Here is a 447044-nt window from a genome sequence, read left to right as displayed (position 1 = left end):
GGACCGCATCAGCGAGGCGCGACTTCGCGCCCAGACGCTGTCCGACCTCGGTGACCAGCTCATCGACCACTACGTCAGCAAGGCCAAGCGGACCGGCGCGTCATGGACCGAGATCGGCGACGCCATCGGAGTGTCCAAGCAGGCCGCCCAGCAACGCCACACGCCCGCCCCGTTCGAGCGGTTCACCAACCTGAACCGGCACAGCATTGTGCTGGCACAGGAGGCCGCCCGAACCCACAAGCACGACTTCATCGGCACCGAACACATACTGCTCGGCCTGCTCGGTGAACCGCGGGGCCTGGCATATGAGGTGCTGGTGGCGAAAACCGAGTCGGAGCAGCGCGTCCGCGACGCGATCGAGGAAGCGATGCCGCCGGCCGGGGAGAAGGCGCTGCGTGGTCACATCGCGTTCCGACCGGAGAGCAAGGAGGCCATCGAGCAGGCGCACCGTGCGGCGGCCGACCTCGGCCATGACTGGATCGGCACGGAACACACACTGCTGGGCCTGATCCGCACCGAGAAGAGCCCGGCCGCACGGATCCTGCGCAACCTCGGCTTCGCGCCAAAGGAACTGCACAAGACGGTCAAGACCGAGATCGCCAAACGGCTCGCCGCGCGCGACAAGTAGCAGCGGATCCATCAGTCGGCGGGGAGGACCCGACCGACACGACTCTCCCATCCGACACGGGGCGGCGCGCTCGCGCCGCCCCCGTCCGTGCGCCGGTCCGTCGCGGCATGATCACACCATGTGTCGACCCGATTACGAGAATGAACCATTTACTTGAAGTCTCACATTGTTTTATCGTTGCAAGCCAGGCCACCACCCGCGCCTCGCCGCCCCTCAGGGAGACCCCCATGCCTGTACGCCGCCTCAACCACGCGGTGCTCTACGTACGGAACGTCGAGCGCGCCGTCGAGTTCTACACGGACGTCTTCGACTTCCACCTCGACGTCGACATCCCGGGCCGCGCCGCGTTCCTCAGCGCCGAGGGCACACTCAACGATCACGACCTCGGCCTGTTCTCCGTCGGACCCGACGCACCCGGGCCCGAGCAAGGTCGCGTCGGCCTGTATCACCTGGCCTGGGAGGTGGGGACTCTCGGCGAACTGGTCGAGATCGCCGACAAGATCAACCAGCGCGGCGCCATGGTCGGGTCCACGAACCACGTCGTGTCGAAGTCCGTCTACGCCAAGGACCCCGACGGCAACGAATTCGAGATCATGTGGCGCGTACCGCGCGAGGACTGGCCGTCCGCAACCGACGAAGCCCGCTCCGGCGCGCTCGACCTCGAAGAGTCCCTCAAGCGCTGGGGGCCCGACCTCAAGACGGGCGCCGCCGCCGGTTCCGCCACCTGACCGCCAGCCGCAGTCCCGTACATCGCGCGCGTCACCCGGGGTGCTGGTCGTCCTGCACGTCGTGCAACGAGGGGGCGTACGAGATCCCGACGATCACGCCGTCCGACGTGAGGAGTCTGGCCACCGTCTGGCCCCACGGCTCGGTGCGGGCCTGGTGCACCAGGTCGAAGCCCGCGCGCTGAAGCTCGGCACCGGCGGCCGTGACGGCTTCCGCGTCCGCCACCTCGAACTCGATCGATGCCTGCGGGACCACCCGGTCGGCGGGCCACTGGGCCGTGCCGAAGCATGCCTCGGCAGCCTGCGCCAGCGGCCACAGGCCGAAGTGCTTGCTGCCGGGGACGCTCCCGCTGGAGTAGTAGCCGTCGCCTTCTCCCTCCAAGGGGAGGCCAAGAGCCTCGATGAACAGCTTGCGGCTCAGCGGCGGATCGGCGACGACCACCGCCACGCTCGTGATGAAGAGAACGTCCATGCCGGTGGTTCACTCCCCTGCTGCGCTGCGACGGGACTGCGAGGGCCGGAGATTCGGCCTCGTCGGCACCGCTTTTCCGCGGCCGGATCCCACTCAACTCAACGTATCCGCCTGCTCCCCGAGCGCCGAGACACCCGCGCCAGCACCACCTTGAGTCACCCGATCGAGCTGGTTCACCTCGTACGTGCCGTCATCCCACCGCTCCCCCGACGGCCTAGCGGGCGCGTTCTGGTAGTCGGCCCGGTTGGAGTGTCGCGGTCCTGAGCGCGGGGATGGCGGCTGCGATGAGTGCGACGCCGAGGAGGCCGGCCAGTCCTCCGGTGAGCACGGCGAGGGCGGGCGTCGAGATCGCTGCCACGAGCCCGGCTTCGGCGTCGCCGACCAGAGGGGAGGCCTACGTCTGGGCGAGCAGGAGGGCGGTGACCCATCCGCGAAGGGCGTCGGGTGTACGGAGTTGAAGGATGGTCAGGCGGAAGACTTCCGACACGACGTCGGCCGCGCCCGCAACCGTGAGGAGCGCGAGGGCTAGAGGAAGCTGCCTGGTCAGACCGACGGCGGCGAGGGCGGCGCCCCAGACGGTGACGGCGATCAGGACGGCACGGCCTGCGTTGTCGATGCGTGAGGCCCAGCCGCTGGTGGCGGCCGCGAGGAGGGCGCCGGCGCTGGGGGCGGCGAAGAGGAGGCCGACGGCGGTGGGCCCGCCGTGGAAGGTCTCCAGGCCGAGTGCGGGGAACACGGCTCGGGGCATGCCGAACACCATGGCGCTGGTGTCGACGAGGAGGATACCGAGGATGAGGCGGGTGCCGCGGACGAACCGCAGTGCCTCGACCATCGTCGCGGGCGCTGCGGGTGCCGCGATCTCGCCACGGGCGACCGGGGGCGTGTTGACCGTGACCATGCTCTTGATCTTGGAGAGCTGGTCGGCCAGCGTGCCGACATCGCGCCCGGCGGCATCGGTGATGCGCTGGTCGGCGACCGCGAAGCCGATTCGCACGCCGGGCAGCGCGGACTTGCCGTATGTCCCGAGGTAGATCACACGTCGGCCGGTGTCCGGGGCCCGCAACCTAGCGGACCCCGACCGCTGCGACCTCCTGCCCGCCATGGGCAGGGCACTGGGCCTGGACGTCTCCACCGAACGCTCGCTCTGGCGCGACAAAGCGCTCATCGAACTGAACGTGGCGGTCCTGCACTCCTTCGACGCCGCCGGGGTCACCATCGCCGGCCATCACACCGAGTCCAGACACTTCATGCTGCACCTGGAGCGCGAGGCCCGGTCGGGCCGCATCGTGCCGGCCGACTGGTCGTGGATCGTCCCGCCACTGTCGGGATCGACGACCGAGGTCTTCCACCGCTACTACGACGACGTGCAGTTGCGGCCCGCGTTCCTCCACCACCGCACGCCGGAATCAGACACGGGCCGAATCGCGGCGCTGCTCCGCCTGAGCCCGTAGCATCGCTCCCCCGCCGCACCAGGACCGGCCGATGCCGGACACGGTCAGGACGTCACCCTCCGGTCCAACTACCGTGCAAATTACGCCAGTTTGTGATCAGTGGCGCAACGGACCGGCATGCCCGGCCGTCATACAGGGCGTACATCTCACGGGGAACGAAAGGGGAACAACATGTACGTACCCGGCATGCAGCGGATCGCCATCGCGGGCGCCGTAACGGTGCTCGCGGTAGCGGGGAGCGTGCTGAGCATGGGGACGGCTTCGGCGGCGACGCCGACGGCGGCCACCATTACGGCTCAGCAGACCCACAAGGCCGCCCCGGCGGCCGAACCCACGGGCAAGGTCGTCGCCAACGGCGGCCTGTGGACGCACCAGGCATCGAACACCGCCTCCAAGCGGCTCGGCCTGCTGCCCGAGGGCGCGGTCGTCGCGCTGCAGTGCAAGAAGGCCGGCGAGAACGTGGACGGCAACAAGCTCTGGTACAAGATCGGGGCAGGCAAGCCCGGCTGGGTAGCCGCACGCTATGTCCGCAACCTCGCGCCCGTGCCGTACTGCAAGTGACCTGACATGACGTCCGGCGGCCGCCCGACCAACGGCCGCCGGGCATCGAGCTCCCACTGCTCGTCTTCCAATTTTGACATGTGCATGCAATGATGCAGGCCCCCGCCTGCCGGCATCGGCTGAGTCCCCCGAACACCGGGCACCTCCGGCGCTCCCGCAGCCGCTGCCCCGGGCATGAGCCGTCATCCCGCACACGAGGTGCCGGCTCCGGCGCATGCGAGGCCCGCCGGGTCCCACGGCCCCGCGCACCCGGTACCCCCCACGGAAGGCTCACTCATGCCCCGCAGACGCCTGGCGCTCATGGCCGCCGGAGCCCTGGTCATGGCTGCCGCCGCCACGCTCCCCCAGTCCTCAGTGGCCACAGCCGGCACCCCCGCCCCGCACGCCACCGCCCACAACACCCTGGTCACCTACCGAGTACCGATCCGGCACAGCGCGGACGCGCAGACTCTCATCAACGCCGGGTACGACGTCCTGGAGCGCCGCCAGGGCAACAGCCTGTTCATACTGGGCGATCCGACGACGGCCACCGGGCTGCGGCGCCTCGGGTTCAGCCCGACCGCGGTGAGGACACAGCAGCGACCGACCCCCAGCACGGCCCGGCCCGTCGCCGGTGACACGTACGACGGCGGCTACCACACGGTCGACGGCAACTACGCCCATCTGGACCAAGTCGCCTCCCAGCACCCGGACTTGGCCACGGTCGTGACCTACGGCCAGTCCTGGCGCAAGCAGAACGGAACCGGCGGCCGGGACCTCAAGGCCATCTGCGTCACCAAGATGCAGCAGGGCGACTGCAGCCTCAATCCGAGCTCGGCAAAGCCCCGCTTCTTCCTGATGAGCCAGATCCACGCCCGCGAGCTCACCACCGGCGAGGTCTCCTGGCGGTGGATCGACGAGCTGACGTCCGGCTACGGCAAGGACGCCGACATCACCAAGCTGATGGACACCACCGAGATGTGGGTCGCGCCCATCGCCAACCCGGACGGCGTCGACATCGTCGCCTCGGGCGGCGACAACCCCCTGCTCCAGCGCAAGAACGCCGACGACGCCAACGGCACCTCGTGCGGCTGGAGCGGCCAGATCGGCGTCGACCTCAACCGCAACGCCGGTACCCACTGGGGCGGCTTGGGCACCTCTCAGCAGCCGTGCGACGAGGTCTACCTCGGCCCGTCCGCCGATTCGGAGCCGGAGAACAGCGCCCTGGAGGGCCTGTTCCGGCAGCTGTACCCGGCGGTGCGCACCGGCACCGGGGACGGCGACCCCGCACCGGCCGGCACCCGGGGCATGATGATCAGCCTCCACAGCGACGCGAGCATGGTGCTGCTGCCCTGGGAGTTCGACCACACCGTGCACACCGGGAACGACTCCGCGCTGCGCGCCCTGGCCGGCCAGATGGGCTCGATCACGGGCTACCAGTCCGGACAGGCGGGCGAGATCCTGTACGACGCGTCGGGCGGCACCGACGACTGGACCTTCGACAAACTCGGCCTGGCCAGCTTCACCATCGAGATCGGCGACAGCGACGGCCGGGGCTGCGACGGGTTCACCCCGCCGTACTCCTGTCAGGACAGCTACTTCTGGCCCAAGATGAAACCCGCTCTCCTGTACGCCGCCCAGCACGCCGCAGCACCGTTCCAGACGACCGCCGCCGTCAAGCACTGAGGTCCGGTTCACGCGCCGGGGGCCACGCGGCCTCCGGCGCGCCGGAGTCGGAACGTCGGCGGTTGTCGGCGCCGAGGGACGCACCATGGCCGAATCCATCCCCAACACCCCACAATCTGCGCACAGTTACCCCCGCACGCACCACATGCGAACGTAAAGCGCTGTCCCCCCACAAATGCAGCGTTGACGCTCCGTCAGAGACCGCCGAAGCATGGGCATGCCAAATCTGACGGAAAGGACCATGATCGGTGAAACTGATCAAATTCGGGGGAATCCTTCTCGCCGCGCTCCTCGCGGCGAGTACCGCGTCCGCCACCGCAGCGGACGCCGCTCCGCCCCGGCCCAAGGGCAGCATCACCCTCACCACCACACCCAACCGGACCAGCGCCGCGAAACCGGGAGCGGCAGCCTTGACCTGCTCCCCGGCCTACAACACCTTCGACCGCACCAGCTCCTGCTCGTCGGGCGGCATCACCGTCAACTTCTACCTCGAACCCGAACATCAATACCAAGGCAGCGCCCAGCTCGCCTACACCTCCAGCGTCCAGCTGGACCCCCGCAACCGGTACAAGTGGACCAACCAGGTCAGCCTGCACCTGGTCGAGTCCACCATCCCCGCCGGCGACCTCGGCGTAGGCACGGTCACCGAGGACTGCAAGGCTTGCACCGCCACACCCGGCGGGACGCAGATCCTCAGCCCCGGCGCCGTCCGCACGTACACCATGACGCTCAACTCCCCCGGAACGGCGACCGTCACCGACGCGCAGGCCCCGCTGCTCACCTACACCGCCCCGGGCTACAGCACCGCGCAAGGCGACCTGGGCGGCAAGCAGAACGTCCGGTGTGACAACACCCCCCGTATGAGCCCCGTGCAGACCGGCGGATGTGTCCACCCCGACTACACGCCCACGTACTTCCTGTCCACGACCGGCCCCTACGACCAGGTGGCGTGGCACGTCGCATGGGCGCAGCAGAACCTCAAGAACCACTGGGGGTGGCAAGGTCACGGACCGGCTCTCACCCGCACCACCGACCGGGCCCTGATCCGTACCAACCGGCGGACCGCGTGCCCCAGCAACATTCCCCGCCCGGCCGGAAAGAGCTGCGACGAATACCCCTTCGCTTCCACCCACCAAGGTGCCAGCGTCAACCCCGACTTCTCCTGCCACATGATCAACGCCCGGCAGAACACCCAGGAAGGCAGCTTCCGCAAGAGCTGGTACAACTCCAACCGGCTCTTCGACGGAGACAAGTTCTGGGTCGACATCCTGCTTCCGTCGGCCCACACCCAGGTCATGCGGCCCAACGTGCAGTGCCCGTAACCCGACAGCACTAGCGTGAAGCCCAGGGGGACAGTGAAGAGCTGTCCCCCTTCCACGGCAAGGAGCCTCCGTGATGCCCACACGCATCCAACGTGTCCACAGCAGCACCGTCATGCTCGACTCCAACGGCCTCGACATCCTCGACCCCGACGTCATGGGATACGAGTACCTCGAATTCGCCGCCAACGGGATCGTCGCCGTACACGAGAGCGGCTACACCAGCATCCTCACCGAGCAGGAATCCGGCACCGTCACTGTCACCGCCGAACTCTGGGACGGTCCCCCGCCCCTGGCCCTCGACGCCTGGCAGGACGCCGCCGAGATCTCGGTCGACTGGACCGGCAGCCGTATGGAGATCGGCGACGAAGACGCGGCCCTCAACCTCGACCTCCCGCCGGGCACTTACCGGCTCCGCGCCCATGGACGCAACCGCGACGACGGCGATGTCCGCGACGAGGACGACCCGGTGGAGGAATACCTCCTGCACATCTGGCCCGCCCCCACGGCACCCCCCCACACCCATAAACTCACCAGCCAACTCGCCGCCGGCCACACCGCCGTCGACAGGGACCCCGCCCACATCCACGGCACCAGTTACGACCAAATCGCCGCACAACGCCGTCAGATGGATGCATGAAACCCCTGGCCCCGGGATCCCGGTGAACAGCACGCGCCACTATGGTGAGCCGATGTCATCGATCAAGCAGTTCCAAGTCACCTTCGACTGCGCGGCACCTGAGCGCGTCGCTCGTTTCTGGTGCGAGGTGTTGGGGTACGTCGTACCGCCGCCGCCGGAGGGCTTTGCCACTTGGGACGATTTCGCTCGCTCACTGCCGCCCGAGCGTCAGGATTCATCGTTCTCCTGCAGTGATCCCACAGGTGTGGGCCCGCGCATGTACTTCCAGCGCGTTCCCGAAGGCAAGGTCGTCAAGAACCGGGTTCATCTCTGCGTGCGGGTCGGCACCGGGCTCGTGGGTGACGAGCGCCTCGCCACCCTGGAGGCCGAGTGCGCACGACTGACCGCACTCGGCGCGGTACACCAGCGAACGCTGTATGCCGACGAGGAAAACGAGTCGTGCATCGTGATGCAGGACATCGAGGGCAACGAGTTCTGTATCGACTGAGGGGCAAGGCCGCCCGCCTGCCTCGCAGTTCACGCGGGCGGGCGGCCTCCGGGTCTCTCCTCAGCCGGCCTCGATCATGATGCGGCAGGCAGGAGCCCGGCGACTTCACCCAGGACTCGGGCCGCCGGTGCCGGTTCGACCAGCCACTTCAGGTGGCTGCTGGTGAGCGTACGGACGTCGTAGGGGTTCTCCGGCGTCAGCGCGTCGCCCTCGCGAATCATCCGGTCCTGCATGGCGAGCGGCACGCTGGTGTCCTCGGTCAGCCGGACGTACGTCTTGGGGATCCGCCCCCAGCTGTCGGCCTGCGCCCGGTCGTCGGGAGTGCCGGCGTCGAGGTTCTCGTCGGGCTGGAAGGTGTTGAGGAAGACCATGAACTCCTCGTCCGTCCCGTCGGCGAGGAAGGCTTCCTTGAAGGCCGCGAGGACGCCGGGGTCGGCGGTACGGAAGTTGGAGCGCAGCAGCCCGAGTTCGGCAGGGTTCGCGACGATCGCCGATGCCAGCGCAGTGGCGTCGGCCGTGGCCATCTCGGGCTCGGCGTAGTACGCGCTGACGTCGAGGTCGACGGGGCACCAGGCGGAGACGTAGACGATGCGGTCGATCAGGTCGGGCCGCTGGTTGGCCGCGACGGTGGCCGTCATACCGCCACGGCTGTGGGAGACGAGGATGACGGGCCCGTTCCGCTTGGCCCGCTCCAGTATCCCGATGAGGTGCGCGGCGTTGTCGGCGAGCGTGACGCCCTTGATGGCCCCGGGCGTGGTGGCGAGCCCTGCGAGATCCTGCGGCGCCTGATAGGCCTGCGGGAACGTCGCGGCGAACCCGTGCCCGGGAAGATCGACGGCGACCGAACGGTGTCCGAGGAGGCCGAGTTCGGCCTGGAGCGGGGCGAAGGAGAAGGAGTTCGCGAAAGCTCCGTGAACCAGTACGAACGTCGGTTGCATCTGTCTACACTCACTTTCTGGTCCTCTGCGGCGTCGGCGGCACGCGCGCCGCTCTTCCCGCCGCCGCGAACCACCTCGCGGCCGAGGAACGAGACGTAGTCCTGCGGCGCACCATCCAGCCGCAGAGACGTCTTCATACATGGCAAGCGTCAGCGGTCGAGCGCGGAGTCACGAGGGCGGCGTGCGAACGACTGCCCACGGTCCGGTGATGCACCTTACTCAGTAGAAGATCATCCGCACTACCCGGACGAGCCGAGAGACGCCCCCCTAGTGCGCCGCGAGCCTCTCCACCAGCCCGATCGCCCGCGCCAGCGACTCCCGCTCTTCTTCCGTCAGTTCCGCCTCGATCGCCCGCGCGAGCCAATCCGCCCGGCGCCCCCGCTCCTCCTCCAGCAGCGCCTGCCCCGCCGAGGAGAGCTCGACCAGGCTCTTGCGGCCGTCGGTCGGATGCGCCCGGCGCGTGATCAGCCCCTGCTCCATGAGTAGTCCGACCGCTCGGGCCATGGACTGCGGGCGCACCCGCTGATCGGCCGCCAGTTCGCTGGTCGTCATCGCACCGCTGCGGTCCAGCGCGCCGAGGACGGCCACCTGGCCGAACGGCATCTGGTCCTCAAGCTTCACGCGCCGCGTGAGCTTTCCCATCACGGTGCGCAGTTCGGCCGCGACGGCGGTGGATTGCGGAAGGGGCATACCCAATTTTAACGCAGCACAGCTGCACAGGAGGACTGCGCAGCAAGTCTGAACAGCAAAACTGCACAGCACTGCTGTAGAGTCTTCTGTGCCGGGGCAGCGCCACCGTCGCCGCAGCCGAGCCCCGGCACGTAAGCGACAACCGGAAGGGCTCCCATGACCGCCATCACCTCCGTCACCGGCCGCCGCGTCCTCGACAGCAGGGGCAACCCCACCGTCGAGGTGGACGTGGAACTGGCGGACGGATCCATCGGCCGGGCCGCAGTCCCCTCCGGCGCTTCGACCGGCGCCCGCGAGGCCGTCGAACTCCGCGACGGCGACCCGGCCCGCTGGCACGGCCAGGGCGTCGACCGCGCGGTACGCCACGTCAACACGGAGCTCGCGGCCGCCGTCACCGGTCGCGAGGCCGAGGACCAGGCCGGTCTCGACGCCGCCCTCGTCGCCACGGACGGCACCCCCACCAAGTCCAGGCTCGGTGCCAACGCGATCCTCGGGGTCTCCCTGGCCACCGCCAAGGCCGCGGCCGCCGCCCACCGCCTGCCGCTCTACCGCTACCTCGGCGGTTCCGACGCCCGGCTGCTGCCCGTACCGATGATGAACATCGTCAACGGGGGCGCGCACGCCGACAACCCCCTGGACTTCCAGGAGTTCATGATCGCGCCGATCGGCGCGGACACCTTCGCCGAGGCCGTGCGGATGGGGTCCGAGATCTTCCACACCCTGCGCCGCGACCTTCTCGCCGCCGGGCACTCCACGGGCGTCGGCGACGAGGGCGGCTTCGCACCCGCCCTGCGCACCGCCGAAGAAGCCCTCGACTTCGTCGTCGCCGCCGTCGAGCGCACGGGCTACCGGCCGGGCACGGACATCGGCCTGGTCATGGACCCGGCGTCGTCCGAGTTCTTCCGCGACGGCGTCTACGACTACACCGGCGAGGGCGTACGGCGCACACCCGCCGAACACGCCGACTACCTGGTCAAGTTGATCGACGCCTACCCCATTGTGTCGATCGAGGACCCGATGGCCGAGGACGACCTGGAGGGCTGGCGGGACCTCACCGCGCGGGTCGGTGCGCGCTGCCAGCTCACCGGTGACGACGTGTTCTGCACCAACGAGACCCTCCTGCGCGAGGGCATCGCCTCCGGCGTCGCCAACTCGGTCCTGGTGAAGGTCAATCAGATCGGCACCCTGACGGAGTCCCTGGCCACCGTCAACGCCGCCCACCGGGCGGGCTACACCGTCGTCATGTCGCACCGCTCGGGAGAGACGGAGGACACGACGATCGCGGACCTGGCGGTGGCCACGGGCTGCGGCCAGATAAAGACCGGCTCACTGTCCCGCTCCGACCGCACCGCCAAGTACAACCAACTCATCCGCATCGAGGAGCAGTTGGGCGACAGCGCGCAGTACGCGGGCGGGGAAGCGCTGCGCCGCTAGGTGTCGGTGCTGCTTCGGGGTGGAAGCCATGGCTTCTCAGGCCCGACTGAGTAGGATCTTGCTCGTGCGCTTCGACGACAACGAACCTGTCTTCAGGCGAAGCAAGTGGGGGACGAACCACTACGAGTAGCACGCATCGCCGCCAGATCTACCGTCGAACCTGAAGCAGAGCGTGAGTACCGCTCGTACGCCAAGCCGAGCCGGACCGTTCGAGAGCTTCGAGCGCCCCCTGCTCCAACCCCGCGATCACGTCGGACTTCAGGGTGCGGAGCGCCGCGACGGCCCCCGGGAAGTACGCGGTGAGGTCCGCGAACGGCGCCGTGGCATTCCACATCCGGTCGCCCACGAGGCGGCGGTAGTTGAGGTCGCCCTTGAAGATGGTGAGCGTGGCAGCCTCGAACTCCTGCCGCAGGTCCTCAGGCATTTCCTCGTACGGCAGCGGTGCGCAGTAGAACGAGTGGGTACGGATCTCCAGGCGTCCTGTCGCCATCGCCTGCCACAAACGCGCGCCGATCCGGCCGGCTTCAGCGGGTGCGTGGGTGAGGCGGCGCAGGCAGTCGACGACGTCCGATGCCATCGCGTCGGAGACGTAGTACGGGTAGGGCTTGACGTGGAGCACGACCTGGTCGGCGTGGCGGTGTTCAAGGAGGTGGTCGATGAGGATCAGGTCCGGGATCAGCTCCCGGCCTGCGTTGTCGGCCACGACAGCAACGGTGGATTGGGCTCCGGCGGGCAGGAGCTGCCACAGCACAGTGCTGTCGTCGGCGACCAAGCCACCGGCAGCGTCGCCGGAGGCCGGATCTCCCTCCGTAACACGGAAGCCGAGGTCCGCACGGTTGCCCCAAAGCGAGGCGTGGAGCAGGGCCGTGGCCCGCTCGTCGGCCGGCGCGTCGGCGAGTGCGTCCAGGGCGCGGAGTTCCTCGTCCACCGCCGCGCCTCGCAGTTCGGCCTGCTTGAAGGGCGCGAAGGGGTCGACTCCCTGCCACGGGCCCGTACCGAAGTACTCGATCGCGCCGAGGAGCCTGCGGTAGAAGTAGCTCTCCGCCCACAGGAACGGAGCGTCGAACCACGGCCGCCCGAAGTGCTCCCGCCCCCAGGCCGACCACTGGCCGTGATCGCGCTCCGAGGGGGCGAGCGGTTGGATGACACCGTTGATGATCTCGTCCAGCAGGGCATCAAGGGCCTCGTGCTGCCGACGCCCGTACGGGAAGGCGTCGCGCACCTGCTGGATGAGAGCCGGATGGCGTTTGGCCAGGACGCCCCAGGCGAATGAGCCGGGCTCGTTGCTCAGGATGACCCGCGCGCCGGGATCGGCGACCGGGCCCGATCCGTGGCCGGGCTCGTCGCCCGAGCTGTCGGACGTCTTCTCCGTCATGGTGTCCAAGCCCTTCGCTTCTCGCTCCCCATGTGCCGACTGTAGAGGGGGTCGGTGAGGTCCGACCGCACGTCGCACGCCACCGCGGGCTGTCCCGTCAGTCGCGAGCGCTGGGCGATGTCGGTGAAGGACAGGTCGATCTGCGGTATCCCGTAGGAGATGAGCTTGGCGACGGAGGTGCCGTAGGCGACGCCCCACACCTTGCCCCACAGGAGCGCGCCCGCGCACATCGCGCACGGCTCGGCGGTGGTGACCACCACGTGCGAAGGGAGGTGGAGGCCCGCCTCGGCCGCCTTGCGCAGCAGGTTGACCTCGGCGTGTGCCGTGGGGTCGTGGGAGATGTCCGAGGTGTTGCGTGCCCCGGACACGACGGCTCCGCTGTCGGCGTCGACCAGGACGGCCCCGTAGGGCCAGCGGGCCTGGCGGGCCCAGTCCACGGCGACGGGCATCGCGCGCTCCACCGCGTCCATGAGGTCCGCGGGCCAGTCCCCGCTCCCGTGACGCGGCCGGGCGCTCGCGGAAGGAGCGAACGCGCCGAGCGCGGAGAGCGGGGCGGCGGCGGCCGCCGTGCGCAGGAAACGACGGCGGGAAGAGTTCGAAGAGATCATTCCGCCTGTATAGCGGTCCCAACGGCGGCTGATCGGGCTTCTGTCGGGAATGGCCGAAGACCGCGCTCGCCAGGGTGACTCATGCTGCGGGCCCTGCCGCGCGGCGCAATTCTCCGCCGCCCGACCGGGCCCCACGCTCACACCGCCGACAGCAACCACTGCTGGCTGGGATCCCCCGTGTCCGTCTGTTCGACGAGCTTCGCGCCGTCGGCGGTGGAGGCGGCGCTCACCAGCGTGGCTTCGAACGGGATCGGCTGCGGCCGCAGTTGGTGCAGATCGAGTACGAGGATCTCGTTGCGCCCGACGGTGAGCCAGGGGGCCGGACAGTAGAGCCGCTGCTGGGGGCCGATCGACCAGTACCTGCCGAGGTTGTGTCCGTTGACCCAGACCACGCCCTTGGTCCAGCCGGCCATGTCCAGATAGGTGTCGCCGATGTCGGTCAGGGTCACAGTCGCCCGGAAGAAGATCCCGGCCCGCCCGGGGTTGCTGATCACCGGGCGCAGCGCGGCGACGAACGCCTCGTCGACGGGCAGGGCGTACGTCTGCCAGTCGGTGAGCACACCGGTGAGCGGGCCCGCGTCGGTGAGCGACACCGGCCCGGTGATGCCCTTGCGGTCGACGAGTCCGTGGCCGTAGTTGATACGGCCCATGCCCTCGACCAGGATGTCCAGCGTGGGGCGGTTGCCCGCCGCGCCCAGCGGCAGCCGCGATCCCGTGGTGACCTTGAGCGGTGCCGCGTAGGCCGAGGGCACGGCCGGGCGGGACAGGCCACCCTGGTAGGCACCGTCGAGGAAGACGGTGGCGTAGTCGTGGACCGAGGAGACGTCGAGCGTCGCCCCCGCGTATCCGTCGAGGACCTTGCGGTACAGCAGGAACCCCGAGTTCTGCTCGTAGTTCTCCATCGGCTGCGGTGTGACGGTCTGCGCGGGCGGGAGCGCGGCGGGCAGGTTGTCCCAGAGCGAGGCGTACGGGACCGGCGCCGGGGCGTCGTTTCCGGTGCGGGTGATGGTGGGGACCGGCTCCGGGACCGGCGGCAGTGTCACACCCGGGTAGCTGCCGATGAGCGCGCGGTAGGCGAGGTAGCGCGGGGCGGGCCGTCCCTGCTCGATGATGGGCGCGCCGTAGTCGTACGAGGTGACATGGGCGGTGTAGCCGGTGCCGTCGTCGTTGGCGTTGGCACCGGCCCAGTAGCCGAAGTTGGTGCCGCCGTGCACCACGTAGAGGTTGAACGACTGCCGGGCGTCCATCAGGTCCCGCAGCGCGGTGGTGAGGTCGGTGGCCAGACCGGCGAAGGCGCCCTCGCCCCAGTGCGTGAGCCAGCCGGGGTACAGCTCGCCCGACATGGCCGGGACGCGCGGGAACGAGGTGCGGCAGCGTCTGATGTCCGCGGATGTGCCACCGCTGAGCCCGATGGCCCCGCCGGTGACGTTGGTGTGGTTGGCCACGACCTGGCCGAGCCCGTCCTGGGTGTAGAACGGCCCCTCGATGCCCGCCTTGAGCCACAGCTGCCGCAGCGCCTCCAGATAGCCGGCGTCGCTTCCGTACGACCCGTACTCGTTCTCGATCTGCACCATGAGGACCGGACCGCCGTTCGCGGCCATCAGGGGTCGCAGGACCGGCGCGATGGTGGCGACGTACCGCGCCACGGCCGCCATGTAGTCCGGGTCCTCGGTGGAGTTCACCCTCAGCCGGGCGGAGGGTTTGCGCAGCAGATAGGACGGCAGTCCGCCGAGGTCCCACTCGGCGCAGACGTACGGGCCCGGGCGCAGCAGTACGTACATGCCCTCCTGCTGACAGAGGCGGATGAAGGCGGCGAAGTCGCGCCGGTCGGTGGTGAGGTCGAAGACACCCGGACGTTCTTCCAGGTAGTTCCACATCAGATACAGCGCGATGGTGTTCAGGCCCAGCGCCTTGGCCATCCGGGTGCGGTGACGCCAGTACTGCACCGGGATGCGGGCGGGATGCAGCTCGCCGCTGCGGATCTGGAACGTCGTGCCGTCGAGGACGAAGTCCGCGCCGTCCGGGCTGAAGCCGAAGGTATGACCGGAGGCGAACGTACGCCCGCCGGAGACGGCCAGCGCGGCCACCGGGCTCAGCACGGCGGCCGCCAGCAGTGTGCGTCGGTGCATGCGTACTCCCTGATGACGGCGGGCGGAGTGGGCGGTCATGCAGCGCTCGGCGACACATGAGGCGAACGGAACGTCACGCGTCGCTGCTGCGCAAGGTATTGATGGCGCCAGTAAGCGTCAAGAGTCCACGTAATCCAACACAACACACCAATGAATTCCGGCTATCACCCTTCGGGGCGAGCCCTGATTCCTCAACTCCCTTTTACCGTACGGTGATTGAAGCTGCTCGAAACGTAGCGCTACAGTGCAGCACCAATCACCAACCGCTCTCGTCCGCCCCGCACGTTCCCCTTCTCACCGCAGAGGAGATCACCGTGCCCCGCCCCCCACGCACACCGCGCCGGCGCACCGCACTCACCGCGCTCACGGCCGCGCTGCTCTGTCTGCCGCTCACCACCGCGCACGCCTCGCCCTCCCCCGCTGCGCCTGCCGTCCGGCAGCTCGCCCCGACCCCGCCCATGGGCTGGAACGACTGGGCCCACTACCAGTGCGGGGTCACCGAGCAGACCGTCACCGCCAATGCCGACGCCCTCGTCTCCACCGGCCTGGCCGCCAAGGGCTACACCACGGTGACCGTGGACGACTGCTGGATGGCCAAGTCCCGTGATGCACAGGGGAACCTTGTCGCCGACCCCGTGAAGTTCCCGCACGGCATGGCCTGGCTCGGCTCGTACCTCCACGACCGCGGACTGCACTTCGGGATCTACGAGGACGCCGGGTCCGCGACCTGCGGCGGCTACCCCGGCAGCGGGCGGCCCCAGGGCGGCGGCGCCGACCACTTCGCCCAGGATGCCGCCTCGTTCGCCGCATGGGGCGTGGACTACCTCAAGCTGGACGGCTGCAACCTCTACACGGCGTCCGGGCAGACGCAGGCGCAGGCCTACCGGCAGGCGTACGACGCCCAGGCCGCGGCCCTGCGCGCGAGCGGCCGCGACATCGTCTTCTCCGAGTCGGCGCCCGCGTACTTCCAGGGCGCGGAGTGGGGCAATCCCACCTGGTTCGACGTACTGTCCTGGGTCGGCTCGGACGGCCAACTCTGGCGCGAGGGCTGGGACATCGCCACCTACGACTCCGCCCATCCCACCACGAGCCGCTGGTCCAGTGTCCTGTCCAACTACGGCTACAACCGCTGGATCGGCCGGTACGCCAAGCCCGGCAACTGGAACGACCCGGACTTCCTCATCGCGGGCGCGGGCGGGCTCACCGACGACGAGTCCCGCAGCCAGATGGCCCTGTGGTCGATGATGGCCGCACCTCTCATCCTCTCCTCCGACGTCTCCCGACTCACCCCGGCGGCACGGTCCGCGCTCGGCAACACCGACCTGATCGCGCTCGACCAGGACAGCCTCGGCCGGCAGGCGAGCGTGGTGTCCACCAACGGCACCGCCGATGTACTCGTCCGGCCGCTGGCAGGCTCGGACCGGGCGGTCGCGGTCCTCAACCGCGCCTCGACAGCCCGTACGCTGACCACGTCGCTGGCCGACATCGGCTTGTCCGGTTGCACGGTATCCGCCAAAGACCTCTGGACCGGGGCCAGTTCGACCGTCACCAGCGGTCTCACGGCGACCGTTCCCGCGCACGGCACGGCGATCTGGCGGCTCACGCCCGGCGCCGGGTGCGCCCCCGCCGTCCCCACCGGCCAGATCACGGGCAACGGCGCCAAGTGCGTGGACGTCACCGGCAGCGGCACCGCCGACGGCACCCAGACGATCCTCTACACCTGCACCGGCAACCCCAACCAGCGCTGGACCATGGGCACCGACGCCGGCGTGCGCTCACTGGGCAAATGCCTGACGGCGTCCGGCACCACCGCCGGAAGCCCCGTCACCCTCTCCACCTGTACGGGCACACCGTCCCAGCGCTGGACCGCGAAGCCCGACGGCACCCTGGTCAACAACGCCTCCGCCCTGTGCCTCGACGTCTACGGTGGCGGCACGGCCGACCTGACCAAGCTCGACACCTGGACCTGCGGCCACCTCCAGACCAACCAGGTGTGGTCCCTGCCCGGCTGACGCACCGGCCCGTGTCCAGATCCGGTCGGGTCAGTGGGCCGGTGCGGGCTCGGTCCTCTTACGGGCGCGATAGGCGGCTGCCTTGATCTTGTTGCCGCAGGACTCCATGCCGCACCACTGCCGACGCATGCCCCGCGAACGGTCGATGTAGGTGCGGGTGCACTCCGGGTTGCCGCACTCCTTGAGCAGCGGCACATCCGGTCCGCTCAGGAGCTCGACGGCAAGGCGAGCCACCATGGAGAGGGCTTCCTCCGGAGTTGCCTGCGTCCATCGCCCTGACGGGGTGAGCTGCGGCACCGCCGACGGCTTGCGTGCCGCGTTGTTGAGTACGGTCAGCGCCGCCCCGTCGTAGTCTTCCGCGAGCCGACGGGCGGTGACCAGCCGGTACATGGCTTCCCGTACGGTCGTCGCCTCCTCGACGTCGACCTCCCGGCTCGGGGACACCGCGTCGACGAGCCCGGACTCCACGTACCACGCGTTCAGCCTGTCCGGCGTGGCGAACATCTCGAAGCGCAGCGAACGGCGCGCTCGGAGCGTGGCGACGAAGTCGAGTGCCGGGTTGCCGCAGACGAAGACATGGTCGAGGTTCACATCACCATTCTGGCAGGTGACGATATGCGTAGCAAGTTTCCGTCACCTGCTGAAGCGGTGAGCTCTCCGGGGCCCTAGAACGGGACCCGCTCATAGACCCAGGTCGACAGCGAGGCAGGAGAAGGACTTCCATGAGCCCTCGGGGTCGAAGGCGTACCGCGTCGGGTCGCTCGGCGTAGCCGCCTTCTCCTCGACCATGTCCTCTTGACGGATACGCTCGGGCAGGCTGCCGAACCGTGCTCGACGTGCCGCTGCGGTGCTGTCTGTGGCGTGCGTACTCTCCATGGCTGGACTCCGTTCGGTCGCCGGCGGAACAAGCTCACGTGTGTCACCAGGTTGATAGGTGACGATGAGTGTCAGATGCGGTCCACGTCGATGACGGCCTGGGCGAAGGCGGCGGGTGCCTCCTGGGGCAGGTTGTGGCCGATCCCTGTCAGGGTCCGGTGCTCGTACGGGCCGCTGAACCTGTCCCGGTAAGCGGTGCCGTTGCCCGGAGCGGTGAAGGGATCCTTCTCGGGGTCGAGGGTGATGGTGGGAACCTCGATGACCGGCCGCGTGGCAAGCCGCTTCTCCAGTGCGTCGTAGCGGCGTTCCCCGTCGGCGAGGCTCAGCCGCCACCGGTAGTTGTGGATGACGACGGCCGCGTAGTCGGGGTTGTCGAAGGCCGCGGCCGTGCGCTCGAAGGTGGCGTCGTCGAAGTCCCATGTCGGGGAGACGGTCTCCCATACCAGCCTCGTCAGATCATGGCGCAGGGTCTTGTCCTCCATGGCGAGCCGGCCGCGCTCGGTGGCGAAGTAGTACTGGTACCACCAGGTGTGTTCGGCCGTCGGGGACAGCGGCTTCAGGTTGGCCGCAAGGTTGGTGATGAGGTATCCGCTCACCGACACGAGGGCTTTGCAGCGGTCGGGCCGGAGCGCGGCGATGATGTCGGCGGTGCGCGAGCCCCAGTCGAAGCCGGCCAGCACGGCCTTCTCGATCTTCAGGGCGTCCATCAGGGCGATGATGTCGAGCGCGATGGCGGACTGCTGGCCGTTGCGGAACGTCCGGTCGGAGAGGAAGCGTGTCGTGCCGTGACCGCGCAGATACGGGACGACCACTCGGTAGCCCGCCTCGGCCAGCATCGGCGCGACGTCGACGTAGCTGTGGATGTCGTACGGCCAACCGTGCAGACAGATGACGGCGGGGCCGTGGGCAGGGCCCAGTTCGGCGTAGCCGACGTTCAGCAGACCAGCCCTGATCTGCTTCAACTTCGGAAACGCAGTGTGAGCGCCGGGGGCGGCCGCCCCACTGGCCGATGCTGCGGATGCCGTCTGCGGCCCGTGCAGACCGGTCAGTGAAACGGCAGCCGCACCCGTACCCAGCCCCATGGCCTTGCTGAACCCACGCCTGTTGATCATGTGAAGCCCCCTCGGTCGTTCACGTGTACCGGCGATGCGCGATGACTGACTGTCGCACAGGATTCGTCACCGGTCAAACAGGTGATGTCGGAGGGGGTGCGTCTAACACCAACGCATCCGTCACCGTTTGAGAGAGTGATTCTTCCGATCTGCGAGGTCAGGCACCGGTCAGTGCTGCCGGTGCGCCATCCGCCTCCCTGAGGGAGGCCGACAGGGCGCGGGCCTCGTGTTCGGTCATCCGGGAGGTCTCGTACGGCACGGCGTTGACCCAACGCTGAGTCAGCCGGGCGATCCGCTCGCCGTACCGCTCCGCGGTGACCAGGTCGCCGCGCGATCCGGCCTGCTCCGCTCCCAGGTCCGCGTGGCTCTGGCTCATCAGACCCAGCCATGAGCCCAGCCGGTTCAGGTCGTCACGGCTGCCACCGCTCCAGTTGTTGCCCGGCATGTCGCCCACGCCGATCCACTGCATGCCCAACTGCGCGCCGAAGACCGCGAGTTGCTCCAGGACCGCCAGCTTGTCGCCGCTCTGCGAGGCGGACATGGTGAACCCGCCGGCCAGCTTGTCCTTCCACGCCTGCTCCACGAACGGCGTGAACGCCGCCTCCATGAACGCCTTGAACACCGCCGACACACTGCCCATCAGCGTCGGGCAGCCGAAGACGATCGCATCGGAGCGGTCGAGCAGCGCCAGCACCTCCGCGTCGTGCCAGCGGCCCGCGATGACGTCCTCGGGCCGGATCTCGACGAGATGCACCTGGGCGCCCGGCACCAGCCGCGCCCCGTCGGCGAGGTGCTCGGCCAGGACGCGGGTGTGCCCGTGCACCGAGTGGTGGACCACGGTCACCGTGACCTTCGGCGCATCCTGCTCACGGTCAACACCATTGACTGCCATGTGCTTTCACTACTTCCACTCGCGGGGAAACTCTTGCCTGCCCAGCCATCACACCCTGCGTACGGCACGGCATCAACGCCGAACATCGGCACGCAGCGATCGGTCACACCGATCGATCGCGTTAGCCTGGTCCCGTGGACAGGATCGAACTCGAAGCATTCGTCGCCGTCGCGGAAGAGCTCCACTTCGGCCGCGCCGCCGCGCGCCTGCACCGGGGGCAGCCCACCGTCAGCGACGCCGTCCGGCGGCTGGAAAGCACCCTGGGCGGGCGGCTGTTCCACCGCACCAGCCGCCGGGTGTCACTGACGGAGCTCGGCGAAGCGCTGCTCCCCGACGCCCACGCCACCTTGGCCCAGCTGCGCCACTTCAAGGAGCGCGGACGCTCTCTGGCCGCCGGAGACCGCACCCGTACCACCCTCGTCGTCGCCCACGCCGAATACACCGGCCACCAGTTGCTGTTGCGCTGCCTGCCGCAACTGCGCGACCGTTTCCCCGACGTGACGATCGTGCCGGAGGCCATGCCGACCACCGCCCAACTCACCGCCCTGCGGGCCGAGACGATCGGTCTTGGCATCGGCTGGGCGACCGGCGACGTCACCGACGTACGCACGAGGGTGCTGTCCACCGAGCGGTTCATGGCGCTCGTACCCGCGAGCCACCCCCTCGCCGGGCACACCGAGCTGAGCGCGTCCGAACTGTCCACCACCGACCTGCTCACCTGGCCCCACCAGATCAACAGCGGGCTCTGCGACCGCCTCCTGTCCGCCTTCCACATCGGCGGCGCCGACCTGCGCATCATCAGAACCGCCGACAGCGTGCACGCCATCGCCGCTCATGTCGCCGCGGGAACGGGCATCGGCATCACCATCGAATCCGCCCTCGACCACCAGCCACCCGGCCTGCGCATCATCCCCCTCACCGGCCCTTCGACCACCGCCGACCAGGTCGTCCTCACCCCCACCGAACCGTCGGACACGGCCACAGCACTGCGCGACCTGCTGCTGCACGCCTCGGCTGAGTTGCCTTCCACCGCTCACTGAGCGCCGGTTCGAACTGGCCATCACCCGCGAGGTGTTGACAGCATCGCCGGGCCGGATCCCGCACCCGAGCCGCCCGCACCCATCGGCGCCTGCCAACGCGTCCGGCAAGCCTTCAACAACCACCCCACGCAGCAATTCCGCGCCCGCGAACGGGCACCAGCTCCTCGGCTCGCCGATCGACGAGGCCTCCGTCAACGTGACTCAGCGCCCGTCTCAGACGCCTCCTGCACCACGGGCTCCTCACCCATCCTGGACGAGGCCCCTACCAGAACAGGCTCATTTTCCCCTCATACGTTTAACAGCCGTCTCCCTAGCGTGGGGGCCTGCCAAGGCCCGTGACTATGCGCCGCTGTCCTGACTGGAGCAGTTGCGTCCGTCACGGGCCCTGACCAGGTACGCAACACCGCAACCGGACTTTGCTACAGCCCTGGAGTGGGAGTAGTAGTGATGGCGTCTTCCAAGACGGCACGGGCGAATCGTGGTCACGGAGGTGCGGCACGCGACGCCGCCGTGGCCGCGCAGTATCTGACCCTTGACGACGCGACCCGATATGCCGCGTCATACGAGGGCTGGCGGCCGGCGGCACGGTATTTCTGTTCCCGGCTGTACGTGGTCGACGAGGCGCTTCGTGCCGCGCCGCGTGGTCGTCTGCTGGACGTGGGGTGCGGGCCCGGCATGCTGGTGCGACGCGTCCTCGACGTCCACCCCGGGGAGTTCCAGATCACCGGATGTGATCGGTCCCCGGCGATGATCGAGGCGGCCGCCGCTCTGACGAAGGGCTCCGACGACGTCGAGTTGAGCGTGGCGCGTGTCGAGGAGATGCCCTTTCCCGACAAGCACTTCGATGTCGTCGTCGCGATGGGCGTCCTGGAGTACACCGACGCCGACGCCGGGCTGCGCGAGATCGCACGTGTGGTGCGGCCGGGCGGTCTGGTCGTGGTGACGATGCTCAACCCGCTCAGCCCGTATCGCCTGGTCGAATGGTTCGTCTACTGGCCGCTGGTGCGTGTGCTCAGCCGCGTCGAGGGACTGTTCGGCGCGCCGCGGCACGCCGCGGACGTGTCCGGCATCCGAGCGATCCGACTGGCCCGACTCCGCCGGATGATGCGCGGGACCGGACTCAGACCAAAGGACGCGGTCCACTACGACGTAACACCCCTGGTCCCGCCGCTGGACCGGCCGATCCGCCGCTGGAGCCGGAAGTGGCGCGACCATCCCGGAACAACCGTGAGCAGAGGGGCCCGCCGCTGGTTGGGCACCGCCTACTTGGTGACGGCACGGCGCGAAGACGACGCCTAGGCGGATCAACTGCCCGTGATCGGGCCCAGGTAGGTGCCGCCGGAGACGTCGATGGTCTGGCCGGTCACCCAGCGGCCCTGCGGACCCGCCAGGAAGCCCACCACATCCGCGACGTCTCCCGGCTCGCCGATGCGTCCGAGCGCGGTGATCGACTCAAGTCCGGCCATCGCCTCGGGGACGCCGGTCCACCCGGCGGTCATGTCGGTCAGCACCACTCCGGGTTCGACCGTGTTCACGGTGATCCCGCGCCGGCCCAACTCGTTGGCGAGGGACGGGCTGAGGGCGGCCAGCGCCGCCTTGGTGACGGTGTATCCGATCTGGAGGGGGTTAGCGATCCGGGTGGCCGCCGAGCCCATGTTGACGATCCGCCCGCCGTCCCGCAGCAGGGGCAGCGCCCGCTGGACCACGAAGATCGGCGTGCGCACGTTGACCGCCAGAAGCCGCTCGAACTCCTTCTCGGTGAGCTGCCCGATCGAACTCACCGAGTGGATGCCCGCGTTGTTGACCAGGATGTCAAGCCCGTCCTCGCCGTGGTCCGCCAGCCCGGCGCCGAGCCCGTCGAACAGCCGGTCCACCGCACCGCTCTCGCCGAACGTGGCCTGCACCGCGAACGCCATGCCGCCCGCCTTGCCGATCAGCTCCACGGTCTCCGCGGCGGCCGCCTCGCTGTCCCCGTAATGGACCGCGACCAGCGCCCCCTCCGCGGCGAGCCGCAGCGCGACCGCGCGCCCGATCCCGCGCGAGCCGCCCGTCACCAGTGCGGTCCTGCCGTCAAGTTCCCCCATGATCGCCTCTCCCCTCGTGCTGCCCCGGCCGATCTCAATACCCTTGTGACCGCACCGTACGTGAAGATCGACGACGGGATCGGGGGAACGCGAGGGCTGGGCCACCCGGGCGCTCCCGCTAGGCGCTGACCACGTCCCGTACTGCCGCGAGGAACTCCTCCGTACGCGGGTGCGTCGGGTGGGCCGGGCGGGCGAGGTAGACCGTGGTGACGGGCGCGTCCTCGACCGGGACGAAGCGGACCCCCGGGTGGCCGTGGCTCTCCGCCGTGCCCGCGGCGCCCACGCCGAACGCCCCGCCGGTGGCGATGAGGTTCAGCCACTCGTCGACGTTGCGCACCTCGATCGTGCGGTGCGGGCGCAGCGCCGGGGGCCAGAGGTCCACCGAGGCGGTGCCGGTGTCCGGCCACAGGGCCAGCGGGAGGACCGGGGCGGAGGTGAGCTCCGCCAGACGCACCCGGTCGCGGCCCGCGAGCGGGTGGTCGTCGGGCAGGGCGGCGACCCGGTCCTCGGTGTAGAGGGCCTCGGTGCGGATGCGCGGGTCGGTGGGGACGGTACGGAGCACCGCCACGTCGGTGTCACCGGTGGCCAGGCCCGCGGTGCTGTTGTCCTGGCGGACCACTTCGAGCGGCGCGTGCGGGTGCGCCTGGCGCCACGTGCGCAGCAGCGGGACGGTCTGCTGCCCGAGGACGGCGCACGTATAGCCCAGGCGCAGCGGCCGCTCGACGGCTCGGGTGTCGGCGAGCGCCGCGTCGAGATGGGCGAGGATGGCGCGCCCGTGCCCCAGGAGGGTCTCACCGGCCGGGGTGAGGTCCAGATGCCGGGAGGAGCGGTCGACCAGGCCGACTCCCACCCGCGCTTCCAGTTGGGCGAGGGTGCGGGAGAGGGCGGGCTGCGTCATGTGCAGCCGGGCGGCCGCAGCGGTGACCGTACCCGCCTCGGCGATGGCGGCCAGTGCCTTGAGGTGACGCAGTTCCACATCCATGCCTGTCAAGCATAGTCCCTGTCCAGATGGCATTTCCGGGCGCCGCGCGCGCCCCGTAGCGTCGGATGCGCCGGGTGGTCGCCCGGCCCTCGGGGCACTCCCCCGGGGTCGCCCGGTACTTCCCGGGCGTTCGTTTCCAGGCATTGGACGGTGAGTTGTGAGGATTCTTCTGGTCGGCGCGGCCGGCACGCTGGGCTCCGCGGTACGCAAGGCGCTCGCGGAGCGCGGCCACGAGGTGATCGGCGTGGGCCGCACGGGCGGGGACCTGGTCGCCGACGTCACCGACCCGCAGGCCGTGGCCCGGCTGTACGCGCAGGCCGGTCCGCTGGACGCCGTGGCCGTCGCGGCGGGCGACGCCGTGTTCAAGCCGCTGGCCGAGCTGACTGCCGACGACTTCGCGGCGACGTTGCGCGGCAAGACGCTCGGCCAGCTGGAGCTGGTGCGTCAAGGTACCCGGCACGTGGCCGCGACCGGCTCGTTCTCGCTGATCAGCGGGATCCTCACGGACGAGCCGATCGTGGCCGGGGCCGCCGCGTCCGCGGCCAACGGCGCGGTCGAGGCCTTCGTACGAGCCGCCGCGATCGAGCTCGCGCCGCAGCGCATCAACGCGGTCAGCCCGACGGTGGTCGAGGAATCCCTGCCCGCCTACGGACCGTTCTTCGCGGGCATGGAGCCCGTCCCCGCGGCACGCGTCGCGACCGCGTACGTCCGCTCGATCGAAGGGGCGCAGACGGGGCAGATATACCGAGTGCACTAGAAGTCGATCCATCGCCACCCGGCGACGGTCCAGGTGAACACCCCCGGCAGGCGTGTCATTTGTCCGTCAAGGTCTTCCGCCCCGCCGTCAGGAAGGTGTCAACCAACGGGAATCGCCAGTGCCTTCGGACGTCAAATGGGAGGAGCAGCCGGACGGTACGAGGAGTGGTGCGCGCGTGGAGGAGAACGGACGGGAGCGCCGTGTCGTGGTCGGTGTCAGCGGCACCCTGGGCAGCCTCGCCGCGCTGCACCGTGCGGCCCGCGAGGCACGGCGCTCGCAGGCGGAGCTGTGGGCCATGCTGGCCTGGGCCCCGCCCGGTGGTGAGCTCGGCCACCGCAGCCGGCCCGAGCCCTCCCTGCTGGGCGAGTGCACACGGCTGGCGGGCGAGCGGCTGCTCCAGGCCCTCGACGCGGCGTTCGGCGCCGACGGCCCCAGCGTGCCGCTGAAAGCGGTGATCGTACGGGGCACACCGGGCGGCACGCTGGTGCAGGCCGCCGACGGCCCTGACGATCTGCTGGTGGTCGGGGCCGGTTCGCACAACCGGCTCCGCCGGGCGCTGCGGCCCTCGGTCGCCCGGTACTGCCTGGCCCATGCGTCCTGTCCCGTGCTCGCCGTGCCGCACCCGCCCCTCCAGACCGAACTCGACGCCGTGCAGCGCAGGTTCACCCTGCGGCTGCCCGTCGACGTCCGGGAGCTGGCGGACTGACGGCCCGGTCCAGAAGCGGCCGCAGCACTCTTGATGACAAGCGGCACTCTTGACGACAAGGAGCCGGAGCAGGACCCGGTCGTGCCCTACGTGATCGTCGTCGCCGGCAGGTCCGGGCTGACCGGTGGGTGGTCGGGCACGAGCTTGAGCGTGATGACCATGGTCATACCCCCACCGGGGGTGTCCTCGGCGGCCAAGGTGCCGCCTATCGCCTCGGTGAAACCCCGGGCGACGGCCAGGCCGAGGCCGACTCCGGCGCCGCGCGGGGCGTCTCCGTACCGCTGGAACGGGGCGAAGATGCGGTCCTTCGCGTCGTCGGGCACGCCCGGGCCCTGGTCGGCGACCCGGACCTCGACCCGGTCGGCGATCGCGCTGGCGGAGATCAGTACCCGCTCGCCCGGCGGGCTGTACTTCACCGCGTTCTCCACGACGTTGGCGACCGCCCGCTCAAGGAGCCCGGCGTCGACCGCGACCATCGGCAGCTCCTCGGGGATGTCCAGGACGACGCTGTCCTCGGGGACCCCGCCGAGCGCCATCGGGATCACCTCGTCGAGGTCGATCTCGCGGATGATCGGGGTGACCGTGCCGGTCTGCAGGCGGGACATGTCGAGCAGGTTGCCCACCAGATGGTCGAGGCGGTCGGCGCCCGCCTCGATGCCTTCCAGCAGTTCCGCCTCGTCGGCCTCGGACCACTCGACGTCGTCGGAGCGCAGGGACGTCACGGACGCCTTGATGGAGGCCAGCGGAGTGCGCAGATCATGGCTGACCGCTGCCAGCAAGGCGGTTCGGATGCGGTCGCCCTCCGCGTACAGCCGTGCCTGGTCGGCCTCTTCCTGGAGTCGGCGGCGGTCGATGACGACGGCGGCCTGCGCGGCGAAGGCGCCGAGCACGCGCCGGTCCTCGGCCGGCAGGACCCGGCCGGCCAGGGCGAGTGCCATGTGGTCGCCGACCGGCATGTCCACGTCGGCGTCCTCGGGCCGTGCCACCGTGCCCGGGCCCACGTTCGCCGTGACGGTCCACGGTTCCACGTCGCTCGTACGCTCCAGAAGGGTCACGGACTCCATGGCGAATGTCTCACGGACACGGTCGAGCAGCGCGTCCAGGCTGGTCTCGCCGCGCAGCACGCTGCCCGCAAGGAAGGAGAGGATCTCCGACTCGGCGCGCAGACGGGCCGCCTGGTGGGTACGGCGGGCGGCCAGGTCCACCACCGAGGCGACCGACGCCGCGACGAGGAAGAAGACCGCTATGGCGACGATGTTCTTCGGGTCGGCGATGGTGAGCTCGTGGATCGGCGGGGTGAAGTACCAGTTGATCAGCACCGATCCGAACGCCGCCGAGGCCAGCGCCGGCAGCAGGCCCCCGAGCAGCGCCGCCCCGACCGTCAGCGTCAGATAGAGCAGCATCTCGTTGGCGAGGCCGAGGTCCACGTCGAGGTGGGTCAGCAACAGGGTGAGCAGCACCGGGGCGAGCACACCGGTCAGCCATCCCCACAGCAAACGGGTGCGGCCGAGCCGCGCCCCGCGTGCCACCGGGAGGCCCCGTCCCCGCGCGGCCTCCTCGTGCGTGACGATGTGGACGTCGAGGTCGGGCCCGGAGTCGCGGGCGACGGTCGCGCCGACGCCGGGGCCGAAGACGTACTGCCAGCTCCTGCGGCGGCTGGTGCCGAGCACGATCTGGGTGGCGTTGACTCCGCGTGCGAATTCGAGCAAGGACGTCGGCACGTCGTCGCCGACGACATGGTGGAAGGTGCCGCCCAGGTCCTCCACCAGCGTGCGCTGGACGGCGAGTTCCTTCGGCGAGGCGACGGTGAGGCCGTCACTGCGGGCGATGTACACGGCCAGGACCTCGCCGCCCGCGCCCTTCTCGGCGAGCCGGGCCGCCCGGCGGATCAGGGTGCGGCCCTCGGGGCCGCCGGTCAGGCCGACCACGATCCGCTCGCGCGAGCCCCAGATCGTGTTGACCCGGTGCTCACTGCGGTACTCGGTCAGGTACTCGTCGACCCGGTCGGCGACCCACAGCAGGGCCAACTCCCGCAGCGCCGTGAGGTTTCCGGGGCGGAAGTAGTTGGACAGGGCCGCGTCGACCTTCTCCGGCTTGTAGATGTTGCCGTGCGCCATGCGGCGGCGCAGCGCCTGCGGGGACATGTCGACCAGTTCGATCTGGTCGGCGCGCCGGACCACCTCGTCGGGCACGGTCTCCTGCTGACGGATGCCCGTTATCGACTCCACCACGTCTCCGAGGGACTCCAGGTGCTGGATGTTGACCGTCGACACGACGTCGATCCCCGCCGCGAGCAGCTCCTCGATGTCCTGCCAGCGCTTGGTGTTGCGGGAGCCCGGGATGTTGGTGTGGGGCAGTTCGTCCACCAGGGCGACGGCGGGCCGCCGCTCCAGCACCGCGTCCAGATCCATCTCGGTGAAGACGCTGCCCCGGTATTCGAGTTCACGGCGCGGCACCTGCTCCAGGCCGTGCAGCATCACCTCGGTGCGCGGCCGGCCGTGGTGCTCGACGAACGCGACCACGCAGTCCGTGCCGCGCTCCACCCGCCGGTGTCCCTCGGACAGCATCGAATACGTCTTGCCGACACCCGGCGCCGCGCCGAGATAAATGCGGAGCTTGCCGCGTGCCATGGTTCCGCTCTCTGGGGTGTTGGTGAATCGGTCGGTCCGCCGGGTGTGGAGGAGCCTATGCGTGCCTTGCTCAGACCTCGAAGCGGTAGCCCATCCCCGAGACGGTGATCAGGTACTTGGGGTGGGAAGGGTCGGCTTCGAGCTTGCGCCTCAACTGGGCCATGTATACCCGGAGGTAGTTGCTGTGCGTACGGTAGCCGGGACCCCACACCTCCTGCAGCAGCTGCCGCTGGCTCACCAGCTTGCCCCGGTTGCGGAGCAGCAGTTCGAGCAGGTGCCACTCGGTCGGAGTGAGCCGGATGTCCTTGCCGTCGCGGCTCGCCTTCTTGGCGAGGAGGTCGAGGGTGAACCCCTGGGTGGTCACGATCCCTTGCTCCGCGCCGGGCTGCGCTTCGGGACCGGTACGACGGGTCGCCGCCCGCAACCGCGCCAGGAGTTCGTCCATGCTGAACGGCTTGGTGATGTAGTCGTCGGCACCGGCGTCCAGGGCCGCGACCTTCTCGTCGGAGGTGTTACGGGCCGACACCACCAGGACGGGCACCCGCGACCAGCGGCGCAGCGCCCTCATCACATCGAGCCCGTCCATGTCCGGCAGCCCCAGGTCGAGCAGGACCGCGTCCGGCGGGTTCACGGCGGCGAGGTTGAGCGCGGTCTGCCCGTCGCAAGCGGCGTCGACGTCGTACTTGCGCGCTCGGAGGTTGATCTCCAGTGCCCGTACGAGCTGTGGTTCGTCCTCCACCACCAGCACCCGGGTCATCGGTGTGCCGCCTTTCTTTCATGCTGCGTTTCGTATGGAAGCCGGAGTATGGATGCGGAGGGGCGGGAGCCGGTGGCGGAAGTGATCCGGCCCACCGGCTCCCGCCCCTCGCAACCCGATCACTTCTGGAGCAGTTCCTTGAGCGCGATGTTGAGCTTCAGGACGTTGACGCGGGGCTCGCCGATGAAGCCGAGGACGCGGCCGTCGGTGTGGTCGGCCACCAGCTTCTCGACCTTGGCGGCGTCCAGGCCGTTCTTCTCCGCGACCCGGTGGACCTGGAGCTTGGCGTAGTCCGGGGAGATGTCGGGGTCCAGGCCGGAGCCGGAGGAGGTGACCGCGTCGGCCGGCACGTCGCCCGGCTTAACCGTGTAGTCGGCCGTGGAGTTGTCCTTGACGACGGCCTCCTTGGCGGCCGTGACCTGGGCGCAGAGGGTGCCGTCCGCGGCCTTCTCCGGGCAGTACAGGTGGCCGTTCTTGTCGGGCACCGCACCCGAGTCACCGGCCTTGTTGGTGGCGCCGGAGATGATCAGCTGGTACTGGGTGTTGAGGGTGTTCGCGCCGAGGCCGTTGGAGGGGCGCGGCTGGAACCAGTGGAGGTCCGGGCGGGCGGCCTCTTCGGCGTCGTTCGGGTTCTTCTTCGGGAGGTTGTAGGTCTGCCCGATCAGTTCCGAACCGACCACCTTCCCGCCGGACTTGATCTCCGAGCCATTCGCCTTGTCGTTGAAGGCGAGCTGGGCGATACCGGTCACGGCGAGCGGGTAGATGACGCCGCAGACGATCGTCAGGACGATCAGCGCCCGCAGGCCCGCCCACAGCAGACGGCCGGTGTTGGTTACCGAGTTGTTCATGGCAGGTCAGCCGATTCCGGGGATGAGGGAGATGAGCAGGTCGATGATCTTGATGCCGATGAAGGGCGCGATCAGGCCGCCCAGGCCGTAGATGCCCAGGTTGCGGCGCAGCATCTTGTCGGCGCTGGTGGGCTTGTACTGCACGCCCTTCAGGGCGAGCGGGACGAGCGCGATGATGATCAGCGCGTTGAAGATGACGGCGGACAGGATCGCGGACTTGGGGCTGGACAGGTCCATGACGTTGAGCTTGTCCAGGCCCGGGTAGACCACCGCGAACATCGCCGGGATGATCGCGAAGTACTTCGCGACGTCGTTGGCGATCGAGAACGTGGTCAGCGCGCCCCGGGTGATGAGGAGTTGCTTGCCGATCTCGACGATCTCGATGAGCTTGGTCGGGTTGGAGTCGAGGTCGACCATGTTGCCGGCCTCCTTCGCGGCCGACGTGCCCGTGTTCATCGCCACGCCCACGTCAGCCTGGGCCAGTGCGGGGGCGTCGTTGGTGCCGTCGCCGGTCATCGCGACCAGCTTGCCGCCCGCCTGCTCGCGCTTGATCAGCGCCATCTTGTCCTCGGGCGTCGCCTCCGCGAGGAAGTCGTCGACGCCCGCCTCCTCGGCGATGGCCTTCGCGGTCAGCGGGTTGTCACCCGTGATCATGACCGTCTTGATGCCCATCCGGCGCAGCTCGTCGAACCGCTCCCGCATACCCTCCTTCACCACGTCCTTGAGGTGGATGACCCCCAGGACCCGGGCGCCGTCGGCGTCCTCGGCGGCGACGAGCAGCGGGGTGCCGCCCGCCTGCGAGATGGTGTCGGTCAGCTGCTGCGCCTCGGCCGAGACCTCGCCGCCGCGCTCCTTGACCCAGGCCACGACCGAACCGGTCGCGCCCTTGCGGACCTTGCGCCCGTCGACGTCCACGCCCGACATGCGGGTCTGGGCGGTGAAGGCGATCCACTCGGCGCCGGTCAGCTCGCCCTGGTGGCGCTCGCGCAGCCCGTACTTCTCCTTGGCGAGGACAACGATCGAGCGGCCCTCGGGGGTCTCGTCGGCGAGCGAGGAGAGCTGGGCGGCGTCGGCGAGTTCGGCCGCCGTCGTACCGCGTACGGGCACGAACTCGGCGGCCTGACGGTTGCCGAGGGTGATGGTGCCGGTCTTGTCGAGCAGCAGCGTCGATACGTCACCCGCCGCCTCGACTGCCCTGCCGGACATGGCGAGCACGTTGCGCTGCACCAGGCGGTCCATGCCCGCGATGCCGATCGCCGAGAGCAGTGCGCCGATCGTGGTCGGGATCAGGCAGACGAGGAGCGCGGCCAGCACGATCATCGACTGCTCCGCGTTCGCGTACTTCGCGAACGGCTGGAGCGTGACCACCGCCAGCAGGAACACGATGGTGAGCGACGCCAGCAGGATGTTGAGCGCGATCTCGTTCGGCGTCTTCTGACGGGCCGCGCCCTCGACCAGGTTGATCATCCGGTCGATGAACGTCTCGCCCGGCTTCGTCGTGATCTTGATGACGACCCGGTCGGACAGCACCTTCGTACCACCGGTCACCGCACTGCGGTCACCGCCCGACTCCCGGATCACGGGAGCAGACTCACCGGTGATCGCCGACTCGTCGACCGAAGCGACACCCTCGACCACGTCACCGTCACCCGGGATGATGTCCCCGGCTTCACAGACGACCAGGTCACCGATCTTCAGCTCGGTGCCCGGGACCTGCTCCTCGCTCTTACCGTCCTTGGACAGACGGCGCGCGACGGTGTCCGTCTTGGCCTTGCGCAGGGTGTCGGCCTGCGCCTTGCCCCGGCCCTCCGCGACCGCCTCCGCGAGGTTGGCGAAGATCGTGGTCAGCCACAGCCAGCCCGCGATCGCCCAGCCGAACCAGTCGCCCGGGTGCTTGATCGCCAGGATCGTGGTCAGCACGGAACCGACCTCGACCACGAACATCACCGGGGACTTGACCATCACCCGCGGGTCGAGCTTCCTGATCGCGTCCGGGAACGACTTGACCAGCGCCTTGGGGTCGAACAGACCGCCGCCGACCTTCCCCTGGTCCTTGTGACCGGTGGGGACGTCGCTGTGCGGGGCACGGGTTGGGGTGGCAGTGGACATCGCGTCCTCAGACTTCGGGTTCTCGGACTTCAGATTCGTGGTCATGACGCCAGCCCCTCGGCCAGCGGTCCCAGCGCGAGGGCCGGGAAGTAGGTCAGTCCGGTGACGATCAGGATCGTGCCGACCAGCAGGCCCGTGAACAGCGGCTTGTTGGTGCGCAGGGTGCCCGCGGTCTCCGGGATCGGCTTCTGCTCGGCGAGCGAACCCGCGAGCGCCAGGACGAACACCATCGGCAGGAACCGGCCCAGCAGCATGGCCAGACCGATGCTGGTGTTGAACCACTCGGTGTTCGCGTTCAGACCCGCGAAGGCCGAGCCGTTGTTGTTGGCACCCGAGGTGTACGCGTACAGCACCTCGGAGAAGCCATGTGCACCGGAGTTCGCCATCGAGTCCCGCGTGGACGGCATCGCCATCGCGATCGCCGTGAACGTCAGGACGAGCGCCGGGGTGATCAGGATGTAGCAGGCCGCGAACTTGATCTCACGGGTGCCGATCTTCTTGCCCAGGTACTCCGGCGTACGCCCCACCATCAGACCCGCGATGAACACCGCGATGATCGCCATGATCAGCATGCCGTACAGACCGGAACCCGTACCGCCGGGCGCGATCTCGCCCAGCTGCATGCCCAGAAGCTGAAGACCGCCGCCGAAACCGGTGAAAGAGGAATGGAAGGAGTTGACCGCGCCCGTGGACGTCAGCGTGGTGGCCACCGAGAAGATCGACGAACCGCTGATACCGAACCGGGTCTCCTTGCCCTCCATCGCACCACCCGCGACGTCGAACGCCGGACCGTGGTGGGCGAATTCGGTCCACATCATCAAGGCCGTGAAACCGACCCAGATCGTCACCATGGTGGCGAGGATCGCGTACCCCTGCTTGACCGAGCCGACCATACGGCCGAACGTCCGCGTCAGCGCGAACGGGATCACCAGAATCAGGAAGATCTCGAAAAGGTTCGAGAGACCGTTGGGGTTCTCGAAGGGATGGGCACTGTTGGCGTTGAAGTAACCGCCGCCGTTCGTCCCCAGCTCCTTGATCGCCTCCTGGGAGGCGACCGCGCCACCGTTCCACTGCTGCGAGCCGCCCATGAACTGGCCGACCTCGTGGATACCCGAGAAGTTCTGGATCGCACCGCACGCCACCAGGACCAGCGCGCCGATCACCGAGATCGGCAGCAGGATCCGGACCGTGCCACGCACCAGGTCCGACCAGAAGTTGCCCAGCTCACCGGTACGCGAGCGGGCGAAACCACGCACCAGGGCCACCGCCACCGCGATGCCGACCGAGGCGGACACGAAGTTCTGCACCGCCAGACCACCGGTCTGCACGACGTGGCCCATGGACTGCTCGCCCGAGTACGACTGCCAGTTCGTGTTCGCCACGAACGACGCCGCCGTGTTGAACGCCTGGTCCGCCGGGATCGCGACGAAGCCGAGCGAGCCGGGCAGATGCCCCTGCAAGCGCTGGAGCAGATAAAGGAACAGGACGCTGACCGCCGAGAAGGCGAGGACACCGCGCAGATACGCGGGCCAGCGCATCTCGGTGTTCGGGTTGGCACCCACCGCCTTGTAGATCCACTTCTCGACCCGCAGATGCCTGTCGGAGGAGTAGACCCGGGCCATGTAGTCGCCCAGCGGACGGTAGGACAGGCCCAGCGCCACCGCGAGCGCGGCGAACTGGAGCACACCGGAAAGAACGGGAGACATAGCGGGGCTCAGAACCTCTCCGGCTTGACGAGGGCGAGGACGAGGTAACCCAGCAGGGCGACGGCCACGATCAGACCGACAATGTTCTCGGCAGTCACAGCTTTGCCACCCCCTTGGCGATGAGCGCCACCAACGCGAAAACCGCGATCGTGGTGACGACGAAGGCCACGTCGGCCATCGCAAGCTCCTGGAGAGATTCGGATTGAACGGACGGGAAGAGAAAACAGGGTCAGCAGCCGATTTCGCGTCTCGTTGATGGGTCCCTTACGGCCATTGGCGCGACTTTGACGCGATTCTTACGCGGGCGGCGTCATACGCCCGCTGAGCAGTGGAAAGCCGCGCCCTCGCCATGCCGTCCGGGGAGCGGCACACGACGGCGGCCGCACTTTTCGGCCGACCTTGACCGAAGCCTCCACGCCGAGGAGCGTGTCAGGGCGTCGTCAAGGACCGCGCCGTTCTCTTGAGCCGCGCCGCCGTGGGCAGTTGGATGAATGACGTGAACAGCGGTCTGCGCCATGACGACCGGCCACCGCATACGGTGCCGCCGGTACTGCCCGCTGTTCCCGTGCCGGCTCTCTGAGCCGAGCCCCCGAGCGCCGTACGCCGCCGGTCCGCGTGACCGGGCGGCGTAGGCGTACCTCTATCCGCGCACGTCCACCGCCCCTACCCGGGCTGCTTCGGCGTGCCCATGATCAGGAATCCACCATGTCTTCTGCATCCCTGTCCGGCCGCACCGCGCTGGTGACCGGAGCGACGTCCGGCATCGGCTACGAGACCGCTCGCCTGCTCGCCGCGCGCGGCGCCACCGTCCTCGTCCACGGCCGCACGGCCGACGAGGCCCAGGCGGCCACCGATCGCCTCATCGCCACCGCAGGTGTCGAGGCCGGTCAACTGTGCGCGTACGCCGCCGACTTCACCCGGCTGGAAGAAGTGGAGGCACTGGCCGTCCGAGTGGTCGCGAACCACCCGCACCTGGACGTCCTAGTCAACAACGCGGGCATGGCCGCTCCCGAGCGGCACACGATCACCGCCGACGGCAACGAGATCGCCTTCCAGGTCAACTTCCTCGCCCACTACCTCCTCACCAACCTCCTTGAGCAGGCGCTGACCAGCGACCCCGGCGGCCGCGTCGTCAACGTCTCCTCCTCCCTGCACCGCACCGGCAACATCCAGTGGAGCGACCCCAACCGCGCCCGCCGCTACTCCCGGCTCGCCGCCTACGCCCAGGCCCAGCTGGCCCTGACCGTCTTCGCCGCCGACCCGCGGGTCACGGCGGTCTCCGTCCACCCGGGCATCTGCGACACCGGCCTGCTGCCCCTGTACGCCCACGAGGGCGCCCCGGCCGCCGAGGGCGCGGCCCACGTCGTACGGCTCTGCGACCCGGCCGTCGAGATCGTCAACGGCGCCTACTACGACCGCGACCAGCGCGTCGAGCCCGCCCCCGCCGCCACCGAAGGCCGCAGCGTGCAGCGCCTCAACAAGCTCGCCTCTCTGCTCACCGGCCACACCGCCTGAAGAAGGCCTCCCGACCCACTACCCGAAGGAGCGATCCCTCCATGTCCAAGCGCGCCCGTAAGAAGAAGGCCCGCCGCAAGAAGGCCGCCAACCACGGCAGCAAGGCCGCGAGCTAGCTCCCTTGCACCGAGGGGGCGGACCCGCCCCGCCGGGCGGTCCGCCCCCTCGCCATTTCCTCCGTGACCCGAAACAGGAGAACCGTCGTGATCGAACTTCCGCTGCACCAACTTCCTTCGTACGTACGGTGGTTCCCCGGCGGCGCCGCAGGACCGAGCGCGCTGGCCGAGCACGTCCTGGCCACCCGGACCGGCCGCCTGTGGGCGGACCGACCCGAGCGGCCGCGTGCCGTGGCGGTCTCCTGCGCCGGTCATGCACTGCTGTCCGGCGACCCCGGTGCGCTGGACCCAGCGGCCCTGGCCCCGCTCGCCAACCGGTACGTGCTGACCTCCCCGCGGTTCCTGCCGCTGTTCGGCACGGCCTTCGACCGGGTCGTGCCCTGGGAACGTATGGCGTACGTGCGCCGCGAGGGGCCTTCCGCGCCGCGCCCGCCGCACGGGGTGACCGTACGCCGCATCACCACCGCCGACACCCGTGCGCTGGCGGAGCTCCCTACTGACTCGGCCTGGATATACGCCAGTTGGGGCGACCCGGCCGGGCTTGCGGCGTCCGGGCACGCCTGGGGCGCGTTCCACAAGGGCCGCCTGCTCGCGGTGGCCTGCACGTACTTCCTGGGCAGCCGGTACGAGGACATCGCGGTCGTCACCGGCCCCGACCACCGGCGCCAACAGCTCGCCCTGAGCTGCGTGGTGGCGCTGTGCGCCGACATCGAGGCCCGGGGGCGGACCGCGAGCTGGACCTGCTCCCGCTACAACCGCCCCAGCCGGCTGCTCGCCTGGACGGCCGGCTTCCGCCTGGAACGCGAGTACGTCCACCACGCGACCGGCACGGCACGCCTGCGGACGGCCGGTGACCGCCGGGTACCCGCCGAGGTCTGATCCCGTCATGGCGGACCCACGTGAACGTTCCGGAAGGACTGGGACGCGAGGAAAGGCCGACAGACTGGCCGGGCGGGCGGCCGCCTGTTTCGTGATCGGCGGTCTGGTCCTCGGCGCCCTCCTCATACCCGGGGTGGGAAACAGCCCGAAGGGCTGGGGCCCCGCCTACGCCGTCGGTACGCCCGTGGCCGTCGAGCTGTCCGGCGCATGTGACATCAGGAGCGTACGGACCAGCAGCAAGGCGGGCAGGTCCGTCGCCAGGTGCGCGGACGCCGAGTGGACGCAGGACGGCACGGTCCGTACCGGGACGCTCTACGCGTACGGCAGCGACATCAGCGGCAACCGAGAGGGCAGACCCTCCTTCACCGGTGAAGCGCGGGCGTTCCGGGGCCGGGCGTACGGCCGGCCCACGGGCCTGGACCTCGTCATGAGCTTCGCCGTGGTGAGTGTGCTCGTACTCTGCCTGCTCGGATGCATCGGCTTCGCGGCGGCCGCCTACCGGGCGCGGCGGAGCGTTTGACCGCCCGCCCGCGATCAGCAGGGCCACCCCGGCGAGGGGTGCTGGATGCCGATGGCGTGGCGCTCGGCGGTGTACCGGACGAGAGGGGCGGGCCGGGCGGCGGTGATGGGAGACCGCCGCCCGGTCCGTCCTTCGCGCGGACCCCCTCCGGACCGCGACGACGGGTCTCCCCCGTGACGAACGGTCGGCACGAAGTCTGGTTCAGCAGATGTCGGGGCCCCTGTTCCCCGACGCTGCCCGGCACCGGCGGTGATCGTCACTCGCCCTCCACACTCGCGCCACGAGCCGCTCGTACGAACCCGTGTACACATCAGCATGCGGGTCAGCAGTTCGAGTGATCATCCACCTTGACGGTGTCCTAATGATCAAGGTGGCCGGTTTGACGCGTACTTGACGGGGTCTGCTGCCGGAGACCGGCTGCGGGCAGGGACAGGACCATGGTGAGGCCGCCTCCCGGGGTGTCCTCGGGGGTGAGGGTGCCCGCCATCGCCTCGGTGAGCCCCCGGGACAGCGCGAGGCCCAGGCCGACGCCGGTGGTGTTGTCGGTGTCGCCGAGGCGCTGGAAGGGGATGAAGGCGCGTTCGCGGTCCTCCGCGGGCAGGCCCGGGCCGCGGTCGATGACGCGGACCTCGACCCGGTCGGCGAGGCTGCTCGCGGTGAACAGGACCGTCCCGCCGGGCGGGGTGTGGCGGGCGGCGTTGCTCAGGAGGTTGGCGACGACGCGTTCCAGGAGCGGCGGGTCGGCCAGGACGGGCGGGATCTCGTGGGGGTACTGGATGTCCACCCGGGGGGCTTCGGGCGGGAGGGACTCCAGAGCGGTCGGCAGGACCTCCTCCAGGGCGGTGGCCCGCAGCTGGAGCTTGAGTGCCCCCGCTTGGAGGCGGCTCATGTCGAGGAGGTTGTCGATGAGGCGGCTGAGGCGGGCCATGGACTCGTCGGCGGTGGCGAGGAGTTCGTCCCGGTCCTCCGCGGTGAAGTCGACGTCGCGGCTGCGCAGCGAGGCGATGGCGGCCCAGCCCGCGGCGAGCGGGGTGCGCAGGTCGTGGCTGACGGCGGCGAGCAGCGCGGTGCGCATCCGGTCGGCGGCCTTGACGGGTTCGACCTCGGCGACCGCCTCGGCGAGCCGGGCCCGCTCGACCGCGACGGTGACATGGGCGGCGAACGCGGCGAGCACCTTGCGTTCCGAGGACGGCAGGGCGCGCCCGCGCAGCACCAGGTGCGCCTGCTCGCCGACCGGGACCTGGACGACCGAGCCGTCGTCGGGCACGGGCTTGTCGGTGAGCTCGGCCGAGTCCATGCCGAAGGTCTCCCGGGTACGGGCGAGCAGGGCCGGGACCGCGTGATCGCCCCGGACGATGGACCCGGCGAGCGAGGACAGCGTCTCGGCCTCCGCGGCGGCCCGTGCCGAGCGGCGCGACAGCCGCAGGGAGCGGTCCACCACCGCCGCCACCGTGCCCGCGACCACCGCGAACACCACCGTGGCGAGCACACTGTCGAGGGTGGTGGTGAACTGGCCGACGGGCGGGATGAACCAGTAGTTCAGGAGCAGCGAGGCGGTCACCGAGGCGACGACGGCGGAGGCGACGCCGCCCACGCAGGCCACACCGACGACCGCGAGCAGGAAGAGCAGGGCCTCGCTGGTGACATTGAGGCTGCCGCGCAGCCGGTCGAGCAGGAAGGTGAGGGCCACCGGCAGGACGAGGCCCGCCACCGGGCCGGCGATCAGCCGGGGGGTGGACAGCGTGCGCCGCCGGTACGGCAGCAGACGTCCTCCGCCCGCCCGCTCGTGGGTGACCATGTGGACGTCGATGTCCTCGGACATCGCGACGACCGTCTCACCGATGCCGCGTCCGGTGAGGAAGCGTTCCAGGCGGCTGCGGCTGCTGGTGCCCATGACCAGCTGGGTGGCGTTCTCCGCACGGGCGAACTCGATGAGGGCGGTGGGCACTTCGTCGCCGACCACCGAGTGGTAGCTGCCGCCCAGTCCCTCCACCAGCGCCCGCTGCCGCGCCAGCGATGCCGACGAGGCACCGGCGGCCAGGCCGTCGCTGCGCGCGATGTGCACCGCCAGGAGATCACCCCCGGCCGTCCGGTCGGCGATCCGGGCCGCCCGCCGGATGACCGTCTCCCCCTCGGGCCCGCCCGTCAGCGCGACCACGACCCGTTCCCGGGTCTCCCACACCCCGCCGATGCCGTGCTCGGAGCGGTACTTCTGCAGCGCCTCGTCCACCTGGTCGGCGACCCAGCGCAGGGCCAGCTCCCGTAGCGCGGTCAGATTCCCGACCCGGAAGTAGTTGGCGAGCGCCGCGTCCACCTTCTCCGGCGCGTAGATGTTGCCGTGCGCCATACGGCGGCGCAGCGCCTCTGCGGGCATGTCCACCAGCTCGACCTGGTCGGCCCGGCGCACCACTTCGTCGGGCACGGTCTCCTGTTGCGGCACCCTGGTGATCTTCTCGACGACGTCGTTGAGGGACTCCAGGTGCTGGATGTTGACGGCGGTGACCACGTCGATCCCGGCCGCGAGCAGCTCCTCGATGTCCTGCCACCGCTTGGCGTGGCGCCCGCCGGGGACGTTGGAGTGCGCGAGCTCGTCGACGAGCGCCACGGCGGGCCGCCGGGCCAGCACCGCTTCCAGGTCCATCTCCTCGAACTGACCGCCCCGGTAGGTGCGGTGGACCCTGGGCAGGATCTCCAGGCCGTCCAGCTTGTCCAGGGTGTGCCGCCGTTTGTGGCACTCGGCGTAGGCGATCACCACGTCGGTGCCGCGCCCGGCCCTGCGACGGGCCTCGTCCAGCATCCGGTACGTCTTGCCGACCCCGGGCGCCGCCCCGAGAAAGACCTTCAGCCGCCCCCGCCTGCCGGGACCTCCGGGCGGGACATCCGGCTCCACCACCACAGCACGCTCCTCCTCACGCCGAACGCGCGCCCCGGCCGCCGAGGGGAAGCCGGGCGGCCGGGGCGCGCTGTGTGGTTCCGATCATCATCGGGAGGCAGGGCGAAATGGCGCTGTACGCAAGGACATTGATGTGTTCCTGACCTCATGCGTACGCCACCGGTCAGCTCCCAGGGAACTCCTCGCGCCCCTCCCGGGGATGCGTCTTGACGGCTCCCTGTCGTCGGCCGCCTCATCGTTGACGCGTCCCTGACGTTTCACGTATCGATAGGGTGAAGGCGGTGTGCCGGGAAGTCTGGTCGGCGTGACGGGCCGGACGGGCCCGTGAAATGGGGTCCAGGGAGCGGCATGCGCGGCGTCGGTACGGTGTTGTTTCTCGTGGTGCTCGCCACCCTGGTGGCCACGGGCGCCCGCCGCTGGCGCATCCCGGCGCCCTCGCTGCTCGTGGTCGCCGGTCTCGCCGTGGCGATGCTCCCGGGCGCCCCCGGCATCGAGGTCACCCCTGAGATCATCGGCCTCGTCGTACTGCCGCCGCTGCTGTACGCCAGCGCCGAAGAGATCTCCTGGCGCGAGCTGCGGGCCGTGTGGAAGCCGGTGGGCATCCTCGCGATCGGTCTCGTACTCGCCTCCGCCGCGATCGTCGGCTTCGTCGCCTCGCTCATCACGCCGCTGTCCTGGCAGATGGCCCTCGTTCTCGGCACGGTCCTGGCCAGCACCGACCCGGTGGCCGTCACCGCGCTCGGCCGACGGCTCGCGCTGCCACCGAAGGTGCAGGTCCTCGTCCAGGCCGAGAGCCTGTTCAACGACGCCACCTCACTCGTCCTGTTCAAGGTCGCGGTGGGCATCGCCGCCGCCGCGTCGGCCGTCTCCTGGCAGGGCGCGGGCGGCGAGTTCGCGCTGCTCGCCGGGGGCGGCACGCTCATCGGGGCGGCGGTCGCGGGCATGGTGGCACTGATCCGGCGGCGCACCGAGGACCCGGTCCTGGAAACAGTCATCGCGCTCGTCACCCCGTACGCCGCGTACGTGCTGGCCGAGGCCGCCCACACCTCGGGCGTCACCTCGGTGGTCATCGCCGGTGTGGTGCTCGGCGGCCGCTCGGACCGGCTGACCAGCGCCCGCATCCGCCTCCAACTGCACGCCGTCTACGGCACCGTGGTCTTCCTCCTGGAAAGCGTCGTCTTCAGCCTGATCGGCCTCTCCCTGCCCGCCCTGATACGCCAGCTCGGCGACGCCGACCGGCTCTGGCCGCTGTACGCGCTCGCGCTGGCGGGCACCCTCATCGCGGTCCGCATGCTGTGGGTCTTCCCGCTCTCCGCGCTGCTCCAGTGGAAGGGCGGGCAGAAGGATGAGCAGCAGGGATTTCGACGCAAGACCAACTGGCGGGTCCCCGTGGTCCTCTCCTGGGCGGGTACTCGGGGCGTCATGCCGCTGGCCGCCGCGCTGTCGATCCCGGTCGCCACGGCGGGCGACACCACGCTCCCCGGCCGCCCCCTCGTTCTCGTCCTCACGACCTCCGTGGTGGTGGTCACCCTTGTGGTCCAGGGCTTCTCGCTCTCCGCCGTCGTGCGCCGGTCGGGCATCGCCCTCGAACCCGACCACACCGAGCGCGAGGAGGCGCACGCCCGGCTGAGCCTGGCCGACGCCGGAATGCGCCGTCTGGACGAGATATCCGAACTCGAAGCCGTCCCCGAGGTCGTCGCCGACCGGCTCCGCCGCGCCCTGCAAGCCCGTCAGGAGCACGCCCGCGAACGCCTCGACGACATCGGCGGCACGAACGGCGCGGGAGAGTCCGCCGACCACATCTACCGGCAGCTGCGCAGACACCTCATCGTCGAGGAGAGCGCCGAACTCCAGCGCCTGTACGACGACCACCGCATAAGCGACACCACCCGCCGCCGCCTCCAACGCTCCCTCGACCTGGAAGAGGCCCGGTTGGCGGATGCCTGAGCCGGTCGGCGTAAGAGAGTCGTATGGCCCGTATCAAGACCGGCCGTCATCGCGCCCCGGCCGCCCCCGCCGCGCTTACTGTCCGGCCATGGGACGACGTACGACCCGCGCCGCGGCGGGCGAGGCGCAGGGGCGCGAGGCGGTCACGCACGACGGGGCCTGGGCGGGCGAAGCCCGCTCGGCGGTGGCGTACGGAGCGCTGCTGTCCGCGCTGCTGATACTGGTCGACACGGCGGCCGGCACGGTCACCGATCTGCGCGCCGCGCTGTGGCTGGCCCTGGGCGCCCTGCTGTTCACGGTGCTGTGGCCGACGCGGGTGACCGTTTCCCGGGGCCGGCTCGTCGCGCGCGGCCTGTGGCGCCGCTCCGAGGTGCGCACCGACCGTCTGGTGTCGGTGCGCTGGTCACCGGGTGTCTCCCAGCGGCTGATGCTGCGCGACATGGACGGCAACCGCGCCGAGGTCGACCCGAGGGTGCTGACCGCCAACCCGGCGCTGTGGCACGTCCTGGACACCGACGCCCGTACCAGCATCGAGCGCGGCCTGCTGCGCTGCGGGGAGACCGCGCTGCGGCGGCTCGGCGCCCGGGTCGACGGTGCGACGGCGCAGGGTGTCTTCCGGATCTCCGGCCTGGAGTAGTCCGCCTTGGACGACAGCGCCCTCGCCGCCGCGCGGATCCTCGACGGCCGCCACGAGCTCACGATCCGCACCCTGGCCCACGCCCCGGACTCCTTCAGCATCACGTACACCGTCAGCCCGCCCCTCACCGACGGGACGGATGCGGAAGGCCGGGTCTTCCTCATCATGGATGCCGAGGACGACCTGGGAAACGCCTACGTCGACTGGGGCGGCGCGTTCGGCCCAGCCCCAGACGGAAGCCGCACCGAAGGCACGATCACCGGCCAGCCGGCCGTCCCGGAGCAGGCCCGGGCCCTGCGGGTCCGCATCACCTTCCTGCGGGGCCTCGCCGAGTACCCGTACGACTTGGTGCTGCGGCTGCGCACCTCGTGACGGACGGATGCCTCGCATCACCCCGGGGACGGCAGCGCGGTCGCGGATGGGGATGCCCTGGTACAGCATGACCGAGAAGTACCTCGGCAAGCGGAACCCAGGAGCACCCCATGGCCGCCAGCAACGACACGCGCACGAGCAGGCTGCGCGCGTGGATGCTGGAGGGGCTGTCCGACATGGGCAAAGGCCGCCCGTCCGTCCCCAAGGCAGAGCCGGCGACCAGCCACGAGGGGCAGCCCTGGTGGCGGGTGATGTGCCTGACGGGCGTCGACTACTTCTCGACCCTCGGCTACCAGCCGGGCATCGCCGCCCTCGCGGCCGGGCTGCTCTCCCCCATCGCGACGATCGTGCTCGTGATCGTGACGCTGGCCGGCGCCCTGCCGGTCTACCGGCGGGTCGCGGAGGAGAGCCCGCACGGCGCGGGCTCGATCGCGATGCTGTCGCGGCTGCTGTCGTTCTGGAAGGGCAAGCTGTTCGTCCTCACCCTGCTCGGCTTCGCCGCGACCGACTTCCTCATCACGATCACCCTGTCGGCCGCGGACGCCTCCACCCATCTGGTCGAGAACCCCCATCTGGAAAAAGCCCTGCACGACCAGCAGGTTCTGATCACCATGATCCTCGTCGCGCTGCTCGGCGCGGTGTTCCTCAAAGGCTTCCTGGAGGCGATCGGCGTCGCCGTCGCCCTGGTCGGGATCTACCTCGTACTCAACGTCGTCGTCGTGATCACCGGTTTCGCACACGTCTTCACCGAAGGCCATGTCGTGACCGACTGGACCGCCGCGCTCACCACCGAACACGGCAGTGCCTTCGCCATGATCGGTGTCGCCCTGATCGTCTTCCCCAAACTGGCTCTGGGCCTGTCGGGCTTCGAGACCGGCGTGGCAGTGATGCCGCATGTCAAGGGCGCCCCCGCCGACACCGAGGCCAGGCCGACCGGACGCATCCTGGGCGCCAAGAAGCTGCTCACCACCGCCGCGCTGATCATGAGCGTCTTCCTCATCGCCACCAGCTTCATCACCACCGTGCTCATCCCCCACAAGGAGTTCGAGACCGGCGGCAAGGCCAACGGCCGCGCCCTGGCCTACCTCTCCCACCAGTACCTCGGAAACACCTTCGGCACGGTCTACGACGTCTCCACCATCCTCATCCTGTGGTTCGCGGGCGCCTCCGCCATGGCCGGTCTGCTCAACCTGATGCCGCGCTACCTGCCCAAGTACGGCATGGCCCCGCACTGGGCCCGCGCCGTGCGCCCCATGGTCATCGTCTTCACCCTGGTCGCGTTCCTCGTCACCTGGCTCTTCGACGCGGACGTCGACGCCCAGGGCGGCGCGTACGCCACCGGCGTCCTCGTCCTGATCTGCTCCGCCGCCATCGCCGTCACCATCGCGGCACGCAAGGCCGGCCAGCGCGGCTGGACCATCGCCTTCGGCGCCATCTCGGCCACTTTCCTCTACACGACCGTCGTGAACGTGATCGAGCGCCCGGACGGTGTGAAGATCGGCGCCTGCTTCATCGCCGGCATCATCCTCATCTCCCTCGCCTCCCGGCTGGCCCGCGCCTTCGAGCTGCGTGTCACCCACATCGAACTCGACGAGATGGCCGAACGGTTCATCCGGGACGTCTCGCACCGAAGAGCCCGCTTCATCGCGAACGAGCCGGACCGCCGTGACGCCGCCGAGTACCGCGAGAAGATCGAGCAGATCCGCTCCGACAACGACATCCCCGCCCCGGAGGACTTCGTCTTCATGGAAGTCACGGTCACCGACCCCTCCGAGTTCGAAGGCGACATGAGTGTGCGCGGCGAGGTCATGCACGGCCGCTACCGCGTCCTCACCGTGGAGAGCTCCTCCGTCCCCAACGCCCTGGCCGCCCTCCTCCTGCACGCGCGCGACACCACCGGCACCTGCCCGCACATCTACTTCGAGTGGACCGAGGGCAACCCCTTCGCCAACTTCGTCCGCTTCTTCCTGTTCGGCCAGGGCGAGGTCGCTCCGGTCACCCGCGAAATCCTGCGCGAGGCCGAACCGGACCGCGCCCGGCGCCCCCGCGTCCACGTCGGCTGACGGGCTCGCCACAGAAGCAATAGAAAACCCCAACAGCCTCAATAGTCACAACACTCTCCACGCCATGTGTCATCACGAAGGTCTTGAATTGACCTCTGCGGGATAAACCTCAGGCCGACCTTGAGGCAGTTGCGCTCGCTTTTGGACATGCCGCCGGACACCGACACGATCAAGTCATGCGAGCCGCATGGTCCGGGCCGATCGCCCCGCCCGCACCGGGCACCCACAACGGCACGCCGTAGTCCACGAACAGCGGGAAGTCGCTGCCGAACTGGGCCTCGCAGAAGGTCCGTTGCAGCTCAGCGATCACTGCCGCGCGCAAGCCGCGCCCGGTAGCCGGGCGGGCTGCTGGTGTGCGCGGTGGCGTCGGGGCACCTGGAGGCGGTGACCCAACGGTGGAATCCAGTCTCAAAGCTGAGCACAAGTTATACACATCCCCTCTACAACTCGGCTCCGGTGGTCTAGATTGTGCGTGCTTCGGCCCCTCGGGCACGAAGCGACCAATGATGATCTACAGGTTCGGCAATACGGACAGCCATCAGTCGTGTCCCCGGCGCCAGACGTGGAGGTGATCAATCCTGGAGCCCGAGAGGGGGCCTTGGGTGCGGGGAGCACCCGGGGTTCGATGGGTTCCCGCACACCTCGAAAGCCCGGCAGGACATGCGAGTCCGCTGCCGCCAGGGCGGGTTGTTCAAGCAGCACTGCAATAGCCGGGATGTCATGCGCGGGGGGCGTGGGCCTCCCGAGGGGAGAGACAGTGCGGGGGGCAGGGGCCTCCCGGGGGGAGGAACAGTGTTGGGCGAACACGTGGAAACACTGGCGACCTGGGGGGTCCTGTGCGGCAGGGGGGATTAGTCAGCCCGTTTCCGTCGGCGCGAAGACGTCCGACGAACGGGGCGATCAACCAGCCCGCGAACGACTGGGAGCAGCGGTACCGCCGTACCGTGATCACCAGCGACACCGTGGCCACCGCCTTCGTGGTGGCGGCGATAGGCGGCTTCTTCGGGGTCCGGGACGCGACCAACTGGCACGAGAAGTGGAGAATCCTCGCCTTCGGCACCGAACTGCTGGTGCTCGGAGCGCTCGCGGTGAGCCGGTCATGGGCGCCGGCCGTGCTCGGCCAGGGCGCCGAGGAGTTCCGCCGGCTCGGACGCTCCCTGTTCACGGCGGCCGTCGTCCTGGCACTCGGCGGGATCGCCCTGACCTCGCGCAACATCAAGCTCTGGATCTTCGTCGCGATCCCCGCGATCGCGCTCACCACCATGACCGAGCGGTATCTGCTCCGTCTCTGGCTGCACAAGCAGCGCAAGGAAGGGCGGTGCCTGCGACCGGTGCTCGCCGCCGGGAGCCCGGCCACCGTGCGCGACCTGATCACCCGCACCCGCAAGTTCCCACACCTCGGCTGGCGGGTGGACGCCGTGTGCACGACGGACGGTGTCGAGCTCGACGGTGACCACCTGGACGGAGTGCCGGTCGTCGGCCAGCTCGCGGACGTCGCGGGCCATGTCCACCGCGACGGCTACCGTGTCGTCGCGGTCACACCGGACCCGCACTGGTCACCGGACCGGCTGCAGCGGCTGGCCTGGAACCTCGAAGGCAGCGACGCCGAGATGATCGTGGCCCCCGTACTGATGGAGGTGGCCGGACCGCGGCTGCACGTCGACGCGGTGCTCGGGATCCCGCTGCTGCGGGTCAGCATGCCCACCTTCACCGGCGGCCGCCGGGTCATAAAAGGGGTCGTCGACCGGATGGGCGCGGCGATCCTGCTGATGCTGTTCGCGCCGCTGATGGTGCTCGTCGCGCTGCTCGTCCTGGTGGACAGCCGGGGCGGGGCGGTCTACCGCCAGCGCAGGGTCGGCAAGGACGGCCGCGAGTTCACCATTATCAAGTTCCGCACCATGGTCGCCGGGGCCGACAGGGCACGTGCCGAGCTGGCCGACCGCAACGAAGGCGCCGGACTGCTGTTCAAGCTCCGCCGGGATCCGCGGGTGACCCGGGTGGGAGCGGTGCTGCGCCGCTACTCGATCGACGAACTCCCGCAGCTTTTCAACGTACTCACCGGATCGATGTCGCTCGTCGGCCCGCGGCCTCCACTGCCGGAGGAGTCCGCCGCGTACGGCCCGGACATCCGGCGGCGGCTCCTGGTCAAGCCCGGGCTCACCGGCCTGTGGCAGATCAGCGGACGCAGCGACCTGCCGTGGGAGGAGGCCGTCCGCCTCGACCTGCGGTACGTGGAGGACTGGTCGCTCGCCCTGGACACAGTGATCTTGTGGAAGACGCTGCGTGCGGTGCTCTACGGCCAGGGGGCCTACTGATGCACGGGGATCGCCGTCCGGCCGACACAGGGACCGCAGGCCGTCAGGGCCTGCCTGGGGGGAGGAACGGGTCATGAGAGTCAGCGTTTTCGGGCTCGGCTACGTGGGCTGCGTGTCGGCCGCGTGCCTGGCCAGCATGGGGCACGAGGTCATCGGGGTGGACGTCAACCAGGTGAAGGTCGACCTGGTCAACGACGGCAAGGCCCCGGTGGTCGAGGAGCGGATCGGCGAGCTCACCGCCGAGGTCGTGCGGACCGGGGCGTTACGCGCCACCACCGACGTCCGCGAGGCGATCACGGCCAGCGAGGTGTCACTGATCTGCGTGGGCACGCCGTCGGAGCCCAACGGCAGCCTGTGCACCACCTACTTGGAGCGGGTCACCGAGGAGATCGGCGCCGCGCTGGCCGAGCGGGGCGGACGGCACACCTTCGTGTTCCGCAGCACCATGCTCCCGGGCACCTGTCTGAACCTGCTGGTACCGATCCTGGAGAAGTACGTCGGCGGCACGGCCGGGGTGGACGTCGGGGTCGCGGTCAACCCGGAGTTCCTGCGCGAGGGCACGAGCGTGCGGGACTTCTTCGACCCGCCCAAGACCGTCATCGGCGAGCTCGATGCGGCGAGCGGCGACACGGTGCTGGCGCTGTACGACGGCTTGCCCGGCGAGGTGTTCCGGGTGCCGGTCCCGACAGCCGAGGCGATCAAGTACGCGGACAACGCGTTCCACGGCCTGAAGATCGGCTTCGCGAACGAGCTGGGCGCGGTGTGCCAGGCACTCGGGGTGGACTCGCACCAGGTGATGGACGTGTTCCTGGCCGACCACAAGCTGAACATCAGCCCCGCCTATCTGCGGCCCGGCTTCGCCTTCGGCGGCTCCTGCCTGCCCAAGGACCTGCGCAGCCTGGTCCACGCGGCGCAGCGGGCCGACATCTCGGTGCCCATCCTCGCCCATGTGCTGCCCTCCAACGCCGACCATCTGCAGCGCGCGGTGGACATGGTCGAGCGCACCGGCAAACGCCGGGTGGGCCTGTTCGGGCTGTCCTTCAAACCCGGCACCGACGACCTCCGCGAGAGCCCGCTCGTCGAGCTGGCGGAGAGACTCCACGGCAAGGGGTACGACCTGCGGATCCACGACGCCAATGTGAGCCTGTCCCGGCTGATCGGCGCGAACCGCGAGTACATCGAGACCCGGCTGCCGCACCTCGCGCAGCTGCTCGCGGACTCCGTCGAGGAGGTGCTGGAGCACGCCGAGGTGTGCCTGGTCGGGACCAGGGACCCGGCCGTGCTTTCGGCGCTCCCCCACGGCGACGGCCCGGTGATCGTCGACCTGATCCGCCTTCCCGACGCCGAGGCGCGCCGGACCGAAACGGGGTACATGGGCCTTGCTTGGTAACGCAATCAGCAACGACCGCCCGGACCGGCGCGCGCTGATCCTGGTGGAGAACCTGTCGGTGCCGTTCGACCGGCGGGTGTGGCAGGAGTGCACGACACTGCGCGACGCGGGCTGGACGGTGCACGTCATCTGTCCCCAGGGGAGCAAGCGGGACACGGAGGCGGAGGCGGAGATCGACGGGGTGCGGATTCACCGCTACCCGTTGCGCGCGGCCACCGGAGGGCCGGCCGGCTATCTGCGGGAGTACGGATCGGCGTTGTGGCATACGGCCCGGCTGGCCCGCAAGGTCGGCCCGGTCGACGTGGTCCACGCCTGCAACCCGCCGGACCTGCTGTTCCTGCCCGCGCTGTGGCTGAAGCGGCGCGGCGCGCGGTTCGTCTTCGACCAGCACGACCTGGTACCCGAGCTGTACCTCTCCCGGTTCGACCGCGGCCAAGATCTGCTCTACCGCGCCGTGTGCGCGCTGGAACGGCGGACCTACAAGGCCGCGGACATCGTGCTCGCCACGAACGAGAGCTACCGGGACGTCGCGGTGCGCCGTGGCCGTAAGCGGCCGGACGACGTGTTCGTGGTGCGCAGCGCGCCCCAGACCGACCGGTTCCAACCGGTGCCGCCCGAGCCGGAGTTGAAGCACGGCAAGCCTCATCTGCTGTGCTACCTCGGCGTGATGGGCCCTCAGGACGGCGTCGACTACGCGCTGCGGGCCCTTGCGAAGCTGCGCGACGAGCTCGGGCGCACGGACTGGCACGCGGTGTTCGTCGGCTCCGGCGACGCCTTCGACGCGATGGTGGAGCTGTCCCGGCGGCTCGGGCTCTCCGAGCAGGTGGAGTTCACCGGGCGCATCCCGGACGCCGATCTGGTGCGCTATCTGTCCACCGCGGACGTGTGCCTCTCCCCCGACCCGCGCAATCCGCTCAACGACGTGTCGACCATGAACAAGGTCCTGGAGTACATGGCGATGGGCCGGCCGATCGTCTCGTTCGACCTCCGGGAGGCACGCGTCTCCGCCGGTGACGCCGCCGTCTACGCGCCCGCCAACGACGAGGCCGAGTTCGCCAAGCTCATCGCGCTGCTCCTGGACGACCCGGAGAAGCGGGCCCGGATGGGCAAGATCGGCCAGGAGCGGATCAGCGGACAGCTTTCCTGGCGGAACTCGCAAGCCTCGCTGCTCGCCGCCTACGCCGCTGCCTGCCGTGACCACACCCGGGTCCCGGCGGGCGCCCGGGTCCGGGCACGGAGGAGGCCGCACCGTTGAGCGAGGACACGATACGTCTGGTCACGATCGGGCGGATTCTCCGTCGGCGCTGGCGGCTGCTCGCCCTCCTCACCGTGGTGGGCGCGGTCGTCGGCTACGGCACCTCGGTGGCGTTCTTCCCGCCGCGTTACACGGCGTCGGCTTCGGTGCTGCTGCCGGGGCAGTGGGAGGAGCGCGCGCTGCTCACCCAGACGGGGATCGCGACCAGTTCGGCGGTGGTCGACCGCGCGGCCACCGCGCTCCACTGGAACGGCGTCAGCGGCACCGAGCTGCAGAATGACGTGAGCGCCAAGGCCTCCGACGGGAACATCATCAAGATCTCGGGGAAGGCCGACACCCCGGAGCGCGCGCAGCGGCTCGCCGATCAGGTGGCCCAGCAGTTCGTCACCTTCGCCGCGCGGCTCGCGGGCGACAACAGCGACTCCGACACGACTTCGGGACCCGAGGCACTGCGGCAACAGGTGGACAAGACCAACCAGCGCATCACGGACCTGGCCAACGCGGCCGATCCGGGGCGGACCGTGGAGGGCGTGCAGGCCCGCACCGAACTCGAAAAGCTGCGCACCACGCTGCAGGAAGCCATGAAGAAACTGGACCAGGCCGGCCCGTCGGCCAACAAGGCCGGCATGGTCGTCATGGGGCCGGCGGCCAAGCCGACCGGCCAGGCACCGCCGACCAGGACACAACTCATCGTCATCGGGGCGCTGCTGTTCCTCCTGCTCTCGGTCATCGGCCATCTCACCGCCGCACGGGTCAATCGCCGACTGCGCACCGAACCGGAGATCGCCGCGGCACTGGGATCGGCACTCCTCGGCACCGTCGACGTACCGGGTGAACGGCCCGCGCACCGGCCACAGGGCCGTGGCTCGCGGGCCTTGATCCGCCGGCTGCTCGGCCTCGACATCCGGTGGGACACACCGAGCCTACAGACATCCGGAGACGAGGCCAGCAGACGGATCCGCTACCGGCGGGTGTGCGATCGCCTCCGGGACCAACTGCCCGCCCCCCGGCGGCTGTTGGTCGTAGTACCGAACGGCGACGAGATCGCCCGCCTGGCCGCCGGACAGCTCGTCGCCGAGGCCAAGAGCGGTCCGCTGCTGCGGGTGGTGGGCGTTTCGGTGTCCCAGCCGATGGTGCCGGACCGCGACACCGAGTCCGGTGCCCTGGTCGTGCTCAGCGCGGGCAGCTGGACCGCGGAGGAGCTCGCTGGCATCGCCGAGGCGTGTGCGGACGCGGGGCACGAGGTCGTCGGCAGTGTGGTCGCCGGCATCGTGCGGGCTCGTCCGACGCGCACGGCCGGCCATCCTCCGGATGACGCCACTTTGGCGCTCGCGGTGCGCGGCCATGCGAGCGGAGGTTCTGCGTGACGACGAGCAAGACGTCGGAGTCGGCCGCTCCGCTGCTCGACCTGCAAGCGCTGGTGGTGGCGGTGCGCAGGCGCCGCCGCCTGTGGTCCTGCATGGCGCTCCTGGGGCTACTGGTCGGCGCGGCGATGGCGGTCCTGCTGCCTCCGGCGCCGAGCGCGGTGACCAAAGTGCTGGTCGCGCATCAGGAGGACCAGGCGAACGACACCGGAACGCTGATCCGCACCGATGTCGCCCTGCTGGGGACCACGCGGATCGCCGGCGAGGCCCTGCAGTCCCTCAAGTCCCCGGAAAAACCGGAGGACTTCATAGGGAAGTACCGGGGTGCCGGCCTGACCAACAACCTGATGCAGATCACGGTGACCGCCGACAGCGACGCGCAGGCGGTGGCCCGGGCCAAGGCGCTGGCCGACGCGTTCATCGCGGACCATGTGAGACGGATGCAGGAGGCCGCGAAGGCCGAGGCCCAAGCCCTGCTCGACCAGCGCGACCGTATGCGCGACGAGCTCGCCCAGGTCAACAAGTCGATCGGGGACCGGTCGCCGGGGAGCGACCCGAAAGCGTCGGCGAGCATCGAGTCGCTCTTCGCCCGCCGGGCCGAACTCAACTCGCGGATCGCCGATTTCGACCAGCGCGCGGCGGAGGCGCGCACAGGCACGCCCAAGCTCGTCGCCGGCACGCAGATCGTGGACGCCCCGCGCGCGGTGCACCGCTCCTTGCCCAAGACCGCTGTCACCAACGCCGTGATCGGGCTGCTCCTCGGGCTGGTCCTCGGGCTCGCGGTGGCCGCGGTCGGCACGCTGGTGGCGGACCGCCCCGTGCTGCGGCGGGAGATCGCGGCGGACCTGGGGGCCTCGGTCATCGCGGAGCTGCCCCGCGCGCCCCGCTGGCCGGCCGGGCGGTGGCAGCGCCGACGGACCCGGGCGGCGCGCGAACGGCTCACCAAGACGCTGGCCCGCACCGTGCGCGGCTGCGCGGAACCGGTGTCGCTCCTCGAACTGGGCTGTGCGCGCACCACGAGCGTGATCGCCCTGGACCTGGCCGAGGCACTGGCACCGGACGGGCCGGTGGTCATCATCGACGCCCTGCCCGGCTCGGAGCTCGCCAACAGCCGCCAGAAGCCGGAAGGCCTGACCGTGGTCAGCGGCGAGAGTGCCGCCGACGTACCGGATGAGGCGCGCCGGCTCGGCGTCGGCTCGGTCTCGCCCGGCACGGCGTGGACCGACCTCCAGTACCTCGGCAGCCAGACCGTGCTCGTCGTGCGCGCCGGGCACGGCAGCGCCGCATGGCTGCACACCGTGGCGCGCCAGCTCGCGGACCTGAGCATTCCGGTGATCGGTGTGGTCCTGATCGACCCCGATCCGCGTGACCGGACCGACGGCACGCTGTGGGACGGGCTGCACACCGCGCTGCGCGGCCACAACGAGCGGCTGGCCCGACAGAAGGGGACGGGCCGGCAGCGGACGGAGCGACTGCCGATGTGGGCCGCACGGGTCCCCGACAGCGACCAGGAGGCGCGGTAGAACATGTGTGGCATCGCAGGCACTTACCGGTGGCCGGACGGGAAGGCCGTGACCGACCGGCTCACCGAAACCCTCGCCCACCGCGGACCGGACGGGGCGGGCCGCTACAGCCACCCCGCCGGTGACGGCGAGGTGCACCTCGGGCACCGCCGCCTTTCCATCATCGATCTGTCCGAGACCGGCGCCCAGCCGATGGCCAAGGACAGCCTCGTCCTGACGTACAACGGCGAGCTGTACAACGCGCCCGGACTGCGTGCCGAGCTGGCGGCCGCCGGGGTGCGCTTTCGCGGGACCTCCGACACCGAGGTGCTGCTTGAGGCCTGGCGGCGCTGGGGCACCGACTCTCTGCCCCGGCTGCGCGGTATGTTCGCGTTCGCGGTCTTCGACGAGCGGACCGGTGAACTGGTGCTCGCCCGCGACCAGTTGGGCATCAAACCCTTGTTCCTGCTCCGGCGCGGTACGGGCCTGGTGTTCGCCTCCGAGCTCAAGGCGCTCGCCGCCGTGAGCGGCGGGGCGCTGGAGGTGGACCATGCGGCGCTGGTGGCCTCGCTCCTTTACTACTGGGTACCGGACTCGCGCTGCGCGTTCCGCGAGGCGGAGAAGCTGCCGCCGGGGAGCTGGCTGCGGGTCAGGCCCGACGGCCGGGTGGAGCGCGGCCGGTACTGGAACCTCAAGGACGTGGCCGCCGAGGGCCGGGAGCGGGCCCGCAGCGGTGAGCGGCCGGACCTCGCCGCCATCGTCGAGGAGTCGACCCGTCAGCACCTGCTCTCCGACGTACCCGTGGCGACCTTCCTCTCCGGCGGTCTCGACTCCAGCTATCTGACCGCGCTCGCGGCCCGCCACCAACCCGGGATCTCCGCCTACACGATCGGGTTCCGCGCCGAGGACGCCAAGTTCGAGGCGATGCCGGACGACCTGCGCTATGCCCGGCAGGTGGCCGAGCGGTTCGGCGTCGACCTGCACGAGATCGAGATCGCCCCGAACGTGCTCGACCTGCTGCCGCAGATGACGTACCACCTGGACGAGCCGATCGGCGACCCCGCTGCGATCAACACGTTCCTGATCTGCTCGGCCGCCCGGGAGGCCGGGGTCAAGGTGATGCTCTCGGGGATGGGCGCCGACGAGCTGTTCGCCGGGTACCGCAAGCACCTGGCCAACCTGCTCGCCCTGCGCTACCAGCGCATCCCGCGGCCCCTGCGGCGCGGCCTGTCCAGCGCCGTGGACCGGCTGCCGGTCGCCACCTCCCGCCGGGGGTACCGGTCGGTGCGCTTCGCGAAGCGGTTCCTCTCCTTCGCCGATCTGCCGGAGGAGACAGCGTTCCGGCGCAGTTACACCATGTACGACCAGGACGAGCTGCTCGCCCTGGTCGATCCGGACCTGGCCGGGACGGTCGAGGACGTGCTGGCCGAGCACGCGGACGTCTACCAGGACAACGACCTCGACGACTTCGTCAACCGCATGTGCCTGGGCGACGCCCGGATGTTCCTGCCGGGCCTGAACCTCGCGTACACCGACCGCTCCAGCATGGCCGCCTCGACCGAGGTGCGGGTGCCGTACGTGGACGTCGAGGTGGTGAAAGCAGCGTTCGCCGTGCCCGGCGATCGCAAGATCGTCGGACGGCAGGGCAAGGCCGTCCTCAAGGAGGCGGCCACCTCGATCCTGCCCCGGGAGATCGTGTACCGGCCCAAGGGCCTGTTCAGCGCCCCGCTGCGGGCCTGGATGAGCCGCGATCTGGCACCGCTGGTACGCGAGGTGGTCAACGACGGCGTGCTCGTCAGCTCCGGGCTCCTGCGGCGCGACGCGCTGGCGCGCATGGTCGCCGAGGACGCGGCCGGGCAGCGGGACTTCTCCAAGCATCTGTGGCATGTGCTGACCCTTGAGTACTGGTATCGCGACGCGACCTCTGGGTCCGGTCAGAGCACTCGGTTAACGGCTTAGGAATTCAGAGGAGTTCGGGTGAAGCAGGTTGTACAGAACTACAAGAGCGGCGAGTTGGCGGTGCTCGACGTGCCGGTGCCGGGGTGCAAGCCGGGCGGTGTGCTGGTCCGCAGCGCCTACTCGCTGATATCCACCGGGACCGAGCTCATGAAGGTGTCCGAGGCCGGGATGTCGATGGTGGGCAAGGCCCGCTCCCGGCCGGACCAGGTGGCCAAGGTCATGCAGAGCGTGGCCACCAACGGGGTGCCCGCCACCTACCGCAAGGTGATGGGCAAGCTGGACTCCTACACGCCGCTGGGCTACTCGCTGTGCGGGGTGGTCGAGCAGGTCGGCGCCGGTATCGACGATGTGAAGGTCGGCGACCTCGTGGCCTGCGCCGGCAACGAGCACGCCTTGCACGCCGAGCTGAACTGGGTGCCGAAGAACCTCTACACCCCGGTGCCGGACGGCCTCGCGCCACAGCACGCGGCCTTCGGCACCGTCGGGTCGATCGCGATGCAGGGCGTCCGCCAGGGCGAGTCACGGCTCGGCGAAGTGGCCCTGGTCATCGGCCTCGGCCTGATCGGGCAGCTGGTGGCGCAGCTCCTCACCGCCTCGGGGGTCCGCGTCGTCGGCGCCGACCCCGACCCGGCGCGCTGCGAGCTCGCCGAGCGCCTGGGCGCCGCGGCCTGCGGCGATCCCGCGTCCGCGGCCGTGGAGACCGCCGTCGCCGAGCTCACCGGCGGTCACGGTGTGGACCAGGTGTACCTGGCCGCCGGCGGCGGCAGCAACCAGCCCGTCGAGCTGGCCGCCCGGCTCTGCCGCGACCGCGGCCGGGTCGTCGACATCGGCAAGTGCCGTCTGGACCTGCCGTGGAACGCGTACTACGAGAAGGAGCTCGACGTCCGGTTCTCGCGCTCTTACGGCCCCGGGCGCTACGACCCGGAGTACGAGCTGGAGGGGCGCGACTACCCGATCGGCTACGTGCGCTGGACCGAGCGCCGTAACCTCGCGTGCTTCCTCGATCTCCTCGCCCGTGGCAGCGTCGACGTGGACCCCTTGGTCTCCCACATCGCCGACTTCGATGACGCCGTCGAGACGTACCAGCGCCTCAAAGACGGCGACTTGAAGGCCGTGGCGGTGCTGTTCCGCTACCCCGGACAGGCGCGGGAAGCGCAGGCCCCGGCGCTCGCGGTACCTGCGGTGAACGTGAAGCGGAGTCCGGCCCGGGCCGCCAGGGGGCCGGTGCGCCTCGCGTTCGTCGGCGCGGGCAACTACGCGACGTCGATGCTGCTGCCGCACCTGGCCCAGCGCGACGGCGTCGAGTTGTCGACGGTCGTCACCACGACGGCGCTGTCCGCGGCCAATGCGAAGCGGAAGTTCGGCTTCACTGGGGCGACCACCGATCTCGACGCCGTGCTCGGCGACAAGTCGATCGACGCGGTGTTCGTGGTCACCCGGCACAGCTCGCACGCCGAACTGACCCGAAGGGCGCTGCTCGCCGGGAAGTCGGTGTTCGTGGAGAAGCCGTTGGCACTCACCGAGGACGAGCTGGCCGGTGTGCTCGCGGCGGTGGAGGAGTCCGGCAACGACCGGCTGCAGGTGGGCTTCAACCGCCGGTTCGCGCCGCTGCTCCAGGAGGCCAGGAAGCGGTTCGGCGCCCGGACCGGTCCGGCGCACCTGCGCTACCTGGTCAACGCGGGCCGCCTCGGGCACGGCAGCTGGTACCTCCAACAGGGCACCGAGGGCTCGCGGTTCGCGGGCGAGGGCGGGCACTTCATCGACACGGCGAGCTGGCTGCTCGGAGCCGACCCGGTATCGGTGTACGCGGTCGCCTCGTCCGGCAACGAGGACCTCCAGGTCGTACTGCGCTACCCGGACGAGTCCACCGCCACCATCAGCTACGTCACCACCGGCGCGCCCGGCTTCCCCAAGGAGACGCTGGACCTGGTCGCGGACGGCAAGGTGCTGCGGCTCGACGACTTCGTCCGTGCCTCGGTGTACGGGCGTAAGAAGTGGGTCAGTTCGCGGCTGCCCCAGGCCCGGGACAAGGGGCAGAACGCCGAGCTGGCCGCGTTCATCAGGGCCGTGCGGACCGGCGGGCCGATGCCGGTGCCGCTGGAGTCGCTTGTCGCCACCACCGCGGCCACTCTGGCCGTACAAACCGGTCTGGCCGGTGGCGCGCCGGTCACGTTGACGAGGACGCGATGACCATGAACGCGGGCTGGTACCTGCGGCGCCTTTCCCGGATGGGACCGCAGGAGGTCGGCGGCCGGGTGGGCGACGCGGTGCGCAGGCGGCGCTGGCGGTCGGCGCGGCCCGACTGCCCGAGGGTGACCGGCGCCAGGTTCACCGCGGTACTGCCCGCCGGGACCATCGCCGCCATACCTCCGGACGCCGCGAAACGTCTGATAGCCGAGGCGGACCGGCTGATGGACGGGCACGCCGAGTACTTCGGGGTGGACCGCCACGACCTGGCCGACCCGGACTGGTGGTGCGACCCGAAGACCGGGCGCCGGGCACCGTGGGGCTACGCCTTCGACGTGCCGTACCGCGACGAGGACGCGGTCGGGGACATCAAGCAGATCTGGGAGCTGTCCCGGCACCAGTACCTCACCGTGCTCGCCGCCGCCTACGCGATCACCGGGGACGAGCGGTACGCCGAGCGCGTGGCCAAGCACCTGCGGCTGTGGTGGGCGGCCAACCCACCGCTGCGCGGCGTGCACTGGATCAGCGGCATCGAGCTGGGCATCCGGCTGGTCTCCTGGGTGTGGATCCGCCGGCTGCTCGACGGCTGGCCGGGCGTGGCCGCGCTGTTCGAGGACAACCCGGTGGCGCGCAACCAGATCTGGCACCACCAGCGCTGGCTGGCCGCCTTCCCCAGCCGGGGGTCCTCGGCGAACAACCACGTCATCGCCGAGACCGCCGGGCAGTTCGCCGCGGCCTGCGCGTTCGGCTGGTTCCCCTCCTCGGCACGGTGGCGGGCCGACGCGCTGCGATCCCTTGAACGGCACCTGCGCGGCAACACCTTCCCCTCCGGCCTCAACCGCGAGCTGGCCACCGAGTACCACGGACTCGTCCTTGAGCTCGGCCTGGCCGCGGTGGCCGAGGCGGATGCCGCCGCCGTGCCGGTCCCCGCGTCCATCCGCCTTGTACTGCTGCGGATGACCGACGCGCTCGCGGCCGTCGTGGACAACCGCCTAAGGCCGCCGCGCCAGGGGGACGCGGACGACGGGCACGGCCTGGTCGTGGACGGCGCGGGCACCGACCGCTGGGGCTCGCTCCTTGCCACCGGGGACGTCGTGTTCGGCCGGCTCGCCTGGTGGCCGGTAGTGACCGGCACCGATGTGCGCACCCCGCTGCTCGCCGCGCTCATCAAGCCGTACGCGAAGAACGGAACCGTGACCCGTCCACCGAGCCGACCGGGCCACTTCGCCGACGCGGGCATGACCATCCTGCGCGGCCCGGAGGAGATCTGGTGCCGCTGCGACGGCGGTCCGCACGGCTTCCTGTCCATCGCCGCGCACGCCCACGCGGACGCGCTGTCCGTGGAGGTCCGGCACGACGGGGTCGATGTGCTCGCCGACCCGGGGACGTTCTGCTACCACGGGCAGCCCGAGTGGCGGCAGTACTTCCGGTCGACGCTCGGCCACAACACCCTCCAACTGGACGGCGCCGACCAGTCCGTCTCCGGCGGCCCGTTCCTGTGGACCCGGCATGCCCGCAGCCGCGTCCTGGTCGCGGACACCTCCGGCGAGGGTGTGGCCCGCTGGTGTGCCGAGCACGACGGTTACCAGCACTCCGTACACCGCCGTCGAGTGGAACTGACCTCCACGAGCGGCGAGTTGAAGGTGGTCGACGAGGTGCGCGGTCCACGTCGGGCCGTCCGCCTGGCGTTCCACCTCGGCCCGGCGATCACCGCGGACCTGGTGGACAACCGGGCACAGCTCACCTGGACCCGGGACGGCGAGGACCGCTCCGCGGTGCTCGACCTGCCCGGGCCGCTGTCCTGGCGGGCGCATCGCGGCGAGAGCGACCCGCCGCTGGGCTGGTACTCCCCCGGCTTCGGACGCAAGGAACCCACCACCACGCTGGTAGGCACCGGGTTCACCGACGGCGCGCAGGGGTTCACCACCGTACTCAGGTTCCACGGCCAGGGGGACCTGCGGTGATGAAGTGGCGCAACTGGGCGTGGCCGGCGGCACCGCTGGCATTCGTCCTGCTGGCAGCGACCGGCTGCGACAGCACGTCGGACGACTCGGCGGCGGAGCCGACCGCCCAGCCATCCACGTCCGCGGCCCGGAACGTGGCCCGGGTGTGCGCCAAGCCCGCGGCCGGGCCGACGAAGGCGCCGGCGGGCGCGGTGACGGTCGACCCCGCGGTGACCGGTGACCTGTCCGCGAAGACCAAGAGCAGCCCGGCGAACACCACGTTCTGGCTGCTGCCGGGCACGCACAAGCTGGAGTCGGACCGCTATGCCCAGGTCATTCCCAAGGAGGGGGACACCTATCTCGGCGCACCGGGCGCGGTGCTCGACGGAGGGAAGACCAACCAGTACGCGTTCGGCGGCCCCGCCCGCAACGTCACCATCCGCTACCTGACCGTGCAGGGATTCGTCGCGCCGCAGAACGAGGGCGTGGTCAACCACGATTCGGCCGACGGGTGGGTGATCGAGCACGCGACGATCCAGAACAACTCCGGCGCCGGGCTGATGGCCGGTGCCCGCCAGCAGGTCCGCGCCAGTTGCCTGCGCGGCAACGGGCAGTACGGAATGAACGCGTACAAGAGCGGCGATCCCATCAGCGGCCTGGTCATCGAGGGCAACGAGATCTCGGCCAACAACACCGACGACTGGGAGCGGAAGCAGTCGGGCTGCGGCTGCACCGGAGGCATCAAGTTCTGGGCCGTCAACGGCGCCGACATACGCGGCAACTGGGTGCACGACAACCACGGGACCGGATTGTGGGCGGACACCAACAACAACGACTTCCGCATCGAGGACAACGTCCTTGAGGCCAACGAGGGTGCCGCGCTGATCTACGAGACCAGCTACAACGCGGTCATCCGGAACAACACGATCCTGCGGAACAACTGGGTCGAGGGCCGCAGGTACGCCGACCGCGGCGACAGCTTCCCGTTCGCGACCATCTACCTGTCCGAGTCCGGCGGCGAACCACGGATCAAAGCACGTACGGACAAGATCGAGGTCTACGGGAACGTGCTGGAGAACAACTGGTCCGGCATCACCCTGTGGGAGAACGCCGACCGGTTCTGCAACAGCCCGGCCAACACCTCGTCCGGCGACTGCACCTTGCTGCAGCGGCAGTCCAACCGCTGCGCGCGGCCAGCGATCGCCACCGCACCGCTCTACGCCGACTGCCGGTGGAAGACCCAGCGGGTGGACATCCACAACAACCGCTTCGTGCTGGACACGTCCGTCGTCCACTGCACGGTGAAGTGCGACCGCATGGCGGTCCTGGCCAACTACGGCACCTATCCGGACTGGTCGCCGTACCAGGGCGAGCAGGTGGCCGAGGCGATCACTCTCAAGCAGCACAACCGCTGGCACGACAACGTCTACATCGGACCGTGGAAGTTCGTCGCCCACGACCCGAGCCGGGTGCTCGAATCCGGGCAGTGGCAGGCCACCCCGTACCAGCAGGACGCCGGCAGCACCTTCGCCCCACAGGCCGGTGGTTGAGATGAGCGGGAACCTGATGCGCGGCGGGCTGCCGGGCGGACCCGATACGGCGGGCCCACAGCCCGGCGCCGAACCGCGCCCAGAGGGCACACCGAGGATCGTCGGCACGATCTGGGGGCTGCTGATCCTCAACACGCTGGGCTCCGCCGGGGCGAAGACCATCATCCCGCTGCCCCGCTCCCTCATCCAGCTCGTCACCATGGGCGCGCTGCTCACCGCGTTCACGCTGGCGCTCGCACTCAATCTCCGGCTGCGCATCAAATCCAGCGCCTTCCTGCTCCTGCTCACCCTGCTGCTGGTGCCGAGCGTGATCTCCAGTGCGCACCTGCAGTCCGGGTTCGGCGCCCTGTTCCGCTGTTTCCGGCTGACTCTCTTCGTCAGCACGCTGTGGCTGCTGAGCCGCTGGTGGAACGACGGCCTGACGTTCGTCCGGCACCACATCCGGATGTACTTCGCGGTGCTCGGGACGGTCGCCGCCGGCCTGGTCGTCTCACCGGGCGCGGCCATGCCCGACCTCTACGGCGGACGCCTGGTCGGCGCGTTGTGGCCGCTCACACCGCCGCAGATCGGACAGTACGCCGCGGTGATCGTCGGGCTCACCGTACTGCTCGTACTGACCCGCCGGACCGACAGAACCAGCGCGACGGTGATCATCGTGCCGTCACTGATCCTGCTCGCGTTGACCCATACCCGGACGGCCACGCTCGGCCTGCTCATCGGGCTTGCGTTGGCGATCGGCTCGCTCGTCCTGACCAGCGCCGCCGCCCGCCGGTTCTTCTCCTGGACGGTGCTGACCGTCGTGGTGGCCGCGGTGGGGTTCGCCTCCGCGCTCCAGACCTGGTTCCTGCGCGGACAGGACAAGGAGAACTTCTCCAACCTCACCGGCCGGGCCAAGGTCTGGGACGCGCTGCTGGCAGCGCCCCGCACGACCGGGGAGAAGGTGTTCGGCGTGGGCCTGGGCGACAAGTCGTTCGGCGGGCTGCCGATCGACAACAGCTGGCTGGCCGTCTACAACGAACAGGGCCTGATCGGCGTCACCTTGGTGGCAGCGATCATCATCGTGCTCGCCGGCATCGCGTTGCTGCGGCCACCGTCGCTGCACAGGGCCTGCGCGATCTTCCTGATCAGCTACTGCGCGATCGCGTCGTACACCGAGGCGGGCCTTGGCGATGCCTCGCCGTATCTGCTGCATCTGGCCGTGGCCGCCGCGCTCCTCGCGTCACCCGACGCGGCCGCGCCCCTGGCGACGCCCGCAGTCCCCCGACGACAACTCCCGCGCCGGGCCCGGGAACGGAGGAGACCTTGAGCATGCACGTCCTCGTGGTGCACAACCGCTACTCCTCGGCGCAGCCGAGCGGGGAGAACAAGGTCGTCGACCAGGAAGTGGAGCTGCTGCGCGCGGCCGGCCACCGGGTCGAGGTGTTCGAGCGGCGCAGCGACGACATCGCCGCCAAGTCCCTGTGGGGCAAGGCCAAGGTGCCCCTGCTCGTGCCGTGGAACCCAGCGGTCCGCACGGAGCTCGCCGCCCGGCTCCGCGCCGAACGGCCGGACGTGGTGCACGTCCACAACGTCTTCCCGCTCCTGTCACCCGCGGTGCTCGCCGCCTGTGCCGACGCCGGCGTGCCCGCCGTCGCCACGCTGCACAACTACACCCAGGTCTGCCCGCCCGGCACCCTGCAACGCGACGGCCGCCCGTGCACCGAGTGCGTCGGGTCGGCGGCGCCGCTGCCCGCCGTCCGGCACGGCTGCTACCGCGACTCCCGCCTTGCGACGGTGCCGCTAGCGGTCAGCCTGTCGGTCAACCGGCGGCGGTGGTGGTCCGGAGTGGAGCGCTTCTTCTGCATCTCCGCGGCGCAGCGCGATGTCCTGGTACGGGCCGGCATGCCGGCCGAGCGCCTTGCGGTGAAGCACAACTTCGTGCCCGAACCGGGTGTCCGCCGAGCGGGCGCCGGAGAGCATCTGCTCTATCTCGGCCGGCTCGCGGAGGCCAAGGGCGTACGGCTGCTCATGGCCGCGTGGGACGAGATCGCCGCGGACGGCGGTGCGGGCGTGCCGCTCGTCATCGCGGGCGCGGGGCCACTGGAGGACGAGGTGACCGCCTGGGCGGCGGGCCGGGACGACGTGCGCTACGTCGGCCTGTACGACCCGGCCCAGTGCCGCCAGGCCATCGCGCGATCGGTCGCCGTGGTGGCTCCCTCGACATGGCTGGAGGCCTTCGGCCTGGTGGTCGTGGAGGCGATGGCAGCCGGGGTCCCGACCGTCGCCGCCGGTCACGGCGCCTTCGTCGAACTCGTCGAGGACGGGGTGACCGGGCTGCTGCACCGGCCGGGCGAGCCCGCCTCGCTCGCGTCCTGCATACGCCGGATCGCGGCCGAGCCGGGCCTGGGCCAGGAGATGGGTCAGGCGGCCCGACGCCGTTACGAGCAGGGGTTCAGCCCGGCCGTCGGCCTTGAGCGCCTGGTGGAGGAGTACCGCACCGCGATCGCGGGGCGGTCAGCACTGGCTCGCGGCGGGGACACCCGCGCGAGCAGGGGGGATGGGGACAGCAGATGACACGATGCCGACTCTGCGGCTCGGAAGCGATGGCGAGCGTCGTCGACCTTGGGGCGACGCCACCATGTGAGAGCTTTCTCGCCGCGGACCAACTGGACCAACCGGAGCCCGCGTACCCGCTGCACCTGCAAGTGTGCACCGACTGCTGGCTCGCGCAGATTCCGCCGCTGATCACGCCCGAGGAGACGTTCAGCGAGTACGCGTACTTCTCCTCGTACTCGACGTCCTGGGTCGAGCACGCGCGCACGTTCGTCGCCGACGCGGTGCAGCGGGTGGGTCTCGACACCGAAGGCTCCGACACCTTCGTGGTCGAAGTCGCCAGCAACGACGGGTACTTGCTGAAGCACGTGGTGGACCGCGGGATCCGCTGCCTCGGCATCGAGCCGTCGGTGAACGTCGGCGCCGCGGCGCGGGACGCGGGTGTGCCCACGCTCACGGAGTTCCTGAGCCCGGACACCGGCTCGGCCGTCCGCGCCGAGCACGGCCCGGCCAACCTGGTCGTGGCCAACAACGTGTACGCGCACATCCCCGACGTGGTCGGGTTCACCCAGGGTCTGCGCGCTCTGGTCGCCGACGACGGCTGGGTCTCCATCGAGGTGCAGCACCTGCTGACCCTGATCGAGGAGAACCAGTACGACACGATCTACCACGAGCACTTCCAGTACTACACGGTCGCGTCCGCGATCCGGGCGCTCGCGAGCGGTGGACTCGCGCTCGTGGACGTCGAGTTGCTGCCCACGCACGGCGGCTCCATCCGGCTGTGGGCCCGGCCGGCCGAGGTGGCCGGTGAGCCGACGTCCCGCGTGGCCGACGTGCTGGCCCGGGAGAAGGCCGCCGGGTTGCAGGAGCTGTCCGGGTACACCGAGTTCTCCGCCCGGGTGGCCAAGGTGCGCCGGGACCTCCTCAAGTTCCTCATCGAGGCGGCCGAGCGCGGCGAGACGGTGGTCGGCTACGGCGCTCCGGGCAAGGGCAACACCCTGCTCAACCACTGCGGCATCCGGCCCGACCTGCTCGCGTACACGGTCGACCGCAACCCCTACAAGCACGGCAGGTTCACCCCGGGCACCCGCATCCCGATCCTGCCGCCCGACCAGATCTCCGCCGACCGGCCGGACTATGTGCTCGTCCTCCCGTGGAACCTCCGGGACGAGCTGGTCGAGCAGCTGTCGTACGTGGGCGACTGGGGCGGCCGTCTTGTCTTTCCCATACCGGAACTGAGCATTGTCGAGGTCAAGGCATGAAGGTCGTTCTGTTCTGCGGCGGTTACGGGATGCGGATGCGCAGCGGGGCCTCCGACGACATGCCCAAGCCGATGGCGATGGTCGGCCCGCGGCCGCTGATCTGGCACGTCATGCGCTACTACGCGCACTTCGGGCACAAGGAGTTCATCCTGTGCCTCGGGTACGGGGCCCATCACATCAAGGACTTCTTCCTCAACTACGAGGAGACGACCTCCAACGACTTCGTGCTGCGGGGCGGGAAGACCGAACTCCTTTCCACCGACATCTCCGACTGGACGATCACGTTCGCGCAGACCGGCGTCGAGTCACCGATCGGTGAGCGGCTGCGCCGGGTGCGGCACCACCTGGACGGCGACGAGATGTTCCTCGCCAACTACGCCGATGTGCTCACCGACGCCCCGCTGCCGGAGATGATCGACAAGTTCGCCCAGCGGGACGCGGGCGCGTCGATGATGGTGGTGCCGCCGCAGTCCTCGTTCCACTGCGTCGACCTGGGCGAGGACGGCCTGGTGGGCGGCATCACCCCGGTGAGCGAACTGCCGATGTGGGAGAACGGCGGCTACTTCGTGCTCCGCCAGGAGGTCTTCGACCACATCCCGGAGGGCGGGGACCTGGTCGCTGACGGATGCGCCCAACTGGCCAAGCAGGGACGGCTGTTGGCGCACCAGCACCGCGGCTTCTGGAAGCCGACCGACACCGTGAAGGAGCGGGCCGCGCTCGACGACGCCTACGCCCGGGGCGACCGCCCGTGGGCCGTGTGGGAGCGCGACAGCGCGGGGGTGAGAGTGTGATCCGGCTCGGGGCCGGGCCTCTGGACCGGATCGTCGCGGTGGGCGCGCACTGCGACGACATCGCCATCGGAGCGGGCGGCACACTGCTGACACTGTGCCTCGCGCGGCCGGGTATCCGCGTCGACGCGCTGGTGCTCTCCGGCGGTGGCAGCGAGCGCGAGCAGGAGGAGCAGGCCGCGCTCGCCGCCTTCTGCCCGGGCGCCGATCTGCGACTGACCGTACTGAAGTTGCCGGACGGCCGGATGCCCGTGCACTGGGACGAGGCCAAGGCCGCCGTCGAGGAACTGCGCGAGCGGACCGAGCCGGATCTCGTGCTCGCCCCGCGCACCGATGACGCGCACCAGGACCACCGCGGCCTGGCGCAGCTGATACCCACCGCGTTCCGCGACCACCTCGTGCTCGGCTACGAGATCGTCAAGTGGGACGGCGATCTGGGCCGTCCGGCCGCGTACCAGCCGCTGTCGCCGGAAGTCGCCGAACAGAAGGTGCGGCTGCTGCAGGAGCACTACCCCTCGCAGCGGCACCGGCCCTGGTACGACCGCGAGGCCTTCCTCGGTCTCGCACGCATCCGCGGCATCGAATGCCACGCGCGCTACGCCGAGGCGTTCGCCGTCACCAAACTCACTCTCGACCTGGGGGAATGAACCTTGCGCGTACTGCTCACCGGACACCAGGGCTACCTGGGCACCGTGATGGCCCCGGTCCTCACGGCAGCCGGGCACGAGGTCGTCGGTCTTGACGCCGGACTGTTCGCCGACTGCGTCCTCGGCCCGCCGCCCGCGGACCCGTCCGGACACCGGGTGGACCTGCGGGACATCACGGCTGAACACGTGGCCGGGGTGGACGCCGTGATCCACCTGGCCGCGCTGTCCAACGACCCGCTGGGATCCCTTGCACCGGAGCTCACCTACGACATCAACCACCACGCGTCCGTACGCCTGGCCCGGCTGGCCCGCGACGCCGGAGTGCGGCGCTTCCTGTACGCGTCGACCTGCTCGGTATACGGTGCCGCGGGCGGCGGCGACCTGGTGACCGAGGACGCCCCGCTGCGCCCGGTGACGCCGTACGCGGAGTCCAAGGTGCGGGTCGAGGACGACCTGCACGCGCTGGCCGACGGCGACTTCAGCCCGGTGTACATGCGCAACGCCACCGCCTTCGGCTACTCCCCCCGGCTGCGCGCCGACATCGTGCTGAACAACCTGGTGGGCCACGCGCTGCTTTCCGGCGAGGTGTTGGTGCTCTCCGACGGCACCCCCTGGCGCCCGCTGGTGCACGCCGCCGACATCGCCCGGGCCTTCGCGGCCGCGCTGACCGCACCGCGCGAAGCGGTACATGACCGGGCGTTCAACATCGGCAGCGAGACCAACAACGTCACGGTCGCCGAGATCGCCGAGCAGGTCGCCGAGGCGGTGTCCGGCGCGAAGGTGCGGATCACCGGGGAGAACGGCGCCGATCCGCGCTCGTACCGGGTGGACTTCTCCCGGTTCCGCGCCGCGATACCCGGCTTCGACTGCGAGTGGAACGTGAAGCAGGGCGCGCTCGAACTCGCCGACGCCTACCGGAAGTTCGGGATGACGCGGGAGGACTTCGAGCAGCGCTTCACCCGTCTCGCCGTGCTGCGCGCGGCGTCCGACGCCGGCGTGGTCGACGACACCCTGCGGTGGCGTCGATGACCACGCCCGGAGAAGAGATGCACGCGCTGGTGGAGCGGATGTACCCGCTCTGCCGGAGCATCACCGGCGACGGTGTGCGCGCCACTCTGGACATCGTCAACGAGTACGTTCCACTGCAGATGCACGAGGTGCCGACCGGGACGCAGGTGCTCGACTGGACGGTGCCGCAGGAGTGGAACATCCGGGACGCGTACGTCGCCGACAGCGCGGGCAACCGGGTCGTCGACTTCGCCGCGTCCAGCCTGCACGTGCTCGGCTACAGCGTGCCGGTGTCGGCGACCATGCCGCTGGCCGAGCTGCGTGAACACCTGCACACCCTGCCGGACCACCCGGCCTGGGTGCCCTACCGCACCAGCTACTACCAGCCGGAGTGGGGGTTCTGCCTGGCCCAGGAGACCCTGGACGCGCTGCCGGACGGCGAGTACGAGGTGTGCGTCGACTCCACACTCGCGGACGGCCACCTCACCTACGCCGAGCATGTGGTCCCCGGGCAGGTCCCCGACGAGGTGATCGTCTCCTGCCACGTCTGCCACCCCTCGCTGGCCAACGACAACCTGGCCGGCATCGCGGTGGCGGTGTTCCTGGCCCGGGCTCTGGCCGAGCAGACGCCGTACTACACCTACCGGTTCATCTTCGCGCCCGGCACCATCGGGGCGATCACCTGGCTGGCCCGCAACGCGGAGCGCATCGACCGGGTCAAACACGGGCTCGTGCTGGCCTGCGCCGGGGACCGGGGCCAACTGACGTACAAACAGAGCAGGCGCGGCGACGCGGAGATCGACCGGGTGATGCGGCATGTGCTCCGCGCCTCCGAACGCCCGCACCACGTCACCGAGTTCACTCCGTACGGCTATGACGAGCGGCAGTACTGCTCCCCCGGGTTCGATCTCGGCGTGGGCTCGCTCAGCCGGACCCCGTACGCCGGTTACCCCGAATACCACACCTCGGCGGACGACCCGGACTTCGTCTCCCCAGAGGCGATGGCGGACACGCTCGCCGTCTGCCGCGAGGCGTTCGCCGTCCTCGACCGCAACCGGCGGTACGTCAACCTCAGCCCTTACGGCGAACCACAGCTGGGACGACGGGGGTTGTACGACGCGCTCGGCGGGCGCAGCGACACCAAGCAGGCCCAGATGGCCATGCTCTGGGTGCTCAGCCTCTCCGACGGCGAGCACAGTCTGCTGGACGTGGCCGAGCGGTCCGGGCTGCCGTTCGACACCGTCACCGCCGCGGCCGACGCCCTGGGCGCCGCCGGACTGATCAAGGCATGACGCCGATGACCACCGAGGGGGAGACGACGACACCGATGGCCCCGGCCGGACACGCCCGGCGGACCGCCAAGCGGGCCATCGTCGGCCGGCTGTCCTGGGGGTTGGCCGACCAGGCGGCCTCCAGCGTGTCCAACTTCGCGGTGGGCATCTACGTGGCCCGCTCGCTGGGCCTGACCGCGTTCGGCGTGTTCAGCCTGGCCTGGGTGACCTACGGCGTGGTGCTCAGCGTCTCCCGCGGCCTTGCCACCGACCCGCTCGTGGTGCGCTTCAGCGCGGTCTCGGAAGCGTCCTGGCGCGGGGCGGTGGCCCGGTCGTCGGGTACCGCGCTCGGCGTCGGTGCCGCGATCGGCGCGGCGTGTCTGGTGGTCGGCCTCGTGCTCGGCGGGCGCGTGGGGCCCGCGTTCGCCTGCCTCGGCGTCATGCTGCCCGGGCTGCTGTTGCAGGACGCCTGGCGGTACGCGTTCTTCGCCGCCGGCAACGGACGCAAGGCGTTCGTCAACGACCTGGTGTGGGGCGTCGCGCTCCTCCCGGCCATGGTGGTGGCGGCCCACGTGGGCAGCGTGGCCGCTTTCGTGCTCGCCTGGGGCGCGTCCGCCGCGGTGGCGGCGGTGTACGGCTGCTTCCAGTCCGGCATCCGGCCCCATATGAGCGGAGCGCGCCAGTGGCTTCGCGAGCACCGCGACCTCGGCTACCGGTACCTGGTCGAGAACGTCGGCGTCAGCGGCGCGAGCCAGCTGCGGGCGTACGGGCTCGGGGCGATCGTCGGGGTCAGCGCGGTCGGTGTGGTCCGGGGCGCCGAGCTCCTGCTCGGCCCGTTCATGGCCGTGCTGATGGGGCTTTCGCTGGTCACCGTCGCCGAAGCGGCACGGGTGCTGCGGCAGGCCCCGCACCGCCTCGGCATGTTCTGCCTGCTCCTCGGCGGCGCGCAGGCCGTCGCCGCGCTGCTGTGGGGCGCGGCGCTGCTGCTGATGCCGGACCGGCTCGGCGAGTTCGTGCTCGGCGACGTCTGGAGCTCGTCCTCGAAGCTCATCGTGCCGATCACGCTCGGCGTCGCGGGCGCCGGCCTCGGCACCGGCGCGGCGGCCGGGCTTCGCGCGCTAGCCGCTGCCCGGCGCAGCCTGCGCAGCCAGCTCTTCGCCTCCGCCTGCTACGTCAGCGGCGGGCTCGGCGGGGCGGCCGCGGCCGGCACGGTCGGCTCGGCCTGGGGCGTCGCCACCGCGACCGCCTGCGGCTCGGCCGTGTGGTGGCTGCAGCTGCGGTCCGCCCTGCGCGAGCGCCACCAGAACCCCATCCCCGAAGTGAGGACCTCATGACCGCCCAACCCAGGCTGAGCATCGGCCTGCCCGTGTACAACGGCGAGGAGTACCTCGCCGAGTCGCTCGACGCGCTGCTCGGCCAGACCTACGAGGACTTCGAGCTGGTCATCACCGACAACGCCTCGACCGACGGGACCCAGGAGATCTGCCGCAAGTACGCCGCGCGGGACTCGCGCATCCGCTACCTCCGCCTGCCGAAGAACATCGGCGCGGCACCCAACCACAACTACGTCTTCACCCAGTGCCGCGGCGAACTGTTCAAGTGGGCCTCGCACGACGACCTTTACGCCCGTGACCTGCTGCGGCGCTGCGTCGAGGCGCTGGACGAGCGGCCGGACATCGTCCTCGCGCACTCCGGCCAGGCGGTCATCGACGAAGACGGGCAGGTGAAGGTCCCGTACGAGTACGGGATCGCCACCGACTCACCGCGCGCACCGGAGCGCTTCCGCAGCTTCCTGTTCGAGCCCGGCGGCGACGACTTCTACGGGGTGATGCGGGCCGACATGCTGCGCCGGGTGAAGCCGCACGACAGCTACCACCACGCGGACCGCACGTTCGTCGCCGAGATCGTCCTGCACGGACCCTTCCACCAGGTGCCGGAGCTGCTGTACTTCCGCCGTGACCACCCCACCCGCGCCGAGCGGGCCAACCCCGGCAAGCGTTCGCGGTGCGTCAACCTGGACCCGCGCCGGGCAGGTCTGCTGCACCCGACGCCCCGGCTGCTCGCCGAGTACGTCGGGGGGTTCGTCACGGCGATCCGGCGGGCGCCGTTGTCCGCGGCAGACCGGCGCGCGTGCTACGGCCACCTGGCCGCGTGGATGACCAGCCGGGTCCGGCCGGGCGCCGGCGAGCGGGTCGAGGACCGTGCCCCGGTCGATCCGGCCAAGCTCACGGTCTCCGTCGACGCCCTCGTCGCCGGGCGCGAGGGGCGGCAGGCGTGAACACCTCGACACGGGTGGGGGTGTTCGGCCTGCTCGGCTCCGGCAACCTCGGCAACGACGGCTCGCTGGAGGCCGTGCTCGGCTACCTCCGCACCGAGCACCCGAAGGCGGTCGTGGACGCGCTGTGCGGCGGACCCGAGGTCGTCGCGACCCGGTACCGGATCCCCGCGACGCGGCTGCACTGGTACCGCGGGGAGTACCGGACCGCGTCACGTGCGGGCGCGATCGCGGCCAAGGGTGTGGGCAAACTCGTCGACGCCGTCCGCACCGCCGCCTGGGTGCGCCGGCACGACGTGGTGATCGTGCCGGGCATGGGCGTCCTGGAGGCCACGCTGCCGCTGCGGCCGTGGGGCTTCCCGTACTCGCTGTTCCTGCTCTGCGCGAGCGGCCGGCTGTTCGGCACCCGGGTCGCGCTGGTCGGGGTCGGCGCCGCCCCGATCGGCGACCGGCCGACCCGCGCCCTGGTGCGCTGGTCGGCGCGGCTCGCCACCTACCGCTCGTACCGGGACACCCTGTCCCGCGACGCGATGCGGGCGATGGGCGTAAACACCGCGCACGACGAGGTCTACCCGGACCTCGCGTTCGCCCTGCCGACGCTCCCGGCGCCCGGCCCCTCGAACCCACCGGGCCCGGTGTGCGTCGGGGTCATGGACTTCCACGGCGGCAACGACGACCGCGCCCGTGCCGAGGAGATCCACCGGCGCTACCTGGACGGGACAACTCGCTTCGTCCGCGCGCTGGTCGAGGACGGCAGGCCGGTCCGGCTGCTCACCGGCGACGACTGCGATACGACGGTGGTCGCCGCGATCCTCGACGCGGTGGACTCGCCGCTGGTCACCGCCTCCGAGGCGGCCTCACTGGCCGACCTGATGAAGGAGATGGCGGCCGCCGACACCGTGGTGGCGGCCCGGTACCACAACCTGGTCTGCGCGCTGAAGGTCGGCACACCGACGCTCGCCCTCAGCTATGCGGCGAAGAGCGACGCGCTCATGGACCGGATGGGTCTGGGCGCGTACTGCCATCCGGCCCGCGAGGTCGACACCGACCGGCTGCTCGAACAGTTCCGGGCGCTGGAGCAGAAATCGGCGCAGCTGCGGGAGACACTCGCCGAGCGGAACCTGGTCGCCACCCGGCAACTGGACCAGCAGTTCAACGACTTGACCGCGGCCCTGTTCCCGGCGGCCGAGCACACTCACACCCATGCCCTCCGGAAGGTGCGATGAAAGCGACCGAAGTCCCGGCGATCACCGGTGCGTTCCTGTTCGAGCCGACACCGTACGCCGACGAGCGTGGCTTCTTCTGCCGCACGTTCGACGCCGACGTGGTCCGCTCTGTGGGCCTCGACCCGAACGCGTTCATCCAGGACAGCGTGTCCCGCTCGGTCCGGGGCGTGCTGCGCGGCCTGCACCTGCGCTCCGGCGCCGGCGAGGCCAAGCTGGTGCGGTGCTCGTACGGGAGGATCTTCGACGTCGTCGTGGACCTGCGGACGGACTCACCGACGTACCGCAATTGGGCCTCCTTCGAGCTGTCCGGTGAGACGCAGGTGACCCTGTACATCCCGGCGGGGTGCGCACACGGCTTCCAGGCGCTGACCGAGACCGCTGACACCTCGTACCGGATCGACCGCCCGCACGATCCTGCCGAGGACGTGACGATCGCCTTCGACGACCCGGAGCTCGCCATCGACTGGCCGCTGCCGCCCACATCGATGTCCCAACGGGACCGGGAGGCGCCCAGCCTCGCCGAGGTCCTGAAGCGCAAGTCCTGACGCAAACGTACCGACGCACAGGGAGAGTTGAGGTCGGCGTGGACCCCAAAGGCACCAAAGACACCGAAGAGACCGAAGAGACCGAAGAGCTCCGCCTGCCCCGGTCGCGGCAGGCGAACGAGCGGTTGCACGCGATGATCCCCGGTGGCGCGCACACCTACGCAAAGGGCGACGACCAGTACCCCGAGAACCTGGCCCCGGTCATCAGCCACGGCCGCGGTGCCCATGTGTGGGACGTCGACGGCAACCGCTACATCGAGTACGGATCCGGCCTGCGGTCGGTCAGCCTCGGCCACGCGCACCCACGCGTGATCGAGGCGGTGCGGCGGGAACTCGACCGCGGCAGCAACTTCGTCCGCCCGTCCATCGTGGAGGCCGAGGCCGCGGAACGCTTCCTGGCCACGGTGCCGACCGCCGAGATGGTGAAGTTCGCCAAGAACGGCTCCGATGCCACCACCGCCGCGGTGCGCCTCGCCCGCGCCGCCACCGGGCGCGCGCGGGTGGCCATCTGTGCCGACCATCCGTTCTTCTCCACCGACGACTGGTTCATCGGCACCACGCCGATGTCCGCGGGTATTCCGGCGGCGACCAACGAGCTCACCGTGGCGTTCCCTTACGGGGATCTGGCCGCCACGGAGGAGCTGCTCACGCGGTACGAGGACGAGATCGCCTGTCTGATCCTCGAACCCGCCACCCAGACCGAACCCCCGCCCGGATACCTCGCAGGGCTGCGCGAACTGGCCGACCGGCACGGGTGCGTACTTATCTTCGACGAGATGATCACCGGCTTCCGCTGGTCCGAGGCGGGGGCCCAGGGTCTGTACGGCGTCGTCCCCGACCTCTCCACGTTCGGCAAGGCGCTGGGCAACGGGTTCGCCGTCTCCGCGCTCGCCGGGCGCCGCGAGCTGATGGAGCGGGGCGGGCTGCGTCACTCCGGCGAGCGGGTGTTCCTGCTGTCCACCACGCACGGTGCGGAGACGCACTCCCTGGCCGCCGCGATGGCCGTGCAGACCACCTACGTCGAGGAAGGCGTCACCGCACGGCTGCACGCCCTGGGCGAGCGGTTGGCCGCAGGTGTGCGCGACGCCGCGGCCGCCATGGGCGTCGGCGACCACATCGTCGTCCGGGGCCGGGCCAGCAACCTGGTCTTCGCCACTCTCGACGAGAAGGGGCAGCCGTCGCAGCAGTACCGCACCCTGTTCCTGCGCCGGCTCCTCGCGGGCGGGGTGCTCGCCCCGTCGTTCGTGGTGAGCAGCACGCTCGACGACGCGGACATCGACCACACCGTCGATGTGGTGGCTCAGGCATGTGCGGTGTACCGGAAGGCACTTGACGCCGGTGACCCCACCCCGTGGGTGGGCGGGCGACCGGTGAAGCCTGTGTTCCGCCGTCTGGTGTGACGTGACGTCAACGGCGCTCCGGTCGAGCCGCGTTGGCGAGCTGGTCGGCCGTCCGGTCGACCAGCCACCCGGTCGCCGGTACCACCGCCAGCGCGGTGCACCAGCCGCCTAGGACGTCGGTCGGGTAGTGCGCGCCCAGGGCGACCTGCGCCCAGCCCATGGCGCCCCCGCCAACCAGCGCCGCGGCGAGCACGAATAGCGTGCCGGGCATCCTGCCGAGGCCGAGCCGACCGGTCGCGGGCAGCGCCACCACGAGGGCGAGCGAGGTGAAGAAGGCGGTGTGCCCGCTCGGGTAGGACAGGTTGCCGTCGCCGTGGATGGTGCGTCCCACCAGGTGCTTGAGCAGCGTCGCCGTCCCCACGGCCATGCCGACCCCGGCAACGACGAACACCGCTGCGCGAGGAAGCCGAAGCAGCAGGCAGCCCACCACGACGGCCCCGACCAGCATCGCCGATCCGACGGGCTCCCCCAGGAAGTCCAAGGCCAGAGCGACACGCCGCCACGGCGGCCGCACACTGTCCGCCGTCGGCTCGACGATCCACCTGTCCACCCTGCCGGGCTGGTCGTGACCGGCGTACAAAACCCCGATCACCACGACCACCAGCGTGGCGAGGGCCACGATCAGCCCGAGCCACTGGCGCAGCGACGGGGGCAGCACGGGCGCCCGCCGGCCGGTCATACACCCACCGCGTCCGGTCGGCGTGCGATGGCTTGCCGTAATCGGCTCCCGCGCACAGGTCGGAACCGGCAGCGCCAACTCCCCACCAACGAGCCCCCCGTCGTGTCCGACGTGACCAGCACGGGAGCCGCCAGCCTGTGCAGCCCCGAACTCGCCCGCCTGTCCATCACTCTGGCCAAGAGCATCACACCCAGTCTCTACTTGTCCCCCAAACCACCAACGCGGTCGCGCAAACCTCCGTCGGATGCCAGTCGGGCGGTGGCCATGGAGTTGGTGGCGGGCTTGGATTACCTTGATCCCCATGGGTGACGAGCAGATCTTCCAGGAAGAGCCGCCCGCGGCCATCGCCGCGCTCGCGGCGGAGCGCCGTCTGGGAGACAGAGTCGGAACGTTCGCCACCAGGCAGGGATGGACGTACAAGAAGTGGCGCGACTGGCGGCTGTACCTTCACACCGAGGGACTGGTCGTGACGGCGCCCGACGGCTTCCACGCCGCCTTCGACTGGCAGAGCACGGCGGTCGTGGTGTACCGCAGGAACGTCAACGGCGGTGTGCGGGACGCCCGTTACACGCTGATCCCGCCGGGCGGCGCCGCCGTGAACATCGGGCCGGGCGCCCATCTCATGAACAACCGGCACAAGGAGATGTTCGGGGTCACCTCAATGGTGACCGGCGCACCGTTCCGGTACCCGGGCGACTGGGGCGACTACATCCAGCGCGGCATCACCAAGGCGCAGTTGCGGGGCGTCGTCGAAGCCATCCAGTACGGCGAGACGGTCGACTTCGGCGCCATTCAGGCCGACCGGCACGGCCTGCGGGGCAAGAAGGGCTCGGCCGCCTGGTCGGACATCGCCGAACTCACCCTGTACGACGGCCGGGTGATCTTCACCGGCGCCGACAAGAGGGGCGTACTGGACACGGAATACCTGCACTACATACGCAACACCGACCTGTTCCTGAACCTGTGCCACAACTTGAAGGGCCGCAGTTCCTGACGGGGTTGGGAGGCAGCGCCTTCTTACAGCTCGGTGCGGAGGAAGCCGAGGATCTCCGCCCGGGCAGCCTCGGCCTGCTGCTCCACGCCGGGCAGGGTGAGGAACGCGTGCCTCGCGCCGGGGTATTCGGTCAGCCGCGTGGATGTCCCGGCCGCGCGCAGTCGATCGGCGTAGCGGCGGCCGTGATCGGCCAGCGCGTCCTGGGTCGGTACCACCACGAGTGCCTGAGCCAGCCCGTTCAGATCGTCGGCGTACAGCGGCGAGAGCGCGCGTGCGTCGGATCCCGGGGGAACCGAGAACCGCTGGACCAGGCGCAGTAGCGGCTCGGCCTGGGTCGGGCTGTGCCCGTACTCGACCATCGAGGGATAGTCGAACATCGTCCCGGTCACATCGACAGCGGGGTTGACCAGCACCTGCGCCCGCAGGCGAAGGCCTGCCTCCTTGGCCCGGATCGCTGTCAGAGCGGTGATCAACGCGCCGCAGCTTTCGCCGAACACGGCGGTCCGTGCCGGGTCGACGCCCCACTGCGTCGCATGCCGCGCCACGTACTGGAGCACGTCCCAGCCGTCGTCGGCGGCCGCCGACAGCGGAGATTCCTGGTCGAGGAGCCGGTGCTCGACCGAGACGACGACCGCGGGCAGCTGGACGGCGAGGTGGCTGTTGGCCCAGTCGCACTGCACGGCTGTGCCCACGAAGCCGCCTCCATGCACATGGAGCACGAGAGGCAGACCGGCCCGGTCGGCGTCTTCACCGCCGTGTTCGGCCGTCGGCCAGTACACCCGGACTGGCAGTTCACGTCCGGGCAGCGCTATCTCCTGCCACTCGATCGCGGCGCCCGGATCCGGATCCCCCAGGATCGACCGCGCCGCGCTGGACGCCCGGAAACGGTTCTCCGCCTCGCGATAGGCGACCAGTTCCTCGGCCGTCACCGACAGCCAGTCCGGCTCCGCCGGGCGCTTGGCGGCAGTGTCCTCGCTCATGTCTCCTTCTCTCTTCCGCGGCCAGATGCCGGGGATGTCGTGGTGGTCATGCGGGCGGGGATGTACAGCTCAACTATGTGCGCAATCCCATGCGTTGGGCCTTGCGACAGGCTGGCGTCCTCATTATGCACGCAGTGCGTGCAACAGCAAGCGCCTGGGTTACGCTGGCTCCGGACGAGAGGGGCGAGATGACTGGCCGAAGGCGTTGGTCGACCGAGGAGATCCTGGACGCGGCGACGGAGTTGCTGCGCACGAGCGACGCCGAGTCGTTCAGCGTGCGCAAGCTCGGCGCGGCGCTAGGGACCGATTCCTCCAGCCTCTACCGGCACTTCCGTAACAAGACCGAGCTGCTCCGCGCGGTCGCCGACCGGATCCTGTTGGCCGCCATGGACGGCTACCACCCCGAGGGCGACTGGAAGCAGCGCATCACCGCCCTGGCTCTGCGCCTGCGCGAGGCCTTCGGCGAGCAACCCCAACTCGCCGCGATCTGGGGACGCTACGCGTCCAGCGGCACCGGATCCCGGTTGGTCATGGAGGAGCTGTTGCAGGCCCTGCGAACGTCAGGCCTGCCCGATGAGGAGATCCCGGCGCGCTACCACCGGATCGTGATCCTGCTCGCCGCGTTGATCGCTTCCGAGGCAGGGATCAGCGCCCTCACCCCCCAGGAGTACGAACAGGGCGTGGAACTGTTCCGCGTCGCGGTACTGGGCGCCGACCCCGAACGCTTCCCCGCCCTGGCCCACTTCGCCCGCGACGTCCGCCCGCTCGGGGCGGACCGCCGCGCCGCGTTCGAGGACATCCTCGCCGCCCAACTCGCCCACATCGAGGCCGGAACCCCCTGACGTCTCGTGGGGGCTAGTCGATGGTGAAGACGGCGCCGGGTGCGGCGTAGTCGACGGGACCGTTGCAGTGGGCCGAGGCGCGGGCGACGGCTTGCTGGGGGCTGAGGAACGGGCCGACGTGGGTGACGATGAGTCGGCCCGCTCCGGCCATGCTCGCGGTGGCGCCGGCGTCTTCGGGGGTGTGGTGCACCTGCTCGCCGCCGGTCGGGACCTGGGCGCTTTCGGCTTCGCACAGCAGCACATCGCATCCCTTGGCCAGCGTCGTGAGGTTGACGCACGGCGCGGTGTCTCCGGAGTAAACCAATGACCGACCCTCGGCCTCGATGCGCAGAGCGAAGGCGGGAATGCCGTGGTCAACTGCCCTGCTGGTCAGGGTGAGTTCGCCGATGCGGGCCTGATGTCCGTCGTGCAGTTCGTGGAACGCGAAGGCGGACTCGACGGGGCTGCGGGTGGCGGTGTTGGTCAGGAAGTGGGCCAGGCGGTCGCTGATGCCCGGCGGCCCGTACAGAGGGATGGGGGCGGCCAGCCGGATGTCGGCGAAGAGCGCCGCGTAGTAGGCGGTGAGCAGGTCCGCGCTGTGGTCGGCATGCAGATGGGATATCCAGATCGCGTCCACCTCATCGAGCCGGACGTACCGTTGCAGCTGTGCCAGCGTTCCGCTGCCCGCATCCACCCAGACACGGGTGCCGCCGCTGGAAACCAGATAGCCGGAACACGGGTTGTCCGCGCTCGCATACGGCGTCGCGGACCCGAGGACGGTGAGACGAAGAAGATCACTGGCCATCCCGGGAGCCTATAGAACACCCGGGAACGCCAAGTCGGCGCAGCCGTGTTCGCCGGGCAGAAGGGGGCGCCGTTGCAGGTGGAACGTCGAACCACCGCTGGACCAGAGCGAGTTGGGTCGCGTCGAGGCCAGTAACGTACGGGCGCGGTCGAGGGCCGCGCCCGTGAGCACCTTGCACACGCCGCCGTTGACCTTCTTCCCCGTCGACCAGCGGAGCGAGCGGCCAGGGCCGGGCCAGGGGCGCGACCCCACTTCCCCAGACTCCGGCCGCCACGGCAAGCTGGGAGTAGACGTACAGGCACGGACCCACCCTGGGCGCCTGCAAGCTCCCCTGGGGCGAGGGCGGCCAGACGCGCGATGTCGCCCCGGCGCCCCTTTTCCCCGGGATGTCCGCCGACCGCTACGGTCAGGTCTTCGCCGAGGACCTTCAGCGCCGGATGGGCAAGTACAGCTTCACCGCCTCCGTCCCGGCCGCTGGCGCCCTGCGCCCGCTGCGGGACCCAAACGTGCCAGAGTTGGACGAGGACGAGACCGGCGAGGAATGAACCGCACGAGGTCCTGCCGCACCGGGACGCAGTTTCGTTTCACGCCGCCCCCTCATGGACGGGCCTTCAGGCCGTCCAGGGTGAGGTCGAGCAGGCGTTCTGCTTGCCCGCGTTGTTCGGGGCTCGCCGAGGTGAGGGCGATGCCTTCGAGGGCGGCGCTGATATCGGTGGGGCTGATGTCGGTGCGGATCGTCCCGGCGGCCACGCACGCGTCCATGAGGGCACTCAGGGAGGCTTGGATCATTTCCCGGCTGTGACCGTACGGGTTGCTCCCCGTCGCGGCGATGGCGCGCAGGGCGTCGATCATGCCGTACTTGGTGGTCACGTAGTCCAGGAAGAGGCGGGTCCAGGCACGCAGGGCATCAAAGGGCGGCTTCGCTGCCAGCAGGGCGGGGGCTGCGTCGCACAGCTGGGCCACCTCATTGCGGTAGACGGCCTCGACCAGGGTTTCACGGGTGGGGAAGTTGCGGTACAGCGTGGCGCTGCCCACCCCCGCCTCTTTGGCGATGCGTTCCAAGTGGGCGTCGAGCCCCTCCGTTGCGAATACGCGCGCCGCCGCCGTGAGGATCTTCTCCCGGTTACGCCGCGCGTCAGCCCGCAACGGCCGTTGCGCTCCCTCGGCCATAGGGCATGCCATCCCTTCTCGGTCTCTCCAGCTTGTTAACCGGAGGCGCGCCCATTTAGTCTGACATTAACTGGGGGCGCCCCCAGTTCCACTGTAGGTCAACGTACCGACCTGCACACAGCTCACCAAGGAGTGGTCATGACAGGCATCAAGGGCAAGGTCATCGCACTCACGGGCGCCAGCAGCGGCATCGGGGAGGCGACGGCGACCCATCTCGCCGAGCAGGGGGCCCGCTTGGTGCTCGGAGCCCGGCGGGAGGACCGACTGATCGCGGTGGTGGATCGGATTACGGCGCAGGGCGGCTCAGCCGTCGGGGTCGTCGTCGATGTCACGCAGCGCGAAGACCTCAAGCGCCTGACGGATGCGGCAACCGACCGCTTCGGCCGGCTCGATGTCCTGGTCTCCAACGCGGGCACCATGGCGGTCTCGCCGTTCGACGAGTTGCGCCAGGACGACTGGGACGCCATGGTCGCCACCCACATCACGGGCCTGCTGAACGGTATCGGGGCGGCGCTGCCCATCTTCCGACAGCAGCGCTCCGGGCAGTTCGTCAACGTCGCCTCTACCGCGGCCTATGTCGTGAAGTCCCCTCAGGCTGTCTACGCGGCCACCAAGACGGCGGTGAAGGTACTGACCGAAGGGCTGCGGCAGGAGTCCGGCCCCGACTTGCGTGTCACCCTCGTCTCGCCGGGCTTTACCCACACGGAGGGCGTGGGCAAGGGAGCGAGCCCCGAGGCAGCGGCGGCGCTGCTCCAGCAGCGCGACGAGATCGCCATGCCGCCCTCGGCTGTCGCTTCCGCCATCGGTTATGCGATCGGGCAACCTGATGGCATCGACATCAGCGAGATCGTCGTCCGCCCCACAGCGCAAGCCTGACGATCAGACGGACGGCCACCGCCCCAACCTCTCGGCAAACGCGTGGCCGATCTCGTCTACAAGCGGGTGTCGACCGACCAGCAGTCGACCGACCGCCAGAACCTCGTCCTGGCCGAGGCCGGGATCGAGGACCCGGTCGTCTTCGAGGATGACCCGGAAACCTCCAGCCGCCTCCACCCCCTCCAGCGCCCGAAGTTCCGCGAGCTGCTCACGTACGCGCGGCCGGGCGACACCGTGCACATCTCCGAGATGTTCCGCCTCGTGCGCGGCACCGGCCACATCCTCGACGTGCTCGACGTCCTGCACCGCGACCGCCTCGCGTTCTCGGCGATGGACCTCACCGCCGAGCTGGACGACGCCGAGCAGGCCGCACTCGACAAGGGCCAGGCCGTACGACGCGGCACGGGCTACATCCTCCGCGTCACCGCCACTACCGCGGTCCGTCGCCGACTCCTCGACCGCTGCCAGGTCCTCGACGGCGTCGGGGCGATCCCCGCCCAGCGCAAGGCGCGCCGCGAGTACGAGAACCGCGTCAACACCCTCGGGTGAGTGACACCTGGCCAACCTGTGGCCTGAGCTTCACTCGTGGCTACCTGGCGGCTGGTGTCCGAGCTAGGACACCGGGGCCCGAACATGTGCGTTTCATACGTCTCCTCCGGGCGCGGCCGCGCAACGCACGCAACCGTGCGGACGGATGCACCGGAGGAGAAGCAAGAGGACCCGGCCACGGTGTGCCGCCTCCGGTTCCCCGGACTCCCCCGTTCCCCCTGAGGCACACAACACTGTTCCTGATGAACGAGCCCCGAACGTAGCCACCCGAACCACGCCCAACAACCCGTCTCTCGGTAGTCTCCGGTCATCTCACCGCACTCGCAAGCCATCAACTCACCTTCCACACACAGGTGTTGGACCTTCACGATCGGCTCGCTCCCTCCCGGTGATCGCCCCATGGCAATCACGGGATCGGGTGGCCAGACCCCCAAGAGTGGTTCGAACGCAAGATCACAGCGCTGGGGCCCGGCGGTACGGGCCCCAAGGAGCCGCAGGGAAACGGCCTTGATCGTGGACGACAGCGGCCGGTACCTGCTCCATCTTCTGGACCACAAGCCCGGCGCCATCGCTTCCTCCGGCATGTGGTCCCTGCTCGGCGGCGGACGCGAGTCCGGCGAGAGCCCGGAAGCAGCCATCGCCCGCGAACTCCGTGAGGAAGCCGGACTCGTCCTGCCGGGCCTGGAGCGGTTCGCGCTCTCCTCCCGCACCGGACCCGACGGCGCCAGCGAGACGGTCCAGGTCTTCACCGGCCGCTGGAGCGGCGACGCCCACGCACTGCCGCTCACCGAAGGGATCATGTGCCACTGGTTCTCCGTCGACCTGCTCGACCGCCTGCGGGTGGATCCCGGAACCGCCGCCATCATCCGCCACCACGCCGGGCATACCGCCCCGGACGCCTCCACCGCATCCGTCGCCGAGGAGGCCGGGCCCTCCCCCGTGGCACCCTCCGTCGAACGGTTCGCGGTGCCCGTCGACGCCCACGCCGCCCTCGTGCGTCCCGGCGAGCGGGGCCTCGACGTACTGCTGACCCGCCGTGCCGGGGGCGGCTACGCCAGCGGGCTGTGGCACCTGCCGTCCGGGCACCTCGACGGGCCGCACGAGGACATCGTGGACGCGCTCGTCCGCGAGGCCGCCGAGGAGACCGGCGTCATCATCGAGCACGAGGACGTACGCAGCGCGGTGGTCGTCCACCACCGCAGTCCCGGAGGGTCCAGCCGTATCGGCTACTTCGGCCTGGCAACCGTCTGGGAGAGGACGCCGTACATCCGGGAGCCTCATCTGTGCAGCGAGATGGCCTGGTACCCGCTCGACGCCCTGCCCGACGACATGGTCGCCTACTGCCGCGCCGGCCTGGACGCCCTCCGCCAGGGTCGGCACTTCGCCGTCCACTTCCAACAGCCGGGCGACCCCATCGCGTACGACCGGCAGGGGACTGATCGGTTGAAGCCGCTACCCGAAGCCGATCCAACCCACCTGGCCGGGCTCAGCGCACCGGGAAACCGAACGAGTAACCCTGCTCCTTGAGCCACGGAAGGACGCGGCGCAGGGCCTCGACGGTCTGGGTGCGGTCGCCGCCCGCGTCGTGGAAGAGGATTGTCGGGCCGAGGTGCAGCTCCCGCTCGACCGTGGCCACGATGGCGTTCGTGCCCGGGCGCTCGAAGTCCTTGGAGTCCACGTTCCAGCCCAGCGGGCGCATGCCGCGGGAAGCGGCGAGGTCGCGGCTGTACGGGGTGAAGGCTCCGCCGGGCGCCCGGTAGTACATCGGGCGTATGCCTCCGGACGCCTCGGTGATCATGCGTTCGGCGTCGAGTATCTCCTTCGACTGGTAGCTCTGGGGCTTCTTGTCCATGGTGGTGTCGTGCGACACCGAGTGGTCGCACAGCCGGTGCCCGGCCGCGACCACCTTCTTCACGAGGTCGGGGTGGGCCTGCGCCTGCGTGCCCACCATGCAGAACGTGGCCTTCACCCCGTACTCCCGCAGCACGTCCAACACTTGCGGGGTCCAGCGGGGGTCGGGGCCGTCGTCGATGGTGATGTTGACGCCGCGCGTCCCGGCGTCCGAGGCATGCACGATGGTCGCTTCGACCGGCTTGGCGTCACCGCCCGGCGTGGCCGGCGCGGTCGCCTTCGGTGACGAGTCGCCCGCGGCACCGGCCTGCGCGGTCCACACCGAGGCACCCGTGGCGAGCACCGCCACCCCAAGCGCCGACCCGACCACCTTGCCGTACCAGCCCCGCCCGCCACCGTGCCGTGCCATGTCCGCCCCTTACCTGCAGTCCCTCGCCGATCCCCGGTCACCTTGTGACCACCTGGCAGGACGAGGGACGGAGGCCAAGGGATGCCTCTGTTACGGATCACGGACAATTTCGGGAGAGATCGCGGACAACTCTCCGCGATCAGCGGCCGGATCCGGGCCGGTTGGCCCGATCCCGGCTCCTCCTGCATCGCCCTGATGGACACCCAGGTCGTACGCCCTACTTCGGTGCCTGGAAGCCGCCGATCTTCTGTTCAAGGAGTTCGGCCAGCCGCAGCGGGGTGCGGTCCTCGTACATCGGACCGATGAGCTGCACTCCCACCGGCAGCCCCTCGGGGGACCGGCCCGTCGGTACGGCGGTGGCGGGCAGGCCGGGCATGGTGGCCACACCGGCCCAGACGAGCTGGTCGAAGTACGGGTACTCGACGCCGTCGATGTCGATCCGGCGTTCCCTCGGATCGGGGTTGTGGTCGTGCGGGAACGCGGGCGTGGGCGTGATGGGACACACCACGGCGTCGAACTCGGCGAAGAGCTGCCGCCAGCCGTGGCGGTGGAGCTCGCGACGGTTGTTCGCCTCGATCCAGTCGCGGTGGCTCAACACCATGCCGCGCAGCATTGCCGCATCGAGACTCTGGTCGTCGGCGCTCAGTTGGGCGGCTTGGGTCCGCAGCTGCTCGTACGCTTCGACGGGAAAGCGTGCGACGGAGCCCGAGAACAGCAACTGCCGGTAGAGCGTCGCGGATTCGGTCAGATCGGGCATCAGCGGACTGTGCCGCTCGACGCGGGCGCCGCCGTCGACCAGCGCGTCGGCCACCCGGTTCACGCCCGCCCGCACGGCGGACCCGGTCGGAATGAGCGGATGCTCGTCGACGACCAGGACCCGGAAGTCGCCGAGCCGCTCGTGACGCGCGGGCGGCAGCCTCAAGTCGTACGCCACACCGTGCGTCAGCGGGTCCGGCCCGGCCATGACGTCGAGCAGGAGCGTGAGGTCGCGGGCAGTGCGCGCCATCGGGCCGACGACCGCGAGGTCGGAGTCGACCGGCAGTGCCGGCGCGGGCGGCGGAACCATACCGCGCACCGCCGTGAGCCCGAGCGTCGGCTTGTGTGCGTAGACACCGCAGAAGTGTGCGGGTGTGCGCAACGAACCGGCGAGGTCGGAGCCGATGGACAGCGCGCCGAATCCGGACGCCAGGGCCGCCGCCGATCCGCCGGAGGATCCACCCGACGTACGAGCGTGATCCCAGGGGTTGTTGGTGGTGCCGTGGATCTCGTTGAAGCTCTGTATGTCCTGCAGCCCCAGGGGCACGTTGGTCTTGCCGAGCACCACCGCGCCCGCGGCCTTGAGCCGCGCCACCTGCACCGCGTCCTCGGCCGGCATGAAGTCCCGGTGCTGCGGCATGCCCCAAGTCGTGGGCAGCCCGGCGATGTTGTACGACTCCTTGACCGTCACCGGAAGCCCGAGCAGCGGCCGGTCCTCGCCGCGGGCACGCGCCTGGTCGGCGTCGCGCGCGGCGGCCCGTGCACGATCGAAGTCCGGCACACAGATCGCGTTGATCTCCTTGTCGTCCCGCTCGATACGGGTGATCGCCTCGTCGGTCAGTTCCACCGAGGTCACTTCACCGGCACGCAGGGCAGCCATGAGTTCTTCGGCCGTCGCAAATTTCCACGTCATGAATCCGACCGTATCGGCCTCTTCAAGAGGGCACGAAATACCGCTTCGCACAACGCCGGTGCGCCCGCCACACGGAGTTTTGTGAGCGTACGCCGCACCGCAGAGGCACACCCGCGCAGTTCCGCCAGTGGTGAACTCCGGCCCGACCGGGCCCGACGATCACTACCGTCCAGTCTCATGACGACGATTACCACGCGCACGGTCGAATACCCGGCCGACGGCCTCACGATGATCGGGCACCTCGCGCTCCCAGCCGGTGTCGACCGCCGGCCCGCGGTACTGCTCGGACCGGAGGGCACGGGGCTCAGCGACGTCGAGCGCCGCCGGGCCGATGCACTCGCCGAGCTGGGATACGTAGCGCTGGCCTTCGACCTCCACGGCGGGCGCTATCTGGGCGACCCCGAGGAGATGCTGGCCCGTTGCATGCCGCTGCTCGCCGACCCCGACCGGATGCGGGGCATCGGCCACGCGGCGCTCGACGTGTTGCGCGCCGAACCGCGGACCGACCCCGACCGGATCGCCGCCATCGGCTACGGCACCGGGGGCGCCATCGGGCTGGAACTCGGGCGCGACGGCGTGGACCTGCGCGCGATCGGGACGGTCAACGCACTGACCACGGGCCGACCGGGCGAGGCGGCGCGCATTCGCTGCCCGGTGTGGGCCGGGGTCGGGTCGGAGGACCCGATCATGCCGCCCGCGCAACGGGACGCGTTCACCGCCGAGATGCAGGCCGCGGGCGTCGACTGGCGCCTCGCGGTCTACGGCGGCGCCCTGCACGCCTTCCACCATCCGACGGTCGACCACACCGTGCGCCCGGGCGTCGGCCACCACCCAGTGCACGCGCAGCGAGCCTGGCGCGACATCGTCGACCTGCTCGCCGAGTGCCTGCCCGTAACGGAATGATCCCCCTGGCGTATCCCCACCCCCATCACCCCCAAGCCCCTCGCGCAGTCCTATCGTTGGCTGATGCGCGCACACCATATTGACCGCCCGGCCGATCTCGACGCAGTACGTGAGTCCTATGACCGGGTGGCCGACAACTACGCCCACATGGTCCTGACGACGGGTATGGGCGACATCCGTACCCATCCCTGGCTCAAGGCGTCGATCGACGCCTTCGCCGACACCGTGAGCGGGCTCGGGCCCGTCCTCGACGTCGGCTGCGGGCCCGGAACGGTGACCGCCTACCTCGCCGAGCGCGGACTCGACGTATCCGGGGTGGACCTCTCCCCCCGGATGATCGAGAACGCGCGCCGGCTTCATCCGGAATGCCGCTTCAGCGTCGCCTCCGCCACCGACCTCGACCTGGCCGAAGCGTCACTCGGCGGCGTGCTCGGGTGGTGGTCACTGTTCAACCTCCCCCGTGATGTCCTTCCGCAGGTCCTCGCCATGTTCGCGCGTGCGTTGAAGCCGGGCGGACACTTCATCACCGCGACACACGTCGGCGACGAAGATCTGCTGCGCACCGAGGCCTACGGAGATGTACCCGTTCAGTGGACGACACACAAATGGCGGCCTGAGCAACTCGTGGACCTGATCGAGCAGGCCGGACTGCGCCCGGTCGCCGAACTCCGCCTCCCCGCGGATGAGCAGACCGGGCCGGGTGTGGTCGTCATGGCCAAGCGACCCGGCTGAGTCCCACGGAAAGGCCCCGCCCTGACGAGCAGGGCGGGGCCGCCGGCTACCGGGTCACCACTCCCGCCGGGACGGGACCGTAACCGGCGGGCCGGGTGGTGAAGGTGCCCCGGCCCTGGGTGCGGCTGCGCAGCCGGGACGCGTAGCCGAACAGCTCGGCCAGGGGCACGCTCGCGGTGATGACCGCCGTGCCCGCCCGTGCGGACGAGCCCGCGACCCGGCCGCGCCGGGCCGCCAGATCGCCGAGCACCCCGCCCACAGCGCTGTCGGGCACGGTGACGGTGACCTCGATCACCGGTTCCAGGAGCACCATCGCACTGGCACGCAGGGCGTCACGCAGCGCGAGACGGCCCGCGGTCCGGAACGCCATCTCCGAGGAGTCCTTGGGGTGGGTGGCCCCGTCGGACAGCGTGACCCGCACCCCCGTCACCGGATGCCCGCCGAGGGGACCCGCGGTGAGGGCGTCCCGGCAACCGGCCTCGACCGCGCGGATGTACTCCTGCGGCACCCGGCCACCCATGACGGTCGAGCGGAACTCGAACCCTTCCGCGCCGGTGCCGCTGTCCACGGCGTCGGCCGCCCGCTCCAGCGGCTCCACATCGAGTACGACATGGGCGAACTGGCCTGCTCCTCCTTCCTGTTTGACATGCCGGTACAGCAGTCCGGACACCCCGCGCCCGACCGTCTCGCGGTAGCCGACCTGCGGACGCCCGACCCCGATCTCCAGTCCCTCATGGCTGCGGCGGATCTTCTCCACCGCCACCTCCAGATGCAGCTCACCCATCCCCGACAGCACCGTCTCACCGGTCTCGGGATCAGTACGGACGGTCAGCGAGGGATCCTCCACCACCAACTGCGCCAGCGCCGAGGCCAGCCGGTCGGTGTCGAGGCTGCTGCGGGCCTCGACCGCCACCGAGACCACCGGGTCCGCCACCGTCGGCGGTTCGAAGACCAGCGGATGCGCCGGTGCGCACAGAGTGGCCCCGGCGCGGGCCGACTTGAGCCCGATCACGGCGACGATGTCCCCGGCCCGCGCCCGGTCCACCTCGGTGTTCCGGTCGGCCTGTACGCGCAGGATCCGGCCGATGCGCTCGGTGCGCCGAGCGGTCGCGTCCAGCACCGTGTCCCCCCTTCGAATCGTTCCCGCGTACACCCGCACATAGGTGAGACGGCCGGTGGCGGTCGCGTTCACCTTGAACACCAGGCCCGCGAAGGGCTCGTCCGGGTCGGCGGTCCGCTCCCGCGTCTCGCCGTCCAGAGTGCCCCGCACCGGCGGCATGTCCACCGGCGAGGGGAGATAGGCGACCACCGCGTCGAGAAGCGGCTCGATCCCCCGGTTGCGGTACGCCGATCCGCACAGCACGACGACTCCCTCACCGCTCGCGGTGAGGTCGCGCAGCGCTGCTGCAAGCGTTGCCTCCGTCAGTTGCGTACGGGCGCAGAACTCCTCCAGTGCGACCGGGTGGAGCTCCGCCACAGACTCTTCGAGCAGTCGGCGCCGCCGCAACGCCTCCTCCCGCAGGCCTTCGGGCAACGGCCCTTCCACGTAACCGTCGCCGTCCGCAACCCAGTTCAGCGCGCGCATCCGCAGTAGGTCCACCACTCCGGTGAACCCGTCCTCCCGGCCGATCGGCAGCTGCACGACGAGTGGAACCGTGTGCAGCCGGTCCCGGATCGACGCGACCGCCGTGTCGAGATCGGCTCCGGCGCGGTCCAGCTTGTTGACGAACGCGATCCGGGGCACGCGGTGCCGGTCGGCCTGGCGCCACACCGACTCGCTCTGCGGCTCGACGCCGGCCACGGCGTCGAACACCGCGATCGCGCCGTCGAGCACCCGCAGGGAGCGCTCCACCTCGTCGGAGAAGTCGACATGGCCGGGGGTGTCGATCAGGTTGATCCGGTGGCCGTCCCAGTCGCAACTCACCGCCGCGGCGAAGATGGTGATGCCGCGGTCGCGCTCCTGGGAGTCGAAGTCGGTGACGGTGGTTCCGTCGTGGACCTCGCCCCGCTTGTGGGTGGTACCGGTCGCGAAGAGGAAGCGCTCGGTGACGGTGGTCTTGCCCGCGTCGACATGGGCGAGGATGCCGAGGTTACGTACGACGGCGAGCGCGGGGACGGGGTGGGATCGGAGGTTGAGGTTGGTACGCACGGCCCGAGGCCTTTCGGAATGCTGAACGCGGTGGATATGGGCAGCGCGATTCCCGGACGTGCCACAAGGGCAATGTTTTTGACGTGACGTCAGATACGTGTTACGTCAGGCCGAAGCCGGACCACCGGCCCGGCCGGGTGGGTCCCGTGCGGGCAGGGGTCAGACGTACGTCGCGGGCATCCGGTGGCGGCCGCGCAGCCGGCACCGGGAACGCGTGGACACCAGGATCACGTCGTACCGCGACCGGGGAGCAGCGTCGGCGATGCGCTCACACATGCCGGGCTCCCCTCATTCGTCGACGCGCAGCCCCCGGGACTCCGGGCCGTGTGAGGCGAGTGTAGGGAGCGGGGGGCGGTTGTCGACACCGGTTTATTCGGCACACGGGCTGCGGATTCACCGAGCTGCTGGTGCTTGTCCCTGGTGAGCGTGGGGGCGCCGGACCGTCGAGAGCGCGCGGGACGGCAAGAGGGCTGGTCAGGAGGTGAGAGGCGGCCGTTAGGGTGATCCGACAGATCATTCGAGAAAGGCCACGTGTGACCACGTCACGCCCCCACACCCTGTTCTCCTTCGGCACGCTGATGGACGAGCAGGTCCAGACCGCGCTCTTCGGCCAGGCCGTGCCCACGTCTCCCGCGTCGCTGACCGGATATACGACCAGGCCCCTGCCGATCACCGACCCGTCCGTGATCGCCACCAGCGGCCTCGACGTACACCTGACCCTGCGGCGCAAGTACGGCGCCGTGGTCGAGGGGGCGGTCCTGCACCTCACCGACCAGGACCTCGCCGCCGCCGATGCCTACGAAGTCGACGACTACGCTCGCCGACGGGTACGACTCTCCTCCGGCGAGAGCGCCTGGGCCTACCTCGATGCCAAACCGCTGCGCTCGGCAGCGCGCATCGTGGTGGTGGGCGACAGCATCGCCTACGGACGCTGTGACCCGCGCGGCGGATGGACTGCCCACCTGGCAGCGGAACACATAGCCGCGAACGAGGGCGAACACCGCGTCTTCAACCTGGCCATCCCTGGCAGCACCCTGCTCGACGTGAGCGAGCAGACCCCCGGACTGCTGGCCGCCCGTCTGCCCGACACGCTCATGGTCGCCGCCGGCATCAACGACTCCGCCACCACGCCGACCGGTGGTGACGCACTGCCCCACGTCACGGACCGACTCGACGCGCTGGCCGCCACGGCCTCCAGCCACAACGCAAGGCTCGTCGTCGCGGGACCGATCTGGCTCGACGAAGAACGCACCCACGACTACGAGGGCCTGCGGTTCACCGAGGAGCGGGCGCTGTCCCTGCGTGAGGCCGCACGCTCCTGGTGCGACGAGAACCACATCGACTTCCTCGACCTGTGGGACCCCCTGCACAAGCGCCCCGACCTGCTCGTCGACGGCCTGCACCCCACCCCCGAGGGCCACTTGGCGCTCTACCAGCACCTCAACACCCTCAACCGCTGAACCCGTCAGCGGAACGGGCAGCTCTGAGCGCAGCGCGTACGACGCTCAGGGCTGCCCCCAGAAGGCCCGGCGCTCAGCTCTGACGGTTCGACCAGAAGTGGCGCCTGCCGCGGACCGGCACCACCCCTGTCAGATCATCAGGCCACTGTGCCTCAGACCCAGATGCGTACGGCCTCCATACGCCTGGACTGACCCGTCGTCCCCACATAGACCGGGTTCCCGACGACCGAGCTCAGCCAGCCGTAGCCCTCCACATGGGCCTGCGCGCCCACGCTGCCCGAGCCGACCTGGACGCCCAGCGCCTCCATCCGCCGCGACTGGCCGGTGGTGCCGACCGTCACGACATCGCCGTCGCGGCCGCACGCCCAGCCCTGCCAACCTATGTCGGCCAGGTGGGCGTTGGCACAGACACCACCGACGTCACTGGTCGAGATCGCCAGCGCCTCCATCCGGCGACTCTGGCCTGTCGTCCCCGCCACGCTGCCGTCACAGACCGCCGACTGCCAGCCGATGTCCTGGACGTGGGCGGCGTGACAGATCACCCGGGCGTTCGGGGAGAACGAAGCGCGTGCTCTGCTCGTCGCCGCCTTCAACTCCGCGACCACCGAGGCTGGCGCCTCGACGGTCGAACCAGCAGCGCCCGTCTCGCTGACGGCCGGGGCCGGAGCCGGGACCGACGGCTGAGCCTGGGCCTAGGCCACCCCCGCGGCCCCGCCTACGGCCGAGAGCGGCTCCGACATGGCGCGCTCCACGAGCTTGTGCCGGCGCCGCCGGTTGTGCGTCGCCCCCCATCGGTCCAACTGGCTTTGGAATGGCGGGAGTTGGTGGTAGGCCCTCGCCGCGCACGAGGCCTTTCCTCATGCACATTTCCTGTCAACATGCCCGAACGGGCCAGGCATTGTCGGTGCGTGTCACATATTCCGCCGGCACCTCCCGTGGCAGCGGCACGACAGAACACCCCCATATATGGACATACAGCCCCGACTCCCCGCCCCCCTGCCGCCTCCACCCTCCACACCGCCACGGCAAGCAGAGAGGGAACCAGCCAATTTCATTCACCATTCATTAAATCCTCAAGCCGCATGAACTTGATCACCGCACAGATGCCTGGCGGCTACATCGATCGAAGGTAATGTTTCTTTCGTCAGATCGAACGGCTTAACAGATCTGCCGGTAGCAGTAAGCACGCCGACCTGCCGCCGCAGATATTTTCCGAAATGGACAGTCGACGCCCTGCTGAGCGGCCGGCTGTGCGCGGCCCAAAAGCGAAGCGTTCTGCGGAGGAATTCATGTTCGATGTACTCACGGATCTCCAAACGCTTTACCAGGAGCAGGGGATCAAGACGGGCAAGCTCTACCAGGAATCGATGCAGAACGCCCTGGGACCGCAGCTCGCCTATGCCACGCCGGCGATGTACGGAGTCACCGCGACCGTTCTGTCCAGCAGGCGAATGGTCGCCTACAATCTGACGCAGAACGCGATCGACGAGGCCAAGGGTGCCGCGCGGATCCAGATCATCGCCGACCGGTATGCCGATCCCGAGTTCCACAAGAAGATGACCCGGCACGTGGGCGAGGAACTGAAGCATTCCAAGCAGTTCAAGGCCCTGGTGCAGGCGACCGGCTATGAGACGCTCGACGAGTACATCGAGAAGCAGATCGCGGAAGAGGTCCTCGACTTCGAGGACGGACTGAAGCCTTTCATCTGCCGGGTGCATTCTATCGAGCTCCGGTCCTGGACCGTTCTGCGCATATACCAGCAGATCCTTCGGGAACGCATATTCCCCGACCTTTCCGACGACGCACTCCCGGTCCTTGAGAACATCATGGCCGACGAGATCAACCACGTCGTCTACACCGGGGAGCAGATAGACCTCTGGCTGCGCGAGGACCCCGCGCTGCAAACAGTCTTCGACGAGTGCCTTGAGCACACCAACAGGGAGACCTGGCAGGACATCTCGTCGATGACCGCATGGCTGGCGAAGAACTTCGAAGTCGTCTTCGGCGACTCCGACGTCAGCGCTGCGGATGTACCGAAGTCACGTTTCCTCGTGGGTGAGCTCACCCCCGACGTAACGCTGACCTGAAATGTATCCACGAAAGTGATGGGAGAATACCATGGCTACGCGTGACCAGCTCAAGAAGCGTCTCGAAGACGTTCTCGGCACCCGACTGAACATTGAGGGCATGGAGCCGCCGCGGCTCGTTCGCGCCAACTCTGCCTTCTCCAAGCGTCAGGCCAAGGACAGCCAGATCGTCGAAATCGACAAGTAGTCGATGCATGGCCGGAAACTGATCCGACCGTGAGACACAGCGCCCGTGCGACAGCGGAAAATGGCTGCCGCACGGGCGCCCACGCACTCTTTTATGGCTCCTTGCGTGCATGTTACGCTCAGATGTGGACAGCTATCTAGAGACTTTTCTGGACAATCTGTACATCCAGGGAAAACAACACGACGCGCAGTATGAGGACCGGCTGCTCCGGTTACGGAACGTGGAACCCGAATCAGCCCGATTACTCCACTTTCTCGTGCGCGCGACCGGCGCACGCACCGCTCTGGAGATCGGGACGTCCAACGGACATTCCACCGCCTGGATCGCGGCCGCCCTGCCGGCCGTCGGAGGACGCCTGACGAGCGTGGAAATCCTGCCGGAGCGTTCGAGAGCGGCCGCCGAGAACCTGACGGAAGCGGGAGTTCTCGACCGGGTCGAACTGCTCGTCGAGGACGCCTCCAAAACCCTGGACCGCAGCCCCGCAAACCATTGGGACTTCGTATTCCTCGACGCCGAGCGAAAATACTATCCGGCGTATTGGCCACAATTACGGCGAACGATCCGGCCAGGCGGCATCCTCGCGGTCGACAACGTACTGTCCCATGCCGCGCAGGTGCGGGAATTCATTGATCTGGTGCAAGGGGACCCGGACATGACCACTACGACCGTTCCCACGGGCGCCGGGGTGCTGCTCGTACTCAAAGACGGGGCGGCCGCCGCGTGACCGAGCGCTTCGCCTTCTGCGAGACCGCCCTGTCGGGCACCGGCCTGCGGGCGATGGAGGCCGTCCGGGCCGACGGCGGAGAGGTGGTCTTCCTCGCCCGCGACCCCGAGTACTACCACTCGCGTCACAGCCCCTATCCGCCCGACACGGGACTGGTCGACCACGCCGTCGTCTGCGACACCAACGAGGTGGACGCCGTCGCGGCGGCACTGTCGGGGCTCGGCGTGACAGCGGTGATCTCCACGGGTGAGCACCATGTGCGGGTCGCCGCCGAGGCCGCCGCGAGGATCGGCGCGAGCGGACTCGCGCCGTCCGCCGCCGCGGCCTGCCGCGACAAAGCCACCACCTACGAGCGCGCCGCAGCCCGGGGCGTGCGGGTCCCGGCGCACCGGCGGGTCACCGAGGCCCGGCACGCCGAGACAGCGGTGCACGGCCTGAGCGGCCCCTGGGTGGTCAAGCCGGCCGACGGAACGGGCAGTTCGGGTGTCGTCCTGTGCGACACCGCCACCGCCGTGGCCGCCGCCGTCCGCGACGGCCTGCACGAGCGGACCAACGCCCGCGGCCAGTACCGTACGGGCGGCATGGTGGTCAGCGAGTACGTCGAGGGCCCCGAGTACAGCGTCGAACTGGTCGCGGCGGGCGGGCGCTTCGCGGTGGTCGGTGTCACCGCGAAACGGCTGGGTCCCCACCCCCACTTCGTCGAGCTCGGCCATGTCTTCCCCGCCCCGCTCGACGACGAACAGGCGTCGGAACTGGCGGGTTTCGCCACCGGTGCGGCCGCTGCGGTCGGATTCGACACCGGTGTCGCCCACGTCGAGCTGCGGTGCGGGCCCTCGGGACCGGTGCTGATCGAGATCAACGCCCGGCCGCCGGGCGACCACATCACCGATCTGGTGACCGCGGCCACCGGACTCGACCTGTGCCACCTGCTGGTCCAAGCACACCGGCCCGGTGACGGGGCGGTCGCGGAGGTGGAGAAGGCGGTGGCGGCCGGCGCGGCGGCGATCTCGTATCTGCCGGTCGCCCGCCCTGGCCTGCTCGACACCATCGGGGGAAGCGACGCGGCCCAACATGTCCCCGGGGTACGGGAGGTGCGCTGCCTCGTGGGTCGCAACACCGTTCTCGGCGCGTCCACCGACAGCCACAGCCGACTGGCCTACGCCCTCGCCGCCGCGAAGTCGCCCGCCGAGGCGCAGCGGGCGGCGGACACCGCCCTCGGCATGCTCCGCCCCGTCTACGCGGACGAGCACTCCCCGACCGTCGGCCCCGGGGAGCGGAGCCGGTGAGAGCACCGCGCATGTTCCGGGGGCTGCCGAGGGAGTTCTGGGTCCAGTGGTGGGGCACGTTGCTCAACCGGCTGGCCACGTTCGTCCAGCCGTTCCTCGTTCTCTACCTCACGACGTCGAGAGGGCTGAGCGTTCCGCAGGCGGGCATGGTCGCCGCGGTGTGGGGAGCCGGGGTGATCGCCGGAGCGGTGGTCGGAGGATGGTCCGCGGACCGCGTCGGGCCCCGCGCCACCGTCCTTGGGGGGATGTGTCTGTCCGCCGCCGCGCTCGTGGGCCTGGGCGCAGCCCGGGGACTCCCTCTGCTGCTGGTGGCGGCCCTGCTGGCGGGCGTCACCTCCAACATCTACCGGCCCGCCGCGGACGCGCTGGTCGCCGACATCGTCGCCCCCGCCGACCGCACCCGTGCCTTCGGTCTGACGTTCTGGGCCATCAACGCCGGGTTCTCGGTCTCCGCCGCCCTCGGCGGCTACCTGGCGTCCCTGGGCTACGGACTGCTGTTCGCGGTGGACGCGGCCACCTGCCTGGCCTGCGGGGTCCTCGTGTACGTAGGGCTCCCCGAGCCCCCGCCCACGGCGCGGCCGACCCGGCGCTCCGGCGGGTACCGCATGGTCTTCTCCGACACCAACGTCGTGGCCCTGCTCCTGCTGACGGCCGGATACGCGCTGGTCTACGAGCAGGCGTACGTCGCCCTGCCGCTGGCGGTCCGGGACGCCGATCTGCCCACCTCGGCGTACGGAGCGGTCATCGCGGTCAACGGCGTGTTCATCATCCTCTTCCAGCCATGGATCAGCTCCGTGGTGGGACGGTACCCACGGGGCCGGGTCATGGCCGCCGCCACACTGCTGCTCGGGACGGGCCTCGCCTGCACGGGACTGGCCGACACCGTGTGGGAGTTCGGGGCGACGGTGGTGCTCTGGTCGGTCGGGGAGAGCGCGATGGCGGGGAACACCCAGGCCGTCGTGACCGACCTGTCGTCCCCGGAAGCGCGCGGCGCCTACCAGGGCGCTTTCACGATGGCGCGTTCCTGCTCCATGCTCTTCGGCCCGATGATCGGCGCCGCCGTCTACGCGGGACCCGGTCCCGGGGTGCTCTGGGGCGGCGTCCTCGTCGCCGGCGTCCTCGTGGCGGCGGGCTTCCCCCTCGTCGTACGCCGGGCGAAGGCCGCCACCTTGCCCGAGGCGGCGAACCGTGTCGGGGTCGCCGGGGGCTGAGCTCGACGCCTGCGTCATGGTCCACTCGCAGCCAACGCGCGGGTGGACCATGACTGGTGGCGGCTCCCAGCGCCTCAGACAGCCCCGTTGACCCGGTGGCCCGTGCACACCTTCGGCACTGTCTCCTTCACGCCGAGCAGCCGGTAGTAGTTCACCCCGAGGGCGATGTCGCGGAACGCCTCGTCGTCCAGCGCCTTGTTGATACGGCTGGTGGCCTCCAGCTCCTGCTCATAGACGTGATAGTCCTTGTTCCGCGACGCCACGAAGTCGGTCCCGGGGATGGCCCTGGTGGGATACCGGTCGAAGAACGCGGCGTACTTCTCCCTGCCCCCCGGCTTGCTGAAGTAGCTGTCCTCCAGGACCCGCCAGCTGAGGTCCAGCGTGAGGTTGGGGTGCTCGTCGAGCAGCTTCTTCATCATCCCGATATGCCGATCGGGGTCCATCGTGGTCAGCTCCTTCGACAGCCCCATGTGCGCCCATACGATCTTGTTCCGCGGATAGAGCCTGAGCGCCTCCTCCATCAGGTGGAGGTACTTGGTCGGCTCCGTGTCGCTTCCGAGATCCGAGTGGATGGTGATCGGCATTCCACGGTCCCGCAGCACCTTCATCATCGGTGCCCAGTTCTTGATGTTCTCGGCCGTCGAGGGCTGATGGTGATTGGGGAACAGCGCCTGCTTGACGAGGTTGACCTCGCCGGCCCACCGGAAGACTCCGGGGAACTCCTTGTCGTACAAGGCGATTCCGGACGGAATGGTCTCCGGCCGGTTCAGGTCCATGAAGGTCATGGAGACCGTGAGTTCCGCGTCCTCGGACTTGTCCGCCACATAGTTCTCGGCGTTGACGAAGTCGTTCTTCATGCTCGGCACGACGGGAGTGCCGGGACAGTCCAGGTAGTACGTACAGCCGGAGCTCACCGGCAGCATCTGCCCGATGCCGAACATGCTCGCGTGCCGGACACCGCTCTTGTGCAGATATCCGGTGAGTTCCTCGAAGGGGATCGCCTGGCCGCCGAACGGACGGAAGTGCAGATGGCCGTCGACCTGCGAGGTGTAGGGCTCTCTCGCCCGGTCAAAACAACCCGACTCCGCCACGGCCGAACCGGCCCCGGCAGGCGACGCGACGACCGCGACCGCCGTCAGAACGGCTCCGGCGATGCCGAGGCGCCTGGTGATGCGTGGTGTGTCGATGAGAACTCCCCTTGCCACATGTCCTGTTGAAGCCCGAGAGCCACGGCCGCCGGTTTGACCTCGACCGCCGGGCCCCCTGGACCGTGCCCACCGAGTGGACCGTGCAGCCCAGCGCTCCCTCACGACCACCCGATCGGGTAACCGGGAGGCGCCAGCCGGCCCTGCCCGTGCGAACCGGTCGGCGGCAGTCAGGCGGACGTCGAGAAGGGAGCCCATCCCCTTTCAGGTTTTCGCCCTCGCGATGTCACACACATGCGCTGCCGCGTGTCAGCGAGATGTGGGGGCGCGCAGCGATGCCGAGCCCCTTCGCTCCCAACATCCGCTGAACCAACACCGCACAGGAGTATCCGATGTTCATGACCTACATCATCGTCGCCGTCGTCACCGCAGCCTGGGTCGGCTTCTCCGGTTTCTCCCTGCTGCGCCGGGCCGACTTCGTGACACAGCCGCTGGTCCAGTACGGCGTCCCTCGTACCTGGTGGACCCCGCTCGGACTCGCCAAGACAGCGGGCGCCGCAGGCCTGCTGGTCGGCCTGGCGCTCCCCGCGATCGGTATCGCGGCCGGTATAGCCCTGGTGCTGTACTTCCTCGGCGCCGTCGTAACCGTGCTGCGAGCACGCTCGTACGCGACCGTCGCCTTCCCCGTCCTCTACCTCGCCCCCGTCGTGGCCACCCTGAGCCTCGGCTACGCCGCCTGACGCTCCGGCAACTTCTCCGGAGCGGCAACCCCGTGCCTGGTCGCACGTCGTACAGGGCAAGGGGCGCCCGTTCGGACAACCTGCGCCCTCGTACGCGAAGCACCAAGAAAGGCGAAACGATGCCAACCACACGCCGGGGTTTTCCGGGGAGCATTGCCGCTGCGGCAGCCTTCCTGCTCAGTGCGGCCACGACGGCGCTGCTGCCGACGACGGCCCTCGCCGCGGAGCCGGAGACCATCACCACGCATTCCGGTGCCACCACGCAACAGGAGCGCCAGCAGATCGACGCCTACTGGACCCCCGCACGTATGAAACTGGCAGGCGCCCTGGTCCCCGAGATCACACCCCTGCCCGCGGACGACAACACGCCCGACGATCCGCAGCCACTGCTCGCCAACATGCCTGACCCGGGCGCCACTTGGCGGCACGGAGGTGCGGTGGGCACGAGCGTCGGGCGGCTGTTCTTCACCTTCTCCGACGGCTACGACGGCAGCTGCACCGCTACGGTCGTCCACAGCGCGAACCGCAGCACCGTCGTCACCGCGGCACACTGCCTGAGGGGTGTCGGAGCCCCCACCGCCGACGGCACCTGGAACCACCACCTGTATTTCGTGCCCGGCTACCGCAACGGTACGAAGCCTCTCGGCGGCTTCACCATCAAGTCCATGGCCACGTCGTCCCGTTGGAACACCGACCCGGCCAAGACGACATCGCAGGACATCGCAGTCGCCGGTCACGACGCGGCATTCCTCGTCGCCAACCCCTCAGCCGCGGGACAGAGGATCGCGGACGTCACAGGAAGCCAGAACATCGCCTTCGCCCAGCCGGTCCAGGACGAGTTCATCCACACCTTCGGCTACCCGAAAGGCAAACTCAACGACCCCACCGCCCCCTACGCCGGATCACGCATGATCCACTGCGCCGGACCCACCCGGCCGGGCCCCAAAGCACCCTTGCTGTGGGGCGAGCGCTGCGACATGTCCAGTGGAGCGAGCGGCGGCCCCCACTTGGCCCGGTTCAACCCCCGCACCGGCCTCGGCACCGTCGTCGGCGTCACCACGACCACCGACGAACTCGCGGGCGGCCCCACACCCACCCTCTACGCCACACGCCTGGGAGACAGCGCCCACCGCCTCTACCGCTGGGCACAGACACAAACACCCTGACCGCAAACGCTTCTCATCCGTCCAACTGCCAAGCACCGCCCTCGAATTCACCTGCGCTGCCCAGCAGACGCCTTGTTCCACAACGGTGACATTGTCCAGGCAACGACCCCCGTTCCCAGGCTCTCTTCCCTTGCGAACGTCCGCCGGATCGCGGCGAGAGCCTGACCACTCTCGCCCACTACGGCGGTGACCACAGCGACCACAGGAGAGGGAAGCCATGATCATGCGTAATCGGCGTGCGGCACTGCGGGGGACGGTCGTCGGCACGGCGGCGGCGGCCACGATCGCCCTGGCGGCGGGGGGCGCCTGGGCGAAGTCGGACATCACGTTCGCGGCCGGCCCGCACAACGCACGCCTCGGCTCGGCCATCCACCTCGCCGGGCACGGCGCGGATGACAACTCCACGTACAACCGGTTCTGCGTGCAGCAGCGCTCGGGCTCCGGCGGGTGGGTGACCCTGCGGTGCTCGCACGGCGGCTACAACGGCGGTGGCAAGCTGGACTTCACGGTGCGCGCGGCGCATCGCGGCCAGTGGCAGTACCGGGCCGTGCTCACCGAAGCATCCTCGCCGACGTCCAAGCACATCCGGATACACCAGATCTCGCAGGTCAAGACCGTCCAGGTGCGCTGACCACCGTGCCACCCCGCCGGCATGGCATCACGCCGGGGGTGACGGGGGCAGCCATGAGGGCGCGGCCGAGCACCTACCGGCCGCGCCCTTTGCCCGTTCCCGGGCAGTCGGTGGATTTCACCTCCGCCGTACGCGTAGCACGCTGGTCAGCATCGGGAGGGTGAACTCGCCGTCGGCGGTCTCCGGTCGGCTCGCGAGATAGGCGCGGGCCCGGCCCAGCGCGGTCTCTCGTTCCCGTTCCGGCATGACCAGCATTCCCGCCTTCGTCCCGAGGGTCGCGACGAGGGAGTCGGCGGTCCGGCGCTGCCCGTGCGGGAACTCCGCTTGTTCCGGTGAGTCGAACCGGGCGTCCCCGGTCTTGGGTAGGTGCATGCCGGCCGTCTCGGCGCGCCAGCTGGTGGGCACGTCGCGTGGGCCGATGGCCGCGCTCCCGCTGACCTGCGCGAGCCCGGCCACCCAGTCGACCCCGTCGTCGAAGACGTTCCACAGGCCCGCCAGAACCCCGCCGGGTGCCAGGACCCTGGCGATCTCGGGACCCGCGACGTCCATGTCGAACCAGTGCATGGCGTTGCCGGACAGTACGGCGTCGACGGACGCGTCCGGGAGCGGTATCGCCTCGGCGCTGCCCGCCAGGGCGCGCACCGAGGGGAGGCCGCTGCGCAGTTCGGCCAGCATCGCCGGATCGGGCTCGACCGCGACGACGTCGAAGCCCAGCGCGAGCAGCGTGGCGGTGAGCTTGCCGGTCCCGGCGCCGAGGTCGAGCACGCGCGGACCGGGCGCGGGTTCGAGTGCCCAACGCACCGCGGTCTGCGCGTAGTCCGGGCGGTGCTCGGCGTAGGCGCCCGCCGCCGCGCCGAACGACGAGCTGTGCAGCAGCCGTTCATCCTGTTGCAGCTTCTGCTCGGCAAGCGCGCGACCACGGGCGTACTCCTGACGGTGCTCCGTGCCTTCGTCGGTCCGACTCATCGCAGCTACCTCAGCCCTGACCAGGCGTCTTGGGGTAGGGGGCCGTCAGGAAGTCGGCGTCCTGGCGCGCCAGACCGCGCGGCAGCCAGTACACCGCCTGCTGGGCCACCGTGCGGGCCGGCAGGGGTGGATTGGGGTGTGCGGCCGACGGCTGGGCGATCGACTGGAGCGCCCAGGCGAACCCGATGAGCGGCCCGATCTCCAGCCACCGGTGCTGGTCGATGCCGAGCAGTGCCATGGCCCGCGCGTACACGTGCCAGGCGTGGTAGCCGGAGAACCGGTTCATGGTGTGCACGGCGTTGTCGTCCGCCGCACGGCGCGGGTCGTAGAGCGTGCCCTGCCCGAACTCGGCGAACGCGCGGACGAGGCGGGGGTCACGGCGCCGGTAGAACTGGTCGAAGACGCCGAGCTGCGCGCGTGACATCACACGCAGCGGCTCGGCGACGGGGGCCGCCCAGTCCCGGAAGGTCCCCGGGTAGCCCGGCTGACGGTACCGCGTGAACCAGGCGTCGATGACCGGTACCTCCAACCCGCCCGCGTACGTCCTCATCGCCGCGTACGCGTCGTCCAGCTCCTTGGAGCGGTGGTACAGGGTCACGTCGTCGAAGACGTACCAGAACTCATTGGCCCAGCGGTCGCCCAACATGCCGGGAACCGAGGGCAGTTGGCCGCCGTGGCGACCCGGTATGCCGGGATCCTGCCGCTCGGCCGCATGGGCCGTGCCCGCCCCCGTGACGAGGACTCCCCCGGCCCCGGTGCCCGTCACGACGGCTGCGGCAAGGCCGGCCCGCAGCGCCTGCCGCCGCCCGATGTGGTGTGTGGTCATCGCTTCCCCCTGGTGTGGCTCACGCGTCCCGCTCATGTCACCGGCACACCCGGAGCCGGAGCGGTTCCGGAGCGCCGACGACCGAGCGTACGGTCGGGAACCTGCGGAGGGGAGGCCTCCGGCCCACCTGCATCATGTCTTCGTCAGGAGTCGCCGGGACCGACCCGGGCCGCCGTCGGGGGGCGCGCGCTGACAAGTGACGGGACCCCCGCGTCGGACGGTTACCGTACGCACCCACGCCGTCACCTCACGGCGCTGACAGCCGCCACGATCGCCCCGTACGCACCCAGTCCCGTACCCACCCAGCCGAACAGCACGGCGACACCGTCCCGCTTCTTCACCTCGGCCTGCACTGCGGCCGAAGCATCAGGGGTGCGGGCCACGTCCGCCATGCTGTATTTGCTGCGGATCCCCCGGAAGTCCCTGAGCAGGGCGATGCACCCGAGGGTCCAGCAGGACGACAGAAGCAGCATGGCCAACGCGGCGATATCCATGCCACCCACCGTTTCCCGTCCCTGTCGTGCGTACGTGCCCGTACGGATCGGCGTAACGGTGCCACGAAACCGAGCCGGGCAGTAGTGGATACACAAGAGCGCCCGGCCGGGATGTCCCGGCCGGGCGCTCTTATATATCTGCTAACCGCTGGTGGCTCAGTACCAGTGGTGGGCCTGCCAGAAGTTCCAGGCGCCCACCGGGCTGCCGTAGCGGGAGTTCATGTAGTCCAGGCCCCACTTGATCTGGGTGGCCGGGTTCGTCTTCCAGTCGGCACCGGCAGAAGCCATCTTCGAGGCCGGCAGGGCCTGGACCAGGCCGTAGGCGCCCGAGGAGGCGTTCGTGGCGGTGTGGTCCCAGCCACTCTCGCGGGACACGATGTTGTTGAAGGCCGCGAACTGCGCCGGGTCCTTGATCATCTGCTGGGCGATCGCCTTCTCGCTCTGCGGGGCCGCCTGAGCGGGAACCGTCGCGAGCAGGGAACCGGCGGCACCGAGGGCGACGACAGCACCAGCAAGAGTCTTCTTCGAAGCGGCGATGCGGCGGATGACGGAGTAGGACACGAACGGGCCTTTCGCAGGGGACGAGGGCGGTCGCGGCATGCCGAAGGCATGCGTGAGCCACTCACGCGAGGGAGAGGGGTTCGTCTGCGGCGGGCTGAGTGCCCGTGCCGCTCGGCGACTCATCCAGTTCTACCGACGCCCGGGCGGTCTGGCAACGACCCCTCCTACTAGGGGGCCTCGCAGCCGCACAGGGGCAACGGTATGCCGACCGGGTAGGTATTCGTGCAGGTGGGCGGGGGTTTGAGCACCGGGTATCCGGGCTGTCAGCGGCTACTAGACCCATACGTATGTGACGTGGGCCCTATGGGGCGAGTCACCTCCACACCGCCCGAATGTCACGCGGAGTATCACGTTGTTCTCTTGGTGGGTGAGGGTGAAACGGCCGGATCGCTCTCGAATCGAAGGAGATGGACGGACTGAATGTTGCTTTTCATGCCCACCGCAGTTGCTCTCAGTGACACGGCGCCCCTCGGCCCTGGCCATCTATACGTATAGGAGGGCGGTGGCGTGTCCGAGCCGGTGTATGGAGCGCACCCGCCGGGGCACTCGACGGGCGCACCCACGTCGCCGCGCGCGAAAACCAGTGGCACAGCGCCGGTGTGCGCCTCTACCGTGCTGCCGAGCCAAGTCGTCTAGGCAAGGACATGCCGTTGTACACCCTGTGAGACCCCCCGAGTGCTGATTGGTCGCGCGTCGCGCCTGTGCGCCGCGCTGCTTTTTGCTGCGGACTTCTCACTGAAACCGGTGTACTTCTGTGCTCGAAAACTGGGTGGTCATACCCACCTGCCTGCCGCTCGTCCTCCGCCGTTGCCACACCTGCGCGTCCGAGCGCTTCCGGGCAAACGGCAAGTTCCGCGTCAACGCACACCACAAGCTCCTCGACGCCTGGCTCCTCGTGCTCTGCACCTCGTGCGGGGACACCGCGAAGCTCTCGGTCCTGGAGCGGGTGAACGTGCGCTCCGTACGACCTGAGCTGCTGGACCGGCTGCATGACAACGACCTTGGCCTGACAGCCGAGTTGCTGCAGGACCCGGGCGTGCAGCGCCGTAACCGCATCGCCCTCGACTGGGCGGGCGCCTGGCGCCTCGACACCAACGGATCGGATCACCTGGACCGCGAGGTCATCGACGTCTCGGTCCGCTTCGCGGCGCGGATCCCCGTCCGGCCGGTGCGCCTGATCGCCGAAGGTTGCGGCCTCTCAGGGGCCGAGGTCGGGAGACTGATCACGGAGGGGAATCTCGTCTCGGCAGTCCGGCTGAACGCCAAACTCTCCGGCGACTTCACCTTCACGCTCAAGCGCTGAGCCGTTCTCTGGGGCAGGGCCTGTCCGGCAACCGCCGGACAGGCCCTGCCCCATCGCCTCGCCCGCAGGTGTACAACCCGTCCCGAACCGCCCGCGCCATCCCAAGAGTTAGGGATACCGCGCTCCTCTTGCCGCGCCCTAGCTTGTACGCGTCGGGCACGACCGGATCCGCGCCAGGGCAGGGCTCCTTCGAGCGGGCGATGTATGCGCCGCCTCTGCCACCACCCCTTCGGTCGCACGCGAACCGACCGCCGCGCAGCACTTCCCGTGCCGACCGCAAGGTGAGAGGCGAGGTCACGCAGATGAAGAGGTCACGCAGATGAATTCGTCACCGGCGAAGAGCACCGCGCGCGCAAGCGATGACGCGCTGCTCGTCGACTGCGTCCGGGCGTCGCTGTCACGGGCGGCGGCCGACTGGCTGGTACGGCCCGGGGACTTCTGGTGCCATGTCCTTCCGCCTGGGCTCAACTCCCGGATGCAGGGGTGGAAGCTGCATGTCTCCGCGACCCCGCTGTCCGCACCGCTGGTCCTCGCGCGATCGGCCGACGTACTGATCCGCAACGGATGCGCCTTCAAGTTCGCGGGCACCATCTCGCGGGTCGGTGAACTCGTCTCGCACCGCTTCGACCGCGCCGGCGGCGGCAAGTTCATCACGGTCTACCCGGACGGCGACGACAACCTTGTCGCGCTGGCCGAGGAACTGCACCACGTGACCGAGGGGTTGCCCGGTCCGGGCATCCTGTCCGACCGCCCCTGCTTTCCCGGCAGTCTGGTGCACTACCGGTTCGGCGCGTTCGGCGGAGTGCGGGTGCTGGACAACGACGGCATCCAGGCCGCGATGCTGGTCGCGCCGGACGGCTCGCTCGTCCCCGACCAGCGCAAGCCGTGGTTCAGTCCGCCCGGATGGGCGCCGAGCGACCCGTTCACCCGTGACGCCCCGAGCGCAGGCCCGGTCGGCGCGCCCAAACCCGTCCTCCTCAATGGGAGATACCTCGTACGGGAAGTGATCCGGCACTCGTACGCCGGAGGTGTGTACCGGGCGTCGGACGAGGTCACCGGAGCGGAGGTGATCATCAAGCAGGCACGCCCGCACACCGCCGCCAACCTTCTCGGCGAGGACGTACGCGACCTGCGGCGCCGCGAAGCCACGATGCTGAATCGATTCTCTTCCTCTGGCCTCACTCCGCGCTGCGACGGTCTCTTCGAGCAGCAGGGCGAGGTGTTCCTCGTCCAGGAGGCGATCTCCGGATCCGCGCTGCGGGACTGGGTGCTGGAGAACGTACGGCTGGACGACACCGACACATGGGGGCCGCCGCCGGAAACGGTGGAGCGGATGGCCTTGGGCCTGGTCGACCTGGTGGAGCTGGCGCACGCCGAGGGACTGGTGCTGCGGGACCTGAACCCCAACAACGTGATGGTCACCGATGACGGTGAACTGCGGCTGATCGACCTGGAGATGATCGTCCAGCCGGGCGAGCGCGTCTTCCGGGTGCACACGCCTGGATACGGGGCGCCGGAGCAGGTGAACGCGCCGAGCTACGGGCCCGCGCCCGGACAGGCGGCTGATCTCTTCAGTCTCGGGGCCACGTTGTTCCATCTCGTCAGCGGCAGCGACCCGCTTCTGAGCTCCGACCGTCCGGCCGCCCGGACGGACCGCGAGCGGGCCGAGCACTGGCTCAGCCATCTCACCCCCGGCAACGCCGCCGCACGCCGCTGTGCCCCGATCATTCTCGCGCTGCTCGACGACGACCCCGAGCAACGCCCGGCACTCGCCGCGGTGCGTGAATTCCTCACCGGCCAGGGCGGTTTGCCCTCCACCTCCGACAGGCCGCTCCCACCCGTACGTCTCACCACCACCGGTATGACGGAACTGGTCACGGGTGCCGTCGAGCACCTGCTGGCCACCATGGACCCGGACAGCGCCGACCGGCTGTGGCCCACCTCGAAGTCGGCCGCGGTGACCGATCCGCTCAACATCCAGCACGGCGCCGCGGGCATACTCGGCGTCCTCGTGCGCGCTTACGAGGCCGACCACGAACCGCGGCTGCGCGATGCCGTACGGACCGCGGTGGAGTGGATCGACCGGCGGGTCGGGCTCGAACCGCGGTCTCTGCCCGGCCTGCACTTCGGCCGCTCCGGCACCGCGTGGGCCCTGCTGGAGGCCGGGCGGATCCTCGGGGACGACCGCACCGTCCGCCGCGCCGCCGAGCTGGCCGGGAAGGTGCCCGTCCGCTGGGACAACCCGGATGTGTGCCACGGCATGGCGGGAACAGGGCTGACCCAGCTCCGCTTCTGGGAGGCCACCGGCGAGGACGGCTTCCTCGACCGCGTGCGACAGGCGGCGGACGGGCTGGCCGGTGCGGCGGTGGACCAGGGTGGCCGCCGGCTGTGGCCGATCCCCAAGGGTTTCCTGCTCGCCTCGCACGACATCTCCCACTACGGCTTCGCACACGGCGCCGCCGGGGTCGGTGCCTTCCTGCTGGCCGCGAGCAGGGCCACCGGCGACGATGCCTCTCTGCATCTGGCCGTCGAGGCCGCCGACACGTTGGTTTCGGTCGCGGAGGTGGAAGACGGCGCCGCGTACTGGCGGGTCGCGGACACCGGCGGTCTGCGGCGCTCCCACTGGTGCAGCGGCTCCTCGGGAGTGGGCACCTTCCTGGTGCAGCTCTGGCGCGACACCGGGGCGGACAAATACCGCGAGCTCGCCGACCAAGCCGCCGTCGCCGTCCGCCGCTCCCGCTGGCACTCCGGAACCACCCAATGCCACGGGCTCGCCGGCGACGGGGAGTTCCTGCTCGACATGGCCGAGGCCACCGGGGACCAGCGGTACCGCGACTGGGCGGAGGAACTCGCCGCGAGCCTCCACATGCGTCATGTCCTGCGCAACGGCCGCAAGGTCGTCCCGGACGAGACCGGCAAGGACGTGCAGGCCGACTTCGGCACTGGCTTCTCCGGCGTACTGGCCTTCCTGCTCCGGCTGCGTACCGGTGGCTCCCGGCTCTGGCTGCCGGAGACGTTCACCGGCTCCCACACACTCGTTGCCGCCACTGCCGGCGGCGACGTTCACAACGACCTAACGGGGAGGTGAATCGCATGGAATTCGACGTCAACGCGCTCCAGCTGCTGGAGGCGACCAACCCTGAGGTGGCCGCGTGGCCGCCCGTCACCCGGTGCAGCTGCTGCTGTTACGAGTGAAAACCAACGCAGTGCCCAGCCATGGGCACTGACCGGAGGCAATGATGGAAGCAGGAGCGATGCCGACGGCGCCGCCGCAGGGCACCGCGCTCGGCCTGGCCCGGCTGGCACCAGCAGGCACGGCGGTGAGCCTGGTGTGCGCGACGGTCGCGATCGGGACATCGCTCCTGTTTCCCTCTCTGCTGGCCCGCGCCGTCGACCGGACACTGACCGGCGCCACGCCTGCCGGAACGCTCGTTCTGCTCACCGCGATGCTGTTGCTACGGGTCCTCGCGGAGGCGGGCACCGGGCTGGCGCGGACGTCGGTGATGACGCGCGTCGCGGCCTCGCTGCGCTACCGGCTGCTGCGGCAGGTCTTCGACCTCGGCCTTCCCGGCCTTCGCCGGTATCCCGCCGGAGACCTGGTCAGCCGGATGACCGCCAACGCGGCGACCAGCGCCGGTGCGGTGCCCGTGTTCGTCGAGATCCTGGTGGTGAGCGTCGTCTCGCTGGCCGGGCTCGGCGCGCTGTCGCTGATCGACTGGCGGCTCGGCGCGATGTTCCTGGCCGGAGCCGTACCGTCAGCACTGCTGCTGTGGCGCAGGACCAACAGCTCATACCGCTGTTACGAGCGCTACGCGGAACTGCTGGGCACCATCGCCGCACGCCTCGCCGACGCGCTGGCGGGCAGCAGGACCATCCGCGCCTCGGGCACCGCGGAGCGTGAAGTCACCCGCATCCTCGGCCCGTTGCGCGCACTGGCCCGGTGCGGGATGGAGAACTGGGCCATTCTGCGCGCGGTTTCATGGCGTGCAGAGCTGGCCCTGACGGGAATCCGGGTGACCGTGCTGCTCGTGGCCGGTCTCGGCGTGGCGGACGGCCGGATGTCGGCAGGAGAGTTCCTGGCCGCGTCCATGTATCTGACCTTCGCACTCGGCTTCCTCGACCAGGTGCACCATGTGGTCTACCTGCGCGAGGTACAGGCCAGTACCAACCGGGTGACCGAAGTCCTGGCCGCCGAACCCCAGATGAGGGCCGACGGTTCGGCAACCCTGCCACCGGGACCCGGAGCGTTGTCCTTCCGCCAGGTGACGGTCCGCCTCCAGGACCAACTCGTCCTGGACGGCGTCGACCTCGATGTACCGGCAGGCGCGGCGGTCGCGCTCGTCGGCCGGTCCGGGGCCGGCAAGACCAGCCTCGCACTGCTCGCCGCCCGCCTCATCGACCCGGACGGCGGCACCATCGTGATCGACGGTATGGACACGGCGCTGGTCGACCCCGTACACCTGCGCCGAGAGATCTCGTACGCCTTCGACCGGCCCGTCCTGCTCGGTGGGACCATCCGCGAGGCACTCACCTACGGGCGGCCCGGGACGTCGTCGGCGGAGGTCGAGCACGCGGCCCGGGTCGCCGAGGCGGACGCCTTCATCCGGCGCCTGCCGCAGGGGTTCGACACCGCACTGGACGACACGACCTTCTCCGGCGGTGAACTGCAGCGACTGGGGCTCGCGCGCGCCGTGGCGCACGGTCGCCGGATCCTCGTCCTCGACGACGCGATGTCCAGCCTCGACACGGCGACCGAGGCCAAGGTGGCCGAGGCGCTGACCGAGCACCTCGCCGGTCGCACACGTCTGCTCGTCGCACATCGGGCGACCACGGCCGCCAGAGCCGATCTCGTGGCATGGCTGGACGCCGGACGCATCCGCGCGTGCGCACCCCATGACGTGCTGTGGGCCACCGAAACGGGCTACCGCGCGGTGTTCGCGTGAACCGGGCCGGACTCGCCCTGCTCATACGGGAGTTGAAGGCGCGGCGCCGCACGCTGGCCCTCGTCGCGCTCTGGTCCGCGGTCGAGTCACTGCCGTCGCTCCTGTCCGGACTGCTGGTGAGCGCGGCGCTCGGGCGCTTCCTCGTCCACCAAGCCCTTTCCGGCACGGCATTCCTCGCGGTCCTGCTGGGGTCCGCACTGGTTGCCGCGATCGCGACCCGGCAGCTGTTCCCCCATCTGGCGGCGGTCGTCGAGCCGGTCCGCGACGCGTTCGTCACCGCCGTCGTCGACGGGGCGGTCGCCTCGGCGACCGGATCCCAAAAGCGGGCGCACACCGCCGGAGTCGCCCGCGTCACCGAACAGGTCCAAGCGGTACGCGACCTCCTCGGCTCACTGCTGCGCATGGCCCGGCAGATCCTCTTCACCGTCCTCGCGGCGCTCGCCGGGCTGTGGCTCCTGGCTCCCTCCATGGCCCTGGTCACGGGCGTGCTCGTCACCCTCTCCCTGACCGTGTTCGCACTGCTGCTGCCCGGGCTCGCCGTCCGGCGCAGAAAGGTGCTCCTGGCGGAAGAGGAGGTCGCCAGGACGGCGGGCACCGTCTTCGGCGGGATCCGCGATGCGATCGCCTGCGCGGGGGAAGCCGAGGCGACCCGCACGGTGGGGACCGCGATAGACGGATCACTGGCCACCTCGCGCGTACTCGCCAGAGCGATGGCGGTGCGCAGCCTGATCGTCTTCCTCGGCGGCCAGCTCCCGCTCGTCGTGCTGCTTGCGTGGGCGCCGTCCCTGGTGCACGCGGGCCGTCTGACACCCGGCGAAGTGATCGGCACCGCGACCTACCTCACGGTGGGTCTGGAGCCTGCACTGCGTGAACTCGTAGGGACCGGCGGCAGTTTGTGCGTGGAACTGGCGGTCACCCTCGGTCGCCTGGGTGAAGGTTTCGCCGACCTGCGACGACAGGCAGAGACAGAGGCAGACCAACTCACCCCGCACGGGTGTGACCTGGTGGCCACCGGCCTCACCTTCGCCTACGGGCCGCACGCCGCGCCGATCGTCGACGCCCTGGACCTCACCCTCACGGAGGGCCGCCACCTCGCCGTCGTAGGCCCGAGCGGCATCGGCAAATCAACGCTGGCCAGCCTGCTCGGCGGCCTGCTGGCACCGCAGCGCGGCACCGTGTCGCTCGGGGGAACGGACCTCAGGCAGGTCCGTGAATCCGAGCTGCGCAAACTGCTGAGCATCATCCCGCAGGAGGCGTACGTGTTCGCCGGTACGCTGCGAGAGAACCTCGGCTACCTCTCACCGCACGTGACAGACGCCGAACTCACCGCCGCAGCCAACGACACCGGCCTCGCCGTCCTGGCCGACCGCCTCGGCGGACTGGACGCGCTGATCGGCGCGGGAGGCGTGGAACTGTCCGACGGGGAGAAGCAACTGGTCGCCCTCACCCGGGCATACGTCTCCCCCGCCCGGATCGTGATCCTGGACGAAGCCACCAGCAACCTCGACCCGGCGGCGGAAGCGACGGTGGAAGCCGCGTTCGCGCGCCGCCCGGGAACCCTCGTGGTCATCGCCCACCGCATCAGCTCGGCCCGTCGCGCCGAGCGCATCCTCGTACTCGACGGGGACAAAGCCCAGTTGGGCACGCACGACCAACTGGTGCGCGCCTCCGCCCTCTACGCGAACCTGGTCGGCCACTGGGGTCCTGGTGGAAACAAGAGTTCAACTCACACGCCACCGCACCGCCCCGGGCCTGCCCCATTGGGTGTGTGAACGCCTCCGATCTGTGGGGGCGGGGCAGCCGGGGACGGTTCGGCGGTCCGGTTGGTGCGTCCGACGTATACGCCCACACGTGTCGTGGGACGGGGGCTTCCGCGTCGTCAGATCATCAGCAGGAGCCGGGTGTGTGCCACGAGCTTCCGGTTCACGCTGGTGCTCTGCACGAAGATCGTGAAGTCGTCGTTGTGGTCCGGCTTCACGCGGGCTTCCGCGTCCGGCAGGCCGAGCAGGGCCCGGGCCTCGGGTCCCGTGTACACCCGGTCCGTCTTCTTCTCCAGCACCGCGATCTGCTTCCGCGCCTGGATCTTCTCCGACTTGCTCAGCTGATAGAACGCACAGCCCGTGCGGTAGGTGTGCCCGCATTCGATGACCCAGTCACGTATCGCTGCGTCGCGCGCCACCGGGATCAGTTGGTACTGAGACGGATCCACCGGAGTGAGTCCGGCTGCCTTGATCGTGTCCTTGTTGACCGCCTCGGCCCCCGTGGAGAACACCGCCCTCGATCCCCGGATGCCCTGGGCGCGGCCCACCATGAAGTTCTCGGTGGCCTGCTGGATGACCTGCCCGGCCTCCTCCAGACCCCGGGTGCTGGTGGCGTCCCAGATGGCGATGTTGTCCCTGGGGAAGCCGCACTGCATGGCCTCGCGCTTGCCCATCTGGTCCGGCACCAGGACGGCCAGCGTCCAGTTGTCCTGCTGCGTCTCGATCATCTCGGCGACGGCCTTCACCAGTGCACGCGGATCCCTGCCGGGGGCGTCCGGGCTGCGATGACTCGCGTTCTCCTGCCCGTCGGTCAGCACGAACGTCAGGAAGCTGTGGTCGCCGTACAGTTGCGCCGTCTGCGCCAGCTCCCGCTGCGACTTCAGCGCGGCCGCCAGCAGAGCCGTCATCCCGCCGACCCGGTACAACTGCTTCAAGGACGGCATCCGCAGCACGTCCTTGTCGTAGATGACGCACTCCACCTTGTCCGCGAAGACGTACACCGTCACGCGGGTTTCCTGCTCCAACTCCCTGGACCGGCGGGCAAGATAGGCGATCTGCTGGTCGGCTACTTCGACGACCTTACGGCTCAGGTGTGACATCGACGAGCTGGCATCCAGCACAAGAGCGACGTGGTTGATGTAGTTCTGGCTTCCGGACATGACAGGTCCCCCCTCATTCCCGACCGACTTGATACTTCGATCCTGCCACCCACCACTGACAATCGATCTTGACGACCGACATCCCCTGCCGGGCGGCCATCGTTCACCCGTTCGGCTCGGTTGGCGGCTCGCGAATCGGGTACAGAACGCCCCGTCCCACCCCAGCGCACCTCCCGGAGGCACCCGTGCCCGACATGAGCGGCCCCTACAAACCCGGCACCCCCTGCTGGATCGACCTGATGGTCCCCGACCAGCAGGCCGCCCTCGACTTCTACTGCGACCTCTTCGGCTGGCAGGGCGAGATCGGCCCGCCGGAGACCGGCGGCTACTCGGTGTGCCACCTCAAGGGCAAGCCCGTCGCCGGGATCATGAAGGCGATGAACCCGGACGGCACCGTGCCCGACCCGATGCCGCCGACCGCGTGGACCACGTACCTGGCCACCGACTCCGTCGACGCCACCCTCAAAGCCGTCACCGACGCCGGCGGCTCGGTCATGATGGGCGCCCAGGACGTCATGGACCTCGGCCGGATGGCCGTCATCACCGACCCGACCGGCGCCGTCGTCGGTCTGTGGCAGGCCGGTACCTTCGACGGCGCGGGCATCGTCAACGAGCCCGGCGCACTCATCTGGAACGAGCTGAACACCGGCGACACCCGCGCGGCCGCCGCCTTCTACGGGGCCGTCCTCCCACTGGAAACCGCGCCCACGCAGATGGCGGGCGCCGAGGGGTACATCGAGTTCAAGGTCGGCGGGCGCTCGATCGGCGGGATGATGGACCTCGCCGCCCTCCCGCCGGGCGTGCCGCCGCACTGGATGCCGTACTTCTGCGTGGACGACGTCGACAGCGTCCAGGCCGCCGCCGTGCATGCGGGCGGATCGGTCCGCGCCCCGGCCTTCGACATGGCCGCGGGCCGCATGGCCGTCCTCGCGGACCCGCAGGGCGGCGGCTTCGCCGTGATCAAGGCCCACGCCCCGGAACAACCCGCGTAACCCGCAGGCCCGGCTGCCGGACTCGTCCCCGCCGCCGTCCCGGAGCGTACGACGGCCCCGGGCCGGCGGCGGCTGCCGTGCCTTCGTGCTCTCTCAGCCGACGTGAAGGATCCGCAGGCGATCCAGGTCCGCTGGATCCCGGTCGACGACCTGGACGGGCACCCACGCCCATTGCCACACGCTGATGGCCGGCGTGCGGGAGAACCGGATCGGCCCCCGGGTGCCGTCGACTGCGACGCGTTGCCAGGACTCGGCCATGCGCGCCCGGTCCGTGCCATGCGAACGCAGCACATCGGCGAGGACGGTGACGGTGTCGTAGCCCTCGAAGGCGACGAACGAGGGTGCTTGGGCCAGCCGTTCGCGCAGGGCCGTCTCGACTCGTACGCCGAGCGGGCCGAGGCGCTCGGGCAGATAGCGCAGGAACGGGATCGCGGCGCCGTCGTCGCCGAGCAACGCCGCCCATTCGTCGAACTCCGGCTGCCCGGCCGGAGCACCGATCAGGATCTCGGCGAGGCGCTGGTCGCGGCGGACAGCCTGGACGATCGGCGCGGCCGGATCCGGGTGGCCGACCAGAAGGAGGAGGGCTGTGGCGCGGTGGTCAACAAGCGTGTCACACAAGGCTGTTGGAGTGAGCGCGCGCATGTCGAGGTCCATCACGGTGCCGCCGCGTGGAGCGAGGTGGTCCCGCAGTATCCGGGTCCCTGATGCCCAGTAGACACTCGGCTCGGCTGCCACGGCGATGCGACGGTGGCCCGCGCCGAGGAGGAAGTCCGCGTAGATCTGCCAGCCGTGGGACTGCGCCGGGGCGATGCGCGCGACCCATTCCGTCGGCTGTTCGGTGAGCGTGTCGAGAACCGCCGACGAACAGAGGAACGGCAGGCCGAGGGCGTCGGCCCTGGCGGCGGCCGCCCGAGCGACGACGCTGTGGTACTCCCCCGCTATGGCGGCCACGCCCAGGCGGGCCAGTTCGTCAACGGCCGCCGCGGCCCGCTGCGGATCAGCCGCGGTGTCCCGGACCACCAACTCCAGTGGCGTTCCACCGATCCCGCCGGCGTCGTTGACGTCGCCAACGGCCAGCTCCAGTCCGGCGAGCAGGTGTCGGCCCGCCTCGACCCAGCCGGGGCGAGTCAGCGGAACGAGAGCGCCGATCCGGACCGGCGATCCGTCAGACCGCTGCGCTCCAGGCGGCGATGGCAGCGTGTTCATACGTTGGCGTCTCCCTCTCACATGCAGAGCCCGGGTGCTCCGGCGGCCGTCAGTCGGTGGGCGGGTCGTCGTGCAGCAGCCGCTGGAAGAGGCGGTGGTCGCGCCAAGCGCCGTTGATGTGCAGGTACTTGGGCGCGGTGCCGTACTGCTCGAATCCCGCCTTGGCGAGCACGCGCTGCGAGGCGGTGTTGTCGACCAGGGTGCCCGCCTCCACACGGTGCAGACCGACCTCCTCGCGGGCGATGCGGCAGACCTCCTGCACCGCGGCCGTCGCCAGTCCCCGGCCAGCCCACTCCTGGTCCACCCAGTAGCCGAGGCCGCCGCTGCGGAACGGGCCGAGGGCGATGCTGCCGAGGTTGATGCCCCCGACACTTGTGCCGGTTGCCGCGTCGATCAGTACGTACGGCCGTACGCGCCCGGCCTCACGGTCCGCGAGCAGTCCGCTGATCCTGTCGAGCTGGCCCTGCTCGGTGTAGAACTCCTCGGGCCGGTAGGGCTCGAAGGGCCGCATGGCCATTCGGTTGCGCCGAAGCGACTCCGCCAGACCTGCAGCGTCCGCGAGTGTGACCTCGCGCATCTCCACCCCGTCGATCATCACTCGCGCAGCATACTGACCGGCCCCGCGGGCCGTTTGCGGGGCTCCGAAACACACCACCGGAGCCCCGACGCGTCGAGGTGAGCGCCGCATAGGGCACACTGGAATACCCAGGGGGGTATCGACGGACAAAGGAAGTGACATCCGATGGACCTGGGTCTGAGCCGTTCCTACACCGGTACGACGTTCGACGACGTCGTCAGCAAGACGCGCGCCGCGCTTGGCGAGCACGGCTTCGGCGTGCTGACGGTGATCGACGTGCGGGCGACGCTGACGGAGAAGATCGGCGTCACGCTGGAGCCCTACGTGATCCTGGGAGCCTGCAACCCCGCGCTGGCCCACCGGGCCCTGGAGGCGACCCGGGAGATCGGGCTGCTCCTGCCCTGCAACGTCGTGGTGCGGCAGGACCCCGCCGACGCGTCGGTGACAGTGGTCGAGGCGATCAACCCCGCCGTCATGGCCCAGGTAACCGACGCCCCGGGCGTGGCGGAGGTCGCGCGCGAGGCGGGCGAGCGGCTGGAGGCGGCCCTGACCCTGCTGGACGGAGAGCTGGCGTGAACCGTGCGGCGGTGCGGTGCCCGCCTTCGACGCCGTACGCCGCCTCCCACTCCCGCGCCGTCATATCCGGAAAGTGAACGAGGAACTACACATGTGCCGAGCGAAGACATGCCGCACCTGCGGCAAGACCACCTGGGCCGGTTGCGGCATGCACATCTCCCAGGTCAAGGCGAACGTACCGGCGGGCCAGTGGTGCGACGGCCATCCGCGCGACGAGGCGCCCGCGCGGGCCTGGCGCTGGCCGTGGCAGGGCCGGAGCACCCGCTCCTGACCCGACGGCGACCATCCGCCCCCAGAACGGCTCTGCGCCGGTTCCGCCGCCCGTTTCGTACGCTGGCTGCATGCGCATGCGCCCCACGCTGAGCTGGACCCCCGACGTGAGCCTGCCGCCCGGCACCACGGATCTGGGGCCGGTAGCCGACGCGCTGAGCACCGGCGGTGTGCTGGTGCTCAGCGGAGCCGGTCTCTCCACGGAGTCGGGCATCCCCGACTACCGTGGCGAGGGCGGCAGCCTCAGCCGCCACACACCCATGACCTACCAGGACTTCACCGCCGGCGCCCAGGCCCGGCGCCGGTACTGGGCACGCAGTCACCTCGGCTGGCGCACCTTCGGCCACGCCCGGCCCAACGCCGGACACCGGGCCGTTGCCGCGTTCGCGCGGCACGGCCTGCTCAGCGGTGTGATCACCCAGAACGTCGACGGGCTGCACCAGGCCGCGGGCAGCGACGGCGTGGTGGAGCTCCACGGCAGCCTGGACCGGGTCGTCTGCCTCACCTGCGGAGACAACAGCCCGCGCCGTGAGCTCGCCCGACGGCTGGAGGAGGCCAACGCGGGCTTCGCGCCGGTGGCCGGTGGAATCAACCCCGACGGCGACGCCGACCTCACCGACGACCAGGTCGGGGACTTCCACGTGGTGCCCTGCACCGTCTGCGGCGGCATCCTCAAACCGGACGTGGTGTTCTTCGGTGAAACCGTTCCACCCCAGCGGGTCGCGCACTGCCGCGCGCTGGTGGGCGAGGCGACGTCCGTGCTGGTCCTGGGCTCTTCGCTCACCGTGATGTCCGGGCTGCGTTTCGTACGCCAGGCCGCCCAGGCCGGGACACCGGTGGTGATCGTCAACCGGGACCCGACCCGCGGCGACCAGCACGCCGTCACCCGGGTCGCGCTCCCCCTCGGAACGGCTCTCACCGCCGTCGCCGAGCACCTGGGCATCCCCGTGACCGACCCGGCGACGGTCTGACCGGGGCTGGCCACACCTCACAGGAGGACGGCGAGGTGCGCGTCCAGGACGTCGTGGGCCGCCTCCGGGGTGAGATGGCCGATGAGGACGTGGGTGGTGAGGCCGTCCGCGAGGGCGAGCAGGGTGCGGGCCGCGCGGCGGGCGTCCGGCTCGTCTGCCGGGGCGGCGGCCTCGGCCACCAGAGTCGTGAACATGTCCTCCAGCGCCGCGTAGTTGGCCCGCAGGATCGCGGCGAGCGGTTCGCTGACCGCCGCCTGCGCGAGGAAGGCGAGCCAGACGCGGGCCTCGGCCCGGTGTTCCGCCCGCAGCAGTGAGACCTCGGCCGCCGCGTGCCCCAGCACGGTGCCGGCGGACTGCGCGGGGCTGCGCAGGCTCCGGGCCCGTACGCGGTCGGCGACGCGTTCGCCCACGTATCCGAGGGCGAAGACGAGCATCTCCTCCTTGGTGCGGAAGCAGCGCTGGACCGCGCCCATCGACACCTGCGCCCGCGCGGCGACATCGCGCAGCGTGACACCCTCCAGGCCCTTCTCGTCGGCCAGTGTGCACACGGCCTCGGCGATGACCTGCCGCCGCGCCTCGTGGTCCACCTGCTTCGGCACCCGGTCCGCCTTCCCTTGACCCGCCATATTCCGATGCGCGCGCATCGGATCCCAGTCTACTATTCCGATGCGCTTGCATCGGAAAGGCCGTCGCGGCGTGAGGAGAGGAACGGAACATGGTCATGCGTACGCCCCGGCCGGAGAACCTGTGGCGGCTGTCGGCCACGGAGCAGGCGGCCGCGGTCCGCGCCGGGGAGCTCTCGGCCGTCGAACTCGTCGAGAGCCATCTGGAGCGCATCGCCGAGGTCAACCCCCGCGTCAACGCCGTCACCCAGCTGCTGGCGGACCGCGCCCGCGAGGCCGCCGTCGCCACCGACCGCGCCCGCGCCGCCGGACAGGCGCTGGGGCCGCTCGCGGGCGTGCCGTTCACTGTGAAAGAGACCACGCCCATCGAGGGCGTACCGACGACCTTCGGCTCGCCGCGCTTCCGCGACCTGGTCTCCACCGCCGACGCCCCGCCCGTGGCCCGGCTGCGCGCGGCCGGAGCCATCCCCGTCGGGCACAGCAACATGCCCACCCTCGTCCTGGCCGGCATGCACACCCGCAGCGAGCTCTACGGCGACACGCTCAACCCCTGGGACGCCTCCCGCACCCCGGGCGGCTCCAGCGGCGGCGACGCGGTGGCCGTCGCGACCGGTATGGCCGCGCTCGGCCTCGGCAACGACTCCGGCGGCTCGATCCGCGTCCCCGCCCAGTTCTGCGGGGTGACGGGCCTCAAGCCGACTCCCGGACGCTTCCCCGCCGACCGCCGGGTCTTCGGCCCCGAGGACCCCGGCCCGGCCTCCCAACTGATCGTCACCGACGGCCCGTTGGCCCGCACCGTGGCCGACCTCCGGCTCGCGTACGAGGCGCTGGCCGGGGCCGACCCGCGCGACCCGTGGGCCGTGCCCGTACCCGCGTACGGCGAACCGCTCCCCGCACCGCCGACGGTGGCGGTCGTCACCGACCCGGGCGGGCGCGGGGTCCACCCGTCGATCGCCGCCGCCGTGGCCGTGGCCGCCGAGGCGCTGGCCGACGCCGGGTACACGGTCCGCGAGGTGGCGGACGTGCCGCGGCTCGACGAGACCCTGGAGGCGTACATGGCCATCACGCTCGCCGAGTTCGCGCCGAACTGGCCGGTCGTGCGCACCCTGCTGGGCGCGGGCGGCGACCGCTACATCGCGATGGTGATGGCGGACGCCTCCCCCGCGACCGCCGACGAGGTGATGCGGCTGATGGGAACGTGGCTGAACATCCGCCGCTCATGGGCCGAGTTCCTGGACACTTATCCGCTGCTGCTGGGGCCGGTGTTCACCGAACCGCCGGTCGAGCCGGGTCTTGAGTCCCGCGACCGGGCGGGCCGCGACCGGGTCGCGTCGGCGATGCGGCTGTGCACGGCGACGAGCCTCGCGGGGCTGCCGGCCGTCGCCGTGCCCACCGGCCTTGCCGACGGACTCCCGGCCGGGGTCCAGTTCGTCGGCCGCCCCTTCCGCGAGGACCTGTGCCTGGCGGCGGCCGCCGAGATCGAGTCCCGGGTGGGGGTGCTGACGCCGGTCTCGTAAGGCTTTACGAGGCAGCGCGCCGTACAGAAGCCCCCGCTACCGGGGCTTCTGTACGGCGAACTCATTGCCGTCGGGGTCGAGCAGCAGCGTCCGACCGCCGTCGCCTTCGCCGGTGTCCCTGCGCGTCGCGCCGAGCGAGATCAGGCGGTCGACCTCCGCCTCCCCGTCGGCGTCGGCGGGGAGCGCCAGCTCGAAGTACAGCCTGTTCGTGCCCGTCTTGGGCGCCACCGGAGGACCGCCCCATGTGATCTTCGTGCCGCCGTCGGGCGATTGGATCGCGGTCTCCTGGTCCTGGTCCCAGACCAGCGGCCAGCGCAGCGCCGCGCTCCAGAAGTAGCCGACCTCCTGCGTGCCGTCGCAGGCCAGTGCGCCGATGAAGCCGGTGTCGGCGAGGAACTTGTTGCCTGCCGCGATGACGCAGAACTCGTTGCCGTCCGGATCGGCGAGCACCACATGCCCCTCTTCCGGGAGTTGGCCCACGTCGATGTGTTTCCCGCCGAGCTCCAGCGCCCTGGCCACCGTCCGCTGCTGATGCTCCGGGGAGGTGCTCGTGAGGTCAAAGTGCGCACGGTTCTGACCGATCTTCGGCTCCTGGCTCGGCAGGAACCGGATGCGGAACCCGGTGGCATCAGGGGGCAGGATCGCGACATCGTCGTCCGCACCGTCGGCCAACTCCCAGCCCAGGACCCCCGACCAGAACCGCGCCAGGTCCGACGGCCGGGGCGCATTGAAGCAGATCGCGAACAGATGACTCGTCATACCCCGTGCAACTCCGTTCCCTTGACAATCGATACGGCGTCCCCCGCCCGCCCCGCGAGCGGAGCCTAGGGGTGGCCGTATAGCACCCGCATCCGAATTTCCGCTGCGGTGCATCGAGAAAGGGCCCCGACCGACGGTGGCGTCGGCCGGGGCCCTGTCGTAAATCAGCTGCGTCAGCCGTCGTTCTCCGCCGACGGGATGTACGCGCCCGGCACGTCCTTGGGCGCGTAGATCTTGTTCTCGCCGGGATACGGCTGCGTCCACCCATGCGTCTGGTACCAGGTGAAGTGGTTCATCTGCTGAGGGTTCGCGAAGTCGGGCCTGGCATCGGGGCCGGTGAGCCGCTGGTGCGACTTCCAGGTCTCCCATTGCGCCGCGAGCTGCTGCTTGTCCGTCGGCACCTTCGCCGGCGGCACGATCGCCGCGCGCGGATTCTGCGCCGCCGCCTTGTCCTCACCGCAGGTGGGCGGGGTCTGCAGACCCGCCGTCAGCGAGGTGCGGTTGGGCAGCGCGGTGAACGGGGTGAAGTCCGGCTTGCTGGTGAACGCCGCGGTCATCGGGCTGGCCGCGCTGTCCTTCTGGTTCATCGGGTGGGTCCCGAGGATCTGCTCGATGGTGCGGATCATCGTGATCTGCGAGTAGTAGTGGCTGTCGACCACGCCGTGCCTGGCCCAGGGGCTGATGATCTGGATCGGGGCGCGGTGGCCGTCGACGTGGTCGAGGCCGTTCTGGGAGTCGTCCTCGACCACGAAGATCGCGGAGTCCTTCCAGTACGGGCTGTGAGAGATCGTGTCGACGAGCCGGCCGGTGGCGAGGTCGTTGTCCGCGACCTGGGCAGCGGCGCTCGGCGGTCCGCCGGTGTGGTCGCTGGAGAGCCAGAACATGTTCAGGTTCGCCGGACCGTTCTTCTCGAAGTCACGCTTCCAGATCTCGTACCGGTAGATGTCCGGGACGCTGGTGTCGAACTTCGCGAAGCCGGGCACCGACACGGCGTTGAGCGACGGGATCGGCGAGGACGAGACCAGGGGGTAGGCGGTGTCCTGCCCGGTCGACCGCATGTTCTTGGTGTCGCAGTACAGGTTCTGCCAGCTCGCGTCCGCCGGCTTGGTCAGGAACTGCTGGAACTCGCCGAAGTCCCGTACGGACTTGCCTGCGGCCTGGGCGCCGGTCCACAGGAAACCGGTCCGCTGGTGGCCCAGCGCGTCGTCCTCGGTGTCGTAGCTGCGCTCGTACTCACCGGCCTGCGACTCGGTGTACTCCGGGTCGTCGGCCTGCATCAGCCAGTTGTGTCCCTCGGCGGAGTTCGTGCCGATGTCATACGTGTTGTCGTACAGCCCGAACTGCCGGGCCAGCGCATGCTGGTTGGGCGTCACGTTGTCACCAAACTCGGTCAGCGCCGGGTCGCCGTTGCCCTGCGGCATGTCACCGTAGACCTGGTCGTAGGTCCGGTTCTCCTTGACGATCAGGAACACGTGCTTGATCGTCGACGGGTCGCCGAGCCGCACGGGAACGGGCACCGGCTGCGCGTGGCCCTTGCCCGACGCGACCGAACCGGCGGTCCAGCCGTTCTGCTGGAAGACCTTGGCCGTCTGGGACTTGATGACGCTGTCCTTGGGCAGCAGGAACCGCTGCAGGCTCGATGTCGTGTCGTGGGTGCCGTGTCCGGCGCTGTTGGCCGGGCGGCGGGCGTCGATGCCACGGGTGTTGGAGACCCACACCTCGTTGCCGACGGTGGCGATCTGCGCCGGGAAGTAGTCCGTGGGGAGCAGGCCGACGTAGCTGACCGGCTCCTGCGGGGTCGTGTACCGGTAGACGGCGACGGCGTCGGCGCGGCCGAGCGTCACCAGCAGACGGCCGTCACGGGAGAACGTCACCGCGTTGGGCTCATAGCCCACGGACGCCTCGGGCCACGGCTTGGTGGAGATGGTCTGGACGACCTTGTTCTTCGCGGTGTCGATGACCGAGACGTCGTTGGTGGCGGTGTTGGTGACGAACAGCGCGCCCTTGCTGGCGTACAGGGCGGTCGGGTGCAGACCGACGTCGATGCTCGCGACGGCGGCGGTCGGGTTCGCCAGGTCGATGACGCTGACCGTGCCGGTGGTGGTCGCCGCGGTCACCGGGTCGGCGGGCACCTGGGTGTTGTACGAGTTGATCGTGGAGTCGCCGGGCTTCGCCGGGCGCCCGCCCTCGTTGCTGACGTACAGCTTGGAGCCGACCTTGACGATGTCGCGCGGGGCGTTGCCCACGGTCCAGCTCTGCTGGACGGCGCCGGTCGCAGCGTTCAGGGCGACCACCCGGTTCTGGCCGTTGACCGCCGCGTACACGGTGGAGCCGTCGGGCGAGAACGCCGCCGCGCCCACCAGCGCGTGCTTGAGCCCGTCCGCCGGGATCTTGACGGATACGGGGTTGGCGAGGCCGCCGTCCGGTTTCACGGTGAACTTGGTGTAGCCGTCGGTCCGGCCCAGCCACAGCTGCTTGCCGTCAGGGGAGTACGTCGGGCCTTCCTGGCCCACGTCGTTGCCGCTGATGCGCAGGTCCGCCGAGGCGGAGTCGCCGATGAGCTGCTGGACCTTCCCCTTCTTGAGGTTCACGATGTCCAGCGCCATCCCGCCGTCGGCGACCGAGGCCGCGAGGTGGGTGCCGTCCGGGCTGACCGTGGACGACATGATCTTGCCGTCGTTGATGACGAGACGGCTTCCGTACGGGGCGATGTACTGGTCGCTGGAGATGACCTGGCCCTGACGGGTGATCTGGCCGACCTGGTCCTTGCCGAACTGCGTCGTCTGGGCGAAGGCGGTGCCGGCCAGTGCGAGGGCGACGGCGGCGATGCCTGCCGTTGCCAGGGGTGTTCGTCGGCCGATGCGTCTGCCGACAGAGCCGGAGCGCCCCTTCTCGGCGCTCCGACGGCGGCGTGTGACCTGCATGGAGGAGTCATCCCTTCGGGGTGGCGGAGAGCAGCTCGACATTGCCGTCGAACTGCCAGAGCGGATTCGGCGCGTCCCCGGTCGAGGTCCGCACCAGGAAGTAGCCGTTCACTTCCTTCGGCCCGTCGCCGTCGGCCACGAACCGCCCGTCCGCGGCGACGTCGAGCTGGTAGACGGCCTGTCCGGTGGTCTCGATGCCGGGGAGGTGCCAGGAGACGACGCAGCGCCAGTCGTTGCCCGGCCCATGGGCGCCGGAACTGACGTTGCCCTTGGTGCACGCCGCCGTGGCCTTCAGCTGCGCCTCGGTGACGGCAGGACGGTTGAGCTCCTCGGTCTGGGTGCGATAGAGGTGGGCGAATGCCGTGGCGACCGAGCGCTGCACCTTCTCCTGCTCGATGCCGGAGCCGGTGGCCGTCGTGGCCGCGGCGACGACGGCCACCGTCCCGGCGAGCAGCCCGGCGAACGGCAGGACCGCGACGGTGAGCGCGCGGCGTCCCGGGCCGTCGTGCGCCGGGTTGGTGAAGTCGCGCCGTACGAAAAGGAGATAGGCCAGGGCGGTCGCGCTCGCGGCCCACAGCAGGGCGACCGCGACGCCGATCAGGAGCGGGCCGCCCTGCACCGGGCTGGTGAACAGGCCGTTCCAGGCGATGAACGCGTAGCCGGGCAGGGCCAGGCGTACCGCCACGGGCAGCGGCAGTATCTGGGCGAGTTGTATCGCCAGCGCGACGAGCACCGGCAGCAGCAGCCCCATCGGGGAGCGGCCGAGGGCGACGGACCCGAGCAGCCCGATCGCGGCGAGAGCCAGGGTCGGGGCCAGCACGCAGACCCAGGCGAGCAGCACCTTCCAGGCGGCGTCCGACGGAGTCAACGTATGTCCGTCGAAGCCGACCAGCGGATGATTGCCGACCGCCGCGAGCCCGCCGACCGTACTGGAACAGGCAAGCCCCACCACGAGCAGCACGATGACGGTGAGCCCGGCCAGCGCCTTCGCCGCGAAGATCCGCCGGGGCGAGCGCACCGCCACGAGAAGGTGGCGCCAGGTGCCGAGCCGGTCCTCGGAGGCGAACACGTCACCGGCGATCACCGAGGTGAGCAGAGGGAGCGCCCAACTGCCCGCGAAACCGAGCGTCACCAGCGGTCCGGCCCACCCGGTCGCGTGCATCCAGCGCCCGAAGAGCGTGTCCGTGGGGAGCGTGCTCTGCTGGGCCACCGCGGCGACGAAGACGCCCGGCACGATCCAGCAGGCGAGAACCAGCAGGCGTACGCGCCACTGGGAGACGAGCTTGACCAGCTCGAAGCGGTACGCGCGCACCACCGGGACGCGGCGGGCACCGGAAATAGGACGGGCAGCGACGGCCACGGTCATCGTCCGGCCTCCTGCGGCTCGGTCCGCTGCTCCGGTAGCCGTTCGACCGGTTGCTCGGTGAGGGGCTCGGTGAGGGACAGGAACGCCGTTTCGAGCGGCGAGGCCACGGGGGCGAGTTCGCGCAGCGCGATACCCGCGTGGACGAGCCGCTTCACCAGCTCGTCGAGGGCGGGCACCAGAGCGCGCACCACGAGCACATCGGGGTCGTGCCGTCCCTCGGCGTCGTCGACGGTCCGGATCCCGTCCGTCTCGGCCGCCAGCCGACGGGCGGTCGGCGGGTCGGAGGTGAGCAGCCGGTAGTCGAGTTCACGGTTCTCGGCGGCCAGCTTCCCGAGCGGGCCGGAGAAGACGACCCTGCCGGTGGCGAGGATGGTGACCTCGGAACACAGTGCTTCGACGTCGTCCATGCGATGACTGGACAGCACGACACTGGTGCCGTTCGCCGCGAGCCGGGTGAGGACACCGTGTACATGTCTTGTGCCAGCCGGGTCGAGGCCGTTGGCCGGTTCGTCGAGTACGAGCAGTCGGGGTTTGGTGAGCAGGGCGGCGGCGAGCCCGAGCCGCTGGCGCATGCCGAGGGAGAAGCCGCGGGTCCGGTCGTCGGCGACATCGGTGAGCCCGACCTCATGGAGCACGGCGTCGATCCCCGCTGTCCGCGCGTCGTGGCCACGCAGGGCGACCAGCGCGGCGAGGTTCTGCCGGGCGGTGAGCGAGGGGTAGAGGCCGGGCCCGTCCACGAAGCCCGCGACACCGTCGGGCGCGGCGAGCCCCCGCCCGACCCGCGTCCCCAGGATCTCCAGCTGGCCGCTGTCGGCGAAGGCCAGCCCCAGCAGAAGCCCGAGCAAGGTCGTCTTGCCCGCGCCGTTCGGTCCGACCAAGCCGTGGATCTGACCCTGCGCCACCTCCAGATCGACGCCGTCGAGCGCGATCACCTCACCGAAACACTTGGTGATCCCACGAGCCTGGAGCGCCAGCAGTGAGTCCATGAGCCCCTTCTTCCGGGAGTATCCCCAACAGAACATAGGGACGGCACACGAAGTGGGCAGGGGCTGCCAGTTGAAGGACGAGGGAACGGAAGGCGACCGTCATCCGACGCGCTGCCGGCGAACGGGCTCTTGAGCCGGTCCGGGCAGACCCACTCCCCACTCAGGGGGTGTACACCGCGTCGCTTCCGTACAGCTGCCGGGTGAAGGCGGAGACATAGGTGTGCCGGTCCGAGCCGTCCAGGTTGTACGTCAAGTAGACACCGTAGCCGCCGCTGACGGTCCGCCTGGCCAGGCTCGCCGCGGTGCTCGACGACGTCGAGCCGAAGTCGATGGCGGCCGGTGACAGGTTGGCCTTCGGCAGGGCTATGTCGGGCACACCCCAGGTGCCGTAGTACGGGTTCCAGGCGTAGCTGAACTTGGACGAGATGTCCACGCCGCCGTAGGACAGCCTCGACGCCGACGGGCCGATGTTGTAGAGCGAGATCAGCTTGTCCGGCATGGCGTCGCGCAGCGCGGAGACCAAGTACACGAACGAGCTGTCGTTGGGCTGGCCGGTGCCGTTGTTGCCGTATTCGGCGTACTCGTCGTCGAAGTCGATGCCGTCGAGGCCGTACGCGCTCACGGCGTCGGACAGCTGCTTGGCGAAAGCCGAAGCGGCCGCGCTGGAAGGGAAGTTCGCGAACCCGGCGCCCTGGTGGTTGCCGAGCACGGACAGCATGACCTTGATGCCCTTCGCCTGGAGCGGGCGGATCTGGGTCGCCGCGTTGTCGAGCACGCGCTGCACGTTCGGGTTGAAGTACAGGTACGCCGACTCCTTGGCGGTGTCGTAGTTGATGTTGGCGGCGAACACCACGGCGATGTCGAAGACGTTGCCGCCGCCGTTGGCCAGGCGGTACTTGCCGACGTTGAGCATGCTGTCGCTGTTCACCTCGATGTAGGCCACCGAGGTCGGCCCCCGCTTCTTCGCCGCGGGTGCCCCCGCCGCGGAAGTGGTCGCCGTAGCGCCGACCGCGAGTGCCGCGGCGGCCAGGAGTGCGAGTGCGGTCGCCCGTGCTGTGCTACGGCGTGATGTGCGCATTGCCGATCAGCCTCCCGTCGCAATGGCTTGGGCACCCACTCCGGCCCGACCGGAGCGTGACATACCGCGGACCGGCCTGGATAGAGGGCCTCGCGCACTCGCCCGCCCGCGCAGGCGGACGGGCGAGGCGCGGCAGATGGGCTCCCGTCGGGGAGGGCTCAGTAGGCCGTGGTGACCGTGACGCCGCTGAACGCCGTCTGCGCGTACAGGCTGATGTACCGGTATCCGGCGGTGGTGTTGGTGACAGTGATGCTCTCGGTGTTCCCGGTGTTGGTGGAGCGGGCGGTGTTCGCCGACGGGGTCGCCCAGGTGTCGGGGTTGTAGTACAGGTCGGCGTTGCCCGTGCCTCCGGCGGTCGTGATGTGCAGGGTCACGGTGCCGGCCGGCAGGTAGAGGTACAGGTAGTCCAGGTCGCCCGCGTTGGCCGAGCGGCCGGAGCGGGAGCAGTTCTGGCCCAGGGCCCGGGTGTCGGCGCCGGTGCAGGTCGGCAGGGCGCCGGTGAGGGTCACGGACTTGGTGCCGGTGGAGGTCAGGCCCTTGGCGTCGGTCACGGTCAGGGTGATCGTGTACGTGCCGGGGGCGGTGTAGGTCTTGGAGGGGTTGGTCGCGGTGGACGTGGTGCCGTCGCCGAAGTTCCACGAGCGCGCGGTGATCGTGCCGGCGGTGTCGGTGGACTTGTCGGTGAGGTTCACCGTCAGGCCGTTGACGGCGGCGTCGAAGGCCGCGGTCGGTCCGTTGCCCGCAACGCCGCAGGCTCCGGCGGCACACGCGTCGAGCCAGGTGTTGAAGTCGGCGTCGTAGCGGGTGCCGATGCCGGTGTTGTAGACCGCGTATCCACCGGCGTAGTCACCGGTGCGGAACTTGGCCAGCATGTTCTGTACGTCGGCGGGGTGCTTCTCGACCATGTAGCGGGTGGCCAGGTAGCCCCACGGGTAGGTGCGGGTCAGGTCCGAGTTGGCGTAGGTGCTCTGCCACAGGGTGCTCAGTGCGTAGGTGTGCTGGGCGGCGTCGGCGATGGCCTCGGTGTCGGGCAGGCCGCGGTAGCTGTACGAGACGTACTCGGCGAAGCCCTCGATCCACCAGATGTCCGGGACGGCCTGTCCGGCGTTGAAGTCGCCGGCCATGTCGTAGCGGCCGTCGAGGTAGTGCGTGTACTCGTGGTTGAGGTTCCAGATGTCGCCGGGGAAGCCGTCGCCCACGCTCTTGACGTAGGAGAGGAAGCGGGCCTGGTTGGCCGGGTCGGAGGGGTTGCCCTCCAGGTACTCTCCCCCGTTGTTGGTGCTGTTGCCGAAGATCCAGCCGGAGTACGTCTGGTAGTCCTTGGGGCTGGCGAACGTCACGATCTCGATGTTCGCGTTGTGGTCGTCGGCGACCGGTCCGTTGTCCTTGACGATGCTGTGGAAGTACGCGTCCTGGCCCTGGAGGCTGGTGCAGGCCGCGGTGAGGGCCGCGTTGGTCAGGGACTGGGCGCGGAAGGTGTGGGCGGCGTCGCAGTGGTACGTGATCGGCAAGGCGGCGGCCGTGAGCTGGGCGGCGAAGTCGCAGGTCCCGTAGTACGAGCACTGGGCCTTGTCATTGGCGTCGGTCATGGCGGCGACACCCACCCACAGGGGCGCGGTCGCACCGGTGATGGCCGAGTCACCGAGCAGGCCCTTGGCCAGCGGCCTGACCTTCGCCTGCAGCGCGGGGGTGTCGAGGAAGCGCGCGGTCTCGGTTCCCGCGTTGGAGTCGAGGTAGAACCAGTTGTCGTTCAGCTTGGACAGGTGGTTGTGCGCGAACGTGCTCAGCGTGTCGATGATGCTCGGATCGGCGGTCACGGCCGTGATGAACGCCGGGTTCCAGTGGCCGCGGAAGATCGGGGTGAACACGTCGTTGACGGCGGTGTCCATGCTCCAGTACGCGTCGTAGGAGCTGTTGTAGCCGTTGAGCACCTTCTGATACGTCTTCAGATAGCGGGCCTGCTCGTTGGCGCTGTCCGTCAGGATGATGACCTCGCCCATGACGTCACCGTTGGCGGAGCTGACGTCCATGAAGTGCGAGGACGCGAAGAAGGTGTCCAGCGCGGCCTCGGTCGCCGCGGCGAGGGTCGCGCCGTACGGCCCGACGTCGGAGGCGTGGTTGTACTGCACGTAGTACCCGGCCCGCAGGAACAGCACGAGCTGCGCCACGTGGGTGGAGTTGTCCCCGGGGTACGTCTGCGCCGTGTTCTGGAACGCGTTGGCGACGGTGACCATCTGCGCCTCGCGGAACGCGTTGTGGGCGTCGGTGCCGGTCACGGCGAACAGGGTGTTGACGCAGTCCGTCGTCGACGCCTGGACGAAGGCGACGAGCTCCGATCCGCTGCGGCTGCCGAAGTCGGCCGGGGTGCAGGAGGCCGCGGTCAGGCCTTTCCCGTGGCTCAGCTTCGACGGGGCGGTGCGGGACGGGACCGGGTTCTGCGGAGGCCGGTGCGTGGCGTCGACCGGGGTGCGGCGCTCGTCCGCGCGGTCGGACACGGTCGCGGCGGAGCCGACCGGCGGCGGGGCGGCGTGTGACTTGGGCTGGGCCGCTCCGGCATTCACGGGCCGCGGGGCCGACCCTCGGTGATCGTCCGCGGCGGCGCGGCCCGCCTGCGCGAACATGGCTATCGACAGGCACAGCGCGAGCGCGAGTATGAGCAGGCCGCCGAGTCTTCCTCTTGGCCGTATTGGTCGTACTGGTGGGGTGTTCACGTGCCGCCTCCCAGCGGAGTGAAAGCCGCGCTGCGACGCGCGGCGGTGGGGGATCCCGCAGGTTGCCGGGTCCGCCCGGGCCCGCCCCTGTACGTACGGGCGCGTCCGGGCAGGCTCCGATAACCCGCGGGCCGTGCTGATCCGTTGGCTTGAACGCGACTTGCGGTGGTCGCAGCCGTAAAATTGCACATGTCACATGGCTTGTGAAGGGAGCGCGGGTAAACCGGCGGCAATTCCTGGCAGTTGGGGGTCTGCGGAGGCCGCCTGGGGCAGCTGTTAGGAGGAGGAACAGGGTGAGGGCTGTCAGATGGGGCATGGGCAGCCATCAACCCGCAACTCACACGATCCGTGGTGCAGATGGGGTCGGTTGCGCGACGACGCCCCTCGACCCGGCACGGGGACGGACCCTGCCGGGCCTCCGGGCCGCGCGGGCCGCGCGGGCCGCCACAAGGTCCGGGACCGGGCGAATCATCCTTAACTCCGGCTCATCCACGAGGACTTGAGCCAGCACCTCCCGCATCGGCGCGATCAACATGCTCATGCGTCAGCAGATGATCGTGGCGGGTCGCGGTCTGGGCCGCTGAGTGCTGCCGGGTCCGGACCCGGACTTCCAGTCGGGCCACCGCGCTCGGTGACGGAGCGGACCAGTCTGGGCGGCGCGCGACTATCGGGCCCTCTCCCACGGTGATTGACCGCAACGGTGACGCCCACCACCCAAAGCCCGTCGAATGTGTCGCGCCCCCACGTCGCAACGCCCGCTGACCGCTCCCACACTTGCGGCACCTGCCCCCACGCGTACTTGGAGCCCGCACATGCATGACATGAAGTGGCGCCGCGTCAGAAGTCTCCTCGTGGCGGCCTCGGCGGCGATCGCCTTGGCCGTGAGCCCAGTTGCTGACGCCGTCGCGGCCGTCCCCGCCCCCACCCAGGGATCCTTGCAGCCCCTCAGCATCGACTCGGTCTATGCGTCCGGGGTTTCGTCCGGCGGGTTCCTGGCCAACCAACTGCACGTCGCGCACTCCGAGATCTTCAAAGGTGTCGGGATCTTCTCCGCGGGACCGTACGACTGCGCGCAGGGCGGACTCACCACCGCGTTGTACGCGTGCATGGACACGCTCCTCCCCCGTAAGACCCCCGCGCAGCTGGAGCAGGAGACGCGCGACCGGGCGGCGTCCGGCGGTGTCGACCCGGTCGCGAACCTGTCCGGCGCCCCCGTCTGGCTCTCCCACGGCAGCTCCGACAAGACCGTGGACCGTACAGTGAACGACGATCTCGCCACCTATTACCGCGACTTCGGCGCCAACGTCTCCTACGACACCGCGTCGAGCGCCGGGCACGCCTGGGTCAGCCCGCTCGGCGAGGTGTCCTGCACCTCGACGGCGTCTCCGTACGTGAACAACTGCGGGGGCGACCCCGAAAAGGACATGCTCACCCACTTGTTCGGCAGCGTGCGGCCCGCCACCACGACCGCGCTGACCGGCAGACTCGTCCAGTTCGACCAGAACGCGTACGCACCCGGCCAAAGCGCCTCCGCGGTCAGCATGGGCAACGAGGGATTCGCCTACATTCCGCAATCCTGCGCGACGGGTACGTCGTGCAAGCTGATGGTCGCCCTCCACGGCTGCTACCAGTACTACGGCCTGATCGGCGACAAGTTCATGGCCGAGGCCAACCTGAACGAGTACGCCGACACGAACAACATGGTCGTCCTGTACCCCCAGGCCACCACCGCGAGCGACAACCCCCGCGGCTGCTGGAACTGGTGGGCGTACGGCGGTGACACCCACTACGCCGAGAAGAGCGGCCGACAGATCACCGCGATCACGAACATGGTGAACGCGATCGCCGGACCCCCCACCGCACCGGCGCTCCCCGCCCCGACCGGCGTCACCGCCACCGGCACCACCACGAACTCGATCTCGTTGACCTGGAACGCCGTCGCCGGCGCGGCCTCGTACAACGTGTACCGCGACGGAAGCAAAGCCAACGCAGCCCCGCTCGACGGCACCACCTACACCGACAGCGGCCTGGCCTCCGGCACCGCCTACACCTACACCGTCGCCGCCGTCGAAAACTCCGGTACCGTCGGCGCCCGTTCAGCCCCCGTGACAGTAACGACCACGACAGCGACAACACCCCTGCCGAACTGCTGGACCACCGACAACGTCTCGCACAACCTGGCCGGGCGCTCGTACTTCATCGGCGACCAGAGCTACGCGATCGGCACCGGGCAGTACATGGGCCCCCACACCTCGACAGCCGTCAGCAGCCTGCACCTGCGCTCGCCCGGCTCCTGGGAGGTCGTACCGCACTGCTGACGAGAGAGCGGGCCCGCGGTCACCGCATCGACACTCCCGGGCGCTTGCGTCGAGATCGAGATGACGGTCAAATACTGAAGGTGACTGCCATGGGTGGACGCGGCTCCACACACGCCGGGACCGAAGAGTGCTCAAACCCTCTCGAAGAGCTTTCGCTCGACCAGCTCCGTCGGCGCAGGAGCATGAAGTGGCGCACGTATCCGGCGGATGTCCTGCCCCTGTGGGTGGCGGAGATGGACGCCCCGCTCGCGCCGCCGGTCGCCGACGCGCTGCGCGAGGCCATCGACGCCGGTGACACCGGGTACCCCGCCGGAACCGAGTTCGCCGAGTCGGTGGCCGGCTTCGCCTCACGGCGCTGGAAATGGGACGGACTGGCGGTCGACCGCACCGCCCTCGTCCCGGACGTGATGATGGGCGCGGTCCAGGTGCTGCGACTGATCACCGACCCCGGCGACCCGGTCATCGTCAACTCCCCTGTGTACGCGCCCTTTTACGCCTTCGTCACCCATGACGACCGCCGGATCGTGGAGGCACCGCTCGGGCCGGATCTCCGCATCGACCCGGACACGCTCGACGAGACGTTCCGGCGTACCCGGGAACAGAGCGGCACGGGAAAGATCGCCTTTCTCCTCAGCAATCCGCACAACCCCACCGGCACGGTTCACACCGTCGAGGAGCTCGCCGCCGTGGCGGAGCTGGCTCGCCGGTACGGAATCCGGGTCGTCGCCGACGAGGTCCATGCCCCACTCGTACTGCCGGGCGCCGACTTCACGCCCTACCTGAGCGTGCCCGGGGCCGAGGACGCCTTCTCGCTCATGTCGGCGACCAAGGGCTGGAACCTCGCCGGAATCAAGGCGGCGCTCGCCGTCGCCGGACCCGAGGCCGCTGCCGATCTGCGCCGGATCCCCGAGGAGGTCCACCACGGCGCCAGCCACCTGGGTGTCATCGCCCATACGGTGGCCCACCGCCACGGGGACCAGTGGCTCGACGCGCTGCTGGCAGGGCTCGACGCGAACCGAACCCTGCTGGGGCAGCTCATCGCCGCGCACCTGCCCGGAATCGGCTACGCCAGACCGGAGGGGACCTACCTGGCCTGGCTCGACTGCCGATCCCTCGGCCTCGCCCCGGAAGACGGCTCCACGGACCTCGCGGTCGTCACCGACCTGGCCGGCCCCGCACAGCTGTTTCTGGAGCACGCCAGGGTGGCTCTCTCCTCCGGCCACATCTTCGGAACGGGAGGAGCCGGGCACGTCCGCCTGAACTTCGCCACCTCCCAGTCGGCCCTCACCGAAGCGATCACGCGAATGGGACACACCGCCGCCGCCCGCCATACGCGCTAGCCGAACGAGCCCCGCCTCGTCATGGTGTGGCACTGGCCGAAGGGGCGATCCGCTGGAGCATCTGTTCCATGACGGGGAGGGGCAACTCCGGGTGCTGGGCGGCGATTTGTGCGGTTTCGGGGTCCCGCAGCAGCCGGATCAACACCCCGGCGGGCAGTCCGGTATGCCGGGCGGCCGCGTCGCGTACGCGCTCGTGCGGGTCGTCGAGCAGCCGAACGGCCGACTCGGGTGTCAGCCGTGGGTCGGTCGCGGCCCGGTGCCGTACTTCCTCATCTCTGTCCCGGCTGAACCTCTCCACCAGATCCGCCGTCGACTCCGGGTCGTCCAGGGCCAGTTGACGCATCCGTGCGTTCGGGTCGTCGGCGTACCGGAGGAGGTCGCGACGGGGGAAGTTGGGGTGGCCGTGGGGGCGGTCGGGATTGCTGAGGCTGCCGGTCCACCACTGCCACACCCGTAGCAGCATGTCGGCGGGCGCGTCGTCGCAGGATTCCGCGAGGAAGAGCTGGACGACACGGTCGTCGTCGCGGGCGAGGAGTTCGACGACGTCCGGCGGAAGGTGCCGGGCCCGGGCGACGCTTCTGCGTACGAGGGGGTGGGCGGAGGCGGACAAGCGGCGCATGGCAGCGGGATCCTCGTGCAGTGCCATGACCCAGTCGAGTGGGTAGGAGTGGACGCGCGGGTCGAAGTCGATGGGGATGTCCGCCCGCTGTTCCTCGGTGAGGTCGGAGCGCCGGGCCACCACGGAACGGACGCTCTGGTCGGGGTCCCGGGCGAGGAGGCCGACCAGGTCCGGGGCCAGATGCGGGTTGCCCGCGAGGGAGCGGCGCTGGGCCGGTTCGCCGTGGTGGGCCAGGTGGTCGGCGAGGCAGCGCTCCAGGCGGCAGGTGTCCACCGCGCGGTCTTCGAGTCCTCCGGCCTCGAAGACCGACCGGGGCATCGGGTGCTCCTGGTGGTACTGGAACAGCGCCTCGACGCGGACCTTGTCGGAGGGGTCGTGGAGAAGTTCGCGTCGAGCCGGAGTGTCCAGATGAGGCCAGGCCCTCGGGCAGGCCGAGGCCCGTACGGACGCATCGTCGTCAGCGGCCAGGGCGGTCACCATACGTATGGGCAGTCCGTCAAGGCGAGCCGCCTCCTGGCGCACGTGGGCGCTGGGATCGGCGACGAGCTGCTCGTACGCGGTGTCGGTGAGCTGGGCGCGCCGATCCGCCGCGAGCAGGGTGAGGATCCAGCGGTGCCGGGGTTCCCCCTCGCCCAGGATCAGACGAGCCCACTGCTCGGCCGTGAGGTACGGGTGGACTTCGGCCAGCAACTGCCGCACCTTGCGGTCCGGGTGGACGATGGCCGCCTCGACGACCGCCGTCGGCAGACGGCGCCACAGGAGGTAGTGCGACAGCCCCAGGAGGCGGGCACGCAGGTCATCGGGGGTGGCCGGATTGAGCGCCAGCCCGTGCGCCCACATCTCACGCACCCGCTCCGACGGCACCGGCCCCTGGAACAGCGATGCCCAAGCAGCTGCCGCCTCTTGCGGGCTCTCCTGACACGCCGCCCGAGCAGCTGCCTCCTGCCACTCCCGAACGTGGTCCACAGCGATCAGCCAGACCTCGTCCTCTTCAGTGGTCACCCCCAGCAAGGTGTCCCCGTCGATGGAGAGGGTGACGAACTCCGGCTGCCCGGGCCGCTCGTCCAGCACCCCGGCGAGGTCCCACTGGTCCATGAGCCGCACCCGCGTCCAACTCCTGGGCACACAGCCTGTCCCGTCGCCCGCGACGTCGATGAGGAAAACACCGTCCTCACCGAGGATCCCGCGCGCGGTCGCCAGTCGGTGCCACTGCGCATTGAGCTCGGTGACCAGGTCAGGTTGGTCCGCCCTCACCTTCACGGTCGGCATCGCTTCACCGGCGACGACCGGTCGCCACGCGGCCCGTGGCGGCAGTACGTCCTCGGTCCGCCCCTCCCCCGCGATGTGCAGCCCGGCTCGCTGCAACGTCTCCATGAGCTTGTGTCTCCCACCCGTCATGAGAGCTCATCCTGCCCGAGTCTGTTCCCTGCCGGGTCGGCGCCGTGGCCCAGGGTCTCGCCCTGGTCCGCCTTCGCGTACCCGGCCGGCCCGGCCTGTTCGGGGCGGCGTGTGCGGACCGGGGTGAGCAGGGCCAGCACCGCGGTGAGCAGGCAGCACGCTCCGGCTATGAGACACACCGCGTCCGTGCCGTACCGCTGCGCGGCCCAGGTGAGGACGGCCGCGCCGATGGGGGCCGCCGAATAGTGGATGGTCCAGAAGGCCGAGGTGACCCGGCCGAGCAGGTGGTCCGGAGTCACTTCCTGGCGCAGCGACATCGAGCAGGTCCCCGACACGCTGACGCATCCGAGGAACGCGGCAGTCAGGGCCGCGATGCCCGCCACGCTCGCGGCCGAGCCGATCGCCGCCAGGGCGAGCCCGCACACCGCGACGCCGCCGGTCCAGGTCACGCCGAAGCCGAGCCGGTGGCGGATCGGGGCCACGAACAGCGCCCCGACGACCGTGCCCAGAGCGCCCACCGCGAAGACGGTGCCGACCGCGCCGTCGCCCTGGCCGAGGTCGTGTTTGAGGTGATAGATGATCAGGTCGTTGAGGCCGAGCGTCAGAAAGCTGAAGACCGACAGCAGAAGCGTCAGGCTCCGCAGCACCGGATGCCGCCGCAGGAACGACACCCCGGCGGCGAACTCCTTGCCGATCGACTCCCGTTGCGGGCTCTGAGCCGCCGCGCCATCGGACGGTTCCGCGCGGTCCTTGAACCGTACGAAGCTCAGGCAGGCGGCGGATACCCCGAAACTCCCCGCGTCGACGGCGACGGCCGCCGCCGGGCCCAGCCAGGCCGCCACCACGCCCGCGAGCAGCGGCCCGACGACTCCGGCCGCGGCGGCCGTCGCGTTCAGCCTCCCGTTGGCCTCCGTGATGCGGTCGCCCGGCACGAGCGCCCGTACGGCGGTGACATACGTGACGGAGAACAGCATTCCGACGGCCTCGGCCAGCGGAAGGACCACGTACAGCAGCCAGATCTGCAGGCCGAGCGCCCACGCCAGCGGTATCAGCGCGTACAGCACCAGACGGACCAGATCGCAGACGATCAGCAGCTTCCTGCGGTCCAGCCGGTCGACCACGACCCCGGCGAACACCCCCGCACCGACCGCGGCCGCGCCCGCAGCGCCGGTCAGCAGACCCATCTGCGCGACCGAACCCGTCGCGTGCAGCACCAGCAGCGGCAGCGCGATCAGGGCGAACGAGTCACCGACCACGGACAGGGTCTGCGCGGCCCAGAAGACGCCGAAGTCGCGGTCGCGCCACAGCGAACGCGAGCGGGCCGACAGGGGCTCGTCACCGGGGAGTTGAGGCATTCGGGGAGGGTAGTACGCGACGTACGCGAAGTCCCGGCATTTTCTCCAGCCTCATGCGGCCCTGGTGGGGCCGGGGCGTTGTCAGACCCGTGTGCGAGCGTGGGGGTGTCGGGACTCGTACGGAGCCCTTCGGGATCACTGTTGGAGGGGGCACGGTGACAGCGCAGGACGACGGCTGGACCGGTATGGGCTGGGACTGGACGAACCACGACGACATCCGTCAACGCCTCGACCGGGGCGCCGACCCGGAGTCATGGAGCGGAGGGCGACCCCTGCACCGTGCGGCGGTGCTCGGCTCCGCGGAGGTTGTCGCGGAGCTGGCCCGGCGGGTGGCGGACGTGGACGCGCTGGAGAACGGCGTAACGGCGTTGTGGGAGGCCGTCGTTGCCAGGCAGCCGGACAGCGCACGGGCCCTTGTTGCCGCCGGGGCCGATCCGTGGCGACCGTCGATCGCGGGCTGGTCACCGGGGCGGCTGAGCCTGGCCGGGCCGACGCCGGGGCTGTTCACCGTGCCGACCGGAGAGCGCCTGACCGATACCGAGCGCGCGGCGGCCGAGGAGGCCGCGCGGCTCATCGGGGCGCTGGGCAGCTTCCACTACGAAGGCACGGGTCTGGCCTGTGTGGCCGGGATCGACGCGGCCGAAGCCGTACGCCGCCTGGAGGCGACGCCGGCGCGGGACGAGGCTGTCGACGAGGTGTTGGAGGATCCGTACGCGTACGAGATGGACGAGATCCTGCCGATCGTCGGTGTGACGTCCGTGCCGGGTGGCTGTGTCGTGACCCAGCCATGGGGGTACGCGCCGCAGATGCCGGGCGTGCTGACCCGGCTGTCCGCCTGCACCGTCTGCTACGGCCTGTACGCCAACCCCAAGAGCGGCAACCAGGGCAGCATCACCCGCGACGGGTCCATAGACGGCTGGGATCTGCATCCGGGCGGTGGTCCCGATGCGGGCGACTCCCGCGAGGAGGTCCTGGCCTCCTACCTCTACCAGTACAACGCGGTGGCCTTCTCGTGCTCCTTCACGGGGTTGCGGCTGACCGATGCCCGCGCGGTCATCGGACCGCCCGACCTGTGGGTCCGGCTGCCACCCCGCGACTACTGGAGCCACTGACCGGCGAGTGTCAGGCGACAGCGCCCCACCCCTTCTCCAAGAGGTCGAAGGCACGTGTGACGGCCTGGCGGGGATCCTCGCAGCCGCGCGCGGCGCGGGGCGCCTCCAGGGCGAAGTGGGCCAGGGCGGCGCAGACCGGGTCGTCGGCCGGAAGTCCGCTCTCCTCGGCGATCACGCGCGCGAGGGCGTTCTCGTGGCGCAGCCACATGCCCTGGGCGTAGTCACGCAACGCAGGGGTGCTGTCCACGAGTTCCACGAACGCGCTGAAGTCGGCGTCGCTGTCCACGGCTGCGACGCGGTAGCGCAAGGCGTGCTCGCGCAGGGCAGCGGGGATCGACTGGCCTGCGGGTCGATCGCCTACGGCGGCGAGCAGACGGGCTTCCTGGTGGGCGTCTTCGTCGAAGACGAGTGCCTCTTTGACCGGGAAGTGCTTGAACAGTGTCGTGGTGGACACATCGGCGGCGTCCGCGATCTCGCGGATGCCGACCTGCTCGTATCCGCGCTCAAGGAAAAGCCGCAGAGCGGCCTCGGCCAGGGCTCGGCGGGTGGCCGCCTTCTTGCGTTCGCGACGGCCCTCGGGGGCCTTCGCCGGGGCGCCGGGCGTGGTGGTCTCGCTCATACCAGGACCGTACACCTTTGGGTTGCTCAACTTCAAAAGTTGAGTCGTTGCACTTATTGAGTCGGTGTGCTCTTCTGGAGTAGCGGCAGCCTGGCACAGTCCGGCTCTTCCGCGTCCTCTCCCTCTGCCTGAAAGGTTCGCTCAGCCATGCCCACTCCCCGCATCGCGATCATCGGCGCCGGCCCCGGCGGTCTGACCTGCGCCCGCATCCTGCAGCAGCACGGCATCACCGCGGCCGTCTACGACCTGGACGCCTCCCGTAACGTCCGCAACCAGGGCGGCACCCTCGACATGCACCCCGACTCCGGCCAGCACGCCCTGCGCGAGGCCGGGCTCTGGGACGACTTCCTCGCGCAGGCCCGCCCCGAAGGCCAGCAGATGCGCCTGGTCAGCCGCGACGGCCGCATCCTGTTCGACGCGGTCCCGCCCGAGGCCGACACCACCGAGGGCAACCCCGAGATCGACCGCGGACAGCTCCACGACCTCCTCCTCGACTCCCTCAAGCCCGGCACCGTGCGCTGGGGACACAAGCTCACCCGCGCCGAACCCCTCGGCGACGGCACCCACCGCCTGCACTTCGCCGGCGGCAGCACCACCGACGTCGACCTCCTCGTCGGCGCGGACGGCGCCTGGTCCAAGGTCCGTCCCCTGCTGTCCGACGCGACACCCCGCTACACCGGTGTCACCTTCGTCGAGACCGGCCTCGACGACGCCGACACCCGCCACCCCCGCCTGGCCGAACTCACCGGCAACGGCACGATGATGGCGCTCGACGACAATCAAGGTTTCGTCGCCCAGCGCAACAGCGGCGGCCACATCCGCATCTACATCGGCATGCGCATCACACAGGACTGGCACGAGCAGGCCGGTCTCGCCCTGACCGACACCGCCGCCGTCCGCGAGGCACTCCTCAATAAGTTCACCGGCTGGAGTCCCGACCTGCTGGGCTTCATCACGGACACCGACACCGGCTACATCAACCGGCCCCTGTTCGCCCTGCCCGTCCCCCACACCTGGACCCGCACCCCCGGCGTCACCCTCCTCGGTGACGCCGCCCACCTCATGTCCCCCTTCTCCGGCATGGGCGCCAACCTCGCCATGCTCGACGGCGCCGACCTCGCCCGCACCCTCATCGAAGCCCCCACCATCGACGACGCCCTCCGCGCGTATGAAACCGTCCTGCTGCCCCGCTCCGTCCAGGCAGCCGAAGGAGCCGCGGAAGGCATCGACAGTGCCTTCGCCCCCGACAGCGCCGCCCAGACCCTCGCCCACATGACCCAGCGCCGCTGAGTCGGCGCCTCGGAGCCATCGGGACGCACGCAGCCCCCGCCCGCGGATCGGGCAGGGGCCGGACAGGGATGTGCTGGTCAGGCGGTACGGCCGTGGAAGTAGTGCCCCTTCTCCAAGTCGTCGATGAGCCCCGGTCGCGTCGGCTGCCACCCCATCAGCTCGCGGGTCAGCGTGCTAGACGCAGGGCAGTCGTACGCCAGGAAGTCACCCAGCCAGCCGAAGTGCGCGACGGCGTCCTCGGGAGCGATGGAGACCACGGGCACGTCGAGGTGGCGGCCGATCACCTCGGCGACGGCGCGCAGCGGCACGCCCTCGTCGGTGACCGGGTGCAGCGTCGAGCCCGCCGGGGCGTTCTCCAACGCCAGCCGGAACAGATGGGCAGCGTCGAGCCGGTGCACGGTGGGCCAGCGCGCGCTCCCGTCACCGACATAGCCGGAGACACCCTTGCTCCTGGCGACGTCGACCAGCGTGGCCATGAAGCCCGCGTCCCCCGCTCCGTACACGGTCGGCGGCAGCCGCAGGATCGAGGTGCGTATGCCGCGTGAGGCGAGTGAGAGCGTCAGTTCCGCAATGGCACGACGGCCTTCCGGTCCGGCGGCGATGTGCACGGTGTCGTACGGGTCGATGTCGTGTCCGTCCCGCTCGGTGTTCACGCGCCCCGGCACGAGCCCGGCCATGCCGGAGGCCAGGACGAAGGGCCGATCGGACCCGGCGAGTGCCTCGCCGAACGCCTCGACGGCGCGCCGGTCCGCCTGGAGGGCGCCCGCGAAGTCCCCCGTGAAGGCGATGTCGTGCTTGAACGCGAGATGGATCACGCCGTCCGAAGCGGCGGCCGCCTTGCGCAAGCCGTCGAGATCGTCGAGGGTGCCGCGGTGCACCTCCGCTCCGGCAGCGGTCACGACGGCAGCCGATGCGTCGGAACGTGCGAGCCCGACGACGTCATGACCTGCGGCAATGAGCTCGGGGACGACGGCGGAGCCGATCCAGCCGGAAGCACCGGTAACGAAAATACGCATGAGCAGACCTCCTGGTGAAGTGGCCGCGGGCAGGGTTGCCCGCGGCAACGACAGGTCAATGTCAGTCACTGACATCGACCGTAGCACTCGATGTCAGGCACTGTCATCGCATAAGATCCGGACATGGGTAGATGGCAGCCAGACGCACGCGGCCGGCTCGGACAGGCCGCCATGGAGCTGTACGCCGAGCGGGGCTTCGAGCAGACGACCGTGGCCGAGATCGCCCAGCGGGCGGGTCTGACGGAGCGGACGTTCTTCCGGCACTACGCCGACAAGCGCGAGGTCCTGTTCGGGGCATCGGGCGCACTGCAGGAGCTCTTCGCGAGCACCCTGGCCGGCCTTCCCCGATCCGTGGCACCGATGGACGCGGTGGCTACGACGCTGGAGGCCGTCGCCGCCGAGTTCCGCGACCGTCACGCGTTCGTCCGCCAGCGCCAGGCCGTCATCGCCGCCAACGCGGAGCTGCGGGAACGCGAGTTGGTCAAGCTCGCGTCCCTGGCCGCGACCATCGGCGACGCTCTGCGCCTGCGCGGCGTCAAGGAACCGGCCGCGAGCCTCGCCGCCGAGGCGGGCATCGCCGTCTTCAAGGTCGCCTCCGAACGCTGGACCGCCTCGACCGGCCACCGGGAGCTGTCGGACTTCCTCCAGGAGGCGCTCACCGAGCTCAAGGCCATAACGGCGGGCGCCTGAACGCTCCTACGTTCCCTACGAGCGGGCGGCCCCGACCAGGGCGTCGGTCGTCACCACCCGGGCGAAGCCCCCGCCGTGCAGCGAGACGGCACTCGCCCGGGCCAGTTCGTCGGCGGTCAGGTGCCAGCCGTTCGGGCCGGTCAGGTCGAAGGTGTGGGTGGCATCGAGGGCGACGAGCACGTCGTAACCCAGGTTGCCGCCCATATGGGCGGTGGTCTCCACACACATGTTGGTCTGGATACCGGTCAGCACGACCTGGGTGATACCTGCCGCCTTGAGCCAGTAGTCAAGGTCGGGGGTGCCATAGAACGCCGAGTTCACGGACTTGGTGACGAGCAGCTCCGGCCCGCTGCCCTTGCCCCGACGCTCCTCGACGTAGTCCTTGAAGTCGTTGCCCTCGTATCCGGTCCGCAGCGGCGAGCCGGGCGTCACGGAGTCGTGCCGTACGAAGACGATGGGCCGGCCTGTGTCCTGCCAGGCCGCGAGCAGGGAAGCGATGTTCTCGTCGGCGGCCGGGTTGTTGCGCGGGCCCCAGAACTCCGACTCCTCGAAGCCCTTCTGTACGTCCACCACTACCAACGCCGCGTTCTGTGTGATCTCCATACCCACGATCCTGCCGCTCCGCAGGGCCGGTTCACAGGAGACGGAAAGACAGCGATCGATGGTTTACTGCCAGCATGACCCGACCGGCACCGGCCCATCGCATCGCCCTGCTCGCCTTCCCCGGTATCCGGGCCTTCGACGTCTCGGTGATCACCGAGGTGTGGGGTGCGGACCGCACCGACCGCGCGGTGCCCGCGTTCGAGCTGCGCCGGGTGGCCGTCGGCCCCGACCCGGTACCGATGCGCGGCGGGCTCGCGCTCACCCCGGACCGCACCCTCGCCTGGCTGCCCCGTGCCGAGCTGATCCTGGTGCCGGGTCTGGACGACCATGTCACCACGGCGCCCCAGCCGATGCTCGCGGCGCTGCGCCGCGCCCACGCCCGGGGTACGACCATCGCCGCGCTGTGCGGCGGCGCGTTCACCCTCGCGCAGGCGGGACTGCTCGACGGCCGACGGGCACTGACCCACTGGGCGCTGGCCGATCTGCTGCGCGCCCGACACCCACGGGTGCGGGTCGAAGCGGACGCCCTGTTCGTGGAGGACGGCAATGTGTGGACGTCGGCCGGCACCGCCGCCGGCATCGACCTGTGTCTGCACCTGGTGCGCACCGCACACGGTGCGGAGGCGGCCGCGGCGATCGCCCGCTCCATGGTCACCGCACCGTTCCGGACCGGCACCCAGGCCCAGTTCATCGAGCATCCGACCCCGCACGCCGACCGCGACATGGACGCACTGGCCGAGGTACGCGCGTATGCCCTGGCGCACCTGGACGAGCCGCTCACCGTGGCCGCGCTCGCCGCCCGCGCGGGAATGTCGCCGCGCTCCTTCGCCCGGCACTTCGCATCGGCCACCGGGACCACCCCGCTGCGCTGGCTGCTCGGCCACCGCATCGCGGCGGCCCAGAAGCTCCTCGAACGCACCGACCTCCCCATGCCGGAGATCGCCCGCCGGTCCGGTTTCGGCAGCGAGGTCACCATGCGCCAGCACTTCGCGTCGCACCTCGCCACCAGCCCGCACGCCTACCGGACGTCGTTCGCCGCGCCGGGCCGGGCGGCTTGACCGGTAAGGCTCTCCGCTTCCTCCACTGCGTGCTTGCACCCTTTCCTGAAGGGCCGCAGAGAAGTCCCCGAGGAGCGCTGAGAATGAGTACGTATCGAGTGGTGCAAGTGGCCGCCGCGAACGGGCCGTTCGAGCTGACCGAGCGTGAGGTGGTAGCGCCTGGTTTCGGCCAGGTCAGGATCGCGGTGGAGGCATGCGGTGTCTGCCACACCGACGCCGTGTTCGTGAGCGGTGTGCTGCCGGGCATGTCGTTCCCCGATGTACCGGGGCACGAGATCGCGGGCCACATCGAGGAGTTGGGCGAAGGCGCTCGCGATCGGGGCTGGCGGATCGGCGACCGGGTCGCGGTCGGCTGGTTCGGAGGCAGCTGCGGACACTGCAAGCAGTGCCGGGAAGGCGACTTCATCGTCTGCCGGAACCTGAAGGTCCCGGGATGGGCGTACGACGGAGGGTTCGGCGAAAAGGTGATCGCGCCGGTCGATGCCCTGGCGCGCATCCCCGACGCGTTGGCGGCGGCCGATGCGGGACCCATGGCCTGCGCGGGCGTGACCGTCTTCAACGCCATGCGCCGCAGCGCCGCCCGGCCCGGAGATCTCGTCGCCGTGCTCGGCCTCGGCGGCCTCGGGCACCTCGGAGTGCAGTACGCCACCGCGATGGGATGCGAGACCGTGGCGATTGCCCGCGGCCCCGAAAAGGCCGGCTTCGCCAAGCAACTCGGCGCCCACCACTGCATCGACAGCACCTCCGCCACTCCGGTCGCCGAGGCGTTGCAGTCCCTCGGCGGCGCCAGGGTCGTACTGGCCACGGCCGGCAACTCCGCGGCCATCACCGCCACCATGAACGGTCTGGCGCCGCGCGGTGAACTGGTGGTCATCGGAGCCGACACCACGCCTCTGGACATCAGCCCGAACCAACTGATCACCGGTCTCCCCGTCATCCGGGGCCACGCGTCCGGCACCGCGCAGGACGTGGAGGACACCATGGCCTTCAGCGCCCTCCACAACATCCGCCCGATGACCGAGACCGTGCCACTGGACCGCGCCGAGGAGGCGTACCAGAAGATGCTGGCCGGCAAGGCGCGCTTCCGGATGGTGCTCACGACCACCTGACACCCACCCGCCGACCGCTACACGCCTCCCAGCACCTGGCCGACCGGGCCGGGTCGCCCGCTTCGGGAGCGGCTCGGCCTGACCGGAGGTCCCTGACCTACTTCGAGCAGATCTGGTCCTCGGCGGGCAGCTTGCCCGTGACGAGGTAGTGGTTGACCTTGTTGTCGACGCACACGTTCCCGTACATGCCGTAGACCGCATGCCGGTTGGCGCCCTTGAGGGTCAGCAGCTTGGAGCTCGGCAGCAGGCCGTGCAGGGCGACGGCGCCCTTGTGCGGGGTGCGCGGGTCGCCGGTGGCGGACACGATCAGCAGCTTGGCGTCCCGCGTCACCTGGGTGGGTTCCTCGCGGGGCCTGTCCCAGAAGGCGCACGGGCTGATGTTGTTGGTCAGCGCGCCGAAGCGCGGGTACGCGGCACGGGTGCGCTCGATGTCCCGCCAGTAGACCTCGGGATCACGCGGGGCCGCACGGTCCCCGCAGATGACCGCCGACTGCACACTCCCGTGGTGCGACTGCTCGCCGCTCGTCGTGAGCCGCAGGGTCTCCGCGAACTGGGGAGAGAGCCGGGTCGGCTGACCGGCCGCGGCTTTGTTCAGTACGGACATCTGCTCGCCGAGTGCCGCCCGGGACGTATCGGTGTCGCTGTCGACTCCGGCGAGCAGGACGAACGGGACCTGGGTGTCGTCGAGTTGGAAGGTGTCCGGGGCCGTCCCAACGGTCAGCGGGCCGCGCGCGGAGGTCTTGATGACATGGTCGACGGTGGCGAGGACCTGGGCGCGGGTGCTGCCGAGGCCGTAGGTGTCGTTGCGGGCGGCGGCCCAGGTGGCCCAGTCGGCGAGCGCCCGCTCGTTCTCGCCGACGGTGTCCTGGAGCAGCCGGGGGCCGTACTTGTACGGGTCGACGGCACCGTCCAGGACCATGCGGTCGGTGCGGCCGGGGAACATCTGGGTGTAGACGGTGCCCAGGTAAGTGCCGTACGAGTAACCGAAGTAGGAGATCGTCCTCTCGCCGAGCGCGCTGCGGATGACGTCCATGTCACGTGCAGTGTTACGTGTGTTGACGTGCGGCAGCACGGAGGCGTTGGTGGCACGGCACTTGGCGGCCAGTCCCTTCTGGAAGGTGACCTGGCGCTCGAAGCTCGCCCGGCTGAGACCGGCCGAGAAGAGATTGGTGCCGACCGGCCAGCCGCAGTCCAGCGGGGTGCTGCGGCCGACGAAACGCGGGTCGAAGCCGATGACGTCGTAACGCGGGCCGGCCTGCTTCATCCATGTACGGAATTCGGGCGGGGACTGGAGGGCACGGCCGCCGGGACCACCGTTGTTGAGCAGGATCGAACCGATGCGGTGGCGCGTGTCGGTGGCCTTGAGCCGGGATATCGCGACGGTGATCGTACGGCCACCGGGGTCGGCGTAGTCGAGCGGCACGCTGACGTCCGCGCACCGCACCCCGGCCTTGTCCAGGTCGCGGCCCATGCTGTCGTCCGGCCCCTTGGCGCAGCTGCCCCAGCCCGGGCGCTGGCCGTAGTAACGGTCGAGCCCGGCCCCGGACTTGAACGCGGTGGGCGCCGCCGTGGCCGTGACGGAGGGGGCCGCGCCGAGGCAGGCGGCGAGAGCGAGGCCGACGGCTGCGGCGGGGCGCAGTGCGGGGCTGGAAGTGATCACGAAGTCTCCTTGAGGTGCGGCCATTTGACGCCCGCCAAAGGGGGATCTCTTCGCCCTGTTCGGTATATGTCTCACACCGTCAGACGCTAAGTGGAACAACCGTCCCCACTCACTACCGCTGTCCCCCCACCCTCAGTGGGGCCACCCCCACCAGTGGTAAATGCGGCTGCACGAGCGGGCGGGCCGCGCTACAACTGACTCATGGACGACGAGCAGCGTTTGCCCGGCGGCAGGACGGTGGGAGCGGTGCGCCGCGGTGACGCGGTCCACCGGCCCGTCCAGCCGTGGACGCCCGCGGTGCACGCGCTGCTGCGCCACCTGGAGGCGGTCGGGTTGGAGGGCGCGCCCCGGGTCCTGGGACTGGACGACCACGGGCGTGAGGTCCTGACGCATCTCGACGGCGAGACGGCGGGCGAGGACCTTCCCTGGCCCGCCTGGGTGTACTCGGAGAGCGCGCTGAAGGACGTGGGCCGGTGGGCCCGGAAGCTGCACGATGCGACCCAGGCCTTCATACCGCCACCGGATGCACGCTGGCTCGCCGGGCAGACATGGCGGCCGGGCCTGATCATCGGCCACCATGACGCCGCCCCGTGGAACGCGGTCTGGCGCGACGGGAGCCTGGCGGGCTTCTTCGACTGGGACACCGCCGGCCCGTCGACGCGCGAATTCGACCTGGCCTTCATGGCGCTGACCTGGGTTCCCCTGCACGCGCGCGGGTTCGCCGAGCGGACCGGCTTCACCGCCTTCGAAGACCGCTCCCGACGGCTGCATCTGCTGCTCGACGCGTACGGGTACGAAGGCGACCGCTCGGCCTTCGGAACCGTAGTCGCGGCGCGGGCCAGGACCAACGCGGAGGTCATCCGCCGCATGGCCGCCGACGGCGACCCGGTCTACACAGCCCTGGAGCCGGTTGCCGCCGAGCTGGACCGGGCCGCCCGTGAAGTCGCCACACTGCCCGCCTCGTTCTGGCTGTGCCCGGAGGACGACGGTCCCGAGTAACCGATCAGGATGCGGTGCAGTCGACCGAATCGAGGAGTGCCAGCTCTTCCTCTGTCAACTGCAGTGCGCCTGCTGCCAGGTTGTCGATGAGGTGGTCCGGGTTGCCCGTTCCCGGGATGGCAAGGACGTGCTTGCCCTGGTGCAGGGTCCAAGCCAGGCGTACCTGCGACGGTGACACCCCATGCGTACGGGCGACGGTGAGGACCTGCTCGTGCTCGGCGTGGACGGCGCCCGCTTCGCGTCCCACGCCGGCGATCGCGAAGAAGGGCACGAACGCGATGCCCTGTGCGGCGCACGCGTGGAGCATCTCCGCGCCGCCGCGCGCGTCAATGCCGTACCGGTTCTGGACGCACACCACCGGTGCGATCGGCTGGGCCTGGGCCAGGTGGGCGGGGTGGGCGTTGGAGAGGCCGAGGTGGCGGACGAGTCCGGCATCACGCAGTTCCGCGAGGGCCCCGAAGTCCTCGCTGATCGAATCCTGTCCCATGACACGCAGGTTGACCACGTCGAGGTGGTCGCGGCCGAGCTGGCGCAGGTTCTCCTCCACCTGGCCGCGCAACTGGTCGGGCCGCGCCCGGTCGGTCCACTCGCCGCACGCGTCCCGTACGGGACCGACCTTGGTGGCGATGACCAGGTCGTCCGCGTACGGGGCCAGCGCCGAGTTGATCAGCTCGTTGGCCGAGCGCAGCCGGGAGAAGTAGAACGCCGCGGTGTCGATGTGGTTGACACCGAGGTCGACCGCCCGGCGCAGTACGTCGATCACCTGGCCGCGGTCGCGCGGGGTGCCCTGGTGGAAAGCGGCGCTGCCGGTCAGGCGCATGGCGCCGAACCCGATCCGGTTGACCATGAGGTCCCCGAGCAACCATGTGCCTGCGGCCCCCGCACGAACTGTCTCCGACGTCATCTCTTGCATCCACTCCTTTGGAACAGCCCTCGCCCCGTGACGGTTTGAAGCGCGGCAGGCGTGGAGTATGCCCAGGTCAGAGCGTCGACGAGAAGGCATCGGGTGGCAGAGGAATGTCACAGTGAAACCGGGAATCCTCACATGGCACACCGGGTTGTTGATGATGACGCTTCCTTACGCGCCAAGGCCGTTCAGAGCACGATGCCCGGCCCGCATGGCCAAGGAGTGGTTGATACGGAACAGCGGCCGCGCCAAGGGCATCCAGCGTCGCAGTGCGGCCTTGCGGACGACGACGTGCTCGGTGAACTGGGCCACGCAGCCGTGCGGTCCGTCCGGCTCCACGGCCCAGCGGACGCTGCCCATGATGTCGCCGTCGAGCGTGGCTTCCAGAATGCGCTCGATCGGGTCCTCCACAACCGCCGTCAGCCGGACCGTCAGTGCGTAAGGGAGGACGGAGCTGATGACGAACTCGCATTCCCGTTCGCCGGTGTGCCGCACGGAAGAGAAGTTCGGCCACCACGCGGGGTAGCCCCCGATGTCGGCGAGTTTCGCGTACATGGCGTCCGGCGGCAGCCGTGTCTTCCAGCGGCCGGTGAAGCGGATGTCGTGAGGGTTCATACGGTTCTCCCGCTCGGCAGTGGGACGCGCGGGGCGGGCAGGTGGCTGCGGGTTCGGGCGAAGAACGCGGCCGTGCCGAGCAGCCACATCGCGAGGAACCAGGCGGGACCGAGCAGCAGATGACCGTACGGAGTGTCCGTGGACGTGAACCCGGCGGTGAAACCGATCTGTGTGGGACCGTATGAGGGAAGGAACTGGAGCCCGCCCCGGTCCGCTGCCCGGTTGCTGATGGGGTTCTGCAGCATGGTGTCGAGCAGGCTGGCCATGATGATGACGAAGAGACCGGCCAGTTCGTTGCGCAGGAACGCGCCGAGCAGGATGCCGATCCCCCCGTAACTCAGCGCGGCGGTGAACAAGCCGAGCGCGAGGAGGAGAGGCCGGACCGGATCCCAGTACCAGCACACCACGGCGGTGGCGTACACGGCGATGAACGCGGAGGCGGTGGTCATCGCGATGACCTTGGCCACCAGGAGACAGGAGCGCGGGTATCCGGCGAGCGCGAGTCTGCGGTCGAAGGCGAGGGCCTTGAAGGTGGTCATGAACATCATGAACCCGACGATGAGCGTCACCGTGTTGATGGCCCCGGACACCATGGTGAGGTGATTGCCGTTGACGGTCATGGTGCGCCCGGTCGCGCGCAGCACGAATCGCGCGGGTTCGGGCGTGACGAACCAGTGCTCCAGCGTCAGCCAGAGCGGGATGTAGACGACGATCAACACCAGGGCCAGGCGGTTGCGGGCGTGTTCGAGCAGCGCGAAGCCGACGCCCGTACGGAATGCTTCCCACGCCCGGCTCATCGCACGGCTCCCCGGGCGCCGACCGGGCGCCCCTCCTCGTGCCACAGCGTCGTCACACCGTCCCGCAACCGGTGGACGACGTCGAGGCGTTGGGCGTCCCGGGCGAGGTGCGACACCACGAGGATGCAGCGCCCCCGCTCGCGCAGCCGGGCCGCGACGTCCCAGAACTGCACATACGTCTCCCAGTCGAAGCCCTGATACGGCTCGTCGAGCAGCAGCACGTGAGGGTCGTGCAGAAGCGCCAGCGTCAGGTTCAGCTTCTGCCGTGTTCCTCCGCTCAGCTGCTCGACGCGCGTGTGCCGGTACTCGGCGAAGCGCAGCTCCTCCAACAGCTCCTCCGCGCGGCCGGTGCCCTGCAGACGGTAGGCGGTCCGGAACCACCGCAGATGCTGGTCGACGGTGAGCGCGTCGTTGAGCACCGCCTCCTGCGGGCAGTACCCCAGCGAACCGCAGCGCTCCACCTCGCCCGCGTCGGCGGCGATCTGCCCGCACAGCACACGCAGCAGGGTGCTCTTGCCCGAGCCGTTCTCCCCCACGACTCCCGCCAGAGTGCCCGGTTCGAGGCGGAACGAGACCCCCTTCAGGACACGTCGTGACCGGTAGGCCTTGTGTACGTCGTGCACGCGCAGGGCGTACGGAGTGGACGGCACGGTGGGTCTCCTCCTCGTGCGCGGGACGGCGCGCGGGTTCGTGCACGGCTATTGCGTTACGTACAGGGCTCTTCCGTGCTTTTCCGTGTCAGCGTCTGCGGCGCGACAGGCAGTCGATGAGCGCCTGCCACTGCTGCCGGACGCTCTCCGGGTTGCCCACCTCGTCCAGTGCGGCGAGGGCCGACGCCACGTGGTGGCCGGCCGCCGCCTTGGCCAGCTCACGGCACCCCGTGGCGTCCAACAGGCCCATGACTTCGGGGATACGGGCCGGGGACAGCGGTGCGGAGTCGAGCAGGTCGGCGACGCGCAGGCCATCGGCGGTGCCGGAGCCTGCGGCAAGGACCAGCGGCAGCGTCTTCTTGCCGCGGAGCAGATCCGCTCCGACGGGCTTCCCGGTCAGCGAGCTCTCGCCCCACAGACCGAGCACATCGTCGACAATCTGGAACGCCACGCCAAGGTCGCTTCCCGCCGCGCGCAGGGCGCGCACCACGGGCGGCGGCGCGTCCGCCAGAACGGCGCCGAGGGCCGCCGCACAGCCGAAGAGCGCACCGGTCTTGCCGCGCGCCATACGCACGTACATGCTCTCGGACGTCTCCCGCAGCGGCCGGTGCTCCAGGGCGAGGTCCTCCGCCTGGCCGTACACCATCTGCTCCGCGGTGACGACGAGGCCTTCCGTGGCCGCGTGGGCGCCCGGCGCCTGGGCCCGCACGACCGTGGCGACGGCCTGGACGATGAGCGCGTCCCCGGCGAGCACGGCGGCACCTGTGCCGAATCGAGCCCACGCGGCGACCTTGCCCCGTCGCTCGGCGTCGCCGTCCATGACGTCGTCGTGGAGCAGGGAGAGCTGGTGCACGAGCTCCACGGCCGTACCGGCGACGGCGGCGAACCGCTCCGGCGCGCCGACGGAGCGGACCGACAGCAGCGCGAGCGCCGCCCGGACCCGCTTGCCCGCGCGGGACACCGGCACCGGGGAGTCGCCGGTGTCCCACCCCAGGTGGTAGCGGCACACCGTGGCCACGGACGGATGCAGCCGGTCCACGGCCTCGCGCAGTGCAGGATCGACGAGCTCCATCCCACGCCGCAGGAGCTCCTCACCTTCCGCCCTGGTCCCGGACCCGTCCAGCAGGCCGACGCCGTGCGGCGGAATATGTGTCATCGAACCCTTGCCCCGTCCCGTGGACCTCGTGGTCGCCTCGGCCTCTCGTCTCACATAACGACGGTCACGATCATGGGTTGCGGCCCGGGACGACGCGATCGGGTCATCCCACGATCACCGCACAGGCAATGACGGCCGGGTCACCCGTTCGAGGGGGCCGGGTGGCTCGCGGGGGGAGGGTGACCAAGAGTGGGCCGGGAGTGGGGGTGACCTGGAGCCCGTCTACTGATGAGGAGGCGCGTCATGCGCCGATGCGCCACCGTCGCCGCGATCGCCCTGTGCGGGGCAGTCGTCGCAGGAACTACGGGACCTGCCTTCGCGGCCGCCGCGCCCGAGCCCCGGCCCGCTGACGGGCATTCGCTGAGCCGGGACCGCCGGGACGGCGACGACGACAAGACCGAGCTGGCGACGTGGATGGCCGAGCTGGACAAGCTCATCGCGGACGAGAAGAAGGACCTGGACGCGGAGATCAAGGACGCCAAGAAAGACTCCGAGGAAGCCAAGGACGACGCGAAGAAGGAGATCGCGGATTCCAAGAAGGAGTTCGACGCATTCTTGAAAGAGTTTGCCGACCTGATCAAGAATCTGACGCCTGACGCGGCGGTACCGCCGAAGCCCTGAACGCTGAGTCCGCGGGCTGCGGTGGCCCGGGATGCGCGAGCCGTTGGAACGCGGTGGACATCTACTCGTACCAACATGAGCTGAGCGGGGCGAAGGCGAAACGTCGCGTGGGGATGCGGGAGATCGGGAGAGTGATGTTACGGGTGCGGCGATGGGCAGCTGTTCTGGCCACGGCGGTTGCGGTCACAGGCGCTGCCACGGCGGTTGCCATGGTTCCGGCCGAGGGATCTGTGGCGCATGGCCGACAAGTGGCAGTGGCCATGGACGGGGGACGGCAGTCCTCGGGAGGTGCCCGACTGCCGCTGGTGATCGCGCATCGGGCCGGTACCGCGGACTTCCCGGAGAACACCGTGCGCGCGATCGACGGAGCGCTCGCCCACAACGTGGACATGATGTGGCTGAGCGTGCAGGTGAGCCGGGACGGCGTCCCTGTTCTGTACCGGCCCGCCGACCTCACCGCACTCACCGACGGCTCGGGAAGCGTCGCGGACATGGACGCCGCGGAGCTGACGCGGCTGAACGCCGGCTACCAGTTCAAGAACGCCGCCGGTGAGTATCCCTACCGGGAGCGTCCCACTCCGATGCCCACGCTGGAGGAGGCTCTGCGGCGTATCCCGCAGCGGATGGGCGTACTGCTGGACATGAAGTCAGCCGACTCCCACACCCTGGCACCCGCGATTGCCAAAACGCTCGACGCTCTGCAGGGCGAGGGACGCGGGGAGTGGCGGCGGGTTCGGTTCTACTCCACCGACAAGCCCAACCTCGATGCCATCGCCACCTACCCCCGGGCGCAACTCTTCGAGGACCGTGACACCACCCGCACGCGTCTGGTCGCCTCACGTCTGACCGGCGACTGCGTCAACGCACCCCGGTCGGGGACATGGGCCGCGTTCGAGCTGCGCCGTGATGTGACGGTGACGGAGAAGTTCACCCTGGGCGAGGGCCGTAGCCCCGTCAATCAGGCCCTGATGTGGGACCGACCCGCCTCGGCCTGTTTCCACACCCACCCCTCGGTCAAGACCGTTCTGATCGGCATCGACACCAAGAACGACTACGCGACCGCCATCAGCCTGGGCGCCTACGCCGTCCTGGCCGACTCCCCCGAGCGAATGATGAAGATCAAGAACGAGGCAACACCGGATCCGGGCGGACTGCACCTGATCGGCAAGTGCGACTCCAGCCACCGTCGCTGCCCAGAAGCCCCTTCCCCGACTGCCTAGTTCACCGTCAGTTCCGCGATCCCCGGATGCGTCTTGGCCCCCGCGTCGCCCCGCACCGTGACCCGTACGTACCGCGCGAGCCGCGCATCGCCTGTTACCGCGCGCTGCCAGTGCCGCCCGTCGAGGGAGAGCTCGATGGTGTAGGCGGTGGGCTTGGTGGTGGTCCAGGTGGGGGTGACCTTCTTGATGCGGACGGGCCTGGTGAGGTCCGTTGTCAGTTGGCCGCTCGCGCCGTCCGGGACCCAGGCCGTGGCCGTGTTGCCGTCGACGGCGGCGTTCGCGTACATGCCGGGTTGTTCGGACGAGGCCGTGGCGGTGGTGCAGCGGGCCGCGTTGGTGGTGGGGGTGAGGTCGGGGCGGCGGGTCTTGAGTACGGCCGGGACGTTCTTGCTCACGATCTGCTCGCCCTGGGGGGTGTCGAGCGTCATCGGCGCCCCGGCGGTGAGGCGCACGGTGGTGCGGTGGGCGCCGAGTTCGATGTCGTAGGTGCGTCCCTGCCAGGTCAGGCCGTGCAGGGTAACGCCGCGGTCGAGCTGCGGCGGCAGCATCGGGTCGAGGTGCAGGCGGTCTTCGCGCATCCGCATGCCGGTCAGGCCGTTGGTGAAGACCTGGAGGAAGCCGCCCTTGCCGGTGAGGAAGTCGTGCGCGGGCGACCCCGCCAACGGGTCTTCGGCGCCCGCCTTGTCGCCCCGGGCCTCGGAGAACTGGCCGAAGGGGCCGCGTACGAACGGCTTGATGGAACGCTCCAGATAGGTGTACGTGGAGCAGCCCGGCTCACCGATTCCGGCGGCGTCGATCGCGTGCACCGAGTCCGTCATGGCCGGGCCGTCGGGGTCGGTGCGCTGCGCGTAGTAGTCGAGGGTGGCGGCGTCGGCGCCCTGGGGCATCGGCCACTCCAGCGGGTACATCAGCAGGACCGTGTCGGCCTGTTTGATGGTGCTGCCCTGGTAACCGTCGTACTGCTGGAAGACCTTGCTCTTCGCGTCGTACGGGATCCGGATGCGGTCGGCGATCGCGTTCCACTCCGCGGGGGCCTGCTTGCCGAGCAGTTGGGCGGCGCGGGTGGCGTGGCGCAGGGCGGTGGCGGCGCCGGCGTTGGTGAAGACCGCGTCGTCGACGCCGTTGCTGTATTCGTCGGGCCCGGCCGTGTCCTTGATCGAGTAGCTGCCGTCCGCGTTGCGGCTGACGCGGCCCGCCCAGAACTCGGCGATGCCCTGCAGCACCGGCCAGCCGCACTCGCGCAGCCAGCGCGTGTCGTTGGTGGCCAGGTAGTACTGCCAGGTGGCCAGGGAGATGTCGGCCTGGAGGTGGATCTGGGTGCGGCAGTGCGGCGGGTCGACGCTGTGGCACTCCTGGGCCAGGTTGCCCGAACTTCCGCTGTTCCAGGGGTAGAAGAGCCCTTGATAGCCGAGCTTACGGGCGTTCTCGCGCGCCCCCGCGAGGGTCCGGTAGCGGTAGTCGACCACGGTCTTGGCGAGTTCGGGCCGGGTGGCCAGCAGGCCCGGGTACATCCACGTCTCGGCGTCCCAGAAGACGAGGCCCGCGTAGTTGTCGCTGGTCAGGCCCGTCGGAGCAATGCTGTTGGCCGCGCCTTCCCGGGTGTTGGAGAGCAGACCGTACTGCGCGGACCGCACCCACGACTGCATCTCGGGCTGCCCGGGTACCTCGATGTCGCTGCGCCACAGCCGCGACCAGGCGGCGGTGTGGGCGCGCAGCAGGGCATCCCAGCCACGGTCGGCGGCACGCTGCGAGGTGGCGGTGGCGTCCCGGCGCGGGGCGCGCGAGGTCAGAGCCGTGTCGATGCCGACGTACTTGGTGAAGTCGTACGACTGCCCGCGCCGGACGGGAAGGGTGAGGGCCTGATGAGACGTCATGTTCTTTGCCTGCTCGGCCTGTTGGGCCTTGGCGCCGTGCGCTCCACCTCCTGCGCGCAGGGTGGAGGCGACGGCTCCGTCCACGTTCGTGCCGTCCGTACGGAACGCCACGTCCATGCTCGGTGCGGCCTGGCCGCTGGTGCGGTCTCCCCCACCGGTCTGCTGCATACGCCGTGCGCCGCGACCGTCCAGGACGTCGGTGACCGTCGCCTCGCCGCTCCAGTGCGGCGTCATGCTCATACGTACGGCGCCCGCGTGCGGGTTGACGCGGTCGGCGAGCACCTCGTACACGAGGTCGGTCCGGCGGCCGTCAACGGCGGTCCAGGTCAGGGACGTACGCACCACGCCGCAGTAGAGGGAGAGCGACTGGCGGTAGTGGGAGATCCGGCCGGGCGACGTCGAAGAGTTGAAGGTATCGCCGTGCGCTCCACCAGTGGTGACGGTGAGTCCGGTCCAGGTGGGCAGCGCCGCGACGGCCTGCCGGTCACCGGCGGTCTGCTTGTTGTGCGCGTACAGGCCGGACACGAAGGAGCCGTCGTAGCGCGGGGTGAACAGCGGCCAGCCGGTCTTGGCCGTGCTGTCGGCGTATCCGGCACCGTTGGGCGGCACTCGCTGCCCCAGGTAGCCGTTGCCGACGAAGGCATGGTGGGTGTCTGCGGCATCGATACGGGTGGTGCCGAGGGTCCAGCCGTCGTTGTCGCGGCAGTTCGCGGTCGTGGCGGCGGTGTTCCGCGCCGGCTGCGAGACAGCCGGCGACGCGGAGGTGACGAGCGCTCCGGCCAGCAGCACCGCGGTCAGCCGGGCGGCACGCGGCCGCACACCGAGGGAGTACGTCATTGTTCTCCGTCACTCTGGTTCGCCTGCGAGGGTCCAGGGACCATAAATTTCCTGAACGATCCGCGTCAATAGCTAGGCATTATTAATCAACTTCCGAACGAGTAAGCCCTGCAGCGTGGCGTGGGGGCGTCACGCCTTGCGGTCCGAAGGTGAGAGGTGCAGGTGAGAGCAGCGGGGTGGTGAAGCAGCGCACTGCCTCACCACCCCGCCGATTGCGGCGTTTGAGGCTCAGGCCAGCATGTTCTCGATGAGGTCGGCGGCGCGCGAGGTGCCGCCTTCGGCCCGCACGTCGGCGCGCAGCTGTGCCGAGCGGCGGGCGACCTCCGCATCGGTGACCAGGTCGTTCAGCGCTGTCCGCAGGGTCTCGGCGGTGGCTTGCGCCGTGTCGATGCGGCGGGCCACGCCGAGTTCCACGAGCCGGTCGGAGTTCATGAACTGGTCGGCGGCCTGCGGCACGGCGATCATCGGGACGCCTGCCAGCAGTCCTTCGCTGCATCCGCCCATGCCGGCGTGGGTGACGAAGGCGTCCGCCTGTTCCAGGATCGCCCGCTGCGGGACCCAGGAGTGCACCTCGACGTTGGACGGTATGTCGCCGAGTTCCCGCGCGTCGGTGTACTTGCCGATCGTGAGCACGACGTGCCAGCCGGGCAGGTTGCCGTAGGCGGCCAGGCACTGGCGGTAGAACTCCGGTTGCCGGGTGAACGCCGACCCCAGGGAGATCAGCAGTACGTTCTCCGCATCCGCCGGACGGGTCCAACCGTCCGCTTCCGCAGGCAAGTCGAAGCAGGGCCCGACGAAGGTCACCGTGTCGGTGTCGACCTTGTCGGCGTACGGCTGCATCGCCCGGGTGATCAGCGCGAGAGCCCGGGCGGGAGGGCCGCAGAAGTCGTCCACGCCGGTGGTCGAGGCCCCGCAGTCGGCGAGCCACTGGGCGAACTTCGCCTGGTAGGCGTCGGCGCCCGGCAGTTGGCGCAGGTAGGCCGCGACGTCCTGGGCGTAGCCGTCCCAGCCCACGAATGTGGGAGACAGCTGCATGACGGGCCGCGCCTGCGATTCGGCGAGGGCGCGCGCGGCGTAGGCGCCGATGTCGTACAGGTACAGGTCCGCCGGGTCGTGGTCGTAGGCGGCGCGCAGCTGCGGAAGTGCCTGGACGGCGTCGTCGAGGAAGAGTCCCATCGTGGCGATGGGGTCGTCCGGCCAGTTGTTGTCGGCGACCGGCAGCACGGAGGTGCAGGGCACGAATTCAGCGCCGGTGGACGTGATCAGATCGGCCACCGCCGGATCGTTGGCGTACGTCACCCGATGGCCGCGGGCAACCAGCTCGCGGATGATCTCAAGGCTCGGCAGGACGTGGCTGACGATGGGGATACCGACCATCGCGATGTGGGCACGGCGAGGGAGCACGGACGGCATGGAGGACACGGAAGTCACTGAGGATCAACTCACTTCAGGTCTACGGCGAAAGAGACACAGCAAGCCGACGCGCCGACCGCTCCGAATGGCTCGGTCGTCGGCGCGCAGATGGGCATGCGGGAGGAGGGCCGGGGCGTCTGCCCCGACCGTGTCAGCCGTAGATCTGAAGGAAGGAGTACATGCCCGCGACTCTAGCCCGCCCTCACACGTGTGAGCACGTCAATTACCGTCGCTTGCCATCGGGCGGCCCCTTCAGGCGTCTGCGGGGGCGGCGGCTTCGAGGTCGGCGATGCTGCCCGACATGATCGTCCGTACGTGCTCGGTGATGTGATCCGCAGGCCAGTCCCACCAGGCCACGGCCAGCAAGCGGACGATGTCCTCGTCGTCGTAACGGGTGCGGATGAGACGGGCCGGGTTGCCGCCGACGATCCCGTAGTCGGGCACGTCGCTGGTGACCACGGCGCCGGAGGCGATGATCGCGCCGTGTCCGATCCGTACGCCGGGCATCACCGTCGTACTGTGACCGAACCAGACGTCGTTGCCGACGACGGTGTCCCCTCGGTTGGGCAGGCCGGTGAGCAGGTCGAAGTGCTCGGACCAGGAGCCGCCCATGGTGGGGAAGGGAAAGGTCGAGGGGCCGTCCATACGATGGTTGGCGCCGTTCATGATGAACCGTACGCCCGTGCCCAGCGCGCAGAACTTGCCGATGACCAGCTTCTCCGGACCGTAGTGGTAGAGCACGTTGCGCTTCTCGAACGCGGTCGCGTCGTCCGGGTCGTCGTAGTAGGAGTACTCCCCCACCTCGATCAGCGGGGACTTCACCAGCGGCTTGAGCAGCACCACCCGCGGGTGCTCGGGCATCGGGTGGAGGAGCGTCGGGTCGGCAGGTGCAGGCATGGTGCGTTCCTTCTGGGGTGCGTGTCGGTATCCGCTCCATGATCGCGGCGACGCGCTGGCGGGAACACCCTTTTACGCCTCCACGAACAGGCACCTGCTGCCCATCAGTGCTCCGGGCCGGGCCGTTCGCCAGCGCGAACACCCCGTGGCCCCTCTGTGAGGGACCAGTGAAGCGCCTGTGTAAGGTGCGATACCTGCGGCGCGGTACAGACCAATCGCGCCATTTCGCGACCAGCCGGGGGGCTAGTTCATGAAGTTCGTCCAGCGACGTGCGTTCCAGCGCGCGCTCGCCGCCACCGCCATCGCCACGGCGATGGTCACCACCGCCGGGACCGCGTTCGCCGCCGGGAACCCGGTCGACGCCAAGGAGCAGCGCGCCAAGGCCGAGGCCCAGCACCGCGCGCACGGCCCCAAGGGCCTCGCCGCCCCGCGCGCCGCCGCGCAGGGCCGGGTGGAGACGCCCACGTTCTCCATGACGGCCGTCGACAAGCGGACCGGCAACCTGTACCTGTACTTCCCGAACCGCCAGGGCGGCTTCGACGCCCGCTACGACGTAGGGGTCGACTACAGCTTCGCCGCGTTCGAGGCCGACGTCGACAACGACAAGGACGGCCACAGCGAGAGCACCTGGCACGTCGACAAGAACGGCCAGCTGACCTACACGTACCACAGGTCGGAATTCGACCTGGACACCAAGACCATCGGTGGGGGCTGGCAGATCTACGACAAGGTCCTCTCCCCCGGCAACCTCGCCGGTGCGGGTGAGGCCGACATCATCGCCCGCGACAAGGCGGGCGTGCTGTGGCTCTACCTCGGCTATCCCGACGGCCGGGTCACCGCCCGCACGAAGATCGGCGGCGGCTGGGGCCAGTACACCGAGATCGCGGGCCAGGGCGACCTCAACGGCGACGGGCTCACGGACATCGTCGCCCGCGACAAGGACGGCGTGCTCTGGCTGTACACCGGAACCGGCGACCGCAACGACCCGTTCAACCGGCGCACCAAGATCGGCGGCGGCTGGAACGCGTACAACCGGATCCTGTCGGTGGGCGACCTCGACGGCGACGGCCGCTCCGACCTCGTCGCCCGCGCCAACAACGGCGACCTGTACCGCTACTCCGGCAACGGTGACAGCAGCGACCCGTTCGACAACCGGGTCAAGATCGGCTGGGGCTACAACATCTACAACCTGCTCTGACCGGACAGGGGTGGCCCGCGGGGCGTTGACGGCCGGTCCGACCGGCCCGGTGCGCCCCGCGGGCACCGCGTTTCCAGGGCACAGCTACGCGGTCCCGGAGTGGATCACACTCCCGGTCACAGGGGGCTCCGAGGCGTATCTGACGTGGGTGGTCGACCAGTCAACGCCGCAGGCTTCCGCGTAGTGCCGCACGCTGCGAACGACTCAAGCTGGCCCTGCTGCCGGACGACGGCCCCACCGGCGGTTTCTTCTCCTTGGACGGAACGCCTGCGCCCTGGTGATTGCGAGACTTCGTTGATGGGCGGCGTTGGTCCGCGGCGAGTCGGCTAGGGCCTGTCCGGTGGATCTTGCCTGGGACGCGCGGGCCTGGCACGCACATCTGCCGCGTTGTCGTCGGTTGCCGACTCCCCCAAGTTCTCGGCTCCGCTCGAACAGGGGGCACCCCCATCGCGTCGCCGCCCTCCTCCGCCTTGCAGCTGCACGCACCAGACCCCCGCTCACCAGCACCTAAACGCACCCCGGACCGAAGGCGGCCAGATCCACCGGACAGACCCTAGCGCGCCACGCGGTAGCGGAGGTGGACGACTTTCGAGCTGAAGGTGCGGGTCTCGACGAGTTCGAGATCCACCCGGCGCTCGTGCCGGGGAAAGTACGGGATGCCGCCGCCGACCAGCACCGGGTAGACCCTGGGCCGGTACTCGTCGATCAGGCCCAACGCGGCCGCCTCGGCGGCGAGGGTCGCGCCGCCGATCGCGATGTCGCCCTGCCCCGGCTCGGCTCGCAACCGCTCGATCTCCTGCGCCAGGCCGCCGGAGGCCAGGCGGGCGTTGCCCTGCACCGCCGACAGCGTGGTGGAGAACACCACCTTGGGAAGCGGCTTCCAGACCGCGGTCCATTCGAGCATCAAGTCGTCGAGTGATGGATCCTGGTCGGCGGTCTCCCAGTACAGCATCGTCTCGTACAGCCGACGTCCCATCAGATGGACGCCGACCTCGCGGATCTCGTCGGTGGCGAAGCGGAAGATCTCCTCGTCGGGCGCCGTCCAGTTGAAGCCGCCATCCGGCCCGACGATGTAGCCGTCGAGTGAGATACCCATCGAATACGTCACGCTGCGCATCAGAAGTCCTCCTCGGTTACGGGTTGACAGTACGACCGTCAAACACCACAGGACTCATCGCGGCTCGCCGCATCCCCTGGACCAAGCCCTTCTCGGGGCAACCGGATGACACATCGTCAGTTCGCGTCGCATTCGAACAATACGTCCCCGGCACCTTCCCACCACACTCGACGCGACCTCGATCAAACGTGCGATCGGGCGCGCCTGAGCAGGGCCGCTGCTCCGTGAGGAAGGAACCCACGACGTGTTCAAGAGAATCGCGCTGCTGGCCGCAGCGCTCGGGCTGCTCGCCGTACCCATCACGGGGACGGCCTCCGCACAGCCCGCCGGTCCGGGACAGACCTCGGTGGCGGCCGCAGTTCCGCTCAAGGCCAACCCCCAGGTGTCCCCGGCCGCAGTCGCCGCGCTGAAGGGCATGACCCCGGTGGCCCCGGCGGACGTCGCCAAGTTGCTCGACAAGGCTTCCGGTTCCGCCATGGCACCCACGCTGCGGACCGACGGCGTCTACGACCACATCAGCAACTACAACAGCAACCAGTGTCTGGCCGTGCCCGGCGGGAGCACGGCCCAGGGCACCGGGCTCATCCAGTGGCCATGCGGCAATTGGCGCGACCACTACTGGTCCGTGCAGTACCAGTTCACGAACGGCGGCTTCTACTGGTACCACGTCGTCAACCTCAACAGCGGGCAGTGCCTGGCCGTACCCGGCGGCAGTACGACCCAGGGCACCCAGGTCATCCAGTGGCCGTGCGGCCAGTGGGCCGACCACTACTGGGCGTTCGCCACGGACAAGGCCGGCGTCACCCACATCGCCAACGGCAACAGCGGACAGTGCCTGGCCATACCCGGCGGTAGCACGGCCCAGGGCACCAAGGTCATCCAGTGGCCCTGCGGCCAGTGGAACGACCACTACTGGTACTGATCATCACCGCCTACGGCCTTCGGCCCGTGCCAGTGCCCGAAGGCCGTCAACATGACGGGTGCCCGCGATGAGTTTTCGCCGACGCGGGAGTCACACCATGCACAGGCGCATTCCGCTTCGTACGTGAAAGAAGGCAGGGCCAGGAGGGCGAGGCCCCACGCGGAGCCCGGTATCCCAGTTGCTCTCCCCACCGGGCGATCTGCGGCAACCGCCTTGGCCGCGCCGGTCGTGGCTGCCACACTGCGGCGGTGGACATTCGGGGGGATGGGCTCGTTGGTCAGCAACAACCGCTCGTGCTAAGGCCGTTCGCGTTACGTCCGGTCGCGTTGGTGGCGGCCGTTCTCGCCGCGGTGTTGGTCGCACTGTCCGGGCGATACGGCTTTCATCGCGACGAGCTCTACTTCCTGCTCGCCGGCCGGCATCCGGTCTGGGGCTACGTCGACGAGCCGCCGCTCACACCGTTGCTCGCCCGTGCCGGTGCCGCCGTCTTCGGCGCGAGCCCAACAGGTCTGCGGGTCGTCCCCGCGCTGCTCTCCGCATGCTCGGTGGTGCTGACCGCCCTGCTGGCCCGGGAGCTGGGAGCGAGCCGTGGCGGACAGATCTTCGCGGCCGGGTGCTGTGCCTGCTCCGGGTACGTCCTGGCCATCGGCCACTTGCTGTCCACCAGCACCTTCGATCTGACCGCCCAGCTCGGCGTCCTGCTCCTGACACTCCGGCTGCTGCGGACCCGAGACGGCCGCTGGTGGCCGGTCCTGGGTGTGGCGGTCGGGGTGGCTCTGCTGAACAAGCAGCTCGTCCTGTCGTTGCTCCTCACCCTGCTCGTGGGTCTGCTCATGGCCCGCCCCTGGCGCGAACTCGCCCGGCGTCCCCGGCCCGGCAGTGCACGGCTGCTGCTCGGACCGCTGCTCGCAGTGTTCCTCGCCCTCCTTATCTGCGCACCCACGCTCTGGTGGCAGGCCACGCACGGCTGGCCCGAGCTGAAGGTGGCCCGGGTTCTCAGCCACGTGAGCGGCGTGTCAGGACGGCTGCTCTTCCTGCCGCTCCAACTGCTCCAGTTCTCCCCCGTCCTTGTTCCCATCGCGATCGTGGGCCTGCGCCAACTGCTGCGCGATGACGAGCTGCGCTGGGCACGACCGCTGGCGCTCGCCTACCCGGTGCTCTGCGTCCTGGTGCTCATCGGCGGCGGCAAGCCGTACTACCCGCTCCCGCTGCTGCTCGCCGTGACGGCGGCCGGGTGTGAACCCGTCGTCCGCCGTGCCCGCCGGTCCTGGCGAACGCTCACACCCCTGCTTCTCCTGGCGGCGGCCACCAGTGCCCTGGCGGCGCTGCCCGTGCTACCGGTCTCGGCGGTCGCCGTGACCAACGCCGTCGACGTCGACCAGGGCGAGCAGGTCGGCTGGCCCCGATTCACCCGTACCGTCGCGGCCGCCTGGACCGCGATCCCCGCAGCATCGCGCGTCCACGCCGTCCTGCTCACCTCGAACTACGGCGAGGCGGGCGCCCTCGCCCGCTACGGGCCCGCCTACGGTCTCCCCACCGCGTACTCCGGCCATATGAGCCTGTACGACTGGGGCCCGCCCCCGGACAGCGACGACGGCCCCGTCCTGCTGGTCGAGCAGGCCAACGGCCACCAGTTGGAACAGCACTTCACCAACTGCCGCACCGTTGCCCGGATCGACAACGGCCACGGCATCAGCAACGAGGAGCAGCACGCGAAGGTCGCGCTGTGCGAAGGCGCGCACCAGCGGTGGTCCGCGCTCTGGCCGTCACTACGCGAGTACTGACCCACCGTGGCCCGGCGCCGCTCGTTCACCCGGGCGGCCGGATCGACAGTGCGTGGTGGAAGACGTCGCGCGGGTCCCAGCGGGCCTTGATCTGTTGGAGGCGCGGGTAGTTGTCCTTGTAGTAGAGGGTGTGCCAGGGGACGCCGGAGGTGTTCCACTCGGGGGCGGCCAGGTCGGTGTCGGGGTAGTTGATGTACGAGCCGTCGCTCACCGCACCGGGCACGGGGACGCCGCCGGTGTCGGCGTACACATCGCGGTAGAAGTTGCGGACCCAGGCGAGGTTGGTGGCGTCGTCGGACTCGGCGGACCAGATGGTCTGGTAGACGGCCTTCATGATCACGTCGCGTTGGGCGACGGCGGTGGCGTTCGACGGTACGGCGCCGACTTGGCCGCCGTACCCGACGAGGAGCATGCCACTGCCCGCCGTGCCCGTACTGTTGGTCAAGTTCCGGTAGATGGCGGCGAGTTGCGCGTCGGTGAACGAGCGGCGCAGATAGCCTGCCTTGATCTTGTAGCGGCGGGTGCCGACGTTGCCGGGCTCGCCGGTGCCCGGCCAGGTGGTCGGGTGCAGCCAGGGCATCGTCAGCGGGGTCACCTTGCCGTCGAGGCCGGTGTCCGCCGTCACGGCTTTCACGAAATCGGTGACCATCCCCGTGGCGTTGGGGATGTCCGCGTCGATCTGAACGGTCATCAGGAAGCCGCCCGCGCTGCGGTGCGTCGGGATGAGGATCGCGTACAGCCCGGTGTACGGGGAGTCGGGCGCACTATTGCGTTCGTGCCAGGTTCCGAAGTTGCGCAGCAGCCTGGTGAAGGCCCGCTGGGTCATCTGCTTGTCCCAGGCCCAGTTGACCAGGACCGCGAGTTGTTCGCGCGGTGCGGCCGGCAGGAGCTTGGACGGGTCGTTCCCGCTCACCCCGGGTGAACGCAGCCAGTACCGGGTGACCACCCCGAAGTTCCCGCCGCCCCCGCCCGTGTGCGCCCAGAACAGGTCACGGTGCGGGTCGTCCGGCTCCCGCGTCGCCACCACGGCGCGGGCGGTGCCCTCGCGGTCGACCACCACCACCTCCACGCCGTACAGGTGGTCCACCACCGAACCGTACCGGCGCGAAAGCGGCCCGTACCCGCCACCGGCGAAGTGCCCGCCCGCGCCCACCTCCGGGCAGCCGCCCGCGGGGACGGTCACGCCCCAGCCCTTGAACAGCGTCCGGTAGACGTGCCCGAGCGTGGCTCCCGGCTGCACCGCGAACGCGCCGCGCGCCGCGTCGTAACCGACCGCGTCCATGGGCGACAGGTCCAGGAGCATCCGCACGGACGGGTCGGCGGTGAAGTTCTCGAAGCAGTGCCCGCCACTGCGGACGCCGACAGTGCGTCCGGACCGTACGGCATCCGTGACCGCACGCACCACCTGCCCCGTCGAGCCGACGACACGGATCTCGTCCGGCCGCCCCACGAAGCGGAAGTTGTTGCCGCGCAGGAGGCTGTCGTACCGGGTGTCGCCCGGACGGACCGTCACCGGTCCGAAAGGCTCTTTCGTCGCCACGCCGGTATCCGCCGCAGCCGGCGTGGCCACGAGGCTTGCGGCCGCGCCACCCGCAGCAACCGCGCCCGCCGCTGCCAGCAGCCCACGCCGACTGGGCGGGTCGAGGTTCGATCTGTTCAACACGACCTCCTGGTTTGGTGATGACTGCCAACTTCCCATTGCTGCCCAGTACTTGACGGTTCATCATGACTCAGCTCGCGCCCTCACCCAACCCGCAGGGATACGGCGATTGGAGGGCCACTCCTCAGCCGTCGTGGCCGGGGTCGGGGGCGCCGCCCATCATGCGGAGCATGGACGGTCCGCCGGTGCGCCAGAACCGCACCACGAGCGCGGCGGCCAGGACAAGGAAGGCGATGTTCAGCCAGGTGGTGTAGTTCCAGCTCACGCCCTCCATGGGGATCTTCGCGTCGGCCTGGTCGGGGATCAGGCCGAGGCCGCCGAAGGTGAACTCGACGATGTACCCGGCGACGACCATCGCAACGTAGAACGTGCCGAGCAGGAACGCGGCGGTCCTGGCGCCGTAGTACTTCCGGTAGATGTTGAGGATCGGCAGGATCAGCAGGTCGGCGAAGATGAAGGCGACCACACCGCCGAAGCTGATGCCGCCCTTCCAGAGCACCACCGCCAGTGGCACGTTGCCGATGGAGCACACGAATGAGGCCATCGCCACCACCGGGCCGACGATCGGGCCCCACAGCTTGGCGGCGAGCGGGTGACCCTCGAAGAAGAAGGTGCGCCAGAAGGAGTCGGGAACCCAGGCGGCGATGGCACCGGCGATGAACAGGCCGACGACCAGATCGCGTACGATCGCCGCCCACTCCATGACGAAGACATGCGAAGTAGAGGTGAAACCCTCGCGGGAGAACAGGCGCCGGGCGAAGGAGCCCTCACCGCGAACGGACATGTCCATCGCCGCGTGCCCCTCCATCGAGCCGGCCAGCCCCCGTTCGGCCTGCTCGCGGGCCGCCCGCAGGAGTCCGTCCCTCAGGAAGAGCCGGAACAGCACCGCCAGCATGACGATCATGATGGGGCCGCCGACGAATTCGGCGGCGGTGAACTGCCAGCCCATCAACAGGGCCAGGATCACACCGAGTTCGACGACCAGGTTGGTGGAGGCGATCTCGAAGGCCATCGCGGCGGTGAAGTTCGCGCCCTTGCGGAACAGCGAGCGGGCCAGCGCCACGGCCGCGTACGAGCAGGACGAGGACGCCGCGCCCAGTCCGGCGGCGACGGCCAGGGTGCGGGGCCGGTCATCGCCCAGGAGCGAGACCACCGTGGATTTACGGACGACGGCCTGGACGACGGCGGACAGGGCGAAGCCCAGGATCAGGGCCCAGGTGATCTCCCAGGTCATGGATCCGGTGATCGACAGAGCGTGCAGTACGGCGTGCATCTGTGAAGCCTTCCCTGCGCAGGAGGGCCCGCCACGGACGGACACGCCCGCTTTGGGGGCGAGTCCGTCGGGCGGGGCGCCGCCGTTACGGGCGGCGCCCCGCCGGGGATCAGCCGACGCGCAGCGTCAGGGCGGCGGTGTGGAGCTTGCCACCGGTCCGGAACTGCAGGAACAGCCGCCAGTTGCCCGCGGTGGGCAGTTCGGCGTGGAAGGACAGGTCCGGGCCGCCGTTGTCGCCGGTCACCTTGGTGGTCGGGTGGAGGTGGGCGAACGCGGCGTCGCCTTCGTGGAAGGCGGTCAGGTGCGCGTACGTGTCCAGGTACGGCTGAAGGTCGGTGACAGGCTTGCCGTCCTTGGCGATCGACACGGTCAGCGGGTGCGCCATGCCCGCCATGAGCTCGCCCTTGACGGCGACGGTGTACCCGTCGACCTCCGTACTGGTCGCCGGTGCGGGCAGCGGGGTCTTCGCGGCGTCGCCGGGCACCGTGACCGTGCGCGAGAGCACGAAGTCCTTGCCCTTCGCGGTACCCGTGGTCGGGGTGAAGGAGGTGAACATGCGCCAGGAGCCCGGGGCGAGGGCAGACAGGTCCGCGCTCCAGGTACCGTCGGCGGCCATGGTCGGGTGGAGGTGCTGGAAGCCGGTCAGGTCGGAGCGGATGGCGTAGAAGTGCATCCGCTTGGTCTGGTCGACGGCGAAGTCGGTGACCGCCTTGCCGTCCGGGCCGGTCACGGTGAAGCGGTACGCGGCCTGCTTGCCGCCCGGCAGCGTGGTGTCCTTCGAGGTGAGGCGGTAGCCGTCCTTGCTGTCGGACAGGCCGTTGCCGGACGCCATGCGGTCCATGCCGGGCATGTCACCCATCGCGGGCGAACCGCTGGGCGAGGACGATGCGGAGGACTTGCCGCCGTGGTCCATGCCCGGCATGGACGACGAGTCACTGGAGGAGCCGCAGGCGGCCAGCGTCAGCGCGAGTGAGGCTGCGGCAGCTGCCATGGCGATCGCACGGCGGCGCGCGGTGAAACGGGAAGCGGAGAACATTGGTGGGGTCTTTCCGGTGAGCGCACCACACCGGTGGCGCGCGGAGACAGTGAGGGCACGTCTGCCGGTCCCGGCCGGTGACCAGGGTCCGGCGTGTGCCTGTCACGTCCGCGCGATGCACACCCGCAGCAGATGTTCTCTTCCGCCGGCCGGTGGCCCGCGCCGGCTCCCGCTCCCCGCGCGCAGCCGGGCCAGCGCCCACGCGGTCAACAAGGTGGCGGCGGCCACGACCACCAGGCCAGGTGCGGGCAGGGAGATCCGCTCCTGCGCCGGGGTCGATACGCACAGCGCGCCGGGCATCGCCATGCCTTCGGCAGCCCGCACGGCCGGCCCCGGACGTTGCGTGGCCGATACGTGGGCCGTCGGGGAGGTGTCATGGCCGGTGGCCATCGGCGCGGGAGCGTTCATGGAGCCGTGGCAGCCCTCGGCGGCGCTCGCCGGGGTGCCGTGCATGAGGAACAGGCCGAACAGCACGGCGCACACCGCCAGCAGCCGGGCAATGCCCCGTCTGCTCGCCGGTCCGCTGCGCACGTCCCGTCCCCTTTCGTCGCCATGCCCTGGGCACATCGCCAGCGCTCGTCACACACTATACCCAGGGAGGGTATCTCTGCTTCGCGTGCGGCTCTCGATCAGTCCGTGGACAACGCTGGCACCACGCTCGCGGCCCCCGGCTCCACCTTGCTCTGCGAATCACCATCGTCGGAGCGCCTGCGCAGGACTGCGGTAGCGATGTCCAGGAAGTCCGCTGCCGGGTCCGCGCAGCTGCTCTCCAGCACCGTCAGGCAGGTCTCGACGGGTAGACCGTCGGTGACCGTCAGGTAGACGAGCTCAGGGCGGGAGTACGAGCGCGCGATGCTCGCGGGGATGAGCGCGATGCCTTGGCCGGAGGCGATGAGTTCGAACTTCTCGTCCAGCGAGAACGTCCGCCGCGCCCTGACATCGAGGATCGGCTCACCGTCGAGGTCGGCCGACGTGAGGGCGCGGCGACCGGCCAGCGGATGCGTCACCGGCAGGCACGCGACCTTGGTCTCATGGCCGATGGGCACGGTGCGCAGCCCCGAGTCGTCGAAGGGGCGTCGGAGGTATCCCACGTGCGCGCGGCCGTCGCGGAGCGGCGCGTCCCGCTCCGACCAGGGCAGCGGAAGGACATCGATCTCGACGTTCGGATGGTTCGCCGTGAACTCCCGGATCGCGTCCGATACGTGCAGGCCGGACGAGAAGGCGACGACGAGCCGCTGCTCGCCCCGCTGGGCCTCGTGCACGCGCTTCAGCGCCACGTCCACCGCCGTGGTGATTCTTGACGCCTCCTCATACATCTGTTTTCCCGCCGGGGTCAGCTCGACGCTGCGCGTTGGACCGCGTGAACAGCGGGCACCCCAGCTCCTGTTCGAACGCGCGGATCTGCCGGCTGAGGACCGGCTGCGCGATGAACAGCGCCTGTGCCGCCCGGCCGAAGTGCCGGTGCTCGGCCACCGCGACGAAGTAGCGGAGCTTTCGCAGATCCAGATCCATGCCGTAACGGTATCAATGCGGTCCGAAGGGTATTGGACGCCCGGGCGGCCCTCTCGGAGACTTGCATCACCGGCTCACGCGATGAAGCCGAAGATCCCCAACCACACCACCAGGGCGCCGCGTTGCTCCGCCATGCAACCTTCCGAGGACAGCGGTGAACGACGCTTCCCGCCAGTCCCGACGCCCTGACCACGCAAGGAATCACATGAACGACACCCGCAAGACCGCCCTCATCATCGGGGCCTCACGGACCCTGGGCCTCGGGCTCGCCGCCGAGTACCTCCGTCGCGACTGGGACGTCATCGGCACAGTCCGAGGCAGTCGACGCACCGGCCTTCACGACCTGGCCGACACATCGGGAGGGCGGCTGACCATCGAGTCGCTGGAGATGACCGACCCGGAACAGATCTCGGCACTGCGCGACCGACTGGCACAGCGCACGCTCGACCTGCTCTTCGTCAACGCCGCCATCACGCGCGGCGACATCCCGATCGGCGACGTCCCGACGGACATGTTCACCGAAGTCATGATCACCAACGCACTCAGCCCGATGCGCGTCGTGGAGTCCCTCCGCCCGCTGGTCGCGCCTACCGGGACCATCGGCGTCATGTCCTCCGACCAGGGAAGCATCAGCCTGAACACCGAAGGCGGGCAGGACCTGTACCGGGCCAGCAAGTCGGCGCTCAACCAGTTGATGCGCAGCTACGCCGCCCGCCACGCCGAGGACACGAGGACGCTGCTGCTCATGGACCCGGGCTGGGTCCGCACCGAACTCGGCGGACCCGACGCCGAGCTCAGCGTGGAGGAGAGCATTCCGGGGGTGGCGGAAACGATGGAGCGCCACCAGGGGAAGCCCGGCCTCCACTTCGTTGACCACCAGGGGCAGATCGTGCCCTGGTAGCCCAAGGCGCCGCTACGCGGTGGCTAGCCCTCAGTGCGTGGCGGCGTCACGGCGGCCCGTGCGTGTACCTTGCCGCACCAGCTCCGCCGCCCCAACCTCCCTGTACCATCCGGCCCGTTCGTGATCACGTTCAGCACCTCGCCGTCCACGGTCCAGAACGACTTGCGCCGGGTGTCCGACGCGGCGACCTCGTGCCTCGCCCCCATGTCGGCGAAACGCGGTCTCACGCTCCCACTCGACCAGCGGTTGCAGATGCTCCCCGACGGTGAACAGGTGCCACAGGACGTTCCATTGCGATGGTGGCCGTCATCGTGCGTCCCGTATCCCGAGAACGTATGTCGCGGTCAGCGCGACGGCACGGTCCTCGTCCTGGGACAGCTCTGCGAGCGCACGTGACGCGGTGACTCCCGGGATGTCCGCGAGTGCCTGCGTCAGGCGTCGACGTGCAGACGGTTCAAGGGCGTTGTGGGCCAGGCAGTCGACGAGACGGGTGGCGATCTGCTCCGCCGACGTGGGACGACTCGCCAGCGCGCTCAGCGCATCGGCCGTATCGGCGTCGTGTGTCTCCTCGACGATCATGTCGATGAGCGTGGGGACGGCGTCGGCCACTCCGCGTGCGCCGAGCGCCAGAGCGGCATACCTGCGGACCACGACGTCGGGGTTCGCGAGGGCGTCCCGCAGCAGTGCGGTCGCCTCGCCGTTCGGAATCTCGGCGATGGACTGGACGGCACGTTTGCGCACCTCGGCCACTGGTGAGCCAAGGCCCTGCGCCAACAGCCCCAATACACCGTCGCCCGATTGCGCCAGCGCCCATCGAAGGGCTCCGGCGACGTTCGGGTCCGTCTCGCTCAACACCGCCTCGACCAGCGCTTCCACCGGCACCGGAACCTCTTGAACCGAGGACAAGGCCGCACGCTGGCGCTTCGCTGCACTCTCCGATCCCAACGCCTGGAGGAGCGCCACGATCTGGAGGACGTCCTCCCAGCCGTCGGGTTCCGCGGCACCGATCCGTCGGAGTCGCGTGAGCAGAGCCGTCTCGGCGGCAATACGTTCTCGCGTCTGACGGATGAGGTCGTCGACGAGCTCCGAGGGCGCGAAACCGGGATCATCCAGCGCACACCCGACGTCGCGCAGCGACAGCCCCAGCGACCGCAGGCTCTCGATATGGAAGATCCGCCGGATGTCGTCGCTGGAGTACTCCCGATAGCCACCCACGGTACGACCCGTCGGCCGCACCAGGCCGAGCGATTCGTAATGCCTGAGCATGCGGGCGCTGACCCCGGACCGCCGTGCCACATCACCGATCAACACTGCCCCTCACCCCTCCTGGCCGGTCGTGCCGAGGGCCATGATGCGCTTCGCCTCCTCGACCGCGAACTCGAACCCGGCCTCCGGGTCCCGCAACAACCGTTCCGTGGCGATCGCATGCGTACGTACGTCAGGGTCGAGAGCCGTCGTCGCAGCGCGCAGAGTCGGCAGAATCACCTCCCCGAGCGCGATCAGCGCCCGGCTCAGGCTCAACTGCGTCTCGCGCTCACCGCGCCCGAGCTGTGCCGCCAACTCCGCGGCCAACTCGGGCTCTTCGCCTTCAGGCACGAGTACGACCGCCGCCCGCCAGGCGCTTCGCGCCACCTCGTCGTCGGCGTCGGCCAGCAGTTCCCCTGTGATCGCCGGCCACGCCTGCCGATCCCCGATCTTGGACAGCGTGTGCAACGCCTGGCTCCGTGCCTGCGCTCGCTCCGAGCCAAGTTCATCGATGAGCTTGGGGACCGCCGTTGATGCCGAGTGGCGGGTGAGCGCCCACGTCAGCATTTCCCGTACGTAGAATTCGGGCTCGATCGCGCATCGTTCGATGAGCTCCTCGATATACGCCGGGTCAGGGGCCGTGCCAACCGCCAGCGCCGCCCGCAGCCGCACTGACGCGTCACTGGCCTCCAGCCCTTGGAGAGCTCCAAACGTATCGGTGTCCTGTGTCGACATGGCCATCGGGACCACCTCCTCGGCCACAGTGAAAACCTTGTCACTGTGTCAAGGTCAAGCGGCAGTGCGATGGCGGCGGTAGTAGGAGATGGTGACGGCTGCGGTCAGTGGGCCCCAGAGAAGCAACGGCTGGTAGAGGATGCCGACGACGAGGTGTCCGGTGTAGGTCATGTCCTCGTGCGGATACGTCCACCACCAGGGGACGTTGGCCCAGATCAGTGTCAGAGCCGCTGCGCCGAGAGCGGCGGTGACGACGACGGCCTTGGGGCTGACACGCCGCCCTCCGATCAGCGGTATCCAGCGCGGCACGACCTCACCCCACGGCCGTACCAGGCCGGTCGTGAGGAAGGCGACCAGCTCGCTGAGCACACTCAGCGTCAGCATCCATACCTTGGCACCGACCGTATCGAAGGGCACGAAGCCCGCCTTGGTATATCCAGCGGGGTACCCGAGCACCATCAGGATGCGCCACAGCCCGCTCGGAAGCACCACCAGCGTGGTCGCGTGCGCGGCCCACACCGCCCAACGAGGCGGTGCCGCTGCGGATATGACAGGCGAGGGGGTGGGCTGAGATCTCATGTGACTCATCATCAGCGATCTTCGGGCGCGTTCCGTCAGCCTCCACGGCTGACTTGGAGGGCCGCCGGTACGAGACTGTGCGCGGCGCGATCAACCGCGCGGCGGAACCGTCGTCATCCTCCGAGAGGATGCCCTGGGCAGCCCAAACGTGCGGTAGCCCCCACGGGGCAGCCGGGCCGCCCGGACCGACCGTACGTCGGCCCGGGCGGCCCGGTGGGTTTCATGGGTTCACAGGGTCAGGGGTTGACCACGCTCCAGCGCTCGGCCTCGATGTCGTTGCACGAGGCGAGCCTGACGTTGCCGCTTACGCCGGACGGGCCCAGCAGGCACAGGTGGTTGGCCTCGTTTCGGTAGCGGACGGTGCCGTCCGCGTACGTCTCGGCCAGCCAGCGCTGACCGGCCGCGTCGACGCCGCGCGCATCGTCACACCCCTGCAACATGGCATCCGTGAGCTCGGTGGCGTGCGCGTCCCGGGTTCCCAGGCACCGGTTGTCGCCGTCCAGGCTCCTGAAGCGCACCAGGTTGTCCGCCGAGTCGATCCGCTGGATGTCCCAGCCGAAGTCCTGCTTCTCGTAGGCCAGCCAGTAGATCCACCACCACCCGGGCGGACGGGGCCGGGTGTAGATCGGCGTGCCGGGGACCGAGCCGGACCGTCGCAGGCGGCCGCCGAACGCCAGGTTCTCCAGGCGTACGTTGCCGGCGGTCGTCGGCCAGTTCTTGGGCACCGAGGCAGAGGTCTCCCACCACCGCTGGGCGGGGTCCTCCGAGCACGGTTTCACCGTCACCTGGTTGTTGGACGGGGCCAGACACATCCCGGGGAAGGCCACGTTCTGCCAGCGCTGCGGCCCGCCGCTGTCGCCGTTCCACGCCGGGTCGTCCTCAAGGTGACTGATCGTCCACTGCGACCGCGGATCAGCACAGTCACCGGCGACGACCTGCGAGGACGTGTCCCGGCGGGTGCCCGTCGGGGCGGCCATGCAGTGTTTCGTGACGCCGTTCCGCACGTAGTGGGTCTGGGATTCGCCGTCGGTGTACATGCGCCAGATGTCTCTGCCGTCGTTCATCGGGCTGCCGACCGCCATCGTGCCGTTCGCGTTCTCGCGCACCGAATTGCCGTTGGACAGTGTCACCCTGGTGGCGTACGCGCGTGACGGGCCGGTCGGGGCGACAGGCGGGGGTGTCCGCGAGAAGGTCACGGACACGTGGTCGGATCCGGCACCGTTCGAGCGGTGCGCGGTGAAGCCGCGCAGGCCGCGCGTGACCGCGTAGTCCAGCTCGCTCGGGCCGCTCGTGCCGATGAACGTCGGCTGTTCGGTGCGCAGCAGGGTCTCGCCGGGGCGCAGGTGCAGCGACTGGCGGGCCTGCTGGTTGTTGCGGTTGAGGATGTTCACGTTGTAGTCGCCCGCCAGGACCCAGTTCCGGCCGCGCTGGTCTCTCCTGGCCATGAAGTTGCGGACCACGTCGAGCAGTCCGGTCCTGCCCTGGCGTCCGGTCACGTCCTCGCCGCGGGCGTGCGTGTTCCAGTACCAGGTGTTCCCGAACCGCAGACCGAGCAACGGACGTGCCCGGTAACGGTTGTTGGGGGCGTTCGGGTTCGGGTCGTAAAAGGGGTTCTCCAGGACGCGGACCTCATGGGCCTGGGTGTCGGTGACCGTCGCCAGGTTCATCTGGCCGCCGTCCCATGTGTCCTCTTGCGTTTCGCCGACCCTGCGGGGGTCGGTCTGCAGGTAGTACACGAAACGGTTGGTGTGGTCCGGGCCGCCCGCCCACTGCGAGAGCGTGTAGTTACTCGGTTGGGGGTTGCGGCTCGGAACGATCCGCATCTCCCGGTAATTGGTCCGGTGCTCGTCCACCGCGGTAGGCGGCCCGCTGCCGGCTTCCTGCAGCATCACCACCGGGTAGCTCGCGACCAGCGATCGGATTTCCGAAGTCCACCTCGAACCGTTGTCCGAGCCGTGCATGTTGTAAATGGCGAACGGCGACGAGCCGTCACGTTCCACCGCCTGCGCGGGCGCAGCGGTCAACGGAACGGCCAGCAGGGTCGCCGCCGCGCTCATGACGGCGACCACGGTGGTGATCCACCGCCCTGACCGTCGTCGCGTTCTCGTGGTCCGTAAGGCCTGCGGATGGTTGTCTCTACTCAAATTCAACGGTCAAACCTCTCCCATCGACCTCGCGCCGCGCGGCGCGGGGGGACTGCCCAGCCCGCCGACTGCCCATGGCGGCCTGTCAGTCAGAGGAGACGGAAGATCGAGCTCACACGGTTCAGAGCCCCATCGGTATCCGGCCCCTCTCCCGCGCCCCGCGTCCCATGGCAGTTGACAGGTAGCCGGCCAGCACGCACGGAACGGTGAAGTCCGTACGTGCGCTCGGCTCGGCCACTCGACCCCATGCCCCCGGACCGTCCCGACGATCCGCCCCGACCTGGCGATACGCCGCGTCGGGCCGAACTCCCAAAAAACGAACTGACGTTGTCCTTATTCGGGGTCTTGACGAATCGGTAGCCCATCCATCCCCGGCCCATTCCGTCCGAAGCCGTCCAAGAGGGGCCGAAACCCTGGTGGGACACCCCCGGGATCGGCAAGGATCACGCCCGAACCACAAATGTGCCTCCGGTGTACGGCCGGAGGAAGTGACGGGGAGGGGAAACAGCATGAGGCGGCGCACGCGCAGCGGTGAGCGCCGGCGCGGGGCGCCGCCAGCGCCCGGGCGCCTCCGCCGTCCGTCACCCGGTTGGGGCAACAACACGCGCGGCTCGCTCCTCCTAGCGGTTCACCGGGATTCGCCGGACGCCCACCTCATCGGCGGTCTACTGTGCGGACACGCCGCGCTGCCCGCCGCGGTCGCATGAGGAGGAAACCTGTGTCATCACCTTGTGACCCCCAGCACGCTCCCGCCGGCGATGTGGGCGGAGCTCTCATGATGGTCGACTCCCGGCTCAAGAGCGTCCACGCCGACAAGGCCGGTACCGACCCCGAACAACAGGCGCTGGTCGACCAGTACATCGCGTCCCTGGGTCCCACGGGAGCCGATGACCTGCTGAACGGCGCGTGCACGCTCATCTTCATGTTCATGAAGTGGCTGCGGATGGCCTACGAGGACCACGACAAGGACGTCATCGAGTACGTGGTGCCCAACCTCGTGGCCACGCTGCGCAGGTTGCCCAAGAGCGTCCGCCCCGAGGCCATCCCCACCATGGCCGGACTGGTCATCGCCGCGGGCACCGACCTCAGCCCCAGTCTGTGGCGCAAACAGTACGGAGACTGGACCGGGTTCGAGATGACTCCCCTGGAAGCCACCACCTTCCTGCTCGCGGAACACATCAATCGCCTCACCGAAGACCCCGACTTCGCCACCCGCATGATCACCGAAGCGCTGTCCCGCGCGGACGAGTCCTGACGCCGGGGCGGCGGGCCCACCGTGCACATGGGCCCGCCGCCCCGTACAAGTAGTAGGGCGACACCAGGACCACACCACAGCATTCGTACTCGCGTACCAGATCTGCCGAACGGGGCGACTGAAGGGCCGGAGCGATGAGCCACGTGAGCGATGTCCACTACCGGCAACATGTCCTGCCGTACTACCGGGCGTTCGGTTCACGCTTCGGGTATGCGACGCTGCTCGGCCGTACGCGCCACTTCGGCTGGTACGAGCCGGGCCACTCCCCCTGGGGATTCACAGCAGCCATGCGGCGCATGGAACTCGTCGTGGCTCGGAAGCTGGCCGTGCCTGCGTCGTCGGAGGTGCTCGATGCCGGGTGCGGGGTCGGCGACACAGCCCGCACCGTGGCCCGGGCGAGCGGGGTGTACGTCACCGGGATCGACGGGATCGAGCCGGACATCGCCATCGCGCGGCAGCGGACGGCACGGGCCCGCGAGCCGGGTGGGCGCACGCGTTTCCTCGTGGCCAACTATCACGCCCTCCCGTTCGCCGATGCCTCCTTCGAAGGCCTCTACACGATGGAGTCCTTCGTCCACTCCCCCGACCCCCATCAGGGGCTCGCCGAGTTCTTCCGCGTTCTACGCCCCGGCGGAAGACTGGTGATGTCCGAGTATTCGAGCACCCCGCAGGCCCATCTGATGCCACCGGCGCGGTCCGCGCTGCTCAGGGTCTGCGAGCTCTCCGGTATGCCCGGCATGCTCACGATGACCCACGGGCACCTGGAGCTGCTTCTCCAGCAGGCCGGATTCGTTGTCGAATCGGCCTACGACGCGACGGAGAAGGTCCTGCCCATGCTGCGGTGCTTCTCGGTGCTCGGCCGACTGCCCTACGCCGTCGCGCGCGGCGTGGGCCATGGCAACAGCCTGGTCAACGCGATGAGCGGAGTGGAGATGTACCGGCACCAGGAGACATGGCGCTACAACATCTGCGTTGCCACCAGGCCGTGATACTCCTGCGGCGTCCCCTCTCACGGGTGCTGGAAAGTGACCTCCGGGTTGGTCGGCGACGGGCCGTCGAGCAGGGATTGGCGAAGGCCCTTCAGGTGGAGGTCGAAGAAGGCGGCGACGTATGCGCGGGTGATCTCTGCTGAGCGCTCGCCGGAGATGGTCGCGCCCGGGATCGGGATGTTCAGCTGCGCGGCGAGGGCGGGCAGATCGGTGAAGCTGATGTGACCGGTTCCGGTGACGGTCAGCCAGCGCTTCCAACCGTCGAGGTTCGTCCACGCCTGGTCCCAGGAGCGGTCCTCGCCGGGTGCGTGCCCGGACCGGGTGCCGAGCAGCATGAAGGGGCGGTGATCCAGGCCGGTGGCGGGGATGGGGATGTCGAACGTGCCGTCCATGTCCACCCCGGCGCGCACCCGCTTGTCTGCGGTCATGGCCGAGGCGGCGGCGCTGCCACCGACGGAGTGTCCTGCCATGCCGATACGGTGTTGGTCGATCATCTGGCGGTACTGCCAAGGAGAATGACGACTTATCAGTTGATCGATGACGAACGAGACGTCCTTGGCCCGGCTCTGATTCACCACCGGCCACCCACCCGGGATGTCGTCGCACACGACACAAGTGGAGGTGTGACCGTCGGGGAAGGTGGTTCCTGAGTCCTCGTAGGTGTGGTTGGTCAGGGCGACCACGTACCCACGGCTGGCCAGGTCCTCGGCGAGGCTGGTCAGAGAGGTCCGTGGCAGGGTGAAGCCGGGCGAGAGCAGGACCAGGGGGAAGCGGCCGTGCGCCGGGCGCGCGTCGCTCCGCGCCCAGGAGCGGGTGCCGCTGAGCGTCTCCGGCGGGATACCGGCTCCCGGCACCTGCCGCTCCAGCAGCAACGCTGCCTCCTGGGTCGTCATGTAGGGCGCGGGTTCGCCGGTCCCGCGCCGCGCGGGATAGAACACCGACACCATCAACTGCCGCGGGCCGGCGGCCGGCACCCAGGGGTCCTGACGACCCGTGTCCACCAGGTGCAGTGTGCTGAGACCGACCGCGTGCGCGCCGGTAGGGCGGGGGAGCTCCAGTTGCACACCCACGCTCGTCAAGGCGACCGACCGGGCGGTAGGAGGGGCCGGGGGCTCGGCTCGTGCCGTGGCGACCGGCAGAATCATCGGCAGGGCGAGCGCGAGAGCGAGCACGCCAGGTACTGCGGTGCGATGAGTTCGGACCATGACGTCAACGTAGGCCTCACCACCTGACGTGACATCAGCGCCGGGATGGACCTCAACAGCGCGACTCCCCTAGGGGTTTGCCAGGAGGACCCCCTGATGCTCGCGATGCCCCCTGGATGATGCCTTTCGGCTCCCCGGCCGACCCACCGTGGGACGACCGGAGCTCCTTCGTCGACGTCTACAACGGCGCAACCGTACGCGAGCTCCGGTCAACCGGTCGGTCAGGCACGGCAGCGCAGCATCTCCAGCGGCGGGTGCGCGAGGGCGTCGGCCCAGAAGTCCTCGCCGAACTCACGGATGCCGGCTTCGGACACCTGCAGCGGAACCCACTTCACCTCGCTGAACCCGGCCGCCTGCAGACACTGCTCGTAAACCTCACGGCGCGGGGCCGAGCTGACGATGCTGATGGGCTGCGGGTCGAGGAGCGCCGTGACCCGCACCTTCGGACCCGTCTCGATCTCACCGGCCGGCTCGCAGCGGAACCCGTACGTCTCCAGGGACGCACAGTCGAACCCGTAGTCGGGATTCTGGGCGAGCACGAAGAACTCCCCACCCGGTACCAGGCTCCGGTGGATGTTGCGGCACATCCGCTCCATCTCCGCGATGTCCTCGGCGTAGTTGAGGCACTGCACTCCCAGCGCGACATCGAAGCGCTGCTCGACAGCCCGCAGGTCGATCACGTCACCGACCTCGTAACGCACACCGAGCGGGTCACGCTGCTCGATGTCCCGCGCAGCGGCGATCATCTCGACGGATATGTCGACGCCGAGGACATCCGAGGCGCCGCGCCGCTTGAACTCCCGGCTGTAGAAACCGGTGCCGCACGCCAGGTCGAGAACCGACTTGCCGCTCACGTCCCCGACCATGCCCAGGAAGCTCGGCACCTCCCCGAAACGCATCAGCGGCAGGGCCTTGAACCCCTCGAACGCCTCGCCGATCTCGTCATACTGCTGCACGCTCACGTGCTACCCCGTCCTGTGGTTCATCCTGTACGCGGCCACGCCAACCCTCCGGAACCAGAGCCTCACCGGGCCGCCGTCGTGGCAGAAAGTCTCCCCCCGCCCTGTCCGGACGCCGTACTGGCAGATGACACAAAGAAGTTGACCGGGTGACCCTCGTATCACCCAACAGAGACGGGACCCTGTTCTGGTCTCTATCAGTAAACGATCACGGACACTCCACACAGGCCACGGCCGTCCGCCGCAGCCTGCCGCCACATCCGCAGCGGCCCGTGCAGAACGCTCTCCTCGTTGTCGCTGTAGTCCAGCCAGTCCTGGTCCTCGGCGGCGGCACGCTCTTCGGGGCTGAAACCCAGTGCCCGTTCGATCACGGGCAGCGTCTGGCGGACCTCGGCGGAGGTGAGCAGGAAGTTGCCGCACCAGCCGGGCAGCAGGGCGGCGCGGTCGGGGCCTATGGCGTGGAAGAAGGACCGCAGCGCGAACTCCTTGCTCTGGACCGACACGAAGAGGTCCTCCCTACCGGTCACCAGGTCCCACACGTGCGTGAGCAGGCAGAAGTCGTCCTCGGGCGACAGGCCGTCGTACATCTTCTGCACGTGCTCCCCGGAAGCGGTCAGCTCGTGGAAGGAATGGAGCGCATCCGCCTCCCGTGCATCAGACAGGCCGAAGGGCCGCCACCAGGTCCGAAAGTCCGGAAGCGGCTCCCGCTGCCAGCGGTCCCACCGCTCGCGTACGAACGGCTCGTCCCGCTCCGCGGCGATCAGCGGGAGCAGCCGGGGAGCCAGCGTGCCGATGAACGAGTCGTCGTGGGCGCTGATGGACCAGGCCGAGGTGACACCCATACGAGCACCGTACGAGACGCCACTGACAAACCGGCCCCACGCGAGGCGTTGACTCCCCCACCGTTCACGTCCTGCCCCTGGCAGGCGGACGGCCGAGCTCTGGCGGCAGGCCTGGGCCTGGAGCTACTGTTGCGTACGGTGTAAATGGCGTAGGTCATAAGGGGGGTTGACCATGGTCACCATGATCGTGTTTTTCGGGTTACTGCTGGCGCTGGTGGTGTTCCTGAGCGTCGTGGTGGTGCGGCGGGGCCGCCGCAGCCGTACCGAGAACGCCGACGGACTCCTCATCGAGCAGCAGCGGCGGATCTACGCGAAATCGGCCCGGACGTCCTTCAACTCCCTTGCCGTCCACAACTCCCCGCCGACCATGAGTGATCAGTACGAACACTGACAGCGCCCGCATCCCAACTACCCTGCATCGTCACGGCGTTCCAACTGCTGGACGTACTGCCGGAACAGCCCGTCGGCACCACCGGCGGCGAGGCGGAATCCGCACTGCTCCAGGAGCCGGTCCGCCTCTGCCTCAGGGAAGACACGATACGTGGAGCGCTGGTGGGCAATGGCCATGCCCTCACGCAGGACGTAGTAGTCCTTGGTGATCCGTCCGTTGCCGTGGTGATGGACGTCCTGAGCGTAGACGAGACCGCCGGGCAGCGGCCGCTCGTACGGGCGATGGGCCTCCTGGGCGGCCAGCAACAACGTGCCGCCCGGCCGGAGCGCGGCGGCGAGGTTCTGCAGGCCCGTGACGTTCTCGTCGTCCTCCAGGAGGTGGCTGCCCAGCTGCATGCCGTCCTGGTCGCGCAGGAACAGCCAGATCCCACCGACGGAGTAGGCGACGGCGAAGCCGTTCGGCAACTCCGGGTTCAGGATGTCCTGATCGAGGAGTCGCACTCGGTCGCCGAGTCTCGTACGGGCCTGGGCCAGCATGCTCTCGGTGTGGTCGATGCCGGTGAATTGGTCATGTTTCACACACCACCCGTGACGAGGTGGCCAGGGAGGATCCATTCGGCGTAGCCCCAAACCGAGCGGCCTCAACGGTATGACACGACGGCTACGCCTGTGCCCGAGTCGTCGGCGACAGGGTGACGGGGACCGCCCGTGCCTCATCCGGACCGGACTCAACAGCGCTCACCAACTTGCGCAGCAGATCGGCAAGTGTCTGCTTCTCCTCCGGAGTCAGCACCGAGAGCAGTGCGCCCTCGCCCTGTTCCTCGGAACTCGCATGCTGCTCGAATGCGTCGTAGCCGGCGGGCGTGAGTTCCACGCGCACCCGGCGGCGGTCGGCCGGGGCGTTGGTCCGGCTGATCAGCCCGGCCTCCTCCAGCGGCCCTAGCCGTACCGACAGCGCGCCCCGGGTCAGGCCGAGCATGTCTGCGAGCTGCGATGGGCTGGCGGCGTACGGCGGTCCGAGGCGGCGCAGCATGAGAAGGATCTTGAACTGCCCGTGTTGGAGTCCGTCGGAGTCCAGGGTGTCCCGTCGGGCCTGAGCTGCGTGACGCGCCAGGATCGCCAGCCGGGCGAAGATCGCCTCCTTGACCGGGTCCATCCAGTGGAGTTCCTTCGACCACAGCGCGACGTGCTGGTCGACCGAGTCCCGCATACGTACCTCCGAAGTAGTTTTCTTGTGGATACTTTTTCGGATAACTACCTTCCTCGCCATGACAACCACCGCGAAGAACACGGTTACCGACGGCACTGCCACCTCGGTCGGCATCCCGGTGGGCGAGGTCGTCCTCGCCGCTCGTGAGCTGGCCAAGGGCGGCCGGTGGCACACCGCCGCGCGCCTGCTGGATGCAACCACGGCAACGGACATACCTGCCCGCGCACTGCTCGCTCTGGCTGCCGCCGAAGTCGCCCTGGAATGCGACTGGTTCGGTGGGACCAGCATGGCGACCGGACGCCTGAGCGCCGCGCAGGAAGTCTTCGAGGTCGCGGACGTCGCTCCCGCCAGCCGCTGGGATCTGGCCTTTCTACGGCTGAGGCACGAGTACTTCGGCCAGATCATCGGCGCCGGAAAGTTGCAGTTGGGGCCGGAGGGCAAAGAACCGGAAGTGATCGCAGAACTCCGGGACCGCGCCCACGATCTGCGCCGCCAGGCTCCCGATGAAGTGCGTCGCGGTTGGGCGGAGATGTACATCGGTCTGATCGCGGACAACCTGTTCGCGGAGCGCGACGCCGCACCCGCCCACTACCAGGCCGCGTTGGACGCCGGCGAGGCCGGTGACAACCTGCTCGCCCGCGAGGCGCTGCGCCACCTCGGAGACCATGACCACGACGACGGCGACCACCAGGTGGCGCTTGAGCGCTGGATGCGGGCAGCCGAACTGGGTGCCCGCGCCGGCGCCGTCCCCGGCACCCTCTCGCAACAGTTGTTGCTGGCAGTCCTCGCCCGGGACAGCGGCGACCAGGCCGGAGCCACGGCGCTGGCGCGTGAGACGGCCCGCTGGGCCGGAGCCCTCGGCGCTACTCACATCAAGACCCAGGCCACCGGTTTCCTGGCGGGCGCCGACCCGACGGCACCTCCGGAGAACCACTCCTGACCACCCCGAGGAGGCGTTCAGTCGCGATAGGCAGCGGTCGCGATCTTGACGAACGAGCGGAGCAAAGGATTCGCATCGCCTTCGTTCCACGCCACCACCGCCTGGCTCGGTGCCATGTCGGTCACCGGCACCACGGTGAGCCCGTCCCCCGGCTCGTGGCCCAGGACGGTCATACCGACCGTGCCGTTCCAGAGAACGGCCTGCCGGCATTCCTGGACGGCGCGCACCACCGGACCCTCGCGGGATTCCCCGCCGTTCCAGTACGACTGCCAGATGGAGTCGGTGCCTTGAGGGAACAGGAACCAGCGGCGGTCAGCCAGGTCGGCGAGGGTCAGGCCGGCGCGGCCGGCCAGCGGATCGTCGGCTCGTAGCAGCGCGCCCACCGGGTCGGCACGCAGTCGGCGCACGCTCAGGCCGGTCTCGTTGAACGGCCCGCGAGACAGGGCGATGTCGACCAGTCCGGCGTGCAACCCGCAGGTGGGATCGGTCAGATCGGTCTCGCGGATGCGGACCTCAACGTGCGGGTGCCGCCGGTGGTAGGCGTCGGCCAGCCGGGTCACGCTCGGGTCGGTGCTGTCACCGAGGATGCCGATGGTGATGGTCGCGGCACCGGCCGCAGCGGCCACGCGCACGCGTACCCGCTCGGCCCGGTCGAGCAGTGCGCGCGCCTCATCGAGCAGTACCACCCCTACCGGAGTAAGCGTGACACCGGCGGAGGACCTGTCGAACAGCGCCGCGCCGAGCTCGGTCTCCAACTGCTTGATCGCCCGGCTCAGTGGCGGCTGACTCATACGCAGCCGAGCGGCGGCCCGGCCGAAATGGAGTTCCTCGGCGACCGCCACGAAGTAGCGCAGCGTTCGTAGTTCCACGCTGCGACGATACCCGTACGGTATCGACATCGGAGAACGGGTCTTGGACAGTCCCGGTGCCCCGGCGGTGGAATCGGAGCATGACCGACGAACCCAAGCCCAGCGAACCCATCGCCGACCCCGCCGTATCGGTGGTCGGCCCGGACGACGGTGAGACCATCCACCTGGGCACCACCCGACTGCGCGTCCTCGAAGACGGCAGCAACACCGGACACCGCCTCGGGCTCGCCGAGTCCGTCCTCGCGCCGCACACCCCCGGACCACCGCAACACCGCCACGCCCAGCACGACGAGGGTTTCTACGTCATCTCCGGCACGGTGCGGTTCACGGTCGGGGACGACGACTACGACGCTACGGCGGGCACGCTCGTCATGGTCCCGACCGGAGCCCCGCACACGTTCGCCAACACGACCGACCAACCGGCCGTCATGCTCAGTACCTTCACACCGGACCTGTACGTGCAGTATTTCCGGGACCTGCGCGACATGATCGCCGCCGGCCAGGCGCCGACCCCACAGGCAACCATCCGAACAATGAGCCGTTACGCCACCGAGCCCGCCACCGACTTCGCGCAGAACTGAAAGGAATCGCATACGGCACCGACCATGTGCCGCTGCGCGGGGCAAGGAAAGCAAGGGCGGGGGGAGGAAACCGTCGGGGGTGCGCGGGCCACCGGCCCCACCACCCCGAACCCCGATGAGTACGAGGACCAATGACACCCTGGCAGCATGCGAGGGAAGATCGGGGCATGACAATGCTCAGGCTGACGGGGATGCGGCGCGGAATGCTGCCGATGGCGGTACTGGCCGTGCTGGCGGCGGGATGCGGGACAGAGCGGTCCGGGGATGCCGGCGACGCGTACCGGAGTTCGCATCCCACGCCGACCGGGATCTCGACACCGAGCACACCCGCGGACTTCGCCTGCCCCGGCGAGAGCTCCGTGCCGACGCCGACCGCGACCGCCTCGTTCACGGCCGCGCCCGGCGATCACTATGCCGAGAACCACGGCTTCAGGGTGCCCTTCGAGCTGCACGGCCAGCACCGTTGCGATGGGCTCGCGGCCATCAAGCGCGTCAAGAACGCGCTCGAACCACTGCGCAAGCGCGGTGACTTCGCGCCGGAACACACCTTCAGCGCGCTCACCGGCCTGGGATACCCCACGGAGAAGGTGCGGTCCTACCAGGACGGTTCGGGCGTCGGCTTCCTCGTCGAGGCCGACCCCTGGCCGGTGTGCGTGGAGGGCACGATGAACGGCGCATCCATGCGCGCGGACGCGTTCGGCGGCTACCCCGACCACAGCGGTTGCGAGGTCCCCAGCGGCGGGCACTGAGAAAAATTTGCGTGCCGTCCAGTCGGTGGACCTGCAGACTCGCCCCATGGCGGACATGCAGGCGTTCCGGGACGCGGTAAGTGAATGGGCGAGCGGCGGTTCCGCCGGATCGGCGAGTGATCTGGCTGTGCGGCTCGGGGTGCGGACCGCGGTGCTGCTCGAAGGGCCCAGTGATCTCGCGGCCGTTGAGGCGTTGGCCGCACGACGTGGGCGGGATCTCGCCGATGAGGGGGTGTGCGTCGTATCGATGGGCGGGGCGACGAGTGTCGGCCACTACGCCGACCTGCTCGGGCTGCCCGGCCTCGGCCTGCGCCTGGTGGGGCTGTGCGACGAGAACGAGCAGCCCTTCTACGAGCGCGGCCTGAAGCGGGCGGGGGCGCCGCACGAGGGGTTCTTCGTGTGCGTGAAGGACCTGGAGGAGGAGCTCATCCGCGCGCTGGGCACAGCGAGGGTCGAGGAGATCGTCCGGGCCGAGGGCGACCTCCGTGCCTGGCAGACCTTCCTGCACCAGCCCGCACAGCACGGTAGGCCCCGCCAGCAGCAGTTGCGGCGCTTCCTCGGGACGAAGAAGGGCCGCAAGATCCGCTACGGCCGCGTACTCGTCGAGGCCCTCGGCCCCGAACAGGTACCGGCTCCGCTCGACGATCTCCTCAAGAGCCTGTGACCGACTCGGGAAAGGGGCGCACAATTGCCGGGCGCGGGCCGGTAAAGTAGCGAGACGGAAAACAAGGGCGCTTGACCATGCGATCGCGCTGCGGTGGTGCGCCCCTTTCCATCGATAGTCAAGGCCTCACCAAGCGTGCTGATGAAATCGTTCCGCTCGTCGCACACAGGGGATCGAGTTCATATTCCGCACGGACCCGTGGTCCGGACCTGATAGGCCGAAACATTCTCCCCGTGGTCCGATTGTCGGATAATCATATGACGTTCGCCATCCTTGCCAGCTCCAGCTGACCTGCGCATACCTTTGTCCCTGGCCGCCTCCCGACTCCCCGGGGGGTGGTGACGTTCGGTCAGAGGGAACAGAAGGAGTCGTCATGAAGAAGGCGTACGAGGCGCCGACGCTCGTCCGGCTGGGTTCTTTCCGGAAGAACACGGGTCTTCTGGGACGTCACGGAAACGACCGCCTTATTCTCAGCAAGAACTGACGGTCGACGGTACGTCCATTCGACGTCATGACTGACACGCACGCAGGTGCGAGTCCGGGCCGCGGCGACGCGCATTTCGCGGTCTTTCCGGACCGCGAGGACGCGGCCGCCGCGGCCCGCCTCTTCACCCGCCCCGGAACTCGTATCCTGCCCCACGCCTCGGGACGTCCCTGGCTGATCGGCCGGTGGCACGACGACGAGATCGTGACCGCCCAGACCGGTCCCGCAGCCCTCGCCGTCATCGGCTGCTGTCCACTCGACACCACCCAACTGCGGCGTCGCGCCACACAGTTGCGGGACCTCACCCAGCTCGACGCGCTGGCCCGCTCCACTCCCGGCAGCTTCCACCTGGTGGCGGCGCTCGACGGACGGCTCCGGGTGCAGGGCACCGCCTCCGGACTGCGGCTCGTCTTCCACGCCGAGATCGGCGGGGTACGCGTCGCCGCCACCCGCGCCGACGTACTCGGCGCCGCCCTCGGCACGGAACCGGACGTGCAGCAGGTGGCGGTCAGGCTGCTGTGGCCGATCCCCCATCCGTTGCAGGAGACACCGCTGTGGCGAGACGTCACCGCCGTGTCCCCGGAGGACGCCCTCGTCGTCTCGGCGGACGGCCGGGCGGCCCGCCACTCGCGCTGGTGGACTCCTCCCGAGCCGGTACGGACGCTCACCGCCGGCGCGGACCTGGCCCGCGACGCACTCGCCGACGCCGTCAACACCCGTACCCGGCAAGGCGGCACGGTCAGCTGCGACCTGTCCGGAGGCCTGGACTCCACCTCCGTCTGCTTCCTCGCCGACCGCTCGCCCGCCCATGTCGTGGCCAGCACCTGGCCCGGACGCGATCCCGCCGACACCGATCTGCACTGGGCCCGGCAAGCCGCCGAATTCCTGCCGGACGTCGAACACGTCGTGTGGGACGCCGATGCCTCCCCACTCGTCTACACCGATCTGCTCACCATCGACGACCTGCTGGACGAGCCCACCATCGGCGTCATGGACCGCTCCCGCGTGCTGCACCATCTGCCCGGCATGGCCGAGCGGGGCAGCCGTCTGCATCTGACCGGCATCGGCGGCGACCATGTGGCGTGGTGCTCCGAGGCGTACTACCACCGCCTCCTGCGCACCCGCCCGCTGTTCGCCCTACGGCAGCTACGGGGCTTCCGTGCCCTGTGGCAATGGCCGCTCACAGGCACGGCGCGCACCCTGAGCGATTCACGGCCGTACGGGAAGTGGCTGGCGGACACCGTCGGGCGGCTGCGCGACCCCCTTCCGGCAACCGTCGACGGCGCCCTCGGCTGGGGCGGGGCGCCGCGCCTGTTCGACTGGGTGACGCCCGAAGGTGAGTGGCTGGCCGCGCGGGCGCTGCGCGCGGCGGCCCAGCACGCACAGCCGCTCCACCGTGACCGCGGTCTGCACGCCGATCTGGAACAGATCCGCTCCTGCACCCGCATCATCCGCCAGTGGGACGTGATGGCCGCCAAGGCCGGTGTGCCGATGGCGTCGCCGTTCCTGGACGACCGTGTCATCGAGGCGTTCCTTGCTGTCCGGCCCAGTGAGCGTGTGTCGCCCTGGCAGTACAAACCCCTGCTGACCGCCGCCATGCAGGGCGTCGTCCCGGACGTATGTCTGCGGCGCAGCAACAAGGCCGCCGCGTCCATGGACGCGTCCAACGGGCTGCGCGAGCACCGCGCCGATCTACTGGCTTTGTGGGAGGACTCACGGCTGGAACGCCTGGGCCTGGTGAACGGTGACGCGCTGCGCAGCCTCGCCCGGCGGCCCGCGACGCCAGGACTCCAGCACGCCATCCTCTACTCCACGATCGCCGCCGAGGTATGGCTGCGCGGTCTGCCGCGCGGCGCGAAGGCCGGGGCGGCCACTTCCACCTGACCCTTGAGCGAAAGGTACGTACACCATGGCACTGCGGTTCGGCCCCGACGTCTCCACCGCACACACCGACTACGGAACCGTCCTCCTCGACGAACGCAGCGGCCAGTACTGGGAGTTGAACCCCACCGCCACGCTGATCATCGAGACGCTGCTCGCGGGCAAGGACGAGGCGGCGGCCACGGACGCGCTCGTCGTGGAGTTCGACATCGACCGGGAGCGGGCGCAACGGGACGTCAGCGAACTGGTCGCCGAACTGCGCGCCTCGGGACTCGCCGCATGACCACACCCAGCGCTCTGGAGCGCCCCACCGGTGTGCCCTTCGCGCGGCGACTGGGCGCCCGACTGGTCCTCCTTCCCGCCGTCGCCCTCTCCTTCCTGCCGCCGCGCCGCATCCGCGGCGTGCTCAACCTGGCGCGCCATGGCGCCGCACCTGCGACGGCCGCCCAGGCGAAGAACGCCCGCGACGCGATGTGTGCCGTGAGCCTGCTCTGCGCCTCCCCGCGCGGCTGCCTGCCCCGCTCCCTGGGTGCGGCGCTGCTGTGCCGACTGGGCGGCAGCTGGCCCACGTGGTGCACGGGGGCGCGGGTCGTACCGCCGTTCACCGCCCATGCCTGGATCGAGGCCGACGGCCGCCCCGTCGACGAAGGGGTGCCCGACGACTACTTCACCCGGCTGATGGCGGTCACCCCGGTGAGCCGGCCGGCTCGATGACCCCCTCACATGCGGAAGCCCCCGACCGTACGACCCGGGGCGCCATCGCCGCCATGTTCCGGCTCACCGCCGGGCACCGGGGCGCGATGGCCCTCGCAACGGTGCTGACGCTGGTGGGCTCGGCCCTCGGGTTGGCCCAACCGCTCGTCGCCAAACGCATCGTGGACGCGAGCGGCGCGGGCCGGACGTTCTGGTCGCTGCTGGCGCTCCTGGGCGCGCTGTTCGTCGTCGAGGCGGCGACCGGGGCCATCGGCAGGTTCCTGCTGGAACGCATGGGTGAGGGCATCGTGTGCCGGATGCGGCACGGCCTGGTCAGGCATCTGCTCCGGTTGGAGATGAAGGAGTACGACCGGCATCGCACCGGCGACCTCATCTCCCGGGTCACGGCCGACACCACCCTGCTGCGGGAGGTGGTGGCCCAGGCGCTGGTCGACCTGGGGACGGGGGCAGTCGTATCGGCGGGCGCGATCGCCCTGATGATGTGGCTGGATCCGTTGCTGCTGCTCCTGGTCGCCCTCACGGTGGCCGCGGCCGCGGTGATCGTGGCATCTCTGCTCAAGGGCATCAGGGCCGCGTCCGAACGTATTCAGAACTCGGTCGGTGCCATCGCCGCCGAACTGGAGCGCGCACTGAGCGCGTTGCCGATGGTCCGGGTGCACCGGGCGGAGGAGCGCGAGGCGGCGCGGATCGGCGAGCGGATCGACCAGGCGTACAGCGCGGGAGTACGAACCGCGCAGTTGGCCTCGGTGATGAGCCCCGCCGTCGAACTGGCCGTCCAGGGCTCCTTCTTGCTCGTCCTGGTCATCGGCGGTCTGCGCGTGAACAGCCACACGGGCTCGCTCGGCGACCTGGTCGCCTTCCTGCTGTACGCCTCGTATCTGGTCCTGCCCTTGTCGTCGGTCTTCCGGGCGGTCGGTCTCATCCAGCGCGGTATGGGCGCCTACCAACGGGTGGCGGAGGCGCACGACCTCCCGACGGAGCCGGAGCAACCTTCGGCGCGAGCCACCACCACTATGGGTACCACCAAGCCAACGGCGGCCCTCGCCCTGCGGGATCTCCACTTCGGTTACGAGCCGGACCGGCCCGTGCTGCGCGGCGTCTCCTTCACCGTTCCCCACCATCAGCAAGTCGCCCTGGTCGGACGGTCGGGAGCGGGCAAGAGCACCCTCTTCGCACTGGTGGCACGGTTCTACGAACCGGATGCGGGAACCCTCCTGTTCGACGGCCGGCCCACGACCGAGCTGAGCCGCGACCGGTGCCGGGCGAGTATCGCCGTCGTCGACCAGAACACCCACGTCGTACACGGTTCCCTGCGGGACAACGTCACGTACGCCGTACCCAACGCCAGCGACACCGAGATCCACCGTGTCATCGAACTCGCCCAACTGGAAGGGGTGGTCCGGCGTTTGCCCGGCGGCTTGTCGGGCGTACTCGGCGAGCGCGGCGCGACGCTCTCCGCCGGGGAACGGCAGCGAGTCGCCCTGGCCCGCGCGCTGCTGGCCCGCCCGTCCCTGCTCCTGCTCGATGAACCGACCTCACACCTCGACGCCATCAACGAGGCAGCACTCACCACGGTCATGCGGGACGCCGCCCAGGAGTGCGCCCTTCTGGTGATCGCGCATCGGCTGTCCACCGTCCAACATGCCGACCGGATCGTCGTCCTGGAGGGCGGCCGGGCGATCGCATGCGGTCGCCACGAAGAACTGCTCGCTACCAGTCCCGCATACCGCAAACTCGCCGCCGGTCAAATGCTCACACCTGCAGCGTTGCCTTCCGCCACCTGCCGATGCTGGCCACGCCCGGAAAGGCGCGGCCAGCATCAGTGAGCCGGATGCAAGCAGATTCACACTATCGGGAATGGGAATTCGCTGCCCGCCCGGAAACCGGCGGTATCCGCAAATTGACGATCATGGAAAATTGCCATCCAGGGCGACCGGCCCGTCAACTCGTCACAGGATTTCGATGGAGTTGACCTTCGGCGGACGGTTCGGGAAAGTGATCTCGTGCCAACGCTCGATCTTCACCGAGTCACCGTTGGCGTCGTAGTAGATCAAGTCGTTGTTCCCCGTGGAGATCTTGTCGACCCACCACCCGCCGAAGTCGGTCCTCCCCTTGTTCGCGTAGCAGTCCACGCTGTCTCGCCCATTGCTGTGCGACCAGATCTTCAGAAAGTTTTCCCCGCCGCGACAGGCGACGTGGTCGATGGCAAAAGCGTTACCGGTCGGCATGGCCATGGTGATCGCGGCAGTTGCCGCGAATGCCACGGCCGCGGAACGCGCGACCTTCTTTGTTATTGAGATCACAAGTTCTCCTAAACTCGAACAACGAATCGGGAGTTCACTTCGCGACGACCGCGGGCGGCGTGATGCTCAACACGCATCTCCATGCCCCCACAACGCGGCCATCACGTCATCTCGCGCTTGCACAACGACGATCCTATAAAGCGGCTGTACATGGCAATCTGTTGTGTGGTCCGCGGCTGGAATGCACCCCCAAATGTCTAGATCGGGGTACATGTTGAGGAGTTGACAGGTTTCAGCCGGACCGTCTCCCGCATCCCTGTCGGTCCCGTACGAGACAGAACGGGTGACCCGCCGGATCTGCGAAGACCCGTGCGTCCTAGCCGATGAGCGTCCTCTTCGGACGGACCACGCAGAACTCGTTGCCCTCCGGATCGGCCAGTACGGTCCATGACTCGCTGCCGGTCTGTCCGACGTCCGCGCGTCGGGCGCCGAGGGCGAGGATGCGCTCGATCTACGCATCGCGGTCCTCCGCGGCGGACGTCAGATCGAGGTGCAGATCGACCTCCTCCGCGCGTGGGGCCCGGAGGAGTAAGACGTATCGTTGGCCCGGGGTGCAGCATGGCCGCGGCCGGCCCGGCCCCCGTTGAGGGTGTCTCCCCTCACCGTGACCGGCCGCGAGCTATCGATGTCCACCCGCTTCGATGGACAAGCATCTTGATCAGTGCGGCAACGGCATCTCAGCCCTGGTACTGCTCCCCCTCCCGTACCCTGCCAAGCCTTCCCGTCAACTCACCTGTCCAACAACCTATTTGGACAGGTCTGGACACCCTGGGACGGGTTGGGGTGTGGTGGGCTTGTGGGCGCGGACTATGGCCGAGTGCATGCCGTCGGCGACCGCGTGGGTGGGGGTGATCTCGATGTCCGTGAAGCCCGCCGCCTCCAGCCCCGCGCGGTATTCGGCGAAGGACAGGGCTCCCGCGATGCAGCCGGCGTAGTCGCCGCGCTCGGCCCGCTGTTCGGGGGTGAGGGTGTCGTCGGCGACGACGTCGGAGACGCCGATCCGGCCGCCGGGCCTGAGTACGCGGAAGGTCTCGGCGAAGACGGCGGGCTTGTCGGTGGACAGGTTGATCACACAGTTGGAGATCACTACGTCGATGGTGTGCGCGGGCAGCGGGATCGCCTCGATCGTGCCCTTGAGGAACTCGACGTTCGTCGCGCCTGCCTTCGCGGCGTTGGCGACGGCCAGGGCGAGCATCTCCTCGGTCATGTCCAGCCCGTACGCCCTGCCGGTGGGGCCGACGCGGCGGGCGGAGAGCAGGACGTCGATGCCGCCGCCGGAGCCGAGGTCGAGGACGCGTTCGCCCTCGCTCAGCTCGGCCACGGCGGTCGGGTTGCCGCAGCCGAGGGAGGCGGCGACCACTTCGGCGGGCAGTGTGTCGCGTTCGTCGGCGGCGTACAGGGTCGAGCCGAAGTTCTCGTCGATCTCGACCTGCTGCGGCCCGCAGCAGGCGGTGCCGCCCTCGGTGACCTTCACGGCCGCGGCCGCGTACCGCCGGCGGACGGTCTCACGTATGACATTGGACTGATCGCTCATGACTCACTCCACTGAACTGCCTGTATTGACCTTCATCGATTCAACCTTGCGCCTCGAATCGAAAAACGTCAACATAGACACATGTCGAAGCAAGAGCTTGAGGTGATCGGCCAGGTCGCCGCCTGCTGCCCGGGCCTGTCCGCCGAGCCGCTGGGCGAGGACCAGGCGGTGGAGCTGGCGAAGGTGTTCAAGGCCCTGGGCGACCCGGTCCGGCTGCGCCTGATGTCGATGATCGCCTCGCGCGGGGAGGGCGGCGAGGTCTGCGTATGCGAGCTGACCCCGGCCTTCGACCTCTCCCAGCCGACGATCTCCCACCACCTCAAGCTGCTGCGCCAGGCTGGGCTGATCGACTGCGAGCGCCGCGGTACCTGGGTGTACTACTGGGTGCTGCCCGGCGTCCTGGACGATCTCGCGGCGTTCCTGACCGTCCCGCAGCCCGCCGGCGCCACCGCGTGAACGCGCCGATCGGCCGCCGCGTCGCCGCCGAGGCGATCGGGACCGGGCTGCTCGTGGCCGTGGTGGTCGGCTCCGGTATCCAGGCCACCGAGCTGTCGCACGACGTCGGCGTGCAGCTGCTGGCCAACTGCCTCGCCACCGTCTTCGGCCTGGGCGTACTGATCGCCCTGCTCGGGCCGGTCTCCGGCGCGCACTTCAACCCGGCCGTCACCCTCGCCGCCTGGTTCACCGGCCGCCGCACTCCGGACGGCCTTCCTTTGCGGGACGTCGCCGCGTACGTGCCCGCCCAGATCGTGGGTGCGATCGGCGGGGCGGTCCTGGCCGACGCGATGTTCGCCAAGCCGCTGGTCAGGTTCTCCACCCACGACCGGTCCGCCGGTCACTTGTGGCTCGGCGAGGTCGTCGCCACGGCCGGGCTGGTCCTGCTGATCTTCGGCCTCAGCCGGATCGGCCGCGCCGCGCTCGCTCCGGTCGCGGTGGCCTCGTACATCGGGGCCGCCTACTGGTTCACCTCCTCGACGTCGTTCGCGAACCCGGCGGTGACCATCGGCCGGGCCTTCACCGACACCTTCGCCGGGATCGCACCCGCCTCCGTCACCCCGTTCATCGCCGCCCAATTGCTCGGCGCCGCACTCGGACTCGCCGTCGTGGCCGCGATATACGGCCCGAGCACCGCCCCGGCACACCGCGAGATCGGCGTCCCGCGCAGCGAACCCGAACCCGCCTCCTCCTGAGCACGCCCCACCCCCGAGAAAGACACCCACCATGAGCACTCCCGCCTCGCGCCCGTCGGTGCTGTTCGTCTGCGTCCACAACGCCGGCCGCTCCCAGATGGCAGCCGCCTTCCTCACCCACCTCGCGGGCGACCGCGTCGAGGTCCGCTCCGCGGGATCCGCTCCCGCCGACACCGTCAACCCGACCGTGGTCGAAGCGATGAGCGAGGTGGGCATCGACATCTCCGCCCGGGCCCCGAAGATCCTCACGGCGGAGGCCGTCCAGGCGTCCGACGTCGTGATCACCATGGGCTGCGGCGACGCCTGCCCCGTCTTCCCCGGCAAGCGCTACCTCGACTGGCAGCTCGACGACCCGGCCGGTCAGGGCGTCGAGGCCGTACGCCCGATCCGCGACGCGATCGAGACACGCGTCCGCGCACTGATCTCGGAAGTGGCGCCCGGCTGACGGTCGCCCCTCCGCCGCTCGACAACGCTCAGGACGGGCTCGGCCTGGTGCAGAGGAAACACCCCTCCCAGTGCGGGAGCGCACTGAGGATCCGGTGCTGTACGCATGAGGCCATCGCGCGTTCGTCCGGCCCGGGGAAGCCTCCGACGAGGTCGGTGTCGTCGGCCGATACGAAGGAATCGACCATGTCTTTGAACTGGTGCAGGTAGTCACGGGCGAAGGGTGGGTCATAACCCAACTCGCTCCAGCGATGGCCGCTCAGCGCGAGCGTCGTGGCGCGCAGCACGAAGTCCTTCGACCGGGCACGTTCCGATGGAGTCGTGCCCCATGCGATGTCTTCCAGGTCGAATCCGACAACCCCTCGACCCATCACGTTCTGATCCTGAAGCGTGAGAAGAGACGCGAAGCGGTAGTCCCACACGTCGTCGGCGAGCTCGGACACCGCCAACATCAGCACGTCGACGAACACCTCTGTGCCACCGTTGGACAGGTCCAGACTCTTGCCGCCACCACCGAATACGTTCCCCACGCGGCCACGGTACGACACCTCGGGCGCAGCACTAGACAGGCAGGTCTGCCCGGCGTGGGGCCAATAGCGCTTGGCTGGCGAAGGACCTTGATATGGCGGCCAGTTGGGACGCCTCGGCATCCGTTCCCACCTCTCTCCCCTCGGCGTCGGCCTCCGGTGGCAGGGGGCGGTACCCGGACTCCGGCGCCCGGGCGGGCGAGTCGGCCGTCGCCTTGTCCAGCGCCGTCGCAATGGCCGCCGCCGACTCGGCGGCCGTTACCGGCTCGGGCAGTGTTTCCATGCGTGGGCGCAGCAGGAGCAGCCCGTCGTGGATTTCGATGACCCGACGGTATAACGCGAAACGCACTGCGCGTGAGGTCAGCTGACGGATACGTATGCTCCGCCGGGGCGGCTGAAGCGCGATCTCCGGAAACTCCCGATGCAGCGCGGACCACAGCGGGGTCAGCGCCCGGTAGGTGCGGTGCGACCACCACCAGTGCCGTAGCGGAGTCCAGGCGGAAGTGCTGCCTCCGGCGATGACCAGGGTCGCGCAGACCAGGCCCAGGACGGTGGAGACGGTGTCCTCGCCGTCGGTCTGGCGCCCGGTGAACAGGGCGAGCCGGATGTCGTCCAGGCCCCAGGCCGTCCACACCACGCCCAGGGCCACGCCGCCGCAGAACAGACGCAGCCCGATGCGCTGGACCCCTGGCCCGGCCTGTCGGGCTCTGCGCAGGGTCACCCTCACCAGGGCCACCAAGTGCCAGGCCGGGAACAGGGTGATGACCGTGTCGTACGCCGCCAGGAACGGACGCCGACCGATGTCGACGAAGAGTTCTCCAGAGGTGTGTTGGAGGTCGGCTGCCGAGAAGAGCACCACCATGACGACGAGGGTCGACGCGGTGGTGATGACCTGCCGCCGGACCGATCGGGCGGCCAGCAGGCCCAGGCAGGAGACGGCCAGCATCCGCAGTTGATCGCCCATCAGCATGGGCAGACCCGGCAGGGCGATGGTGTGCTCGACGGCCCGGGCTGCTGCAGGGGCGAGGACGATGAGGGCGATGCCGAGGCAGAAGACGGAACGGTGGACATATCGCTGGGCAGCCGCTGCGTGTTCGCCTCGTAAGGTGCTCCACCGGTAGACACCGAATACGCACAGGGCCAGCCCGACGAGGCACTGGAGGAGATCGGTCATGGCCGCCTCCGCCGTGGTGCGGGGCCGAGGAAGGGGTCCGGGGGCTGCCCGGGCAGATCCCACACCGCACGCTGGATGATCAGCGAGGCCAGTAACTCGGCTTCCTGCTCCTGTGGTTCGGTGTAGATCGTCCGGCCAAGGACGCGGTGCACCAGCTCGTCCGCGAGGTGCGGTGTCAGTTCGGTGGAGAGTGTGCCGTCGTGGCCGCACAGGAGGTGGGACAGCTCGTGCACGAGGATGTGCTGACGGTGGAGCGGAGAGGTGTCCGCCGCGTAGGCGATGTAGTCGGCCAGATCCGCGCTGACCAGCAGACCGCAGGGCACACCGGGAGTCCAGGGGATCGGCATGAGCTCGATCGGTCTGCCGCGCTGTTCGGCCGCGGCGGCGATGAGCTCGACCGCGTCGAACGGAACGGGGAGGTCCAGTGAGGCGGCGATGCCCCGGCACCGTCGCAGCCGGTCTTTCTCCGCGGTGGATGGGCGGCCTGCCCGGTCGGCACCCCAACGGCGGTGTCTCACCGCTCGGTTGACCTGCGGCGATCGGCCTCCCGGCGGGCGATGGACTCGATCAGGTCGCGTACGGTGCCGAGTCCGTCGGGGGACAGATTGACCGCGCGCAGGGCGACATCGCGTACACCGGCGTCCCGCATGGCGGAGAGCAGGGCGACCTCCTCGGAGATCTGGGCGCTCTCGGCGTCGTCGAAGAAGTACGCGACCGGCACCTGGAAGAACGCGGCCAGCGCCTCCAGATGCCGCTTGGTGGGGTTGTCCCGGCGGCCCGTCCGCAACTGCCACAGATAAGTGGCCGAGAACGTCTCTCCGCTGGAGTCACGGCAGGCCCGCGCAACGTCCTCGTTGCTGTACGGAGTGCGGTCCGGGCGGCGTACCGCCTGGAAGAGGGCCTCTATTCGCTCGGCCAATGACTGGGTTCCGGCCTCCGGCACTGCCCCACCTCCGTTCTGTAGCGGCATAGTAACCGACCTCCCGACCCCGGCCAGGGTCGAGCCGACAGCAACGGTATGAACTGAGATGAATGAACTGGACAGCTTCTTCACACCAGTTGACACCTCTTGGCCCGGTCGGCCAAGCTTCGAATCGCCTTGAGGGCGCCATACCCGATCGAGCCTGACCGAGCCCGATCGCATCCGGTCGAGTCAGATCGGGCGCCCGTCCGACGCACGCTCGCGAACGAAGGAGCACCACATGAGACGCACTGTCGCCGCCTTATTCACGGCCCTGCTGGCGATCTTCACCGCTGCCGCCCTGCCCGCCACCGCGCATGCCTCAAGCCCCGGTTCCTGCAGCACGCACTACGAGGGCCCGTACGGCAGCGCCACCTGCTCGGGAGTCGACCCGAGCGTCCAGTGGCGGGCCGTGGTCGGCTGCTTCTACCTCGTCGACGGCCAGCCGTACCCGTTCACGGTGCTCGGCAACGTGATCACCGGCGACGGCACCTCGGTCGGCGGTTGCACGGGCGCCTCCTGGGCGACCAAGCACATCTCGGCCGAGGTCGTGGGCGTGGCCGGCCGCCAGGGCCGCCTGGTGGGCTACGGCGGCAAGTGCATGGACATCGCCAGCGGGAAGACCACGGTCGCCACCCCCGTGCAGATCTACGACTGCAACGGCACCGGCGCCCAGTGGTGGACACTCGGCAACGACCACAGCGTGCGCGGCCTCGGCATGTGCCTGAACGTGGTGTGGGGGCGCAGCGACAGCCCCAACGGCACCAAGGTGGAGATCTACGACTGCGTGGGCAGCCAGGGTGAGCAATGGATCCCCCAGCCGGACGGATCGCTGAAGAACGTCCTCACCGGCAAGTGCCTCGACGACCTCGGATTCAGCACCGCCAACCGCACGCAGTTGGGCGTCTGGGACTGCAACGGCCTGGCCAACCAGAAGTGGGCGCTGACCCCCTGACCCTCTGAACTCCGATCAGCCGTCCTGTATGGGGCCGCCTCCGGGCGGCCCCATACCCGCGTTTGCGGACCCGAGCCGTCCGGTTCGTCCCAACGGTCCCAGGGACGCTGAAGGGACGCTTGGGACGCCCCAACTCGCCGGTCGGAAGGTTAGCTTGCGGTGACCTCGCAGACCCGTCGCTGTACGCGGGTGCGTCGGTCGCCGACCACCGGAGCCTCGACGGCGTCTTGCGCGCGGCGGCACCCGGGTGCCGACCTCTCCCCTGGACCGTCGCTGCAACGCGCCGTCTTTCTCCTCCTCATGACGTCCTGACCAGACCTCATGACTCACCATCACGCGTCGCCGTGGCGCGTGCACGTACGAATCGGAGATCTCCCTTGAGACCTCGCAGAACCGCCCGCAGAGCGCGGGTTCCTGTGCTCGCGTCGGCCGGTCTGGCCATGGTGGCCGGACTGTTGCAGGGCAGCATGGCCTGGGCAGGACAGTCGGATGCCGCGGAGAGTCAGCCCCCGGCGCCCGGTGCGGCCGCGCCCAATACGGTGGCGCCCGAGCAGCGGGGCGATGCCCTCGGCAAGGACTGGAAGAAGTCGACCGACCGCGCCTGGACGACGGCCGGTGACGCCACCGGATTCCACGTGCTGGTCGCGGACGCCAATGCTGGCTACACCTGGCGGACCGTGGCGACGCTGTCGGAGCCGGGCCTCGATACCGATCAGTGGATCGGCAACGCGTGTGTGACGGGCTCGGGCAAGCGGGCCGTCGTGGTCTACGCGCCCCGGGCGTTCACCAACCGCGGCGACCTCTTCGACCGGGGTGCGTTCACGGCGGTCGTGGACCTGCAGTCGGGGAAGGTGACCAAGCTGCCGCTCAACGCCAGCCTGGCCTACTTCGACCCCGGTTGCGGTGCGGGTGAGACCGCCGTGGTCACCCAGGCGAGCGCCGACGGCAACAGCGAGCAGACCCAGTTCCAGACCGTCGACGCCGCCACCGGAAAGATCGTCTCCACGGGGGCGCTCGACGGCCAGGCGACCTCCGCGGTCCCGGTCGGCAAGGACGTCATAGCCGCCGCCGGGTCGCACCTCGTCAGGGTCGGCCCGGCGGGCAAGGCGGACGTGGTGGCCACCACGCACGGCACCGCGACGCGACTGCACCCGGACGCCGACGGCAACGTCGCCTTCCTGGAGCCCGCCAAGGGCGGGAAGGTCGACGTCCAGCACCTGCGCGGCCGTACGGTCAAGACGCTGGCCGTCGGCAACCTCGGGCAGGTCGGCCTGGTCCAGGGCGCGGCCGGCAAGGTCTTCGTGACCGGCAAGTCCACGAAGGCGAGCGACCTGCCCTCGACGATGCGCCGCGTCACCGAGGCACCCGCCCAGGCGGAGCTGTCGACCGACGGCCAACTGGCCGTCGTCCAGGCCGTTCCCCAGCATCTCGCGGACAAGGTGGCCTCGCCGCTGATGCGGGCCAAGGCCCCGGTGGCCGAGGCCGTCGAGATCAAGGCGACGGCGACCGCCACCGACAAGCCGCTGGCCTTCACGGTCGCCACCCAGCAGACCCCGGCCCAGGCCGACACGGGTGCCAAGCCCTCGCCGCTGCTCCCGTTCATCGCGGGCGGCCGCGGCACCGTGAAGAAGGCGCTCGCCGCGTCCGGCGCCAAGGCCGCCGCTTCGGGCGACCCGGCCAGCGACCCGGTGGACGGCGACCGTTACTGCGCGGTGCCTCGTAACGACGTGAACACGCAGGTCTACCAGCCCACCCCCAACCAGGTGGAGTGGGCGGCCGACATGGCCATCCGGGGCCAGCTGACCTCCGGCTACGCCAACCGGCCCGCCAACTGGCACAACTCGGGGCTGCCGGCCTGGTCGCCGCAGGGCATGTTCCCCTCGCACCCCCTGGTCACCGGTGGCCGGATCCCGGCGCAGGTCATGCTGGGCATCCTCACCCAGGAGTCCAACCTCTGGCAGGCCAGCTCGCACGCCGAGCCGGGCGAGTACGGCAACCCGCTGATCGGCAACTACTACGGCACCAACATCTACGCCGGTACGACGGGGTACGACCCGAAGCGCATCTGGAAGATCAACTGGGACAAGGCCGACTGCGGCTACGGCATCGGCCAGGCCACCGACGGCATGCGCATCGCCGGGCACCCCAAGGAAGGGGAAGTGCTCCTTCCGCCGGACCAGCAGCGGGCCGTCGCCGTGGACTACGCCACCGGTATCGCCTACTCGGCGCGCATCCTCCAGGACAAGTGGAACGAACTCCACACCCCCGGTACGCAGATCAAGCTGAACGACGACGACCCGAACCGCCCGGAGAACTGGTTCGCCGCCGTCTGGGACTACAACGCGGGCCTCAACGTGCGGGGCAGCAACCCGGACGACGCGTCGGCCTGGGGCCTGGGCTGGGCCAACAACCCCGCCAACCCCAAGTACCCGGCGGACCGTGGCGCGTTCCTGGACAACAACCACTACGCGGACGCCGCGAAGCCGCAGAACTGGGCGTACGAGGAGAAGGTGATGGGCTGGGGCGCGTTCCCCATCGACACCGGCCACTCGTACGACGACAACGGCAACATGAACAAGGGCAACACGCACGGCTTCTCCTCGGCCTGGTGGTCCAACGCCATGGAGCGCACCTCCTCGGTCAAGCCGCCGCTGTCGGCGTTCTGTGACACCACCAACGGGTGCGACTGGACCAGTCCGCCGGTCTGCCACACCGTCGCCTGCTACAACCAGCACTGGTTCCGCCACGACGTCACCTGGAAGAACTGCGGCAGCAAGCCGGGGCCTCCCAGCGGGCTGGCGAATGAGTGCGGCAACGAGTACCTCACGTACAAGACGCTGCGCGGCGAGCCCGGTGACGCCCATCCCAAGCTCGGCCCCTGTGACGCGAACGCCCTGCCCAGCGGCACGGTGATCGTCGACGACGAGCCCGACGGCGCACCGCAGAACCGCTGCGGGTCCCGTGGCTGGTCGAGCAACGGCTCCTTCTCCTGGGAGTTCCGCACGGACGACGAGGGCAAGTACGAGGCCAAGGAGGACCTCCACCAGATCGGCGGCGGCTTCGGCGGCCACTACTGGTTCTCGCACGCGCGTCAGCCCAACAACTGGGACAACTACCTGACCACAAACGGTACGTGGACGCCCAACCTGGCCGATCACGTCTACAAGGTGCAGGCGTTCGTCCCGTATCCCTCGCACACCACCAAGAGCGCCCACTACGAGGTCACGGCCAAGGACGGCAAGACCCATGAGCGGATCGTCGACCAGTCCAAGGCCAACAACGACTGGGTGACCGTCGGCTACTTCCAGCTGGGTTCCAACGCCAAGGTCTCCCTCACCAACGTCACCGGTGACTCCACCTCCGGTGAGCTGGACGTGGCGTACGACGCGCTCGCGTTCGTCCCGGTGGACGGCACGTACGAGCACCACACCTTCGACGCGGCGGCCATCTTCGAGAGCAACCAGAACCTGGACACCGACACCCCCTGGCTGATGAAGACGCCGATGCGGACGCGTCAGACCATCTACGACTGGGCGCACTCGCGCACGGCCGGCGGTATGACCTTCGACAACCGCTACAAGACGGTCGGCCTGTCGAACTTCCAGGTCTGCAACGGTACGTACAACGACCTCTGCCTCGGCGGCAACACCTCCGCCGCGATCAAGTCCTGGCAGTCCGACGTGGACGCGGCCGGGACCGACCCGAACGCGCATCCCTCCGAGGCCGACTGGCTGGGATTCGCGATTGCCGCGCCGCCGTCGACGATCAACGAGCACACCTTCGACGAGGACCGTTCGTACAAGATCAAGACGCACATCGACGCGTCGTACGTGGTCGGCCCGGATGGCAAGATCATCCCGGGGACCGAGGAGGTGGTGGACTCGGGCCGGACCGGCAACACCGAGATCGCCCCGTTCGCCCGTAACTTCATCCAGGCGACGGTCAAGGACTACGGCTCGCTCGGCGTCACCCTGCCCGACCTGTCGTTCGACGCGAAGGACGGCAACGTCACCGGTCAGACCACCCATGTGGCCAATCCGCTGGAGACCGGTCTCACCCCCGGACAGGCCTACCGTTCGGGCCAGCAGCCGACCACGATCGACTCCACGGGCAAGTGTGTGACGACCAAGTTCGTCAGCGGCGGCAGCATCGGTTACCGCCCGCTCGACGAGGCGCCCAACACCGACGCCAACATGAGCGCCTGGGTGAACAAGCTGAAGAGCCTGGCCGACCAGCGGCAGATCCCGACCGAGGTCGCGGACACGGCGGGCGACATCTACAGCCTGTTCTTCCGCGCGCCCGCGCTCGACGGCGGCGGCAACCCCCAGGGCTCGCTGTTCAACATGGCGCCGCCGATCTGGCAGAACGTCAGCATGGCCTTCTGCGGTGGCGGCACCGTCAAGCCCACCTCCGCGGCCAACATCGACGACAACCCGACGACGGGGCTCGTGTACCAGAGCTACATGCCCAACCTGTACCTCTACCTCGACGGCCACATGGTCGACGAGACCGGGCAGCCGACGAACGGGCCCGTGCAGCGGGGCGACTTCAGGTCGTTCTCCAACCTGCCGCTCGGCGACGACCACCACACCGGCTACGGATCCTGCGGGACCGAGGTCAAGGGCAACGGTGGAAACCCGTGGAGCCTGAAGGCCGTGCCTTCCGGTTTCCCCGGAGGCACGCCCAGCATTCCCATGTTCTGCGATGACGGGAGCCACTCCAGCAGCTGATGTCCCGGCCCCGGCCAGGTCCGCGACCGCGGGCCCGGCCGGGGCCTTCGCCCGTGCCCACGAAGGAGGACGCCGATGCCGACCATGGCACGACAACTCACGTTTCCAGGGCTGCTGGTGGCGCTGCCGCCCCTGCTCTTTCCCCTGGCCGTGACCCTGCCGTCCGGGCTCCCCGCCGACCAGGTGGTCCTCGCCTCGACGATCGGCCTCTTTCCGGCCGTACTCTCCACCTGGCTGGCGAGCCAGGTGCTCTCCCGGCACAGCCGTCTGCGCCATGCGGCTCTCACTGGGTGCGTCTCGACGTCCCTGTTCGGGTGTCTGATCGTGGGATCCGTCTACTACGGATTCGTCTTCGCCCCCTTGCTCGTGCTCCTCTTCGGCCTCCTCGGCCTGCTCAGCCTCCGGGGCACCTGGACCCTGGCCCAGGGCTGGAAACGGGGAGCGGTGAGCGCTTCCCTTCCGCTGTGCCTCATCGCGGCCTTCGGCCTGCATGTGTCGACAAGCGGAGCGGCGGGGAGGCTCGTCCATCTGGTCGGGTGGACGTGCCTGGCCCTCGCCGTCCTGATCTGCTCGTTGACACTGGTGGCGCCCCGAAAGGGCAGCTGACGAACCTGCTCTACGGCTCGACGCTGGCGATGGGCGAGCACTCCAACTGCTTCTGGCTCGGTATCGACCCGCAGACCGTGATGGAACTGGGCGGCGCGTCGTCCGTGACCGCGAGCATCCGGGTGTAGGTGTCCCGGTCCGTCCGGATCGTGGCCTCCTGCTCCAGGCCGGTCCGGTCCTTGATCTTGACGACGTCCCCGACGGCGCCGTTCTCGATCCGCCCCCACACCGCATGGCAGGCGGGGCTGTACCGCAGCTCGATGTGCATACCGCGCAGCCAGGTGTCGTGCGCGGTGTTCGCGTCCCACTGGCAGTCCATGGACTGCGGATCACGGCGCAGACAGGTGTCCCCGGAACACCGCACCTGGACCTTTCCGGCGGCGGGCACCACCTTCCCCTGGCCGGTACCCGATGCCTGGGCGCCGTCGGACGCACCGTGCGAGCCGGATCCCACCCCGCCGCCCATGGCCAGCACCGCGGCGACCGCACCCATCACCGCGCCGGACGCGATGTAGCCCACGGCCCCCAGTTTGCGTCGCCAGGCGGGCCGGATGACGACCTGGCGCCGGGCGAGCACCGGCGGGATCCACCGGGGTGCGCGGCGCACGGCCGGGTGCGGTTCGTCGGCCGCATGCGGTGGTTCCGGTGCCTCCGAGGTCTCGGCTGCGGGTGCCGGTATGCCGGGCTCGGGTACGTACGCCTCGTCCGCGGCCGGTTCCTCGGCCGACGACTGCCCCACCTGTACGAGCAGATCGAGCAGCGGTTGCGGGTCCGCCCCGGTGGCGGCCGCGAACTGCTCGACGGCGACCTTCGAAGGCAGTTGCTTCCCGTTCAGGAAACGCTCCCAGGAGGAGCGGCTGTAGTGCGTCCGGTCGGCCAGCTGCCCATAGCTGAACCCGGACTCCTGCTTGATACGGCGCAGTTCCGCAAAGAGCTGTTCCTGTGTGCTCACAGGCGCATTGGTCTGGTCGGACATGTGCCTCCCCCGTCATTCACTCGCGGCGGACGGCAACTCCCCTGGCCGTCGCGCGGACCATAGAGTAACCGGACCGCTGACCGGTTTACGGACGCCTGCGACACCCGTCCAACCACGGTCGGACGCGGTCCCGGTCAAAGGCCAACTCCGTGACTTCTCTCTCCTGAACAGCCTTGATTAGCGGGTGCAGAAAGTAGGTGGCCCCCGCACGCGTCGTACGGAATTCCATTCGGCTGGACGGCCGACTGCTCAGTGCCACCGGTTCGTTCCGGTCCGGGTGGATTCACCCTTTGCCTCCAGCCGGTCGAACGGGCAACCCGCCAACTTCGGCGCTGCAAGCCCCCGAGCGGCGTCCCAAGGGCGTCCCGGGCCGTCCCGCGCCGCACCGGGACGACCGCCGAGCCCGGGGAAAAAGATGCGGAACTTCGGTTGCATATCCGCACATGAAGTGGTTCTTCCATCCTCAATGCCGCGTTCTCTCCAGTCGACGCGGAACCAATCAAGGAGATTCCGTCGGGGAGTTCCGATGCATGGCTCCGCGAGGCTCCGCACATGAACGGAACACGGCGCGGTGTGTGGATCACCACACTCCTCGCCACACCCGAGCCCGCCGTCAGATGAGGGACGTCCCCGGTCTTCGCGGCGCGGCGTCCCATTGCCCAGGTCAGCGCGATGCGGTGGGCCGGGACGGTCCGGGACGGCCCCCACACCTGCCCAAGTCGCGCCTATCGTCGTCGAACACCCCGGTGCACGAGCGCCGCGACGGCACGACGTCCGCGCCCGTATGAGGTTGCCTCAGATCACCGCCACGGGCATCACACGCACCCCTGCAGTTAAGGAACTCATCATGACCATCACCCTCACCGCCCGCCGGGCGGCGTCCGTCGCCGCCGTCCTGGCCGGACTGACGGCTTCGGCCGTGCCCGCCCACGCCGCCGCCACGGCCGCTCCCTCGTGCGCGAGCATCTGCGTGCTGGACGCGCGGAGCGGGGCCCACCCCGGCTACGACCGCCTGGTGCTCGACCTGACCAGCAACGGTGTGCCCCCGACGGTGCACACCCGTGTGTCCGCCGACGGCTCGTACCACGTCAACGCCAGCGACGAGGACAGAAAACTGGGGATCACCGGCAAGTCGTATCTCTTCCTCGACATCGCCCCGGCCGACGTCACGTCCACCGGTCCCGACGCATACACCAGCCCCGTCGTGCAGCCCGTCTCCCTGCCCTCCCTCAAGGGGGTCCAGCTGGCACATGCGGGCGGCTTCGAGATGGACCACACCACGACGTTCGGCCTGTCCCTCGGCGACTACTCGAGCTACAAGGTCTTCACCCTGACCTCGCCGAACCGCGTCGTCGTCGACCTCTACCACTGAGCTCTGACGAAGCGGTCACCGATCGGGCGGCGTGACGTGGATCTGTGGCAGAACGGGCACGGCTCCCCAGTTGTCGGGCGAGATGTCTCCTGTCTCAACTCTTCCATCTGGGGAGTACGGGGCCACTTTCGCTGAAGGACCGGTTCCACAACCGGGCGCTTCCCGCGTCGGGTGCGGCGCGCGATCTGGCGATACGATTGTGATGTACCTCACCTTGGATGAAGGGTGCGGGGCCATGGGCGTATCCGAAGCGACACCCGTCACGGACAGCGGCCATCCCGGCTTGCGGCGAGAGATCGGCTTTGTGGGGCTGATCTGGGCCTCGGAGGGATCGATCATCGGATCGGGCTGGCTGTTCGGCGCACAGAAAGCGCTGGGAGTGGCCGGACCGGCCGCGATCATCTCCTGGGGAATCGGCAGCGTCGCGATCTTGATCCTGGCGCTGGTACACGCGGAGCTCGGCGGTATGTACCCGGTCTCCGGCGGCACGGCCCGCTTCCCGCACTACGCGTTCGGCGGTGCCGCCGGAGCGTCGTTCGGATGGTTCTCCTGGCTCCAGGCGGCCACGGTCGCGCCCATCGAAGTGCTGGCCATGATCACATACGGCCAGCACTACTCATGGGCGAAAGGCTGGCTGAAGGTCAAGGGCGGCCAGGACCTGCTGACCGGTTCCGGGATCGCCGTCGCGATCGTGCTGATGGCGGTCATCACCGCCATCAACTTCCTCAGCATCCGGCTGCTGGCACGTACCAACAGCGCGGCGACCTGGTGGAAGGTCGGCATCCCGCTGCTGACGATCTTCGTGTTCGCCATCATCGCGTTCCACGGCAGCAACTTCACCGCCGCCGACGGCTTCAACCCCTACGGCGCGAAGGGCATCCTGAGCGCGGTCTCCACCAGCGGCATCATCTTCGCGCTGCTGGGCTTCGAGCAGGCCGACCAGCTCGCCGGTGAGAGCGCGAACCCGAAACGCGACATCCCGCGTGCGGTGATCGGCTCCATCGTGATCGGCGCGATCATCTACATCCTGCTGCAGATCGTCTTCCTCGCAGCGCTGCCCGCCTCGCAGGTGCAGGGCACCTGGACGACCGCCGCGTTCAACACCCTGACCGGCCCGTTCGCCCAGTTGGCCACACTCATCAGCCTGGGCTGGCTGGCCACCATCCTCTATCTGGATGCGGTGGTCTCCCCTGCCGGTACGGGCCTGATCTACATCACCGGGTCCTCGCGGGTCTCCTACGGCCTCAGCCGCAACGGCTATGTGCCGCAGGTCTTCGAGAAGACCACCCGGCGCGGTGTCCCGTGGCCCGGCCTCATCGCCGCGTTCGTGACCGGCTGCATCTGCTTCCTGCCGTTCCCGAGCTGGCAGTCTCTGGTAGGACTGATCACCAGCGCCAGCGTGCTCATGTACGCCGGTGCGCCGCTGTCCTTCGGCGTCTTCCGCAACCGCCTGCCGAACGCCGACCGTCCGTACCGCCTGCCCGGCGGATCCTGGATGTCGCCGCTGGCCTTCGTCGTCGCCAACCTGCTGATCCTGTGGTCCGGCTGGCAGACCGACTGGAAGCTGGGCGTGGCGATCCTCATCGGTTATGTCATCCTCATCGCCAACCGCGTGTTCAAGATGAACCCGATCCAGCCCCAGCTCGACCTGAAGGCGGCGCAGTGGCTGCCCGTCTATCTGATCGGCATGGGACTCATCGTCTACGCCAGCGACTTCGGCCCGCTGAAGCACCCGTGGTTCCCGCTGTGGTGGGACATGGTCGTGGTAGCGGGGTTCAGCCTCGCCATCTACTACTGGGCACTCGCGGTGGCCCTGCCGACCGAGAAGATCCAGCGGATGATCGACCAGGTCGTCGTTCCGGAGGAAGCCGACATCAAGTAGTCGCCGCCTGTCGTTCTGCGGGGCCGGCCACCATGGTGGCCGGCCCCGCAGAACGATGTGGGAGGGGCGTCAGGCGGCGCGCAGTTCGCTCACCGCGTCCTTCGACAGACGGGCGCGGACCAGGGCGGCGGCCAGGCGGGCCAGGTCCTTCGTCTCCACCAGCCGGCCCAGACCGCGCGGGGTGTGCGGCAGTCCCAGCGATGCCGCGGTTTCACAGGTCCGGTCGTCGAAGAAGGGGCGCAGTTCGGGCCAGACCTCCTGGGCCTCCCGGCAGAAGATGTCCGCGCCCACCGGGCCGATCCTGGGCACCTCCTGGAGCAGGTCCCGCACCACGGACGGCTCCCTGTCCGCTTCCTCGCGAAGGTTGCGCAGGTCGCCTTTCCAGCGGTCGAGTACGAGCTCGGCACCTTCGGCGAGCGCGGTCGCGGTGCTCTCGTCGTACCGGACGTAGTGGGCACGGCCCAGCGCGTCCACCCGGTCCTGCCAGCGGGAATCCACCATCGCCCGAGGAGTGCGCAGCCCGGCCCCGAAGAGCTCCCTCGCGGCAGCCGTCGCGATGTCCGCCTTGATGCGGATCGAGCAGAGCACGGTGAGCACAAGGAGTTGGTACAGCGGCGCCGGCTTGTCGCGCAGTGTGATGCCCGCCTCGTCGGCGTACGTCCTTCCGTGTTCGCGCAGCAGGCGCGAGGTCAGCTCCTTGGTGTCCATCGGTCTGGTCATGCCGCCTTGGCGTGGTGGTGGATCAACCGGTGGCTCTGTACGGACAGCTCGTCGCGTTCCTGGACTTCGGTGAGGCGGATACCGATGTGGTAATCCTGGACCAGCATCCAGCCCAGGAAGCCGGCGGCGACGGTGCACAGGACTCCGGCGGAGGCGAGTGCGAGCCCGAGGGTGGCACTCTTGGCCGGACCGTTCCAGTGGCTCGCGTACACACCGAGGCTGATCGCGAACAGCGCCAGCGCGGTGACGTTCAGGCCCGCGTGAGCCAGCCCGACGCCCCTGGCTCCGGACGCGCGCGGCACGCCGAACGCGAGGTCGACGAAGCCGGGCAGAGCCGCCAGCAGCGCACCGCCGACACCGGCGATGTTCAGGGCGATGGCGAAGTTCAGCCAGAACTGCTGGCCGTTCGCCGCGTACACGGCGAATCCGACCAGGGTGCCGGTGTAACCGGCGACGGGATAGGCGATGAGCATCGGGTGGATCGGATGACCCGCGATGGTGACCTTGCTGTACATGGCACCTCCCGGCCCCCTTGATTGCCGTAATTCCAGGGTCCTCCGGTGCCGTAGCGCACACAACTACGCGGCTCGCACACGCCACACTCCGTATCCAACTGCCTCCGCTCCGGAGCAGGTCCCCGCAGCTCAGCCCACGAAGGTGTCCGGATCCGCCGCCGCCCAGTCCGCCGCCCAGGTCTTCGGTGCCTCGTCCAGGAGTTGCCCCGGTGCCAGCCACTCGTAGAGCTCCGCGTAGGAACGGACCGTCGTCGGGTCGATCCTGCGCATCAGCAGGTCGGGGCGCAGCTCGTGCGGGTCGCGCACACCCATGGCGGCCATGATCTGCATGGCGCTGCGCACCGTCGCCTCCTGGTAGCGGTGGACGCGGTGGGCCTTGTCCGGGACGTCGAGGGCACGCGTGCGGCTCGGGTCCAGGGTGGTGACGCCGACCGGGCAGGTGTTGGTGTGGCAGCGCTGTGCCTGGATGCAGCCGACGGCGAACATCATCGCGCGGGCCGCGTTGGTGTAATCGGCGCCCTGCACAAGGCGTTTGACGATGTCGGCGCCCGAGGCGACCCTGCCGCTCGCCCCGATCCGGATCCGGTCCCGCAGCCCCACGCCCGCCAGTGCGTTGTGCACCATCGTCAGGCCCTCGGTCAACGGAGTGCCCAGGTGGTCCGCGAACTCCAGGGGCGCCGCGCCCGTCCCGCCCTCCGCGCCGTCCACCACGATGAAGTCCGGTGTGACCCCCTCGGCGGCCATCGCCTTGCACACCGCGAGGAACTGCCGCCGCGAGCCGGGGCACAGCTTGAAACCGGTGGGTTTGCCGCCCGCCAACTCCCGCATCCGGGCGATGAAATGGACGAGCTCACGCGGTGTGCGGAAGACGTGGTGGTACGGCGGTGAGATGACCGTCTGCCCCTGCGGCACATCACGTACGCGGGCGATCTCGGCGTCCACCTTGCCTGCGGGCAGCACCCCGCCGAATCCCGGCTTCGCACCCTGCGACAGCTTCAGGGACACGCACTTGACCTGCTCGGCGGCCGACTTGTCGGCGAACATGGCCGCGTCGAAACCGCCGTCGGACGTGCGGCACCCGAAGTAGCCCGTGCCGATCTCCCAGATCAGATCGCCGCCGTGGCGCAGGTGGTGCTCCGAGAGCCCGCCCTCACCCGTGTCGTGCGCGAAACCGCCGAGCGCCGCGCCCCGGTTGAGGGCGAGGATCGCGTTCGAGGACAGCGCGCCGAAGCTCATCGCCGACACGTTCAACAGCGCCATGTCGTACGGCTTCGCGCAGCCGGGCCCGCCGACCCGCACCACCGGCGGCTCGTCCCGCACGTCCACCGGCGCCATCGACGGCACCAGGTACTCGTAGCCGTCCGCGTACATATTCCGCTCGGTACCGAACGGTTCCTCCGCTTCCTCGCCCTTGGCCCGCTGGTACACGATGGTGCGTACGTCGCGGTCGTACGGCCTGCCGTCGAAGTTGCGCTCGATGAAGTACTGCTGAAGCTCCGGGCGCAGCCACTCCATGAGGAAGCGGAGGTGACCGGTCAGAGGATAGTTGCGCAGCACCGAGTGCCGGGTCTGCGTCACGTCCCACACCCCGAGCGCGGTCGGCGCGAGCAGGACGGCCGCCGGGATCCACCACCACGGGGACACCGTGAACGACAACGCGAGCGTGACCGCCGCGCCCAGGGCGACGACGAGGAACGGTGCCGTCCGGCGCATGGACGGGATTCGTGACATGGCACTTCTTTCGCGACAAGCCGGGCGGCGGATGCCGACAGGCTAGGCTCGCCTCCCGCCCGAGCACGCCCAACTCGCCCGCCGGGCAACCGGATGCCGCCCGGACGGCACCACCGCGCACCGCGTCATGCCATGCGCCCCGCGTTCGCGCCCGGCGCGTCCCCGGTCGCCTGCCGAACGCCTCGCTCCGCTTCGCGCGCCGTGCGGGCCGTGCGTGGCGAAGCCGTCGCAGTGCGGTGCTGTCGGCGCCCTCCCCGCCGCTCCCCGTAGCTCCTTGTCCCCCTCGACGGCCCGCACTTAGCCTTGCCAAGGCGCGCCAAAAGCACAGTTCAGTCAATACGTGTCCAGATAGGGCCGCAATTCTTTCGCGGTGTGAGATCCCAGCGCTGAGTTCGTCTGACGCTCCCCTACTGATGGCTGTCGTGCCCCCGTGTCGGGCCCGCGACAGCCCCCCACCCCTCTCACGCGCCCAAGGAGAAGTCTGCATGGATGCTGAGCCCATCGCGTTAGTAGGCGTCGGGTGCACGCTCCCCGGCAAAGTGCACGGGCTGGACGACGTGCACACGGTTCTGCGGGAAGGACGGGACTGCGTCGAAGTGATCCCGCCCAGCCGATGGGACGTGGACGCCTTCTACGACCCCGATCCGCTGGCCCTGGGCAAGACCTATGTCCGCCACGGCGGATTCGTCGAGGACGTCGACCGCTTCGACGCCGTGTTCTTCGGGATCTCGGACGCCGAGGCGGTCCGCATGGATCCCCAGCACCGCCTGCTCCTGCAGACCGTGTGGCACGCCCTGGAACACGCCGGGCAGGATCCCGGCGAACTCAGGGGCACCAGCACCGGCGTCTTCCTGGCGATGATGAACGGCAACAACTACGCCTTCCTCAAACACGACGCACTGGGCCGCACGGGTATCTCGGCGTACGACTCGATGGCCGACGAGATCTCCATCAGCGCCGGCCGCATCGCCCACTTCCTCGATCTGAAGGGGCCGTGCATCACGGTCGACACCGCCTGCTCGGGGTCACTGACCGCGTTGCACCTGGCCCGCCAGTCCATCCTCACCGGCGAGTGCGGCTCGGCCATCGTCGCGGGGGTCAATCTGATCCTCAACCCCGATGTGCACATCTCCTTCTGCAAGTTGGGCCTGTTCTCGCGCGCCGGGCAGAGCCGGGCGTTCGACGCGAAGGCGGACGGCTACGTCCGCAGCGAGGGCTGTGTGGCCGCGCTCGTACGCCGTGAATCGCTCGCCGAGGAGCGCGGCGACCCCATCCTGGCCAGTGTCATCGGCACCGCGATCAACCATGACGGGCACACCCCCGCGCTGACCGCGCCCAACGGCCGCAACCAGGAGGAGGTCATCCGTACGGTGCTCGCCCGCACCGGCGTCGACCCTGCCCGGGTCGGCTACGTCGAGGCGCACGGCACCGGGACCCCGGTCGGGGACCCCATCGAGATGAACGCCATCGCCGGTGCCTACGGCCACGACCGCACCGCCGAGCGGCCGCTCTACGTAGGGTCGGTGAAGAGCAACTTCGGCCATACCGAGGCTGCCGCCGGTCTCCTCGGCGTCGTCAAGGCCGCGCTTTCCCTGCACCGCGAGACCATCTACCCGAGCATCCACCTCGACCGGCTGAATCCCAAGATCGACCTCAACGGTGCCGCGGTGGAGGTTCCCGGGGAACCCGTGCCCTGGCCCCGGGGAGACGTCCCGCGTCTGGCCGGCGTCAACTCCTTCGGTTACAGCGGCACCAACGCCCACGCGATCCTGCGCGAAGCACCGCAGGCCCGGCACAGTACCGGCGGCACCAGGCCGCGCCCCGCCGAGCTGCTGGTCCTGTCGGCCAAGTCGCCTGAGAGCCTGGACGCGCTGGCCGGTCGCTGGGCGGAGTATCTGTCCCAGGGCGACCAGGAGACGCTGCCCGCGGCCGTGTTCACGGCCGCCGCCGGGCGTGCCGCGCACCGCCATCGCCTCGCGGTGACCGGGCAGGGAGCCATCGGGATCGCCAACGATCTCCGGTTGTGGCGCACCAACCGGACGCCTCCGTCGGTCACCAGCGGCCACCCGGCCAGGCCGGCCCGTACCGCCTTCGTCTTCACCGGCCAGGGCGTGCAGTACCCCGGTATGGCCCGCGAACTGTACGACAGCGAACCGGTCTTCGCGGCCGCCGTCGACCGGTGTGCCGACGTACTGGACGGCGAACTGCCCATGCCGTTGCGGCGGCTCCTGTTCGAGGAGCAGTCCGCGCAGGCGCTCGACGACACGCGGCTGGCCCAGCCGGCGCTGTTCGCCGTCGAGTACGCGCTCGCCGCCCAGCTGCGTTCCTGGGGCGTCGTCCCGGACGCGGTGGTCGGGCACAGCATCGGCGAGATCGCCGCCGCGTGCGTCGCCGGCATGTTCTCCCTGGAGGACGCCGCCCGCTTCAGCGCGCTGCGCGGGCGCCTCATGGGCGAACTGCCGCGCGACGGCGTCATGCTGGCCGTCGCGGCGGACCCGGAGACCGTACGGGAGTGGGTGTCCGGGCGGGAGGCCGACGTCGGCGTCGCCGCCGTCAACGGCCCGCGCGCCGTGGTCGTCTCGGGCCGGGCCGAGGCCGTGGAGGAGGTGGCGCGCCACGCCGGGGCCCAGGGCGTCCGGACCGCCCGGCTCCGTACGTCCCACGCCTTCCACTCACCGCTGATGGACCCGGCCCTGCCCGAACTGGGCAAGGTGGCCGCCGCCATGCGCCCGGCCGCCCCGGCGGTGCCGGTGTTCTCCACCGTGACGGGCGAGGCTCTGACCGGGGCCGAGGGACCGGAGTACTGGAGCCAGCAGGTCCGTCGGCCCGTCCGGTTCCACGACGGCATGCGCGCGGTGGCGGGCGCGGGCTGCACCGTGGTCGTCGAGATCGGCCCGCACCCCGCGCTGCGGACGTACGTCCCGGAGGCGTTCGGTGCCACCGGTGTCACGGTGATCCCCACGCTGCTGCGCGACCGGCGGGATGTGCGCAACCTCCTCGCCACCGCGGGCGCCCTGTTCACGGCGGGGGCGGCGATCGATCTGCCCGCGCTCTACCGTGGCCCGCGCCACCGCCGTACGTCATCCGCCCCGCAGTACCCGTTCCGCAAGGACCGCTACTGGGTGACGCCCGCGCCGGACACCGATCGCGGCGAGCCGAAGGAAACGACCCCGGCCGAGCCGCCACCCACCACGCGTACCGTCCACCGCCAAGAGGTGAAAGCGGCCACTCCGTGGGCGGACCACCGCATCCTCGGGTCGACCGTCTTCCCGGCCACCGGCTATCTGGGCCTGGCCGTGAACGCGTACGCCTCGGTCAACGGCCACGGCTCCGCACCCATCGAGCTGACCGACGTCGGCTTCGTCCGGCCCCTCCTGCTGACCCCCGCCAGGCCCAGCAGCGTCCAGGTCGACCTGGAGGACGACGGTCCCGCGACGGACGGCCGCTTCCGGTTCACCGTGGCGGGCGGGGACGGCGCTCCCCGCTACTGCCAGGGCAAGGTCGGACCGGCCCCGCAGCAGGACTCTTCCGGGACCCGCCCCGAGGAGCTGCGCGCGGCGATGCCCGCCCAGCTCGCGCCCGGGCGGCTGTACGGCCTGTTGCGCGAGGACGGCATGGAGTACGGCGCCAGCTTCTCCACCGTCCGTGAGCTGTGGCTCGACGAGGCGGGCGGCCAGGCGCTGGGCCGGATCACGGCGGCGCCCGACGGGGCGTCGCGCGTGGGCCACGAGCACCGGTTCGCCACCATGCTCGACGGCTGCCTGCACCTGACCGCCGCAGCGGCGCGCGAGGGCGCGGCGCGGGGCACCTACATCCCGGTCGGCGTCGGCCGCATGGTGCTGCACGGCCCCCTCCCCGACCAGGTCTGGGGCCATGTCCGGCTGCGGCCCCATGAGAGCGGGACCGCGTTCACGGCCGGGCTGCGCGTCCTGGACGACACCGGGAACGTCCTCGCGGACATGGCGGACATCGAGTTCCGGCGCATCGCCTCGCTCACCGACACCTCGGCGGTCCCGGCCGCACCGGCCGACAGCCGCTCCCGGGACGGCGACTCGCGGCAGGAGCTGCGCGAACGCGTCGAGCCCCTGCCGGCCGAGGAACGTACGCAGGCGGTCATCGGCTGGCTCACCGAGGAGATCATCGACACCCTCGGGCGGATGTCGACCGAGCTGGAGATCGACCTCCACGATCTCGACCCCTCGCTGGCCCTGCTGGAGATCGGCCTGGACTCCCTGAGCATCACCGAACTCCAGCGGCGCATCCAGGAGAAGCTCGACTTCCGCTTCAAGGCGATGGAGGCACTGGAGTACCAGAGCATCGAGGAACTGGCGGAGTACCTGCTCCACCGGGTCATCCTGGCCGACCCGGCCGCCACCTCGAAGGACGCCTGAACCCACCTCCCGTACCACCCGGCAGATCCCACCCAGAGGGGAAGTGCCCGACCCGTGTTAAGCCCTGACTTCGTCAACAGCTACCTCGACAACCACCTCGGTGAGCGCCAGGTCAACAAGATCCAGCACGGCTTTCCGTCACCGCGGTACTGGAACGAGCTGTCCGTACCGCTCGAAGAGCTCGGCGAGGACCGCCGCCGACTGCGCGAACTGCACGGAAAGTCCGCGGTGTTCCTCTACATCGGTGTGCCGTACTGCATCAAGACCGAACCCGGCAAATGCGGTTACTGCCTGTTCCCCGTCGAGGAGTTCCAGGGCAACGCCGCCCTGGAGAACTACTACGGCTACGTGGAACGCGAAGCCGAGATGTACCGGGAGCAGATGGAGGGCTCCGTCCTCGCCGGGGCGTACTTCGGCGGGGGCACCTCGAACCTCTACAAGGCGCCCGTATACCACCGGATCATGGACATGGTGCGCAGCCTCTTCCCCGAGATCTCGGAAGAGGCGGACCTCACCCTGGAGGGCATTCCCCAGCTCTTCACCCGGGAGAAGATGGAGGCGATCAGCGACTCCGGGATGAACCGGATCAGCATGGGCGTCCAGCAGATCAACGAACGCCTCAACAGCCTCAGCGGGCGCAAACAGACCACCAAGCACGTCATCCAGAGCCTGGAGTGGGCCCGCGAACTCGGTCTGTCCGCCAACGTCGACCTCATCTTCGGCTGGCCCCAGCAGACCGTCGACACCCTGCTTGAGGACCTGGAGACCCTGGTCTCCTGGGACGTCTACGACATCACCCACTACGAGCTGAACGTCGGCGGCCCGACCGACTTCGCGCTCAACCGCTACCACGAACTGCCCAGCACCCTGGCCAACTTGGAGCTGTACCGGGCGGGGCGGGACTTCCTGCTGGAGCGCGGCTACCGGCAACTGTCCACGTACAACTTCCGCCGCCCCGGCGACCCCACCGCCCGGGACTTCCGCGAGGGCTACACCACCCGCTTCGACCATCTCGACACCCTCGGGCTCGGCTACGCGGCGATCACTTTCTTCGGCAACCCCGCGCTCGCGCCGGGCCGTTCCTGGTCGTTCATCAACCACCGCAGCCTGCCGCAGTACAAGGCAGCCGTCGACAACGGGCGGTTCCCGGTCGAGCGGGGCTTTCGGCACACCCCCGACGACTGGTTGCTGATGGTGCTCTTCCGCAGCCTCATCAGCACGGAGATCAGCCGGACCGACTACCTCGCCGCCCTGGGCCTCGACATCTACGAGAAGTTCGCCACCGTGTGGGACGCCCTGGCCGAGCGGGGCTACGCGGAGATCACCCCGGAGCGGATCAAGCTGGTCGGCGACGGCGCGTTCTACGCTCCCATGTTCTCCGCCCTGATCGCCGAGGAGCGCTACCGCGAGCTGCGCGAGGAGGCCGCGCAGCACCGCAAGGAGTCGCGCCGGTCCGCCGCCGCGACAGGGGCGGATCTGCCGATGCCCGGTGTGGGCCATGGCGGATGACCTCCCCCTGGCGGGGCGCGGCTGCATCGTCACCGGTGGCTCGCGGGGCATCGGCGCCGCGGTGGTACGGCTGGCCTTGGCACAGGGCGCCGACGTCGTCTTCGGCTACCACAGCGAAGAGGAACGGGCCCGCGCCCTCGCCGACGAGCTGCGCTCCGCCCACCCCGACCAGCACTGCGTCCCCCTGCGCGTACAGGTCGCGGACACCACGCAGGCCGAAGGGTTCGCCACCACGGCCCTGGACCGGCTGGGCCGGCTCGACGTCCTGGTCAACAACGCCGGTGTCACCCGTGACGCCGTGTTCGCCCGGATGGGCCCGCAGCAGTGGCACGACGTCATCGCCACCAACCTCGACAGCATGTACACCATCACCAAGCCCCTGCTGATGCCGCTGGTCAAACAGCGCAGCGGCGCCATCATCAACATCTCCTCGTCGTCCGGGCTGCACGGAATCCCCGGCCAGACGGCGTACTCGGCCGCCAAGGCCGGGGTCATCGGCTTCACCAAGGCGCTGGCCAAGGAGATCGGTGCCCGGGGCGTCACCGTCAACGCGGTCGCCCCCGGCCTGATCGATACGGACATGACGGCGGCCATACCGCAGGACAAGGCCGAGTTCCTCAAGTCCCTGATCCCCGGGCAGGCGTTCGGCTCCCCGGAGGACGTGGCACACCTGGTGTGCTTCCTCGCCTCCGACCGGGCGCGCTACATCACCGGGCAGGCCATCGAGGTGTCCGGCGGCCTGGTGGTGTAGTCGTACGGGTGGTGTGCGCGGGCGTGCGGCGGCGTGGAATCCTCAACCGACGCCGCCGTGACCGCTGTTCACCCGGATCACGCCCTCCTGGGCCAGGGTCGCCACCAGAGCCCCGTCCCGGGTGAAGACCCGGCCCAGGACCAGCCCTCGCCCGCCGTGGGCCACCGGGGTCTCCAAGGCGCAGAGCAGCCAGTCGTCCGCACGGAAGGAACGATGGATCCATACGGTGTAGTCGACGCTCCGGCCGGTGGCGTTCAGCCACGAGACCCCGTGCCGGACCAGCACCGTATCCAGCATGGTGACATCGCAGACGTACACCAACAGGCAGTCGTGGAGCAGGCGTTCGCGGTCGCCACTCGCCTGGGTCGGCAGTTCACCCCTGATGCGCACCCACACCTGCGTCCGGGGCGACACCAGCGACGGATCCTTCTCCACGTTGAAACTCAGCGGCCCAACGCAACGCAGCTCATACGGCATACCGAGGGGCTCGACGCCCGTGCCGAACGCCTTGGCCAGCTGTTCCTCATACGTCGGCAGACCCTCCGGGTCCGGCACGGGCGGCATCGGATCCTGATGGTCGAGGCCCGGCTCTGGGCGGTGGAAGGAGGCCGTCAGGGAGAACACCTCCCGGCCGCGCTGCGTCGTGCGGACCCGCCGGGTGGCGAACGAGGCGCTGTCCCGGACCCGTTCGACCTGGTGGTCGAACGGCACGGCCGGCATGGCGGGCCGCACGAAGAAACCGTGCACCGAGTGCGCGGACAGCTCGCCGGACACCGTGCGCCCGGCCGCGGCCATCGCCTGGGCGGCCAAGTGCCCTCCGTACACCGGGGAGGTCTGCTCCAGGGGAGGGCGCCCGACGAAGCGGTCCTCGTCCCCGTCCGGGGCGGCGCCGAGATCGAGCAGGCCGAGCAGGTCCAGCGGCGTACGTTCCTGGTCCATGGAGCCCACTTCACCTCGGCGGCACCGAACGGGAGCCAGTATCTCCATCGCGACCCCGGACCTCAACCGAACCGCCGGAAGGAGCAGCCGAGTTGACGCCCACAGGGCAAGGTCCGATGCGTTGCCTCGACACCACGTACGAGCAACCATCACCGTGAGCACGACAGCTCCGTACGACCGCAGGCCCACCGCGCTTCGCCCAGGCACCGCGACCGCTCGACCGGGGAGGACCCGTCATGTCCGACCGCTTCAGCGCGACGCTGTACCGGCGGCGCGCCGCTGTGCTGTGGGTGAGCGCGCTCGTCGTCGTCCTGGCCGCGGTCGGCGGTCTGGGTGTGGAACACCGGCTGGTCCACGGCGGGTTCTCCGATCCCCACTCGGAGTCGGCCCGCGCCGAGCGACTGGTGGGCGAGCACTTCCCCTCCGCAGGCGACGACCTCGTACTGCTGCTGCACGGCACAACTCCGGTCGACTCTCCGGCGATGACCTCCCTCGGCACCGCGCTGACCCGGCGCGTCGCGCAGAGCAGGGGGGTGCGGGCGGCCACCTCGTACTGGACAGCGGGACGCGCGCCCTCACTGCGCTCCCGCGACGGCTCCATCGGGCTCATCTCGCTCTCCCTGCGCGGTGACGAGGACGAACGGGCGAAGACCGCCGAGCGGCTGGTGCCGGACGTCCGGCGGCACGCGCCGAGGCTGACGGTCATGGCGGCCGGACCCGCGCAGGTGCAGTCGGAGGTCGGCAAGCGCACCGCGCACGACCTGCTGCTCGCCGAAGCGATCGCCATGCCGATCACTCTTGTGCTGCTCCTGCTGGTCTTCGGCAGCGCGGTGGCCGCCGCCCTGCCGCTGGTCATCGCGCTGCTGTCGGTCCTGGTGACCCGGGCCGTCCTGAACGCGCTGGCCGGCATCGTGCCGATCTCGGTGTACTCGATGAACTCCACCACCGCGCTCGGCCTCGGCCTCGGTATCGACTACAGCCTGTTCATCCTCGCCCGTTTCCGCGAGGAGCTGCACGGTGGCGCCACAGTGCGGGAGGCGCTGGGTCCTACGGTGCGCAAGGCCGGGCGGACGGTCGCGTTCTCGGGGTTGACGGTGGCCCTGTCCCTGGTCGCCCTGCTGGTCTTCCCGCAGTTCTTCCTGCGGTCCTTCGCCTACGGCGGCATCACGGTGGTGCTCTCGGCGGCGGCGGGGGCGGTCTTCGTGCTGCCCGCGCTGCTGGCCGTCCTTGGCCACCGGGTCAACCGCTACGACGTGTTCGCGCGCCTGCGCGGCCCGATGCGGGTGGGTGCCTCCGCGACCGCGCCCGAGGACGGCCGCTGGTACCGCTTCGCGATGGCGGTGATGCGCCGTCCGGTGCTCTGCGGAGGCGGCGCGGTGCTGGTGCTGGCCGTCCTCGCCTCCCCGTTCGTACGGCTCTCCCCCGGCCTGTTCGACGACCGCTCGCTGCCCTCCGCATCCCAGGTGCACCGCGCGACCCAGCTGCTGCGCGACCGGTTCGACGCCGATGCGCTGGGCACGGTCCCGGTGGTGGTGGAGGGTGTGGGGCGCGACCGCCCCCAGACTCTGGAGCCCTACGCCCGCGCACTGTCCGCCGTACGCGACGTACGTCAGGTGACCGCGGCGACCGGCACGTATGCCGCCGGGCGCCAGGTCCAGGGGCCGGGACCGGCCGGTGCCGCGCTGGTGGACGCGGACAGCACCCTGCTCCTGGTGGTCTCCTCCGTGGAGCAGGACTCGTCCGCAGGCACCCGACTGGTCGGTGGAATCCGCAAGGTGACGCCACCCGACGGGGGCGTGGTATCGGTGGGCGGCCGGGCCGCCGAGATCAAGGACAGCACCTCGGCCATCGCCCGGGCCACTCCGAAGGCGATCGGCATCGTGGTGGGTTTCTCCCTGGTGCTGCTGTTCCTGTTCACCGGGAGCGTGCTGATGCCGGTGAAGGCACTGGCCCTCAACACCCTCAGCCTCAGTGCGACGTTCGGGGCGATGGTGTACGTATTCCAGGAGGGCCACCTGTCGTTCCTGGTCGGCAGCCCGCTCCCCACCGACACCCTGGATGCGACCATCCCGATTCTGACCTTCTGCGTGGCCTTCGGCCTCTCCATGGACTACGAGGTGTTCCTGCTCTCCCGCATCCGCGAACGCTATCTGCGCACCGGTGACAACACGGAGTCGGTGGCCTTCGGCCTCCAGCACACCGGCCGCATCATCACGGCCGCGGCGGTCCTGGTCGCCGCGGTGCTGTTCGTCTTCGCCGTCTCCGGGGTGACACTGCTGAAGCTGCTCGGCGTGGGCCTGGCACTGGCGGTGGTACTGGACGCGACACTGGTCCGCGCCGTCCTCGTACCGTCCTTCATGCGCCTGGCAGGCCGAGCCAACTGGTGGGCCCCCGGGCCACTGCGCCGCCTGCATGACCGTGTGGGGCTGCGGGAGGATGCCGAGGGGTGAGGTGTGCGGGGTGCCGGGGTGCGCCACGATCCCGATCCCCGCAGATGGCCGGGCCGGGTTCACCGCGCCGGGGCGGCTGCGCATGCGAGAGCCGGAGCGCCCGCACGGAAGGGGGCGCCCCGGCTCTCGCGGGCAGCGGCGTCAGTTGTGGCCGGCGTCGCTCTCGCGCATCATGCGCTCGGCTTCCTCGCGCTGCGCCTCGGCCTGCCGCCGGGCGTCCCCGGGGTCGCCGGAGATCTGCTCCCTGGCCTGCTGGGCCTTCGCCCTGGCCTCTTCGGCCGCCTGCTGCGCCTTGTCCCGGTTCTTGTCAGCCTTGCCCATGGAGATTCACTCCTGATGCGGGTGTGGGGATGGGGGTGGAACCCCTTCACCGTGACACGACCCCTCACCCACCGCACGCTCGACGGTCACGCACCGTAACTCCAGCCATCAGGCGACAGGCAGCCGGCGATCACCCGACGTATCCAGGTCGCCGGGGGTGTGCAGCGGTGAGATCCTGAAACAGGGACTTGTCACCCCCGAGGAGGCACTCATGCGTAAGGTTGCCGACTGCCGGGACTACCCCAGCGAATCCAACTGCAGTCTGACGATTTCCGGCGAGGAAGAGGAAGTCGTCCGGGCGGCCGCCGAGCACGCCGCATCCGTGCACGGCCACACGGACAGCCCCGAACTGCGCCAAGAAGTACGGAAGATGCTGAAGGACGAGGTGGCCGCCTAGACAGATCACTCCCGCGTATCCGCCTACTTGTGGACCGCCGCCCCGTCCACCGACGCCCGCAGGACCCGTACGAACTCGGCCGGCTCCGGCCAGTCTTCGTGGGCCGGGCGGCGCTGAGCCAGACCGGGCTCGTCTCCCCTGGCCAGCAGCTTCCGGCACTCCTCGCACAGATAGCAGCGCCCGGGCAGTGCGAAAGCGGCCTGCGGGCCGGGGGCGGTGAGCCGGTAGCTCCACACCGCCTCCGCCCGTCCGCACACCAGGCACGACTGGTCGTCCCAGGTGACTCCGGGCTGCGGACGGTCCGCGTCAGGACGGTACGAGCCGTGGTGTTCGCTCATGTGGGGCCCCACAGAAGAAGGATTCAGCCATCCGTGCCGGTCACGGGGGCCGGCTTCCAGGTGCCGGAGTAGTTACGGACGTCCCAGCCCCGGTATTTCACGGTCACGACCGGAGCGTACCCGGGCCAACTGATGTGGTACCCGACCATGGGGAACTTGATCCGGGTGGACTCGTTCACACCGAAGCTGCGGTTCAGGTCGTATGCATACGTGCCCCTGGACGCGTAGACGGGGGCTTCGGAGTGGTGGCCGTCGGCCGTAGCGTCCTTGGTCTCGCACGTCCAGTCCGTGTCATGGGGGACGTTGACCCCGCAGTAGTAGTCGTAGCTGAACGAATACGGGTCGCCCGTCCAGTACTGGGTGAACAGGCCCACCGCCCAGCGGCGCGAAGACCCGCCGAACAGGGTCTCCTTCAACTGGATGCGGACCAACGCCTCCACGTCGCACCGGCCGTTGACGCAGCGGTCCAGCTTCGCCACTCCCATGTCGGACCGGTAGTGGTAGTCGTCGATCTTGCTGTTGCCCTGGAGGGAGTAGCCGCGCGGCGTGTCCGTACGGGGTTCCATGACCCGGCCATTGGTGGTGACACTCCCGTCCGCCGCCGCCCGCGCCGCCTCGCTCCACGTCGAGCCGTTTCGTGCCGGCGTGGTGGTGACCTGCCCGGTGTCCACCCGGGTGACGACCGCCGAGCCGTCACCGAAGCCCTGGGGGATCGCGCAGGGGTAGGTGAGGTGCCCGTGGTTCCGCGGCGCATCCTCGCATGGTTGCGCAGGTATGGAAACGTACGTACGAGAACTCGGGCGCCGCGTTCCACTTCAGGCACACCCTGACGGAAAAACTACGTCGTAAAACGGCTTCCACGGACGGGAGTTGGTCCATACGGTCGCCTTCGGCAGTTGTTACGACAACGTCAAGGAGGAACAGCATGCACAGCAACCTTCGGGCGGCGGCCGCAACGGCGGCGCTTGTCACCGGGCTCCTCGCGGCCGGCGGCGCCGCCTCGGCGGCCGAACGCATCGACTCGCAGCACCTGGCCGCACACCTCCAAAAGGCGGTCGCCGCCGAGCAGGAGAGCGGCGCGACGACGACGGGCGGGCCCATCCTGGGCGTGTTCACGAGCCCCGACGCCACGCACTCCTGACCGGGACGGAGGTGTGCACCGTGGACAACCCCGGTGAAGTCCAGGTCAATTGGTGCCCCAGCGGGGATGCCGAGCGTCCGGAATCCGTCGTCCTGGGGGTCAGATCCGGGGAGAACGGCCAGGTCGTCTATCTGGCCGAGCCGGTACCGGCGTCGGAGATCCTCCCCACCATCCCCGACGGCATCGCACCCAACCGGGTACTCCGCTTCGCCTCGCACTGCGTGTCCGACTGCGCGAACCGGGACGGCGACGCCTGCGGCCTGATCGAGCGCATACGTACCGTGCCGACGCCGAACACCCCGGCAGCCGTCCCCCGGTGCCACCTCCGCCCACACTGCAAGTGGTGGACCCAGGCAGGAGTGGAAGCCTGCCACCGCTGCCCCGCCCTGGCCACCCTCAACTCCCCCGACGACGCACTCGCCACGCTCGTCGCGGATCCATCCACCACCGTGGAGCAACTGGAGAACTGGATCGCTGCGGCCGAGCACAGGTGATCATTGGAGTTGCGGCCGCTTGCTCCGCCGACTGATCCTGTGTCCTCACACAACGCGGAGGATTCGATGGGGCTCGTACTGTTCCCAGGAGACGGCAACAACGACAGCCCGGACATCTCCTGGTCCTACACCGGTTTCGGAATGTTCCGGAAGTGGCTGGCTCAGACCGAGGGCTTCACCCTGCACGAGATGCGCGGCTTCGGCGGACAGCGCCCCTGGAGCGAAGCCACCACCACGCTGACACCGCTACTCGACCACCCCGACGACGCAGGTGAACTCACACCGGCGCAATGCGCCGCGATCCTGCCCCGGATCAGGGAAATTGCCGAGCAGCAGCCGTACGAGGACCACCTCGATCCCGTCCAGCAGCGCCGCATCGACGACGTCCGCCAGTTGCTCGTCGTCCTGCGGCTCTGTATCGACAAGGACGTCGACCTCCTCTTCGGCTAGTCCAGACGCAACATTGCCCACCCATGCCGACCACAGGTTGCAGCATGACACTCAGCGACGTGTTCTGAGCCCGAGGTCGCGCTTGAACAGCTCGATCACTTCGTAGCGACGGCGATCTACCTCGGCCACCCCCGTCTCCTCGGCGCTGGCACCGGCAGCGATCGCCGAATGCGCCTCGATGACGGATTCCGCCAGTGCCCGAGCCGGCCCTGACACATCCCGGCCGGCCAGAACCTCGATTTCAGCCGTAGCGGCGTGGAGGCGGCCGTCCTCCGAACGGTCCCGCTGCCCAGATACCGCCTGCGCATAGCTGGCGCTGATCGACCGCAGATACTCGGCATAGGCGTCGCGCTTGGTGACACTGAGCGAGTCCTCCCGCTGCCACCTGCGGTTACGCGATGCCTGCAACCACTGAAGTGCGCCACCGACCAAGACCCCGAGCAGAGTTCCGACCACACCCACGACCACGGAGCCCATTTCCAGCCTCCTCACACACCGTCGACTCAAAGACAGTTGCGGCCAGCGGCCTCCCTCGATTGTCCAACGTTCGCGCACCTACGAGTTCCGATCCCGCAGCCCTTCGGCAAACCTGCGCGCCGCCTCCAGATCGGTGGCATCGGGCCGGCCCTTCCTGATCCCGCCGACGGGCTTGAACGGAAGCCAGGTGTCCCACGCGCGGCATGTGAAGGTGTCGACCACGTCGAAGCCCTTCTGCCCGAGGAGCCCCGCGAGGGGACCGGTGAAGGGAAGCAACCGCACTTCGGGAAGCCCGCTGGTGGCGAACACGAACGCCCTGCCCCGTTCCTCCTTCGGAAGCGACTGGACGAACTCGCGCAGCCGTGGATGGAAGGCCATCGAGAAGATCCCCGACCCGAATCCCACAAGGTCGCAGGCGGCGAGCTCCGCCATATCGACCTGCTCAGGGGCGACCACAGGGGCCTCCAGGACGTTGCCCATGACGTCGGCGATCCTCTTCGTGTTGCCGTGCGACACGGAAACACACACGATCATGGCCTTCATGACGATGCTCCTCTCACTGCGGACGCGTAGGGGACACCGCACGATCCCCGACCGTGACACCGAACGACTGTGGCCTCCGTCACGTAACTGCCCTGGTAGACCACGGCGGCGATGTCCTCGGTCTCGCCATAGCATCGCGTCGACATGGTAGAAGTTGACATCAGCGTCAAGTTCAAGTCGTCATGGCGTCATGCGAGGTGCGGAATGCGGATCGGTGAGTTGGCCCGGCGCAGCGGTGTGAGCGAGCGTTCCCTGCGCTACTACGAGACACAGGAACTGCTGCGCGCCGAGCGCACCCCCGGTGGCCACCGGGACTACGGCGACTGGGCGGTCGACCGCGTCGTACGCATCCAGACGCTGTACGCCGCAGGCCTGAACAGCAAGAAGATCGCCCAACTGCTGCCCTGCATGAGGGATGCAGACGGCCGCCCGAACGAGATCGCCACCCCGGAGCTGGTCGACGAGCTCACCGCGGAGCGCGACCGCATCAACCGCCTGATCACCGATCTGGTCCGCTCCCGCGACGTCCTGGACGAAGTGATCGATACGGCGTCGGAGAGCGCGAGCACTGACGTCACGTCACTCACGCGTTGACGCTGACGATCACGATTCGTACAGCTGGCGGGTTGACCTATAAGGTGCCAGGTCACGACCGCACCCCGTTCGATCCACGGGCCGGTCAGGGCTCTGCCGCAGTCGGTGGCAACTCCACGGCTGCTGTGCCGGTCTCTGCCTGCCCACGCTCTGCGTATACGGGGGCGGTCCGCACGGCGGGGCAGCCGGCCCCGGCCGACGGGTCAGGAGGAACGAGTGGCACAGATCATCGCCGAGGTCTCGCGGACGTTCAACGAGTTTCTGCTCTTGCCGAACCGGACTCGAACCGACTGCTCGGCTGCGACCGTTGACCTGCGCACGCCCCTGGTGCGGCACATCCGGGGCGAGGCGCCGGCGATCGAGCTGCAGTCCCCGTTCACGTCCGCGATCATGCAGGCCGTCAGCACGCCGGAACTCGCGATCGCGCTCGCCCGCAACGGCGGTCTGAGCTTCCTGCACCACAACCAGTCGATCCGGGACCAGGTCGCGGCGGTCCGCCAGGTGAAGAACTTCAAGGCGGGATTCGTCACCAGCGACACCAACGTCCGTCCCGACGACAGCCTGGGCGTCCTGGTCGACGTCATGCGCCGCACCGGTCACAGCACCGCCGCGGTCACCCACGACGGGACCGCCACCGGCCGTCTGCTCGGCCTGGTGACCTCCCGGGACTTCCACCCCCAGCGCCATGACCTGGACGGACCGGTCAGTGGCCGGATGACCGCGGTCGCCGAACTGGCCCATGCCGGGCCCGACATCACACTGTCCGAGGCCAACGCGCGGCTGTGGGACGAACGACTGGACTGCCTCCCGGTGCTGGACTCCGAGGGTCGTCTTCAGCATCTGGTGTTCCGTTCCGACTACACGGACAACAAACGCTTCCCGAACCAGATCGTGGACACCGCCAAGCGTCTGCGGGTGGGCGCGGGTATCAACACCCACGACTACGAGGAGCGCGTCCCGGCCCTCCTTGAGGCCGGCGCGGACGCGCTGTGCTTCGATTCGTCCGACGGCTACAGCGACTGGCAGGCACAGGCTCTGACCTGGGTGAAGAAGCACTATCCGGAGATCCCGGTCGGCGGCGGCAACGTGGTCGACGGCGAAGCGTTCACCTTCCTCGCCGAGGCGGGCGCGGACTTCGTCAAGGTCGGGGTCGGCGGCGGCTCCATCTGCATCACCCGGGACCAGAAGGGCATCGGCCGCGGCCAGGCCAGCGCCGTCCTGGACGTCGCGGCAGCGCGGGACGCCTTCTTGGAACGCACCGGCGAGTACGTGCCGATCTGCTCCGACGGCGGCCTTGTGCACGACTACCACGTGGCCCTGGCGCTGGCGATGGGAGCCGACTTCGTCATGATGGGGCGTTACTTCGCCCGCTTCGACCAGGCGGCCGGCGCGAAGCTGCCCACCCGTGACGGCTTCGTGAAGGAGTACTGGGGTGAGGGCTCGAACCGGGCCCGCAACTGGCAGCGCTACGGCCAGGGCGGTCAGGGGCTGCTCTTCGAGGAAGGGGTTGACGGCTACGTCCCCTACGCCGGCGACCTCAACGAAGGCCTCGCCCTGACCGTCGCCAAGCTCAGGACCACGATGGTCTCCTGCGGCTCCAACACACTGCCGGAGTTCCAGTCCACGGCCCGGCTGACCCTCGTCTCGGACCAGAGCTTCCAGGAAAGCCACGCCAACGTCACCCTCCGGGACACCCCGACGACGGCCTCCTGACGAGCCGCCGGGTAGGGGCATGGGCTCGTACAGGTGAGTACGAGCCCATGCAGAGGTGAGTACCCCTGCCCATACCCCGACGGTGTCCCCCGCATGAGGATCTTGTAGAGCCTCCAGCGGAAGGAACACCGTGAACCCCAGCAGCTACGCGGCAGGAGGCGACCGACCGCCTCCAGGGCCGCTACGCCCAGGACATCGCCGACTTCGACGAGGTGCACCAGCAGATCCTGGGCATGGCCGACATGCTGTCCGACGGCATCATCGAGCAGTTCCCCAACCAGTTCCGCTGATCCGTCAGCAACGGCCGCCGGTCGCACCGGCTTGTTCAGCGGTGCACCGGCAGCGGCCCACTCTCACTCCCGGCAAGCGGCTTACCGGGTACGGCTGCCGGTTGCCGGGGGTTCGGCGGCATGGGCCTTGTCGCCGAACCCCAGAAGGAGATCAGGGCCTGCGCGGTATCGACGGGGTTCTCCACGTTGGGAGAGTGCGCGCTGCCGGTGATGACGGTATGGCGGGCACCTAGGCGGTCGGCCATTGCGTGTTGCCAGGGAACGGGCCACGCATAGTCCTCTTGTCCGCAGACAACCATCATCGGCAGGGGCACCGCGGCGAGTTCGTTCACCCGGTCCGGTCTGAACACCAGGATAGCCACGCGGAGTTGGCATGAGCCGCCCTCGCGACATATGAGCCACCCTGTGAGCCCTGCCCCGACCTCGGCCGCCCCTGGTCCCCTGTCGAAAGGGTCGGCGATGCGAACCGCTCAGCAGGCCGGACGGACACCGTGGAAGGTCGTGGAAAGGGGATGCTCGAATGACAGGAATCCACCGTGTACGCAACAGCGTCACGGAAAGCCGGAACAAGCATTCCGCTCGCTCCCGAGGCCGGTCGGCGCACGGATCCGAGCTGCTGACCGCTCTGCTCTGCGCCTACGTCCCCGTGGTGCAGGAGTTACCTTTCCTGCCCCAACGGGTGGCCGACATCCTGGCCCTGTTCGGCGTACTGCTCATGCTTCTCCCCTGCGGAACCGACCGCTTGCCCGGCGGGAGTGGGCAGGCCGCTCGTCGGGCGCCCCGGCTCCGGCAGCGTCGCCCTCGGGTGAGGCGCGGTTCTCCTGGCCGGGTGGGACGCCGACCTCGCGCAGTACGAGGACGTGCGGGCTCAGTCCGGGCTGGCAGCCGCGTCAGCGGCGTCCCGCGCGGGTCAACGCGGCCTCGGCCTGGGCGGCCATCGTGGCGACGAGATCGGTCGCCGAGGGGACGTCGTTGATGAGGTCGACGGCCTCGCCCGCCCAGACCGGCCGCGGGGGGATCGCGCCGCGTGCCACGTCGTCCTGGTAGTCCTGGAGGGCTTGGGGGTCGGCGGCGAGTTCGGCCTCCCGGCCGCGCCAGCGGTCGAGATACGGGTGGCCGAGGGTACGGGCGTGGTACTTCGACGGCCAGCGCGAGCCGCGCGCGATGTCCAACACCCTGCTGAGCTCGGTGTCCTGCCCCCGCCCCGCCACGATCGCTTTGGTGGTGGAGGGATCCACCAGGGCCTCGGTGGTGGCCTGGAAGCGGGTGCCGATGAGCGCTCCGGCAGCGCCCAGCACCAGAGCCGCCGCCACACCGCGTCCATCGGCGATGCCGCCCGCCGCCAGTACCGGCACCGGAGCCACGAGATCCACCACCGCGGGCACGAACGGCAACGTGGACCGACCGCGCGCGGCTCCGTGCCCGCCGCTCTCGGTTCCCTGCGCCACGATCACATCGGCCCCCAGGTCCGCGGCCTGCCTGGCCTCCTCCAGATCCGTGACCTGGAGGATCAGCAGAGCCCCGGCCCGGCGGACATGCTCCGCGTACGGGCTCGGGTCACCGAAGGACAGCATCACCGCCCTGGGACCGTAACTCAGCGCCAACTCCACGGCGCCGAGATCGATCCCCCAGGTCAGGAAGCCGACACCCCACGGCCTACCGGTGTCCGCGACGATCGGGACCTCGCGTGCCAGCCACTCCGGATCCCCGTTCCCACTGCCCAGAATCCCGAACCCGCCACCACGGCAGACAGCTGCGGCCAACGCACCACCGGCCGAACCACCCATCGGCGCAAGCACGATCGGGTACCGCACGCCGAACATCTCCGTGAACGCCGTCGACAGCACCCTCGCCACCCCATCGTCATTCAGTAGGTGAGACGCCCCGACCCGCGGACAACCCGCCGACTAGGGTCCCCACCATGTCGCAGCCGATCCAGCTCATCATCCTCATCACCACCCTGCCCGGCCAGGGCGCGGAACAGATCAGCGCCTTCGAAAACCTCGCACCCCTCGTACGTATGGAAGAGGGATGCCTCCAGTACGACCTCCACCAGGTCGCGGACGAGCCCGACCGCTTCGTCCTGATCGAACGGTGGGCCTCCCCGGGGGCTCTCGCCGCCCACGACGCCGCCCCGCACATGATCGCCGCCGACGCGGCGAACAAGGCCTTCCGCGCGAAGCCGGCCGAGGTCATCCGCCTCGTCGCCGGCCCCGTCGCCTGACCGTCGGCCGTATACGCCCGCGCCCCCGCCAAGAGGCGGGGGCGACCTGAGCGTTACGGACGACGATGTCAGACGCGGTCGGCCGCGATGAGGAGGTAGTGGAAGCTGCCCTCGCGGTACGCGGTCAGGAACGGGTCCTCGACGCCGGTGGCAAGGGAGGACTGGGCGCGCAGCTCCCAGTACGGGATCGTGGCGGCCGTCAGGTCGACGACGTTCATGGGGACGAGACCGTTGGCGGCCATGGCCTTGAAGTAGGCGCTGCGCGGGTGGATGTTACACGTGTAGTGCTCGTCGATCCGGCTGACCGCCTTCGAGCGGCCACCGGTCACGTCGTTGTAGCAACCGGTGATGACGACGTAACGACCGCCGAAGGCCAGCTGGCGCGCGTGCTCGGAGAACAGCTCGAACAGGTCCACGTACATGGTGGACTCGTTGTTCCAGATGCCCTGGAAGGCACCGGTCGGGAAGCCGGTGTCCAGCATGTTGCGGAAGTGGTAGCGCACCTTGTCGTCCACACCGCGCTTGCGGGCCTCGCCGTTGGCGAAGTCGACCTGGGACTGGGAGATGGACACACCGTCGACCTGGCAGCCGAAGCGCGCGTTGGCCATGATGCTGGAGCCGCCCCGGCCGCAGCCGGCGTCGAGGAGGCGGTGCTCGGGGGCGATGGGGCCGAGGTGGTCGAGCAGGACGTCCGCCTGCGCGGACTCCAGCCGGTGCAGTTCCTCGATGATGCGTGCGTCGCGGGTCTCCTGCGGGCCTTCCAGCACGGACGGGTCGTAGTCACCGATGCCGTAGTGGTGGTGGTAGAGGCCGTCGACGTCGCCCAGGCTCAGGTTGACCGGGTCCTTCTCGTTGTTCCAGTACTCGGCGACGGACTTCTGGTAGGCCGTGCGCAGCACCGGTGCCGTGGAGGAGGTGGGCGTGGTCGTCATATGGGGGCTCCTTGCTGCATGCGGGGATGACCGCGTCGGTGATGACAAAAACAACGTCTGTGATGAGACCGGAAGGCGGGCTCAGGCTTCGTTGTAGCGCAGGCTGCCGCTGTGCCATTCGCGGTTGCCGCCGAGCCAGGCCCAAACCCCCGCGAGGAAACGGCACAGTTGAGGCGATCCGGCGACGGCGAGAGCCGCGGCCTCGGTCTCGAAGGTGCGCACGAGCTTGTCATGGATCGCCACGCTCCGCTCGACCGCCTCGCGCGGTGAGCACCGCTCCTCCTCGGCGATCACGGTGGGCAGGTTGAACTCCACGCCCGAGGAGTCGTGTTCCTTGGCCATCGAGTACAGGTCGTTGACGAGCGTGCTGGCCGTGGCGGCCATCGTCACGGCCCGGCGGACCCGTTGGTCGCCGTACTCCGAGGCCGTCAGCGGCTGGCCACCGACCACGTCGACGAGTGCGATGCACGGGAGGAAGCTGTTGATCTGACGGTGTGCCAGATATTCGCGGACGGTGGGCATATACCCACGCGAGCGCCAGGAGCCCTCCTGCCCGTACCCCACGAACAGCACGGAGACCTCATGGCGAAGCCTTGCCACCTGGGAGGGGTCCGCATACCTGGCCAGGTCCCGCAGTCCCGAGCGCAGGGCGACCCGTACGGGGTCGTCCTTCATGTCCTGCTCCCACGCGGACGCGTAACTGCCCGGCAGGTGGGCCGGGTCGAGCGCCGCGTAGGCGAGACCGAGGTGCGAGCCGAGGAGTTCGGGCCGCGATCCCATCGTCTCGTCGTCGCAGTAGTAGTCGTCGGTGGCCCACTCGGCCAGCGCGCACTTGGCGGCGGCGAGGAGCCGGTCCGGGTCGTCGCTGTCGGGGTGGGCCAGCATCATGAGACGCCCGAAGTCGGCCGCGCGTACCCGGTCGAGGCGTCCGGCGTAGAGCCCGATCTCCTCGGCCCAGTCCACCAACCGGTCGTTGACCACCTGGCCGAGCGCCCGGTCGTCCCGTATCGCGGGCGGACAGTACAGCTCGGGGACACCGCCGCCGCGCTCCGCCGGGGCGTCGTCGGCCGGTTTGCGGGCCGCGATACGGGCCGCGGACGTGCCAAGCCCCGTCGGCCCGGTGGGCACGAGGGTGCCCACCGGCCGGAAGGCGGATCCCGGCAGCGCCTGCGGGGCCGGAGGACGGATGCCCTGGCTCTGGGTGAGGAGCGTGGCGACGAGTCGCGCCACCGGGTGACGAGCCGCGGGCGCGGTCATCCGGGACAGCTGTGACACCGGTTCTTCTCTCCGTTCGCGCCGTTGACGTCAGGTGGGAGTGCGGCCGACGTCAGGACGGGCTGTGGAAGACCTCGACGTTCTCCAGAACGCCGAGCGCGTCGGGCACGAGAACGGCCGCCGAGTAGTAGGTGCTGACCAGATAGGAGATCAGGGCCTGGTCGTTGATGCCCATGAACCGCACGTTGAGGCCGGGCTCGTACTCGTCGGGGATACCCGTCTGCCGCAGGCCGACCACGCCTTCCTCGGCCTCGCCCAGCCGCATCGCCAGGATGGCGGAGGTTCCCTCGTCCGAGACGGGTATCTTGCCGCAGGGCAGGATCGGTACGCCGCGCCAGGCGGGCACCGGGTGGCCGTTCATGTCGGCGGTGTCGAACGACAGGCCCCGCTTGTTGCACTCGCGGCCGAAGGCGGAGATGGCGCGGGGGTGCGCGAAGAACGCCTTGGTGCCGCGCCGCATACTCAGCAGCTCGTCCATGTCGTCCGGGGTGGGCGGACCGGAGTGGGTGGAGATGCGCTGGCTGTAGTCGGCGTTGTGCAGCAGCCCGAACTCGGGGTTGTTCACCAGCTCGGATTCCTGGCGTTCGCGCAGGGCCTCGATGGTCAGCCGCAGTTGCTGCTCGATCTGGTCCATCGGGTCGTTGTAGAGGTCGGCGACCCGGCTGTGCACGCGCAGGATCGTCTGGGCCACGCTCAACTCGTACTCGCGCGGGTCGAGTTCGTAGTCGACGAAGGTCCCGGGGATCACCGGCTCACCGGTGTGGCCGGACGCGAGGGCGATGTTCGCCTCGCCCCTCTTGTTCTGGGGCCGCGTCTTCTCGTCCTGGCGCCGCCGGACGTGGTCGCGCAACCCGTCGTGGCGGTCGGCCACTTCCTCGTACGCGGCGCGCGGCAGGGCCAGCACCGTGCACGCCGTCATCGCGCGCGCCGTGAAGTCCCACTCCCCCGGCTCCTCGGCCACCGCCTGTCCGCCGAAGAAACCACCGTCGGACAGCACACCGCGGCGGGTCTCCTCGCCGTAGCTTCCGGTGCCGATCTTCTCGACCTTGCCGTGCACGATCAGGTAGACGTGGTCGACGGCTCCGCCCTGCTCGGCGATCAGCTGGCCGGGTCCGTACTGCTGCTGACGGCACCGGTCGGCGAGCGCCCGCAGCACCCGGTCGTCCTCGAACCCCCGCAGCAGCGGCAGTTCACCCAGCTCAGCCGGTACGACCCGGACCGCGCTGCCCTCCTGGACGAAGGTGACCCGGCCGTCGCCGACCTCGTACACCAGGCGCCGGTTGACCCGGTACGCGCCGCCCTTCACCTCCACCCAGGGCAGCATGCGCGTCAGCCACCGCGAGCTGATGCCCTGCATCTGCGGGACGCTCTTGGTGGTGGTCGACAGGTTCCGCGCGGCGGCGACACCCAGGCTGAGCTGTGCCCGGCCGGCCGGCTCCTCAAGCTCCTGCCCGTACGCTGCAGTCGACATCCTGGTCCCTCCCATTGGGGCGCATGCGTCAAGAAGGAGCCCCCGGAGTTACCCGATCGGGTGACAAGAGGCTCCTGGGGCGCAAGTGAACCAGCGGGTAATGATGTTGGTCGAGATGGCTGACGACGTATCGATGTGTTTGCGCCACCGACGCGACGTATGCGGCATAGCCCGTTGCATCGCGCCGTCCCGAAATGGGGCGGCCATGGCGCCGGTTATGCCCAATTTTCTGACACTTTGATCAAGCCGTTGCGGGTGTGGCACGAGGACGGAGATGGGCGCGCGCCCTGTCGGCGAGGTGGCCGATAATGGACGACCTAGATCCGTTTCCGCCCTCCCGGGCGCGTGCCCGTCAGCCGCCTTCAGGTTGCTGACCTGCGGCCACTTGGGCAAGCGCCCAGTTCACGAAGGTGAGCCGTCCCGGTGGCGCGGGGGATCGAAACCACCGGGACGGCGACTGAGGGGAGGCCGGGGCCGTCGGGCCGCGGCGTCCGCGAAAGGCGGGGCGCGCGTCAGGCGCTTGCGCCCACCGTGGCGTCCGGCCGCACCTCGCCGTCCTCGTCGACATCCGGCGGGATCGTCGACAGCGCGCTGGCGTGCAGGTCCTTCGTGCGCAGCATGACGAAGCCGATGAGCGCGGCGGTGAACCCGAGGATCGCGCTCAGGGTCATGGCGTTGTGGAAGGCGCTCATGAACGCGTCCTGGCCACTGGCCAGTACCTGGTCGTGCAGTTGGCCCGCGCCCTTGGCGACGGCGTCGACGGATCCGGCGCTGATGCCCCGGGCTGCCTGCTCCGCGGCGTCGGGCCCTAGTTGCTGGCCCACCGCCGAGGAGGTGAACTCACTGGACACACGGTGCTGGAAGAACGCGCCCACTCCCGCGATGCCGACCGCGATGCCGACCTGCTGGAAGGTCTCGTTGATGCCGGAGGCGACGCCGGACTTGGCCGGTTCGGTGACGCCGATGGCCAGGGCCGCCCGGGCCGGGTTGAAGGCGCCCATGCCGAAGCCCGCGATGGCCAGGGCGGGGATGAGCACGGTCCAGGACGAGTCGGCCTTCGTCATGTTCAGGAACAGAATGCCGCTGCCCATGACCAGAGTCGCGCCGCCGAGCAGCACACGGAAGGGGACCTTGCCGATGAGGCCGCCGCCGAGGGCGCCGGCCACGAACATCGCGCCCGTCAGGGGCAGGAAGCGCAGGCCCGTGCCCCAGGCGTCCACATGCAGGATGTTTTCGAGGTAGCTGGTCTCGAAGAAGACCGACGGCAGGGCTCCGGCGTTGCCGATCATGGCGACGAGGGAGATACCGATGAAGGTGGGGTTGCGGAAGAACGCCGGGTCGATCATGGCGCGTTCGCCGAGACGTCGCTCGATGACCACGAACAGGGTCAGGAACATCGCGCTGAGCACATAGAGAATGACCGTGGTGGCACTGGCCCAACCCTGCTCGGGCGCCCTGATGACGGCGAAGACCAGTGCGGCGAGTGCGACGCTGAAGGTGACGAGGCCGGCCCAATCGGTGGGGTGGGCCCGTTTGTTGAGCGATTCGCGGACACGCAGGGCGCTGATGGCGATGGCGATGACGCCGACCGGCACGTTGATGTAGAAGATCCAGCGCCAGGACAGGGCGTTGATCAGCGAGCCGCCGATGAGCGGACCGACGGCGACGGCGAGACCGACCGCGGCACCGAAGGCGGTGAACGCGGTCGCGCGCTCCTTGCCGTGGAACTCATGGCTGAGCATGGCCGGGCCGACCGCGAACATGATGGCGGCGCCGATGCCCTGGATGGCACGGAAGGCGCTCAGCGCTCCGGCGCCACCGGCCAGGCCGCAGGCTAAGGAAGCGGCGGTGAAGATGGCGAAGCCCACCTGGAAGATCTTCTTGCGGCCGATCCGGTCGGCCAGCGAGCCCGCCGCCACCAGGAAGATCGCAAGCGTGAGCGCGTAGGCGTCGAACACCCACTGCAGGTCGGAGAAGCTGCTGCCCAGGGACTGGTGGATCTGCGGCAGCGCGATCGACACCACGCTCAGGTCGAGCATCAGCATGAACGTGCCCAGCGCAACGATCCCGAGTGTCCACCACCTCGTGGGCGATGGCGCGCGTTCTGAGGACATGCGAGAACTCCCCAATCAATAGGACCTATCGATGATGGGAATCTAGATGATTGGAAAGTAGGCGGTCAATAGGCCTCGCTGGTCGATGGCGCCTGCGGTCACACAGGTGCAGGTGGGGTGCGGGTGTGCACGGTTCGTTACGTTGAGTAACCGTCATGGGGTGCGCGAAAGCGGCGCACGAAGGCGCGGGCGGGGCGGACATCGACGGCTCAGATGTCCACCCCGTGTACTACATGGACAGCGCGAAGACAGTGATGTCGGTCCGCGCGGCGGCCCGGTCGGGTCGCGCCGCGAGCGGATCGGCGGGAACAGTGGCTCGTAGAGCGAACCGCGACTTCTCAGTCGGAACAGACGGACGCGGGCCAGCGGCCCGCCAGCATCTTGCGGAGCATCTCGCGCAGCGCCTGGTTCTCACTTTCGGCGAGCTCACCGAAGAACGCAGACTCGACCTCGGTCACCACCTTGTCCGCCGCCGCCAGCACTTCACGGCCGGACTCGGTGAGGATGAGGTTGTAGCGCCGACGGTCGGCCGGGTTGCGCCTGCGCTCGACGTGCTTGTTGCGCTCCATCTCGTCGATCACCGCCACGACCGTGGTCGGGTCGAGGTTGAGCAATCGGCTCAGGTCCTGCTGGGAGAGTTCGGGGCCGCCCGCGAGGGTGGCCAGCACGAAGTAATAGCGAGTACGCAGACCGATCTCGCCCAGCGCCGCCTCCGCGTCCTCCACCAGCAGCAACGCCGCCTTGTGGAGCAGGTATCCAGGACGCTCGGCGATGAGGAAGTCCTTCCGGAGCTGCAGCTGCACCTCTTCTCCCTCGGTGTTGCCACTGCGCACCATGAGCTGGCTCCCCTCAATCATCGTAATCTCCACTATCGAAGATAACAACGTTCCACCGGAAGGGAACAGCGCCCCGGCCTGTGGCGATCAGCGCAGCCGGTGCCGCCCTCCGCAGTCACATCTCCGCCCCCTGCTGCGACCGCTCGGCGTGACGCGGCCGGCGGTCCGGCTCGTGCAGCCCGGACGCATCCCTGCGTTGCCCCGGGCAACTGGAATTAACGTCTCCGTAATTTCAGGCCACCGTGCGCACGCCTTCACACGGGCGAGTCGAACCGAAATTCAGTTGCCCGAACGAGAAAGGTGAAGCATTGATTCACACAAAGCCGCCGAGGTCATCCCCGAGATCACGAATAGCGGAATACGGACATCCACCAAAGGGGGCACATAAACATGTGATCGGCGTCACATGGTGGGGAGGTGTGCGCCTGCTACAGTCGCGCTATATCGGGCCACATCACCGCTCGCGGAAGTCGATTGGCGCTGCACGGAGAGGAATTCACGCATCCGCCAATCATGACCCGCGCGGCTAGTCGGCCCGCCAGCGGTAGGCCGGACCGGCGACCGCGCAACGGGGAGATCGGGCTCCCCGAGGAGCACGTCAGCAAGGAGTTCGCCGGCTCTCGGCCCACTCTTCGAGTTTTCGTCACGGGGGCGATTCAAATGATCGACTTTCCATTCGGCCATCGCCGCAGATAGCACTCGCGCCCGGAGGCACGCGGCCTGCGACCTCCCGGGCACCGTTCACACTGTGCCGCACGGTCCGCGCACGTAGCCGACCTGTGCCTTCTTCCTTCATCACGGTCGCATCGACCCCTCGTGGGATTGTCGTGCCGCGCGTGATTTCCGGTTGCCTATTCCTCCGCTGCCAGTAACCGCCGAACGGGGCCGACGCTGCCCTTTTCGCGATCTGGAATGGGAGTGCTCGGTGAAGAAATCGCCATGGGCGATCCTGCCGGGCGTCGACGCAGACGGCCGGGTCCGGCCGGATACGGCGCCGAAGGTCCCCCTGCGTGTCCACATCAACACCCCGGCCGATCCCCGCACGGGACGGACCGGAACCACTTACTCAAGCATTAGGGAACGGAACAGATGAAGGAATCCGCGCACCCTCCCGCACCCGTGCTGTGCGGCCTGGGCACCTGGCTCCCCCCGCACGTGGTCACCAACGACGATCTGAGCCAGGAGCTGGACACCTGCGACGAGTGGATCCGCAGCCGCACCGGCATCGGGCGCCGCCATGTGGTCCAGCCCGGTGTGGCGACCTCGAACCTGGCCGTGGAAGCGGGCCGACGGGCACTCAAGTCCGCCGGTATGGAAACCGTGGACGCGGTGATCGTCGCCACCACCACGCCCGACCGGCAGTGCCCTGCCACCGCACCGCTCGTCGCCTCAGAGCTGGGCCTGGGCACGGTCCCCGCGTTCGACGTCGGTGCCGTCTGCACCGGCTTCCTCTACGCGCTGGCCACCGCGGCCGGCTTCCTGGCGACCGGATCGGCCCGCACGGTCATGGTCATCGGAGCCGACACCTACTCCAGCATCCTCGACCCCACCGACCGCTCGACCCGCGCCATCTTCGGCGACGGCGCCGGAGCGGTCGTCCTGCGCCCCGGGCGTACCAACGAGCCGGGCGCCCTCGGTCGGGTGGAACTCGCCAGCGACGGCCGGGGCAGCGACCTGATCATGGTGCCCTCGGGCGGCTCCCGCGATCCGATCCGCGCGGAGACGGCCGACCGTGCCGACCCGTACTTCCGGATGGAGGGGAAGAAGGTCTTCCGCAACGCCGTGGAGCGGATGGCGGAGGCCTCCCTGGCCGTGGCCGAACGGTTCGGCTGGGGTGTCGACGACATCGATCTGCTCGTCGCCCACCAGGCCAACATCCGCATCATGCACGCGGTCGCCGACCGCCTCGCCCTACCGCGCTCGCGCTGCCACGTCCACCTCGACCGGGTCGGCAACACGGCGGCCGCCTCCATCCCGCTCGCCCTGGCCGACGCGGCGGTCGCGGGCAGCCTGCGCCCCGGCGACCGCGTGGTGACCACCGCGTTCGGCGGCGGCCTCACCTGGGGCGCCGCCGCCCTGCGCTGGCCGGACATCTGCCCGGCCTGAAATCCGTCGGCCCGCCCGCCTGCACCGGACCAGAAATGAACCATCCCGCCCCAGACATACGGAGTCATGCGATGAGCGATGTGTACGAGCGTTTCGTGGGCCTGCTGAGCGGCTTCGGCATCCAGGCCGACGAGGTGCGGCCCGACACCACCTTCACCCAGCTGGAGTTCGACTCCCTGGCCCTGGTCGAGATCACCCTCGCCGCGCAGCAGGAGTTCGACGTCGCCATCGACGACGACGAGTTGACCGCCGAGGACACCATGGCCCAGGTCGCCAACGTGATCGAGGCGAAGTTGGTGGGTGTCTGATGCCCGGCGTCGACTCCTTACGGTCAGCCCCGTTCGACGCCGCCGTCACCGGCATCGGCATGGTGACGGCGGGCGGTGTGGGCACTGCGGCAACCTGGGACCGCGTCTGTGAGGCCGCGGGCACCGCGGCGCGTGAAGTGCCGGGCCTTGCCGGGATGCCGGTCAGCTTCGGCTGCGTCGTCCCGGACTTCGACGCCGACGCGCTCGTCGGACGGCGCAAGGCGTGGCGACTGGACCGCAGCAACCAATTGGCCATCGCCGCCGCGACCGAAGCCGTGGCGGACTCGGGCCTCGATCCCGCGAGTTGGGACGGCGCCCGGGTCGGCGTGGTGCTGGGCTGCGGCCTCGGCGGCGCGGGGAGCTGGGAGAAGCAGTACGACGTGCTGCGCGACACCGGTCCGCTCAAGGTCTCGCCCACGCTCATCCCGATGCTGGTGCCCAACATGTCGGCCGGTTACGTGGCCATGGAGATCGGCGCGCGCGGGCCCAACCTGGTCACCTCCACGGCGTGCGCCTCGGGGAGCACGGCCGTGGGCATCGCCCGCGAACTGCTGCGCAGCGGCGCCTGCGACGTGGTGATCACCGGCGGTACGGAGTCGTGTGTGGTGCCCTCGATCTCCACCGGGTTCAGCCAGATGGGCGCGCTGTCCGAGCGCCGCGACGACACCGCGAGGGCGTCCCGGCCGTTCGACGCGGGGCGCGACGGTTTCGTACTCGGTGAGGGCGCGGCGGTGCTCGTCCTGGAGCGCCACGCGGACGCACAGGCACGCGGCGCCCGCGTGCGCGCCCGGGTCAGCGGCTACGGCGCCTCGGCGGACGCGTACAACGCCACCGCGCCCGATCCCGAGGGCACGGGCGCCGAACTGGCTTTGCGCGCGGCTCTCTTGGACGCCGGGCTTGCTCCCGGGGACATCGACCACGTCAATGCCCACGGCACCTCCACACCGCTGAACGACCGGATGGAGGGCCGGCTCATCCGGCGCGTCCTCGGCGACCGGCCGTCCGTCACCTCGGTGAAGGGCGTGCTCGGTCACTCGCTGGGCGCGGCGGGAGCAATCGAGGCGGCGGTGACGGTGCTCGCCATGGAGCAATCCTTCGTACCGCCGACCGCCAACCTGGACAGCCCGGACCCGGAGATCGACCTCGATGTGGTGGCCGGGGCCGGACGAGAAGGCGAGGTACGAGCCGCCGTCAGCAACTCCTTCGGTTTCGGCGGGCAGAACGCAGTGCTGCTGTTCACCGCGGCGTGAGCCGCGGGTACGCCCTATACATCGCATGTGATGGGAGTGACCAATGACGCGATTATCAACAGCAAGGCCCGTTCCGGATGTCGTATCCAGCGAGGCAGCACGGATATCCACCGATGCCACCTCCCTCGCGGAAAGCCTGGAGAAGTGGCTCGGCGACCCGGAGTTGGAGTCGAATTCCGTATCGTTCGCCCGCGCTCTGGAGCTCGATGAACGCGAGGAGTTGCCCGCTGAAGGCATCGACCGGGTGCGGTCTTTCGGATTCCACCGGTACTTCGTTCCCGAGCGGCTCGGTGGTCATCTCCGGACGGCCGAGGAGATCTTGATGCTCAACCGTGTGATCGCGCGCCGGGACATGAACGTCGCGGTGAGCGAGAGCACGCAGATATGGAATCTCCTCGCCTGGATCGGTGGTGACCAGGAACAGCAGGCGAGGCACGCGGCAACAGTGCTGCGTGGAGGGGTTGTTCCCTGTCTGGCGTACTCGGAGCCGGAACACGGTGCCGATCTTGCCGCCAACGAGTTCCGAGCGACGCCGCACGACGGTGAATACCTCCTGTCCGGTGAGAAGTGGCCGATCAACCGGGGCCGGACATCAACCCATGTGGTGCTGCTCGGTACCACCGGAAACGAAGACGTGCCGGCCAAACGCCGTCAGTCCCTTTTCCTCGTGGACAGGTCGCAGGTCACCTCCGGCACGGTGGGCCCGGTCCCCCGCGTTCCCACCTACGGCCTGCGCGGGTGCGACATCAGCGGGGTCGCCTTCGACGACGTACGGGTGGATCAGTCGGCCCGGCTGGGCGCCGAGGGCGAGGGACTCGAACTGGCCCTGCGGGGCCTGCTGATCACCCGGACCTTCTGCACCGCGCTGTCGCTCGGCACGGGCGACACCATGCTGCGTACGGTGAGCGGCTTCCTGTCCCGCAGGATGCTGTACGACGGCCCGGCGAGCGAGATCCCGTATGTGTCGGAATGCCTCGCCAACGCCTACCTCAGCGTGTTAGTCGCGGAGTGCGAGAGCCTCGTGGCGATGCGCGGACTGCATCTGTACGCCGAGGAGTTCAGCGTCTGGGGAAACCTGGCCAAGGTGCAGGTGGCCCGCCTGGTCGACTTCAACAGCAAGGCACTTGCCCGGACGTTGGGCGCCCGGTACTACATGCGGGCCGCCGAGCATGCGGGCATCTTCCAGAAGATGCTCCGCGACAACGCTGTCGTGTCGGTCTTCGACGGGAGCGAGCCGGTCTGCCTGGACAGCATCGCGCTCCAACTGCCCGCCATGACCAAGGCCCACCGCCGGCAGCGGGACGACGACTGGCGCACGTTGTACGACCTGCGGGCCGAACTGCCCACGTTCGACCCGGCCTTGGGGAGCGTGTTCGGACGCGGCAGGGACGCGGTGTTCGCCGGCCTCCCCGCACTGATCAGCCGCCTCGCCGGGCTGTCCCCCTCCCCCGACTGCGACGCGGACCGGCTCACCACCTTGCGAGCGCAGGCCGAGCAGCTGCGGCAGGAGGTGGAAGCGCTGTTCGAGCGAGTCTCCGAGGTACGGGAATGGCAGGCCGCCCAGGCCGCACACCCGTCGGCGTCCACCAAAACCACCTCACCACAACTGATGCGGCTGGCCGAGGAGTTCTGCGCCGTGCACGCCAAGGTGGCCGCACTCGGGATGTGGCTGTTCAACCGGGACCACCTCGGACGTTTCTTCGCCGACGGCGTCTGGCTGCAGGCCGCCCTGGCTCGCCCGCGGATCCACCAGTACGAAGTCGGGGACCTCGAACCGTCGACCGCCCGCAAGCTCATCGCCCGTATGAACTCCCAGCGCGCCGACAACGAGTTCTTCTCCATCCGGACGGTCCGCCAGGCCGCGCCAGGTGCACACGAGGCGGGCCCGGAGCCGGAATCCACCCACGTCCTCTGAACAGGTCCACCAGCCACACATCGAAAGGTCCAACCAGCAATGAGCAACAGGGACATGAAGCTCGACGACGTTCGGAACATGCTCGTCAAGGCGGTGGCGGCCGAGGCCGGGATATCGCCCGCCGATGTGGCGACCGACCGGCCCTTCACCGCGTACGGCCTCGACTCCATGGCGGCGCTCTCGGTCGGCATGGAGATCGAGGACTCCTGCGGCCTGTCCGACCTGCCTCCGGGCCTGCTGTGGGACTACCCGACGGTGGACTCCCTGGCCGAGGCGCTCTGGGAGTCAATGAACGCCGAGCTCGTCACGGCGACAACGGACGGTCAGTGATGACGACAGAGGCGACCGCTCCCGCCGATCGCCCGGCGATCCCGCTGCCGTTGGTCAACGCGCAACAGGCCGGACTCTGGTTCATTCACCAGGCGGACCCGGAGTGCTCCGCCTACCACCTCGTGTTCGCCGCCGAGGTCACCGCCGACGCGGAGTTGGGAGCCACCGTCCACGGGATCGTCGAGGATCTGGCACGCGAGCACGACGCGCTGCGGGTCTTCTTCCGTCCCGGCGAGGACGGGCCCACGCAGGGGGTCCAGGAGTCCGTACCGCTGGACGTCCGGCACATCGACGCGCGGAACCTGGCCCCCCGGGCACTGCGGGAGCGGATCAGGACGGACAGCCGTGCGCCGTTCGACCTGGCCCGGCCCCCGTTGTGGCGCGTCCACCTCTACCGCACCGCCGAGCGCACCTGGGTGTTCACGGTCGTGATGCACCACATCGCGTGCGACTTCTGGTCGCTCGGGCTCCTGCTCGGCGAGGTGCGCAGCCGCCTGGAGGGCACGCCCGACCGGTTCGCGCCGGACGGCAGCGCCTTCGCGGCCTACGCCGAACAGCAGCAGTCCTTCCTGGCGACCGGGAAGGCCAGGGCGCTGCTCGACAGCGAAGCCGTACGGCTGGCGGACCCGCCGTCCGGTCTGGACTTGTACGGGGATCGCCCCCGGCCTCCGGCGCCGACGCACGACGGCGGCTCGGTGCCCTTCGCGCTCTCGGCCGAAGCGACCGACGCGGTGCGGGAACTCGCTCGTGAGAGCTCGGCGACGCCGTACATGGTGCTGCTTGCCGCGTACTTCGTGCTGCTGAGCCGACTCAGCGGCCAGTCGGAGATCATGGTCGGCACCCCGACCTCCGGCCGTCTGCAACGGCAGTTCCGCGACGCCCTCGGCAACTTCGTCAACACCGTCGTCGTACGCGGTGAGGTCGACGAGGCGGTGACATACCGCGAGTTGCTCGCGTCCTGCCGGGGGCGGGTGCTGGAGGCGCTACGGGCGCAGGAGCTGCCGTTTCCCTGGCTGGTGCGGGAGCTGGCACCGCCTAGGGACCCGAGCCGCACTCCGCTGTACCAGGCCGGTTTCGCATGGGACCGGCTGCCGTTCCTCGACGAGTTGGACGAGTTCTTCCTGCTGGAACCGGGCCTGGGTGCCGAGTTGGACATCGCGGGTGCGACCGTGCGCCCGTATCCGGTGCCGCAGCAGGAGGGCCAGAGCGATCTGTGGATCGAGATGGGTGCCGAGCGGGACGGGGCCTTCGCGGGTGTCCTGCGCTACAACACCGACATCTTCGAGGCGGGCACGGGCCGCGAGCTGGCCGCGGCGTTCGTGAGCACGGTGGAGACGTTGGTCCGCACCCCGGACGAGCCGCTGCACAGCCTCGGCCGGGGCGACGAGCAGCAGTTGGCGCAGCTCGCGGATTGGGGCTCCGGCCCCGAGCGCGAACTGCCCACGGCCAGGCTCCCGGAACTGTGTCGCGACCAGGCCCTGCGTACTCCCGACGCGATTGCCGTTGTCGACGGCGACGAGGAGTGGAGCTACGGCCGACTGTGGTCCGAGATCGAGCAGATCGCGGCGGCCCTGCGGGCGGCGGGCATCAGCGCGGGCGACCGCGTAGCGGTGATGGCCGAGCGTGGCGCGCCGCTGGTGGCCGCCCTCCTCGGTGTCCTGGACGCCGGCGCCGCCTACGTACCGCTGGACCCCCATCTCCCCGCCGAGCGGCTGGCCTGTATGGCCGAGGACTCCCGGGCGCGGCTGCTGCTGAGCCAGGAGAGCCTGCGCGAGAGCTGGCTGTCCGGCGTTCCCGTGCTGCGGCTGGACAACCTGTCAGCGGGCGTCTCCGGTGCCGTCGACGAAAGTCTCGCGCACGATACGGCCGCTCCGGACCTGGCGTACATCCTCTACACCTCCGGCTCCACCGGACGGCCGAAGGGGGTGGCGATCGGCCATCGCGCCCTGGTGAACCTGCTGCTGGGGATGCGGGAGAACACCGGATTCTCGTCCTCCGACAGCCTGCTCGCCGTCACCACCATCTCGTTCGACATCGCCGGCCTGGAACTGTTCATGCCGCTGGTGGCCGGTGGCCGTGTCGTCGTGTGCGACAGCGAGACGGCTGCGGACGGCGCCCTTCTGGCGGCCCGTATCGAGGACTCCGGCGCGACGTGGATGCAGGCGACTCCCACCTCGTGGCGCATGCTCCGCGACGCCGGATGGAGCGGCAGCCCACGGCTCAATGTGTTGTGCGGCGGCGAGGAACTGCCGCTGGAGTTGGCCGAGTTCCTGGCCGCGCGGGTGGCGAGTCTGCGCAATGTGTACGGGCCCACCGAGACGACCATCTGGTCCACGGCGGGCATGGTGGATCCCTCGCGCGGCATCGACATCGGGGCGCCCCTCGCCAACACCCAGTTGTACGTACTGGACCCGCAGGGACGCGCCGTCGAGCCGGGTTTCCCCGGCGAGCTGTGGATCGGCGGCGACGGACTTGCCCATGCGTACTGGGACCGGGCGGAGCTGACAGCGGAACGGTTCGTCACCGGGTTGCCGGCCGCCGCGCGGCAGCGGCTGTACCGCACCGGCGACCGGGCGCGCTGGACCAGTGACGGCCGTCTGCTGCACCACGGCCGCCTGGACAACCAGGTGAAGCTGCGCGGTTACCGCATCGAGCTCGCCGAGGTCGAGGCCGTCCTCCAGGCGGTGCCGGGGGTATCGGCGGCCGTCGTCGTCGTGCGGGACGATCGGCTCGTCGGCTATCTCGTCGCGGAGCCCGGCTTCGAGCTGAAGGTGGCGCAGGTCAAGTCGGCGGCGGGGGTGTCGCTGCCGCAGTACATGGTGCCCTCCATCCTTGTCACGCTGGACGAACTGCCGTTGACGGCCAACAAGAAGATCGACCGCAATCGGCTGCCGACGCCCACCGTCACCTCGGACGCCGCTTTCGAGAAGCCGCGCGACGCCACCGAGATCACGCTGGCGCGGATGTGGACGGAGATCCTGGGGATCGCCGAGGTCGGCATCCACGACAACTTCTTCGACGTGGGCGGCCATTCACTGCTCGCCGTCCGGCTCAGCGCGGCCATCCGCGACACATGGGACGTGGACATTCCGATCTCGGTGATGCTGCGCCAGGGCACCATCGCCGAGCTGGCCACCCTCGTACGCCGGGGAGGCCAGGACAGCCCGCGCACTCCGCTCGTCACCTTGCGGGAGGGCGAGGAGGACCAGTGGCCGCTGTTCCTGTTCCACCCCTTCGGCGGCACGGTCTTCTGCTACGTCGAGCTGACGCGCCACCTTCCCCAGGGCAGGGCGGTCCAAGCGGTGGAGGCCCCCGGCATCGAGAGCGAGGGCGAGGCCGAGGTGAGCGTGGAGGAGATGGCCGCGCGCTACATCGCATACCTCAAGGAGATCCAGCCGACCGGCCCGTATCTGCTCGGCGGTTGGTGCTTCGGCGGTGTGATCGCGTACGAGGTGGCCGGACAACTGCGCGCCGCAGGCGAGGAGATCGAGCTCATCGCCGCCATCGACAGCCGCGCCCCGATCGAGGAGAACATCCCCGAGGCGCCGGACGACGCGACGATGCTCTCGTGGTTCGCGCGGGACCTCGCGGTGCCGTACGGAAAGACCCTCGACATTCCGGCGGAGGGACTGCGGGAACTCGGCGGGGACGCCGCCTTCGACCACATCCTCCAACAGGCCGCCGCCATCGGTGTCCTGGCCGAGGACGCGGACCGTGCACAGATCCTCCGCTACTTCGAGGCGTATCTCGCCAACGGCATCGCCCTGCAGACCTACCTCCCCGAGCCGAACGGCCTCGACCTGCTGCTCCTGCGCGCGGCTGACGAGGAGGCCGACTACGGCCCCAAGCTCGGCTGGGACACGCTGATCAAGGGATCGTTGCAGGTCATCGACGTCCCCGGGGACCACAACTCGGTCATGTATCCGCCGTACGCCGCCATCGCCGCCCGGGCGATCGCGCCACACATGGGAGGGCACACCAACGATGATCAAGGCTGAGTACGCATTCGACCTTCCGGTACCGCCCGAGGACGCCTTCGCCCGGCTGTCGGACCCCGTCCGGGATCCCGAGTGGCAGTCGGCGTGCGTCCACACCCGGCTGCTGAACGGGCAACCGCGACCGGGCTGCCAGTACGAGATCACCTTCCAACTGATCGGCAAGCGGATGTCGTTCACCGTCGAGATCGACGAGTTCGCGCCGGGGCGGCTCTCCAAGTTCCACACGCTGGAGGGGCCGTTCCACTACATCGGCACCTACGCGTACACCGAACACGCGGACGGAACCACCGGCGTGCACTGGACGTTCGAGGTGGAACCCGGCGACTACTTCGGCATCATGCCGAAGCCGCTGCTGCGCAAGGTGCTCGTCAACCAGGTGAAGAAGGACTCCGGCAAGCTCGCCGACCAGCTCACGCGGACGACGCAGCCGCCATCCTGAACAGGAGGAACCATGCCGGGGGAAACCCAGGACAAAGAGATCGCGACGAAGGCCGTCGTCACCGGCCTCGGTGAGACCACCGCGCTCGGCGGTGACGTCACCAGCACATGGGAGGCGATGCTGCGCGGTGCGAACGGAATCCGGCTGTTGGACGAGGAGCCATGGGCGAACGAACTGCCGCCCCAGATCGGCGGCCGCGTACGGGTCGAACCCGGCCCGGGACTTGAGCCCTTGCAACGTGTGCGTCTGAGCCGCACCGCGCAGCTCGCCGTGACCGCCGCGGCGGAGGCGTGGAGCGACGCGGGCCTCGACGGAGCCGAGCTCTCCCCGCAGCGGACGGCTGTGGTCGTCTCCAGCGCGGTGGCCGACATGGCCGCGCTCCTCGACGGCTGGGAGGCGCTGAAGTCCCGAGGCTGGAACCGGGTGCCGCCGCTGACCGCGCCCCTGTCCATGGGCAACGCGTCCGCGGCGGCCGTCAGCGTACTCGTGAACGCGCGCGGCGGTGCGCACGCCACGGTGAACGCCTGCTCGTCCGGGACGCAGGCACTGGCGATGGCGGTCGACCTGATCCGCCGAGGGACCGTGGACGTCGTGGTGGCGGGCGGCGCCGAGGCGCCCCTGCACCCGATGATCCTCTCGTCGTTCGCGGCGATGCGGGCGCTGTCACTGCGGGTGGACGATCCGGCATCAGCGTGCCGCCCGTACGACGTGGGGCGGGACGGCATGGTGCTCGGCGAAGGGGCGGGCATCCTCGTCCTGGAGTCCGAGCGGCACGCGCGGGATCGGGGCGCCCGGATCTACGCCGAGGTCGCCGGGGTGGGGATCTCCTCGGACGCGTATCACCTGGTGCAGCCGGAGCCGAACGGGACCGGGACCGCCATGGCCATCCGGGCCTCGCTCGCCGACGCCGGTCTGACCCCCGCAGACGTCACCCACCTCAACGCCAACGGTGTGGCGACCGCTGCCGGCGACACGGCCGAGGCACGCGGGATACGGGAGGTCTTCGGGGACGCCTCGCAGGGCCCGGCGGTCTCGGCGAACAAGTCGATGACCGGCCACAGCCTCGGCGCGGCCGGCGCCATCGAGTCGATCACCACGGTTCTCGCCCTCCACCACGGCATGGTGCCGCCGACCCGCAACTTCACCCGCCTCGATCAGGACCTCTCCATCAACGTGGTGCACGGCCGCCCGCTCAAACTGGAGGGCGAGCAGGTCGTCGCGGTGAAGACCTCGGCGGGATTCGGCGGCCACAACGTGGCCCTGACCTTCAGGGGAGTCCCGGCGGGGAGGTGTCAGCCGGAGTCCCGGTAACGGGGGCTGCGCCGATGCCACTCCCGGGCGCCCGCCATCCACGCCATGACGCCGGTCAGATACCGACGCAGCTCGGGCGGCCCCGTGACACTGAGCGCCGCCGCTTCCGCCTCGTACCGGAGCATGAGCTCGTCGTGGATCGCGGCAGTGCGGTCGACCGCCTCCTGAAGTGAGCAGTTCTCCTCGGCCGCGATGACGATCGGCAGGTTGAAGTCCTGGCCTGCCGTGCGGTCTTCCAGGGGGATCGAGTAGAGGTCGTTGACGAGGGTGCTCGCAAGTGCCGCTGCCTGTACGGCACTTCGGACGTACGAATCGGCATAGATCTCGGCCGCGACCTCGTAGCCGGTGACCGTGTCGACGCAGGAGAGGAACGGGAGGTAACTGTTGGCCTGCCGGTTTTGCAGGTACTCCCATACGGGAGGAATGCGGCCGGTGAGCCGCCAGGAACCTTCCTGACCGAAGGAGAGGAAGACGGAGAACAACGCATGGCATGAGCGGGCCAGTTGGGTGGGCGTGGCGAACCGGCCCATGTGCTCCACCGCGCCGCGCAGGGCGACCAGCAACGGGTCGCCGCGCGCGGTCTGTTCGAGCGCGGGTGCGTAGCGGAGAGGAAGGCGGATCTCCTCCACCAGCGCGGCGGCGATCGCGAGCCGCGAGCCGAGGAGTTCGGGCACGGCACCGAGGTCGGCGTCGTCACAGTAGAAGTCGTCCACGGCCCAGATGGTCGCCGCGCACTTGGCCGGTGCCAGGAGGCGTTCGGGGTCGTCGGTGTCCGGGTAGCCGAGCATGGCCATGAGCCCGAAGTCGGCCGCGCGGAGCCGGTCGAGGCACCCGGGGTAGATCCCGACCTGCTCCGCCCAGGCCAGCAGCCTCTCGTCGACCTCCTCGGCCAGGGCTGTGTCGATACGGACCGGCGGAGGGCAGCGGAGTTCGGGGATGGTGAAGCTGCCCGGGCCCACCGGCGCGGCTGCGCCGAGCGACGGCCGGATACGGCAGGCCGAGGTGCCGAGCCCGGTGGGTCCGGCCAGGAACGGGCGCATGACCGGAGGCACCCCCTCACACGACGAACAAGTCGCCATCAGTCAAGTTCGGTCGCACCGGACGGGCAACTCGGACTGGACCATCCGGCTGCCCGGCGTGGCGCGAAAGCGGCGTGGCCACACCCCCGCACGGGGGAAACCCTGCGAAGTCTCTCCACGCGCAAGGGAGAGGTGGAATCCTGGTCTCTCCGGTGCCGGTCACACGATCCACGGGGGAACCGCATGGCCGAGGTACGGATCACGGTAGGGAGCGCCGCCGGCGCCACGGCTCTGACCGGGTGGTTGCTCCGCGATCCATCGGTGGCTCGTTCGGGCGTCACGATCGGGACCGGGGGCTCCCCCACACCACCGCCTCCGGGGTCATCAGCGCCCCCGCCCGCCCCCATGGGTTCCCTGGACACGATCACCGCCGTCGCGGACAGCGCGGTGGGCGTCCTCGGGCTGCTGGTCACCACGGCCGCCTGGCGGCGCCCGCGTGGTGCGCCGACGCCCACCGTACGGATCACCGAGAGCGATGGCACCGTGCTGGAGGGGACAGCCGAGGACGTACTCCGGGTGCTCCAGGCCCGCAAGGAGCAGGAGCCGTCCGACACATGACGGCTCTGCTGTCCGACCCGGCGGGCTCCCGGGCGGTGCTGATCGGCATCCCCACGTATGCCGCAGACGGTCGGCTGGCGCAACTTCCCGCCGTGGAGCGGAACCTCACGGCGTTACGGGATGCCTTGTGCGACGAGACCGTGTGGGGGCTCGACCCCGCGAGCTGCCGGGTGCTCGGCAGCGAGGCCGACGGGGTCGAGGTGATGCGGGCCATCGACGCCGCCGTTCACGCGGCCACCGACACGCTGCTCGTCTACTACGCCGGGCACGGGCTGCTGCACCCCGACCGGCCTACCGAGTTGCATCTCGCGCTGCACGACTCCAACGACCACCAGATGTGGCGGGCACTGCCGTACGCGCACATCCGTGACGAGGTGCGTGCGGCACACCGTCGGCACGGCCTCAAGTGCGCCATGGTCCTCGACTGCTGTTTCAGCGGAGCCGCCGTCGAAGGAGGTATGAGTGCCCGCGAGACGCTGTTGAAGCAGGCCGCCGACATCGACGGTGTCTGTGTACTGACCTCCAGCGCGGCCACCGAAGTCGCGTACTCGCCAGCCGACGAAGAGCTGTCCGCCTTCACCGGAGCCCTGCTCGGGCTCCTGCGGACGGGCGTGCCCGACGCGGGGCCGGTGCTCGACTTCGGGACCGTGCACGCCCGGCTGCATCAGCTGCTGAGCACCCGCGAACACCCGCAGCACCCACAGATCGGGGCCCACAACTCGGGTGAGCGCATCGCCGTCTTCCACAACCCGGCGTACGACGACCCGAAACCGCAGGACCCGGGTCGCAGCACCGACGTGCCCGGACCGCTGCCCGCCACGCGGCTGTTCGGCCGGGACCGTGAGCTGCGGGAGTTGACCGCCGAGGCCCTGCGGGGGCCCGGCGTCCTCGTCATCCACGGGCCTCCCGGCGTGGGCAAGTCGGCGCTGGCGGCAGAGCTGTACAGGCGGCTCGGCGAGCATGCGAGTGCCGGCTTCCCACCCGTACTGCTCGACGATGTCACGGACGCCGCCGAGCTGACCCGGATCGACACGACCGACGCGACCGCGCGCGACGCGCTGATCGTGGTCACCAGCCGTGCCTCGCTCACCGATGCGATGCCGCAGATGCCGCACCACGTCCGCCGGTACGCACTCGCTCCGCTGGAGATGGCCGACGCGGTGGCGTTGCTCCAGGACATCAGCGGGCTCACCGGGCACGACGGCGAACTCGCCGAGATCGCCGAGCTGTTGAGCTGCTTCCCGCTCGCCCTGCTCCCGATCGCCGCCCGACTGCGCCGCACCCCGCCCGACCTGTTGCTGGACGCCATGCGGGAGTCGGACCGCCCGTTGCAGCATCTGCACTCCGACGACGATCGCGTGCGTATGGCCTTCACGGTGTCGTACGAGGCACTCAACGACCAGCAGAGAGAGGTGCTCCAGCACTGCGCAGGCCATCCCGGACCGGACTTCGACCGGCGCTCGGCGGCCGCGCTGTGCCATCTGCCGCCGGGCATCTGCGGATTGATGCTGGAAGAACTCGTCGACGTGGGACTCCTGCAACGCGCCAACGGCCGCTATGCCTTCCACGACCTCTACCGCAGCTATTCGCGCACCACTCCCGACGAGGAAGTCCTGCGGCGGACCTCGCTGTATCTGCACCTGCGCCGCTGTCTGGGTCCCGGACGCGACGACGGCGCACGCACCGCATGGCGGGCCTCCGCACTCGGAGAACTACGCGCGGCCGCACGAGCGGCGCGTGCGGACCGGTGGAACCTCGCGACCGAGCTGAGCTGCGACGTTGCCGACGCCCTGCATGAGGAGCAGCGGACCGAGGAGGCGAGGGAGGAGGCCGAGGCCGCCTTCCGGTACGCGACGGACAGGGGCGACGGCACGGGCATCGCCCGAGCCAAGGCGGCGCTGGCCCGCCTGGGCGCACAGCTCGGCCCCGTACAACCGGCAGATCATGCCCCCTCCGCCACGCGCGAGGACGTGGCCGCCGAACTCGTACGCGCGGCCGGGGCGGCACCCGGAGACGGGGCCGAGCGCGGTCGCCACCTCATGGCGCTGGCCGAGCGGGCGTTGGCCGCCGATCTGGTCGACGAGGCCATGCGGTTCCAGGCCGAGGCGCACTCCTGTGTGGAAGCGGCCGACGACGAGGAACTGCTGGCCGAGTGCCTCGTGATGGAGGCCGCGTTACGTATATACGCCGGGCAGCATCCGGACGCGGTGGAACCGGCCCAGACGGCGGCCCGGTTGCTGGACGACCGGGGCGATCAGGAGGGCGCGGCCCATGCGCACGCGACGGCGGCCGAAGCCCTCCGCAAGGCCGGAACCCTCACGACGGCCCGTCACCATGCCGCTCTGGCGCTCGAACGCTTCGAGGCGGTGGACGACCCGGCCGGACTCGGTTACGCGTACCGGCTGATCGCCAAGATCGAGTGGGCGCTGGGAGACCACGAGCACGCCCGCCTGCTCATGCACAAGGCGCACGAACTGCGACGTGACTCCGGCACGGAGGAAGGCCCGTCGACCCAGTCCATCGCTCATCCGTCGTCCCGAGCGATCCGAACCGGCCACCAGGAAAACCCTGTCTCGATGGAATCCATTTGCGCCGTGCCGAAGCCGCCGGGCGCGTAACCTGCTGCGCAGCGCATACGGCACGCCCGATGCGCATACGTCCCATGCTCGGAGCAGGAGTTCAGCCATGTCCTTATTCAGACCCATGTCCATATCCGGCCCCTCGCGCTCGCGGCGTGCGAGAACCGCTGTCGTCGGTGCTGTCCTCGCGGCCGCCCTCACGCTCGCGGGGTGTCAGGACGGCACCGACCCCAAGGCCTCGTCCCCTGCCGTGTCTTCCCCGGCTCCCGTATCTTCCTCGGCCGCCCCGGTCACAACCCCGGCCGACTCCCCCACACCTTCGCCGACCCCGAGCCGGACGAGCGCGAAGCCGCACACCCTCGCGCCCGCGCCGCCGAAATCGCATACCCCCATTGCCCCGGCCCCGAGCACGAAAGCCACCGGCTCCGGCGACTGCGAGATCGTGTCCAACGCGGGCAACTGCTACAACGCGGGCCAGTTCTGCCGCAAAGCCGATCTGGGCCGGTCCACCCATGCCGCGAACGGGCGCGAGATCTACTGCCGGATCGTGAGCGGCCGCCCGCACTGGCAGTACTGACAACTCTCGCCACCGTTACGCCGGCCCTTGCGAGGTCGGCGGCGGAAGGGTGGCCCAGAAGGCGCACTGATGGGCCGCGTCGAAGTCGGTCCGGAGGGTGATCGCGTCCGGGACCAGAGAAAGCGTCCGGTAGGGGTCAGCGGTGGTAGGAGTCCAAGTAGCAGGGTCAGGGGCCCCGTTGGCGGCGAAGCGCGACCACAGGGTGGTCATGGTCTGCGACAACCGGGTCTGCGCCGGGGTCAACTTCACGTCTCCAGCTGGCAGATAGCCGAACAGGTACGGAATCTCGGCGCCGTGGTAGGCACCCAGTGGGAAATCCGGGTGCATGTTGTACAGCATGGGCGCGGATCGGTCGGCGAACTCGTACGCGTAGACGCGGCCGGGTGTCGCGGTGGCCAAGTGCCGGGCAGCCTCACGGGTGGGGCAGGCCACGAGGTAGTCGCCGAACGCGGCCGCGAACGCGAGGCGGTAGTCGTTGCCGTACCGCGAGGCCGGATACCGTGCGGCGACCTTCGGGCCGTCCTCCTTGAAGAGGTCGGAGAGTACGAGGGGGTAGGTGAGTGCGTTGAGGCGCACCCCGGCGGACTCGACGATGAGGGTGCCGATGGTGCCCTCGTCGAGCCCGTTGCCGATCAGCGTCGGCACCTTGGCGTACTCCCCCGCCGCGATGGCCTGCCCGGGCGGTACGGGCAGGACCGGCGTGCCGGACACCGGCCACCAGGGGGCCGCGCCGCTGGTGGGCACCTTCAGCAGCTGGGCGGCCGACTTGGCCCGCAGGCACGCGACGATCGAGGGCGCGCTGCCCAGGCAGCCCGCGCCGGTGGCGAAGGACCGGCCCGTGGCGGCGGCCTCTGCGGCCGGACGGGATGCCACGCCGCATGGGGCGCTCTGGATGACGGCACGCGCGAACAGGCCGCGCGAACCGGGTGCGGCCAAGTGCCCGCAGACGCTCAGACCGCCCGACGACTGCCCGGCCGCCGTCACGTTGGCGGGGTCTCCGCCGAAGGCCGCCGCGTTCGCCCGGGTCCAACGCAGCACGGCCTGCTGGTCCATGAGGCCGTAGTCGCCGGATCCGGTGTCCGGGGCCTCGGCGGTCAGCCCCGGATGGGCCAGGAATCCGAACGCGCCGAGCCGGTAGTTGGCGGTGACCACGACCATGTCGCCGGTGCGGGCAAGCCGGGACGCGTCGTAGTGGGCGCCGGTCCCGGAGACGAACGAGCCGCCGTGGAACCACACCAGGACGGGTTTGCCGCCACCGCCGCCCGGCGGGGTGAAGACGTTCAGGTAGAGGCAGTCCTCATTGGTGACCTCCGGGTTGCCGAGCACCGGCCGGGCCTGCTGGGCGCACGCACCGGCGAAGTGGCCGGCGTCCCGCACCCCGGACCACGCGGCGACGGGCTGGGGCGGTCGCCAGCGCCGCTCCCCCACCGGCGGCGCGGCGAAAGGCACACCGAGGAAGGCGCGGCCCCCGTTGGTGACGACTCCGCGTACTGCTCCCGAGTCAGTGGTGACCACCGCCGGGTCGCCCGGTGCCACCTGATGCGCGACCGCGACGGCAGGGGTGAGGAGCCCGAAGAGTCCGAGGAGAGCGGGGACGAACAGGCTGCGTGTAAAGGCCATGAGGAGTCTCTACCCGTGGCCGGGCGGGTTGCTTTCGCCCGGAAGGGGGCACACACGACCGATCGTGCACCCTCACCCATGGTCATCCCGGGAAAGGACCCGCCACCGGCGGGAACGACGCCCTGACGATCATGCCGCCGTTCTCACCCCGGGCCAGGGTGAACTCCCCGCCCAGCTCGTTCGCCCGCTCCCGCATCGACCGGATGCCCACACCGTCGCCCGTACGGTGTTCCACGATCCCGTACCCGTCGTCGCTGACCTCGATCGTCACCTCGTCCGGCACCACCCGCACGCTCAGCACGGCCGCAGTCGCCCTGGAGTGCCGTACGACGTTGTTCAGCGCCTCGCCCCCGATGAGGTAGACGGCCACTTCCACGGCGGCCGGGAGCCCCGGCAGCGGGTCGGGCGCGAAGCGCACGTCCACCGGGAGCCGTTGCCCGAACCGGTCCGCGAGCTGCCGCAACGCGCCGCACAGCCCGTTGCGGTCCAGGGCGGCCGGTGCGAGGCCGGCGGAAATGCGACGCAGCTCCGCGATCGCCTGCCCGATGCCCTCGGAGGCGGTCTCCAGCGGCCGGGCGGCCTTGGAGTCGTCCGGTACGGCGTAGCGCGCGGTGTCGATCTGGAGCCGGGCGCCGGACAGGGCGGGGCCCAGACTGTCGTGCAGGTCGTGCCGCAGGGTGCGGCGCGCCTGCTCCCGGGTCACCACCATGCGTTCGCGAGCCGCCCGTAGGTCTTCGTAGAGGCGTACGGAGGCGAGCGCGGGGGACGCCTGGTCGGCGAGGAACCGCAGGACCTCCATGTCCTGGCGGTCCAGGGCCCGTTGACCCGCCCTCGGAGCGACATGCAGATGGCCGACGACATTGCCTTCGTACGTCAGGGGGAATCCATACAAGTCGGACACCGGTTCCCCGGCGGCGGCCAGGGTGCGCGGGCCGCTGCGGGTGTCGATCACCACTTTGGCGCCGGGCAGGTTGAGGGTGGTCACGACGGTGTCGCACAGCAGACGTGGGGCCTGTGCGGGTGGGGCGGACTGGCTGAGCCGCTGCGAGAGTGCCCGGACCACGTGGTACGGGCGGGCGCGGTCGCCGTAGTAGATGCGGTCCACCACCCGTACGGCCAGACGTGCGCAGGGATACAGCAGGGCCCCGGAGGCCAGACCCACGGCGCCCGACACGAGGGCCTGCCTGCTCAAGCCCCCGGGGAGGGCGCGCAGGACCAGCAGGGAGACGACGGTGTAGACGGCGATCAGGGCGGCGGTGAGCAGGAGGGAGGCGAGCATCTTGCGGGTGGCGCGGTCCAGTTGGCCGGAGCGGTCGCGGCTGATGCCGTAGATCGCGCAGAACGGCCAGAGGAACGCCACCGCGTACGCGTAGGTCCACAGGGCTCCGGTGGGCGGGGCGAGGCGGCCGACGTAGAGGAAGACGAGCCAGATCACATACGGCAGGACGGGAATGATCTGGCGCCGGTCGGGGGTGCGCCACCAGCGCACCGCCATGACGGTGAGGCCGATCAGCAGAAGAACCGTGATGATCTGGAGGACGGGGAGGTGGGAGACGAACGCCGTCCTCACGCGCCCCCACGCGCCGCCGCTCAGCGGGTCGGGAAGGCTGTAGCTGCGCGCGGGGTCGGTATACGCGGGCACCAGACTCCACACGGCGACGAGGACGAGGTAGGGCCGCCAGATCCAGTGCCGGGGAAGTCGCCCACTTGGCAGGTACAGCGGCAGCACGTAGAAGGTGAAGGCCGCCAGTGCGTAGGAGAGCCGCGAGACGAGGGCCAGGGCGATGTCGACGCCGTACGGAGGGGGGCCGGTGGTGGCCGCGAGGAGAAGGACGGCCTCCGAGAAGACGTTGGCCGTCCCCGTCACGACAAGCAGCGGGCCCAGGACGCTGCGGGGGCGGTGGGCCGTCATGAAAGCGCCCAGCAGCACGACTCCGGTGGCGGCCACAGCCGGGACACCGCCTGGAATGATGTACGGGATGAGCTTCGCGTCGTCGAGGTGGGCGAGGGCGAGGACGGCCCAGGTCACGGCGGAGGCGAGGGTCAGCCCGTACGCGGCGAAGGCCAGGGCGGAGCGCCCGCCCCTCACAGCTGACGCCTCGTCCATCACGGCGCCTCCTTCAGTCCTCGTCCCCCAGGCCCGCGTCCCGCGCCCTGGCCACGGCCTCGGCGCGGGTGGTCACCTGGAGCTTGTCGAAGATGTGCGTGACGTGGTTGCGGACCGTCTTCTCGGACAGCACTAGCTCCCGGGCGATGCGCCGGTTGTCGAGGCCCCGGGCGATGAGGTCCAGCACCTCCGCCTCGCGCGCGGTGAGCGCCGGGAACAGCTGCTCGGCGTCGTGGCGTCGACCCTCGACCAGCAGTGAGGTGAGACGGGACGCGGTCTGCGGGCCGAACACCGCGCCGCCTGCGGCCACCGTACGGACCGCGTGCAGCACCTCCCCCGCACCCGCGCCCTTGACCAGATAGCCACGGGCACCGGCCTGGAGCGCGGCCAGCAGGCTCCCGTCGTCGTCCGACATGGTCAGCATCAGCACCGGCAGCCCGGGATACAGCCCCACCAGCTGCCGGGTGACGTCGATACCCGAGGCGTCGGGAAGCGACAGGTCCATGACGACGACGTCCGGTTGCCGGCGCGCCACGGCCTCCAGCGCATCGGCGCCGGTGGCGGCCTCGGAGACGACGTCGGCACCGCCGGTGCTCTCCAACGCGGCCTTCAGACCGCTGCGGAACAACGGATGGTCGTCGACGATCAGGACACTGGGCATGGTGTCGTCCTCGTCTTGTCTCACAGCCCGACGTTAGATCCTGTCCGGGGCGATCTCTCGTTTTGTTGCTCGCCCCGGACGAGGCTCAGGCCGTGTGGGTGCCGGTCATCAGCGCGGCCATGTCCTCCGGCGAGATCCATGACGGCGGGGGCGGCTGGCCCCAGCTGAAGAAGCTCTCGTTGACGTCGAAGACCTCCGGGTCCCACAGCTGGTCGTCGACGATGCAGTCCATGTCGGAGTAGTACTCCGTGAAGTTGCCCGCCGGGTCCTTGAGGTACCAGAAGAAGTTGGACCCGATGTGGTGGCGGCCGAAGCCCCAGATGTGGCGCTCGGGGTGGCCCTCCAGCATGGCCATGGCGCCGCGCCCGATGTCGTCCACGTCGTCGACCTGCCACGACGTGTGGTGCAGGAAGGGCACGGGTGCCTTCAGGACCAGGAGGTTGTGGTGGTCGGTGGTGCAGCGCAGGAAGGACCCCGCGTCGCCCAGCGAGTCGCTGACCTTGAAGCCGAGGCCGTCGCCGAAGAACGCGGCCGTCGTGCGGGGGTCGGGGGTGCCCAGCACCGCGTGCCCCAGCTTGCTGGGCCGCACCCGGTCGGGGCGCAGGATGCCCGGCGCTCGGCCGGCGGTGCGTTCGAAGCGCCCCGGTCCGTTGTACGGGGTGGGAGGCGTCGGCTGCGGGGTGGGGCGCGGCTCCACCTGGAGCACGGCCCGGGCCCCGGTGACGGGGTCGGCCGCTATCAGACTCGGCCCCTCCCCCCGGGCGGCGGCGATGCCCATCCGCCGCAGCCGGGCGAAGGCGGAATCCAGGTCGTCGGTGTCGTCGACACCGACGCGCATCTCGATCAGCCGTCGGGTGGGCGCCCGCACGATGCGCAGCTGGCGGCCGCCGTCGCGGGTGGAGAACCAGCCGTCGTCGTGCGAGCGCAGGCCGAGTTCGGTGTAGTACGGGGCTGTCGCGGCGGGGGCGGGGACCCCGATGGTGACTGAGGACAGACGGTGGAGTGACATGGTGGATCTCCTTGGGCGGTGTCAGGGCAGGACGGCGGCGTCCCTGCCCGCGCGCAGGGCCTGCGCGACGATGGTCAGGGTCGGGTTGACGGCCGCGGACGAGGGGAAGAAACCGCCGTCGACGACGAACAGGTTGCGTACCTCGTGGCTGCGGCAGTAGGGGTCGAGGACCGAGTAGGCGGGGTCGTGACCGGCGACGGTGGTGCCGCACTGGTGGCCGGTGTGCTCGACGCCCATGCGGTGGGTGAGGACGAGCGGGTATCCGGCGCGGCGCATCATCCGTGCTCCTTGGCGCACCAGGCGCCGGTGGGCCCGGGCGTTGACGGGGTGCCAGTCGAGGGTGACCCCTCCCCCGGGCCCGAGCAGCACGCGGTTCTCCGGCCGGGGCAGGTCCTCCGAGATGAGCCACCAGTCGACGCTGCGGTCCGCCAGCTCGCCCAGGATCCGGCGCGGCACACGCGGGTGCGCGGTCGCCATCGCCGCCGGGTGGACCTTGCCCATCAGCTGGAGGTTGCCCAGCGGGTGGGGGGTTTGGTCACCGGCCCGGTAGAAGTCGTTGACGGCGAGGGTCTTCTGGAAGACGGACGGGTTGCGGTGCAGGGGGTCGACGGCCATCAGCATGCTGTTGTGATGCAACATCAGATTCCGCCCGACCAGACCACTGCCGTTGGCCAGACCGTCGGGGTGGGCACCACTCGCCGAACGCAGAAGCAGCGCAGCGGAGTTGACGGCCCCGCAGGAGACCACGACGGTGCCCGCGACGATGGTGACGGGGTGGCCGTTGCGGTGTGCCTCGACGGTGGTGACGATGGACCCGGACGGGTCGGTGCGCAGCCGTGAGACATACGTATGCGTGAGCAGCCGGACCGTCGGTGCGCGCAGTGCGGGGCGCAGGGCACGGGTCTCCGCGTCGCTCTTGGCGCCGACCCGGCACGGGAAACCGTCGCAGGTGTCGCAGCGTACGCACGTCCCGCCGTCGGCCAGGTCGACGCCGAGTTCAAGGGGATAGGGGTGGAGCCCCTGGGCGCGCAGGCGCTGCTCCAGCTCGGCGATGCGGGGCGCGTGGGCGACGGGCGGATGGGGGTAGGGGCCGGACCGGGCCGGCTCGGTCGGGTCGTGACCGTGCTGGCCGTGCACGCGGTAGAGGCGCTCGGCCTCGGCGTAGTAGGGCTCCAACTCCCCGTAGTCGAAGGGCCAGGCCGGGGAGGTGCCGTCCAGGTGGTCGACCGCGTCGAAGTCGCTCTCGCGCAGCCGGGGCAGGCTCGCCCCGTACACCTTGGTGGTGCCGCCGACGTAGTAGTGGGCGGCGGGGGTGAACGCCGTGCCGCCGGTGGTGTGCCAGGTCTCGGCGTTGCGGTAGCGGGCGTCTCCGAAGACCGCCTGCGGCGACCAGTTGGCCTCCTCGCGCGGCAGGAAACCGCCGCGCTCGACGACGAGGACGCGTGCGCCGGTCCCGGCAAGGGCCCAGGCCATGGTCGCTCCCCCGGCGCCGGAGCCGATCACGACGATGTCGGCGTCGTAGCGGGTGGCGTCGCTCCGGACCACCGGCGGGGTGCCGGGTCCCCAGATGCCGGTCATGTCCCTCTCCCTTCGTGCGGGGCCTGCGGCTGATAGAGGCGTATGTCGGTGTGCTCCTGGTAGGGCTGGCGGTCGGGGGCGTGGACGAGTTCGAGGTGCTGGCCCCACGGGGTGGTGAAGTACACCCAGCGGGTGCCGCGAATCGGGCCTTCACCGACCTGTTCCGGCTCGCCGAGCACGCGTACACCCGGCGTGGCGGTGAGATGGCGTACGCAGGCGTCGAAGTCGTCGGTCCAGAAGGCGAGATGGTGGCCGCCCCAGTCGCTGTTGCCGGGCATCTGCTCGCGTCGGCCGGGGCCGGTGTATTCGAAGAGTTCGAGGTTGAGGGTGGGGCCGAGGCGCAGCATCGCGATGTGTGCGGTGGCCCGGGGGTGGACGCCGAGTTGGCGGTGCATCCAGTCGCTGTCGGGGGTGGCGATCGGCCCGGTGCGGTACGCCGTTTCTGCACCCAGTACGTCGGTGAAGAAGGCGACCGCCTCGTCGAGGTCGGGCACGGTGAAGGCGATGTGGTGGACGGCGCTCAGGCCGGGGGCGCGCGAGGTGGTGGCCGTGGTCATGTCCGGTCCTTGGTCATGTCGGGGGTGCGGGGCGGGAGTTGGCGGGTGATGGCCGACGGCGTCACGGTCAGGCAGAGCAGTTCGGCGCCGTCCGGCCCGGCCCGCAGGGTGATGTCCTGTGCCGTGCGGGCCAGGATCAGACCGCCTTCGCCGAGCGCGGTGCCGGTGGCCGGGGCGCCAGGCCAGTGGGCGGTGAGCGGGCCGCCCAGGACGTACCAGGCCGCTTCGGTACCGGCCCGGCCGACCAGGTCGTAGTGCGCGTGCGGCGCCAGGCTCACCCGGTCGACCGCCTCGCACTCGCTGTGCAGCATGCCGCGCCGGGCCAGACAGCGGATGCGGATGGGGGTTCGTCCGCCGCTGTGCAGGGCCGCCGTCCGGCGGCTCGCGTTGACGATCACGACTGCTCCTCTCGCGGCACGTCGAGGACGGCGTGGAAGTACTCCAGTCCGTCGAGACCGGCTTCTACGTGCGCCTCGGTGCCCAGGGGCAGGGTCACGGAGACGCCCGGGGCGAGCGCCACACTCGTCGCTCCGACCCGGGCCGTACCGGCGCCGTCGGTCACGTACACCGTGTGCTCGACATCGCGGGCGGCGAGCTCGGCCGTTTCGACGGGGAGCAGACGGGTCACGCGCACGGTACGCAGAGGGCCGCTGAGCACGGTGGCGGCGTCCACCGGCCCCGACCGGTACAGGTCGGTGATGACCGCGTTGGTGTCGGCTGTGTGGTGCATGACGGTGTCCTTCGTGGGGGGTGGGGAGGGTGTATCGGCGGGTATTTCGATGACGAGCCAGGACAGGGGCCGTTTGCCGGTGTTGCGCAGTGCGTGCCGACGGCCGAGCGCGGTGAGGACGGCGGTGCCGGGGCGCACGGGGTGCGCGCGGCCGTCGAGGGTGATCTCGCCGCGCCCGCGGAGGACGAAGTACAGCTCCTCCGTACGGGAGTGACGGTGTTCCCCGCTGACGCCGCCGGGCGGCAGCCAGGCCCACTCGACCGCTTCCCACCGGCCGTGCAGCCCGGTGCGCCGGGCCAGACACGTCCAGCGCGAGAGGCCCTCGGCGGCGTGCACTCCGTGCACGTCCGCCGGTTCGTGGACATCGGCGACGATGACTGCTTCACGCATGACCGTCCTCCTTGTCTGCTGTGTGATACAGCGTCAGACTCAGTGCCGCGTCGGCCAGTTCGTCGGGTGTCACGTCGTCGACGAAGACGGCGTCGCCGATGCCCAGGGGCAGCGGAAGCCGCTGGCTGCCGTCGCGGTGGCGGACCGTGTCGGCCAGCGCCTCGCCCAGCACGCCCGGTTCGCACAGCCGGTGCCATACGGGCAGGCCGAGCCCGCGCATCACGTCCAGGATCCGGCGGCGCTCCCGGGGCAGGACCAGACCGCGCTCTTCGGCGATCACGGTGGTCAGTGCCATGTCGAGGCAGACCGCCTCACCGTGCAGCAGCTCGGGCAGAGCGCGCATCTCCAGCGTGGGACTGAACGAGTGGCCGTAGTCGACGACCCGTTCCAGCTCGCTCTCCCACAGGTTGCCCTGCAGCTCCTCCAACATGCCTTGCACCGCCCGGCCCAGCACCTCCCGTACGACCGGGTCGAGACCCCTGCCGCCCTGGAGGTGCTCGTCGACCAGTCGGCCGCCGTGGGTCTCCAACAGGCCGAACAGATCACGGTCCTTGATCAGGGCGATCTTGAGGATCTCGGCCATGCCGTTGCTCAGGTGCCGCCGGTCGAGGGTGGCCAGGAACCGCGGGTCCAGGAGCGTCTGCGCGGCGGGGTGATAGGTGCCGAGCCGGTTCTTGTAGGGCCCGAAGTTCACGCCGGTCTTCGCCCCGACACCCGCGTCGACCAGACCGATCAGAGTGGTCGGCACCCGTACGTACGGAGTACTGCGGCGGTAGAGGCTGCAGGCCAGGCCGACGACGTCCATCAGCACGCCGCCGCCTATGGCGACGACCGGCTCGCTGCGCCGGGCGATGCCGAACCGGTCCATCGCCTCGGTCACCGAGAAGACGGCGTCCATCGTTTTCAGCTGCTCATGTGCGGTGAGCACATGGATCTCGTAGTCGAGGCCGCGGGCCTCTCCGTAGGCGCGGAGGCGGTCGCCGTACAGCTCGTCGACGGTGGTCTCCACCACGAGGAGGCGGCGGGGCGGCACGGGGTCGTCGTCGGGCACTCCCGCGCCCGCGAGCGCGGGGTTGCGCGGGTCCAGTACGTCCGGGGTGAAGCCCACCTCGTAGCGGACGGGCTTGGCGGTGCTCACGGTCCAGGAACGGACCGGCTCGCCCGAGGTGAACAGGCCGTGGGTGGAACGGGGGGCCAAGGTGGTCACGAGTGGTCTCCTCACAGAATGCGCGACCCCGGTCGGGGCCGGATCGGAACGTCTTCCACCACGTTCGGGCGCCCGGTGCCCCGGGCACATGAGGCGCCGGTCCCGACCGTGTCCCGGCCGGATCCCGGCCGCCGGGGACGGCCCACCAGGCCGTCCGTCGCCCCACCCAGGGCGGCCCGCAGGACGTCCTCGCCGACGGGGGTGACGGTGTGGCCGCCGGATACGTGGGGCTCTCCCAGGGCGTCGAGGAGCACCATGCCGACGGTGCTGTCGTTCGCCGCGTACAGGGCCCTCAGCACGTCCTGCGCGGTGACAGGTGCGGAAAGGAGGTCGGGAGCACCCCAGCGCCCCAGCAGCTCCCGGTGCGCGGCCTCCCCCGCCGCGTCGAGCAGTCCCATCCGGCGGGCACACCGTGCCGCCACCAGCAGGCCCTGGGCGACGGCGTCGCCGTACCGCAGAGCGCCGACGCCGAGCGCGCGCAGGGCGTCGGCCACGACATGCCCGTACCGGAACACCCCGGCCGGACCGTCCTCCAGCGGGTCGTAGCAGGTGAGGGCGGCGCGGACGTCGGCGCACAGGGCGATGAACGAGGCCAGCTCGCTCCTGCCGTATCTGCCGTCCGGCCGCAGCCGGGCGCTGACCTGGTCATACGCGGCCGGGCACACCGACAGCACATTCCTGACCAGCGCATACAGCCCGGGCCGCACGGCATTGGGTGCGAGCGTGTCCAGGAACTCCAACTGCGCACGCACCAGGACCGGCACCCGGCGCGGCCCGTCGGGGCCGACCAGCGACAGTGCGGTGTCCAGTACGGCGGGCAGGGTGGTCGGGAGCAGGAAGGGGCCCCGGCGGGTGTGTGCGGCCGGGCGGGCGGCGGCGTCGAGGACGCTGGTACCGCCGAGAGCGACGATCACGGCGTCGGGAGAGATGTCGTCCGGACCGGACGCCCACACCAGCTGGGCGGGTGCGGCCGCGCCGAGGTGGTGCAGGACGCGGTCGACATGGGCCGCCGGGACACCGCGGTCGGACATGACCAGGAAGCGGTCGGCGTCCAACTGCCGGGCGATGTCGGTCAGTTCGCCCCATGAGGCGGATCCGTCCCGTACCTGGAGGGGGAAACGGGCCGGACCGGAGCAGATGCTCCGGTCGAGGGCTACGGATGCGGAGAAGGGGCACATGAGGGGACTCGCAGACCGGGCGCTGCCCGAGGGGTGATCGATGCCCCTCAACCGTCGGCGCGCCCGGGCCCCGTACACATGAGGCGGCGGCCCCGTCCCGGACCCATCGTCGGGTCCCGGATGCCGGGCAGTGCGTGATCGCCGCATGCTGTCGCTTTTTCGCCCAGCCGGTGTCTCGTAGCGCCCCGCGCGCGGGGCGTCACGACCTCACTCGCGTGTTCCTGATAGGCAGACACGGTGAGCAACCCCGTATCCGCGCGCCAAGCGGACGACATCGCCCCCGGCCGGTACGGCACCGGGCGCGGCCTTCCGTTCGTCCTGGCCGCCTACGCGTTCACCGTCGTCATGTGCGGCACGACGCTGCCCACCCCCCTCTACGCCTTGTACCAGCAGAAGTTGGGCTTCTCCTCGTTCATGGTGACCGTGATCTTCGCGGTGTACGCCGTCGGTGTCATCGTGGCGCTGCTCCTGCTCGGGCAGTTGTCGGACTCGGTGGGCAGAAGGCCGGTTCTGCTGGCCGGGCTTGTGCTGTCGGCGATGAGCGCGGGGTGTTTCCTCTTCGAACGCGGGCTGCCGGAGCTGTTCGCGGGCCGAGTGCTGTCGGGGCTGTCCGCCGGGCTGTTCACGGGGACGGCGACCGCTGCCGTGGTGGAGCTCGCCCCGAGGCGGTGGGCCACGTCCGCCACGCTGGTCGCCACCGCGGCCAACATGGGCGGCCTGGGCAGCGGCCCGCTCCTCGCCGGTCTGATCGCGCAGTACGCACCGGATCCACTGCGCCAGGTGTTCTTCCTGGACCTGGTGCTCGTGGCGGTGGCCGTGGTCGGTGTGCTGCTGATCCCGGAGACGGTACGGGACCGGCACGGCAGGCCGCGTGGCCCCCGGCGGCTGCGTGTGCCGCCGTCGGTGCGCCCCTCCTTCGTACCGGCGGCCATGGCCGGATTCGCGGGGTTCGCGACACTGGGTCTGTTCACGTCGGTGGCACCGAGCTTCCTCAAGGAGGTGGTGGGGGTGGGCGATCCGGCGGTGTCCGGGACTGTGGTCTTCCTGGCCTTCGCGGCGTCCATGGCCGGCCAGTTGCTGATGGGCCGGGTCGGTGTGCACCGGGCGCTGCCGTGGGGATGCGTGGTCCTCGTGGCGGGCATGGCGCTGGTCGCCTCCGCGCTGCTCTCGGCCTCGCTGCCACTGCTGGTGGCGGGGGCACTCACAGCGGGCGCGGGGCAGGGGTTGTCGTTCCGGGCCGGTGTCACCGCGGTGGGCGGGCGCAGCCCGGTCGAGCGGCGGGCGGAGATCACCTCCGCGTTGTTCGTCGTCTTCTACGTGGCGATCTCGATTCCCGTGGTCGGCGTGGGAATCATGGCCGTCACACTGGGACTGCGACAGTCAGGGTTGATCTTCAGCGGATGCGTCGCGCTGCTCGCGGTCACCACGGCGGCACTGCTCTGGCTGCGGCCGGTGGAGCCCAACGTTTGAGGAAGATCCGCCACCCCCGGCCGTAATTCGGTTGACCTGACCACGCGTCAACGCTGCACTGTGGCACGGCATCACGCGTGGTGGTGCCGGTATCGCGGGAAGGCAGCGGCAGCAATGGAGATACGTTCCACGACCGACCAGGACCTCGACGTCTTCGTCGACACACTCCATGCCGCGTTCGGGCGCTTCCGGGAAACCCCGGGCGAGGACGGCGGCGGGGTCTTCTGGTCGGCGTTCGAAATGGAACGCAACCTGCTCGCCATGACGGCCGACGGGCGGCCCGTCGGCACCGCTGGTGCGTACTCCTTCGAGCTCACGCTGCCCGGTGAGACCGTCGTCCCGACCTCCGGGGTCACCGGCGTCGGCGTCCTGCCCTCGCACCGACGCCAGGGCGTGCTCACCGCGATGATGCGGCATCAGCTCACCGATTTGCGGGCCCGTGGGGAGTACCTTTCCGTACTGCTGGCCGCCGAGGCCGTGATCTACCGCAGGTTCGGCTACGGACCGGCGACCTACACGGCGCGGCTGACGGTGCCGCGCCACCGGGCGGCCCTCGCCCTTCCCCGGGCGCGCGGAGCTGCCGACGCCCCGGCGACCGGCTCGATCGAGGTACTGCGGCGTGCCGAGTGCGGCGAGATCCTGGAAGAGGTCTACGACCGGTACCGCCGCGCCCAGCCCGGCGCTCTGTCCCGGCCGCACCGCTGGTGGACCTCGGGCGCGGGCCAGCCCCCGATCGCTCCGGCACCGCGCTACATCGCCGTCCACCGGGACACCGACGGCGTCCCGGACGGGTACGCCAGCTACTCGCTCGGCGAGTCCCAAACGTTGACCGTCGACGAGACCATCGCCACCGACGACGCCGTCTATACGGCCCTGGCCCGGTACCTGCTCGGCCACGACCTGGTCACCCAGGTCGTGTTCAAGCACGTCCCGACCGGGCACCCGCTGCGCTGGCAGTTCGAGGACTTCCGCGCCGGCGAGGTGAGCGGCGACACCGACTGGCTCTGGGTGCGGCTCCTCGACGTCCCGCGTGCGCTGACCGCGCGCGGCTATTTCATGGACGGCGAGCTCGTCCTCGACGTCGACGACCCGTTCCTCGGCGAACACGGCCGCCACCTGCTGACCGTCCGGGACGGCAAGGCCGAGTGCCTCCCGACGGACCGCGAGCCCGACCTGTCCCTGGACGTCAGCGACCTGGGCTCGATCTACCTCGGCGGCACCGCCCCGAGCACGCTCGTACGTGCCGGACACATCCGGGCCCACCGCCCGGGCGCGGCCGCCCTCGCCGACGCCCTCTTCGGCGCCGAACGCTCCCCGCACTGCCTGCACTGGTTCTGACCGCGGATTGCGTCCACACGACCGATGAGTTCCGCCGCGCCGCGTCGTCTCAATAGGTGGGAACGTCCCCTTGGGAGGCCCGAGACGAGACGACGAGGAGCGCACACCGTGGACCAGGAGAACGTGAGCGCCACCCTGACTCTCACGGCATCCGCCGCGCGGGTGTTCGCGGTGTTGGCCGACCCGACGACCCATGCGGCGATCGATGGCACCGGCTGGGTCTGGCGTTACGACCTCGCGCCGCTCGGCCCGTCCGAGACCGAGGTCACGCTCACCTACGACTGGTCGGCGGTGCCGCAGTACATCCGCGACCGCGGCATCCAGTTCCCGCCGCTCGGCCCGGAACATCTCACCAACTCACTGCACCACCTGGCCGAGATCGTCTCCGATGGGTGACGCGGTCGACGTGACGCTGCAGGGGCTTTCCAGCGGCTGCTTAGCGATGAGCCCGGCCTCGAACCGTCCCACCGGTTCGCGCAACAACGGTTCGACGTCCGTCCGGCGTCGAGCGCGGCTCGCTCGGGGCGGCAGGATCCGGCCCGACTGTCTGAGCCGCGAGGTGTCCCCGGTCCGCATCCTGGGCAGGCAACGTCTGGTCCCCGCCACGAGGCGGGAGACAGTGGACAGTTCATGATGTGGCGGCCGAGAGTGAGGCGGTCTCGTGTTGTACGCATTCGGCTTCGAGCGGATCGGCGTCGTAGTCGGTGATCTCTACTTCGTCAATCCCGAGCCCGATCCAGGACAGGAAGGTCCCGAGCGGGGAGTCCGCCTGGAGCTAAGGGTGTTGGAGCGAGGCGAGCTGAAAGGGTCCATCTACTCCGCGCGGCCCATCATGATCGACCGTCCGCTGTGGCGGGGCGATCTCCTGGAGTCCGTGGACGGCCCCTTCGCGAGCTTCGACCGGACGCACCATCACCCGAGGTTCCGCGCATGGGAACCCGGCCTACGGGTCTTCGTCGAGCAGCTCAGCGCAGACCCGTTGGGCTGGGTGGCAGAGCGGCTCTGCGACCTGGACGGGCTGCTCAAGGAGGCGGGAGTGGCTCCGGACGAGGTGGGACCGGCGGACCCGGCAGACCTGCGTCGTGCGGTTCCGCAGATCATGGGCGCCATCAACCTGCTCCTTGAGGGGATCCGCGACGGCCGCCTGGCCCAGCCACCGGGGCACGAGCCGGTGACCGCGGCCAGGCAGGGTTGGCTGTAGCTGACGCCGACGCCGGGCGTCACACCTGAACACGGTGAATGGGTGCCTGCCCGCCGCTGATGGGCGGGCAGGCACCCGCGGTGTACGCCGAGACGGGGGACCTCCGCGTACACCGCCACCGGCGACCGGGCCAGGAGAAAGCCGCTTCGCCGGAGCCTGTGGCTCCAACGAGCGTGGCAGCCACCGCCCACGGCACAACAGCACCCCCTCAGCCAAGAACTCCAGGACCGTGGCCGACGGGCGACGGGTGCCGCCGGTAGGCCCGGCGCTGCGGCCGCTCTCCCGCCCCACGCAAGCTGCGGGCGGCACCGCCGACAGACGCCCGGCCGCGCGTCGGCCTCGTCACTACTCGGTTTGGGGCAGATGAGCCTTGGCGTCGTCGTAGGCGCCGTTCCCGGCCGACTCGGCCGGGGCGTAGACCAGGTGCACCACTCCGGTCTGGAACGCCTCGGAGGAGATCAGCCGCAGCGGGATCGGGCTCTCGCCCTCGTCGAACAGCCGCATACCCTTGCGTACGGCGAGGGGGTGCACCAGCAGATGCAGCTCGTCCAGCAGTCCGGCGCCCAGCAGTTGGCGGACGACCGAGATCGAACCGCTGAGGGAGATGTCTCCGCCCGACTCGTTCTTCAAAGCGGTGACGGCGTCGACGAGGTCACCCTCCAACTGCTCCGAGTTCCGCCAGCTGAACTCAAGCTTCTGCTTCGACGCGACGATCTTGCGCGCGTCGCCCAGCGTCTTGGCGAAACCGGCGTCCTCGCCGCCCGCCGCCTCCCGCTCCGGCCAGGCTCCGGCGAAGCTCTCGTAGGTCTTGCGGCCGAACAGCACGGTGTCGGCCGCACCGAGCATCGCGCCGACCGCAGCGCCCATCTCGTCGTTGAAGTAAGGGAAGTGCCACTGGTCGGGAGCCTCCACCACCCCGTCGAGCGAGATGAACAGGCCAGCCGTGATCTTCCTCATGATGTCCCTCCCAGGCGGCTGCGCGGTGCAGTCTGCCGATAGTAAGACGGTGGGAGCGGGAGAAACTCATCGGTGTGGCGCGGTCATCTTTCGTGGCGGAGCGGACAGGGCCAAGTGCCGCCCGGGAGGCCGCTCCTGATCACCCGATCCCCAGTCCCCGTCCTCAACTCCTCTGCCACAATCGCCCCATGGCTGACAATGACGGCAACCGCGGCTATCTGCTGGACAACCAACAGTCCGAGGCGGGTGTACGGTTCGGCGCCCTGAGCGAGTTGTTCGACCCGGTGACGTTCCGGCATGTCGACCGGCTCGGGATCGGTGCCGGTATGCGGTGCTGGGAGGTCGGGGCCGGCGGCGGGTCCGTACCGCTCGGGCTCGCCGAGCGAGTCGGCCCGGCCGGTTCCGTGATCGCCACCGACATCGATGTGTCCTGGACGCGGGACATCGCCGACGGGGTGATCGAGGTGCTGTCCCACGACGTGGTGGCCGATCCCCCGCCGCCCGGCTCCTTCGATCTGGTGCACGCCCGGCTGGTCCTCGTGCATGTCCCCGACCGCGCCGAGGCACTGCGCCACATGGTCCAGGCGCTGCGGCCCGGCGGGTGGCTGCTCCTGGAGGACGCCGACCCCATGTTGCTACCGCTGGCGTGTCCGGACGAGTCGGGTCCCGAACAGCGGCTCGCCAACCGCTTGCGGACCGGCTTCCGTACCCTGATGGCCGGCCGCGGCGCGGACCTGGCGTACGGGCGGACCCTGCCCAGGGTGCTCCGCGAAGCCGGTTTGGCAGATGTACAGGCGGACGCGTACTTCCCCATCACCTCCCCGGCCTGTGCCGTGCTCGAAGACGCGACGGTGCGGCAGGTCCGCCATCATCTGGTCGCGCAAGGCCTTGCCACCGACGAGGAGATCGACCGCCACTTGGCCGACGTCGCCGCCGGCCGGCTCGACCCGGCCACGGCCCCGATGATCTCGGCGTGGGGCCGCCGCCCGTAACCCTCCTCCCCGGCCGACTCGCGACACGCTCGATTACTGTGATCACTTCATCAACAAGGAGTGACCGGGGAGGGGCGTCGTGCGTACGGCACCGGTGGCTGTGACAAAGGCCGTTACAGGGGTTTTGGCGTGCGTGACGGCAGCTGCCGCCGTGGTCGGCTGCTCCGGGAGCGGTACGGCGAAGGGGCGCTCCGCCGAGAAGTTGCTCCATGACGCCAACAGCACGATGGGCGCGCTCCGTTCGCTGACCATCGACTCGAAGACCACCGGCGGTACGGGTGGCACCACCTCCAGCCACCAGACCACCGACCTCAAGCACACCTGCGCGACCGAGACGACCTGGACCTCGGGCGCCGTCTTCGAGCAGATCCGGATCGGCGACACGGACTATGCCCGCCCGAACGCTGCATACCTCAAGGCGGCGGGTCACCCGATGACCGGTGCGCGGCAGCAGTCGCGGTGGGTGAAGACCCCCACCAGCGACGCGACGCCCGGCGACGGGCTCGTCGAATGCACCCGGGAGTTCGCCTCCTTCGGCAAAGCCCACCAGAACGACCCGGTCGACCTCGACGGCACCCGCACGATCCCGCTCCAGGTGACGGACGATGCGGACAAGGGCGGCACGTACACCTTCTACATCGCCGCCGAGGGCAAGCCGTACATCCTCAAGGTCCTCTACAAGGGGTCCAGGCTCCAGAGCACCACATCGTTCAGCGCCTTCGACAAGCCGCTGGATGTACGGGCTCCGGCGGCGACCGAGGTTGTCGACATGGGGTAGCTCGTCGTTCACCCTGACCGAGTTCCCCTGGTCACCGCCGCCCTCCCGACCACCACACCCTGACCCGTCGCCTCAGCGAGGCCACTTCTCCGGAGTGGCCGGGGTGTCCACCCGGCAGACGGCCGGCTGACCGGGGCCGGGGGATCTCCCCTCGGCGACCACCCGGACCCCGTCGAGCAGGATGCGGCAGGAGGCCACCCCGTCCGCTGCCGGAACCACCTCCACCCGCGCCTCCTTGCCGACGTTCACGAACACCTCGGTGCTCCAAGGGAGTTGTACGGGACCGGTGCGCTCCTGCGCGTACTGCGATTTGTAGCGATCGGGGTTGTGCCCGTACCGCACGTCGGTGGCGCGGGGCCCGCCGCCGACCGCAGCCCCTTCGTAGGTGAGGAACCAGGCGCTCCCCGCCGTATGCCCCTTGATCCAGAACGCGATCTCCCGGGACCAGATCAGCCCGACGGCCACCAGGACGGCGAAGCCCAAGCCGATCACGGCGAGCAGGACGCCGGTGCGGGAGGTGCGGTGGGGAGGGTGGGGTGCGTGTGCCATGGGGGGGGAACCTCGATCATTCCCGTGAGGGGATTTGCTGGTATTTGCGCACTTTACGCTGCTCAGCTACTGCTACCTGCCGCCAGAGCTTCGCGTGCGCGGGCGATGTCCGGGGCGAGGGTCTTGGCGTCGGGTACCGGCGGGAGCATGTCGGTGTCGCGGAGTCGCTGGGTGAGCTTGTCCAGGTATTCCTGACGGTCCTCGCGGGAGTGGCTGGGGCCGTGCAGGGCCGCCTGCCAGGACTCGTCCTTCCAGCGGTCGATGTCGACCTCCTGCTTGATGAACTCCTCGTTGTACTGCCGGGCGCGCTCCACCAGGGCGACGCGGATCGCCGTGTCGAACTGCTGCCGCACCTGCTGAGGAAGCTCGCCGATCCGCTCCTCGGCGGCACGCTCGGCGCTGCGGGTCAGCAGCCGCTTGGCGGAATCAGAGGCACCGCCCCTCTGGATCTCGGCGATCTTCTCGGCGGCGTTGTGCAGCACCACCGCCTTCTCCGCCTCCAGTTGCTGCCGCTCGGCCTGCGCGGCCGAGGAGACCAGCTTCGGCAGGCCCTTCGTACGGAAGTCCGCGAACGTCTGCCCCCACGCCTCGTCACGCGCCTTCTGGAACACCGTGATCGACGGAATCTGGGCCTCCTGCCACTTCGCGGTGAAATAGCGGGCGCCGTGCAGTGTCAGCCCGGCCGGCCACAACGGACTCACCAGCAGCGCGTCGGCCCCGAAACAGGCCGCGGTGTCATCGGCGTCGAACCGGCCGTGGTCGCCGTTCGCTGCCGCCTGCGTGCCACAGCCCACGAACGGGACGATCGCGGTGAGCGCGGCGGCCTTGTCCAGACTGCTGGTGTCCTCGGCGAACGCGTCGTACACGCCCTTCGCCCACAGGGCGCCTCCGGCCACCACCAGCGCGCCCTTCGCCGTACCGGCGGCCGACTTCAGCCCCGCCCGCAGTTTGACCTTCGCCTCCGGCGACAGTCTCGTGTACTGCCGGATCCGGGCGTGGACGTCGGCGGGCGACAAGGTTTTGCCGTCACGCGCGACCACCTTCAGCCCGTACTTGCCCGCGAGTTCCCCGAAGACCTTCTCGACCTGCCGCGCCTCCAGCTCCTCCAACGCCTGACCGCTCGGCTTCTCCTCCGTGGGCGCACCGGTCCCGCACAGGTCCACGGAGCGCTTGGCGCGGCCGGAGCCGCTGGGAGAGCACGGCATACGGACGGGAAGGAAGCCGGGATGGCCCGCGTCGAAGGCGTCGTTGACCTGAAGGCTCTTGATCCGCTTCCCGTCAACTGTGAAGTCGCCTCTGGCTATCGCGGCCTCGGACCACGTGCCGATCTTTCCGCTCTCGTCCACCTCGGCCACGCGCTCATAGACCTGCGCCGAGTGAATGTTCCGCGGATCGATCTTCCGGAACGCCGCCCACTCCCGCTGGCCGAACTTCTCCCGCACGGAGGACTTCTCCGCCACACCTTCCCGCTGCGCGGCGTCCTCCACGTAGACCATGTTTCCGCTGGTGGGCTTGATGATGTAGACGATGCCCCGGGAGACGGCGAACTTCCGCACCTTGCCGTCCGCTCCTTGCCGGAATTCATATCCATAGGCGGCCGGCTGGTTTCCCGTCCCCAGGGCGAACTGCTTGGCGGTCGCCAGGTTCTCCGTGGTGGAAATGTACGGACTGATGTTGCGCTCGCCGCCCTGCAAATGCCGTTCGATGGAGAAGTCCACGGACTGGGCCTCATCGGTCAGCCGTGCGTGCATGCCTTCCTTGAAGGCCCGCTCGGGATTCGGCTCGGTATAGCGGTCGGACGACTCATAGGACGGGTTCTTGGCCAACGGCTCCTTCGGCCAGAGATTGACCCCGCGATACACGAAGTCCGGGAGCTTGCGCGATGCCACCATTTCTTGCATCGCGGGCGGTACGGGTTGGGCCTGGGCCACGGAGAGATCCGCGGCGACGACAACTGAACTCAAGAGCAGGATATGGGCGGTTGCAGCGGTCCAGCGAAGACGCATGACAAACCTTCCGGCCTTCCGGGCGATATCGGATGCCGGGATTTCATCACCCGGCGCCCATGCGCCACACGAGGCCGAAGTCCTCAAACGGAGGACCTACTTCCCGCAACCAACTCGGCCGTCACACCGTCCCCGCGCCACTCGGCGGCCAGCCTCCACGCCATGCGGCCCGGTGCCACATCGTGAAACACCCGGACCGACTGTCACACCCCTGTGCGACACTCGGCCGCATGCTGGGTGTAACCGATCTTCCGACATACCTCATGGGCCTGCTGCTGATCATTCTGGCGCCCGGGCCGAACTCGCTGTACGTGCTCTCCGTCGCGGCCCGGCGTGGGGTGCGGACGGGGTATGTCGCGGCTGCGGGCGTCTGGACCGGGGACACGGTGCTGATGACGCTCTCCGCGCTCGGGGCGGCGTCGCTGCTGCAGACGACGCCGCTGCTGTTCGCCGTGGTCAAGTACGCCGGTGCCGGGTATCTGTCCTGGATGGCGATCGGCATGCTGAGGCAGGCGCTCGGTATGTGGCGTGCCCGCCATGCGTCACCCGGGGCTGATGCGACCCCCGCGAGCGAGGCCACGGAGGCTGCCGCCGAGCGCCCGTACCGGCGTGCGCTGATGCTCAGCCTCTTCAACCCGAAGGCGATCCTGTTCCTGGTCTCGTTCTTCGTGCAGTTCGTGGATCCCGGATACGCCTATCCGGCGCTGTCCTTCCTGGTGCTCGGCACACTGCTGCAAACAGCGAGCTTCCTGTACCTGTCCACGCTCATATTCAGCGGCACCCGGCTGTCCGCCGCCTTCCGCCGCCGCAAGCGGCTGTCGGCCGGGGCGACGTCGGCGGCGGGCGTGCTCTTCCTCGGCTTCGCCGCGAAGCTGTCGCTCAGCGGGGTGTGACGGGGGCGGTCGTCACTGTTGGTGCCACCGGTCGTACTGGTCGGAGGGATCGCAGGGCGTCGTCTGCAGGAGAGTGCCGTTGCGCACGCTCGGCGTGGACAGACAGAGCCCGCTCGACGCGTTCTGCCACACGTCGTACCAGCCCGAGGGCGGCCCGTTGGGGTTGTCCGCGAAGAAGACGTTCCACTGCTGGGTGGGGTCGGCCGCGTTGCAGAACGCCATGGTGACCGTTCCCGCCCCGGAGGCGGGCGCGGTGATGCAGCGTCCCGTGTGCTGGTTGGTGAAGGTGAACAGGCCGGTCTGGGTGTTGAACCCTTCGAGCCATTTCTGTTCGGAACCACCGGTGCACGACCACATCTGAAGCTTCGCGGCGTTCTCGGTGGCGTTGTCGAGACAGTGGCTCGAATTCCAGACATTGATCGGGCTGAAGCCGTCGGCGTGCGCGGGCGCACCGGCCATGGCGATGACCAGCATCGCGAAGACCGCCGTGACGAGCGCGAACAGGCCGCGTCGTCCGGACCTGGGTCTGCTACGGGTGTCTCGATCGAAGATCACTGGCATTTCCTTCCGGGTCAGTATGGTTTCCCAGGGGAAGGTGCGCTGCGGCCCGTACGGTGTGGTCGGACACCTGGTGGACGCAGGACGCAGGCTACTCGGGACCGGAGATCCTAAAAAGCGCGAATACGTGCGTCCGCTCCGCCAGGCAGCCCTGGGCTCACCAGAGCAGGCCGGTGTCCAGGCCCGCGTGCATCTGGTGGTGCCGTGGCTCGCCGTCAGCGCTGAGCGTGAAGCGGTCGACCTGTAGGTTGCGGACATGGCAGGCGAGCGTGTCCATCGCGCTCCGCCGGAGCAGCACCCCGTGCACCTGCTGGAGGAAGGTTCCGTGCGACACCACCAGGACTGACCGCGCCGGAAGGACGAGGACCGCGTGCAGGAAGTGCCGGGCGCGCTCGCGGAGTTGAGTCAGCGTCTCACCTCCGGGCGGGTCGACCGAGTGCCGTACTCCGCCCGCGTCGACGTACGTAATCCGGGTCGCAAAGGCAGCGACTTGCTCCCCGTCCAAACCTTGCAGAAGGCCATAGTCGCGCTCGTGACAGCGTGCGTCGATCGCGATGTCGCTTTCCGGCAGGCCCGTGAGGAGAGTCGCGGTATGAACGGCGCGGCGGGCGGGAGAGGACACGACGACATCCGCGGACAGTACGCCATGGGCTGCGACGAATCGGCGTACGGCGTCGCGCCCTTCGGTGGACAGCGGTTCATCCAGGCGCCCCGTGATGACGCCGGCAGTGTTGTGGGCGGTGGGCGAGTGCCGCACGGTGGTGAGCGACCGCACCGTACGCGCGGTCACCACACCCTGCCCCGTAACAGCTCGTTGGTCCGCATCACCGAGCTGAAGTCCTGGTACGGGCCGACCTTGAGGTGCTCCAGACCCCACGCCGCCGCGACATGGCTGATCAAGGGGCTTCCCGTCTCCACGGAGCGGGCCGAGGCGATGACCGGCAGACCGAGCTCGCGAGCCAGGGAGGCGAACCGGTGCGCCCCGGTCAGGCTGCCGATCTGGTCGGGCTTCAGCAACACCCCGTCGACGTATACCGCTTTGGCCGCCAGCCGTGCGGGGCTGGTGGACGTGAAGTTGTCGCTCAGCAGACCGCAGCGAGGAGGGCGGACGGCATGGAACGCGGACCAGCCGTCGATGTCGGCCTCGGCGAGGGGATCCTCCAGCAGCCCTATGTCGAACCGGGCGAGCAAGTCGAGCCAGTAGCCGATGAGTTCGTCCCGGTCCAACCGTGCGCCGCTGACCGGCAGCACGTACTTGTCGCCGTCGAGCCAGTCACCCGCACTCGCGTCGATCATGATGCCGAAGCTCTCGGCGAGCCCGGCGCCCTCCAACAGCGTGGTCACCAGCGACAGCGCGGCCTCGTTGGGATCGGGCCCGAGATCGTGCACCGGGTTGCCGCCGACTTCACGCAGTGGGAGGCCGGTCAGCGCGGCACGGGCGTCGGCGAGCAGGCGGCGGTGGCCGTCGATCGCGGCCACCGGATCGTCATACCGGGGAACGAGCAGGAACTCGGTGAAATCACTGGTCACGGGGAGGCTGTAGGCGTGAAAACCGCCGTTCAGCAGATTGAGGAGGAGCTTCGGAGACCGTTGCGTTCCGGTGGTGACGTTACGGAATCGGGCCTCGAAGAAGGCGGCCGAGAGTGCGTAGCAGGTCGTATGGCCCCAGTGGGAACGGTGGTGGTCCAGGACCCGATCGAATGAAACCTGGTCGAAGGCCCGGCCGCTGAACACCCGTTGGGCTTCCGCCACCACACGCGCTGCCTCACCAGGACACCCGGCCGCCCCGGTCTCGTAAATACTCGGCGTGTCGGCCCGGGGAGCAGCGCCCTGCCCGACTCGCCCGTCGGCGAGGCGGACGGTGAACTCAGGTATCCACTCCAGATGGGTGTTCAGGATCACCCGGCAGTCCACACCGGTCACGACGGTTTCTTCGTCCGGAAACGGTGGCACGAGCACGCCGAATCCCCCGCTACAGCCAGCTGATACGGGCGCGGTCGAGTCGCTCCCAGTCCGCAGGACGCGCGTGCTTACCACTCGCCGCGGTGTCGATGAGCCGCTGTACGACGGTCATGATCTCCGGGGTTGCCTCGCGCAGGTCGGCCGCGTCGTACGGACCGATCTCGTGCACCGCCACGCCTGCCTCGGCCAGCAGTTCCTCGGGGTGGGACAGCTTGCCGGTCAGCCAGGCCACAGGGTCGGCGGTCAGTTCGTCGGTGAAGACGTCGTCGACGGGGCCCCAGCCGTTGAACCGTGGATGGTAGTGGGCACGGTCCAGGCTGCCGGGCTGGCTGGAGACGGACTCCAGAAGGTCCGCCCTCCACAGCGGGCGGTGCACCGCGATGGGCGCCGCACGGTACAACGACCCGCCCCAGTCCCCCGGTTCAAAGAACCGGACCTCCACCCGCACACCGCGCTCCGGCCCTTCCCGCCCTGCCGGCAACGAGGGATCCACCAGATACAGATCGCTCACCGCCACGCCGATCCGCTCGAAACCAAACGCGTACAGCACGAGACCTCCGGTGCGGGAGCACGGTGGGCGGGACTGTCCGAGACAGCGACACGGCTACCCACGGCACGACGCCACGAAGCGGGACGGGCGCGTCGGCGGTGCTTTCCGGACAGGCCCGGACCACGCCCCTGCTCAGAAGACGAAGTAGCTCGCCCCGAACGTATTCGCCGACTGTCCGGGGTCCACCTCCGCCGTCACGGGACCCTGGCAGTTCGCCGCAGCATGCACCAGAACCACCGAGTTGGTGTAGTTCTGCAGGGAAACCGGCGACGATGTCGCATAGCAACCCCGCTGCGGGTTCTGGTGCGGCACACCGTTCACCACCAGGATTCCCGTCGCTGCCTGAGCGGGAACAGCGAGCGCGAGCACACCGGCAGCAGCGAGCATGCCGACCCCCGCGATACGACGACGCATGACTGTCCTCCCAACCGGGGAAGCACAGCCGGAAGCGGCGACTCCCCCACAGACCATGACTGGCCCTCACATCCTGCTCTTGCCAGGACTGACGCCGCCATCCCCAGAACAGGGGGTGGTACGTGGGAATCAGCACCCGGGACCGGGCCACCCAGAGGATTCCGCTTCGTGAAGTCGTCCGCATGACGCGTCAGATCACGAAGGTTCTCCGCCAGGCTCATGCCACCCGCGTGCAACTCGCAGCGTATCCAAGCTACTTGACCTCCTGGGGGGCGGCGCCGACGAGCAAGGCGACCAGCCGCACCGTCTGCTCGCCGGCATCCGGCGCGCCTGTCCAGCTGGTCATCAGCAGGTGGTGGACGGTTCCGACGAGGGCGAGGGCGATCGAGGGGGTGTCGGTGGTGTCCGGGAGGCGCCCGAGGCGCTCTTCGGCGTCCAGGTAGGCGGTGATCGCTTCCTGGATCGCGGTGAAGCCCGGTGCACCTGCCTCCAGCGCGCCGCGAATCCGGAGGGAGGCGGCGGGGCGGGTCATGGCGAGGCCGATGACCGCGGGGTCCAGGGAGGTCAGGAGTGCCAGCGCGACCGCGGCGAGGTTGTCGGCCACGGTGGCCTGACCTGCTCGGGCAGGAAGCCCGTCGGCCTGACGTGCGGTACGCGCGAACCGGTCGAGGACCAGCTCCGCGACGAACTCGTCCAGGCCGTCGAAATGCGTGTGCAGCAACCCCTTGGCGCAGCCCGCCTCCCCGGTGATCGCTCTGCTGGTCAGGGCGGCCGGGCCTTCACGGGCCAGAACCCGCTCCGCGGCGTCGAAGAGCCGCTCGCGGACATCGGGGATCGCTACTCCACGCGGTGACATCGGCCTCGCCTCTCCTGGTACGGCTCATACGGGTGTTACGGCGTTGCGGCCCGCTCCGGCGTAAGGGGGATTGCCAGTATGGGCGCGCGCCCATACTGTTTGGGCACACGCCCATACTAGTTCCGGCAAGCACCGCATCCAGCAGGAGGCCCCGCATGCAACACATCGTCAACACCGACCAGGCACAGGCGTGGAACGGTTACGAGGGCGAGCACTGGGCCCGGAACCAGGACCGCTGGGATGACGTCAACGCCGGGTTCAACGAGCCCCTGCTCGCCGCCGCCGCGATCCAGGAGCGCGACCGTGTCCTGGACATCGGCTGCGGAAACGGGTGCACGACCCGGCTGGCCGCACGCCGCGCCCCGGGCGGCCGGGCCCTGGGTCTGGACCTCTCCGCACCGATGCTGGCGCGCGCACGCGAGAGCGCGCGGCACGAGCAGATCCCCAACGTGGCCTTCGAGGAAGGGGACGCCCAGGTCCACGACTTCGAGCCGGGCGCGTTCGACGTCGCCATCAGCCGCTTCGGGGTGATGTTCTTCTCCGACCCCGTTGCCGCGTTCGGCAACATCCGGCGCGCCTTGCGCCCCGGCGGTCGTATGGCATTCATCTGCGCGGCCGGGGCCGAGGAGAACGAGTGGCTCCAGGCCGTCGCGGCACTGCGCGCCATCCTGCCCATCGGAGAGTTCGGCACACCGGGAAGCCCGGGGATGTTCTCCCTGGCGGACCCGGACCGCACCGGCGACATCCTGTCCGCCGCCGGCTTCGAGCACATCGATGCCGTACGCGTCGAGGCGTACGGGACGTGGGGTCGCAACGCCGCCGACGCGGCGTCCTTCCTGCTGACCTCCGGCCCCGGACGCCACCTGACCAGCCAGGTCGCACCAGAGGTGCGGGACCGGGCCCACCAGGCACTCACCGACACCCTCAGCACCCACGAGGAGAGCGGCGCGCTGCGACTGCGCACCCCCGCCTGGCTGGTCACCGCCAACTGCCCCAAGTAGCACGCACTTTCACACCCGGGGTCTATTCCTCCCGCGCCGCCGACGTGAGCGACATGTCCGCGTAGCGGTCGCCCGCCACCCGGCCCGCGATCGGCTCCAGGAGTGCCAGTTCCTCGGCCGTCAGGGTGATCCGGGTGGCTGCGGCATTCTCAAGGAGGCGGGTGCGCTTGCGGGTGCCGGGGATCGGTACGACGGTCAGGCCGTGGACCTGGGACCGGTGATGCACCCAGGCCAGGGCGATCTGCGCCGTGGTGGCGTCGTGGTCGGCCGCGATCTTGTGCAGGGGCGCAAGGAGCGCCGCGTTCGCCCGCGCGTTGTCGCCGGTGAAGCGCGGCAGCAGCTGGCGGAAGTCGCTGCTGGAGAGCTCCGTGCTCGCGTCGGTGAACGCGCCGGTCAGAAAACCCCTCCCGAGCGGCGAGTACGGCACGAAGGCGACGCCGAGTTCGGCGGCCGCGCCCACCGCGCTGTGCTCGACGTCCCGGCTGAAGAGCGACCACTCCGTCTGCAGGGCGGTGATGGGGTGCACGGCGTACGCCTCGCGCAGCTCGGCGCCGGTGACCTCGCTCAGGCCGAGGTGCTTGACCTTGCCCTCCCGTACGAGTTCGGCCATGGCGCCGACCGACTCGGCGAGCGGGACGGCGGGGTCGCGGCGGTGCATGTAGTAGAGGTCGATGATCTGCCGCCGCTCGTCGTAGGTGTCCTCGCCCCGGCGGACCAGCTCCGCGAAGTGCACCATGTCGGCGACCGGCATACCGGTCAGCCGCAGTCTGCGTACGAAGGAGAGCCAGTCCAGGTCCCTGTTGCCGTAGACGCGTTGGCCGGTGTGCGACCGCTCCACGTCCGGCATCAGACCTATCTCCTCGTACCAGCGCAGCGTGGGCGCGCTGAGCCCGGTGTACGCCGCGACCTCGCGGATCGTGTAGCGGTCCTGGCCGTCGGGGCGCGGATGGTCCGACCCCGCGACCACACAGGCGTCCACGGGCGGGGACTTCACGGGGGTGCTGTCGATCGCCGTCATGTCGGCAACGTTAGGACCTTCAAGTGCACTTGAAGCAAGCCCCACCCCTGTCACCCCTTGCTGGGCGCAGGTTCCGGCACCGGCACCACGTTCCCCGCCGCGTTGCAGCGGACCGTCCAGATCGTCTCGATGCCCTTCTCGTGGACGCGTACGTCCACGTCGGGCGGCTGTTTGCCGCCGGGCACCTGGGCGTTGGCGGCCGTGCAGATGATCTGCGTGAGACCGGGACCGCCGCCGGTCGTCTTCGCCACCGGCACCGGAAGGTAGAGGTCCACTGCCCCCTCTCCGGCCTTCGCCACCAACTGCCCGTACATCGGCGGCACTTCGGTGATCAGGCCACGAGCGCGTTCGGCCGCGTCGGGACCTTCGAGGAGCAGATCGAGCGCCTGCTGAGGGCCGACCGGAATCCTGGCGTGGCGTGCGACCGCCTGGACACCGTACGGGCTGACGAAGTAGAGCTGCGCCTGGTACGACACACTCCCCGGCTGACGCAGACCCGACGCCGGCACACCGGCCGGGACCGGGCCGGTGGGGCTGATGCCGCAGCCCGCCAGGCATGCCGCCGACAACACGGCGATGAGACAGGCGCGGCGCCTCATGACGGTTCCTCCTGCGAGTCGTCGTGCGAGGGCCTCGACGGCAGCGTGACCGTGAACACCGCTCCCCCGCCCCGGAGGTTGGCGGCGGTCAGGGTGCCGTGGTGCAGACGCACGTTCTCCCTCGCGATGGCGAGCCCGAGGCCGCTGCCCTCGGAGCGGGCACGGGCGGCGTCCGCCTTGTAGAAGCGGTCGAAGACGTGCGGCAGGACGTCGTCGGGGATGCCGGGGCCACGGTCGGCGACCTCGATGACCAGGGTCGTTTCGGTGGCGGTGGCTCGGACGGTGACGGGTGCGGCGCCGTGCCGCAGCGCGTTGGCGATCAGGTTGGCGAGGACGACATCGATCCGGCGCGCGTCGACCCGTATACGTACGTCCTGTGCCGGAAGCTCGGTGGTCACCTCTTCCGGCTCCCGCCAGCCGCGCAGGTCGAGTGTCTTGTGCACGAGCGTCCGCAGACTCACGTCGTCCAGGTGCAGGGCCGCGGCGCCCGCGTCGAAGCGTGAGATCTCCATCAAGTCCTCGACCATACAGGCGAGTTTGCGGGTCTCGTCGCTGATGAGCTGGACGGCGTCGGCGGTGTCCGGGGGCAGTTCGCCGGAGCGGGCGTCCTCGTCGAGGACGTCGGTTACGGCCGCCATCGCGGCGAGCGGGGTGCGCAGTTCGTGCGAGACGTCGGCGGCGAACCGGCGGGCGTTGGCCTCCATCCGCCGCAGTTCCGCGTCATCCCGCTCCAAGGCGCTCGCCATCGTGTTGAAAGTGCCGGTCAGTTCGGCGAGTTCGTCGCCACCGGTGACGTCAAGGCGTGTGTCGAGGGCGCCCGAGGTGATCTTCTCGGCGGCCGTACGCAACTGTCGTACGGGACGCAGCACCCGGCGGGCCGCGAGCAGCGCCGGAATGACGGCGAGCGCGAGCGCCGGACCGGCTCCCGCCCAGGCGGCGGTGACCAGGGCGGAGATGTCGGCCCGCTCGGCGCGAAGGGACAGCACGGCGTAGACGACGAGGCCGGACGCCTTCCCCGTTCCCTTGCCTCCCATGCTCTGGTTGTCGTAGGCGATGGGCATACCGATGAGCAGCTGAGGGCCCTCGGCCCCCCGGTCGACACGCTCGTAGAACGTGGTGTGGCTGTCGTGAACCGCTTCGCGCAAGGAGTCGCCGACGGAGCCCGCAGTGCCGATGAGCGGCCCGCCGGCACGGGAGACCGCGGTGTTCCAGCCACGTGCGCCCCCGGCGCGGTCCAGCTGGAGCGAGAAGTTGCGCAGGTCCGCGTCCGTGGGGTCGGTGGGCAGGTTCGGGGCGAGCGAGTCGATCTGGAGTCGCAGGTCGTGCACGGCCGTGTTCTGGGTGCGGTCCAGGATCCCGTTGCGGGCCTGCCGGAAAGTGAGGGCGGCGGTGATCAGCGCGCTGAGCGCGGAGACGACGAGGAACGCGACGACCAGGCGCGTGCGCAGGCTGCGGGGAACCGCGAGCTTCATACGGGTACCGGGCCGAAGCGGTAGCCGAACCCCCGCACGGTCTGCACGTACACCGGGTGGCGTGGGTCCTCCTCGATCTTGGCGCGCAACCGCATCACACAGGCGTCGACCAGGCGGGCGTCCCCGTAGTAGCTGTGCTCCCAGACGTCCTCAAGAAGTTGCTGGCGGCTGAAGGTCTGCTGCGGGGCGGCGCTGAGGAAGAGCAGCAGTTTCAGTTCGGAGGGAGCGAGCGGGAGATCCTTGCCGTGCTTGCGTACGAGGAGCGCGCCCCGGTCGATCTCCAGCTCGCCCACCACGGTGGGACCTGCCGGTACGTCGGCGTCGGTCAGGGAAGGGGCGATACGGCGCAGGACCGCGCGCATCCGTGCCTCGATGAGCGCGCCGCTGGCGGGCTTGACCACGTAGTCGTCGGCGCCTGCCTCAAGGCCGATCACCATGTCCATGTCGTCGCCGCGCGCGGACAGGATCACGATGGGGAGCTGGCTGGTCTCGCGGATACGGCGGCACACCTCCAGACCGCTCATGCCGGGCAGCATCAGATCGAGGAGCACGAGGTCCGGCCCGAAGGCGGCCAGCGCCTCCAGACCGTCCTCGCCGGTGCCGACCGCCTCGGTCTCGTGCCCGTGGCGGCGCAGGCCCAGGACGACACCACGGCGCACGGCCGGATCGTCCTCGATCAGTAGGACGCGCGTCATGAACCGGATCCCTTTCCCCAGCATTTTCGTAATGTGGATTCGGAGTATTCCGCTGAATTTTGTATTTCTATGGAATAGCGTGCGGCTTTCACCCGCAGGTCGCCTGCGCGGGCTTACCCCAACTGGTCGATGTCGACGGTGCCCGCACCCGGCACCGGTACTGGTATCGCCGCCCACAGCGCAACCCCGACGAGAGCCAGCGCCACCATCGCGATCAGCCCCCGGTGTCCTCGCGCCCAGCCCGAGCGGAACCGGACCGGGTCTTCGACCAGCCACTTTGTCGCCGCAGCGGCCGCGAGGGACACGGCGATCGCCACAGCCGTCGCACCCCAGTCGCCCAGTGCGGACAGCCGGGGCAACAGCAGCAGATACACAGGCCAGTGCCACAGATACAGGCTGTACGACAGCTCGCCCAGGCGGCGTGGCAGGCGGCTGCCCGCGATCCGGGCCGCGCGGGTGTCCGGCACCTGCGCGATAAGGACGATCAGCACAGCCGCCGCCAGTGAGTGCAGGAACAGTCCGCCCTTGAAGAGCATCGGCGCCTTCTCGCCGTCGGTCACCGCCCACGCCACCGCGAGTCCCACCGCCAGGACCAGGCACAACACGTCGGCCGCACGGCGCGGCACCCGGGCGGCGAGGCCTCGTACGGGCGCGGTGGCCGCGAGGGCTCCGAGCAGCAGCGCGACGGCCCGGGTGTCGGTGCCCTCGTACGCACGGGTGGTGTCGATCGCCGCGCCGAGCGAGACCATCAAGGCCCCCGCCGCCAGCGCGCCCGCCCCGGCGACGGCGGCCACGACGCGCTGGGCGTGCCGCCCCCGGCCTGCCACGGCCACCACCAGCGGCCAGGCCAGATAGAACTGCCACTCCACGGCGATGCTCCACAGGTGGGCGAAGACGCGGGTGTCGGAGGCGTTCCAGTAGCCGATCTGTTCGGTGATGTAGTGCCAGTTGACCGCCTGGGCCGCGACCCAAGGCGTGTCGTCGAGCGCGAACCGCAGCTGCGCCACGGAACCGAATGCCCAGGTCAGCACCATGGTGACCACGACGACGCATACGAGCGCGGGCAGCAGCCGGCGGGCCCGGCGGACCCAGAACGCGCCCAGCGCGATCCGGCCGCCGCTCGCCGCATCGCTCAGCAGCAGCCCGGTGATCAGGAACCCGGACAGCACGAAGAACAGGTCGACGCCCAGGAACCCGCCGCTCAGGTGCCCGGCGTGGAAGAGCAGTACGGCCGCGACCGCGAACCCTCGCAGCCCGTCGAGGGCGGCGATGTGCGCACGGCCCGCCCGGCCGGTACGCGCCGCACGGTGCCGGGCCGACACCGCGCGACCGCGCACCGGCGCGAGAGCCCCGAGGAGAGAAGTAGGCATGGGAGCAGGCCCGTCAGCTGCCGCAGTGGAGCTTGCCGTACCGGTCGTCACCGGTCCACGAGCCCTTGGCCCACTTGTCCACGGGCGCGGGGGTGAACCCGGCCTGCTTGCCGAGCTCCACGGTGAACCACTTCGCGAAAGTGGCCGCCCCCTGCTGGCAGTTGTGCACACCGTCCGAGGACCGCTGCGCCTTCTTGGCTGCGGGATCGGTGCCCCACAGCTGGGAGGGGTCGAGGAACACCGCCGCACCGCCGCTGTTCTTGGCGACCTCCGAGGCCGTCTTGGCGGCGGTACGCATCTGTGCCTCGTGCTGCTTGTACGGGCCGTCGCCGATCGTGACGGGAGGCGACGGCACCATCACCAGCTTGGCCCCGGCGTCCTTGGCGGTCTTCACGAGCTTGTCGTAGGCGGTGCGCTGCTGGTCCGTGCTGCCCCAGTCGTATGTGGTGACCTGGTAGGCCACCACGGTGGGGTGGAACGACTTGATGTTCGTGGCCAGTTGCTTCCACGTATCGGCGGAGATCATGCCGGTGATCTCCTCGCCGCTGTCGACGACCGTGCCGCCACCGTCGGACGAGGAGTCCTTGAACTCCACGCCGTTGGCCTTGAGGGCCGCGCCCAGCGCGGGGGCCTCCGCGCCGGCGATCGAGTCGCCGATCCACAGCACCTTCGTACCGGTGCTCGTGTCGTTCTTCGCCTGCGCCTTGGCGCCGGAGTCCCCGCCGGAATCCTTGTCCTGGCCGCCGCAGCCGGCCATGGCGACGCCGAGCACAACGGCCGCGGCCACCGTACGCACGGTGTAGCGGGACAGACGACGGGACGGGTGGTGCCCGGAACAGGCCGAGTTGTTGCTGTTCATGGCCCCAGCAGACCATCACGCGGACCGCCGATCGCCCGCCGTCATCGTTTGCTCATAAAACGGAGAAGAAGCGCTCATATCCCCGGCGACGCAATCCTTGCGGTGATCCGCCGCAGCGGCGCCGTCCGGGCCTGATCCGTGACACCATCTGCGGCCGCAGGGGTCAACACTTCGGCTGCACAGCGGAGGATGCCGTGATCCGCCTCATCGTCGCCAACGGCGACAGCTACACCCAGGGCGTGGGCCTGGACGAGCCGTCGAGCCAGGCCTGGCCGGTGCTGCTGGCCGGACAACTCGACGCCGACCATGTCAACCTCGCGCGGTTCGCGTCGTCGAACCGGCGTGCCGTCAGAAGCACGGTCCAACGGCTCGACGCCCTGCGCGCCGAACGGGAGTTGGCGCCGTCCGAGGTCATGGTCGTCACCGCGTGGACGGAGTTCCGGCGTCACGAGTACTACTCGTCGACCGAACGCGTCGACCACCGCGACCACGCGAGCGATCGCGGCTGGCACCGCATGGGTATGTGGCGGCGTGGAGAGCATGAGCCCACCGACGCCTTCTTCGATCACCTCTGGTCGATGGAGGGCACGATCGCGGGGTTCCTCCTGGACTGGGTCCTGGTCGACCACTATCTCCGGCACCGCGGCTATCACCCACGCTACGTCTTCACGTTCCCCTTCCCCGACCCCGTTCCGCCCATCGCGTCGGAGTTCGCCGCGCAGCTGCCGATGGACGACATCCTCGGCGGAGTGCCACCCCGGCGCGGCGCCGCGTTCGACGAGATTCCGGCCGAACTCCCGCGCACCGACGACGGGCACCCCCTGGCCGAAGGCCACGCGTGGTTCGCCCGGAAGCTCGCCGACTGGCTTGTACGGCAGGATCCCAAGCTCTTTCCCGCGCGGGCGGTCTCCGATGCCGGTGGCCGGATACCGTGATGGGGCGGGACTGTCCCTATGGGACCGTCCCAAGCGCCCGCGCCACGGCCTCGCGCGCGGGCTTGGGCCGGTACTCGTCGTCGTAGAGCGTGGGACTTCCGTACGGGCTGCGGCTGCCCTCCGGAACCCAGGCGGCCGCGTCGCCGACGCCCCAGATGGTGAGGCCGGTGCACGCGGGGACGGCGAGGCATTCCTCGACGACAGCGCGGTAGCACGCGGCCTGTGCGGCGAGTTTCGCCGACGTGACCGGCGACAGCATACGAACGCCGAGCTCGGTGATGGCGACCTCCAGGCCGAGTTCCGCGAAACGGTTGAGCGTCCGGGCCAGTTCGGACACATCCTGACCCAGGAGCAGATGGCACTGGAAGCCGATGCCGTGCAGGGGGACGCCCCGGTCGAGGAGTGAGGCCGCCAGGTTGTAGAGGGCCTTGGTCTTGGGGCTCTCCTCATGGACGTTGAACTCGTTGAGGTAGAGCCGGGCCCCCGGATCCGCAGCATGCGCCCAGGTGAGGACCTGGGCGATGTAGTCGGAGCCGAGTGCGTCGTGCCAGAGGGTGCGATGCGGCGAACCGTCGTCGTCGAGCGGTTCGTTGACGACGTCCCAGGCAGTGACGGCGCCCGCGTAACGTTGGGCGAGGGTGGTCACATGGGTGCGGAGAAGGGTACGGAGTTCGGCCGGCGTGAAGTGCCCGTCCGTGAGCCAGCGCGGCAACTGGTCGTGCCACACCAACGTGTGACCGCGTAGTTTCTGGTCGTTCTCGGTGGCGAAACGGGCGATGGCGTCGGCCGCGGCCCAGGTGTGGGCATGTCGATTGCCCTCCACGCGCTCCCACTTCATCGCGTTCTCGGGTGTGACACTGCTGAACTGCGTTGCCGCCAGCGCCCGGTAGCGGGGGTCGGAGAGTCCCGTCACGGAGAGGGCGGCACCGAATTCGAGACCGTGACGGGCCGCGAGATCGCGGAGGGAGACCTCGTCGGTGACGGTGCCGGTGCCATCGCTCGGGAACGAAACCATGAGATGGTCCGGTGCAGCCCTTCTGAGAGGTCGGTGGTCGGCTTCCAGCCGAGTTCTTCCCTCGCCCGCGTGATGTCGGGGCAGCGCAGGGAGGGGTCGTCCTGGGGACGTTCGGTGAACACGATCGGTGAGGTCGATCCCGTCATGTGCACCACCCGGGTGGCGAGGTCGAGCATGGAGATCTCGTGCGGGTTGCCGAGATTGACCGGGCCGGGGGTCGTCGCGGCGGACAGCAGGACGAGTCCCTCGGCGAGGTCGTCGACGTAACAGAGAGAGCGGGTCTGCGAGCCGTCACCCGCGACGGTGACCGGGTCACCGCGCAACGCCTGGGTGACGAAAGCGGGGACGGCGCGGCCGTCGGCAGGACGCATGCGCGGCCCATAGGTGTTGAAGATCCGGGCGATGGCCGTGCTGGTTCCGTACGTGCGGCGGTGTGCCGCCGTCAGTGCCTCCGCGAAACGTTTGGCCTCGTCGTAGACGCTGCGCGGGCCGATGGGGTTGACGTTGCCCCAGTACGTCTCGGGTTGAGGGTGGACCAGCGGGTCCCCGTACACCTCGGACGTCGACGCGACGACGAAGCGGGCGGACTTCTCCCGGGCCAGTCGCAGCAGGTTCTCCGTTCCGGAAGAACCGGCCGCGAGGGTGGCGAGCGGATGGCGAAGGTAGTCCACCGGGGAGGCGGGTGAGGCGAGGTGGAAGACCACGTCGACGGTCTCGGGCAGGGCCACGGCCTCGGTGATGTCGTGCGGCTGTAAGCGGAACGGCCCGAGTTGATCGAGCCCGGCGACGTTCCGCACGTCGCCTGTCAGGAAGTTGTCGAGGCAGATCACCTCGTACCCGCCGTCGAGCAGTAACCGGCACAGATGGGAGCCGACGAACCCGGCGCCTCCCGCGACCACTGCGGTCTCGCGGCGGCTCATATGTGCTTCCCGAGGAGTTGGCGCTCCAACAGGTAGGTCTCCAAGATGCGGCCTCCTTCTCTGAAGCACTCTCCGGTCCCGCGCAGCACCGCGTCGGCCTCGTCCGCCTCATGGGGCGCGCCGCCGGGGCAGGAGATCCAGGCCTGGTGGAGTTCCTCGGCGGTCGGGCCGGGCGGGGTGGCAGCCGGGGACTGCATGAAGGCGGTGAAGTCGCGTTCGTACGCCGTGTCATCGTCGTGGTGGACGGGGCTCGCGTATTTCTGGAGCAGTCCGGTGTACCAATCGGGCACCTGGAGGGCTTCCGGCTGGGCATCACCGAACTTGTGGAATTCGGGCGCTACTTGAGGCTTGTCCAAGACAAGCGCCTCCTGCCGCAGCGCCGCCCGGTGCCAACCATCCGTGAGTTCGTCGTGGTCCACGGTGATCAGAGGGCGGCCCCATTCATCGCCGAGTGCTTCGAGATAGCCGATGAGGAAGGAGGCGCCCAGGATGAGGTCGTACGCGGTGAAGGCCGAGCGTAGTGCGGAGTCAGGTATTTCGCTGAAGCTGCGGTGGATGCGTCGGGGTTCGTGGCACATGGAGTCGTACCAGTGGCGCACTCCGCCCAGCGCCGTGCCCGGGTGCCGTTTGCGGGTGTGCAGGCGGACGTGGGCCCTGCCGTACCGCACCCACCTGCGGGAGATCTCCTCCACGGACGCGGACAACCGGTGGGCGACCGGGGACGCGGAGGCCAGCCACCGTATGGCGTGCCCGGCCGCGCGCAGCCTGAGCCCGAAGTCGAAGTCCTCGGCGGCGTTGTTGAAGGCGACGTCGTCGAAGCGCAGTCCATCGGGGAGCCGGTCACGCCGCAGGCCGCAGTTGGCCGTCACCACATACCCGGCGCCGCCCACGCCGTCCGGTGGTGCGTCGAAGAGGCGCTGGTAGTTCATATAGGCGAGCAGCGGTCCGGGCCCCTCGGCACGGACCGGCGCGGCGACAGCGACCTCTGGGGGAGCGTCCAGCGCCGAGGCCAGATCCGTACACCACGTCGACGGCAGCATGCAGTCGTCGTCGGTGAAGAGCACCGTATCGTGGCGCGCCATGGCCAGCGCGGCATTGCGGGCGGCGGGTGCGCTGCGCCGGGGCAGTCGCACCACCCGCACCTGGGAGGAGCCGAGGTGGGCCAGCGGGTCGAGCGACGGCGGAGTACCGTTGACCATGACCAGCACTTCGGCCTGCGGGCCGCACGCCGTGGCTGCGGCCAGCGCGGACTCGACCGTGGCACGCACTGTGGGACGTTCGAGGGTGGTCGGAATGGCGACACTGATACTCAAGGGCGGGCTCCGTGATGGGGTGAGCGGTGCGCGGGGTGGGCCGAATCGGTAACTCACGGCGGTCGTAGGCGAGTTAGACCTACAACCGTCGCAGGAGTTCGCTGAGCACGTCTTCGTCCATCGCGCCGATCCACAGGTCGTCGCCGATGAACCGTCCGGCCGGATACGTCTCCAGTGCGCAGTGGTAATACCGGCGGCCCGCGTCGTGGAGCAGCACGACCGTCCTGTCCCCGAGGAGTCCTCGGGCGGTCAGCAGACAGCGGCGGCGCTTGCGTCCGTCGACCAGGACGACGTCGTACTCCCCTGGGCCGCTTGAGACCTGCGCGGGATACGCGACGTAGTCATCGAGGTCGGCGACGCGGTCCGCATGGTGGCTGGGTCCGAACTGCGGGTGCAGCGGGCCTCTGTTCCAGCACACCACGTCGATCCGGCCGCCGTCGGTGCCGGGCTCGTTGACGGTGGCCGTGCCGTCGTCGACGTAACGTACGGATGCTCCGGGCCGGGCTGCCAGCTGCGGGAGCAACTCGCCGTCGAAATAGCCGCGATGGTGTTCCAGGCTGGTCCATCGGCACGGCACACCGGCGTCGGCGAGCAGCTGCGGGAAGGCCAGGGTGCTGCGCCCCGAGCCCCACTCCAGGACCCTCAGTGGCCCGCCGTTCCCAAGCGCTGCGGCCTTGAGCAGCACGGTTCTGATCAGCTCGCCGTCCGCCACGCTCATCAGGCCGTACGGGCTGTCGTGGCCGGAGGAGTCGGCCGGTGGGTCGGCGATCGTCAGGGTGAAGTCGTCGATGTGAAACGAGGGCGTGCCGTGGACGGACTCGGCGTAGACGACGAGCCGGGTGGCCTCGTGCGTGAGGGTGTAGGCGCCGCCGAGCTCGACCCACCGCTCCTCCGTCACCAGGGTGTCCGGGACGACGGTGTCGTAGAAAATGCTGCCGGACGTGTGCCGCTCGACGCTGAGTTTGAGGTCGGTGGGTGCCTCACCGGCGGCGAGCCGGGCCCATAGGCGCAATGAGTAGGTCTGGCCGGGCGTCGGTGGGGCGGGCAGGGCAAACCGAGGGCCTTCCCAGGGCTCGGTGCGACTGCTGCAGAGCAGGCTGTGGGCACTGCTGTGCGCATACGTATCACTGATCGTCACCCGGGCACTGCCGACGCGGCAGGACCAACCCTGTGTCGTGCCGTCCTCGAAGGAGCAGGTGCTCATGGCGCCAGGTCCTTCGAGCTCGGCGGTCGTGGAAGACGGACCCGGCGCGGCGGCCGGGCCGTATGCCTCCCACAGGGAACGGTTGACGATGGGCGCGGCCGTCTGTTTCAGCGATCCGGACCAGTGGATGAACAGCGGTGGGTTCTGATGCCGCCCGGCCACTTGGCCGTCCTCGACGGTGTCGATGGGGTCACCGCCCCACCACTCCAGCGCGAGGCCCGGCACCCCGGCGTTCGCCAGCCCGTAGAGGCTGGCGAAGCGGTGACCGGACGTGACCATCAGGTAGTTCAGCATCGGCTGATCGTTGAGGCCCGGGCACATGTGCGGCTGTAATTCGAGTACGTCGGGCAGCCGCTCGGCGACTTCTGCCAGCGACAGACATTCCTTTCTGGAGGCGATGAATCCGGTGGCTCCGGCGAACGAGATCTGCTCCTCGGTCAGCCTTCCGATTGTCTCGATCGAGTCGTTCCAGACGAACTGGCGAGTCATCGGATCGTCGCCGTGCGCCGTGAGAAAACCGAAGTCGGCGAGCAGATCGAAGACGAAGTCGGCGCTGTGCAGGACCACGGTGTCGGAGTCGAAGTACGCGAACTCGTCGAACTCCCCCTCCCACATGGCCAGTTTACGGAAATGTCCGCGCGGCGTGCCGCGGATGGCCCTTCCCACCGCGTCACATGCGTCGAGCACCTTGCGGTCGTCCAGGATGGAGAATCCGTGGCTCGACTGCAGTTTGCGCAGTTCCCCGATGTCGTCCGCGAAGGGGATGAGGCAAAGTGGCAGGTCCGGGTTGAAGCGCCGGAAGCTGTTGAGGAAAGCGGTGGCGTAGTCCAGGAATCCGTCGTTCGCCAGGAAATAGACTCCGCGATGGGGGTGGGGCGGCATGGGAATACCACCGCCGTCGACAAGTTCGGGCATGACCGAAGGCTAGGCGGCGCCTCCCCTGCGGAGAAGACGACGATCAGCCGACCGTCAGGTCCAGGCCACCCTCACAAGCAGCACGCTGCCGATGGCCGTCCGTTTCATCCGTTCGGCGAGCGTCCTTCATCTGTTGTCCGCCGGACGTTCGCCTTGCCCCACGGGGTTGTTCTTCTGCCACTGTGAGCCTTCGGGCGATTCCGGGAGCCCAGCGGTAGGAGAACAGCAGTGAGTCAGCCGGCACGCAGGACAGTCCTCAAGGCCTCGGCTGCGGCAGGAGTACTGGCGGCCGGCCCGGCCTCCACCCTGCTCTGGACGCAGCCCGCCGTCGCGGACGCGCCGGGCGCCGAGCAGATACACCTGGCCTACGGCGAGGAGCCCTCGCGGGAGATGACCGTCTCCTGGGCGACCGCCGCCTCGGTGCGCCGGCCCCGTCTGCGCCTCGGCCGCCCGGGCAGGGACTTCGGGCGTACGGTACGGGCCGAGACCACCACGTACGTGGACGGCCTCAACAAGGTCGAGACCTATACCCATCGGGTGCGGCTGCGGGGGCTGCGGCCGGACACGGAGTACGTGTACGAGGTGCTGCACGACGGTGCCGCGCCCCGCCGGTCCACCTTCCGCACCGCGCCCGCGCCGGGCCGGGTGCCGTTCCGGTTCACCAGCTTCGGCGACCTCGGGGCCGGTGACCCCAAGTGGAAGAAGTCGGCGATCAACGGGGCGGTCGCGGTGCGGCAGGTGGAGCGGTTCAACCCGCTCTTCCACCTCCTCAACGGCGACCTGGCGTACGCCAACAACAACCAGGAAACCCAGCCGCAGTGCTGGGACGCCTTCATGAACAACATGTCGGTGTCCGCCGCGAACCGCCCCTGGATGCCGGCACCCGGCAACCACGAGGTGGAGGCGGGCGGCGGCGACCTCGGTTACGCCTCCTACGCCACCCGCTTCGACCTGCCCGACAACCACACCCGCGACTACTGCGGGAACTGGTACAGCTTCCAGGTCGGCTCGGTGCTCTTCGCCGTCCTGGACGGCAACGACCTCGCGGTGGAGGACGACGCGAGCATCGACCCGGCGACCGGGCAGTCCGTCTACATCAGCGGATACAGCGAGGGCGTCCAACTCCGTTGGCTGGAGCGGACGTTGGCGCGGGCCCGGGCGGGTCGGGACGTCGACTGGATCGTGGTGTCCCTGCACCAGTTCGCGATGTCGTCCTCGGCCGCCAGCCACGGCGGTGACATGGGACTGCGCGAACAGCTGCTGCCCGTCCTCGACCGGCACGCCGTGGACCTGGTGCTCTGCGGCCACGACCACGACTACGAGCGCACCCACCCCGTACGCGGTACCGACCCGGGCAGCCTCCTGCGCCCGGCCGTCGTCGACGACCGGCTCGACGACATCGACACGTCGAAGGGCACCGTCCACCTCATCCTGGGCGGCGGTGGCACGGCCTCGCACGACGACACGTATCTGACGGACCCGGACGGCGGCGTCCCGGACGCCTTCGTGCGCACCCAGCGCCTCACGTACAAGGCCGACCCGGACGCCAAGGAGAAGGCGACCTGGTCCGCGGTGCGCGACCCCGACCAGACCTACCCGTACGGTGTCGCGGTCTTCGACGTCGACCCGGGAGCCCTGATCGGCGGCCGTACGACGATCACCGTCAGCTACTATCACACCCCGACCGCGACGGCGGCGAACCCGGACCCCGCGCCGGTCCTCTTCGACCGCTTCCGCATCCACCGCAGGCGCCGGGACACCCATCACACATACGACTCGGCCTCGCGCTGAGCAACCAGCCTGATTCCAGGACGAGTTCGTCGCTCGTGAGTTCAGTCGCCGCGGGTCGCCCACACCTCGACATAGGTTCCCGGGTCCACGCGGTCGACCTCGAAACCCGTCTCGCTCACGGCGGCGGCGAACTCGTCCTGGTCCCAGACCGTGTACCAGCGGCGCCCATCGGGCTCGTCGAGCCAGCCCGTACGGCCGGTGGCCTTGAGACACACGTACAGCCTGCCGCCGGGCCGCAACAACCCGGCGAACTGGCCGAGCACGTCCACCGCCTCGGCCTCGGTGAGGTGGACGAGTGAGGCGGACGCCCAGATGCCGTCGAACGTCCCTGCCGGAAACCGCGATCCGATCTCGCGCAGATCGCACTGAGAGGTGGGCGCGTGGGCGCCGGCCATGGCCACGAACACCGGGTTGAGGTCGACACCGCGCGCCACATGCCCGTACGCACGGAACCGGGCCAGATCCCGGCCAGGGCCGCAGCCGGCGTCGAGGATCAGAGAGGGCTGTGGCAACGAACCCGCGAACCGCTCCACCCGGTCCGCCATCTTCGGAGCATGGGTGGCCGCGTAGTCGTCGGCGCCGTCGCTGTAGACCGCGACGGACGCCGCGACCGGGTCCGAGCCCGCGTCGGTGACCGTGCCGTGTGTACCCATGTCGCCCCCATCACCCAGACCGCAACGCATTCCCACGCCCTTGCGAGGGCGCGGTCGACCAGTCTCCCCCATCCCCTCTCTGTCGCTTGCGCCGGTCCGGGCTCAGCCCTTGGGTGTCTCATGTCCTCCGGTAGCGGGTCAGGACACCGGGGCCGACATGCTCGACGTCCAGGAGCTCCAGGTCGGCCGGGGGTCCGTCGACGGGGAAGAGGCGACGGCCGGCTCCCAGGACGGTGGGGAAGGTCAGCAGGCGGTACTCGTCGACCAGGTCCGCGTCCCTCAACCGGTCGGCGATAGGCGTGTCGTGCCGTCGGTGATCGCTGTGCGCAGTCGGGCGCAGGTAAGTCCCTTGGCCGCGGGCTGGGCAGCCGCGCCGGGCGTGTGAGCGGCGTTGAAGTCCGCTCCGCACAGGTCCGCGCCGCGGCGAGCGACACCGGTCGGGACACCGTTCACTGCCCCCGCATTCCGCTCTACGGGAAGTCGGAGTAGGCGAGGTAGGTCGCGCAGACCCGGCACCGGAAGAGATACGCCGTCGGGTGGTCGTCCCTGTCCAATGAGCCGAGGTAGTGCTCGACCTGGTCCGGCGACCAGCCCCAGCCGTTCGTCTCCCGCCTCAGCATGTCCAGCACGTCAGGGTGCCCCAAGAGGTCGGCCGCCCCGACACGGCCCAGGAACGCGGCGCCGTCTTCGCAGTGGAAGAACCACTGGGGCTCCTGCCACGCGGGCACAGTCGGCCCGTGAGCGACTCGACCGCGTAGACCGGGCCCGTGTAGAGGTACCCGCGCTCCCGCCCGCAGCACGCGCATGCCCCATCAGACGGGACGACCACGCCCGTGGAGACGGGGTCAGCGTGGTACGGGAACTCGGGAAGCGGATCAGTCACGACCCGGGACCGTAACAGCTTCCACCAACAGGCGAGCAATCAACCCGCGCACCCAAGCCTGCGCCTCAGCTCACCGCACGCCTCACGAGCGCGCCGAGCCGTGCCTCCACCTCGGCCGTCACCTCGGTCAGGGCGTACGCGTTCGCCCACATCGTGCCCTCGTCCAGCTTCGCCTGGTCGCTGAAGCCGAGCGTCGCGTAGCGCGTCTTGAACTTCTCCGCGCACTGGAAGAAACAGACGACCTTGCCGTCCAGGGCGTACGCGGGCATCCCGTACCAGAGCTTCGGCGCGAGGGTCGGGGCGTTGGCGGTGATGACGGCGTGGACGCGCTCGGCCATCACGCGGTCCGAGTCCTGCATCTCGGCGATCTTCGCGAGCACGTCCTGCGCGGCCTGCGCCGCCTTCTCCTCGCGCGAGGTGCGACGCGCCGACGCCTTCAGCTCCTTGGCGTGGTCCTTCATCGCGGCCCGCTCTTCGGCCGTGAATCCCTCGTACGCGTTGTTGTCGGTGCTGCTCATGCTGGTATCCCCCGTGAGGATCTGATGTGCGGGATCTTGAGAGGGGACGTTAGCGGGGCCCACTGACAACGGGGCTCATGCGCACCGGTGACCAGCACAGACAGCAGCCCTGCGAGTCGGTGCTCAGGGCTGTATCAGCGTCCGCGCATCGGTGTTCGCGCCGCAGAGCACCACACAGACCTTCCCGCCGGGAACCTGCTCGTCGGCGGCGAACAGCCCCGCCAGCGCCGTGGCCGCGCCGTGCTCCACCGCGATCCGCCGGTCGTCCCACAGCGCCTGGCGGGCGCGGACGATCTCGCTGTCCGGGACGAGGACGGAGTGGACACCGTCGTGCTGGGCGGCGCCGAGGGCCATCTGCGAGGTGCGGCGGGCGCCGAGCGAGTCGGCGGCGATCGAGTCGACGGGAACGTCCACCACGCGGTCGGCCTCGATGGCGGCGTTCAACGCGCGGCAGTTCTCCGGCTCCACCGCGACGGTACGGATGCCATGGTGCCGGGCAGCGGTGGCCACCCCGGCGAAGAGGCCGCCACCGCCGACCGCGACGACCACAGTGTCCAAGTCGGGGATCTGCCGGTGGATCTCCACCAGCAGGGTGCCGGCCCCGGCGGCGATCAGCGGGTGGTCGTACGCGTGCGAGGCGAGCGCGCCGGTGGCGGTGGCGAACTCCTCGCACGCCGCGAGCGCCTCCGCGTACTCGGCTCCCACCAGACGCACATCGGCGCCGTAGCCCCGGAGCTTGGCCACCTTCACCGGCGGTGCGGTGGTGGGCAGGAATACCGTGGCCCGCACGCCCTGCTGCTGGGCGGCCCAGGCGCACGCCATACCGGCGTTGCCGCCCGACGCGATGGTCACCCCGGCCTCGGGCAGGGTGCCCGCGTCACGGTGGGCCTGGATGAAGTTCTGCGCGCCACGGGCCTTGAACGAGCCGGTGTACTGCATGAACTCCAGTGCCAGCCACACCTGGTGGGCAGTACCGATCGCGCCGGGCTCGACCGCGGCGACGGTGACGGGGCGGATGCACCCGGTGATCCGTTCGGTGGCGGCCTTGATGTCGCCGTACGTGAGCTGATGCACTTCGTTGCTCCTGCGCTGCGATGAGGAAGGTGCCGACTGTCGATGCTACGGCGTCGGTAATGTGACGCGGCTCACCGGGAAAGGGTGACAGGATGCTGTCGCGTACGACTGCGATGGTCGACGGCATGACGATCACCGATGAGGACTGCCTCGCCGAAACCCTGGCGTTCAACAAGGAATTCGAAGCCACTGCCGCGAGCCGCCCGGCACGTGAAGAGACGCCGGACGCGGCCCTGCTGGCCACGCTGCGGCGCAACCGGCTCGCCGGCGACACACCACCGGTACGACTGCCGCACGGCCGGGACCGCGTCGTTGCGGGCGGGGTGAGGATACGCGTCTTCGTGCCCGACCACGTCGACGGCGTGTATCTGCACATCCACGGAGGCGGCTGGGCGTTCGGGTCCTCGGACGGGCAGGACGAGAGACTGTGGCACCTCGCCGAGCAGGCGCGGCTGGCCGTGGTCAGCGTGGAGTACCGCCTGGCACCGGAACACCCCTTCCCCGCCGGGCCCGACGACTGCGAAGCAGCGGCCCGATGGCTGGTGGACCATGCCGAAGCCGAGTTCGGCACCCGACGGCTGCTGATCGGGGGTGAATCGGCCGGTGCCCACCTGAGTGTCATGACGCTGCTGCGCCTTCGCGACCGGCACGGGATCACCGGCGCGTTCCGGGCGGCCCACCTGCTGTTCGGCTGCTACGACCTGTCGATGACACCGAGCCAGCGATCGTTCGGATCGAAGCGGCTGCTGAGCAACACCGAATCCCTGCGGCGGACTTACGAGTTGTTCACGCCCGGCACGGACGCGGAACAACGCCGCGATCCCGGACTCTCACCCCTGTACGCCGACCTTGCCGGACTGCCGCCCGCCCGGATCGTCGTCGGCACCGAGGACCCGCTGCTGGACGACTCACTGTTCCTGGCCGGGCGGTGGCGGGCGGCAGGCGCTCCTGTGCAACTCGGTGTCGTCGCCGGCGCGATGCACGGCTTCACCCTGTTCCCGCTGACCGTGACCGAGCGGGAACTGCGGCGCCAGTGCGACTTCCTGTCCATCGCGGGACGGTAGCGTCGCGGCATGAACCGCACTGCCCGACTCTATGCACTCGTCGAAGAGTTGCGCGCGGTGGCGCCGCGGCCGCTGACGGTCGCGGCGCTCGCCGCGCGATTCGAGGTGGGTACGCGCACGGTGCAGCGCGACCTCCAGGCGCTGATGGAGACCGGTGTCCCGGTGCGCACCACACCCGGGCGGGGCGGGGGTTGGTCGATCGACCCGGAAATGACCCTGCCCCCGATCCACTTCACCGCCGACGAGGCCTCGGCACTGGCCGTCGCCCTCGCCGCGACCGACGCGTCCGCCCCGTACGCCGGTGCGGCCCGCACGGCGGCCCAGAAGATCGCGGCTTCGATGACCGGCCCCGCCTCGGCGGCGGCGCAGGAACTCGCCGCACGCATCGTCACGCTGCCCTCGCCGTCCGACTCCACGGTTCGTACCACCGTGGAACAGGCCCTCACCACCCACACGGTGCTGCGGCTGTCCTACGTCGACGCGGCCGGACACGAAAGCGACCGGCTGGTGGAACCGGCCGGACTGCTCACCGCCGACGGCCGCTGGTACCTCATCGCCTGGTGCCGGACGCGACAGGCGGGCCGGGGCTTCCGGCTGGACCGCATCACAGCGGCGGCTCCCACCACGGAACCGGCCCAGTCCCACGAGCTGACCGACCTCCTGCGAGCCTCCGCCGCAGCGGGCGCGGTGCGGCCGACCGCACTGGCTCCTCTCACATCCCCCGCCCCGACAAGAAGACGCGCCCGCCGCTAAACCCTCCCTCCCGGCCTCGCGGCGGACGCCACCGCCGCGGCCGTGGCCAGCGGGTCGCGGGCGGGGCGGTCGAGGAGGTCCACGAGATCGGGGGCGGTGCCGTCGAGGAAGCCGTGTCGGATGCCGGTGGCGATCGAGGTGAGCATGGGCGGCTGGAACGGCAGCAGCCCCGGCGTGTCGTCGAGGAGCCTGCGCCGGTACTCGCCCAGGCCGATGGTCCGGTGCCGGACGCCGAGCCGGTCGGCCACCTGCCCGGCCGTGATCGGCGTACCGACGAGGTCATACGTACGTCCGTCGTGCCGCGCCGGGTCCGACGCGACGATCGCCGCGGCCTCGGCAAGGTCTTCGCGGGCGGCCGCGGCCAGGGCGCCGTCGCCGAACGCGGACTCCACACCGTCGTCGGACCACATCAGCAGAGCGCCGAAGAGCTCGGCGTAGAGCCCGTTGCGCAGGATCGTCCACGGCAGTCCGCTCGCACGCACGAGCCGTTCGCTCGCCCGGTGCGCGAGTGCGAAGCCGAGATGGTCACCGGCGCCGGTGAGGCTGGTGTAGACAACGTGGTGGACACCGTCCCGGACGGCGGCGTCCAGGGCGGCCGCATGCCGTTCGACGACCTGGTCGTCCTCGGCGTAACCGGCGGAGATCAGCACGAGAGTCGACACACCGGTGAAGTCGAGGCTCGCGCGGTCGTCGAAGTCGAGGCGCCGCATACCCTCCCCCGGCGTACGACTGCCGCCCGTCGCAGCGGCGCCACGAGCACGCAGTGCCGCCAGAGTGGCCGAGCCGAGGCTCCCGTTGGCTCCGGTCACCAAGATCATGTCAATCGCCGTCTTCCGTCGTGGTTCTCATCGGTAACTACGATGGATCCTCGACGCACCATTCGACGCCCACAAGAAGGCAGTTTGATGTCACCCACGCACACCGGGGTAACCACCACCCCCGCCGACCTCGACCCCTGCGGGCGCGCGGAGCACCCCGACTGCGGCATCCGCGACGTCCTGGACCGCATCGGGGACAAGTGGTCGGTACTCGTCATCGTCGAACTCGCGGGCGGGCCACGCCGGTTCCGCGAACTTCAGCGTGCCGTCGACGGCATCTCCCAGCGCATGCTGACCCTCACCGTGCGCCGATTGGAACGCGACGGCCTCGTACTGCGCACCGTCTACCCGACCGTCCCGGCCCAGGTCGACTACCGCCTGACCGAGACCGGGACGGGCCTGACCCACCTGGTCAAGGCACTGGCCGACTGGTCCCTCGCCCACCGCGCCGACATCGCCGAGGCACGGAACGCGTACGACCGAACGCACCCGGACCACGACATCCGCTGACGACCGCCGTCAGCCTCACCTACCGAAAGCCATGCGCCTCGTCCACTCGGCGCCTGGCGGCATAGTCATGCTCGTCGGCGAGCCAGAGCTGCCGGGCCCGGTGCAGCTCCTCGACCGCGCGTATGACCGAGTTCGGATCCTTCTCCAGATTCCTGGGGATCCCCGCGCTGACGCAGAGGTGGTGATACGTGGCCCGGAAGCCGTAGGGCGCGAAGTGGACTAGGCACGACCGCAGGTTGCTCAGCCGGGCGTACGCCGGAAGGCCCTCGTCGCAGGCGCGGCGGCGGTGCGTGGTGAAGCTGCTCATCCCCGGACGCCACGGCCTGCCCCGCACCCCTCGCACCTCGCTTCGGGAGCCGCCCGGGCATCCGCGGGCCCGGCCCGGGTGATCCTGGGCCGGGCCGGATGCGGTCGGCGGTCAGTTGAGTGCGGCGGCGAACATGCCGGGCTCGTAGGAGCCGCCCTTCTGGTGGACGATCACGGCGAGCCGGTTGGCCGCGTTGATCAGGGCGACCAGGCAGACCAGCGCGGCGATCTGGTCGTCGTCGTAGTGCTTGCGCACCCGCGCCCAGGTCTCGTCGGACACGCCCTGGTGCGCGTCGGCGAGGCGGGTGCCCTCCTCGGCGAGTGCCAGGGCTGCCTGCTCGGCCTCGGTGAACACGGTGGACTCGCGCCAGGCGGCGACCAGGTTGAGCCGGACCGCGGTCTCACCGGCGGCCGCGGCCTCCTTGGTGTGCAGGTCGATGCACCAGCCGCAGCCGTTGATCTGGCTGGCGCGCAGCGACACCAGCTCCTGCGTGGACTTCGGCAGCGACGACTGGTGGATCACCAGGCTGGAGTTGGCGAACCGCTTGGTGAACTTGTTGGCGAGCTCGTTGTCGAACAGGTCGAATCGGGCGTTCATGGCTTCGTCCTCACTCGTGGTGTGCGCTGAACGACCACAAGATGCCGACGGCCCACGCCCTGTGACGGGTCGTCAGTGTGACGTGAGCCACCGCCCGTGGGTGTCACAAAACCTCGGGGACCGGTGTCTAGTGCGCGTGGCACCATTGAGAGCGAACAGGCAGGAGCAGCCGGTGAAGAGCGAGATCAGTGAGCAGACCGCGCGTACAGAGGACGCCGGGGGCACACGTACGGACACCGCCACCGACGCGTTCGTCGCCCATCGCAGCCTCCTTTTCACCGTCGCGTACGAGATGCTCGGCTCGGCCGCCGACGCCGAGGACGTGCTTCAGGAGACCTGGCTGCGCTGGGCGGGTGTCGATCTCGGCGCGGTGCGGGATCAGCGCGCCTACCTGGTCCGGATCACCACACGTCAGGCACTGATCCGGCTGCGTACGCTCGGCCGCCGCAAGGAGTCCTACGTCGGCACCTGGCTGCCCGCGCCGCTGCTCACCGTGCCCGACGTGGCCGAGGACGTCGAGCTGGCCGACAGTGTCTCGATGGCGATGCTGCTCGTACTGGAGACACTCGCGCCCACCGAGCGCGCGGTGTTCGTACTGCGCGAGGTGTTCGACGTCGAGTACGACGAGATCGCCGAGGCGGTCGACAAGAGCCCGGCCGCGGTGCGCCAGATCGCACACCGGGCACGTACGCACGTCGCGGCGCGCCGACCGCGTGGGAGCGTTTCCCCGGCCGAGACGCAGCACGCCCTCGACGCGTTCCAACGGGCCGCCGCGACAGGCGACTTGCAGGGCCTGCTCGACATCCTCGCGCCGGATGTCGTCTTCATGGGCGACGGCGGCGGAGTCAAGCAGGCCGTCCTGAATCCGGTCATGGGCGCCGACAAGGTGGCCCGCCTGCTGGCCGCCGGTCTTGGCAAGATCACCGCGTCGTCGCTGCGGCCCGAGCAGGTCAACGCCTACCCGGCGCTGGTTCTCCGGCTCGACGGCGCGATCGACACCGTCGTGGCGGTGCGCATCGACGACGGCCTCATCACCGGGCTCTACGCCGTGCGCAACCCCGAGAAGCTGTCGCACATGCAGCGGGAGACCGCGCTGCGCCGCTGAGCCCCGTACCCCTCGTGAACGAGCGCCGGATACACGTCGCCGCCTCGGAGCCGCCAAGGGCCCCGGCAAACGCCAGGGCCCTCTTTCGTCACGCCTCGGCCACGGCCTCCAGCGGGCTCAGCGCGGCGGCCCGGCGGGCCGGTACAGCGGCTGCGAGCGCGCCGATCGCGAGGGAGACCAGGCACAGGAGGAGCAGCGTCCCCCACGGCAGCGCCAGGGAGTACTGCTCCATCGCGCCGTTGGCCAGCGAGCCGACCGCCCAGGCGCCGAACACTCCGCCCGCCAGGCCGAGCAGGGTGCCGAACCCGGCGACGGTCACCGCTTCAAGACGGATCATCCGCCGGATACCCGCGCGGTCCATGCCGATGGCGCGCAGTGCGCCGATCTCGCGGGTGCGTTCGGCGACCGACATGGCCAGGGTGTTCACGATGCCGAGCGCGCCGATCACGGCGCCGATGGCGAGCATCCCGTACATCACGTTCAGCAGGTCGGCCATGGTGCCGGCGGCCTCGTCGACGAGTTGCTGCCGGTTCTCCACCTTCAGCAGGGGGCTGTCGCCGACGGCGGCGCGCAGCCGCTGCTCGGTGGCCTTCGAGACCGCGCCGCTGTCCGTACGGACGAGGATCCGCTGGATGGAGCCGGGCATGAAGCTGTTCTTCGACACCTCGGTACGGGCGCCGAGCGCGTCGTGGGCGATGGGGTTGTCCTTGTAGACGCCCACGACGGTGTACTTCTTGAACTCCTGCTTCAGGCCGATACGGGCGTTGAGTTGGCCGCCCGCCGTCACACCGTTCTTCCGGGCGACGGTCTGGGAGACCGCGATCCGGCCCGGCCCGAGATCCTTGACGGAGCCGCTGACGAAGTCGAGCTTCATGACATTGTTCACGGTGTCGGGGTCGACGCCGGAGATGTCCGCGGCGCCGCCGCCGGTGAACAGGCTGGAGTCCGTGACGGCGCTCGCGGTCCGCACCCCGGAGGTGTCGGCCACCCGCCGTACGGCGGCCGGGTCGACGCCGGTCGTGGGGGTGCGGGAGCTGATGACGTAGTCGGCGTCGAGCCCGGCCGCAGCCTGGCGGTCGAGGGCCTGCCCGGTGGAGTTGCCGATGACGGCGAGCCCGGCGACCAGTCCGGTGCTGATCAGCAGGGTGGCGGCGGTGGCCGCGGTACGGCGCGGGTCGCGCAGCGCGTTCTCCCGGGCGAGATGACCGACGACCCCGAAGCGGCCGGTCAGCCGTCCGGTCAGCCGGATCACCGGGACGGCGAGCAGCGGCGCGAGGACGATCAGGGCGACGACGAGCAGGCCACAACCGAACATCGCGCTCTGCAAGTTCGCCTCCGAGGCATCCTTCGCGCCGGAGAGCGACACCAGCCAACCGGCGCCGAGGACGAGCAGGCCAAGGCCCACCACACCACGGATCCTCGACCGGGCGGCGGAGGGCGGTTGTTCCGTCGTACGCATCGCCTCGACGGGCGCGATCCTCGCCGCCCTGCGGGACGGCAGCCACGCGGCGAGCACGGTGACTCCGACACCCACGCCGAGCGCCGCCATGACAGAGCTCGGGCCGATCACCAGCGGGCCGTGGGGCAGTGTGTTGTCACCGGTGCTCAGAACGTCGGGCAGCACCGAGGCGATCCCGAGACCGAGCAGGAAACCGGCCGCCGATGCGACGACGCCGACCAGCAGGGCCTCCAGCAGGACCGAGCGGGCCACCTGGCGGCGCGAGGCGCCGATCGCCCGCAGCAGCGCGATCTCACGGGTGCGCCGCGCCACCAGCATGGTGAAGGTGTTGACGATCAGGAACGAGCCGATGAACAGCGAGACCCCGGCGAAGACCATCGGCAGCTTCTCGTAGCCCCGGGTCAGGGTGTCGACGAGGATGGCCTGCTGGCCCGCCTGTGCGGCGCCGGTGGTGGCCTCGGCGCGGTCGGCCGGGAGCATGTCGGCGACCCGGCGGGAGAGTTGGAACTGGTCGGTGCCGGGCGCGGCGGACAGATCGATGCCGGTGTAGTGGCGCGGGGTCGCGAACAGCTTCTGCGCGCTCGCCTTGTCGAACAGGGCGAGGGTGCCGCCGGCGGTCACCCGGGTGTCCTTGGTGCTGACGATGCCGACGAGCCGCTTGGTCATGACCGGGCCGTCGGTGGCCAGCGTGACGGTGTCGCCGATGCTGAAGTGCCCTGCGGCAGCGGTGCCTTGGTCCACGGCGAGCTCACCGCTGTGCCTCGGGGCATGGCCCTTGACCAGCGGGTAGCGGCTGTCCTTGCCGTCCGGGCCGGGTACGTAGGCACCGGCCGGGTTCGCTCCCGGCTTCACCCGCAGCGGGGTGCCGTCCGCCGCGTTCAGAGCGGCCGATCCGTCGACCGACGGTCGTACGGTGGCGACGCCGGGCACGGCGGCCAGTTTCCGCACGAGCACGTCGTCGAGCACACTGGTCTGGGGGTCAGCAGGGGTCCCGGAGGGGGACGCCTTCGCGGTGACGGTGACCGCGATGTCGGCGAAGCTCTTCGACGCGGCGGCGCGGTGGGCCTCGGCGGTGGAGTCCGCGAAGACGAGGGTGCCGCTGACGAGCGCGACACCCAGGCAGACCGCGAGGACGGTCATGATCTGACGGGCCTTGTGCGCCAGGACGTTGCGCAGGGCTGTTCTCAGCATGGGATCTTTCAAGGACGTGGGCTCGCCGGAACGGATACGAGCGGGAGGCGGGTTCGGACCTGGGGCGACGGGGCACGCGTCAGCTGGTGCGACGCGTACGGGCGTCGAAGTCGGGGGTCTGGGGGGTTCCCCCAGGAAAACGCAGCATGAGGTCCAGGACCCGGTCCGGGGTGGGGCGGGTCATCTCGTCCACCAGGCGGCCGTCGGCGAGGAAGACCACGCGGTCCGCGTAACCGGCGGCGACCGGGTCGTGGGTGACCATGACGACGGTCTGGCCGAGTTCGCGCACCGAGTCGCGCAGGAAGCCGAGGACTTCGGCCCCGGCGCGCGAGTCGAGGTTTCCGGTGGGCTCGTCACCGAAGATGATCGCGGGCTGCGAGGCCAACGCGCGGGCGACCGCGATGCGCTGCTGCTGCCCGCCGGAGAGCTGCGCGGGCCGGTGGCCGAGACGCTCGGAGAGACCGACCATCGCGACCACACGGTCCAGCCACTGCCGGTCGGGGCGGCGTCCGGCGATGGTCAGCGGCAGCGTGATGTTCTCAAGGGCGGTCAGCGTCGGCAGCAGGTTGAACGCCTGGAAGATGAAGCCGATCCGGTCCCGGCGCAGCTGGGTGAGCTGCCGGTCGTTGAGCCTGCTCAGCTCGGTGGTGCCGATGCGCACGGACCCGGAGGTGGGGGTGTCGAGTCCGGCGGCGCAGTGCATCAGGGTGGACTTGCCGCAGCCGGAGGGCCCCATGATCGCGGTGAACTCACCCTCGCGGAAGTCGATGCTCACCCGGTCCAGAGCGACGACCTGCGTATCGCCACTCCCGTAGACCTTGCTCAGGTCGGCGGTGGCGGCCGCGACCCCGGGCGTGATGTGCATCGCGTGCGGGGCAAGGGGGGTGACGCTCACAGGGACTCCTCTTCAGGTGCGGAAATGCGCACTTCAAAGGGTGTCCGGGGAACGTATCGGGGCCTGGGCGGCGGTGTATCGGCGTCCGCTCTGCTTCGTAGCAGTTGTGTAGGGGCCGCTACGTGGACGTCAGTCCGGCAGGCGCAGGGTGGCGACGGCGCCGCCGTCCGGGGCGTTGTCGAAGCGCAGCTCGGCGCCGAGAAGCCGGGCTTGTCCCAGGGCGATGGTCAGGCCCAGGCCATGGCCCGAGCCGCGTTCCGTCGCGCCCGTCTGGAACCGGCGCGGGCCATGGACCAGCAGGTCCTTCGGGAAGCCGGGTCCGTGGTCGCGTACGACGACCGTACGTCCCTCGACGGTGACCTGCACCGGGGTGTCGCCGTGCCGGTGGGCGTTGACGACGAGGTTGCTCACGATCCGCTCCAGGCGGCGCGGGTCGGTCTCCACGGTGAAGTCCGCGCCGTCGACGACGTTGACCTCGGCGTCGAAGCCGGTACGTGTCACGGCCTCGCGGACGACGGCGCCGAGCGGCACCCGGGCGCGGACGGGTTGTTCGGCGCCCGCATCCAGACGGGAGATCTCAAGGAGGTCCTCGACCAGACCGCGCAGATCACGTACTCGCGCCCGCAGCAGATCCTCCGTCTCGCCGGGCGGCAACAGGTCGGCGGCGGCAAGCAGACCGCCTACGGGCGTACGCAACTCATGGGCCACATCCGCGGTGAACCGGCGCTCGGTGCGCAGCCGTTGGCCGAGGCTGTCGGCCATGAGGTCGACGGTGGCGGCGATCTCGGCCACCTCGTCGTGGCCCTTGGTGGGCCCGGTCCGGGCGTCCAGGTCCCCGGCGGAGATCCGGCCCGCGGTCTCCGAGACACGCCGCAGCCTGCGGGCGAGCAGCCCGGCCCCGTACACCGCGAGGGGTGTGGCCGCCGCGAGCGCGGCCAGCGAGGCCACCGTCATGGTCATGTCGAGCCGACGCAGGGTGTAGAGCTCACCGTTCATGTTGGCCTCGACCGCGAGCACCGGGCTGCCCGGTCCGCCGGTCCGCTGGGCTCCCCAGTAGCTCGGCCCGGCGTTGCCGTCGACGTGCCCGTCGTAGGCGGTGTGCCGATCGCCGTCGGCCGGGTTGCGCAGTGCGGCGGGCAGGTCGGCCGGGTCGAGCTGTGCGCCGTCCGCCAGCGTTCCGGTGCGCCGGTATACGTCCATGGCCGAGTAGACGCTGTTGAAGGCCCGCGCCTCGGCCCGGTCGCGGATGTCCTGCGCGATCCACAGGTGCACCAGCACACCCACCGCCGCCACGACCAGGCATGCCGTGGCCGCGGCCAGCGCGGCGATCTTCCAGCGCAGGGACGCGCGGGCCGACCGCAGCCGGTGGAACACACGCACCCGTCTCAACGCCTGAACTTGTAGCCGAAACCGCGGACCGTCTCGATCCGCTCCCGCCCCAGCTTCCGGCGCAGCCGCTGCACACACAGATCCACCACCCGGCTGTCGCCGTCCCAGCCGTACTCCCAGACGTCACGCAACAGGGTGTGCCGCTCCAGGACGACGCCCGGGTGGGCGGCGAACTCAAGGAGCAGCTTCAGCTCGGTCGGCGTCAGCGCCACCGGGCTTCCGGAGATCGACACCTCCATGCCGGCGGTGTCGATGGTCAGGTCCCCGAAGACCAGCACCTCCCCCTCGGAGGGCATCGCCGCGTCCGAGGCGTTCTCAGGCCCCGGAGCGGTCGGCGCGTACGTCGCCCGCCGCAGCAGCGAGCGGATACGTGCCACGAGTACGTATGTGTCGACGGGCTTGACCACGTAGTCGTCCGCCCCGGCCTCCAGACCGGCGACGACATCGAGCCCGTCGCCACGGGCGGACATCATCAGGACGGGCACCAAGCTGGTCTCCCGCACTCTGCGGCACAGCCCGATCCCGTCGAGGCCGGGCAGCATCACATCGAGAATGAGCAGGTCGAAGCCCTCATCCCGATCCCGGAAGAGCTCAAGCCCCTCCAGCCCATCGGCCGCGGCCGCCATCTCGTAGCCGTAGCGCTCAAGGGCGACGGTGAAGGACCGGCGCATCAGCTCGTCGTCCTCCACCAGCAACACACGGACAGGCCGCGAAGAGGCCCCAGCCGGGGCGGACGAGGACACGGGCAGTAACTCCTGTCAGAACGATCCGGGCGAGCGATCCCGGCGGTGCGCATACAGCCGGTGACCTGAAAGGAACGATACGGCAGAGACCGGACGCGGCGACGGCGTCACACGTGTGAACACGCGACCCGTTCCGGCGGGCACTCCGCGACCCGAACGCGCAGGTCAGGCCGGGTGACACTGCCCGGAGGAACGATCGCACACCAGCTCCCCGCGGGCACCTCCACAGTGGGCCGACGCCCGGATTCGATGGGCAACCAAGCGCTTCCTGATACCTACCGGATACAAATGAGGAGTGACAGATCGTCATGGGCGTGCTCACGATGCCGGGGATGAAGAACTTCTCCTCGTACGGAATGGGGGAATCGTTCGTGCAAGGTGAGTGCTGATGGCACATCACTTCGCGAACGGCATTCCGACCCGCCTGTTGATGTGGCAGCGCGTGCGCGAGTACGCCGTGCCACCGTCCATGATCGAGAACGCGACCGCACGGCGTGCGGTCGGTGACTGGGCAGGGGCCTGCGCCGCCGCCCGGATCGACGTCGATCTCGATCTGCACGCCGTGCGCGATCGCCACGGCACCGATCTCGTCACCCGCCTCCGTGCGGATCTGCGCCGCCTCGCGCCGGATCTGCTCCGCTGGCACATGCCCCGGATCGCCCCCGATGGGCGGCTCCGGCCCGGCCTCACCCTCTGTCTGGCCCATTACGGGAGCACCGACGCCACACCGTTGCAGCTGGTGGTGCGGACACCTCCGGCCTGGGCCGACGCGGGACAGCGGATATCCCTGGCCCTGTGGGAGGGGTCCGGGAACGGCGCCCCGGGGCACCATCCGCATCCACACCCGCATCCCGACCGACGCTTCCGGCTCGATCTGCACCGGCATCTCTGGGACGCCGGGCGGAGCGGTGAGCTGGCGCGGCGGTGCGGCGCGGGCGAAATGCCGTTCGTTGCCCCGCCCGACAGGGGCCAGGCACCCGGTCTGCCGGTTCGGTCTGATACAGACCACAACTCCCCTTGGTCTATGGCACGTTGGGCCGCCGAGGCGGAGTTGCTGTTGCGGGCCGAGGGGCGCCCTCGCGGGGTCTTCGCCGTGCGGCTCGGTGCGCGGAGCCACGCCGTGCTCGAACTCGTCGCCCCCGACGACAGCCATGCCCCGACGTTCAGGCGGCTGCGGGATTCGCTGCCGCCGCAGGAGATCGCGGCGCTTCCCGTACTGCCGGAGGCGGCGGCCCGGGTCCTTCCTGATCTGGAGCTGCTGCGGGCCGGGCTGGTCGCGGCCGACCGACTGCATCCGCTCGTCGCCGCAGCACTGACAGCGTTCGACTCGGCACCGTTGGTCGCCCATACCCCCGAACCCGGCGACCCCCACCGCGTGGACTGCCGGGGCGAAGTCCACCGGATCGCCCTTCACGACGGGGTGTTGACGGCGATCGACCACGACCCGGCCCAACTGCGCCGGGAGGAACTGCTGGTGGCGCTCGGCGGGCCGGGGCTGCCCTGTCTGCGGGCGATCGACGCGGTGCACCGTAATCCGGAGGCACTGCCCGCGGTCCGGGAGCGACTCGACCATGGTGACGTCGTCGGGGCGTTGGCCGTGGTCGAGGGGCTGCTCGGTGCGGGTGCGATGCTGCGCGACGGGCCGCTGCGGGAGGAACTGGAGTCGGCCGCGGCCCGCCGCATCGACCACGGGCTCTTCCGCTCGGGACTGATCTCCGTGCACCCCAGCGCGGCGCCCTCTGGCGTCGGGCACGCGGACGCGGGCCATCGTCCCCGACTCAACCGCCGTACGCCTCCGGAAGTACGCAACAAGCGGAGCAGCCGGGCCCACCCCCGCACCGTCCTCGCCTGACCTCTGACCGGCAGGCCTCGCCGCCCAAATCCCTTTCGCCACCGCGTATTACGCGCCGCACGCCCCCACGACTTCCGGGACGGGCCGACCGTACCGTCCCCATATCCCACCCCAGGTGATGCCCATGACCATCAGCACCCTCCTGCCCACTCCCATCCCGACCACCGATGCCCACGCAACCGCAACCGGCACCCACCTCGCCGTGGCCCACGACCTCCTCACCCTCCTGCGGACGACCACCACCGAGCCGCGCCCCGACGAGCAGCTCGAAGCGCTCACCCTGGCTGTCGCGGCCGACCTGCCCGTACTGCTCTGGGGCGAGCCGGGCATCGGCAAGACCGCGGCTCTGACGCAGCTCGCCACCTCCCTCGACCTGCCGCTGACCACCGTGATCGCCAGCGTCCACGAGCCGTCCGACTTCTCCGGGCTGCCCATCGTGGGCGACGACCCGGCGACGCAGGGGGTGCCGATGGCTCCGCCGCAGTGGGCCGTGGAACTCGTACGCGCCGGACGGGGACTGCTCTTCCTCGACGAACTCTCCACCGCCACCCCCGCCGTCCAGGCCGCACTGCTCCGGGTCGTCCTGGAGCGCAGGGTCGGTGCCCTCCAACTCCCGCCCGGGGTAAGGATCGTGGCCGCCGCCAATCCGCGCGCGTCGGCGGCGGACGGGTGGGAGCTGAGCCCGCCGCTGGCCAACCGGTTCGTGCATCTGTACTGGGTGCACGACCAGGAGGTGGTGGTGCGTGGACTCGGTGGGGTCTGGCCCCGGGCGGAGTTGCCCCGGCTGGTACCGGAACGGCTGCCGGAGGCGGTTGCTCTCGCCCGGCGCGCGGTCTGCGGCTTCCTCAAAGCCCGGCCGACCCTGATCCACCGGCTGCCGAGCTCCGAGACGCGGCGCGGCGGTGCCTGGCCCTCGCCCCGGAGCTGGGAGGCCGCGTTGACCCTGCTGGCCTTCGGCACGGCGGCCTCCGTGTCCCGGGAAGTGCTGGCGCTGCTGGTACGGGGCGCGGTGGGGGACGGCCCGGGGCTCGAACTCCTCGCCCATCTGGACCGGATGGACCTGCCGGACCCGGAGTCGCTGCTGGCCGATCCGGCCCGCGCCGAGCTTCCGGTACGGGGCGATCTGCGCCAGGCAACGCTGGAGGCGGTGGTGGCCGCCGTCGGGGCGCGGCCGGAGCGGGAGCGGTGGGAGGCGGGCTGGGCGGTGCTGGCCCGGGCGCTGGAGACCGGCACTCCAGACCTGCTGGTCGCCCCGGCGACGGCGCTGGCCGCGCTGCGGCGCGACGACTGGGAGGTGCCGGAGACGTTGGAGCGGCTGGCAGGGGTGGTCGGTCTCGCCCGGCGGGCGGACCGGTCGGTGGGCCGGGTCATGGCGGCGGCCGACGCAGGTCGTACGACGGGGGTGGGCCGATGACGGGGGCCGCGCAGCGCCCGATCCCCCGGCCCGCGCCACCGCGCCCGGTGCGGGCCACAGTGCCGACGGCTGGCTCGAATGGGAGAACCGGCGGGCCAGACCTCCCTCTGGACTTGGACAAGTTGCTGGCCGCCCGGCTGCACGCGGTGAAGGTCCGTCCGTATCTGGCCGCCGCGCTCTTCGCACTGCACGTGGTGGAGGACCGGTCGGTTCCGACGATGGCGGTGGACGCGCACTGGCGCTGCTACGTCTCCCCCGGCTTCGTGGCACGCACCCCCGTGGAGGAGCTGGCGGGCGTCTGGGTGCACGAGGTCTCCCATCTGCTCCGGGACCACCACGGGCGGGGCGAGCGGTATGCGCGCGAGCACGAGGCGTACGGGCCGGGCGAGCGAAGCGAGATGGGGGTCCCCCCGGCCGAAGGCTGGGGGAGGCTGCGGCGGAACATCGCCGCCGACTTCGAGATCAACGACGACATCTACGGTGACGGTCTGCCCCTGCCTGCCGGGGCGGTGCTGCCGTCGCTGTTGGGGCTGGACGACGGGCTGCTGATGGAGGAGTACCTGCGGACGGCGTCGATGTCCGGGCTCGCCGCGGACCTGGCCTGGCTGGACTGCGGCAGTGGCGCGGACGGGCTCCACCGGCCCTGGGAGCTGGGGCCCGACGGGGCACACGGGCTGAGCAGACAGCAGCGGGACGCGGTCCGCTTCCGGGTCGCCGAGGGGATCAAGGGCCGACCGGGAGACGCGCCGGAGGGGTGGCGCCGATGGGCGGACGAGGCGTTCCATCCGCCGCAGCCGTGGCGGCAGTTGCTGGGAGCGGCGGTCCGCTCGGCGGCGGGTGCGCCGGGGGTGGGCGAGAACCACAGCTACCGGCACCCGTCCCGCCGCTCGGCCAGTGTCCCCGGTGTGCTGCTGCCGAGCCTGCGCCGTACGCCGCCCCGGGTCTGCGTCGTGATCGACACATCCGGTTCGGTGAGCGACACCGAACTGGGCAGCGCACTCCTCGAAGTGGCCGCGATCTCCCGGGCGGTGGGCGGGCGGCGCGACCTGGTCTCGGTGATCTCCTGCGACGCGGCGGCCGGGGTCGCCGTCCCGCTCTGCCGCGCCGAGAACATCGCGCTGATCGGCGGCGGCGGAACAGACCTGCGCTCCGGCTTCGCCCGGGCACTCACCTCCGGCCCCCGCCCGGACGTGATCGTCGCCCTGACAGACGGCCAAACCCCCTGGCCCTCCACCCAACCCCCCTGCCGCACAGTCGTCGGCCTCTTCCCCCGCCCAACCCACACCACGCACGAGAACAACCCCGACTACACCCCGGACACCCCACCGCCCTGGGCACATGTCGTCACGATCGGCTGAGTACGTGCGGTGGCACGCCATCGCCACCGGTGACGAGCGGCTCGCGACACCTACCCGGGCGGGACTCCGCAATTTCCGAGCGTGAGCATCGCCTCGCTGACCTCGTCGACCGCCGCATCCGGGATCGCGATGGCGGCCTCCTTGAGGACGAGCAGGCGTGCTCCGGGGATCTCGCGGGCGATCGCCTCGCCGTTGCCGATGGGGAAGAACCGGTTGCGGTGGCCGTGGACGACGAGTGTGGGGACCTCGATCTCGGGGAGGCGCTCGCGCCAGCGGGGTGTGCAGTCCAGCCTGGAGAACACCATGCCCATCTGGTTGGCCATCTGGACCGGGGGTGCGGTGCCGGGCGTGCGGTCCCAGATGCGGGCAGCGACGGCGCGCGCGGCGGCGGGGTCGTCGCCGAGGATCTCCGCGCCCGCGGCGGCGAACTCCGCAACCGCATCGCGGTCGGTCCAGTCGGGCATCGGACGCGCGAACAGCCGGCTCATCGTCGCCTGGTCATGGGCGGGGAGGTCATCGTCGGGCGGGCCGGGGGCGACCGCGCGGGTGCCGACCAGGGTGAGCGCCGAGAACGCGCCCGGATGGTCGAGCACGGCCACCTGGGCGACCATCCCGCCGACGCCGATCCCCGCGAGGTGCGCGGGCCCCCCGCCGAGCGCGTCGGCGAGGGCCGCCGCGTCCGCGGCGAGGCCGCGCAGGGTGTAGGCGGGCGCCTCCGGATCCGACGTCGTCGACTCCCCGCTGTCGCGCAGGTCGTAGCGCACCACACGGCGCCCGCCCGCGGCGAGGCGCTCGCACAGCGCGTCGGGCCAGGAGAGCATCGTCGTCCCGCCCGCGAGCAGGAGGAGTGGCGCGTCGTCGTCACCGAACGACTCGATGCCCAAGTCGATCCCGTTGGCGTTGACAGTGGTCATCGGATCACCGGAAGACGTCGTACGTCAGGTGCCTCGCCGCCGGTGCCCGGACCGTTGTCCGGGCCGAGGTCGGGCCCGGTGACGGAGCCGTCGAGCGAGATCGAGATGTCAGCGATGGTTCGAGTCATGCCAGGGCAGACCCGATGCGCCGCCCGAACTCATCGCTGACGCCTGAAGCGTGTGGCGGATGCGATCGCGACAGCACGACGCGCGAGACGGCACGTCGTACGTATGGCGAACGATGACCTCTCCGAGCTCACCAGGAGAACCAGCCCGGCGTCGCCACGTAGTCCTGCGGTGCGTAATCGCACGCGCCCTCCGTGAAGGCCGTCGCCGCCTTCCGCGCCGCCAACGCCGCGCCATGCGCGTCCACCCGGTCCGCCGCGACCAGGAGGGCGACCACGGTCACGAGCCAGATGACCGGCACGGCGGCGCGCGGGGACCTCTGCGACTGGATCATGATGCCGCCCGCCACGGCGGCGACCCCGGCCGTCACCACCAGGGCGAGGGCCGTGAGCGTCAGATGATCGAGTGTCGGCGACGCATGGCACAGCACGTACTCACGCCCGGAGACGAACCTCGGCACCCGCTCGAAGAGCGCGGCGCCACTGAGCAACGCGCCCAGTCCCACGACATGTTCGGCCTTCAGACCATCACGTCGTTCACCTGGCTTGGCCATGCCAGCCTTCACACCGTCCCCCAAGCGAGTCGAGCCGAACCGCACACCCCTCTCAGGACGCACCCACCTCGCCGAACAGTTCCTGCGGCCGCACACGCACGCGCAACTAATCGGTACGCTTGCGGACATGTCCGCTGCCCCAGTACGTGTACGTTTCGCTCCTTCTCCGACCGGCATGTTCCACGTCGGAGGAGCCAGGTCCGCTCTCTACAACTGGGCCGTCGCACGACAGTCCAGCGGGAAGTTCGTCCTGCGGATCGAGGACACCGACACCGCGCGCAACAAACCCGAGTGGATCGACGGCATCATCAACGCCCTCGCCGCCATCGGGATCTCCGAGACGGACCCCGCGTTCGAAGGCCCGTACTTCCAGTCGCAGAACGCCGACCGGCACCGCGAAGCCGCGCAGCAGCTCCACGCGGCCGGGCGCGCGTACTACTGCGACTGCACACGGGAGCAGGTCCAGGAGCGGACCGGGTCCCAGCAGCTCGGCTACGACGGCTTCTGCCGCGAACGCGGGCTGGAGTACACGGAGGGGCGGGCGCTGCGGTTCCGTACTCCCGACGAGGGCGCGACGGTCGTCGTGGACCTGATCCGGGGCGAGCCGAGCTTCCCGAACTCCGCCATCGAGGACTTCGTGATCGCCCGCGGTGACGGCTCCCCCGTGTTCCTCATCGCGAACGTCGTCGACGACCTCGATGAGGGGATCACCCAGGTCATCCGGGGCGAGGAGCACCTGTCGAACACGCCCAAGCAGCAGTTGCTGTGGCAGGCGCTCGGCGCCGAGCCTCCGGCGTGGGCACACCTCCCGGTCATCGTCAACGAGAAGCGGCAGAAACTGTCCAAGCGCCGCGACAAGGTGGCTCTGGAGGACTACCTCGCCGAGGGGTTTCTCCCGGCGGCGATGACCAACTACCTGATGCTCCTCGGCTGGGGTCCGGGCGACGACGTCGAGCTGCGGCCGTACGACGAGTTGGAGCAGAGGTTCCGCGTCGAGGACGTCAACACCTCCCCCGCCTTCTTCGACATCAAGAAGCTGACCGCGTTCAACGGCGAGTACGTACGTGGGCTCCCCCTGGGCGAGTTCATCGAGGCGTGCCGGCCGTGGCTGCGTGCGCCGTACGCCGGCTGGGCGCCCGAGGACTTCGATCAGGCGGCCTGGGAGGCGCTCGCGCCCCACGCCCAGACGCGGTTGGCCGTGCTCTCGGACATCACGGCCAACGTCGACTTCATGTTCCTCAAGGAGCCGGTCGAGGACGAGGCGTCGTGGGCGAAGGCCATGAAGGACGGCTCGGACGCCCTGTTGAAGACGGCTCGCGCCAACCTTGAGTCGGCCGACTGGACGCGCCCCGAGTCCTTGAAGGAAGCCGTTCTCGCCGCCGGTGAGGAACACGGTCTCAAGCTGGGCAAGGCGCAGGCCCCGGTCCGCGTGGCCGTCACCGGCCGCACGGTCGGCCTGCCGCTCTTCGAGTCCTTGGAGATCCTGGGCAAGGAGCGGACCTTGGCCCGGATCGATGCCGCCCTGGCGAAGCTGGCCGGCTGACCCGGGCGTGTGAACCACTGAAGAACTCGGCCCGAGCGGTGCGTCCACCGCTCGGGCCGAGTCGTACGCGCATGAGCTTCAGCAGCCCCCGCCGTCATGCGGCGAGGCCCAGTCCGCCCCGCCGTACCAGTGGTCGGTGCCCCAGGCGTCGTTGTAGCAATTGCGGTTCGCCGTCCACATGTTGGCCTGGGCGCGCCAGTCGTCCGGGTTGCCGTCGTGCACCCAGCCGTACGAGGAGACGTTCTTCTGGTTGATGTCGCCGCAGGCGTACGGCTCGACCTTGCCCGAGGTGGGCGAGACCAAGGCGACGCAGACCGTGGGATTGTCGCGGGCGTGGTCGCTCTGGAACTGCCCCGCCCACTGCCAGTGGGCCTGGGTCTGGTTGCAGGAGGAGTCCCAGAGCTGCTGCACCTGCCCGGCGTATTCGCCGTACATAGAGAAGTTCCCCGGGCTCCCGATGTAGTGCCAGTTCCCGGTACAGGTGCCGCCGTCCATCGGCCGCATGGCGGCGGAGGTGTGGCCGGTCGCCTGTGCGCTGCCCGCGCCCGAGAGAGCGAGTGCTCCCCCGGCGAGGACGGCGGCGATCGCGGGCACGGCACGTCTTGTCCTGCGAAGCATGGCCATGTGGCTGGTCTCCTGACCGTCACGTCGGTGGAGCCGCCCGCAGAGGGCGACTGGATGCCGCGGGTCAGTTCATCGCGTGCGGGCCCCGCGCGCCTGGACTTTCGGGGTGGGCCGAAAAGCCGCAGAACCACGGGATCCACCCGGGCCGGGTCCAATCTGCCCAGCGAGCCATGTCCGGCTCACGGTCACAGCTGCCGGGCGGCGGGCATACGGGCCAGGTTCACACCGGCCGCGCGGGCCGCGTGCTTGACGGCATCCACGGCGGGGCCCTGTCGACGGCTGTCGAGGAGCGTCACTCCGAGGGCGGCGACCCCGGCCCCGGACCGGGCACGCACCGGGGCCACCACGCAGCACATGGGCACCTCCCCCTCCGAGTGCTGTACAGCCACGCCGTGCTCCCGTGCCCGGCCGACCTGGCGTGACCATTCGGCGGCGGAGTAGCCGGCGGGCGCCTGCGTCGCGGTGCCGGACGCCGCGAGGACGATGTCGGCCGCGCTGCCCGGCGGCACGACCGCACCGGCGGGGAAAGGGAAGACCGCGTCCGCCGACCCCGGCAGCCAGGCGACGACCACCATGTCACCGGCGCAGGGAGCCACCGCGGCCGCGCCGCCCCCGGTCGCCGCCGCGAGACGCCGCAGCGGCAGAGCGGCGGCTCTCTCCACCATCCGATGGGTCCGCCAGGCGCGCCCGAGGCGCGCGACCGTCGCGCCCATGCGGTAGCGGCCGTCCCGGCGCTCCACCGCGCCAAGACCCGCCAGTTGGTCGAGCAGCCGGTGCGCGGTCGCCTTGGGCAGTCCCGCCCGGGCCGCCAGGTCGCTCAGCCCGGCGTCATCCACCCCGGCGAGCCCCTCCAGCAGCGCGAACGCCCCCTCCAGCACACCCCGCCCGGCGCCCGATCCCCGTATGCGCGAGGCTTCTGGGGACAACCCCGTGGACTCCATCGCGACCCCCCCCTACAGGCTGCCCCCACACTGCGCCGACCCCAACTCGGCCTGGAATACCGTGTATTGGGTATTGACAGCATTCACGCTATGAAGGAGGGCCAAGGAGGGGACGCCCGCTGAGCCGACGGCTCTCCGACGGCTCAGCGGGCGGCTTTTCACTGCGCCATCTCGTACGCGCCGGACAGCGCCTCCACACGGCCCCAGACCCGCGCCGAGCGGGCGTCGTCGACGGCCGGGCGGCGGACCGCGCCGAGCGCCCAGGCCTGCTGCTGCTCGGTGGCGGAGTCCTTGCCGTGCAGCTCGACGGCGTGCGCGGAGAAGTCACGTACGAGGACGGCGAACAGTTCGTCCAGTACGTCCTCGTCCAGGCCGGTCAGGCGGGCCTGCTCCAGGACCAGCTGGCCGTGGACGACGAGCGCGAACAGCTGGCCGACGGCGAGCAGCAGGTCGAGGTCGCGGCTCTGCGCCTCGTCGGGGGCCGCGGTCGCGACGAACTCGCACAGCGCGTCGGCCTGTTCGCGGAAGCGCGCGACATTGGGCAGTGCGGCGTACGCGTCGTAGGCGCCGCGCCAGTCGTGGAAGCGTACGGAGCCCAGCCCGCGGGCCGGTCCCTGCCGGAACAGGAAGTCGTCGTCGGCCGCGTCGAGGCGGGTCGGCACGGCCGGGTAGTCCACCGGCTCCAGCAGGTGGTTGCGCATGAACTTGAGGATCAGCGCGAGGTTGACGTGGACCGTGCCCTCCAGCTTGGGCAGTCCGCGGATCTCGATGGCCGCCTGCGCGAAGTAGTTGTCCTTCTCGAAGCCCTTGGCGGCGATGACGTCCCACATCAGGTCGATGACCTTCTCGCCCTCCGTGGTCACCTTCATCTTCGTCATCGGGTTGAAGAGGAGGTAGCGGCGGTCGTCGGGCCCGGCCGAGCGGAAGTAGTCGACCGCGCGGTCGCTGAAGAGCTTCATACCGACGAGACGCACGTACGCGTCCGTCAGCTCGCGCCGCACGTGCGGGAACGCGGTGACGGGGCGGCCGTAGAGGATGCGGTTGTGCGCGTGCGTGACGGCCTCGTACATCGCGTGCTCGCAGATGCCGATGGAGGCGGTGCAGAGGTTGAACTTGCCGACGTTGACGGTGTTGAGGGCGGCGTCAAAGGCGGCGCGGCCGGTGTGCAGGACGTCGTCCGGGGCGACCGGGTAGTCCTCCAGGCGGAACTCACTCACGTACTTCGAGGAGTCCACGACGTTCTTGACGAGGTGGTACGCGGGGTGGCGGCTGTCGGCGGCGAAGAAGACGTAGCCGTCCGGGCCCTCGACGTCGGTGCGGCGGCCGAAGACCGAGACGAGCCCGGCGGCGTTGCCGTTGCCGATGTAGTACTTGGAACCGGTGGCCCGGAAGCCGCCGTCGCTGTCGGGCTCAAGCAGCATGTCGGTGGAGTAGATGTCGGCGCCGTGCGTCTTCTCGGACAGACCGAACGCGAACACCTCGCCCTGCGAGAGGAGTTCGGCCGCGCGGGCGCGGGCGGCGGCGTTGTCGCTCTGCCACACCGGGCCGAGGCCGAGGATGGTGACCTGCCAGGCGTACCAGTAGTCGAGGCCGTAGAACCCGAAGATCTCGTTGAGGGCGGCGATCCGGGCGGTGTCCCAGCGCTGGTCCTCGTTCCCGGCGTCGGCGGCCGGGGTGAGGAAGGTGGCGAACAGGCCTTCCTTGGCGGAGAACGCGAGGAAGTCCGCCAGCCAGGCACGGGAGCGGTAGTCCTCGATCAGCCTGCGCTTGCCGCGCGCCTCGAACCAGTCGACGGTGGCCCGCAGCAGCCGGCGGGTCTCGGGGTCGAAGTGCGTCGGGTCGTAGGTGCGCGGGTTGAACAGCAGAGCGTCGGCCATGGAGGGTCGCCTTTCGAGGGGGTGAGGGTACCGCTCGAATCGCCCGGCCGGCCCATGCCCGGAGCCCGGCTTCCGCAGCGGAGAGACGAGGATCGCGTGTTCGCGCGCCATACCTCGAATCCTTCTATGCAACTCGTTGCATAAACAAGTCTCACCGCCGGAGTGAGACCCGGCTCACCCAGGGCGGCACGCCTTCATCCGAACCCGTACGGCCGTGCGCCCCGGTGCCCTCCCCGCGTGAGGGCACCGGGTGGGTGGGTCAGCGCTTCGCGGTCAGGCCGTACCCGTAAGGGAACAGCGGGTCGTAGTGGGTGTCGCCCACGTTGATCGGTTCCTGGGCCTCGCTGCGGGGCCAGGTCACCGGGAGCTTGCCGGTGAAGGGGTGCTTGCCGTACAGGACGTCCGCGACTCCGTCGCCTTCGCTGCCGGGGAGCCAGGACATGACGAAGGCGTCCGCCTTGGGCAGTTGGTCGGTGATGATCTGCGGGCGGCCCGCGACGTCGAGGACGAGGCATGTCCTGATCGCGGTACATACGCGGTCGATATTCGCCCGGTCCGTGGCGGAGAGGTTGAGCGTGTGACCGCCGGTGCCGACGTCGCCGACGCCTTCGGCGTAGGGGGTTTCACCGATGACGACGATGCCCACGTCGTACCCGGTCATGGGGGCGGTGGCGTCGGCGCTGTACGTGACCTTCTTCGCGTCGCGCTGGATGCCCTGGAGGATGGTGGTGCCGGGGAAGGCGGTGTTGCCGGACTGGCCCTGCCAGGTCACGGTCCAGCCACCCGCCTGGTTGCCGAGGTCGTTGGCGTTGGCTCCGGTCACATAGATGCGCTGGGAGGGCTTGAGCGGCAGCGCGTGGTGGTCGTTCTTGAGCAGGACCTGGGATTCGGCGACCGCGCGACGGGCCACGGCCCGGTGAGCGGGCGAGCCGACCGTGTCGATGTTGGCCCGATCGGTGAACGGGTGCTCGAACAGGCCGAGTTGGAACTTCGCGCGCAGAATACGGGAGACGGCGTCGTCGATACGGGACATCGGGACGCGCCCGGCCTGGATCTCGGCGGCGAGAGTCTGCTCGAACTGCGGGGCGTCGTAGGGCTGCATGAACATGTCCATACCGGCGTTCACGGAGGTGCGGACCTGGGTCGCGAAGTCGCCCGGCAGTTGCGTGATGGCGTCCCAGTCGCTGATGAGGAACCCGTCGAAGCCGATTTTCCGCTTCAGGACATCGTTGAGCAGTTCCTTGCTGGCGCTCATCTTGACCGGCTGGCTGCCGGGCACATCGGTCCACTGGACGGACGAGTAGGACGGCATCACGCTGCCGACACCGTGGACCTGAACAGCGGTGACGTACGGAGCCAGGTCGACGGCGGCGAAGCGCTGGTGGCTGGTGCGCGTGACGCCCCGGTCGATGGTGTAGTCGCCGGTGGTGGAGGTGCCGTACGTCGTGTCGCCGTCACCGGCGTAGTGCTTGACGGTGGCCAGCACGCGGTCGGGCCGGGCCAGATCCTTCGTACGGGTGCCCTGGAAACCGTCGATGGCGCTCTCCATCCGCTGGACCAGCGCCGGATCCTCACCGAAGCTCTCATACGTACGGCCCCAGCGGTCGTCGCGGGCGACGCACACGCACGGCGCGAAGACCCACTGCGGGCCGGTGGCCCGGGTCTCGGTGGCCGTGATGTGCTCTTCCTCGGCCACCAGTCGGGGGTCACGCGTGGCGCCCATGCCGATGTTGTGCGGAAAGATCGTCGCACCGACCAGATTGCCGTCCCCGTGCACGGAGTCGATCCCGTACAGCAGCGGTATGCGCAGCCGGGACGCGAGCGCGTGCGTCTGGTAGCCGTCGATCATGTCCGCCCATGCCCCGGGGGTGTTGGGCGTCGGGGTGGATCCACCGCCGGACAGCAGCGAACCCAGATTGAGCTGCGATATCTTCGTGGGGGCGGCGTCGACCGAGCCGCGTTCGGCCTGGGTCATCTGGCCGATCTTCTCCGCCGGGGTCATCCGCCCGAGCAGATCGGAGACCCGCCGCGCCACCGGCAGCTTCGGGTTGAGGTACGCGGGGGCTGCCGCGGTGCCGGGGTCGGCCACGGCCGACGAAGCCGGCACCGCGGTGGCGACAAGGGCGGCCGCGGCCAGCAGTACACCTGCCGTGCGTCGACCGCTGGTGCGTGTTCGCGGCCGGGCGCCGCGTGCGGGGTGAAGTCTCACGTCGATGCTCCTTGGACGGTGGCCGCCTCGCCGGGCGCGACCGGGTTACGGTGCCGAAAGGTTGTCCGGGGTGGCGCCCCGCGAATCCGCTGCCTTCACGCGGCGCCCGAATCCCGTGGTCCCGCGTTGGCGCTACTTCAGCGTCCAGACCTGGTTGGCCTGCGTACCGCCGTCGTAGCAGTCCCAGATCTGCAGAAGCGCGCCGTTGGCGGAACCCTCGGCGTCCAGGCATTTCCCGGACCGGGGGTTGATGACGGTGCCGTTGGCGTTGAACTGCCACTGCTGGGCGCCGGTGCCATTGCACGACCAGAGCCGCACTGGGGCTCCATTGGTCGTCGAACCGGCGGCCACATCAACGCACTTACCGCTGTGCGGGTTCACGATCTGCCCGCCGTCGCGCTTGAACTGCTGGTTCCAGCCGCTGCCGCAGTCCCACAACTGCACGGCTGTACCGTCGCTGCTGCCCCAGTCCTTCAGATCCAGGCAACGTCCGCTCTGCTGCCCGACGATCGTGCCCGGCGTCCCTCCACCACCGCCCGAACCGTTCGAGTCGTACGAGAAGGAGTGCACGGACAGTCCGGGACCGCCGACCCACGGCTCGAAGCCGAACTGGACGCTGGTCATGTACCAGGACGGCTGGAGGTAGCCGCGGCTGATCGAGTCGTCGGTGAAGTCCTTGATGTTCACGGTGATCGCGTTCGTGGGCTGCTGACGGACGTACGAGACGGTGTTCCAGGTGATGCCGCTGCCCTGACGGCCGTACCACACATCCCAGTTGGCGCCCTCGATCCAGACGGTGGCGACCTTGCTGCCGTACGGTGTGGGCGGCCCGGAGTGGTTGGCCCAGATCATCATCTCCTCGCCGTTGTTCTGGCCCGACGGGTTGGGGCTGGTGTCGAACCAGATGTCGTAGGAGGCGTCCCACTGCCCGTCGGCGGTGCTGAAGTCGACGCTGGACCGCGGGTTGTACGCGTTGCCGAAGGACGACACGCGCAGGGGCAGACCGTTGCCGGTGGAGCAGTTGCCGTAGTGGCAGCCGGCGTAGATCGAGGGGTACGCCGCCGGTGCGCCGCCGCTGCCCACGTTGTGCCAGCCCTTGGTGATGTCGAAGCCGTCATCGTGCACATCGATGCACTGCTCGACCGAGTCGCCCCACTCGTTGTTCTGGACGACGTATGTGCCACCCGACACCTTCGTACTGTCGGTCCTGCCGCAGAGGGTGGTGCTCGCGGACGCCGAGGACGCGCTGGTCAGAGAGAGGGCGGCCATGAGCAGGACAACCACGACAGCCACGGCCCCACGTGGCTTCAGGCGCGATCCGGGCATGGGGGATCCTTTCGATCGCCGGGCGGGCTTCTGCCGCACCCGGGCGGTGGGGGATGTGCCGTGATCGATGGGAGCGCTCTCACGCCACAACACATGAAGCCAGCGCGGCTGATTGACTGTCAAGCGACGTGCATACGTTCACTTCATGAATTCAGCATGGGGTGTCTCCAGCGCGCGTGAACGCGGACCAATTCGCCCTGAACGCCACTGAGTTGCCGGGCTTGACCGGCTTGACCTGGCTTGCCGATTCAGTCCGGCCGATGCAGGTACGGCAGTGCGGCGCCGGAATCCGCGCTCACCGGGACCCGTCCGGTGAAGGAGTCCTTGAGGTGCACGGTGACCAACGCGCCCTTCAGCGATGCGTCGCAGATTCCCTTGAACGTCCCTTTGCGCGCGATCGCGGCGAGTACGACAGTGTCGCGGCTCTCCCGCACCCGCACGTCCACACCCTTGTCACAGGCGCCGTAACCGGCGTTCACCGTCAGCGCATACCCCTCGGCCGACACGGCGGTGATACCCATGATCGGCATCAAACCATCCGCACGCGGCAGGACGCCCGTGGGCGCCACGGGCAGCTCCGGGGAAGGAATCGCCACCCGGGTGAGCGGAGTGGCGTAACCCTTGACGGAAAACCGCCATACGGGCAGCCGGGCCGGGCCGCGCGAGGTGACCACCGTCCGCTCACCGCGATCGGCGCCGGTCACCACCAGCGACGGCGCGCCCTTCTCGCTGCTGCGGGCGTCCAGTAACGCAAAGGTCTGACTCGCCGTCAGCACTGGTGTGGCCGTGGTGGATCCATCCGCCCAGCGGACACTGGCCGGCGGGGTGCCGTCGGGCAGACTGCCGCGCAGCTCCAGCCACTTGTTGCTGTACGCCTCCTTGTCCTGCTCGGAGCGGAAGGCGTCCTGCGGCAGTTGGATCGCGTCTTCGAGCAGGTAGATACCCCCGCGCCACTGCCGGGCCGCCTGCGATCCGTCCCAGGCGTCGGCCACCTTCTTCATCCGCGCGTCGGCGTCCTTCGCCGGGATGCTCACCGCGTCCCCGCCGGAATCGGAACATCCGGCCGCCAGCACCGCACCCGCCGTCATCGCGACCACCGCGACCACTGCCGTCGAAACTGCTCTGCGCATAACCCCTACCCCCGTCCCACCCTGGGCTGTTTCCCCTTGGGCGTGAGCGGGCGTGCGCCGGTTCCATGGGCGGCTCGAAATCAGCCAGCGGCGGTTGTGCCCACGGCAACTTGAGGGCGTGCCGGGTCCAGGGCACGGACCCGGCACGCCCTCGCCCCGGAGGGGCGCATGCGCTGCCGTCAGATGTGTTCGGCAGGGTTGGCCGGCAGGAAGAAGTTCCAGCTTCCCGGACCATGGTGCTGGCCGTCCGGGGAGTTTCTGGAGGCGCAGGCACCGTTGGTGGGTGCGCCGTTCCACCAGAGACTGAAGCAGTAGTTGCAGAAGCGCCAGTTGTCCTGGTACGCCGTTACACGGTCCGGGATCGGCAGACCTGCCAAGGCCCGCGCCTGGTTGTGCGAGGCGGCGGCACGGGCGGCGGGCGTACCCATGATCGCCGCACCGGCGACGACAGTTGCTCCCCCCGCCGCCTTCATGACCCTGCGACGGCTCTGCTGCTGATCGGTCATGTGCTCACTCCTTTCGGGCTGCGCCAACCTTGCTCCGATCCCAACTGGGCCAGGAATCCCAAATATTGGGTATTGACAGCCTTCACCGAGTGATCCGGACATCCGGGGAACGACTCACCTGTCGAGCAACCGCCGAAGCCAGTGTGTACGGGCCTCTCGGGCGTCCCGGCTGAGGCCCGCCTGCGGTGCGAGGGTGTCGAACCCGTGGAACGCGCCGGGCCATACGTGCAGTTCGGCCTCGCCACCGGCCTGCCAGATGGCATTGGCGTAGGCCACGACCTCGTCCCGGAAGGTCTCGGCCGACCCGACTTCGAGGTAGGCCGGGGGCAGCTCCGACAGATCCGTGGCGCGAGCGGGGGCCGCGTAGGGCGGCAGGTCGGCGGTCCCGTACCGGTCGCCCAAAAGGGCCTGCCACGCGGTCGCGTTGGAGGTGCGGTCCCAGGTGTCGCGACCGGCCATCTGGTGGCTGGAAAAAGTGTCGTTACGGTCGTCGAGCATCGGGCTCAGGAGCAGTTGGCCGATCGGGGCCGGCCCGCCCCGGTCGCGGGTCAGCAGGGCGAGGGCGGCGGCGAGTCCACCCCCGGCGCTCTTCCCGCCGACGACGATGCGCCCCGCGTCGAGGCCCAGGTCAGCCGCATGATCAGCAGCCCATACCAGTCCGGCATGGCAGTCCTCCACCGGTCCGGGGTACTGCGCGTACGGCGCCAGGCGGTACTCGACGGAAATGACGGCGAGTTGCAGCGGCAGAGCCCACTCGCGGAGCAGCCGTGGCAGTACGGACCACGCGTTGCCCGTGATCATTCCGCCGCCGTGCATGTAGTAGAGGATCGGCAATGGCCCGGCGATCCCGGCGGGCCGCGCGCTCACGAGAGTGACGTCCGGCCCGCCCGACACCCCTGGCGCGCGCAGCTCCTCCACCGCGAACCGTCCATCGGCCCGCAGATCCCGAACCGTAGGCCTGGGCCTGACCGCCGCATCCCGCTTCTGCCATACAGCAAGATTCTCCGGGGTGACCGGCTCCCGCGCCTCCTCCCCCAGGGCCGCCAACACGCCACGCAGCTCCGGGTCGATGGGAGCCGGCACATACCGGGCCATCGAGGCAGGCCCGCGCTCCACCGGTATGTCCCCGACACCCACGACAAGCGCTCCCCTCGGCCGAGGGATGCCCCACAGCACCCCGCCCAGGACAGCTTGCCAGCCGGGTCCGTGCGGGTGAGCAACTCCGGACGTCGCCGGGCTCCGCCGAAATCCAGTCGCCGACCCCGACCCCGCTGTGCGAGTGTGGTGGGAGAGGCCCTCTGCGACCAAGGAGTTTGATCATGCGCGGAACGTTCATGTCCCAGACGAAAGGAATGCTCATCAACCTGAAGGACATGACGCTTCATGCGCAGCACGTCACACACGCTCAACCTGGGGATCCTGGCGCACGTCGATGCCGGTAAGACGAGTCTGACCGAACGGCTGCTGCACGCGGCCGGGGTCATCGACACGCTCGGCAGCGTCGACGCGGGCAACACGCGCACCGACAGCATGGAGCTGGAGCGGCGGCGCGGCATCACCATCAAGTCGGCGGTCGTCAACTTCGTGCTGGGGAGCGGTGATTCGGCCGTCTCGGTCAACCTCATCGACACACCCGGCCACCCCGACTTCATCGCCGAGGTCGAACGCGTCCTCGGTGTCCTGGACGGCGCCATCCTCGTCGTATCCGCCGTGGAGGGCGTGCAGCCGCAGACCCGCATTCTGATGCGGACGCTCAAGCGGCTCGGTATCCCCACCCTGCTGTTCATCAACAAGGCCGACCGGCGCGGCGCCGACGCCGGACGTGTGCTGCGCGAGATCGAGCCCAGGCTCGATGTGCCCGTGATCGCGATGGGACACGTCACCGACGGACTCGGCACTGCCGCCGCACGCGCCACCGCCTTCGGCGAGGGCGACGCTCCCTTCGTACGGCGGCTCCTCGATATGCTCACCGTCCACGACGACGCCCTCCTCGCCTCGTACGTGGAGGACGAGGCCACCGTCCCGTACGACCGGCTGCGTGCCGCGCTCGTGGCGCAGACCCGTGGTGGGCGGGTGCATCCGGTGTACGCCGGCTCGGCGATCACCGGCGCGGGTATCCCGGAGCTCGTCGAAGCGATCCAGGAGCTGCTGCCCGCCGAGCACCACAGCCGTGAAGGACCGCTGTCGGGGCGGGTGTTCAAGGTGGAGCGCGGGCGGGGCGGCGAAAAGATCGCCTATGCCCGGATGTTCTCGGGAGAGCTCACAGCACGCGAGCGCGTTCCGGTCGGGACCACGCTCGCGAAGGTCACGGATGTCGCCGTCTTCGACCGGGGTGCCCTTGAACGCCGTACGTCAGTGCGGGCCGGGGAGATCGCGATGCTGCGCGGCCTGTCGGCGGTCCGGATCGGGGACGTGATCGGGCGGGTTCCGGACGGCCGCCCTGCCGGTCACGTCTTCTCGCCGCCCTCCCTCGAAACCGTCGTCGTGCCCGCCGCCCCGGCCGACAGGGGCCCGCTGCACCTGGCCCTGACCCAGCTCGCCGAGCAGGACCCGCTCATCGGGCTGCGTCAGGACCCGGACGGTCGGCAGTTGTCCGTTTCGCTCTACGGCGAGGTGCAGAAGGAGGTCCTGCAGACCACGCTCGCCGAGGAGTACGGCCTCGCCGTCGAGTTCCGCGAGACCACGCCGATCTGCGTCGAGCGTGTGACCGGCACGGGGTCGGCCCACGAGATCCTCGACCAGGACGGGAATCCGTTCTTTGCGACGGTGGGGCTGCGGGTGGAGCCGGGGCCGATCGGCGGCGGTGTCGCCTTCCGGCTCGAAGTCGAACTCGGTTCGCTGCCGCTGGGCTATATGCGGGCCGTCGAGGAGACGGTCCACACCACACTCCGGCAGGGCCTGGACGGCTGGCAGGTGCCCGACTGCGTGGTCACGATGACCCACTCGGGGTTCTGCAGCATCCGGAGCACGGCGGGCGACTTCCGCGGTCTGACCCCGCTGGTCCTGATGACCGCGCTGCACCGGGCCGAAACGGTCGTCCACGAGCCGATGCACCGGTTCCGCCTGGAGTTCCCGCAGCAGGCGTACGCCGTGGTGTCGCTCGCCCTGGCCCGCCGCCGCGCCCTGCCGGGCACACCGGCGGCACACGGCGAGACATACGTAGTCGAGGGCCACCTCCCGGCCGACCAAGTGCACGGCCTTGAGCGGGAGTTGCCCGAACTGTGCGGCGGCGAGGGCGTCCTGGAGACGGCCTTCGACCACTACCGCGCGGCGGCGGTCCCGAGGAGCCGGGTGCGTACGGACCACAATCCGCTGCACCGCGACGAGTACCTGCTGCACGCGCACCGCCGGATGTGACGGCCGCCTGAGCCCTGCCGCCCAGCAGGGCTCAGGCCGTCGCGAGCGCGATCTCCGTTGACTTGATCAGCGCGACCACGGAGGAACCGGTCGCCAGGCCGAGGTCGGAGACGGCGTCCTTGGTGATGGCGGCGGTGAGCGCACCGCCATTGATGTCGACCTTGACCGAGGCCATGGCACCGCCGGTGGCGACGTCGGCAACGGTGCCGGCGATCTGGTTACGGATGGACAGGCCCGCGACCGGGCCGGTGGCCAGGGACACCTCGGTCGACTTGATCAGGGTGCGCACGGCCGAGCCCTCGGCGATGCCCAGCTCCTTGACGGCCTCCAGGGTGACGGCGGCCGTCATGTCCTGACCGCCCTCCAGGCGAACCTTGACGGTGGCCATGACCTCGCCGGGCGTGACCGAGGTGACGGTGCCGGGGATCTGATTGCGGATGGACAGGCTCATGACGGAACGCCTCGCATACGGAGTGTGTGAGTGGAGGTGGAATGCCGGGTTTTTCCCCTCATTCCCTTATTCCCTGCGCACTCTAACCACACGTCACACGTTCCTCCGGACGCAGCTCGCAAGCGCCAACCGGGTGGGTGTATCCGGCTGGCAAACCAAAAGCACCCCCATGCCCGGCTATCGCGGCACCGGTCCGGTGGACGCGCGGATCACCAGCTCCGGATCGAACAGCAGCTCCCCCGTGGGCACCTCCCGGTTGCCCACCAGGGCCAACACGCTGCGGCCCACCTCCAGGGCCAGCCGGTCCGCGGGTTGGCGGACGGTGGTCAGGGGCGGGTCGGTGAAGTCGGTGATCGCCGTGCCGTCGTAACCGACCACCGAGACGTCGTCCGGCACGGATCGCCCCTGCCGTCGGATCCCCCGGATGGCGCCGAGCGCCATGTAGTCGCTCGCGGCGACGATCGCCGTGGCGCCGAGGGCGAGCAGCGGAGCGGCCGCCGCCTGTCCGCCCTCCACCGAGTAGGACTGCCGGATCACCCACGGCCGTGCGTCGTCGACGCCCCGCCGGGCCATGGCGTCGAGGAAACCCTGGACGCGTCGGTCGGCGGGACGGTTGCCGGTCGGCCCGGAGACCATGCCGATACGGCGGTGCCCCAGGCGGTGCAGATGGTCCACGGCCAGTTCGGCGGCGAGGACGTCGTCGGTGGAGAAGACCGGCACGGGCACCCCGTCGGCGAACTCACCGTTGATCCCGACATACGGCACCCGACGCTGGCGCAGCAGTTCATACCCGTCGATGTCCGCGCCCTCCACAGTGTTGGAGGCGGAGAGAAAGACGACTGCCGCGACTCCCTTGTCCACCAGGGCGGAGAGGAAGTCCCGCTCCGGCACGCCGCCCGCGAAGGCGGGACACAGTATGGCCTTCAGACCGTGCGGCGCGAGCGCCGACTCAATGCGCTCGGCGACATCGGCGAAGAACGGGTTGGAGACCGACGAGGTGATCACCGCCACCAGTTGGCCCTGCGTAGGCCGCTCGTAGCCGAGTTCGGCCATGGCCCGCTCGACCGTCTCCCGGGTCTTGCGCGACACACCCTGCCGCCGGTTCACGACCCGGCTGACGGTGGCCTCGCTGACCTGCGCATGGGCTGCGACGTCGGTGATGCCGACCTTCATCGCACTCCTTCCGTGACGGTCGTACGACCCTCCAACACGCCTGAGTTCAGCGCAACTTACACCGATCTGATGAAAGTTTTCAGCTCGGTCTTCATTTTTGTTCCGTCATAACCATTGAAACGTTTCCCGACCGATTGCTAGCGTGCCGCCCGCGCCCCGAACCGCCGTAGGACAGCCGCTCCACACAGGACAGCCACTCCACCGATCCGGGAGAGAACCCGATGAGCCGTTCCCGCGTGACGCTGCTCGCCACGGCCGCGTTACTGGTTCCGCTCGCCCTCGCCCCTATGGCCGCCGCCCGTCCCGGGGGCGGATCCACCAGGGCGCCCGCCTTGTTGACCGTAGCCGACCCGGGGTTCGAAGCGGGCGGATCGGGTTGGGAGTTCGGCCCGGGCACCGGGGTCGCCACCAACAACCCGCACGGCGGCAGCCGACTGGCCTACCTCGACGCGGGCGACAAGAAGGTCTCCCAGACCGTGAGGGCCACCGGTCGCGGCAGCTATGACTTCTCCGCCTGGATCGCCACCGGCGGCCCGGGCGGGCGGTACGTGGTGCGGGTCAATGGCATGACCGCCGCATCCGTGGCCCTGCCCGCGTCGCCCGGATATCGCCGCTACACGCTCAGCCGGATCGCGCTCGCTCCCGGCGACCGGCTGGAGATCGCGTTCGCGTCGGGGGACGGCTGGGTGAACGTGGACGACGTGATGGTGTCACCTTCCCCACCCGCCGACCCCCGGATCAGCTCCAGCGACCCCGAGGTGGTCGCGATGTTCGACTGGGCCAAGCACAAGGCCAACAGCTGGGTCCAACTGCCGGGCACCCAGGGACCGCTCAACGTCGACGAGCGCAATACCGGCGGCACCGGATCCGGTGTCTACGCGCCCTCGTACTGGGCCGGTTACGCCAACCGCAGCGGCTACTACGCACGCGACACGGCCCACCAGCTGGCCGGCGCCGAAGTGCTGGGCCTGCACGCCGAGAACAGGACGATGCTGCGCTCGTTCGCCGCCTCCGCCACCGCCGAGCACGCCTACTACCCCGTATGGGCCATGAACTTCGACGCCCGTACGTATCTGTCGATCGACTACCACGGCCCCGACTCCTTCGTACGCGAGGTCCCGGCCCCCTTCGAGCTGGTGCAGAAGGCCGAGGAGGCGTACCGCTGGAGCGGGGACCGCGCCTACCTCACCGACCCCGCCCTGTGGGACTTCTACCGCCATGTCACCGAGGAGTTCGTCACTCTCCACGACGGCCAGAAGGACAACGGCCGAGTACGGGTCGCCGAGGGCACCGGCAAGGGCATCTTCCAGGGCACCGCCAGCTACGACGAGGTCAGCGGGGAACCACTCGCCGAGGCCGGTGACGCCATCGGCTCCCAGTACCAGGCATACCGCGCGATGGCCGCCCTCGCCCACGCCAAGGGCGACCACGCACTGGCCGGACGCTTCGAGCGCCGGTCGCGCGATCTCAAGGCGTACTTCAACTCCATCTGGAGTGGCGGCGGTTCGGGTTCCGACATGGTGCGCGGCTACACCACCGACGGCCGAGCGCTCACCGGCTGGGGCAAGGAGAACAGCTGGTTCATGCCGCTCAAGCACATCATCGACCCCGGCAACCGGCTCGCCGCCTACCTGGACTTCATCGACGAGCAGGCCGGTGGCCCGGGAAAGCCCGACAACATCGAGGCTCTGACCTACCTGCCCGATGTCTTTTTCGCGGGCGATCGCCCGGACACCGCGTGGAAGTGGATGCGGTATGTCTACGACCACAAGGACCTCCCGCACGTCAACTCCCGCCAGGGCACCAACGGCGACTACCCCGAGGTCTCCTTCACCTTGATCGGCCAGACCGTCCAGGGGTTGATGGGACTCACCCCCGACGCACCGGACCACACTCTCACCACACAGTCCCAACTACCATCCGAAATGGGCTGGTTGCGGCTCGACGACCTGCGCATCGGTGACTCCACCTTCGCCCTGCGGCACGACGGCGCCCGCAAGTCGACGCTCACGCACACCTCCGGCAGCGCCCCGTACACCTGGGAAGCACGTTTCCCCGGCGCGCACCGCACACTGCTCGTCGACGGGGTCCGGAAGCCGGCCCGTACCAAGGTGGTGGACGGAATGACGTACACCTACATCCATACCCGGGTCTCGCCCGGGCAGACCGTCACCATCGAGGTGCGATGACCACGGCGCCCGCCACCTTCCCCGGTGGCCCGCAACTGTTCCGGCTGAGCCCTGCGGTGGCCCACCTCAACCATGGCTCGTACGGGGCTGTGCCACTGCCGGTGAGCCGGGTCCAACGGCGGCTGCAAACAGAGTTCCACGCCGACCCCGATGCCTTCTTCCTGGCCGTTCCGGACCGGCTGGCCACGGCCCGGGCCCGTATCGCCACGCAGTTGGGCACCGACCACGAGGCGATCGCGTTCGTCGCCAACGCCACCGAGGCCGCCAACCTCGCGCTCGATGCCCTGGACCTCAAGGACGACGACGAGATCCTGGTCACCGACCACGGTTACGGCACCGTCGTCGCGGCCGCGGCCCGCCGGGCCCGGCTGAACACCGTCGTCCTCGACCCGGCGCTGCCCGACGAGGACGCGGTCCGCAAAGCTGTCCTGGCCGCTGTCACTCCCCGTACCACGGTGGCCCTGCTCGACCAGATCAGCTCACCCACCGCGCGCGTGATCGCAGGTCCCCGACTGCTCGCCGACCTCGCCGAACGGGGAGTGACCACCGTCGTCGACGGTGCCCACGCACTCGGCATGCTCGCCCAACCGCTGGCCGGGCGACCGGACTTCTGGTTCGGCAACCTGCACAAATGGGGATACGCACCGCCGGGCAGTGCCGTACTGGCCGTGGCGCCCGCCCATCGGGCCAGGGTGTCCCCGCCCGTGCCCTCCTGGGAGGACCACCGCGGCTATCCGCGCGCCGTGGAGTACCGCGCCACCGCCGACTACACCGGCTGGCTCGCCGCCCCCGAGGGCCTCGACCTGATCGCCCGGCTCGGCGCCCATCGCGTACGCGCCCACAACAGCGCCCTGGCCGCGTACGGCACCGAGTTGCTGGCCCGTATCCCGGGAATCGCCCCACTGCCCGCCGACGACGCCCTCGCCATGCGCGCGTTGCGCCTGCCCTCGGGGATGGCCCGCACCCGGGACGAGGCCGCCGCGCTGATGAACGAGATCGCCGCCCGGCTGCGCTGCCGAGTGCTGATCTGGCCCTGGGCGGACGGTGGCGGCATCAGGATCAGCGGGCAGCTGTACAACCGGCCGCAGGAGTACGAGCGTCTGGCGGCGGGGGTGCGTGCCCTGCTGGACGGTCGTTGACCGGCTACTGCCGGTCGATCAGTGACAGCACCGGAATGGTGTGGTTTTCCCAGAGAAGGCGCGAGGTCTCCTCCGGGTAGGCGGTGACGGTCGATCGCGTGTCGAAGAGTCGGGTGAGGCGTCGCTCGGCGTCGTACGCGGGCCAGCCGGGGTCACCGTGGGTGGCGAAGGCCGTCCACGCGGCGCGCATCGACGCGGACAGCTCCTCCGCAGCGGGTGAGGGGCTTTCACCGATCAGCACGGCGGGCTGGCCGCTGCTCAGGTTGCCGAACACGAGGGGCACGTCGAGGCCGTGGCAGGCGCCGAGGATGCCTCCCATGCCCGGGGCGGGCCAGGTGAGTTCGTATACGTGGGCGCGTCCGCCGCCGGTGAGTTGTGCGGTGGCGAGGTGGAGGCTCGGCATACGGAACAGCCAGTCCGAGTGGACCAGTTCGTAGAGCGCGTCCGGGCATGCGGCGGGGTTCGCGTCGCGGTAGCGGCGTGCACCGTCGGGGCCGGGGGCGAAGGTCTGCAGGGCACTCTCCGCCTGCTCCGCGGTCACCTGGCCGAGGAGGCCGTCGAGCGCGGTGAGCAGCCGCTGCTCGTCGCGGGTGTGTCCGACGAGGACGTCGATGTCCCGGGCGGCGCCGTCCGCCAGGGCCCGCCAGGGTGTGCGGGGCAGGACATCGCCGTCGACGACGGACGAGACCAGGATCGACCGGTGTGCGGCCTGACCCCAACGCTCCGTGAACGAAGCCGACTTGGCGCCGACCGCGTCACCGGCGGCGCACAGCACGTTCGGGTCCACCGTCGACAGGTCGGCCACGGTGGGCCGCAGTCCCAGTTCGGCGGCGAAGGCGGTGGCGATGTCTGCGGCGAGTTCCGGGGAGAAGAACGTTCCCACCACGCTCTGGGCGATCGCCCGGCGGAAGAGTCCGGCCGCGCGGGGCATCGCGAGGAGCGCGGCGACCGACCCCGCGCCCGCCGACTGTCCGAAGACCGTGACGTTGTCGGGGTCGCCACCGAAGGCCGGAATGGTGTCGCGCACCCACTCCAACGCGGCCACCTGGTCGAGCAGACCCCGGTTGGCGGGCGCTCCCTCGATCTGCGCGAAACCCTCGATGCCGACGCGGTAGTTGAGCGTGACCACGACGACACCGCCGTCCCGGGCGAGGCGGGCCCCGTCGTACTCGGGCAGGCTCGACATGCCGATGAGGTACGCGCCGCCGGGGATCCAGACCATGACGGGAAGCCCGGCTCCCGGGTCCGGGGCGGGCGTCCAGACGTTCACGGTCAGCCAGTCGGTGCTCGCCGCGTCCGGCGACAGCGAGTCCATACCGAAGTGGCCGGCCTGCGGAGGCGGCGGCCCGTACGACACCGCCGGGCGCACACCGTCCCAGCCCCTGACGGGCTGCGGCGCGGCGAACCGGAGCGCGTCCACCGGTGGCTCGGCGAACGGGATGCCGCGGAAGACCGCCACGCCCTCCTCCACCCGGCCACGCAGCGTACCGGCTGCGGTGCGGACCTCGGGCTCGAACGTCGGCTCAAAAGCACCAGTCGCCATCACAGTCCCTTCCCGGGGGCGGGGAAACGCCTTCAGGCTAAACGCCTCCGGAATCATCAAGCCGGAGTCAGAACCAGCGCCAGCCATTTATGGTTCCGGCCCCGGAGCACGCGGCGCGTCACATGAGCGCCGCGTACACCAGGGACCTCACGAACCGTCAGATACGGCTGTCCTCAACGGCGGGAACCGAGGGGTAGCCCACCCCGTTGCCGGTGATCGACCGGGACGCGGGCTTGGTGGCGGCCGGCGCCTTGCCGCAGAACGCGGGCTCCAGGGTGTTCGTCAGCGCCGAGGTGACGGCACCGTTGTTGGAGGCGTTGGCGAACACGACGACCGTGCGCTTGTGGTCCGGGGTGGAGAACGTCTGGGTCTGGTAGCCCTGGACGATTCCGCCGTGGCCGAGCACCTTGCCGCAGGACAGGGCGATCTCCCTGATCCCGAGCCCGTAGCTGACCTTGGCCGTGGGCGTGGGGAGCACGCTCGTCATCTGGCGCAGCGAGTCGTCGGAGACCAGCCCGCCGGAGCTGCCGGCGAGCAGCGCGGTCATGAAGCGGTCGAGGTCATGGGCGGAGGAGACCACACCGCCCGCGCTCCAGACCCAGGACGCGGTCTGCTCGGTCGAGTCAAGCAGCGGCTTGGTGCGGTCGTCATTGGTCAGGTAGCCGGTGATGTGCGGGCCCGCGATGGTCTTCTCGGGCACGGTGAAGGTGGTGTGACGCAGCTTCAGCGGCTCGAAGATCTGCTCCTTGAGCAACTCGGCGTACGGGCGTCCGGTGAGGTGCTCGGCCGCCAGGCCCATCAGTACGTAGTCGGTGTTCGAGTACGAGTACGCGGTCCCCGGGGTGTACTGCAGGCCGTGCTTCACCGACATCGCCACGAGGTCCTCGGGCTCGTAGACGTTGTTGCGGATGCGCTTCTCGAAGGCGTCGGTGGTTTCCTCCCCGCTCTGTTCCAGGAGGTCGTTGGTGTGGTCGTACACCCCGGCGCGGTGTTCCATCACCTGGCGCGCGGTGATCGCCCAGCTCTCGGGCAGCGTCCCGGCGGGCAGGTAGTCGCGCAGCGGCTTGTCCAGGTCGATACGTCCCTGCTCGGCGAGGCGCATCACCAGGACCGAGGTGAACATCTTGCTGTTGCTTCCCACCCGGAAACGCCAGTCGGCGTCCATGGGCGTGCCGTCGAGGTCGGCCTTGCCGACGGTCAGCGTCCGGCTGCGCTCGGAGTCGTCGCCGTGGTCGCGGATCACCGCGAACGCGCCCGGCGCACCCGCGTCCACGACGCGTTGCAGCGCGGCGCGCACCCCGGTCACGTCCTGCTCGGTACGGTCCTGCGCGGCGGACGCGCCCACGGCGCTCCCGGCCGCGAGCGCCACGGTGGTCGCGAGCACGGTCACCGTACGGGCGATGGTGGTTCCAGCCATAAGAGAAATACCCCTGTTTCCCGGCTATTTGTGCGGAGGGCCGGTCTTAACCCTCAGCCACCAAGATCGTATAGGGGTATGAGCTCATCGGCTTTCGTCCACGCCACTGTCAGGACCCCCCACACTCAACGGCACGTGTCGCCCTCCGGCACGTATTGGCTCGCCTGAAGCCGGTAGAGCTCGGCATACAGGCCATCTGCTGCCAGCAGGTCGGACGGGGTGCCGGATTCCACGAGGTGGCCCTTGTCGAGGACGTGGACGAGGTCGGCGTGGCGGACGGAGGCGAGGCGGTGGGTGATGAGGAGGACGGTGCGGCCGTCGTCGGCCAGGGCGCGGATCTCGTCGAAGACCTGTAGTTCGGCGCGTGCGTCGAGGGCCGCGGTGGGTTCGTCGACGATGAGGATCTGCCCCTCCCGGTAGGCGGCGCGGCTGAAGCCGATGCGCTGCCACTGGCCACCGGACAGCTGATGGCCGCCGCGGAACCCCCGGGCCAGCAAGGTGTCCAGGCCACGGGGCAACTCGGCGACGAGTTCCTTGGCACCCGCGTGGCGCAGGGCGCGGTCGATGCGTTCGTCGCTGACGGGGGCGTCGGGGCGGCCGATGAGGACGTTGACGCGCGCGGTGAAGGACCATCGGGTGAAGTCCTGGGCGACCATCGCCACCCGGTCGGTGAGCTGCTGCCGGTCGGCGTGCGCGGCGTCGGTCCCGTCCCAGAGGATGCGGCCGTGCTGCGGGGTGTAGAGGCCGGCCAGGAGTTTGGCGAGGGTGGTCTTGCCCGAGCCGTTGCTGCCGACGAGGGCGACGATCTTGCCGGTGGGGATGGTGAGCGTCACGTCGTCCAGGGCGGGCGCTGCCTGCCCGGGATACGTGAAGGAGACGTGCTCGAAGTCGATCCGCTGCGGCAGCTCAGGGAGCGGCAGTCCCCCTGTGGGCAGGGTGCGCCGCTCCGCCTCGTCGCACAGCCGCTCCAAGTCCCCTACGAACAGCGCCTGTTCATGCAGTGCGTTGACCTCCAGGGCCAGGGTGGTGAGGTTCGCCGAGCCCGTACGGATCGCGATGACAGCCGTGCCCGCAACGGACAGCGCCATCGCGCCGCCGAGAAGCAGAGCGCCCAGAGTGATGTACGTGGCGGCCGTGGCGGCGCCGATCCAGACGGCGGCGATCAGTCCGGTCCGGGCTTCGAGCCGGGCCAGCCGCGCCTGTTCGGCTTCGGCGGACTCGGAGAGGGTGCGGAAGTGCCGCAGGAGGAACGGCCCGATGCCGTGCACCCGGATCTCGGGCGCGGCCCCCGTATCGGTCAGCATGTGCCCGATCAGGCCGCCGGCTCGGGTGTGCTGGGTCCAGGCGTGGAAGGACAGATAGCGGCGGCGGGCCGTGGTCAGCGCGCTCCACGAACCGGGCACCGTCATGAGGGCCAGCAGCGGGAGCAACACCGGGTGCAGCACGGTGAGAACGCTCGCTGCGGTGATGAACGAGGTCGCCGCGTTGATGGCACGGTTGCCGATGCTCATCATCCGGCGCGCGGAGGACGCCCCGTACCGGGCCGAGTCGAGCAGCTTGTGGAACCGGTCGTCCTCGATCGCGGCCAGCTCCACCTGCGAGGCCCGTTCGAGGTACACCTCGGTCGCCACCCGCTCGACCCTCGGCTCCAACCGCCCCGTCGCATACGTGGTGACGGCCCGCAGCAGTGCCCCCGCCGACATCGTGACGCTCACCGCGATCAGGGCGGGCAGCGCGCGGTGCAGGCGGTCCTCGATGGCCGCGCCCGTCAGCAGCCCGGCCAGGATGTGGTTGACCGCCAGCAGACTCGCGGCCTGGGCGAGCCCGCGCCCGAGGTTGGCGACGACGAGGAGGCGGGCGGCACGCGGGTCGGCACGCCAGGCCAGGCGGAAGCCCGAGGCCAGAAGCCGGGGCAACCTGCGCAGCACCGCGCGAAGGTTCAGTTCGAGGTAGGCCTCCTCGTGCTGGGACCAGCCCATGTCGTAACGAAGGGGACCGCCGAACAGCAGTTGCTCGGAGTGCGAGGGCCGCACACTGTCCGGGTCGGTGGGTTTGTGGCGCATCCCCGCTCACCCCGTCAGGGTCGCGGCCATGAACACCAGCGCCGGGTACGCCCCGATGAAGGCGAAGACGAATGTACTGAGTCCCATGGTCACCGCGATACCGATGTGCAGCGCGGCTCCGGCGAGGAGAAACCCCCAGCGCGGGACGCCCGGCACGAAGACGGCGAGCCAGAACGTCACCTCCAGCACCATGACGCCCCACGCGAGCACGAGCCCGAGGAGCGGCCTGGCCCGCAGGAACGCGGCCAGCCGGGGCGAACCGTACGAGCGGGTGGAGAGGATCATCGCGAGGCAGGAACCGTCGCGCCACATCGGCGAGATCAGCTTCGCCGTCCCGGCGATCAGATAGCTCAGGACCAACTGGCAGGTCAGGAAGGCGAGGAAGAGCTTCCCGACCGTGCCCCCGACGATCAGCGTGGCGGCGGCGGTGAGCATGGCGAGGGCCGCCATCTGGTCCGCGCCGTCGGTTCCGTAATCGCTGCGGTGCAGGCCGAGGAGCAGGGTGGTCAGCAGTACGCAGGCCAGTACGGCCGAGCCGCGCGTCGACAGCGGCGCCACGACCGGGGCGGCGAGGCCCGCCGCGAACTGGACGGCCAGCACCGCCCGGTAGCGCTCCCAGACGAAGAGCCCGCGCACCGCGGGCGGGCAGCGGTGCGGGTACGACCCGACCACGGACCACGCCAGGGTGCCGTCCTCGGCGAACTCGCGGGCCTGGCGCAGGTCGCGGGCCGCCGACACCGCGAGCCCGGCACCGCAGACGGCCAGGATCGCCCGGGCCGTCTCGGTCTCGTTCAGCATGGCGTACCTTCCCTGGCGCCGGGGGCCTGTACGTCGACTTCCCGTGCATCCGCGTCCCGTACGTCGACATCCCGCACATCCGTCCCCAGCCGATGCACCACGGACACGAAGATCACCTGAGGGTCCTCGTCCCGCAGACTCGCGTGCGCGATGACGAACTCGAAGCCGACGGCGGCGGCGTCGTGCGGAGCGGAGGCCGCCCGGTTCAGCAGCAGGAGGTACGGCGTGCTGATCATCAGCCGCGCGTCCCGGGTCCGCGCGTCCGGCTCCTCCTCCCAGCCCTGAGCGGCCCGGCGTACCAGGTGTGCGGCGGCGTCGAACAGCGCCTTGCCCGCCCGGCCCCCCTCGCCACCCTCCGGGAGGACGAGTCGCAGGGGGCCGAGCGTGTCATTGGCGAGGACGTCGCGGTACATCAGCACCTTGTCCTTCGTCGCCGGGTTGGGCGCGAAGAACGTCCAGGACGGCAGCAACGGGGAGAACCAGGCGGGGACCCGCTTGCGGAGCGCCTCACCGATCCGGGGCAGCGCCGCCACCACGGTCAACAACAACCACGCCGCCAGGACGACGGCCACGAGTACGGGTCCCACGCGGCGCCCCCTAGAGGCGGAAGTGGCGGCGGCGCATCGCGAGCAGACCGGCCACCGAGGCCGCGGGCCCGCCCGTCTCCCCCACGATCTCCTCGATCTCCGCGGCGGACAGTTCCGTCGCGCTCTCGCCCCGGGCGAAACCGGCGCGCGCGTGCTTCTCGCGGACGGCGTCGTTGGCCGCGTCACGGATGCGGTCGGTGATGATGTCCATGGTCGTGATCGTCTGGCACGGCTCACGCGTCCCCATGTGCACATGCCGCTCGTCGGGGCTGACGCACTCCAGCAACCGCCGCTCCAGCGGGGTCAGTTCGGGCGCCCGGCGCATCAGCAGATACGTCGACTCGACCTCGGGTACACCCCGGTCGGTGTGCTCGACGATACGGAAGTCCGTGTCCTGGAGCGGGCCGCCGGTGTACGGGAAGGTCAGCGTCCTGAACGCGTACCCGCGCGGCAGCGCCAGATCGCGCACCAGCGCGTGTCCCGCGCAGAGCAGGTCGAAGTAGCGCGACGCGGCCACCAACTCGGCGCCAGGGGCGGGTCGTTCGGGCACGGGCGTGTCCCGTACGGCCTGCCAGTCGCCGCGCAGCGCGGCCTCGCGCAGCCGTCGCCAGGAGGGCGCCGAGGCGTCCCCCACGTAAATCACCACTGATCCCGCGGGCGGCAGCATCCCGCCGTCCGTCATGCCTGCGGCATCGGTCGGGACGGTCACCACGTCCACGCTCCTGGCCGTGGCAGCCACTGCTGAGGTAGTCATCACGAACGCTCCTGCCCATCGTGTCCGAAGCCGATTGCTGGACTGGGGCAACCAGTCTCAGGTGCTGCCAGGACGCTGAGACACCCCCCAATATTGGGGGGTTGGCAGCACTTTTCCGGCCAGTTTTCATGATTCTGAACGGACGCCGGCATCAGCGGGCCGACAGAGCGAGAAGGGTGGTCACCATGGCCGGAAGGACCGGAAGGACACCTACCGAGCAGGACGTAAACGAGTCACAGGCCGTCTCCCGCAGCGCGTATCTGCGGCTGCTCGCGCTCCAGCGCACGGGCGGACCGAACGAGCCGCCGGCCGACGGGTCCGGGCAGGAGCAGCGGGAGCGGCTGGCGATCGTCGACGGGCTGCGGCCCGCCGAGCGGATGTGGCCGGACTACCCGGACTTCTGGGTCGAGGGACCCCGTACGGGCGACGGCTGGCACGAGAGGTTCCTGGACAAGGGGCCGCGCCGGGCGGGCTTCGTCACGCACCGCGAGGGCCGCGACCCCGCTCCGCGTCGCCAGCGCGTCACCGAGGCGTACCTGCGGCTGAAGTCGGCGCTGGGAGCCGGGTCCGCATGAGCGTCGGCACGGCCGAGGGCCGGCGAGAGGGCCGCCCGTCGGCGCGGGAGGAGACGCCGCCATACCTGCAACTCGTCGTCAAGGTCTCCAAGTTCTGCAACCTGCGGTGCCGCTACTGCTACGAGTTCCCGTCGCTCGGCGACCGAACGGCGATGACAGTTCCGCAGGTCAGGAACATGATCAAGCACGTGGGCGAGTGGCTGGCGGACCAGCCGGACCGGACGGCGGACTTCGTGTGGCACGGCGGGGAACCCCTGCTGATGCCGCACGAGTTCTACTACGAGGTCAAACGGGCCCAGCAGGAGTTCCTGGAGCCCGCCGGGATCCCCTACGGAAACTCCGTGCAGACCAACCTCTACCGCCTCACCGACGACGACCTCACCCTGATGCGGGATGTCTTCGACGACGTGGGTGTATCGGTGGACCTGGTCGGCGGCCAGCGCGTCAACGTCGCAGGCCGCCAGGCGCAGCCACGGGTCCTCGCCCATATGCAGCGCCTGATGGACGAGGGTTTGAACTTCGGCTGCATCACCGTGCTGTCCCGCTCCACGGCACCTCATGTCGCCGACATCCACCGCTTCTTCGAGGACATGGACCTGGGCTTCCGGCTCCTGCCCATCTACCGTACGGGCTATCCGGGACAGCAGGCGGACCACGAGCTCTCGTCCGAGGAGATCGTCGGCGCGCTCAAGACACTCACCGACCGCTGGCTGGTCTCGGACAGCTTCATCAACGTCGAGCCGATCGAGGGTTACGCGGCCAACGTCGTGCACGCCTTGCACGGCGAAGGAGAGCAGCGCTTCTACGACAAGGAGCGCGGGGAGACCATTCTCGTCATCGACACGGACGGATCCGTGTACTCGAACGGCGACGCGTACGACCTGACGCTGCGTCACGGCGACATCTTCACCCAATCCCTCGCCGGCATGCGCCGCTCCCCGACTTTCGGCGAGGCACTGCGCCAGTCGCGGGACAGGGTCCGGGACACCTGTACCGGCTGCCGCTACTTCGGCTCCTGTTCCGGTTTCTTCGCAGCGGAATCCACCCCCGAACAACGCTGGCGGGACCCCGTGTCCGGCCTGTCCCGGTGCGGAGTGGTGCTACCGGTCCAGCAGTACATCGAGGAACGCCTCACGGACCTCGGCCTCGTGGACAGCGTGAGCCGTCGCCTGGACCGCACGCTGCTGGAGCGGCGGGCACTGGACTGAGGCCCCAGCTGAGGTATCGGCCCCTAGATGACTCGATACGTACTGCACTGCGTGCTGGTGCAGTACGTACGGGATTTCTGGGGGGATGCAGCTCAGGCCCCCACAGCGGTCCTCGCCGTCGCCCCGGGCTGGCGCACCATGAAGACGTCGATCGGGTCCTGGGATTTCACGACGAATCCATGGCGCTCGTAGAGCCGGCGAGCAGCGCTGCCCTGCAGTACGTGCAGACCCACGCTCATACCCTCCGCGTCGGTCCGTGCCAGCACCGTACGCAGGACATCGGCCCCGAGTCCTCGGCCCTGATGATGCGCCGCAAGGTAGAAGTGCTCCAGCCACTGCATACCGTCGGCGGGCCGGACGGTGACGCACCCTATGAGTTCGCCGTCGAGCGCGATGACGGACGTATACCGCGTGGAGAACGAATCCCGCAGCCGCTGCCGCACCCGGTGCTCGTCGTAACGACCGAGGCGTTCCAGATCGGCGCGCATGACCTCGGCCCGCAGCTCGGCGATCACCTCGATGTCCTCCGCCACGCCGGTACGCAGCACCCAGCCCGGACGGCCGTCCGCATCCGCCGCCACGGCCCCCACCACCTCAGCATCCATGGCCGGGAGTATCTCAGTCCCACTGCTCGCAGCAGGCAGCTGTCCATTACGTGGAACACCCGCCACCCCACTCACCACCTGGGGTTTCCCTTAAGGGATGCGAGGCCCGTCGCTCATCCCTGCTCATGATCACCGGAACACCCCCACCGGCCTAAGCTGAAGCAACGTCAGCCACACCAACCACTTCACTTCAGATGAGGCCGTCACTCCATGTCCCACCGCAAGGCCGCAGCCGCCTCCGCGCTTCTTGCCGCCGCTCTGCTCATCCCCGTCGCCACTCCCGCCGTGGCGGCCGCGCCCGCGTCGAGTGCCGGTACTGACCGGGCCGCGCTCCAGCAGGCGCTCGACGCCACCGTCGCCGCCGGTATACCCGGGGCCATTGCCGAGGTGCGGGACGGGCGCGGGGTGTGGAAGGGCAGCAGCGGGACCGCCGACCTGGGGAGCGGGCGCGCCGCCCACGCCGGGGACCGTTTCCGGGCCGGGAGTGTGACCAAGACCTTCGTGGCCACCGTCGTCCTTCAGCTCGTGGCCGAGGGCAAGGTGAATCTCGACGACGACATCGAGCGGCAGCTGCCCGGCGTGGTGCCCAACGGCGCGCACATCACCGTGCGCCAGCTGCTCAATCACACCAGCGGGCTGGCCAACTACAGCGACGAACTGCTGAAGAAGCCCGACCCGGTGCGGGCCGCGCAGAAGGCCACGTACACCCCGCGCCAGCTCATCGCACTCATCGCCGACATACCCAACAGGCCCGCGCCGGGCACGACGTGGGAGTACTCCAACACCAACTACGTCGTCCTCGGTCTCCTCGTCGAGCACGTCACCGGGCAGTCGCTCGGGCACGCGATCGACCACCGCATCCTGCGGCCCCTGCACCTGAAGGGCACATCCTTCCCGACCGACGCGCGTCTGGCAGGTGCGCACATGCACGGCTACGACTGGCTCGACGGCCGGGGAACGGGTGCCGCGCCCACCGACCTCACCGAGTTCAGCCCCGCCGCGTACTGGGCCGCCGGGACCCTCATCTCCACCACGCACGACCTCAACACCTTCTACAAGGCGCTCCTCGACGGCCGACTGCTGCCGCCCCGCGTGATGAAGGAGATGCGCACCCTGCACCCCATGAACCCCGAGCGCCCCAACCGCTCGTACGGCCTGGGCCTGGAGAGCAACGGCAACATCTGCCCGTCCGACGGGCCGGTCGTCGGCCACACGGGCGAGGTCGTCGGATTCCAGACCTTCAGCTTCACCTCGGCGGACGGCAAGCGCCAGGTCACCCTGTCCGTCAACGTGGGCCTGACCATGACCGACGCGGAGGGGGCGGCCTCGATGAAGGTACTCTCCACGGCGTTGTGCCGCACAGCGTGACCTATCAACTCATGGGTATGTCTGAGTAGTTGTACGGATGGCCTGCCGTCACCCCGATCGGCAGGCTGTCTCCGTGACCACATTCGAGAACGACCCCCGAGTCCCCATGCGCCCCGCCGACCACCATCAGGTCGCCGAGACCGTGATGAAGGCCGTCCTCAGCGTGGCAGCCGTGGCGGGACTGTCTCTCCTGTTCTTCCTGGGCTTCCTCAGCTTCTTCTGGACCATGGCCAGTTGACGGTTTCACACGCCCTCGGGTGCAAGGCCGGTCGGCACCCTTGTCGTCGCATCGATCCGGGCTCCGGCCAGTTGGTCGGCCGTGAGGCCGGTGGCTTCGCGGAGATCGGCGCGACGCAGGTCCGCAGCCGCGAGATGCGTCCCGTGCAGGTGGGCGTGTGCCAGTTGCGCGCCTCTCGGATTGCTGCGCTCCAGATGGGATTCCGTCAGCCACGCACCCGCGAGTTGGACCTCGGGAAGCCAGGCGTCCTACAGACGGGCGTGCGACAGGTCCGCCTCGTCCAGACGCGCGCCGGCCAGGCGTGCTCGTTCCAGACGGGCGCCCTGGAGGTCCAGGCCGCGTAAGTCGGTGTCGCGCAGATCGATACGGAACGGCTCAGTCCGTACGGGCCGCCGCCCCAGCACGGTGATGGCGGCCTGTACGTGGTCCTGCGGCGCCGGCGGGCCGACGGCCGCCGACGGGTCCGGGAGCCGACGGCGAGCGCACCACAAGCGGCCAGGGCGAGCGCGCGTTTCCCTCTGGCAGTCATGCCAACGAGCATGACGGCTTGGGAAGTTCAAGGCGATGGGCGGGCATGCCGCGGTTCAGTTCTGCGGCCATGCACGCCTCTTGCGATCGCTCCCGTGCGCACATCGCCCACCCGGGTTGATTACCCGCACGAACAGGGCCTGCGCATCAATGCAACAGCCGTTGAAATCACTGATGCGCGCCGGTTCCGCCGCCCACGGGGGTGGCTTGCGGGACCGGGCTTCCGGCATCACCTGCCGGAACGCGCGAGTGGATGCGCCACGACCTGTCCTGGAGTCGCCTTGTCCGCTCCAGGACAGGTCCATACCGTGAGTTCACCCGATCACCCAACGGGGAGACAGTGGGACGCCGCGAGAAACCGATCGAACCGACCGACGGGCCCGTACAGCGCCTCGCCCAGGAGTTGCGGCGGCTGCGGCAGGAGGCGGGGAGCCCGACGTACCGGGCCATGGAACGCGGCGCAGGGTACTCCGCCGCCGCTCTGTCCCGGGCTGCCGCCGGCGAAAAACTCCCCTCGCTTCCGGTCGTTCTGGCCTATGTGCAAGCGTGCGGCGCCGACATCGCCGGGTGGGAGGAGCGCTGGCGCGAGGCGTCCCGTGCGGAGGCCGCCGAGCCGTACGCGGACGACGAGGACGCCGTCCCGCCGTTCCGGGGGCTCGCACGGTATGAACCGGACGACGCGGACCGGTTCTTCGGCCGGGACGGGCTCACGGACGCGCTGACCCGGATGGCCTGTGCGCATCGCGTCAGCGCGGTGCTGGGCCCGTCGGGCAGTGGCAAGTCCTCGCTGTTGCGCGCCGGGCTCATCCCCCGATTACGCGCCCTGGGCGCCCCGCACGCACCACCCGCCGCCATTCGCATCCTCACTCCCGGCCCGCACCCCGTCCGCGACCACCACGCGCTGTTCGTGCCGGACCCGGCCGCCGGGGACACCTGGCTGATCGTCGACCAGTTCGAAGAGGTCTTCACCCTCTGCCACGACGCCTCCGAGCGCGGTGAGTTCATCGAGCTGCTCATGAGCGGACGTACGCACGACAGCAGACTGCGGGTGGTCCTCGGAGTACGCGCCGACTTCTACGGCCACTGCCTCGAACACCCCGACCTCGCCTGCGTCGTCGGCGAGGCGAGCCTGCCCGTACGACCGCTGACGCCCACCGAGCTGCGCGAGGTGATCGTCAAATCGGCTGCGGCGCACGGGCTGACGGTCGAACGCGCCCTGACCGCCCGGGTGTTGGAGGAGGCGGCCGCCGAGCCCGGCAGCCTGCCGCTGCTCTCCCACGCCCTGCTCGAAACCTGGCGCCGCCGCCGTGGCCGGACCCTGTCCCTGGAGGGGTACGAGCTGGCCGGGGGCCTCCACGGCGCGATCGCCCAGAGCGCGGAGGCCGCGTACGGCCGACTCCCCGACGAGCAGGCGCAGGTAGCCCGCCAGATCCTGTTGCGCCTGATCACCCCCGGCGAGGGCACGCCCGACACCCGCCGCCCCACCGACCGCGAAGAAGTGAACGCTGTTCACCCGGCCCAGGTCACCCCGGTCCTGGAGCACCTCGCCCGCGCCCGGCTGATCGCCCTCGACGGGCAGTCTGTCGATCTCACCCATGAGGCGCTGATCACCGCCTGGCCCCGGCTGCGCCGGTGGATCGACCAGGACCGCGAGCGGCTGCGCGCCCACCGCCAGCTCGCCGAGGCCTCGCGGGACTGGCAGGACCTGGGCCGCGACTTCGGCGCACTGCTGCGCGGTACGCGTCTCGACCAGGCTGAAACCGCCTTCGATACGCCCGCCCGGCGCGGTGAACTCACGGCGCTGGAGGACGCGTTGCTCTCCGCAAGCCGCCGGGCACGTCGACGTGCCCGGCGCACCCGACGTGCGGTCACCGCCGCGCTGTCGATCCTGGTCGTGCTCGCTCTGGTGGCGGCGACGGCGGCCTGGCAGCAGGGCCGGGCCCGGGATGAGCAGGGCCGACAGACCGCCGCCCGCGCCGCCGCCGCGCTCGCCGAGAGCATGCACCAGAGCGACCCGCAGACCGCCATGCGGCTGAGCCTGGCCGCCTGGCGGATCGCCCACGTGCCCGAGGCGCGCGCCGCCGTCCTGGCAGCCGCGTCCCGACCCGACCAGGACACCGACAACGAACCCCGACCCGATCCCGACGCCCCGCACTTCCTCGACCGCTTCGGCCGCACCCTCACCACCCGCACGGACGGCAACGTCGTCCAGCGGAACGTCGACGGCCACCGCACACTCTCCACCGATCCGGTGAACGCGGACCCGATGGATGCGAGCCCGGACGGCAAGACGGTCCTGCTCAAAGGCCGCGACGGCGTACGACTGTGGGGCCACGGCCTGACCGAGCACGCCGAGGAGACGTTTCCGGGATCGGTCCTGCTCGTCGGCCGCTTCCAGGCCGACGGGCGCGCCCTGGTCCTGACCGATTCGTACGACGTCCCGACCATCCAGGTGTGGGACGTGGCCCAAAGGCGTCTGCTGTTCAAGGACGCACCCGGGCATCCACCCACCGCGCCGCACACAGCGGTGAGCGACGACGAGCGCTACCTGGCCGTGTGCCCGGCGGGCGGCACGCTCGAAGTCTGGGACATGGCGGCGAAACGCGCACTTCCCGTCCCCGGTTCCATCGGGTCGTTCGCCCGGTGTCCGGCCGCCGACGCGTTCCACCGTATGCGTTTCACCCATGGACCACAGAGCCTCGCCGTGATGACCACCGAGGGCATGGTGTCGTGGAACATCACCACAGGCCACGAGGAGGCTCGCATCAGTCAACGGGGCATCAGTGAGGCCGAGTTGAGCGACGACGGCAAGTTGCTGGCAGCGGCCACGGCAGACGAGATCCTGATCTGGCGGACCACCGCCCCCTCGGCCCCTGTCTTCCGCTACCGCCTGGAGAACGAACAGGCCAGGACGCTGAGGCTGGACACCGAACGCGGCCTCCTGCGGTACCTCGGCGGCCGCTCCAAGGTGACCGTACGGTCACTGGACATCCGCCAGGTCGCACGCTCGTCGGATGACAAGGCGTCCGTCGACTGGGCGATGTTCAGCCCCGACGCCAAGGTGTTCGCCACCCAGGTGCGCCACGGCTCCCGGCTGACGTTCGAACTCCGTGACGCGACAACCGGAAAGAGCATCGCCCACCTGCCCGCCAAGACCTGCCCGGCCACCGACACCGACACCGACACCGACACCGACACCGACCACTGCAGTGCCCGCATGGCGTTCAGCGCCGATGGCCGGACACTCGCGTACGGCTCGTTCCGTTGGGAAAAGCCCAACCCGAACCAGCAGATCACGCTGTACGACGTGGTCGAGCACCACACCAAGGCCGTCGTGGACCTCACCCCGGCCGGGCGACCCCTCGGGGAGACGAGCGATATCGCCCTGACCCCGTCGGGCAAGGCCCTGCTGGTGATCCGGTCCATCAACGGCCGTCGGAGCCTTGAGCGTTGGGACCCCGAGGACGGCAGTATGTCCGTGGTGGGCGAGGATCCGGGGGAGTACTTCCAACTCCCCCCGACGGACCGGCGGGCGATCACAGAAGGCGGTTACGTCACCGATCTCAAGACCGGACGCACCACCTTGCACCCGCACGCCGAGGATCTGCGAAGCGGGGTGGCCACGAGCGCCCACGGGTTGACGGCAGCAGGGACGATGTACCCCGCGATCGCCGTGTGGGACGGCAACGAGCGGTGGGAGACGGATCCCCTCGCCCTGGCGGAGCGGGACGTACAGCGTTTGACCGACACGCCCGTGACGGTAACGGCACTCGCCCTCTCCCCGGACGGTCGCACACTGGCCATGGCCGGGAGCGACGGATCACTGGAACTGTGGGATGTACTGAGCCACCGCACCCTCGGCACCCCCCTGCCAACCGATGGCGACCCCGTCTACTCCCTCGCCTTCAGCGCCGACAGTGGCACCCTGTACGCGGCGGGCCCACGTGTCCCCTGGCACGCGTACCCGTCCGCGCCGCAGACCCTCGCCCAGCATCTGTGCGAACGGCTACGCGGCGGCTTCGACAGGGCACAGTGGAAGCAGCTCATCCCCGAAGCGCCCTATCGAAAGATCTGCTGATGCGTGCGGCCGCTGAGGCGTGAACTACTGCTTCTTGCCGCTCTGTTCGGCAGCCGTGGCCGTCGCGCGCTTGCCGTCCTGGACCTGCTGCAAACGCTTGAGCGTGGTGGCGAGCATGTCCTCGACGCCGGCCGTGTCCTGTGCGGCGCCGTCGAGCCGGATGCGGATGTTGACGACGCCCGAGAGGACGTAACCCTCAGCCTCGTCCTCGCTCAGCCCCGGGTTGATCAGGAGGACGGACTCGTCACCCAGCTTCTTCTTGGGCGCCTGCTCCTTCTTCGTCTCGGTGCCCTTCCAGGCGGCGTAGCCGCTCTTGGCGTTCTCCGGTGTGTCGTACTCGCAGACGTCGATGTCCATCATGTTGTCGGTGGACCCGTTGTAGATGAACGTGGTGCTGCCGCCTCGCACCCACCCCTTGGGAGAGGTCTCCTTCTCCCCGTCGTGCTTCGTCGCCGTGCAATACGTACCGTCCGACGTGACCCCCTTGCCGTGGTAAGGATCCCAGCCCGGGAGTCCGTCGCCACTGCCGGGCAACGCCTGCGTGATGTCGCCCTGGCCAAGGGCCTTGGTGATGGGTTTGCCGCTGTCGTCTCCTGAATCGGAGGAAGAACAGGAGGTCAGGGCCGTGCTGGCCAGCAAGACGGTAAGAACGGTGGTGCGTGTACATGACATGGACACAACCCTAAACAGGGTGTCGGGCGAGCTTCGAGCTGACCCCCTGTCACCGTGCCGTAGTGGCCCGGCAGTACCTCGCCGGGCCACATGTCTCTCAGTTGGCGTCCACGCGCCTTTCGAGGCGGGTGCCGTGGCGAAGGGTGATCGACATCAGGTCACTGGGGGCGTCCAACTCCAGACGGTGCCAGCGGCCACGCGGGACGACCACGGCGCTGCCCGCCCCCAACCGCACCACGTCCTCCGCACCGCCGGACATGGTGGGACGGAAGTAGAGGCGAACGCCGCCGGTCAGGCAGCACACCGCCTCCTCGGCCTCCGGATGCATCTCCCAGTGGTCGGCGTGAACGTCGGCGTCGGTCTCCACATGGAACGTCGCGATCTGCCAGGCGCCCGATTCGCTGCTCGTCATCCGGCGTTCGGCGACTCGGACATCGCCGTCGGGGTGGATGTGCAGAGCCGAGGCAAACAGGTCAACGGGCGAGATGGGTGTTGTCGTCATGAGGGCGTTCCTTCCAGGAGATTCTCTGTCGGGGCGACGGATTTCGGGATACGTATGTCGGCCCGGCGGCGGGGCAGCACGACGATCGCCACGACCGCCGCGAGTACGAACAGGGCGGCGGCGACGGCCAGTCCCAGCGCGTAGCCGTCGTTGAGCGCGGCGGGGTCGGTGGCGGTGCCGGTGCGGTGTGCGGCGATGGCCGCCAGGGCGGCCAGGCCGATGCAGCCGCCGAGTTGGCGGGAGCTGTTCATGAGGCCGGAGGCCATACCGGCCTCGCACGGGGCGACGCCGGTGGTCGCCGCGACGACGATCGGCGCGATGACCAGCCCCACGCCGACTCCGGTGACGACACAGGGGCCGAGCACATCGGTGAGGAATCCGCCGTCGGGACTGATGCAGGCGAACCAGGCCAGGCCGGCGGCGGCGAGCAGGGCGCCGGGCACCAGGGACGCACGCGGGGTACGTGTCGCGGTGACGCGGGTCGCCACGACGGTGCCCGCGACCAGGCTCGCGGAGAAGGGCAGGAACGCGAGGCCGGTCGCCGCGGCCCCCATGCCCAGAACCTGCTGCATATACAGGGAGATGAAGTAGAACGCCGCGAACTGCCCGGCCGCGGCGAAGAACACCAGCACGTTGGCCCCGGCGACCCAGCGGCTGCGCAGCAGTCCGAAGCGCAACAACGGTGCGGACGACCGGGATTCGACGAGGACGAAGGCGGCCAGGAGGGAGACCGAGGCGGCGAACATCACCAACGTGGCCGGTGATCCCCACCCTTGGGCGTCGGCGCGGACGACATCGAGCACCAGCAGCCCGACCCCGCCCGTCACCAGGACGGCGCCGAGCACGTCCAACCTCTCGCGCCGCACGGGTCGTACTTCGGCGGGCACACCTGCGAGCACCAGCGCGAGAGCCACCGCCACGATGGGCAGATTGATCAGCATCACCCACCGCCACCCCGCGTACTCGGTCAACAGCCCACCCGCCAGCACACCCAGTGCTCCCCCGGCGGCGTTCACCCCACTCCACACCCCGAGCGCGCGTACGCGTTGCGGGCCTTCGGTGTACGTGGTGGTGAGCATCGCCAGCGCGGCGGGGGTGGCCGCGGCCGCCCCGAGTCCCTGCCCGGCGCGGGCGGCGATGAGTTGCCAGGGCGCCTGAGCCAGCCCACCCCCCAACGAGCACAGCCCGAAGACGACCAGACCGAGCACGAACAACCGACGCCGCCCGTACAGGTCGGACGCACGGCCCCCCAACAGCAGAAATCCGCCGAGCGTGAGCGCGTACGCATGCACGACCCACGACAGTCCCAGCGGCGCGAACCCCAGCGCGGTGCGCATCGCGGGCAGCGCGACGTTGACGACGGACAAGTCCAGAGCGACGGCGAATTGAGCAACGGCTACGGCCGCCAGCACGACGCCGGGTCGCCCTCGTAAGTTTCTGTACATGTATAGAAAATATCCGCAGAGGATCGCTGTTGTCGACACCTGAGGGATGATGAGGGCATGTCGCAACCGTCCGCACCGCGCAAACCCCGTGGCCGACCTCCCCGCATCTCCCGCGAGGAGGTGGTCGAAACGGCCCGCCGGATCATCGACACGGAGGGCGTGGACCGGCTGACGATGCGTCGGCTGGCAACGGAGATCGGCAGTACGCCGATGGCGCTCTACCACCACGTCCGCAACAAGGAAGAACTGCTCGTCCTGCTGCTCGACGACTACGCCGCGCGGACGCTGCAACGGCCCGAACTCCCCGCCGAGCCGCGCGAACGGGTCGTCGTCGCAGCAGCCACGATCCACGAGGCGCTCGCGGCCTGCCCCTGGATCGTGGAGGTACTGACCGCCGACGACCTGATGTCCACATCCGCCCTGTGGTTCGTGGAACAGATCGTCGACGGCCTGATCCGGTGCGGCCTCTCCCCCGAACAGGCCGTCCACGGCTACCGCGCGATCTGGTACTACACAGCCGGAGAAATCGTGGTCCGCAGGACAGCGACCCGCCGACGCACGGACGACGACCGCCCCACTTACCGGGAGCAGGTCTTCGCCGCCCTCGACCCGACCGAGCTACCGCGCCTGGCACAGGTCGCGAATGCCTGGGCACCACTGACGGCCGAGGACACGTATGCGCCCGGCCTCCGGGCCTTGGTGGACGGGCTCCTGGTTACCCGCTGATGGCCCAGGCTCCCCGTGTCGGCAATGGGGTTACGCGCGGTCCCCGAGGCACCGGTCGAGTCGACTGACCCTCAGACTCGGCACCAAACCGCGCGCCGTTGGATTGTCAGTGGTGGGTGTCACCATCGGAACCATGTTGAGATTCGAGTGGCAGCCCTTCCTGACGCGGTGGAGTCAGGAGTGGGCCGATGCGTACAACGTGGAGCAGGACGCACGGGACGACGACCGGGACGCCTGGGCGGCGCGCTGGCTGGGGTTCGGGCCGGCCACGGAAGAGCGCATCGTCGCGCTGGAGCAGCGGATAGGCCGCTCGCTGCCACCGTCGCTGCGGTCGTTCCTCCAGGTAACCGACGGCTGGCGGCACGCCGGGCGCTTCGTCTACCTGTTGGCCGGGGCCGAGCGGATCGACTGGTGCGGCGACCCGCACGGCATGAGCAGGGACTGGCTGGAGGAGCTCGGCGAGGACGCGGACGAAGAGGAGATCCGGGAGGCCGGGGTGTGGGCGCGCTCCCTCCAACTGGCCCTGGATTCCGACATGGTGGACGTGCTGCTGGATCCGGAGGACGTCGACGACCGCGGTGAGTGGGCCGTGTACACGTATGCCAGTTGGCGTGGGGCGCCCCCGGAGCGGCATCCGTCGTTCCGGCACTTCATGGAGGACATGTACGAGGAGTTCCTGAGCGTGTCCGCCGACAATCCGGGCTTCGACAACGACACGACTCGGTCCTTGGACGCGGGGGTGGACGCGGCCCGGTCTCCCTCCGCCGTCACCCTAGATTGCCGTGTTCGATCTGGTGGATGAGGCGTTTGAGGTGGGCGACCTCGTCCTGGAGGGCTCGGTCGCCGGTGGAGGTGAGCGTGATCCAGGTGCGGGGGCGTCGGCCCTCGTACCCCTTCTCGATGTCGATCAGTCCGTTCTTCTCCAGAACGGCGAGGTGCTGGCTGAGGTTGCCGGCGGTGAGGCCGAGGGTGGTGCGCAGGAAGCCGAACTCGACGCGGCGGGCCTGGTGGGCGACGGTGAGGACACCGAGGCGGACCCGCTGGTGGACGACGTCGTCGAGGCCGTTGACGGGGTGCTGGTCGGACTGGCCGATCTGGTCGCTCATGACGTGGTGAGCTTACGGGGCCGCTGGGCCAGGGCGAAGCCGAGGGCGCCGAGCATGAGGAACACACCCGGGACGGCCAGGCGGGGCAGGGCCGACCAGGGCGAGGTGGCGTCGATCCCCGCCCAGCCGTAACTGATCGGCGCCAGCTCCAGGGCCAGGTAGGCAAGGGCGAAGAGCAGCAGGGCACGGTTTCGTTCCACCCAGGACAGCACAAGCAGCGGCAGCCCGACGGATGCGGCCCCGCCGGTGAAACGTTCGAGGAAGGCCGTCAGGCCCGCGTCGGGGTTGAGGTCCAGGCCCCAGAAGTCGACCGTGGCACCAGGGGTTATCTGGCGGGTGGCCGAGAACTCGGTGACGGCCACCAGGGCGACGAGGCCGATCCCGGCGAGGACGTACGGCCGGACAGGGCTGCCGACTCCGCGCCTGCGGGAACGGCGGATGTAGAAGAACGCGGTCAGGGCGTACGCGAGCACCAGGGCGAGCGTCCAGTAGAGCGATGAACCCTGCTTGATGAGGACACAGTCCGTACCGGGGGCTGCCGAGCCGTGGAGCTGCGGACAGGTGACGGTCCGGGTGCTGAAGGTGAGGCGGTTGACGAGGATCCCGCCCAGCGTCAACGCGCCCAACAGCAGGAGCGGGAACCAGGTGCCGCGCTGAGCGGCACGGACTCTGCGGGTCAACTCGCCGAGGTTGGCGAGGACTTCATGAGGGGCGCCGGACGAGGGCACCGATGCGTCTGCCATGCCGTCAGCTTTGCATTGCAAACTAGTCATGGCAAGAGACTGTTCTGAAACGGGGCGGAGAGGAGAGCGCGCCCGAGGCTCCGATGCGCCCCGGACGCTCCGGACGCCCCCTCAGACACTCTTACGGTCCTCAGCCTCCAGAAGTTCGGCGATGATCTCGATGCCGAGCGCGTAAGCCGGCGCACCCGCGGTGATGAGTGCGGTCTCGGCGACCCCGACGAGATCGACCAGGTCAGCACCGGCGTGAAGTGCTCCGCGTGCGTGCAGGCGGGCCGGATCCGTACGGCCGAGAGCCAACAGCTGCCCGAAGTGGACGAGTTGCTGCACCCGATCGCCCAACGGATTGTCGGTCAACACAATGTGCCGCAGCTCGGCGAACGCCTCTTCCGTGTCGAGTCGGCCGAGAGCCCGGGCCACGCGCAGACGGGCCGCCACGCCGCTGGGCACGGCCCCGAAGGTCGCGCGATAGCGATCCCGGACAGTCTCGATACGTATGGCCTCCGCAGGTTGAGTGAGAGCGTCGTCCGTCATGCCGAGACCCGCGCTATCGCCGCTCGTACGTCTTCCAGGGCGCCTTCGGGGAAGTCCACGGCGCCGCCGAGCGCCGTCGCGGCGATCTCCGCCTCCGCGCTTTCCTCGATCGCCACTACGAGGTGGGCGGTGGCCGCCGAGTCGGGGCCGAACACCAGCAGGCCGTGGTTGGCGAGCAGCACCGCGGCCGTCGTCGGGCGTCGCTCCAGGACCTCGGCCACACCCCGCACCGAGACGTCGGACCCACGAGGTCCCCATGCCACCACCGGTACCTCCTCGGCCTGCCCGAAACGCAGCATCGGCTCGGTGCGGCACGGCAGCGGCCGATGGGCCACGGCGAAGGCCGTCGCGGCGGGCGAGTGGGTGTGGATCACCGCGCCCACCTGCGGGCGAGCACGGTAGACAGTGCTGTGCATGCTGATGATCTCGGCACTGACGGACTGCAACTCGCCCGCGAGGACCCGACCGTCGAGGCTCACCGTCGCCAACTGCTCGGGCCGCAGATCGCGGACGAACCCCGGGGTCAACAGGAAGCGCTCGGCATCGATCCTGACGCTCAGGTTGGCGTGCCCGGAGTGCGACATCACCCCGGCCAGGAAGAGCTGCCTCGCGGCCTCGACGAGCTGGCGAGCCCGGTCCGTCACGTCATACGTATCTGTCATCTCGTTCACTTCTTCATCTCCGAAGTTGTCTGCCGACGGCTACTCGTGCGCCGCCGTCCCGTATGCAGGCCACTCTTCAACTTGAACTAAGGTTCAAGTCAAGCGTCGGGCGGAAGGACGGGCGGAGTATGCGTTTGACGATCGGTCGGCTGGCCGAAATGACCCAGGTCCCCGCGTCGGCCATCCGTTTCTGGGAACGCCACGGACTGCTGCCCGAGCCGGAACGTCAAGGCGGCCAGCGGCGGTATCCACCGGAGGCCGCCGAGCGGATCGTGCTGCTGCGCAAGTGTCAGCAAGCCGGACTGACGCTGGCCGAGATCAGAGAGTTCCAGCAGGACCAACCGCGCAGACAGGCGCTGATCCGGGCCAAGCTCGCCGAGATCGAGCAACGTATGGTCGACCTCGACCACGCCCACCAGCTCCTGGCCCATGCCGTCCAGTGCGGCAAGGAGGACATCCTGGTGTGTCCGACCTTCCGGAAGCAGATGGCGACGTGGCGCCAGTCCCCCGGAGCGCAACCGGGTACCGCGTTGCGACCCCGCTGACCAGCGCGTCTGCACGGTCTCGCGGATCCCGCAACCCGGGCGCCGCCATGCGCGGGCGACACGGCGGGCCTAGCGTGGGACGGGAGTGATGCCCTCGTCCGGATGTCGTCGTCCGGACGTTCTCGTCCGGCAGGAGGCCTGCCCGTGAGGTATTCACAGATCCAGTGGCGCAAGACGTGCGTGGGGGTGGCGGCCGCCGCGATGCTGGCCGTACCGATGTCCGCGGGAAGCGCGTACGGCATCACCGAGCCGCCCGTACCGTCCCCCACCGCGTCGACGTCCAGCAGCACAGGCTTCCCCGAGCTCAGCCCGGCCGTCGCCGCACGTCTGGACACCGCCATACGGCAGGTCATGCGCGAGGCCGATGTGCCCGGCGTGATGGTGAGTCTGTCGGCACCCGGCAAGGGGAGCTACGTCAAGGCCTTCGGCGTCGCCGACAAGACGAGCAACGCCCCCATGGCACCGAATCTGTACATGCGGATCGGCAGCGAGACCAAGACCTTCACCGTGACCGCCCTGCTCGAACTGGTCGACCAGGGCAGGGTGGGTCTGGACGATCCGATCTCGAAGTACATCCCGGGAGTCCCCAACGGGGACAAGATCAAGCTGCGGGACCTGGCGGACATGCGCAGCGGGTTGTTCAACTACTCCGCGGACGACGGTTTCGTCAAGGCGCTGCTCACCGACCCGAAGCGAACCTTCACGCCACAGCAGTTGCTGGACTACGCCTTCAAGCACCCGGTGCAGTTCCAGCCCGGTCAGGACTTCGAGTACTGCAACACCAACCTGATCCTGCTGGGCCTGGTCGTGGAGAAGGCCGGCGGTATGCCGCTCAACGAGTTCATCGCGCAGAAGGTGGTGAAGCCGGCCGGGCTGTCCCACACCTCCTTGCCGACCGGCGCCGACTTCCCCAGCCCGCACGCCCGCGGCTACACCAACCAGACCCTGTCCGGGAAGATCGCGGACACCACTGACTGGAACCCCTCCTGGGCCTGGGCGGCCGGGGCGATGGTCTCCTCCCTGTCGGACCTGCACAGTTGGGCCCCCACGGTCGCCACCGGCAAACTGCTGTCCGCCAAGACGCAGGCCGAGCGCCTCAAGACCATCCCGACACCGATTCCGGGCGCGAGCTACGGTCTGGGCATCTTCAACATCCAGGGCTGGATCGGACACAACGGCTCACTGCCGGGTTACGAGTCCCTGACCATCTACCTGCCCGAGTCGAAGGCCACCCTCGCGGTGATGCTCAACACCGACATCCTGCACAACAAGTCGGAGCCCAGCACCCTCTTCGGCCAGGCGATCACCCGCATCGTGACCCCCGGGCACGTGTTCAACATCCCGGTCATCGAGCCCCGCCAGACGACCCCGCCCACGTCTCAATCGTCGTCCCAGCCCACCTCCCGGCCCACGTCCTCACCGACCTCCCGGTGAGGATGGCATGATCACGGCGTGACCAGCGAACCTACCCAGCCGCATTCCGCGAAGTATGTCCTCTTCGATGTCGACGGGACGTTGATCGACGCCGTGGCCAACCAGCGTCGCGTGTGGGAGACGTGGGCGGTGCGATACGGGCTCGACCCCGTCGAGGTCTACCAAGTGGCACTGCGCACACGGCCGTTGGAGACCTTCGAGGAGGTCGCCCCGGAGCAGGATCCGTACGTATGCCTGGCCGCACTGCATGAGCTGGAGGACGAAGACGTCCGGACCGGTGTCTATGACGCCTTCGACGGTGCGGCGGAGTTGCTGACCGGCCTGCCCTCGGGGCGCTGGGCACTGGTGACCTCCAACTACGAGCACCGGGTGCGGGGCCGGTTCGCCCGGACCGGGCTGCCGGTTCCGGAGCTGATCGTGGATGCCGCCGCCGTCGAAGAGGGCAAGCCGTCGCCGGTCCCCTATCTGCTGGCCGCGGAACGTCTCGGTGCGCGACCGGAGGACTGCCTGGTCATCGAGGACGCGCCGTCCGGAGTCGCGTCGGGGCTGCGGGCCGGTATGACGGTGTGGGGAGTCAACACCCCGGTCGCCGTCGACGGCGTACACCGCCACTTCATGAGCCTGCGCGAAGCGGTACCGGCCATTCTCGCCTTCGTGGCCGACGCACACCGGGAAACCACCGTCACGGTCTGACCGACGCGACCTTCCGCCCTGCGTCGGGCCGTGCCACGATGACGACGTGACGGCGAGCCCCGAGGTGAGCTACCAGTCGATCGCGGCCCGGATTCTCGGAGCCGAGCGCCCCTCGTGGACGATGCGGGACGGCGAAACGTGGTGCATGGTCACGCCGCCTGGCCACCGGTCCCGGAGGCAGGGGTGGAAGCTCCATGTCTCGGCGACCGTCGCCTCCGCCCATGAGGTGCTTGAGCGGGCGGCGGGCGTCCTGGTGGCGCACGGCTGCGCGTTCAAGTTCGCGGTGTCGCCGCGCGTCACCGCCGATCTCACCAACGTACGGGCGGCACGGGCGCACTCTGGCAAATTCATCACCGCGTATCCCGCCGATGACGGTCAACTACGGCTCCTGGCCGATGAGTTGGACCGTGCCACCGCCGGACTCTCCGGTCCCGCGATCCTGTCGGACCGTCGGTATCGCCCGGGCAGCCTCGTCCACTGTCGTTACGGCTGTTTCTCGGCGCCGCGCGAGCTCGACGACGAGGGTTTCTACCGGGGGCGGCTCCAGGCACCGGACGGGACTCTCGTCGCGGACGAGCGCAACCCGTGGTTCTCGCCGCCCGCCTGGGCCCAGTCACCGTTCGGCGCGCCCGCCCGCGCCCGCACCGGGGGCGCCGTACTCCTCGCGGACCGCTACCAGGTCCGGGAAGCTATACGTCATTCCAACCGTGGCGGGGTCTACCGCGCGCACGACCGCCGCACCGGCCGGGACGTACTCCTCAAAGAGGCGCGCCCGCACGTCGGTGCGCTGTCCGACGGAACGGACGCCCGGGACTGGCTGCGCTATGAGGCGGGCGTACTGGCACAGTTGGCACCGCTCGGCATCGCCCCCGCTCCGCACGAGGTCTTCGAGGCCGGTGGACACGTCTTCCTCGCCGAGGATCTGATCGACGGGGACAACCTGCGCCAGTGGTCGGCGGACGGCGCACTGCGCACGGGCGGTCGCCTTCCGGTCCCGGCGGCGTGGCAGCTCGCGCGGGACCTCGCGCGCCTCATCGGCGAGGTGCACGCGGCCGGTTTCGTACTGCGCGACTTCAAACCGACCAACGTCGTCGTACGCCGCGACGGCACGCCCGTCCTCGTGGATCTCGAATACGCGGTACGCAGCGACAGCACGGCCCACGTCATCGGCACCCAGGGTTTCACCGCGCCCGAATACCTCTCCCGTACGGAATACGGGCCCGCGCCCGGCCCCGAGGCCGACTGCTTCAGCCTCGGCGCCACCCTGCTCCATGCCACCGCCGGGATCAACCCCGTACTCGCCCCCGACACCTCGCCCGCACGTCCGCCCGGCGAGCGGCTCACGGCGATCGTGGAAGCCGCCGCCCCGGACTGCCCGGCTCTCAACGCCCTCGCCCCGCTCGTGCTCGGCCTCACGGCCGACGTTCCGGACCGGTGGCCGCTGGAGAAGGCGGCGGCGTTCCTCCGGGCGGAGCCCGCCACGCCGACGGTGTCAGCGGGCCCCGCCCTGACCGACACCGACCTCGACCGGCTACTACGCGACGGACTGGATTACATCGCGGCGACCGCCGACCCCACCGCCGTACACCTGTGGCCCAGACCCCAGTCCTTACCGGAAGGCGACCCCTGCAACCTCCAGCAGGGAGCGGCGGGCGTGGTGGCCGTGCTCGACAGAGCCGTACGTACAGGTGAGGCCCCCGCCCTCGAACCGCTGCTGCGGACCGCCGCTCACTGGCTCGACGAACAACTCTCGCGCCCCGGCCGCATCCTGCCGGGTCTCTACTTCGGCCGCTCCGGCACCGCATGGGCCCTGCACGACGCGGCCCGCACCTTGGATGACTCCCCACTCGCCGCTCGCGCCCGGCAGTTCGCCCTCGACATACCCCTCGACACGGCCAACCCCGACATCTGCCACGGCCTGTCCGGCGCGGGACTCGCCCAGTTGCACCTGTGGCACACCACGGGAGACGAGCGTTTCGCCGAGCGGGCCTCCGAATGCGCGGACGGGGTGCTGCGCCTGCTGACGGAGGCCGCCGGCGGAGTCGAGTGGCCGCTCGGCCCACCGCACCGCAGCGAACTCGCCGGTTCCGGCTCGTACGGCTTCGGGCACGGCGTCGCCGGAAACGCCGCCTTCCTGCTTGCCGCCGGGCGCGACCTCGACCGCCCGGAGCTCGTCGACATCGCGATCGGCGCCGGTCATGCGCTGTGTGCCGTCGCCGAACGCCGCGACGACATCGCCGTCTGGCCCAAGGGACCCGGCCGCACGGAACGTACGGGACTCGACTTCTGGTGCCACGGCGCCTCCGGCATCGGGACCACGCTCGTCCGGCTGTGGCAGATGACGGGCGAGCCGCGTTTCCGCGACTACGCCGAACTGGCCGCGCGCACCACCCACCGGGACCGCTGGCGCCAAGGCACCGGTACCTGCCACGGCGTGGCGGGCAACTCCCAACTCCTGCTCGACATAGCCCAGTTGACCGGTGACGACACCTATCGCGTCCGGGCCGCCGAGGCCGCCTCCGCCCTCCATGCACGGGCCGCGTTGCGGGACGGCCGGTTGATCGTCCCCGACGACACCCTGCGCGACTTCTGCGTCAGCTACCAGGTCGGCCTGGCCGGAGTCCTCGATCTGCTCCTGCGCCTCAAACACGGCGGCGACCGCGCCTGGACCGTGGACCCGTGAGTGTCCGGCTACACCCGCACCCACCCGGAAGGAGGTGAGAACCATGGAGGAAACAGTGCTGGAGCTCCAGGAGTTGCCCGAGACGGACGAGGAGGCACTGGAGCCCGCGATGTGCTGCGACACCGACCATACGAGCGGAAGCTGCACCGATCCGCCGCGCTGCCCGCCGTGATGTGGGCACACGTAGCGAACCGTTCCGTGTGGCCGGGCCTCTGGTGCGGCCGCACGGAACCCGGGCAACAGGGGGCGGCGTATGACCGGCGGGACATGGGCGCCCGTGTTGCCCGCGCATGAGTCCGCCGCCGTCCTCGACCGCGTCCTTGCCGCCGCGCGACCACACCGCATGCCGCGCTGTGTCCGGCCTCATCTGGCCGCCGGGGGCGCAGGGATGGCGCTCGCCTACCACCAGTTCGACCGCTGTCTGTCCGGCCGGGGTTGGAACACAGTGGCCGAGGGCTACTTCGCCGCCGCAGCCCAGGGGTACCGGCGGTTCGGCGCCTCGCTCGGCCTCTTCGGCGGCGCCGCCGGACTGGCCTTCGCCGCGCAGGCGCTCTCGTACGACCTGCCGACCGTCCGCGAACGCGTCGTCGACGAAGCCCTGGAGCTAGCCCGGGCACTCGGTGACGATCCACCCGAGGCTGCCGTCGACGTCGTCTCCGGGCTGGCCGGATCGGGTGCGTACCTGCTGGGCGAGCGCCACGAGCCCGTGGCGAGCACGGCACTACGACAGGTGCTCGCCGCGCTCTCAAGGGCACAGTACTTGCCCGACTCCGGCATCGCACACGGGCTCGCCGGACCGCTCGCCCTGCTATCACTCGCTCTGCAAGAAGGTGTCGCCGTACCCGGTCAACGTGAGGCCGTACGCCGAATGGCCGCGACTCTGACCGCCCGCTGCACCACCGACCCCTGGGGCCCCACTTGGCCCGGCCCGGACCACCACCCCGTACGCGCTTCCTGGTGCCGGGGAAGCCCGGGGACGGCTCGCGCCCTGTGGCTGGCGGGCACGGCACTCGATGACACGGCGTTGCGTGAGCTCTCGGTGAGGGCGATCAAAGCGGCCTGCCGACGACCACCCGAGGTGCGCCGCGTCGACGAGGACGCCGGTCTCTGCCACGGCATGGCAGGCCTGCTCCACATCACCACACGTTTCGCCCACGACACCGGCGACCCCGAACTCGCCGTGGTAGTAAGCGAGTTGGCGAACACACGCTTACGTCCGACCGAGCCCGGATTCCTCGACGGAGCCGCAGGCATCACGCTGGCCCTCCTAGCGGTGGCAACCGATACCGAACCCACCTGGGACCGGGCCCTGCTGCTGGCGTAACGCTACGAGATACCGCGCGGCCGCGAGCGGAAAGTGCGACGGTAGGTGTCCGGGGGCACGCCGACCGTGCGGTTGAAGTGTCGGCGCAGTGTCGTGGCGGTGCCCATGCCGGTGGCTGTCGCGATGGCGTCGACACTGTCGTCGCCGGTCTCCAGCAACTCCTGTGCGCGGCGGATCCGTTGGGTGAGCAGCCATTGCAGTGGGGTGGTGCCGGTGGTCGCGCGGAAGTGGCGGCCGAGGTGGCGCGAGCTCATACGTGCCTGGCGGGCCAGGTCCTCCACGGTCAGTGGTTGGTCGAGCCGTTCCATCACCCAGGGGAACAGTCCGGCGAGCGGATGGTTGTCCGGGGCGGGCACGGGCGTGGTGACGAACTGGGCCTGGCCGCCGTCCCGGTGCGGTGGCACGACCAGACGGCGGGCTACGACATTGGCGATCGACGAGCCGTGGTCGAGGCGGACGAGGTGCAGACACAGGTCCATGGCGGCGGCTTTTCCGGCGGAGGTGAGGACGCTGCCGTTGTCCACGTAGAGCACGTCCGGGTCGACCTCGACTTCGGGGAAGCGGGCGGCGAGCGCCTCGGTGTGCGCCCAGTGCGTGGTCGCGCGCCGCCCGTCCAGCAGGCCCGCTGCGGCCAGGACGAACGCACCCGTGCACAGCGAGGCCACGCGCGCACCTGCCTCGTGGGCCGCGCGTACCGCGTCGACCAGGTCGGCGGGCGGGTCCACGTCGACGTCGACCCAGCCGGGGACGATCACCGTGTCGGCGTGCCGCAGCCGGTCGAGCCCGTGGTCGGGCTCCAGCCGGAACCGCCCGACCTGCACAGCGTCCGGACCGCAGACCGCGACGTCGTACCAGGGAACGGACACGGCGTCCGGGGCCGAGCCGAAGACTTCGTACGCCAAGGACAGTTCGAAGTGCAGCATCCCGTCGGTGACGGCCAGCGCGACAGTATCCATGTCCGTAATTGTACGTGCCATGTCGTTCCGGACACTGGTGGCGAGGTGCTCGTCCCGCCAGGATGGCCGTAGTCGATCAAGCGGATCGCTTCGAATCTTGAGCACGGGGAGAGAAGTCATGACATCGGGAAAGATGGTGGCGGTGTACGGCGTGTACGGGCACACCGGTCGGTTCGTGGTGGCACAGCTGCGGGATCGCGGGTTCGTCCCGATGCTCGTCGGCCGCGACGCCGAGAAGCTGCAGGCGCTGGCGGCGTCCCACCCCGGCCTTGAGGCCCGACCGGCCTCGGTCGACGATCCGGCTTCGCTCGACCGCGCACTCGCCGGTGCGGCAGCCGTGATCAACTGCGCCGGGCCCTTCGTCAACACGGCCGCCCCCGTGATCGAGGCGGCCCTGCGCGCCGGGATTCCGTACGTGGACGTGGCGGCCGAGATCGAGGCCAACGTCGATACGTTCGCGCACTTCTCGGACCGCGCCCGCGCCGCCGGAACGGTCGTCGTCCCCGCGATGGCCTTCTACGGCGGCCTCGGCGACCTGCTCGCCACCGCCGCCATGGGCGACTGGACTTCGGCCGACGAAGCCCACATCGCGTACGGCCTCAGCAACTGGCACCCGACGAAGGGCACGCGCGCCGCGGGCACGGTCTCCGGCGAGCGGCGCAACGGCCGGCACATCCGCTACGCGAACGGGAAGCTGGAGTACCACAACGACACCCGCCCCACCCTCGAATGGGCCTTCCCTGGCCCGATGGGCACCCGCTCCGTCCTCGGCGAGTTCACGATGGCCGACGCCGTCACCATCCCCCACCACCTGTCCATCCCCAAGGTGCACAGCTACATGACGACGGAGGCGGCCAGGGACCTGTCGAACCCGGACACCCCCGCACCGACCGCGGTCGACGAGCAGGGCCGTTCCTCCCAGACGTTCCTCGTCGACGTCGTCGTACGCTCCGGCAACGCGGAACGCCGCGCCGTGGCGAGCGGCCAGGATATCTACGCGGTCTCCGCACCGCTCGCGGTGGAAGCGGTCGCCCGGATCCTGACAGGCCGGACCCGCACTGTGGGTGTCGCCTCCGCGGGCGAGATCTTCGACGCCCCGGACTTCCTGCGCGCGCTGGCCCCGCACGTTTCCGTGGAGGTGTGTCAGTAGGGAACTGTGTGCTGGGCTGCGGTAGTTGATGGGGCGCGCCGGTGGCGCTCCATGCCGCCGCACATAGCCCGGCCAGCGCCTTGGCCGTATGAGCTGCCCAGCTCAGCCGGTGGCGGCCCCGAACCACGTCGGCAGTTGGTCGATCAGATCCCGCTGGTCCTCACCGACCCACGCCACGTGGCCGTCCGGCCGCAGCAGCACCGCCGGTACGTCCAGTTCCTCGCTGGTGTCGACGACGTGGTCGACGCGGTCCGCCCAGCCCGCCACCGAGAGTCGGCCGGTCTGGTCGAGCAGCAGCCCGCGACCGGCGTGCATCCGCTCGTAGAGGCGTCCCTGCTTCAACCCCACGTCCCGGAGCCGTCGGCCGAGCAGTTCATGGCCCGCGCCGAAGTCGTAGCGGATACCGATCGCGACGATCTTCTCGGTCAGATGGCGGTTCACCTCGTCGAAGTCCATCAGCTCCGACACCAGTCGGCGCACTGCCTGGGCACCCGGGTCGAGGGACGCCAGCTGCATCTGCACGCGGGTGTTCTCCAGTACGTCGGCGGCCACCGGGTGCCGTTCGGTGTGGTAGCTGTCCAGCAACCCCTCCGGCGCCCACCCGGCCACCTCGGCGGCCAGTTTCCAGCCGAGGTTGAACGCGTCCTGGACGCCGAGGTTGAGCCCCTGCCCGCCCATCGGCGGGTGGATGTGCGCCGCGTCGCCGGCCAAGAGCACCCGGCCGACGCGGTAGCGCTCGGCCTGGCGGGTGGCGTCGCCGAAGCGGGAGAGCCAACGCGGTGAGTGCACACCGAAGTCGGTGCCCGCGACTGCCAGCAGCTGCTGCCTGAGCTCTTCGAGGGTCGGCGGGACCGTACGGTCCTCGGCCACCCCCTCGGCGGGCACGACGACGCGATACGTACCGTCCCCGAGGGGCATGGCGCCGAACCGGGTCTGCGTCTTGCGGACTTCGGTCATCACGGCGGTCAGCGTCTCCGGTGACGCGGTCAACTCCATCTCGCCCAGGAGCGTGTCGACCCTGCTGGGCTCGCCGGGAAAGCCGACGCCGAGCAGCTTGCGGACCGCACTGCGACCGCCGTCGCAGCCGACGAGGTAACGCGAGCGCAGCCGCGTGCCGTCGGACAGCTCGACGGTCACCCCGTCGTCGTCCTGGCTCAACCCGACCACTTCACAGCCGCGGCGGATCTCGGCGCCAAGGTCGATGGCGTGCTCGGTCAACAGGCGGTCGGTGGTGGGTTGCGGGATACCCAGGACGTACGCATGCGCACTGTCCAACTCCGGCGCCGGCTTGCTGATGCCGGCGAAGAAACCACCGACCGGGTACTGCTTGCCGAGCGCGAGGAACCGCTCCAGCAGACCGCGCTGGTCCATCATCTCGATGCTGCGCGCGTGCATGCCGAGCGCACGAACGACCGTGGTCGGCTCCGCGTCCCGCTCCAGCACGACCACGCGCACCCCGTGCAGCCGCAACTCGCCGGCCAGCATCAGCCCGGTCGGTCCGCCGCCGGCAACGATCACATCGATCATCAAAATCCCATTTCCGCAGGTCGTGGTGGCTTAGGCAGGTGATTCTGCGCCACAACCGGGCCCTTGCCGCAAGCCCCCCAGTGCGCTATATGTTGAGAGTGGCAAGGAGTGGGTGGTACTCCTTGCCTTTGCTTTTTGTGGTCCGCCTTCCGTGCAACGATCTCGCCGTGACCACCCCGGATGACACCTCTGACCCCCTCGACTCCTCCCGCTGGCGGCTGCTGATCGCCGCGCTGACCGCGCTTGCGGCCGACGCCGCCGACCAGCAGGCATGGCTCGCGGCACATCGAATCGAGACGGACGACTTGGCCCTCGACTTCGAGAAGCCCGCGCCAAGGCCCGTCAGGTTCTCGCCCAAGGCAGCGGTACGCTCCTGTACGGCAAGGCATCCTCCTGGACCTGCATTCAGCCGAGAGAGAGCCACTGTGGACGAGGTCGTCAGCAACGCGTTCGGCATCCAAGAGAACCCCGAAACGGGTGAGTTGGAGATCTTCGGCGGCCGCGAGACCACCGCACCCGGACGAGGCTCCAGAACCTCCTCAGTCACCACGCCATCGCCGGGCCCCGTCCGGATGACGGGATGGGCGCGCCCGACCGACCCGGGCGACTTCCCGGACGGCTACTGGGACTGAACCGACCCCGCCCGTACTCCCCCGGGAGGAAAGGCGGTCACGGCCACCACCGCCCCGGTGAGCCCCATCACCCCGGCGGCATACCGCTCAGAGGGCAAAGAAAACTGCAAACAATACCCACCAGGCGGTATTGAGTAAGCAGAGGCCTACTATCTGCAACTGGCCTTATTCGGACACTTTCTAGCAGTGTGAGGCCACACCCTCCAACAGCAATGAACTCGAAATTGCAGGTGAGCTCCGAGTGTTCGATAGCCGGATGCGTGAGGCTAAGTCGAGTTAAGGCCAGTGGGGAGACATGCACTTTAGCCCCCTTGAGAGCCGCGAACGGCGCTGCCTAGCATGCAGGAACTCGGGGGTTAACGGGAGGGACTCATGGGGCACTCCACTACGCGGAACGAGGGACTAGCGCAGGCGACATCTAGACTTCCGGCCCGTACTCCCAAGGATCGGGCACCGGCTGATTTGGATCAACTGATCTGGCGTTGCCGAGCAGGCGATGCCAGGGCGTGGGAACAGCTCATTCATATGTACAGCCCTGTCGTTTGGGCCGTCGTCCGCTCGCAGGGCCTCAAACAAGCCGATGGCGAGGACGTGTATCAGCTCACGTGGCAGCGACTCGTCGAGCACATCCATACGTTGGAACAGCCCGGCAGGGTGGCAGCGTGGCTGGTCACCGTCGCCAAGCGTGAGGCGATCAGCCGCTCCAGGCAAGCTCGAAGGATGGTCAGCGTCCCTGACCCTGCGGACTTCCTTCTCCCCGCGGATACAGCTGTTCCCGCACCCGAGGAATGGACCATTGCCCGGTCGGACAGCGAGCGGCTACGAACAGCCATCAGAAACCTGTCGGAAGATCACCGAGCTCTTCTGGAACTGCTCTTCGCCGAACCTCCGCTCAGCTACGACTACATAGCCGAATCCGTGGGAATGGCGCGAGGGTCGATCGGTCCGACTCGTCGCCGCATTCTCGCCAAGATGCGAGGCGAGCTGGGCGGAGGCAAATCCGGCTGAGGGAAGTCCCGTTGAATGCGCCTCGATGGTTACTGGCGACGAGCCAGATAGACGACAACTGCCGTTCCAGCAATCCCAGTTGCTCCAATGACGACGCCAGGATCAATATGGGTGCCCAGCGCGCCGGACAGCGCGACGCCCAGTCCTTGCACCGTCATGAGCCCACTGTTCTGCACCGTGAACAAGCGCCCTCGGTACGTGGGAGCTGTCGCCGACAAGATCAGCGGGTCGATGCCCTGGTTGCACGCGAAGCCTGCCCCGGAGAGGGCCAGCAGAGCCGCCGCCATGGGAACGGACGGTCCCAGGAAGAATCCGATCAGCGGGATTTGGGAGCCCACGACCAAGGGAGTGATGAGGCGACGCCGAGTGTCCGGTGACAGCTGTACCACCACGAGTTCGCCCACCACCGTACCGACGGCGTACCCGGTGAAGAGCCAACCTGCCGCTGTCGCGGCGGAACCGGCTTCGGCGGTGTAAGCAACGGCGAGACCGTCGCCCACGGACGAGAATCCAGGGACGGCCCAGGTCAGCAGGACCAGTCGCCGCAGCGGCCTATTGGCCCAGATGTGGCGCAGCCCCTCCCCCGACTCTTTCACCACGGCTCGCAGGGTCCGTTCGCCATCCGGCGCACTGGCGGGAGCAGCCGGTGTCCATAACCCGATGAGCACGGCCGAGACCACGAAACTGCATGAGTCCACGGCCAGCAGCCACAGCGGTCCGATCGCGGCCACCAGAACGCTGCCCACCGCGAACCCGAAGACGACCGCGGTCTGACTGATGGTCCGCAACAGCGAACGGCCTATCGGAAAGAGATTTCCGTCCAGCAGGTGCGACAGGCTCGCGGCCCTGGCTCCCTGAAAGAGCGGCGCTATGAACCCGGTGATGAGCAGGAGTCCCAGGAGTGCGGGAATCGGCGTTCCGGGTATCAGCATTCCCGCGATGCAGACGGCGCTGAGCAGGTCACAGCAGACCAGTACACGCCGCGGCCGGAAGCGGTCGGCCAGTGACGAAAGGACGGTGCCGACCACAGCGTAGGGCAGAAACGAGCAGACGAGGACCAGCGCCGACCACAGGGCTGAGCCGGTTCGCTGAAAGATCAGGATCGAAAGGGCGACCTCGGCGGCCAAGGTGCCGACCATGGACACGGCGTGCGCGGCGAACACGGCACGCATTCCCGGCACGCGGAGTACCGATCTGATCCCTGAAGCCGGGATCGTACCGACCGCGGACTGCTGCACAGGACGTCCCCAATTCTCACACCGTGATCCTGTTGGACCCGGCCGGACGACAAGCCGGGTCCAACAGGAACCTCGTCTATCTGTGTGCCGCCTGTGGAATCAGTGAACGTGACGCATGACGTCTCCCCCTCCCGCATAGAGAGCAGTCGATCCGTTCCGTGCGCTCGCGCGCGATGTGAATTCAGTGAACGTGACGCATGGCTGTTCCTCCCCTCCTGTCCGTGGGTATCTGACTCGTTCCGAAGAAGGCCTCCCGTGATGACGGGGGCCGCTCCTCAGAACGAAATCTCAAGGCTGTGCATCCCGTGCTCGGTCACGTTGGGACGGGGCACGGGCTCGGAGACGAGCCGGGCGTTCGGGTACCGGTGGCCGATGGCGCCGAAGGCGATGCGGGCCACCTGGACGGCGACCTGGGCGCCGAGGCAGGCGTGCGGTCCCCGGCCGAACGCGAGGTGACGGTTGGGCGTCCGGTCCCACTGCAGGGATTCGGGATCGGCGAACATCTTGGGATCCCTGTTCGCCGCGCCGAGGAACATCGAGACGATCTCGCCCTTGCGGATCTTCTGGTCCCCGAGGACGGTGTCATGCACGCAGGCACGGCTCTCCACGTGCACGGGGCCGGCAAACCTGACGAGTTCGTTGACCGCCTTGTCGTTGTCCACAAGGACACGCTGCTCGGGCGGTATACGGAGCAACGCGAGCAACCCGGTCACCAGGAAGCGGCTGGCCGTCTGGAAGCCGGCTTGCAGGACGACGCGCAGGGAGTTGAGAAGCACCTCGTGGTCGACTCCCGCGCTCGGCGCCCGATCGACGACATGGGCGGTGAACCCGTCCGGCAGCGGTGACTTGAGCCATTCGCCGACCAGGCCGGTGAGTTCCGCTCGTGCCGCGACTCCGGGCTCGTAGCACTCGGGCCTGAGGCTGGAGTCCATGCCGTCCACGATCGTGTTCGACAAGGGGACGAACCAATCCTTGTCCGGCTCAGGAACGCCCAGCAGGTGCGTGACCGCCCGCAGGGTCAGAGGTTCGGCCACCTTGGAGACGAAATCGAAGGGCTCTTGCTCTGCCACCGTGGCCAGCAACTCGTCAAGGGTGCGCCGGACTGTCCGCTCCAGACGGTCGGGGTCCGCCGCCTTGAAGCCCTCAAGCATCAGATGACGGATCCGGGTGTGCTCCGGTGGGTCAAGAGTCTGCAGGCTGAGCAGGGATGGAGGGGTGTCCACACCCACTCTCCGCCAGTCCTGACAGAAGTTCTCCGCGTCCCGCAGGGCGGCGAAGGACTCCTCGTACCCGGTCACCAACCAGGCCTCGATGTCGGAGTCCCAGAGAACACTGGACTGTTCATGCCATCGCCGGTATATCGGATGGGGATCGAGCAGGGCAGCTGGATCGAGCAGGCTCAAGATGTTGGGGTCCGCCACGCACCCACTCCGTTCATACGTATAGGGTCAGGCCCCCGGACGGAATCACCCTGGGGGAACTAGCGCCTGGCTCAACTGGCCGCACAGCACCGGTACTTGGCGCGCAAGGCCTCAGCCGTCCGACTCAACTCCTCCTCGCGGGTCTCACACCCTGCCTCCCCTACTGGAGCCGCGACGAACGTGCCTGCCGACCAATACAGAGGCACCAACGACGCCCCAGATACATCCGATGCCGTCTTCCTTCAAACTCCTTCGAACTCTCCGGATCCGGCACCCGGCGTCCTACCTACAGAAGGTCCAACACCACCGGAAGCGTCGGTGAACCTCTTCCGACCTGATGGTGTTGAGGCTCGGTACGCGATGGCGACGGACGCGCCGGGCTCAGAGCCAGCGTTGCGCCGCTTCGACGCTGTCGCCGCCACTCGTGTTGAACGCGATGGCGGCCTTGGGTGCATGACGGCGGATCAGGTTCACGATCTGCTCGAAGAGCGGGAGCAGCGGCTCTGCCTTGCGGATTCCGCCTCCGACGACCACTACATCCCACGGCCGCTTGGTCAGCGACGCGATGAGGGTGGACTCGGCCGATTCGTTGAACTCGATGAGTGTCATCTCCGCGTCGATGCCGTGCGCGCCGAAACGGGCCAACTCCGCGTCGAGAGCCGCGCGAAGAGCCTCGCCGTCGACGCCGGGAATCGCCTGCGGGTCGTAACCGAGGACAAGTGCAGTAGGCATGCGGCCAACCTACCGCGCCCACGTAAATGACCGCCGGGCACGGTGAGTTCGGAACAACGTCCGCGCGCCCGGCTCCGGCCAGGGGTCACCAGACCGGGCGCACACCCCCAACACCCCTCCAGTCACAGCTTGATAACGTCCAGCCCACCCTCTGGCTGTAACATTGCACATGTCACATCATGCTCCCCATGAGAAAAGTCATCGCCCTGCTCTCGGCCGCAGCAGCCGTCGCAGCCCTCAGCGGAGTATCCGCGGGCACCGCGTCCGCCGGCGCCGCATCCCATGAGGACACCGGGCAGGGGAAGCTCGTCTGGAGCTCCTGCAACGACACCACCACGCCCGCGCTGCAGTGCGCGATGCTCGACGTGCCGGTGGACTACGCGCATCCGCAGGGGCGCAAGATCAAGATCAAGGTGAACCGGCTCCCCGCCACCGCACCCAAGGACAAGCAGCAGGGCCCGATCCTGCTCAACCCCGGCGGCCCCGGCGACTCAGGACTCTGGATGCCCGCGTACATCTCCGGGCAGATACCGAAGGACGTCGCCTCGACGTACGACTGGATCGGCTTCGACCCGCGCGGCACCAACGCCAGCGACCCCCATGTCGTCTGCGACGCCCACTACTTCGACGGCGCCCGGCCCGACTACCAGGTCAGCCAGGGCACTTCGAAGGCCTGGCTCGCGAAGGCGGCCGGGTACGCCGCCGACTGCGCCGCCGACTGGTCGTGGCTGCTGCCGCACATGACCACCGTCGACAACGCGCGTGACATGGACAGCATCCGCCGTGCGCTCGGAGCACCGAAGATCAACTTCTACGGTGGCTCCTGGGGCACCTCGCTGGGCTCCACCTACGGCCAGCTCTTCCCCTCGCGCGTACGGCGGATGGTGCTCGACAGCATCGTCGGCCCCACCATCACCTGGTACGACCACAACATCCTCCAGGACAAGGAACACCAGCGCCGCTTCGACGCGTTCGCGGCCTGGACGGCCAAGGCCGATTCGGTCTACCACCTCGGTACGGACGCCGCCGCGGTCAAGAAGGCGTACGACCAGGTCGAGTCGGCTCTGCGGACCAACCCGGTGGCCGCCTCCCCGGCCCCCGGCAAGATCGGCCCGGCCGAGTTCGAGGACACCTTCTACGGCGGTGGGTACAACTTCCTGCGCTGGCCCCGGATGGCCACCGTGCTCTCCGCCTACGTCACCCAGCACGACACCCGGCCGCTGAACATCGCGTACAACAAGTACGCGGCGCCCGGCTCCGACGACAGCACCTTCCCCGCGTACAACGCGGCGCAGTGCACCGAGAACGCCTGGCCGCGCGACTGGGAGTTCTGGAAGAAGGACCAGGCCAAGGTCAACGCCGAGGCGCCCTTCTACACGTACAACAACATGTGGTATAACGCCGCTTGCATGTTCTGGCCCTACCAGGGCAACCAGGCGGGCCGGATGAAGATCACCGGCAAGGGCCTGCCGCCCGTCCTGCTCTTCCAGGCCACCGAGGACGCCGCCACCCCGTACGAGGGCGGGCTGGCCATGCATGACGCGCTGCCCGGTTCGAAGCTGGTCGTCCAGAACGGCGGCAGCTTCCACGAGATCCTCTTCCACGGCAACGCCTGCCTCGACGACACCTTCACCTCCTATCTCCGCGACGGCAGCCTCCCCAAGGGCAAGGGCCGCATCGCCAAGACCTGCGCCCCCGAATCCGACCCCACCCCCCTCTACGTGACCCCGACGCCGGCCCTCACCGCCAAGCACACCACCGCCACCACTCCCCTGGCGCCGACCGACCCCGAGGCCGTTCACGGCGTACTCCGGTAGTCAAAAACCGATCAACCAACCACACCCCGACGGCCGTTGGCACCCGCCCAACGGCCGTCGGCCATGCCTGGGGCCACGCCCGAATACGGATCTGAAGAATCGTTATCTCTTGAACGAGATGACTGAAACCCTGCGGGCCTCCCCTTTCGCCTCTACACTGCCGAAGGATGGGGGCGCTACTCATATCAATCTTCACTGTCACAGTAAGCGCAGTCGTTCCATTCATCGTGGAGATATACAAGGGGACCAGAGCAACGCAGGAACAAAGCTACATTGCGGGAATCAGCGCATGCGCTGAACTGGCGGCGAGCTCGCCGGGCACTCCTGCGGGATATTGCCACCTGAAGTACGTCATCATAAATCAGTCACAGAACGCGATCCATGACGTCATCGTCGTGCAGCCGCGCTGGCGTCCGCAGCATCCGATCAGCGTGATCAATCCCGGCACCCGTCATGAGGAAGCGGATCTGACACTCCGCCGCATTGATCCAGGGTTCACCAGCTATCCCGTGGGAATCATTTTCAAGGACGGCCAGGGCAGGGTCTGGCACAAACATCACGTGGCCGAGCGCGTACGCAAGGCCATCGACCCTCCCCGTACCGTCCATGACTACGTGCCGCACAAGAACCCTCTGGGGATGACCAAGGTGAGCAAAGGGGTCGGCATCAGCCTGGCCGCGCTCGTCATGCTCGCCTCCCTCGTTTACGGAATCATCAGCTTCGTCGACAACTGGAAGACACGGGATACGCCCAGCTCCCCCAACCAATCGGCAGGTAGTCATGGACGCTGAATCCGTCGCCGTCGTGGTGGCTTTAACCAGCGGCGCATTCGCCATGTTCTCCCTACTGCTGGCACGCGTCGCCGCCCGCCGGACCAAGCTCATGGCGGCCCGTATCCGTGCCGGCGAAGTGATCGCGTATCTCACGTCGCCCGTGGGGGCAGCCGATATGACCGCGCTCTGCGTGATCGACAATCGGGCGACCGAGCGGATCAGCGACGTCGTCGTCCGCTATCAGGATTCGGATCTGTGCGAGCTCCCCGAATTGGCTCCCTGGGACCAGCAGCGCGTGCCACTCCCCGAAACGCTCGGTTCCATCGATACACAACCGGCGACCATTGCCCCGCACATCGCGCCCAGCCTCGCGTTCTCGGACACCCAAGGCCATCGGTGGACCAGTGACACTCAGGGGTTGCGGCTGGCGGAGGAAACCGACCCGCCGAGCAAGTCCACAAAGCTGAACAGCGTTCCCCTCACCTGGCTCGTATGGACATCGGCCGCGACCGGGCTCATCACCGTCATCCCCATACTGCTGTATTTCGCCATCCTGTAGGGGTGTTGACGGTCACGGCCGGTCGGGTCCGCGATAGGGCAGCGTCTGGCTGTAGACGACGCTGGTGGTCGTACTGCCGAAACCGGCCAGCTCGTCCATGAGTGTCTCCAGGTGCCCCATGGAAGTCGCGGCCACCTTGAGGGTGTAACAGTCGTCGCCGGTGGTACGCAGACACTCCAGGATCTCCCGCCGCTCGGCGAGCAGCCGGCGCAAGGGCTGGTGGTGGTTGCCCGGGTACTTCAACCGGACGAGGGCGAGCACGGGGTAGCCGACCTTGGCCAGGTCGACCACTGCGTGGTACCCGGAGATGACACCCATCGCCTCCAACTGCCGCACCCGCTCCGTGGTCGCCGACGGGCTGAGGCTCACGCGCCGTCCCAACTCGCTGAGGGAGATACGCGCTTCCTGCTGCAACTGGTCGATGATCGCCCAGTCGACGTCGTCGAGATTCACGGCCATGTCGCGAGATTACCGGGAAATTGACGGAGGAAGGTCAAGACTGCCAGGAGAAGTCGGTTCCTCCATGTCCCACCGCCCGGATAGTCTCCGATCATGCAACTTGGCGCCACCGTACGGAGCTTCGGGCCCGGCGCCGATCCCGGCCTGCTGCGGCCCCACTCGGCGGCCTGGCAGGCGCTCACGGCCGTAACCACACACTGGAGGACAGCATCGTGATCACCCCCGCCGACGAGGACCTCCTGCGGCGCGCGATCGGGATCGCGGCCCGCGCCATCACCCTCGGCGACGCGCCGTACGGCTCCCTGCTGGCGGGTCCCGACGGCACGATCCTCGTCGAGGCCCACAACACGGTACGGCGCGACAACGACATCAGCGCCCACCCGGAACTGAAGCTCGCCCGCTGGGCCGCCCGCGAACTCGACCCCGACACGGCGGCACGCACGACGATGTACACCAGCTGCCAGCCGTGCACCATGTGCGCCGGCGGCATCGTCCGCTCCGGACTCGGCCGTGTCGTCTACGCGCTCTCCACCGACCAACTCATCGAGCTCAACCCGAAGTCCGGCGCCTGGCCGACGATTGCACAGGACGGCCCGGCCCTGTTCGACGAGGCACGCGCGCCCATCGACGACTACTACCGGCCATGACGCTGTCTGCGTGTCCGGAGGCGCTCTGCGGCTGACCGGGCGCGCGTGACATGCCCCACCCCGTCCGCTATCCAGCCACACTGACCACAACCATCGCCCTCGGCACGGCACTTCCCTACGCTGAGGCAATGCGTCACTGCCTGCAAACCCACCGCGTGCGGAGCACCGCGTGAACCGCGCCCCGTCCGTCCGCGCCCCGCTGCCTCCCCTCCACCTCGTCGAACTCGGCGGTACCGGCCCTGAAGACGTCGTCTTCGACAGTTCCGGACGAGTGCTCACCGGTGTCGCGGACGGGCGCATCCTGCGGATCGAGCTGCCCGATCGGGACCATCCCGACCACCCCGCCCGCGTACGGGAAGTCGGCCGAACGGGAGGGCGACCTCTCGGGCTCGAAGTGCTCTCCGATGGGCGGCTGTTGGTGTGTGACGCGGAGCTCGGGCTGCTCCGGCTCGATCCGGACGGCGGCGACCAGGGCGTCGAGGTGCTGGCCGACTCGGTGGCCGGGAAACCCCTGCGGTTCTGCAGCAACGTGGTCGCGGCTTCGGACGGCACGGTCTACTTCAGCGTCTCCAGCCGCCGTTACGGGCTGGACGACTGGCTCTCCGACATCGTCGAGCACCAGCCCACGGGCCTGCTCGTGCGACTGGCACCCGGGGGTGAGCCCGAAGTGCTGCTCGACGGGCTCCAGTTCGCGAACGGGGTGGCGCTCGCGCCCGACGAGTCGTACGTCGTGGTGGCGGAGACCGGGGCGTGGCGGCTCACCCGGCTGTGGCTGACCGGCTCCGACGCAGGTCGGCGCGACACCCTGACCGCTGACCTGCCGGGCTTTCCTGACAACCTGTCACAAAGCCCTGGCGGGGGCTTCTGGGTCGCACTCGCCGGATCGCGCATGCCACCCCTGGAGTGGCTGCACCGCGCCGCACCCCGAGTACGCCGGACGGTGGCCGCCACAGCCCGCCGTCTACCGGCCCCGCCACCTCGCCCCGGGCGTGTGGTCGAGGTCGGCATCGATGGCCAGGTGGTACGCGAACTACGGGCGCGGGGGCGTCAGTACCGTATGGCGACCAGTGTGGCCCAGCGCGACGGGCGGCTGGTTCTCGGCAGTCTGGTGGAGGGGACCATCGCCTGGTGCGACCTGTGAACGCGCGCGCCCGGGCGGAGGTGGCAGGGCGACCGCGCTGTCATCGCGAGGGCGTCGGGGACCACACCCCCTCAGCTGTCCCGTCGCGGACGTGCTGCTCATGCCTGGCGACCTTGCCGTGAATCACCTCCAGGCTGGCGTTCAAGTCGTCAATCCTGGTGCGTACGTTCTGCTCGTGCTCCCGCAGCAGCGCGAGGCGGTCGTGCTCGTACAGGGCTGCGTGACGCCGGGAGGGTGAGCCCGCCGAAGGATTCAAAAACCCCCGCGCAGGGCGCGGCGACGGCCGTGTGGGCGGCGACGTCGCCACTGCTCGGAGGGTACGGAGGGGCCTACTGCCAGGACTGCGACATCGCCGAACCGGCCGTGACGGACGACATGCTGATCGGGGGCGTCAAACCATGGGTCACCGACCCCGACGCAGCAGCTCGGCTCTGGGACCTCTCCAGCGAGCTCACCGGCGTGAACGCGTTCTCATGAATGCCGAGCCTCAAGCCGCCGTACGTTGCAGCGTGAGCGACCGTCCGTCGGCCGCGCTCAGGGTGGGGTAGTCGGTGTAACCGGTCGAACCGCCCACGTACATCGTGTACTTGTCCCGTACGGGGTTGAGGGGCGCGCCGATCTGGAGGCGTTCCACGAGGTCGGGGTTGGCGAGGAACGCGCGGCCCAGCGAGATCAGGTCGGCGCCTGCGGCCAGCAGGCGTTCGCCCGCGTCCCGGCCGCCGTCGGCGGGCATCGCGGCGGGCCAGCCCAGGTTCGGGTTGGCCATCAGCGTGCCGGGCCAGCGGCCGCGGATATCGGCGAAGAGCGCGCTCTCGGGGTCGGCGAACTCCATGTGAAGATAGGCAAGTTGGAGGTCGGCGAGCTCGCCGAGGAGCGCGGGGTAGATGTGTTCGGTATCGCCCTCCTCGATGCCGTTGACGGTGTTCGCCGGGGAGATCCGCACGCCCGTCCTCTCGGGCCCGATCGAGTCGGCGACGGCCCTGGTGACCTCGACGACGAAGCGAATACGGCCCGCGACCGAGCCGCCGTAGTCGTCACTGCGGAGGTTGGTGTTCTGCGCCATGAACTGGTGCAGAAGCTGCCCGTTGGCGGCGTGCACCTCGACCCCGGCGAAGCCTGCCTCGACCGCGTTGCGGGCCGCTTGGGCGAAGTCGGCCACGGTCATGCGGACGTCCTCGATGCTCATGGCGAGGGGCACGACGGAGGGTTGACGTCCGGTGGGCGTGTGGATCGTCTCGGGGAGCGCGACGGGTGAAGGGGCCAGCGGCATGAGTCCGCTGTTGTCCGGGTGACCCACCCGGCCGCCGTGCTGGAGTTGGAGGAACATCCGCCCTCCCGCCGCACGCACCGCGTCGGTGACCTGCCGCCATCCCGCGATGTGCGCGGCGCTGTGGATCCCGGGGATGTTGGGGTAGGTCTGCCCCACGGCGTTCGGCGTGGTGCCCTCCGCGATGATCAGCCCTGCCGAGGCCCGCTGGGCGTAGTACGTGGCCATCAAGGCCCCCGGAACGCCGTCGGCATCGGCCCTGTTCCGGGTGAGCGGCGCCATGACCAGCCGGTTGGGCAGGTGCAGCGGGCCGAGACGGGCGGGGGTGAGGAGTCCGGGGTTCACTGGTGTACGCGTCATGCCCGTACCGTAGAAGTTGACATTGGTGTCAGATTCAAGTGCGGCGGCGGGGTGAGGCAGCCCTGGTCTACGGTGGCCCGCCCGTCCACTTCGGTCTGCGACCCGGCGCCAGGATGCCCAATCCGGACCTGCCGGCGCGCGCGGCGCAGACAGTGACAGACAGCCGAACTCGACCGCGCCCTGGATGTGCTGCTCCCCGCACGGTGCCCGACGCGCACCGATCACCCCCGTCACGCGCCTCTTCCCCGAGAGCCCACTTCCCTGTTACGATCCGATCCGGTTCGGAACGAAATGCCAAACGGGCTTCCACCCGGAACTGACCTGACCTCACGGAACTGAAAGGCTCTGTCCCATGCTGCGTGTCAAGGACTTCGACCACCTCGTCCTCAACGTCCAGGACGTCGAGCGCGCCCTGGACTTCTACACCGGGCCGCTCGGTCTGGAGCCGGTCCGTGTCGAGGAGTGGCGGGCCGGGAAGGTCCCCTTCCCCTCTGTCCGGGTCAACGCGAACACGATCATCGACCTGTTCGACCGGCCGCGCGGCGAGTCCAACGTCGACCACATCTGCCTCGTCGTCGACCCGCTGGACTGGCAGGAGGTCATCGACTCGGGCGTGTTCACCGTCCTCGACGGTCCCGTTCCGCGGTTCGGCGCGCGTGGCTCCGCCATCTCCGTCTACGTCCAGGACCCGGAGGGCAACACCGTCGAGCTGCGCTGGTACCCGCAGGACGCCGAGTGAGCTCGGCGGGCCGGCCGCGCGACCCGGCGATCGACGCCGCCGTTCTGACCGCCACCCTCGACATCCTGCGGACCCACGGCTATTCGGGCTTCGCGATGGAAGGGGTCGCGGCGCAGGCGGGCACCACCAAGGCGGCCATCCGCCGTCGCTGGCCCCGCCGCCAGGACCTGCTCATCGACGCGCTCGCATCGATACTGGCCGTACCGCCCGTCCCGGACAACAACTGCACGCGCTGCGATCTGATGCAGAGCGTACGGCTGCTGGACGAGGCACTGCACGAGCGGCTGCCGCGCGGGGTCCTGGCACCGCTGGTCGCCGACTGCGCCCGCGAGCCGGAACTGCACCAGCGACTGACCGACGTGCTCGTACTGCCGAGCCGACAGGCCGCAACCACCGCCGTGGAACGGGCCGTCGGCCGGGGTGACCTGCGCCCCGACGTGAACCCCGACGTCCTCGTCGACCTGCTCGCCGCGTCCGTATACCAACGGGCGCTCCTCGGCGAGACGACGACAACCCGCCCGTCGGCAGCCGACGTCGTGGACCTGCTGCTACGTGGGGCGGCGGTCGACTTCGACCACTTGGTCCGCGTCAGCCGAACCCCCGCGCACCTGCGCGGACACTCCGCCGGCCACTCCTGATCAACCCGCCTGTCGGCGCCCGAGCCGGACGACCTCGTCGACTCCTTCCGGGGTGCACAAGTCCCCACGGCGCGTGGGCGGGTTGATCCAGTACGCGCCGGGGCGGGCCGTGCGGTGTACGGCGGGGACGCCGAGCCATGTGGTGGCGGACGAGAGGCACATCGCGTCATGGGCAAGGTGCCGGGCGCAACTGCCCACGGGTACCAGGGCGTAGTACCAGACGCTCGCGTCGTAGCGTCGTGGATGACGGGGCCGTCGACGACGTCGCCGAGGCATGCCGCGACGAGGTCCGGGTCCTGGCCGCCGGCGGCCGCGTGGACGATCGCGGCGGAGATGCGGACGGCGTCGAAGGCCTGCCCGGTGGGCAGTAACGCGACGCCGCCGACGCCCCAATCCCGCTGGGCAGTTGAGGGGTTGGGGTGCGCGGACGCGAGCCAGTCGGCGATCGCTCTGTCGGTGTCGGTGTGCCGGCTCGTCATGACGACACCGCCTCGACGAACGCCGCGTCGCCGAGGCCGTCGAGCCAGCCGCGGAGCTTCGCCGTGGCGAGGTGCGTTTCGTCGAGGGTCACGATCCCGTCGGCCTTGCCGTCCTCCACCAGACGGGTGACCCGGGTCAGGGAGGAGCGCTCGCTCTTGGGCCGGTCGATCGGGCCGAGGTCGTACAGGGCGGCCGCGACGCTCCAGCCCTTCGCCCTGGCGTGAGCCCGCAGTGTGCCCATGACGTCGTCGGGGTCGCGGCCGTCCGCGATGCAGGCGTAGAGGGCGACGCGGGTGGCGGGGGCGGTTTCGGACCTGCCGGTTCCGATGCTGATGGCGTACACGGGGAGGCTCCTCCGGTGGGTGTCGGATCACCACCGACCGTAGGATCCCAACTGCCAAGGGGAGGACACAGATTGTGTCCCCTCACGCGGCCAGCATGCCGATCTTCACCGCGAGCTCACAGGCCCTGCGCCGACGGCCGGTCACCTTCGACTCGGACTCCTCCAGGATGATCCGCTTCGCGTAGCCGTTGTACCGGATGGTCTCCGGCGCGGCCTCGTATGCCTTGTCGAGGGTCGCGATGGCCACGTCGGGCTGTCCGTCCAGTTGGAACCCGCGAGCCTCCTCGATCCGGTGCCGGGCCCGGCGCGGCCGGGAGGGGATCGTCATCGCGTCGGCCCGCGCGACCTGTCGCACCGACTCCGGACCGGCATGCAGTTCCACGGCCACCGTCACCGCATGGGCACCCATGATGGCGCGCGAGAAGCTCGTGACGGGGTGGTAATAGGTCTCCGGCAGCCGCTCGGCCACGGACCGCGCCGCGTCCCAGTAGCGCCATGCGGTGCCGGTGTGGCCGCGCCGGGCGGCCGTGTAGCCGGCCTCGAACTGGAGCGCACCGACGATGGCGAGGACGTCGTCGCACGCGTCGGGGAGCAGCGGCTCCAGGTAGGCAAGCGTCTCCAGGTTCACGGCGTCCGCCGCGTCGTAGTGCGCGGGGCCGGAGTCGCGGTGTGCCTGCGCCATCAGCCAGGCCGCCACCCCGACCGCGTGCGGGTCCTCGCTCTGCTGCGCGGCGATCAAACCCCGTTCGGCCACGCGCCAGAGCAGGGACGAGTCCGGCTGGTAGGCGACGAAGAACTGCGACAGCGAGTACACCTCGGCCAGGAGCGCCTGCGCGGCTCGCCAGTCGGCGGGACGTTCGGCCTGCTTCACCGCGAGCTGGGCGTCCCGGATCAGATCCGGCAGCAGCCTGCCGATCACCTCGCGATGGTGCGGTGCTTCGTGCCGCGCGGTCCACGCGCGCGTGAGGCGCGCCTGAAGGTGCGCGGCCGACGCTGCTTCGCGATCCGCGGTGTACGGATACGAGTCGATCGCGGCACGTACTGCGGCGAGACGCGGATGGCCCGGGCCGATGAACATGTCGACGTGCCTGTCATGGCGGCCGGTCAGGTCCGCGAGGTCACGGACGCGCAGCGCCTCGGCGATCCGCAGGACCATGTCGAGCCCCGGAGCCTGGAGTTGGCCGTTCTCGACGCGTTTCACCCACGACGCGGACATCCCGACGAGGCCCGCGAGGACGGTCCGGCTCATCCCCCGCCGCTCGCGCAGGACTTGCATTCTCTGCCCGAACTTCAGCGGGTCGACGTACGGGTCCGGGGTTGCATCAGACGACACGGCCTTGCCCCTCATCCATCGCAGTACAGCTCGTCACTGCCAGGGTAGGGGCGTGCGGCGCTTCAGGATGAGCGAAGCCGCGCCGCCTGCCCCACCGGAGGGTTACGGACGGCCGGACCACGGCCTGGCGGCCTGCGCCGCCGTGGCGCGATGATCACTCCATGACTGAGATCGTCTTGATGTCGGATCCGAAGGTCGCCGCCATACCCGTTGCGGAGTGCGGTGAACGCCTCGTGGACGTGCGAGGATCCCGCTCGTTGCTGGTCGACGTACGCAAGCAGGACCCGGTGGATGCCTTCGCATACGTGCGGGAAGGCGTACTGGAGCGGTTGTTGAAGGCGCAGGCGATGCTGCCGCAGGGCGTGCGGTTGCTGTTCGTCGAGGGGTACCGGCCGCCGTCCCTGCAACGGGAGTACTTCGAGGAGTACGCGGACCGGCTGCGAGCCGATCATCCCGATTGGTCCGCCGACCAGGTCCACTCGGCGGCAAGCCGGTACGTATCGCCGCCCGACATCGCTCCGCACAGCGCCGGCGCGGCCGTCGACCTCACCCTGGCCGGCGCCGACGGGCGCGAACTTGACCTGGGCACGCGGATGAACGCGGACCCGGAGGAAAGCGACGGCGCCTGCTACACGCACGCCACGAACATCAGCGAGGAAGCCCGCGCCAACCGGAAGCTGTTGGGTGGTGTACTCACAGCCGTGTGGCTGATCAACTACCCCACGGAATGGTGGCATTGGTCCTTTGGGGACCGTTATTGGGCTCTGCTCGCTGGAGAGCCCGCTGCGCTGTACGGCCCGAAGGAGTTTGCCCCGCAGAGGTAGCCTCCAACAGAACGGGCCAGCCATGCCGGTGGGCCGAAAACGACTTCATCGCATTCATCGTCGGAGCAAACCCCGCATGACCCTCATCCCCGAACCGCGCCACCTTGTCGTTCGTGCCCAGGGCGAAAGCTCTCCCTTGCGCACGACGGAGGACCAAGGCGACGGAGACCCCGCCGAGTTCACCCACGCCCTCGCCCTCGACGACCCCGCGCTGGCGCTTCCCGACCGGCTGGCCGAGCAGTTGGCATCCTGGTCTCAGGCCTTCCCGCCCAGCGGGTTCGCCTCTCGCCCGGCGCTGCGTAAGTACACGAAACGGGGTGTGGAGCTCGCGCAGTCCCTCGCATCGCATCTCGGGCCCGTGTGGGTCGTACGTTATTGGGACGCGAGCCACGACACGGCCAAATTCGTGTGCTGGGGGTGCGCGCGCCTGCACTGGACGCTCGACTCGCACGGCAACCCACCGCATCCGCTGCACATCACCGTCCAAGGCGAATACAAGTGGTATCCGCTCCGCGCGGACGGCTTCGGGGACTTCGCTCCCGATGACCCGGCCGCCGCGCTCGGTCTGTCCGGCGAACTCGTGGACGATCTGTACGAATGGGCGCACGACGTCGACTCCGCCATGAACCTGTGGCTGGAGGACCGCGATGACGACCGGGACGACGCCAGGAGGCAGGAACTGGACCTGCGGGGGCGGGAGTTGGTCGAACGTTTGAGCCACGAGATCGGTCCCGCGAGGACCGTTGCGTACGGCGGAGTTTGACATACCCACCCCCGTCCCCGCCGTCCGGTTCCGGCACCGGATGTGGATTTCTGTGTTTCCGATGCGCGTGGAGGGCTACGCGAACTGACAGACGCGTCCACCTTCGAGGAGTCGTCGTGGTCATCGTGGCTGTCCTCTTCCCGCCGTTGATGCTGAGCATCCTGCTCGGCCTGGCCCGTTACGAAGAACGCATGCTCGGCGCCTCCGAGTCCGCACAACCTGGGCCGTCCGTACCGCCCGGGCGCCACCTGCACGCCGTACGCGAACACCGGGCCGACGCTCCGCCCGAGTGGGGCATCCGGCGCCGGAACGGCAGCTCCGTCGCCCGGCACCGTCAGACGTCCCGGCATGTGGCGTGAACCAGCTCTCGGTACGGCCTGCGGTATGCGGGAGTGCGGGCCGATCACTCCCCGCAACCGCACGGATCGCGAAGGTGGCCGGGGGTGGGCATGATGGGTGCGCTCGGCCCACGGCCAGGAGGTCACGATGCTGCTGCCCGACAAGATCATCCTCGCCCGGCTGCTCTTCCATTACCGCGCGCAGGAGCGCTCCGTCCTGGCGAACCCCCATGAGGCGAGCGTTCGCCGACGCTTCGAGGACACCGCGTACACGCTGTGCGTACTCATGGGAGAGCGAACGGCGCGCGAGGCGGCCACGGCCGCCGAGCGATATCTGGGTGGGTCCGGCCATCACACCGTGCAGGCCGCGCCGCCGCTCGGGCTGGGCAGCGAGTAGCACCGACGGTCGGGCCTGCTTCGTACGCGAAGTCCGGCCGCTACGGACTCGGCTCGGCGGAAACAGTTCGCTCGAACTTCCCTCACCAGCGATACCAACGCCTGGATCCGCCCCTCGGCCGGGCGACGAAGCCGACGAGCCACACGACCAGACAAACGATGGCGACCCACCACAGAATCTTCACCGCGAATCCGACACCGAAGAGGAGCAGGATCAGCAGCAGAACGAGGAGCAGAGGGACCATGGAAATCAGCCTCCAGCACGTCATGCGCCCTCATTCGACCTCCCCATTCATTCGACGAGGGTTGACTCCAGGGTAGCCATTTCACGGGCCTGGCGGCGTACGACGGGGACCTGTCCTTCGCCGCCCATGTACGTCTCGTAAACGCGAAACCACCAACGAACCCGCCGCCCGAATTGCGGGGTGACCATCAAGCACCGAAGGTAAACCCACACTCATTTCAGGAAGCCTTCAAGCAGCCAAGGAGTCGAAATGCCTCGCGGATCCAGCCCCAAGCGGGAGCGTCAGTACGAGCACATCAAGGAAAGCGCCGAAGAACGCGGCGAGAGCACCAAGCGTGCCAAGGAGATCGCCGCCAGGACCGTCAACAAGGAGCGGGCGCGGGCCGGTGAGTCGAAGACCACCAGCAAGATCTCCATCGAGGACATGTCGTCGTCGAAGCGAGGCGGACAGCGCTCACACAGCGGTTCACAGGGCCCGACCTACGACCAGCTCTACGCCGAGGCCCAGCGCCGCAACATCCACGGCCGCTCCAACATGGACAAGGCCCAGCTCAAGCGGGCGCTCGGCGGAAAGTAACGCCCCCCTCGGCCGAGGACCTCGTCAGCGCGGCGGCAGGATATTCAGTTCCTCGGTGATCAGCAGTTCGGGGTCGAATGCCATCCCGGTGAAGTGGCCCGCTAGTTCGAGCGAAAGCACTCCGTGCAGGCGGGTCCAGAACGACAGGGCGCGATGCAGCGTCGCGGCTGTCGCCGGATGGCCGTCGGCCCACTCGCGGTGGTTCTCCAGGTGGGCGTCGAAGGGCGTCGTCGGGCTGTCCGCTGCCAGCGCGCCACAGGATTCGATCAGCACGGTCATGACCTCGGACGAGATCGCGGTGATGTCGTCGGGCGCGTGATAGCCCGGGACGGGCGTGCCGTAGATGAGGAAGTACCGGTGCGGGTCGCTGCGGGCCCATTCCCGGATGACACCGGCCAGCCCGAACAGGTCGGCGCCGGAGTCGAATGCCGTGCGGACGGTGTCGGCGAGGCTTCGGTAGGCATCGCGGATCAGCGCCGTGATCAACTCGTCGCGACTGGCGAAGTAGCGGTACAGGGCGGGACCGCTCATGCCCATCTGCTTGGCGATCGCGTTGAGCGACAGCGCGGACACCCCCGCCGTGGCGACCTGCTCCCACGCGTGCTGCTTGATCTCCGCGCGCACCTGCGCCCGGTAGCGCTCCCGCGGGCTCTGCCCACCTGGTTCCGTCATCAGCTGCCCCTTCCCCGGCCGGTGTGACACCACCGAAGTCTAGCTAGAGGCTCTCACGTTCCCTATTGACGCTCACATTGGAGCGTTATAGCTTCTAACTGTCGGGAGAAGCGCTAACGCGCGGCCTCCGCAGCAGTCGAGGAACGAGGAGAACGTCATGACCGACACCCGCCCGTCCACCTCACCGGACCCGCAGACCCGGCACCGGGCCAAGCCGAGGGCCGCCCGGCTCACACTCTTACTGACCGCCGCCGGACTCCTCGGCACCACCGCTTCACCGGCCCACGCCACCACCGCCGTCCGCGACGAGACGGCCCGCCACACCGCACATCCCGGCGCGGTGACCTGTCAGGGCAAGGGCATCGACCCCACGGCCAAGATCCACTACCGGACCGAAACCCTCATCAAGGCTCCGCTGAGCACTATCTGGAAGCTGCACACCGACGCCGAAGGCTGGCCCTCCTGGCAGGCGTCCATCACCTCCATGAAACGGCTGGACCCGGGACCGCTGCGTACGGGTTCGCAGTTCCGCTGGACCACCCCGGCGCCCCCCACGCCCACAACACCCGCCACCACCCTCGTCATCACCTCGTCCGTCCAGCAGATCCAGCGCAACCAGTGCATCCGCTGGAGCGGACCCGCCGTCGGCGACGGCCTGCGTATCGACCGGGGCATCCACGTCTGGAACTTCATCAAGGTCAAGGGCGGCGTCCTCGTCCGCACCGAGGAGAGCTGGACCGGCAAGCAGATCGAGGCCGACCCGGCCACCTCCCTCACTTACCTCGCACCAGGCCTCGACGCCTGGCTCGCCGACCTCAAGACCACCGCCGAAGCCCACCACCGCTCCTGAGCCAACGGCCGGCCCGGCCGCCGCTTAGCGCCCGAGCGGTCTTTCCCGCATCACGAGTGCCGTGTACGACCTGGTCATACGACCGCGGGCGACGACGCCGGAGGCGGGTCAGTCGCGGGCTCCTTCCCGGTCGTATAGACCGTCGGGTCGAAGTGGCTCAGGCGGCGCACGAGTTGGCCGGTGGACCAGGGCCAGCAGAAGGTGTTCCGGCCGCCGGGTCCGAAGTAGTAGCTGGTGCAGCCGCCCGTGTTGTAGACGGTCGTCCGCAGCGCCCGCTGCACCTCGGCGTTGTACTGCGCCTGGGCGGTCGGCGTGATGTCCATGGACGTGACGCCCGACAGATGGTGGAGCGCGGCGCACAGGTACGTGAGTTGCGCTTCGAGCACCGTGATGGCGGACGACGCCCCGGTGAGGAGGTTGGGGCCGAGGAGGAGAAAGAGGTTGGGGAAGCCGCTGACGGTGGTGCCGAGGTAGGCTTCGCGGCCGTGCCGCCAGGCGTCGTGGAGCGTACGCCCGTCGACACCGTACACGCTCCGGGCCAGGGTCAGCTCACCGATGTGGAATCCGGTGGCCAGTACGACTGCGTCCACCTCCGCCAAGCTGCCGTCGGCGCCCACGAGTTGACTGCCACGTACCGCCGAGACCGCGGTGTTGTGCAGGTGGACGTGGGGTTTGGCGAGCGCCGGGTAGTACGTGCTCGACGACAGCAGCCGTTTGCAGCCGATCGTGTGGTCGGGCGTGAGCGCCTTGCGTAATCGCCGGTCGCGGACCGCGAACCGCAGATGCATGCGCCCGCCGACTTGCAGCAGGCGCGCGAGCCGAGGATGCCGGAAGGCGTATCCGAACGCCTCCTGCACCGCGTACTGCCCCGCCCGCACGGCGCGTAGCGCGGGACCCTGCCGCAGGGCGTTCGGCAGGGTGAAGTCGGGTTTGGGCAACAGCCATTGCGCCGTGCGCTGGAATACGTGTACGGCGGCCGCGCGCTGCTCGATCGCCGGGACCACCTGCACGGCGGACGCCCCGCTGCCGACCACGGCCACGCGCCGCCCGGTGAGATCCACGGAATGGTCCCACCGTGCGGTGTGGAACACCGGCCCCGGGAACGTGTCGAGCCCTGGCACATCGGGCCAACGCGGCTGATGCCAGGGCCCGGTGGCCATGACCAGCGCCCGCGCGGTGTACTCACCGTCCGAGGTCTCCAGCCGCCAGCGCCCGGCGTCCTGATCCCACACCGCCCGCTGTACCTCGACGCCGCACCGCAGCACGTCCCCGACCCCGTACCGGTCCACGGTCTCCCGTAAGTAGGCATGGATCTCGCGCTGCCCGGCGAAGGCTCTGCTCCATCCGGAACTTCTGGCGAACGAGTAGCAGTAGAGCACGGACGGAACGTCACACGCACACCCCGGATAGGTGTTGTCCCGCCAAGTCCCCCCAACATCCAGGGACTTCTCCAACACAAGAAGGTCCCGAACCCCTTCCTGCCGCAGCCGTATCGCGGCCCCGATCCCGGAGAACCCCGCACCGACCACCATCACCTGAACGTCCCTCATATCCCGATGCACCGCACCACCATGCGCAGAAGCGGCGGACCCCAATCAGGGCGCGAACCGGCGCGGGCGGTGCGGAGTGCCGGGGTTGTGGGGCGCGCGGGCGATGGAGCACGCCCCTGGCTTGCGCGGGCATTTGGCGATCAGTCGCTCTTGTGTCGGATGATCTCCGCGACGATGGTTGGTGCCGTGGAGCAGCAACTGCGGGAGATGGGCAGCAGGTTGACCGATACGAATGGATGGCAGGGGCTGACGTTGGGGCTCTTCCGGCGGGTTCGGAGCGATCTCGTCGGGGCGGTGGAGGAGGCCGGGAACGCGTCGCTCGACTGGCGGCTGACTCCGACGAACAACAGCGTCGGATGGCTGGCGTGGCATATCGCACGAGGTCAGGACCGGAACCTGTCCGAGATGATCGGCGATCCGCAAGTCTGGCTCTCCGGCGGATGGGCGGCTCGCTGTCATCGTCCGCCGGATCCGTCCGACACCGGTTTCGGTCATTCAGCGGCACAGGCGGCTGCCTTCCAGAGCCCTGGAAGCGACGTACTGCTGACCTATCACGGTGCCGTTCACGAACTCGCGGAGCGATACCTGTCCACGGCACCCGACAGCGATCTGAGCCGGGTCGTCGTCAGTCCCACTCTGGGCAATGCCCATACGGTCGAGGAACGCTTACGTGGGCTGGTCACGGATTGCTTCGCGCACTTGGGCCAGATCTACTTGCTCCAGGGGCTGATGCCGGACACCGACCGCTGACACCTTCCGGCCGTGGTGTTCGCCTGCACCCGCGTCCCGTCGACCCGACCTGCCCGTGGGCGGGTGCCGGCCGGTGGGAGTGCCGCGACTTGCCGTGGGGATCGGTGCGCGGGCGTGCGTGTCGGAGGTCCCGGAGCAGCCTGGGGTGGTGACGGTTGCGACTGCGGCCACGGCCAGCAACGCGGCCCGCCTGGCCCAGTGGGTGGTCATATGGCCCCTTCATCCGGCACGGCGGGACGGCCCGTACCCCCGAAACGGGCCACCCCGGCGCGCGCTCGTACTGCCGTCTGCCGGCTCAGGTGCAGTTGTTCACGTTGATCGACGCCTCGTTGTTGCGGAGGTAGCCGTTGAGGTTTCCATCGTTACGCCGAGGCCACCGATCGGCGCGATCCTTTCAGCGAGAGCTGAACTGTTCGTCGTCGGACAGCCGGGGAGTCGATGTGCTGCGCATCCACTGCACGCACGACGACCTGCTCAGAGTCACCGTCGCCGACCGCCCGGCACCGCTGGTGGAACTGGGGCTGGCCTTCGAGATGTCGCAGCGGCGCGACGCACATCCGGTGTTCGGTCCATGGCGGCAGCGCGTGACACGCGCACTCCACCAACTGGCGCTCCCTCTCATGCAGTTGGTGTCACCACTGGGCGCGGGGCCGCTGTTCCTCGACCCCGCCGGCGAGGACCTGGAAGAGGGTGTGGACCAGATCCTGTCCACGCCACGCGCCGAGGCCCGCTCGGAGCTGCGCCGGATGTGCGCGATAGACCGCCCGCTCACCCCATGGATACGTCAGCTCGCCGACCGGGACCTGCATGAGGTCAGCCGCCCACTCCGGCTGTCGCGCGGCTGGTCCGGAGGTGCAGGTGGACAGCCGTGGCCTGAGGCACGCGCCCGACGGATCGCGGATCAGTGCACCACAGAGCGCGCGACACGGAATCCGACGTCGTCGACCCGGAACGTGGGGTGGCTGCGGCGCCTCACCGACGCGCGGCAGCTCCAGTGCTCGTCGAACCAGCCACCGCCACGCAGTACGCGGTAACTGCCGTACACATCGGGGTCATAGAGGTCCCAGCACCACTCCCACACGTTGCCGAGCATGTCGTGGAGGCCCCATGGGTTGGGCTGCTTGCCGCCCACCTCGTGGACCCGCTCGTCCGAGTTGCCCCGGTACCAGGCCACGTCGTCAAGGGGCCCGTAACGCGGTCCGGCCGTGCCGGCCCGGCAGGCGTGCTCCCACTCCGCTTCGCTCGGCAGCCGATAGCCGTCGGCGGATACGTCCCACGCGATGTCGTCGCCGTCGGCCCGCAAGCGGTACACGGGCGTGAACCCGTCACGCTCGGACAGGGCATTGCAGAACCGGACCGCGTCCCACCAGGAAACCCCCTCGACCGGCAACTCGTCCCCATGGGCAGTGCTCGGCTGCCCACCGGCGACCTGCCCGTACAGCGCCTGGGTGACGGGGTACGCCGCGAGCTGATACGCCGCGAGTTCGACCGCCCAACTGCGCCGAGTCCGCCGGTCCGACAGGGTGACCTGTCCCGGCGGCACGGCGATCATCTCGTGCTCTGCGCTTGCGCCCATGAGTAGATGATCTTACGGGTGCACGCCCTTTACCACGTACGTTCGCGTTCGATCGACGCCGCGCCCCCGTCGGCTAATGGCTCGAAACAGGCGGCGGCGTTTACGGTCGCCGCCACAGGCGCACCACACTGGAAGCTCGACGACCAAGGAACGGCACGTACGAGACCAGGAGTTGGTGCGATGTCCACGCAGTCCCCCGCCGGAGCCGCGCAGTCCACCCGCGGTGTGATCGACGCCTATCTGGCGCGGCTCTCCGAGCGGGATCTGGAGGGTGCTGTTCAGCTGTGCGTCGAGTCGGTCGTCTGGGACGCCCAGAGCTCCCCGGACGTGCCGTGGTCGGGAGTGCGGACCGGGCGGGACGGGGTCATGGAGTTCTTCACCACGCTCCACAAGCATCTGAAGCCCGAGGAGTTCACCGTCACGCACATCGTGGTCGAGGGCGAGCACGGGGTGATCATCGGCCATCTGCGGGACACCGTGAAGGCCACCGGCAATCCGCTGGTCACGCCGTTCTCCGCCCATGTGACCGTCATCGATGGACAGATCGTGCGCTATCACCTCTTCGAGGACACCCACGCCCTCCATCGGGCCATGACCGAGCGCTGACCCGGCCCGCCCCGTCGCCACCCCCACCAGGAGAGGTACGCGAGATGACCACCCGTGACATGCCGTCCCACCCCGTCGTACGCGCCTTCGTGGACGCGATCAACGCCCAGGACCAGCAGGCCCTGTGGTCCGTTCTCGCCAAGGACGCCACAGTGATCGACGTGGGAACCGAACGCGACCTCGACGCGTGGGTGGAGAGGGAGCTCTTCTCGTCCCACGCCCGTATGGAGGTGGTACGGGAGTCCTCCGACGGTCTGTCGATGACCGCCCGTTTCCACAACGACATCTGGGGGGACATCGACACAGTGTGGGAGTTCTCGGTCTCCGACGGGACAATCCGGCGCTTCGTCACCGGCCCCGGGTGAGCACCGGCCCGGCCTCGGCGCCGGGCCGACACTCGACCCGGCCGTGCGGCGCGGGAACCTGGAACGCGGAACACCCGCCGTAAGGAACGACAGCGCACAGCACGGGTACGGGCAGTAAGGATCACGGAAGCCGAGGCAATGGTGTGAGCCGCACCTCGGGGCCCGAGGAGGAACAGGCACCGAAGGAGTCGGTGCGCATCTGCCTCCTGGGCCCGGTGAGCGTGGAAGTCCAAGGCCGCCATATCGACCTCGGGCCACAGCAGCGCGCACTCCTCGCTGCCCTCGCGCTCGCCCGGGGCCGTCCCGTAAGCACCTCGCGGCTCGCCGAACTCCTGTGGGAGGGTGACGCGCCGGACGGGGCGATCAGTGCCCTGCGTACGCATGTGATGCATCTGCGCCGTGTACTGGAGCCGGGCCGACGGGCCACGTCCGGCTTCGAGGTGCTGCTCAGCGCGGGCGCCCGTAGCAACACCAGCTACACCTTGCAGGTGACCGACGAGCAGGTCGACGCGCTGCATTTCGTGCACCTCGCCGACCAGGCCCGCAAGGCGGCCGCCGACGGCGACGCCTCGGCCGCCGTCGGTCTGCTCGACCAGGCGCTCGCCCTGTGGACCGGGGCCGCGCTCGAAGGAGTCAGCGACCGCAGCTTCGCGCTGGCCGAGGCCGACCGCCTCGAAGAGCTGCGCCTGGTGGCCCGGGAGGACCGGCTCGACGCGCTCATCGAGCTCGGCCGGCACGAGGAGTCGGGGGCCGAACTGACCATGCTGGTCAGCGAGTTCCCGCTGCGCGAGCGGCTGCGCTGCCAGCTGATGCTGACCCTGTACCGCTCGGGCCGCCAGGCGGACGCCCTCGCCGCGTACCGCGATTTCTATCAGCTCCTCGACGCCGAGATCGGCATCGAGCCGGGGCGGCAGCTCAAGGAGCTCCACCAGCGCGTCCTCGTCGGCGATCCCGGCCTCGCCCTCGGCCCGGACACCGCGCGCACCCCCGAACCCGCGCCCCCGCCCGCGCCGCCGCGCCCTGTTCCACGCCAACTCCCGCCCGACATAGCGAGTTTCACCGGCCGGGTCGCCTATCTGCGGGAGCTCGACGCCCTGCTGTCCCACTACGACACGGGGCCCGGGCAGACGCTGGTGATCTCCGCCGTCTCCGGCATGGCAGGCGTCGGCAAGACCGCGCTCGCCGTGCACTGGATGCACCGGGTGGCCGACCGTTTCCCCGACGGCCAGCTGTACGCGAACCTGCGCGGCCACGCCCCCGATCCCCCGGCCACGGCCGACGAGCCCCTGGCGCAGCTGCTTCGGGCGCTCGGGGTCGACACCGGGCATCTGCCGGAGAGCACGGACGAGAAGACCGCCCTGTACCGCTCGCTCCTGGCGGGCAAACGCATGCTGATCCTGCTGGACGACGCGGCCGGGCTCGAACAGGTGCGCCCGCTGCTGCCCGGCTCCCCGACCTGCTTCGTCGTCGTCACCAGCCGTACCGATCTGCGGGGCCTGACCGCGTTCCACGACGCGCACCGGGTGAACCTGGCCGTCTTCGGCGAGGAGGAGGCGCTCGCGCTGCTCGCCCGCGTGATCGGTTCGGACCGGGTACAGGAGGAGCCGGAGGCCTCCGCCGAGACCGTCCGGCTCTGCGGCCATCTGCCGTTGGCCGTACGGATCGTGGCGGCCCATCTCATCGGCGACCAGTACTTGTCCGTCGCGGAGGTCGTGCGCGCGCTGCGCGGCGACGACCGCCTGGACGACCTCGCACTCGACCAGGAACAGCACACCGGCGTACGCAGCGCCCTCGCGCTCTCCTACCGGTCCCTGCCCGCCCCGGAACAGCAGTTCCTGCGGCTGCTCGCCCTCACCCCCGGCCCCGAGGTCTCGGCCCCGGCCGTCGCCGCCCTGGCCGGGGCCGCCCTGCCCGGCGCGGCCCGGCTCCTGGACCGGCTGGTCGCCCGCAGTCTGCTGGAGACGCATCGGCCCGGGCGCTTCCATCTGCACGCCCTGGTCCGCCTGTTCGCCCGCGAACGGGCCGAGGCGGAGGACGGCGCCGACGCGCGCGAGAGCGCCGTCGCCCGCCTGCTCACCTGGTACCTGGGCACCGCCGAGCAGGCCGCCCATCTGCTCTACGGCACCTTCTACTCCTGGTACGCGGCCGAACCGCCCGAGCCGGACGGCTCCCCCACCGCGCCGCTGACCTTCGCCAGCGCCACCGCGGCGCTGGTCTGGCTGGAGGACGAACGGCCCGCCCTGCTGGCGTGCGCGCAGCACGCCCTGCGGAACGGGCCGCGCTTCTTCGCCTGGCGCTCCGCGCTGGCCATGCACGGCCATCTGATGGAGCACGGCCGGCGCACCGACTGGCTGCGCGCCGCACACGTCGGGCTGCGCGCCGCCGAGGCCGAGCGCGACGACCACGCGCAGGCGGTGATGCACTGGAGCCTGTGTTACGTACTGTGGGAGCTGGCTCGGCACGACGAGGCACTGCGGCACAGCGACCACGCCGACGCGCTGTTCGCGCGGGCCGGGCTGCCCGTGGAGCAGGCCGGTGCGGTCCTCGGGCTCGCCGCCTCCCATCGCGAGCAGGGCGCCCTGGGCCAGGCCGCCCGCGACGCCGAACGGGCCCTGGCCCTCTACCGCGAGGGCGGCGAGCCCGCCGGGGAGGCGTGGGCGCTGGTCGTGCTCGGCTCGGTCCGCCTCGACCAGGGCCGCCTCGTCGCGGCGCAGCAGCACTTCAGCGACGCCCTGGCGCGCGCCGAAGTATCGCAGGACCAGCACACCGTGATGCTGGCGCTGTGGAACCTCGGCGCCGTCCACCACGCGCTCGGCGCATCGGACGAGGCCCAGCTCCTGCTCACCCGCGCCCTCGCCGCCGACGGCAGGCTGCTCTCCACCTACGCGGCGGAGGGCGCGCTCAACGCCCTCGCGGTGGTGTGCCGGGACACCGGCGATCCGCGCCTCGCGCTCAAGTACGGCGTCGACGCGCTCAGCGTCACCCATCGCACCCGCCGCCGTCTGGTCGAGCCGGACGCGCTCAACACGATCGGTACTGTGCTGCTGCGCCTGGACGATGTGCCCGGCGCCCTGGACCACCATCGGCGCGCCCTGGAAGCGGCCCAGCTCGCGGGGTGCCGCCGGGCCGAGGCCGGGGCCTGCGTGGGGCTCGCCGCCGTGTACCGGCATCTCGGCGACAAGCGCGAGGCCCTGGCGTACACCCGACGGGCGCTGAACACCGCACGCCAGACCGGGCTCAGGCTCGCCATAGGCGAGGCACAGACCGAGCTGGCCCGCGTACATCTGGCCCTCGGTCAGCACACCAAAGCCGCGCAGGCGGTCGAGCGGACATTGCGTCTGCACCGGGTCACCGGGCACCGGCCCGGCCTCGCGGAGGCCGAGGAGGTGGCCGCCGCCGTACGCCGCGCCGGCGCCGACTTCAGCTCAGCGCCCGCACCGCCGCCGTGACCACGGCCGCCACCAGCACGACGAGCGGTACCGGCGCCTTGAGCCGCCAGGCCACCAGCGCCGCGCCGAAACCCGCGAGGCGTGCGTCGAACGTCAGCCCGTGCGCGCCCGCCGAGCCCACGAGCTGGGTGACGACCAGGACGGCGAGCAGCGCGGGGGTCAGATACTCCACGAACCGGGGGAACCAGCCGGGCAGTTCACGGTCGCCCATCACCAGCGAACCGGCACCTTTGACCAGGAACGTGGTCACCACGAGGGCGCCGACGACAATCCATGGGTTGCTGCTCAACGCGCCCTCCACGTGAGGGAGTTGTTCATCCGGCCCCGCCCGGTCATCGGGCCCTCCACGTCCATACGACGGCGATGAGACACGCCACGGCGATCGCGGTGTCCGGCACCGCGATGGCGGTGAGGAGCGCGGCGCAGCCCGCCGCCGTGGCGGCCGCCGACCGTTTGCGGGAGCCACCCAGATGCGGTGCCAGCAGGAGGAAGAACAGCACCGGTGAGACCGCGTCCAGGCCGTAGTTGAGGATGTCGACCGCCTTGAACGGGCCGATCGCCCCCAGCAGCGTGCCCAGGACCCAGCCGAGCCAGAGCACCACACCGGAGGAGAGCAGGCGTACGCGGTCGAAGCGGCCGTCCGCGTCGCTCGCGATGGCCCACGACTCCTCGATGACCAGCTGCGACTCCACCGCGCGCCGCGCCCGTCCGCCGCGCAGCGCGGGCAGGATGGCGAAGCCCATCACCAGGTAGCGCAGGTTCAGCAGCGTCCCGGCGACGGCCGCCGCCGCCCAGCCGCCACCGTTGACGATCACCGATACGGCGGCGAACTGCGAGGATCCGACGAACACCAGGCCGGACATCGAGGTCGCGGCGAGCGCGCTGAATCCCGCGCCCTTGGCGAGTACGCCGAAGGAGATGCCGAAGGCGAAGATCGCGACGGTGAACGGGACTGCCGCTTTCGCGCCCACGGCCCAGGCCGCGCGCCATGCGTCACGCGCGGCCGGAGGGGTGGGCTCGGACTCGGTACCGGTCATCCGCTCTCGCTCTGCCCAGCGCTCGTATCCACGACGAGAGCCGAGCGCACAAGCCCGGCGTACGCCTTCACCAGCGCGGCGGTGATGTCACCCACCGCGTACTCCCGATCGTCGACGGCCGCCACCGGCTGGACCTCGTACGCCGTGCCGGTCAGGAACACCTCGTCGGCGCACGCCAGTTGGTCGGGCGCGAGGTGTCGCTCGACGACGGCGAGGCCCAGGCCGTGGGCGAGCTCGATCACGGTACGGCGCGTGATGCCGTCCAGGACGCACTCCGGCGGCGGGGTGTGCAGTTCGCCGCCGATCACCAGGAACAGATTGGCACCGGTCGCCTCGGCGAGACGGCCGCGGTGGTCGAGGAGGAGCGCGTCGCCGTAGCCCGCCTGTTCGGCCTCCTGTCCGGCGAGGGATCCGATCGCGTACAGGGCCGCGGCCTTGGCGCGGATCGGCGCGGTGTCGGGGGCGGGGCGCCGCCAGCGCGAGGTGCGCAGCCGGATGCCGCGCGCCCCGCCGTCGAAGACGCGCGGCCACGGCCAGGCCGCGATCGCCACATGGACGGAGGTGTCCTGCGCGACGAGGCGCAGGCTGTCGCTGCCGCGCCAGGCGACCGGCCGGACATAGCCCTCGTCGAGACCCGCGAGGGCGACGACCTCGCGGGTGGCCGCGTCCAACTCATCGGCGGTCCAGGGCAGTTCGTACCCCATCTCGCGGGCGGAGGCCATGAGCCGGGTGCTGTGCTCGTGGAGCTTGAAGACCCGGCCGCCGTAGGCGCGCTCGCCTTCGAAGACGCTGCCGCCGTAGTGCAGCCCATGGCTGAGGACGTGCAGCCGGGCCTCGCGCCAGGGCACGAGCTTCCCGTCGAGCCAGATGACGCCGTCCCGGTCGTCGAGCGGCGCGAACGACATGTGCGCTTCGGTCATGTGGCGAACCCCCGCTCGGCGTACGGGAAGCCCTCCAGTTCATTGACGTCGATGGTGTCGTCGCGCCGGGACGCGTAGTAGATACGGATCTCGTCGATCAGGCCGGAGTCGTCGAACTGGTAGACCTCCGCACCGCGCAGCACCTTGCCCAGACGCGGTTTGAACGCCGTCCACTCGCAGATGGCCGTGCGGCTGTGCGCGTCGGCGTAGACGGCGTCCACGGCCCAGTGCGAGGAGTTGGCCCGCACATCCGCGCCCCAGCGCTCCACGATGGGATCGATGCCCCGGACGGGACCGGACATGCCGGTGGCGAGGTAGTGCACGACATGTTCGGAGAGGCACTGGGCGAACAGATCGCGGTCGACCTTGTTGCACGCCTCGAAGTACTGCCGCACCGCGGCCTCCATCGCGGCCCGGTGCAGAGTCGCGCCGCCCTCGTCCGTGGTGGCATCGCTGTCCATGTCGCCTCGTCTCCTTCTTCTCCAGGTCACATCTGGGCCGGCGCGAAGTGCAGGGGTGGCAGGGCGGAGAGGCGGTCGCGCGCGCGGACGAGCCGGAGCTGGTCGTCCGTGAAGGCGTAGCGGTCGCCCTCGGCGCCCTCGCGCAGCTGCGTGCGTACCAGCGCCTCGGCCGCCGCGCGGTACTCGGCGGGCGTGGTGACCTTCGCTTCCATCTCCTCGATCGTATCGACGAGTTCGCGCAGTGCGTGGAGAACACGGTCGTACGACAGGTGCAGCCGCTCGCCGTCGCCGGTGATGGCGTGGCGTTCGCGCAGCCAGGAGTAGAGGAACACACCGGTGCCCGCGTCGAAGTTGCGGACCGCGTGGGCGTCGAGTGGATAGCGGAACATCCGCTCGGCCAGAACCATGGCGATCTGTTCGTCGGCGTACGGAATGTCGTCCTCGTGACAGGCGAGCACGGTCTTGGCGTCCACTTTCAGCTCTTCGAGGAGGCCGATGAACCAGTTCATCTTGAGTTTGATGTGCTGGTCGAGCGGCCAACTCCCCTGGTGGTGGAAGTAGTCGTGCAGATATCCCCAGATCGAGCGCGCCTGGTAACACGCCTCGGGGTCCATTCCGGTCGAGGCACGTGGAACGGATTCGGCGGTGAGCACGGTTCCCGCGGACGGCACCGCGAACTTTTCGTGAATCATCCGGAATTTACTGAAGAAGAAGATGGCATAGCCCTGTTCGGCCACTTTGTCGTGGGCCGCCACATTCTCCGGAAAGAAGACGATGCAGTTGCCTTTCGCCACTCCTTCGCTGCCCGCGAGCAGCACGGTGGCCTGGCAGTTGTTCTTGGGGTGCGGATAGCGGACGGCCAAGTCGGCGAGTGCGTCGGGTTCCTTGCGGCGCACGAGGAAGAACTCAAGCCGCTTGCCGACCGGTGGGACGCTGTTGGTGGTCTGGACGGGGGCGAGGAACGCCGCCCAGTCGCCGTCGGCCGGGGCGATGAGGGCGTCGCGGCAGCGGGCGAAGTGGGGTGCGGTGTCGAGTCCGGCGGCCAGCCAGTCGTCGATGTCGGCGGCGAGCGCGTCGGCCTGCGCCGCCCTGCCGTGCCCGGCGAACCATCGGGTTGCCTCGTCCTTGATGGCCAGGAGGGCACGGTGATCCCCGTCGCCCGGTGCGTCGACCGTGCCGTCGTCGCGCTGGCGGAGGCGGAAGGCGTCGATCATGGGCAGGAGTCCGCGACCGAGCCGCACCGCCTCGCCGAGCATGTCGTCCGCGCGGTGGTACGTGTTGGACGTCCCGCTCATGGGGCGTCGTCCCGTACATGGTGGACCGTGTAGACCATCGGTACTTCGCCGAAGCTGCGGATGACGCGCAGGCCATGGGCCCGCGCCGCGACGACGGTGGTGACGCACCCGTCGGTCTTGCCGTCGGCGCAGTCGATGGCCGCCTGCGCGTTGCTGGTCACCAACTGCCGTTCGGCGGTGGGCGGTACGAGACCGGCCGGGGCCGGGTGGGTGGCCACGGTGCACGGCTCGACGGGCGTGCCCGGCGCGACGGCGAGCACCATTTCGTGGGTGGGCCAGACGAAGGAGTCCACCATGCGGCAGATCTGGAGGTTTCCGAAGACCAGCGTGTGCAGATCCGGGTAGACCGCACAGGCGAGCAGGGCGTGCTCACCGGTCCTGGGCACGCTCTCCATGGCGTATTCGAGCGTCGCGTGCAGGACGACCTGACCGTCGTCCGTACGCCCTTGCCGGCTGAACCACCGATGGGCCGCCGCCTCCAGATTGGTGCCGGTGGGGCCCAGTGTGTGCAGATATCGGATCTCGTCGATGGATGAAGGCGCTAAGGAACGTACGCGCCCTTGTTCCCCCGTAACCATTTCCACTCCCCCTGCAAAATTCCCCCGCATATTCCGGTTGCCATGAGGCAACACGCGGACTGGGCGCGTCCGCACACGGCCCGCGTCCGCGATCCTAAGCGGCCGCACTCCACGGCGGCTAGCGCGTCGGGGTCCCACCGACGGGATTCCCGCACTCTGGCCACTTCGGCTCGCTCAGCCTTGCGGATATCCAGCGACAAATCCCATCGGGCCGGGCGACATTCACACGGCTTTCATCGACGCATCCGGATCTCGCGGTGCACATCGCGTCATACGGCCGAAACGCACCGGCACCAACCGGTCACCCGGGTGCAAAGAGACCCCGTACGCGTTCCTACAGCTCGTGGTCCCTGGCCACTTCCTCCCAGGGCGGGGAAGTCGCGTTCGGCGGTCCGCAGGGCGCCCGTGACCTTCATGTCGTTGATGGGCTTGCACGGGTAGCCCTCCAGCATGCCGCCGTACGTCGAGGACGTCCGCAGGTCGGAGAGTTCGACGGAGCGGCCGGAGGCGAGAAGGACGTTACTGAGTGACATGTTCACACCCTAGGTCCGCACTTCACGCCGTACGAGCGAGAAAACACCGACCGGAGACTCGGCGACACGCCGTCAAACGGGCGAATTCCCGAAGAATCCGAGTTCTCCATGCCTGGGCGGTCAATCCCTCCTAGCGGTGCCCCGGCACCTGCCACATCACACCGAAGGAGGCCCTTGTGCGCCCGTATATGGGATCGGCCATCACATCCGCTCTGCTCACCGCCGTCCTGCCCACGGCCCTGCTCCCCGCCATCGCCAGCGCCGCAGCCCCGTCCGCCCGGCCGGAGTCCCCCCGGCAGCACGCGGCGGCGCGGAACTTCGACGAGCTCGACTGCGAAGGACCCGAGGAGGACCGGCTGCCGCCGTCCGATTCGGGCCAGGGCGGGGTGCACCAGCCCGGCGGCACGACGCCCGGCCCAGCGACAACAACCCGCGCGCCCACCCACGGCGGCCTCCGCGCCGACGCCGTCAAGTGGCCCAAAAACGTTCCCGACCTGGACGACGCCCAGCGCATGCTCCGCGAGCTGGATGTCCACACGTTCGACAGCAGCGGGTTCCAGCGGACCTACTTCGGCGGCAAGAGCTGCTGGGTCCTGCACGGCGCCGACAAGTGCCCCACCCGCGAGCTCGCGCTCAAGGCCCTGTCCGAGATCCCGGTGACCTTGAAGGGCACCTGCAAGGTCGTCGCCGGGCGGTGGCACAGCGCATACGACGAGATGACCCTCACCAACCCCCTGCGGGTCGACATCGACCACATCGTGCCGCTCAGAGTGGCGTGGGGTTCGGGCGCCCGGGACTGGCCGGAGTACAAACGGCGCGCGTTCGCCAACGATCTCAGCGGCTCCCCGCAGCTCATCGCCGTCTCCACCTGGAGCAACCGCGAGAAGGGCGACAAGGGGCCCGAGAAGTGGCTGCCCAAGGGCTACGAGTGCATGTACAGCCGCGCCTGGGTCGGTGTGAAGGACTACTACGGGCTCAGCGTCACCAACGCGGAGAAGAACAAGCTCCAGCAGGTGCTGGACCACTGCCCGTCGTAGCCCGGCGCCCCGGTATCGGACAGGGCGTTCCTCCTGGTCAGCAGCGCTCATTGGACGTTCTGCCGATCGAGCGCAGGGTCCATGGTCGGGAAAGCACATTGCGGATAAGGGGTGTTGACGGTTTGGATCGCCAGGGTCGAGAAGAAGGAACCCAATGGCATCCATGCTCGCCGGCTGCACGCCCTGGCCCGAGGAGTTCGTCGACCGCTACTGGGCGGCCGGGCACTGGCGGGGCTATACGCTGGACAATCTGCTGCGCGACTGGGCCCTGCAGTACGGGCCGCGCACCGCGCTCGTGCACGGCGACACCCGCGTCACATACGCGAACCTGAACCGGCGCGTGGACCGTATGGCCGCCGGATTCCTGCTGCGCGGCCTGCGGCCGGGGCAACGGGTCCTCGTCCAGTTGCCGAACGTTCCCGAGTTCGTCATCACCGTGTTCGCGCTGATGCGCGTCGGCGCGGTCCCCGTGCTCTGCCCGGTCTCGCACCGCGCGTCCGAGGTGTCCCACCTCGCGCGGGTCACCGAGGCCGTCGGCTATGTCGGTCCCTCGACCTATCAGGGCTTCGACCGCATGGCGATGGCCGCGGACATCGCGGCCCAAGGGCCGTTCCTGCGGCGGGTGTTCACGTATGAGGCGCCGGGCGCCTCATCTCCGTACGGCGGTATGTCGACCGACCCGTCGGGCTGTCACTACTTCCCGCTGGGCTCCGTCGACGCCCCGCCCGAGCGGGCGGTCGCGCAGAGCGCCGACCAGGTGGCGTTCCTCCTGCCCTCCGGCGCCCGGCTCGTTCCGCGCACGCACAACGACTACGCCTACCAGGCGCGGGCCGCCGCCGAGCTGGTGTCGCTCACCGAGAACGACGTGTATCTCGCCGCGCTGCCCGCCGCGTCCGCCTTCACCTTCGGTTGCCCCGGCATCGTCGGCACCCTCTCCGTCGGCGGCACCGTCGTCCTGGCCGAGAACCCCGAACCCGCCGAATGTTTTACGGTCATCGCGCGCGAGCGGGTGACCATCACATCGGTGGCACCCGCCGACGCCCAGCTCTGGCTCGATGAACTACCCACGTTCCAGGCAGACTTGAGCAGTCTGCGTCTGGTGCAGATCAGCGGTGCACCCTTCCACCGGGCGACCGCCGAACGTATAGGACCCGAACTGGGCTGCCACCTCCAGCAGGTCTTCTCCCTGCCCGAGGGGCTGCTCACGCTCACCCGGCCCACCGATCCGGACGAGACCGTACTCACCACGCAGGGCCGCCCGCTCTCGCCCGACGACGAGATCCGTATCATCGATGCCGACGGCAAGGACGCGCCCGACGGGGAGCCCGGTGAACTCCTCGTACGCGGTCCGTACACCCCGCGCGGCTATTACCGGACACCCGACGCACACTCCTTCACCCCCGACGGCTACCTCCGCACCGGCCACCTCGCCCGGCGCACCCCGGACGGCAGTCTGATCGTGGACGGCAGCACCGGGGAGTCCTAGCCACGGGCCCGTCGGCGCCAACCCCAGCCCGCTGCGGCGAGCACCCCGAGTGCGGTACCCGTGGTCAGTGCCGGGTGGTGCGCCGCACCCGCCTGGAGCGAGCGGGTATGGGCCTCGGTGTCGAAGATGCCGTGGGCACCGTAGTCGTCACCGCGCGCGTCGTCGAGCGGCTGCCACAGGTTGCCCCGGCCGGAGCCGGGCGCCCGGTCGCTCTGCTGTGCGGAGTAGCCGGTCCGGGCGAGGTAGCGGTCCAGCAGGGCGGGCGCGAAACGGTTGGCCCAGATCGTCGCGACCGTGGAAGCGCCGACGTAGTACTGCTTGCGCCCGGGGTGATCGGCCGCGTACACGATCGAGCGCGCGGCGACCTCCGGCTGGTAGATGGGCGGGACGGGCTGCGGGTGGTGCGGCAGCCGGGAGAGCACCCAGGAGAACTGCGGGGTGTTGACGGCCGGCAGCTGGACCACCGTGATCCGCACACGGCTGTTGTCGTGCAGGAGCTCCGTACGTACGGCGGAAGTGAAGCCGTTGACGGCGTGCTTGGCGCCGCAATACGCCGACTGCAACGGGATGGAGCGGTCGCCGAGCGCCGAACCGACCTGCACGATCGTGCCGTTGTCACGCGGACGCATACGGCTGAGCGCGGCCCGGGTGCCGTGGACGCGGCCGAGGTAGGTCACGTCGGTGACCCGTTGGTACTCGTCCGGGGTGATCTCGGCGAAGGGGGAGAACACCGACGTGAAGGCCACGTTGATCCATACGTCGATCGGCCCGAGTTCGGCCTCGGCCGTCTCGGCCGCCTTCTCCACCTGTTGGTGATCGGCTACATCGGTGGGCAGCGCCAGTGCGCGGCCGCCGAGCCGTTCGACGTCGGCCGCCGCCGCGCGCAGGCCGCTCTCGCCCGGGGCGAGCAGGGCGATACGGGCCCCGCGCCGGGCGAAGAGTCGGGCGGTCGCACGGCCGACGCCCGCGCTCGCTCCGGTGATCACAACGGTCTGGGACATGGCCCGCCCTTCCTTTGCGTGGGAGTGAGCAACTGCTTGCTGGGGTCAGCCCGTTCTGTACGGTTCCGCGTGCTCGGCCCGCAGGGTCAGGCCGTGGCCCGTACCGCCGTCGGCGCCCGGTGACACACGGCCGCCGGTGGGGTCGAGAGCACCGTCGAAGAGGAGGTTCTCGATGCGGACGTGGTCGTGGAACCACTCCAGGTGCCGCAGATTGGGGACGGCGGCCGCCGCGTGCGCGTGGACGTGCGGGGCGCAGTGCGCCGAGATGTCGAGGCCGAACGCCTCGGCCAGGGCGGCGGCGCGCAGCCACACGGTGAGGCCGCCGCAGCGGGTGGCGTCGGCCTGGAGGCAGTCGACCGCTCCGGCCCGCACCATCTGTCCGAAATACGCCAGGTGGTAGCCGTACTCACCGGCGGCCACCTCCATCGGGATCATCGCTTTGATGTGGGCGAGCCCGGGCAGGTCGTCCGAGGAGACCGGTTCCTCGAACCAGGTCACCCCGTGATCATCCAGATACCGCGCCATACGGACCGCCTGTTTGGCGTGGTAGCCGCCGTTCGCGTCGACGAACAGCGCGGCCGTGTCGCCGATGCTCGCCCGCGCCCGGGCGACCCGTTCGCGGTCCCGGTCCTCCGCGCTCCCCCACGCCTCACCGATCTTGATCTTGACCCGGGGAATGTCCTGCTCCTCGACCCAGCGCCGCAGTTGACGGTCCTGCTCCGCCGCACCATAGGTCGTGAAGCCGCCGCTGCCGTACACCGGGACGCTCTCGCGGGCCCGCCCGAGCAGGTCGGCCAGGGGCAGCTGAAGCAGTCTGGCCTTCAGGTCCCACAGGGCCATGTCGACGGCGGAGATCGCCGTGGCGACCAGACCGGGCCGGCCCGCGTTGCGCACCGCGCGGCTCATGGCGTCGTTGGCCGCCGGCACGTCCCAGGCACCCCGGCCCGTCACCACTCCGGCGAGGTGTCCGCGTACGTAGGCCGCCGCTTCGGGCGTCGTATAGCTGTAACCGAGTCCGGTGGTGGAGCCGGCGTGTACGTGGACGACGACCAGGATGGTCTCGTCCCACTGGAGGGTGCCGTCGGCCTCGGGGGTATCGGTCGCGAGGGTGTAGGCCGCGGCCTCCACCGACTCGACCACCGGGACGTCGGCGCCGGGTTTCACTTGTGGTCCTCGCCGCGGTCCTTGTGCCTCGTGCCCGGAAGCATCTCCTGGACCTTGGCCTTGATGCCCTGGCGGATCATGCCCGTACGATCGAGGCGGCGGCGGCCTCGATCCGGTCGAGTGAGGCGTGCGGTGGGATCGGGGGCACGGCGGGGTCGGTGCGGAAGTCGATGACGAACGGCCGGTCGGCGGCCAGCGCCCGCCGCCAGGCGTCCTCGACCTCGCCGGGCTTCTCCACCCGTACCCCGTCGAGCCCGATGGAGCGCGCGAAGTCCGCGTACGGCACATCGGGCCGCCGGTGTGGGTGCGGCAGTTGCCGACGCCGGCACAGCGCATCACCGCCCGGGTGAAGGAGTGGTCGTCGTCGGGATAGTCGAAGTGGGTGGCCGCGGCCTCGGGCCGCCACAGCGGGCCGAGGCGCAGGTTCTCGTCGACGCGGTACGGGTCGACGACCTTTCCCGGGTTCATCCGGTTGTCCGGGTCGAACACGTTCTTCACCGCGCCGAACGCCGCCACCAGCCGCTCGCCGAACATACGGGGCAGCAGTTCTCCCCGCGCCTGCCCGTCGCCGTGTTCGCCCGAGAGAGAACCGCCGTACGAGACGACCAGATCCGCCGCCTTCTCGACGAACCGCCGGAAGGCCGCGACACCCTCGGCGTCTTTCAGACCGAACGGGATCCGGGTGTGCACACACCCCTGGCCGAAGTGCCCGTACAGCGAGGGGCCGTCGTAGTCGAACTCCGCGAACAGGTCCTTCAGATCGCGCAGATAGTCACCGAGCCGATCGGGCGGCACGGCCGAGTCCTCCCAGCCCTCCCAGGTCTCGCGCTCGTCCGGCGGGCGGGCCGTGACCCCGAGCCCGGCCTCGCGCGCCTTCAGCATCCGCTGCTCGCGCGCGGAGTCGTCGGAGAACGCGACACTGTCGTCCTTCTCGCTACGGCCCACCGCCCGCAGCAACGTATGAGCCTGTTCGTCGGCGTCCTCCTGGCTGTCACCGCTGAACTGCAGCAGCAGCCAGGCTCCGCCGTGCGGAAGCGCCTCCAGAGACTCCAGATGGGTGCGTTCCTCGCGCATCAGCTGCGCCATCCGGTCGTCCAGGGCCTCCAGCTAGGCGGGCGAGCTGTGTTCGAGGAGGCGGGGCACGTCGTCGGCGGCCGCGCAGATGTCGGGGTAGCCCAGCACGAGCATGGCGTCGGCGGCAGGCACGGGAACGAGTTCGAGTTCGGCCCGCAGGACGGTGACGAGGGTGCCCTCGCTGCCCACCAGCGCCCGGGCGAGATCGAAACCGTTCTCCGGCAGCAACGAGTCCAGGTTGTACCCGGAGACCCGGCGGGGAATCTTCGGATAGCCGCGCCGGATGTCCCCCAGATGGTCCCGCACGATGTCACGCAGCCGCCGGTAGATCTCGGCGCGCCGCCCTCCGGCCGCGACGATCGCCTCGTACTCGCTCTCCGACGTCGGTCCCACCCACATCCGCAGACCGTCATACGTGAGGATCTCCAGACGCCGTACGTTGTCGACGGTCTTCCCGTACGCCTGCGCGGAGGCGCCGCACGAGTTGTTGCCGATCATTCCGCCGAGCGAACAGTGGCTGTGCGTGGAGGGTTTGGGGCCGAACTTGAGCTTGTGCGGGGCGAGTTGACGGTACAGCTCGTCGAGTACGATGCCGGGCTCGACCACACAGGTGCGCCGCTCGGGGTCGGTCGCCACCAGCCGGTCGCAGTACTTGGTCCAGTCGATGACGACGGCCTCGTTGGTGCACTGCCCGCCCAGGCTCGTACCGCCGCCCCGGGACAGGACCGGCGCGCCGAACCGCGCGCACACCGCCACGGCTGCCACGGCGGCGTCGACGGAACGGGGGACGACTACGCCGATCGGGACCTGCCGGTAGTTCGACGCGTCGGTGGCATACGCCCCGCGGCTGCCCGGATCGAACCGCACCTCACCGTCCACCGCCTCCCGCAGCGCCCGCTCCAGAGCGGCGTGGCCGGACACCGGAGGCCCGGCGTCGGGCATGGTCGGTCCGGCGTCGGCGGGCACGGGAGGCGCGGGATCGGCGGGCACGGCCACCTCGACTCCTTCCCCGGCCGCCCCCGGTCGGGCGGTCCGGCTCGGTTCCGCTCGTGCCGGTACCCTCGTCGTCGACCCTTACACCGCCGGGCGGCCGGGGCCACCGCAACCCGGCCGTACGTCCGGACCGGCACCCCGAAAGCGGAAACCCCCGCACGCGGCTCAACCGCGAGCAGGGGTCCCTACGACCGCGTCCGACGTGTGCGGCCCGCACACCGGGCCGCACACCTCAGCGGTCAGTGCGCGGTGACGAGGGCGGATCGACCCGTCGGAACCGGCGAGGTGTACGTCGGGGACTGGTGGGACCTGACCGGGCCACCCGCGATGGGCTGCGGGCCCGCCGTATAGAGGGCCTCGTCGAACGCCTGGCCGTTGGTCGGGGCCTTGCCGACGGCGAAGGTGGCGACCGCCTTGCCGCCCACGATGGAGGTCGAGATGTAGTCGCCGACCATGCTCCCCTGGGTGGTGGAGGCGATCTGGCTGAGCGGGAACGGGCCCGCCAGGGTCGCCGGCGCGGACCAGCTGGTGCCGCTGTTGGCCGAGGACACATAGCCGACCTGGAGCTGGCACGTCGTCGCGGTGCAGTTGGCCTGCGGGTAGAAGTAGTAGTAGAGGCCGATCCGGGCCGACGAGCCCGAGGTCGACTTGTCCACGCCGATGCCGGGGATGAAGTGGTCGACGCTGCTGGAGGTGGCGTCGATGGGGACCCGGGTCACGGCCGACCACGACGTGCCGTTGGTGGACGTCGAGTACACGATGTCGTTGGACGGACAGCCGGAGCGGAAGCGGCAGTCCTGCCAGGCGACGTAGATCTTCCCGGCCCCGTCGATCTCCGCCGAGGGCAGCCCCTCGCCGTCGCGGAGATTACCGGCGACGCCGTGGCTGCTCACGTTCGCGACCAGCGAGGTCGAACTCCAACTGGAGCCGCCGTTCGAGGAGTTGAAGGCACGGACCGAGGACCCGTTGGTGGAGTAGGGGACCACCACGGTGCCGCTCGGCTGGACCAGCGGCTGGCCGCCGAGGCCGCTCGGGCTGCCGGAGGGTGACTTGGGCGCGGACCAGGTGGTGCCTCCGTCCGTGGAGGTGCTCATGATGACGCGGTTGCCGGACGAGGTGACGTCGACCTCGACATAGCAGTTGCCGTAGAAGGGGCTCGTGGCGGTGTTGTCGCACACGATCCACTCCTTGTCGTACCCCTGGCCGTCGTTGCCGACCGCGAGGACGGGGTTCTGCCAGGAGATACCGTCGGCGGAACGGCTGACACTCACTCCGGCGCCGTTGACATTCGCGTCGAGGACGAGCCCGGCGACCATCCAGGTGCCGTGCTTGGCGTCGTAGGCGACCGCCGGGTCGGACACCCGCGCCCAACTGCCGCCGCCCTGGTAGACCGTGATGCCCGGCAGCATGCCGTGCTGCCAGGTGGCGCCGCCGTCGGTGGAGGTGTTCCAGCCGATGTCGGACGAGCCGCCGTCGGTGAACCGGCCGACCTGCGAGGAGGCGACGATCGTACTGCCGTACGCGAAGGTGTCCGGCTCCAGCTCGGTGGCGTGCTGGCTGGTGGTGTTGGTGAACGGGTCGGTGCTGAGCTGGGTGAGCGAGGGCGGCGGTGTGGTGCCGGTGAGGGCGACGTCGTCGTAGAGCGTGTACGTGGGGTCGCCCGGGTAGTTGTCGTCGTGGCTGACGAGCGTGAGGGTGTAACTGTGTCCCTCGGTCACGGCGGTGGCGACCTGCTGCCAGCCCTGGCCGTTGGTGCAGGTCTTGGCGAGGACGGTGCTGGTGGTGCCCGCGGTGTTGTCGCGGAGGGTGGCCGTCGCCCAGTCGTAGGTGAGGGTGTCGGGACAGGTGTTGTCGTACCAGAACGACAGCTGGTTCTCACCGGTCGCGGTGGTGAAGGTCTGGGCGATGGACGAGTCGCCGTTGGTGGGGGATGTGCCACCTACCTGTGCGGCATAAGTGCCGCTGTGGGCACCCGAGTTGACGGTCGACGTGGTACCGGTCGACGTCCAGCCGCTGAGCGACCCGGTCTCGAAACCGCCGTTGCTGACGGCGGCCTCGGCCGGTTGGGCGAGCAGCACGGCGGAGAAGAGGACGGTGGCGAACGTGGTGGAGGCGGCAAGTAAGCGGCGTATGTGCTGGGTTCTGGCTCTCCGAACGGAGTGCCACACGCGATGCGACATGGAACTCACCCTTCACGCAGCAGGGTCGGCGACCCGCGGGGACATAGGGAAGTCCGTTCACGTACGGGGCGAGATGCTGCCAGGGTGATGTTTCCGCCACAATGCGGAGGGCACTGAATCATGTCATGCACACGGTAAAGCTTTGGCATGCCTCGGCGTGGCGGCTCGGGGATCAGTCCGCCGTACGCATCCCGGAAGGCGCGGCCGCGAGATGGCGTTCGAGCGGCGTGCGGTAGCAAGGGGTGACCCGGGTGTCGCCGAGGAACGCCGACAGGCGGTGCGGGCCTCGCGGCCGGGGTCGGCGAGGAGTTGGTGGCGGATGTCGCCGCTCGCGCCCCGGGCCCACGCGCCGACGATGCGGCCGTTCCACTGGACCACCGAGTTACATAGTCCGCCCGCCAGGCATCCATCACGCGGCATCGTGAAAAACCAGCCCCAGCGTGTGCCGCCGCCCCGAGCGGACCGTGCTCACGCCGTGCCGCATGGGACCGTTCGACCAACCACGCTTCGTTGCCACCGGGCGGTCGCGGGTGGTGAAGATCAGCCCGTGGCCCTGGAGCAGGGTCGTGGACGAACCCCTCGACTGCGCACGCGGGCGCTGCTCGGTCATGATGAACTCGCCGCCGGTGAAGTCGGTGCCGGGTGCGTCCAGGCCGATGACGACCTGGAGCGGGAAGAGCATGTCGCCGAACACATCGCGGTGCAGCGCGTTCCAGTCGCCCGGGCCGTACCGCAGCAGGATCTGCGCCGAGCGGTCCTGACCGGCCGCGTGGCACATGGCCAGCCACTCCTCCAGTGTGTCCGGCCAGGGCGCGGGCTTGCGCAGTTTCTCGGCCCAGTCACGGGCGACGGGCAGCAGCAGCGGGTAGAACGCGTCGCGCAACTCCCGTACGACGTCCGGGAGTTCATGTGTGAAGTAGCGGTACTGGCCGGAGCCGAAGCGGTGGCGGGCCATGTCGATCGTCGCACGGAAGCGGTCGGCCTCGTCGTACAGGCCCGCGATCTCACGGCACTCGGCCGGGGTGAGGAGGCGGCCGGTGAGGGCGTGGCCGTACTCGTCGAGTTCGGTGGTGAGCACCGACCAGTCGGACGCGGTGACACGGTCGCCGACGTTTCGCGGTCGTGAGTGATGAGCGGTCTCGAGCATGACGTTCTCCAGGTCCGGGAGCTTCTGCTCTCAACCCTGCGGCTTCCGCCCCGCCATATCCGGCGGGATTCGGACGTCATGCTGCGAGGCGGGCGGCGCCGGGCGGTCGCGGCGCCAACTACCCGGCCAGGGAGCCAACACGAGCTGCCGCAAGAGCTTGCGGAAAGTTGCTGCACAGATTTGCTAGAAGTCTTGACGATTTCTCAGCCCGGCGGCATCGTCTTCCTCGCGCACCACACCGCCCGGCGGCAGGGAGGTTCCGCCACCTCCAGGCCACGCCCCGCATCGGCCCGCCAACCCCTCCCCCACTCAACGGAGTTGCCATGCCCGCGCTGCCCCACCCAACAGCCAGACCCCACACCTCGGCGCGGCGCCGCGCCCATCGGCGATCGGCCGGTGTGCTCGCCACCGGCGCACTCCTCGCCGGAGCCCTCCTGCCCATCGCCTTCCAGGGCACCGCACACGCCGCCGCCACCCCCAACGGCGGCGATGTGATCGCCAACCTCTTCCAGTGGAACTGGAATTCGGTCGCCAACGAGTGCACCACGGTCCTCGGCCCCAAGGGCTACGGCGCCGTCCAGGTCGCCCCGCCCCAGGACTCGATCAAGCTGAGCGGCACCCACCCGTGGTGGGAGGTGTACCAGCCGGTCTCGTACCGCCTCAACAGCCGTATGGGCACCGAAGCCCAGTTCAAGGCCATGGTGGCGGCCTGCCACAACGCCGGGGTGAAGGTGTACGCCGACGCCGTCATCAACCATATGGCCGGCGCCAACCAGACCAGTACGGGCTCGTACGGCGGAGCGAGTTTCAACCCCGCCACGTATACGTACGACAGCGTTCCTTACAGCCGCTCGGACTTCCATGGCTCCCCGCCGTGCCCCAACTCCGATCTGTCCATCAAGGACTGGAACAACGTCACCCAGGTCCAGGAGTGTCAGTTGCTCTCGCTGTCCGATCTCAACACGGAGAGCGACGGTGTCCGGGACAAGATCGCCGGGTATCTGAACAGCATGGTCGACGTCGGGGTCGACGGGTTCCGGGTCGACGCCGCCAAGCACATCGCCCAGGCGGACATGGCCGCGATCCTGTCCCGCGTGCACACCACGACCTGGGGTGGGCGTCCGTACGTCTACCAGGAGATCTTCCCCGGGGGCAGCGGCCAGTTGGCGCCGAGCGCGTTCGAGGGCAACGGCAGCGTGCTGGAGTTCACCTACGCGTACAAGCTGAAGGACCAGTTCAACGGCAGCATCGCCAACCTCAGGACGTTCGGGCAGAGTTGGGGGTTGGAGCCGAGCGACAAGTCCGCGGTGATGGTGACCAACCATGACCTGGAGCGCGACAAGACCACGCTCACCTACAACGACGGCGCGAAGTACACCCTCGCCCATGTCTTCGAACTCGCCTGGAACTACGGCACCCCGCAGGTCTACTCCGGCTTCCGCTTCGGCAACCGCGACGACTCACCGCCCGCCGACTCGGGCGGCTACGTCACCGACACCGACTGCGCGAGCACCAACTGGACCTGCATCGACCGCGACCATGGCATCGCCAACATGGTCGGCTGGCACAACGCGGCCAAGGGCCAGCCCGTCGCCAACTGGTGGGACAACGGCGGCAGCGCCATCGCCTTCAGCCGGGGCAACACGTCCTGGGTCGCCATCAACAACGGCAGCGGGCCCCTCACCCAGACCTTCACCACCGGCCTCACCGCCGGCACCTACTGCGACATCATCCACGCCGATGTCACCGCCTCCGGCACCTGCACCGGCGCCACGGTGACCGTCGACGCCTCCGGCAAGGCCACCGCCACCGTCCCGGCCGGTGACGCCGTCGCCCTGTACACCACCACACCCCCGACCACCCCACCGCCGACCAACAGCTCGGTGACCGTCACCTTCGACGAGAACAAGACCACGGTCTGGGGGCAGAACATCTTCGTGGTCGGCTCCATCCCGGCCCTCGGCAACTGGGACCCGAACTCCGGGATCCCCCTCTCCTCCGCCACCTACCCGATCTGGTCCGCCGCCGTCACCCTCCCCGCGAACACCTCCTTCGAGTACAAGTACGTGATGAAGGACGGCGCCGGGAACGTGACCTGGGAGTCCGGCGCCAACCGCACGTACACCACCGGCGCCTCCGGCTCGGCGAGCCTCAACGACACCTGGAAGTAGCGGCAACTCCAAGCGACAAGGACGGTGGTGCGGCGCCTCGCCGTCGAGGAGCCGCACCATCTGTCTGCCCCGGGCCCCCTGGGGCGCCGATGCCACGCCGTGGTGCCTGTGGCGCTACTCTGGTCGTCTGCGGTGATCTCCGGGTCGCCGCGCGGCGGTGGGGCCCGCCGTACCCGAACCGTGGCATGCACGCCACCAACGGTCCCTACTTGCGATGATGTGCACCCGTATGTCCAGGTGCCCGGCGAGTAGGAGACATGTGTCCATGGGATCCCCGTTTTCCCGCGTGGTGGACGAGCCCGTCGATCCCGATGTCGGTCCTTCCCTGCGCGAGCAGCGGCGGCGGGCGCGGCGCGCGCTGGCGCCGGTCGTCGCGGTGGTGGCGCTCGGCGGCGCGATAGGCGCATCGGCCCGGTACGGCGCCGGTCTGCTGTGGCCGGCCGCCCCGCCCGGGGCCTTTCCCACGACCACGCTGGTCATCAACGTGGTCGGCTGCGCGGTGATCGGCGTGTTCATGGCGGTCATCACCGACGTGTGGGCGGCGCACCGGCTGGTGCGGCCGTTCTTCGGCACGGGCGTGCTCGGCGGGTTCACCACGTTCTCGACGTACGCCGTGGACATCGAGAAGCTGGTGGACGGCGGCCGGCCCGGCGCGGGTCTCGCCTATCTCGCGCTGACGCCGGTCGCGGCGCTGGCGGCGGTGTGGCTCGCGGTGACGGCGACGCGCCGCGTCTTTGCACGGAGGCAACGATGACCGGCCGCGAGGCGACGACGACCGGGCTGCGGAGGCACGGATGACCAGGCTGACGGGCAGGGCCCTGCGCGTGACGATCTTCATCGGCGAGAGCGACCTGTGGCACCACAAGCCGGTGTACGCGGAGATCGTGCACCGCGCGCACAAGGCGGGGCTCGCCGGTGCGAGCGTGTTCCGGGGGATCGAGGGCTTCGGCGCCTCGTCCCTGATCCACACCCAGCGGCTGCTCTCGCTGAGCGAGGACCTGCCGGTGGCGATCGTGATCGTGGACAGCGAGGAGCGCGTCCGCGCGTTTCTGCCGCAGCTGGACGAGTTGGTGGCGGAAGGTCTGGTGATCCTCGACGACTGCGAGGTCATCCGCTACGTGGGCCGGGAGAAGAACGCGTGAACTGGCTGCTTGTCATTCTGGGTGCCGCGGTCGGGGCTCCGCTGCGGTTCCTGACCGACCGTGCGGTGCAGACCCGCCACGACTCGATATTCCCCTGGGGCACCTTCACCGTCAACGTGGTCGGCTGTCTGATCCTCGGCACGCTGACGGGCGCGGCCACCGCCGGGGCGGGCTCGTCACACCTGCAGTTGCTGGTCGGTACCGGCCTGTGCGGGGCGTTGACGACGTACTCGACCTTCTCGTACGAGACACTGCGGCTTGCCGAGGACGGCGCCGCGTTCTACGCGATGGTGAATGTGGTCGCCAGTGTGGTCGCGGGTCTGGGGGCGGTCTACCTCGGCGTCACGGTCGCGGAAGCCGTGTGGGTGTGAACGACGGCGTGCCGCATACGCGGCGCACAGCCCGGATGAGTCCATGGCGGTTCGTCGTCGCGTTCGGTACGGTCAGTCTGCTGGCCGACTTCGTGTACGAGGGGGCGCGTGCCGTCACCGGACCTCTGCTGGCCTCCCTCGGGGCCTCGGCGCTGGTCGTCGGCGTGGTCACCGGCGCGGGTGAGGCGGCCGCGCTCGGACTGCGGCTCGTCTCCGGCCCGATGGCGGACCGCACCCGCCGGTTCTGGGGGATCACGATCGCCGGGTACGCCCTGACCGTGGTCAGTGTGCCCGCTCTCGGCGTCGTCGGCGTCCTCTGGGCGGCCTGCGCCCTGGTGATCGCCGAGCGGGTCGGCAAGGCCGTGCGCAGCCCCGCCAAGGACACCCTCCTCTCGCACGCCACCGCCGCGACCGGCCGGGGACGCGGCTTCGCCGTGCACGAGGCCATGGACCAAGTCGGGGCGCTGATCGGCCCGTTGACGGTGGCGGGGATGCTCGCGCTCACCGGCGGCGACTACGGCCCCGCACTCGGCGTCCTGGCCCTGCCCGGGGTCGCGGTGCTCGGAGTGCTGCTCTGGCTGCGGGCCCGGGTGCCCGATCCGGCCGCGTACGAACGCGAGTTGGCACCGGAATCGACAACAGCCGAGACGGCCGGGCGGCTGCCGACCGCGTTCTGGACGTACGCGGCGTTCACCGCGACCACCACCGCCGGGTTCACCACTTTCGGCATCCTCGCCTACCACCTGGTCCAGCGCGGGCTGCTCGCGACGGCCTGGGTGCCGGTGCTGTACGCGGCCGCCATGGCCGTCGACGCGTTCGTCGCGCTGGCCACCGGATGGGCGTACGACCGGTTCGGCGCGCGGGTCCTGGCGGTGCTGCCCCTGCTGTCCGCCGCCGTGCCCGCGCTGGCGTTCACGAACACGGTCGCCTCGGCGGTGGCGGGTTCGCTGGTGTGGGGCGCGGCGGTGGGCATCCAGGAGTCGACTCTTCGGGCCACCGTCGCCGACCTCGTCCCGGCCGGACGCCGGGCCACCGCGTACGGCGTCTTCGCCGGGGCGGTCGGCGCCGCGAGCCTGGCCGGCGGCGCGCTCACCGGCGCCCTCTACACGTACTCGATCCCGGTGCTCATCGCGGTGGTCGCCGCGATTCAGGTGGCGGCGCTGGGGGTGCTGGCGGCGCTGCACTTGCGGGCCCGCTGAGCACCTACCGCACAGCGGGGAATGCCCTGCGGGCCGCTGGGTACCCGTCGCCGGGCCGGTGACAGGTGGGGCGTACACGATGAGGTCGCGCGCCTTCGGCCGTCGGCGGCACCGAGGGTGCTTTCATGATCGGACCCCTTGAGAAATACGGGCGAACCAACTCATCACGGGCGGCTGTCGAGGTGATCAACGGATGGGGCGAGCAGCGGCCGCGACCGCCGAGACCCTCGCGTGGTGGCTCCTTCTGACGGGCGGCTGGCTCATGCTCATCAGCACCGTGGACGCTCTTGAACTCGTCGTCGGCGCGAGCTGCGCCCTGTTGACGGCGGTCGCGGCCCGCGCGGCCCGCCGGGCGATGGCCGACCGGTGAACGGGTGGCTCTGGGCCGCGAGCGCGCTGCTCGCCGCAGGGCTCGGGCCCGTGGTGTGGGGTGTGGCGACCGGGCCGATGGAACGCCGGGTCGTCGCCCAGAACTTCGGCACCTCCGCTGTCACCCTGGTCATGCTCCTGCTGGCCCAGGGGTACCAACGCCCGTCCTACATCGATCTCGCGCTGGTCCTCGCGGTACTGGGCCCGGTCGGCACCCTCGTCTACGCGCGGTTGCTCGCCGACGACCTCACCTCCGATCCCCCGCACACCGTCCTGCTGACGGCGGTGGCCGCCTTCGCCACCTCGGTGGTGACCGTCGCCATGTGCGTCGCCACGGGGCCGGGCCGGGCCATGGTGAAACTGCTGCTGATCGGGGTACTGCTGGTCGCGGGGAACGTGATCGCGTCCCGGGCCATGTCCGGTGGTTTCCCGGGAGGCAAGGAGCCCTCGCATGGCTGATGTGCCCGTCGTCCTGGCGCTGCTGCTCGTCGCCGCTGCCGCGACCGCGGCGGTGGCGGTCCGGGATCCGGCCCGCCAGGCCCTGGTCCTCGCCGTGCTCGGCCTCGCGCTCGCCGTCCTGTTCACCGTCCTTCAGGCACCGGACGTGGGCCTGTCCCAACTCGCGGTGGGTTCGGCCCTGACGCCGCTGCTGATCCTGCTGTCCGTACGCAAGGTACGGCGCCGGGGACAGCACAAGGGCGGCGGCCGATGACCCGACGGCTGCGGATGTGGGTACTGGCCGTGGGCGGACTAGGAGTGGCCGCCCTGCTGACCGCCGCTTTTCTGCGGCTGCCCGCCTTCGGCGGCGACGTCCACCCCTACGGCGACCGCTCGGTGGCGGCCTCCCTCGGCCGCCGGACGTCCAACGTCATCGCCTCCGTCAACTTCGACCAGCGAGCCTTCGACACCCTGGGCGAGGAGAGCATCCTGTTCGCCGCCGTCCTCGGCACCGTCGTCCTGCTGCGCCAGACCCGCGACGAACGCCAGGTGAGGCCTGCCCCGGCCGAGGTCGCCACCGCCGTACGGCGCTATGCGCTGATCATGCTGCCCGTCGCGCTGCTGGTCGGCCTCTACGTCATCGCGCACGGGCAACTCAGCCCCGGCGGCGGGTTCCAGGGCGGCGTGGTCGTGGCCACCTCGCTGCATCTGCTCTACATCGGGGCGGACTACCGCGCCCTGGAACGGATCCGTCCGGTCGGCCTGTACGAGGTCGGGGACGCGGCCGGAGAAGCCGCCTATGTGATCCTCGGTGTCGCGGGGCTGATCGGCGGTTCGTCGTTCCTCGCCAACACCATTCTCCCGCACGGCACGTTCAACGCCCTGGCGTCGGGCGGGACCGTGCCGCTCCTCAACGCGGCGGTCGGCATGGAGGTGGGCTGCGCGGTGGTCGTGCTGCTCGCCCGCTTCCTCGACCAGGCCGTCGAGATCGAGAAGGACCACCCGACCGGGAAGAACCACGCGACATGAACGGGGGCGCGAGCACACCGTGATGTCCGTACTGCCGTATCTGGTCGCCGGCTGGATCTTCCTGGCCGGCTGCTACGGTCTCGCCACCAGCCGCCATCTGGTCCACGCGGTGGGCTGTCTGGCGGTCTGCCAGTCCTCGACATACGTCCTGCTGCTCGCCGTGGGCTACCGCGAGGGCGGCACGGCGCCGGTCCACTCCGATCTGAAGCCCGGCTCGCGACCGGTCGTCGACCCGGTCGTCCAGGCCCTGACCCTCACGGACGTGGTGGTGGGCGCGACGGTGACCGCGCTCCTGCTCGCGCTGGTGATGCAGGTGGCCAAACGCCATGGCACGGTGGATCCCGACGAACTCTCCGAGCTGCGCGGATGAACCACCTCCTGCCGCTGGTCGTGGCCGTACCGCTGCTCGGCGCCGCCGTGCTGGTCGCGGCCGGGCGCCGACTGCCCCGGGTCGCCGCCGAGTCGACCGGAGCCGGCGCGGCAGCGGCGACGGCGGGTCTCGCGCTGGTCCTGCTCGTCCACTCCTCGCCCGACTCCGTGGAGTGGGTCGGCGGCTGGCGTCCCGAGAACGGCGCCGGGGTGGGCATCGTCCTGCTCGGCGACGCCCCCGGGACCGGTCTCGCCGCGCTGGTCTCCGTCCTGGTCGTCGCCGTGCTCGTCTACTCATGGCGCTACTTCGACGAACCGCCGCGCCGCCACGCGGGTTCCTACCCCGCGCTGATCCTGCTCTTCCAGGCCGGTATGTGCGGCTTCGCCCTCACCGGCGACCTCTTCAACGCCTTCGTCTTCTTCGAGCTGATGAGCGTCGTCGCGTACGCACTGACCGGCTACCGGGTCGAGGAGGCCAAGGCCGTCCAGGGCGCCCTCACCTTCGGGGTGGTCAACTCCCTTGGCGCCTAGGCCACGTTGGCGGGCATCGTGCTCCTTTACGCCCGCACCGGCGAGCTCGGTATGCGGCAGATCGGGGCCCGCCTCGACGCGCACGGCGGGCCGGACGCGCTCACCCTCGGCGCCTTCGCCCTCGTCCTGACCGGCCTGCTCGTCAAGGCCGCCGCCGCGCCGTTCCACTTCTGGCTGCCCGACGCACACGCGGTCGCGCCGACACCCGTGTGCATGCTCCTGTCCGGGGTCATGGTGCAGCTCGGGGTGTACGGGACATGGCGGGTGTACACGACGGTGTTCGCGGGGCCGGGCGGCATCCCCGCACCCGACGCCGGACACGCCCTGCTGACGCTCGGCACCCTGAGCGCGCTCGTGGGGTCGCTGATGTGCTGGCAGCAGCGTCACATCAAACGCCTGCTCGCGTACTCGACCGTCGCGCACACCGGGCTCTTCCTCATCGGCATCGGCCTGGTGCGCCCGGAGGCGACCGGCGGGGTGGCCCTGTACGTGGTGGGCCACGCGGGGGCGAAGGCGGCCCTGTTCGCCTGCACGGGCATCCTGCTCGACCGCTACGGAAGCGTCGACGAACACGAACTCCACGGCCGCGCACGGAAGTCACCCGTCGTCGCCGCGCTGTTCGTGGTGGCCGCGCTGGCCCTCGCGGGGCTTCCGCCCTTCGGTACGTGCCTGGGCAAGTCGGTGACCGAGGAAGCGGCGGGCGGCGCGTTCACGGTCCTGTTCGTCGCCGTGTCCGCGGTCACCGCGGGAGCCGTACTCAGGGTCGCCGCGCGCGTGTTCTTCGGGCTCGGCCGTCCGCCGCTCAGCGATCGGGCACACGAGACGAGCGGCGAGGACGAGGAACCGGAGACCAAGGGGCGGATCAGCCGGGTACCGGCCACCATGATCGCGGTTCCGGCGCTGCTGCTCGCCGGATCGCTCGCGGCGGGCACGGTGCCCGGGCTGGCCACGGCGACGGGCCGCGCGTTCGGCGTCGAGCCGCCCCACTCCCCGCACTGGACACTTCCCGGAGTGCTGCTCGGGATCGCGTCGGCTGTACTGGCCGTCTCTCTCGCCGCAGCGGCCGTCCGGGGCCCGGCACGCGTCGAACCGTACGGCTGGACGTAGCCGGTGCGCCGACTGCACTCGGGCCACATCGGCGACTACGTGGCCTGGCTTCTGGTGGGCACGGCCCTGCTCGGCGCGATCGCGCTGCCGGGCATCGTGACCGGCTGACCTGCATGTGTCTGGATATGACAGAAAGCCGTCATTGCGGCCATCGATGGCGGGAGCGACGATGGACGCATGTCCAGCACCCGCCGCGTCGTCATCGCGGTCTTCCCCGACGTCGACCTCCTCGACGTGACCGGCCCGGCCGAGGTCTTCGCGCTGGCCAACCGGGAGTCCGGCGGCCGGGCGGGCTACCAGGTGCAGTTGGCGGGCCGCTCCCGTGGCGAGGTGGTCACCTCGGCGGGCGTACGGCTGGTGGCCGATCTTTCGTTCGCCGAGGTCGGCGGGGTACTGGACACGCTGCTCATTCCCGGCGCGGTGGACCTGCACCCCGACGGCCCGGTCGCGCGGATCGACCAGGACGTCGTGGAGTGGGTGAAGGAGGCCGCGCCGCTCGCCCGCCGGGTGGCCTCGGTCTGCGTGGGCGCACATCTGCTCGCGGCGGCCGGACTCCTCGACGGGAAGACGGCCACCACGCACTGGTCGACCGCCGCGCAGTTGGCCGCCGACCATCCGGCCGTGACAGTCGACCCGGACCCGATCTTCGTACGGTCCGGGAAGGTATGGACCGGGGCCGGGATCAGCGCCTGCATGGATCTCTCGCTGGCGCTGGTGGCCGAGGACATGGGTGAGGAGGTGGCGCTGGGCGTCGCCCGCCAGTTGGTGATGTACCTCAAACGGCAAGGCGGCCAGAGCCAGTTCTCGGTCCCCCTGAGCCGACCGCCCGCCTCCCGCCGGGACATCGACGAGCTGCGGATGTTCATCGCCGACCACCTCGACGGCGATCTGTCGGCCGCCGCGCTGGCCGAGCGGATGTGCCTGAGCGAGAGGCACTTCGCGCGGGTGTTCCGCCAGGAGACCGGCACGAGCCCGGCCTCCTATGTCGAGGCCGCCCGCGTGGAGGCGGCCCGGCGCCTGCTGGAGAGCACCGACCAGCCACTGGACCAGGTCGCCGCCGCGTGCGGATTCGGTTCCGTGGAAACCCTGCACCGGGCACTGCGCAAGCAGATCGGCACCACGCCGGCGGCATACCGCCGCCGGTTCCGCACGACCACCTGAACCAACAATCAACCCCCTTAGTACGCGTGCGAGTGGGCACGCCGTACGGCTTCGCCCTGCTCAGACACTGTTGAAAGGACCATCCCGATGACCAGTTCCGCCAGCCTGCGTGACGTGAGCGGCCTCAGCAACGAGCTCCCCCGGCTCGCCGACGCCACCCTGATAATGATCGACTTCCAGAACACCTACCGGACCGGCGTGATGGAGCTCGAAGGCGCCGAGACCGCCCTCGCCGCAGGGGCCCGCCTGCTGGCCGCCGCCCGCGCGGCCGGCGTACCGGTGATCCACATCATCAACGACGGCGGGGAGAACACCCCGTACGACATCCGCGCCGAGATCGGTGCCATCAGCGATGAAGTCGCCCCCATCGAGGGGGAGCCTGTCGTGGTCAAGCAGGTCCCCAACGCCTTCCACGACACCGACCTGGAGAAGACCCTGCGCGAGCTGGGCGCCGGGACCGAGCTCGTACTGGCGGGCTTCATGACCCACATGTGCATCACGTTCACCGCCGAGGGCGCGTTCTACCTCGGCTACCGTCCCACGGTCGTCGCCGAGGCCACCGCCACCCGCACGTTGGCCACCCCCGAAGGCGCCGCTCTTCCCGCAGCCGCCCTCCAGACGGCGGCGTTGACCACCATCAGCGACCTGTTCGGCGTCATCGCACCCACGGTCGACGACCTCATCGGCTAGCCACCCTGGCTGGTTCCGTCCTGGCAGTCGTGTGCCCGCGCGACTGCCAGGCGCAGACTGTCGGGGTCACGATCCGGCGAGTGAGGGGACGGGCAGGGATGACTGAGGCGAGGGCCACCGATGCCACGGGGCCGACACAGCGTTCCGCCGAGGTGGGCAGGACCCCGTTCGACGACCTCTACGAGCAACCGGACCCACGGACCTACTTCCGCGTGCTGGGTGCGTTGGACTACCGGACACCCCACCATGCCCAGGGAGTCTTCCGACGACTGGCCGCCGTCCGCAGCACCCAACTGGCACGACCAGCAAGCGTGTTGGACATCTGCTGCTCCTATGGCATCAACGCGGCTCTTCTCAACCACGACGTGACGTGGGACGACCTCCGCACCCGCTACACATCACCGCAGGCCGACGCGCTCGGCGCCACCGAGCTGATCGAGTGGGACCGCGCCTACTACGCGGCCCGGCGCCGCCACGACGCGGTACCGGTGGCAGGGCTCGATGTGTCAGCACCCGCCCTTCAGTACGCACTCGCGGTCGGTCTGCTGGACGAGGCGTACGCCGAGAACCTCGAAGCCGCCCCACCCTCACCGGCCCTGCGCCGCGCCGCGCGCCACACCCGCCTGATCACGATCACGGGCGGGGCGAGTTTCCTGTCCCCCCGCACCTTCCTACCGCTTCTGGCCGAGGCCGACCCCCCGGGGTGGGTCGCCGCGTTCGTCCTGCGAACAGGCTCGTACCAACCCATCGCCGCAAGCCTGCTCTCGCACGGACTGATCACCGAGAAGGCCGACGACACCACCTTCCTCCAGCGTCGTTTCACCAGCGCGCAGGAGCAGCACTACGCCGTTGACGCGGTGACCGCCGCCGGAGAAGACCCTCACGGACGCGAAACGGAAGGCTACTTCCACACCGCCCTGTACGTGTCCCGGCCCAAAGAAGACGCCGACGCGTTCCCGCTCGCGGCGTTGACATAAACCGCAGACATCCGGACCCCTCCCCCACGCTCGGTGGGAGAGGGGTCCGGATGCGTGCCGGTGATGTCGGACGAGAGTTAGGAGACGGTCACGTCGTCGTAGTACGTGTACGTCTCGTCACCCGCGTAATTGTCGTCCTTGCTGGTGAGCGTGAGGGTGTAGCTGTGGCCCGCGGTGAGGGAGCCGGACGCGGTCTTCCAACCGGCGCCGTTGGTGCAGGTCTTGGGCAGGACCGTGGTGGTGGTGCCGGTGGTGTTGTCCTTCAGCGTGGCGGTGGCCCAGTCGTAGGTGACGGTGTCGGGGCAGGTCACGTCGTAGCCGAAGGAGACCTTGGAGCTGCCGGTGGGCGCGGTGAAGGTCTGGGCGATGGAGGAGGTGTTGGTCGGGCTGGACGAGCCGAGCAGGGCGCCGTAGGTGCCGGTGTGCGCGGCGGCGGAGCTGGCGGCGGCGGACCCGGTGGAGGTCCAGCCGCTGAGGTTGCCCGCCTCGAACGTGCCGTTGGTCAGCGCGGTGCCGGTGCCGCCGCCGGTGCTGCCACCGGTGGCGAAGGCGGTGGTGCCGTTCGGGGTGCCGAGGCCGGTCGGGCCGTCGTAGCCGGGGCCGGCGGTGCACAGGTAGCTAGGCGAGCAGGTGCCGTTGCTGCCGGTGGTGACGTCGTTGAGCGCGCTGGTGTGCGCGTACGGGTACTTCGACGGGTAGTCGCCGGTGCCGGGGGTGCCGGCCAGGGCGTAGACGCCGGCGATGATCGGCGCGGAGGCGCTGGTGCCGCCGTACACGTTCCAGCCGGTGGCCTGGTAGCTGTCGTACACCGCGACACCGGTGGCCGGGTCGGCGACGGCCGACACGTCGGAGATGGCGCGCTTGGAGCAGCCGCTGTCCGTCTGCCAGCTGGGCTTGGGGTCATAGGCCGAGCAGCCGGAGCCGGTGCCCTCGGTGCTGCTGGTGTGCCATACCGACTCGGACCAGCCACGCGCGCTGGAGTCCTTCTTCAGCGCGGTGCCGCCGACCGAGGTCACGTACTGGGAGGCCGCCGGGTACTCGGCGCCGTACGCGGAGTCGCCCGCCGAGACGGTGATCGCGACACCGGGGTGCTTGAAGTACTGGTTGTCCGCGGTCAGGTCCGAGGCGTCCTCGGAGCCGCCGTAGCTGTTGGACACGTACTTGGCGCCCGAGGCGACGGCGGTGTTGACCGCGGTGCCCAGGTCGCTCATGTTGGCGGTGGAGGCCTCCACCAGCATGATGTGGGCGTTGGGGGCGATCGCCGAGACCATGTCGAGGTCGAGGGAGATCTCACCCGCCCAACCCGCGTCGGCGGTCGGGTAGTTGGTGCCGCCGTTCTGGTCGACCTTGCTGAAGCAGCCGTTGGCCGTGGTGCAGGCCGGCAGGCCGTACTGGCTGCGGTAGGCGGCCAGGTCGGACTCGGCGTTGGGGTCGTCCTGGGCGTCGACGATGGCGATCGTCGCACCGGCACCGCCGTTGGCGGGCAGGTTGTAGGCGCTCAGCAGGTCGGACGGGCCGTAGCCGGACGGCACGGCGAGCGGCGAGACCGCGTTGACCGTGAGCGCGTGCGGCTGGACGACGTCGGTGCGGGCCAGCGCCTTGCAGGCCATCACGCGGTGCTTGGTGGGCTGCGAGCAGAGCCGCTTGACGTGCGGCGTGCTCGACGCACCGGCGGTCTGGGCCTGGGCAGAACCGGCCGCGACCATGCCGGTGGTGGCGAAGGCGAGCGAAACGAGCCCGGTGAGGGCGGTCCGCTGCGCGGCTCTAGATATGCGGGGGATACCCATGGGTGGGGGGGGTGCCTCTCTCGTACCGGTCATCGCGTGTCGATCGACCGCGATGACCGCTCGGCTGGACGGCGGCGGACGGCATACCGGGCCACACCCCGGAACAGGCACCCGCCACCCCGCCGAATATCCGCGTGAAGAGAGCAGCGGAATGCGACACCGCGACCGCGCAGGGGAATTCCCTGGGCGTGCGGTGACCGTTCCGCGGGGAAATTGCTCTCTCCGCAGACAGGGAAGTAAGCCCCCGGACCGAAACGCGAACCCCATTTATCTAACGAACTGTCACCACGGGCTGTGGTGGCACCATCCGCCGGGCGGAAGCAAAGCAGACTTGATGAGCACCGGTCAACGGGTATGACCTCGGGCTCCTGCACTCCGCTCGTTACGGGAATGTGAACGGTCCGGACAGAGCAGCACCAGAACATGTAAATGTCCGGTGCGCCATTACTCGCCGCTGGACGGTAATTGACCGACGCCTGGACAGGGGAACAGAAATGCATGGCAAGACCTTGACCAGCCATTGACCAGGGCCTTGGGGACTGACCGTTCAACCGCGGTGAGTTGGGGGGGCAGTTGGGGCCGGTCACTGTTCAGCGGATTACGGGCGGAAAGAGTGCGTAATCGGTCGGGTCGGTATTTTCGGCAACGGCTCGGCCGACGGCGCCCGGGTGCCCGTGCCCGGGCGCCACCCGACCAGCGCGCCCGCTCCGGGTTCGACCTGCCACGACGTCTTATGGTTCACATGACCAACTTCCGTCTTTGAAAAGGTCGTTACATGACGATCGCGCGCAGATCAGTACTGACCGGCTCGACCGCGGCCGCAGCCGCCACCGCCCTCGGCGGCGCGGGGGCCGCCGAGGCCGCGGACCGGGAGCGGCCCGCGTCGCTCCCCTTGCTCCAGCGCTCCCCGAGCCGCCTGGGCGCGCCGGGCGTGGCGGGGCTGCATCTCCAGTTCGGCGCGGATGCCGCCACCGAGATGACCGTCTCCTGGATCAGCCCCCAGTCCGTACGCCGCCCGCAAGTGCGGCTCGGCTCCCCGCACGGAGGGGTCGGCCGGGTGATCGACGCCGAGACCCGTACCTACCGGGACGGACTCTCGAAGGAAGAGGTGTACGTCCACCACGCCCACCTCACCAAACTGCGGCCCGACACCACCTACTTGTACTCGGCCGGGCACGAAGGCGCCGCGCCGGAGACGGGGTCGTTCACCACGGCGCCGCGCGGACGCACCGCGTTCACCTTCACCAGCTTCGGGGACCAGGGCTCGCCGAATCTGCGCCGCGCCCTCAAGTGGCCGACGGGTGGCCCCCCTTCGCCCTCGGGCCGCTTCCCCCTCTACACCAGCAGCAACGCCGGCAGCCCGGCCTCCGCCGACATCGTGGCCGCGGTGGAACGCGTCGGGCCGCTGTTCAACCTCGTCAACGGCGACCTGTGCTACGCCTCGGCGGCCGGCGTCTTCGGCCAGGACCGGGTCGCCACCTGGGCGGACTGGTTCATCGGCAACAGCCGTTCGACGCGGCTGCGGCCGTGGATGCCGTGCGTCGGAAACGGCGAGAACGAGAAGGGCAACGGTCCCCTGGGGGTGACCGGTTACCAGACCTACTTCACGCTGCCCGGAGCCACGAACGCCGCCGAACCGGAGACCCGGGGTCTGTGGTACGCCTTCACGGTCGGCTCGGTCCGCTTCATCAGCCTCGCCAACGACGACGTGGCGATCCAGGACACCGGTGACACCTATGTGCACGGCTACTCGGGCGGGGCGCAACGACGCTGGCTGGAACGGGAGTTGAAGGCGGCTCGGGCGAGCCGCGACATCGACTGGATCGTGGTGTTCATGCACCACCCGATGATCTCCAGCAGCCGCAGCGGCAGCGGCAGCGACCTCGGGATCCGCGCGGCGTGGGGGCCGCTCTTCGACGCGTACGGGGTCGACTTGGTGCTCAGCGGCCACGAGCACTACTACGAGCGCTCGCTGCCGGTGCGAGGCACCCTGCCGAACGAGGCCCGTACGCCCGTCCCGGTCTCCACCAGGAGCGACGTCGCGGACACCTCGCAGGGCACCGTCCACGTGATCATCGGGAACGGCGGCAACTTCGCGACCACGCAGGACGATCTTTTCGAGGAGCCCAAGGGGCGTGTGGTGGTCGATCTGAGCAAGGAGACGGAGGGCCGCCACCGCAAGGCGGTCTTCGTGACGGAGGACGCCCCCTGGCGCGCGGTCCAGGACCGCGCCCACACCCACGGCTTCGCGGCGTTCGACGTCGACCCGGGAGACGCGCGCACCGGCCGCACCCATATGCGTGTCACGTACTACACGTTCGACGGGCCGTACGGGGACCTCACCCCGGTGGACACGTTCACCTTGGAGCGACCGCGGGGAGACGTACGGCGCTGAGGGGAGGGGCAGGGGCCCGACCGCACGGGCCCCGTCTCCTGTCCCCGCAGCTCACCCCTGCCCGGACCGGGCGGCCTCTTCGCTGCGGAGGATCATCAGCCGGCCCATGAACCGCCGATCCACCTCACGCGCGCCCAGCCGTGTGGCCTCGGCCCGGGTGGGCGCGGTGATGTCGTAGTGCCACCGGTGGTCCTTGGGGCCCTTGCGCTGATACCAGGAACGGCGCAGACCGAGTGCTTTGGCGAAGGCGTGCAACTCGCGTTCGGTGTCCGCCGTGAGATGACACCAGCGTGTGGCCGGCAGGCCACGCCGTACCGCGAGGGCTCCGTAGTCCTTCATCCCGTCCACGTAGACCGTCACATCAACCTCCGACTCGTACCGACGCCTCTGGACCGTCGCACCCCGTACAACGATCCAACACCACTGGAGATCTGCTTCTTGGTCTCCCCCGACGAGAACGGCGCAAACCGCGCGGTGCGACGAGTCGGTGCGAGCCGCCGGGCGGCGCGGGCCGACCTGGCAGCTGCCCGGTGAGCGAGCATTGTCAGCCTCGAACTCCCCGTTCACAGCTGCCACGTGCGGCCACATCGGGAGCAAGGGCAACTCACGAGTGGACGAAGTGGATCAATGGGCCGGTCAGTGGTGAACGCGACGGAGAAGCCGTTCGGGCATGAACGTGGGCGTGCTGCTGCGCGGCGTCGACACGGACACGGTCGCGCGGGGGCAGGTGCTTGCGGCGCCCGGCTCGATCGGCGAGCACGCCATCTTCACCACAGACATCACGCTGCTGGCCGAGGAGCATGGTGGTGCGGAGGTGGCCTCCGGCGATCGGCTTCACTTCTATACCGGCACCGCCTCTGTGACGGGGACCGTCACGCATTCGGCGCCGACCAGTGGCCCGCCCCCAGCATCCGGCGCACGCTGGTGTCGTACTGTGTTCCGCTGCGAGGAGACGGCCGATGTCCGTGACCGCGTACCGCTATGACGATCTGCGCGCCCTGTTCGTCAACTGCACGCTCAAGCGCTCACCGGAGGTGAGCAACACCGAGGGGCTGATCGACAGGAGTCGGCTCGTCATGGAGCAGAACGGGGTGACGACCGAGCTCATCCGGGCCGTCGACCACGACATCGCCACCGGCGTCTGGCCCGATATGACCGAGCACGGCTGGGCGAGCGACGAGTGGCCGCAGCTGTACGAGAGGGTCATGGCCGCCGACATCCTCATCCTGTGCGGGCCCATCTGGCTCGGTGACAACAGTTCGGTGATGAAGCAGGTCGTCGAGCGGCTCTACGCCTGCTCCAGCATCCTCAACTCCCAGGGGCAGTACGCCTATTACGGCCGCGTCGGCGGCTGCCTCATCACCGGGAACGAGGACGGTGTCAAACACTGCGCCATGAACGTCCTCTACAGCCTCCAGCACCTCGGTTACACCATCCCGCCGCAGGCCGACGCGGGCTGGATCGGTGAGGCGGGCCCGGGGCCGTCCTATCTCGACCCCGGCTCGGGCGGTCCGGAGAACGACTTCACCAACCGCAACACCGCGTTCATGACGTGGAACCTGATGCACCTGGCCGCGATGCTGAAGCGGGCCGGCGGCATCCCCGCCCACGGCAACCAGCGCTCGGAATGGGACGCGGGCTGCCGGTTCGACTTCCCCAACCCCGAGCACCGCTGAACACTGCGTACGTACGCCTAGGCTTCCGTCTGACAACGGCCCGTACTCCGCATCAGACCCAGGAGCGCACATCGTGTTCGACGCCGCATCCCAGTACCCGTACCCCGAGAGCAGCGCACCGGACGAGGCACCCGCCCCGCACGCGCTGCTCACGCCCGTGCTCGGTCTGCTGGGCAGTTGGCGCGGTCGGGGGCAGGGTGGTTACCCGACCATCGAGAAAGACTTCACGTATGCGCAGGAAGTCACCTTCAGCCACGACGGGCGCCCGTTCCTGCGCTACGAAGCCCGCGCCTGGCTGCTGGACGCCGATGGTGCGCCATTGCGGCCGTCGGCCCGGGAGAGCGGCTGGTGGCGGCTCCAGCCCGACGGCCGGGTCGAGGCCCTGATCACCCAGCCCACCGGCATCGCGGAGATCGCGGTCGGCCAGGTGACCGGCAAGACCGTGGACCTCTCCACCCACGAGGTGGCCCTCACGCCCACCGCGAAGGAGGTCGACGCCACCCGCCGCCACTACACCCTCACCGACGACGACACCCTCACCTTCGTCCATGACCTCGCGGCCGTCGGCCAGCCGTTGCAGCACCATCTGTCGGCACAGTTGCGACGAACGACGGCGTAGATCTCACGCGTGTGTCCGCTTCGCGATCCAGCCCGCCATCGCCCGTACACCGACGCCGATCGCGCGCTCGTCCGGGGCGAAGTCGGGGTAGTGCGGGAAACCGGTGGTGATGGGTGCGCCGGGGGCACGGACGCCGAGGAAGGTGTACGTGCCGGGCAGGCGCCCCAAATACAGCGCGAAGTCCTCGCCGTTGAAGGGGAACGCGGCGTGCAGCTCGGTGACCGCTCCCCGGCCGAGCGTGCGGCGCAGATGGCGGGCGACCCTGCGCGCGTCGTCTTCCGGGCACACCATGGCCGGGAACGGCTCGGCGGGGAAGCTCACACCGCTTCCCGCGTACGACTTGGCGAGGCGCCGGATGTCCTCGCGCACCGACACGTACCGCTCCTGCGGCCAGCAGCGGTACGACACGCTCACCTTGGCGTCCTGCGCCCGGGCGCGGACCGCGACGAACCGGGCCAGCGGACCGTCGGGCGTCTGGACTTCGGTGACCATCCGCTCCAGGTCGGCCGCCGTCTGGGGCACCGCCACTGTCGCGAGCGTGCCGATCTCGGCGGCCAGGCGGCGCGCGGCATCGGGCGCGTCCGGCCCCGAGAGCGTCACCTGCGCGCGGTCCTGGCCCGGCAGCCCGTACCCCGGCGTCACGGCGAACTGCCCCACCGGGAACGGTCCGCAGTGCAGCGCGTGGATCTCCTGGACGCGGTTGCTCTCCAGCACGCCCGCGTCGATCATCGCGCGGGCCCCGGCCAGGGCCTCCTCGGCGGGCTGGAACAGGAACACCACGGTGCCGCTCAGATGCCGCCGCAGCCGTGCCAGGACCTTGGCGACGCCGATGGCCACCGTGGTGTGGATGTCATGGCCGCAGACATGGGCCACCGCGGTGCCGCCACCGACGATGTCCTGCGGCGGCACCGCGTCCATGTCCGCCCGGTACGCGACGGTCCGGCCCGGACGTGCCCCTCGCAGGACACCGACCACGCCGGTGCCGCCCACCCCGGTGGTGACGTCCAGCCCGGCCGCCCGCAGCTCCCTGGCGACGATCCCGGCGGTGCGCTGCTCCTGACCAGGCGCCTCGGGGTGCTGGTGGATGTCGCGCCGAAGAGCGATCAACTCGCCTTCCAGACGCGCCAGTTCGGCATCCACCACGCGTTGCTCCACCGCCGCTCTCCCCCCGTCGGCCGCGGCCTGCCCCGCAGTTCCCCACACGATTCCGGCACCGGCGGCCGCCGCTCCGGCGAGCAGGGTGCGGCGCGCGAAGGCGTGGTCGATGGGACGGTTCACTGTTCCCCCTTGGTGGTGCTTCAGATGTTTCCGGGACGTCGGATTCCCTGGCCATACCTTCTCCGTACGCGGGTGTCGTCGCCCATCCGACGGACCACCGCCCGGGGGTGGGGATAACCCCATCGTGCGGGTGCGCAACTCCCGGAACGGGCCCCGGAACTGATCGCTCCAGACACATACCGGTTGACCCGCTATGGTGAGCGCCGACCTGGATCAACGGTCCTCAATCGGGGGATGACCTGCATGGACTCAATAGTTTTCAACCTGACGACCGCAGCACTGATGGTGCTGATGTTCAAGAGCGGTGTGGCGCTGGTCGGTGAAGGGACGGTCCGCGAGCGGCCGATTCCCTGGGCGGCGGTCGGTGTGACCGCCGTAGCAATCGGCGCGGTGGTGCTTCAGCAGCTCTGGTCCGGGGCGATGGACGCCCTCGACAGCGATCCGCGCAAGGCCGGTTGGTGGCGCGTGGTGACCTCGGTGTTCATGCAGAACGGCGGGCTCCTCGGGGGCGCCTGGAACATCGCCACACTCGCCGCGATCGCCGCGCTGGCGCAGTGGTTCTGGCGCGGGCCGCTGATGCTGGCGCTGTTCGCCGCCGGCATCCTGCTGCCTGAGCACATCGACGCGCTGTTCGGAGACACCGCCCCCAGCACCGACCCGCGCAACTTCGCCGGGAGTTCGGGTGCGACGTATTTCCTGGCGGCCACCCTCGCGGCGGGCCTGGTGCTCACCAGCAGCGCCACCAAGGAGCGGCTGCTCGCGGTGAGCGTGCCCGCCGCCGGGCTCGCGATGTGGCTGGCCCAGGAGAACGGCCACGGCCTGGTGTCCGTCTACGGTTTCCTCCTCGGCGCCGCGGTGCTGCCGGTTGTCCAGCGGCTGCGCAACCGGCCCCTGGCAGCTGCCGCCGTGCCGGAGGACGGGCTCTCCCCCACCCGGGCGAACGGGTAGCCCACCAGCGGCAAGCGCCGCGATGCGCGTGTTCGAAGCCGACGGCGGTAGCCACCTACCGCCGTCGGCTTCCGCGTCTCCGCCGAGTTGCCGACCCCACCGGCCCCGCTACAGTTCGACCACATCGACTTCCCCCTCCGAGGGCGGGCCCATCGCACCGGTCCCACCCCCACAGATGGAGACACGATGAGCAAGGCCAAGAGCCCCGCGTCGCACGCTGCCGACAGCCATGACGGGATCCGCGTGCACGGCGCGCGCGTGAACAACCTCAAGGACGTCAGCGTCGAGATCCCGAAGCGCCGTCTGACGGTGTTCACCGGTGTCTCCGGCTCCGGCAAGAGCTCACTCGTGTTCGACACGATCGCCGCCGAGTCGCAGCGGCTGATCAACGAGACGTACAGCGCGTTCGTACAGGGCTTCATGCCGACGCTGGCGCGGCCCGAGGTCGACGTACTCGAAGGGCTGACGACCGCGATCATCGTCGACCAGCAGCGGATGGGTGCCGATCCCCGCTCCACGGTCGGCACCGCCACCGACGCCAACGCGATGCTGCGCATCCTCTTCAGCCGCCTCGGCAAACCCCACATCGGCCCGCCCAGCGCGTACGCCTTCAACGTCCCCTCGGTCCGCGCGAGCGGTGCGATCACCGTCGAGCGCGGCACCCACCAGAAGGCCGTGAAAGCGACGTACAACCGCACCGGCGGTATGTGCCCGCGCTGCGAGGGCCGGGGCGCGGTCTCCGACATCGACCTTACCCAGCTGTACGACGACGCCAAGTCGCTCGCGGAGGGCGCGATCACCGTCCCGGGATACACCGGAGGCGGCTGGAACGCCCGGCTCTACAGCGAGTCGGGCTTCGTCGACCCGGACAAGCCGATCCGCAAGTACACCAAGAGGGAACTGCACGACTTCCTGCACCGCGAGCCGACCAGGATGAAGATCGCGGGCATCAACATGACGTACGAGGGTCTGGTCCCCCGGATCCAGAAGTCGATGCTCTCCAGGGAAACGGAGGCGCTGCAACCGCACATCCGGGCGTTCGTGGAGCGGGCCGTCACCTTCACCACGTGCCCGGACTGCGACGGCACCCGGCTCAGCGAGGGTGCCCGATCGTCGAAGATCAAGAAGATGAGCATCGCCGACGCCTGCGCCATGCAAATCAGCGATCTGGCGGAATGGGTACGCGGTCTCACCGAGCCGTCGGTGGCGCCGCTGCTCACCGCGCTGCGGAGCACGCTCGACTCGTTCGTGGAGATCGGGCTCGGCTATCTCTCCCTCGACCGGTCGTCGGGCACGCTGTCGGGTGGCGAGGCGCAGCGCGTCAAGATGATCCGCCACCTCGGCTCCTCGCTCACCGATGTCACCTACGTCTTCGACGAGCCCACCATCGGCCTGCACCCGCACGACATCCAGCGGATGAACGACCTGCTGCTGCGGCTGCGGGACAAGGGCAACACGGTGCTCGTCGTGGAGCACAAGCCGGAGACCATCGCGATCGCCGACCATGTCGTCGACCTCGGGCCCGGCGCGGGGCAAGCGGGCGGCACCGTCTGCTTCGAGGGCACCGTCGACGCACTGCGGACCGGTGGCACCATCACCGGCCGCCATTTCGACGACCGGGCCGCCGTCAAGGAGACGGTGCGGACACCCACCAGCGTCCTGGCGATCCGCGGCGCGGCCACGCACAACCTGCGGAACATCGACGTCGACATCCCGCTCGGGGTGCTCTGCGTGGTGACCGGTGTGGCGGGCTCCGGCAAGAGCTCGCTGGTGCACGGGTCGATCCCGGCCGATACGGGCGTGGTGTCGGTCGACCAGCGGGCCATCAAGGGCTCACGGCGCAGCAACCCGGCGACGTACACCGGACTGCTCGACCCGATCCGCAAGGCGTTCGCGAAGGCCAACGGCGTGAAACCGGCGCTGTTCAGCGCCAACTCCGAAGGCGCGTGCCCCGCCTGCAACGGCGCCGGTGTCATCTACACCGACCTGACGATCATGGCCAGTGTCGCCGCCACCTGCGAGGAGTGCGACGGGAAGCGGTACCAGGCATCGGTCCTTGAGTACCACCTCGGCGGCCGCGACATCAGCGAGGTGCTGGCGATGTCGGTGACCGAGGCCGAGGCGTTCTTCGGCGCCGGCGAGGCGGCCACACCGGCCGCACACCGCGTCCTCGGCCGTCTCGCCGATGTCGGGCTCGGCTACCTCAGCCTCGGCCAGCCGCTCACCACGCTGTCCGGCGGCGAGCGCCAGCGGCTCAAGCTCGCCACCCATATGGCCGAGAAGGGCGGTGTCTACATCCTCGACGAGCCGACCGCCGGCCTCCACCTCGCCGATGTCGAGCAACTGCTGGGCCTGCTCGACCGGTTGGTCGACTCCGGCAAGTCGGTCATCGTCGTCGAGCACCACCAGGCAGTCATGGCCCACGCCGACTGGATCATCGACCTCGGCCCGGGTGCGGGCCACGACGGCGGCCGGATCGTCTACGAGGGCACACCGGCCGACCTCGTCGCGGCCCGCGCCACCCTCACGGGCGAGCATCTGGCGGCGTACGTCGGCGCCTGAGCACAGTCAGTCCGTACGCGGACGAGTGTCCCCGGTGCGAGTGGTTTACGGGGTACGCGATTCCGGCGCCGCGCCTCATCGTGGTTCATTACGGTTCGTGACGACGCAAGCCCGGCCGTCCGGCCCGCTCGGCGAGGACCCGGAACTGCCGTACCCCGCCGGGTGGTTCTGCGTTGCCCTGTCCCATGAGGTCGCCCGGGGAGCCGTGGTCACCCGCCGGTTCATGGGCGAGGACGTCGTCGTCTACCGCACCCGCAGCGGTGCCGCCCACGCCGTACGCCCCTACTGCCCGCACCTGGGTGCCCACTTCGGCGTCGGGGGGACGGTCGAGGGCGAGTTGCTGGTCTGCCCGTTCCACCGTTTCGCCTTCGCTGCGGACGGGATGTGCGTGCGCACCCCGGACGGACCGCCGCCGCGCGCCCGGGTGGCGCGCCATCATCTGCGGGAACGCAACGGGATGCTCTTCGTCTGGCACGGTCACGACGATGCGCCGCCCGCCTGGGAGTTGCCCGACACGCTCGGCGCCAACGCCGCACCCGCGGCGTGGTGGGCCACGGACGTGACCAGCCACCCGCAAGAGATCATCGAGAACATCGCCGACTACCGGCATCTGTCCGCCCTGCATCAGCAGGCCATGCGGGAAATGGCCCCGCCGAAGCCCGATGGACCGCTCCTGCACCTACGACTGCGCATCGCCCCGGAACGCTTCCCCAGGGGCGGAGAACCCTTCGGCGACCAGAAGGTGCTCCTTGCGGGCCTCGGCGTCCTCTGCACCGAGCTGGCCCTGCCCCGGCTCGGCCTGCTGTTCCATGTGTGGAGCCTGCCCACGCCGACCGGACCGTGGCAGTCGCGTCTGCGGTTCGCCACCGCCTGCACGGTGATCGACCCGAAGCGGCTGCCCGGTCGCGGGCTCGCGGCCCTGCGCGTCCCGCTGACCAGGACCGCCGCTCAGGGCGTGCACCGACTCGCGCTCAGGGTCGTCAAGCAGGACCTGCCCATCTGGAACCACAAACGCTACGAAGCACGCCCGCGTCTCGCCCCCGGCGACGAGGCCATCGGTCAGTACCGCCGCTGGGCCCGCCAGTTCTACCCGACCGGCTGACCCGCGAGACCTCGCACGCGGCGCGATCAGCAGCGCCCGCCCCGCAAACCGTCCTCACCAATCACTCGTCTGCCCGACGTGCCGTGACCCGGCGGCGCCTCACCGGCCGTCAGGGTCGGCAAGATGAAGACCGCACTCACCGTCCTCCTCGCGGCCGCCGCGCTCGCCGTACCGACAGCCGCTCCCCGGCCCGCTCCCGCGCCTCCTCCCCCGGTCGCCCGTACGGTCTCGGCGTGGCTTCCCTGGTGGAACACCGACGTGGCGTACGACGACGCGTTGCGCCATGCCGATCAGCTGCACACCGTCAGCCCCTTCTGGTACACGGCCGCCTCCGGGACCGACATCAGCGGTGAGACGGGTGCGGGAGAGCAGCGGATCATCGACGGTCTGCACGCCAAGGGCATCAAGGTCGTCCCCACCGTCACCGAGGTCCCGGACGCCGCGTCGATGACGGCCCTCATGAACGACCCCGCGCGGCGCACCGCGCACGTCGACGCCCTCATGAAGGTGGTCGCGAGCCGCCCGTACGACGGCCTCGACCTCGACTACGAAAGGATGACCGAGACCGAGGACGCGGACCTGCGCGAACAGGTCCGCATCGGCTACAACGCCCTCACCAGCGAACTCTGCACCCGCCTTCACGCGCTGGCCAAACAGTGCGTCATCACCGTCATGCCCCGCACCAGCACCACCGGCCACGCCTACGACTACGCCCGCCTCGGCACCGTCGCCGACCGTCTGCGCATCATGGGGTACAACCTCCACGACGCGCTCGACAAGCCCGGCCCGCTGTCCTCCGTCGCCTGGTACGAGGAGTTCCTGACCTACGCCACGGCCACGGTGCCGCGCGCCAGACTGGAGGTCGCGCTGCCCGCGTACGGCTGGGACTGGACAGTGGGGTCCACCGCCCGCGCCAAGCACGTCACTTCACAGGAAGCCGAGGTGCTGCGGCGCAGGGTGGGCGCGGAGTACGTCTTCGACACCGCGTCCGGCACCCCCCACTTCTCGTACACGGACACCGACCGCAAACGCCACGAAGTCTGGTACCAGGACGCGAACGGCTCGGCCGCGCACCTGGCCGTACTCGCCCGCTTCGGAGTCACGGGCAGCGGCCTGTGGGCGCTCGGCTTCGAGGACACCAAACTGTGGGACACGCTGGCCCTGCACGGCCAAGGCGGTGCGAGATGAACTCGCTCCACGGCTGTCAGCGGACGACGTCGAAGACGTTCTTCTGCAGGCCGTTGGCGTAGACCTCGTGCTCGACCAGCTTCAGCTTCTGGGTGTCCTTGTCCGTGGTGCTGAACAGCCGCTTGCCCGCGCCGAGCAGGAGCGGGAAGACCAGCAGGTGGTAGCGGTCGATCAGACCCGCGTCCGAAAGGCTGCGGTTCAGGGCGGCGCTGCCGTGCACGATGATCGGGCCGCCCTCGGTCTCCTTCAGCGCGGCCACCTCGTCGAGCGAGCGCAGGATCGTGGTCTCGCCCCAGTTCGTCACCAGGTCGTCCTCGGTGAGCGTGGTGGACACGACGTACTTCGGCATCACCTTGTAGTCGGCGAACTCCGCCATGTCCGGCCACACCGCACTGAACGCCTCGTAACTGGTCCGGCCGAGCAGCATCGCAGTGGCCTCCTGCTGCTCCCGGCCCTTGATCTCGAACGCCTCGGGCAGGAACTCCACGTCCTTGAAGGTCCACCCCGAGTTCCGGTAACCCGGCTCACCCCCAGGAGAGTCCACGACGCCGTCGAGCGAGATGAAGGCGGAGCTGATGAGCGTACGCATGGAGGGTTCCTCGGGATCCGGTATCGGGTTCTGAGCAGGTTGGACCGGTGCGCGCGCCGCCCACACAGACCGCTCGGCGCACCGATCATCACCTTTGACCGCGGACCACGAAGAAACTCATCGGCCGTCGCCAAGTTTCTTTCCGGAGCCTTCGAGGAAGGGCAGCACCGCGTGCAGGAAGTCCTCCGGGGCCTCGGCGAACGGCGCGTGACCCGTGGGGAGTGGGTGCCAGGTGGCGTGGGCGATCGCCCGGCGGGCGGCCCGGCCGTCGCGGCCGACCAGCGGGTCGCGGGTGCCCCAGCAGAGCAGGGTCGGCGCGGTGATGGCCGAGGCGGCGGTGCGCAGGTCATGGGCGGGGGCGGCGAAGCTGCGCCAAATCGCTGCGGCCGTGGCCAGGGACGCGGGGTCGTGGCGGCGGGCGGCGTCGCGCTCGATCATCCGCGTACGGAAGGGGGTACGCACGCGCAGGTAGCGGCGGGGCAGCCGGCCCGACAGCAGTCGCATCACCGGTGTGGTCCCGATCAGCCGCATCAGCGGGCCGTTGAGCGGGGTCACGAGGGAGAAACCGCCGCTGTTGACGAGGATCAGAGCGGCTACCCGATCCGGATCCGTGATGGCGAGGCGTGCGGCGGCGTACCCGCCCACGCTGTTGCCGATCAGGGAGACGCGCTCCAGACCCAGGCCGTCGAGGATCTGCGGCAGGATCGACGCGTACGCCATCGCGGAGATCTGGTCGGCCGACGGGCGGGCGGAGTCGCCGTATCCGGGCCAGTCCACGGCATAGACCGTGTGCCGTTCGGCGAGAGCGGGGACCACCGCGTCGAAGTCGCGCCGGTCACCCGGGTTGGCGTGCAGCAGGACGACCGGTGAGCCGGGGCCGATGCCGTGCACGGCCACCGCCACCTCGCCCAGAGCCGTGGGAACCCGCTTGAGGGTGCCGGCCATGGGAGCCTCTCGTCGCGTCACCCGGCGCACGCTAACCAGCTGCCAGCCCGGCGGTCAACAGCGGGCAGCAGTGCGGAGGAACGGGGAAGGGTGAGCGCCCCCGGCCGGAACGCTCACCCCTCGGACCATGCCCCCCGCATCCACACGCCCGGCTCAGTGGCCCGGCATGCCCATGTAGTACGTGCCGACGTTCTGGTGGTAGGCGGGGTCACCCAGGTGCTTCTCCTTGTCGAACTCCGGCGCGTTCTTGATCTCTTCCTTGGTCCGGGCCACGTAGATCTTGCGCTCGTCCGGGTCGATCCGGGAGATCACACCGGCCGGGAGGAGCACATGCTTGCCGAAGATCCACATTCCGGTGTCGACCACGATGCAGGCCGCGCCCACCGCGTCCGAGTGCTTGTCCACCTTGCCGATGCTGCCGTCGGTGGCCTCCACCTTGAAGCCCGTCAGGTCGGCGCCGGTGGTGAATCCAGCGGTCAGGGCATAGCCCCACATCTCCATGTCGCTCACAGCAATCTCCATTCTCTTCAGCTCTGTTCGAGGTACGAGGTCGTATCGGGCGCTACAACAGCCCGTTGCCCGGGGCGGCCGTACCCACCAGCCAGATGAAGGCCAGCAAGGTGTCGATGGCGCCGAGGACCAGGGCGACCAGCGCCGGCATCGGCTCCGCGCCGCTGTTCCAGCGGCGGCCCATCCCCAGCCAGCCGCACGCCACGGCGACCGGCCCGAGAACGATGCCGAGGACGAAGAAGCCCGCGATCGCGCAGACCAGTCCGATGATGCCGAGCGTCGCGCGGTCCGGCCCGGTCCGGGGCCACCTGCGGTTCCGTGGCCGGGGGCTCCTGCGCGTACGCATGTTTCCGAGGCCCGTTGTCATCACCGCTCCCTCGGGCGTCGATTCAACTCGCACCCCGGGTACCCGCCTTCCGCCGCCGTACCCACCGGCCTTCACCGGACCGTGCCACCTCGGGGTTTGGCCCGCCGGGTCGGGGCTACCCGGAGCACTTGAGGTCCGCGTCAAAGGAATTCGAGTGGCCGCGAGGGGGACATGGCGAACGCACCCGAGAAGAAACCGACGCCCGATCAGGACCTGGACGTCGACGACGACCTGCCCGGCGCGATGGACGTACTGCGCGCCGCCCGCGACCAGCTCTCCGAGCTCACCGGCAGGCCCGCCGAGACCGTCTCGTCCTTCGAACGGACCGAGAACGGCTGGCGGTTGTGCATCGACGTGCTCGAACTGGCCCGCGTCCCCGACACCATGAGCCTGCTCGCCTCGTACGAGGTGGACCTCGACCCGCACGGCGAACTCACCGGCTACCGGCGCGTGCGCAGGTACGAGCGCGGGCGCTCCGACCGGCGTCCGTGACACCGACAACAGCAGGCAAACACACACCACAGACAAGGAGGACTGGACACCATGACGGTTGTTCCGGCACAGCAGGGCGGCGGCGGAGGGAGCACCGGTCTCTACGACGTCCTCGAACTCGTCCTCGACCGCGGGCTCGTGATCGACGCGTTCATACGTGTCTCGGTCATCGGCATCGAGATCCTGAAGGTCGACATACGCGTCGTGGTCGCCAGCGTCGACACCTATCTGCGCTTCGCCGAGGCGTGCAACCGCCTCGACCTGGAAGCCGGGCCGCATCGCAGCGCGGGACTGCCGGACATGGTCGGCGAGATCACCGAGTCCGGCGCGCGCGGCAAGACCAAGGGCGCGCTCTCCGGCGCCGCGCAGAGCGTCGCCGACGTTTTCAAGGGGTCGCACGAGGAACACGAGGAAGGCGAGCCGGAGCCCAGGCCGCGCGCCCGGCGCACCGCGTCCCGCCGGAAGGAGGAGCAGGAATGACCACGTACGTATACGGCATCGCGCGTCGTACGCATGCCCACTTGCCGGAGAGCATGGGCGGGGTCGGTGATCCGCCGAGGCCGGTACGGACCGTCGCCCAAGGCGAGTTGGTGGCGCTGGTGAGCGACGCCCCCGAGGACCTGAAGCCCAGGCGCCGCGATCTTCTCGCCCACCAGAACGTCCTCGCGGAGGCCGGTGCGGGCGGCCCGGTGCTGCCGCTGCGGTTCGGCGGTATCTCCGTCGACGACGAGGCCGTACGGTTCGTGCTCGCCGAACACGAACAGCGCTATCTGGAACGGCTGGAGGCGCTGGAGGGCAAGGTCGAATACAACATCAAGGCCACCCACGACGAAGCGGCCGTCCTGCACCAGGTCCTCGCGGCCAGCCCGGAACTGCGGGCCATGAGCGAGGCCAACCGCAAGGCCGGCGGCGGCACGTACGATCAGAAGCTGGCGCTCGGGGAACGTATCGCCGCGGCCGTGCAGCAGCGCGAGGCGCAGGACGCGCAGCTGATCCAGCAGGCTCTGGCGGGGGCGTCCGAGGACCGGCGCAGCGGGCCCGAGTCCACCGGCTGGCTGGCGAACCTGTCCTTCCTGATCGACCGCTCGAAGGCCACCGATTTCCTGACGGCCGTCGACAAGCTGCGCGACGAGGCACCCCAGCTCCTGCTGAGCGTGCACGGCCCGCTGCCCCCGTACAGCTTCACCGAATGACGACGGTCCGAATCATCTGAACTAGCGGACGGGATACGTGCGTTGGGACTTCTCAAAGAACTGCTGCTGCTTCCAGCGGCTCCTGTGCGCGGCACCTTCTGGGTGCTGGACCAGGTCGTCGCGGAGGCGGAGCGGCAGTACTACGACCCCTCGGCAGTCCATCGCGAACTGGCACGGCTCGAAGAGCTGCTGATGGCCGGTGAGATCGACGAGGCCGAGTTCGACCGCCGCGAGGACGCGCTCCTCGACCGACTGCAGAACAGGAACACCTGGACATGAACAACCGGCCGGCAACAGTGCTCGCGGTCGGGGCCGGGAGGCGCTGATGTCGACCCCGCGACGGCTCCCCGACCCGTACTCGTCCGACGGCGGCAGCGCCAACCTCGCCGACATCCTGGAGCGCGTCCTCGACAAGGGGATCGTCATCGCCGGGGACATACGTATCAACCTCCTCGACATCGAGCTCCTCACCATCAAACTGCGGCTCGTCATCGCCTCCATCGACAAGGCGAAGGAGATGGGCATCGACTGGTGGGAGGACGACCCCGCACTCTCGGTCAGCGCCCGCGGGCGTCAACTCTCCTCGGAGAACGAGCAGTTGAAGGCGCGCATCGCCGAGCTGGAATCGGCACGGGGACCGGAGTCTGTGAAGGAGCTGCGCGATGGGCAGTGATCTGCTGTACGTGTACGCGGTGGTGCGGCCTTCCGCGGGTCCGTTGCCCGACGGGGTGTGCGGCCTCGACGGCACACCGCCCCGGTCGGTCGAACACCGTGGGCTGTGCGCCGTGGTGAGCCCGGTGCACGCCGAGGACTTCGACGCGATCCCGCTCCGCGACCATCTGGAGGACCTGGACTGGCTCGCCGCCACCGCCACCACCCACCAGGAGGTGATCGGGGCACTGTTCTCGGTGACCTGCGCGGTGCCGCTCCGGCTCGCCACGGTATGTCGGGGCGAGGACGGGGTGCGCCGACTGCTCGACTCCGGGCGCGCCGGTTTCGTACGAGCTCTGGAACGCCTTGACGGGCGTGTCGAATGGGGCGTGAAGGTGTACGCGGACACCGGCCGGTGAGGCCCCCACCAGTACGAGGCCGGCCGACGGTCGGGAGTATCTGCGGCGGCGGCTCGGTCAGCGGCGCTCCCGCGAAGAGGTGTGGCGCCGGGCCGACGCGGTGTCGCGCACACTGCACACCGAGCTCAGCGGGCGGGCCGAGGCGGGCCGGCTGCACCGGCCGCAGAACGCCCGCCTGTCCGGCGATCCCGGGGAGAACGTCCTCAACGCGGCCTATCTGGTGCCGCGCGAACAGAGCGATGAGTTCGTCGCGACGGTCCGGCAGCTCACTCCGCACACCGACGGCATACGCGTCGAGCTGACCGGCCCCTGGGCGCCCTACTCCTTCGCGGGCGAGGCCGGTCACGACGCCGAGAGGGAGACATGACGGGCGGCGGCGGGGTCCTCGCACAGCGCGAGGTCGCCCTGGTCGACCTGCTCGACCGGCTGCTCGCGGGCGGCGTGGTCATCGCGGGCGACCTCACGCTGCGGATCGCGGACGTGGACCTCGTACGGATCGGCCTGAACGCTCTCGTGAGCTCGGTCAGCGCCCAAGTCCCGTCACCCTTCGTGGAGTTCGACGACCCGACCGACGAACCGTTCGACGAGCCGGAGAAGACGCCATGAGCATCGACAGGAGCAACTGCACCCGGACAGGTCGGCGGCGCCGGGTGGAGCTCGACCCCGACACCGTGGAACGCGATATCGCACGGCTGGTCCTGACCGTCGTGGAGCTGCTGCGGCAGCTCATGGAGCGCCAGGCCCTGCGGCGGGTCGAGTCAGGCGAGCTGACGGAGGATCAGGAGGAGCGCATCGGGCTCACCCTCATGCTGCTCGACGACCGGATGGGCGAGCTGAGGTCGAGGTTCGGGCTGCGTCCGGAGGACCTCAACATCGACCTCGGCCCGCTCGGCCCCCTGCTCCCCAAGGAGACTTAGACGTACGACCAGGTGTTCCTCGACATCACGGACGCCCCGGCACAGCACCCCTTTACGTAGTACCGCGGTACTACACGCGCCCGGGAGTTCACTCCCCGGTACCACGGATCGGGGCCGCCGGGATCCTAGCGTCGCCGGTGTAGCGGGCCAGGACGGTCTGGCACCCGGAGGCGAAGGACAGAACGATGATCGAGGCACACCAGCTGACGAAGCGGTACGGGGAGAAGACGGCGGTCGACCACCTCGACTTCGTCGTCCGGCCCGGCACCGTCACCGGCTTCCTGGGACCCAACGGCGCGGGCAAGTCCACCACGATGCGCCTGATCGTCGGCCTCGACGCTCCGACCAGCGGTTCCGTGACCGTCGGCGGTCGCCGATACGCCCAGCACGCCGCCCCGTTGCAGGAGGTCGGCGCGCTGCTTGAGGCCAAGTCCATCCACCCCGGACGTTCCGCGTACAACCACCTCAACGCGCTCGCGCTCACGCACGGCATCCCGCGCCGCCGGGTCGACGAGGTCATCGAGCTGGCCGGTCTGGGCAGTGTGGCCAAGAAGCGGGCGGGGGCGTTCTCGCTCGGTATGGGCCAGCGCCTCGGTATCGCGGCGGCGCTGCTCGGCGATCCGCAGACGATCATGCTGGACGAGCCGGTCAACGGTCTCGACCCCGAGGGCGTGCTCTGGATACGCAATCTGCTCACCCAGCTCGCGGGCGAGGGCCGTACCGTCTTCGTCTCCTCCCATCTGATGACCGAAGTGGCCCTGGTGGCGGACCATTTGATCATCGTGGGGCGCGGGCGGCTGCTCGCCGACACCACCGTGAACGACCTGATCCGCGAGGTCGGGGGCGACACCGTGAAGGTGGCCAGCGCCGATCCGGCGCGGCTGCGGGAGGCGCTGGCCGGTCCCGGTGTCGACATCACCGGTCACGCCGGCTCCGAAGAGCTGCACGTGACGGGGCTGACAGCGCGCGAGATCGGGCTGACGGCGGCCGAGCACGGGATCGCGCTCTTCGAGCTGAGCGCGCGGACGGTGTCGCTGGAAGAGGCGTTCATGGACCTGACCAGGGATGCCGTCGAGTACCACGGCTCCACCACCGTCGTCGCCGACGCCGAGACCCCCGGGAGGGCGGCATGAGCACCATCACCGCGACCGAGACATCCGCCCCCGCGCCCGCGCCTGCCGCACGTCCGGCCTACCGGGTGACCGGGCCCCGGGTGGTGCGCTCGGAGTGGGCCAAGCTGTGGTCGCTGCGCTCCACGTGGATCACGCTCGGTCTGGGCCTGCTGTTCCTGGTGGCCTTCGGGATCATCGCGGCGGCGCAGTTCAAGTCCCACTTCGACTCCGGCCGGCACATGGACAAGGACTGGGCGGACTCCACCGCGGTCAGCCTCTCCCTGTTCGGTACGAACTTCGCGCAGCTGGCGCTGGGCGTGCTCGGCGTGCTGGTCACGGCGGGCGAGTACTCCACCGGCATGATCCGCTCCACGCTGGCCGCCGTCCCGCGCCGCCTGCCGGTGCTGTGGTCCAAGTCGGCGGTGTTCGGCCTGGTCGCGCTGGTGGTCGCCACGGTCGGCGCGTTCGTCACGTTCCTGATCGCCAGCAATATCGTCACCAGCACACCGGCAGCCATGACGATCTCGCACACGGGTGTGGTGCGCAGCCTGCTGGGCGCGGGCCTCTACCTCGGCCTGGTCGGGGTGATCGGCGCCGCCCTCGGCGCGCTGCTGCGCTCCGTGGCGGGCGGCATCTCGGTGCTGGTCGGCACGCTGATGCTGGTGCCGGGGCTGATGTCGCTGCTGCCGAGTTCCTGGAAGGACGACATCACCCCGTATCTGCCGAGTCACGCGGGCGAGTCGATGTTCGCCCTGACCCACGACAGCACCGCCCTGTCGCCGACGGCCGGACTCGCCGTCTTCATCGGCTGGACCGTGCTGGCGCTTGCGGGGGCCGCGTACCGATTGGTGCGCAGCGACGCCTGACGTCCGGGGCTCGGGTACACCTGCCGCTCAGGTACGGCGCGTATCCTCCGCTGTCGGTGCGGCACCCGGCTCGCCCGGGTGCCGCACCGATGCGCCGGGCCCCATGCGCCTGGCTCCCGATGTGCCTCATGGACAGGTGACACCCGAGACGATGACCGTGACCAGCGACGACACCGCCGGAATGAGCCCCTTGGTCGCCCGCCTGGCCCAGGCCGGCCAGCGGCTGCGGCAGGCGGACCGCGCGCGTCCGTGGGTGCTGGACACGGCCGTCGTGGTGGTGATCTTCCTGATGTTCTGTCTGCCGGATCTGAGGGACGGGGACCACGACCGTCACGACATCGCCCTGAGGTTCACCCGCCCGCCCGTCGCCGGGATGCTGGCGCTCCAGGTCGGACTGGTGCTGCCGCTGCTGTGGCGGCGCCGCAAGCCCTCCGTGGCGTTCGCCGTCATCGCGGCCGTCTTCCTCCTCCAGTGGTCCCTCGGGGTCGCGCTGCGCGCCGATGTCGCGCTGCTCGTGGCGCTGTACAGCCTGACCCTGCACGGGGAGCTGCGGCGGCTGCCCTGGGCCTGCGCTGCCATGGCCGGTGGCCTCGCGCTGGTCGCCGTGGGCGTGTCCTCCGTGGTGTCCGTCTGGGACGCGCTGTTCTTCCTCTTCAGCACCGCGATCGCGGCCGTCGCCGTAGGGCTCGCGGTGCGGATCCGACGGGCGCAGCTCGCCGGTCTGCGCGAGCGCGCGGCCCGGCTTGAGATCGAACGCGACCAGCGCAGCAAACTGGCCACGGCCACCGAACGCACCCGGGTCGCCCGCGAGATGCACGACATCGTCGGCCACAACCTCGCCGTCATGGTCACCCTCGCCGACGCGGGTACGTACGCCTCGGACATCGCCCCCGACCGCAGCAAGGAAGCACTCCAGCTCATCGGCGACACCGGCCGTCAGGCGCTGGGCGAGCTGCGCCGTATGCTCGGCGTCCTGCGCGAGGAGGCCGACGCTCCCGCGTTCCGCCCCCAGCCGGGCATCAGCGACATCGACGCACTGTGCAACCGTATCCGCGCGGCCGGACCGGACATCGCCTACCGCACCGGCGGCGACGTGGAAGTCCTCGACAGCGGCGTGCAGTTGACGGTGTACCGGATCGTCCAGGAAGCACTCACCAACAGCCTCAAGCACGCCGGCGCCGACACCCGGGTCCGCCTCGCGCTCACCAAGGAGGGCACGCGGCTGCACATCCGGGTCCAGGACACCGGGCCGCCCGGCGGTCCGATACGGGCCGGTTCACCGCACGAGGAAGGACACGGTCTGGTGGGCATGCGCGAACGGGCGGCGCTGTACGGCGGCAGTGTCGTCGCGGGACCCGGTCCCGGCGCGGGCTGGACCGTACAGGCGGCCCTCGATCTCGCACCGCTCCCCGCAGCCGAGGGCGGTACGCCATGACCACCGTGCTCCTCGTGGACGATCAGCCACTGCAACGCTTCGGTTTCCGCATGCTTCTGGAGAGCGTCCCGGACACCGACGTGGTCGGCGAGGCCTCGCACGGCGCCGAGGCCGTGCGCAAGGCGGCGGAGCTGCGCCCCGACGTGGTCCTCATGGACGTACGTATGCCGGGTATGGACGGCATCGAGGCCACGCGCCGCATCATCGCCTCGGGCGGGCGCTCCCATGTCCTGGTCCTGACGACCTTCGACCTGGACGAGTACGCGCATGCCGCTCTGCGTGCCGGGGCCAGCGGTTTCCTGCTCAAGGACGCGCGTCCGGAGGAGTTGCTGTCCGGGATCCGTGCCGTGGCCGCCGGCGACGCGGTCATCGCCCCCGCCCTCACCCGGCGCCTCCTCGACACCTACGCCCAACACCTGCCCTGCTCCACACCGAACCCCGAGCCCCACACCGACCCCCGCCTTCGCTCCCTCACCGACCGCGAGCGCGAGATCCTGGTGGCCATCGGGCAGGGCTGGAGCAACGGCGAGATCGCCGCGCGGCTCGTCCTGTCCGAGTCCACCGTCAAGACGCACGTGGGCCGGGTCCTGGCCAAGATCGGCGCGCGCGACCGGGTCCAGGCCGTGATCTTCGCGTACGACCTGGGGCTCGCGCGTCCGAACCCGATGGACTGATCGGTCCGTATCGACGGAGGACGCGCCCGCCGCCTGGCGAGGCCCGGTCCGCGAGCCGACAATGGTGCGGACACGTCCAGGAGGTAGCGATGCGCCAGACCAACCTCACCGGGGAGTCGGCCGCGTACGTCGACGCCCGCGAGGAACTGCGCAACGCCGAGATCGAGCTGATGCGCCACCGCGAACGGGTCGCCGAGCTGCGTCGACGGCTGCCGCTCGGGCCCGTCGTCGAGGACTACGCGTTCGAGGAAGGCCCCTCGGACCTCGACGCCGGTGATGCGCCGACCAACACCGTACGACTGAGTGAGCTGTTCACCGGGCCCGGGCGTGACCTGGTCGTCTACCACCTCATGTACGGCAAGGCGCAGACGCAGCCGTGCCCCATGTGCACGATGTGGATCGACGGGTTCAACGGCATCGCCCACCACCTCGCGCGCAACGTCGACTTCGCCGTCGTCGCGGCGGCCGACCTGCCCGCACTGCGCACGCACGCGCGAAACCGCGGATGGACGAATCTGCGCCTGCTCAGCGCCGGATCGAGCACCTTCAAGTACGACCTCGCCAGCGAGGACGCCGAGGGCAACCAGGACTCGACGGTGTCGGTGTTCACGCGCGACGGCGACGCGATCCACCACGCCTACTCCGTGCACCCCCGGATGTCCGACGACATCGATCAGCGCGGCATCGACCTGCTCAGCCCGGTGTGGCACTTCCTCGACCTCACACGGCGAGGCCGGGGCGACTGGTATGCGGAGCTGAGCTACTCGTAGTCACACGGTCGCCGTCACCTTAGCGATGAACGCGGCGACGTTCGCGACGGTCCGCTGGATCTTCTCCTCCGGCGTCAGCGACTCCTGGAGACGTGCGCCGACGCCCGCGTCCTTCTTGCCCCGTACGTACAACGAGCAGGCGAGGTCGCTGCATATGTAGGCGCCGACCGAGTTGCCCTGCTGACCGGCCTTGCCCGCCTTCGGCGCGACCATCAGGCAGACGCCGCCGGAGTGGGTGGTCAGGCACATCGAGCACATGCTGCGGCGCATCTGTGTGGCGGCCGGGCTGGGGCAACGCAGCGCGAGGGCCTGCGGACGGCCGTCGGCCGACTCGATGACGAGGTACGCGCGGTCGGGGGCCTGCGGGTCGCGCCAGCCGAGGTAGTCCAGGTCGTCCCAGGGCCGCTCGGCCAGGTCGCGCGGGACGGACAGGCGCTTCGCCTCGCCCTTGGTGCAGTTCACGAACGCGGTACGGATCTCTTGCTCGGTCAGTTGCTTCATAAAGCTCACGCTAGTTTGCCTAAAAGCTTTAGGCAAATACATAATGGGTTCTGTCGAACGAGAGGATGGTTATGGCACGGGTAGGACTGACCACGGAACGCCTGACCCGGGCGGGGGCGGAGCTGGCCGACGAGGTCGGGTTCGACCAGGTGACCGTCTCGGCGCTGGCCAGACGGTTCGACGTCAAGGTCGCGAGCCTGTACTCGCATGTGAAGAACTCCCAGGACCTGAAGACCAAGATCGCTCTACTGGCCCTGGAAGAGATGGCCGACCGGGCCTCCGACGCACTGGCCGGACGGGCCGGCAAGGACGCCCTGACCGCCCTCGCGAACGTCTACCGCGACTACGCCCGCGAACACCCGGGCCGCTACGCCGCGTCCCAGCTCAGGCTCGCCCCGGAGGCGGCGGCCGCCAGCGCGGGCATGCGGCACTCACAGATGACACGGGCGATCCTGCGCGGCTACGACCTGCCGGAGCCGGACCAGACGCACGCGGTCCGGATGCTCGGCAGCGTCTTCCACGGCTACGTCAGCCTGGAACTGGGAGGCGGCTTCAGCCACAGCGCCCCCGACACCCAGCAGACCTGGACGCGGATCCTCGACGCGCTCGACGCCCTGCTGCGCAACTGGCCCGCACCGTGATCGCACAGCCACTCCCACCGTACGAACCCGCCGAGACCATGCACTCCACCGAGCACGCCTTGATCACCACGCCCATCACCGCGGACATCGTGCGCGGCGCCCTCGACCTGGAACGCACCGCGCACGGGCTGCTGCCGCACCGGCTGCCCGCCCGGGCCCGCGCCCAGTGCCCCGACGGGCAGCTGGCCATGGCGGAGTCCCAACCCTCAGGCGTACGGCTGGTCTTCCGGACCAGGGCGACGGCTGTCGAGCTGGACACCGTACCCACCAAGCGGGTCTACGTGGGTGCCCCGCCCCGCCCGGACGGTGTGTACGACCTGCTGGTCGACGGCGAGTTGGCAGCCCAGGACCATGTGACCGGCGGCAACACCCTGACCATCGACATGACCACCGGGACTGTAGAGAACCGCCCCGGTCCGCCCGGCACCCTCCGCTTCACCGGTCTGCCCGACCACGACAAGGACGTCGAGATCTGGCTGCCGCACAACGAGACCACCGAGCTCGTCGCCCTGCGCACCGACGCCCCCGTCGAGCCCGTACCGGACCGGGGCCGCAAAGTGTGGCTCCATCACGGCAGTTCGATCAGCCACGGCTCCGACGCGGCGAGCCCCACCACCACGTGGCCCGCGCTCGCCGCCTCCCTCGGCGGAGTGGAGCTGATCAACCTGGGCTTCGGCGGGAGCGCGCTGCTCGACCCGTTCACCGCCCGCGCGCTGCGGGACACCCCCGCCGACCTGATCAGCGCGAAGATCGGCCTCAACCTGGTCAACACCGACCTGATGCGGCTGCGCGCCTTCACCCCCGCCGTCCACGGCTTCCTCGACACCATCCGCGAAGGCCACCCCACCGCACCGCTGCTGGTCGTCTCCCCCATCCTGTGCCCCATCCACGAGGACACCCCCGGCCCCAGCACCTTCGACGTCACCGCCCTCGGCACCGGACAACTCCAGTTCGCGGCGACGGGCGACCCGGCGGAGCGCGCGAGCGGAAAGCTGACCCTGAACGTCATCCGCGACGAGCTGTCCCGGATCGTGGAGCAACGGAGGGCGGACGACCCGAACCTGCACTACCTCGACGGCCGCGCGCTCTACGACGAGCCCGACACCACCGAACTCCCGTTGCCCGACGGGCTCCACCCGGACGCCACCACCCACCACCGCATGGGCGAACGGTTCGCCCAACTGGCCTTTGTGGAGGGACCGTTCGCTGACCGACCCGGATGTTCGGCATCAGCATGAGCGGCTACTGGGGCTCGCGCGCCGCGGCCACCGACCGCCGACTCGCCGCGCTGGCCGCCTTCGAGGCCGTCACCGGCGACTTCCGGACCATCTTCGAGCACGCCCAGCCCAGCTTCAAGAACAACTACATGTACATGGCCGGGTACACCGACGAGGAGGCGTTCGACCGCGAGTTGTCCGCCCGTATGCCGCTGGGCGACCTGGTCCGCGACATCACCTGCCCGGTTCTGTACGGCATCGGCGAGTTCGACGAACTCACCCGGCTGGAACAGGCCTTGGCCAGCTATGAGCGCATCGGGGCACCCAAGGAGATGCGGGTGTACGAGAACGAGTTCCACCCGCTGGGCGGTGTGGCGGCCGAGGTCTTCCGCTTCGGTGCCGAATGGATCGAGCGCGCCCTGAACGGCGAGTTCGCCGAACCCGGCCGCGATGTGCGCCACTACGTCCACCACGACGGCCGCACCACCGACGGCACCGCCGACTCCACGTGGTGGCTCGGCACCGTCCCCGCCGAGATCGCCGACCACCGGCGCGGCTAGCCGACAACTGGCACTTGACCCGGGTCTTTGCCGCGCGGAGACTGGTATACGAAGTATGTGTGCCTCGTAGGTATACGTCGGAGACGTCGGGTTCCCTACCGCTTCGCTGCCGCGCCTCGCTGAGTGGACGCGGGCAGCGGTGCGGGCGTGGATACGAGCCCCGACCCCGTACGCCGCGCCGGCGCCCCGCGTGGGCGGTGCGTCGGCGCGGTCACCGCACTCCCCCGAAGGGAGGCCGCGAGATGCCCCTCCAAACTGACCGAACCATCCGCACGCGCTTCTGGCTGGAGACCGTCCTGGGGAGCCTTTCCGGGGCGTTGTTCCTGGTCACGCTCGTCTGGCGGGACTGGATCGAACTGCTTCTGGGGGTCGATCCCGATACCGGCAGCGGAGCCGTCGAGTGGCTCGTCGTCGCCGCGACGGCCCTGGTCACCGTCCTCTGCGCGCTCGGCGCGAGGAGCGAATGGCGTAGAACGCACCCGGTCACCGCACACGCCGTGCGGTAGCGACGCCGGGCTCGATGCGAGAGGAGGATTGCCATGCCCGAGGATGTCACCGCACTCGTCCGAAAGGCCCCGCTGAGTTTTCTCGGTACGGTCATCCGGCTCGGCAGCGCGCGCATGACGGCCCTGCCGGTCGACGACCGTACGGCAGTGGTCCAGGTCGACCAGGTACTGCACGCACCCGACGCCTTCAAACGGCTCGCGGGCACCGAGATCACCGTTCAGCTGTCCAGCGAGGTCGACCCGCCGGCGCTCGGCGAGTCGGCCGCGTTCTTCACCCAGGGAATGGTCTACGGCGAGAGCCTGGCCGTGACCGAGGTGGGACGGCTGCCCGCCGACGCCGTCCAGGAACACGTCGCCCTGGCCGCCACCACCGCCAACGCGATGCCGTTCTCCGCGGTCCAGCGCGAGATCCGTGACGCGGACATGGCCGCCCACGCCGGGGACGCGGACGCCGTGGTGGTCGGCGTCGTGGTGAGCCTGGAGCAGGCGGACGGCTTCCAGGCCTCCGAGCACTCCCCCGACTGGTGGCGTGCGCAACTGGACGTGGAACACGTGGAGCGGGGAGAGGTCCCCTCCGGGAAGATCGCCGTGCTCTACCCCAACAGCCAGGACTTCCGCTGGTACAAGGTGCCGAAGCCGAAGGCATCACAGGAGGGCATGTGGATCCTGCACGCCACGACCGGCGACCTGAGTCGGCAGGCGCCGTTCCAGCTCCTCCATCCCGATGACTACCAGCCGGTGCAGAAGCTCGACGCACTGCAGGCGGCAAGGAGGTGAGCCCGTATGTCCACCCTCAAGGTCGTCAACATCACCCCTGTCGCCCTGAGCGGCGAAACGACCCAGGACGCTGAGCCCAGCCTCGCGGTCAACCCCGAGAAGCCCACCGAGATCGTCGCGACCGCGTTCACCCCCGACCCGATGGGAGGCCCGTTCGCCCCGGTCTACGTGTCGACCGACGGCGGGGACACCTGGGTGCTCAGAAGCATCGTTCCCGGCGGCGACGACGGCATAGGCACCGGGGACATCTCGGTCAGCTTCGCGTCCGAGGGAGGCGCCCTGTACGCGGGCATCCTCAACGGCAAGGCCGCCGAGCACAACATCCTGAGAATGCAGATCCTGCGCGCACCGAACATCGCCTCGACCGCACCCATGGACATCCTCGTCTCCCGGGACTCGGAGGACCAGCCCTGGGTCGTGGCCGGGAGCGTCGGCGTCAACGGCGCAAGCCACGACCGTGTCTACGTCGGCAACAACAACGTCGGACACAGCGCGAAGACCGCGACCGTCGACGTCTCGGGCGATGCCCGGACGGCGCCGGCACCGGCCGGGTTCGCACCCGTTCCGATCGAACGGCGTGGAACCGCGGGCCAGGACGGGCCACCGATCCGGATCGCCCTGCACCCCAGTGGGACGGTGTACGCGGCGTTCGAGAGCTGGCAGAACACCCAGGGGCCCAACGTCACCTTCGACGTCGTGGTCACCCGTGACGACAACGGCGGAGTCGGCGCCAAACCCTTCCAGGACCTCACGGACGCGGCCGACAGCATCGTCGGCCAGCGGGTGGCGACCAAACGGTTCGTGAAGTTCAACGCCTCCATGGGCCAGGACCGCCTCGGCGGCGACCTGTCCATCGCGGTGGACCCGGCGGACGCCGGCAACGTGTACATCGCCTGGTGCGACCGCGTGGGCGGGCTCACCGGGGTCGACTACACGCTGCACGTACGGCACTCCACCGACCACGGGCAGACCTGGTCCGACGATCTGCGCACCATCACCAACGCCAAGAACCCGGCGCTCGCGGTGAACTCCGGCTCCCTGGTCGGACTCAGCTACCAGCAGTTCGCGCAGGCGCAGTGGGTGACGGCACTGGAGACGACGGCCGACAGCTGGCAGACACCGGCGCAGCGGCAGGTGCTGCACCAGGCACCGGCCAACGTACCCATCACCCAGGGCCTGCCGTTCCTCGGCGACTACATGCGGTTGCTGTCGATCGGGAAGGACTTCTACGGAGTGTTCTCGGGGAACAACACCCCTGACAACGCCAACTTCCCGGCCGGTGTGACGTATCAGCGCCACGCCGACTTCGTGCACCACCAGTTGCTCGACCTCGACAACGTGACCCGCGTGCCGCCGTCGATCGACCCGTTCTTCTTCCACCGGGCAGCGTAGAGCCCGTAGTTGAGGCGCCCACTCGGCGAGTGGGCGCCTCAACTACGCGCTATTCCTGAGTCGTCAGGCAGAACTGCACGAGCCCGGCGTCGACGTCCAGGACGATCCGCTCCATCTCCGTCCACGGCGGTTGGAAGCTCTTGCCCCACTCGACGGTGAAGGCGAGGACCTTGCCCTTCGCGGGGTCGACGAAGTGGCGCGAGAAGGCGTAGTCGTCGCTGGTCCCGCTGGTCGGGTAGAGGTGGAAGCCGGACATCGGGGTGTAGGTACGGCCGCGTACACCGTGCAGCGCCCGGCAGAACCGCTCCGCGAGCAGGACCGAGTTGTCGGCGTCCTCCTTCGGGATGTACTCCGCGTAGGCCAGGTCACCGGCGACTCCGCGTTTGCCGTCGTAGGCGGGGTTCTGGAAGTTCTTGTCCGGGTCGTCCGACTGGTTCTCGTCGTCGCCCCAGACGAAGAGGATGTCCTCGGAGTAGCTGTGCACATCGACGAACCAGCGGGTCCTGGGATATGTGTCGAGGAGCCAGCGGACGTTGCGGGTCTCGGGCTCGGAGAACGCGCTCGGGCCCTCGTACACCTGGGGGTCGCACGGATCGGCCGAGACCTGCGGGCCCGCCGTCGGGTCGAAGGCGGTGGCGAAGTCGAAGAGGAAGTCATAGTTGCGGTTGATGTCGACGCCGACGCACTTGGGTCTGCCGCCCGAGTTCGCGGGGTCGCGGTTCTTGCGCCACATCGCCTGGACGGTCTGGCTGTAGTGCCGGCCGTCGGGGTTGACGAGCGGGAAGACGACGACATCCAGGTTGTCCAGGATGGTCCCCACCTGGGCGGAGGTGAAGGTCGTGTTTCCGTAGGCGAGGCCCGTACCGGTGCTGGATGCTTCGAGCAGGTCGGCCGCGAGGTGGACGAGGATCTCGCAGCTGCCCCATTCGCGGGCGTGCACGCCTCCGATCATTACGACACTGTCGTTGGTCCCGGCGGGGGCGGTGCCGAGCCGCAGGGCGTGGCAGGCGCGGCCCTCGACGGAGGGCTCGGGCAGGTCGACGAGCTCGCATTGGGCCGGGAACGCGGTGGCGAGACTGGCCACGGCGGACTCGACCTCGGTGATGTTGAGATACGACATGGTGTCCCTCCTAGGTGTCCTTCACCTTGAGGGCCAGTCCGCGCGGAACCGCGTCCGCCGCGGCGAACCGGTCCCCTGCGCCGACCTCGGCCTGGCGTGCGCGTCCGGTGGCCGCGGCGTCCTCCAGCGTCGTGACCACCACACCCTCGCGTTCGAGGGCTTCGGCTGCGTCCGGGGATACGTAGGCGTCGATGCTGAAGCTGCCGTCCTCGCCCTGGCGGGGGCGGCCTCCGACGTCGGGACGGGCCTCGCGCAACAGCGTGCGCAGGGTATCGGCGTCCTTGGCCGTGACACGGACACGGAGAAGCTCGTACGGATCAGTGGACATGGCGACCTCTTCCGGGCGCCCTCGGGTCCCACATCGGCGATGCCGGCTCTCACATCAGCTCGCACATCGGCGATGCCGACGGCGCGGGCGCTGACGTACGCGTAGTTCGGATGTCTGGATATGCCCGATGTATACCTCGTATCTTCAGCGTGCGCTTCCGCCGTAGAACGAGTCAAGCGGGGCCTCGGGCATCCGGCTGAGCAGGCCGTCGA

The 447044-nt window shown here is 69.7% G+C and carries 420 protein-coding genes and 11 pseudogenes (2 of these 431 only partly in view); 225 read left to right on the top strand and 206 right to left on the bottom strand.

Going from position 1 to position 447044, the window contains the following annotated elements:
• On the top strand, window positions 1-628 hold the 3' portion of the coding sequence (locus tag ACT1U9_RS32495) for a Clp protease N-terminal domain-containing protein (protein ID WP_444536208.1). The gene continues 74 nt to the left of window position 1, outside the view; only the last 628 of its 702 coding nucleotides appear in the window; its start codon lies beyond the left edge, outside the window; its stop codon occupies window positions 626-628.
• Window positions 629-855: 227 nt separating this feature from the next.
• The gene (locus ACT1U9_RS32490; protein WP_444536207.1) at window positions 856-1356 is read left to right on the top strand and encodes a VOC family protein; all 501 of its coding nucleotides are present in this window, start codon (window positions 856-858) and stop codon (window positions 1354-1356) included.
• 31 nt (window positions 1357-1387) lie between these two features.
• Here the strand turns inward: ACT1U9_RS32490 and ACT1U9_RS32485 are convergent, their stop codons facing one another.
• Window positions 1388-1825 (bottom strand): VOC family protein, encoded by a 438-nt coding sequence (locus ACT1U9_RS32485; protein WP_444536206.1) that lies wholly within the window; start codon window positions 1823-1825, stop codon window positions 1388-1390.
• A gap of 394 nt (window positions 1826-2219) precedes the next feature.
• Window positions 2220-2861, bottom strand: coding sequence for a hypothetical protein (locus tag ACT1U9_RS32480; protein WP_444536205.1), 642 nt, complete (start codon window positions 2859-2861; stop codon window positions 2220-2222).
• Window positions 2862-2877: 16 nt separating this feature from the next.
• Here ACT1U9_RS32480 and ACT1U9_RS32475 point away from each other — a divergent pair.
• The 6 genes and pseudogenes from ACT1U9_RS32475 to ACT1U9_RS32450 form a co-directional block, all read left to right on the top strand.
• A pseudogene (locus ACT1U9_RS32475) lies at window positions 2878-3276 on the top strand (nitric oxide synthase oxygenase); the annotation flags it as partial.
• A 171-nt stretch (window positions 3277-3447) separates the two neighbouring features.
• Window positions 3448-3837, top strand: a complete 390-nt coding sequence (locus ACT1U9_RS32470) for an SH3 domain-containing protein (protein ID WP_444536204.1) — start codon at window positions 3448-3450, stop codon at window positions 3835-3837.
• A gap of 276 nt (window positions 3838-4113) precedes the next feature.
• The gene (locus tag ACT1U9_RS32465; RefSeq protein WP_444536203.1) at window positions 4114-5502 is read left to right on the top strand and encodes a M14 family zinc carboxypeptidase; all 1389 of its coding nucleotides are present in this window, start codon (window positions 4114-4116) and stop codon (window positions 5500-5502) included.
• 248 nt (window positions 5503-5750) lie between these two features.
• The gene (locus ACT1U9_RS32460; RefSeq protein ID WP_444536202.1) at window positions 5751-6824 is read left to right on the top strand and encodes a NucA/NucB deoxyribonuclease domain-containing protein; all 1074 of its coding nucleotides are present in this window, start codon (window positions 5751-5753) and stop codon (window positions 6822-6824) included.
• Between the two features lie 73 nt (window positions 6825-6897).
• Window positions 6898-7461, top strand: a complete 564-nt coding sequence (locus tag ACT1U9_RS32455) for a hypothetical protein (protein WP_444536201.1) — start codon at window positions 6898-6900, stop codon at window positions 7459-7461.
• Window positions 7462-7513: 52 nt separating this feature from the next.
• Window positions 7514-7948 carry a VOC family protein gene (locus tag ACT1U9_RS32450; protein WP_444536200.1) on the top strand — a complete coding sequence of 145 codons (435 nt, stop codon included), beginning with the start codon at window positions 7514-7516 and terminating at the stop codon, window positions 7946-7948.
• Between the two features lie 74 nt (window positions 7949-8022).
• Here the strand turns inward: ACT1U9_RS32450 and ACT1U9_RS32445 are convergent, their stop codons facing one another.
• Entirely contained in the window at window positions 8023-8886 is an 864-nt protein-coding gene (locus ACT1U9_RS32445; protein WP_444536199.1) for an alpha/beta fold hydrolase, read from the bottom strand.
• 267 nt (window positions 8887-9153) lie between these two features.
• Window positions 9154-9576 (bottom strand): MarR family winged helix-turn-helix transcriptional regulator, encoded by a 423-nt coding sequence (locus ACT1U9_RS32440; protein ID WP_444536198.1) that lies wholly within the window; start codon window positions 9574-9576, stop codon window positions 9154-9156.
• Window positions 9577-9732: 156 nt separating this feature from the next.
• On the opposite strand from ACT1U9_RS32440, the gene eno reads away from it, so the two are divergent.
• Window positions 9733-11010, top strand: coding sequence for a phosphopyruvate hydratase (gene eno / locus ACT1U9_RS32435; protein ID WP_444536197.1), 1278 nt, complete (start codon window positions 9733-9735; stop codon window positions 11008-11010).
• Window positions 11011-11158: 148 nt separating this feature from the next.
• On the opposite strand, the gene ACT1U9_RS32430 is transcribed toward eno, so the two are convergent.
• The 3 genes from ACT1U9_RS32430 to ACT1U9_RS32420 form a co-directional block, all read right to left on the bottom strand.
• Window positions 11159-12385: a damage-control phosphatase ARMT1 family protein gene (locus ACT1U9_RS32430; RefSeq protein ID WP_444539310.1), complete on the bottom strand. Its 1227-nt coding sequence runs from the start codon at window positions 12383-12385 to the stop codon at window positions 11159-11161.
• Entirely contained in the window at window positions 12382-12993 is a 612-nt protein-coding gene (locus ACT1U9_RS32425) for a nucleoside deaminase (protein WP_444536196.1), read from the bottom strand. The genes ACT1U9_RS32430 and ACT1U9_RS32425 overlap by 4 nt, the downstream gene beginning before the upstream one ends.
• 137 nt (window positions 12994-13130) lie before the next feature.
• Window positions 13131-15122, bottom strand: coding sequence for a beta-galactosidase (locus ACT1U9_RS32420; protein WP_444536195.1), 1992 nt, complete (start codon window positions 15120-15122; stop codon window positions 13131-13133).
• A gap of 314 nt (window positions 15123-15436) precedes the next feature.
• Here ACT1U9_RS32420 and ACT1U9_RS32415 point away from each other — a divergent pair, with 314 nt between their 5' ends.
• Window positions 15437-17134: a ricin-type beta-trefoil lectin domain protein gene (locus ACT1U9_RS32415; protein ID WP_444536194.1), complete on the top strand. Its 1698-nt coding sequence runs from the start codon at window positions 15437-15439 to the stop codon at window positions 17132-17134.
• 30 nt (window positions 17135-17164) lie between these two features.
• Here ACT1U9_RS32415 and ACT1U9_RS32410 read toward each other — a convergent pair whose 3' ends face one another.
• From ACT1U9_RS32410 to ACT1U9_RS32395, 4 genes are all read right to left on the bottom strand, one after another.
• Window positions 17165-17725 carry a CGNR zinc finger domain-containing protein gene (locus tag ACT1U9_RS32410; RefSeq protein ID WP_444536193.1) on the bottom strand — a complete coding sequence of 187 codons (561 nt, stop codon included), beginning with the start codon at window positions 17723-17725 and terminating at the stop codon, window positions 17165-17167.
• Between the two features lie 90 nt (window positions 17726-17815).
• Window positions 17816-18010, bottom strand: a complete 195-nt coding sequence (locus ACT1U9_RS32405) for a hypothetical protein (RefSeq protein ID WP_444536192.1) — start codon at window positions 18008-18010, stop codon at window positions 17816-17818.
• A gap of 71 nt (window positions 18011-18081) precedes the next feature.
• A complete protein-coding gene (locus ACT1U9_RS32400; protein ID WP_444536191.1) occupies window positions 18082-19122 on the bottom strand; it encodes an alpha/beta fold hydrolase in 1041 nt (346 codons plus the stop codon).
• Between the two features lie 157 nt (window positions 19123-19279).
• The gene (locus tag ACT1U9_RS32395) at window positions 19280-20014 is read right to left on the bottom strand and encodes a flavodoxin family protein (RefSeq protein ID WP_444536190.1); all 735 of its coding nucleotides are present in this window, start codon (window positions 20012-20014) and stop codon (window positions 19280-19282) included.
• 134 nt (window positions 20015-20148) lie between these two features.
• On the opposite strand from ACT1U9_RS32395, the gene ACT1U9_RS32390 reads away from it, so the two are divergent.
• Window positions 20149-21054, top strand: coding sequence for a LysR substrate-binding domain-containing protein (locus ACT1U9_RS32390; RefSeq protein ID WP_444536189.1), 906 nt, complete (start codon window positions 20149-20151; stop codon window positions 21052-21054).
• 447 nt (window positions 21055-21501) lie between these two features.
• Window positions 21502-22353 carry a class I SAM-dependent methyltransferase gene (locus ACT1U9_RS32385; RefSeq protein ID WP_444536188.1) on the top strand — a complete coding sequence of 284 codons (852 nt, stop codon included), beginning with the start codon at window positions 21502-21504 and terminating at the stop codon, window positions 22351-22353.
• A gap of 5 nt (window positions 22354-22358) precedes the next feature.
• Here ACT1U9_RS32385 and ACT1U9_RS32380 read toward each other — a convergent pair whose 3' ends face one another.
• Together ACT1U9_RS32380 and ACT1U9_RS32375 are read right to left on the bottom strand one after the other, a co-directional pair.
• On the bottom strand, window positions 22359-23138 hold the full coding sequence (locus ACT1U9_RS32380; protein WP_444536187.1) for an SDR family NAD(P)-dependent oxidoreductase: 780 nt from the start codon (window positions 23136-23138) through the stop codon (window positions 22359-22361).
• Window positions 23139-23256: 118 nt separating this feature from the next.
• The gene (locus ACT1U9_RS32375; protein ID WP_444536186.1) at window positions 23257-24120 is read right to left on the bottom strand and encodes a LysR family transcriptional regulator; all 864 of its coding nucleotides are present in this window, start codon (window positions 24118-24120) and stop codon (window positions 23257-23259) included.
• 157 nt (window positions 24121-24277) lie between these two features.
• Between ACT1U9_RS32375 and ACT1U9_RS32370 the strand changes: the two genes are divergently transcribed.
• On the top strand, window positions 24278-24877 hold the full coding sequence (locus ACT1U9_RS32370; RefSeq protein WP_444536185.1) for a short chain dehydrogenase: 600 nt from the start codon (window positions 24278-24280) through the stop codon (window positions 24875-24877).
• A 175-nt stretch (window positions 24878-25052) separates the two neighbouring features.
• Window positions 25053-25583 carry a universal stress protein gene (locus tag ACT1U9_RS32365; RefSeq protein WP_444536184.1) on the top strand — a complete coding sequence of 177 codons (531 nt, stop codon included), beginning with the start codon at window positions 25053-25055 and terminating at the stop codon, window positions 25581-25583.
• 86 nt (window positions 25584-25669) lie between these two features.
• Here ACT1U9_RS32365 and ACT1U9_RS32360 read toward each other — a convergent pair whose 3' ends face one another.
• The 6 genes from ACT1U9_RS32360 to kdpF form a co-directional block, all read right to left on the bottom strand.
• Window positions 25670-28213 (bottom strand): ATP-binding protein, encoded by a 2544-nt coding sequence (locus ACT1U9_RS32360; RefSeq protein WP_444536183.1) that lies wholly within the window; start codon window positions 28211-28213, stop codon window positions 25670-25672.
• 70 nt (window positions 28214-28283) lie between these two features.
• A complete protein-coding gene (locus ACT1U9_RS32355; protein WP_444536182.1) occupies window positions 28284-28970 on the bottom strand; it encodes a response regulator in 687 nt (228 codons plus the stop codon).
• A 119-nt stretch (window positions 28971-29089) separates the two neighbouring features.
• Complete coding sequence (locus ACT1U9_RS32350; RefSeq protein ID WP_444536181.1) at window positions 29090-29818, bottom strand: potassium-transporting ATPase subunit C; 729 nt, start codon at window positions 29816-29818, stop codon at window positions 29090-29092.
• A 6-nt stretch (window positions 29819-29824) separates the two neighbouring features.
• Window positions 29825-31927 (bottom strand): potassium-transporting ATPase subunit KdpB, encoded by a 2103-nt coding sequence (gene kdpB, locus ACT1U9_RS32345; protein WP_444539049.1) that lies wholly within the window; start codon window positions 31925-31927, stop codon window positions 29825-29827.
• Between the two features lie 41 nt (window positions 31928-31968).
• A complete protein-coding gene (kdpA, locus tag ACT1U9_RS32340) occupies window positions 31969-33633 on the bottom strand; it encodes a potassium-transporting ATPase subunit KdpA (protein WP_444536180.1) in 1665 nt (554 codons plus the stop codon).
• Between the two features lie 8 nt (window positions 33634-33641).
• Window positions 33642-33731 carry a K(+)-transporting ATPase subunit F gene (gene kdpF / locus ACT1U9_RS32335; protein WP_242330691.1) on the bottom strand — a complete coding sequence of 30 codons (90 nt, stop codon included), beginning with the start codon at window positions 33729-33731 and terminating at the stop codon, window positions 33642-33644.
• Window positions 33732-34338: 607 nt separating this feature from the next.
• On the opposite strand from kdpF, the gene ACT1U9_RS32330 reads away from it, so the two are divergent.
• From ACT1U9_RS32330 to ACT1U9_RS32320, 3 genes are all read left to right on the top strand, one after another.
• Window positions 34339-35148 (top strand): SDR family NAD(P)-dependent oxidoreductase, encoded by an 810-nt coding sequence (locus ACT1U9_RS32330; RefSeq protein WP_444536179.1) that lies wholly within the window; start codon window positions 34339-34341, stop codon window positions 35146-35148.
• 203 nt (window positions 35149-35351) lie between these two features.
• On the top strand, window positions 35352-36143 hold the full coding sequence (locus ACT1U9_RS32325; RefSeq protein ID WP_444536178.1) for a GNAT family N-acetyltransferase: 792 nt from the start codon (window positions 35352-35354) through the stop codon (window positions 36141-36143).
• 7 nt (window positions 36144-36150) lie between these two features.
• Window positions 36151-36663 (top strand): hypothetical protein, encoded by a 513-nt coding sequence (locus ACT1U9_RS32320; RefSeq protein ID WP_444536177.1) that lies wholly within the window; start codon window positions 36151-36153, stop codon window positions 36661-36663.
• A 358-nt stretch (window positions 36664-37021) separates the two neighbouring features.
• On the opposite strand, the gene ACT1U9_RS32315 is transcribed toward ACT1U9_RS32320, so the two are convergent.
• Window positions 37022-39556 carry an ATP-binding protein gene (locus tag ACT1U9_RS32315; protein WP_444536176.1) on the bottom strand — a complete coding sequence of 845 codons (2535 nt, stop codon included), beginning with the start codon at window positions 39554-39556 and terminating at the stop codon, window positions 37022-37024.
• A 348-nt stretch (window positions 39557-39904) separates the two neighbouring features.
• On the opposite strand from ACT1U9_RS32315, the gene ACT1U9_RS32310 reads away from it, so the two are divergent.
• From ACT1U9_RS32310 to ACT1U9_RS32295, 4 genes are all read left to right on the top strand, one after another.
• Window positions 39905-41503, top strand: a complete 1599-nt coding sequence (locus ACT1U9_RS32310; RefSeq protein ID WP_444536175.1) for a Na+/H+ antiporter — start codon at window positions 39905-39907, stop codon at window positions 41501-41503.
• A gap of 88 nt (window positions 41504-41591) precedes the next feature.
• A complete protein-coding gene (locus ACT1U9_RS32305; RefSeq protein ID WP_444536174.1) occupies window positions 41592-42140 on the top strand; it encodes a hypothetical protein in 549 nt (182 codons plus the stop codon).
• Between the two features lie 6 nt (window positions 42141-42146).
• On the top strand, window positions 42147-42512 hold the full coding sequence (locus ACT1U9_RS32300) for a hypothetical protein (RefSeq protein ID WP_444536173.1): 366 nt from the start codon (window positions 42147-42149) through the stop codon (window positions 42510-42512).
• A gap of 110 nt (window positions 42513-42622) precedes the next feature.
• Window positions 42623-44575 carry an amino acid transporter gene (locus ACT1U9_RS32295; RefSeq protein ID WP_444536172.1) on the top strand — a complete coding sequence of 651 codons (1953 nt, stop codon included), beginning with the start codon at window positions 42623-42625 and terminating at the stop codon, window positions 44573-44575.
• Between the two features lie 169 nt (window positions 44576-44744).
• Here ACT1U9_RS32295 and ACT1U9_RS32290 read toward each other — a convergent pair whose 3' ends face one another.
• Entirely contained in the window at window positions 44745-44897 is a 153-nt protein-coding gene (locus ACT1U9_RS32290) for a hypothetical protein (protein ID WP_444536171.1), read from the bottom strand.
• A 514-nt stretch (window positions 44898-45411) separates the two neighbouring features.
• Here ACT1U9_RS32290 and ACT1U9_RS32285 point away from each other — a divergent pair.
• The 21 genes from ACT1U9_RS32285 (at window position 45412) to ACT1U9_RS32185 (ending at window position 72994) form a co-directional block, all read left to right on the top strand.
• A complete protein-coding gene (locus ACT1U9_RS32285; RefSeq protein WP_444536170.1) occupies window positions 45412-46890 on the top strand; it encodes a sugar transferase in 1479 nt (492 codons plus the stop codon).
• Window positions 46891-46963: 73 nt separating this feature from the next.
• Window positions 46964-48280: a nucleotide sugar dehydrogenase gene (locus tag ACT1U9_RS32280; protein ID WP_444536169.1), complete on the top strand. Its 1317-nt coding sequence runs from the start codon at window positions 46964-46966 to the stop codon at window positions 48278-48280.
• Window positions 48270-49535 (top strand): glycosyltransferase family 4 protein, encoded by a 1266-nt coding sequence (locus tag ACT1U9_RS32275; protein WP_444536168.1) that lies wholly within the window; start codon window positions 48270-48272, stop codon window positions 49533-49535. Before ACT1U9_RS32280 ends, ACT1U9_RS32275 begins: the two co-directional genes overlap by 11 nt.
• Complete coding sequence (locus tag ACT1U9_RS32270) at window positions 49532-50902, top strand: Wzz/FepE/Etk N-terminal domain-containing protein (RefSeq protein ID WP_444536167.1); 1371 nt, start codon at window positions 49532-49534, stop codon at window positions 50900-50902. Before ACT1U9_RS32275 ends, ACT1U9_RS32270 begins: the two co-directional genes overlap by 4 nt.
• On the top strand, window positions 50899-52422 hold the full coding sequence (locus tag ACT1U9_RS32265; protein ID WP_444536166.1) for a Wzz/FepE/Etk N-terminal domain-containing protein: 1524 nt from the start codon (window positions 50899-50901) through the stop codon (window positions 52420-52422). The genes ACT1U9_RS32270 and ACT1U9_RS32265 overlap by 4 nt, the downstream gene beginning before the upstream one ends.
• A gap of 3 nt (window positions 52423-52425) precedes the next feature.
• Window positions 52426-54360, top strand: a complete 1935-nt coding sequence (gene asnB, locus ACT1U9_RS32260; protein WP_444536165.1) for an asparagine synthase (glutamine-hydrolyzing) — start codon at window positions 52426-52428, stop codon at window positions 54358-54360.
• A gap of 18 nt (window positions 54361-54378) precedes the next feature.
• A complete protein-coding gene (locus ACT1U9_RS32255) occupies window positions 54379-56550 on the top strand; it encodes a bi-domain-containing oxidoreductase (protein ID WP_444536164.1) in 2172 nt (723 codons plus the stop codon).
• On the top strand, window positions 56547-58511 hold the full coding sequence (locus tag ACT1U9_RS32250) for an alginate lyase family protein (protein ID WP_444536163.1): 1965 nt from the start codon (window positions 56547-56549) through the stop codon (window positions 58509-58511). The genes ACT1U9_RS32255 and ACT1U9_RS32250 overlap by 4 nt, the downstream gene beginning before the upstream one ends.
• Complete coding sequence (locus ACT1U9_RS32245; RefSeq protein WP_444536162.1) at window positions 58511-60040, top strand: right-handed parallel beta-helix repeat-containing protein; 1530 nt, start codon at window positions 58511-58513, stop codon at window positions 60038-60040. The genes ACT1U9_RS32250 and ACT1U9_RS32245 overlap by 1 nt, the downstream gene beginning before the upstream one ends.
• Window position 60041: 1 nt before the next feature.
• A complete protein-coding gene (locus ACT1U9_RS32240; RefSeq protein ID WP_444536161.1) occupies window positions 60042-61346 on the top strand; it encodes an O-antigen ligase domain-containing protein in 1305 nt (434 codons plus the stop codon).
• Between the two features lie 2 nt (window positions 61347-61348).
• A complete protein-coding gene (locus ACT1U9_RS32235) occupies window positions 61349-62593 on the top strand; it encodes a glycosyltransferase (protein ID WP_444536160.1) in 1245 nt (414 codons plus the stop codon).
• Window positions 62590-63834 carry a class I SAM-dependent methyltransferase gene (locus ACT1U9_RS32230; RefSeq protein WP_444536159.1) on the top strand — a complete coding sequence of 415 codons (1245 nt, stop codon included), beginning with the start codon at window positions 62590-62592 and terminating at the stop codon, window positions 63832-63834. Before ACT1U9_RS32235 ends, ACT1U9_RS32230 begins: the two co-directional genes overlap by 4 nt.
• The gene (locus ACT1U9_RS32225; protein ID WP_444536158.1) at window positions 63831-64625 is read left to right on the top strand and encodes a sugar phosphate nucleotidyltransferase; all 795 of its coding nucleotides are present in this window, start codon (window positions 63831-63833) and stop codon (window positions 64623-64625) included. Before ACT1U9_RS32230 ends, ACT1U9_RS32225 begins: the two co-directional genes overlap by 4 nt.
• Window positions 64622-65269: a PIG-L deacetylase family protein gene (locus ACT1U9_RS32220; protein WP_444536157.1), complete on the top strand. Its 648-nt coding sequence runs from the start codon at window positions 64622-64624 to the stop codon at window positions 65267-65269. The genes ACT1U9_RS32225 and ACT1U9_RS32220 overlap by 4 nt, the downstream gene beginning before the upstream one ends.
• 3 nt (window positions 65270-65272) lie before the next feature.
• Window positions 65273-66298, top strand: coding sequence for an NAD-dependent epimerase/dehydratase family protein (locus ACT1U9_RS32215; protein WP_444536156.1), 1026 nt, complete (start codon window positions 65273-65275; stop codon window positions 66296-66298).
• Window positions 66295-67569 (top strand): DUF4910 domain-containing protein, encoded by a 1275-nt coding sequence (locus tag ACT1U9_RS32210; protein WP_444536155.1) that lies wholly within the window; start codon window positions 66295-66297, stop codon window positions 67567-67569. The genes ACT1U9_RS32215 and ACT1U9_RS32210 overlap by 4 nt, the downstream gene beginning before the upstream one ends.
• Window positions 67566-68882, top strand: coding sequence for a hypothetical protein (locus ACT1U9_RS32205; protein ID WP_444536154.1), 1317 nt, complete (start codon window positions 67566-67568; stop codon window positions 68880-68882). Before ACT1U9_RS32210 ends, ACT1U9_RS32205 begins: the two co-directional genes overlap by 4 nt.
• Window positions 68879-69826, top strand: a complete 948-nt coding sequence (locus ACT1U9_RS32200; RefSeq protein ID WP_444536153.1) for a glycosyltransferase family 2 protein — start codon at window positions 68879-68881, stop codon at window positions 69824-69826. Before ACT1U9_RS32205 ends, ACT1U9_RS32200 begins: the two co-directional genes overlap by 4 nt.
• On the top strand, window positions 69823-71049 hold the full coding sequence (locus ACT1U9_RS32195) for a polysaccharide pyruvyl transferase family protein (protein ID WP_444536152.1): 1227 nt from the start codon (window positions 69823-69825) through the stop codon (window positions 71047-71049). Before ACT1U9_RS32200 ends, ACT1U9_RS32195 begins: the two co-directional genes overlap by 4 nt.
• Window positions 71046-71594, top strand: coding sequence for a dTDP-4-dehydrorhamnose 3,5-epimerase (rfbC, locus tag ACT1U9_RS32190; protein ID WP_444536151.1), 549 nt, complete (start codon window positions 71046-71048; stop codon window positions 71592-71594). Before ACT1U9_RS32195 ends, rfbC begins: the two co-directional genes overlap by 4 nt.
• Before the next feature lie 38 nt (window positions 71595-71632).
• Window positions 71633-72994 (top strand): glutamate-1-semialdehyde 2,1-aminomutase, encoded by a 1362-nt coding sequence (locus ACT1U9_RS32185; protein WP_444536150.1) that lies wholly within the window; start codon window positions 71633-71635, stop codon window positions 72992-72994.
• Between the two features lie 7 nt (window positions 72995-73001).
• On the opposite strand, the gene ACT1U9_RS32180 is transcribed toward ACT1U9_RS32185, so the two are convergent.
• Window positions 73002-73673: a phosphatase PAP2 family protein gene (locus ACT1U9_RS32180; protein WP_444536149.1), complete on the bottom strand. Its 672-nt coding sequence runs from the start codon at window positions 73671-73673 to the stop codon at window positions 73002-73004.
• Between the two features lie 301 nt (window positions 73674-73974).
• On the opposite strand from ACT1U9_RS32180, the gene ACT1U9_RS32175 reads away from it, so the two are divergent.
• Window positions 73975-74667, top strand: coding sequence for a DUF6585 family protein (locus ACT1U9_RS32175; protein WP_444536148.1), 693 nt, complete (start codon window positions 73975-73977; stop codon window positions 74665-74667).
• A gap of 23 nt (window positions 74668-74690) precedes the next feature.
• On the opposite strand, the gene ACT1U9_RS32170 is transcribed toward ACT1U9_RS32175, so the two are convergent.
• Entirely contained in the window at window positions 74691-75647 is a 957-nt protein-coding gene (locus ACT1U9_RS32170) for an alpha/beta hydrolase (protein ID WP_444536147.1), read from the bottom strand.
• Window positions 75648-75835: 188 nt separating this feature from the next.
• On the opposite strand from ACT1U9_RS32170, the gene ACT1U9_RS32165 reads away from it, so the two are divergent.
• The gene (locus ACT1U9_RS32165; RefSeq protein WP_444536146.1) at window positions 75836-76489 is read left to right on the top strand and encodes a TetR/AcrR family transcriptional regulator; all 654 of its coding nucleotides are present in this window, start codon (window positions 75836-75838) and stop codon (window positions 76487-76489) included.
• A gap of 13 nt (window positions 76490-76502) precedes the next feature.
• On the opposite strand, the gene ACT1U9_RS32160 is transcribed toward ACT1U9_RS32165, so the two are convergent.
• On the bottom strand, window positions 76503-77273 hold the full coding sequence (locus ACT1U9_RS32160) for an MBL fold metallo-hydrolase (RefSeq protein WP_444536145.1): 771 nt from the start codon (window positions 77271-77273) through the stop codon (window positions 76503-76505).
• Window positions 77274-77659: 386 nt separating this feature from the next.
• On the opposite strand from ACT1U9_RS32160, the gene ACT1U9_RS32155 reads away from it, so the two are divergent.
• Complete coding sequence (locus ACT1U9_RS32155; protein ID WP_444539322.1) at window positions 77660-77818, top strand: hypothetical protein; 159 nt, start codon at window positions 77660-77662, stop codon at window positions 77816-77818.
• A 52-nt stretch (window positions 77819-77870) separates the two neighbouring features.
• On the opposite strand, the gene ACT1U9_RS32150 is transcribed toward ACT1U9_RS32155, so the two are convergent.
• On the bottom strand, window positions 77871-78443 hold the full coding sequence (locus ACT1U9_RS32150; protein ID WP_444536144.1) for a TetR/AcrR family transcriptional regulator: 573 nt from the start codon (window positions 78441-78443) through the stop codon (window positions 77871-77873).
• 138 nt (window positions 78444-78581) lie between these two features.
• Here ACT1U9_RS32150 and ACT1U9_RS32145 point away from each other — a divergent pair, with 138 nt between their 5' ends.
• The 3 genes from ACT1U9_RS32145 to ACT1U9_RS32135 all read left to right on the top strand — a co-directional run bounded on the left by ACT1U9_RS32145 (window position 78582) and on the right by ACT1U9_RS32135 (window position 81395).
• On the top strand, window positions 78582-79319 hold the full coding sequence (locus ACT1U9_RS32145; protein ID WP_444536143.1) for an SDR family oxidoreductase: 738 nt from the start codon (window positions 78582-78584) through the stop codon (window positions 79317-79319).
• Between the two features lie 42 nt (window positions 79320-79361).
• Complete coding sequence (locus tag ACT1U9_RS32140; RefSeq protein WP_444536142.1) at window positions 79362-79868, top strand: recombinase family protein; 507 nt, start codon at window positions 79362-79364, stop codon at window positions 79866-79868.
• Between the two features lie 513 nt (window positions 79869-80381).
• Entirely contained in the window at window positions 80382-81395 is a 1014-nt protein-coding gene (locus ACT1U9_RS32135) for an NUDIX hydrolase (protein ID WP_444539309.1), read from the top strand.
• Here the strand turns inward: ACT1U9_RS32135 and ACT1U9_RS32130 are convergent.
• Window positions 81355-82128, bottom strand: coding sequence for a polysaccharide deacetylase family protein (locus tag ACT1U9_RS32130; protein WP_444536141.1), 774 nt, complete (start codon window positions 82126-82128; stop codon window positions 81355-81357). The genes ACT1U9_RS32135 and ACT1U9_RS32130 overlap by 41 nt on opposite strands.
• Before the next feature lie 217 nt (window positions 82129-82345).
• Window positions 82346-83797 (bottom strand): amidase, encoded by a 1452-nt coding sequence (locus ACT1U9_RS32125; RefSeq protein ID WP_444536140.1) that lies wholly within the window; start codon window positions 83795-83797, stop codon window positions 82346-82348.
• 177 nt (window positions 83798-83974) lie between these two features.
• Between ACT1U9_RS32125 and ACT1U9_RS32120 the strand changes: the two genes are divergently transcribed.
• Window positions 83975-84700 carry a dienelactone hydrolase family protein gene (locus ACT1U9_RS32120; protein WP_444536139.1) on the top strand — a complete coding sequence of 242 codons (726 nt, stop codon included), beginning with the start codon at window positions 83975-83977 and terminating at the stop codon, window positions 84698-84700.
• A 63-nt stretch (window positions 84701-84763) separates the two neighbouring features.
• Entirely contained in the window at window positions 84764-85432 is a 669-nt protein-coding gene (locus tag ACT1U9_RS32115) for a class I SAM-dependent methyltransferase (RefSeq protein WP_444536138.1), read from the top strand.
• Between the two features lie 46 nt (window positions 85433-85478).
• Here the strand turns inward: ACT1U9_RS32115 and fusA are convergent, their stop codons facing one another.
• A complete protein-coding gene (fusA, locus tag ACT1U9_RS32110) occupies window positions 85479-87581 on the bottom strand; it encodes an elongation factor G (RefSeq protein ID WP_444536137.1) in 2103 nt (700 codons plus the stop codon).
• 533 nt (window positions 87582-88114) lie between these two features.
• On the opposite strand from fusA, the gene ACT1U9_RS32105 reads away from it, so the two are divergent.
• Window positions 88115-89041 (top strand): GDSL-type esterase/lipase family protein, encoded by a 927-nt coding sequence (locus tag ACT1U9_RS32105; protein ID WP_444536136.1) that lies wholly within the window; start codon window positions 88115-88117, stop codon window positions 89039-89041.
• Window positions 89042-89193: 152 nt separating this feature from the next.
• Here ACT1U9_RS32105 and ACT1U9_RS32100 read toward each other — a convergent pair whose 3' ends face one another.
• Window positions 89194-89646, bottom strand: coding sequence for a hypothetical protein (locus ACT1U9_RS32100; protein WP_444536135.1), 453 nt, complete (start codon window positions 89644-89646; stop codon window positions 89194-89196).
• A gap of 684 nt (window positions 89647-90330) precedes the next feature.
• Here ACT1U9_RS32100 and ACT1U9_RS32095 point away from each other — a divergent pair.
• The 5 genes from ACT1U9_RS32095 to ACT1U9_RS32075 all read left to right on the top strand — a co-directional run bounded on the left by ACT1U9_RS32095 (window position 90331) and on the right by ACT1U9_RS32075 (window position 94536).
• On the top strand, window positions 90331-91128 hold the full coding sequence (locus ACT1U9_RS32095; protein ID WP_444536134.1) for a hypothetical protein: 798 nt from the start codon (window positions 90331-90333) through the stop codon (window positions 91126-91128).
• 31 nt (window positions 91129-91159) lie between these two features.
• Window positions 91160-91315 carry a hypothetical protein gene (locus ACT1U9_RS32090; RefSeq protein WP_188273366.1) on the top strand — a complete coding sequence of 52 codons (156 nt, stop codon included), beginning with the start codon at window positions 91160-91162 and terminating at the stop codon, window positions 91313-91315.
• Between the two features lie 124 nt (window positions 91316-91439).
• Entirely contained in the window at window positions 91440-92039 is a 600-nt protein-coding gene (locus ACT1U9_RS32085) for an O-methyltransferase (RefSeq protein ID WP_444536133.1), read from the top strand.
• Window positions 92036-93325, top strand: a complete 1290-nt coding sequence (locus ACT1U9_RS32080; RefSeq protein ID WP_444536132.1) for an ATP-grasp domain-containing protein — start codon at window positions 92036-92038, stop codon at window positions 93323-93325. The genes ACT1U9_RS32085 and ACT1U9_RS32080 overlap by 4 nt, the downstream gene beginning before the upstream one ends.
• Window positions 93322-94536, top strand: a complete 1215-nt coding sequence (locus tag ACT1U9_RS32075; RefSeq protein ID WP_444536131.1) for an MFS transporter — start codon at window positions 93322-93324, stop codon at window positions 94534-94536. The genes ACT1U9_RS32080 and ACT1U9_RS32075 overlap by 4 nt, the downstream gene beginning before the upstream one ends.
• A gap of 74 nt (window positions 94537-94610) precedes the next feature.
• On the opposite strand, the gene ACT1U9_RS32070 is transcribed toward ACT1U9_RS32075, so the two are convergent.
• Window positions 94611-95741, bottom strand: a complete 1131-nt coding sequence (locus ACT1U9_RS32070; protein WP_444536130.1) for an amidohydrolase family protein — start codon at window positions 95739-95741, stop codon at window positions 94611-94613.
• A 332-nt stretch (window positions 95742-96073) separates the two neighbouring features.
• Here ACT1U9_RS32070 and ACT1U9_RS32065 point away from each other — a divergent pair, with 332 nt between their 5' ends.
• The 3 genes from ACT1U9_RS32065 (at window position 96074) to ACT1U9_RS32055 (ending at window position 98218) form a co-directional block, all read left to right on the top strand.
• The gene (locus ACT1U9_RS32065; RefSeq protein ID WP_444536129.1) at window positions 96074-96421 is read left to right on the top strand and encodes a DoxX family protein; all 348 of its coding nucleotides are present in this window, start codon (window positions 96074-96076) and stop codon (window positions 96419-96421) included.
• 119 nt (window positions 96422-96540) lie between these two features.
• Window positions 96541-97587, top strand: coding sequence for a trypsin-like serine peptidase (locus ACT1U9_RS32060; RefSeq protein WP_444536128.1), 1047 nt, complete (start codon window positions 96541-96543; stop codon window positions 97585-97587).
• Between the two features lie 217 nt (window positions 97588-97804).
• Window positions 97805-98218, top strand: coding sequence for a hypothetical protein (locus ACT1U9_RS32055; protein WP_444536127.1), 414 nt, complete (start codon window positions 97805-97807; stop codon window positions 98216-98218).
• Between the two features lie 117 nt (window positions 98219-98335).
• Here the strand turns inward: ACT1U9_RS32055 and ACT1U9_RS32050 are convergent, their stop codons facing one another.
• The 4 genes from ACT1U9_RS32050 to ACT1U9_RS32035 form a co-directional block, all read right to left on the bottom strand.
• Complete coding sequence (locus ACT1U9_RS32050; protein ID WP_444536126.1) at window positions 98336-99184, bottom strand: class I SAM-dependent methyltransferase; 849 nt, start codon at window positions 99182-99184, stop codon at window positions 98336-98338.
• Between the two features lie 10 nt (window positions 99185-99194).
• Complete coding sequence (locus ACT1U9_RS32045) at window positions 99195-100010, bottom strand: hypothetical protein (RefSeq protein ID WP_444536125.1); 816 nt, start codon at window positions 100008-100010, stop codon at window positions 99195-99197.
• A gap of 242 nt (window positions 100011-100252) precedes the next feature.
• Window positions 100253-100504 carry a hypothetical protein gene (locus ACT1U9_RS32040; RefSeq protein WP_444536124.1) on the bottom strand — a complete coding sequence of 84 codons (252 nt, stop codon included), beginning with the start codon at window positions 100502-100504 and terminating at the stop codon, window positions 100253-100255.
• A 156-nt stretch (window positions 100505-100660) separates the two neighbouring features.
• Window positions 100661-101065: a transglycosylase SLT domain-containing protein gene (locus tag ACT1U9_RS32035; protein WP_444536123.1), complete on the bottom strand. Its 405-nt coding sequence runs from the start codon at window positions 101063-101065 to the stop codon at window positions 100661-100663.
• 754 nt (window positions 101066-101819) lie between these two features.
• Between ACT1U9_RS32035 and ACT1U9_RS32030 the strand changes: the two genes are divergently transcribed.
• The 5 genes from ACT1U9_RS32030 (at window position 101820) to ACT1U9_RS32010 (ending at window position 109083) form a co-directional block, all read left to right on the top strand.
• The gene (locus ACT1U9_RS32030) at window positions 101820-102368 is read left to right on the top strand and encodes a DUF1062 domain-containing protein (RefSeq protein ID WP_444536122.1); all 549 of its coding nucleotides are present in this window, start codon (window positions 101820-101822) and stop codon (window positions 102366-102368) included.
• Window positions 102369-102687: 319 nt separating this feature from the next.
• The gene (gene lanL, locus ACT1U9_RS32025; RefSeq protein ID WP_444536121.1) at window positions 102688-105456 is read left to right on the top strand and encodes a class IV lanthionine synthetase LanL; all 2769 of its coding nucleotides are present in this window, start codon (window positions 102688-102690) and stop codon (window positions 105454-105456) included.
• Between the two features lie 5 nt (window positions 105457-105461).
• Window positions 105462-105563 (top strand): ALQxL family class IV lanthipeptide, encoded by a 102-nt coding sequence (locus ACT1U9_RS32020; protein WP_444536120.1) that lies wholly within the window; start codon window positions 105462-105464, stop codon window positions 105561-105563.
• 59 nt (window positions 105564-105622) lie between these two features.
• A complete protein-coding gene (locus ACT1U9_RS32015; RefSeq protein ID WP_444536119.1) occupies window positions 105623-107311 on the top strand; it encodes an ABC transporter ATP-binding protein in 1689 nt (562 codons plus the stop codon).
• On the top strand, window positions 107308-109083 hold the full coding sequence (locus ACT1U9_RS32010) for an ATP-binding cassette domain-containing protein (RefSeq protein WP_444536118.1): 1776 nt from the start codon (window positions 107308-107310) through the stop codon (window positions 109081-109083). Before ACT1U9_RS32015 ends, ACT1U9_RS32010 begins: the two co-directional genes overlap by 4 nt.
• A 107-nt stretch (window positions 109084-109190) precedes the next feature.
• On the opposite strand, the gene ACT1U9_RS32005 is transcribed toward ACT1U9_RS32010, so the two are convergent.
• On the bottom strand, window positions 109191-110231 hold the full coding sequence (locus tag ACT1U9_RS32005) for a vWA domain-containing protein (RefSeq protein WP_444536117.1): 1041 nt from the start codon (window positions 110229-110231) through the stop codon (window positions 109191-109193).
• 194 nt (window positions 110232-110425) lie between these two features.
• On the opposite strand from ACT1U9_RS32005, the gene ACT1U9_RS32000 reads away from it, so the two are divergent.
• Window positions 110426-111223 (top strand): VOC family protein, encoded by a 798-nt coding sequence (locus tag ACT1U9_RS32000; protein ID WP_444539308.1) that lies wholly within the window; start codon window positions 110426-110428, stop codon window positions 111221-111223.
• Window positions 111224-111316: 93 nt separating this feature from the next.
• On the opposite strand, the gene ACT1U9_RS31995 is transcribed toward ACT1U9_RS32000, so the two are convergent.
• Both ACT1U9_RS31995 and ACT1U9_RS31990 read right to left on the bottom strand, forming a co-directional pair.
• Window positions 111317-112429, bottom strand: a complete 1113-nt coding sequence (locus ACT1U9_RS31995) for an ABC transporter substrate-binding protein (RefSeq protein ID WP_444536116.1) — start codon at window positions 112427-112429, stop codon at window positions 111317-111319.
• Between the two features lie 49 nt (window positions 112430-112478).
• Window positions 112479-113024 carry a GNAT family N-acetyltransferase gene (locus ACT1U9_RS31990; protein ID WP_444539307.1) on the bottom strand — a complete coding sequence of 182 codons (546 nt, stop codon included), beginning with the start codon at window positions 113022-113024 and terminating at the stop codon, window positions 112479-112481.
• A gap of 147 nt (window positions 113025-113171) precedes the next feature.
• On the opposite strand from ACT1U9_RS31990, the gene ACT1U9_RS31985 reads away from it, so the two are divergent.
• The 3 genes from ACT1U9_RS31985 to ACT1U9_RS31975 all read left to right on the top strand — a co-directional run bounded on the left by ACT1U9_RS31985 (window position 113172) and on the right by ACT1U9_RS31975 (window position 114823).
• On the top strand, window positions 113172-113582 hold the full coding sequence (locus ACT1U9_RS31985) for a DUF302 domain-containing protein (RefSeq protein WP_444536115.1): 411 nt from the start codon (window positions 113172-113174) through the stop codon (window positions 113580-113582).
• A gap of 91 nt (window positions 113583-113673) precedes the next feature.
• Window positions 113674-113853, top strand: a complete 180-nt coding sequence (locus ACT1U9_RS31980; protein WP_444536114.1) for a hypothetical protein — start codon at window positions 113674-113676, stop codon at window positions 113851-113853.
• A gap of 70 nt (window positions 113854-113923) precedes the next feature.
• Entirely contained in the window at window positions 113924-114823 is a 900-nt protein-coding gene (locus tag ACT1U9_RS31975; protein ID WP_444536113.1) for an NAD-dependent protein deacetylase, read from the top strand.
• A gap of 17 nt (window positions 114824-114840) precedes the next feature.
• Here ACT1U9_RS31975 and ACT1U9_RS31970 read toward each other — a convergent pair whose 3' ends face one another.
• Window positions 114841-115422 (bottom strand): TetR/AcrR family transcriptional regulator, encoded by a 582-nt coding sequence (locus ACT1U9_RS31970; RefSeq protein ID WP_444536112.1) that lies wholly within the window; start codon window positions 115420-115422, stop codon window positions 114841-114843.
• Window positions 115423-115538: 116 nt separating this feature from the next.
• Here ACT1U9_RS31970 and ACT1U9_RS31965 point away from each other — a divergent pair, with 116 nt between their 5' ends.
• Entirely contained in the window at window positions 115539-116963 is a 1425-nt protein-coding gene (locus ACT1U9_RS31965; protein ID WP_444536111.1) for an amidase, read from the top strand.
• A 36-nt stretch (window positions 116964-116999) separates the two neighbouring features.
• On the opposite strand, the gene ACT1U9_RS31960 is transcribed toward ACT1U9_RS31965, so the two are convergent.
• From ACT1U9_RS31960 to ACT1U9_RS31935, 6 genes are all read right to left on the bottom strand, one after another.
• Window positions 117000-117722 (bottom strand): VOC family protein, encoded by a 723-nt coding sequence (locus ACT1U9_RS31960; protein ID WP_444536110.1) that lies wholly within the window; start codon window positions 117720-117722, stop codon window positions 117000-117002.
• 173 nt (window positions 117723-117895) lie between these two features.
• Window positions 117896-120646, bottom strand: a complete 2751-nt coding sequence (locus ACT1U9_RS31955) for an alkaline phosphatase family protein (RefSeq protein ID WP_444536109.1) — start codon at window positions 120644-120646, stop codon at window positions 117896-117898.
• A gap of 7 nt (window positions 120647-120653) precedes the next feature.
• The gene (locus tag ACT1U9_RS31950) at window positions 120654-122012 is read right to left on the bottom strand and encodes an ABC transporter permease (protein WP_444536108.1); all 1359 of its coding nucleotides are present in this window, start codon (window positions 122010-122012) and stop codon (window positions 120654-120656) included.
• Window positions 122009-122998 carry an ABC transporter ATP-binding protein gene (locus ACT1U9_RS31945; protein WP_444536107.1) on the bottom strand — a complete coding sequence of 330 codons (990 nt, stop codon included), beginning with the start codon at window positions 122996-122998 and terminating at the stop codon, window positions 122009-122011. The genes ACT1U9_RS31950 and ACT1U9_RS31945 overlap by 4 nt, the downstream gene beginning before the upstream one ends.
• Window positions 122999-123158: 160 nt before the next feature.
• Window positions 123159-124076 (bottom strand): endo-beta-N-acetylglucosaminidase H, encoded by a 918-nt coding sequence (locus ACT1U9_RS31940; RefSeq protein ID WP_444536106.1) that lies wholly within the window; start codon window positions 124074-124076, stop codon window positions 123159-123161.
• Window positions 124077-124234: 158 nt separating this feature from the next.
• Window positions 124235-126697, bottom strand: a complete 2463-nt coding sequence (locus ACT1U9_RS31935) for a collagenase (RefSeq protein WP_444539306.1) — start codon at window positions 126695-126697, stop codon at window positions 124235-124237.
• Between the two features lie 902 nt (window positions 126698-127599).
• Between ACT1U9_RS31935 and ACT1U9_RS31930 the strand changes: the two genes are divergently transcribed.
• Entirely contained in the window at window positions 127600-129105 is a 1506-nt protein-coding gene (locus ACT1U9_RS31930; protein ID WP_444536105.1) for an extracellular catalytic domain type 2 short-chain-length polyhydroxyalkanoate depolymerase, read from the top strand.
• A gap of 89 nt (window positions 129106-129194) precedes the next feature.
• Window positions 129195-130445: a MalY/PatB family protein gene (locus tag ACT1U9_RS31925; protein WP_444536104.1), complete on the top strand. Its 1251-nt coding sequence runs from the start codon at window positions 129195-129197 to the stop codon at window positions 130443-130445.
• A gap of 19 nt (window positions 130446-130464) precedes the next feature.
• Here the strand turns inward: ACT1U9_RS31925 and ACT1U9_RS31920 are convergent, their stop codons facing one another.
• Window positions 130465-132438 carry a PE-PGRS family protein gene (locus tag ACT1U9_RS31920; RefSeq protein WP_444536103.1) on the bottom strand — a complete coding sequence of 658 codons (1974 nt, stop codon included), beginning with the start codon at window positions 132436-132438 and terminating at the stop codon, window positions 130465-130467.
• A 20-nt stretch (window positions 132439-132458) separates the two neighbouring features.
• A complete protein-coding gene (locus ACT1U9_RS31915; RefSeq protein ID WP_444536102.1) occupies window positions 132459-133817 on the bottom strand; it encodes an MFS transporter in 1359 nt (452 codons plus the stop codon).
• A gap of 155 nt (window positions 133818-133972) precedes the next feature.
• Here ACT1U9_RS31915 and ACT1U9_RS31910 point away from each other — a divergent pair, with 155 nt between their 5' ends.
• Complete coding sequence (locus ACT1U9_RS31910) at window positions 133973-134929, top strand: ankyrin repeat domain-containing protein (RefSeq protein WP_444536101.1); 957 nt, start codon at window positions 133973-133975, stop codon at window positions 134927-134929.
• Window positions 134930-134939: 10 nt separating this feature from the next.
• Here the strand turns inward: ACT1U9_RS31910 and ACT1U9_RS31905 are convergent, their stop codons facing one another.
• The gene (locus ACT1U9_RS31905; RefSeq protein WP_444536100.1) at window positions 134940-135548 is read right to left on the bottom strand and encodes a TetR/AcrR family transcriptional regulator; all 609 of its coding nucleotides are present in this window, start codon (window positions 135546-135548) and stop codon (window positions 134940-134942) included.
• Between the two features lie 147 nt (window positions 135549-135695).
• Between ACT1U9_RS31905 and ACT1U9_RS31900 the strand changes: the two genes are divergently transcribed.
• Window positions 135696-136838 carry an FAD-dependent oxidoreductase gene (locus ACT1U9_RS31900; protein WP_444536099.1) on the top strand — a complete coding sequence of 381 codons (1143 nt, stop codon included), beginning with the start codon at window positions 135696-135698 and terminating at the stop codon, window positions 136836-136838.
• 77 nt (window positions 136839-136915) lie between these two features.
• On the opposite strand, the gene ACT1U9_RS31895 is transcribed toward ACT1U9_RS31900, so the two are convergent.
• Window positions 136916-137854, bottom strand: a complete 939-nt coding sequence (locus tag ACT1U9_RS31895) for an SDR family oxidoreductase (protein WP_444536098.1) — start codon at window positions 137852-137854, stop codon at window positions 136916-136918.
• Window positions 137855-137977: 123 nt separating this feature from the next.
• Here ACT1U9_RS31895 and ACT1U9_RS31890 point away from each other — a divergent pair, with 123 nt between their 5' ends.
• Window positions 137978-138544 (top strand): TetR family transcriptional regulator, encoded by a 567-nt coding sequence (locus tag ACT1U9_RS31890; protein ID WP_444536097.1) that lies wholly within the window; start codon window positions 137978-137980, stop codon window positions 138542-138544.
• Window positions 138545-138559: 15 nt separating this feature from the next.
• Here the strand turns inward: ACT1U9_RS31890 and ACT1U9_RS31885 are convergent, their stop codons facing one another.
• Window positions 138560-139147 carry a cysteine hydrolase family protein gene (locus ACT1U9_RS31885; protein WP_444536096.1) on the bottom strand — a complete coding sequence of 196 codons (588 nt, stop codon included), beginning with the start codon at window positions 139145-139147 and terminating at the stop codon, window positions 138560-138562.
• A gap of 74 nt (window positions 139148-139221) precedes the next feature.
• Between ACT1U9_RS31885 and ACT1U9_RS31880 the strand changes: the two genes are divergently transcribed.
• Both ACT1U9_RS31880 and ACT1U9_RS31875 read left to right on the top strand, forming a co-directional pair.
• Entirely contained in the window at window positions 139222-140205 is a 984-nt protein-coding gene (locus ACT1U9_RS31880) for a GlxA family transcriptional regulator (protein ID WP_444536095.1), read from the top strand.
• Between the two features lie 83 nt (window positions 140206-140288).
• A complete protein-coding gene (locus tag ACT1U9_RS31875) occupies window positions 140289-141314 on the top strand; it encodes an alcohol dehydrogenase catalytic domain-containing protein (RefSeq protein WP_444536094.1) in 1026 nt (341 codons plus the stop codon).
• Window positions 141315-141411: 97 nt separating this feature from the next.
• On the opposite strand, the gene ACT1U9_RS31870 is transcribed toward ACT1U9_RS31875, so the two are convergent.
• A complete protein-coding gene (locus tag ACT1U9_RS31870) occupies window positions 141412-142998 on the bottom strand; it encodes an alpha/beta hydrolase (RefSeq protein WP_444536093.1) in 1587 nt (528 codons plus the stop codon).
• A gap of 177 nt (window positions 142999-143175) precedes the next feature.
• Here ACT1U9_RS31870 and ACT1U9_RS31865 point away from each other — a divergent pair, with 177 nt between their 5' ends.
• Window positions 143176-143973 (top strand): phosphotransferase, encoded by a 798-nt coding sequence (locus tag ACT1U9_RS31865; protein ID WP_444536092.1) that lies wholly within the window; start codon window positions 143176-143178, stop codon window positions 143971-143973.
• 4 nt (window positions 143974-143977) lie between these two features.
• Here the strand turns inward: ACT1U9_RS31865 and ACT1U9_RS31860 are convergent, their stop codons facing one another.
• The 5 genes from ACT1U9_RS31860 to ACT1U9_RS31840 all read right to left on the bottom strand — a co-directional run bounded on the left by ACT1U9_RS31860 (window position 143978) and on the right by ACT1U9_RS31840 (window position 148098).
• The gene (locus tag ACT1U9_RS31860; RefSeq protein ID WP_444536091.1) at window positions 143978-144877 is read right to left on the bottom strand and encodes an oxidoreductase; all 900 of its coding nucleotides are present in this window, start codon (window positions 144875-144877) and stop codon (window positions 143978-143980) included.
• Window positions 144878-145051: 174 nt separating this feature from the next.
• Window positions 145052-145495, bottom strand: coding sequence for an SRPBCC family protein (locus tag ACT1U9_RS31855; protein WP_444536090.1), 444 nt, complete (start codon window positions 145493-145495; stop codon window positions 145052-145054).
• Window positions 145492-146292 carry an ABC transporter permease gene (locus tag ACT1U9_RS31850; RefSeq protein ID WP_444536089.1) on the bottom strand — a complete coding sequence of 267 codons (801 nt, stop codon included), beginning with the start codon at window positions 146290-146292 and terminating at the stop codon, window positions 145492-145494. Before ACT1U9_RS31850 ends, ACT1U9_RS31855 begins: the two co-directional genes overlap by 4 nt.
• The gene (locus ACT1U9_RS31845) at window positions 146289-146942 is read right to left on the bottom strand and encodes an ABC transporter ATP-binding protein (protein ID WP_444536088.1); all 654 of its coding nucleotides are present in this window, start codon (window positions 146940-146942) and stop codon (window positions 146289-146291) included. Before ACT1U9_RS31845 ends, ACT1U9_RS31850 begins: the two co-directional genes overlap by 4 nt.
• An 88-nt stretch (window positions 146943-147030) precedes the next feature.
• Window positions 147031-148098: a polyprenyl synthetase family protein gene (locus ACT1U9_RS31840; RefSeq protein ID WP_444536087.1), complete on the bottom strand. Its 1068-nt coding sequence runs from the start codon at window positions 148096-148098 to the stop codon at window positions 147031-147033.
• 243 nt (window positions 148099-148341) lie between these two features.
• Here ACT1U9_RS31840 and ACT1U9_RS31835 point away from each other — a divergent pair, with 243 nt between their 5' ends.
• Entirely contained in the window at window positions 148342-148719 is a 378-nt protein-coding gene (locus tag ACT1U9_RS31835) for a hypothetical protein (protein WP_444536086.1), read from the top strand.
• Window positions 148720-148979: 260 nt separating this feature from the next.
• Window positions 148980-149939, top strand: a complete 960-nt coding sequence (locus tag ACT1U9_RS31830) for a glycerophosphodiester phosphodiesterase family protein (RefSeq protein WP_444536085.1) — start codon at window positions 148980-148982, stop codon at window positions 149937-149939.
• Here the strand turns inward: ACT1U9_RS31830 and ACT1U9_RS31825 are convergent.
• The 3 genes from ACT1U9_RS31825 to ACT1U9_RS31815 all read right to left on the bottom strand — a co-directional run bounded on the left by ACT1U9_RS31825 (window position 149936) and on the right by ACT1U9_RS31815 (window position 154960).
• Window positions 149936-152650 (bottom strand): discoidin domain-containing protein, encoded by a 2715-nt coding sequence (locus ACT1U9_RS31825; protein WP_444536084.1) that lies wholly within the window; start codon window positions 152648-152650, stop codon window positions 149936-149938. The genes ACT1U9_RS31830 and ACT1U9_RS31825 overlap by 4 nt on opposite strands.
• Before the next feature lie 228 nt (window positions 152651-152878).
• Entirely contained in the window at window positions 152879-154063 is a 1185-nt protein-coding gene (locus ACT1U9_RS31820; protein ID WP_444536083.1) for a macrolide family glycosyltransferase, read from the bottom strand.
• Between the two features lie 252 nt (window positions 154064-154315).
• A complete protein-coding gene (locus ACT1U9_RS31815) occupies window positions 154316-154960 on the bottom strand; it encodes a CatB-related O-acetyltransferase (protein WP_444536082.1) in 645 nt (214 codons plus the stop codon).
• 250 nt (window positions 154961-155210) lie between these two features.
• Between ACT1U9_RS31815 and ACT1U9_RS31810 the strand changes: the two genes are divergently transcribed.
• The 3 genes and pseudogenes from ACT1U9_RS31810 to ACT1U9_RS31800 form a co-directional block, all read left to right on the top strand.
• On the top strand, window positions 155211-156158 hold the full coding sequence (locus tag ACT1U9_RS31810) for an FG-GAP repeat domain-containing protein (protein ID WP_444536081.1): 948 nt from the start codon (window positions 155211-155213) through the stop codon (window positions 156156-156158).
• 79 nt (window positions 156159-156237) lie between these two features.
• A pseudogene (cutA, locus tag ACT1U9_RS31805) lies at window positions 156238-156342 on the top strand (divalent cation tolerance protein CutA); the annotation flags it as partial.
• 19 nt (window positions 156343-156361) lie between these two features.
• A pseudogene (locus ACT1U9_RS31800) lies at window positions 156362-156439 on the top strand (short-chain dehydrogenase); the annotation flags it as partial.
• Between the two features lie 272 nt (window positions 156440-156711).
• Here ACT1U9_RS31800 and ACT1U9_RS31795 read toward each other — a convergent pair.
• Window positions 156712-157275: a dihydrofolate reductase family protein gene (locus ACT1U9_RS31795; protein WP_444536080.1), complete on the bottom strand. Its 564-nt coding sequence runs from the start codon at window positions 157273-157275 to the stop codon at window positions 156712-156714.
• Window positions 157276-157519: 244 nt separating this feature from the next.
• On the opposite strand from ACT1U9_RS31795, the gene ACT1U9_RS31790 reads away from it, so the two are divergent.
• Together ACT1U9_RS31790 and ACT1U9_RS31785 are read left to right on the top strand one after the other, a co-directional pair.
• Entirely contained in the window at window positions 157520-158197 is a 678-nt protein-coding gene (locus tag ACT1U9_RS31790; protein WP_444536079.1) for an RICIN domain-containing protein, read from the top strand.
• Window positions 158198-158490: 293 nt separating this feature from the next.
• Window positions 158491-159981, top strand: a complete 1491-nt coding sequence (locus tag ACT1U9_RS31785; protein WP_444536078.1) for an ArnT family glycosyltransferase — start codon at window positions 158491-158493, stop codon at window positions 159979-159981.
• A 25-nt stretch (window positions 159982-160006) separates the two neighbouring features.
• Here the strand turns inward: ACT1U9_RS31785 and ACT1U9_RS31780 are convergent, their stop codons facing one another.
• The 6 genes from ACT1U9_RS31780 to ACT1U9_RS31755 form a co-directional block, all read right to left on the bottom strand.
• Window positions 160007-161494 (bottom strand): FAD-dependent oxidoreductase, encoded by a 1488-nt coding sequence (locus tag ACT1U9_RS31780; protein ID WP_444536077.1) that lies wholly within the window; start codon window positions 161492-161494, stop codon window positions 160007-160009.
• A 271-nt stretch (window positions 161495-161765) separates the two neighbouring features.
• Window positions 161766-162914: a permease gene (locus tag ACT1U9_RS31775; RefSeq protein WP_444536076.1), complete on the bottom strand. Its 1149-nt coding sequence runs from the start codon at window positions 162912-162914 to the stop codon at window positions 161766-161768.
• A 109-nt stretch (window positions 162915-163023) separates the two neighbouring features.
• Window positions 163024-163950, bottom strand: a complete 927-nt coding sequence (locus tag ACT1U9_RS31770) for a hypothetical protein (protein ID WP_444536075.1) — start codon at window positions 163948-163950, stop codon at window positions 163024-163026.
• A gap of 102 nt (window positions 163951-164052) precedes the next feature.
• Window positions 164053-164481, bottom strand: coding sequence for a hypothetical protein (locus ACT1U9_RS31765; protein ID WP_444536074.1), 429 nt, complete (start codon window positions 164479-164481; stop codon window positions 164053-164055).
• A 98-nt stretch (window positions 164482-164579) separates the two neighbouring features.
• On the bottom strand, window positions 164580-165266 hold the full coding sequence (locus tag ACT1U9_RS31760; RefSeq protein ID WP_444536073.1) for a LysR family substrate-binding domain-containing protein: 687 nt from the start codon (window positions 165264-165266) through the stop codon (window positions 164580-164582).
• Window positions 165259-165462: a LysR family transcriptional regulator gene (locus tag ACT1U9_RS31755; RefSeq protein WP_444536072.1), complete on the bottom strand. Its 204-nt coding sequence runs from the start codon at window positions 165460-165462 to the stop codon at window positions 165259-165261. Before ACT1U9_RS31755 ends, ACT1U9_RS31760 begins: the two co-directional genes overlap by 8 nt.
• Window positions 165463-165667: 205 nt before the next feature.
• On the opposite strand from ACT1U9_RS31755, the gene ACT1U9_RS31750 reads away from it, so the two are divergent.
• Window positions 165668-166363 carry an SDR family oxidoreductase gene (locus ACT1U9_RS31750; protein ID WP_444536071.1) on the top strand — a complete coding sequence of 232 codons (696 nt, stop codon included), beginning with the start codon at window positions 165668-165670 and terminating at the stop codon, window positions 166361-166363.
• A gap of 306 nt (window positions 166364-166669) precedes the next feature.
• On the opposite strand, the gene ACT1U9_RS31745 is transcribed toward ACT1U9_RS31750, so the two are convergent.
• The 4 genes from ACT1U9_RS31745 to ACT1U9_RS31730 form a co-directional block, all read right to left on the bottom strand.
• Entirely contained in the window at window positions 166670-167674 is a 1005-nt protein-coding gene (locus tag ACT1U9_RS31745) for a HEAT repeat domain-containing protein (protein ID WP_444536070.1), read from the bottom strand.
• A gap of 6 nt (window positions 167675-167680) precedes the next feature.
• Entirely contained in the window at window positions 167681-168349 is a 669-nt protein-coding gene (locus ACT1U9_RS31740; RefSeq protein ID WP_444539305.1) for a HEAT repeat domain-containing protein, read from the bottom strand.
• Between the two features lie 48 nt (window positions 168350-168397).
• Complete coding sequence (locus ACT1U9_RS31735) at window positions 168398-168931, bottom strand: hypothetical protein (protein WP_444539304.1); 534 nt, start codon at window positions 168929-168931, stop codon at window positions 168398-168400.
• Between the two features lie 227 nt (window positions 168932-169158).
• Window positions 169159-170991: a hypothetical protein gene (locus ACT1U9_RS31730; protein ID WP_444536069.1), complete on the bottom strand. Its 1833-nt coding sequence runs from the start codon at window positions 170989-170991 to the stop codon at window positions 169159-169161.
• Window positions 170992-171784: 793 nt separating this feature from the next.
• Between ACT1U9_RS31730 and ACT1U9_RS31725 the strand changes: the two genes are divergently transcribed.
• Window positions 171785-172321, top strand: a complete 537-nt coding sequence (locus ACT1U9_RS31725; RefSeq protein ID WP_444536068.1) for a hypothetical protein — start codon at window positions 171785-171787, stop codon at window positions 172319-172321.
• Between the two features lie 134 nt (window positions 172322-172455).
• Entirely contained in the window at window positions 172456-173310 is an 855-nt protein-coding gene (locus tag ACT1U9_RS31720; RefSeq protein WP_444536067.1) for a class I SAM-dependent methyltransferase, read from the top strand.
• 20 nt (window positions 173311-173330) lie between these two features.
• Here the strand turns inward: ACT1U9_RS31720 and ACT1U9_RS31715 are convergent, their stop codons facing one another.
• From ACT1U9_RS31715 to ACT1U9_RS31705, 3 genes are all read right to left on the bottom strand, one after another.
• Window positions 173331-174515 carry an alpha/beta hydrolase family protein gene (locus tag ACT1U9_RS31715; protein ID WP_444536066.1) on the bottom strand — a complete coding sequence of 395 codons (1185 nt, stop codon included), beginning with the start codon at window positions 174513-174515 and terminating at the stop codon, window positions 173331-173333.
• Between the two features lie 221 nt (window positions 174516-174736).
• Window positions 174737-175477 (bottom strand): class I SAM-dependent methyltransferase, encoded by a 741-nt coding sequence (locus tag ACT1U9_RS31710; RefSeq protein WP_444536065.1) that lies wholly within the window; start codon window positions 175475-175477, stop codon window positions 174737-174739.
• Between the two features lie 194 nt (window positions 175478-175671).
• Window positions 175672-176316, bottom strand: coding sequence for a hypothetical protein (locus ACT1U9_RS31705; RefSeq protein WP_444536064.1), 645 nt, complete (start codon window positions 176314-176316; stop codon window positions 175672-175674).
• Window positions 176317-176497: 181 nt separating this feature from the next.
• On the opposite strand from ACT1U9_RS31705, the gene ACT1U9_RS31700 reads away from it, so the two are divergent.
• On the top strand, window positions 176498-176707 hold the full coding sequence (locus tag ACT1U9_RS31700; RefSeq protein WP_444536063.1) for a hypothetical protein: 210 nt from the start codon (window positions 176498-176500) through the stop codon (window positions 176705-176707).
• Window positions 176708-176724: 17 nt separating this feature from the next.
• Here the strand turns inward: ACT1U9_RS31700 and ACT1U9_RS31695 are convergent, their stop codons facing one another.
• Both ACT1U9_RS31695 and ACT1U9_RS31690 read right to left on the bottom strand, forming a co-directional pair.
• Window positions 176725-177285, bottom strand: a complete 561-nt coding sequence (locus ACT1U9_RS31695) for a class I SAM-dependent methyltransferase (protein WP_444536062.1) — start codon at window positions 177283-177285, stop codon at window positions 176725-176727.
• 82 nt (window positions 177286-177367) lie between these two features.
• The gene (locus ACT1U9_RS31690; RefSeq protein WP_444536061.1) at window positions 177368-177916 is read right to left on the bottom strand and encodes a MarR family winged helix-turn-helix transcriptional regulator; all 549 of its coding nucleotides are present in this window, start codon (window positions 177914-177916) and stop codon (window positions 177368-177370) included.
• Between the two features lie 58 nt (window positions 177917-177974).
• On the opposite strand from ACT1U9_RS31690, the gene ACT1U9_RS31685 reads away from it, so the two are divergent.
• Window positions 177975-178856 carry a hypothetical protein gene (locus ACT1U9_RS31685; protein ID WP_444536060.1) on the top strand — a complete coding sequence of 294 codons (882 nt, stop codon included), beginning with the start codon at window positions 177975-177977 and terminating at the stop codon, window positions 178854-178856.
• Between the two features lie 17 nt (window positions 178857-178873).
• Here ACT1U9_RS31685 and ACT1U9_RS31680 read toward each other — a convergent pair whose 3' ends face one another.
• Window positions 178874-179725, bottom strand: coding sequence for a LysR substrate-binding domain-containing protein (locus ACT1U9_RS31680; protein ID WP_444536059.1), 852 nt, complete (start codon window positions 179723-179725; stop codon window positions 178874-178876).
• Window positions 179726-179805: 80 nt separating this feature from the next.
• Between ACT1U9_RS31680 and ACT1U9_RS31675 the strand changes: the two genes are divergently transcribed.
• The 8 genes from ACT1U9_RS31675 to ACT1U9_RS31640 all read left to right on the top strand — a co-directional run bounded on the left by ACT1U9_RS31675 (window position 179806) and on the right by ACT1U9_RS31640 (window position 186624).
• Window positions 179806-180306, top strand: a complete 501-nt coding sequence (locus tag ACT1U9_RS31675; protein WP_444536058.1) for a cupin domain-containing protein — start codon at window positions 179806-179808, stop codon at window positions 180304-180306.
• 167 nt (window positions 180307-180473) lie between these two features.
• Window positions 180474-181055, top strand: coding sequence for a hypothetical protein (locus ACT1U9_RS31670; protein ID WP_444536057.1), 582 nt, complete (start codon window positions 180474-180476; stop codon window positions 181053-181055).
• A 46-nt stretch (window positions 181056-181101) separates the two neighbouring features.
• On the top strand, window positions 181102-181719 hold the full coding sequence (locus ACT1U9_RS31665; RefSeq protein ID WP_444536056.1) for a TOPRIM nucleotidyl transferase/hydrolase domain-containing protein: 618 nt from the start codon (window positions 181102-181104) through the stop codon (window positions 181717-181719).
• A 373-nt stretch (window positions 181720-182092) separates the two neighbouring features.
• Window positions 182093-182203 (top strand): keywimysin-related RiPP, encoded by a 111-nt coding sequence (locus ACT1U9_RS31660; protein WP_188273439.1) that lies wholly within the window; start codon window positions 182093-182095, stop codon window positions 182201-182203.
• 27 nt (window positions 182204-182230) lie between these two features.
• On the top strand, window positions 182231-184087 hold the full coding sequence (locus ACT1U9_RS31655) for a lasso peptide isopeptide bond-forming cyclase (protein WP_444536055.1): 1857 nt from the start codon (window positions 182231-182233) through the stop codon (window positions 184085-184087).
• Between the two features lie 25 nt (window positions 184088-184112).
• A complete protein-coding gene (locus ACT1U9_RS31650; RefSeq protein WP_444536054.1) occupies window positions 184113-184367 on the top strand; it encodes a lasso peptide biosynthesis PqqD family chaperone in 255 nt (84 codons plus the stop codon).
• Complete coding sequence (locus tag ACT1U9_RS31645; protein ID WP_444536053.1) at window positions 184364-184798, top strand: lasso peptide biosynthesis B2 protein; 435 nt, start codon at window positions 184364-184366, stop codon at window positions 184796-184798. Before ACT1U9_RS31650 ends, ACT1U9_RS31645 begins: the two co-directional genes overlap by 4 nt.
• Entirely contained in the window at window positions 184795-186624 is a 1830-nt protein-coding gene (locus tag ACT1U9_RS31640; protein WP_444536052.1) for an ABC transporter ATP-binding protein, read from the top strand. The genes ACT1U9_RS31645 and ACT1U9_RS31640 overlap by 4 nt, the downstream gene beginning before the upstream one ends.
• Window positions 186625-186747: 123 nt before the next feature.
• On the opposite strand, the gene ACT1U9_RS31635 is transcribed toward ACT1U9_RS31640, so the two are convergent.
• The 3 genes and pseudogenes from ACT1U9_RS31635 to arsM form a co-directional block, all read right to left on the bottom strand.
• A complete protein-coding gene (locus tag ACT1U9_RS31635) occupies window positions 186748-187032 on the bottom strand; it encodes a beta/gamma crystallin domain-containing protein (RefSeq protein WP_223184672.1) in 285 nt (94 codons plus the stop codon).
• Window positions 187033-187417: 385 nt separating this feature from the next.
• Window positions 187418-187597: pseudogene (locus ACT1U9_RS31630) on the bottom strand (VOC family protein); the annotation flags it as partial.
• Window positions 187598-187846: 249 nt separating this feature from the next.
• A complete protein-coding gene (arsM, locus tag ACT1U9_RS31625) occupies window positions 187847-188635 on the bottom strand; it encodes an arsenite methyltransferase (RefSeq protein ID WP_444536051.1) in 789 nt (262 codons plus the stop codon).
• 81 nt (window positions 188636-188716) lie between these two features.
• Here arsM and ACT1U9_RS31620 point away from each other — a divergent pair, with 81 nt between their 5' ends.
• From ACT1U9_RS31620 to ACT1U9_RS31610, 3 genes are read left to right on the top strand one after another with little or no spacing between them, the layout of a single operon-like run.
• A complete protein-coding gene (locus ACT1U9_RS31620; RefSeq protein WP_444536050.1) occupies window positions 188717-189091 on the top strand; it encodes an ArsR/SmtB family transcription factor in 375 nt (124 codons plus the stop codon).
• Window positions 189088-189825, top strand: a complete 738-nt coding sequence (locus tag ACT1U9_RS31615; RefSeq protein WP_444536049.1) for an aquaporin — start codon at window positions 189088-189090, stop codon at window positions 189823-189825. Before ACT1U9_RS31620 ends, ACT1U9_RS31615 begins: the two co-directional genes overlap by 4 nt.
• Before the next feature lie 31 nt (window positions 189826-189856).
• A complete protein-coding gene (locus tag ACT1U9_RS31610; RefSeq protein WP_444536048.1) occupies window positions 189857-190270 on the top strand; it encodes an arsenate reductase ArsC in 414 nt (137 codons plus the stop codon).
• Between the two features lie 28 nt (window positions 190271-190298).
• Here ACT1U9_RS31610 and ACT1U9_RS31605 read toward each other — a convergent pair whose 3' ends face one another.
• From ACT1U9_RS31605 to ACT1U9_RS31590, 4 genes are read right to left on the bottom strand one after another with little or no spacing between them, the layout of a single operon-like run.
• Window positions 190299-190799: a hypothetical protein gene (locus tag ACT1U9_RS31605; RefSeq protein ID WP_444536047.1), complete on the bottom strand. Its 501-nt coding sequence runs from the start codon at window positions 190797-190799 to the stop codon at window positions 190299-190301.
• A 31-nt stretch (window positions 190800-190830) separates the two neighbouring features.
• Window positions 190831-191970, bottom strand: a complete 1140-nt coding sequence (locus tag ACT1U9_RS31600; protein WP_444536046.1) for an MAB_1171c family putative transporter — start codon at window positions 191968-191970, stop codon at window positions 190831-190833.
• A complete protein-coding gene (locus ACT1U9_RS31595; protein WP_444536045.1) occupies window positions 191967-192488 on the bottom strand; it encodes a ParH-like protein in 522 nt (173 codons plus the stop codon). The genes ACT1U9_RS31600 and ACT1U9_RS31595 overlap by 4 nt, the downstream gene beginning before the upstream one ends.
• A complete protein-coding gene (locus ACT1U9_RS31590) occupies window positions 192485-192913 on the bottom strand; it encodes an XRE family transcriptional regulator (RefSeq protein WP_444536044.1) in 429 nt (142 codons plus the stop codon). Before ACT1U9_RS31590 ends, ACT1U9_RS31595 begins: the two co-directional genes overlap by 4 nt.
• Before the next feature lie 259 nt (window positions 192914-193172).
• Between ACT1U9_RS31590 and ACT1U9_RS31585 the strand changes: the two genes are divergently transcribed.
• From ACT1U9_RS31585 to ACT1U9_RS31575, 3 genes are all read left to right on the top strand, one after another.
• Window positions 193173-193886, top strand: a complete 714-nt coding sequence (locus tag ACT1U9_RS31585; RefSeq protein ID WP_444536043.1) for a ricin-type beta-trefoil lectin domain protein — start codon at window positions 193173-193175, stop codon at window positions 193884-193886.
• Between the two features lie 377 nt (window positions 193887-194263).
• The gene (locus ACT1U9_RS31580) at window positions 194264-198616 is read left to right on the top strand and encodes a golvesin C-terminal-like domain-containing protein (RefSeq protein WP_444536042.1); all 4353 of its coding nucleotides are present in this window, start codon (window positions 194264-194266) and stop codon (window positions 198614-198616) included.
• A 75-nt stretch (window positions 198617-198691) separates the two neighbouring features.
• A complete protein-coding gene (locus tag ACT1U9_RS31575; RefSeq protein WP_444536041.1) occupies window positions 198692-199222 on the top strand; it encodes a hypothetical protein in 531 nt (176 codons plus the stop codon).
• A 10-nt stretch (window positions 199223-199232) separates the two neighbouring features.
• Here ACT1U9_RS31575 and ACT1U9_RS31570 read toward each other — a convergent pair whose 3' ends face one another.
• Complete coding sequence (locus ACT1U9_RS31570) at window positions 199233-200174, bottom strand: helix-turn-helix domain-containing protein (RefSeq protein ID WP_444536040.1); 942 nt, start codon at window positions 200172-200174, stop codon at window positions 199233-199235.
• An 871-nt stretch (window positions 200175-201045) separates the two neighbouring features.
• Here ACT1U9_RS31570 and ACT1U9_RS31565 point away from each other — a divergent pair.
• Both ACT1U9_RS31565 and ACT1U9_RS31560 read left to right on the top strand, forming a co-directional pair.
• Window positions 201046-201570, top strand: coding sequence for an AMIN-like domain-containing (lipo)protein (locus tag ACT1U9_RS31565; RefSeq protein ID WP_444536039.1), 525 nt, complete (start codon window positions 201046-201048; stop codon window positions 201568-201570).
• Between the two features lie 235 nt (window positions 201571-201805).
• The gene (locus tag ACT1U9_RS31560; RefSeq protein ID WP_444536038.1) at window positions 201806-203452 is read left to right on the top strand and encodes an APC family permease; all 1647 of its coding nucleotides are present in this window, start codon (window positions 201806-201808) and stop codon (window positions 203450-203452) included.
• Window positions 203453-203521: 69 nt separating this feature from the next.
• On the opposite strand, the gene ACT1U9_RS31555 is transcribed toward ACT1U9_RS31560, so the two are convergent.
• The 3 genes from ACT1U9_RS31555 to ACT1U9_RS31545 all read right to left on the bottom strand — a co-directional run bounded on the left by ACT1U9_RS31555 (window position 203522) and on the right by ACT1U9_RS31545 (window position 206400).
• The gene (locus ACT1U9_RS31555) at window positions 203522-204172 is read right to left on the bottom strand and encodes an endonuclease (protein ID WP_444536037.1); all 651 of its coding nucleotides are present in this window, start codon (window positions 204170-204172) and stop codon (window positions 203522-203524) included.
• Entirely contained in the window at window positions 204169-204687 is a 519-nt protein-coding gene (locus ACT1U9_RS31550) for a DUF2231 domain-containing protein (protein ID WP_444536036.1), read from the bottom strand. Before ACT1U9_RS31550 ends, ACT1U9_RS31555 begins: the two co-directional genes overlap by 4 nt.
• A gap of 129 nt (window positions 204688-204816) precedes the next feature.
• Window positions 204817-206400, bottom strand: a complete 1584-nt coding sequence (locus ACT1U9_RS31545) for an FMN-binding glutamate synthase family protein (RefSeq protein WP_444539303.1) — start codon at window positions 206398-206400, stop codon at window positions 204817-204819.
• 503 nt (window positions 206401-206903) lie between these two features.
• Between ACT1U9_RS31545 and ACT1U9_RS31540 the strand changes: the two genes are divergently transcribed.
• Genes ACT1U9_RS31540 through fabG form a run of 3 tightly spaced genes read left to right on the top strand, consistent with a single transcriptional unit; the run spans window position 206904 to window position 213069 of the window.
• The gene (locus ACT1U9_RS31540; RefSeq protein ID WP_444536035.1) at window positions 206904-210809 is read left to right on the top strand and encodes a type I polyketide synthase; all 3906 of its coding nucleotides are present in this window, start codon (window positions 206904-206906) and stop codon (window positions 210807-210809) included.
• A gap of 54 nt (window positions 210810-210863) precedes the next feature.
• Window positions 210864-212318: a coproporphyrinogen-III oxidase family protein gene (locus ACT1U9_RS31535; protein WP_444536034.1), complete on the top strand. Its 1455-nt coding sequence runs from the start codon at window positions 210864-210866 to the stop codon at window positions 212316-212318.
• Window positions 212308-213069 carry a 3-oxoacyl-ACP reductase FabG gene (gene fabG, locus ACT1U9_RS31530; protein WP_444536033.1) on the top strand — a complete coding sequence of 254 codons (762 nt, stop codon included), beginning with the start codon at window positions 212308-212310 and terminating at the stop codon, window positions 213067-213069. The genes ACT1U9_RS31535 and fabG overlap by 11 nt, the downstream gene beginning before the upstream one ends.
• A gap of 42 nt (window positions 213070-213111) precedes the next feature.
• Here fabG and ACT1U9_RS31525 read toward each other — a convergent pair whose 3' ends face one another.
• Complete coding sequence (locus ACT1U9_RS31525) at window positions 213112-214008, bottom strand: acyl-CoA thioesterase (protein WP_444536032.1); 897 nt, start codon at window positions 214006-214008, stop codon at window positions 213112-213114.
• Between the two features lie 236 nt (window positions 214009-214244).
• Here ACT1U9_RS31525 and ACT1U9_RS31520 point away from each other — a divergent pair, with 236 nt between their 5' ends.
• Window positions 214245-216458, top strand: a complete 2214-nt coding sequence (locus ACT1U9_RS31520; protein ID WP_444536031.1) for an MMPL family transporter — start codon at window positions 214245-214247, stop codon at window positions 216456-216458.
• A gap of 141 nt (window positions 216459-216599) precedes the next feature.
• Here ACT1U9_RS31520 and ACT1U9_RS31515 read toward each other — a convergent pair whose 3' ends face one another.
• Window positions 216600-216779, bottom strand: coding sequence for a hypothetical protein (locus ACT1U9_RS31515; RefSeq protein ID WP_444536030.1), 180 nt, complete (start codon window positions 216777-216779; stop codon window positions 216600-216602).
• Between the two features lie 211 nt (window positions 216780-216990).
• Here ACT1U9_RS31515 and ACT1U9_RS31510 point away from each other — a divergent pair, with 211 nt between their 5' ends.
• Window positions 216991-217176: a DUF1059 domain-containing protein gene (locus ACT1U9_RS31510; protein WP_444536029.1), complete on the top strand. Its 186-nt coding sequence runs from the start codon at window positions 216991-216993 to the stop codon at window positions 217174-217176.
• A 23-nt stretch (window positions 217177-217199) separates the two neighbouring features.
• Here the strand turns inward: ACT1U9_RS31510 and ACT1U9_RS31505 are convergent, their stop codons facing one another.
• Both ACT1U9_RS31505 and ACT1U9_RS31500 read right to left on the bottom strand, forming a co-directional pair.
• The gene (locus tag ACT1U9_RS31505; protein WP_444536028.1) at window positions 217200-217514 is read right to left on the bottom strand and encodes a hypothetical protein; all 315 of its coding nucleotides are present in this window, start codon (window positions 217512-217514) and stop codon (window positions 217200-217202) included.
• 23 nt (window positions 217515-217537) lie between these two features.
• Window positions 217538-218185: a hypothetical protein gene (locus ACT1U9_RS31500; RefSeq protein WP_444536027.1), complete on the bottom strand. Its 648-nt coding sequence runs from the start codon at window positions 218183-218185 to the stop codon at window positions 217538-217540.
• A gap of 254 nt (window positions 218186-218439) precedes the next feature.
• Between ACT1U9_RS31500 and ACT1U9_RS31495 the strand changes: the two genes are divergently transcribed.
• The 3 genes from ACT1U9_RS31495 to ACT1U9_RS31485 all read left to right on the top strand — a co-directional run bounded on the left by ACT1U9_RS31495 (window position 218440) and on the right by ACT1U9_RS31485 (window position 219599).
• Window positions 218440-218655: a hypothetical protein gene (locus tag ACT1U9_RS31495; RefSeq protein ID WP_444536026.1), complete on the top strand. Its 216-nt coding sequence runs from the start codon at window positions 218440-218442 to the stop codon at window positions 218653-218655.
• Between the two features lie 20 nt (window positions 218656-218675).
• Window positions 218676-219149: a hypothetical protein gene (locus ACT1U9_RS31490; protein ID WP_444536025.1), complete on the top strand. Its 474-nt coding sequence runs from the start codon at window positions 218676-218678 to the stop codon at window positions 219147-219149.
• A gap of 66 nt (window positions 219150-219215) precedes the next feature.
• Window positions 219216-219599, top strand: coding sequence for a hypothetical protein (locus ACT1U9_RS31485; RefSeq protein WP_444536024.1), 384 nt, complete (start codon window positions 219216-219218; stop codon window positions 219597-219599).
• 51 nt (window positions 219600-219650) lie between these two features.
• Here ACT1U9_RS31485 and ACT1U9_RS31480 read toward each other — a convergent pair whose 3' ends face one another.
• Both ACT1U9_RS31480 and ACT1U9_RS31475 read right to left on the bottom strand, forming a co-directional pair.
• Window positions 219651-220076 (bottom strand): hypothetical protein, encoded by a 426-nt coding sequence (locus ACT1U9_RS31480; protein WP_444536023.1) that lies wholly within the window; start codon window positions 220074-220076, stop codon window positions 219651-219653.
• Window positions 220077-220154: 78 nt separating this feature from the next.
• A complete protein-coding gene (locus tag ACT1U9_RS31475; RefSeq protein WP_444536022.1) occupies window positions 220155-220619 on the bottom strand; it encodes a flavodoxin family protein in 465 nt (154 codons plus the stop codon).
• Window positions 220620-220823: 204 nt separating this feature from the next.
• Between ACT1U9_RS31475 and ACT1U9_RS31470 the strand changes: the two genes are divergently transcribed.
• Together ACT1U9_RS31470 and ACT1U9_RS31465 are read left to right on the top strand one after the other, a co-directional pair.
• Window positions 220824-221213: a MerR family transcriptional regulator gene (locus ACT1U9_RS31470; RefSeq protein WP_444536021.1), complete on the top strand. Its 390-nt coding sequence runs from the start codon at window positions 220824-220826 to the stop codon at window positions 221211-221213.
• A 216-nt stretch (window positions 221214-221429) separates the two neighbouring features.
• Complete coding sequence (locus ACT1U9_RS31465) at window positions 221430-222926, top strand: IMP dehydrogenase (protein WP_444536020.1); 1497 nt, start codon at window positions 221430-221432, stop codon at window positions 222924-222926.
• A gap of 1180 nt (window positions 222927-224106) precedes the next feature.
• Here the strand turns inward: ACT1U9_RS31465 and ACT1U9_RS31460 are convergent.
• Window positions 224107-225072, bottom strand: coding sequence for an NAD(P)H-dependent flavin oxidoreductase (locus ACT1U9_RS31460; protein WP_444536019.1), 966 nt, complete (start codon window positions 225070-225072; stop codon window positions 224107-224109).
• A gap of 65 nt (window positions 225073-225137) precedes the next feature.
• Here ACT1U9_RS31460 and ACT1U9_RS31455 point away from each other — a divergent pair, with 65 nt between their 5' ends.
• Window positions 225138-225440, top strand: coding sequence for a putative quinol monooxygenase (locus ACT1U9_RS31455; RefSeq protein WP_444536018.1), 303 nt, complete (start codon window positions 225138-225140; stop codon window positions 225438-225440).
• A 68-nt stretch (window positions 225441-225508) separates the two neighbouring features.
• Here the strand turns inward: ACT1U9_RS31455 and ACT1U9_RS31450 are convergent, their stop codons facing one another.
• The 5 genes from ACT1U9_RS31450 to ACT1U9_RS31430 all read right to left on the bottom strand — a co-directional run bounded on the left by ACT1U9_RS31450 (window position 225509) and on the right by ACT1U9_RS31430 (window position 232089).
• Window positions 225509-226372, bottom strand: a complete 864-nt coding sequence (locus ACT1U9_RS31450; RefSeq protein WP_444536017.1) for a geranyl diphosphate 2-C-methyltransferase — start codon at window positions 226370-226372, stop codon at window positions 225509-225511.
• Window positions 226373-226453: 81 nt separating this feature from the next.
• Window positions 226454-227647, bottom strand: a complete 1194-nt coding sequence (locus tag ACT1U9_RS31445; protein WP_444536016.1) for a family 2 encapsulin nanocompartment cargo protein terpene cyclase — start codon at window positions 227645-227647, stop codon at window positions 226454-226456.
• Window positions 227648-227699: 52 nt separating this feature from the next.
• The gene (locus ACT1U9_RS31440) at window positions 227700-229118 is read right to left on the bottom strand and encodes a family 2B encapsulin nanocompartment shell protein (RefSeq protein WP_444536015.1); all 1419 of its coding nucleotides are present in this window, start codon (window positions 229116-229118) and stop codon (window positions 227700-227702) included.
• A gap of 512 nt (window positions 229119-229630) precedes the next feature.
• Window positions 229631-231232, bottom strand: a complete 1602-nt coding sequence (locus tag ACT1U9_RS31435) for an MFS transporter (protein ID WP_444536014.1) — start codon at window positions 231230-231232, stop codon at window positions 229631-229633.
• Between the two features lie 338 nt (window positions 231233-231570).
• Window positions 231571-232089: a MarR family winged helix-turn-helix transcriptional regulator gene (locus ACT1U9_RS31430; RefSeq protein WP_444536013.1), complete on the bottom strand. Its 519-nt coding sequence runs from the start codon at window positions 232087-232089 to the stop codon at window positions 231571-231573.
• 1068 nt (window positions 232090-233157) lie between these two features.
• Between ACT1U9_RS31430 and ACT1U9_RS31425 the strand changes: the two genes are divergently transcribed.
• The 8 genes from ACT1U9_RS31425 to ACT1U9_RS31390 all read left to right on the top strand — a co-directional run bounded on the left by ACT1U9_RS31425 (window position 233158) and on the right by ACT1U9_RS31390 (window position 243725).
• Window positions 233158-234174 (top strand): beta-ketoacyl-ACP synthase III, encoded by a 1017-nt coding sequence (locus ACT1U9_RS31425; protein ID WP_444536012.1) that lies wholly within the window; start codon window positions 233158-233160, stop codon window positions 234172-234174.
• Window positions 234175-234245: 71 nt separating this feature from the next.
• Complete coding sequence (locus tag ACT1U9_RS31420; RefSeq protein ID WP_444536011.1) at window positions 234246-234482, top strand: acyl carrier protein; 237 nt, start codon at window positions 234246-234248, stop codon at window positions 234480-234482.
• Window positions 234482-235732: a beta-ketoacyl-[acyl-carrier-protein] synthase family protein gene (locus ACT1U9_RS31415; protein WP_444536010.1), complete on the top strand. Its 1251-nt coding sequence runs from the start codon at window positions 234482-234484 to the stop codon at window positions 235730-235732. The genes ACT1U9_RS31420 and ACT1U9_RS31415 overlap by 1 nt, the downstream gene beginning before the upstream one ends.
• A 43-nt stretch (window positions 235733-235775) precedes the next feature.
• Complete coding sequence (locus tag ACT1U9_RS31410) at window positions 235776-237647, top strand: acyl-CoA dehydrogenase (protein WP_444536009.1); 1872 nt, start codon at window positions 235776-235778, stop codon at window positions 237645-237647.
• Window positions 237648-237686: 39 nt separating this feature from the next.
• A complete protein-coding gene (locus ACT1U9_RS31405) occupies window positions 237687-237977 on the top strand; it encodes an acyl carrier protein (protein ID WP_444536008.1) in 291 nt (96 codons plus the stop codon).
• Window positions 237977-241975 carry a non-ribosomal peptide synthetase gene (locus tag ACT1U9_RS31400; RefSeq protein ID WP_444536007.1) on the top strand — a complete coding sequence of 1333 codons (3999 nt, stop codon included), beginning with the start codon at window positions 237977-237979 and terminating at the stop codon, window positions 241973-241975. The genes ACT1U9_RS31405 and ACT1U9_RS31400 overlap by 1 nt, the downstream gene beginning before the upstream one ends.
• Window positions 241962-242414, top strand: coding sequence for an SRPBCC family protein (locus ACT1U9_RS31395; RefSeq protein WP_444536006.1), 453 nt, complete (start codon window positions 241962-241964; stop codon window positions 242412-242414). Before ACT1U9_RS31400 ends, ACT1U9_RS31395 begins: the two co-directional genes overlap by 14 nt.
• Before the next feature lie 12 nt (window positions 242415-242426).
• Window positions 242427-243725 (top strand): beta-ketoacyl-[acyl-carrier-protein] synthase family protein, encoded by a 1299-nt coding sequence (locus ACT1U9_RS31390; RefSeq protein WP_444536005.1) that lies wholly within the window; start codon window positions 242427-242429, stop codon window positions 243723-243725.
• Here ACT1U9_RS31390 and ACT1U9_RS31385 read toward each other — a convergent pair.
• Window positions 243707-244765: a family 2 encapsulin nanocompartment cargo protein terpene cyclase gene (locus tag ACT1U9_RS31385; RefSeq protein WP_444536004.1), complete on the bottom strand. Its 1059-nt coding sequence runs from the start codon at window positions 244763-244765 to the stop codon at window positions 243707-243709. The genes ACT1U9_RS31390 and ACT1U9_RS31385 overlap by 19 nt on opposite strands.
• Window positions 244766-244987: 222 nt before the next feature.
• Between ACT1U9_RS31385 and ACT1U9_RS31380 the strand changes: the two genes are divergently transcribed.
• From ACT1U9_RS31380 to ACT1U9_RS31370, 3 genes are all read left to right on the top strand, one after another.
• The gene (locus tag ACT1U9_RS31380; RefSeq protein WP_444536003.1) at window positions 244988-245362 is read left to right on the top strand and encodes an effector-associated constant component EACC1; all 375 of its coding nucleotides are present in this window, start codon (window positions 244988-244990) and stop codon (window positions 245360-245362) included.
• Complete coding sequence (locus ACT1U9_RS31375; protein ID WP_444536002.1) at window positions 245359-247980, top strand: caspase, EACC1-associated type; 2622 nt, start codon at window positions 245359-245361, stop codon at window positions 247978-247980. Before ACT1U9_RS31380 ends, ACT1U9_RS31375 begins: the two co-directional genes overlap by 4 nt.
• A 67-nt stretch (window positions 247981-248047) precedes the next feature.
• The gene (locus ACT1U9_RS31370; RefSeq protein WP_444536001.1) at window positions 248048-248518 is read left to right on the top strand and encodes a hypothetical protein; all 471 of its coding nucleotides are present in this window, start codon (window positions 248048-248050) and stop codon (window positions 248516-248518) included.
• A 15-nt stretch (window positions 248519-248533) separates the two neighbouring features.
• Here the strand turns inward: ACT1U9_RS31370 and ACT1U9_RS31365 are convergent, their stop codons facing one another.
• From ACT1U9_RS31365 to ACT1U9_RS31320, 10 genes are all read right to left on the bottom strand, one after another.
• Complete coding sequence (locus tag ACT1U9_RS31365) at window positions 248534-250138, bottom strand: carboxylesterase/lipase family protein (RefSeq protein WP_444536000.1); 1605 nt, start codon at window positions 250136-250138, stop codon at window positions 248534-248536.
• Between the two features lie 82 nt (window positions 250139-250220).
• Window positions 250221-252245: a histidine kinase gene (locus ACT1U9_RS31360; protein ID WP_444535999.1), complete on the bottom strand. Its 2025-nt coding sequence runs from the start codon at window positions 252243-252245 to the stop codon at window positions 250221-250223.
• A 13-nt stretch (window positions 252246-252258) separates the two neighbouring features.
• Window positions 252259-252906 carry a response regulator gene (locus ACT1U9_RS31355; protein ID WP_444539302.1) on the bottom strand — a complete coding sequence of 216 codons (648 nt, stop codon included), beginning with the start codon at window positions 252904-252906 and terminating at the stop codon, window positions 252259-252261.
• An 85-nt stretch (window positions 252907-252991) separates the two neighbouring features.
• On the bottom strand, window positions 252992-253915 hold the full coding sequence (locus ACT1U9_RS31350; protein WP_444535998.1) for a VOC family protein: 924 nt from the start codon (window positions 253913-253915) through the stop codon (window positions 252992-252994).
• A 21-nt stretch (window positions 253916-253936) separates the two neighbouring features.
• On the bottom strand, window positions 253937-255493 hold the full coding sequence (locus ACT1U9_RS31345; RefSeq protein WP_444535997.1) for a GMC oxidoreductase: 1557 nt from the start codon (window positions 255491-255493) through the stop codon (window positions 253937-253939).
• A complete protein-coding gene (locus tag ACT1U9_RS31340; RefSeq protein ID WP_444535996.1) occupies window positions 255490-256050 on the bottom strand; it encodes a VOC family protein in 561 nt (186 codons plus the stop codon). Before ACT1U9_RS31340 ends, ACT1U9_RS31345 begins: the two co-directional genes overlap by 4 nt.
• Complete coding sequence (locus tag ACT1U9_RS31335) at window positions 256047-256448, bottom strand: hypothetical protein (protein ID WP_444535995.1); 402 nt, start codon at window positions 256446-256448, stop codon at window positions 256047-256049. Before ACT1U9_RS31335 ends, ACT1U9_RS31340 begins: the two co-directional genes overlap by 4 nt.
• Window positions 256445-257170, bottom strand: a complete 726-nt coding sequence (locus tag ACT1U9_RS31330) for a cupin domain-containing protein (protein ID WP_444535994.1) — start codon at window positions 257168-257170, stop codon at window positions 256445-256447. The genes ACT1U9_RS31335 and ACT1U9_RS31330 overlap by 4 nt, the downstream gene beginning before the upstream one ends.
• Window positions 257163-258377, bottom strand: a complete 1215-nt coding sequence (locus tag ACT1U9_RS31325) for a sedoheptulose 7-phosphate cyclase (protein WP_444535993.1) — start codon at window positions 258375-258377, stop codon at window positions 257163-257165. The genes ACT1U9_RS31330 and ACT1U9_RS31325 overlap by 8 nt, the downstream gene beginning before the upstream one ends.
• An 11-nt stretch (window positions 258378-258388) precedes the next feature.
• Entirely contained in the window at window positions 258389-259555 is a 1167-nt protein-coding gene (locus tag ACT1U9_RS31320; protein ID WP_444535992.1) for a 3-dehydroquinate synthase family protein, read from the bottom strand.
• 237 nt (window positions 259556-259792) lie between these two features.
• Here ACT1U9_RS31320 and ACT1U9_RS31315 point away from each other — a divergent pair, with 237 nt between their 5' ends.
• The 4 genes from ACT1U9_RS31315 (at window position 259793) to ACT1U9_RS31300 (ending at window position 263564) form a co-directional block, all read left to right on the top strand.
• On the top strand, window positions 259793-261025 hold the full coding sequence (locus tag ACT1U9_RS31315; protein ID WP_444535991.1) for an MFS transporter: 1233 nt from the start codon (window positions 259793-259795) through the stop codon (window positions 261023-261025).
• 114 nt (window positions 261026-261139) lie between these two features.
• Window positions 261140-262363: a GNAT family N-acetyltransferase gene (locus ACT1U9_RS31310; RefSeq protein ID WP_444535990.1), complete on the top strand. Its 1224-nt coding sequence runs from the start codon at window positions 261140-261142 to the stop codon at window positions 262361-262363.
• 108 nt (window positions 262364-262471) lie between these two features.
• The gene (locus ACT1U9_RS31305) at window positions 262472-262759 is read left to right on the top strand and encodes a hypothetical protein (protein WP_444535989.1); all 288 of its coding nucleotides are present in this window, start codon (window positions 262472-262474) and stop codon (window positions 262757-262759) included.
• A gap of 265 nt (window positions 262760-263024) precedes the next feature.
• Window positions 263025-263564, top strand: a complete 540-nt coding sequence (locus ACT1U9_RS31300) for a hypothetical protein (protein ID WP_444535988.1) — start codon at window positions 263025-263027, stop codon at window positions 263562-263564.
• 345 nt (window positions 263565-263909) lie between these two features.
• Here ACT1U9_RS31300 and ACT1U9_RS31295 read toward each other — a convergent pair whose 3' ends face one another.
• Window positions 263910-264521: a dihydrofolate reductase family protein gene (locus ACT1U9_RS31295; RefSeq protein ID WP_444535987.1), complete on the bottom strand. Its 612-nt coding sequence runs from the start codon at window positions 264519-264521 to the stop codon at window positions 263910-263912.
• A 188-nt stretch (window positions 264522-264709) separates the two neighbouring features.
• Between ACT1U9_RS31295 and ACT1U9_RS31290 the strand changes: the two genes are divergently transcribed.
• Both ACT1U9_RS31290 and ACT1U9_RS31285 read left to right on the top strand, forming a co-directional pair.
• Window positions 264710-265513, top strand: a complete 804-nt coding sequence (locus ACT1U9_RS31290) for a methyltransferase domain-containing protein (RefSeq protein ID WP_444535986.1) — start codon at window positions 264710-264712, stop codon at window positions 265511-265513.
• 133 nt (window positions 265514-265646) lie between these two features.
• Complete coding sequence (locus tag ACT1U9_RS31285; RefSeq protein ID WP_444535985.1) at window positions 265647-266291, top strand: hypothetical protein; 645 nt, start codon at window positions 265647-265649, stop codon at window positions 266289-266291.
• Window positions 266292-266363: 72 nt separating this feature from the next.
• Here the strand turns inward: ACT1U9_RS31285 and ACT1U9_RS31280 are convergent, their stop codons facing one another.
• Both ACT1U9_RS31280 and ACT1U9_RS31275 read right to left on the bottom strand, forming a co-directional pair.
• On the bottom strand, window positions 266364-266840 hold the full coding sequence (locus ACT1U9_RS31280; RefSeq protein ID WP_444535984.1) for a hypothetical protein: 477 nt from the start codon (window positions 266838-266840) through the stop codon (window positions 266364-266366).
• Window positions 266841-266902: 62 nt separating this feature from the next.
• Window positions 266903-268804 carry a hypothetical protein gene (locus ACT1U9_RS31275; protein ID WP_444535983.1) on the bottom strand — a complete coding sequence of 634 codons (1902 nt, stop codon included), beginning with the start codon at window positions 268802-268804 and terminating at the stop codon, window positions 266903-266905.
• 272 nt (window positions 268805-269076) lie between these two features.
• On the opposite strand from ACT1U9_RS31275, the gene leuE reads away from it, so the two are divergent.
• Window positions 269077-269739 (top strand): leucine efflux protein LeuE, encoded by a 663-nt coding sequence (gene leuE, locus ACT1U9_RS31270; protein WP_444535982.1) that lies wholly within the window; start codon window positions 269077-269079, stop codon window positions 269737-269739.
• Window positions 269740-269751: 12 nt separating this feature from the next.
• On the opposite strand, the gene ACT1U9_RS31265 is transcribed toward leuE, so the two are convergent.
• From ACT1U9_RS31265 to ACT1U9_RS31240, 6 genes are all read right to left on the bottom strand, one after another.
• Window positions 269752-270294 (bottom strand): RICIN domain-containing protein, encoded by a 543-nt coding sequence (locus ACT1U9_RS31265; protein WP_444535981.1) that lies wholly within the window; start codon window positions 270292-270294, stop codon window positions 269752-269754.
• Window positions 270295-270454: 160 nt separating this feature from the next.
• The gene (locus ACT1U9_RS31260) at window positions 270455-271087 is read right to left on the bottom strand and encodes a histidine phosphatase family protein (protein ID WP_444535980.1); all 633 of its coding nucleotides are present in this window, start codon (window positions 271085-271087) and stop codon (window positions 270455-270457) included.
• The gene (locus tag ACT1U9_RS31255) at window positions 271084-272220 is read right to left on the bottom strand and encodes a hypothetical protein (protein WP_444535979.1); all 1137 of its coding nucleotides are present in this window, start codon (window positions 272218-272220) and stop codon (window positions 271084-271086) included. Before ACT1U9_RS31255 ends, ACT1U9_RS31260 begins: the two co-directional genes overlap by 4 nt.
• A 49-nt stretch (window positions 272221-272269) precedes the next feature.
• Window positions 272270-272809: a hypothetical protein gene (locus tag ACT1U9_RS31250; RefSeq protein ID WP_444535978.1), complete on the bottom strand. Its 540-nt coding sequence runs from the start codon at window positions 272807-272809 to the stop codon at window positions 272270-272272.
• Window positions 272810-272941: 132 nt separating this feature from the next.
• Window positions 272942-273223, bottom strand: coding sequence for a hypothetical protein (locus ACT1U9_RS31245; protein ID WP_444535977.1), 282 nt, complete (start codon window positions 273221-273223; stop codon window positions 272942-272944).
• Between the two features lie 253 nt (window positions 273224-273476).
• Entirely contained in the window at window positions 273477-274079 is a 603-nt protein-coding gene (locus ACT1U9_RS31240) for a TetR family transcriptional regulator (RefSeq protein WP_444535976.1), read from the bottom strand.
• Between the two features lie 155 nt (window positions 274080-274234).
• Between ACT1U9_RS31240 and ACT1U9_RS31235 the strand changes: the two genes are divergently transcribed.
• On the top strand, window positions 274235-275080 hold the full coding sequence (locus tag ACT1U9_RS31235) for a class I SAM-dependent methyltransferase (RefSeq protein WP_444535975.1): 846 nt from the start codon (window positions 274235-274237) through the stop codon (window positions 275078-275080).
• A 22-nt stretch (window positions 275081-275102) separates the two neighbouring features.
• Here ACT1U9_RS31235 and ACT1U9_RS31230 read toward each other — a convergent pair whose 3' ends face one another.
• The 6 genes from ACT1U9_RS31230 to ACT1U9_RS31205 all read right to left on the bottom strand — a co-directional run bounded on the left by ACT1U9_RS31230 (window position 275103) and on the right by ACT1U9_RS31205 (window position 281093).
• Complete coding sequence (locus ACT1U9_RS31230) at window positions 275103-276098, bottom strand: aldo/keto reductase (protein WP_444535974.1); 996 nt, start codon at window positions 276096-276098, stop codon at window positions 275103-275105.
• Window positions 276099-276148: 50 nt separating this feature from the next.
• Window positions 276149-276697 carry a hypothetical protein gene (locus ACT1U9_RS31225; RefSeq protein ID WP_444535973.1) on the bottom strand — a complete coding sequence of 183 codons (549 nt, stop codon included), beginning with the start codon at window positions 276695-276697 and terminating at the stop codon, window positions 276149-276151.
• Window positions 276694-278169 carry an ATP-binding protein gene (locus ACT1U9_RS31220; RefSeq protein WP_444535972.1) on the bottom strand — a complete coding sequence of 492 codons (1476 nt, stop codon included), beginning with the start codon at window positions 278167-278169 and terminating at the stop codon, window positions 276694-276696. Before ACT1U9_RS31220 ends, ACT1U9_RS31225 begins: the two co-directional genes overlap by 4 nt.
• On the bottom strand, window positions 278166-278864 hold the full coding sequence (locus ACT1U9_RS31215; RefSeq protein WP_444535971.1) for a response regulator: 699 nt from the start codon (window positions 278862-278864) through the stop codon (window positions 278166-278168). Before ACT1U9_RS31215 ends, ACT1U9_RS31220 begins: the two co-directional genes overlap by 4 nt.
• A gap of 113 nt (window positions 278865-278977) precedes the next feature.
• On the bottom strand, window positions 278978-280234 hold the full coding sequence (locus ACT1U9_RS31210; protein WP_444535970.1) for an acyltransferase family protein: 1257 nt from the start codon (window positions 280232-280234) through the stop codon (window positions 278978-278980).
• Between the two features lie 13 nt (window positions 280235-280247).
• On the bottom strand, window positions 280248-281093 hold the full coding sequence (locus tag ACT1U9_RS31205) for an SGNH hydrolase domain-containing protein (protein ID WP_444535969.1): 846 nt from the start codon (window positions 281091-281093) through the stop codon (window positions 280248-280250).
• Window positions 281094-281287: 194 nt separating this feature from the next.
• On the opposite strand from ACT1U9_RS31205, the gene ACT1U9_RS31200 reads away from it, so the two are divergent.
• Window positions 281288-282028: a DUF6071 family protein gene (locus ACT1U9_RS31200; RefSeq protein WP_444535968.1), complete on the top strand. Its 741-nt coding sequence runs from the start codon at window positions 281288-281290 to the stop codon at window positions 282026-282028.
• A 16-nt stretch (window positions 282029-282044) separates the two neighbouring features.
• Here ACT1U9_RS31200 and ACT1U9_RS31195 read toward each other — a convergent pair whose 3' ends face one another.
• From ACT1U9_RS31195 to ACT1U9_RS31180, 4 genes are all read right to left on the bottom strand, one after another.
• Window positions 282045-282941: an endo-1,4-beta-xylanase gene (locus ACT1U9_RS31195; protein WP_444535967.1), complete on the bottom strand. Its 897-nt coding sequence runs from the start codon at window positions 282939-282941 to the stop codon at window positions 282045-282047.
• Window positions 282938-283963 (bottom strand): UDP-glucuronic acid decarboxylase family protein, encoded by a 1026-nt coding sequence (locus ACT1U9_RS31190; RefSeq protein ID WP_444535966.1) that lies wholly within the window; start codon window positions 283961-283963, stop codon window positions 282938-282940. Before ACT1U9_RS31190 ends, ACT1U9_RS31195 begins: the two co-directional genes overlap by 4 nt.
• Window positions 283960-285276 carry a glycosyltransferase family 2 protein gene (locus ACT1U9_RS31185; protein WP_444535965.1) on the bottom strand — a complete coding sequence of 439 codons (1317 nt, stop codon included), beginning with the start codon at window positions 285274-285276 and terminating at the stop codon, window positions 283960-283962. The genes ACT1U9_RS31190 and ACT1U9_RS31185 overlap by 4 nt, the downstream gene beginning before the upstream one ends.
• Before the next feature lie 79 nt (window positions 285277-285355).
• Window positions 285356-287395 (bottom strand): carbohydrate binding domain-containing protein, encoded by a 2040-nt coding sequence (locus ACT1U9_RS31180; protein WP_444535964.1) that lies wholly within the window; start codon window positions 287393-287395, stop codon window positions 285356-285358.
• Between the two features lie 228 nt (window positions 287396-287623).
• Between ACT1U9_RS31180 and ACT1U9_RS31175 the strand changes: the two genes are divergently transcribed.
• Window positions 287624-289186 carry a purple acid phosphatase family protein gene (locus ACT1U9_RS31175; protein WP_444535963.1) on the top strand — a complete coding sequence of 521 codons (1563 nt, stop codon included), beginning with the start codon at window positions 287624-287626 and terminating at the stop codon, window positions 289184-289186.
• A gap of 41 nt (window positions 289187-289227) precedes the next feature.
• Here the strand turns inward: ACT1U9_RS31175 and ACT1U9_RS31170 are convergent, their stop codons facing one another.
• The 5 genes and pseudogenes from ACT1U9_RS31170 to ACT1U9_RS31150 form a co-directional block, all read right to left on the bottom strand.
• Window positions 289228-289839 carry a class I SAM-dependent methyltransferase gene (locus tag ACT1U9_RS31170; protein WP_444535962.1) on the bottom strand — a complete coding sequence of 204 codons (612 nt, stop codon included), beginning with the start codon at window positions 289837-289839 and terminating at the stop codon, window positions 289228-289230.
• Between the two features lie 118 nt (window positions 289840-289957).
• Window positions 289958-290122, bottom strand: a complete 165-nt coding sequence (locus tag ACT1U9_RS31165) for a dihydrofolate reductase family protein (protein WP_444535961.1) — start codon at window positions 290120-290122, stop codon at window positions 289958-289960.
• 187 nt (window positions 290123-290309) lie between these two features.
• Window positions 290310-290668: pseudogene (locus ACT1U9_RS31160) on the bottom strand (CbrC family protein).
• Window positions 290669-290787: 119 nt separating this feature from the next.
• A complete protein-coding gene (locus tag ACT1U9_RS31155; protein WP_444535960.1) occupies window positions 290788-291240 on the bottom strand; it encodes an iron chaperone in 453 nt (150 codons plus the stop codon).
• Window positions 291241-291363: 123 nt separating this feature from the next.
• Window positions 291364-292314 carry a threonine/serine dehydratase gene (locus tag ACT1U9_RS31150; RefSeq protein ID WP_444535959.1) on the bottom strand — a complete coding sequence of 317 codons (951 nt, stop codon included), beginning with the start codon at window positions 292312-292314 and terminating at the stop codon, window positions 291364-291366.
• Between the two features lie 125 nt (window positions 292315-292439).
• Here ACT1U9_RS31150 and ACT1U9_RS31145 point away from each other — a divergent pair, with 125 nt between their 5' ends.
• Together ACT1U9_RS31145 and ACT1U9_RS31140 are read left to right on the top strand one after the other, a co-directional pair.
• Complete coding sequence (locus tag ACT1U9_RS31145) at window positions 292440-293378, top strand: alpha/beta hydrolase (protein ID WP_444535958.1); 939 nt, start codon at window positions 292440-292442, stop codon at window positions 293376-293378.
• A gap of 9 nt (window positions 293379-293387) precedes the next feature.
• Window positions 293388-294131, top strand: a complete 744-nt coding sequence (locus ACT1U9_RS31140; RefSeq protein ID WP_444535957.1) for a helix-turn-helix transcriptional regulator — start codon at window positions 293388-293390, stop codon at window positions 294129-294131.
• On the opposite strand, the gene ACT1U9_RS31135 is transcribed toward ACT1U9_RS31140, so the two are convergent.
• Entirely contained in the window at window positions 294128-294949 is an 822-nt protein-coding gene (locus ACT1U9_RS31135) for an NAD(P)H-binding protein (protein ID WP_444535956.1), read from the bottom strand. The genes ACT1U9_RS31140 and ACT1U9_RS31135 overlap by 4 nt on opposite strands.
• Before the next feature lie 87 nt (window positions 294950-295036).
• Here ACT1U9_RS31135 and ACT1U9_RS31130 point away from each other — a divergent pair, with 87 nt between their 5' ends.
• On the top strand, window positions 295037-295459 hold the full coding sequence (locus tag ACT1U9_RS31130) for a winged helix-turn-helix transcriptional regulator (protein WP_444535955.1): 423 nt from the start codon (window positions 295037-295039) through the stop codon (window positions 295457-295459).
• A 19-nt stretch (window positions 295460-295478) separates the two neighbouring features.
• Here ACT1U9_RS31130 and ACT1U9_RS31125 read toward each other — a convergent pair whose 3' ends face one another.
• Together ACT1U9_RS31125 and ACT1U9_RS31120 are read right to left on the bottom strand one after the other, a co-directional pair.
• Window positions 295479-295766 carry a hypothetical protein gene (locus ACT1U9_RS31125; protein ID WP_444535954.1) on the bottom strand — a complete coding sequence of 96 codons (288 nt, stop codon included), beginning with the start codon at window positions 295764-295766 and terminating at the stop codon, window positions 295479-295481.
• Between the two features lie 111 nt (window positions 295767-295877).
• Window positions 295878-296363: a carboxymuconolactone decarboxylase family protein gene (locus ACT1U9_RS31120; RefSeq protein WP_444535953.1), complete on the bottom strand. Its 486-nt coding sequence runs from the start codon at window positions 296361-296363 to the stop codon at window positions 295878-295880.
• A gap of 172 nt (window positions 296364-296535) precedes the next feature.
• Between ACT1U9_RS31120 and ACT1U9_RS31115 the strand changes: the two genes are divergently transcribed.
• Window positions 296536-297468 carry an RNA polymerase sigma-70 factor gene (locus ACT1U9_RS31115; RefSeq protein ID WP_444535952.1) on the top strand — a complete coding sequence of 311 codons (933 nt, stop codon included), beginning with the start codon at window positions 296536-296538 and terminating at the stop codon, window positions 297466-297468.
• An 88-nt stretch (window positions 297469-297556) separates the two neighbouring features.
• On the opposite strand, the gene ACT1U9_RS31110 is transcribed toward ACT1U9_RS31115, so the two are convergent.
• The 4 genes from ACT1U9_RS31110 to cseB all read right to left on the bottom strand — a co-directional run bounded on the left by ACT1U9_RS31110 (window position 297557) and on the right by cseB (window position 303100).
• Entirely contained in the window at window positions 297557-300118 is a 2562-nt protein-coding gene (locus ACT1U9_RS31110) for an ABC transporter permease (RefSeq protein WP_444535951.1), read from the bottom strand.
• 79 nt (window positions 300119-300197) lie between these two features.
• A complete protein-coding gene (locus tag ACT1U9_RS31105) occupies window positions 300198-300983 on the bottom strand; it encodes an ABC transporter ATP-binding protein (protein WP_444539301.1) in 786 nt (261 codons plus the stop codon).
• A 159-nt stretch (window positions 300984-301142) separates the two neighbouring features.
• Entirely contained in the window at window positions 301143-302402 is a 1260-nt protein-coding gene (locus tag ACT1U9_RS31100; protein WP_444535950.1) for a HAMP domain-containing sensor histidine kinase, read from the bottom strand.
• Window positions 302399-303100 carry a two-component system response regulator CseB gene (gene cseB, locus ACT1U9_RS31095; RefSeq protein ID WP_444535949.1) on the bottom strand — a complete coding sequence of 234 codons (702 nt, stop codon included), beginning with the start codon at window positions 303098-303100 and terminating at the stop codon, window positions 302399-302401. Before cseB ends, ACT1U9_RS31100 begins: the two co-directional genes overlap by 4 nt.
• Before the next feature lie 433 nt (window positions 303101-303533).
• Here cseB and ACT1U9_RS31090 point away from each other — a divergent pair, with 433 nt between their 5' ends.
• The 3 genes from ACT1U9_RS31090 to ACT1U9_RS31080 all read left to right on the top strand — a co-directional run bounded on the left by ACT1U9_RS31090 (window position 303534) and on the right by ACT1U9_RS31080 (window position 307769).
• Window positions 303534-304997 carry a hypothetical protein gene (locus ACT1U9_RS31090; RefSeq protein ID WP_444535948.1) on the top strand — a complete coding sequence of 488 codons (1464 nt, stop codon included), beginning with the start codon at window positions 303534-303536 and terminating at the stop codon, window positions 304995-304997.
• Between the two features lie 124 nt (window positions 304998-305121).
• Window positions 305122-306411, top strand: coding sequence for an AAA family ATPase (locus ACT1U9_RS31085; protein ID WP_444535947.1), 1290 nt, complete (start codon window positions 305122-305124; stop codon window positions 306409-306411).
• Window positions 306412-306524: 113 nt separating this feature from the next.
• A complete protein-coding gene (locus tag ACT1U9_RS31080; RefSeq protein ID WP_444535946.1) occupies window positions 306525-307769 on the top strand; it encodes a vWA domain-containing protein in 1245 nt (414 codons plus the stop codon).
• A gap of 50 nt (window positions 307770-307819) precedes the next feature.
• On the opposite strand, the gene ACT1U9_RS31075 is transcribed toward ACT1U9_RS31080, so the two are convergent.
• From ACT1U9_RS31075 to ACT1U9_RS31065, 3 genes and pseudogenes are all read right to left on the bottom strand, one after another.
• On the bottom strand, window positions 307820-308683 hold the full coding sequence (locus ACT1U9_RS31075; RefSeq protein ID WP_444535945.1) for an alpha/beta fold hydrolase: 864 nt from the start codon (window positions 308681-308683) through the stop codon (window positions 307820-307822).
• An 11-nt stretch (window positions 308684-308694) separates the two neighbouring features.
• A pseudogene (locus tag ACT1U9_RS31070) lies at window positions 308695-308811 on the bottom strand (dihydrofolate reductase family protein); the annotation flags it as partial.
• Window positions 308812-308939: 128 nt separating this feature from the next.
• A complete protein-coding gene (locus tag ACT1U9_RS31065; RefSeq protein ID WP_444535944.1) occupies window positions 308940-309362 on the bottom strand; it encodes a hypothetical protein in 423 nt (140 codons plus the stop codon).
• 175 nt (window positions 309363-309537) lie between these two features.
• On the opposite strand from ACT1U9_RS31065, the gene gltX reads away from it, so the two are divergent.
• Window positions 309538-310905 carry a glutamate--tRNA ligase gene (gene gltX / locus ACT1U9_RS31060; RefSeq protein WP_444539300.1) on the top strand — a complete coding sequence of 456 codons (1368 nt, stop codon included), beginning with the start codon at window positions 309538-309540 and terminating at the stop codon, window positions 310903-310905.
• Window positions 310906-310983: 78 nt separating this feature from the next.
• Here the strand turns inward: gltX and ACT1U9_RS31055 are convergent, their stop codons facing one another.
• The 8 genes and pseudogenes from ACT1U9_RS31055 to ACT1U9_RS31020 all read right to left on the bottom strand — a co-directional run bounded on the left by ACT1U9_RS31055 (window position 310984) and on the right by ACT1U9_RS31020 (window position 320613).
• The gene (locus ACT1U9_RS31055; RefSeq protein ID WP_444535943.1) at window positions 310984-311529 is read right to left on the bottom strand and encodes a hypothetical protein; all 546 of its coding nucleotides are present in this window, start codon (window positions 311527-311529) and stop codon (window positions 310984-310986) included.
• Window positions 311530-311714: 185 nt separating this feature from the next.
• Complete coding sequence (locus ACT1U9_RS31050) at window positions 311715-312455, bottom strand: helix-turn-helix domain-containing protein (RefSeq protein ID WP_444535942.1); 741 nt, start codon at window positions 312453-312455, stop codon at window positions 311715-311717.
• A gap of 173 nt (window positions 312456-312628) precedes the next feature.
• Entirely contained in the window at window positions 312629-314347 is a 1719-nt protein-coding gene (locus tag ACT1U9_RS31045; RefSeq protein ID WP_444535941.1) for an acyl-CoA dehydrogenase family protein, read from the bottom strand.
• 271 nt (window positions 314348-314618) lie between these two features.
• Window positions 314619-316403: pseudogene (locus tag ACT1U9_RS31040) on the bottom strand (glycoside hydrolase family 3 protein); the annotation flags it as partial.
• Between the two features lie 285 nt (window positions 316404-316688).
• Entirely contained in the window at window positions 316689-317849 is a 1161-nt protein-coding gene (locus ACT1U9_RS31035; protein ID WP_444535940.1) for an RICIN domain-containing protein, read from the bottom strand.
• Between the two features lie 281 nt (window positions 317850-318130).
• On the bottom strand, window positions 318131-319012 hold the full coding sequence (locus ACT1U9_RS31030; RefSeq protein ID WP_444535939.1) for a hypothetical protein: 882 nt from the start codon (window positions 319010-319012) through the stop codon (window positions 318131-318133).
• Window positions 319013-319191: 179 nt separating this feature from the next.
• Window positions 319192-319518, bottom strand: a complete 327-nt coding sequence (locus ACT1U9_RS31025; protein ID WP_444535938.1) for a hypothetical protein — start codon at window positions 319516-319518, stop codon at window positions 319192-319194.
• A 114-nt stretch (window positions 319519-319632) separates the two neighbouring features.
• Window positions 319633-320613 carry an alpha/beta hydrolase gene (locus ACT1U9_RS31020; RefSeq protein WP_444539299.1) on the bottom strand — a complete coding sequence of 327 codons (981 nt, stop codon included), beginning with the start codon at window positions 320611-320613 and terminating at the stop codon, window positions 319633-319635.
• A gap of 288 nt (window positions 320614-320901) precedes the next feature.
• Here ACT1U9_RS31020 and ACT1U9_RS31015 point away from each other — a divergent pair, with 288 nt between their 5' ends.
• Window positions 320902-322875: a GTP-binding protein gene (locus ACT1U9_RS31015; protein WP_444535937.1), complete on the top strand. Its 1974-nt coding sequence runs from the start codon at window positions 320902-320904 to the stop codon at window positions 322873-322875.
• 31 nt (window positions 322876-322906) lie between these two features.
• On the opposite strand, the gene ACT1U9_RS31010 is transcribed toward ACT1U9_RS31015, so the two are convergent.
• Complete coding sequence (locus ACT1U9_RS31010) at window positions 322907-323326, bottom strand: TOBE domain-containing protein (protein ID WP_444535936.1); 420 nt, start codon at window positions 323324-323326, stop codon at window positions 322907-322909.
• 177 nt (window positions 323327-323503) lie between these two features.
• Complete coding sequence (locus tag ACT1U9_RS31005; RefSeq protein WP_444535935.1) at window positions 323504-324499, bottom strand: LacI family DNA-binding transcriptional regulator; 996 nt, start codon at window positions 324497-324499, stop codon at window positions 323504-323506.
• Between the two features lie 221 nt (window positions 324500-324720).
• Between ACT1U9_RS31005 and ACT1U9_RS31000 the strand changes: the two genes are divergently transcribed.
• Both ACT1U9_RS31000 and ACT1U9_RS30995 read left to right on the top strand, forming a co-directional pair.
• Window positions 324721-326688, top strand: coding sequence for a hypothetical protein (locus ACT1U9_RS31000; RefSeq protein ID WP_444535934.1), 1968 nt, complete (start codon window positions 324721-324723; stop codon window positions 326686-326688).
• Window positions 326685-327827, top strand: coding sequence for an aminotransferase class V-fold PLP-dependent enzyme (locus ACT1U9_RS30995; RefSeq protein WP_444535933.1), 1143 nt, complete (start codon window positions 326685-326687; stop codon window positions 327825-327827). The genes ACT1U9_RS31000 and ACT1U9_RS30995 overlap by 4 nt, the downstream gene beginning before the upstream one ends.
• 4 nt (window positions 327828-327831) lie before the next feature.
• Here ACT1U9_RS30995 and ACT1U9_RS30990 read toward each other — a convergent pair whose 3' ends face one another.
• From ACT1U9_RS30990 to ACT1U9_RS30965, 6 genes are all read right to left on the bottom strand, one after another.
• Window positions 327832-329370 (bottom strand): carboxylesterase/lipase family protein, encoded by a 1539-nt coding sequence (locus ACT1U9_RS30990; protein ID WP_444535932.1) that lies wholly within the window; start codon window positions 329368-329370, stop codon window positions 327832-327834.
• Between the two features lie 157 nt (window positions 329371-329527).
• The gene (locus tag ACT1U9_RS30985; RefSeq protein WP_444535931.1) at window positions 329528-330787 is read right to left on the bottom strand and encodes a serine hydrolase domain-containing protein; all 1260 of its coding nucleotides are present in this window, start codon (window positions 330785-330787) and stop codon (window positions 329528-329530) included.
• A 125-nt stretch (window positions 330788-330912) separates the two neighbouring features.
• A complete protein-coding gene (locus ACT1U9_RS30980) occupies window positions 330913-332850 on the bottom strand; it encodes an ABC transporter ATP-binding protein (protein WP_444535930.1) in 1938 nt (645 codons plus the stop codon).
• A 6-nt stretch (window positions 332851-332856) separates the two neighbouring features.
• Window positions 332857-333648: a hypothetical protein gene (locus ACT1U9_RS30975; RefSeq protein ID WP_444535929.1), complete on the bottom strand. Its 792-nt coding sequence runs from the start codon at window positions 333646-333648 to the stop codon at window positions 332857-332859.
• Window positions 333642-334235, bottom strand: coding sequence for a hypothetical protein (locus ACT1U9_RS30970; RefSeq protein WP_444535928.1), 594 nt, complete (start codon window positions 334233-334235; stop codon window positions 333642-333644). Before ACT1U9_RS30970 ends, ACT1U9_RS30975 begins: the two co-directional genes overlap by 7 nt.
• A 10-nt stretch (window positions 334236-334245) precedes the next feature.
• Entirely contained in the window at window positions 334246-334989 is a 744-nt protein-coding gene (locus ACT1U9_RS30965; protein ID WP_444535927.1) for a hypothetical protein, read from the bottom strand.
• A gap of 185 nt (window positions 334990-335174) precedes the next feature.
• On the opposite strand from ACT1U9_RS30965, the gene ACT1U9_RS30960 reads away from it, so the two are divergent.
• Window positions 335175-335564, top strand: coding sequence for a hypothetical protein (locus ACT1U9_RS30960; RefSeq protein WP_444535926.1), 390 nt, complete (start codon window positions 335175-335177; stop codon window positions 335562-335564).
• Window positions 335561-336772 carry a radical SAM protein gene (locus tag ACT1U9_RS30955; protein WP_444535925.1) on the top strand — a complete coding sequence of 404 codons (1212 nt, stop codon included), beginning with the start codon at window positions 335561-335563 and terminating at the stop codon, window positions 336770-336772. The genes ACT1U9_RS30960 and ACT1U9_RS30955 overlap by 4 nt, the downstream gene beginning before the upstream one ends.
• A 92-nt stretch (window positions 336773-336864) precedes the next feature.
• Here the strand turns inward: ACT1U9_RS30955 and ACT1U9_RS30950 are convergent, their stop codons facing one another.
• Window positions 336865-337377: a GNAT family N-acetyltransferase gene (locus ACT1U9_RS30950; protein ID WP_444535924.1), complete on the bottom strand. Its 513-nt coding sequence runs from the start codon at window positions 337375-337377 to the stop codon at window positions 336865-336867.
• 210 nt (window positions 337378-337587) lie between these two features.
• On the opposite strand from ACT1U9_RS30950, the gene ACT1U9_RS30945 reads away from it, so the two are divergent.
• Entirely contained in the window at window positions 337588-338745 is a 1158-nt protein-coding gene (locus ACT1U9_RS30945; protein ID WP_444535923.1) for a serine hydrolase domain-containing protein, read from the top strand.
• A gap of 73 nt (window positions 338746-338818) precedes the next feature.
• A complete protein-coding gene (locus tag ACT1U9_RS30940; protein WP_444535922.1) occupies window positions 338819-338983 on the top strand; it encodes a hypothetical protein in 165 nt (54 codons plus the stop codon).
• A gap of 5 nt (window positions 338984-338988) precedes the next feature.
• Here the strand turns inward: ACT1U9_RS30940 and ACT1U9_RS30935 are convergent, their stop codons facing one another.
• Entirely contained in the window at window positions 338989-339147 is a 159-nt protein-coding gene (locus tag ACT1U9_RS30935; RefSeq protein ID WP_444539298.1) for a pentapeptide repeat-containing protein, read from the bottom strand.
• 84 nt (window positions 339148-339231) lie between these two features.
• Window positions 339232-339474 (bottom strand): pentapeptide repeat-containing protein, encoded by a 243-nt coding sequence (locus ACT1U9_RS30930; protein ID WP_444535921.1) that lies wholly within the window; start codon window positions 339472-339474, stop codon window positions 339232-339234.
• Between the two features lie 377 nt (window positions 339475-339851).
• Here ACT1U9_RS30930 and ACT1U9_RS30925 point away from each other — a divergent pair, with 377 nt between their 5' ends.
• Complete coding sequence (locus ACT1U9_RS30925; RefSeq protein ID WP_444535920.1) at window positions 339852-343589, top strand: nSTAND1 domain-containing NTPase; 3738 nt, start codon at window positions 339852-339854, stop codon at window positions 343587-343589.
• A 24-nt stretch (window positions 343590-343613) separates the two neighbouring features.
• Here ACT1U9_RS30925 and ACT1U9_RS30920 read toward each other — a convergent pair whose 3' ends face one another.
• The 3 genes from ACT1U9_RS30920 to ACT1U9_RS30910 all read right to left on the bottom strand — a co-directional run bounded on the left by ACT1U9_RS30920 (window position 343614) and on the right by ACT1U9_RS30910 (window position 346208).
• A complete protein-coding gene (locus ACT1U9_RS30920; RefSeq protein WP_444535919.1) occupies window positions 343614-344228 on the bottom strand; it encodes a hypothetical protein in 615 nt (204 codons plus the stop codon).
• Between the two features lie 130 nt (window positions 344229-344358).
• Window positions 344359-344763: a cupin domain-containing protein gene (locus ACT1U9_RS30915; RefSeq protein WP_444535918.1), complete on the bottom strand. Its 405-nt coding sequence runs from the start codon at window positions 344761-344763 to the stop codon at window positions 344359-344361.
• Window positions 344760-346208, bottom strand: a complete 1449-nt coding sequence (locus ACT1U9_RS30910) for an MFS transporter (protein WP_444535917.1) — start codon at window positions 346206-346208, stop codon at window positions 344760-344762. The genes ACT1U9_RS30915 and ACT1U9_RS30910 overlap by 4 nt, the downstream gene beginning before the upstream one ends.
• A 57-nt stretch (window positions 346209-346265) precedes the next feature.
• Between ACT1U9_RS30910 and ACT1U9_RS30905 the strand changes: the two genes are divergently transcribed.
• Window positions 346266-346934 (top strand): TetR/AcrR family transcriptional regulator, encoded by a 669-nt coding sequence (locus tag ACT1U9_RS30905; protein WP_444535916.1) that lies wholly within the window; start codon window positions 346266-346268, stop codon window positions 346932-346934.
• A 133-nt stretch (window positions 346935-347067) separates the two neighbouring features.
• Window positions 347068-347736 carry an SMI1/KNR4 family protein gene (locus tag ACT1U9_RS30900; RefSeq protein WP_444535915.1) on the top strand — a complete coding sequence of 223 codons (669 nt, stop codon included), beginning with the start codon at window positions 347068-347070 and terminating at the stop codon, window positions 347734-347736.
• Here ACT1U9_RS30900 and ACT1U9_RS30895 read toward each other — a convergent pair.
• The 4 genes from ACT1U9_RS30895 to ACT1U9_RS30880 all read right to left on the bottom strand — a co-directional run bounded on the left by ACT1U9_RS30895 (window position 347702) and on the right by ACT1U9_RS30880 (window position 349976).
• The gene (locus ACT1U9_RS30895; protein WP_444535914.1) at window positions 347702-348040 is read right to left on the bottom strand and encodes a winged helix-turn-helix domain-containing protein; all 339 of its coding nucleotides are present in this window, start codon (window positions 348038-348040) and stop codon (window positions 347702-347704) included. The two genes, ACT1U9_RS30900 and ACT1U9_RS30895, sit on opposite strands and share 35 nt — an antisense overlap.
• A complete protein-coding gene (locus tag ACT1U9_RS30890) occupies window positions 348037-348783 on the bottom strand; it encodes a hypothetical protein (protein WP_444535913.1) in 747 nt (248 codons plus the stop codon). Before ACT1U9_RS30890 ends, ACT1U9_RS30895 begins: the two co-directional genes overlap by 4 nt.
• A gap of 111 nt (window positions 348784-348894) precedes the next feature.
• A complete protein-coding gene (locus ACT1U9_RS30885) occupies window positions 348895-349314 on the bottom strand; it encodes a carboxymuconolactone decarboxylase family protein (protein WP_444535912.1) in 420 nt (139 codons plus the stop codon).
• The gene (locus ACT1U9_RS30880; RefSeq protein WP_444535911.1) at window positions 349311-349976 is read right to left on the bottom strand and encodes a class II aldolase/adducin family protein; all 666 of its coding nucleotides are present in this window, start codon (window positions 349974-349976) and stop codon (window positions 349311-349313) included. The genes ACT1U9_RS30885 and ACT1U9_RS30880 overlap by 4 nt, the downstream gene beginning before the upstream one ends.
• 62 nt (window positions 349977-350038) lie before the next feature.
• Here ACT1U9_RS30880 and ACT1U9_RS30875 point away from each other — a divergent pair, with 62 nt between their 5' ends.
• From ACT1U9_RS30875 to ACT1U9_RS30850, 6 genes are all read left to right on the top strand, one after another.
• Window positions 350039-350521: a MerR family transcriptional regulator gene (locus ACT1U9_RS30875; RefSeq protein ID WP_444535910.1), complete on the top strand. Its 483-nt coding sequence runs from the start codon at window positions 350039-350041 to the stop codon at window positions 350519-350521.
• A 201-nt stretch (window positions 350522-350722) separates the two neighbouring features.
• Window positions 350723-351955, top strand: coding sequence for a serine hydrolase domain-containing protein (locus tag ACT1U9_RS30870; RefSeq protein ID WP_444539297.1), 1233 nt, complete (start codon window positions 350723-350725; stop codon window positions 351953-351955).
• Between the two features lie 18 nt (window positions 351956-351973).
• Window positions 351974-352648, top strand: coding sequence for an HAD-IA family hydrolase (locus ACT1U9_RS30865; protein ID WP_444535909.1), 675 nt, complete (start codon window positions 351974-351976; stop codon window positions 352646-352648).
• Between the two features lie 46 nt (window positions 352649-352694).
• On the top strand, window positions 352695-355331 hold the full coding sequence (gene lanL / locus ACT1U9_RS30860) for a class IV lanthionine synthetase LanL (protein WP_444535908.1): 2637 nt from the start codon (window positions 352695-352697) through the stop codon (window positions 355329-355331).
• Between the two features lie 43 nt (window positions 355332-355374).
• Window positions 355375-355503 (top strand): hypothetical protein, encoded by a 129-nt coding sequence (locus tag ACT1U9_RS30855; RefSeq protein WP_444535907.1) that lies wholly within the window; start codon window positions 355375-355377, stop codon window positions 355501-355503.
• Between the two features lie 81 nt (window positions 355504-355584).
• Complete coding sequence (locus tag ACT1U9_RS30850) at window positions 355585-356655, top strand: lanthionine synthetase C family protein (RefSeq protein ID WP_444535906.1); 1071 nt, start codon at window positions 355585-355587, stop codon at window positions 356653-356655.
• A 2-nt stretch (window positions 356656-356657) separates the two neighbouring features.
• Here the strand turns inward: ACT1U9_RS30850 and ACT1U9_RS30845 are convergent, their stop codons facing one another.
• Window positions 356658-357611 (bottom strand): helix-turn-helix domain-containing protein, encoded by a 954-nt coding sequence (locus ACT1U9_RS30845; protein ID WP_444535905.1) that lies wholly within the window; start codon window positions 357609-357611, stop codon window positions 356658-356660.
• A 118-nt stretch (window positions 357612-357729) separates the two neighbouring features.
• On the opposite strand from ACT1U9_RS30845, the gene ACT1U9_RS30840 reads away from it, so the two are divergent.
• Entirely contained in the window at window positions 357730-358761 is a 1032-nt protein-coding gene (locus ACT1U9_RS30840) for a saccharopine dehydrogenase family protein (RefSeq protein ID WP_444535904.1), read from the top strand.
• 102 nt (window positions 358762-358863) lie between these two features.
• Here ACT1U9_RS30840 and rox read toward each other — a convergent pair whose 3' ends face one another.
• A complete protein-coding gene (gene rox / locus ACT1U9_RS30835; protein ID WP_444535903.1) occupies window positions 358864-360288 on the bottom strand; it encodes a rifampin monooxygenase in 1425 nt (474 codons plus the stop codon).
• 167 nt (window positions 360289-360455) lie between these two features.
• Here rox and ACT1U9_RS30830 point away from each other — a divergent pair, with 167 nt between their 5' ends.
• On the top strand, window positions 360456-360920 hold the full coding sequence (locus tag ACT1U9_RS30830) for a hypothetical protein (RefSeq protein WP_444535902.1): 465 nt from the start codon (window positions 360456-360458) through the stop codon (window positions 360918-360920).
• A gap of 462 nt (window positions 360921-361382) precedes the next feature.
• Entirely contained in the window at window positions 361383-361928 is a 546-nt protein-coding gene (locus ACT1U9_RS30825) for an RNA polymerase sigma factor (protein ID WP_444535901.1), read from the top strand.
• A gap of 29 nt (window positions 361929-361957) precedes the next feature.
• On the opposite strand, the gene ACT1U9_RS30820 is transcribed toward ACT1U9_RS30825, so the two are convergent.
• The 3 genes from ACT1U9_RS30820 to ACT1U9_RS30810 form a co-directional block, all read right to left on the bottom strand.
• On the bottom strand, window positions 361958-363109 hold the full coding sequence (locus ACT1U9_RS30820) for an MFS transporter (protein WP_444539296.1): 1152 nt from the start codon (window positions 363107-363109) through the stop codon (window positions 361958-361960).
• Window positions 363110-363441: 332 nt separating this feature from the next.
• On the bottom strand, window positions 363442-364587 hold the full coding sequence (locus ACT1U9_RS30815) for a cytochrome P450 (RefSeq protein ID WP_444535900.1): 1146 nt from the start codon (window positions 364585-364587) through the stop codon (window positions 363442-363444).
• Between the two features lie 381 nt (window positions 364588-364968).
• Window positions 364969-365319 carry a hypothetical protein gene (locus ACT1U9_RS30810; RefSeq protein ID WP_444535899.1) on the bottom strand — a complete coding sequence of 117 codons (351 nt, stop codon included), beginning with the start codon at window positions 365317-365319 and terminating at the stop codon, window positions 364969-364971.
• A gap of 188 nt (window positions 365320-365507) precedes the next feature.
• On the opposite strand from ACT1U9_RS30810, the gene ACT1U9_RS30805 reads away from it, so the two are divergent.
• The 3 genes from ACT1U9_RS30805 (at window position 365508) to ACT1U9_RS30795 (ending at window position 368468) form a co-directional block, all read left to right on the top strand.
• A complete protein-coding gene (locus ACT1U9_RS30805) occupies window positions 365508-367136 on the top strand; it encodes an alpha/beta hydrolase (protein WP_444535898.1) in 1629 nt (542 codons plus the stop codon).
• Between the two features lie 227 nt (window positions 367137-367363).
• Complete coding sequence (locus ACT1U9_RS30800) at window positions 367364-367927, top strand: hypothetical protein (protein ID WP_444535897.1); 564 nt, start codon at window positions 367364-367366, stop codon at window positions 367925-367927.
• Window positions 367917-368468: a hypothetical protein gene (locus ACT1U9_RS30795; RefSeq protein ID WP_444535896.1), complete on the top strand. Its 552-nt coding sequence runs from the start codon at window positions 367917-367919 to the stop codon at window positions 368466-368468. Before ACT1U9_RS30800 ends, ACT1U9_RS30795 begins: the two co-directional genes overlap by 11 nt.
• A gap of 12 nt (window positions 368469-368480) precedes the next feature.
• Here ACT1U9_RS30795 and ACT1U9_RS30790 read toward each other — a convergent pair whose 3' ends face one another.
• On the bottom strand, window positions 368481-368927 hold the full coding sequence (locus ACT1U9_RS30790) for an Lrp/AsnC family transcriptional regulator (RefSeq protein WP_444535895.1): 447 nt from the start codon (window positions 368925-368927) through the stop codon (window positions 368481-368483).
• Window positions 368928-369139: 212 nt separating this feature from the next.
• Here ACT1U9_RS30790 and ACT1U9_RS30785 point away from each other — a divergent pair, with 212 nt between their 5' ends.
• From ACT1U9_RS30785 to ACT1U9_RS30775, 3 genes are all read left to right on the top strand, one after another.
• A complete protein-coding gene (locus ACT1U9_RS30785) occupies window positions 369140-369574 on the top strand; it encodes a nucleoside deaminase (protein WP_444535894.1) in 435 nt (144 codons plus the stop codon).
• 169 nt (window positions 369575-369743) lie between these two features.
• Window positions 369744-370715 (top strand): SMP-30/gluconolactonase/LRE family protein, encoded by a 972-nt coding sequence (locus ACT1U9_RS30780; RefSeq protein WP_444535893.1) that lies wholly within the window; start codon window positions 369744-369746, stop codon window positions 370713-370715.
• Between the two features lie 234 nt (window positions 370716-370949).
• Window positions 370950-371192 carry a hypothetical protein gene (locus ACT1U9_RS30775; protein ID WP_444535892.1) on the top strand — a complete coding sequence of 81 codons (243 nt, stop codon included), beginning with the start codon at window positions 370950-370952 and terminating at the stop codon, window positions 371190-371192.
• Between the two features lie 10 nt (window positions 371193-371202).
• Here ACT1U9_RS30775 and ACT1U9_RS30770 read toward each other — a convergent pair whose 3' ends face one another.
• Window positions 371203-372342: an alkene reductase gene (locus ACT1U9_RS30770; RefSeq protein WP_444535891.1), complete on the bottom strand. Its 1140-nt coding sequence runs from the start codon at window positions 372340-372342 to the stop codon at window positions 371203-371205.
• Between the two features lie 352 nt (window positions 372343-372694).
• Between ACT1U9_RS30770 and ACT1U9_RS30765 the strand changes: the two genes are divergently transcribed.
• The gene (locus tag ACT1U9_RS30765; RefSeq protein WP_188273577.1) at window positions 372695-373081 is read left to right on the top strand and encodes a VOC family protein; all 387 of its coding nucleotides are present in this window, start codon (window positions 372695-372697) and stop codon (window positions 373079-373081) included.
• Window positions 373078-373719: a TetR/AcrR family transcriptional regulator gene (locus ACT1U9_RS30760; protein ID WP_444535890.1), complete on the top strand. Its 642-nt coding sequence runs from the start codon at window positions 373078-373080 to the stop codon at window positions 373717-373719. Before ACT1U9_RS30765 ends, ACT1U9_RS30760 begins: the two co-directional genes overlap by 4 nt.
• A gap of 475 nt (window positions 373720-374194) precedes the next feature.
• Here the strand turns inward: ACT1U9_RS30760 and ACT1U9_RS30755 are convergent, their stop codons facing one another.
• Both ACT1U9_RS30755 and ACT1U9_RS30750 read right to left on the bottom strand, forming a co-directional pair.
• Entirely contained in the window at window positions 374195-374542 is a 348-nt protein-coding gene (locus ACT1U9_RS30755; protein ID WP_444535889.1) for a hypothetical protein, read from the bottom strand.
• A gap of 82 nt (window positions 374543-374624) precedes the next feature.
• A complete protein-coding gene (locus tag ACT1U9_RS30750) occupies window positions 374625-375875 on the bottom strand; it encodes a helix-turn-helix domain-containing protein (RefSeq protein WP_444535888.1) in 1251 nt (416 codons plus the stop codon).
• 161 nt (window positions 375876-376036) lie between these two features.
• On the opposite strand from ACT1U9_RS30750, the gene ACT1U9_RS30745 reads away from it, so the two are divergent.
• The 4 genes from ACT1U9_RS30745 to ACT1U9_RS30730 all read left to right on the top strand — a co-directional run bounded on the left by ACT1U9_RS30745 (window position 376037) and on the right by ACT1U9_RS30730 (window position 378197).
• Window positions 376037-376699: a M15 family metallopeptidase gene (locus tag ACT1U9_RS30745; RefSeq protein WP_444535887.1), complete on the top strand. Its 663-nt coding sequence runs from the start codon at window positions 376037-376039 to the stop codon at window positions 376697-376699.
• A 76-nt stretch (window positions 376700-376775) separates the two neighbouring features.
• Complete coding sequence (locus ACT1U9_RS30740) at window positions 376776-377462, top strand: hypothetical protein (protein WP_444535886.1); 687 nt, start codon at window positions 376776-376778, stop codon at window positions 377460-377462.
• 116 nt (window positions 377463-377578) lie between these two features.
• A complete protein-coding gene (locus tag ACT1U9_RS30735; RefSeq protein WP_444535885.1) occupies window positions 377579-377821 on the top strand; it encodes a hypothetical protein in 243 nt (80 codons plus the stop codon).
• Between the two features lie 127 nt (window positions 377822-377948).
• Window positions 377949-378197: a DUF5133 domain-containing protein gene (locus tag ACT1U9_RS30730; protein ID WP_444539295.1), complete on the top strand. Its 249-nt coding sequence runs from the start codon at window positions 377949-377951 to the stop codon at window positions 378195-378197.
• Between the two features lie 82 nt (window positions 378198-378279).
• Here ACT1U9_RS30730 and ACT1U9_RS30725 read toward each other — a convergent pair whose 3' ends face one another.
• Window positions 378280-378441, bottom strand: coding sequence for a hydrophobic protein (locus ACT1U9_RS30725; RefSeq protein WP_444535884.1), 162 nt, complete (start codon window positions 378439-378441; stop codon window positions 378280-378282).
• Window positions 378442-378690: 249 nt separating this feature from the next.
• Between ACT1U9_RS30725 and ACT1U9_RS30720 the strand changes: the two genes are divergently transcribed.
• Window positions 378691-379017 (top strand): plasmid stabilization protein, encoded by a 327-nt coding sequence (locus ACT1U9_RS30720; protein ID WP_444535883.1) that lies wholly within the window; start codon window positions 378691-378693, stop codon window positions 379015-379017.
• A 24-nt stretch (window positions 379018-379041) separates the two neighbouring features.
• Here the strand turns inward: ACT1U9_RS30720 and ACT1U9_RS30715 are convergent, their stop codons facing one another.
• Window positions 379042-379689 carry a TetR/AcrR family transcriptional regulator gene (locus tag ACT1U9_RS30715; protein WP_444539294.1) on the bottom strand — a complete coding sequence of 216 codons (648 nt, stop codon included), beginning with the start codon at window positions 379687-379689 and terminating at the stop codon, window positions 379042-379044.
• A gap of 157 nt (window positions 379690-379846) precedes the next feature.
• On the opposite strand from ACT1U9_RS30715, the gene ACT1U9_RS30710 reads away from it, so the two are divergent.
• Entirely contained in the window at window positions 379847-380539 is a 693-nt protein-coding gene (locus ACT1U9_RS30710; RefSeq protein ID WP_444535882.1) for an SRPBCC family protein, read from the top strand.
• 74 nt (window positions 380540-380613) lie between these two features.
• Here ACT1U9_RS30710 and ACT1U9_RS30705 read toward each other — a convergent pair whose 3' ends face one another.
• Window positions 380614-382089: a flavin-containing monooxygenase gene (locus tag ACT1U9_RS30705; RefSeq protein WP_444535881.1), complete on the bottom strand. Its 1476-nt coding sequence runs from the start codon at window positions 382087-382089 to the stop codon at window positions 380614-380616.
• Window positions 382090-382275: 186 nt separating this feature from the next.
• Between ACT1U9_RS30705 and ACT1U9_RS30700 the strand changes: the two genes are divergently transcribed.
• Complete coding sequence (locus ACT1U9_RS30700; protein ID WP_444535880.1) at window positions 382276-382839, top strand: DinB family protein; 564 nt, start codon at window positions 382276-382278, stop codon at window positions 382837-382839.
• Window positions 382840-383471: 632 nt separating this feature from the next.
• Here the strand turns inward: ACT1U9_RS30700 and ACT1U9_RS30695 are convergent.
• Window positions 383472-383648, bottom strand: coding sequence for a hypothetical protein (locus ACT1U9_RS30695; RefSeq protein WP_444535879.1), 177 nt, complete (start codon window positions 383646-383648; stop codon window positions 383472-383474).
• Window positions 383649-383740: 92 nt separating this feature from the next.
• Complete coding sequence (locus tag ACT1U9_RS30690; RefSeq protein ID WP_444535878.1) at window positions 383741-384415, bottom strand: formylglycine-generating enzyme family protein; 675 nt, start codon at window positions 384413-384415, stop codon at window positions 383741-383743.
• A gap of 180 nt (window positions 384416-384595) precedes the next feature.
• On the opposite strand from ACT1U9_RS30690, the gene ACT1U9_RS30685 reads away from it, so the two are divergent.
• The 3 genes from ACT1U9_RS30685 to ACT1U9_RS30675 all read left to right on the top strand — a co-directional run bounded on the left by ACT1U9_RS30685 (window position 384596) and on the right by ACT1U9_RS30675 (window position 388835).
• Entirely contained in the window at window positions 384596-385021 is a 426-nt protein-coding gene (locus tag ACT1U9_RS30685; protein WP_444535877.1) for a nuclear transport factor 2 family protein, read from the top strand.
• 44 nt (window positions 385022-385065) lie between these two features.
• Window positions 385066-385386 (top strand): nuclear transport factor 2 family protein, encoded by a 321-nt coding sequence (locus tag ACT1U9_RS30680; RefSeq protein ID WP_444535876.1) that lies wholly within the window; start codon window positions 385066-385068, stop codon window positions 385384-385386.
• A 143-nt stretch (window positions 385387-385529) separates the two neighbouring features.
• Window positions 385530-388835, top strand: coding sequence for an AfsR/SARP family transcriptional regulator (locus ACT1U9_RS30675; protein ID WP_444535875.1), 3306 nt, complete (start codon window positions 385530-385532; stop codon window positions 388833-388835).
• Here ACT1U9_RS30675 and ACT1U9_RS30670 read toward each other — a convergent pair.
• Genes ACT1U9_RS30670 through ACT1U9_RS30645 form a run of 6 tightly spaced genes read right to left on the bottom strand, consistent with a single transcriptional unit; the run spans window position 388807 to window position 393126 of the window.
• Complete coding sequence (locus ACT1U9_RS30670; protein WP_444535874.1) at window positions 388807-389124, bottom strand: AzlD domain-containing protein; 318 nt, start codon at window positions 389122-389124, stop codon at window positions 388807-388809. The genes ACT1U9_RS30675 and ACT1U9_RS30670 overlap by 29 nt on opposite strands.
• A 43-nt stretch (window positions 389125-389167) precedes the next feature.
• A complete protein-coding gene (locus ACT1U9_RS30665; RefSeq protein ID WP_444535873.1) occupies window positions 389168-389872 on the bottom strand; it encodes an AzlC family ABC transporter permease in 705 nt (234 codons plus the stop codon).
• Window positions 389869-390792 (bottom strand): branched-chain amino acid aminotransferase, encoded by a 924-nt coding sequence (locus tag ACT1U9_RS30660; protein WP_444535872.1) that lies wholly within the window; start codon window positions 390790-390792, stop codon window positions 389869-389871. The genes ACT1U9_RS30665 and ACT1U9_RS30660 overlap by 4 nt, the downstream gene beginning before the upstream one ends.
• Window positions 390789-391253 carry a nuclear transport factor 2 family protein gene (locus ACT1U9_RS30655; protein WP_444535871.1) on the bottom strand — a complete coding sequence of 155 codons (465 nt, stop codon included), beginning with the start codon at window positions 391251-391253 and terminating at the stop codon, window positions 390789-390791. Before ACT1U9_RS30655 ends, ACT1U9_RS30660 begins: the two co-directional genes overlap by 4 nt.
• A gap of 26 nt (window positions 391254-391279) precedes the next feature.
• A complete protein-coding gene (locus tag ACT1U9_RS30650; protein WP_444535870.1) occupies window positions 391280-392548 on the bottom strand; it encodes a DUF6421 family protein in 1269 nt (422 codons plus the stop codon).
• On the bottom strand, window positions 392545-393126 hold the full coding sequence (locus ACT1U9_RS30645) for a bacilysin biosynthesis protein BacA (RefSeq protein ID WP_444535869.1): 582 nt from the start codon (window positions 393124-393126) through the stop codon (window positions 392545-392547). The genes ACT1U9_RS30650 and ACT1U9_RS30645 overlap by 4 nt, the downstream gene beginning before the upstream one ends.
• Window positions 393127-393835: 709 nt before the next feature.
• Between ACT1U9_RS30645 and ACT1U9_RS30640 the strand changes: the two genes are divergently transcribed.
• Together ACT1U9_RS30640 and ACT1U9_RS30635 are read left to right on the top strand one after the other, a co-directional pair.
• The gene (locus ACT1U9_RS30640; protein ID WP_444535868.1) at window positions 393836-394696 is read left to right on the top strand and encodes an HNH endonuclease family protein; all 861 of its coding nucleotides are present in this window, start codon (window positions 393836-393838) and stop codon (window positions 394694-394696) included.
• Window positions 394697-394850: 154 nt separating this feature from the next.
• A complete protein-coding gene (locus ACT1U9_RS30635) occupies window positions 394851-396182 on the top strand; it encodes a (2,3-dihydroxybenzoyl)adenylate synthase (RefSeq protein WP_444535867.1) in 1332 nt (443 codons plus the stop codon).
• Here the strand turns inward: ACT1U9_RS30635 and ACT1U9_RS30630 are convergent.
• The 6 genes and pseudogenes from ACT1U9_RS30630 to ACT1U9_RS30605 all read right to left on the bottom strand — a co-directional run bounded on the left by ACT1U9_RS30630 (window position 396179) and on the right by ACT1U9_RS30605 (window position 403741).
• Window positions 396179-397183 carry an SDR family oxidoreductase gene (locus ACT1U9_RS30630; RefSeq protein WP_444535866.1) on the bottom strand — a complete coding sequence of 335 codons (1005 nt, stop codon included), beginning with the start codon at window positions 397181-397183 and terminating at the stop codon, window positions 396179-396181. The genes ACT1U9_RS30635 and ACT1U9_RS30630 overlap by 4 nt on opposite strands.
• A 45-nt stretch (window positions 397184-397228) precedes the next feature.
• Complete coding sequence (locus ACT1U9_RS30625; protein ID WP_444535865.1) at window positions 397229-398347, bottom strand: enolase C-terminal domain-like protein; 1119 nt, start codon at window positions 398345-398347, stop codon at window positions 397229-397231.
• Window positions 398344-398639: pseudogene (locus ACT1U9_RS30620) on the bottom strand (thiamine pyrophosphate-dependent enzyme); the annotation flags it as partial. The pseudogene ACT1U9_RS30620 and the gene ACT1U9_RS30625, both read right to left, overlap by 4 nt.
• Window positions 398630-400363, bottom strand: a pseudogene (locus ACT1U9_RS30615) (FAD-linked oxidase C-terminal domain-containing protein); the annotation flags it as partial. The pseudogenes ACT1U9_RS30615 and ACT1U9_RS30620, both read right to left, overlap by 10 nt.
• Window positions 400364-400653: 290 nt before the next feature.
• The gene (locus tag ACT1U9_RS30610) at window positions 400654-402594 is read right to left on the bottom strand and encodes an exo-alpha-sialidase (protein WP_444535864.1); all 1941 of its coding nucleotides are present in this window, start codon (window positions 402592-402594) and stop codon (window positions 400654-400656) included.
• A 409-nt stretch (window positions 402595-403003) separates the two neighbouring features.
• On the bottom strand, window positions 403004-403741 hold the full coding sequence (locus ACT1U9_RS30605) for a 2OG-Fe(II) oxygenase (protein WP_444535863.1): 738 nt from the start codon (window positions 403739-403741) through the stop codon (window positions 403004-403006).
• A 323-nt stretch (window positions 403742-404064) separates the two neighbouring features.
• Here ACT1U9_RS30605 and ACT1U9_RS30600 point away from each other — a divergent pair, with 323 nt between their 5' ends.
• The 14 genes and pseudogenes from ACT1U9_RS30600 (at window position 404065) to ACT1U9_RS30535 (ending at window position 415295) form a co-directional block, all read left to right on the top strand.
• Window positions 404065-405912 carry a carbohydrate-binding module family 20 domain-containing protein gene (locus tag ACT1U9_RS30600; protein ID WP_444535862.1) on the top strand — a complete coding sequence of 616 codons (1848 nt, stop codon included), beginning with the start codon at window positions 404065-404067 and terminating at the stop codon, window positions 405910-405912.
• 265 nt (window positions 405913-406177) lie between these two features.
• Window positions 406178-406666: a fluoride efflux transporter CrcB gene (gene crcB, locus ACT1U9_RS30595; protein WP_444535861.1), complete on the top strand. Its 489-nt coding sequence runs from the start codon at window positions 406178-406180 to the stop codon at window positions 406664-406666.
• 40 nt (window positions 406667-406706) lie between these two features.
• Window positions 406707-407054 carry a DUF190 domain-containing protein gene (locus ACT1U9_RS30590; protein ID WP_361417445.1) on the top strand — a complete coding sequence of 116 codons (348 nt, stop codon included), beginning with the start codon at window positions 406707-406709 and terminating at the stop codon, window positions 407052-407054.
• Complete coding sequence (crcB, locus tag ACT1U9_RS30585; protein ID WP_444535860.1) at window positions 407051-407425, top strand: fluoride efflux transporter CrcB; 375 nt, start codon at window positions 407051-407053, stop codon at window positions 407423-407425. The genes ACT1U9_RS30590 and crcB (ACT1U9_RS30585) overlap by 4 nt, the downstream gene beginning before the upstream one ends.
• A gap of 35 nt (window positions 407426-407460) precedes the next feature.
• Window positions 407461-408624 (top strand): MFS transporter, encoded by a 1164-nt coding sequence (locus ACT1U9_RS30580; RefSeq protein ID WP_444535859.1) that lies wholly within the window; start codon window positions 407461-407463, stop codon window positions 408622-408624.
• A gap of 193 nt (window positions 408625-408817) precedes the next feature.
• Window positions 408818-408994: a hypothetical protein gene (locus ACT1U9_RS30575; protein WP_444535858.1), complete on the top strand. Its 177-nt coding sequence runs from the start codon at window positions 408818-408820 to the stop codon at window positions 408992-408994.
• A complete protein-coding gene (locus tag ACT1U9_RS30570) occupies window positions 408991-409452 on the top strand; it encodes an MrpF/PhaF family protein (RefSeq protein ID WP_444535857.1) in 462 nt (153 codons plus the stop codon). The genes ACT1U9_RS30575 and ACT1U9_RS30570 overlap by 4 nt, the downstream gene beginning before the upstream one ends.
• Window positions 409445-409705 (top strand): Na(+)/H(+) antiporter subunit B, encoded by a 261-nt coding sequence (locus ACT1U9_RS30565; protein ID WP_444535856.1) that lies wholly within the window; start codon window positions 409445-409447, stop codon window positions 409703-409705. Before ACT1U9_RS30570 ends, ACT1U9_RS30565 begins: the two co-directional genes overlap by 8 nt.
• A complete protein-coding gene (mbhE, locus tag ACT1U9_RS30560) occupies window positions 409702-410460 on the top strand; it encodes a hydrogen gas-evolving membrane-bound hydrogenase subunit E (protein WP_444535855.1) in 759 nt (252 codons plus the stop codon). Before ACT1U9_RS30565 ends, mbhE begins: the two co-directional genes overlap by 4 nt.
• A gap of 22 nt (window positions 410461-410482) precedes the next feature.
• Window positions 410483-410830 (top strand): sodium:proton antiporter, encoded by a 348-nt coding sequence (locus ACT1U9_RS30555; RefSeq protein WP_361417466.1) that lies wholly within the window; start codon window positions 410483-410485, stop codon window positions 410828-410830.
• A pseudogene (locus tag ACT1U9_RS30550) lies at window positions 410827-412575 on the top strand (complex I subunit 5 family protein). Before ACT1U9_RS30555 ends, ACT1U9_RS30550 begins: the two are co-directional and overlap by 4 nt.
• A 69-nt stretch (window positions 412576-412644) precedes the next feature.
• Window positions 412645-413628, top strand: a complete 984-nt coding sequence (locus ACT1U9_RS30545) for a GlxA family transcriptional regulator (RefSeq protein ID WP_444535854.1) — start codon at window positions 412645-412647, stop codon at window positions 413626-413628.
• An 87-nt stretch (window positions 413629-413715) separates the two neighbouring features.
• Window positions 413716-414318: an isochorismatase family protein gene (locus tag ACT1U9_RS30540; protein ID WP_444535853.1), complete on the top strand. Its 603-nt coding sequence runs from the start codon at window positions 413716-413718 to the stop codon at window positions 414316-414318.
• A gap of 98 nt (window positions 414319-414416) precedes the next feature.
• Window positions 414417-415295, top strand: a complete 879-nt coding sequence (locus tag ACT1U9_RS30535; RefSeq protein ID WP_444535852.1) for a hypothetical protein — start codon at window positions 414417-414419, stop codon at window positions 415293-415295.
• A gap of 77 nt (window positions 415296-415372) precedes the next feature.
• Here the strand turns inward: ACT1U9_RS30535 and ACT1U9_RS30530 are convergent, their stop codons facing one another.
• The gene (locus ACT1U9_RS30530; RefSeq protein ID WP_444535851.1) at window positions 415373-417082 is read right to left on the bottom strand and encodes a S53 family peptidase; all 1710 of its coding nucleotides are present in this window, start codon (window positions 417080-417082) and stop codon (window positions 415373-415375) included.
• A 775-nt stretch (window positions 417083-417857) separates the two neighbouring features.
• Between ACT1U9_RS30530 and ACT1U9_RS30525 the strand changes: the two genes are divergently transcribed.
• Window positions 417858-419477 carry a purple acid phosphatase family protein gene (locus ACT1U9_RS30525; protein ID WP_444535850.1) on the top strand — a complete coding sequence of 540 codons (1620 nt, stop codon included), beginning with the start codon at window positions 417858-417860 and terminating at the stop codon, window positions 419475-419477.
• A gap of 51 nt (window positions 419478-419528) precedes the next feature.
• On the opposite strand, the gene ACT1U9_RS30520 is transcribed toward ACT1U9_RS30525, so the two are convergent.
• Window positions 419529-419837 (bottom strand): DUF4031 domain-containing protein, encoded by a 309-nt coding sequence (locus ACT1U9_RS30520; RefSeq protein WP_317453611.1) that lies wholly within the window; start codon window positions 419835-419837, stop codon window positions 419529-419531.
• A 310-nt stretch (window positions 419838-420147) separates the two neighbouring features.
• On the opposite strand from ACT1U9_RS30520, the gene ACT1U9_RS30515 reads away from it, so the two are divergent.
• The 3 genes from ACT1U9_RS30515 to ACT1U9_RS30505 all read left to right on the top strand — a co-directional run bounded on the left by ACT1U9_RS30515 (window position 420148) and on the right by ACT1U9_RS30505 (window position 421772).
• Window positions 420148-420462 carry a hypothetical protein gene (locus tag ACT1U9_RS30515; protein ID WP_444535849.1) on the top strand — a complete coding sequence of 105 codons (315 nt, stop codon included), beginning with the start codon at window positions 420148-420150 and terminating at the stop codon, window positions 420460-420462.
• Window positions 420437-421153 (top strand): flavodoxin family protein, encoded by a 717-nt coding sequence (locus ACT1U9_RS30510; RefSeq protein WP_444535848.1) that lies wholly within the window; start codon window positions 420437-420439, stop codon window positions 421151-421153. Before ACT1U9_RS30515 ends, ACT1U9_RS30510 begins: the two co-directional genes overlap by 26 nt.
• Window positions 421154-421226: 73 nt before the next feature.
• Window positions 421227-421772, top strand: coding sequence for an FABP family protein (locus ACT1U9_RS30505; protein ID WP_444535847.1), 546 nt, complete (start codon window positions 421227-421229; stop codon window positions 421770-421772).
• A 3-nt stretch (window positions 421773-421775) separates the two neighbouring features.
• Here ACT1U9_RS30505 and ACT1U9_RS30500 read toward each other — a convergent pair whose 3' ends face one another.
• Complete coding sequence (locus ACT1U9_RS30500; RefSeq protein ID WP_444535846.1) at window positions 421776-423050, bottom strand: M20 metallopeptidase family protein; 1275 nt, start codon at window positions 423048-423050, stop codon at window positions 421776-421778.
• Between the two features lie 243 nt (window positions 423051-423293).
• Here ACT1U9_RS30500 and ACT1U9_RS30495 point away from each other — a divergent pair, with 243 nt between their 5' ends.
• The 4 genes from ACT1U9_RS30495 to ACT1U9_RS30480 all read left to right on the top strand — a co-directional run bounded on the left by ACT1U9_RS30495 (window position 423294) and on the right by ACT1U9_RS30480 (window position 428850).
• The gene (locus ACT1U9_RS30495; RefSeq protein WP_444535845.1) at window positions 423294-423998 is read left to right on the top strand and encodes a hypothetical protein; all 705 of its coding nucleotides are present in this window, start codon (window positions 423294-423296) and stop codon (window positions 423996-423998) included.
• 186 nt (window positions 423999-424184) lie between these two features.
• Window positions 424185-426560 carry an ATP-binding cassette domain-containing protein gene (locus tag ACT1U9_RS30490; RefSeq protein ID WP_444535844.1) on the top strand — a complete coding sequence of 792 codons (2376 nt, stop codon included), beginning with the start codon at window positions 424185-424187 and terminating at the stop codon, window positions 426558-426560.
• A 97-nt stretch (window positions 426561-426657) separates the two neighbouring features.
• Window positions 426658-427662: a Rieske 2Fe-2S domain-containing protein gene (locus tag ACT1U9_RS30485; protein ID WP_444535843.1), complete on the top strand. Its 1005-nt coding sequence runs from the start codon at window positions 426658-426660 to the stop codon at window positions 427660-427662.
• A 123-nt stretch (window positions 427663-427785) separates the two neighbouring features.
• A complete protein-coding gene (locus tag ACT1U9_RS30480; protein WP_444535842.1) occupies window positions 427786-428850 on the top strand; it encodes a glycosyl hydrolase family 18 protein in 1065 nt (354 codons plus the stop codon).
• A gap of 16 nt (window positions 428851-428866) precedes the next feature.
• Here ACT1U9_RS30480 and ACT1U9_RS30475 read toward each other — a convergent pair whose 3' ends face one another.
• The 4 genes from ACT1U9_RS30475 to ACT1U9_RS30460 form a co-directional block, all read right to left on the bottom strand.
• The gene (locus ACT1U9_RS30475; protein WP_444535841.1) at window positions 428867-429439 is read right to left on the bottom strand and encodes a dihydrofolate reductase family protein; all 573 of its coding nucleotides are present in this window, start codon (window positions 429437-429439) and stop codon (window positions 428867-428869) included.
• Window positions 429440-429556: 117 nt separating this feature from the next.
• Window positions 429557-430405: an alpha/beta fold hydrolase gene (locus ACT1U9_RS30470; RefSeq protein ID WP_444535840.1), complete on the bottom strand. Its 849-nt coding sequence runs from the start codon at window positions 430403-430405 to the stop codon at window positions 429557-429559.
• 132 nt (window positions 430406-430537) lie between these two features.
• Complete coding sequence (locus ACT1U9_RS30465) at window positions 430538-430885, bottom strand: PRC-barrel domain-containing protein (protein WP_444539293.1); 348 nt, start codon at window positions 430883-430885, stop codon at window positions 430538-430540.
• A gap of 61 nt (window positions 430886-430946) precedes the next feature.
• Window positions 430947-431261: a small hydrophobic protein gene (locus ACT1U9_RS30460; RefSeq protein WP_444535839.1), complete on the bottom strand. Its 315-nt coding sequence runs from the start codon at window positions 431259-431261 to the stop codon at window positions 430947-430949.
• A gap of 243 nt (window positions 431262-431504) precedes the next feature.
• Between ACT1U9_RS30460 and ACT1U9_RS30455 the strand changes: the two genes are divergently transcribed.
• From ACT1U9_RS30455 to ACT1U9_RS30395, 13 genes and pseudogenes are all read left to right on the top strand, one after another.
• Complete coding sequence (locus tag ACT1U9_RS30455; protein ID WP_444539292.1) at window positions 431505-431753, top strand: gas vesicle protein GvpO; 249 nt, start codon at window positions 431505-431507, stop codon at window positions 431751-431753.
• Window positions 431754-431804: 51 nt separating this feature from the next.
• Window positions 431805-432233: a gas vesicle structural protein GvpA gene (locus tag ACT1U9_RS30450; RefSeq protein ID WP_444535838.1), complete on the top strand. Its 429-nt coding sequence runs from the start codon at window positions 431805-431807 to the stop codon at window positions 432231-432233.
• A complete protein-coding gene (locus tag ACT1U9_RS30445; RefSeq protein ID WP_444535837.1) occupies window positions 432230-432946 on the top strand; it encodes a GvpL/GvpF family gas vesicle protein in 717 nt (238 codons plus the stop codon). The genes ACT1U9_RS30450 and ACT1U9_RS30445 overlap by 4 nt, the downstream gene beginning before the upstream one ends.
• Window positions 432947-432988: 42 nt before the next feature.
• Complete coding sequence (locus tag ACT1U9_RS30440) at window positions 432989-433225, top strand: gas vesicle protein GvpG (protein ID WP_444535836.1); 237 nt, start codon at window positions 432989-432991, stop codon at window positions 433223-433225.
• A 46-nt stretch (window positions 433226-433271) separates the two neighbouring features.
• Window positions 433272-433619 carry a gas vesicle protein gene (locus ACT1U9_RS30435; RefSeq protein ID WP_444535835.1) on the top strand — a complete coding sequence of 116 codons (348 nt, stop codon included), beginning with the start codon at window positions 433272-433274 and terminating at the stop codon, window positions 433617-433619.
• Window positions 433609-434383, top strand: a pseudogene (locus tag ACT1U9_RS30430) (GvpL/GvpF family gas vesicle protein). Before ACT1U9_RS30435 ends, ACT1U9_RS30430 begins: the two are co-directional and overlap by 11 nt.
• Window positions 434380-434622, top strand: a complete 243-nt coding sequence (locus ACT1U9_RS30425) for a gas vesicle protein (protein WP_444535834.1) — start codon at window positions 434380-434382, stop codon at window positions 434620-434622. Before ACT1U9_RS30430 ends, ACT1U9_RS30425 begins: the two are co-directional and overlap by 4 nt.
• Window positions 434619-434933, top strand: coding sequence for a gas vesicle protein K (locus ACT1U9_RS30420; RefSeq protein WP_444535833.1), 315 nt, complete (start codon window positions 434619-434621; stop codon window positions 434931-434933). The genes ACT1U9_RS30425 and ACT1U9_RS30420 overlap by 4 nt, the downstream gene beginning before the upstream one ends.
• A 185-nt stretch (window positions 434934-435118) precedes the next feature.
• The gene (locus tag ACT1U9_RS30415) at window positions 435119-436066 is read left to right on the top strand and encodes an ATP-binding cassette domain-containing protein (RefSeq protein WP_444535832.1); all 948 of its coding nucleotides are present in this window, start codon (window positions 435119-435121) and stop codon (window positions 436064-436066) included.
• Window positions 436063-436911 (top strand): ABC transporter permease, encoded by an 849-nt coding sequence (locus ACT1U9_RS30410; protein WP_444535831.1) that lies wholly within the window; start codon window positions 436063-436065, stop codon window positions 436909-436911. The genes ACT1U9_RS30415 and ACT1U9_RS30410 overlap by 4 nt, the downstream gene beginning before the upstream one ends.
• 151 nt (window positions 436912-437062) lie before the next feature.
• Window positions 437063-438346 (top strand): sensor histidine kinase, encoded by a 1284-nt coding sequence (locus ACT1U9_RS30405; RefSeq protein ID WP_444535830.1) that lies wholly within the window; start codon window positions 437063-437065, stop codon window positions 438344-438346.
• Window positions 438343-439020, top strand: a complete 678-nt coding sequence (locus ACT1U9_RS30400; protein WP_444535829.1) for a response regulator — start codon at window positions 438343-438345, stop codon at window positions 439018-439020. Before ACT1U9_RS30405 ends, ACT1U9_RS30400 begins: the two co-directional genes overlap by 4 nt.
• Window positions 439021-439109: 89 nt before the next feature.
• Complete coding sequence (locus tag ACT1U9_RS30395; RefSeq protein WP_444535828.1) at window positions 439110-439790, top strand: DUF899 family protein; 681 nt, start codon at window positions 439110-439112, stop codon at window positions 439788-439790.
• On the opposite strand, the gene ACT1U9_RS30390 is transcribed toward ACT1U9_RS30395, so the two are convergent.
• Window positions 439791-440291: an FBP domain-containing protein gene (locus ACT1U9_RS30390; protein ID WP_444535827.1), complete on the bottom strand. Its 501-nt coding sequence runs from the start codon at window positions 440289-440291 to the stop codon at window positions 439791-439793.
• A 71-nt stretch (window positions 440292-440362) separates the two neighbouring features.
• Here ACT1U9_RS30390 and ACT1U9_RS30385 point away from each other — a divergent pair, with 71 nt between their 5' ends.
• From ACT1U9_RS30385 to ACT1U9_RS30360, 6 genes are all read left to right on the top strand, one after another.
• On the top strand, window positions 440363-440932 hold the full coding sequence (locus tag ACT1U9_RS30385; protein WP_444535826.1) for a TetR/AcrR family transcriptional regulator: 570 nt from the start codon (window positions 440363-440365) through the stop codon (window positions 440930-440932).
• 38 nt (window positions 440933-440970) lie between these two features.
• On the top strand, window positions 440971-442170 hold the full coding sequence (locus ACT1U9_RS30380) for a GDSL-type esterase/lipase family protein (protein ID WP_444539291.1): 1200 nt from the start codon (window positions 440971-440973) through the stop codon (window positions 442168-442170).
• Window positions 442167-442709 (top strand): hypothetical protein, encoded by a 543-nt coding sequence (locus ACT1U9_RS30375; protein WP_444535825.1) that lies wholly within the window; start codon window positions 442167-442169, stop codon window positions 442707-442709. The genes ACT1U9_RS30380 and ACT1U9_RS30375 overlap by 4 nt, the downstream gene beginning before the upstream one ends.
• A gap of 242 nt (window positions 442710-442951) precedes the next feature.
• On the top strand, window positions 442952-443215 hold the full coding sequence (locus ACT1U9_RS30370) for an ABC transporter permease (RefSeq protein WP_444535824.1): 264 nt from the start codon (window positions 442952-442954) through the stop codon (window positions 443213-443215).
• 33 nt (window positions 443216-443248) lie between these two features.
• Complete coding sequence (locus tag ACT1U9_RS30365) at window positions 443249-443992, top strand: hypothetical protein (protein WP_444535823.1); 744 nt, start codon at window positions 443249-443251, stop codon at window positions 443990-443992.
• Between the two features lie 6 nt (window positions 443993-443998).
• Window positions 443999-445384 carry a hypothetical protein gene (locus ACT1U9_RS30360; protein ID WP_444535822.1) on the top strand — a complete coding sequence of 462 codons (1386 nt, stop codon included), beginning with the start codon at window positions 443999-444001 and terminating at the stop codon, window positions 445382-445384.
• 49 nt (window positions 445385-445433) lie between these two features.
• Here ACT1U9_RS30360 and ACT1U9_RS30355 read toward each other — a convergent pair whose 3' ends face one another.
• The 3 genes from ACT1U9_RS30355 to ACT1U9_RS30345 all read right to left on the bottom strand — a co-directional run.
• The gene (locus ACT1U9_RS30355; RefSeq protein WP_444535821.1) at window positions 445434-446504 is read right to left on the bottom strand and encodes a M14 family metallopeptidase; all 1071 of its coding nucleotides are present in this window, start codon (window positions 446502-446504) and stop codon (window positions 445434-445436) included.
• Window positions 446505-446514: 10 nt separating this feature from the next.
• Window positions 446515-446832 carry a hypothetical protein gene (locus ACT1U9_RS30350; protein WP_444535820.1) on the bottom strand — a complete coding sequence of 106 codons (318 nt, stop codon included), beginning with the start codon at window positions 446830-446832 and terminating at the stop codon, window positions 446515-446517.
• Window positions 446833-446976: 144 nt separating this feature from the next.
• Window positions 446977-447044: the end of a TetR/AcrR family transcriptional regulator gene (locus tag ACT1U9_RS30345; protein ID WP_444535819.1), read on the bottom strand. The gene runs 676 nt beyond the window's last position; 68 of the gene's 744 nt are visible here — the last part of the coding sequence; its start codon lies beyond the right edge, outside the window; it ends in the stop codon at window positions 446977-446979.

The sequence above is a fragment of the Streptomyces sp. BR1 genome, assembly GCF_052373795.1.
Classification (GTDB): Bacteria; Actinomycetota; Actinomycetes; order Streptomycetales; family Streptomycetaceae; genus Streptomyces.
The sequence above is the reverse complement of the archived record's forward strand: the minus strand, read 5'-3'. Positions and strand labels throughout refer to the sequence as shown.

What these genes read in the sequence shown, in the direction of transcription:
- ACT1U9_RS30805 (WP_444535898.1), top strand. Translation starts at nt 365,508, where the DNA reads ATGAGAAAAGTCATCGCCCTGCTCTCGGCCGCAGCAGCCGTCGCAGCC.
- ACT1U9_RS32060 (WP_444536128.1), top strand. Translation starts at nt 96,541, where the DNA reads ATGCCAACCACACGCCGGGGTTTTCCGGGGAGCATTGCCGCTGCGGCA.
- ACT1U9_RS32405 (WP_444536192.1), bottom strand. Translation starts at nt 18,010, where the DNA reads ATGGAGAGTACGCACGCCACAGACAGCACCGCAGCGGCACGTCGAGCA.
- ACT1U9_RS31660 (WP_188273439.1), top strand. Translation starts at nt 182,093, where the DNA reads ATGAAGAAGGCGTACGAGGCGCCGACGCTCGTCCGGCTGGGTTCTTTC.
- ACT1U9_RS31915 (WP_444536102.1), bottom strand. Translation starts at nt 133,817, where the DNA reads ATGCCTCAACTCCCCGGTGACGAGCCCCTGTCGGCCCGCTCGCGTTCG.
- ACT1U9_RS32165 (WP_444536146.1), top strand. Translation starts at nt 75,836, where the DNA reads ATGACTGGCCGAAGGCGTTGGTCGACCGAGGAGATCCTGGACGCGGCG.
- ACT1U9_RS30745 (WP_444535887.1), top strand. Translation starts at nt 376,037, where the DNA reads ATGACTGAGATCGTCTTGATGTCGGATCCGAAGGTCGCCGCCATACCC.
- ACT1U9_RS31755 (WP_444536072.1), bottom strand. Translation starts at nt 165,462, where the DNA reads ATGGATCTGGATCTGCGAAAGCTCCGCTACTTCGTCGCGGTGGCCGAG.
- ACT1U9_RS31110 (WP_444535951.1), bottom strand. Translation starts at nt 300,118, where the DNA reads ATGCTGAGAACAGCCCTGCGCAACGTCCTGGCGCACAAGGCCCGTCAG.
- ACT1U9_RS31425 (WP_444536012.1), top strand. Translation starts at nt 233,158, where the DNA reads ATGAAGGAATCCGCGCACCCTCCCGCACCCGTGCTGTGCGGCCTGGGC.
- arsM (WP_444536051.1), bottom strand. Translation starts at nt 188,635, where the DNA reads ATGAGCGATCAGTCCAATGTCATACGTGAGACCGTCCGCCGGCGGTAC.
- ACT1U9_RS32225 (WP_444536158.1), top strand. Translation starts at nt 63,831, where the DNA reads ATGAAGGTCGTTCTGTTCTGCGGCGGTTACGGGATGCGGATGCGCAGC.
- ACT1U9_RS30880 (WP_444535911.1), bottom strand. Translation starts at nt 349,976, where the DNA reads ATGACAGATACGTATGACGTGACGGACCGGGCTCGCCAGCTCGTCGAG.
- ACT1U9_RS31005 (WP_444535935.1), bottom strand. Translation starts at nt 324,499, where the DNA reads ATGAAGGTCGGCATCACCGACGTCGCAGCCCATGCGCAGGTCAGCGAG.
- ACT1U9_RS30590 (WP_361417445.1), top strand. Translation starts at nt 406,707, where the DNA reads ATGACCAGGCTGACGGGCAGGGCCCTGCGCGTGACGATCTTCATCGGC.
- ACT1U9_RS32175 (WP_444536148.1), top strand. Translation starts at nt 73,975, where the DNA reads ATGGGTGACGAGCAGATCTTCCAGGAAGAGCCGCCCGCGGCCATCGCC.
- ACT1U9_RS31940 (WP_444536106.1), bottom strand. Translation starts at nt 124,076, where the DNA reads ATGCGCACATCACGCCGTAGCACAGCACGGGCGACCGCACTCGCACTC.
- ACT1U9_RS30690 (WP_444535878.1), bottom strand. Translation starts at nt 384,415, where the DNA reads ATGGGCGCAAGCGCAGAGCACGAGATGATCGCCGTGCCGCCGGGACAG.
- ACT1U9_RS30545 (WP_444535854.1), top strand. Translation starts at nt 412,645, where the DNA reads ATGTCCAGCACCCGCCGCGTCGTCATCGCGGTCTTCCCCGACGTCGAC.
- ACT1U9_RS31510 (WP_444536029.1), top strand. Translation starts at nt 216,991, where the DNA reads ATGCGTAAGGTTGCCGACTGCCGGGACTACCCCAGCGAATCCAACTGC.
- ACT1U9_RS30540 (WP_444535853.1), top strand. Translation starts at nt 413,716, where the DNA reads ATGACCAGTTCCGCCAGCCTGCGTGACGTGAGCGGCCTCAGCAACGAG.
- ACT1U9_RS30635 (WP_444535867.1), top strand. Translation starts at nt 394,851, where the DNA reads ATGGCATCCATGCTCGCCGGCTGCACGCCCTGGCCCGAGGAGTTCGTC.
- ACT1U9_RS30725 (WP_444535884.1), bottom strand. Translation starts at nt 378,441, where the DNA reads ATGGTCCCTCTGCTCCTCGTTCTGCTGCTGATCCTGCTCCTCTTCGGT.
- ACT1U9_RS30415 (WP_444535832.1), top strand. Translation starts at nt 435,119, where the DNA reads ATGATCGAGGCACACCAGCTGACGAAGCGGTACGGGGAGAAGACGGCG.
- ACT1U9_RS31385 (WP_444536004.1), bottom strand. Translation starts at nt 244,765, where the DNA reads ATGCGCCCGTTCCTGGCCGGACCCACCGGGCTCGGCACCTCGGCCTGC.
- ACT1U9_RS31860 (WP_444536091.1), bottom strand. Translation starts at nt 144,877, where the DNA reads ATGACGTCGGAGACAGTTCGTGCGGGGGCCGCAGGCACATGGTTGCTC.
- ACT1U9_RS30715 (WP_444539294.1), bottom strand. Translation starts at nt 379,689, where the DNA reads ATGACGGAACCAGGTGGGCAGAGCCCGCGGGAGCGCTACCGGGCGCAG.
- ACT1U9_RS31585 (WP_444536043.1), top strand. Translation starts at nt 193,173, where the DNA reads ATGAGACGCACTGTCGCCGCCTTATTCACGGCCCTGCTGGCGATCTTC.
- ACT1U9_RS31575 (WP_444536041.1), top strand. Translation starts at nt 198,692, where the DNA reads ATGCCGACCATGGCACGACAACTCACGTTTCCAGGGCTGCTGGTGGCG.
- ACT1U9_RS31640 (WP_444536052.1), top strand. Translation starts at nt 184,795, where the DNA reads ATGACCCCCTCACATGCGGAAGCCCCCGACCGTACGACCCGGGGCGCC.
- ACT1U9_RS32430 (WP_444539310.1), bottom strand. Translation starts at nt 12,385, where the DNA reads ATGACGGAGAAGACGTCCGACAGCTCGGGCGACGAGCCCGGCCACGGA.
- ACT1U9_RS32205 (WP_444536154.1), top strand. Translation starts at nt 67,566, where the DNA reads ATGACGCCGATGACCACCGAGGGGGAGACGACGACACCGATGGCCCCG.
- ACT1U9_RS30460 (WP_444535839.1), bottom strand. Translation starts at nt 431,261, where the DNA reads ATGACAACGGGCCTCGGAAACATGCGTACGCGCAGGAGCCCCCGGCCA.
- ACT1U9_RS31180 (WP_444535964.1), bottom strand. Translation starts at nt 287,395, where the DNA reads ATGCCCGAACTTGTCGACGGCGGTGGTATTCCCATGCCGCCCCACCCC.
- ACT1U9_RS31750 (WP_444536071.1), top strand. Translation starts at nt 165,668, where the DNA reads ATGAACGACACCCGCAAGACCGCCCTCATCATCGGGGCCTCACGGACC.
- ACT1U9_RS32400 (WP_444536191.1), bottom strand. Translation starts at nt 19,122, where the DNA reads ATGATCAACAGGCGTGGGTTCAGCAAGGCCATGGGGCTGGGTACGGGT.
- ACT1U9_RS31485 (WP_444536024.1), top strand. Translation starts at nt 219,216, where the DNA reads ATGGGGCTCGTACTGTTCCCAGGAGACGGCAACAACGACAGCCCGGAC.
- ACT1U9_RS30410 (WP_444535831.1), top strand. Translation starts at nt 436,063, where the DNA reads ATGAGCACCATCACCGCGACCGAGACATCCGCCCCCGCGCCCGCGCCT.
- ACT1U9_RS30495 (WP_444535845.1), top strand. Translation starts at nt 423,294, where the DNA reads ATGGACTCAATAGTTTTCAACCTGACGACCGCAGCACTGATGGTGCTG.
- ACT1U9_RS31380 (WP_444536003.1), top strand. Translation starts at nt 244,988, where the DNA reads ATGGCCGAGGTACGGATCACGGTAGGGAGCGCCGCCGGCGCCACGGCT.
- ACT1U9_RS32015 (WP_444536119.1), top strand. Translation starts at nt 105,623, where the DNA reads ATGCCGACGGCGCCGCCGCAGGGCACCGCGCTCGGCCTGGCCCGGCTG.
- crcB (WP_444535861.1), top strand. Translation starts at nt 406,178, where the DNA reads ATGGGATCCCCGTTTTCCCGCGTGGTGGACGAGCCCGTCGATCCCGAT.
- ACT1U9_RS31995 (WP_444536116.1), bottom strand. Translation starts at nt 112,429, where the DNA reads ATGAACACGCTGCCATCGCCGCCTGGAGCGCAGCGGTCTGACGGATCG.
- ACT1U9_RS31365 (WP_444536000.1), bottom strand. Translation starts at nt 250,138, where the DNA reads ATGGCCTTTACACGCAGCCTGTTCGTCCCCGCTCTCCTCGGACTCTTC.
- ACT1U9_RS31705 (WP_444536064.1), bottom strand. Translation starts at nt 176,316, where the DNA reads ATGGGTGTCACCTCGGCCTGGTCCATCAGCGCCCACGACGACTCGTTC.
- ACT1U9_RS30915 (WP_444535918.1), bottom strand. Translation starts at nt 344,763, where the DNA reads ATGACGACAACACCCATCTCGCCCGTTGACCTGTTTGCCTCGGCTCTG.
- ACT1U9_RS30730 (WP_444539295.1), top strand. Translation starts at nt 377,949, where the DNA reads ATGCTGCTGCCCGACAAGATCATCCTCGCCCGGCTGCTCTTCCATTAC.
- ACT1U9_RS31310 (WP_444535990.1), top strand. Translation starts at nt 261,140, where the DNA reads ATGGAGATACGTTCCACGACCGACCAGGACCTCGACGTCTTCGTCGAC.
- ACT1U9_RS30605 (WP_444535863.1), bottom strand. Translation starts at nt 403,741, where the DNA reads ATGCTCGAGACCGCTCATCACTCACGACCGCGAAACGTCGGCGACCGT.
- ACT1U9_RS32235 (WP_444536160.1), top strand. Translation starts at nt 61,349, where the DNA reads ATGCACGTCCTCGTGGTGCACAACCGCTACTCCTCGGCGCAGCCGAGC.
- kdpA (WP_444536180.1), bottom strand. Translation starts at nt 33,633, where the DNA reads ATGTCTCCCGTTCTTTCCGGTGTGCTCCAGTTCGCCGCGCTCGCGGTG.
- ACT1U9_RS31375 (WP_444536002.1), top strand. Translation starts at nt 245,359, where the DNA reads ATGACGGCTCTGCTGTCCGACCCGGCGGGCTCCCGGGCGGTGCTGATC.
- ACT1U9_RS32055 (WP_444536127.1), top strand. Translation starts at nt 97,805, where the DNA reads ATGATCATGCGTAATCGGCGTGCGGCACTGCGGGGGACGGTCGTCGGC.
- ACT1U9_RS31350 (WP_444535998.1), bottom strand. Translation starts at nt 253,915, where the DNA reads ATGTCACTCCACCGTCTGTCCTCAGTCACCATCGGGGTCCCCGCCCCC.
- ACT1U9_RS31840 (WP_444536087.1), bottom strand. Translation starts at nt 148,098, where the DNA reads ATGACACATATTCCGCCGCACGGCGTCGGCCTGCTGGACGGGTCCGGG.
- ACT1U9_RS31130 (WP_444535955.1), top strand. Translation starts at nt 295,037, where the DNA reads ATGTCACCCACGCACACCGGGGTAACCACCACCCCCGCCGACCTCGAC.
- ACT1U9_RS31525 (WP_444536032.1), bottom strand. Translation starts at nt 214,008, where the DNA reads ATGGACCAGGAACGTACGCCGCTGGACCTGCTCGGCCTGCTCGATCTC.
- ACT1U9_RS32245 (WP_444536162.1), top strand. Translation starts at nt 58,511, where the DNA reads ATGAAGTGGCGCAACTGGGCGTGGCCGGCGGCACCGCTGGCATTCGTC.
- ACT1U9_RS30455 (WP_444539292.1), top strand. Translation starts at nt 431,505, where the DNA reads ATGGACGTACTGCGCGCCGCCCGCGACCAGCTCTCCGAGCTCACCGGC.
- ACT1U9_RS31505 (WP_444536028.1), bottom strand. Translation starts at nt 217,514, where the DNA reads ATGAGCGAACACCACGGCTCGTACCGTCCTGACGCGGACCGTCCGCAG.
- ACT1U9_RS31960 (WP_444536110.1), bottom strand. Translation starts at nt 117,722, where the DNA reads ATGACGAGTCATCTGTTCGCGATCTGCTTCAATGCGCCCCGGCCGTCG.
- ACT1U9_RS30465 (WP_444539293.1), bottom strand. Translation starts at nt 430,885, where the DNA reads ATGGAGATGTGGGGCTATGCCCTGACCGCTGGATTCACCACCGGCGCC.
- ACT1U9_RS30900 (WP_444535915.1), top strand. Translation starts at nt 347,068, where the DNA reads ATGTTGAGATTCGAGTGGCAGCCCTTCCTGACGCGGTGGAGTCAGGAG.
- ACT1U9_RS31320 (WP_444535992.1), bottom strand. Translation starts at nt 259,555, where the DNA reads ATGTGCCCCTTCTCCGCATCCGTAGCCCTCGACCGGAGCATCTGCTCC.
- ACT1U9_RS30910 (WP_444535917.1), bottom strand. Translation starts at nt 346,208, where the DNA reads ATGTACAGAAACTTACGAGGGCGACCCGGCGTCGTGCTGGCGGCCGTA.
- leuE (WP_444535982.1), top strand. Translation starts at nt 269,077, where the DNA reads ATGCTGGGTGTAACCGATCTTCCGACATACCTCATGGGCCTGCTGCTG.
- ACT1U9_RS31975 (WP_444536113.1), top strand. Translation starts at nt 113,924, where the DNA reads ATGCGCATGCGCCCCACGCTGAGCTGGACCCCCGACGTGAGCCTGCCG.
- ACT1U9_RS32470 (WP_444536204.1), top strand. Translation starts at nt 3,448, where the DNA reads ATGTACGTACCCGGCATGCAGCGGATCGCCATCGCGGGCGCCGTAACG.
- ACT1U9_RS30960 (WP_444535926.1), top strand. Translation starts at nt 335,175, where the DNA reads ATGGCCGGAAGGACCGGAAGGACACCTACCGAGCAGGACGTAAACGAG.
- ACT1U9_RS31015 (WP_444535937.1), top strand. Translation starts at nt 320,902, where the DNA reads ATGCGCAGCACGTCACACACGCTCAACCTGGGGATCCTGGCGCACGTC.
- ACT1U9_RS31935 (WP_444539306.1), bottom strand. Translation starts at nt 126,697, where the DNA reads ATGTTCGCGCAGGCGGGCCGCGCCGCCGCGGACGATCACCGAGGGTCG.
- ACT1U9_RS31885 (WP_444536096.1), bottom strand. Translation starts at nt 139,147, where the DNA reads ATGGAGATCACACAGAACGCGGCGTTGGTAGTGGTGGACGTACAGAAG.
- ACT1U9_RS30660 (WP_444535872.1), bottom strand. Translation starts at nt 390,792, where the DNA reads ATGACCGAAGCGCACATGTCGTTCGCGCCGCTCGACGACCGGGACGGC.
- lanL (WP_444536121.1), top strand. Translation starts at nt 102,688, where the DNA reads ATGAATTCGTCACCGGCGAAGAGCACCGCGCGCGCAAGCGATGACGCG.
- ACT1U9_RS32145 (WP_444536143.1), top strand. Translation starts at nt 78,582, where the DNA reads ATGACAGGCATCAAGGGCAAGGTCATCGCACTCACGGGCGCCAGCAGC.
- ACT1U9_RS30530 (WP_444535851.1), bottom strand. Translation starts at nt 417,082, where the DNA reads ATGGGTATCCCCCGCATATCTAGAGCCGCGCAGCGGACCGCCCTCACC.
- ACT1U9_RS31670 (WP_444536057.1), top strand. Translation starts at nt 180,474, where the DNA reads ATGACAATGCTCAGGCTGACGGGGATGCGGCGCGGAATGCTGCCGATG.
- ACT1U9_RS31610 (WP_444536048.1), top strand. Translation starts at nt 189,857, where the DNA reads ATGAGCACTCCCGCCTCGCGCCCGTCGGTGCTGTTCGTCTGCGTCCAC.
- kdpB (WP_444539049.1), bottom strand. Translation starts at nt 31,927, where the DNA reads ATGTCCACTGCCACCCCAACCCGTGCCCCGCACAGCGACGTCCCCACC.
- ACT1U9_RS30655 (WP_444535871.1), bottom strand. Translation starts at nt 391,253, where the DNA reads ATGGACAGCGATGCCACCACGGACGAGGGCGGCGCGACTCTGCACCGG.
- ACT1U9_RS31140 (WP_444535957.1), top strand. Translation starts at nt 293,388, where the DNA reads ATGAACCGCACTGCCCGACTCTATGCACTCGTCGAAGAGTTGCGCGCG.
- ACT1U9_RS32125 (WP_444536140.1), bottom strand. Translation starts at nt 83,797, where the DNA reads ATGACGTGGAAATTTGCGACGGCCGAAGAACTCATGGCTGCCCTGCGT.
- ACT1U9_RS31565 (WP_444536039.1), top strand. Translation starts at nt 201,046, where the DNA reads ATGACCATCACCCTCACCGCCCGCCGGGCGGCGTCCGTCGCCGCCGTC.
- ACT1U9_RS31235 (WP_444535975.1), top strand. Translation starts at nt 274,235, where the DNA reads ATGCAACACATCGTCAACACCGACCAGGCACAGGCGTGGAACGGTTAC.
- ACT1U9_RS31950 (WP_444536108.1), bottom strand. Translation starts at nt 122,012, where the DNA reads ATGACCGTGGCCGTCGCTGCCCGTCCTATTTCCGGTGCCCGCCGCGTC.
- ACT1U9_RS31340 (WP_444535996.1), bottom strand. Translation starts at nt 256,050, where the DNA reads ATGACCACGGCCACCACCTCGCGCGCCCCCGGCCTGAGCGCCGTCCAC.
- ACT1U9_RS32360 (WP_444536183.1), bottom strand. Translation starts at nt 28,213, where the DNA reads ATGGCACGCGGCAAGCTCCGCATTTATCTCGGCGCGGCGCCGGGTGTC.
- ACT1U9_RS31815 (WP_444536082.1), bottom strand. Translation starts at nt 154,960, where the DNA reads ATGCCTGCACCTGCCGACCCGACGCTCCTCCACCCGATGCCCGAGCAC.
- ACT1U9_RS31075 (WP_444535945.1), bottom strand. Translation starts at nt 308,683, where the DNA reads ATGACCACTGTCAACGCCAACGGGATCGACTTGGGCATCGAGTCGTTC.
- ACT1U9_RS31290 (WP_444535986.1), top strand. Translation starts at nt 264,710, where the DNA reads ATGGCTGACAATGACGGCAACCGCGGCTATCTGCTGGACAACCAACAG.
- ACT1U9_RS31965 (WP_444536111.1), top strand. Translation starts at nt 115,539, where the DNA reads ATGGTCATGCGTACGCCCCGGCCGGAGAACCTGTGGCGGCTGTCGGCC.
- ACT1U9_RS31220 (WP_444535972.1), bottom strand. Translation starts at nt 278,169, where the DNA reads ATGAAGCTCGCGGTTCCCCGCAGCCTGCGCACGCGCCTGGTCGTCGCG.
- ACT1U9_RS32090 (WP_188273366.1), top strand. Translation starts at nt 91,160, where the DNA reads ATGGCTACGCGTGACCAGCTCAAGAAGCGTCTCGAAGACGTTCTCGGC.
- ACT1U9_RS31810 (WP_444536081.1), top strand. Translation starts at nt 155,211, where the DNA reads ATGAAGTTCGTCCAGCGACGTGCGTTCCAGCGCGCGCTCGCCGCCACC.
- ACT1U9_RS32445 (WP_444536199.1), bottom strand. Translation starts at nt 8,886, where the DNA reads ATGCAACCGACGTTCGTACTGGTTCACGGAGCTTTCGCGAACTCCTTC.
- ACT1U9_RS32065 (WP_444536129.1), top strand. Translation starts at nt 96,074, where the DNA reads ATGTTCATGACCTACATCATCGTCGCCGTCGTCACCGCAGCCTGGGTC.
- ACT1U9_RS31155 (WP_444535960.1), bottom strand. Translation starts at nt 291,240, where the DNA reads ATGAGCAGCACCGACAACAACGCGTACGAGGGATTCACGGCCGAAGAG.
- ACT1U9_RS31125 (WP_444535954.1), bottom strand. Translation starts at nt 295,766, where the DNA reads ATGAGCAGCTTCACCACGCACCGCCGCCGCGCCTGCGACGAGGGCCTT.
- ACT1U9_RS31330 (WP_444535994.1), bottom strand. Translation starts at nt 257,170, where the DNA reads ATGCGTGAAGCAGTCATCGTCGCCGATGTCCACGAACCGGCGGACGTG.
- ACT1U9_RS32170 (WP_444536147.1), bottom strand. Translation starts at nt 75,647, where the DNA reads ATGAGCGAGGACACTGCCGCCAAGCGCCCGGCGGAGCCGGACTGGCTG.
- ACT1U9_RS31985 (WP_444536115.1), top strand. Translation starts at nt 113,172, where the DNA reads ATGGACCTGGGTCTGAGCCGTTCCTACACCGGTACGACGTTCGACGAC.
- ACT1U9_RS30385 (WP_444535826.1), top strand. Translation starts at nt 440,363, where the DNA reads ATGGCACGGGTAGGACTGACCACGGAACGCCTGACCCGGGCGGGGGCG.
- ACT1U9_RS31120 (WP_444535953.1), bottom strand. Translation starts at nt 296,363, where the DNA reads ATGAACGCCCGATTCGACCTGTTCGACAACGAGCTCGCCAACAAGTTC.
- ACT1U9_RS31820 (WP_444536083.1), bottom strand. Translation starts at nt 154,063, where the DNA reads ATGCCGTCCGTGCTCCCTCGCCGTGCCCACATCGCGATGGTCGGTATC.
- ACT1U9_RS31875 (WP_444536094.1), top strand. Translation starts at nt 140,289, where the DNA reads ATGAGTACGTATCGAGTGGTGCAAGTGGCCGCCGCGAACGGGCCGTTC.
- ACT1U9_RS31635 (WP_223184672.1), bottom strand. Translation starts at nt 187,032, where the DNA reads ATGGCCATGCCGACCGGTAACGCTTTTGCCATCGACCACGTCGCCTGT.
- ACT1U9_RS31675 (WP_444536058.1), top strand. Translation starts at nt 179,806, where the DNA reads ATGACCGACGAACCCAAGCCCAGCGAACCCATCGCCGACCCCGCCGTA.
- ACT1U9_RS31990 (WP_444539307.1), bottom strand. Translation starts at nt 113,024, where the DNA reads ATGATCGACGGGGTGGAGATGCGCGAGGTCACACTCGCGGACGCTGCA.
- ACT1U9_RS31495 (WP_444536026.1), top strand. Translation starts at nt 218,440, where the DNA reads ATGCACAGCAACCTTCGGGCGGCGGCCGCAACGGCGGCGCTTGTCACC.
- ACT1U9_RS30630 (WP_444535866.1), bottom strand. Translation starts at nt 397,183, where the DNA reads ATGTCCCAGACCGTTGTGATCACCGGAGCGAGCGCGGGCGTCGGCCGT.
- ACT1U9_RS31240 (WP_444535976.1), bottom strand. Translation starts at nt 274,079, where the DNA reads ATGTCACCGCGTGGAGTAGCGATCCCCGATGTCCGCGAGCGGCTCTTC.
- ACT1U9_RS30905 (WP_444535916.1), top strand. Translation starts at nt 346,266, where the DNA reads ATGTCGCAACCGTCCGCACCGCGCAAACCCCGTGGCCGACCTCCCCGC.
- ACT1U9_RS32295 (WP_444536172.1), top strand. Translation starts at nt 42,623, where the DNA reads ATGGCCGCCAGCAACGACACGCGCACGAGCAGGCTGCGCGCGTGGATG.
- ACT1U9_RS32455 (WP_444536201.1), top strand. Translation starts at nt 6,898, where the DNA reads ATGCCCACACGCATCCAACGTGTCCACAGCAGCACCGTCATGCTCGAC.
- ACT1U9_RS31665 (WP_444536056.1), top strand. Translation starts at nt 181,102, where the DNA reads ATGGCGGACATGCAGGCGTTCCGGGACGCGGTAAGTGAATGGGCGAGC.
- ACT1U9_RS32130 (WP_444536141.1), bottom strand. Translation starts at nt 82,128, where the DNA reads ATGGCACGGCACGGTGGCGGGCGGGGCTGGTACGGCAAGGTGGTCGGG.
- ACT1U9_RS31855 (WP_444536090.1), bottom strand. Translation starts at nt 145,495, where the DNA reads ATGAACCCTCACGACATCCGCTTCACCGGCCGCTGGAAGACACGGCTG.
- ACT1U9_RS30645 (WP_444535869.1), bottom strand. Translation starts at nt 393,126, where the DNA reads ATGGTTACGGGGGAACAAGGGCGCGTACGTTCCTTAGCGCCTTCATCC.
- ACT1U9_RS31440 (WP_444536015.1), bottom strand. Translation starts at nt 229,118, where the DNA reads ATGTCGACTGCAGCGTACGGGCAGGAGCTTGAGGAGCCGGCCGGCCGG.
- ACT1U9_RS30995 (WP_444535933.1), top strand. Translation starts at nt 326,685, where the DNA reads ATGACCACGGCGCCCGCCACCTTCCCCGGTGGCCCGCAACTGTTCCGG.
- ACT1U9_RS31455 (WP_444536018.1), top strand. Translation starts at nt 225,138, where the DNA reads ATGTCGCAGCCGATCCAGCTCATCATCCTCATCACCACCCTGCCCGGC.
- ACT1U9_RS30980 (WP_444535930.1), bottom strand. Translation starts at nt 332,850, where the DNA reads ATGCGCCACAAACCCACCGACCCGGACAGTGTGCGGCCCTCGCACTCC.
- ACT1U9_RS30855 (WP_444535907.1), top strand. Translation starts at nt 355,375, where the DNA reads ATGGAGGAAACAGTGCTGGAGCTCCAGGAGTTGCCCGAGACGGACGAG.
- ACT1U9_RS31905 (WP_444536100.1), bottom strand. Translation starts at nt 135,548, where the DNA reads ATGAGCGAGACCACCACGCCCGGCGCCCCGGCGAAGGCCCCCGAGGGC.
- ACT1U9_RS30365 (WP_444535823.1), top strand. Translation starts at nt 443,249, where the DNA reads ATGCCCGAGGATGTCACCGCACTCGTCCGAAAGGCCCCGCTGAGTTTT.
- ACT1U9_RS30360 (WP_444535822.1), top strand. Translation starts at nt 443,999, where the DNA reads ATGTCCACCCTCAAGGTCGTCAACATCACCCCTGTCGCCCTGAGCGGC.
- ACT1U9_RS30885 (WP_444535912.1), bottom strand. Translation starts at nt 349,314, where the DNA reads ATGACGGACGACGCTCTCACTCAACCTGCGGAGGCCATACGTATCGAG.
- ACT1U9_RS30955 (WP_444535925.1), top strand. Translation starts at nt 335,561, where the DNA reads ATGAGCGTCGGCACGGCCGAGGGCCGGCGAGAGGGCCGCCCGTCGGCG.
- ACT1U9_RS30945 (WP_444535923.1), top strand. Translation starts at nt 337,588, where the DNA reads ATGTCCCACCGCAAGGCCGCAGCCGCCTCCGCGCTTCTTGCCGCCGCT.
- ACT1U9_RS30975 (WP_444535929.1), bottom strand. Translation starts at nt 333,648, where the DNA reads ATGCTGAACGAGACCGAGACGGCCCGGGCGATCCTGGCCGTCTGCGGT.
- ACT1U9_RS31415 (WP_444536010.1), top strand. Translation starts at nt 234,482, where the DNA reads ATGCCCGGCGTCGACTCCTTACGGTCAGCCCCGTTCGACGCCGCCGTC.
- ACT1U9_RS31835 (WP_444536086.1), top strand. Translation starts at nt 148,342, where the DNA reads ATGCGCCGATGCGCCACCGTCGCCGCGATCGCCCTGTGCGGGGCAGTC.
- ACT1U9_RS31280 (WP_444535984.1), bottom strand. Translation starts at nt 266,840, where the DNA reads ATGGCACACGCACCCCACCCTCCCCACCGCACCTCCCGCACCGGCGTC.
- ACT1U9_RS31825 (WP_444536084.1), bottom strand. Translation starts at nt 152,650, where the DNA reads ATGACGTACTCCCTCGGTGTGCGGCCGCGTGCCGCCCGGCTGACCGCG.
- ACT1U9_RS32280 (WP_444536169.1), top strand. Translation starts at nt 46,964, where the DNA reads ATGAGAGTCAGCGTTTTCGGGCTCGGCTACGTGGGCTGCGTGTCGGCC.
- ACT1U9_RS31420 (WP_444536011.1), top strand. Translation starts at nt 234,246, where the DNA reads ATGAGCGATGTGTACGAGCGTTTCGTGGGCCTGCTGAGCGGCTTCGGC.
- ACT1U9_RS30420 (WP_444535833.1), top strand. Translation starts at nt 434,619, where the DNA reads ATGAGCATCGACAGGAGCAACTGCACCCGGACAGGTCGGCGGCGCCGG.
- ACT1U9_RS30695 (WP_444535879.1), bottom strand. Translation starts at nt 383,648, where the DNA reads ATGCAGGTCCCGGTCGGCGAGCTGACGTATCCATGGGGTGAGCGGGCG.
- fabG (WP_444536033.1), top strand. Translation starts at nt 212,308, where the DNA reads ATGGCGGATGACCTCCCCCTGGCGGGGCGCGGCTGCATCGTCACCGGT.
- ACT1U9_RS31245 (WP_444535977.1), bottom strand. Translation starts at nt 273,223, where the DNA reads ATGCGTCGTCGTATCGCGGGGGTCGGCATGCTCGCTGCTGCCGGTGTG.
- ACT1U9_RS31435 (WP_444536014.1), bottom strand. Translation starts at nt 231,232, where the DNA reads ATGTCCTCAGAACGCGCGCCATCGCCCACGAGGTGGTGGACACTCGGG.
- ACT1U9_RS31390 (WP_444536005.1), top strand. Translation starts at nt 242,427, where the DNA reads ATGCCGGGGGAAACCCAGGACAAAGAGATCGCGACGAAGGCCGTCGTC.
- ACT1U9_RS31945 (WP_444536107.1), bottom strand. Translation starts at nt 122,998, where the DNA reads ATGGACTCACTGCTGGCGCTCCAGGCTCGTGGGATCACCAAGTGTTTC.
- ACT1U9_RS31955 (WP_444536109.1), bottom strand. Translation starts at nt 120,646, where the DNA reads ATGCAGGTCACACGCCGCCGTCGGAGCGCCGAGAAGGGGCGCTCCGGC.
- ACT1U9_RS31645 (WP_444536053.1), top strand. Translation starts at nt 184,364, where the DNA reads ATGACCACACCCAGCGCTCTGGAGCGCCCCACCGGTGTGCCCTTCGCG.
- ACT1U9_RS31055 (WP_444535943.1), bottom strand. Translation starts at nt 311,529, where the DNA reads ATGGCCATGCTTCGCAGGACAAGACGTGCCGTGCCCGCGATCGCCGCC.
- ACT1U9_RS31295 (WP_444535987.1), bottom strand. Translation starts at nt 264,521, where the DNA reads ATGAGGAAGATCACGGCTGGCCTGTTCATCTCGCTCGACGGGGTGGTG.
- ACT1U9_RS32155 (WP_444539322.1), top strand. Translation starts at nt 77,660, where the DNA reads ATGTCCGCCGACCGCTACGGTCAGGTCTTCGCCGAGGACCTTCAGCGC.
- ACT1U9_RS31085 (WP_444535947.1), top strand. Translation starts at nt 305,122, where the DNA reads ATGACCATCAGCACCCTCCTGCCCACTCCCATCCCGACCACCGATGCC.
- ACT1U9_RS30845 (WP_444535905.1), bottom strand. Translation starts at nt 357,611, where the DNA reads ATGGATACTGTCGCGCTGGCCGTCACCGACGGGATGCTGCACTTCGAA.
- ACT1U9_RS31515 (WP_444536030.1), bottom strand. Translation starts at nt 216,779, where the DNA reads ATGGGCAAGGCTGACAAGAACCGGGACAAGGCGCAGCAGGCGGCCGAA.
- ACT1U9_RS31170 (WP_444535962.1), bottom strand. Translation starts at nt 289,839, where the DNA reads ATGGGTACACACGGCACGGTCACCGACGCGGGCTCGGACCCGGTCGCG.
- ACT1U9_RS32005 (WP_444536117.1), bottom strand. Translation starts at nt 110,231, where the DNA reads ATGTCCGGAAGCCAGAACTACATCAACCACGTCGCTCTTGTGCTGGAT.
- ACT1U9_RS32095 (WP_444536134.1), top strand. Translation starts at nt 90,331, where the DNA reads ATGTTCGATGTACTCACGGATCTCCAAACGCTTTACCAGGAGCAGGGG.
- ACT1U9_RS31795 (WP_444536080.1), bottom strand. Translation starts at nt 157,275, where the DNA reads ATGCGCAGCGTGACGTATTCGATGGGTATCTCACTCGACGGCTACATC.
- ACT1U9_RS31400 (WP_444536007.1), top strand. Translation starts at nt 237,977, where the DNA reads ATGACGACAGAGGCGACCGCTCCCGCCGATCGCCCGGCGATCCCGCTG.
- ACT1U9_RS31550 (WP_444536036.1), bottom strand. Translation starts at nt 204,687, where the DNA reads ATGTACAGCAAGGTCACCATCGCGGGTCATCCGATCCACCCGATGCTC.
- ACT1U9_RS32330 (WP_444536179.1), top strand. Translation starts at nt 34,339, where the DNA reads ATGTCTTCTGCATCCCTGTCCGGCCGCACCGCGCTGGTGACCGGAGCG.
- ACT1U9_RS31925 (WP_444536104.1), top strand. Translation starts at nt 129,195, where the DNA reads ATGGGTGGACGCGGCTCCACACACGCCGGGACCGAAGAGTGCTCAAAC.
- ACT1U9_RS32320 (WP_444536177.1), top strand. Translation starts at nt 36,151, where the DNA reads ATGGCGGACCCACGTGAACGTTCCGGAAGGACTGGGACGCGAGGAAAG.
- ACT1U9_RS32440 (WP_444536198.1), bottom strand. Translation starts at nt 9,576, where the DNA reads ATGCCCCTTCCGCAATCCACCGCCGTCGCGGCCGAACTGCGCACCGTG.
- ACT1U9_RS31025 (WP_444535938.1), bottom strand. Translation starts at nt 319,518, where the DNA reads ATGACCGATCAGCAGCAGAGCCGTCGCAGGGTCATGAAGGCGGCGGGG.
- ACT1U9_RS32355 (WP_444536182.1), bottom strand. Translation starts at nt 28,970, where the DNA reads ATGACCCGGGTGCTGGTGGTGGAGGACGAACCACAGCTCGTACGGGCA.
- ACT1U9_RS31450 (WP_444536017.1), bottom strand. Translation starts at nt 226,372, where the DNA reads ATGACGACCACGCCCACCTCCTCCACGGCACCGGTGCTGCGCACGGCC.
- ACT1U9_RS32120 (WP_444536139.1), top strand. Translation starts at nt 83,975, where the DNA reads ATGACGACGATTACCACGCGCACGGTCGAATACCCGGCCGACGGCCTC.
- ACT1U9_RS31225 (WP_444535973.1), bottom strand. Translation starts at nt 276,697, where the DNA reads ATGAGGCGCCGCGCCTGTCTCATCGCCGTGTTGTCGGCGGCATGCCTG.
- ACT1U9_RS30665 (WP_444535873.1), bottom strand. Translation starts at nt 389,872, where the DNA reads ATGACCGGTACCGAGTCCGAGCCCACCCCTCCGGCCGCGCGTGACGCA.
- ACT1U9_RS32305 (WP_444536174.1), top strand. Translation starts at nt 41,592, where the DNA reads ATGGGACGACGTACGACCCGCGCCGCGGCGGGCGAGGCGCAGGGGCGC.
- ACT1U9_RS31345 (WP_444535997.1), bottom strand. Translation starts at nt 255,493, where the DNA reads ATGACCGGCATCTGGGGACCCGGCACCCCGCCGGTGGTCCGGAGCGAC.
- ACT1U9_RS32385 (WP_444536188.1), top strand. Translation starts at nt 21,502, where the DNA reads ATGGCGTCTTCCAAGACGGCACGGGCGAATCGTGGTCACGGAGGTGCG.
- ACT1U9_RS30370 (WP_444535824.1), top strand. Translation starts at nt 442,952, where the DNA reads ATGCCCCTCCAAACTGACCGAACCATCCGCACGCGCTTCTGGCTGGAG.
- ACT1U9_RS30510 (WP_444535848.1), top strand. Translation starts at nt 420,437, where the DNA reads ATGTCCGTGACCGCGTACCGCTATGACGATCTGCGCGCCCTGTTCGTC.
- ACT1U9_RS31685 (WP_444536060.1), top strand. Translation starts at nt 177,975, where the DNA reads ATGACAACCACCGCGAAGAACACGGTTACCGACGGCACTGCCACCTCG.
- ACT1U9_RS30810 (WP_444535899.1), bottom strand. Translation starts at nt 365,319, where the DNA reads ATGCCTACTGCACTTGTCCTCGGTTACGACCCGCAGGCGATTCCCGGC.
- ACT1U9_RS31735 (WP_444539304.1), bottom strand. Translation starts at nt 168,931, where the DNA reads ATGAGTCACATGAGATCTCAGCCCACCCCCTCGCCTGTCATATCCGCA.
- ACT1U9_RS31555 (WP_444536037.1), bottom strand. Translation starts at nt 204,172, where the DNA reads ATGACCAGACCGATGGACACCAAGGAGCTGACCTCGCGCCTGCTGCGC.
- ACT1U9_RS31620 (WP_444536050.1), top strand. Translation starts at nt 188,717, where the DNA reads ATGTCGAAGCAAGAGCTTGAGGTGATCGGCCAGGTCGCCGCCTGCTGC.
- ACT1U9_RS31045 (WP_444535941.1), bottom strand. Translation starts at nt 314,347, where the DNA reads ATGGCCGACGCTCTGCTGTTCAACCCGCGCACCTACGACCCGACGCAC.
- ACT1U9_RS30950 (WP_444535924.1), bottom strand. Translation starts at nt 337,377, where the DNA reads ATGGATGCTGAGGTGGTGGGGGCCGTGGCGGCGGATGCGGACGGCCGT.
- rox (WP_444535903.1), bottom strand. Translation starts at nt 360,288, where the DNA reads ATGATCGATGTGATCGTTGCCGGCGGCGGACCGACCGGGCTGATGCTG.
- ACT1U9_RS32210 (WP_444536155.1), top strand. Translation starts at nt 66,295, where the DNA reads ATGACCACGCCCGGAGAAGAGATGCACGCGCTGGTGGAGCGGATGTAC.
- ACT1U9_RS30535 (WP_444535852.1), top strand. Translation starts at nt 414,417, where the DNA reads ATGACTGAGGCGAGGGCCACCGATGCCACGGGGCCGACACAGCGTTCC.
- ACT1U9_RS30490 (WP_444535844.1), top strand. Translation starts at nt 424,185, where the DNA reads ATGAGCAAGGCCAAGAGCCCCGCGTCGCACGCTGCCGACAGCCATGAC.
- ACT1U9_RS30720 (WP_444535883.1), top strand. Translation starts at nt 378,691, where the DNA reads ATGCCTCGCGGATCCAGCCCCAAGCGGGAGCGTCAGTACGAGCACATC.
- ACT1U9_RS30650 (WP_444535870.1), bottom strand. Translation starts at nt 392,548, where the DNA reads ATGAGCGGGACGTCCAACACGTACCACCGCGCGGACGACATGCTCGGC.
- ACT1U9_RS31190 (WP_444535966.1), bottom strand. Translation starts at nt 283,963, where the DNA reads ATGAGCCGCCGCGAGACCGCAGTGGTCGCGGGAGGCGCCGGGTTCGTC.
- ACT1U9_RS30770 (WP_444535891.1), bottom strand. Translation starts at nt 372,342, where the DNA reads ATGACGCGTACACCAGTGAACCCCGGACTCCTCACCCCCGCCCGTCTC.
- ACT1U9_RS30515 (WP_444535849.1), top strand. Translation starts at nt 420,148, where the DNA reads ATGAACGTGGGCGTGCTGCTGCGCGGCGTCGACACGGACACGGTCGCG.
- ACT1U9_RS30375 (WP_444535825.1), top strand. Translation starts at nt 442,167, where the DNA reads ATGAGCGGCTACTGGGGCTCGCGCGCCGCGGCCACCGACCGCCGACTC.
- ACT1U9_RS30610 (WP_444535864.1), bottom strand. Translation starts at nt 402,594, where the DNA reads ATGTCGCATCGCGTGTGGCACTCCGTTCGGAGAGCCAGAACCCAGCAC.
- ACT1U9_RS30565 (WP_444535856.1), top strand. Translation starts at nt 409,445, where the DNA reads ATGGCTGATGTGCCCGTCGTCCTGGCGCTGCTGCTCGTCGCCGCTGCC.
- ACT1U9_RS31715 (WP_444536066.1), bottom strand. Translation starts at nt 174,515, where the DNA reads ATGGTCCGAACTCATCGCACCGCAGTACCTGGCGTGCTCGCTCTCGCG.
- ACT1U9_RS30705 (WP_444535881.1), bottom strand. Translation starts at nt 382,089, where the DNA reads ATGAGGGACGTTCAGGTGATGGTGGTCGGTGCGGGGTTCTCCGGGATC.
- ACT1U9_RS30425 (WP_444535834.1), top strand. Translation starts at nt 434,380, where the DNA reads ATGACGGGCGGCGGCGGGGTCCTCGCACAGCGCGAGGTCGCCCTGGTC.
- ACT1U9_RS31520 (WP_444536031.1), top strand. Translation starts at nt 214,245, where the DNA reads ATGTCCGACCGCTTCAGCGCGACGCTGTACCGGCGGCGCGCCGCTGTG.
- ACT1U9_RS30740 (WP_444535886.1), top strand. Translation starts at nt 376,776, where the DNA reads ATGACCCTCATCCCCGAACCGCGCCACCTTGTCGTTCGTGCCCAGGGC.
- ACT1U9_RS30840 (WP_444535904.1), top strand. Translation starts at nt 357,730, where the DNA reads ATGACATCGGGAAAGATGGTGGCGGTGTACGGCGTGTACGGGCACACC.
- ACT1U9_RS31740 (WP_444539305.1), bottom strand. Translation starts at nt 168,349, where the DNA reads ATGGCCATGTCGACACAGGACACCGATACGTTTGGAGCTCTCCAAGGG.
- ACT1U9_RS32395 (WP_444536190.1), bottom strand. Translation starts at nt 20,014, where the DNA reads ATGGCAGTCAATGGTGTTGACCGTGAGCAGGATGCGCCGAAGGTCACG.
- ACT1U9_RS31475 (WP_444536022.1), bottom strand. Translation starts at nt 220,619, where the DNA reads ATGAAGGCCATGATCGTGTGTGTTTCCGTGTCGCACGGCAACACGAAG.
- ACT1U9_RS31000 (WP_444535934.1), top strand. Translation starts at nt 324,721, where the DNA reads ATGAGCCGTTCCCGCGTGACGCTGCTCGCCACGGCCGCGTTACTGGTT.
- ACT1U9_RS31360 (WP_444535999.1), bottom strand. Translation starts at nt 252,245, where the DNA reads ATGGACGAGGCGTCAGCTGTGAGGGGCGGGCGCTCCGCCCTGGCCTTC.
- ACT1U9_RS30790 (WP_444535895.1), bottom strand. Translation starts at nt 368,927, where the DNA reads ATGGCCGTGAATCTCGACGACGTCGACTGGGCGATCATCGACCAGTTG.
- ACT1U9_RS31145 (WP_444535958.1), top strand. Translation starts at nt 292,440, where the DNA reads ATGACGATCACCGATGAGGACTGCCTCGCCGAAACCCTGGCGTTCAAC.
- ACT1U9_RS31105 (WP_444539301.1), bottom strand. Translation starts at nt 300,983, where the DNA reads ATGCACATCACGCCCGGGGTCGCGGCCGCCACCGCCGACCTGAGCAAG.
- ACT1U9_RS32420 (WP_444536195.1), bottom strand. Translation starts at nt 15,122, where the DNA reads ATGCACCGACGCACACTGCTGGCGGCCGCCGTGCTGAGCCCGGTGGCC.
- ACT1U9_RS31865 (WP_444536092.1), top strand. Translation starts at nt 143,176, where the DNA reads ATGGACGACGAGCAGCGTTTGCCCGGCGGCAGGACGGTGGGAGCGGTG.
- ACT1U9_RS30990 (WP_444535932.1), bottom strand. Translation starts at nt 329,370, where the DNA reads ATGGCGACTGGTGCTTTTGAGCCGACGTTCGAGCCCGAGGTCCGCACC.
- ACT1U9_RS30555 (WP_361417466.1), top strand. Translation starts at nt 410,483, where the DNA reads ATGTCCGTACTGCCGTATCTGGTCGCCGGCTGGATCTTCCTGGCCGGC.
- ACT1U9_RS31895 (WP_444536098.1), bottom strand. Translation starts at nt 137,854, where the DNA reads ATGCGTATTTTCGTTACCGGTGCTTCCGGCTGGATCGGCTCCGCCGTC.
- ACT1U9_RS30680 (WP_444535876.1), top strand. Translation starts at nt 385,066, where the DNA reads ATGACCACCCGTGACATGCCGTCCCACCCCGTCGTACGCGCCTTCGTG.
- ACT1U9_RS32250 (WP_444536163.1), top strand. Translation starts at nt 56,547, where the DNA reads ATGACCATGAACGCGGGCTGGTACCTGCGGCGCCTTTCCCGGATGGGA.
- ACT1U9_RS31830 (WP_444536085.1), top strand. Translation starts at nt 148,980, where the DNA reads ATGGACGGGGGACGGCAGTCCTCGGGAGGTGCCCGACTGCCGCTGGTG.
- ACT1U9_RS31870 (WP_444536093.1), bottom strand. Translation starts at nt 142,998, where the DNA reads ATGGCCGCACCTCAAGGAGACTTCGTGATCACTTCCAGCCCCGCACTG.
- ACT1U9_RS32230 (WP_444536159.1), top strand. Translation starts at nt 62,590, where the DNA reads ATGACACGATGCCGACTCTGCGGCTCGGAAGCGATGGCGAGCGTCGTC.
- ACT1U9_RS31405 (WP_444536008.1), top strand. Translation starts at nt 237,687, where the DNA reads ATGAGCAACAGGGACATGAAGCTCGACGACGTTCGGAACATGCTCGTC.
- ACT1U9_RS32115 (WP_444536138.1), top strand. Translation starts at nt 84,764, where the DNA reads ATGCGCGCACACCATATTGACCGCCCGGCCGATCTCGACGCAGTACGT.
- ACT1U9_RS31770 (WP_444536075.1), bottom strand. Translation starts at nt 163,950, where the DNA reads ATGTTCTCCGCTTCCCGTTTCACCGCGCGCCGCCGTGCGATCGCCATG.
- ACT1U9_RS31560 (WP_444536038.1), top strand. Translation starts at nt 201,806, where the DNA reads ATGGGCGTATCCGAAGCGACACCCGTCACGGACAGCGGCCATCCCGGC.
- ACT1U9_RS32045 (WP_444536125.1), bottom strand. Translation starts at nt 100,010, where the DNA reads ATGACCACACACCACATCGGGCGGCGGCAGGCGCTGCGGGCCGGCCTT.
- ACT1U9_RS32050 (WP_444536126.1), bottom strand. Translation starts at nt 99,184, where the DNA reads ATGAGTCGGACCGACGAAGGCACGGAGCACCGTCAGGAGTACGCCCGT.
- ACT1U9_RS31370 (WP_444536001.1), top strand. Translation starts at nt 248,048, where the DNA reads ATGTCCTTATTCAGACCCATGTCCATATCCGGCCCCTCGCGCTCGCGG.
- ACT1U9_RS30380 (WP_444539291.1), top strand. Translation starts at nt 440,971, where the DNA reads ATGCACTCCACCGAGCACGCCTTGATCACCACGCCCATCACCGCGGAC.
- ACT1U9_RS30580 (WP_444535859.1), top strand. Translation starts at nt 407,461, where the DNA reads ATGAGTCCATGGCGGTTCGTCGTCGCGTTCGGTACGGTCAGTCTGCTG.
- ACT1U9_RS31540 (WP_444536035.1), top strand. Translation starts at nt 206,904, where the DNA reads ATGGATGCTGAGCCCATCGCGTTAGTAGGCGTCGGGTGCACGCTCCCC.
- ACT1U9_RS31090 (WP_444535948.1), top strand. Translation starts at nt 303,534, where the DNA reads ATGGCACATCACTTCGCGAACGGCATTCCGACCCGCCTGTTGATGTGG.
- ACT1U9_RS31600 (WP_444536046.1), bottom strand. Translation starts at nt 191,970, where the DNA reads ATGACCGATCTCCTCCAGTGCCTCGTCGGGCTGGCCCTGTGCGTATTC.
- ACT1U9_RS32490 (WP_444536207.1), top strand. Translation starts at nt 856, where the DNA reads ATGCCTGTACGCCGCCTCAACCACGCGGTGCTCTACGTACGGAACGTC.
- ACT1U9_RS30965 (WP_444535927.1), bottom strand. Translation starts at nt 334,989, where the DNA reads ATGACTACCTCAGCAGTGGCTGCCACGGCCAGGAGCGTGGACGTGGTG.
- ACT1U9_RS30435 (WP_444535835.1), top strand. Translation starts at nt 433,272, where the DNA reads ATGTCGACCCCGCGACGGCTCCCCGACCCGTACTCGTCCGACGGCGGC.
- ACT1U9_RS30850 (WP_444535906.1), top strand. Translation starts at nt 355,585, where the DNA reads ATGACCGGCGGGACATGGGCGCCCGTGTTGCCCGCGCATGAGTCCGCC.
- ACT1U9_RS30390 (WP_444535827.1), bottom strand. Translation starts at nt 440,291, where the DNA reads ATGAAGCAACTGACCGAGCAAGAGATCCGTACCGCGTTCGTGAACTGC.
- ACT1U9_RS32000 (WP_444539308.1), top strand. Translation starts at nt 110,426, where the DNA reads ATGAGCGGCCCCTACAAACCCGGCACCCCCTGCTGGATCGACCTGATG.
- gltX (WP_444539300.1), top strand. Translation starts at nt 309,538, where the DNA reads ATGTTCCACGTCGGAGGAGCCAGGTCCGCTCTCTACAACTGGGCCGTC.
- ACT1U9_RS31760 (WP_444536073.1), bottom strand. Translation starts at nt 165,266, where the DNA reads ATGTATGAGGAGGCGTCAAGAATCACCACGGCGGTGGACGTGGCGCTG.
- ACT1U9_RS31395 (WP_444536006.1), top strand. Translation starts at nt 241,962, where the DNA reads ATGATCAAGGCTGAGTACGCATTCGACCTTCCGGTACCGCCCGAGGAC.
- ACT1U9_RS31230 (WP_444535974.1), bottom strand. Translation starts at nt 276,098, where the DNA reads ATGACGGCGATCGACAGCACCCCCGTGAAGTCCCCGCCCGTGGACGCC.
- ACT1U9_RS31470 (WP_444536021.1), top strand. Translation starts at nt 220,824, where the DNA reads ATGCGGATCGGTGAGTTGGCCCGGCGCAGCGGTGTGAGCGAGCGTTCC.
- ACT1U9_RS31880 (WP_444536095.1), top strand. Translation starts at nt 139,222, where the DNA reads ATGACCCGACCGGCACCGGCCCATCGCATCGCCCTGCTCGCCTTCCCC.
- ACT1U9_RS31210 (WP_444535970.1), bottom strand. Translation starts at nt 280,234, where the DNA reads ATGCCTACTTCTCTCCTCGGGGCTCTCGCGCCGGTGCGCGGTCGCGCG.
- ACT1U9_RS30575 (WP_444535858.1), top strand. Translation starts at nt 408,818, where the DNA reads ATGGGGCGAGCAGCGGCCGCGACCGCCGAGACCCTCGCGTGGTGGCTC.
- ACT1U9_RS30480 (WP_444535842.1), top strand. Translation starts at nt 427,786, where the DNA reads ATGAAGACCGCACTCACCGTCCTCCTCGCGGCCGCCGCGCTCGCCGTA.
- ACT1U9_RS31650 (WP_444536054.1), top strand. Translation starts at nt 184,113, where the DNA reads ATGGCACTGCGGTTCGGCCCCGACGTCTCCACCGCACACACCGACTAC.
- ACT1U9_RS31020 (WP_444539299.1), bottom strand. Translation starts at nt 320,613, where the DNA reads ATGGCCCGGTATGTGCCGGCTCCCATCGACCCGGAGCTGCGTGGCGTG.
- ACT1U9_RS31135 (WP_444535956.1), bottom strand. Translation starts at nt 294,949, where the DNA reads ATGATCTTGGTGACCGGAGCCAACGGGAGCCTCGGCTCGGCCACTCTG.
- ACT1U9_RS31920 (WP_444536103.1), bottom strand. Translation starts at nt 132,438, where the DNA reads ATGGAGACGTTGCAGCGAGCCGGGCTGCACATCGCGGGGGAGGGGCGG.
- ACT1U9_RS31980 (WP_444536114.1), top strand. Translation starts at nt 113,674, where the DNA reads ATGTGCCGAGCGAAGACATGCCGCACCTGCGGCAAGACCACCTGGGCC.
- ACT1U9_RS31480 (WP_444536023.1), bottom strand. Translation starts at nt 220,076, where the DNA reads ATGGGCTCCGTGGTCGTGGGTGTGGTCGGAACTCTGCTCGGGGTCTTG.
- ACT1U9_RS31700 (WP_444536063.1), top strand. Translation starts at nt 176,498, where the DNA reads ATGATCGTGTTTTTCGGGTTACTGCTGGCGCTGGTGGTGTTCCTGAGC.
- ACT1U9_RS32150 (WP_444536144.1), bottom strand. Translation starts at nt 78,443, where the DNA reads ATGGCCGAGGGAGCGCAACGGCCGTTGCGGGCTGACGCGCGGCGTAAC.
- ACT1U9_RS32450 (WP_444536200.1), top strand. Translation starts at nt 7,514, where the DNA reads ATGTCATCGATCAAGCAGTTCCAAGTCACCTTCGACTGCGCGGCACCT.
- ACT1U9_RS32240 (WP_444536161.1), top strand. Translation starts at nt 60,042, where the DNA reads ATGAGCGGGAACCTGATGCGCGGCGGGCTGCCGGGCGGACCCGATACG.
- ACT1U9_RS31890 (WP_444536097.1), top strand. Translation starts at nt 137,978, where the DNA reads ATGGGTAGATGGCAGCCAGACGCACGCGGCCGGCTCGGACAGGCCGCC.
- ACT1U9_RS31410 (WP_444536009.1), top strand. Translation starts at nt 235,776, where the DNA reads ATGACGCGATTATCAACAGCAAGGCCCGTTCCGGATGTCGTATCCAGC.
- ACT1U9_RS30685 (WP_444535877.1), top strand. Translation starts at nt 384,596, where the DNA reads ATGTCCACGCAGTCCCCCGCCGGAGCCGCGCAGTCCACCCGCGGTGTG.
- ACT1U9_RS30395 (WP_444535828.1), top strand. Translation starts at nt 439,110, where the DNA reads ATGCGCCAGACCAACCTCACCGGGGAGTCGGCCGCGTACGTCGACGCC.
- ACT1U9_RS31355 (WP_444539302.1), bottom strand. Translation starts at nt 252,906, where the DNA reads ATGCCCAGTGTCCTGATCGTCGACGACCATCCGTTGTTCCGCAGCGGT.
- ACT1U9_RS31720 (WP_444536067.1), top strand. Translation starts at nt 172,456, where the DNA reads ATGAGCCACGTGAGCGATGTCCACTACCGGCAACATGTCCTGCCGTAC.
- ACT1U9_RS30525 (WP_444535850.1), top strand. Translation starts at nt 417,858, where the DNA reads ATGACGATCGCGCGCAGATCAGTACTGACCGGCTCGACCGCGGCCGCA.
- ACT1U9_RS30875 (WP_444535910.1), top strand. Translation starts at nt 350,039, where the DNA reads ATGCAGGCCACTCTTCAACTTGAACTAAGGTTCAAGTCAAGCGTCGGG.
- ACT1U9_RS31205 (WP_444535969.1), bottom strand. Translation starts at nt 281,093, where the DNA reads ATGAACAGCAACAACTCGGCCTGTTCCGGGCACCACCCGTCCCGTCGT.
- ACT1U9_RS30985 (WP_444535931.1), bottom strand. Translation starts at nt 330,787, where the DNA reads ATGGCTGGAACCACCATCGCCCGTACGGTGACCGTGCTCGCGACCACC.
- ACT1U9_RS31430 (WP_444536013.1), bottom strand. Translation starts at nt 232,089, where the DNA reads ATGATTGAGGGGAGCCAGCTCATGGTGCGCAGTGGCAACACCGAGGGA.
- ACT1U9_RS31690 (WP_444536061.1), bottom strand. Translation starts at nt 177,916, where the DNA reads ATGCGGGACTCGGTCGACCAGCACGTCGCGCTGTGGTCGAAGGAACTC.
- ACT1U9_RS32425 (WP_444536196.1), bottom strand. Translation starts at nt 12,993, where the DNA reads ATGATCTCTTCGAACTCTTCCCGCCGTCGTTTCCTGCGCACGGCGGCC.
- rfbC (WP_444536151.1), top strand. Translation starts at nt 71,046, where the DNA reads ATGAAAGCGACCGAAGTCCCGGCGATCACCGGTGCGTTCCTGTTCGAG.
- ACT1U9_RS32465 (WP_444536203.1), top strand. Translation starts at nt 4,114, where the DNA reads ATGCCCCGCAGACGCCTGGCGCTCATGGCCGCCGGAGCCCTGGTCATG.
- ACT1U9_RS32180 (WP_444536149.1), bottom strand. Translation starts at nt 73,673, where the DNA reads ATGACCGGCCGGCGGGCGCCCGTGCTGCCCCCGTCGCTGCGCCAGTGG.
- ACT1U9_RS32350 (WP_444536181.1), bottom strand. Translation starts at nt 29,818, where the DNA reads ATGAACAACTCGGTAACCAACACCGGCCGTCTGCTGTGGGCGGGCCTG.
- ACT1U9_RS30445 (WP_444535837.1), top strand. Translation starts at nt 432,230, where the DNA reads ATGACCACGTACGTATACGGCATCGCGCGTCGTACGCATGCCCACTTG.
- ACT1U9_RS30795 (WP_444535896.1), top strand. Translation starts at nt 367,917, where the DNA reads ATGGACGCTGAATCCGTCGCCGTCGTGGTGGCTTTAACCAGCGGCGCA.
- ACT1U9_RS30350 (WP_444535820.1), bottom strand. Translation starts at nt 446,832, where the DNA reads ATGTCCACTGATCCGTACGAGCTTCTCCGTGTCCGTGTCACGGCCAAG.
- ACT1U9_RS32375 (WP_444536186.1), bottom strand. Translation starts at nt 24,120, where the DNA reads ATGGATGTGGAACTGCGTCACCTCAAGGCACTGGCCGCCATCGCCGAG.
- ACT1U9_RS31930 (WP_444536105.1), top strand. Translation starts at nt 127,600, where the DNA reads ATGCATGACATGAAGTGGCGCCGCGTCAGAAGTCTCCTCGTGGCGGCC.
- ACT1U9_RS30475 (WP_444535841.1), bottom strand. Translation starts at nt 429,439, where the DNA reads ATGCGTACGCTCATCAGCTCCGCCTTCATCTCGCTCGACGGCGTCGTG.
- ACT1U9_RS31545 (WP_444539303.1), bottom strand. Translation starts at nt 206,400, where the DNA reads ATGCGCCGGACGGCACCGTTCCTCGTCGTCGCCCTGGGCGCGGCGGTC.
- ACT1U9_RS30355 (WP_444535821.1), bottom strand. Translation starts at nt 446,504, where the DNA reads ATGTCGTATCTCAACATCACCGAGGTCGAGTCCGCCGTGGCCAGTCTC.
- ACT1U9_RS30600 (WP_444535862.1), top strand. Translation starts at nt 404,065, where the DNA reads ATGCCCGCGCTGCCCCACCCAACAGCCAGACCCCACACCTCGGCGCGG.
- ACT1U9_RS30450 (WP_444535838.1), top strand. Translation starts at nt 431,805, where the DNA reads ATGACGGTTGTTCCGGCACAGCAGGGCGGCGGCGGAGGGAGCACCGGT.
- ACT1U9_RS32040 (WP_444536124.1), bottom strand. Translation starts at nt 100,504, where the DNA reads ATGGATATCGCCGCGTTGGCCATGCTGCTTCTGTCGTCCTGCTGGACC.
- ACT1U9_RS31065 (WP_444535944.1), bottom strand. Translation starts at nt 309,362, where the DNA reads ATGGCCAAGCCAGGTGAACGACGTGATGGTCTGAAGGCCGAACATGTC.
- ACT1U9_RS30890 (WP_444535913.1), bottom strand. Translation starts at nt 348,783, where the DNA reads ATGGCAGACGCATCGGTGCCCTCGTCCGGCGCCCCTCATGAAGTCCTC.
- ACT1U9_RS30895 (WP_444535914.1), bottom strand. Translation starts at nt 348,040, where the DNA reads ATGAGCGACCAGATCGGCCAGTCCGACCAGCACCCCGTCAACGGCCTC.
- ACT1U9_RS32485 (WP_444536206.1), bottom strand. Translation starts at nt 1,825, where the DNA reads ATGGACGTTCTCTTCATCACGAGCGTGGCGGTGGTCGTCGCCGATCCG.
- ACT1U9_RS32380 (WP_444536187.1), bottom strand. Translation starts at nt 23,138, where the DNA reads ATGGGGGAACTTGACGGCAGGACCGCACTGGTGACGGGCGGCTCGCGC.
- ACT1U9_RS32160 (WP_444536145.1), bottom strand. Translation starts at nt 77,273, where the DNA reads ATGGCCAGTGATCTTCTTCGTCTCACCGTCCTCGGGTCCGCGACGCCG.
- ACT1U9_RS30765 (WP_188273577.1), top strand. Translation starts at nt 372,695, where the DNA reads ATGCTGCGTGTCAAGGACTTCGACCACCTCGTCCTCAACGTCCAGGAC.
- mbhE (WP_444535855.1), top strand. Translation starts at nt 409,702, where the DNA reads ATGACCCGACGGCTGCGGATGTGGGTACTGGCCGTGGGCGGACTAGGA.
- ACT1U9_RS30710 (WP_444535882.1), top strand. Translation starts at nt 379,847, where the DNA reads ATGACCGACACCCGCCCGTCCACCTCACCGGACCCGCAGACCCGGCAC.
- eno (WP_444536197.1), top strand. Translation starts at nt 9,733, where the DNA reads ATGACCGCCATCACCTCCGTCACCGGCCGCCGCGTCCTCGACAGCAGG.
- ACT1U9_RS31655 (WP_444536055.1), top strand. Translation starts at nt 182,231, where the DNA reads ATGACTGACACGCACGCAGGTGCGAGTCCGGGCCGCGGCGACGCGCAT.
- ACT1U9_RS31775 (WP_444536076.1), bottom strand. Translation starts at nt 162,914, where the DNA reads ATGCACGCCGTACTGCACGCTCTGTCGATCACCGGATCCATGACCTGG.
- ACT1U9_RS30405 (WP_444535830.1), top strand. Translation starts at nt 437,063, where the DNA reads ATGACCGTGACCAGCGACGACACCGCCGGAATGAGCCCCTTGGTCGCC.
- ACT1U9_RS32200 (WP_444536153.1), top strand. Translation starts at nt 68,879, where the DNA reads ATGACCGCCCAACCCAGGCTGAGCATCGGCCTGCCCGTGTACAACGGC.
- ACT1U9_RS31215 (WP_444535971.1), bottom strand. Translation starts at nt 278,864, where the DNA reads ATGACGCGCGTCCTACTGATCGAGGACGATCCGGCCGTGCGCCGTGGT.
- ACT1U9_RS31900 (WP_444536099.1), top strand. Translation starts at nt 135,696, where the DNA reads ATGCCCACTCCCCGCATCGCGATCATCGGCGCCGGCCCCGGCGGTCTG.
- asnB (WP_444536165.1), top strand. Translation starts at nt 52,426, where the DNA reads ATGTGTGGCATCGCAGGCACTTACCGGTGGCCGGACGGGAAGGCCGTG.
- ACT1U9_RS32310 (WP_444536175.1), top strand. Translation starts at nt 39,905, where the DNA reads ATGCGCGGCGTCGGTACGGTGTTGTTTCTCGTGGTGCTCGCCACCCTG.
- ACT1U9_RS31850 (WP_444536089.1), bottom strand. Translation starts at nt 146,292, where the DNA reads ATGAGCCGGGCGTGGGAAGCATTCCGTACGGGCGTCGGCTTCGCGCTG.
- ACT1U9_RS31010 (WP_444535936.1), bottom strand. Translation starts at nt 323,326, where the DNA reads ATGAGCCTGTCCATCCGCAATCAGATCCCCGGCACCGTCACCTCGGTC.
- ACT1U9_RS32020 (WP_444536120.1), top strand. Translation starts at nt 105,462, where the DNA reads ATGGAATTCGACGTCAACGCGCTCCAGCTGCTGGAGGCGACCAACCCT.
- ACT1U9_RS31030 (WP_444535939.1), bottom strand. Translation starts at nt 319,012, where the DNA reads ATGCGCAGAGCAGTTTCGACGGCAGTGGTCGCGGTGGTCGCGATGACG.
- ACT1U9_RS30400 (WP_444535829.1), top strand. Translation starts at nt 438,343, where the DNA reads ATGACCACCGTGCTCCTCGTGGACGATCAGCCACTGCAACGCTTCGGT.
- ACT1U9_RS30870 (WP_444539297.1), top strand. Translation starts at nt 350,723, where the DNA reads ATGCTGGCCGTACCGATGTCCGCGGGAAGCGCGTACGGCATCACCGAG.